This window comes from Hyphomonas neptunium ATCC 15444 (assembly GCF_000013025.1).
In the GTDB taxonomy this organism is placed as follows: domain Bacteria; phylum Pseudomonadota; class Alphaproteobacteria; order Caulobacterales; family Hyphomonadaceae; genus Hyphomonas; species Hyphomonas neptunia.
Map to the genome: position 1 here is coordinate 950,665 of NC_008358.1, position 454,164 is coordinate 1,404,828.

At 62.9% G+C, this 454,164-nt stretch carries 427 protein-coding genes, 8 tRNA genes and 1 riboswitch (2 of these 436 cut by a window edge); of the genes, 247 read left to right on the plus strand and 188 right to left on the minus strand.

Annotated elements, in window-relative coordinates; all coding sequences use genetic code 11:
- Positions 1–474: the 3' portion of an OmpA family protein gene (locus tag HNE_RS04655; RefSeq protein WP_011645962.1), read on the plus strand. The gene continues 375 nt to the left of window position 1, outside the view; the window shows 474 of its 849 coding nt (coding positions 376–849); its start codon lies off the left edge, out of view; its stop codon occupies positions 472–474.
- 3 nt (positions 475–477) lie between these two features.
- On the opposite strand, the gene HNE_RS04660 is transcribed toward HNE_RS04655, so the two are convergent.
- From HNE_RS04660 to HNE_RS04685, 6 genes are all read right to left on the minus strand, one after another.
- A complete protein-coding gene (locus tag HNE_RS04660) occupies positions 478–1,548 on the minus strand; it encodes a DUF2855 family protein (protein WP_011645963.1) in 1,071 nt (356 codons plus the stop codon).
- Positions 1,549–1,569: 21 nt separating this feature from the next.
- A complete protein-coding gene (locus tag HNE_RS04665) occupies positions 1,570–2,313 on the minus strand; it encodes an enoyl-CoA hydratase/isomerase family protein (RefSeq protein WP_011645964.1) in 744 nt (247 codons plus the stop codon).
- Positions 2,310–3,632, minus strand: a complete 1,323-nt coding sequence (locus HNE_RS04670) for a cytochrome P450 (RefSeq protein ID WP_011645965.1) — start codon at positions 3,630–3,632, stop codon at positions 2,310–2,312. The genes HNE_RS04665 and HNE_RS04670 overlap by 4 nt, the downstream gene beginning before the upstream one ends.
- Positions 3,633–3,710: 78 nt before the next feature.
- Positions 3,711–5,048, minus strand: coding sequence for a cytochrome P450 (locus tag HNE_RS04675; RefSeq protein ID WP_011645966.1), 1,338 nt, complete (start codon positions 5,046–5,048; stop codon positions 3,711–3,713).
- A gap of 33 nt (positions 5,049–5,081) precedes the next feature.
- Positions 5,082–5,999, minus strand: coding sequence for a pseudouridine synthase (locus HNE_RS04680; RefSeq protein ID WP_011645967.1), 918 nt, complete (start codon positions 5,997–5,999; stop codon positions 5,082–5,084).
- A gap of 24 nt (positions 6,000–6,023) precedes the next feature.
- Positions 6,024–6,425, minus strand: a complete 402-nt coding sequence (locus tag HNE_RS04685; protein ID WP_011645968.1) for a hypothetical protein — start codon at positions 6,423–6,425, stop codon at positions 6,024–6,026.
- 227 nt (positions 6,426–6,652) lie between these two features.
- On the opposite strand from HNE_RS04685, the gene HNE_RS04690 reads away from it, so the two are divergent.
- The 3 genes from HNE_RS04690 (at position 6,653) to ctrA (ending at position 9,351) form a co-directional block, all read left to right on the plus strand.
- Positions 6,653–7,663, plus strand: a complete 1,011-nt coding sequence (locus HNE_RS04690) for a flagellar biosynthesis protein FlhF (RefSeq protein WP_035590053.1) — start codon at positions 6,653–6,655, stop codon at positions 7,661–7,663.
- A 4-nt stretch (positions 7,664–7,667) separates the two neighbouring features.
- Positions 7,668–8,504, plus strand: a complete 837-nt coding sequence (locus tag HNE_RS04695; protein ID WP_011645970.1) for an AAA family ATPase — start codon at positions 7,668–7,670, stop codon at positions 8,502–8,504.
- 133 nt (positions 8,505–8,637) lie between these two features.
- Positions 8,638–9,351 carry a response regulator transcription factor CtrA gene (gene ctrA / locus HNE_RS04700; RefSeq protein ID WP_011645971.1) on the plus strand — a complete coding sequence of 238 codons (714 nt, stop codon included), beginning with the start codon at positions 8,638–8,640 and terminating at the stop codon, positions 9,349–9,351.
- Positions 9,352–9,445: 94 nt separating this feature from the next.
- On the opposite strand, the gene rnhA is transcribed toward ctrA, so the two are convergent.
- From rnhA to HNE_RS04725, 5 genes are read right to left on the minus strand one after another with little or no spacing between them, the layout of a single operon-like run.
- Entirely contained in the window at positions 9,446–9,898 is a 453-nt protein-coding gene (gene rnhA / locus HNE_RS04705) for a ribonuclease HI (protein WP_011645972.1), read from the minus strand.
- A gap of 43 nt (positions 9,899–9,941) precedes the next feature.
- Positions 9,942–10,532, minus strand: coding sequence for a hypothetical protein (locus tag HNE_RS04710; protein ID WP_148205807.1), 591 nt, complete (start codon positions 10,530–10,532; stop codon positions 9,942–9,944).
- A complete protein-coding gene (locus HNE_RS04715) occupies positions 10,529–11,515 on the minus strand; it encodes a homoserine kinase (RefSeq protein WP_011645974.1) in 987 nt (328 codons plus the stop codon). The genes HNE_RS04710 and HNE_RS04715 overlap by 4 nt, the downstream gene beginning before the upstream one ends.
- An 11-nt stretch (positions 11,516–11,526) precedes the next feature.
- Positions 11,527–13,026, minus strand: a complete 1,500-nt coding sequence (locus HNE_RS04720) for a spinster family MFS transporter (protein WP_011645975.1) — start codon at positions 13,024–13,026, stop codon at positions 11,527–11,529.
- Positions 13,027–13,063: 37 nt separating this feature from the next.
- Positions 13,064–14,563 (minus strand): spinster family MFS transporter, encoded by a 1,500-nt coding sequence (locus HNE_RS04725; protein ID WP_011645976.1) that lies wholly within the window; start codon positions 14,561–14,563, stop codon positions 13,064–13,066.
- Positions 14,564–14,832: 269 nt separating this feature from the next.
- On the opposite strand from HNE_RS04725, the gene HNE_RS04730 reads away from it, so the two are divergent.
- Complete coding sequence (locus HNE_RS04730; protein WP_011645977.1) at positions 14,833–16,416, plus strand: ABC-F family ATP-binding cassette domain-containing protein; 1,584 nt, start codon at positions 14,833–14,835, stop codon at positions 16,414–16,416.
- Here HNE_RS04730 and radC read toward each other — a convergent pair.
- Entirely contained in the window at positions 16,409–16,957 is a 549-nt protein-coding gene (radC, locus tag HNE_RS04735) for a RadC family protein (protein ID WP_233351999.1), read from the minus strand. The two genes, HNE_RS04730 and radC, sit on opposite strands and share 8 nt — an antisense overlap.
- Before the next feature lie 349 nt (positions 16,958–17,306).
- Positions 17,307–18,128, minus strand: a complete 822-nt coding sequence (gene map / locus HNE_RS04740; protein ID WP_011645979.1) for a type I methionyl aminopeptidase — start codon at positions 18,126–18,128, stop codon at positions 17,307–17,309.
- 118 nt (positions 18,129–18,246) lie between these two features.
- Here map (HNE_RS04740) and HNE_RS04745 point away from each other — a divergent pair, with 118 nt between their 5' ends.
- The 4 genes from HNE_RS04745 to HNE_RS04760 all read left to right on the plus strand — a co-directional run bounded on the left by HNE_RS04745 (position 18,247) and on the right by HNE_RS04760 (position 21,783).
- Positions 18,247–19,581: a serine hydrolase domain-containing protein gene (locus tag HNE_RS04745; RefSeq protein WP_011645980.1), complete on the plus strand. Its 1,335-nt coding sequence runs from the start codon at positions 18,247–18,249 to the stop codon at positions 19,579–19,581.
- On the plus strand, positions 19,578–20,336 hold the full coding sequence (locus tag HNE_RS04750; RefSeq protein WP_011645981.1) for a competence/damage-inducible protein A: 759 nt from the start codon (positions 19,578–19,580) through the stop codon (positions 20,334–20,336). The genes HNE_RS04745 and HNE_RS04750 overlap by 4 nt, the downstream gene beginning before the upstream one ends.
- 98 nt (positions 20,337–20,434) lie before the next feature.
- Positions 20,435–20,920: a hypothetical protein gene (locus tag HNE_RS04755; protein WP_011645982.1), complete on the plus strand. Its 486-nt coding sequence runs from the start codon at positions 20,435–20,437 to the stop codon at positions 20,918–20,920.
- Between the two features lie 80 nt (positions 20,921–21,000).
- Positions 21,001–21,783 carry an enoyl-CoA hydratase gene (locus HNE_RS04760; protein ID WP_011645983.1) on the plus strand — a complete coding sequence of 261 codons (783 nt, stop codon included), beginning with the start codon at positions 21,001–21,003 and terminating at the stop codon, positions 21,781–21,783.
- Positions 21,784–21,828: 45 nt separating this feature from the next.
- Here the strand turns inward: HNE_RS04760 and HNE_RS04765 are convergent, their stop codons facing one another.
- Positions 21,829–22,605 carry a DODA-type extradiol aromatic ring-opening family dioxygenase gene (locus HNE_RS04765; protein WP_011645984.1) on the minus strand — a complete coding sequence of 259 codons (777 nt, stop codon included), beginning with the start codon at positions 22,603–22,605 and terminating at the stop codon, positions 21,829–21,831.
- 176 nt (positions 22,606–22,781) lie between these two features.
- Here HNE_RS04765 and HNE_RS04770 point away from each other — a divergent pair, with 176 nt between their 5' ends.
- On the plus strand, positions 22,782–23,993 hold the full coding sequence (locus HNE_RS04770) for an acetyl-CoA C-acetyltransferase (protein WP_011645985.1): 1,212 nt from the start codon (positions 22,782–22,784) through the stop codon (positions 23,991–23,993).
- Between the two features lie 211 nt (positions 23,994–24,204).
- Positions 24,205–24,414: a cold-shock protein gene (locus HNE_RS04775; RefSeq protein ID WP_011645986.1), complete on the plus strand. Its 210-nt coding sequence runs from the start codon at positions 24,205–24,207 to the stop codon at positions 24,412–24,414.
- A gap of 97 nt (positions 24,415–24,511) precedes the next feature.
- Here the strand turns inward: HNE_RS04775 and HNE_RS17810 are convergent, their stop codons facing one another.
- From HNE_RS17810 to HNE_RS04790, 3 genes are all read right to left on the minus strand, one after another.
- Complete coding sequence (locus HNE_RS17810) at positions 24,512–25,177, minus strand: DUF2490 domain-containing protein (protein WP_083759016.1); 666 nt, start codon at positions 25,175–25,177, stop codon at positions 24,512–24,514.
- A gap of 125 nt (positions 25,178–25,302) precedes the next feature.
- Complete coding sequence (locus HNE_RS04785; RefSeq protein ID WP_233352000.1) at positions 25,303–26,706, minus strand: SLC13 family permease; 1,404 nt, start codon at positions 26,704–26,706, stop codon at positions 25,303–25,305.
- A gap of 101 nt (positions 26,707–26,807) precedes the next feature.
- A tRNA-Leu gene (locus tag HNE_RS04790) sits at positions 26,808–26,893 on the minus strand.
- A 114-nt stretch (positions 26,894–27,007) separates the two neighbouring features.
- Here HNE_RS04790 and HNE_RS04795 point away from each other — a divergent pair.
- Positions 27,008–28,201, plus strand: a complete 1,194-nt coding sequence (locus HNE_RS04795; RefSeq protein WP_011645989.1) for an HPP family protein — start codon at positions 27,008–27,010, stop codon at positions 28,199–28,201.
- A gap of 100 nt (positions 28,202–28,301) precedes the next feature.
- On the opposite strand, the gene HNE_RS04800 is transcribed toward HNE_RS04795, so the two are convergent.
- Both HNE_RS04800 and HNE_RS04805 read right to left on the minus strand, forming a co-directional pair.
- Entirely contained in the window at positions 28,302–28,928 is a 627-nt protein-coding gene (locus HNE_RS04800; protein ID WP_011645990.1) for an FMN-dependent NADH-azoreductase, read from the minus strand.
- 143 nt (positions 28,929–29,071) lie between these two features.
- Positions 29,072–30,346 carry an FAD-dependent oxidoreductase gene (locus HNE_RS04805; RefSeq protein ID WP_011645991.1) on the minus strand — a complete coding sequence of 425 codons (1,275 nt, stop codon included), beginning with the start codon at positions 30,344–30,346 and terminating at the stop codon, positions 29,072–29,074.
- Between the two features lie 184 nt (positions 30,347–30,530).
- Between HNE_RS04805 and HNE_RS04810 the strand changes: the two genes are divergently transcribed.
- A complete protein-coding gene (locus HNE_RS04810; RefSeq protein ID WP_148205808.1) occupies positions 30,531–32,099 on the plus strand; it encodes a HAMP domain-containing histidine kinase in 1,569 nt (522 codons plus the stop codon).
- A 20-nt stretch (positions 32,100–32,119) separates the two neighbouring features.
- Here HNE_RS04810 and HNE_RS04815 read toward each other — a convergent pair whose 3' ends face one another.
- A complete protein-coding gene (locus HNE_RS04815) occupies positions 32,120–32,986 on the minus strand; it encodes a pirin family protein (RefSeq protein WP_011645993.1) in 867 nt (288 codons plus the stop codon).
- 119 nt (positions 32,987–33,105) lie between these two features.
- Here HNE_RS04815 and HNE_RS04820 point away from each other — a divergent pair, with 119 nt between their 5' ends.
- Positions 33,106–34,416 carry an amidohydrolase family protein gene (locus HNE_RS04820; RefSeq protein WP_011645995.1) on the plus strand — a complete coding sequence of 437 codons (1,311 nt, stop codon included), beginning with the start codon at positions 33,106–33,108 and terminating at the stop codon, positions 34,414–34,416.
- A gap of 122 nt (positions 34,417–34,538) precedes the next feature.
- Here the strand turns inward: HNE_RS04820 and ald are convergent, their stop codons facing one another.
- The 3 genes from ald to HNE_RS04835 form a co-directional block, all read right to left on the minus strand.
- A complete protein-coding gene (gene ald / locus HNE_RS04825; RefSeq protein WP_011645996.1) occupies positions 34,539–35,660 on the minus strand; it encodes an alanine dehydrogenase in 1,122 nt (373 codons plus the stop codon).
- Between the two features lie 158 nt (positions 35,661–35,818).
- A complete protein-coding gene (locus HNE_RS04830; protein ID WP_148205809.1) occupies positions 35,819–36,490 on the minus strand; it encodes a TorF family putative porin in 672 nt (223 codons plus the stop codon).
- Between the two features lie 197 nt (positions 36,491–36,687).
- Positions 36,688–37,500, minus strand: a complete 813-nt coding sequence (locus HNE_RS04835; RefSeq protein ID WP_011645999.1) for an SDR family NAD(P)-dependent oxidoreductase — start codon at positions 37,498–37,500, stop codon at positions 36,688–36,690.
- 174 nt (positions 37,501–37,674) lie between these two features.
- On the opposite strand from HNE_RS04835, the gene HNE_RS04840 reads away from it, so the two are divergent.
- Positions 37,675–38,097, plus strand: coding sequence for a BLUF domain-containing protein (locus HNE_RS04840; RefSeq protein ID WP_233352001.1), 423 nt, complete (start codon positions 37,675–37,677; stop codon positions 38,095–38,097).
- Between the two features lie 79 nt (positions 38,098–38,176).
- Here the strand turns inward: HNE_RS04840 and parE are convergent, their stop codons facing one another.
- Positions 38,177–40,174 carry a DNA topoisomerase IV subunit B gene (gene parE, locus HNE_RS04845; RefSeq protein ID WP_011646001.1) on the minus strand — a complete coding sequence of 666 codons (1,998 nt, stop codon included), beginning with the start codon at positions 40,172–40,174 and terminating at the stop codon, positions 38,177–38,179.
- Positions 40,175–40,489: 315 nt separating this feature from the next.
- Between parE and lon the strand changes: the two genes are divergently transcribed.
- The 4 genes from lon to HNE_RS04865 all read left to right on the plus strand — a co-directional run bounded on the left by lon (position 40,490) and on the right by HNE_RS04865 (position 45,849).
- A complete protein-coding gene (gene lon / locus HNE_RS04850; RefSeq protein WP_011646002.1) occupies positions 40,490–42,910 on the plus strand; it encodes an endopeptidase La in 2,421 nt (806 codons plus the stop codon).
- Positions 42,911–43,034: 124 nt separating this feature from the next.
- Positions 43,035–43,110 (plus strand) — tRNA-Val (locus HNE_RS04855).
- A gap of 127 nt (positions 43,111–43,237) precedes the next feature.
- Entirely contained in the window at positions 43,238–44,281 is a 1,044-nt protein-coding gene (locus HNE_RS04860; RefSeq protein WP_011646003.1) for an META domain-containing protein, read from the plus strand.
- A gap of 86 nt (positions 44,282–44,367) precedes the next feature.
- Positions 44,368–45,849 carry a flavin-containing monooxygenase gene (locus HNE_RS04865; protein WP_011646004.1) on the plus strand — a complete coding sequence of 494 codons (1,482 nt, stop codon included), beginning with the start codon at positions 44,368–44,370 and terminating at the stop codon, positions 45,847–45,849.
- A 50-nt stretch (positions 45,850–45,899) separates the two neighbouring features.
- Here the strand turns inward: HNE_RS04865 and HNE_RS04870 are convergent, their stop codons facing one another.
- Both HNE_RS04870 and HNE_RS04875 read right to left on the minus strand, forming a co-directional pair.
- Positions 45,900–46,745 (minus strand): crotonase/enoyl-CoA hydratase family protein, encoded by an 846-nt coding sequence (locus HNE_RS04870; RefSeq protein WP_011646005.1) that lies wholly within the window; start codon positions 46,743–46,745, stop codon positions 45,900–45,902.
- A 67-nt stretch (positions 46,746–46,812) separates the two neighbouring features.
- Positions 46,813–47,823 carry an NAD(P)H-dependent glycerol-3-phosphate dehydrogenase gene (locus HNE_RS04875; RefSeq protein WP_011646006.1) on the minus strand — a complete coding sequence of 337 codons (1,011 nt, stop codon included), beginning with the start codon at positions 47,821–47,823 and terminating at the stop codon, positions 46,813–46,815.
- Positions 47,824–47,900: 77 nt separating this feature from the next.
- Here HNE_RS04875 and HNE_RS04880 point away from each other — a divergent pair, with 77 nt between their 5' ends.
- Complete coding sequence (locus HNE_RS04880) at positions 47,901–48,614, plus strand: hypothetical protein (protein WP_233352002.1); 714 nt, start codon at positions 47,901–47,903, stop codon at positions 48,612–48,614.
- Here the strand turns inward: HNE_RS04880 and HNE_RS04885 are convergent.
- The 4 genes from HNE_RS04885 to HNE_RS04900 all read right to left on the minus strand — a co-directional run bounded on the left by HNE_RS04885 (position 48,607) and on the right by HNE_RS04900 (position 52,608).
- The gene (locus HNE_RS04885; RefSeq protein WP_011646008.1) at positions 48,607–50,124 is read right to left on the minus strand and encodes an acetyl-CoA acetyltransferase; all 1,518 of its coding nucleotides are present in this window, start codon (positions 50,122–50,124) and stop codon (positions 48,607–48,609) included. The two genes, HNE_RS04880 and HNE_RS04885, sit on opposite strands and share 8 nt — an antisense overlap.
- A gap of 118 nt (positions 50,125–50,242) precedes the next feature.
- Positions 50,243–51,241 (minus strand): haloalkane dehalogenase, encoded by a 999-nt coding sequence (locus tag HNE_RS04890; RefSeq protein WP_011646009.1) that lies wholly within the window; start codon positions 51,239–51,241, stop codon positions 50,243–50,245.
- Between the two features lie 106 nt (positions 51,242–51,347).
- The gene (locus HNE_RS04895; RefSeq protein WP_011646010.1) at positions 51,348–51,995 is read right to left on the minus strand and encodes a LysE family translocator; all 648 of its coding nucleotides are present in this window, start codon (positions 51,993–51,995) and stop codon (positions 51,348–51,350) included.
- A gap of 4 nt (positions 51,996–51,999) precedes the next feature.
- Positions 52,000–52,608 (minus strand): 2-hydroxychromene-2-carboxylate isomerase, encoded by a 609-nt coding sequence (locus tag HNE_RS04900; RefSeq protein WP_011646011.1) that lies wholly within the window; start codon positions 52,606–52,608, stop codon positions 52,000–52,002.
- A 157-nt stretch (positions 52,609–52,765) separates the two neighbouring features.
- Between HNE_RS04900 and HNE_RS04905 the strand changes: the two genes are divergently transcribed.
- On the plus strand, positions 52,766–53,995 hold the full coding sequence (locus HNE_RS04905; protein WP_011646012.1) for an FAD-dependent oxidoreductase: 1,230 nt from the start codon (positions 52,766–52,768) through the stop codon (positions 53,993–53,995).
- 4 nt (positions 53,996–53,999) lie between these two features.
- Positions 54,000–54,362 (plus strand): YybH family protein, encoded by a 363-nt coding sequence (locus HNE_RS04910; protein WP_011646013.1) that lies wholly within the window; start codon positions 54,000–54,002, stop codon positions 54,360–54,362.
- A 28-nt stretch (positions 54,363–54,390) separates the two neighbouring features.
- On the opposite strand, the gene arsH is transcribed toward HNE_RS04910, so the two are convergent.
- The 4 genes from arsH to HNE_RS04930 all read right to left on the minus strand — a co-directional run bounded on the left by arsH (position 54,391) and on the right by HNE_RS04930 (position 56,973).
- Positions 54,391–55,113: an arsenical resistance protein ArsH gene (gene arsH / locus HNE_RS04915; protein WP_011646014.1), complete on the minus strand. Its 723-nt coding sequence runs from the start codon at positions 55,111–55,113 to the stop codon at positions 54,391–54,393.
- Positions 55,106–55,525: an arsenate reductase (glutaredoxin) gene (gene arsC, locus HNE_RS04920; protein ID WP_011646015.1), complete on the minus strand. Its 420-nt coding sequence runs from the start codon at positions 55,523–55,525 to the stop codon at positions 55,106–55,108. The genes arsH and arsC overlap by 8 nt, the downstream gene beginning before the upstream one ends.
- Before the next feature lie 13 nt (positions 55,526–55,538).
- Positions 55,539–56,564: an ACR3 family arsenite efflux transporter gene (gene arsB / locus HNE_RS04925; protein ID WP_011646016.1), complete on the minus strand. Its 1,026-nt coding sequence runs from the start codon at positions 56,562–56,564 to the stop codon at positions 55,539–55,541.
- 70 nt (positions 56,565–56,634) lie between these two features.
- Positions 56,635–56,973 (minus strand): ArsR/SmtB family transcription factor, encoded by a 339-nt coding sequence (locus HNE_RS04930; protein ID WP_011646017.1) that lies wholly within the window; start codon positions 56,971–56,973, stop codon positions 56,635–56,637.
- A 118-nt stretch (positions 56,974–57,091) separates the two neighbouring features.
- Between HNE_RS04930 and HNE_RS04935 the strand changes: the two genes are divergently transcribed.
- The 3 genes from HNE_RS04935 to HNE_RS04940 are packed head-to-tail and all read left to right on the plus strand — an operon-like array spanning position 57,092 to position 59,157.
- A complete protein-coding gene (locus HNE_RS04935) occupies positions 57,092–58,186 on the plus strand; it encodes an MFS transporter (RefSeq protein WP_011646018.1) in 1,095 nt (364 codons plus the stop codon).
- A gap of 41 nt (positions 58,187–58,227) precedes the next feature.
- A complete protein-coding gene (locus tag HNE_RS18705) occupies positions 58,228–58,401 on the plus strand; it encodes a hypothetical protein (RefSeq protein ID WP_011646019.1) in 174 nt (57 codons plus the stop codon).
- Positions 58,402–58,419: 18 nt separating this feature from the next.
- Positions 58,420–59,157: a hypothetical protein gene (locus HNE_RS04940; RefSeq protein ID WP_011646020.1), complete on the plus strand. Its 738-nt coding sequence runs from the start codon at positions 58,420–58,422 to the stop codon at positions 59,155–59,157.
- Positions 59,158–59,235: 78 nt separating this feature from the next.
- On the opposite strand, the gene HNE_RS04945 is transcribed toward HNE_RS04940, so the two are convergent.
- The 4 genes from HNE_RS04945 to HNE_RS04960 form a co-directional block, all read right to left on the minus strand.
- Positions 59,236–60,084, minus strand: coding sequence for a universal stress protein (locus tag HNE_RS04945; protein WP_011646021.1), 849 nt, complete (start codon positions 60,082–60,084; stop codon positions 59,236–59,238).
- Positions 60,085–60,096: 12 nt separating this feature from the next.
- Positions 60,097–61,587 carry a SulP family inorganic anion transporter gene (locus HNE_RS04950; protein WP_011646022.1) on the minus strand — a complete coding sequence of 497 codons (1,491 nt, stop codon included), beginning with the start codon at positions 61,585–61,587 and terminating at the stop codon, positions 60,097–60,099.
- Positions 61,588–61,769: 182 nt separating this feature from the next.
- The gene (locus tag HNE_RS04955; protein WP_011646023.1) at positions 61,770–62,180 is read right to left on the minus strand and encodes a DUF2177 family protein; all 411 of its coding nucleotides are present in this window, start codon (positions 62,178–62,180) and stop codon (positions 61,770–61,772) included.
- A 155-nt stretch (positions 62,181–62,335) separates the two neighbouring features.
- Positions 62,336–62,409 (minus strand) — tRNA-Gly (locus HNE_RS04960).
- A gap of 105 nt (positions 62,410–62,514) precedes the next feature.
- On the opposite strand from HNE_RS04960, the gene crcB reads away from it, so the two are divergent.
- The 12 genes from crcB to HNE_RS05020 all read left to right on the plus strand — a co-directional run bounded on the left by crcB (position 62,515) and on the right by HNE_RS05020 (position 75,063).
- Positions 62,515–62,898 (plus strand): fluoride efflux transporter CrcB, encoded by a 384-nt coding sequence (crcB, locus tag HNE_RS04965; protein ID WP_011646024.1) that lies wholly within the window; start codon positions 62,515–62,517, stop codon positions 62,896–62,898.
- Positions 62,895–63,944 carry an RluA family pseudouridine synthase gene (locus HNE_RS04970; RefSeq protein ID WP_011646025.1) on the plus strand — a complete coding sequence of 350 codons (1,050 nt, stop codon included), beginning with the start codon at positions 62,895–62,897 and terminating at the stop codon, positions 63,942–63,944. Before crcB ends, HNE_RS04970 begins: the two co-directional genes overlap by 4 nt.
- 2 nt (positions 63,945–63,946) lie before the next feature.
- Positions 63,947–64,660: an HAD-IA family hydrolase gene (locus tag HNE_RS04975; RefSeq protein ID WP_011646026.1), complete on the plus strand. Its 714-nt coding sequence runs from the start codon at positions 63,947–63,949 to the stop codon at positions 64,658–64,660.
- A 137-nt stretch (positions 64,661–64,797) separates the two neighbouring features.
- A complete protein-coding gene (locus HNE_RS04980; RefSeq protein WP_148205811.1) occupies positions 64,798–65,244 on the plus strand; it encodes a hypothetical protein in 447 nt (148 codons plus the stop codon).
- Positions 65,245–65,307: 63 nt separating this feature from the next.
- Positions 65,308–66,036: an ATP12 family chaperone protein gene (locus HNE_RS04985; RefSeq protein ID WP_011646028.1), complete on the plus strand. Its 729-nt coding sequence runs from the start codon at positions 65,308–65,310 to the stop codon at positions 66,034–66,036.
- A 95-nt stretch (positions 66,037–66,131) separates the two neighbouring features.
- Positions 66,132–66,650, plus strand: a complete 519-nt coding sequence (locus HNE_RS04990) for a hypothetical protein (RefSeq protein WP_148205812.1) — start codon at positions 66,132–66,134, stop codon at positions 66,648–66,650.
- Between the two features lie 156 nt (positions 66,651–66,806).
- Entirely contained in the window at positions 66,807–68,339 is a 1,533-nt protein-coding gene (locus HNE_RS04995; RefSeq protein ID WP_011646030.1) for an acyl-CoA carboxylase subunit beta, read from the plus strand.
- Positions 68,340–68,484: 145 nt separating this feature from the next.
- Positions 68,485–70,569, plus strand: coding sequence for an amidohydrolase family protein (locus HNE_RS05000; protein WP_011646031.1), 2,085 nt, complete (start codon positions 68,485–68,487; stop codon positions 70,567–70,569).
- 31 nt (positions 70,570–70,600) lie between these two features.
- Positions 70,601–71,350: a DUF695 domain-containing protein gene (locus HNE_RS05005; protein ID WP_011646032.1), complete on the plus strand. Its 750-nt coding sequence runs from the start codon at positions 70,601–70,603 to the stop codon at positions 71,348–71,350.
- Between the two features lie 176 nt (positions 71,351–71,526).
- Positions 71,527–72,462, plus strand: a complete 936-nt coding sequence (locus HNE_RS05010; RefSeq protein ID WP_148205813.1) for an alpha/beta fold hydrolase — start codon at positions 71,527–71,529, stop codon at positions 72,460–72,462.
- Between the two features lie 243 nt (positions 72,463–72,705).
- Positions 72,706–74,277 (plus strand): hypothetical protein, encoded by a 1,572-nt coding sequence (locus HNE_RS05015; protein ID WP_035590036.1) that lies wholly within the window; start codon positions 72,706–72,708, stop codon positions 74,275–74,277.
- A 12-nt stretch (positions 74,278–74,289) separates the two neighbouring features.
- Positions 74,290–75,063 (plus strand): hypothetical protein, encoded by a 774-nt coding sequence (locus tag HNE_RS05020; protein ID WP_011646035.1) that lies wholly within the window; start codon positions 74,290–74,292, stop codon positions 75,061–75,063.
- 36 nt (positions 75,064–75,099) lie between these two features.
- On the opposite strand, the gene HNE_RS05025 is transcribed toward HNE_RS05020, so the two are convergent.
- Positions 75,100–75,546, minus strand: a complete 447-nt coding sequence (locus tag HNE_RS05025; RefSeq protein WP_011646036.1) for a MarR family winged helix-turn-helix transcriptional regulator — start codon at positions 75,544–75,546, stop codon at positions 75,100–75,102.
- 127 nt (positions 75,547–75,673) lie between these two features.
- Between HNE_RS05025 and HNE_RS05030 the strand changes: the two genes are divergently transcribed.
- The 7 genes from HNE_RS05030 (at position 75,674) to HNE_RS17815 (ending at position 79,777) form a co-directional block, all read left to right on the plus strand.
- On the plus strand, positions 75,674–76,333 hold the full coding sequence (locus tag HNE_RS05030; RefSeq protein ID WP_011646037.1) for a glutathione S-transferase family protein: 660 nt from the start codon (positions 75,674–75,676) through the stop codon (positions 76,331–76,333).
- An 11-nt stretch (positions 76,334–76,344) separates the two neighbouring features.
- Positions 76,345–76,683, plus strand: coding sequence for a YciI family protein (locus HNE_RS05035; protein WP_035590031.1), 339 nt, complete (start codon positions 76,345–76,347; stop codon positions 76,681–76,683).
- A gap of 12 nt (positions 76,684–76,695) precedes the next feature.
- Positions 76,696–77,178 (plus strand): VOC family protein, encoded by a 483-nt coding sequence (locus tag HNE_RS05040; protein WP_011646039.1) that lies wholly within the window; start codon positions 76,696–76,698, stop codon positions 77,176–77,178.
- Positions 77,175–77,384 carry a DUF4287 domain-containing protein gene (locus tag HNE_RS05045; protein WP_011646040.1) on the plus strand — a complete coding sequence of 70 codons (210 nt, stop codon included), beginning with the start codon at positions 77,175–77,177 and terminating at the stop codon, positions 77,382–77,384. The genes HNE_RS05040 and HNE_RS05045 overlap by 4 nt, the downstream gene beginning before the upstream one ends.
- A 28-nt stretch (positions 77,385–77,412) precedes the next feature.
- A complete protein-coding gene (locus tag HNE_RS05050) occupies positions 77,413–77,907 on the plus strand; it encodes a VOC family protein (protein ID WP_011646041.1) in 495 nt (164 codons plus the stop codon).
- 8 nt (positions 77,908–77,915) lie between these two features.
- Entirely contained in the window at positions 77,916–78,638 is a 723-nt protein-coding gene (locus HNE_RS05055; protein WP_233352003.1) for a DUF1428 domain-containing protein, read from the plus strand.
- Between the two features lie 260 nt (positions 78,639–78,898).
- The gene (locus HNE_RS17815; RefSeq protein ID WP_011646043.1) at positions 78,899–79,777 is read left to right on the plus strand and encodes an outer membrane protein; all 879 of its coding nucleotides are present in this window, start codon (positions 78,899–78,901) and stop codon (positions 79,775–79,777) included.
- Positions 79,778–79,849: 72 nt separating this feature from the next.
- On the opposite strand, the gene HNE_RS05065 is transcribed toward HNE_RS17815, so the two are convergent.
- Together HNE_RS05065 and HNE_RS05070 are read right to left on the minus strand one after the other, a co-directional pair.
- Positions 79,850–81,712 carry a nucleoside-diphosphate sugar epimerase/dehydratase gene (locus tag HNE_RS05065; protein WP_011646044.1) on the minus strand — a complete coding sequence of 621 codons (1,863 nt, stop codon included), beginning with the start codon at positions 81,710–81,712 and terminating at the stop codon, positions 79,850–79,852.
- Between the two features lie 223 nt (positions 81,713–81,935).
- A tRNA-Ile gene (locus HNE_RS05070) sits at positions 81,936–82,012 on the minus strand.
- 103 nt (positions 82,013–82,115) lie between these two features.
- Between HNE_RS05070 and HNE_RS05075 the strand changes: the two genes are divergently transcribed.
- On the plus strand, positions 82,116–82,898 hold the full coding sequence (locus HNE_RS05075) for an SIMPL domain-containing protein (RefSeq protein WP_011646045.1): 783 nt from the start codon (positions 82,116–82,118) through the stop codon (positions 82,896–82,898).
- A gap of 4 nt (positions 82,899–82,902) precedes the next feature.
- Here the strand turns inward: HNE_RS05075 and HNE_RS05080 are convergent, their stop codons facing one another.
- Both HNE_RS05080 and HNE_RS17820 read right to left on the minus strand, forming a co-directional pair.
- Positions 82,903–83,868: a KpsF/GutQ family sugar-phosphate isomerase gene (locus HNE_RS05080; RefSeq protein WP_035590030.1), complete on the minus strand. Its 966-nt coding sequence runs from the start codon at positions 83,866–83,868 to the stop codon at positions 82,903–82,905.
- A 124-nt stretch (positions 83,869–83,992) separates the two neighbouring features.
- Positions 83,993–85,321, minus strand: coding sequence for a D-alanyl-D-alanine carboxypeptidase family protein (locus HNE_RS17820; protein WP_011646047.1), 1,329 nt, complete (start codon positions 85,319–85,321; stop codon positions 83,993–83,995).
- Positions 85,322–85,559: 238 nt separating this feature from the next.
- Here HNE_RS17820 and HNE_RS05090 point away from each other — a divergent pair, with 238 nt between their 5' ends.
- The 6 genes from HNE_RS05090 to HNE_RS05115 all read left to right on the plus strand — a co-directional run bounded on the left by HNE_RS05090 (position 85,560) and on the right by HNE_RS05115 (position 92,125).
- A complete protein-coding gene (locus tag HNE_RS05090; protein WP_011646048.1) occupies positions 85,560–85,976 on the plus strand; it encodes a phasin in 417 nt (138 codons plus the stop codon).
- Between the two features lie 233 nt (positions 85,977–86,209).
- A complete protein-coding gene (locus tag HNE_RS05095; protein WP_011646049.1) occupies positions 86,210–87,526 on the plus strand; it encodes a tetratricopeptide repeat protein in 1,317 nt (438 codons plus the stop codon).
- Between the two features lie 34 nt (positions 87,527–87,560).
- Positions 87,561–87,962, plus strand: coding sequence for a DUF1499 domain-containing protein (locus HNE_RS05100; protein WP_011646050.1), 402 nt, complete (start codon positions 87,561–87,563; stop codon positions 87,960–87,962).
- A 98-nt stretch (positions 87,963–88,060) separates the two neighbouring features.
- Positions 88,061–88,417, plus strand: a complete 357-nt coding sequence (clpS, locus tag HNE_RS05105; RefSeq protein ID WP_011646051.1) for an ATP-dependent Clp protease adapter ClpS — start codon at positions 88,061–88,063, stop codon at positions 88,415–88,417.
- 57 nt (positions 88,418–88,474) lie between these two features.
- Positions 88,475–90,790 (plus strand): ATP-dependent Clp protease ATP-binding subunit ClpA, encoded by a 2,316-nt coding sequence (clpA, locus tag HNE_RS05110; protein ID WP_011646052.1) that lies wholly within the window; start codon positions 88,475–88,477, stop codon positions 90,788–90,790.
- Positions 90,791–90,922: 132 nt separating this feature from the next.
- Complete coding sequence (locus HNE_RS05115) at positions 90,923–92,125, plus strand: serine hydrolase domain-containing protein (RefSeq protein ID WP_011646053.1); 1,203 nt, start codon at positions 90,923–90,925, stop codon at positions 92,123–92,125.
- Here the strand turns inward: HNE_RS05115 and HNE_RS05120 are convergent.
- The 4 genes from HNE_RS05120 to HNE_RS05135 are packed head-to-tail and all read right to left on the minus strand — an operon-like array spanning position 92,122 to position 95,021.
- Positions 92,122–92,517, minus strand: coding sequence for a YbaN family protein (locus HNE_RS05120; RefSeq protein WP_011646054.1), 396 nt, complete (start codon positions 92,515–92,517; stop codon positions 92,122–92,124). The two genes, HNE_RS05115 and HNE_RS05120, sit on opposite strands and share 4 nt — an antisense overlap.
- A 40-nt stretch (positions 92,518–92,557) precedes the next feature.
- Positions 92,558–92,959 (minus strand): rhodanese-like domain-containing protein, encoded by a 402-nt coding sequence (locus tag HNE_RS05125; RefSeq protein WP_035590027.1) that lies wholly within the window; start codon positions 92,957–92,959, stop codon positions 92,558–92,560.
- Between the two features lie 9 nt (positions 92,960–92,968).
- Complete coding sequence (gene tldD / locus HNE_RS05130; RefSeq protein ID WP_011646056.1) at positions 92,969–94,372, minus strand: metalloprotease TldD; 1,404 nt, start codon at positions 94,370–94,372, stop codon at positions 92,969–92,971.
- 52 nt (positions 94,373–94,424) lie between these two features.
- On the minus strand, positions 94,425–95,021 hold the full coding sequence (locus HNE_RS05135; RefSeq protein WP_011646057.1) for a TetR/AcrR family transcriptional regulator: 597 nt from the start codon (positions 95,019–95,021) through the stop codon (positions 94,425–94,427).
- Positions 95,022–95,174: 153 nt separating this feature from the next.
- On the opposite strand from HNE_RS05135, the gene HNE_RS05140 reads away from it, so the two are divergent.
- The gene (locus HNE_RS05140; protein WP_011646058.1) at positions 95,175–95,930 is read left to right on the plus strand and encodes an SDR family NAD(P)-dependent oxidoreductase; all 756 of its coding nucleotides are present in this window, start codon (positions 95,175–95,177) and stop codon (positions 95,928–95,930) included.
- A 96-nt stretch (positions 95,931–96,026) separates the two neighbouring features.
- On the opposite strand, the gene HNE_RS05145 is transcribed toward HNE_RS05140, so the two are convergent.
- Complete coding sequence (locus HNE_RS05145; protein ID WP_011646059.1) at positions 96,027–96,578, minus strand: tetratricopeptide repeat protein; 552 nt, start codon at positions 96,576–96,578, stop codon at positions 96,027–96,029.
- Between the two features lie 152 nt (positions 96,579–96,730).
- Here HNE_RS05145 and coxB point away from each other — a divergent pair, with 152 nt between their 5' ends.
- From coxB to HNE_RS05195, 11 genes are all read left to right on the plus strand, one after another.
- A complete protein-coding gene (gene coxB / locus HNE_RS05150) occupies positions 96,731–97,699 on the plus strand; it encodes a cytochrome c oxidase subunit II (RefSeq protein ID WP_011646060.1) in 969 nt (322 codons plus the stop codon).
- A gap of 23 nt (positions 97,700–97,722) precedes the next feature.
- Positions 97,723–99,411, plus strand: a complete 1,689-nt coding sequence (ctaD, locus tag HNE_RS05155; RefSeq protein WP_011646061.1) for a cytochrome c oxidase subunit I — start codon at positions 97,723–97,725, stop codon at positions 99,409–99,411.
- A 110-nt stretch (positions 99,412–99,521) separates the two neighbouring features.
- Positions 99,522–100,478, plus strand: a complete 957-nt coding sequence (locus HNE_RS05160) for a heme o synthase (protein ID WP_011646062.1) — start codon at positions 99,522–99,524, stop codon at positions 100,476–100,478.
- Position 100,479: 1 nt separating this feature from the next.
- Positions 100,480–100,653, plus strand: a complete 174-nt coding sequence (locus tag HNE_RS18825; RefSeq protein ID WP_011646063.1) for a hypothetical protein — start codon at positions 100,480–100,482, stop codon at positions 100,651–100,653.
- Complete coding sequence (locus HNE_RS05165; RefSeq protein WP_011646064.1) at positions 100,653–101,270, plus strand: cytochrome c oxidase assembly protein; 618 nt, start codon at positions 100,653–100,655, stop codon at positions 101,268–101,270. Before HNE_RS18825 ends, HNE_RS05165 begins: the two co-directional genes overlap by 1 nt.
- 76 nt (positions 101,271–101,346) lie before the next feature.
- Positions 101,347–102,225, plus strand: coding sequence for a cytochrome c oxidase subunit 3 (locus tag HNE_RS05170; protein ID WP_011646065.1), 879 nt, complete (start codon positions 101,347–101,349; stop codon positions 102,223–102,225).
- A gap of 139 nt (positions 102,226–102,364) precedes the next feature.
- Positions 102,365–103,048, plus strand: a complete 684-nt coding sequence (locus HNE_RS17825; protein ID WP_083759018.1) for an SURF1 family protein — start codon at positions 102,365–102,367, stop codon at positions 103,046–103,048.
- Positions 103,045–104,427, plus strand: coding sequence for a threonine synthase (thrC, locus tag HNE_RS05180; RefSeq protein WP_011646067.1), 1,383 nt, complete (start codon positions 103,045–103,047; stop codon positions 104,425–104,427). The genes HNE_RS17825 and thrC overlap by 4 nt, the downstream gene beginning before the upstream one ends.
- Before the next feature lie 10 nt (positions 104,428–104,437).
- The gene (locus HNE_RS05185) at positions 104,438–105,007 is read left to right on the plus strand and encodes a GNAT family N-acetyltransferase (RefSeq protein WP_011646068.1); all 570 of its coding nucleotides are present in this window, start codon (positions 104,438–104,440) and stop codon (positions 105,005–105,007) included.
- A gap of 12 nt (positions 105,008–105,019) precedes the next feature.
- On the plus strand, positions 105,020–106,051 hold the full coding sequence (locus HNE_RS05190; RefSeq protein WP_035590021.1) for an EAL domain-containing protein: 1,032 nt from the start codon (positions 105,020–105,022) through the stop codon (positions 106,049–106,051).
- Positions 106,052–106,056: 5 nt separating this feature from the next.
- Positions 106,057–106,635, plus strand: a complete 579-nt coding sequence (locus HNE_RS05195) for a suppressor of fused domain protein (protein WP_011646070.1) — start codon at positions 106,057–106,059, stop codon at positions 106,633–106,635.
- 6 nt (positions 106,636–106,641) lie between these two features.
- Here HNE_RS05195 and HNE_RS05200 read toward each other — a convergent pair whose 3' ends face one another.
- From HNE_RS05200 to HNE_RS05210, 3 genes are all read right to left on the minus strand, one after another.
- The gene (locus tag HNE_RS05200) at positions 106,642–107,208 is read right to left on the minus strand and encodes a YqgE/AlgH family protein (protein ID WP_011646071.1); all 567 of its coding nucleotides are present in this window, start codon (positions 107,206–107,208) and stop codon (positions 106,642–106,644) included.
- 64 nt (positions 107,209–107,272) lie between these two features.
- The gene (locus tag HNE_RS05205) at positions 107,273–108,343 is read right to left on the minus strand and encodes a PepSY-associated TM helix domain-containing protein (protein WP_011646072.1); all 1,071 of its coding nucleotides are present in this window, start codon (positions 108,341–108,343) and stop codon (positions 107,273–107,275) included.
- 5 nt (positions 108,344–108,348) lie between these two features.
- Positions 108,349–110,484 carry a TonB-dependent receptor gene (locus HNE_RS05210; protein ID WP_035590018.1) on the minus strand — a complete coding sequence of 712 codons (2,136 nt, stop codon included), beginning with the start codon at positions 110,482–110,484 and terminating at the stop codon, positions 108,349–108,351.
- A 255-nt stretch (positions 110,485–110,739) separates the two neighbouring features.
- On the opposite strand from HNE_RS05210, the gene HNE_RS05215 reads away from it, so the two are divergent.
- The 3 genes from HNE_RS05215 to HNE_RS05225 all read left to right on the plus strand — a co-directional run bounded on the left by HNE_RS05215 (position 110,740) and on the right by HNE_RS05225 (position 112,830).
- A complete protein-coding gene (locus HNE_RS05215; RefSeq protein ID WP_011646074.1) occupies positions 110,740–111,222 on the plus strand; it encodes a peroxiredoxin in 483 nt (160 codons plus the stop codon).
- Positions 111,223–111,373: 151 nt separating this feature from the next.
- The gene (locus HNE_RS05220) at positions 111,374–112,339 is read left to right on the plus strand and encodes an SPFH domain-containing protein (RefSeq protein WP_011646075.1); all 966 of its coding nucleotides are present in this window, start codon (positions 111,374–111,376) and stop codon (positions 112,337–112,339) included.
- 26 nt (positions 112,340–112,365) lie between these two features.
- The gene (locus HNE_RS05225) at positions 112,366–112,830 is read left to right on the plus strand and encodes an NfeD family protein (RefSeq protein ID WP_011646076.1); all 465 of its coding nucleotides are present in this window, start codon (positions 112,366–112,368) and stop codon (positions 112,828–112,830) included.
- A 119-nt stretch (positions 112,831–112,949) separates the two neighbouring features.
- On the opposite strand, the gene HNE_RS17830 is transcribed toward HNE_RS05225, so the two are convergent.
- From HNE_RS17830 to HNE_RS05240, 3 genes are all read right to left on the minus strand, one after another.
- A complete protein-coding gene (locus tag HNE_RS17830; protein ID WP_049755031.1) occupies positions 112,950–113,690 on the minus strand; it encodes a hypothetical protein in 741 nt (246 codons plus the stop codon).
- 188 nt (positions 113,691–113,878) lie between these two features.
- The gene (locus HNE_RS05235; RefSeq protein WP_011646078.1) at positions 113,879–114,805 is read right to left on the minus strand and encodes an IS110-like element ISHne3 family transposase; all 927 of its coding nucleotides are present in this window, start codon (positions 114,803–114,805) and stop codon (positions 113,879–113,881) included.
- 206 nt (positions 114,806–115,011) lie between these two features.
- Complete coding sequence (locus tag HNE_RS05240; protein WP_011646079.1) at positions 115,012–116,232, minus strand: serine hydrolase domain-containing protein; 1,221 nt, start codon at positions 116,230–116,232, stop codon at positions 115,012–115,014.
- Between the two features lie 163 nt (positions 116,233–116,395).
- On the opposite strand from HNE_RS05240, the gene HNE_RS05245 reads away from it, so the two are divergent.
- The 4 genes from HNE_RS05245 to HNE_RS05260 all read left to right on the plus strand — a co-directional run bounded on the left by HNE_RS05245 (position 116,396) and on the right by HNE_RS05260 (position 120,483).
- On the plus strand, positions 116,396–118,402 hold the full coding sequence (locus tag HNE_RS05245; RefSeq protein ID WP_011646080.1) for an acetyl-CoA carboxylase biotin carboxylase subunit: 2,007 nt from the start codon (positions 116,396–116,398) through the stop codon (positions 118,400–118,402).
- 153 nt (positions 118,403–118,555) lie between these two features.
- On the plus strand, positions 118,556–119,005 hold the full coding sequence (locus HNE_RS05250) for a DUF805 domain-containing protein (protein WP_035590598.1): 450 nt from the start codon (positions 118,556–118,558) through the stop codon (positions 119,003–119,005).
- 141 nt (positions 119,006–119,146) lie between these two features.
- On the plus strand, positions 119,147–119,683 hold the full coding sequence (locus HNE_RS05255; RefSeq protein ID WP_035590596.1) for a DUF805 domain-containing protein: 537 nt from the start codon (positions 119,147–119,149) through the stop codon (positions 119,681–119,683).
- 17 nt (positions 119,684–119,700) lie between these two features.
- Positions 119,701–120,483, plus strand: coding sequence for a DUF805 domain-containing protein (locus HNE_RS05260; protein WP_011646083.1), 783 nt, complete (start codon positions 119,701–119,703; stop codon positions 120,481–120,483).
- 197 nt (positions 120,484–120,680) lie between these two features.
- Here HNE_RS05260 and lipB read toward each other — a convergent pair whose 3' ends face one another.
- Positions 120,681–121,385, minus strand: a complete 705-nt coding sequence (lipB, locus tag HNE_RS05265; RefSeq protein ID WP_011646084.1) for a lipoyl(octanoyl) transferase LipB — start codon at positions 121,383–121,385, stop codon at positions 120,681–120,683.
- A gap of 85 nt (positions 121,386–121,470) precedes the next feature.
- Here lipB and HNE_RS05270 point away from each other — a divergent pair.
- Positions 121,471–121,555, plus strand: a tRNA-Leu gene (locus tag HNE_RS05270).
- 97 nt (positions 121,556–121,652) lie between these two features.
- Here HNE_RS05270 and HNE_RS05275 read toward each other — a convergent pair.
- The 12 genes from HNE_RS05275 to HNE_RS05330 all read right to left on the minus strand — a co-directional run bounded on the left by HNE_RS05275 (position 121,653) and on the right by HNE_RS05330 (position 132,481).
- Entirely contained in the window at positions 121,653–122,423 is a 771-nt protein-coding gene (locus HNE_RS05275; RefSeq protein ID WP_011646085.1) for a sulfite exporter TauE/SafE family protein, read from the minus strand.
- The gene (moaC, locus tag HNE_RS05280; RefSeq protein WP_011646086.1) at positions 122,420–122,905 is read right to left on the minus strand and encodes a cyclic pyranopterin monophosphate synthase MoaC; all 486 of its coding nucleotides are present in this window, start codon (positions 122,903–122,905) and stop codon (positions 122,420–122,422) included. Before moaC ends, HNE_RS05275 begins: the two co-directional genes overlap by 4 nt.
- A gap of 4 nt (positions 122,906–122,909) precedes the next feature.
- Positions 122,910–123,440: a molybdenum cofactor biosynthesis protein B gene (gene moaB, locus HNE_RS05285; RefSeq protein ID WP_011646087.1), complete on the minus strand. Its 531-nt coding sequence runs from the start codon at positions 123,438–123,440 to the stop codon at positions 122,910–122,912.
- A gap of 6 nt (positions 123,441–123,446) precedes the next feature.
- On the minus strand, positions 123,447–123,908 hold the full coding sequence (locus HNE_RS05290; protein WP_011646088.1) for a molybdenum cofactor biosynthesis protein MoaE: 462 nt from the start codon (positions 123,906–123,908) through the stop codon (positions 123,447–123,449).
- A gap of 4 nt (positions 123,909–123,912) precedes the next feature.
- Complete coding sequence (locus HNE_RS05295) at positions 123,913–124,161, minus strand: MoaD/ThiS family protein (RefSeq protein WP_011646089.1); 249 nt, start codon at positions 124,159–124,161, stop codon at positions 123,913–123,915.
- A gap of 3 nt (positions 124,162–124,164) precedes the next feature.
- A complete protein-coding gene (moaA, locus tag HNE_RS05300; protein ID WP_011646090.1) occupies positions 124,165–125,196 on the minus strand; it encodes a GTP 3',8-cyclase MoaA in 1,032 nt (343 codons plus the stop codon).
- Positions 125,189–126,706, minus strand: a complete 1,518-nt coding sequence (locus HNE_RS05305; RefSeq protein WP_148205814.1) for an NTP transferase domain-containing protein — start codon at positions 126,704–126,706, stop codon at positions 125,189–125,191. The genes moaA and HNE_RS05305 overlap by 8 nt, the downstream gene beginning before the upstream one ends.
- Before the next feature lie 20 nt (positions 126,707–126,726).
- On the minus strand, positions 126,727–128,922 hold the full coding sequence (gene paoC, locus HNE_RS05310) for an aldehyde oxidoreductase molybdenum-binding subunit PaoC (protein ID WP_011646092.1): 2,196 nt from the start codon (positions 128,920–128,922) through the stop codon (positions 126,727–126,729).
- A gap of 3 nt (positions 128,923–128,925) precedes the next feature.
- On the minus strand, positions 128,926–129,876 hold the full coding sequence (locus tag HNE_RS05315) for an FAD binding domain-containing protein (RefSeq protein WP_011646093.1): 951 nt from the start codon (positions 129,874–129,876) through the stop codon (positions 128,926–128,928).
- Positions 129,876–130,526, minus strand: coding sequence for an aldehyde dehydrogenase iron-sulfur subunit PaoA (paoA, locus tag HNE_RS05320; RefSeq protein ID WP_011646094.1), 651 nt, complete (start codon positions 130,524–130,526; stop codon positions 129,876–129,878). The genes HNE_RS05315 and paoA overlap by 1 nt, the downstream gene beginning before the upstream one ends.
- A 281-nt stretch (positions 130,527–130,807) precedes the next feature.
- A complete protein-coding gene (locus HNE_RS05325; protein ID WP_011646095.1) occupies positions 130,808–131,857 on the minus strand; it encodes an AI-2E family transporter in 1,050 nt (349 codons plus the stop codon).
- 84 nt (positions 131,858–131,941) lie between these two features.
- A complete protein-coding gene (locus tag HNE_RS05330) occupies positions 131,942–132,481 on the minus strand; it encodes a type 1 glutamine amidotransferase domain-containing protein (protein ID WP_035590593.1) in 540 nt (179 codons plus the stop codon).
- 435 nt (positions 132,482–132,916) lie between these two features.
- Here HNE_RS05330 and HNE_RS05340 point away from each other — a divergent pair, with 435 nt between their 5' ends.
- Complete coding sequence (locus HNE_RS05340) at positions 132,917–134,308, plus strand: 3-isopropylmalate dehydratase large subunit (protein WP_011646098.1); 1,392 nt, start codon at positions 132,917–132,919, stop codon at positions 134,306–134,308.
- Positions 134,308–134,931: a 3-isopropylmalate dehydratase small subunit gene (gene leuD / locus HNE_RS05345; RefSeq protein WP_011646099.1), complete on the plus strand. Its 624-nt coding sequence runs from the start codon at positions 134,308–134,310 to the stop codon at positions 134,929–134,931. The genes HNE_RS05340 and leuD overlap by 1 nt, the downstream gene beginning before the upstream one ends.
- Here the strand turns inward: leuD and HNE_RS05350 are convergent.
- Positions 134,916–136,121 (minus strand): CaiB/BaiF CoA transferase family protein, encoded by a 1,206-nt coding sequence (locus HNE_RS05350; protein WP_011646100.1) that lies wholly within the window; start codon positions 136,119–136,121, stop codon positions 134,916–134,918. The two genes, leuD and HNE_RS05350, sit on opposite strands and share 16 nt — an antisense overlap.
- 112 nt (positions 136,122–136,233) lie before the next feature.
- Between HNE_RS05350 and HNE_RS05355 the strand changes: the two genes are divergently transcribed.
- The 3 genes from HNE_RS05355 to HNE_RS05365 are packed head-to-tail and all read left to right on the plus strand — an operon-like array spanning position 136,234 to position 139,597.
- Entirely contained in the window at positions 136,234–137,184 is a 951-nt protein-coding gene (locus HNE_RS05355) for a hydroxymethylglutaryl-CoA lyase (RefSeq protein WP_011646101.1), read from the plus strand.
- 60 nt (positions 137,185–137,244) lie between these two features.
- On the plus strand, positions 137,245–138,648 hold the full coding sequence (locus HNE_RS05360; protein WP_233352004.1) for a sodium/proline symporter: 1,404 nt from the start codon (positions 137,245–137,247) through the stop codon (positions 138,646–138,648).
- A gap of 46 nt (positions 138,649–138,694) precedes the next feature.
- Positions 138,695–139,597 carry a DUF1838 family protein gene (locus HNE_RS05365; protein ID WP_011646103.1) on the plus strand — a complete coding sequence of 301 codons (903 nt, stop codon included), beginning with the start codon at positions 138,695–138,697 and terminating at the stop codon, positions 139,595–139,597.
- A 72-nt stretch (positions 139,598–139,669) separates the two neighbouring features.
- Here the strand turns inward: HNE_RS05365 and HNE_RS05370 are convergent, their stop codons facing one another.
- A complete protein-coding gene (locus tag HNE_RS05370) occupies positions 139,670–140,176 on the minus strand; it encodes a hypothetical protein (RefSeq protein ID WP_011646104.1) in 507 nt (168 codons plus the stop codon).
- A 182-nt stretch (positions 140,177–140,358) separates the two neighbouring features.
- Between HNE_RS05370 and HNE_RS05375 the strand changes: the two genes are divergently transcribed.
- Together HNE_RS05375 and HNE_RS05380 are read left to right on the plus strand one after the other, a co-directional pair.
- Positions 140,359–142,815 (plus strand): TonB-dependent receptor, encoded by a 2,457-nt coding sequence (locus tag HNE_RS05375; RefSeq protein WP_011646105.1) that lies wholly within the window; start codon positions 140,359–140,361, stop codon positions 142,813–142,815.
- 243 nt (positions 142,816–143,058) lie between these two features.
- Positions 143,059–144,630, plus strand: a complete 1,572-nt coding sequence (locus HNE_RS05380) for an MFS transporter (protein WP_011646106.1) — start codon at positions 143,059–143,061, stop codon at positions 144,628–144,630.
- On the opposite strand, the gene HNE_RS05385 is transcribed toward HNE_RS05380, so the two are convergent.
- The 3 genes from HNE_RS05385 to HNE_RS05395 are packed head-to-tail and all read right to left on the minus strand — an operon-like array spanning position 144,619 to position 147,316.
- Positions 144,619–145,422, minus strand: coding sequence for an alpha/beta fold hydrolase (locus HNE_RS05385; RefSeq protein ID WP_011646107.1), 804 nt, complete (start codon positions 145,420–145,422; stop codon positions 144,619–144,621). The two genes, HNE_RS05380 and HNE_RS05385, sit on opposite strands and share 12 nt — an antisense overlap.
- Positions 145,422–146,435, minus strand: a complete 1,014-nt coding sequence (locus HNE_RS05390) for an MDR family NADP-dependent oxidoreductase (protein WP_011646108.1) — start codon at positions 146,433–146,435, stop codon at positions 145,422–145,424. The genes HNE_RS05385 and HNE_RS05390 overlap by 1 nt, the downstream gene beginning before the upstream one ends.
- Positions 146,432–147,316, minus strand: a complete 885-nt coding sequence (locus HNE_RS05395) for a hypothetical protein (RefSeq protein ID WP_035590589.1) — start codon at positions 147,314–147,316, stop codon at positions 146,432–146,434. The genes HNE_RS05390 and HNE_RS05395 overlap by 4 nt, the downstream gene beginning before the upstream one ends.
- A 92-nt stretch (positions 147,317–147,408) precedes the next feature.
- Between HNE_RS05395 and HNE_RS05400 the strand changes: the two genes are divergently transcribed.
- Together HNE_RS05400 and HNE_RS05405 are read left to right on the plus strand one after the other, a co-directional pair.
- Positions 147,409–147,705 (plus strand): DUF1330 domain-containing protein, encoded by a 297-nt coding sequence (locus HNE_RS05400; RefSeq protein ID WP_011646110.1) that lies wholly within the window; start codon positions 147,409–147,411, stop codon positions 147,703–147,705.
- Positions 147,702–148,538, plus strand: a complete 837-nt coding sequence (locus HNE_RS05405) for a hypothetical protein (RefSeq protein WP_011646111.1) — start codon at positions 147,702–147,704, stop codon at positions 148,536–148,538. Before HNE_RS05400 ends, HNE_RS05405 begins: the two co-directional genes overlap by 4 nt.
- A 9-nt stretch (positions 148,539–148,547) precedes the next feature.
- Here HNE_RS05405 and HNE_RS05410 read toward each other — a convergent pair whose 3' ends face one another.
- Positions 148,548–148,913, minus strand: a complete 366-nt coding sequence (locus HNE_RS05410; RefSeq protein ID WP_011646112.1) for a hypothetical protein — start codon at positions 148,911–148,913, stop codon at positions 148,548–148,550.
- Between the two features lie 3 nt (positions 148,914–148,916).
- The gene (locus HNE_RS05415; RefSeq protein ID WP_011646113.1) at positions 148,917–150,182 is read right to left on the minus strand and encodes a class I SAM-dependent methyltransferase; all 1,266 of its coding nucleotides are present in this window, start codon (positions 150,180–150,182) and stop codon (positions 148,917–148,919) included.
- 95 nt (positions 150,183–150,277) lie between these two features.
- On the opposite strand from HNE_RS05415, the gene HNE_RS05420 reads away from it, so the two are divergent.
- From HNE_RS05420 to HNE_RS05460, 9 genes are all read left to right on the plus strand, one after another.
- Positions 150,278–150,592 carry a hypothetical protein gene (locus HNE_RS05420; RefSeq protein WP_011646114.1) on the plus strand — a complete coding sequence of 105 codons (315 nt, stop codon included), beginning with the start codon at positions 150,278–150,280 and terminating at the stop codon, positions 150,590–150,592.
- Between the two features lie 10 nt (positions 150,593–150,602).
- Positions 150,603–151,439, plus strand: a complete 837-nt coding sequence (locus HNE_RS05425) for an SDR family NAD(P)-dependent oxidoreductase (protein WP_011646115.1) — start codon at positions 150,603–150,605, stop codon at positions 151,437–151,439.
- A complete protein-coding gene (locus HNE_RS05430) occupies positions 151,436–152,344 on the plus strand; it encodes a polysaccharide deacetylase family protein (RefSeq protein ID WP_011646116.1) in 909 nt (302 codons plus the stop codon). The genes HNE_RS05425 and HNE_RS05430 overlap by 4 nt, the downstream gene beginning before the upstream one ends.
- Positions 152,345–152,366: 22 nt before the next feature.
- Positions 152,367–152,978 (plus strand): VOC family protein, encoded by a 612-nt coding sequence (locus tag HNE_RS05435; RefSeq protein ID WP_011646117.1) that lies wholly within the window; start codon positions 152,367–152,369, stop codon positions 152,976–152,978.
- Positions 152,979–153,066: 88 nt separating this feature from the next.
- Positions 153,067–153,891, plus strand: a complete 825-nt coding sequence (locus tag HNE_RS05440; RefSeq protein WP_011646118.1) for an HpcH/HpaI aldolase/citrate lyase family protein — start codon at positions 153,067–153,069, stop codon at positions 153,889–153,891.
- A 16-nt stretch (positions 153,892–153,907) separates the two neighbouring features.
- Entirely contained in the window at positions 153,908–154,429 is a 522-nt protein-coding gene (locus HNE_RS05445; RefSeq protein WP_035590587.1) for a MaoC family dehydratase, read from the plus strand.
- A gap of 35 nt (positions 154,430–154,464) precedes the next feature.
- Entirely contained in the window at positions 154,465–155,655 is a 1,191-nt protein-coding gene (locus HNE_RS05450; RefSeq protein WP_011646120.1) for an acyl-CoA dehydrogenase family protein, read from the plus strand.
- A 31-nt stretch (positions 155,656–155,686) separates the two neighbouring features.
- Positions 155,687–156,835 carry a CaiB/BaiF CoA transferase family protein gene (locus HNE_RS05455; RefSeq protein ID WP_011646121.1) on the plus strand — a complete coding sequence of 383 codons (1,149 nt, stop codon included), beginning with the start codon at positions 155,687–155,689 and terminating at the stop codon, positions 156,833–156,835.
- Positions 156,835–157,269: a hypothetical protein gene (locus tag HNE_RS05460; protein ID WP_011646122.1), complete on the plus strand. Its 435-nt coding sequence runs from the start codon at positions 156,835–156,837 to the stop codon at positions 157,267–157,269. Before HNE_RS05455 ends, HNE_RS05460 begins: the two co-directional genes overlap by 1 nt.
- Positions 157,270–157,273: 4 nt before the next feature.
- Here the strand turns inward: HNE_RS05460 and HNE_RS05465 are convergent, their stop codons facing one another.
- Entirely contained in the window at positions 157,274–157,978 is a 705-nt protein-coding gene (locus HNE_RS05465; protein WP_011646123.1) for a GntR family transcriptional regulator, read from the minus strand.
- 183 nt (positions 157,979–158,161) lie between these two features.
- Here HNE_RS05465 and HNE_RS05470 point away from each other — a divergent pair, with 183 nt between their 5' ends.
- From HNE_RS05470 to HNE_RS05485, 4 genes are read left to right on the plus strand one after another with little or no spacing between them, the layout of a single operon-like run.
- Positions 158,162–159,469, plus strand: a complete 1,308-nt coding sequence (locus HNE_RS05470) for an MmgE/PrpD family protein (RefSeq protein WP_011646124.1) — start codon at positions 158,162–158,164, stop codon at positions 159,467–159,469.
- Positions 159,466–160,836 carry an MmgE/PrpD family protein gene (locus tag HNE_RS05475; protein ID WP_083759020.1) on the plus strand — a complete coding sequence of 457 codons (1,371 nt, stop codon included), beginning with the start codon at positions 159,466–159,468 and terminating at the stop codon, positions 160,834–160,836. The genes HNE_RS05470 and HNE_RS05475 overlap by 4 nt, the downstream gene beginning before the upstream one ends.
- A gap of 4 nt (positions 160,837–160,840) precedes the next feature.
- Positions 160,841–162,238, plus strand: a complete 1,398-nt coding sequence (locus HNE_RS05480) for a phenylacetate--CoA ligase family protein (RefSeq protein WP_035590584.1) — start codon at positions 160,841–160,843, stop codon at positions 162,236–162,238.
- Entirely contained in the window at positions 162,235–163,521 is a 1,287-nt protein-coding gene (locus HNE_RS05485) for an amidase (protein WP_011646127.1), read from the plus strand. Before HNE_RS05480 ends, HNE_RS05485 begins: the two co-directional genes overlap by 4 nt.
- On the opposite strand, the gene HNE_RS05490 is transcribed toward HNE_RS05485, so the two are convergent.
- The 5 genes from HNE_RS05490 to HNE_RS05510 all read right to left on the minus strand — a co-directional run bounded on the left by HNE_RS05490 (position 163,512) and on the right by HNE_RS05510 (position 168,830).
- Positions 163,512–164,294: an enoyl-CoA hydratase/isomerase family protein gene (locus HNE_RS05490; RefSeq protein ID WP_011646128.1), complete on the minus strand. Its 783-nt coding sequence runs from the start codon at positions 164,292–164,294 to the stop codon at positions 163,512–163,514. The two genes, HNE_RS05485 and HNE_RS05490, sit on opposite strands and share 10 nt — an antisense overlap.
- On the minus strand, positions 164,291–165,718 hold the full coding sequence (locus tag HNE_RS05495) for an aldehyde dehydrogenase family protein (protein WP_011646129.1): 1,428 nt from the start codon (positions 165,716–165,718) through the stop codon (positions 164,291–164,293). The genes HNE_RS05490 and HNE_RS05495 overlap by 4 nt, the downstream gene beginning before the upstream one ends.
- The gene (locus HNE_RS05500) at positions 165,715–167,295 is read right to left on the minus strand and encodes an FAD-binding oxidoreductase (protein WP_011646130.1); all 1,581 of its coding nucleotides are present in this window, start codon (positions 167,293–167,295) and stop codon (positions 165,715–165,717) included. Before HNE_RS05500 ends, HNE_RS05495 begins: the two co-directional genes overlap by 4 nt.
- An 18-nt stretch (positions 167,296–167,313) precedes the next feature.
- Positions 167,314–167,970 (minus strand): hypothetical protein, encoded by a 657-nt coding sequence (locus HNE_RS05505; protein WP_011646131.1) that lies wholly within the window; start codon positions 167,968–167,970, stop codon positions 167,314–167,316.
- 62 nt (positions 167,971–168,032) lie between these two features.
- Positions 168,033–168,830: a GntR family transcriptional regulator gene (locus HNE_RS05510; RefSeq protein WP_011646132.1), complete on the minus strand. Its 798-nt coding sequence runs from the start codon at positions 168,828–168,830 to the stop codon at positions 168,033–168,035.
- A 158-nt stretch (positions 168,831–168,988) separates the two neighbouring features.
- On the opposite strand from HNE_RS05510, the gene HNE_RS05515 reads away from it, so the two are divergent.
- Positions 168,989–169,810, plus strand: coding sequence for a DUF1838 family protein (locus HNE_RS05515; protein ID WP_011646133.1), 822 nt, complete (start codon positions 168,989–168,991; stop codon positions 169,808–169,810).
- Positions 169,811–169,829: 19 nt separating this feature from the next.
- On the opposite strand, the gene HNE_RS05520 is transcribed toward HNE_RS05515, so the two are convergent.
- The 4 genes from HNE_RS05520 to HNE_RS05535 are packed head-to-tail and all read right to left on the minus strand — an operon-like array spanning position 169,830 to position 173,467.
- Positions 169,830–170,960 (minus strand): nitrilase-related carbon-nitrogen hydrolase, encoded by a 1,131-nt coding sequence (locus HNE_RS05520; protein WP_011646134.1) that lies wholly within the window; start codon positions 170,958–170,960, stop codon positions 169,830–169,832.
- Positions 170,957–171,868: a polysaccharide deacetylase family protein gene (locus tag HNE_RS05525; protein ID WP_011646135.1), complete on the minus strand. Its 912-nt coding sequence runs from the start codon at positions 171,866–171,868 to the stop codon at positions 170,957–170,959. Before HNE_RS05525 ends, HNE_RS05520 begins: the two co-directional genes overlap by 4 nt.
- The gene (locus HNE_RS05530; RefSeq protein WP_011646136.1) at positions 171,852–172,799 is read right to left on the minus strand and encodes a polysaccharide deacetylase family protein; all 948 of its coding nucleotides are present in this window, start codon (positions 172,797–172,799) and stop codon (positions 171,852–171,854) included. Before HNE_RS05530 ends, HNE_RS05525 begins: the two co-directional genes overlap by 17 nt.
- On the minus strand, positions 172,796–173,467 hold the full coding sequence (locus tag HNE_RS05535; RefSeq protein WP_011646137.1) for an isochorismatase family protein: 672 nt from the start codon (positions 173,465–173,467) through the stop codon (positions 172,796–172,798). The genes HNE_RS05530 and HNE_RS05535 overlap by 4 nt, the downstream gene beginning before the upstream one ends.
- Positions 173,468–173,796: 329 nt before the next feature.
- Here HNE_RS05535 and HNE_RS05540 point away from each other — a divergent pair, with 329 nt between their 5' ends.
- A complete protein-coding gene (locus HNE_RS05540; RefSeq protein ID WP_011646138.1) occupies positions 173,797–175,977 on the plus strand; it encodes a TonB-dependent receptor in 2,181 nt (726 codons plus the stop codon).
- A gap of 85 nt (positions 175,978–176,062) precedes the next feature.
- Here HNE_RS05540 and HNE_RS05545 read toward each other — a convergent pair whose 3' ends face one another.
- Positions 176,063–177,442 (minus strand): DEAD/DEAH box helicase, encoded by a 1,380-nt coding sequence (locus tag HNE_RS05545; protein WP_035590581.1) that lies wholly within the window; start codon positions 177,440–177,442, stop codon positions 176,063–176,065.
- Positions 177,443–177,720: 278 nt separating this feature from the next.
- Positions 177,721–178,557: a hypothetical protein gene (locus tag HNE_RS05550; RefSeq protein WP_233352005.1), complete on the minus strand. Its 837-nt coding sequence runs from the start codon at positions 178,555–178,557 to the stop codon at positions 177,721–177,723.
- 53 nt (positions 178,558–178,610) lie between these two features.
- On the opposite strand from HNE_RS05550, the gene HNE_RS05555 reads away from it, so the two are divergent.
- The 6 genes from HNE_RS05555 to hisC all read left to right on the plus strand — a co-directional run bounded on the left by HNE_RS05555 (position 178,611) and on the right by hisC (position 187,336).
- Positions 178,611–179,531 carry a fatty acid desaturase family protein gene (locus HNE_RS05555; protein WP_011646141.1) on the plus strand — a complete coding sequence of 307 codons (921 nt, stop codon included), beginning with the start codon at positions 178,611–178,613 and terminating at the stop codon, positions 179,529–179,531.
- Between the two features lie 267 nt (positions 179,532–179,798).
- The gene (locus HNE_RS05560; RefSeq protein ID WP_035590579.1) at positions 179,799–180,887 is read left to right on the plus strand and encodes a LacI family DNA-binding transcriptional regulator; all 1,089 of its coding nucleotides are present in this window, start codon (positions 179,799–179,801) and stop codon (positions 180,885–180,887) included.
- 167 nt (positions 180,888–181,054) lie between these two features.
- Positions 181,055–183,889 (plus strand): phosphoenolpyruvate carboxylase, encoded by a 2,835-nt coding sequence (locus HNE_RS05565; RefSeq protein WP_011646143.1) that lies wholly within the window; start codon positions 181,055–181,057, stop codon positions 183,887–183,889.
- A gap of 214 nt (positions 183,890–184,103) precedes the next feature.
- On the plus strand, positions 184,104–185,084 hold the full coding sequence (locus HNE_RS05570) for a LysR family transcriptional regulator (protein ID WP_011646144.1): 981 nt from the start codon (positions 184,104–184,106) through the stop codon (positions 185,082–185,084).
- A 131-nt stretch (positions 185,085–185,215) separates the two neighbouring features.
- A complete protein-coding gene (locus HNE_RS05575) occupies positions 185,216–186,187 on the plus strand; it encodes a LacI family DNA-binding transcriptional regulator (RefSeq protein ID WP_267878709.1) in 972 nt (323 codons plus the stop codon).
- A 45-nt stretch (positions 186,188–186,232) separates the two neighbouring features.
- Complete coding sequence (gene hisC, locus HNE_RS05580) at positions 186,233–187,336, plus strand: histidinol-phosphate transaminase (RefSeq protein WP_011646145.1); 1,104 nt, start codon at positions 186,233–186,235, stop codon at positions 187,334–187,336.
- On the opposite strand, the gene panC is transcribed toward hisC, so the two are convergent.
- A complete protein-coding gene (gene panC / locus HNE_RS05585; RefSeq protein ID WP_011646146.1) occupies positions 187,320–188,201 on the minus strand; it encodes a pantoate--beta-alanine ligase in 882 nt (293 codons plus the stop codon). The genes hisC and panC overlap by 17 nt on opposite strands.
- A gap of 67 nt (positions 188,202–188,268) precedes the next feature.
- Here panC and HNE_RS05590 point away from each other — a divergent pair, with 67 nt between their 5' ends.
- From HNE_RS05590 to tgt, 4 genes are all read left to right on the plus strand, one after another.
- Positions 188,269–188,748, plus strand: coding sequence for a hypothetical protein (locus HNE_RS05590; RefSeq protein WP_011646147.1), 480 nt, complete (start codon positions 188,269–188,271; stop codon positions 188,746–188,748).
- Between the two features lie 61 nt (positions 188,749–188,809).
- Positions 188,810–189,697 (plus strand): division plane positioning ATPase MipZ, encoded by an 888-nt coding sequence (locus tag HNE_RS05595; protein WP_011646148.1) that lies wholly within the window; start codon positions 188,810–188,812, stop codon positions 189,695–189,697.
- Positions 189,698–189,799: 102 nt separating this feature from the next.
- Positions 189,800–190,939 carry an EstA family serine hydrolase gene (locus HNE_RS05600; RefSeq protein WP_011646149.1) on the plus strand — a complete coding sequence of 380 codons (1,140 nt, stop codon included), beginning with the start codon at positions 189,800–189,802 and terminating at the stop codon, positions 190,937–190,939.
- 47 nt (positions 190,940–190,986) lie between these two features.
- Positions 190,987–192,126: a tRNA guanosine(34) transglycosylase Tgt gene (gene tgt / locus HNE_RS05605; RefSeq protein WP_011646150.1), complete on the plus strand. Its 1,140-nt coding sequence runs from the start codon at positions 190,987–190,989 to the stop codon at positions 192,124–192,126.
- A 77-nt stretch (positions 192,127–192,203) separates the two neighbouring features.
- On the opposite strand, the gene HNE_RS05610 is transcribed toward tgt, so the two are convergent.
- Positions 192,204–192,791, minus strand: coding sequence for a hypothetical protein (locus tag HNE_RS05610; RefSeq protein WP_035590575.1), 588 nt, complete (start codon positions 192,789–192,791; stop codon positions 192,204–192,206).
- 115 nt (positions 192,792–192,906) lie between these two features.
- Here HNE_RS05610 and HNE_RS05615 point away from each other — a divergent pair.
- Positions 192,907–192,982, plus strand: a tRNA-Lys gene (locus HNE_RS05615).
- Positions 192,983–193,054: 72 nt separating this feature from the next.
- On the opposite strand, the gene HNE_RS05620 is transcribed toward HNE_RS05615, so the two are convergent.
- A complete protein-coding gene (locus tag HNE_RS05620; RefSeq protein ID WP_233352006.1) occupies positions 193,055–193,456 on the minus strand; it encodes a DUF4112 domain-containing protein in 402 nt (133 codons plus the stop codon).
- 181 nt (positions 193,457–193,637) lie between these two features.
- A complete protein-coding gene (locus tag HNE_RS05625; protein WP_011646153.1) occupies positions 193,638–194,813 on the minus strand; it encodes an acyl-CoA dehydrogenase family protein in 1,176 nt (391 codons plus the stop codon).
- A gap of 97 nt (positions 194,814–194,910) precedes the next feature.
- Between HNE_RS05625 and HNE_RS05630 the strand changes: the two genes are divergently transcribed.
- Entirely contained in the window at positions 194,911–195,675 is a 765-nt protein-coding gene (locus HNE_RS05630) for a helix-turn-helix transcriptional regulator (RefSeq protein WP_011646154.1), read from the plus strand.
- 37 nt (positions 195,676–195,712) lie between these two features.
- On the opposite strand, the gene murC is transcribed toward HNE_RS05630, so the two are convergent.
- Positions 195,713–197,122, minus strand: a complete 1,410-nt coding sequence (murC, locus tag HNE_RS05635; RefSeq protein ID WP_011646155.1) for a UDP-N-acetylmuramate--L-alanine ligase — start codon at positions 197,120–197,122, stop codon at positions 195,713–195,715.
- 108 nt (positions 197,123–197,230) lie between these two features.
- Between murC and HNE_RS05640 the strand changes: the two genes are divergently transcribed.
- Both HNE_RS05640 and HNE_RS05645 read left to right on the plus strand, forming a co-directional pair.
- Entirely contained in the window at positions 197,231–197,743 is a 513-nt protein-coding gene (locus tag HNE_RS05640) for a hypothetical protein (protein ID WP_035590573.1), read from the plus strand.
- 14 nt (positions 197,744–197,757) lie between these two features.
- On the plus strand, positions 197,758–198,597 hold the full coding sequence (locus HNE_RS05645; RefSeq protein WP_011646156.1) for an LD-carboxypeptidase: 840 nt from the start codon (positions 197,758–197,760) through the stop codon (positions 198,595–198,597).
- 56 nt (positions 198,598–198,653) lie between these two features.
- Here HNE_RS05645 and HNE_RS05650 read toward each other — a convergent pair whose 3' ends face one another.
- The 3 genes from HNE_RS05650 to HNE_RS05660 are packed head-to-tail and all read right to left on the minus strand — an operon-like array spanning position 198,654 to position 201,570.
- Positions 198,654–200,072 carry an NAD(P)(+) transhydrogenase (Re/Si-specific) subunit beta gene (locus HNE_RS05650; RefSeq protein ID WP_011646157.1) on the minus strand — a complete coding sequence of 473 codons (1,419 nt, stop codon included), beginning with the start codon at positions 200,070–200,072 and terminating at the stop codon, positions 198,654–198,656.
- A gap of 2 nt (positions 200,073–200,074) precedes the next feature.
- Entirely contained in the window at positions 200,075–200,446 is a 372-nt protein-coding gene (locus tag HNE_RS05655) for a proton-translocating transhydrogenase family protein (RefSeq protein ID WP_011646158.1), read from the minus strand.
- Positions 200,443–201,570, minus strand: coding sequence for a Re/Si-specific NAD(P)(+) transhydrogenase subunit alpha (locus HNE_RS05660; protein ID WP_035590570.1), 1,128 nt, complete (start codon positions 201,568–201,570; stop codon positions 200,443–200,445). The genes HNE_RS05655 and HNE_RS05660 overlap by 4 nt, the downstream gene beginning before the upstream one ends.
- Before the next feature lie 59 nt (positions 201,571–201,629).
- Here HNE_RS05660 and HNE_RS05665 point away from each other — a divergent pair, with 59 nt between their 5' ends.
- From HNE_RS05665 to HNE_RS05750, 18 genes are all read left to right on the plus strand, one after another.
- Positions 201,630–202,397: an SDR family NAD(P)-dependent oxidoreductase gene (locus HNE_RS05665; RefSeq protein WP_011646160.1), complete on the plus strand. Its 768-nt coding sequence runs from the start codon at positions 201,630–201,632 to the stop codon at positions 202,395–202,397.
- Positions 202,398–202,531: 134 nt separating this feature from the next.
- A riboswitch (cobalamin riboswitch) is annotated at positions 202,532–202,722 on the plus strand.
- A gap of 109 nt (positions 202,723–202,831) precedes the next feature.
- Positions 202,832–204,682, plus strand: a complete 1,851-nt coding sequence (locus tag HNE_RS05670; protein ID WP_148205815.1) for a TonB-dependent receptor plug domain-containing protein — start codon at positions 202,832–202,834, stop codon at positions 204,680–204,682.
- A 26-nt stretch (positions 204,683–204,708) separates the two neighbouring features.
- Entirely contained in the window at positions 204,709–205,491 is a 783-nt protein-coding gene (locus tag HNE_RS05675) for an ABC transporter substrate-binding protein (RefSeq protein WP_011646162.1), read from the plus strand.
- A complete protein-coding gene (locus tag HNE_RS05680; protein WP_011646163.1) occupies positions 205,488–206,471 on the plus strand; it encodes a FecCD family ABC transporter permease in 984 nt (327 codons plus the stop codon). The genes HNE_RS05675 and HNE_RS05680 overlap by 4 nt, the downstream gene beginning before the upstream one ends.
- Complete coding sequence (locus HNE_RS05685; protein WP_011646164.1) at positions 206,468–207,217, plus strand: ABC transporter ATP-binding protein; 750 nt, start codon at positions 206,468–206,470, stop codon at positions 207,215–207,217. Before HNE_RS05680 ends, HNE_RS05685 begins: the two co-directional genes overlap by 4 nt.
- Before the next feature lie 107 nt (positions 207,218–207,324).
- On the plus strand, positions 207,325–207,567 hold the full coding sequence (locus HNE_RS05690) for a hypothetical protein (RefSeq protein ID WP_035590567.1): 243 nt from the start codon (positions 207,325–207,327) through the stop codon (positions 207,565–207,567).
- 83 nt (positions 207,568–207,650) lie between these two features.
- A complete protein-coding gene (gene galU, locus HNE_RS05695) occupies positions 207,651–208,523 on the plus strand; it encodes a UTP--glucose-1-phosphate uridylyltransferase GalU (protein ID WP_011646166.1) in 873 nt (290 codons plus the stop codon).
- Between the two features lie 231 nt (positions 208,524–208,754).
- Entirely contained in the window at positions 208,755–209,750 is a 996-nt protein-coding gene (locus HNE_RS05700) for a threonine ammonia-lyase (protein ID WP_011646167.1), read from the plus strand.
- Positions 209,751–209,938: 188 nt separating this feature from the next.
- On the plus strand, positions 209,939–210,826 hold the full coding sequence (cpaB, locus tag HNE_RS05705; protein WP_011646168.1) for a Flp pilus assembly protein CpaB: 888 nt from the start codon (positions 209,939–209,941) through the stop codon (positions 210,824–210,826).
- Positions 210,826–212,124, plus strand: a complete 1,299-nt coding sequence (locus HNE_RS05710) for a type II and III secretion system protein family protein (protein WP_011646169.1) — start codon at positions 210,826–210,828, stop codon at positions 212,122–212,124. The genes cpaB and HNE_RS05710 overlap by 1 nt, the downstream gene beginning before the upstream one ends.
- Before the next feature lie 3 nt (positions 212,125–212,127).
- The gene (locus HNE_RS05715) at positions 212,128–212,391 is read left to right on the plus strand and encodes a hypothetical protein (RefSeq protein ID WP_011646170.1); all 264 of its coding nucleotides are present in this window, start codon (positions 212,128–212,130) and stop codon (positions 212,389–212,391) included.
- Complete coding sequence (locus HNE_RS05720; RefSeq protein ID WP_011646171.1) at positions 212,388–213,605, plus strand: AAA family ATPase; 1,218 nt, start codon at positions 212,388–212,390, stop codon at positions 213,603–213,605. The genes HNE_RS05715 and HNE_RS05720 overlap by 4 nt, the downstream gene beginning before the upstream one ends.
- Positions 213,602–214,990: a CpaF family protein gene (locus HNE_RS05725; RefSeq protein ID WP_011646172.1), complete on the plus strand. Its 1,389-nt coding sequence runs from the start codon at positions 213,602–213,604 to the stop codon at positions 214,988–214,990. Before HNE_RS05720 ends, HNE_RS05725 begins: the two co-directional genes overlap by 4 nt.
- A gap of 14 nt (positions 214,991–215,004) precedes the next feature.
- Entirely contained in the window at positions 215,005–215,988 is a 984-nt protein-coding gene (locus HNE_RS05730; RefSeq protein WP_233352007.1) for a type II secretion system F family protein, read from the plus strand.
- 12 nt (positions 215,989–216,000) lie between these two features.
- On the plus strand, positions 216,001–216,933 hold the full coding sequence (locus HNE_RS05735) for a type II secretion system F family protein (RefSeq protein ID WP_011646174.1): 933 nt from the start codon (positions 216,001–216,003) through the stop codon (positions 216,931–216,933).
- Between the two features lie 44 nt (positions 216,934–216,977).
- A complete protein-coding gene (locus HNE_RS05740; protein WP_011646175.1) occupies positions 216,978–217,934 on the plus strand; it encodes an acetyl-CoA carboxylase carboxyltransferase subunit alpha in 957 nt (318 codons plus the stop codon).
- Positions 217,935–217,943: 9 nt separating this feature from the next.
- On the plus strand, positions 217,944–218,897 hold the full coding sequence (thiL, locus tag HNE_RS05745) for a thiamine-phosphate kinase (protein WP_011646176.1): 954 nt from the start codon (positions 217,944–217,946) through the stop codon (positions 218,895–218,897).
- A gap of 119 nt (positions 218,898–219,016) precedes the next feature.
- Positions 219,017–221,194, plus strand: coding sequence for a sodium-translocating pyrophosphatase (locus tag HNE_RS05750; RefSeq protein ID WP_011646177.1), 2,178 nt, complete (start codon positions 219,017–219,019; stop codon positions 221,192–221,194).
- 340 nt (positions 221,195–221,534) lie between these two features.
- Here the strand turns inward: HNE_RS05750 and HNE_RS05755 are convergent, their stop codons facing one another.
- A complete protein-coding gene (locus HNE_RS05755) occupies positions 221,535–222,014 on the minus strand; it encodes an outer membrane protein assembly factor BamE (RefSeq protein WP_011646178.1) in 480 nt (159 codons plus the stop codon).
- Positions 222,015–222,087: 73 nt separating this feature from the next.
- Here HNE_RS05755 and HNE_RS05760 point away from each other — a divergent pair, with 73 nt between their 5' ends.
- The 5 genes from HNE_RS05760 to HNE_RS05780 all read left to right on the plus strand — a co-directional run bounded on the left by HNE_RS05760 (position 222,088) and on the right by HNE_RS05780 (position 225,660).
- The gene (locus tag HNE_RS05760) at positions 222,088–222,636 is read left to right on the plus strand and encodes a ubiquinol-cytochrome C chaperone family protein (protein ID WP_011646179.1); all 549 of its coding nucleotides are present in this window, start codon (positions 222,088–222,090) and stop codon (positions 222,634–222,636) included.
- Between the two features lie 105 nt (positions 222,637–222,741).
- Positions 222,742–223,776, plus strand: coding sequence for a phosphate acyltransferase PlsX (plsX, locus tag HNE_RS05765; protein WP_011646180.1), 1,035 nt, complete (start codon positions 222,742–222,744; stop codon positions 223,774–223,776).
- Between the two features lie 32 nt (positions 223,777–223,808).
- On the plus strand, positions 223,809–224,780 hold the full coding sequence (locus HNE_RS05770) for a beta-ketoacyl-ACP synthase III (RefSeq protein ID WP_011646181.1): 972 nt from the start codon (positions 223,809–223,811) through the stop codon (positions 224,778–224,780).
- 95 nt (positions 224,781–224,875) lie between these two features.
- Positions 224,876–225,172, plus strand: a complete 297-nt coding sequence (locus tag HNE_RS05775; protein ID WP_011646182.1) for an integration host factor subunit alpha — start codon at positions 224,876–224,878, stop codon at positions 225,170–225,172.
- A 17-nt stretch (positions 225,173–225,189) separates the two neighbouring features.
- Positions 225,190–225,660: a MerR family transcriptional regulator gene (locus HNE_RS05780; protein ID WP_011646183.1), complete on the plus strand. Its 471-nt coding sequence runs from the start codon at positions 225,190–225,192 to the stop codon at positions 225,658–225,660.
- Positions 225,661–225,764: 104 nt separating this feature from the next.
- On the opposite strand, the gene HNE_RS05785 is transcribed toward HNE_RS05780, so the two are convergent.
- A tRNA-Pro gene (locus tag HNE_RS05785) sits at positions 225,765–225,842 on the minus strand.
- A gap of 166 nt (positions 225,843–226,008) precedes the next feature.
- On the opposite strand from HNE_RS05785, the gene msrB reads away from it, so the two are divergent.
- The 3 genes from msrB to HNE_RS05800 all read left to right on the plus strand — a co-directional run bounded on the left by msrB (position 226,009) and on the right by HNE_RS05800 (position 229,185).
- The gene (gene msrB, locus HNE_RS05790) at positions 226,009–226,416 is read left to right on the plus strand and encodes a peptide-methionine (R)-S-oxide reductase MsrB (RefSeq protein WP_011646184.1); all 408 of its coding nucleotides are present in this window, start codon (positions 226,009–226,011) and stop codon (positions 226,414–226,416) included.
- 124 nt (positions 226,417–226,540) lie between these two features.
- Positions 226,541–228,718 carry a S9 family peptidase gene (locus tag HNE_RS05795; protein WP_148205816.1) on the plus strand — a complete coding sequence of 726 codons (2,178 nt, stop codon included), beginning with the start codon at positions 226,541–226,543 and terminating at the stop codon, positions 228,716–228,718.
- Between the two features lie 5 nt (positions 228,719–228,723).
- Positions 228,724–229,185: a hypothetical protein gene (locus HNE_RS05800; protein WP_011646186.1), complete on the plus strand. Its 462-nt coding sequence runs from the start codon at positions 228,724–228,726 to the stop codon at positions 229,183–229,185.
- 57 nt (positions 229,186–229,242) lie between these two features.
- On the opposite strand, the gene HNE_RS05805 is transcribed toward HNE_RS05800, so the two are convergent.
- Positions 229,243–229,698, minus strand: a complete 456-nt coding sequence (locus HNE_RS05805; protein ID WP_011646187.1) for a MaoC family dehydratase — start codon at positions 229,696–229,698, stop codon at positions 229,243–229,245.
- Between the two features lie 136 nt (positions 229,699–229,834).
- Here HNE_RS05805 and HNE_RS05810 point away from each other — a divergent pair, with 136 nt between their 5' ends.
- Entirely contained in the window at positions 229,835–230,194 is a 360-nt protein-coding gene (locus tag HNE_RS05810; protein WP_011646188.1) for a DUF4870 family protein, read from the plus strand.
- 1 nt (position 230,195) lies between these two features.
- Here HNE_RS05810 and HNE_RS05815 read toward each other — a convergent pair whose 3' ends face one another.
- The 6 genes from HNE_RS05815 to HNE_RS05840 all read right to left on the minus strand — a co-directional run bounded on the left by HNE_RS05815 (position 230,196) and on the right by HNE_RS05840 (position 235,739).
- Entirely contained in the window at positions 230,196–231,338 is a 1,143-nt protein-coding gene (locus HNE_RS05815) for an aminotransferase class V-fold PLP-dependent enzyme (protein WP_011646189.1), read from the minus strand.
- Between the two features lie 804 nt (positions 231,339–232,142).
- Positions 232,143–232,592, minus strand: a complete 450-nt coding sequence (locus HNE_RS05820; RefSeq protein WP_011646191.1) for a group III truncated hemoglobin — start codon at positions 232,590–232,592, stop codon at positions 232,143–232,145.
- 100 nt (positions 232,593–232,692) lie between these two features.
- A complete protein-coding gene (locus HNE_RS05825; RefSeq protein ID WP_011646192.1) occupies positions 232,693–233,214 on the minus strand; it encodes a GNAT family N-acetyltransferase in 522 nt (173 codons plus the stop codon).
- Positions 233,211–233,798, minus strand: a complete 588-nt coding sequence (locus HNE_RS05830; RefSeq protein WP_049755032.1) for an AAA family ATPase — start codon at positions 233,796–233,798, stop codon at positions 233,211–233,213. Before HNE_RS05830 ends, HNE_RS05825 begins: the two co-directional genes overlap by 4 nt.
- Positions 233,795–234,451 carry a nicotinamide riboside transporter PnuC gene (gene pnuC / locus HNE_RS05835; RefSeq protein ID WP_011646194.1) on the minus strand — a complete coding sequence of 219 codons (657 nt, stop codon included), beginning with the start codon at positions 234,449–234,451 and terminating at the stop codon, positions 233,795–233,797. Before pnuC ends, HNE_RS05830 begins: the two co-directional genes overlap by 4 nt.
- 70 nt (positions 234,452–234,521) lie before the next feature.
- Entirely contained in the window at positions 234,522–235,739 is a 1,218-nt protein-coding gene (locus HNE_RS05840; RefSeq protein WP_011646195.1) for an NADP-dependent isocitrate dehydrogenase, read from the minus strand.
- Between the two features lie 84 nt (positions 235,740–235,823).
- Between HNE_RS05840 and HNE_RS05845 the strand changes: the two genes are divergently transcribed.
- The 3 genes from HNE_RS05845 to HNE_RS05855 all read left to right on the plus strand — a co-directional run bounded on the left by HNE_RS05845 (position 235,824) and on the right by HNE_RS05855 (position 238,677).
- A complete protein-coding gene (locus tag HNE_RS05845) occupies positions 235,824–236,570 on the plus strand; it encodes an RNA methyltransferase (protein ID WP_011646196.1) in 747 nt (248 codons plus the stop codon).
- A gap of 155 nt (positions 236,571–236,725) precedes the next feature.
- Positions 236,726–238,078, plus strand: a complete 1,353-nt coding sequence (locus HNE_RS05850) for a tetratricopeptide repeat protein (protein WP_035590562.1) — start codon at positions 236,726–236,728, stop codon at positions 238,076–238,078.
- A gap of 251 nt (positions 238,079–238,329) precedes the next feature.
- Positions 238,330–238,677, plus strand: a complete 348-nt coding sequence (locus HNE_RS05855) for a hypothetical protein (protein ID WP_011646199.1) — start codon at positions 238,330–238,332, stop codon at positions 238,675–238,677.
- Positions 238,678–238,846: 169 nt separating this feature from the next.
- Here HNE_RS05855 and HNE_RS05860 read toward each other — a convergent pair whose 3' ends face one another.
- The gene (locus HNE_RS05860; protein WP_011646200.1) at positions 238,847–239,611 is read right to left on the minus strand and encodes a crotonase/enoyl-CoA hydratase family protein; all 765 of its coding nucleotides are present in this window, start codon (positions 239,609–239,611) and stop codon (positions 238,847–238,849) included.
- Positions 239,612–239,719: 108 nt separating this feature from the next.
- Between HNE_RS05860 and HNE_RS05865 the strand changes: the two genes are divergently transcribed.
- From HNE_RS05865 to eda, 5 genes are all read left to right on the plus strand, one after another.
- Positions 239,720–240,913: an acyl-CoA dehydrogenase family protein gene (locus HNE_RS05865; RefSeq protein WP_011646201.1), complete on the plus strand. Its 1,194-nt coding sequence runs from the start codon at positions 239,720–239,722 to the stop codon at positions 240,911–240,913.
- 4 nt (positions 240,914–240,917) lie between these two features.
- Positions 240,918–241,964: an acyl-CoA dehydrogenase family protein gene (locus HNE_RS05870; protein WP_011646202.1), complete on the plus strand. Its 1,047-nt coding sequence runs from the start codon at positions 240,918–240,920 to the stop codon at positions 241,962–241,964.
- 117 nt (positions 241,965–242,081) lie between these two features.
- Positions 242,082–242,636 carry a hypothetical protein gene (locus tag HNE_RS05875; protein WP_035590559.1) on the plus strand — a complete coding sequence of 185 codons (555 nt, stop codon included), beginning with the start codon at positions 242,082–242,084 and terminating at the stop codon, positions 242,634–242,636.
- Complete coding sequence (locus tag HNE_RS05880) at positions 242,633–243,262, plus strand: GNAT family N-acetyltransferase (protein WP_148205817.1); 630 nt, start codon at positions 242,633–242,635, stop codon at positions 243,260–243,262. The genes HNE_RS05875 and HNE_RS05880 overlap by 4 nt, the downstream gene beginning before the upstream one ends.
- Before the next feature lie 158 nt (positions 243,263–243,420).
- Positions 243,421–244,056 (plus strand): bifunctional 4-hydroxy-2-oxoglutarate aldolase/2-dehydro-3-deoxy-phosphogluconate aldolase, encoded by a 636-nt coding sequence (gene eda, locus HNE_RS05885; protein WP_011646205.1) that lies wholly within the window; start codon positions 243,421–243,423, stop codon positions 244,054–244,056.
- A 21-nt stretch (positions 244,057–244,077) separates the two neighbouring features.
- Here eda and HNE_RS05890 read toward each other — a convergent pair whose 3' ends face one another.
- On the minus strand, positions 244,078–245,598 hold the full coding sequence (locus HNE_RS05890; RefSeq protein ID WP_011646206.1) for a lipopolysaccharide biosynthesis protein: 1,521 nt from the start codon (positions 245,596–245,598) through the stop codon (positions 244,078–244,080).
- A 566-nt stretch (positions 245,599–246,164) separates the two neighbouring features.
- Here HNE_RS05890 and HNE_RS05895 point away from each other — a divergent pair.
- From HNE_RS05895 to HNE_RS05905, 3 genes are read left to right on the plus strand one after another with little or no spacing between them, the layout of a single operon-like run.
- A complete protein-coding gene (locus tag HNE_RS05895) occupies positions 246,165–250,715 on the plus strand; it encodes a MupA/Atu3671 family FMN-dependent luciferase-like monooxygenase (protein ID WP_011646207.1) in 4,551 nt (1,516 codons plus the stop codon).
- Between the two features lie 5 nt (positions 250,716–250,720).
- Positions 250,721–256,978 carry a type I polyketide synthase gene (locus tag HNE_RS05900; RefSeq protein WP_011646208.1) on the plus strand — a complete coding sequence of 2,086 codons (6,258 nt, stop codon included), beginning with the start codon at positions 250,721–250,723 and terminating at the stop codon, positions 256,976–256,978.
- Positions 256,979–256,986: 8 nt separating this feature from the next.
- Entirely contained in the window at positions 256,987–257,919 is a 933-nt protein-coding gene (locus tag HNE_RS05905; RefSeq protein WP_011646209.1) for an alpha/beta hydrolase, read from the plus strand.
- Positions 257,920–257,957: 38 nt separating this feature from the next.
- On the opposite strand, the gene HNE_RS05910 is transcribed toward HNE_RS05905, so the two are convergent.
- A complete protein-coding gene (locus tag HNE_RS05910; protein ID WP_011646210.1) occupies positions 257,958–259,124 on the minus strand; it encodes an L-lactate dehydrogenase in 1,167 nt (388 codons plus the stop codon).
- 369 nt (positions 259,125–259,493) lie between these two features.
- Between HNE_RS05910 and HNE_RS05915 the strand changes: the two genes are divergently transcribed.
- From HNE_RS05915 to HNE_RS05955, 9 genes are all read left to right on the plus strand, one after another.
- Positions 259,494–260,780, plus strand: a complete 1,287-nt coding sequence (locus HNE_RS05915; protein ID WP_160162605.1) for an outer membrane beta-barrel protein — start codon at positions 259,494–259,496, stop codon at positions 260,778–260,780.
- 61 nt (positions 260,781–260,841) lie between these two features.
- Positions 260,842–263,247 carry a GumC family protein gene (locus HNE_RS05920; RefSeq protein WP_011646212.1) on the plus strand — a complete coding sequence of 802 codons (2,406 nt, stop codon included), beginning with the start codon at positions 260,842–260,844 and terminating at the stop codon, positions 263,245–263,247.
- 83 nt (positions 263,248–263,330) lie between these two features.
- Positions 263,331–264,470 (plus strand): putative glycosyltransferase, encoded by a 1,140-nt coding sequence (locus HNE_RS05925; protein WP_011646213.1) that lies wholly within the window; start codon positions 263,331–263,333, stop codon positions 264,468–264,470.
- Positions 264,471–264,539: 69 nt separating this feature from the next.
- Positions 264,540–265,823 carry an O-antigen ligase family protein gene (locus HNE_RS05930; protein ID WP_035590553.1) on the plus strand — a complete coding sequence of 428 codons (1,284 nt, stop codon included), beginning with the start codon at positions 264,540–264,542 and terminating at the stop codon, positions 265,821–265,823.
- Positions 265,823–266,551, plus strand: a complete 729-nt coding sequence (locus tag HNE_RS05935) for an SGNH/GDSL hydrolase family protein (protein ID WP_011646215.1) — start codon at positions 265,823–265,825, stop codon at positions 266,549–266,551. Before HNE_RS05930 ends, HNE_RS05935 begins: the two co-directional genes overlap by 1 nt.
- Positions 266,552–266,574: 23 nt before the next feature.
- Entirely contained in the window at positions 266,575–267,654 is a 1,080-nt protein-coding gene (locus HNE_RS17835) for an acyltransferase family protein (RefSeq protein WP_011646216.1), read from the plus strand.
- A gap of 135 nt (positions 267,655–267,789) precedes the next feature.
- On the plus strand, positions 267,790–267,993 hold the full coding sequence (locus HNE_RS18905; RefSeq protein ID WP_011646217.1) for a hypothetical protein: 204 nt from the start codon (positions 267,790–267,792) through the stop codon (positions 267,991–267,993).
- Between the two features lie 110 nt (positions 267,994–268,103).
- A complete protein-coding gene (gene galE / locus HNE_RS05950) occupies positions 268,104–269,111 on the plus strand; it encodes a UDP-glucose 4-epimerase GalE (protein WP_011646218.1) in 1,008 nt (335 codons plus the stop codon).
- Between the two features lie 41 nt (positions 269,112–269,152).
- On the plus strand, positions 269,153–270,151 hold the full coding sequence (locus tag HNE_RS05955) for a glycosyltransferase family 2 protein (RefSeq protein ID WP_011646219.1): 999 nt from the start codon (positions 269,153–269,155) through the stop codon (positions 270,149–270,151).
- Here HNE_RS05955 and HNE_RS05960 read toward each other — a convergent pair.
- From HNE_RS05960 to HNE_RS05990, 7 genes are all read right to left on the minus strand, one after another.
- The gene (locus tag HNE_RS05960) at positions 270,144–271,097 is read right to left on the minus strand and encodes an RDD family protein (protein WP_198022831.1); all 954 of its coding nucleotides are present in this window, start codon (positions 271,095–271,097) and stop codon (positions 270,144–270,146) included. The genes HNE_RS05955 and HNE_RS05960 overlap by 8 nt on opposite strands.
- Positions 271,094–272,092 carry a stage II sporulation protein M gene (locus HNE_RS05965; protein ID WP_011646221.1) on the minus strand — a complete coding sequence of 333 codons (999 nt, stop codon included), beginning with the start codon at positions 272,090–272,092 and terminating at the stop codon, positions 271,094–271,096. Before HNE_RS05965 ends, HNE_RS05960 begins: the two co-directional genes overlap by 4 nt.
- On the minus strand, positions 272,089–273,402 hold the full coding sequence (locus HNE_RS05970; RefSeq protein ID WP_011646222.1) for a DUF58 domain-containing protein: 1,314 nt from the start codon (positions 273,400–273,402) through the stop codon (positions 272,089–272,091). Before HNE_RS05970 ends, HNE_RS05965 begins: the two co-directional genes overlap by 4 nt.
- Positions 273,399–274,355: an AAA family ATPase gene (locus tag HNE_RS05975; protein WP_011646223.1), complete on the minus strand. Its 957-nt coding sequence runs from the start codon at positions 274,353–274,355 to the stop codon at positions 273,399–273,401. The genes HNE_RS05970 and HNE_RS05975 overlap by 4 nt, the downstream gene beginning before the upstream one ends.
- Complete coding sequence (locus HNE_RS05980; RefSeq protein WP_011646224.1) at positions 274,342–275,562, minus strand: DUF4350 domain-containing protein; 1,221 nt, start codon at positions 275,560–275,562, stop codon at positions 274,342–274,344. Before HNE_RS05980 ends, HNE_RS05975 begins: the two co-directional genes overlap by 14 nt.
- Positions 275,559–276,374 (minus strand): DUF4129 domain-containing protein, encoded by an 816-nt coding sequence (locus tag HNE_RS05985; protein ID WP_049755036.1) that lies wholly within the window; start codon positions 276,372–276,374, stop codon positions 275,559–275,561. Before HNE_RS05985 ends, HNE_RS05980 begins: the two co-directional genes overlap by 4 nt.
- Before the next feature lie 187 nt (positions 276,375–276,561).
- Complete coding sequence (locus HNE_RS05990) at positions 276,562–278,121, minus strand: GMC oxidoreductase (protein ID WP_011646226.1); 1,560 nt, start codon at positions 278,119–278,121, stop codon at positions 276,562–276,564.
- A 105-nt stretch (positions 278,122–278,226) separates the two neighbouring features.
- Here HNE_RS05990 and HNE_RS05995 point away from each other — a divergent pair, with 105 nt between their 5' ends.
- Both HNE_RS05995 and HNE_RS06000 read left to right on the plus strand, forming a co-directional pair.
- Positions 278,227–279,198 (plus strand): aldo/keto reductase, encoded by a 972-nt coding sequence (locus HNE_RS05995; protein ID WP_035590547.1) that lies wholly within the window; start codon positions 278,227–278,229, stop codon positions 279,196–279,198.
- 60 nt (positions 279,199–279,258) lie between these two features.
- Entirely contained in the window at positions 279,259–279,726 is a 468-nt protein-coding gene (locus HNE_RS06000) for a GAF domain-containing protein (RefSeq protein ID WP_011646228.1), read from the plus strand.
- Here the strand turns inward: HNE_RS06000 and HNE_RS06005 are convergent.
- The 8 genes from HNE_RS06005 to HNE_RS06040 all read right to left on the minus strand — a co-directional run bounded on the left by HNE_RS06005 (position 279,712) and on the right by HNE_RS06040 (position 289,090).
- Complete coding sequence (locus HNE_RS06005; RefSeq protein WP_035590545.1) at positions 279,712–281,736, minus strand: carboxylesterase/lipase family protein; 2,025 nt, start codon at positions 281,734–281,736, stop codon at positions 279,712–279,714. The genes HNE_RS06000 and HNE_RS06005 overlap by 15 nt on opposite strands.
- 66 nt (positions 281,737–281,802) lie before the next feature.
- On the minus strand, positions 281,803–282,924 hold the full coding sequence (locus tag HNE_RS06010) for a cystathionine gamma-lyase (RefSeq protein WP_011646230.1): 1,122 nt from the start codon (positions 282,922–282,924) through the stop codon (positions 281,803–281,805).
- Positions 282,917–283,912, minus strand: a complete 996-nt coding sequence (locus HNE_RS06015; protein ID WP_011646231.1) for a glutathione S-transferase C-terminal domain-containing protein — start codon at positions 283,910–283,912, stop codon at positions 282,917–282,919. Before HNE_RS06015 ends, HNE_RS06010 begins: the two co-directional genes overlap by 8 nt.
- A gap of 90 nt (positions 283,913–284,002) precedes the next feature.
- Positions 284,003–284,824, minus strand: a complete 822-nt coding sequence (locus tag HNE_RS06020; RefSeq protein ID WP_011646232.1) for an alpha/beta fold hydrolase — start codon at positions 284,822–284,824, stop codon at positions 284,003–284,005.
- An 80-nt stretch (positions 284,825–284,904) separates the two neighbouring features.
- Positions 284,905–285,327: a DUF1330 domain-containing protein gene (locus HNE_RS06025; RefSeq protein WP_011646233.1), complete on the minus strand. Its 423-nt coding sequence runs from the start codon at positions 285,325–285,327 to the stop codon at positions 284,905–284,907.
- A gap of 4 nt (positions 285,328–285,331) precedes the next feature.
- Complete coding sequence (locus tag HNE_RS06030) at positions 285,332–285,901, minus strand: NUDIX hydrolase (RefSeq protein ID WP_011646234.1); 570 nt, start codon at positions 285,899–285,901, stop codon at positions 285,332–285,334.
- Entirely contained in the window at positions 285,898–288,162 is a 2,265-nt protein-coding gene (locus HNE_RS06035) for a S9 family peptidase (RefSeq protein WP_198022829.1), read from the minus strand. Before HNE_RS06035 ends, HNE_RS06030 begins: the two co-directional genes overlap by 4 nt.
- A gap of 157 nt (positions 288,163–288,319) precedes the next feature.
- The gene (locus HNE_RS06040; RefSeq protein ID WP_035590541.1) at positions 288,320–289,090 is read right to left on the minus strand and encodes a hypothetical protein; all 771 of its coding nucleotides are present in this window, start codon (positions 289,088–289,090) and stop codon (positions 288,320–288,322) included.
- 197 nt (positions 289,091–289,287) lie between these two features.
- Here HNE_RS06040 and ettA point away from each other — a divergent pair, with 197 nt between their 5' ends.
- From ettA to HNE_RS06055, 3 genes are all read left to right on the plus strand, one after another.
- Complete coding sequence (gene ettA / locus HNE_RS06045) at positions 289,288–290,952, plus strand: energy-dependent translational throttle protein EttA (RefSeq protein WP_011646237.1); 1,665 nt, start codon at positions 289,288–289,290, stop codon at positions 290,950–290,952.
- A gap of 98 nt (positions 290,953–291,050) precedes the next feature.
- On the plus strand, positions 291,051–292,661 hold the full coding sequence (locus HNE_RS06050; RefSeq protein ID WP_083759026.1) for an amidase: 1,611 nt from the start codon (positions 291,051–291,053) through the stop codon (positions 292,659–292,661).
- Positions 292,662–292,815: 154 nt separating this feature from the next.
- The gene (locus HNE_RS06055) at positions 292,816–293,310 is read left to right on the plus strand and encodes a hypothetical protein (RefSeq protein ID WP_035590539.1); all 495 of its coding nucleotides are present in this window, start codon (positions 292,816–292,818) and stop codon (positions 293,308–293,310) included.
- A gap of 21 nt (positions 293,311–293,331) precedes the next feature.
- Here HNE_RS06055 and HNE_RS06060 read toward each other — a convergent pair whose 3' ends face one another.
- Entirely contained in the window at positions 293,332–294,027 is a 696-nt protein-coding gene (locus tag HNE_RS06060; protein WP_011646240.1) for a helix-turn-helix transcriptional regulator, read from the minus strand.
- 101 nt (positions 294,028–294,128) lie between these two features.
- Between HNE_RS06060 and HNE_RS06065 the strand changes: the two genes are divergently transcribed.
- The gene (locus tag HNE_RS06065) at positions 294,129–294,740 is read left to right on the plus strand and encodes a glutathione S-transferase family protein (protein WP_011646241.1); all 612 of its coding nucleotides are present in this window, start codon (positions 294,129–294,131) and stop codon (positions 294,738–294,740) included.
- A 313-nt stretch (positions 294,741–295,053) separates the two neighbouring features.
- Positions 295,054–295,422: a hypothetical protein gene (locus tag HNE_RS06070; RefSeq protein ID WP_011646242.1), complete on the plus strand. Its 369-nt coding sequence runs from the start codon at positions 295,054–295,056 to the stop codon at positions 295,420–295,422.
- An 84-nt stretch (positions 295,423–295,506) separates the two neighbouring features.
- Here the strand turns inward: HNE_RS06070 and ccoS are convergent, their stop codons facing one another.
- From ccoS to ccoN, 8 genes are read right to left on the minus strand one after another with little or no spacing between them, the layout of a single operon-like run.
- The gene (gene ccoS / locus HNE_RS06075) at positions 295,507–295,674 is read right to left on the minus strand and encodes a cbb3-type cytochrome oxidase assembly protein CcoS (protein ID WP_011646243.1); all 168 of its coding nucleotides are present in this window, start codon (positions 295,672–295,674) and stop codon (positions 295,507–295,509) included.
- On the minus strand, positions 295,671–297,890 hold the full coding sequence (locus HNE_RS06080; RefSeq protein WP_011646244.1) for a heavy metal translocating P-type ATPase: 2,220 nt from the start codon (positions 297,888–297,890) through the stop codon (positions 295,671–295,673). The genes ccoS and HNE_RS06080 overlap by 4 nt, the downstream gene beginning before the upstream one ends.
- Positions 297,887–298,405, minus strand: a complete 519-nt coding sequence (locus HNE_RS17840; protein WP_011646245.1) for a FixH family protein — start codon at positions 298,403–298,405, stop codon at positions 297,887–297,889. The genes HNE_RS06080 and HNE_RS17840 overlap by 4 nt, the downstream gene beginning before the upstream one ends.
- On the minus strand, positions 298,405–299,877 hold the full coding sequence (ccoG, locus tag HNE_RS06090; protein ID WP_011646246.1) for a cytochrome c oxidase accessory protein CcoG: 1,473 nt from the start codon (positions 299,875–299,877) through the stop codon (positions 298,405–298,407). Before ccoG ends, HNE_RS17840 begins: the two co-directional genes overlap by 1 nt.
- Positions 299,874–300,764: a cytochrome-c oxidase, cbb3-type subunit III gene (ccoP, locus tag HNE_RS06095; RefSeq protein WP_011646247.1), complete on the minus strand. Its 891-nt coding sequence runs from the start codon at positions 300,762–300,764 to the stop codon at positions 299,874–299,876. The genes ccoG and ccoP overlap by 4 nt, the downstream gene beginning before the upstream one ends.
- On the minus strand, positions 300,757–300,918 hold the full coding sequence (locus HNE_RS06100) for a cbb3-type cytochrome c oxidase subunit 3 (protein WP_011646248.1): 162 nt from the start codon (positions 300,916–300,918) through the stop codon (positions 300,757–300,759). Before HNE_RS06100 ends, ccoP begins: the two co-directional genes overlap by 8 nt.
- Positions 300,919–300,929: 11 nt before the next feature.
- Complete coding sequence (gene ccoO, locus HNE_RS06105) at positions 300,930–301,697, minus strand: cytochrome-c oxidase, cbb3-type subunit II (RefSeq protein WP_011646249.1); 768 nt, start codon at positions 301,695–301,697, stop codon at positions 300,930–300,932.
- Between the two features lie 11 nt (positions 301,698–301,708).
- Positions 301,709–303,388 carry a cytochrome-c oxidase, cbb3-type subunit I gene (gene ccoN, locus HNE_RS06110; protein ID WP_011646250.1) on the minus strand — a complete coding sequence of 560 codons (1,680 nt, stop codon included), beginning with the start codon at positions 303,386–303,388 and terminating at the stop codon, positions 301,709–301,711.
- Positions 303,389–303,536: 148 nt separating this feature from the next.
- Here ccoN and HNE_RS06115 point away from each other — a divergent pair, with 148 nt between their 5' ends.
- The 4 genes from HNE_RS06115 to HNE_RS06130 all read left to right on the plus strand — a co-directional run bounded on the left by HNE_RS06115 (position 303,537) and on the right by HNE_RS06130 (position 306,158).
- Positions 303,537–303,824, plus strand: a complete 288-nt coding sequence (locus HNE_RS06115) for a hypothetical protein (protein WP_011646251.1) — start codon at positions 303,537–303,539, stop codon at positions 303,822–303,824.
- A gap of 73 nt (positions 303,825–303,897) precedes the next feature.
- Positions 303,898–305,064 carry a PAS domain-containing sensor histidine kinase gene (locus HNE_RS06120; protein ID WP_011646252.1) on the plus strand — a complete coding sequence of 389 codons (1,167 nt, stop codon included), beginning with the start codon at positions 303,898–303,900 and terminating at the stop codon, positions 305,062–305,064.
- The gene (locus HNE_RS06125) at positions 305,061–305,678 is read left to right on the plus strand and encodes a response regulator transcription factor (protein ID WP_011646253.1); all 618 of its coding nucleotides are present in this window, start codon (positions 305,061–305,063) and stop codon (positions 305,676–305,678) included. Before HNE_RS06120 ends, HNE_RS06125 begins: the two co-directional genes overlap by 4 nt.
- An 84-nt stretch (positions 305,679–305,762) precedes the next feature.
- The gene (locus tag HNE_RS06130; RefSeq protein ID WP_160162607.1) at positions 305,763–306,158 is read left to right on the plus strand and encodes a response regulator; all 396 of its coding nucleotides are present in this window, start codon (positions 305,763–305,765) and stop codon (positions 306,156–306,158) included.
- Positions 306,159–306,165: 7 nt separating this feature from the next.
- On the opposite strand, the gene HNE_RS06135 is transcribed toward HNE_RS06130, so the two are convergent.
- Positions 306,166–307,605, minus strand: coding sequence for a helix-turn-helix domain-containing protein (locus HNE_RS06135; RefSeq protein ID WP_011646255.1), 1,440 nt, complete (start codon positions 307,603–307,605; stop codon positions 306,166–306,168).
- Positions 307,606–307,762: 157 nt separating this feature from the next.
- Here HNE_RS06135 and aceB point away from each other — a divergent pair, with 157 nt between their 5' ends.
- From aceB to HNE_RS06150, 3 genes are all read left to right on the plus strand, one after another.
- Positions 307,763–309,400 carry a malate synthase A gene (gene aceB, locus HNE_RS06140; RefSeq protein ID WP_011646256.1) on the plus strand — a complete coding sequence of 546 codons (1,638 nt, stop codon included), beginning with the start codon at positions 307,763–307,765 and terminating at the stop codon, positions 309,398–309,400.
- 44 nt (positions 309,401–309,444) lie between these two features.
- The gene (locus HNE_RS06145) at positions 309,445–311,067 is read left to right on the plus strand and encodes an isocitrate lyase (protein WP_011646257.1); all 1,623 of its coding nucleotides are present in this window, start codon (positions 309,445–309,447) and stop codon (positions 311,065–311,067) included.
- A gap of 364 nt (positions 311,068–311,431) precedes the next feature.
- A complete protein-coding gene (locus HNE_RS06150; RefSeq protein WP_011646258.1) occupies positions 311,432–311,629 on the plus strand; it encodes a hypothetical protein in 198 nt (65 codons plus the stop codon).
- 3 nt (positions 311,630–311,632) lie between these two features.
- On the opposite strand, the gene HNE_RS06155 is transcribed toward HNE_RS06150, so the two are convergent.
- Positions 311,633–312,196 (minus strand): TIGR00730 family Rossman fold protein, encoded by a 564-nt coding sequence (locus HNE_RS06155; protein ID WP_011646259.1) that lies wholly within the window; start codon positions 312,194–312,196, stop codon positions 311,633–311,635.
- Between the two features lie 141 nt (positions 312,197–312,337).
- On the opposite strand from HNE_RS06155, the gene HNE_RS06160 reads away from it, so the two are divergent.
- On the plus strand, positions 312,338–314,185 hold the full coding sequence (locus HNE_RS06160; protein WP_148205820.1) for an ABCB family ABC transporter ATP-binding protein/permease: 1,848 nt from the start codon (positions 312,338–312,340) through the stop codon (positions 314,183–314,185).
- A 26-nt stretch (positions 314,186–314,211) separates the two neighbouring features.
- The gene (locus HNE_RS17845; protein ID WP_011646261.1) at positions 314,212–315,159 is read left to right on the plus strand and encodes a phosphatidylserine decarboxylase; all 948 of its coding nucleotides are present in this window, start codon (positions 314,212–314,214) and stop codon (positions 315,157–315,159) included.
- A 344-nt stretch (positions 315,160–315,503) separates the two neighbouring features.
- Here HNE_RS17845 and HNE_RS17850 read toward each other — a convergent pair whose 3' ends face one another.
- Together HNE_RS17850 and HNE_RS17855 are read right to left on the minus strand one after the other, a co-directional pair.
- The gene (locus tag HNE_RS17850) at positions 315,504–316,307 is read right to left on the minus strand and encodes a hypothetical protein (RefSeq protein ID WP_011646262.1); all 804 of its coding nucleotides are present in this window, start codon (positions 316,305–316,307) and stop codon (positions 315,504–315,506) included.
- Between the two features lie 2 nt (positions 316,308–316,309).
- On the minus strand, positions 316,310–317,272 hold the full coding sequence (locus HNE_RS17855) for a hypothetical protein (protein ID WP_011646263.1): 963 nt from the start codon (positions 317,270–317,272) through the stop codon (positions 316,310–316,312).
- A gap of 188 nt (positions 317,273–317,460) precedes the next feature.
- Between HNE_RS17855 and HNE_RS06185 the strand changes: the two genes are divergently transcribed.
- Complete coding sequence (locus tag HNE_RS06185; protein WP_049755037.1) at positions 317,461–320,187, plus strand: protein kinase domain-containing protein; 2,727 nt, start codon at positions 317,461–317,463, stop codon at positions 320,185–320,187.
- Here the strand turns inward: HNE_RS06185 and HNE_RS06190 are convergent, their stop codons facing one another.
- A complete protein-coding gene (locus tag HNE_RS06190; protein ID WP_011646265.1) occupies positions 320,188–321,465 on the minus strand; it encodes an adenosylmethionine--8-amino-7-oxononanoate transaminase in 1,278 nt (425 codons plus the stop codon).
- Between the two features lie 108 nt (positions 321,466–321,573).
- Here HNE_RS06190 and HNE_RS06195 point away from each other — a divergent pair, with 108 nt between their 5' ends.
- The 3 genes from HNE_RS06195 to HNE_RS17860 all read left to right on the plus strand — a co-directional run bounded on the left by HNE_RS06195 (position 321,574) and on the right by HNE_RS17860 (position 324,111).
- Positions 321,574–322,713: an aminotransferase class I/II-fold pyridoxal phosphate-dependent enzyme gene (locus HNE_RS06195; protein ID WP_011646266.1), complete on the plus strand. Its 1,140-nt coding sequence runs from the start codon at positions 321,574–321,576 to the stop codon at positions 322,711–322,713.
- Complete coding sequence (bioD, locus tag HNE_RS06200; RefSeq protein WP_011646267.1) at positions 322,695–323,363, plus strand: dethiobiotin synthase; 669 nt, start codon at positions 322,695–322,697, stop codon at positions 323,361–323,363. Before HNE_RS06195 ends, bioD begins: the two co-directional genes overlap by 19 nt.
- Positions 323,364–323,550: 187 nt before the next feature.
- A complete protein-coding gene (locus HNE_RS17860) occupies positions 323,551–324,111 on the plus strand; it encodes a TetR/AcrR family transcriptional regulator (RefSeq protein ID WP_160162608.1) in 561 nt (186 codons plus the stop codon).
- A gap of 21 nt (positions 324,112–324,132) precedes the next feature.
- Here the strand turns inward: HNE_RS17860 and HNE_RS06210 are convergent, their stop codons facing one another.
- The 9 genes from HNE_RS06210 to HNE_RS06250 form a co-directional block, all read right to left on the minus strand.
- Positions 324,133–325,497 carry a M20 family metallopeptidase gene (locus tag HNE_RS06210; RefSeq protein WP_011646269.1) on the minus strand — a complete coding sequence of 455 codons (1,365 nt, stop codon included), beginning with the start codon at positions 325,495–325,497 and terminating at the stop codon, positions 324,133–324,135.
- A gap of 32 nt (positions 325,498–325,529) precedes the next feature.
- Positions 325,530–326,603, minus strand: a complete 1,074-nt coding sequence (locus HNE_RS06215; RefSeq protein WP_035590533.1) for an LLM class flavin-dependent oxidoreductase — start codon at positions 326,601–326,603, stop codon at positions 325,530–325,532.
- 26 nt (positions 326,604–326,629) lie between these two features.
- Positions 326,630–328,009, minus strand: a complete 1,380-nt coding sequence (locus tag HNE_RS06220; protein ID WP_148205821.1) for an MFS transporter — start codon at positions 328,007–328,009, stop codon at positions 326,630–326,632.
- 161 nt (positions 328,010–328,170) lie between these two features.
- Positions 328,171–329,433 carry an MFS transporter gene (locus HNE_RS06225; RefSeq protein WP_011646272.1) on the minus strand — a complete coding sequence of 421 codons (1,263 nt, stop codon included), beginning with the start codon at positions 329,431–329,433 and terminating at the stop codon, positions 328,171–328,173.
- Positions 329,430–329,942 (minus strand): flavin reductase family protein, encoded by a 513-nt coding sequence (locus HNE_RS06230; RefSeq protein ID WP_035590530.1) that lies wholly within the window; start codon positions 329,940–329,942, stop codon positions 329,430–329,432. Before HNE_RS06230 ends, HNE_RS06225 begins: the two co-directional genes overlap by 4 nt.
- A 16-nt stretch (positions 329,943–329,958) precedes the next feature.
- Entirely contained in the window at positions 329,959–331,332 is a 1,374-nt protein-coding gene (locus HNE_RS06235) for a peptidase M20 (RefSeq protein ID WP_035590526.1), read from the minus strand.
- Positions 331,333–331,350: 18 nt separating this feature from the next.
- Positions 331,351–332,001, minus strand: a complete 651-nt coding sequence (locus HNE_RS06240) for a cysteine hydrolase family protein (protein WP_011646275.1) — start codon at positions 331,999–332,001, stop codon at positions 331,351–331,353.
- Positions 332,002–332,119: 118 nt separating this feature from the next.
- On the minus strand, positions 332,120–334,513 hold the full coding sequence (locus tag HNE_RS06245; protein WP_011646276.1) for a TonB-dependent siderophore receptor: 2,394 nt from the start codon (positions 334,511–334,513) through the stop codon (positions 332,120–332,122).
- A 367-nt stretch (positions 334,514–334,880) separates the two neighbouring features.
- Complete coding sequence (locus HNE_RS06250) at positions 334,881–335,558, minus strand: GntR family transcriptional regulator (RefSeq protein ID WP_035590654.1); 678 nt, start codon at positions 335,556–335,558, stop codon at positions 334,881–334,883.
- 299 nt (positions 335,559–335,857) lie between these two features.
- Here HNE_RS06250 and HNE_RS06255 point away from each other — a divergent pair, with 299 nt between their 5' ends.
- The gene (locus HNE_RS06255) at positions 335,858–337,561 is read left to right on the plus strand and encodes an alkaline phosphatase D family protein (protein WP_011646278.1); all 1,704 of its coding nucleotides are present in this window, start codon (positions 335,858–335,860) and stop codon (positions 337,559–337,561) included.
- Between the two features lie 51 nt (positions 337,562–337,612).
- On the opposite strand, the gene HNE_RS06260 is transcribed toward HNE_RS06255, so the two are convergent.
- Both HNE_RS06260 and HNE_RS06265 read right to left on the minus strand, forming a co-directional pair.
- Entirely contained in the window at positions 337,613–340,198 is a 2,586-nt protein-coding gene (locus HNE_RS06260) for a TonB-dependent receptor (RefSeq protein WP_011646279.1), read from the minus strand.
- Between the two features lie 173 nt (positions 340,199–340,371).
- Positions 340,372–340,989: a hypothetical protein gene (locus HNE_RS06265; RefSeq protein ID WP_035590522.1), complete on the minus strand. Its 618-nt coding sequence runs from the start codon at positions 340,987–340,989 to the stop codon at positions 340,372–340,374.
- 185 nt (positions 340,990–341,174) lie between these two features.
- On the opposite strand from HNE_RS06265, the gene HNE_RS06270 reads away from it, so the two are divergent.
- Complete coding sequence (locus HNE_RS06270; protein ID WP_160162609.1) at positions 341,175–343,049, plus strand: sensor histidine kinase; 1,875 nt, start codon at positions 341,175–341,177, stop codon at positions 343,047–343,049.
- A gap of 5 nt (positions 343,050–343,054) precedes the next feature.
- Here the strand turns inward: HNE_RS06270 and HNE_RS06275 are convergent, their stop codons facing one another.
- Positions 343,055–343,696 carry a LuxR C-terminal-related transcriptional regulator gene (locus HNE_RS06275; RefSeq protein WP_011646282.1) on the minus strand — a complete coding sequence of 214 codons (642 nt, stop codon included), beginning with the start codon at positions 343,694–343,696 and terminating at the stop codon, positions 343,055–343,057.
- A gap of 170 nt (positions 343,697–343,866) precedes the next feature.
- Between HNE_RS06275 and HNE_RS06280 the strand changes: the two genes are divergently transcribed.
- The 8 genes from HNE_RS06280 (at position 343,867) to HNE_RS06315 (ending at position 352,711) form a co-directional block, all read left to right on the plus strand.
- Complete coding sequence (locus HNE_RS06280) at positions 343,867–344,361, plus strand: hypothetical protein (RefSeq protein WP_035590516.1); 495 nt, start codon at positions 343,867–343,869, stop codon at positions 344,359–344,361.
- Between the two features lie 224 nt (positions 344,362–344,585).
- Positions 344,586–345,005: a hypothetical protein gene (locus HNE_RS06285; protein ID WP_035590515.1), complete on the plus strand. Its 420-nt coding sequence runs from the start codon at positions 344,586–344,588 to the stop codon at positions 345,003–345,005.
- Positions 345,006–345,075: 70 nt separating this feature from the next.
- Positions 345,076–346,437 (plus strand): hypothetical protein, encoded by a 1,362-nt coding sequence (locus HNE_RS06290; protein ID WP_011646286.1) that lies wholly within the window; start codon positions 345,076–345,078, stop codon positions 346,435–346,437.
- A gap of 125 nt (positions 346,438–346,562) precedes the next feature.
- Positions 346,563–348,065 (plus strand): flavin-containing monooxygenase, encoded by a 1,503-nt coding sequence (locus HNE_RS06295; RefSeq protein ID WP_011646287.1) that lies wholly within the window; start codon positions 346,563–346,565, stop codon positions 348,063–348,065.
- A 57-nt stretch (positions 348,066–348,122) separates the two neighbouring features.
- Positions 348,123–349,499 (plus strand): magnesium transporter, encoded by a 1,377-nt coding sequence (gene mgtE, locus HNE_RS06300; protein WP_011646288.1) that lies wholly within the window; start codon positions 348,123–348,125, stop codon positions 349,497–349,499.
- A gap of 108 nt (positions 349,500–349,607) precedes the next feature.
- Positions 349,608–350,873 carry a lysozyme gene (locus tag HNE_RS17865; protein ID WP_011646289.1) on the plus strand — a complete coding sequence of 422 codons (1,266 nt, stop codon included), beginning with the start codon at positions 349,608–349,610 and terminating at the stop codon, positions 350,871–350,873.
- Positions 350,874–350,912: 39 nt separating this feature from the next.
- Positions 350,913–352,085 carry an isovaleryl-CoA dehydrogenase gene (locus HNE_RS06310; RefSeq protein WP_011646290.1) on the plus strand — a complete coding sequence of 391 codons (1,173 nt, stop codon included), beginning with the start codon at positions 350,913–350,915 and terminating at the stop codon, positions 352,083–352,085.
- Positions 352,082–352,711, plus strand: a complete 630-nt coding sequence (locus tag HNE_RS06315; RefSeq protein ID WP_011646291.1) for a hypothetical protein — start codon at positions 352,082–352,084, stop codon at positions 352,709–352,711. The genes HNE_RS06310 and HNE_RS06315 overlap by 4 nt, the downstream gene beginning before the upstream one ends.
- Before the next feature lie 3 nt (positions 352,712–352,714).
- Here the strand turns inward: HNE_RS06315 and HNE_RS06320 are convergent, their stop codons facing one another.
- The 3 genes from HNE_RS06320 to HNE_RS06330 form a co-directional block, all read right to left on the minus strand.
- Positions 352,715–353,287: an SRPBCC family protein gene (locus HNE_RS06320; protein WP_233352009.1), complete on the minus strand. Its 573-nt coding sequence runs from the start codon at positions 353,285–353,287 to the stop codon at positions 352,715–352,717.
- Positions 353,288–353,327: 40 nt separating this feature from the next.
- Complete coding sequence (locus HNE_RS06325; protein ID WP_011646293.1) at positions 353,328–355,295, minus strand: PAS domain-containing hybrid sensor histidine kinase/response regulator; 1,968 nt, start codon at positions 355,293–355,295, stop codon at positions 353,328–353,330.
- Positions 355,296–355,397: 102 nt separating this feature from the next.
- A complete protein-coding gene (locus HNE_RS06330; RefSeq protein ID WP_011646294.1) occupies positions 355,398–357,176 on the minus strand; it encodes a patatin-like phospholipase family protein in 1,779 nt (592 codons plus the stop codon).
- A gap of 125 nt (positions 357,177–357,301) precedes the next feature.
- Here HNE_RS06330 and HNE_RS06335 point away from each other — a divergent pair, with 125 nt between their 5' ends.
- Positions 357,302–358,909 carry a carboxyl transferase domain-containing protein gene (locus tag HNE_RS06335; protein WP_011646295.1) on the plus strand — a complete coding sequence of 536 codons (1,608 nt, stop codon included), beginning with the start codon at positions 357,302–357,304 and terminating at the stop codon, positions 358,907–358,909.
- Between the two features lie 58 nt (positions 358,910–358,967).
- Here the strand turns inward: HNE_RS06335 and HNE_RS06340 are convergent, their stop codons facing one another.
- Complete coding sequence (locus HNE_RS06340; protein ID WP_011646296.1) at positions 358,968–359,462, minus strand: pyridoxamine 5'-phosphate oxidase family protein; 495 nt, start codon at positions 359,460–359,462, stop codon at positions 358,968–358,970.
- Positions 359,463–359,660: 198 nt separating this feature from the next.
- Here HNE_RS06340 and HNE_RS06345 point away from each other — a divergent pair, with 198 nt between their 5' ends.
- The 3 genes from HNE_RS06345 to HNE_RS06355 all read left to right on the plus strand — a co-directional run bounded on the left by HNE_RS06345 (position 359,661) and on the right by HNE_RS06355 (position 362,010).
- The gene (locus tag HNE_RS06345) at positions 359,661–359,960 is read left to right on the plus strand and encodes a hypothetical protein (RefSeq protein ID WP_011646297.1); all 300 of its coding nucleotides are present in this window, start codon (positions 359,661–359,663) and stop codon (positions 359,958–359,960) included.
- Between the two features lie 175 nt (positions 359,961–360,135).
- On the plus strand, positions 360,136–361,194 hold the full coding sequence (locus HNE_RS06350) for an acyltransferase family protein (protein ID WP_233352010.1): 1,059 nt from the start codon (positions 360,136–360,138) through the stop codon (positions 361,192–361,194).
- Positions 361,195–361,209: 15 nt separating this feature from the next.
- The gene (locus HNE_RS06355; RefSeq protein ID WP_011646300.1) at positions 361,210–362,010 is read left to right on the plus strand and encodes an enoyl-CoA hydratase-related protein; all 801 of its coding nucleotides are present in this window, start codon (positions 361,210–361,212) and stop codon (positions 362,008–362,010) included.
- A 16-nt stretch (positions 362,011–362,026) separates the two neighbouring features.
- Here the strand turns inward: HNE_RS06355 and HNE_RS06360 are convergent, their stop codons facing one another.
- Positions 362,027–362,362, minus strand: coding sequence for a hypothetical protein (locus HNE_RS06360; protein ID WP_011646301.1), 336 nt, complete (start codon positions 362,360–362,362; stop codon positions 362,027–362,029).
- 131 nt (positions 362,363–362,493) lie between these two features.
- On the opposite strand from HNE_RS06360, the gene HNE_RS06365 reads away from it, so the two are divergent.
- The gene (locus HNE_RS06365) at positions 362,494–363,390 is read left to right on the plus strand and encodes a DUF817 domain-containing protein (protein WP_083759029.1); all 897 of its coding nucleotides are present in this window, start codon (positions 362,494–362,496) and stop codon (positions 363,388–363,390) included.
- Entirely contained in the window at positions 363,362–365,263 is a 1,902-nt protein-coding gene (locus HNE_RS06370; protein ID WP_011646303.1) for an acetyl/propionyl/methylcrotonyl-CoA carboxylase subunit alpha, read from the plus strand. Before HNE_RS06365 ends, HNE_RS06370 begins: the two co-directional genes overlap by 29 nt.
- Before the next feature lie 3 nt (positions 365,264–365,266).
- On the opposite strand, the gene HNE_RS06375 is transcribed toward HNE_RS06370, so the two are convergent.
- Positions 365,267–367,066: a flavin-containing monooxygenase gene (locus tag HNE_RS06375; protein WP_011646304.1), complete on the minus strand. Its 1,800-nt coding sequence runs from the start codon at positions 367,064–367,066 to the stop codon at positions 365,267–365,269.
- A 115-nt stretch (positions 367,067–367,181) separates the two neighbouring features.
- A complete protein-coding gene (locus HNE_RS06380; RefSeq protein ID WP_011646305.1) occupies positions 367,182–368,456 on the minus strand; it encodes a glycosyltransferase family 4 protein in 1,275 nt (424 codons plus the stop codon).
- A 261-nt stretch (positions 368,457–368,717) separates the two neighbouring features.
- Between HNE_RS06380 and HNE_RS06385 the strand changes: the two genes are divergently transcribed.
- Complete coding sequence (locus HNE_RS06385; RefSeq protein ID WP_011646306.1) at positions 368,718–370,652, plus strand: PhoX family protein; 1,935 nt, start codon at positions 368,718–368,720, stop codon at positions 370,650–370,652.
- Positions 370,653–370,673: 21 nt separating this feature from the next.
- On the opposite strand, the gene HNE_RS06390 is transcribed toward HNE_RS06385, so the two are convergent.
- Complete coding sequence (locus HNE_RS06390) at positions 370,674–372,194, minus strand: META domain-containing protein (RefSeq protein WP_011646307.1); 1,521 nt, start codon at positions 372,192–372,194, stop codon at positions 370,674–370,676.
- 240 nt (positions 372,195–372,434) lie between these two features.
- Here HNE_RS06390 and HNE_RS06395 point away from each other — a divergent pair, with 240 nt between their 5' ends.
- A complete protein-coding gene (locus tag HNE_RS06395; RefSeq protein ID WP_011646308.1) occupies positions 372,435–373,175 on the plus strand; it encodes a Crp/Fnr family transcriptional regulator in 741 nt (246 codons plus the stop codon).
- 27 nt (positions 373,176–373,202) lie between these two features.
- Here HNE_RS06395 and HNE_RS17870 read toward each other — a convergent pair whose 3' ends face one another.
- Positions 373,203–373,682, minus strand: a complete 480-nt coding sequence (locus HNE_RS17870; RefSeq protein WP_011646309.1) for a hypothetical protein — start codon at positions 373,680–373,682, stop codon at positions 373,203–373,205.
- 128 nt (positions 373,683–373,810) lie between these two features.
- Positions 373,811–374,899, minus strand: coding sequence for an MBL fold metallo-hydrolase (locus HNE_RS06405; protein ID WP_011646310.1), 1,089 nt, complete (start codon positions 374,897–374,899; stop codon positions 373,811–373,813).
- 187 nt (positions 374,900–375,086) lie between these two features.
- Here HNE_RS06405 and HNE_RS06410 point away from each other — a divergent pair, with 187 nt between their 5' ends.
- The 5 genes from HNE_RS06410 to HNE_RS06430 all read left to right on the plus strand — a co-directional run bounded on the left by HNE_RS06410 (position 375,087) and on the right by HNE_RS06430 (position 379,089).
- Positions 375,087–375,614 carry a hypothetical protein gene (locus HNE_RS06410; protein ID WP_011646311.1) on the plus strand — a complete coding sequence of 176 codons (528 nt, stop codon included), beginning with the start codon at positions 375,087–375,089 and terminating at the stop codon, positions 375,612–375,614.
- A 190-nt stretch (positions 375,615–375,804) separates the two neighbouring features.
- Positions 375,805–377,265, plus strand: coding sequence for an AMP nucleosidase (locus tag HNE_RS06415; protein ID WP_011646312.1), 1,461 nt, complete (start codon positions 375,805–375,807; stop codon positions 377,263–377,265).
- 8 nt (positions 377,266–377,273) lie between these two features.
- The gene (locus HNE_RS06420; protein ID WP_011646313.1) at positions 377,274–377,669 is read left to right on the plus strand and encodes a cytidine deaminase; all 396 of its coding nucleotides are present in this window, start codon (positions 377,274–377,276) and stop codon (positions 377,667–377,669) included.
- 84 nt (positions 377,670–377,753) lie between these two features.
- On the plus strand, positions 377,754–378,536 hold the full coding sequence (locus HNE_RS06425; RefSeq protein ID WP_011646314.1) for a tyrosine-protein phosphatase: 783 nt from the start codon (positions 377,754–377,756) through the stop codon (positions 378,534–378,536).
- Positions 378,537–378,732: 196 nt separating this feature from the next.
- A complete protein-coding gene (locus tag HNE_RS06430) occupies positions 378,733–379,089 on the plus strand; it encodes a hypothetical protein (protein ID WP_035590501.1) in 357 nt (118 codons plus the stop codon).
- Positions 379,090–379,227: 138 nt separating this feature from the next.
- Here HNE_RS06430 and HNE_RS17875 read toward each other — a convergent pair whose 3' ends face one another.
- The 3 genes from HNE_RS17875 to HNE_RS06445 form a co-directional block, all read right to left on the minus strand.
- A complete protein-coding gene (locus HNE_RS17875) occupies positions 379,228–380,529 on the minus strand; it encodes a tetratricopeptide repeat protein (protein WP_049755040.1) in 1,302 nt (433 codons plus the stop codon).
- Between the two features lie 268 nt (positions 380,530–380,797).
- Positions 380,798–381,430 carry a hypothetical protein gene (locus HNE_RS06440; RefSeq protein WP_011646317.1) on the minus strand — a complete coding sequence of 211 codons (633 nt, stop codon included), beginning with the start codon at positions 381,428–381,430 and terminating at the stop codon, positions 380,798–380,800.
- The gene (locus HNE_RS06445; RefSeq protein ID WP_011646318.1) at positions 381,427–382,311 is read right to left on the minus strand and encodes a ParA family protein; all 885 of its coding nucleotides are present in this window, start codon (positions 382,309–382,311) and stop codon (positions 381,427–381,429) included. Before HNE_RS06445 ends, HNE_RS06440 begins: the two co-directional genes overlap by 4 nt.
- 291 nt (positions 382,312–382,602) lie before the next feature.
- Between HNE_RS06445 and HNE_RS18910 the strand changes: the two genes are divergently transcribed.
- The 5 genes from HNE_RS18910 to HNE_RS06470 all read left to right on the plus strand — a co-directional run bounded on the left by HNE_RS18910 (position 382,603) and on the right by HNE_RS06470 (position 386,798).
- Positions 382,603–383,169 carry a hypothetical protein gene (locus HNE_RS18910; protein WP_233352011.1) on the plus strand — a complete coding sequence of 189 codons (567 nt, stop codon included), beginning with the start codon at positions 382,603–382,605 and terminating at the stop codon, positions 383,167–383,169.
- 117 nt (positions 383,170–383,286) lie between these two features.
- On the plus strand, positions 383,287–383,538 hold the full coding sequence (locus tag HNE_RS06455; protein WP_148205825.1) for an HK97 family phage prohead protease: 252 nt from the start codon (positions 383,287–383,289) through the stop codon (positions 383,536–383,538).
- A gap of 344 nt (positions 383,539–383,882) precedes the next feature.
- The gene (locus HNE_RS06460) at positions 383,883–384,077 is read left to right on the plus strand and encodes a hypothetical protein (protein ID WP_148205826.1); all 195 of its coding nucleotides are present in this window, start codon (positions 383,883–383,885) and stop codon (positions 384,075–384,077) included.
- A gap of 38 nt (positions 384,078–384,115) precedes the next feature.
- Positions 384,116–384,973 carry a DnaJ C-terminal domain-containing protein gene (locus HNE_RS06465; RefSeq protein ID WP_035590496.1) on the plus strand — a complete coding sequence of 286 codons (858 nt, stop codon included), beginning with the start codon at positions 384,116–384,118 and terminating at the stop codon, positions 384,971–384,973.
- A 100-nt stretch (positions 384,974–385,073) separates the two neighbouring features.
- A complete protein-coding gene (locus HNE_RS06470) occupies positions 385,074–386,798 on the plus strand; it encodes a hypothetical protein (protein ID WP_011646321.1) in 1,725 nt (574 codons plus the stop codon).
- 24 nt (positions 386,799–386,822) lie between these two features.
- Here the strand turns inward: HNE_RS06470 and HNE_RS06475 are convergent, their stop codons facing one another.
- On the minus strand, positions 386,823–387,527 hold the full coding sequence (locus HNE_RS06475; RefSeq protein ID WP_011646322.1) for a hypothetical protein: 705 nt from the start codon (positions 387,525–387,527) through the stop codon (positions 386,823–386,825).
- Between the two features lie 234 nt (positions 387,528–387,761).
- On the opposite strand from HNE_RS06475, the gene HNE_RS06480 reads away from it, so the two are divergent.
- The 6 genes from HNE_RS06480 to HNE_RS06505 are packed head-to-tail and all read left to right on the plus strand — an operon-like array spanning position 387,762 to position 393,228.
- Positions 387,762–388,088, plus strand: a complete 327-nt coding sequence (locus HNE_RS06480) for a PepSY domain-containing protein (RefSeq protein WP_011646323.1) — start codon at positions 387,762–387,764, stop codon at positions 388,086–388,088.
- A gap of 30 nt (positions 388,089–388,118) precedes the next feature.
- Positions 388,119–388,802: a response regulator transcription factor gene (locus HNE_RS06485; RefSeq protein ID WP_011646324.1), complete on the plus strand. Its 684-nt coding sequence runs from the start codon at positions 388,119–388,121 to the stop codon at positions 388,800–388,802.
- A 25-nt stretch (positions 388,803–388,827) separates the two neighbouring features.
- Entirely contained in the window at positions 388,828–390,255 is a 1,428-nt protein-coding gene (locus HNE_RS06490) for an ATP-binding protein (protein WP_011646325.1), read from the plus strand.
- Positions 390,252–390,845 (plus strand): tetratricopeptide repeat protein, encoded by a 594-nt coding sequence (locus HNE_RS06495; protein ID WP_035590493.1) that lies wholly within the window; start codon positions 390,252–390,254, stop codon positions 390,843–390,845. Before HNE_RS06490 ends, HNE_RS06495 begins: the two co-directional genes overlap by 4 nt.
- 53 nt (positions 390,846–390,898) lie before the next feature.
- Positions 390,899–391,324 (plus strand): cytochrome c maturation protein CcmE, encoded by a 426-nt coding sequence (locus tag HNE_RS06500; protein ID WP_011646327.1) that lies wholly within the window; start codon positions 390,899–390,901, stop codon positions 391,322–391,324.
- Entirely contained in the window at positions 391,321–393,228 is a 1,908-nt protein-coding gene (locus HNE_RS06505; protein ID WP_011646328.1) for a heme lyase CcmF/NrfE family subunit, read from the plus strand. The genes HNE_RS06500 and HNE_RS06505 overlap by 4 nt, the downstream gene beginning before the upstream one ends.
- Here the strand turns inward: HNE_RS06505 and HNE_RS06510 are convergent.
- The 5 genes from HNE_RS06510 to HNE_RS06530 all read right to left on the minus strand — a co-directional run bounded on the left by HNE_RS06510 (position 393,203) and on the right by HNE_RS06530 (position 398,105).
- Positions 393,203–394,714 carry a sensor histidine kinase gene (locus HNE_RS06510; protein ID WP_160162610.1) on the minus strand — a complete coding sequence of 504 codons (1,512 nt, stop codon included), beginning with the start codon at positions 394,712–394,714 and terminating at the stop codon, positions 393,203–393,205. The genes HNE_RS06505 and HNE_RS06510 overlap by 26 nt on opposite strands.
- A 75-nt stretch (positions 394,715–394,789) precedes the next feature.
- A complete protein-coding gene (locus HNE_RS06515; RefSeq protein WP_035590626.1) occupies positions 394,790–395,470 on the minus strand; it encodes a response regulator transcription factor in 681 nt (226 codons plus the stop codon).
- A 59-nt stretch (positions 395,471–395,529) separates the two neighbouring features.
- Positions 395,530–397,068, minus strand: coding sequence for a Do family serine endopeptidase (locus HNE_RS06520; RefSeq protein ID WP_011646331.1), 1,539 nt, complete (start codon positions 397,066–397,068; stop codon positions 395,530–395,532).
- Between the two features lie 153 nt (positions 397,069–397,221).
- Positions 397,222–397,620: a cytochrome c-type biogenesis protein gene (locus tag HNE_RS06525; RefSeq protein ID WP_011646332.1), complete on the minus strand. Its 399-nt coding sequence runs from the start codon at positions 397,618–397,620 to the stop codon at positions 397,222–397,224.
- A 53-nt stretch (positions 397,621–397,673) separates the two neighbouring features.
- Positions 397,674–398,105, minus strand: a complete 432-nt coding sequence (locus tag HNE_RS06530; protein ID WP_011646333.1) for a hypothetical protein — start codon at positions 398,103–398,105, stop codon at positions 397,674–397,676.
- A gap of 158 nt (positions 398,106–398,263) precedes the next feature.
- On the opposite strand from HNE_RS06530, the gene HNE_RS06535 reads away from it, so the two are divergent.
- From HNE_RS06535 to HNE_RS06555, 5 genes are all read left to right on the plus strand, one after another.
- Entirely contained in the window at positions 398,264–400,975 is a 2,712-nt protein-coding gene (locus HNE_RS06535) for a bifunctional [glutamine synthetase] adenylyltransferase/[glutamine synthetase]-adenylyl-L-tyrosine phosphorylase (RefSeq protein ID WP_148205827.1), read from the plus strand.
- Positions 400,976–401,020: 45 nt separating this feature from the next.
- Positions 401,021–401,620 carry an EF-hand domain-containing protein gene (locus HNE_RS06540; RefSeq protein WP_011646335.1) on the plus strand — a complete coding sequence of 200 codons (600 nt, stop codon included), beginning with the start codon at positions 401,021–401,023 and terminating at the stop codon, positions 401,618–401,620.
- Positions 401,621–401,720: 100 nt separating this feature from the next.
- The gene (locus tag HNE_RS06545) at positions 401,721–402,266 is read left to right on the plus strand and encodes an RNA polymerase sigma factor (RefSeq protein ID WP_011646336.1); all 546 of its coding nucleotides are present in this window, start codon (positions 401,721–401,723) and stop codon (positions 402,264–402,266) included.
- Positions 402,267–402,274: 8 nt separating this feature from the next.
- Positions 402,275–402,718 carry a hypothetical protein gene (locus HNE_RS17880; RefSeq protein WP_148205828.1) on the plus strand — a complete coding sequence of 148 codons (444 nt, stop codon included), beginning with the start codon at positions 402,275–402,277 and terminating at the stop codon, positions 402,716–402,718.
- The gene (locus HNE_RS06555) at positions 402,715–403,236 is read left to right on the plus strand and encodes a periplasmic heavy metal sensor (protein ID WP_011646338.1); all 522 of its coding nucleotides are present in this window, start codon (positions 402,715–402,717) and stop codon (positions 403,234–403,236) included. Before HNE_RS17880 ends, HNE_RS06555 begins: the two co-directional genes overlap by 4 nt.
- On the opposite strand, the gene HNE_RS06560 is transcribed toward HNE_RS06555, so the two are convergent.
- Positions 403,233–403,667, minus strand: coding sequence for a GFA family protein (locus HNE_RS06560; RefSeq protein WP_011646339.1), 435 nt, complete (start codon positions 403,665–403,667; stop codon positions 403,233–403,235). The two genes, HNE_RS06555 and HNE_RS06560, sit on opposite strands and share 4 nt — an antisense overlap.
- Entirely contained in the window at positions 403,631–405,079 is a 1,449-nt protein-coding gene (locus HNE_RS06565; protein ID WP_011646340.1) for an amidase, read from the minus strand. The genes HNE_RS06560 and HNE_RS06565 overlap by 37 nt, the downstream gene beginning before the upstream one ends.
- Before the next feature lie 240 nt (positions 405,080–405,319).
- On the opposite strand from HNE_RS06565, the gene HNE_RS06570 reads away from it, so the two are divergent.
- On the plus strand, positions 405,320–406,693 hold the full coding sequence (locus HNE_RS06570; RefSeq protein WP_011646341.1) for a TrkH family potassium uptake protein: 1,374 nt from the start codon (positions 405,320–405,322) through the stop codon (positions 406,691–406,693).
- A 29-nt stretch (positions 406,694–406,722) separates the two neighbouring features.
- Here HNE_RS06570 and HNE_RS06575 read toward each other — a convergent pair whose 3' ends face one another.
- From HNE_RS06575 to HNE_RS06590, 4 genes are read right to left on the minus strand one after another with little or no spacing between them, the layout of a single operon-like run.
- Complete coding sequence (locus HNE_RS06575; RefSeq protein ID WP_011646342.1) at positions 406,723–407,127, minus strand: metallopeptidase family protein; 405 nt, start codon at positions 407,125–407,127, stop codon at positions 406,723–406,725.
- The gene (locus tag HNE_RS06580) at positions 407,124–407,444 is read right to left on the minus strand and encodes a YbjQ family protein (protein WP_011646343.1); all 321 of its coding nucleotides are present in this window, start codon (positions 407,442–407,444) and stop codon (positions 407,124–407,126) included. The genes HNE_RS06575 and HNE_RS06580 overlap by 4 nt, the downstream gene beginning before the upstream one ends.
- A 19-nt stretch (positions 407,445–407,463) precedes the next feature.
- Positions 407,464–409,626, minus strand: coding sequence for a methylmalonyl-CoA mutase (gene scpA / locus HNE_RS06585; RefSeq protein WP_011646344.1), 2,163 nt, complete (start codon positions 409,624–409,626; stop codon positions 407,464–407,466).
- On the minus strand, positions 409,623–411,542 hold the full coding sequence (locus tag HNE_RS06590) for a methylmalonyl-CoA mutase family protein (RefSeq protein WP_011646345.1): 1,920 nt from the start codon (positions 411,540–411,542) through the stop codon (positions 409,623–409,625). Before HNE_RS06590 ends, scpA begins: the two co-directional genes overlap by 4 nt.
- 200 nt (positions 411,543–411,742) lie before the next feature.
- Here HNE_RS06590 and HNE_RS06595 point away from each other — a divergent pair, with 200 nt between their 5' ends.
- The 4 genes from HNE_RS06595 to HNE_RS06610 all read left to right on the plus strand — a co-directional run bounded on the left by HNE_RS06595 (position 411,743) and on the right by HNE_RS06610 (position 414,461).
- Positions 411,743–411,997, plus strand: a complete 255-nt coding sequence (locus HNE_RS06595; protein ID WP_011646346.1) for a hypothetical protein — start codon at positions 411,743–411,745, stop codon at positions 411,995–411,997.
- A 306-nt stretch (positions 411,998–412,303) separates the two neighbouring features.
- Positions 412,304–413,302, plus strand: a complete 999-nt coding sequence (locus HNE_RS06600) for an NAD(P)H-dependent flavin oxidoreductase (protein WP_011646347.1) — start codon at positions 412,304–412,306, stop codon at positions 413,300–413,302.
- Between the two features lie 293 nt (positions 413,303–413,595).
- Complete coding sequence (locus HNE_RS06605; RefSeq protein WP_011646348.1) at positions 413,596–414,003, plus strand: D-Ala-D-Ala carboxypeptidase family metallohydrolase; 408 nt, start codon at positions 413,596–413,598, stop codon at positions 414,001–414,003.
- The gene (locus HNE_RS06610) at positions 414,000–414,461 is read left to right on the plus strand and encodes a hypothetical protein (RefSeq protein WP_011646349.1); all 462 of its coding nucleotides are present in this window, start codon (positions 414,000–414,002) and stop codon (positions 414,459–414,461) included. The genes HNE_RS06605 and HNE_RS06610 overlap by 4 nt, the downstream gene beginning before the upstream one ends.
- Before the next feature lie 125 nt (positions 414,462–414,586).
- Here HNE_RS06610 and map (HNE_RS06615) read toward each other — a convergent pair whose 3' ends face one another.
- Together map (HNE_RS06615) and HNE_RS06620 are read right to left on the minus strand one after the other, a co-directional pair.
- The gene (gene map, locus HNE_RS06615) at positions 414,587–415,378 is read right to left on the minus strand and encodes a type I methionyl aminopeptidase (RefSeq protein WP_011646350.1); all 792 of its coding nucleotides are present in this window, start codon (positions 415,376–415,378) and stop codon (positions 414,587–414,589) included.
- Entirely contained in the window at positions 415,375–415,587 is a 213-nt protein-coding gene (locus HNE_RS06620) for a ParD-like family protein (RefSeq protein WP_011646351.1), read from the minus strand. Before HNE_RS06620 ends, map (HNE_RS06615) begins: the two co-directional genes overlap by 4 nt.
- Positions 415,588–415,726: 139 nt before the next feature.
- On the opposite strand from HNE_RS06620, the gene HNE_RS06625 reads away from it, so the two are divergent.
- Positions 415,727–417,091, plus strand: coding sequence for an amidase family protein (locus tag HNE_RS06625; RefSeq protein WP_011646352.1), 1,365 nt, complete (start codon positions 415,727–415,729; stop codon positions 417,089–417,091).
- A complete protein-coding gene (gene glpK, locus HNE_RS06630; RefSeq protein ID WP_011646353.1) occupies positions 417,088–418,569 on the plus strand; it encodes a glycerol kinase GlpK in 1,482 nt (493 codons plus the stop codon). Before HNE_RS06625 ends, glpK begins: the two co-directional genes overlap by 4 nt.
- A 73-nt stretch (positions 418,570–418,642) precedes the next feature.
- On the opposite strand, the gene HNE_RS06635 is transcribed toward glpK, so the two are convergent.
- The gene (locus HNE_RS06635; RefSeq protein WP_011646354.1) at positions 418,643–420,664 is read right to left on the minus strand and encodes an alpha/beta hydrolase family protein; all 2,022 of its coding nucleotides are present in this window, start codon (positions 420,662–420,664) and stop codon (positions 418,643–418,645) included.
- Between the two features lie 324 nt (positions 420,665–420,988).
- Between HNE_RS06635 and HNE_RS06640 the strand changes: the two genes are divergently transcribed.
- The 4 genes from HNE_RS06640 to HNE_RS06655 all read left to right on the plus strand — a co-directional run bounded on the left by HNE_RS06640 (position 420,989) and on the right by HNE_RS06655 (position 426,056).
- On the plus strand, positions 420,989–423,976 hold the full coding sequence (locus HNE_RS06640) for a TonB-dependent receptor domain-containing protein (RefSeq protein WP_035590616.1): 2,988 nt from the start codon (positions 420,989–420,991) through the stop codon (positions 423,974–423,976).
- A gap of 126 nt (positions 423,977–424,102) precedes the next feature.
- A complete protein-coding gene (locus HNE_RS06645; RefSeq protein ID WP_011646356.1) occupies positions 424,103–425,422 on the plus strand; it encodes an APC family permease in 1,320 nt (439 codons plus the stop codon).
- An 83-nt stretch (positions 425,423–425,505) separates the two neighbouring features.
- Positions 425,506–425,733 (plus strand): hypothetical protein, encoded by a 228-nt coding sequence (locus HNE_RS06650; protein ID WP_011646357.1) that lies wholly within the window; start codon positions 425,506–425,508, stop codon positions 425,731–425,733.
- Positions 425,733–426,056, plus strand: a complete 324-nt coding sequence (locus HNE_RS06655) for an HPF/RaiA family ribosome-associated protein (protein WP_011646358.1) — start codon at positions 425,733–425,735, stop codon at positions 426,054–426,056. The genes HNE_RS06650 and HNE_RS06655 overlap by 1 nt, the downstream gene beginning before the upstream one ends.
- Positions 426,057–426,211: 155 nt before the next feature.
- Here HNE_RS06655 and HNE_RS06660 read toward each other — a convergent pair.
- Positions 426,212–426,286, minus strand: a tRNA-Thr gene (locus tag HNE_RS06660).
- A gap of 68 nt (positions 426,287–426,354) precedes the next feature.
- Between HNE_RS06660 and HNE_RS18830 the strand changes: the two genes are divergently transcribed.
- The 6 genes from HNE_RS18830 (at position 426,355) to HNE_RS06685 (ending at position 431,529) form a co-directional block, all read left to right on the plus strand.
- Entirely contained in the window at positions 426,355–426,492 is a 138-nt protein-coding gene (locus HNE_RS18830; protein WP_193334335.1) for a hypothetical protein, read from the plus strand.
- 6 nt (positions 426,493–426,498) lie between these two features.
- On the plus strand, positions 426,499–427,725 hold the full coding sequence (locus HNE_RS06665) for a cytochrome P450 (protein ID WP_011646360.1): 1,227 nt from the start codon (positions 426,499–426,501) through the stop codon (positions 427,723–427,725).
- Positions 427,726–427,779: 54 nt separating this feature from the next.
- On the plus strand, positions 427,780–429,060 hold the full coding sequence (murA, locus tag HNE_RS06670) for a UDP-N-acetylglucosamine 1-carboxyvinyltransferase (protein WP_011646361.1): 1,281 nt from the start codon (positions 427,780–427,782) through the stop codon (positions 429,058–429,060).
- Between the two features lie 124 nt (positions 429,061–429,184).
- Positions 429,185–429,640, plus strand: coding sequence for a DUF2948 family protein (locus tag HNE_RS06675; protein ID WP_035590481.1), 456 nt, complete (start codon positions 429,185–429,187; stop codon positions 429,638–429,640).
- 97 nt (positions 429,641–429,737) lie between these two features.
- Complete coding sequence (gene hisD / locus HNE_RS06680; RefSeq protein ID WP_011646363.1) at positions 429,738–431,036, plus strand: histidinol dehydrogenase; 1,299 nt, start codon at positions 429,738–429,740, stop codon at positions 431,034–431,036.
- 4 nt (positions 431,037–431,040) lie between these two features.
- Positions 431,041–431,529, plus strand: a complete 489-nt coding sequence (locus HNE_RS06685; protein WP_011646364.1) for a UPF0262 family protein — start codon at positions 431,041–431,043, stop codon at positions 431,527–431,529.
- On the opposite strand, the gene HNE_RS06690 is transcribed toward HNE_RS06685, so the two are convergent.
- The gene (locus HNE_RS06690; protein ID WP_011646365.1) at positions 431,496–432,497 is read right to left on the minus strand and encodes an NAD(P)H-binding protein; all 1,002 of its coding nucleotides are present in this window, start codon (positions 432,495–432,497) and stop codon (positions 431,496–431,498) included. The genes HNE_RS06685 and HNE_RS06690 overlap by 34 nt on opposite strands.
- A gap of 96 nt (positions 432,498–432,593) precedes the next feature.
- On the opposite strand from HNE_RS06690, the gene HNE_RS06695 reads away from it, so the two are divergent.
- Positions 432,594–433,502 (plus strand): LysR family transcriptional regulator, encoded by a 909-nt coding sequence (locus HNE_RS06695; RefSeq protein WP_011646366.1) that lies wholly within the window; start codon positions 432,594–432,596, stop codon positions 433,500–433,502.
- Here the strand turns inward: HNE_RS06695 and HNE_RS06700 are convergent.
- The 3 genes from HNE_RS06700 to HNE_RS06710 form a co-directional block, all read right to left on the minus strand.
- The gene (locus HNE_RS06700; RefSeq protein ID WP_049755046.1) at positions 433,499–434,380 is read right to left on the minus strand and encodes a fatty acid desaturase; all 882 of its coding nucleotides are present in this window, start codon (positions 434,378–434,380) and stop codon (positions 433,499–433,501) included. The two genes, HNE_RS06695 and HNE_RS06700, sit on opposite strands and share 4 nt — an antisense overlap.
- Positions 434,359–434,574 carry a hypothetical protein gene (locus HNE_RS06705; RefSeq protein ID WP_011646368.1) on the minus strand — a complete coding sequence of 72 codons (216 nt, stop codon included), beginning with the start codon at positions 434,572–434,574 and terminating at the stop codon, positions 434,359–434,361. Before HNE_RS06705 ends, HNE_RS06700 begins: the two co-directional genes overlap by 22 nt.
- A 63-nt stretch (positions 434,575–434,637) precedes the next feature.
- Positions 434,638–435,525 (minus strand): LytTR family DNA-binding domain-containing protein, encoded by an 888-nt coding sequence (locus tag HNE_RS06710; protein ID WP_011646369.1) that lies wholly within the window; start codon positions 435,523–435,525, stop codon positions 434,638–434,640.
- Positions 435,526–435,635: 110 nt separating this feature from the next.
- Here HNE_RS06710 and HNE_RS06715 point away from each other — a divergent pair, with 110 nt between their 5' ends.
- The 4 genes from HNE_RS06715 (at position 435,636) to HNE_RS06730 (ending at position 438,607) form a co-directional block, all read left to right on the plus strand.
- On the plus strand, positions 435,636–436,808 hold the full coding sequence (locus tag HNE_RS06715; RefSeq protein ID WP_011646370.1) for an acyltransferase family protein: 1,173 nt from the start codon (positions 435,636–435,638) through the stop codon (positions 436,806–436,808).
- Between the two features lie 111 nt (positions 436,809–436,919).
- Positions 436,920–437,138 (plus strand): translation initiation factor IF-1, encoded by a 219-nt coding sequence (gene infA / locus HNE_RS06720; RefSeq protein WP_011646371.1) that lies wholly within the window; start codon positions 436,920–436,922, stop codon positions 437,136–437,138.
- A gap of 5 nt (positions 437,139–437,143) precedes the next feature.
- Positions 437,144–437,719 (plus strand): Maf family protein, encoded by a 576-nt coding sequence (locus HNE_RS06725; RefSeq protein WP_011646372.1) that lies wholly within the window; start codon positions 437,144–437,146, stop codon positions 437,717–437,719.
- Between the two features lie 126 nt (positions 437,720–437,845).
- On the plus strand, positions 437,846–438,607 hold the full coding sequence (locus HNE_RS06730) for a hypothetical protein (RefSeq protein WP_011646373.1): 762 nt from the start codon (positions 437,846–437,848) through the stop codon (positions 438,605–438,607).
- 87 nt (positions 438,608–438,694) lie between these two features.
- On the opposite strand, the gene HNE_RS06735 is transcribed toward HNE_RS06730, so the two are convergent.
- From HNE_RS06735 to HNE_RS17885, 3 genes are read right to left on the minus strand one after another with little or no spacing between them, the layout of a single operon-like run.
- Positions 438,695–439,042 carry a hypothetical protein gene (locus tag HNE_RS06735; RefSeq protein ID WP_011646374.1) on the minus strand — a complete coding sequence of 116 codons (348 nt, stop codon included), beginning with the start codon at positions 439,040–439,042 and terminating at the stop codon, positions 438,695–438,697.
- A 13-nt stretch (positions 439,043–439,055) separates the two neighbouring features.
- Positions 439,056–439,592: an RNA polymerase sigma factor gene (locus tag HNE_RS06740; RefSeq protein ID WP_011646375.1), complete on the minus strand. Its 537-nt coding sequence runs from the start codon at positions 439,590–439,592 to the stop codon at positions 439,056–439,058.
- Positions 439,593–439,623: 31 nt separating this feature from the next.
- On the minus strand, positions 439,624–440,004 hold the full coding sequence (locus HNE_RS17885; protein ID WP_148205829.1) for a DUF6249 domain-containing protein: 381 nt from the start codon (positions 440,002–440,004) through the stop codon (positions 439,624–439,626).
- A gap of 178 nt (positions 440,005–440,182) precedes the next feature.
- On the opposite strand from HNE_RS17885, the gene HNE_RS06750 reads away from it, so the two are divergent.
- The 7 genes from HNE_RS06750 (at position 440,183) to HNE_RS06780 (ending at position 446,582) form a co-directional block, all read left to right on the plus strand.
- Positions 440,183–440,896, plus strand: a complete 714-nt coding sequence (locus tag HNE_RS06750; RefSeq protein ID WP_011646377.1) for a fused DSP-PTPase phosphatase/NAD kinase-like protein — start codon at positions 440,183–440,185, stop codon at positions 440,894–440,896.
- Positions 440,897–440,956: 60 nt separating this feature from the next.
- Positions 440,957–441,277, plus strand: a complete 321-nt coding sequence (locus HNE_RS06755) for a hypothetical protein (protein ID WP_035590467.1) — start codon at positions 440,957–440,959, stop codon at positions 441,275–441,277.
- Positions 441,278–441,398: 121 nt separating this feature from the next.
- On the plus strand, positions 441,399–441,674 hold the full coding sequence (locus HNE_RS06760) for a hypothetical protein (RefSeq protein ID WP_011646379.1): 276 nt from the start codon (positions 441,399–441,401) through the stop codon (positions 441,672–441,674).
- A gap of 75 nt (positions 441,675–441,749) precedes the next feature.
- Positions 441,750–442,169 carry an MAPEG family protein gene (locus HNE_RS06765; protein WP_148205830.1) on the plus strand — a complete coding sequence of 140 codons (420 nt, stop codon included), beginning with the start codon at positions 441,750–441,752 and terminating at the stop codon, positions 442,167–442,169.
- A gap of 166 nt (positions 442,170–442,335) precedes the next feature.
- Positions 442,336–443,682: a TldD/PmbA family protein gene (locus tag HNE_RS06770; RefSeq protein ID WP_011646381.1), complete on the plus strand. Its 1,347-nt coding sequence runs from the start codon at positions 442,336–442,338 to the stop codon at positions 443,680–443,682.
- Positions 443,669–444,805 (plus strand): inositol monophosphatase family protein, encoded by a 1,137-nt coding sequence (locus HNE_RS06775; RefSeq protein ID WP_233352012.1) that lies wholly within the window; start codon positions 443,669–443,671, stop codon positions 444,803–444,805. Before HNE_RS06770 ends, HNE_RS06775 begins: the two co-directional genes overlap by 14 nt.
- Complete coding sequence (locus HNE_RS06780) at positions 444,756–446,582, plus strand: ABC transporter ATP-binding protein (RefSeq protein ID WP_011646383.1); 1,827 nt, start codon at positions 444,756–444,758, stop codon at positions 446,580–446,582. The genes HNE_RS06775 and HNE_RS06780 overlap by 50 nt, the downstream gene beginning before the upstream one ends.
- 4 nt (positions 446,583–446,586) lie before the next feature.
- On the opposite strand, the gene HNE_RS06785 is transcribed toward HNE_RS06780, so the two are convergent.
- Together HNE_RS06785 and ubiA are read right to left on the minus strand one after the other, a co-directional pair.
- Complete coding sequence (locus HNE_RS06785; protein ID WP_011646384.1) at positions 446,587–447,252, minus strand: DsbA family oxidoreductase; 666 nt, start codon at positions 447,250–447,252, stop codon at positions 446,587–446,589.
- Between the two features lie 58 nt (positions 447,253–447,310).
- Entirely contained in the window at positions 447,311–448,438 is a 1,128-nt protein-coding gene (ubiA, locus tag HNE_RS06790) for a 4-hydroxybenzoate octaprenyltransferase (RefSeq protein WP_011646385.1), read from the minus strand.
- A 117-nt stretch (positions 448,439–448,555) separates the two neighbouring features.
- On the opposite strand from ubiA, the gene HNE_RS06795 reads away from it, so the two are divergent.
- Positions 448,556–449,326: a 16S rRNA (uracil(1498)-N(3))-methyltransferase gene (locus HNE_RS06795; RefSeq protein WP_011646386.1), complete on the plus strand. Its 771-nt coding sequence runs from the start codon at positions 448,556–448,558 to the stop codon at positions 449,324–449,326.
- 67 nt (positions 449,327–449,393) lie between these two features.
- Here HNE_RS06795 and HNE_RS06800 read toward each other — a convergent pair whose 3' ends face one another.
- A complete protein-coding gene (locus HNE_RS06800) occupies positions 449,394–450,584 on the minus strand; it encodes an MFS transporter (RefSeq protein ID WP_011646387.1) in 1,191 nt (396 codons plus the stop codon).
- A 14-nt stretch (positions 450,585–450,598) separates the two neighbouring features.
- Complete coding sequence (locus HNE_RS06805) at positions 450,599–451,633, minus strand: aldo/keto reductase (RefSeq protein WP_011646388.1); 1,035 nt, start codon at positions 451,631–451,633, stop codon at positions 450,599–450,601.
- Positions 451,634–451,719: 86 nt separating this feature from the next.
- Here HNE_RS06805 and HNE_RS06810 point away from each other — a divergent pair, with 86 nt between their 5' ends.
- Positions 451,720–452,622, plus strand: a complete 903-nt coding sequence (locus HNE_RS06810; RefSeq protein WP_011646389.1) for a LysR family transcriptional regulator — start codon at positions 451,720–451,722, stop codon at positions 452,620–452,622.
- 20 nt (positions 452,623–452,642) lie between these two features.
- Here HNE_RS06810 and HNE_RS06815 read toward each other — a convergent pair whose 3' ends face one another.
- Positions 452,643–453,173 carry a dihydrofolate reductase family protein gene (locus HNE_RS06815; protein ID WP_011646390.1) on the minus strand — a complete coding sequence of 177 codons (531 nt, stop codon included), beginning with the start codon at positions 453,171–453,173 and terminating at the stop codon, positions 452,643–452,645.
- A 336-nt stretch (positions 453,174–453,509) separates the two neighbouring features.
- Between HNE_RS06815 and HNE_RS06820 the strand changes: the two genes are divergently transcribed.
- On the plus strand, positions 453,510–454,164 hold the 5' portion of the coding sequence (locus tag HNE_RS06820) for a glutamate--cysteine ligase (RefSeq protein ID WP_011646391.1). It continues 722 nt past the right edge of the window; the window shows 655 of its 1,377 coding nt (coding positions 1–655); it begins with the start codon at positions 453,510–453,512; its stop codon lies off the right edge, out of view.

The window sequence follows — 454,164 nt, forward strand, 5'->3', positions numbered from 1 at the left end:
CGCGCGGGCGAGGCAAACCTGATCATCGTGGACGGGATTTCGATTGAGGGCGGCGAAGAAGGTATCGGCGTTCCGCTTGCCAATCTGACCGGCCAATTGACCACGATCGAGAGCTGCCAGGCGGCGTTTGATGTCACCTCGAAGGACCGTGTCATCCAGTTCGGCGCCGGCAATGCCAATATTTCACCGGTCAGCCTGCCGCTGATCGATGCGTTGGGCGGCATTGCAGCCCTCTGCCGCGCCTTTGAAATCGAGATCGGCGCGCACACCGACACGCGCGGCGCCGACGACTATAATCAACGCGTCTCCCAGGAACGCGCTGATGCGATCCGTGCCTATCTCCTCGGCAAAGAGCTTGCCGAGGAAACGCTGACGGCTGTGGGCTATGGCGAAACCCAGCCCATCGACACCGGGTCGACGGCTGAGGCGCATGCCCGCAACCGCCGCACCGTGTTCACGGTTAAGCAGCGCTGAAGCTCAGAAGCTGAGGATCAGCCCTTTTGAGGGCGGGATCTTCGCGTCGAGCGTTTGTTGCCAGGCGGTCTTGATGGCGTCCTGACCGCTCTGTTTGAGGGGCGTGAGATATTTGGCTGAGGCCGAATAGAAGCCTGCCAGCGCCTTGCTGGTTCTGGCGTTCAGTTCATCCGCGCCCAGCGCTTTTGCGCGCTCGGCGGCATATGTCGGCACAAAGAAGAATTCCGGCTGTGGACCCGGCGCGTCAACCGGCGCGCGATTACCTTCCCAATCCGTCACACCGATCACAAGGCTGCGGACCAGCCGGTCCTTCAGCGCATGATGGACATCGGCGGTGAGTGCCGGGCGCCCCACAAAGTCGACATAGGCCGAAAGCCCCCGCGCGTGCAGCCGGTCCACATCGTCATAGGTTGTGGTGCGCGCATAGAGGCCGGAGGCTTCGACATAGTCCTTGTTGGCCGGTGAGGTGAGGCCGATGGCTTCCACGGCGCCGCGCTGTTTCAGGCAATGGGCGAGGGCGAGCGCGGTCTTGGACGAGGCCGACGAAATCACAACCGTTTCCGGGATCTCCGTGCCCGTCTCCATCAGGCAGTCATCAATCATCCAGCCGGTGGTGAACAGGGGGCGGAACAGCATCTGCTGGGCTTCGAAAGCCGGATCGTAAGACGGGTCTGCCGCGTTGAAGATGTAGGTGTTGTAAATGGGTGCGAGCCCCTGGCGATGGGCGGCGCCGTCCATAAAGCTCGCCGCGCTGACACGCACGGGCTGGATGTCGAACTCATCCGAGATCGGCAGGTATCCATAGACGCGCGCACCGGGCGCAACGCCTTCAGCCTTGGACGCGGTAACGGTGGCAAAACCCCAGACAGGCACGCGGCCGAAGGCCGGATCAGCCGCCGGGAAGAAGTTCCAATAGCCCATCGCCTCGCCAAAGCTGGCATAGGTGACGTTGTTTGCCGTCAGCGCGAAGGCGTCCACCTTCAGCCGCGCCTGTCCATCTGCCAGTGGCGGCAGCGGCGTGTTTACCCAGGAAGTGTCGCGCAGATTGCTGCGCCGGATCAGAAAGTCAGCCAAGTTCAGTCCCCTTGTTCGGGCTCAGCTTCGGCCTTTCCCCATGAATGCGCCGATGCGAGCCTGCATGTCAGGGCCTACGCCCTCATTGTTAAGTATTTCCCATTGCAGGCCGCTGTCCATATCCCGCGCGTCAGTCGCTTCCAGCAGGCGCTTGTTGGCCGCGTGGCTGAACGGCGAATTGGCGAGGATCTGGCCTGCCATTTTGTCGATGGCGGCGTCAAATTCCGCATCGGGAACAACGTGTTCTGCCAGGCCGATGCGCAGCGCCTCTGCTGCGCCGAACATTTCGGCGGTAAACATCAGGCGCTTGGCGGTGGCGATGCCCACGCGCCGGGGCAGGCGCTGGCTCATCCCCCAGATCGGGGTAAGCGCCCATTTGGCATGCGTGTCGCCAAACTTCGCGCTTTCGGCGGCAATGATGAAATCTGCCGCAAGCGCCACTTCCAGTGCGCCGGTATAGCAATGACCATGCACCGCCGCGATGACAGGCTTGGGCAGGCGCTCCAGCAGGCGCAGGGTTTCCGAATGCCAGCCGCGCGAGGGCACTTTCTCGCCCTCGGCAATGTCGGCCAGATCATGGCCGGCAGAGAAACATCGCCCCGCCCCGCGCAGGACAACGCAGCCGATGGACTCATCCTTGTAAAGATCGCTCACATGCCCGCGCAGTTCTTCGAACATGCCGACGGTCAGCGAGTTCAGCTTGTCCGGCCGGTTGAGCGTCAGGATGGCCAGGCCGTCCCGGTCTTCGCGCAGAACAACGCTCATTTGCCCAGATCCACCATCAGGGACGAGATCGCGTGAACGAAGTTGTTGGGCGCAATCGTCTGCTCGCCGGTCCAGCGCACATTCGGGAAACGCGACAGGATTTGCCGGTAAGCAGACTCCAGCTGCATGTTGGCGACCCGCTGGCCGAGGCACACATGCGGCCCGTGACCAAAGGCGAGATGTTCCTTGGCGTTGGAGCGGTCGATATCGAAACGGTCCGGGTTCTCGAATTTCGACGGATCGCGGTTGGCGGCCGCGTAATACATGATCACCTTTTCGCCTTCGGCAATCTTCTGGTCGCCCAGCTCTGTGTCCTGAGTGGCCGTGCGGCGCATATAGGTCACCGGCGTCACCATGCGGATGGCTTCGTGCACGAAGTTAGGAAAGCGCTCGGGCTTTTCTTTCAACTGTTCGCGCAGCTCGGGATTTTCCGTCAGCAGGCGCATCGTCCCTGAGAGCGAGTTACGCGTCGTATCGTTGCCCGCGAAGACAATGAGCAGCCAAGAGCCATCAAGGAATTCCGGCGACAGCGGCTTGCCATCAACCTGCACATTGGCAATGGCCGAGAGAAGATCCGGCTGCGGATTTTTGCGGCGCTCCTCTAGCAGGTAGCGGCCATATTCAAACATGGCCTGAATCTCGTTCAGGAATGCCATGATCTGCTCTTGGGATACATTCCCGAGGCCTTCCTGCTGGGCCTGGTATTGCGAAGTCTCGAGGAAGTGCATCCAATGGACCAGCTTCGGGCGGTCAGCCGGTGGAACACCCAGGATTTCACACAATGTAAAGAGGGGTAGTTCCGCCGAGAACATTTCCACCATGTCTACAACGGGGCCTTGGGCCTCCATCGTGTCGAGCAGGCGGTTTACTTCCACATCCACCCGCTTTCTCAGTTCCGCAACAAAATCGGCGCGGAAATAAGCCATATGCTCCATGCGCAGGGGCGTGTGATAGGGCCGGTCGAGGTTGATCAGCGAGTTCAGCGACGAAGAATGCAGCAGCGGATGGCGTGGAACGCCCTCCATGCCGTAATTCATCAGGATGCCGCCTTTTTGCGACGAGAACGTTTCCGGTGTCAGTTCGACCTTTTTGACGAGATCATATGAGGTAACGGCCCAGAAGCCCGCGCCATATTCTTCCGGGTGCCACATCACGGGCGCCTTCTCCCGCATCTTCGCGAAATCGGCGTACGTATAGCCGCCATGTTCGGAGAAAACGGTGGGCTGGGTAAGATCCAGTGGGGGTGTCAGGGCGTAAGCCTTGCCGAATTTTGGCTCCTTGGGAGGGCTCTCGACCTGATAGGTTTCAGTGACATTCATGAAGGTCATGGGCGTAGCTCACAATATCTGTTCGGGAGGGCAGGGGCAGGGTGGGGCGCCCGGAAGCGCCCCCAAGTATCAGAACCTGTACCGTACCGGGATGGATTTCGGGCCGCCCACGAAATTGGCCTTGATGAAGCTTGGCTCGCCGGCGAGTTCAATCGACTTCACGCGGCTGAAGAGTTCTTCATAGATCGCCTGCATTTCAAGGCGTGCCAGGTGCATGCCCAGGCACATATGCCCGCCATAGCCAAACGAGATCAGCTTGTTGGGCGACCGGTCGGCCTTGAAGCTGTAAGGGTCGTCAAAGACTTCCTCATCGCGGTTGCCAGACGGATAGCAGAGCAGCAGGCTTTCGCCTTTCAGGATGTTCTTGCCACGGAGGGTGTAGTCATCCTGCGCCGTGCGCATGAAATGCTTCACCGGCGTGGTCCAGCGGATGGCTTCGTCCACGGCGGTGCGTGACATGCCCTTTGGATCATCCATCATTTTCTTGAGTTCAGACGGGCTCTGCAGCATCGCCAGCACGCCACCGCCGGTTGAGGCGCTGGTTGTGTCGTGTCCGGCGGCTGCCGTGATGATGTAATAGCTCATCGCTTCGAGCTGACCGATAGGCTCACCGTCAATCATGCCATTGGCAATCACGGTGGACACGTCATCCTTCGGGTTGGCGCGGCGGTCGGCTGTGATGTTGGTGAAGTACATGAAGAATTCGGCCAGCGTCGCCTGGATCGAGGCGAGGCCTTTTTCGACATCGCGCTCCTCAGCCAGGGATTTGTCGCGCATCAGGTCTTCATCCTGCGCGCCGAAGATTTCCTGCGTCAGCTTCAGCATCATCGGCTCGTCCGATTCCGGAACACCCAGGATCTGCATGATCACGCGCAGAGGATAATAGAGCGCGATATCACGCTGGAAGTCGCATTCGCCGCCAAGGTCTTCCATCCGGTCGACATATTGCTTGGCAATGCTGCGGACGGCGTCATCCCGCTTTTTCACGTTCTGCGGCATGAACCATTCCTGGGTCAGGTGGCGCAGCTTGTAGTGGGACGGGTCGTCGAGCTGAACGAGGGTCTTGAGCAGGTGGGGCTGGCCAAACTTGGCGTAAACGCCTTTCTCCGCCTCATGATAGGACAGCATCTCGCGCTGGCCGTTCGTGAACAGCTGGTTCTGGCGCGACACGTCCATGATGTCGGCATGCTTGGTGACGGCCCAGAAGGGACGGAAACCCTCCGGCTCACACCAGGCGAGCGGGTCTTCGGCGCGGAGGCGCTTGAAGGCGGCGTCCAGCGTGGGCGGGTCGGCATAGACGGCCGGAGTTACGATCTGGTCGCAGGTTGCGGCGGCGGCCTCGCTCATACGGCGGGCAGGGTCTTTCTTTGTGTCCGGCGGAACCGCCAGCACAGCTGAATCGGACATGGGAAATTCCTCCAGAGTAGGGGTTTGCGGCGTCTACGACCGCTTCCCCTTCACTCTAGCCGAAGGCCCCCGTCTGCCAAGGCGTGACTTAGCGGCAGGCGCAGGCTTCTCGGGCGCCGTATCCACCTCATGTCCCAACAGGGCCAGCGCCGTTTCCAGCAGGTCAGGCGGCACTTCATCCACCTGTCCGGGCTTGAGGTCTGCCAGCAGGAACGGACCGTAACTTACCCGGATGAGGCGGTTCACGGTGAGGCCGACCGACTCCAGCGCTTTACGAACTTCGCGGTTCTTGCCCTCAGTCAGCGTCACGGTCAGCCAGGAGTTGGCGCCCATCTCCCGATCGAAGACGGCCTTGATAGGCTGATACTTCACGCCTTCAACGGTGATGCCGCTGGCCAGTTCGTCGATCTTCAGCTGGGTCACGGTGCCTTTGGCGCGGACCCGATAGGTGCGCTCCAGCGCCGATTTGGGCAGTTCCAGGAAGCGGGCCAGCTCGCCATCGTTCGTCAGCAGCAGCAGGCCCTCTGTCGTCAGGTCGAGCCGTCCGACCGTCACAGTGCGGGGGAGGGATTTTGGAAGCTCGTCAAAGATTGTCCGGCGCCCGGCGGGGTCGTTGGTGGTCGTGATCAGGCCGGAGGGCTTGTGATAGCGCCAGAGACGGCTGGCATCGGGCGCCTGGATGACCTTGCGGCCAACCTTTATCGCTTCCCGGCCGGTTACCTTGAAGGCGGGCGAGGTCAGCTTCTGGCCATTGACCGTTACTTCGCCCGCTTCGATCAGGCGCTCCACCTCGCGGCGGGAGGCAACCCCGGCGCGGGCGAGGTATTTGGCAATCCGCTCGCCCTCGCTCCAGTCAGCCGGGGTGGCGGTCGATTTGCTTTTGGGGCCAGGTGCCCGTTTGGGGCTGGAAGGCTTTCGGGCTGGGCGGCCCGTCTCGCGACGCTCCGTCATGGCAATGTCTTTCTGTGACTTGTTTCAGCCGAGGAATTGCAGGACTGGCGCGCCAATAGCAAGGCCAAGGGCCACCTCAGTCGCCATCCAGATGGGAATTATCCGCGTGTCGCCGAGCTTGGCGCGGTCAAAAACGAGCGCAACCGCCCGCCCGATGGCAGCGCCAAACCAGCCCGCCGCGATGGGCAGCACAACCAGCGTTGAGCCCGCAGGCGGCGTTATTACGACGATCACCAGCGCGGCGCCGTGAACCATCAGCAGCAGGCCGCCATAAGTGGCACGGAATTCCGAATATCCCCCGCCTTTGGCAGGATCTGCCTTGAGGCGCACCACGCCCGAGGCCCATTCGGGCGCAATCAGCGCGCCCAGACCTAACGCGGCGCCGAAGCCGAGCCCTGTAATCGCAAGAATTTCTGTTAGCGGCATGGCGTTTCCGGGCTCCTCTGATCCATCAGGATAGGGCGCGGCGGGCGATTGCCCAGCCTGTTCCCGCCAACATTACAACTGCAGGGAATCTCTGAATTTCCTGTAAACCCTAACGCAGTTTCGGAAAAAATTAACCTTTGGGCGGCTTGATCAAATCGAGTTCAGCGGCGCCCCTGAGATTCACTCCACACTCTCGCCGCACAGCGTAACTTGAGGACAAGACGCCCATGCGCATGAAGATGTTCGCCGCAGAATCGATGGAAGCTGCCAAGGCGATGATCTTTGCGGAGATGGGCGAGGATGCCGTCATCCTCTCCGAGCGCGAAGTTGATGGCGGCGTCGAAGTGCGCGCCGCAACCGACCGGGCAGGGGCCGCCGCAAAAGGTAACGAACCTTTCTTCCTGCGCGAGGCCCGCAATCTCGGCCATGGCCGCGGCGCCGACAATCCGGTCTTTGCCCGCGTGCGCGACGCGCTGCTCTGGCATGGCGCGCCGCAGCGCTTTGCCGAGCGTGTGGCCAATGAAGGCGCGGGCCGCCGTCCGGGTGAGTTTTCCACACCCGAAGAGGCGATGGCCGAGGGCTTGTCCCGCATGGTGACCTGCGATCCCATACCGGCGCGTCTTGACCGTGACATTCTCCTGGTGGGTCCACCCGGCGCAGGCCGCACCTCCACCGCTGCCAAACTGACCCGCCGCGCCTCTGTCGCGCGCACCGAGATCACCCCGCTGGCCGCCGATCTGGACGGTTCTGCCGGGGGCGAACAGCTCGCCGCCTATCTGGAGCGCGAACGTGCCCAGATCCGCGTGGCCGAAACGCCAGACGCCCTGTTCAGCGAACTGCGCGCCCTACGCAATGAAAGCCGCCGCTGTGTGATCGATCTGCCAGCGATCAACCCGTTCGAGGGCGATGATCTGGCCAGCCTTGGCGATCTCGTCGCTGCGATCCGCGCCGAGCCGGTTCTGGTGCTCTCTGCCGAGGGGCACCCGGACGATCTGGCCGAGTCCGCCCGTGCTTTCCACAGGGCCGGCGTGCGCCGCGCCATCCTCACCAAACTCGATGTTGTGCGCCGCAGGGGCGGGGCCATCGCCGCCCTGACATCCTCCGGCATCGCCTTTTCGCACCTGGCAATCACCCCCTTCATTGGCGGCGGACTCGTTCCGGCTGCCCCTTCACGCCTCGCCGCGCTTCTGATGGAAGACGCCCGCGGTGACGTGATTGCCCTCAGAGGAGCTGCATGATCCCATGAGCTTTGCCCTTCGCAGATCCCAGGACCGTCCCCCCGTTCGCCCGCCCCCGCGGGTCGCGCCGGCCTCCGTCATCACCGTTGCCAGTGGCAAGGGCGGCGTCGGAAAGACGTTTGTTTCAATCTCTCTGGCCTCCTCATTGGCCCAGGCCGGCCGCCGCGTTCTGCTGGTGGACGGCGATCTTGGCCTCGCCAACGTCGACGTTCAGCTCGGTATTGCCCCTGAGACGGATCTGGCCGCTGTTGTGGCCGGCTGGGTCGAGCTTGAAGATGCCGTGACGCCGGTTGATGGCGGCGCGGGTCATGGCGGATTTGATGTGCTGCCGGGCCGTTCGGGCTCTGGCGCTCTGGCTGAACTGCCTACGGAAGAAGTTGCGCGCCTGGCTGCCGGTCTTTCGGCGCTGGCGCTGCAATATGATCATGTCGTCATCGATCTCGGCGCCGGTATCGAGGCCAACTGCATGCGCCTGGCCCGTTCGGGCGACAAGGCGCTGATCGTGATTACGGATGATCCCTCCTCGATGACGGACGCTTACGCCTTCATCAAGGTGCTTCGTGGTTACGCGCCATCGGTAGAACCGCTGATCTGCATAAACCAGGCCGATACCCGCGCTGCGGGCCAGCGCACCTATGAAGCCATCGCCCGCGCCTGCCAGACTTTCCTGGGTTTCCGCCCGCGCCTGGCTGGAACGGTGATGCGCGATCCCAAGGTGCGCGACGCAATCCGTTGTCAGAAAACACTTATGTCCATCGATCCACAGGCCCAGCCTGTTCAGGATGTCATAGCGGTGGCCCAGGTGATGATGGGGCAAGCCTCAGCGGAGCTTGGCAACTGATCCGTTCAGAGAAAATGAATCATTTCGTCTGTGTTCCAACGCTTTTTTAATACCTGTTAATAAAGGTGCGTTAGGATTCACAATGTTAACCAAAGCCGCTACGACTAACTTAAGATGATTCGGGAGACGAGCGATGCGCGTCCTGCTAATTGAAGATGACCGGGCGCTGGCCCGCTCAATCGAGCTGATGCTCAAAGCCGCTGGCTTCAACGTCTACCTCACCGACCTCGGTGAAGACGGCGTTGATATCGGCAAAGTCTACGAGTTCGACATGATCCTCCTGGATCTGTCGCTGCCGGACATCACCGGTTTTGAGGTGCTCAAACAGCTCCGCATGAGCCGTGTGAACACGCCTGTCATGATCCTCTCGGGCAATCCGGACATCGAAGCGAAGGTGAAAACCCTTGGCTACGGCGCTGACGATTACCTCACCAAGCCGTTCAACAAGGACGAGCTGATCGCCCGGATCACCGCCATTGTGCGCCGCTCCAAAGGCCATGCCGAGAGCGTGATCCGCACCGGCGACATCCTGGTGAACCTGGACGCAAAAACCGTCGAAGTCGACGGCGAGCGTGTCCACCTCACCGGCAAGGAATACGCCATGTTCGAGCTGCTTTCCCTGCGCAAGGGCACGACGCTCACCAAGGAAATGTTCCTCAACCACCTCTATGGTGGCCTCGACGAACCCGAGCTGAAGATCATCGACGTCTTCATCTGTAAGCTGCGCAAAAAACTGCAGCAGGCCACGGGCGGCAATCACTATATCGAAACCGTCTGGGGACGGGGCTATGTGCTGCGCGATCCGCGCCCATCCCAGAAATCCAGCGAGATCGAAGAAGCCGCCTGAATTATCTGAGAGTGAGCTTTCTGAGACCCGTCAAAAATTTACGCCCGGAGAGCCAGACTCTCCGGGCGTTTTTCATTGCGGATTTGAAGCGCGCCTATTTCCGCCCGCGGACTTCATCCGTGCCCTTGCGGGCGAGGCCGTCGGCCCGCTCGTTACCCTCATCGCCCGCATGGCCCTTCACCCAGACCCAGGTGATCTCGTGCCGTTTGCAGGCTTCTTCCATCGCCATCCACAGCTCCTGGTTTTTCACAGGCTTCTTGTCGGCGGTTTTCCAGCCATTGCGCTTCCAGCCCTTGATCCATTTGGTCAGGCCGTCCTTCACATAGGTGGAATCCACGTTCAGCGTGATCTTTGAGGGGCGGTTGAGCGCGTTCAGCGCCTCGATCACGGCGGTCATTTCCATCCGGTTGTTGGTGGTGGCCGGATCGCCGCCATAGAGTTCCTTTTCGTGGCCATTCCAGCGGATCAGCGCGCCCCAGCCGCCGGGGCCGGGATTTCCGCTACACGCGCCATCAGTCCAGATTTCAATCATGTCTTTGTCGGTCATGATCAGCGGGGTGCGGGGCTTTGGCGCCCGCGTCAAGCGCCCTTCAGAAGACACTCACATCCATCTGTGTAAGCTGGCGGGCCGGCTGTACGATGGCGTGAAACAGGAAGCCGCAGAATGCGCCTGCGATGGCGCCGATGCATCCGCCACACATCAACGCCCCCAGCGCAGAGGCCGCTCCGCCAAACCAGCCAAAGCCAAATGTCGTGCCACCCACCAGCACCGCGCCCCACACCGCGCCCCAGCGCACATAGGATGCCGGCGCCGTGATGCCCCGATAGGGAAACCGGCCGATCGACAGGCCGAGCGCCAGCGCGGCTGCCGGCACCGTGATGAAGAACAGGATGAAGTTCATCGCCGCCAACTGGGTGGCCAGCAGCGCGCCGCCCCGGAAATCTCCGGCGCCGACGGCCAGCCCCGGTGCCTGGCCCGCCAGACCGATGACTGTGAAGCTGAGCGCCATCATCAGAAAGCCGACAATGGCAACCACGACACACGCCGCCATGGAGGAGAGGAAAAGGGCAAGCTTGACCCGCTTCACCCGGCGCGGGCGCGCGGCCATAGCATAGCCGGGCAGCGGGCTGTCGGGTGCGGAAGGAGGTACGTGTGGTTCAGGCCCTGCGTTGTCGCTCATGCCCCATAGCCTTCGGCGCTTTCGATCTTGCGATGGAAAGCCAGCCGAGCGGCGTATTCAAGAGGGTTTTTGGGCTTTACGAGGGCGCCCGCCGGCGTGGACGACCAATCAGAGAGGCGCGTGAGGAAAAACCGCATCGCCGATCCGAGGCACAGCGCAGGCAGCGCCTCCCGCTCAGCCGCTTCAAGCGGTCGGACCGATTGGTAGCCCGCGATCAGTGCGGAGCCTTTGGAGAAATTGTATTCCAGCCGCGAAGCATCCGTCGCGTTGCCTTCTTCGAAGGCCCAGGAATTGAGACAGACAGCGAGATCGTAAGCCAGCGCGTCGGTGCAGGCGAAATAGAAGTCGATGGCGCCAGAGAACGCCTCGCCCAGGAAGAAGGCGTTGTCCGGGAAGAGATCGGCATGGATGGTCCCGCGCGGAAGGTTCGCCGAAAAAGCTCGCGCCGCATTGATGCGCTCGAAGCAGGCGTTCACTTCGGCTTCCAGTCCCGGCTGGATCGCCTCGGCATCTGCCCCGCGCCCGTCCCACATGCGGCGCCAGGAAGATGGCCCGAGGGCGTTCTCGCGGTGGCCTTTGAAATCCGCCAGCGCCAGATGCATCCGCGCCAGACCTTCGCCCAGCGAGCGGCACTGCTTCGCCGTAGGGCGGCGCGGCGAGAGGCCATCGAGGAACGTCACGATGACGGCCGGGCGGTCTTCCAGCGTGCGCAGCGCCTGTCCGTCAAGCCCCATGACCGGCTCGGGGCAGGGATAGCCCTTTGACGAGAGATGCTGCTTCAGACCAATGAAATACGGGAGGTCTGCCGCGTTCACCCGCTTTTCAAACAGGGTGAGAATGTACCTGCCCTTGCGGGTCTCGAGATAGTAATTCGAGTTCTCAACGCCCTCGGCAATGCCCTTGAACGCAAGCGCCTCGCCGAGATCATACCCGGCGAGGAACCCTGCGAGGGCTTCATCAGAAACTTGCGTATATACCGCCATAGGCGGCGCCCTTACGCAGTTTTGGAGAGCATGTCACGGCTAAGTGTCTTGCCGGCGAGCAGGTAGTGGATCGCCGCCCAGCCATAGAGCGAAGCAAAGATGATGATCGACCATTGCAGGCCGCGGGCATCGGCGTCGCGACAGGCAGCGGCCTGGTCAGCGGCGAGCACGGTGACGTCCTTACACATCTGCAGGGTGAGGCCGATCGTATTGCCATCCAACATCATCGTCTTGAGGCCGGTGGAGAGGAAGCCGATCAGCGTGGGGCCAAGGCCGATGCCGATCAGGTTCACCGCAAACAGAGTGATCGCCACGGCCGTTGCGCGTGTGCGGCTGTCCACAACCCCTGCCGAGACCGCATACATTGGGCCGAGATAGAAGTAGTGCAGCGTGGCCGCCAGCATCAGCGGCGGAATCATCAACGGCACGGTGGGGCTGAGATAGCCGAGCCAGTAAAGCGGCACGGAAAGCCCCATGCCCAGCGCCGGCATCCAGGACAGCGCTGTGGGATACCGCACGGACAGCCTGTCCGCGAGGAAGCCCGAGAGGAACACGCCAATCGCCGCCATCACGCCCAGAACCAGCGAGAAGATCAACGCCGCTTCGGTCAGCGTCAGCCCGTGGGTGCGCAGCAGAAAGGAGGTGGAGAAAGCCGCAACGCCGTAACCGGCAAAGGAGGCGATCGCCGCGCCGGCCACAACATGCACATAGGTCGGCTTCTTCATCAGATCCTTCAGCACTGTGCCGAAGCCATCAGGTACCGCTTTGCGCGGCGCGCCCGGAGGATCAGAATATCCGCGGGGTGGCTCTTTCACGGTGAAGAATAGGATGAGGGCAAACAGAACGCCCGGCAGGCCAACGGCGATAAACGCGATGCGCCAGCCTTCCAGGCTATTCCAGTCCACCAGCCCCTGCGCCCAGGTCCAGCCCCATGAGCCGAAGAGATTGTAGACGTTCTCGCCGGTCACATAATCATTGATCGGGCCTGCGGCGAGACCGGCCAGCATCCCGCCCAGCGGAACGCCGAGCGCATAGATTGAAGCGGCCGTCGCGCGGCTTGTCGGCTTGAAATAATCGGCGATCACAGACTGTGCCGGCGGCGTACACCCCGCCTCGCCTACGCCTACGAGCAGGCGGAAAATGAACAGCGTCATGAAGCTCGTCGCAAAGCCGCAGAGCACCGTCATCAGGCTCCACAGGGTCAGCGAGATCACAATGATCATCATCCGGCTGCGGCGTTCGGCAACGCGCGCAATCGGGATACCCAGCGTCGTGTAGAAAATCGCAAAGGCGAGGCCGCCGAGCAATCCCATATGCCAGTCTTCGAGCTGGAGGGAGAGTTTCATCGGCTCGGTCAGGATACCGAAAATCGAGCGGTCGATGAAATTGAAGATGTAAACAACAAGCAGCGAAGACAAAACATAGCCGCGGTAAAGCGGGGTTCCGAATCCGGTTTTGTAACCCGGAACGGCTTCGGTGGTTGTCTGGCTAGGGGTGGCGGCGTCGGTCATGCGGGTCTCCACGACAGTCAGGCAAGAATTGCGAAATTCAATCCGCGGCGGGGCTCCAGCGATCCTTCAGGAAGGTGCGGGAGGCGAGGAAATAGAACGCGGCGGCAATAACGAGGAAGACAACCGTGGCGACCATCGACTGGCGCAGGCCCTCGGCATAGGCCGAGCAGAGCGCCGGTCCCATTTCGCCGATTTCGGCCATCCGACCGGCGCAGAGGCCCGGATTGAAGGTCGCGAAGGCTTCCTCCAGCCCGTTCTTCCTGATGATGCCGCCCATGAAGGCGCTGCTCATCATGCCGGTGAACATCGGGCCGAGGCCGTTCCCGATCAGGCTGACGATCAGCAGCAGCACCGAAACCGTCGTGGCGCGCGAGCGCGGGCTGACGATGGCGGTCGACACGGTGTATTGCGCGCCGAGATAGGCGTAGTGCGCGATGGCGGCGATGACCCACATCCAGAACGCCATCGTCAGGGAAGGCGTCAGGAAGGCGGCAATATAGGCCGGAATGGCAATCAGCAGGCCCACACCGGGCAGCCAGGCAACGATCGCTGGAAAGCGCGGCGTGAATTTTTCTGACAGGAAACCGCCCAGAAAAGTGCCGAAGGCCGCGACCGCGGCCAGGGGCGCGCCATAACGGATCGCCGCTTCCGAAACGCTGACGCCATGTACGCGCATCAGGAACGGCGCCTGAAAGCTGATCAGCCCATAGCCGACAAAGGCGACGAACGCGGCGCCGAGAGAGAGTGACCAGAAGGTCGGCTTTGCGCCAAACTCCCGGAAGGCTTCGAAGAAGCCGGCTTTTTCAAGCGGTGTCTTTCCCTTCGGATCTGAATAGCCACGGGGCGGTTCGCGCGTCGTCAGCCAGAGTATCAGGGCGACGAGGATGCCCGGCGCGCCCACGATCACGAAGACCAGGCGCCAGCCTTCCACCTCTTCCCAATTGATGCCCGAAAACAGCCAGCCCAGGCCAATCGAGGACAGGAAGTTGCCAAAGTCGGCGCCCTGCAAGCCTGCCAGCGCGCCGCCGAACAGCTGCGCCATGACGCCGCCCACCGTAACACCCATGGAGTAGATGCCGATGGCGTTCGCCCGGCTCTTGGGCGGGTAATAATCGGTGATGATCGAGTTGGCGGGCGGGGTGCAGCCTGCCTCGCCAATCGCCACGCCAACCCGGAACAGCAACAGCCAGATAAAGCTGGCCGCCAGGCCGCAGAACACCGTCATGATCGACCAGATGATGACGCACAGAGAGATGATGAAGACGCGGTTGCCCCGGTCCGCCCACATGGCGATCGGAATGCCCATGAGTGCGTAGAACAGCGCAAAGGGTGGGCCGGTCAGCAGACCCCATTGCGCATCGCTCAGTGAAAACGTGTTGATGATCGGCTGGGCGACAACCGTAATGACGGTGCGGTCGATAAAGTTCAGCGTGTAAATCAGCGTCAGGGCAAGCAGGACATAGGAGCGGTACGGCTTGGAGCCGAAACCGGTAATGTGCCCGTTGCCAGTTTCAGCCGCGTCTGCGGTTGCCGTCATGTCAGCTCGCCTCCCAGGAAAACGCGCTTCTGTCGGCGCTGTATCATGTCTCGACGGTAACGGTCCCGCCGCCGCCTGCAAGTCTTATCGTCAGGGAAGGGCGCAGAGCGGCGGTTTGTTTCGCTTGGGCGGCGAGTTGAATTTTTCGTGAGGCCAGCCTATTTCTCCAGCTGGCAGAAAATTATACCCGTAAGCATAAGGCGCCTTTGTCATGAACAATATCCGGAAAATGACCGCCCTCGGATCAGTTTACCAGATGAGTTCAAACCATGCCTGCTGCCATTACCCTCTCCTCGCTGACATTTGCCCTGCCTGACGGCCGGGTTCTTTTTTCAGACCTTAACTTCAGTTTCAATCAGGAACGTATCGGCCTCATCGGGCGGAACGGCATCGGCAAGTCTAGCCTGCTGGCGTTGATCGCCGGCGCGCAGCGGCCCACGTCCGGAGCCATCCGGGTGAGCGGCACGCTCGGAACCCTGCACCAGTCGTTCGCGCCGGAGCCGGGCGAAACCCTCGCCAGCCTGTTCGGCGTGGGCGCCGCGCTTGAGCGGCTGGCCCGCATAGAGGCAGGGGCGGGAACCGAAACTGATTTTGATGACGCGGACTGGACCCTGGAGGCGCGCCTGGCTGAAGCGTTGGCGCGGGCGGGGCTGGCGGATGTTTCCCTCAGCACATCGCTGGCCACGCTATCGGGCGGGCAGCGCACGCGGGCGAGCCTTGCAGCGCTGATCTTTGCCGAGCCGGATTTCCTGCTGCTGGATGAACCCACCAACAATCTCGACCGGGAGGGGCGCGCCGCGGTCGCGCGGCTCCTGTCTACCTGGCGCGGCGGGGCGGTGGTTGTCAGCCACGACCGGGAACTGCTGGAAAACATGGACGCGATTGTCGAGCTGACGTCATTGGGCGCGGCACGCTATGGCGGGGGCTGGAGCAGCTATGAGGCGCAAAAAGCGCTCGAGCTGGCGGCGGCCGAGCAGGATCTGGCGCAGGCCCAGCGCCGCGTTGAGGAGGCCGGCGAGAAGGCGCAGGCCGCCTCAGAGCGCAAGGCAAGGCGCGACGGCGCCGGCAGCCGGCAGGCGGCAAAGGGCGGCGCGCCGCGCATATTGCTCGGTACACTGAAGGGCCGGGCAGAAGAGTCTTCCGGCGCGCTGAACCGCCTGGCCGAAAAGCAGAAGGCCGAGGCCGAAGAGGCCGCCGCAACCGCCCGAACCAAGCTCGAAGTGCTTCAGCCCTTCATTGTCAGGATACCGCCATCCCGCCTTCCGGCAGGCAAGGCCGTGCTGACCGCCGCGCAGCTTTGCGCAGGATATGACCCCGAAGCGCCGCTCCTGCGCGACCTGTCTTTTGAGCTGCGCGGGCCAGAGCGTGTGGCGATCGTAGGCCCCAACGGCTCTGGCAAATCCACGCTGCTGGCAACGCTCACCGGGGCGTTGCCGCCGCTGGCGGGAGAGGCGCAGATTCAGGTTCCCAGTGTGATGCTCGACCAAGAGGTCAGCATCCTGGAGGGCGCACACACAATCCTGGAAAACTTCCAGAGACTCAATCCGGAGGCGGATGAAAATGCGTGCCGTGCCGCGTTGGCGCGCTTCCGATTCCGGGCGGACGCTGCGTTACAGGTTGTGTCCACGCTCAGCGGCGGGGAGCGTCTGCGTGCGGGGCTCGCCTGCGTTTTGGGTGGGGGCACACCGCCTCAACTGCTCATTCTGGACGAGCCGACCAACCACCTGGACATTGCATCACTGGAAACGGTAGAGGCTGGCCTCAATGCCTATGATGGCGCCCTGTTGATTGTCAGCCACGACGAAGCGTTCCTGGGGCGCATCGGCATCACACGCCGGATCAGCCTCAGATAAGGCCCGAGGTGCGAAAGCTGACAACGCCGGAGGTGCCGACCACCAGATGATCGTGTACGGTAATGTCAAATGGCCCAGGCACATCAATGATCTCGCGTGTGATCTCGATGTCGGCGCGAGAGGGCTTGGGGTCTCCCGAGGGGTGGTTGTGGACGAGGATCAGGCTGGACGCCTGTAGCTCCAGCGCGCGCCGGGCAATCTCGCGCGGATAGACCGGCGCATGATCCACCGTGCCTCGCCCCATGATCTCGTCTGTGATCAACTGGTTCTTTCGGTCCAGGAACATGACGCGGAACTGCTCGCGCTTCTCATGCTGGAGTTCGCGGCGCACATAGGCCACCAGCGCGCTCCACGAAGAGATGACTTCCTTGGATTTGATCTCCTCGCGGCCAGCGCGGGAGTGAAGCTCAGCGATGGCTTTGAGATAGGCGGCAACCGTCTCGCCCACGCCCGGTACTTTCACAAGCTCCTCACCGGGCGCCGCGAGGATGGCCGAGAGGCTTCCAAACTTCGCCTGCAGCGCCTTGGCAATCGGCTTCACATTGGAATGAACGCCATCAGCAGCACTTCCAGGATCTCGTAATCATCGAGTGCCCCCGCGCCAGGCTTCAGGAGTTTGCTGCGCAGCCGGTCCGATGCCCCTGCCAGCGGGGCGCCTCCGAAGCCGCAGGCAACGTAAACTGATAGCCGGCTTCCTGGGCGCCGTGAGCGGATGTTTTTCCCGAACTCATGAGATCAGGTCATCCCGGCGAAAGCCGCGGCCCATGAAGTGATTAGCAGGGAGGTAAACCGGCGCCGAAAGCATGCCGGAACATTCCACGAACATTCGCGTTCGTCAAGCGGTTGCAAAGCAAAGTCTGGGTCCCGGCTTTCGCCGGGAAGACAAGAGCTCAGAGCTTCACCTTGTAAGGCTCATGCCAGCCCTTGGGCGAGGCGGAGAAAATCTCCACGCCCGTCTCGGTCACGCCCACCGAATGCTCGAACTGCGCCGAGAGCTGGCGGTCCCGTGTCACGGCGGTCCAGCCATCTGGCAGGATCGCGGCGTCGCGGCGGCCGAGGTTCAGCATCGGTTCGATGGTGAAGAACATGCCGGGCTTCAGCTCCGGCCCGGTGCCTGCCTTGGCAGAGTGAACCACATTGGGCTCGTCATGGAAGAGGCGCCCGAGCCCGTGCCCGCAGAAATCATCAACCACCGAATAGCGGTTGAGGCGCGCAATCTCGCTGATCGCGCCGCCGATGTCGCCAAATCGTCCGCCCGGCTTCACCGCCGCTATGCCGGCCATCATGGCCTCATAGGTCACTTCCATCAGGCGTTCGGCTTTGCGCTTCACCTCGCCCACGCCATACATCCGGCTATGATCGCCATGCCAGCCGTCGATGATCAGCGTCACATCGATATTGGCGATGTCGCCTTCCTTGAGGGCCTTGCCACCCGGAATGCCGTGGCAGATCACGTGATTCACCGAGATACAGGATGCGTGGCGGTAGCCGCGATAGCCGATGGTGGCGGATACGGCGCCATGATCCTGCACGAACTCGCGGACCAGATTGTCCAGATGCTCGGTTGTGACACCGGGTTTCACTTCCGGCACCAGCATGTCGAGACATTCGGCGACAAGGCGGCCAGCGCGGCGCATGCCTTCGAAGCCTTCGGCGTCGTGAATGCGGATTTCGCCGGTGCGCATGGGCAGGAGGAGGTTTGTGTCGTTCATGTCCCCCAATATGGCAGGGGAAGGGCCGGTTTTCCACACCTAATCAACTGCTGCCTTGCCGAAGATCGCAGGCGCTGCCAGTTAAAGGCGCAGCACGGAAAACAGGAAGGGCAGGGTGATGGCGCAGTTCAGGAAGTTTCTGTTTGGAGCCCTTGGGGTGTCGCTCACAGCGATTGTAAGTGCCTGCGGCAGCGCGCCCGACTCCGCCCGGTCAGAGGCGGCGCCCGCTGCCAATGTGGTTCCGGCGGACGCGCCAGAAGCCGGTTTCAGCGAGGCCGGTGTGCGCGCGCTGGAAGACCGGATGGCGCAATATGTGGCCGATGGCCAGGTGAAGGGCATCGCGACGCGTCTGGTAAAGGATGGGGAGATCGTCTCGGACATACAGGCCGGCATCCGCCGCGAGGCCGATCAGGCGCCGGTCACCGAAGATACGATCTATCGCATCTATTCCATGTCGAAACCCGTCACGGGCGTCGCCCTGCTGATGCTGTGGGAAGAGGGAAAGTTCCAGCTGGATGATCCGGTAACCAAATACATCCCCGAACTTGAAGGGCTTCAGGTGTATAAGGGCATGGACGAGGCGGGCCAACCGATCCTTGCGCCGGTCAGCCGGTCGCCCACCATGCAGGAGCTGATGAGCCATACCGCCGGCTTCGGCTATGGCCTGCGCGGGGGCGACTATGTGAATGACACGTTCCGCGAGCTTCAGGTCTTCGCCGCGCCGGATATGGACGCCTTCATGGAGCGGGTGTCTTCCATTCCGCTGCTGCATGAGCCGGGCACGACCTGGGATTATTCCATCTCGGTCGACATCCAGGGCTATCTTGTGGAGAAGCTGTCCGGCCAGACGCTGGGAGACTTCTTCGCGTCCCGCATCTTTGCGCCGCTGGGCATGGACGACACCGCCTTCTTCGTCCCCGAAGACCAGTATGACCGCTTTGCCGATGTCTATGTCTCCGCGCCCGACGGGGCTGGTTTCGCCCCGGCCGATGCGGCCAGCTTCCTGTTTCGCCGGGAAACCATCGCCTTTGAGGGCGGTGGCCACGGCCTTGTCTCGACCATGGATGACTATGCCCGCTTTGCTGAAATGCTCGCCAATGAAGGTACGCTGGATGGCGTCCAGATCCTGAAGCCGGAAACAGTGCGTCTGATGGCGACAGATCATCTGCCCGAGGGCGTCTTCATCGGCCATGACGGCACATCGGCTGACACGGCCACCGGGGTTGGCTTTGGCCTCAACGTTGCGGTGATACTGGAACCAGCGTCGGGCCGTGCTTACCCCAAGGGTGCCTATATGTGGGGCGGGGCCGCCGGAACGTGGTTCTGGGTAGACCCGGAAAACGATCTATACTTCATCGGCATGGTGCAGCATTTCGGCGGGGCAGGCCCCGGTTTTGATGCCCGCGCCGAGTCTGCCCGTCTCGTCTATGAAGCCCTTGAGGATCCTGAATGACCCAGCCCACCGCCGCCGTCCTGCTGATCGGAGATGAACTCCTCTCAGGGCGCACCCGCGACATCAATCTCCAGCAGATCGCCCAATATCTGGAGCCGATCGGCATTCCCGTGCGCGAGTGCCGGACGGTTTCGGATGTGCAGGAGGAAATCGTCGCGGCGGTGAACGCCCTGCGGGCAAAATACACCTACGTCTTCACCACCGGCGGCATCGGCCCGACGCATGACGACATCACGGCGGATGCGATTGCGGCGGCGTTCAACACCGGTATTTCCGAACATCCCGAGGTGATCGCCGACATGGCCAAACGCTATGAGGCCATGAACACCGAATTCACCCCCGCCCGCCGCCGCATGGCGCGCATCCCGCATGGCGCAAAGATCGTGCAGAACCCCGTTTCGGGCGCGCCGGGCTTCCAGATGGAGAACGTGTTCACGCTGGCGGGCGTGCCCCAGATCGCTCGCGCGATGCTGGAAGACATCGGCCCGCGCCTTGAAGGCGGGGAGCGGGTTCACAAGGTTCAGCTGCGCGGAACCGGTCTGCGCGAAGGCGACATTGCCGAGCGGCTTGGCGCGATTGCCAAGACGTATCCCAGCGTCTCCATCGGCTCCTATCCCTGGTATCTGGGCATGGGCGACAATGGCGTCGCGCTGGTCGCCCGCGCCACCGATACCGGCCTCCTCGCCACCGTGCAGGGCGAGCTTGAAGCGCTGATGCGCAGCCTGGGTGTGGAGCCTGTGCTGGATCCCGCCTGACGCAAAAAAGCGTGGATAAGGGGGTGAAAAAAACTCAAACCATTCCTCCAACCACGCGCTATAAAACTCCAACAAAACTCCTGGGGGGAGACAAACACATGCAGTTCCTGACACGCGCGCCCATCTTGTGGGCGCTCTTTCTGCTGATGATCCTTGCCGGCGCCGCGTTTCAGATATTCGCGCCGCAGGTCGGCGGTGCCTATCTCGATATGGTGGCCGACCCCGGCGAAGTCCGCGCCCTGTTTGAGGGGCTGAGCCCGGAGCAGAAGACCGCCCATTTCTGGGTGACGGTTCTGGTCGACACGCTGTTCCCGCTTAGCTTCGGCCTGCTCTTTGCCGGAATGGCGCTGCGCTTCTTCGGCAGATGGGGGAAGCTCGCCGCGCTGCCGGGCTTTGCGGTCATCATCTTTGATCTCACCGAGAACACGGTGCAGGCCCTCGCGCTCTCGGGAACGGCCGACGCGCTGGACGCCAAGGCCTGGCTGACACCGCTGAAATTCGGCCTGTTCTGGCTCGCCGCCGCCATTGCCCTCATCGCCGCGCTGATCGGCATCTACCGGCTCGCCACCCGCCGCAAGGCGTAGGCAAGCGACGCGGCGTCAGGCTTGGCGGGCTCACGCGCGCGGCTTAACACCACTGCTGAACATTTCCGGAGGAACGCCCCATGTCCGAACCCATTGTCCTGACCGAACGCCACGGCGCCGTCTGCCTGGTTACGCTGAACCGGCCTGACGCCCTCAACGCGCTCAACCGCGCCCTGCGCGCCGAGATCGTGCGCGTGTTCACCGAGCTGAAAGACGACCCCGAAATCCGCGCTGTCGTGCTGACCGGCGCGGGCCGCGCCTTCAGCGCAGGGATCGACCTCAAGGAAGCGGGCCAGACCGGTTTTGCCCTCGGCGCCGACGAGGATTCCAAATCGATCAACATGCTCGCCGCCCTCGAAGCTTATCCCTGGCCCATCATCGGCGCGATCAATGGCTTTGCCATTACCGGCGGCTTTGAGCTGGCGCTGATGTGCGACGTGCTGCTCGCCTCCGAGCATACCCGCTTTGCCGATACTCATGCCCGCGTTGGCATCGTGCCGGGCTGGGGCCTCTCGCAGAAACTCTCCCGCCTCATCGGCATCAGCCGCGCCAAGGAACTCTCCTTCACCGGCAACTTCATCGACGCGGAAACCTCCGAGAAATGGGGCCTCGTCAACCGCGTCTATCCGGCCGCCGATCTCGTGCCGGCCGCGCTGCAGATGGCCACCGAAATGACCTCCACCAATCCTGACCTCCTGCGCAAATACAAGGCGCTGATCGACGATGGCTTCGGCATGAATTTCGCCGCCTCGATGAAGGAAGAGATCAAACGCTCGATCGACCATTCCAAATCGGTTTCGGCTTCGGCTGTGGAAGAAGCCCGCAAGCAGGTGACCGCGCGCGGGCGGGACCAGCAGGGATAAGTCTTGCCCAGAACCCCTCTCTCTTGGGAGAGGAGGCTTTAGGGCCTACCCCGCAAACGCGAACGTATCCATCCTCAGCACGCTGAACGTAACCGATGTGTGCAGCCGCTCCATCTTTGCCCCGGCGCCTGCCGCGCCGAGCGCCACGAAGAGGGGCAGGAAATGCTCCTCGCTCGGATGGTTGCGGGCGGCGTTGGGGGCGAGGCGGCGATAGTTGACCAGATCGTCCACGCGCCCCTCCGCCAGCGCCGTGTTCACCCAGTCCCCGAAGGATTTCACCCAGTCAGGCTCCGCATTTGGCCCGCGCCAGCTGACGCTGCGCAGGTCATGGGTGAGGCTGCCACTGCCCAGGATCAGCACACCCTCTTCGGCCAGCGGGCGCAAGGCCTCGCCCAGCTTCAGATGATGCGCCGGCCCCAGATGCGTTTGCAGCGAGAGCTGGAGCACCGGAATATCCGCCTCCGGCCAGGCGAGCTTCAGCGGCACCCAGGCGCCATGGTCAAGACCGCGGGCCGGGTCCAGCGTGGCGGAAATGCCCGCCCCATCCAGCAGAGCCTTGATGCGCGCGGCTAGCGCCGGGTCGCCCGGCGCGGGGTATTGCTGCTGGTACATCACCTCGGGAAAGCCGCCATAATCATGGATCGTCGGCGGGGCAGGCGACGCGGTGATGCGGGGCGCAATCGTTTCCCAATGCGCAGACGCTACCAGAATGGCCTTCGGGCGCGGCAATGTCTTGCCAAGCTGGGTGAGGAAGTCGCGAGCGGGCACGTCATCAAAAATGAGCGTGGGCGATCCATGGGACACGAAAATGGGCGGGGTCATGCGGGGATGCCTCCTTCAGTATTGCTTCCCCCAAGGTAAGAGCGGTCACCTGCCAATGACAGGCCCGTGCCGGGCTGACAGTTATGCTGAGCTTGCATGAAAGGCCCCGGGTTGCGCTGAGCCGCAGGCCGGGCTTAACAGGGGCGAAGTTTTGAAGAGTTCCCGGGAGAAATTGAATGCGCGACGTTGTGATTGTGGAGCCGGTGCGGACGGCGGTGGGTGGCTTTGGCGGCGCGTTCAAGGGCGTGCACGCGCATGAGCTGGGCGCGGCGGTGGTCGAAGGGCTGATGGCGCGCACGGGCCTGGCGAAAGACAAGGTCGATGATGTGATCTTCGCCCAGTGCTACCCTTCGATGGACGCGCCCGCGCTGGGCCGGGTTGTGGCGCTCGATGCCGGGCTCCCGGTAGAAGTCACCGGCATGCAGATCGACCGGCGCTGCGGCTCTGGCCTTCAGGCGATCATTAACGCCACGATGCAGGTGGCCACCGGCGCGATGGACTGCGTGATCGCCGGCGGCGCCGAGTCGATGAGCAATGCGCCGTTCTATTCCACCAACTGGCGCTGGGGTCTCGGTCAGGGCAACATGACGGTGCATGATGGCCTCGTGAATGGCCGTCTGACAGCGGGTGGCAAGAACTTCCCCGTACCCGGCGGCATGCTGGAGACGGCCGAAAACCTTCGCCGCGATTACCAGATCACCCGCCAGGCGCAGGACGAATTCGCCGCCGCTTCTCATGCCAAGGCGGTTGCCGCGCAGAACTCCGGCGTGTTCGATGAGGAAATCATTCCGTTCACGGTCAAGGGCCGCAAGGGCGATACCGTAGTGACGAAGGACGAACACCCCCGTCCGGACTCAACCCTTGAAGTGCTCTCCAAACTGAAACCCATCCGCCAGAAACAGGACGCTGAAGCCACCGTCACCGCCGGCAATGCCAGCGGCCAGAATGATGGCGGCTCGGCTTGTCTCGTGATGACGCGCGAAATGGCAGAGGCCAATGGCCTCAAGCCGCTCGCCCGGCTGGTCTCCTGGTCGGTGGCCGGGGTTGGCCCGGCGGTGATGGGCATCGGCCCTGTTCCGTCCACGGAAAAGGCGCTGGCGCGCGCGGGCCTGACGCTGAAAGACATTGACCTGATCGAACTCAACGAAGCGTTTGCCGCGCAGGTGCTTGCCTGCACCAAGGCGATGGGCTTCGCCAAGGAAGACTATGCGCGCCTCAATGTGCACGGATCGGGCATTTCACTGGGCCATCCGGTCGGCGCGACCGGCGGGCGTATTCTGGCCACGCTGCTGCGTGAAATGGACCGCCGCGAGGCGCGGTACGGCGTTGAAACCATGTGCATTGGCGGCGGGCAGGGCCTGGCTGCGGTGTTCGAGCGCGTTAACTGACATCTGCTCAGGCTCCGGCGATCCCGGAGCCTGACAGTAAATTAAACTTGCATTCGGCCTGTGGATAGCGCATATGGCTCGCATCGACATTGGCCGGACGATCAGGCGCATGCGCTCACCAAAGTGAGTTGCGGTTTCAGAAACTCTCCAAAATTCGATATGCAAGGGCTGACACATTGTCCGCCCACCAATGACTATGAGACTTATATAAATGACAAATGGTATCGTGAAGTTCTTCAACAGCCAGAAGGGCTTCGGCTTCATTTCGCCCACCAATGGCGGCAATGACGTGTTCGTCCATATCTCGACGCTTGAGCGTTCGGGTATCGCCCACCTGAACGAAGGCCAAAAGGTTTCGTTCGACACTGCTATCGACAAGCGTTCGGGCAAGTCGGCAGTCAGCGCGATCGAACTGGCCTGATCTCTCCTGCGGGCTGGTGCCTGAGGCACGCCCGCACAGATGACCAGAATTTTAGGCGCGCCTTCCTGACGGGGGGCGCGCTTTTCAATTCCGGGGATCAGAAATCCTTGGAGACGCCAATCATGATGTGATGGTTGGTCTCGTCCGGGCCATTCCGTTCGTATTCGAACTGGTTGAGATACCCGAAATCCCAGCTGACCGTTTCGCTGGCGTCCCATTCGATCTTGGCTTCGGTGCGCGCCTCGGTGAAACCATCACTCTGGCCCCAGTCGGTATCGTTCAGCTCGAAATAGAGATCCGTGCTCAGCGACAGCTCGAAAGGTGTGCCTTCCAGCGGGCGCTTGACGCCGAATTCCTGGCGCAGGCGCAGGCCGGTATCGTCCCAGCCTTCACGGCGGCGTTGTTCCAGGCGGGTCCGCCCGTCAAATTCCAGGCTCCAGGCCTCGGTGAAATCATAGCTCACCTGTTGCCAGAGGCGGTGCTCGATCCGGTCTGGCCCCTGTTGGCGCGTGCTGCCCCACAGATAGCCGCCGCTCACCTTGAACCGGTCATTGATCCGGTAACCGATGCCGGGCTTGAACTCGATCGTGTCGAGGTCACCGTCGGGCTGGTAGCGAAGATCGGCATCCAGATCGAGGTCGATGGCCTTGTTGGCGAACGGCTCGACGCTGACGCCGGCCGCGGTCCAGATCTGGTTCTCGGCCGCAGCAGCCGGGACCAGGGCGCAGGCGAGCGCCATGAGGGAGAGAGATATACGTTGCATGCGCGGCGTGTAACCCAACAAATCTGACACAATACTGACAGGAAGCGCGCGGCGTAGGCGGGGGATACCTACACGTCAATCTCAGTTTTATGACATTTATGTTTAGCCGCTTCGGCGCCGTCCCTTCAGAGGCCGAAATACAGCGTCACGATGATGACGCAGGCCACGTTCAGCCAGAAGCCGGACTTCATCATCCGCCCGATGGAGAATTGCCGCATCCCGAACACCACCGCATTCGGCCCCGTCGCAATCGGCAGCATGAAGGCGCAGGACGCGGCCATGGCGCAGGGAATGATCAGGCTGCGTACATCCACACCCGTCGCCGTGGCGAGCGCGCCGAGGATGGGCAGGAATGTCGTCATTGCCGCCACATTCGACATGATTTCGGTCAGGAAGATGATGATGGTGACCACCATGAAGATCAGCACAATCGGCGGCACGGCGGCGAGTTCGGCCAGGGAATTGCCCAGATACCCGGCGAGCCCGGACGCCTGAACGGCAGCGGCCAGCGACAGCCCCCCGCCGAACAGCAGCACCACATCCCAGGGCACTGCCTTGGCGTCGTCCCAGTTGAGCAGCGCCCAGCCACCGGGCTGGTGTTCCGGTTCGCGGCTGCCATGGGGCACGAGGAACATGAGGATCGCGCCCAGGATGGCGATGCCCATATCGGTGAGCCCGGCAAAGAGCGGGATCTGGACCAGCTGTTCGCGCGTGATCCAGGCGAGCGCGATGACGCCGAACACGATGGCGACGCGGCTTTCCGGAATGGTCATCCGCCCCAGCGCGTTGCGCTGGCCGCGTATCGTGGCTTCGGCGGCCTTGGCGGCTGCGGCGTCAGACTTCAGCCCCCAGGTCAGGATCAGCCACGCCATCGGCAGCATGATCAGCACGACCGGCAGGCCAAAGCTCATCCATTCGCGGAAGCTGATCTCGATGTCGGTATTCTCGCGCAGCCAGCCCATGGCGATGAGGTTGGTGGGCGTGCCGACGGGGGTGGCGAGGCCGCCGATGGAGGCTGAGTAGGCAATGCCCAGCAGCAGGGCGCTGGCAAGGCGGGGCCCGCCGCCGGCGGCAACCGCCACCGAGAGGGCAATCGGCGCCATCATCAGGCTGGTGGCAGTGTTGGAGATCCACATCGAGAGCAGGGCGGTGGCGAGCATGAACCCGCCCGCGAGCAGCTTCAGGCGCGCCCCGGAGAGCAGCAGCACATTCAGCGCAATACGCCGGTGGAGGTGCCATTTCTCGATGCCGATGGCCATGATGAACCCGCCCAGCAGCAGCAGCACGACCGAGTCGGCATACGGCGCGGCGATGGCGCCGAGACTGGCAACGCCCGTCAGGGGCAGGAGGCCAAGGGGGAGAAGAGAGGTTGCCGCAATGGGGATCGCTTCGGTCGCCCACCAGACGGCCATCAGGACCAGGACTGCCGCGACCAGCATACCGCCGCGCTCAAGACCCTCAGGTGCCGGAAGGACTGCGATCAGGATGGCCAGCGCCGGGCCGATGACGAGACCGAGTCTGGCAGCCAAACCGGGTCGCGACACGGCAGTCTGCCGGTCTCCATTGGACATATCTTATACCCCGCAATTTTCTCTCCGGGGACGCTAACGATTTTTCGCGGGAGGGCAATTGGTGCCGGCGGCCGGAATCGAACCGGCACGGCCGTTGGGCCTAGGGATTTTAAGTCCCCTGTGTCTACCGTTTCACCACGCCGGCACCCTGGCAGAGCCTCAGCACTTACGAAGCTTCTGGGAAATTGTCACCCCGTGACTCTCCGGCGCCAAACCTCTACCCAGCCAACACCCGGCAACGACCCAGCGGAGCAGATAGTTGAGCCACCCCCGAAGCCTCGGCCGCCTCCTGACCAACCTCACTCACTGGTTCGGTCCTGCCATGGCGCGTCCACGCACGCTGGAAGCCCTGCGCGCGGGGCTTGGCGCCGGGCTTGCGCTCGCCCTCTCCGGCCTCCTGCTGCTCGCCGTGCCGGATACCTCTGCCAGTCACGGCGTATCGGGCTTCCTGCTGATCGCCCCGCTTGGCGCGTCTGCATTCCTTCTGTTTGCCGTACCCAATTCGCCGCTCGCCCAGCCCTGGTCGGCGCTGGCGGGCAACACGGTCTCCGCCCTCGTTGCGGTCAGCGCCGTGCTCAGCGGGCTGCCGGAAATTCCCGCCATCGGCGTGGCCATCGGCGGCTCCGTCCTGGCGATGGCGCTGCTGCGGGCGATGCATCCGCCCGGCGCGGCAGTTGCCCTGGCCACCGTACTCGGCGCGCCAATGGTGCATGATCTCGGCTACCGCTTCGTGCTGACGCCGGTGCTGCTCGATACGGCCCTGCTTGTCGCTCTGGCCATTGCCTGGAACCGCCTCACGGGCCGGAAGTATCCCTTCCGCCAGCCCAGCGATTCAAACCCCCACGGCACGCGGGACCGGCCCGCCAACCAGCGCCTCGGCCTGCCTGCCGAAGCGCTGGCCGATATTCTCCAGCGCTATCGGCTCTCCGCCAATATCGGCACCGAAGATTTCGGCCGTCTCCTGGCAGAGGCCGAGGCGGAAGCCGCCCGCCTGCGCTTTGACGGGCTCACCTGCGCCGACATCATGTCCCGCGATCTCGCCACCGTCCGGCCGGATACGGCCCTCAGCGAGGTGGCAGACCTGTTCCGCCGCCACCGCTTCAAAACCCTCCCGGTCACCGGCCCGGAAGGAGAGCTTCTTGGCATCATCACCCAGAACGACCTGATCCAGCGCGCCCAGGGCGAGGCGCTCGCGCATCACGCCCCGTTCGGCGCCGCGCTTGCCCAGCTTCTTGCGCGCCGCCGCGATACGCCGGCGCTGGCCCGCGATATTATGAGCCCGCCAGGCGAAACGGTCTTGCCAGAGCAGGGCATCGGTATCCTTGTCCGCCTCCTCGCCGATGGCGGCAAACAGGCTGCTCCCGTCCTCGACAACGGCAAGCTCACCGGCATCGTCACCCGCTCGGACCTCCTGGAAGCCCTCGCGCGAATTCCGCTCTGGTCTCCGGCCTGATTGGTGGAAATGCAAAACGCCCGCGCTCAAGCCTTTAGGAGGGCTGAGCGCGGGCGCTGGATCGCTGCCACCGGCGGGGGGTGCGCCGGTCAGGGGGAGATCAGGCAGCGACCGTGGAGAAGGTCTGGGCGACTTTGGCAATCTGGCCCTTCGCGCCGGTGATGGCGGCGGCGCGGGCCTCGGGGCCAAAGCCGATCTTTTCGGCGTGGATGAAGGTGACGTCCGTGATGCCGACAAAGCCGAGCAGGTGGCGCAGGTAAGGCTCCTGGAAGTCAGCGGCGGCGGCAGGGCCTTCCGAATAGAGACCGCCGCGCGAGGTGAGCACGACGACCTTCTTGCCTTTCAGCAGACCTTCGGGGCCGGCCTCGGAGTATTTGAAGGTTTCACCGGCGCGCAGCACGAAGTCGAACCAGGACCGCAGGCTGGTAGGGACGGAGAAGTTGTACATCGGCGCGGCGATGATGACGGTGCCGGCAGCTTTCAGCTCGGCGATCAGCTCATCAGACAGCGCGCGGGCAGCGAGCTCCTCAGACGTGGACGGGGTGCCGCGCACGCCGGCAAGGTTTGCCGTGGTGAGGTGGGGGACAGGATTGGCGCCAAGGTCGCGGCGCACAACATCTGTGCCGGGCGCAGCTGTGAGGATCTGGTTTACCGCTTCGTCGATCAGGATGCGGGAAACAGATTCGCCGGTATTGGCGCTGGAATTGAGAACGAGAAGATTGGACATAGGATGCCTCCATGGCGTGGTGTTCAACGCCGGAGATCTGGGGTGGCCGGGGGCGTTATTGATCCGGGGATCCGGCAATAACATTTATGCAAAGATGCAATGAAAGCGCCGCCATGGCGGGCAGTTATGCAGGGCCTGAGGGCTCAGCGCTTCAGGCTGGCCAGCAATTGCGGGGTGAGCGCCTTGTTGAAGCGGGAGATGTTGGCGACCGATTCATGGGAGAAGATCGCGCCGGAATACCAGGACTGGCTCTGCCCCTGCATCGCCTGCATCCGGCCGATCAGGCCGTTTTCGAGGGCCTTGAGATTGAGGTGGGGGAAATAGCGCCAGTTCTTGACGTTCACCACGTTGACCAGCCGGGCGCCGAGATCGGCGAGATCGCGTTCCAGAAAGATGCGCAGTTCCGGCACGGTATAGTCGCCGGGGATCTGGCCGGTGACATAGAGGTGGCCGCCAAAGTCCGGGCTGTGCCCCTCATAGCGCGCCGAGATCAGCTGGCCGGGATAGGAGCCCGGCAGGAACGCCTTGGAGAAGGAGCGGATGTCTTCTTCGGTAAACCAGTTCTCCACCACGATCAGCGAGGTGGCATAGCCTTTCCATGTGACGGCATCGGCAACAGCGCGTTCATCCGTTGTCGGATCAGTGACGAGGCGTGACCAGTCATCCATCGGAATGGTGCAGGCCACCGCCTTTGCAGACAGGTGCTGACCATCCTCGAAATGCAGAAGCGTTTCTTTCGGCGCGCGTTCGATCTTCGTGATCTGATGAGAGAGGCGGATATCGAAATCTTCCGCCAGAACTTCCCAGAAATTCGACCACCCCTGAGACGGCATGATCAGCTTGCCGGTGGCGCCGCTGATGATGGCGTGATGGTCCACCCAAAGCATCGCCTGATAGATCGACACTTCATGCAGGTATCCATAGCCCAGCGCCGTGACCGCGCGGTACATCATCCGCATGATCTTCGGCAGCTTGTTCTCGCTCAGCCAGGCCTCGGCCGACATGGCGGCTTCGGCGAGGGCGCGCGGATCATCCGGGTTCTTCTTCAGACGGCCGAGCAGGGCCTGGCGCTTTGCCAGATACGTCATCACCTGCTGGGGCAGGGACGGGCCGGGCGCGGCGTTGACATAGTCGCGCATGCCGGCGCCATCGACCGTGGTGCGCCGGAGCATACGGAAGGGTTTGCGCTGGCGGCGCATCCATTTCAGCACGTCCTTGTAGGCGCCGGTTGCATAGCACGTTCCCATCTCGGCGATCAGGTCGCCAAGGTCCATGCTGTCTGATTTTCCGCCGATGCGCGCGGCCTGTTCGATCAGGGTGACCTGTGAATAGCCTGTGAGCTTGAGATACTGGGTGAGCGTCAGGCCCGCCGGGCCAGCGCCGACAATTGCCAGGGAAGTCCGGTTTGTCGGGCTCATAGAGAGTTATTCTTTGGTTAACGCGACCGTGAAGGTCACACGGTTCGGTAAAAACCCATCTTCATCATGTCCTGTTAGTAACGGTCGCATGAAGATGTCGATAGGCCTGTCAGACGTTGTACTTTTCCCGATCGTTGGGGTCGGGAGATTCAAGCGCCGTGAGACGCCTGACATCCCTGCCTATATGCACCATCGTCTGGTGTCACTACTTACGGTGATGGGCTTCATCAACCTCGTCAATTCTGCCGCAGTTGTGTTCACTCTGTTTGGCACCACCAATACTGCGCTGCTGTTTGGATGGATGATCCCGATCTGGGTTTTTGCGATCTCGCAGATCGCCTGGAGCCGCAGCCGCTGGGACCGTTCGCCCACCCGTCCGGTCCGGGGACGCTTCCTGCGCAAGGCAGAAGTTGCCACCGGCGTTGTCGGCGCCTGGTGGGGTCTGTGCGTGATGCTCGCGCCGGTGGGCGATGTCGGCCTCAAGGTTTCGATGTTTGCCATCGTGTTCGGCATGTGCGCCGGTGTGGTGGCGGTTGTCTCGCCGGTTGCCAACGTGGCGGCCCGCTTCCTGCTGGGCGCGGCGACCACGGCGACGATCGGATTTTTCCTCGCGCCGGTGGGCTTGCCCGCCACCATCGTCATGCTGGGCCTGGTGCTGACGCTTGCCTCGGCGTTTGCCAGCCTCAACGCTTATCGCAACCTGCTGATGGAGATGGAAGCCAAACGCCTGGCCGCTCAGAACCATGAACAGCTGCTCGATGCTGTGACCGCTATTCCCGAAGCCTTCGCTATTTATGACGCGGCCGGGAATGTCATCATCCAGAACGCCGTTCACCAGCGCTGGTTCCCCAAGGGGATGGAGAAGACAGATTTCCGTCCCGGTACGGAGATGCAGAAAGTTGCCGATGTTGGCGGCGTGATGCGCTCCTGTGTGCCGACGAGTTCGGGTGGGCGGGTTATTATCCATACGGACGTTTCCAAGATGGAAGAGCTGCGTCAGGAAGCTGACGAGTCCCGCCGCGACGCCGAAGAAGCGCGCCTGGCTGTGGAGCGTTTCGTCGGCTCGGTGACGCGCGAACTGCGCCTGCCGCTGCGCACCCTGCGCACGATTGCCTCGCGCTTTGAAACGCGCAGCCAGATCCCGTTCGACGATAATGAAGTGCGCCTCTCCAGCGACAAGATGGTCAGCTTTGCCGACCAGGCGCTCAGCCTCGTGGACGAAGTGCTCTCGATCACGCAGGGCGGCGACAGCATTGTCGACGGCGCCGATGTATCGTTGAAATCGACGCTGGCGCAGGTCATCACCCAGAAGCATTCGGCCATCACGACGCTTGGCGTCGACATTGATGAGCCCAGCGGCCAGGACGCGATGATCGACAGTGCCAAGGCGGCGCGTGTTCTCTCGCGCGTGTTCTCGGCGGTGCTGCTTGAGCTTGGCCAGGTGTGCCGGGGCGGCGGGTCCCTGCGTGTGCGCTGCGGTGTGCGCGGTGAACAGGGCTGGGTCTCGGTCGAGGCGGCAAAGCTCGCCAATGGCAAGATGCAGTCGGAGCTGACTGAGGACTATCTCGCCGAAAGCTCAGAGAACCGGCTTGTGTGGCGCGCGCTGATGCAGACCATCGGTGGACAGATCGAAATGCGCGAAGCGCGCAACGGGTCCATCGTCTACATCCTGAAGTTCAACACCAACGCCACGTCGACCAAGTTGGGCGATGCCGAGGCGCTGGCGCGCCCGCATTCGGGACGCGCCGCTTAAGCTGCCTTCAGCCTTCCGGTTCAGTTTTCCGGGAGGGGCGTGAATTCCTGATCGTCGCCATCGGGCAGTTTCATCCGGCCCTGTTTCCAGTCTTCCTTGGCCTGTTCAAGGCGGTCCTTTGACGAGGACACGAAATTCCAGAAGATGAAGCGTTCGCCGATGGGTTCGCCGCCCAGCACCATGACGGTTGAGGCTTCTTCGGCCACCACCAGAACATCGCCCTTGCCCAGTACGGCCATCTGGCCCGCGCCGACTTTCTGACCGGCCACGTCTGCGGTGCCACGGGTCACATATACGGCGCGTTCGGAATGTTCATCGGGCACTTTGCGGCGGGCGCCTTTCTCCATTTCCCAATGCATATAGAACATCGGCGAGCGGACTTTCACGCCGGCGTCCATGCCTTCGGTCGCGCCGGCGATCAGGCGGCCTTTGAGGCCGGCTTCGGTCCAGGTCGGGAGGCTGTCTGCCGGATGGTGCCAGAAGCCGGGGTCGATTTCCTCGTCTTCATTGGGCAGGGCGACCCAGGCCTGGATGCCGTGCATATGCGCGCCGTTCATGCGGGCGTATTCGAGGCGTTCGGAATGGGTGATGCCTTTGCCTGCGGTCATCCAGTTGACGGCGCCCGGCTGGATTTCCTGTTTGAAGCCGAGGCTGTCGCGGTGGGTCATCGCGCCGGAATAGAGATAGGTGACGGTAGAGAGCCCGATATGCGGATGGGGGCGCACGTCGAGTTCCCGCGGAATGCCGGGGGCGAAATCCACAGGGCCCATCTGGTCGAAGAAGATGAAGGGGCCAACCATTCGCCGCTTGGCAAAAGGCAGGACGCGGCCGACTTCAAAGCCGCCGCCAAGATCGCGTGTGCGCTTGTCGATGATGAGTTCGATCATGGGGGTCTCTCCTTGTCTGCGATCACTTTACGCCAGATGGGCGCGATGATGAGGGTTTTCTCGCCGCCAGCCTTCTATAAGAGTTATGCCAAATCTGTTTATCCGGGAGGCTTCACCCAATGTCTATTTCCAGGCGCGTTCTGCGCACCGCTGCGATGGCGGCGATTCTGATGGCTGGCGCGTTGCCGGCGGTTTCCGAAACCGTTCTGATCCATGCGGGTAAAGTGCTCGATGTGCCGGGCAATGCGCCGCGTGGGGCCACCACGATTACGGTGACCGATGGCAAGATCGTATCGCTTGAGAACGGGCACAAGAGGGCAAGCGGCAGTGACGTGCGGGTGATCGACCTGAAGGACAGCTTTGTGCTGCCGGGCCTGATCGACAGCCATGTGCACCTGACCTCGGATTCCGGCGGGATCGTCTGGCAGCTGGAAGAGATCACCCTGTCGCCGGCGGCGCAGGCGTTTGATGCCTGGGACAATGGCATGAAGACCCTGCGCGCGGGCTTTACCACCGTCCGCAATCTGGGCGATGGCGACGGCGCGGTGCTGGCGCTGCGCGACGCGGTCAATGACGGGCAGGTGCAGGGGCCGCGGATTCTGGACGCGGCAAACTCCATCTCTGTTTCCTCCGGCCATATGGACAGCTCGCTGGGATACCGCGATGAGCTGCGGCCCTATTTCAAGGCGGCGGGCAATACATGTGACGGCGCCGAAGACTGCCGCCGGGCCGTGCGCCTGCAAGTCTCGCGCGGGGCTGACCTGATCAAGCTGGCGACCACGGGCGGCGTCAACAGCCGGATCGGCGCGGGCCTGGGCAAGCAGATGTTCGAGGATGAAGCGGTTGCCATTGTCGAAACGGCAAAGCTGTTCGGCAAAAAGGTGGCCGCCCATGCCCATGGCGGCGACGGTATCCGGCTGGCGCTGGAGGCGGGCGTTGATTCCATCGAGCATGGCACGATCCTCGACCCGGAAACCATCGAGGCGTTTGTGGCTTCGGGCGCCTATTACGTGCCGACGCTTTCGACCGTGAACGGATATATCGAGCGGATGGAAGCCAATCCCGATGCCTATGAGCCGGATGTGCGCGCCAAGATCGAGTGGCGCATCGGCATCACGGGCAAGAGCCTTGAGATTCTCTATCCCAAAGGCGTTCCGATTGCCTTTGGCACCGATGCGGGCGTTTCCAAACATGGCCGCAATGCCGATGAGTTCGAGCTGATGGTGCGCTTTGGCATGTCGCCGATGGAGGCCATCAAGGCGGCGACGGTGAATGCGGCAGACCTGCTCGGCATCACCGATGTGGCCGGCACGCTGGAGCCGGGCAAGAGCGCCGACATCATCGCCGTGAAGGGCGACCCGATTGCCGATGTGAAGCTGCTGAAGTCGGTGAGCTTCGTGATGGCGCGCGGTGAGGTGGTGAAGGAGTAGGGGCTTTAGAGAAAGGGCGAGCGTCTTATCCGGCCTCGCCCCCTCACCCCTGGCCCTCTCCCCCGGAGGAGGAGAGGGGTTCAAGGGCAGCGGCGTGGGCCGCTATCCGCCAGCGGATTATATTACACGACCGTCAGCCAGTCCGGGCGCACATACTTTTCGCCCAGATCCCGCGCGACGAGTTTGTGGGCGATGGTGCCCTGGTCGGCCGTCAGGCCATTGGCGAGATGCTTGTTGGCATTGATGGCGTTGCGGGCGCCGAGATTGGCGATCTGCATGACGAAGGGCAGGGTGGCGTTGTTCAGCGCGTAGGTGGAGGTGCGCGGTACGGCGCCGGGCATGTTGGCGACGCAATAGTGCAGGATACCATCCACCTCATAGATCGGATCATCATGCGTGGTCGGACGGCTTGTCTCGAAGCAGCCGCCCTGGTCGATGGCGATGTCAACGAGCACCGAGCCCGGTTGCATGGTCGAGAGCTGGGCGCGGCTGACGAGCTTGGGCGCTGAGGCGCCGGGGATCAGCACGGCGCCGATCACGAGGTCAGCGTCCTTGATGGCTTCGGCGAGGGAATGGGCGGTCGAATACATCGTGTTGATGGTGCCGCGGAACTGTTCGTCGAGTTCGCCGAGGCGCTCATTGTTGCGGTCGAAGACCCAGACATCGGCGCGCATGCCGACCGCGATCTCGGCGGCATGGGTGCCGGAGACACCGCCGCCGATGATGACGACCTTGGCGGGCGCAACGCCCGGCACGCCGCCGAGCAGGATGCCCCGGCCCCGGCCCTTGGTGCGCATCAGGGCGCCGGCGGCGACCTGCATCGACATGCGCCCGGCGACCTGGCTCATCGGGCGCAGGAGGGGGAGGCCGCCATGGGCGTCGGTGACGGTTTCATAGGCGATGGCGAGGCAACCGGAGTTCATAAGGCCTTTGGCCTGCACAGGGTCTGGCGCGAGATGGAGATAGGTGAAGAGGGTGTGGTCTTTGGTGAGGCGCGCGGTTTCTTCCGGCTGGGGCTCCTTCACCTTCACGATCAGGTCGCTTTGGGCGAAGAGGGCCTCGGCGTCCGGCAGGATGGCGGCGCCAATGGCGGTGTAGGTTTCATCGGCAAAGCCGGACGCAATTCCCGCACCGGCCTGGATGTTCACCTGATGGCCGGCGCGTACCAGTTCGCCAGCGCTCTCAGGTGTCAGACCGACACGGGATTCCTGCTTTTTGATTTCAGTTGGAACACCAATTCGCATGCGCCTCTCCTTAGGGAAAGATCATGCCTATAAACCGCCTTTTGAGGCGGTTCCACCCCCGCCACGAAAGCGGGAAAAAGAAAACCGCGTGCGGGAAACAGGATTGCCCCACACGCGGTTTGAGATTTCAGGCCCTGAAGCCAGGGCCTGCTGGCAGATTACATGGACCGCGAAATGGTGAACACGACGCGCTCGTCGGCCAGATCGGTGCCGTCGAGATCGGTATCCCAGTAGCGCACGTCAAAGCCGAAACCGAGGGCGGAGTAGGTGCCGCCAAGCGACCAGTTGGTGTAGTCGTCACCGGCATCGAACTGGTAGGAGCCGACGCTGCCGTCCACGCTGAAGGCGTCGGAGAGGGCGAAGCCCGCCGTTGCGTTCAGGTAGAGGTTTTCATTGTCGACATCGTAATAGGCTTCGCCGCCGATGGAGAGGCCGCTGTCGAAGCCATAGCCGAGGGCGCCTTTGAGCTCGACGAAGTCGAGGTCGGATTCTTCAGCGTCCGGGTAGGCGTAGTAGATGACGCCCACATCCCAGCTGATGCCGCTTTCGAGTTCACCGGCGAGACCGCCGTAGAAGTCGATTTCCATATTGGTGTCGGAATCGTCGCCGAAATCGACGTTCGATGCCCAGGTGCCGGCATAGAACAGGCCGTTCGCGTAGTCGAAACCACCCGAAATGGCCGGGTCGCTGTCGGTCTGCGAAACGCCGCGCCAGACATAGTCGGACGACAGAGCGACGTTACCCGAGAACTCTCCCTGGGCGGTCGCCGTGCCGGCCGCTGCCAGCATGGCGGCAAGTGCGACACCTGCCTGATAAAACTTCATACGCATGCGTGTTAACCCCGTCTTGTGATCACGCTCCCGCTTGAGCGCCACGAACGAAAGTGCCGGTCTTTCCCGGCCTTGCCGATGCTGCCGTCACGCGAACTGCCGGGAGACCGGTGCGAACGCACCTGTTTTAGGCAGATGGGCGGGCCTCTGCCTCTCAATTGTGCGCCGCAGCGTCCAGAAAACAGGCAGAGGCCGAGTCAGCGTGCCTTCAGCGGGGCATAGCCAAGGTGCATGCCGGCATCCACGAGCAGGGTTTCGCCAGTTATATGACGGGACGCGTCACTGAGCAGGAACAGCGCCGAATCCGCGATGTCGTCAGGCCCCGAGGCGACGTTCAGGGGTACGGAGGCGGCGACCCCGGCCTCCATCTTCATGTATTGCTCCTCGCTCATCGTGTCCTTGAACCAGCGGGTGCCGATGAAGCCGGGGCAGATGGCGTTGACGCGGATGGCCGGGGCGAGGGCGCGGGCGAGGCTGATCGTCATGGTGTTGAAGGCGCCCTTGGAGGCGGCATAGGCCACTGAGGAGCCGACGCCGGCAACTCCGGCAATCGAGGAGACGTTGAGGACCGTCGAGGCCCGGCCGGTCTGTTTATGTGCCTCCACCAGCAGGGATCTGGTTTTCTGCATCATGATGAAGGGGCCGGCGACGTTGACCGAATAGAGGTTGAGGAAATCGTCGCGGCTGAGCGCGTCGAGATCGGAATGGTCGCGGGCATGTTTGGTGATGCCGGCATTGTTGACGAGAATATCGAGGCGGCCAGCCTGGGCGGCGGCTTCGGCCAGCTTTGAACAGCCCTCATCGGTGGAGACATCGGCGACGACGAGACGGGCCTGAGCGCCAGCCTTCTGGCAGTCTGCAACGGTGGCTTCGCCATCGGCGATGGATTTTGTGCAGTTGATAATCACGCTGGCGCCGCGTTCTGCGAGTTTCAGGGCGATCGAGCGGCCAAGGCCGTTGGCGGAGCCGGTTACGAGGGCGGTGCGGCCTTCAAGGTCACGAGGGGTCATCCGGGGTCTCCCTTTTCTGGATTTTTTACCTGCGGCTTCAATGGTCTGGGGGCGGGAAGGTAAGTCAAGCCATGGCGCCGCCCGTGACGCGCGAGCGGGTGGAGGACTTGTCTGCAACCGGGCGGAGAAGCTTGATAAATGGGAACCCACCTGCTGCCCATTCGTTCTACCTGCATGAGCAACGACCTGTTCCGCCTGATCTATGTAAGCACAGCCCGCCCCGGCCTGTCGGAGGAGGATATGTTGAGCATTCTCAACACGTCCCAGTCCAATAACGATGAGCGCCGGATCACCGGCTATCTGGTGCACAATGGCGACAACTTCATGCAGCTTCTTGAAGGGCCGCGCCCAGAAGTTGCCACAATCTTTGGCCGCATCCTTGAGGATGACCGCCATGGCGGCGTGGTGCGCATTCTGGCCGAGCAGGCCGACCGCCGGGTTTTTCCCGACTGGTCGATGAATTATTTCCGCGTCGACCAGGGCGGGGGCAATGGCTGGATGCTGGTGCGCCGGGACGACCCGATCGACAGCCTGATGCCGGCGCATGTGCCGCGGGACCTGATCTACGCTTTCTCGAAATTCATCCGGCAGACCTGACGGCGCGTTCGCTGACTGGGTTGGTGCTTGCCGCAGCCACGCGCAAACGCTGTGGGGAGAGGGCGCGGTGAGCCTGAGCCTAGATGTCGAGCTCTTCGACGAAGGCGGCGTTTTCCTGGATGAAGCGGAAGCGGAGTTCGGCTTTTTTGCCCATCAGGGTGTTGATGAGGTCGGCGGGATTGATTTCGAGATCATCCATTGCCGCCGGGAGCGTGACGCGCGCCAGCGTGCGGCTGGACGGGTTCATGGTGGTTTCTTTGAGCTGGGCGGGGTTCATTTCGCCCAGACCCTTGAAGCGCGTCATCTCGACCTTCTGGTTGCCCTTGAAGTGTTCCTTCATGATCCGGGCCCGGTCGGCGTCATCCATGGCGTAATGGATGTTGCCCTTGTTCGAGAGTTTGAACAGGGGCGGCAGGGCGAGATAGAGCCGCCCGCTTTCGATCAGGCCGGGGGTGAGCCGGTAGAAGAAGGTGATGAGCAGGGCGGCGATGTGGGCCCCGTCGACGTCCGCATCGGTCATGATGATGATGCGCTCATAGCGCAGATCGTCGATGTTGAACTTGCGACCGAGTTCTGTGCCGAGGGCGAGGGAGAGGTCGGCCAGTTCCTGGTTGCCCATCAGCTTGTCGTCTGAAGCGCTTTCGACGTTGAGGATCTTGCCGCGCAGGGGGAGGATCGCCTGCGTCTCGCGGTTGCGGGCCTGTTTGGCGGAGCCGCCGGCCGAGTCGCCTTCGACGAGGAAGAGTTCGGTGCCTTCCGGGCCTTTAGCCGAGCAATCGGCGAGTTTGCCGGGGAGGCGGAGTTTCTTGGTGGCAGACTTTCGGCTGATTTCCTTGGCCTTGCGGCGCTTGGCGCGTTCATCGGCGCGGTCGATGGCCCAGCCGAGCAGCTTGTTTGCTTCCTTGGGGGAGCCGGCGAGCCAATGGTCGAAGTGGTCCCGTACCGCGTTTTCCACCAAGCGGAAGGCGTGGGTGGAGGAGAGCTTGTCCTTGGTCTGGCCGACGAATTCAGGGCCACGGATGAAGACCGAGAGGAGGAGGCCGGAATGGCCCATGACATCCTCGGCGGTGACTTCGGCGGCTTTCTTGTTGCCGGTCAGGTCTCCGAAATTGCGGATGCCCTTGGTGATGGCCGAGCGGAAGCCGGCTTCGTGGGTGCCGCCTTCGGGCGTCGGGATGGTGTTACAATAGGAGCGGGCGAAGCCGTCTGCCTCGCCAAAGCCGGCCTGGGTCCAGGCGATGGCCCATTCGACCTTACCCTCGGCGCCCATGTCAACGAGGCCGGTGAAGGGGGTCTCGGTGATGGTGGACTTGTCGCCGAAGACTTCGGTGAGCTGGTCGGCCAGGCCATTGGGATAGGAGAGGACGGCTTCGGCGGGGACTTTGGAGTCCTCGGGAAGAAGCTCGGGATCGCAGGACCAGCGCACTTCGACGCCGCGGAAGAGGTAAGCCTTCGAGCGCGCCATCTGGAAGAGGCGCTGGGGGCGCCAGCGGAGCTTGTCGCCGAAGATCTGGAAGTCGGGCTTGAAGCGCACGGAGGTGCCGCGCCGGTTGGGCGCAGCGCCGACCTTCTGGAGCTTGCCGAGCGGCAGGCCGCGCGAGAAATCCTGGCGGTAGAGCGTGCGGTCGCGGGCGACTTCGACTTCGACGAGTTCAGACAGGGCGTTGACGACCGAGATGCCGACGCCGTGGAGGCCTCCGGCGGTGGAGTAGGCTTTGTCGGAGAATTTGCCGCCCGAATGGAGCGTCGTCATGATGACTTCGAGCGCTGATTTCTTGGGGAATTTCGGGTGCGGGTCGATCGGGATGCCGCGGCCATTGTCGACCACGGTGAGGAAGCCGTCAGCGTCGAGCTTGATGTCGATGCGGTTGGCATAGCCGGCAACGGCTTCGTCCATGGCGTTGTCGAGGACTTCAGCGAAGAGGTGGTGCCAGGCGCGCTCATCGGTGCCGCCGATATACATGCCGGGGCGCTTGCGGACGGGCTCAAGGCCTTCGAGGACCTCGATGTCCTTGGCGGAATAGCCCGCTGTGCCCGCCAGCAGGTCGTCTTGCTTCATCTGCCGCGCTGAGGACATGGACTGCTTCTCCGTCACTGAAAGCCGCCGATGACCCGGCGGAACTGTCGTGGCAGATAGGAGGTTAAAGCCTTAACGGCGCATTAACCTTCGGCTTTCTGCCAGATAGCAGGACATCTGGCGGGGTTTGCCGGGTGGGGCAAGGGGGCCACGGTTGCGTAAGCGCAATTCACAGGATTGTTGAGCAGCGTTCAGCTTGAAGGGTTAAGCTGGGGTTTCCACATTCCCACTGTCGCCCAATTAATGTCCTAGTGTGGCATGACAGGGTATAAGGGTTGCTGCTCAGCGGGACCCGAATCAAAGGAGGCACTTCAGATGCCAAAGACAAAAACAGTGCCGGTGTTGCCGCTTCGGGACATCGTTGTTTTTCCTGACATGGTCGCCCCCCTCTTTGTGGGCCGCGACAAGTCCGTCCGGGCGCTCGAGATGATCGACGAGTCCGACAATGAGATCATGCTGGTGGCCCAGAAGGATGCGGCCGTCGACAACCCTGTGACCAGTGACCTGCATGCGACGGGCACGCTGGCGACCATCCTGCAACTCTTGAAGCTGCCCGATGGCACCGTGAAGGTGCTGGTCGAGGGCCGCTCGCGCGCGCGCCTGGTGGCGCTGCATGACCGGGCCGAGTATTTCGAGGCTGAGGTTGAGGCCATTCCGGAAGCCGATGCGTCGGGCGCTGATGTGCAGGCGCTGATGCGCGCCGTGCAGGAGCAGTTCGAGAACTATGTGAAGCTTAACCGCAAGATCCCGCCTGAGGCGGTGACCACGATCAGCCAGCTGACTGATCCGGGCCGGCTTGCCGATCAGGTGGCGTCAAACCTCTCTGTGAAGCTTTCCGACAAGCAGGAATTGCTGGAGATGCCGGAGGTTAAAGACCGGCTGGAGAAGGTCTTCTCGCTGATGGAAGGCGAGATGGGCATGCTGCAGATGGAGCGGAAGATCAAAAACCGCGTCAAGCGGCAGATGGAGAAGACCCAGCGCGAATATTATCTCAACGAGCAGATGAAGGCGATCCAGCGCGAGCTGGGCGATTCTGGCGGCGAGGGCGGCGAGCGCGATGAGCTGGCCGAGCTTGACCAGAAGATTGCCGACACGCCGCTGAGCCAGGAAGCGCGCACCAAGGCCGAAGCCGAGATGAAGAAGCTGCGTCAGATGTCGCCGATGTCGGCGGAATCGACGGTTGTGCGGAACTATCTCGACTGGATTCTGTCGCTGCCCTGGGGCAAGCGGAAGGACATCGAAACTGACCTTCTCAAAGCCGAGAAGCAGCTCGATGACGACCATTACGGCCTCGACAAGGTGAAAGAGCGTATTCTCGAATACCTCGCCGTGCAGAAGCGGACCGGGCGCCTCAAAGGCCCGATCCTCTGTCTCGTCGGGCCTCCGGGCGTGGGTAAGACCTCGCTGGGCCGCTCGATTGCCGAAGCCACGGGACGCGACTTTGTGCGTGTGTCGCTGGGCGGCGTGCGCGATGAGAGCGAGATCCGCGGTCACCGCCGGACCTATATCGGCTCGATGCCGGGCCGGGTGATCCAGAGCCTGAAGAAGACCAAGAGCGGCAACCCGCTGTTCCTGCTCGACGAGATCGACAAGATGGGCATGGACCATCGCGGCGATCCGGCTTCGGCGCTGCTCGAAGTGCTCGACCCTGAGCAGAACTCGACGTTCAACGACCATTATCTGGAGGTCGACTATGACCTCTCCGACGTGATGTTCGTGACGACGGCGAACTCGCTCAACATGCCTCAGCCGCTGCTGGACCGGATGGAGATCATCCGTATCGCGGGCTACACCGAAGAAGAGAAGCTGGAGATCACCAAGCGCCACCTCATTCCGCAGGTGCGCGAGGATCATGGTCTCAGGGATGACGAATGGATCGTGACCGACGAGGCCATCCGCGACCTGATCCGCTACTATTCGCGTGAAGCGGGCGTGCGGAGCCTGAAGCGTGAAGTTTCGCGCCTTGCCCGCAAGGCTGTGCGTGAGATTGCAACGGGCGAGCATACGAGCCTGACCATCGATTCGGACAATCTCGCCAAATATGCGGGCGTCCGGAAGCATCGCTACGGCCTTGCCGACGAAACCGATCAGGTGGGCGCTGTCACCGGCCTTGCCTGGACGGAAGTGGGCGGCGACCTGCTGACCATCGAGGCGGTGAAAATGCCCGGCCGGGGCGCGATGAAGGTGACGGGTAACCTGCGCGATGTGATGAAGGAGTCGATTTCGGCGGCCAGCTCGCTCGTGCGGGCCCGCTCTGTGGACCTCGGCATCAAGCCGACCGTGTTCAACACGACCGACATCCACGTGCACGTGCCAGATGGCGCAACGCCCAAGGATGGCCCGTCTGCGGGCGCGGCCATGACCACGGCCATCGTTTCGCTGCTGACCGGCATTCCGGTGAACCGCGAAGTGGCGATGACAGGCGAGATATCCTTGCGTGGACGGGTGCTGCCGATTGGCGGCCTCAAGGAGAAACTGCTCGCGGCCCTGCGCGGCGGCATCAAGACGGTGCTGATCCCGAAGGAAAACGAGAAGGACCTCGATGAGATCCCCGATAACGTCAAAACCGGCATGAAGATCATTCCGGTGTCGGACATCCAGGAAGTGCTGAAACTGGCGCTGACCGGGCCTCTGACGGCGATCGAATGGTCTGAAGCCGATGAGGCGCGCCTGCAGGCGAGCCTGGGCGGCGGACCGGCCCCGGCAACGGACGGCGATGCGGTGCGCACGCACTGATCTGCCAGCGACGCTGAAACTTTTGGAAAAGCCCCCTCGATGAGGGGGCTTTTTTGTTTGGGGGGTGACAGCAGCAAACCACACTTGCCTTCCTGCCACTCGCCCGGTTAAGAGGGCGGCGGTGGGGCGATTAGCTCAGTTGGTAGAGCGCCTGCTTTACACGCAGGATGTCGGCGGTTCGAGCCCGTCATCGCCCACCATTTTCCTTCCCTGGTTGACGTGTTTTTGCCTTGGTTTTGTACCATGCTTGACGCACGCGCCGCGTAGGGCACGCTATAATTGCGCACGCGGCATGCGGGATCGGCCCGCCCACTGGAGGAACACGCCATGAAACTTTCCCGTCTTCTGATGGTGGCGGCGGCGCCGCTGGTCATGGCTGCCTGTGGCGCGCCGGCGCCGGAACCGGCCGGGGACGCGAGCGCGTCGCTGGCGTTTGGCACGGACTATTCGTGCAGCGGGATGGACATATCGGTCGGCATTCTGGACGAGGAGACGGTGCTGCGCGCCAACGGGAAAGAATACCGGATGGCGCCGGTGAAGACCGCTTCAGGCGCCAAATATGCCGCTGAGGGCGAGCCGGAAACCTCGTTCTGGAACAAGGGCGAGGGCGGAACGCTGGTGCTGGAAGGCGTGGAATATGCCGATTGCTCGCAGGTGGGTGGCTATGGTGAGCCGGCCGGGGCGATTGACACGGCGGAGCTGGAGACGGCGGCCGAGACGTTTACCGCGCGCGGCAATGAGCCGGGCTGGACGGTGACGCTGGACGGGACGACGCTGACCTATGTGTATGCCTATGGCGAGGGCCGGTATGAGGCGCCCCAGCCGGCGGCCGAAACGGTCGATGGCGGGAAGCGCTATGCCACGGCTGACGGCAATCTGGCGGTGACGGTGCTGGACAAGGTGTGCGCCGATGACATGTCGGGCATGCCCTATCCCAAGACGGTGACGGTGCAGATGGAAGATGCGCGCGTGCAGGGCTGTGGCGGGGATACGCAGGACCTGCTGACCGGCGCGTGGGACGTGATCGAGGTGAACGGGGCGCCGGTGATGCCGGGGGCGGTCCTTACGATGACATTCGAAGCCAATGCCAGGACAGAACCGGACACACCGGGACAGTTTGTGCCCGATACGGGACGCGTGAGCGGCAAGTCTGGCTGTAACGGCTATGGCGCCGATTACACGATTTCGGGCGAGGGGCTGAGCGTGGGCGACGTGACCACGACCGAGATGGCGTGTGAGCCGGACATCATGGAGCAGGAGCAGGCCTTTCAGGACGCGCTGCGGCAGGTGACGGCGATCTCGTTTGACGAGACCGGGGAGATGGAACTGCGCGACCATGAGTTCCGCCAGATCTACGCCCGGCGCCCGTAAGCCCTGCCCCTCGGGCACCGGTTGACGCGCCGGGCAGCACTTAGCAATCCTGACGGAAAGATACCTATCAGGGAGGCAAGCGGCTAATGGACCAGGCGGTCAACAAGGCGACGACACGGATTGCCATTCTCGGCGCCGGGATGAGCGGGCTGGGCGCGGCGGCCAAGCTCAAGGAAGCTGGCTACAGCGTCATCGACATTTTCGAGAAGTCTGGCGGGGTAGGCGGCACCTGGCGGGACAACACCTATCCGGGATGCGGATGTGATGTGCCCAGCCATCTTTATTCCTATTCGTTCGAGCTTAATCCGGACTGGGATTACAAATGGTCGCTCCAGCCGCAGATCCTCAAATATTTCGAGGATTTTGCCGACAAGTATGATGTGCGCCGGCATTGCCGGTTCAACACCGAGATTACCGAGTGCCGGTGGGATGACGCGGCCAACAGCTGGACGCTGACCGACCGGGCGGGGAAGACGTATACGGCCGATGTGCTGATTTCCGGTCTGGGGCAGCTGAACATTCCGCATACGCCCAACTTCCCCGGCCTCGACACGTTCAAGGGCGGGGCGTTCCATTCGGCGCGGTGGGACCATTCGGTGGGTCTGAAAGGCAAGACGGTTGCGGTGATCGGAAATGGTCCGAGCGCGGTGCAGTTTGTGCCGGAGATTCAGAAGGTCGTCGGCAAGATGCTGAGCTTTCAGCGCTCGCCGGCCTGGTGCCGTCCGCGCGGGCAGCGGGCGTATGACGCCAAAGCGAAGAAATACTTTGCGGGCGCAGACTGGCGGATCAACTGGTATCGGTGGCGCATCCGGGCGTTTGCCGATTTCGGCTTTGGCGCGTTCTTGCAGAAGTCTCCGCTGGGGCTGGCCGATTCCATGAAGAAGATGTGCCAGAAGCATCTGGAAGATCAGGTGCAGGACCCTGTGCTGCGCGAGAAGCTGACGCCGGATTTCGAGCCGGGGTGCAAACGTATTCTGATCTCGGATGATTATTATCCCGCGCTGGCCAAGCCGAATGTCGACGTGCTGCGCCAGGGCATCAAGGCGGTGACGCCGGACGGGGTGATCGGCGAGGACGGGCAGGAATATAAATGTGACGCGATCATCTGGGCGACGGGGTTCCAGTCGACCGAGTTCCTGACGCCGATGCAGGTGTATGGCCGCAATGGCCTCAGCCTGAACCAGGCCTGGAAGGATGGCGCCGAGGCGTTCAAGGGGATGGCGGTCTCGGGCTTCCCGAACCTCTTCCTGCTGTATGGACCCAATACCAATCTTGGCCACAACTCCATCATCCTGATGGTGGAGCACCAGATCCACTACATGATCCAGTGTATCGACAAGATTGCCGAGAAGGGCGTGGCGGCGATTGACGTGACGCCCTCAGCGATGACCGCTTATAACGTGCGTGTACAGAGCGAGATTGCCAAGACGGTCTGGGCGTCGGACTGCCACAGCTGGTACAAGAACGAGGCCGGCAAGGTGACCAATAACTGGTATGGCAAGACGACCGATTACAAGAAAGAGACGCGCACGCCGGACTGGACGGATTTTGAGGTGGTGAAGGGCTGATCCTTTCGCCAGAAAAGAAAAAGCCCCCTCCGAGGAGGGGGCTTTTTTTGTTACATAGGCTCTGTACGGACGGGGGCGAGGTCGGGGAAGACCGGCTCGCGTTTTTCGGCGCGGGCGGCAAAGGCTTCGGCCATGTGCGGCGGGGGGAACATGGCGGTGTTCCAGAGGCCGATATAGTCGAGCGTTTCGGCGGTGGTGTGGTCGCGGCCGTAATTGATGAGGACCTTGGAGCCGGTGACGGCGAGGGGGTTTTTCGAGGCGATCTCGCGGGCCGTGGCCATGACGCCGGCGATGAGCTCTTCATGGGTGTCGTAGATGTCGTTCACCAGGCCGATTTCCTTGGCCTTGGCAGCATCGATCTTGCGGCCGGTATAGGCGAGTTCTTTCACCCAGCCTTCGGGGATGTAGCGCTGGAGGCGCGGGAAGGTGCCGACATCGGCGGTCATCGCGATGTTGATTTCCATGATGCAGAAATAGGCGTCTTTGGTGCACCAGCGGATGTCGCCGGCGGTGATCATGTCGATGGCGCCGCCGATGACTGCGCCGTGGCAGGCGAAGAGGACCGGCACGCGGGCTTCTTCCATGCAGTTGAAGGAGGACTGGATGGCCTTCACGTTCAGTCGGAAGGCCTCGGCCATCACGAAGCGGTCATGATCGGCGGCGGGGCGGGGCGTGGTGAAGACGGACGTATCCATCCCAGCAGAGAAATGCTTGCCGGTGGAGGAAATGACGATGACGCGGGCCAGCGCGTTATTGTCGATGGTGCGGACGATTTCGGGCAGTTCGTTCCAGAACGCCTTGTTCATCGTGTTCATCGCCTCGGGGCGCGACATCTGGATGTGGGCGACCTTGTCTTCGATGGTCACCTTGAAGGCTTCGTATGTGTCTTTCAGCATGGGGTGTCTCCTCCGGTTGGGGAGGAGTGTAGCAGGCAGACGCGGCGCGGCGAGGGGTGACGCGGCGCTAAGGCTTTACCGCTTCGGCTTTTACCGGGCGCATCAGGAGGGCGGTGATGGCGTCATCCACGGTGATTTCGCCTTCGATGACGGCGGCGACGGCTTCGCAGATGGGCATTTCGATGCCCTGGCTGCGGGCGAGGCGGCGCAGGACCGGGGCGGTGGCAACGCCTTCGGTCACGGCGTTGCGGGCGGCGAGGATGCTGGCGAGGGTTTCGCCTTTGCCGAGCGCGAGGCCGAGGGACATGTTGCGGCTGGTTTCCGACGAGCAGGTGAGCACGAGATCGCCGAGGCCGGAGAGGCCGGTGAGGGTTTCCGCCTCTGCGCCCAGCGTCAGGGCGAGGCGGGTCATCTCGGCATAGCCGCGTGCGATGAGGGCGGCATGGGCGGAGCGGCCGAGGCCCTTGCCGAGCGCGATGCCGCAGGCGATGGCGAGGACGTTTTTCACCGAGCCGCCGACTTCCGCCCCCAGAAGGTCCGTACCCAGATAGGGCCGGAAGGTGGGCGTGGAGATGGCCTGGATCAGCTCTGTGCCGAGGCGGGTATCTTCGATGGCGAGGGTGACCGCGGTGGGCAGGCCCTTGGCGACGTCGATGGCGAAGCTGGGGCCGGACATGACGGCGGGGATGGCTTCGGGAAGCTCATCCTTCAGAACCTGGGTCATGAATTCGCCGGTGGCGAGTTCGATGCCCTTGGAGCAGAGGACGACGGGCGTGCCGGGACGCAGGCTGGCGCGCAGGGCGCGCAGGGTTGTGCGGGTGTGCTGGGCGGGGGCGACGGCGAAGATGGCGTCGGCGAGGCCAAGGTCTTCCAGCTTGTTGGTGGCGCGGATTTCCGGCTTCAGGGGCACGCCTTTGAGGAAGGCGGTGTTCTCGCGGGCGGTGTTGATGGCGGCGGCGACCTCGGGCTCGAGCGCCCAGAGATGCACGGTCTGGCCTTCGCGGGCCAGCATCTGCGCGATGGCTGTGCCCCAGGCGCCCGCGCCGATGACGCCGAATGTCTTGAAGTGCTGTGTCATGGGCCGGTTTTGGCCGAAGCCGGGGCGGGGGGCAAGCGGCCCGATTGACGGACGCTGCGCAAACGGCAATACCTGCAATGTCAGGTGGGAGACGAGGGCAACAGAAGCGGGGACCGCAAATGTTAGCCTTGACGGTCATTCATATTCTATTCGGAACGATTTCAATCGTCGCAGGCGCTTCTGCGATGGTTTTGAAAAAGGGTGCAAAACTCCACAGGCTCTCGGGCCGGGTGTTTGCGGTTTCGCTCGTTCTTTCGTCAGTGGCCGGGTGTTGCCTGGCCCTTATTGTTGACGATCAGTTCCTTGCGTTCCTCGCGGGCGTACTGACGGTGTATCTTGTCGGGTCCGGTGTGCTGGCCGCCGCCGGACGGGCCGGGCAGCGAAGCCATCTTGCGATGTTTGCCATCGCATCGACCCTGACTGGGGCGATGTTCTGGCTCGCCTGGGAAGCTTCCCGTGCGGAGGCGGGGACGATGCTGGGATACGGGCCCGGACCTTATATCTTTCTCGGGGCCATCTGTCTGATCGCCACGCTGGGGGATGTCCGGACACTGATTGCCCGGACCCTTGGGCCAGCCGACCGGCTCTCACGCCATTTATGGCGTATGTCATTTGGTTTCTTCATCGCGGCAGGGTCGCTGTTTACCGGCCCCGGCGCGTCAGCGTTTCCGCAAAGTGTCAGGGAGAGCGGCGTTCTCTCCCTGCCTGAACCTTTGATCCTGTTGCTGATGATCTTCTGGCTTATCCGGGTCAGGTGGAGAAGCGCCCCGCGCACGGCCCCGTCTATTTGAACTGAAAGCTGCCGGTTTCGCCGTCGACTGTGATGGCGACTTTGCGGCCGACGGGGCTGGCGTCTTCGCGCAGCACGGCCAGCGTGGCGGCGTCCGCGTTGTTGGCGATGGCGCGGCGGCCGTCGGCAAGGCGGGCGAAGATGATGCCGCGTTCGGGGCCTTCCTTGCCGTGGGTAACGGTGAAGGTTTCGAGCGTGCCTTCGCAGGATTCAGTGGCGATTTCGACTTGTTCTGCCGGTTTGGCGCCTTTTTCGGCGGGGGTGAATTTGGCCGGTTTGGCGGCGGAGTAGACGCCGGCGGCTTCCTTGGTCATCCAGCCGCCATTGGCGAGGACGAGGCCGGTATTGCCGGGGTTTTCACGCAGCAGGGCGACCATCTCGGCTATTCCGTGCAGGGAGTAGTTGTTTCCCGGGCCACCGAAGAAGGGAAGCCCGCCTGTGAGCGTGAGGGGGCGTTTGTCCGTTTTCCAGTCGATACCGAGGGCCGCCGCGCCGGAGAAGACGGCGCAGGGGAAGCAGGAGTAGAGATCGAAATGGTGGATGTCTGCCGTGGTCTTGCCCGCTTGAGCAAGGGCGCGGGAGACGGCGGTGTCCATGGCCCAGGAGCGGTCCAGAACCGGGCGGACGGAGATGTGATCGTCGCCTGCCTCGCCGCCGCCATGGAGATAGACGCGCTTTCCTTCCGGCACGCCGAGTTCGTCGGCCTTCGAGGAGGAGACGATGATCGCGGCGGCGCCCTGATTGACGGCGTCCTGGGCGATGAACCATTTCAGGAAGGGGTCTGCATACTCATAGTTTTCGCGCGAGGGGGTGGAGAGGAACTCCACCGAATGTTCCTGCGGGAATTGCGACCAGGGGTTTTTCGCGGCCGTAGCGGAGAAGGGCTGGAACAGCTCGGCCATGGCCTTGCGCTGGCCTGCGCGGCCCCGGCCTTCGCGGGCGGCGATGGCGTTTTCGAACAGGCCGTAGAAGTAAGCGGGCGTGACGAGGCCGTGCTTGATTTCGCCGCGCGAGAGCATCATCGGGCCGAGGCCCCGGTCTTCATAGTCGCGCGCGTCCTGATCGGCCCAGTTGATCTCGACGCCGTTCTTGCGGGCGCCTTTTGAGGCGCGGTTGGCTTCCGAGCCGGAGATGAGGACGGCATCAAACTCGCCGTCATGAATGCGGCGGGCGAACTCGTTGACGAGGGCCTGGGGGCTCTGGCCGCCGACGGTTTCGTAGACGAGGTAGCCGGGATTGGTGTTCGTCTCGCGGGCGAGGGTTCCGGGGAGGTTTGTGTTGTGGCCGTGGGGGTGGCGGTCGCCGGGGACGGAGTCCTCAAAGATGCGCACCACGGCGAGGGCGTCAATGGCGGCGGCCATGCCGGAGACGCCGGTGTCCACAAGGGCGGCGTTGGAGGCGTCTGCCATCAGGGAGAGGGGCGAGGGGGCGCCGTCTGCGCCGTTCTTGCCGTCCCACTGGCTCATCGCCTGGCCTACGCCGATCAGGACCGGAAAATCACCTTTTGCCATTGCCCGCGCTCCTCAAGTTTAAACAGGTCTGCGCTTCGTTTAACGTGCGGTAAGCCGTCTTGGGAGCCCCGACGCAGGGGAAGGGGCGGCGGGGGTGTGTACTAAATCTGAGAGGGCTTCAGGGGTTGGCGCGCATGAAGGTGATGATGGCCTGGCTGAAGGCTTCGGGGCGGTGTTCTTGCAGGAAGTGGCCGCCGCCAGAGATGGTGACGTGGTTCTGGCCCTTGGCGCCGGGGATACGGGTCTGGAAAGCCGCTTCGCCGCCCTTGGTGACGGGATCGTCATCAGCGAAGGCGGTGAGGACAGGCTTCTCGAACTTTTCCAGAACGGCCCAGGCGGCGTCGTTCTTGGCGCGCTCCTCCGCGCCATTGGGCAGGAGGGGTACGAGGGAGGGAAAACGGCGGGCGCCGGCGAGATAGGTTTCGTCCGGGAACGGAGCCTCATAACCATTCAGAACGGCGTCGTCGGAAATGTCCGACAGAAGACCAAAGACATCGCGGACGGCAAAGTCCGGTGCCTCGGCGGCGTATTTGACCCAGAAGAGAAAAGCGCCGGGCGCGCCAGAGCGGAAGGCATCGCCCACATCGCTGGCGCTGGGCACGGGCACCTGCGGATAGAGCATGCCGAGCATTTCCGACATCTGCGGGGCGAGTTGTCTGGAATCGGGCAGGCCGGTATTGGCCACGACGAGGCGTTTGAAGCGATCCGGGTGCATACCCGCCAGGCGCAGGCCGAGGAGGCCGCCCCAGTCCTGACAGACGAGGGTGAGACCGGTGAGGTCCAGGGCCAGCATCCACTCTTCCAGCCAGGCGGCATGGCCGGAATAGGAATAGTCCTCGATGGCCCCTGGCTTGTCGGATTTGCCGAAGCCGATGAGGTCTGGCGCCAGGACGCGGTATCCGGCGGCCGTCAGCAGGGGGATCATCTTGCGGTAAAGATAGCTCCAGGAGGGCTGGCCGTGGAGGCAGAGGAGGATCTCGCCGTCACGCGGGCCTTCGTCGAGATAATGCATCCGCAGGGGTGTGCCGTCTGGGGCTGTCACGTTGTGATAATGCGGGGCGAAGGGGTAATCCGGCAGGTTTTCAAACCGTGCGTCCGGTGTCCGCATGACCTTCATTTTTTTCTCTTGCCCCCAGCCTTGGCATTTCAGGTATTGGCATTATTCGTGCCACTTCTTCAGGCGGGGGGCAACAGGATTTTTTTTGAGGCTCCTGAGCCGGCGCCTAATGCGCAATCAGCAGCAGGAGGGCGGCGGCGCAGAGGACGAGGCCGGTGAGCCCCTCGATGCCCCCGCGCACGCCGGGGCGGGCGAGGAAGCGGCTGGCGCGGGCGGCGGCGCTGGTGATGAGGGCAAAGAAGGCGAGGCCAAAGGCGCAATGGATGAGGGCGAGGCCGGCGCCGAAGGCGACGAGGCCGGCTGGGCCGAAATGGTCTCTCGGGAGGAATTGCGGCAGGAAGCTTGCGTAGAAGAGGCCAACTTTGGGATTGAGCAGATTAGTCGTCAGACCCCGGAGGAACCAGTTGGGCTGGCGGGCGGTTTGCGCGCTGACTTTATCTGCTGCTTTGTGGTGGCGGAGCGTCTGGTATGCTGACCAGATCATCTGGCCGCCGAGCCAGAGGACATAGAGAGCGCCCGCGATGCGCAGGGCCTGGTAGGCGAGCGGGGAGGCGGCGGCGAGGGAGCCGACACCGGCGGCGGCCGCAATGCCCCAGACGAGGACGCCGAGCGTGACGCCGGCGCCTGCGATCATGCCCCGGCGGGGGCTTTCGACGGTGGCTGTGCGCAGGACGAGCGCGGTATCGAGGCCGGGCGTCAGCGTCAGCAGCAGGGCGGCGACGGAGAAGGAGAGGATGGCGGCGGCGGGGTCCATAGGCTTACCAGCCGCCCGTGCGGGCCCAGTCCTCGAGCATGGGCAGACGGTCCCAGCCCCAGAAGGGTTCCTCATCAATCACGAAGAAGGGCGAGCCGAAGATGCCGCGCGCGATGGCCGCTTCGCTGGTGGCGCGGGCATGGTCCTTGATGGCGGGGGTTTCGAGGCCTTCGCGCAGGGCGGCTGCGTCCAGCCCGAGCGGGCCGGCGAGGGCGGCGATGGCATCGGGGTCGCTGCTATCGAGCGCGCCGGAATAGTAGCGGGCGAAGATCTCGCGGGCGAAGGGGCGTTCCTGGCCGGGATGGTGGGCCTCTATCCAGTAGAAGGCGCGGGTGGCGGGCAGGGCGATTTTCGGGTGATCGGCAGGCGGGGCGAAGGGGACCCCGAGCTTACGGGCCGCGCGCTGCCAGTCGTGGCGGGCATAGCCGCCCTTTACCGGTGTGGCAGAGAGGCCGCGCATGCCGGTGACCTTGAACGCCGTGCCCAGCATATAGGGGCGCCAGAGGATGGGGCGGCCGACACGGGCGCCGAGCGCGTCAATTTCCTGAGCGGCGAAATAGGCATAGCCGGAAGAAAAATCGAACCAGAATTCGATCGGGGCAGGCGGGCGCATTCAGGCATTCCTCCGGCAGAAAGGGCCATACGGCTTACCTCGGGGCAAAGCGGATAAACGTCAACCGATGGCCTTGAGTGCCGCGTGGTCAAGTTTGACAGCCTGCGCCGGGGAATGATGATTGGCGAAAACAGATAACAGACGACAGGGGAGCCTCATGAAATATGATCTGATCATCGTGGGCGGCGGCATTGGCGGCTCGGCCCTGGCGGCGGTGATGGCAAAAGCGGGCTGGAGCGTGCTGCTGCTGGAGAAGCAAGCTCAGTATGAGGACCGTGTGCGCGGAGAATGGATTGCGCCCTGGGGCGTGGCCGAGACCAAGCGCGTAGGGCTGTATGACCTGCTGAAAGGCGCGGGCGGGCATCACATCACCTCGCATGTGACCTATGATGAGAGCCTGCCGCCGGAGCTGTGTGAGCAGGCGGCGGTTCCGCTGGGTCTGTTGCCGGATATTGCCGGGCCGCTGTGCATTGGCCATCCCCATCATTGCGAGACGCTGTTTGGCGAAGCGGTGCGCGCGGGCGCGACGGCGCTGCGCCCCGTAGTGATCGAGAGCGTGACGCTGGGGGCGGCGCCGGGCGTGACGTATACGCATGAAGGGGCCAGCCATACGGCCAGCGCACCGCTGATTGTGGGGGCCGAAGGGCGGCAATCGGAAGTGCGCAGCGCGGCGGGGATCGGTCTGCATCAGGACAAGCCGCATCACTGGTTTGCCGGGCTGCTGGTCGATAATGTGAAGGGGATTGATGATACGCGCCAGTCCATCGGGACGGAGCGGAATTTCGGGTTTCTGGCGTTCCCGCAGGGCGGCACCAAGGTGCGCGTTTATGGTGGCTATGCGCTGGAGGACAAGCGCCGGTTTGCCGGGGAGGACCGCGAGCAGCGGTTTCTGGAGGCGTTCCGGTTTGACTCCGTGCCGGCAAACGAAGCGATTGCGGCGGGCACGCCTGTGGGGCCGCTGTTTGCGTATTTCAACAATGACAGCTGGACCGATGAACCCTTTGCGCAGGGCGCCGTGCTGATCGGCGATGCGGCGGGGTGGAATGATCCGATCAATGGGCTGGGCCTGTCGATCACCTATCGCGACGTGCGGATGGTTTCGGATATTCTGAAAGCGGCCGGGCCGGGCGGCAATCCGGACTTTGCGCCGTATGCGGAAGAACGCGCCGAGCGGATGCGGCGGCTGCGCTTTGCGGGGCAGTTGCAGGCGGCGCTGGATATGGAATTTGGCGAGACGGCGCGGGCGCGGCGCCATGCCTATCACCATCGGCGATTGAACGATCCCACGATCGGGATGCACGGCGTGGCCGTGCTGGCGGGGCCGGAAATGGTGCCGCCGGAATTCTTTACCGAAGACCATCGCCAACGCGTGCTTGAGGCGGGCTGAGATCATGAGTGTTGTGGATATTGAAGCGTTCAATGCGGACTGGCTGAAGGCCTGGTCGGACAAGGACACCGAGCGGCTTGTGTCATTCTATTCGGAAGACACCGTCTACATGGACCCGCAGACGGCGGGCGGCCTGAAAGGGCGCGGCGCGTTGCGTACGTATCTGCAAGGCCTGTTCGGGGCGACGCCGGAGATGGTGTATGTGCCCGAGGCCGTGTGGGTCATTGAAGGCGGCTTCTGTGGCCGGTGGATCTGTACGGTTGGCCCGGATGGGGCGGGCGGCAAGCTGCGCGGATTTGATCTCGTACTCCTGAAAGATGGCGAGATCACGCACAATGAGGTGTATGTGCACCAGTTGCCCGCCTGACGGCGCAGGCGGGCGGGGTGATCCGTGGTCAGATGCTTTTTTGGTTGACGCGGGCGGAGAGGGCGGCGGGGCTTTCCTTGCGCTCTGAATAGCGGTCGACGAGATAATCGGCGCGGTCGCGGGTGAGCAGGGTGAATTTCACCAGTTCTTCCATCACGTCCACAATGCGGTCGTAATAGGGGGAGGGGTTCATCCGGCCGGCCTCATCAAATTCCATGAAGGCTTTGGCGACCGATGACTGGTTCGGGATGGTGATGAGGCGCATCCAGCGGCCGAGAATGCGCAGCTGGTTGACGGCGTTGAAGCTTTGCGAGCCGCCGCAGACCTGCATGACGGCGAGGGTTTTTCCCTGCGTGGGCCGCACGCCGCCAAGGGCGAGGGGTATCCAGTCGATCTGGGTTTTCATCAGGCCGCTCATCGCGCCGTGACGCTCCGGCGAGCACCAGACCATGCCTTCTGACCAGATGACGAGATCCCTCAGCTCCCGGACTTTCGGATGATCGTCGGGCGCGCCATCGGCGAGGGGGAGGCCTGTGGGATCGAAGTGGCGGGTTTCGCAGCCAAGCCGCTGAAGGATGCGGGCGGCTTCCTCATTGGCGAAGCGGGAGAAGGAGCGTTCGCGCAGCGATCCGTGCAGCAGCAGTATGCGCGGGGGATGGGTTTTTGGCGGGGGCGTGAGGAGCGCGTCGCGGTCTATCGGGTGGAAGCTGGCTTCGTCGAGCGCGGGCAGGGTGGTTTCGGGGTCAGCCAATGCGCTGTCCTTTCTCGTCGATGATCATCTCGCCATCTTCCTTGTAAAGAGGGCCGGGCGGCAGGGATTCGAGAAGATCGAGCACCGCTTCGCTGGGGCGGCAGAGGCGCACGCCCTTGGGGGAGCAGACGAGGGGGCGGTTGACGAGGATGGGGTGTTCCAGCATGGCGGCGAGGATCGCCTCATCACTGATGCCGGGCTCCAGCAGGCCAAGCTCCTTGGCGGGGGATTTGCTTTCGCGCAGGGCGGCGCGGGGCGTGAGGCCGGCTGCGGCGAAGAGGCCGAGGAGCTGGGGCCGGGTCCAGCCTTCCTTGAGATAGTCGATTACGACCGGCTCGGCGCCGCTGGCCTTGATGATGGCGAGGACGTTGCGGGAGGTGCCGCAGTCCGGATTGTGGTGGATGACGATCATCTTTCTGATCCTTTCAGTCTTCAACCGGGAAGGCATCGCGTGTGCGGTTGGCGAAGGCGACGAGGGTGAGCATGACGGGGACTTCCACGAGGACGCCGACGACGGTGGCGAGCGCCGCGCCGGAGTTCAGGCCGAAGAGGCTGATGGCGACGGCGACGGCGAGTTCGAAGAAGTTTGAGGTGCCGATCAGCGCGCAGGGGGCGGCGACCTTGTGGGGAACCTTCCAGGCCCAGGCGGCGGCATAGGCGATGGCGAAGATGCCGTAGGACTGGATGAGGATGGGCACGGCGATGAGGGCGATGACCAGCGGGGAGGCGATGATGGTTTCGCTCTGGAAGCCGAAGAGGAGGAGGACGGTGGCGAGCAGTCCGATTACGGAGAGCGGCTTGATCTTATGGGTGAAGGCGTCGACTGCGGGGGCCCCGCCGCGCCGCATCAGCCAGGTGCGCATCGCGATGCCGGCGATGAGCGGGATGACGACATAGAGCAGGACCGACAGGAGCAGCGTTTCCCAGGGCACGAAGATGTCCGTTACGCCCAGCAGCAGGGCGACAATCGGCGCGAAGGCGAAGACCATCACGGCGTCGTTCACGCTGACCTGGACAAGGGTGTAGTTGGGATCGCCGCGCGTCAGCTGGGACCAGACGAAGACCATGGCGGTGCAGGGGGCGGCGCCCAGGAGGATGAGGCCGGCGATGTAGCCTTCGGCATCCTCCGGCGGGATCAGTCCGGCGAAGACGTATCGGAAGAAGACGACGCCGAGGAGGGCCATTGTGAAGGGCTTGATCAGCCAGTTGACGACCAGCGTGATGACGAGGCCCTTGGGCCGGTCGCCGACGCGGCGCATGGCGGAGAAATCCACGCCGATCATCATGGGCCAGACCATCGCCCAGATGAGCACGGCAACGGCGAAGTTTACGTTGGCATATTCCAGCGCGGCGAGGGCCTGGAACGCGCCAGGCGCCAGCAGGCCGAGGCCCAGGCCCGCCAGGATGCAGAGGCCAACCCAGACCGAGAGGTATTTTTCAAACAGACCCATGGGAGCGCTTTTCCGGAGAGTGTGGGGTTCAGGGAGTTGTCAGTAGAAAGAATGATACGGGAGCGCGGGCTCAGCAGCAGGTGGCGTCATTGGCGGCCTTGAGGACCGGGGCGCAGATTTCTGCGCGGCCGCTGCAGCAGTCTTCCATCAGATAGAGGATGAGACCGCTGATGGCGTTGGTATCTGCCGAATGGATGATGGAGCGGCCCTCGCGCCGGTTATGGACGAGGCCGGCATGGTTGAGGATGGTGAGCTGGGCCGAGAGGGTGTTGGGCGGGATGGCGAGCGCGCGGGCGATCTCTCCGGCGGGCAGGCCATCGGGGGCCGCCTTCACCAGAAGCCGGAACACGGCGAGGCGCCCTGCATGGGCGAGGGCGGAAAGCTGGTCTATTGCGATAATTGATTCCATATTTCATGAATACAGGAAATATGGAGGGAGGCAACCGCCCTTTTGCAACAGGCTGCGCGACCGATGGCCCTTGGCCCGTGCTCTTTCTTTGGCGCATCCGACGCCCTAGTGAAGGTGGATGCTTTTGTTCATTCGCGACAATGCCAGATGGCTGGCGGCGGGTTTTCTGCTGACGCTGCCCTGGCTGGGGCGGACCCTTGACCAGATGCCGGGATGGAAGGTGGCGCGGTTCACGATGCCGGCGCTGGCGGGGGCGTGCCTGCTGACGGCGTTCGCGCCGCATGTGTTTTTCCTGTTCCTGGCGATCTGGCTGCTGCGCCTGTTCGGGCAGGGGATGATGACGCATATCGCACTGACCGAGACCGGACGGTGGTTTGAAGCCAATCGGGGGCGGGCGATTTCGCTGGTGGTGCCGGGGCATCAGGTAGGCGAAGCGGTGTTGCCGGTCAGTTTTGTTCTGGTGTCTGCGGCGCTCGGCTGGCAGGCGAGTTGGGTGGCGGCGGCGCTCGTCATCCTGCTGGTGGCCACACCGGCGGTGATCGCGTTGATGCGGGTGGAGCGGGCGCCCGCGCTGACGCCGGGGCAGACAGCGCTGGAGGTGGCGGGCCGGCACTGGACGCGGGGCGAGGTGCTGCGCGACCCGGTTTTCTATGTGCTGCTGACGGGCATTCTGGCGCCGCCTTTCATCGGGACGACGATCTTTTTCCATCAGGGCCATCTGGTGGAGCTGAGAGGGTATTCGCCGCTCGCCTTTGCCGGGGCGTTTCCGCTGATGGCGGTGACGACGGTGGGTGTCGGGCTGATCTGCGGCTATCTGGTGGACCGGTTCGGGGCGTTGCGGGTGTTGCCGTTTTTTCTGGCGCCGCTGATGATTGCGACACTGGCGGCAGCTTTGCTGAGCGGCATTCAGGGCGTCTACATTTTCATGGTCCTGTTTGGCGTCAGCTATGGGTTTACGTCTACGCTGCTGGGGGCGCTGTGGCCGGAGGTATACGGGACGCGGCATCTGGGCAGCATCCGGGCGGTGATTGTATCGGCGATGGTGCTGTCGACAGCGCTGGGGCCGGGTATAACGGGGCTGTTGATCGACCGCGGCATTGATTTGCCGGTGCAGCTGTTGGTGATGGCGGTCTGGTGTTTGCTGGCGAGTTTTCTGCTGGCCGTGGCGGCCAAGGAAGTGCTCCGCAGGCAGATAAATATGCCTGAACCTTAAGCCTGATCGCCCGCCCGTTTCTTCAGCAGGATGTAGACATCATGGCGCTGCGCGGTGAAAACAGCCAATATGGGGGTAAAGGCATGCTGGTGGGCGATTCCGACCGGCAGTTTCTCTGGTATCTGCAACTGAAGAAAGCCTGGGCGGAGGCCGGAGGGTGCCCTGAGACATTCTGCAATCCCATTGCGCCCGCGACGCTGCGCTGGCGCACCTGAAACGAGCAAGGAAACCACATGAGCGCGCTGTTTGAAGAACTTGATTACAGCCCGACAGAGATCGGCATCCTGTCGCTGCGCCGGCGCTGGGAACCGCGGCTGAGCAAAGATGTCTACGAAATCAAGCTCGGGGATGAGCATCTGATGTCGGATGTTTTTACGGTTTCGGAAATTGCGCTGGCGGATCTGGGGCTCAACGCTTTGGCCGGGAGTGACTTGCGTGTGGTCGTGGGCGGTCTCGGCATGGGGTATACGGCGCTGGCAGCGTTGAAGGATGCGCGCGTTGCGGAAATATCGGTGGTGGAGTTGCTGGAGCCGGTGATCGACTGGCACAGGCGGGGCATTCTGCCGATCGGGGACGTGCTGCATACCGATCGCCGGGTGCGGCTTGTGCACGGTGATTTTTTTGAGCTGGCGTGCGCGCCAACCGGATTTGATCCTGATAATCCTCACATGACCTATGATGCGATCTTGCTGGATATTGATCATTCGCCGGAGATGCTGCTCGACAGCCGCAGCACCGGATTTTACCGTCCCGAAGGGCTGAAGGCGATGGCGGGGCATCTGCGGCCGGGTGGCGTCTTTGGGCTATGGTCCAATGTGGCGCCGAGTGATGCGTTTACGGACATACTGAAGGAGGTGTTCCCAGAGGCGTGGGCGCAGCCGGTCGTATTTCGGAATCCCTATGACCATTCGGAAATTGTGCAGACCGTGTATCTCGCCCGGACAGCGCCTGAAGGCGAGTCTGTGATATGAGCCAAGCTGCGTCTGGCCGGGCAGGTCAGACCGGATATATTCCGTACAAGGATATCATCCTGCGGCACAAGGCGCCGCTTACCTGAACAGCAGGAGCGGGATGGGGCAGGAGCGGATGAGCGATGTGGTGGTGGAGCCGATGATCAGGTTGCGGATGCGGGAATGGCCGTAGGCGCCCATGATCAGGAGGTCTGCGCCGTCGCGTTCGGTTTCTTCGGCGATGAGTTTTTCGGCATGGCCGGGGGCGGCTTTTGCTGTGGCCTCATAGCCTGCCTGCGTGAGGCGGGCGGCGGCGGCAGTGCCCGCTTTGGCGAGGTCTGAGCCGGGGTCTGTGACGCTGAAGACGGTGATGTGCGGGCGGTCTGCCAGCGGGGTCTGGACGAGGCTGTCGAGGGCCTTGCGGGCGCTGACGCCGTCGTCAAACGCGAACACGGCGTGGCTGATCGGCTTGAAGGCGCGGCTGGCAATGAGGACAGGCTTGTGGACGGCGCGCACGACACGCTCAAGATTTGAGCCGAGGTGGAGCTTTTCAAAGTCTGCGCCTTCGCCGCGCTTGCCCATGATGATGAGATCCCCGGCGCGTTTGACGAGAGAGTCGGCGATCTCGCCGGTGCGCAGGGCGAGGCTGGCATTCTCAATGCCCTGACTTTGAAGCCGCTCATGCGCAGCGTCCAGAATGGCGCGGCCGCGTTCCTTGGCGAGTTCGGCTGCGCGCGCGTCATGGGCGGCGAGTTCGTCCAGCAGCGTGGAGCGGGCACCGAGGCCGATGGAGCCGGAGAGATCGGCGGGGAAGGAGCTGCTGCGGCGCGTGTTGAGGACATGGAGCAGCTCGATGTCGCCGCCATACTGGCGGGCGGCCCAGGCGGCGTGATCGCAGACGCTGTGGGTGTAAACCGAGCCGTCGATGAGCGCGAGAATATGGGTCATGTCTGTTCCTCCCTAGTGCGACATCAGCTTGTCGAGCGCGCCGGGTTTGTCGTGGATGGCGAGCTTGTCGACGATGGTTTCGCTGGCTTCGTTGAGGCCTATGATCTCGACTTTAGCACCTTCACGGCGGAATTTCAGCACGATCATGTCGAGCGCGGCCACGCTGGAAATGTCCCAGATATGGGCCTCGCTGACATCAATGATCACTTCGTCGAGGGCTTCCTTGAGATCAAAGGAGGCGTTGAAGGCTTCCACCGAGGCAAAGAAGACCTGGCCTTCGACCTTGTAGCGGCGGATGCGGCCATCTTCAGACACGGTCGAGGTGACCTTGAAGATCTGCGAGATCTTGCCCGCAAAGAACACGCCGGAGAGGAGCACGCCGATCAGCACACCGATGGCGAGGTTGTGGCTGAGGATGACGCCCGCGACGGTGGCGAGCATGACGAGGGAGGAGCTGCGCGGGTGGACGCGCAGGTTTTTCAGCGACGACCAGCTGAATGTGCCGATGGACACCATGATCATGATGGCGACGAGGGCGGCCATCGGGATGCGGCTGACCCAATCGCTGACCAGGAGAATCATCAGCATCAGGAATAGGCCCGCAGACAGCGTGGAGAGGCGGCCCCGGCCGCCGGATTTGATGTTGATGATCGACTGGCCGATCATGGCGCAACCGGCCATGCCGCCGAAGAAGCCTGTCACTGTGTTGGCAACGCCCTGGCCGACGCATTCGCGATTGCGGTCGCTGGGCGTGTCGGTGAGTTCATCGACGATGGTGGCGGTCATCAGGGATTCGAGAAGACCGACGACCGCAACGGCGAGCGCGTAGGGGAAGATGATCTGCAGGGTTTCGAAGGTGAGCGGGATGTCCGGGAGAAGGAACATCGGCAAGGTGGAGGGGAGCTCGCCCATATCGCCGACCGTGCGGATGTCGAGGCCAAAGCCGATGGCAATGGCGGAGAGGGCGAGGATGCAGATGAGCGGCGAGGGGATGGCGCGGGTGACCATCGGGAAGAGGTAAATGATCGCCAGGCCAAGCGCGACCAGAGGATAGGTCAGCATCGGCACGCCGATAAGCTCGGGAATCTGGGCCATGAAGATGAGGATGGCGAGGGCGTTGACGAAGCCCGTGAGCACTGAGCGCGAGACAAAGCGCATGTATTGGCCGAGCTTCAGGAAGCCCGCAGCGATCTGAAGGAGGCCTGCGAGGACTGTGGTGGCGAGGAGATATTCGAGGCCGTAATCGCGCACCAGCGTGACCATCAGGACGGCTGTGGCGGCGGTGGCGGCGGAGATCATGCCGGGGCGCCCGCCGACGATGGCGGTGATGACGGCGATGGAGAAGGAGGCGTAGAGGCCGACCCGAGGGTCAACGCCCGCAATGATCGAGAAGGCGATGGCCTCTGGAATGAGCGCGAGGGCCACAACGAGACCGGCCAGCAGGTCGGCGCGAATGTTGAAGAACCATGTCTCTTTGAAAGACTGGAAGCTGAGTGCTGACATTTGAATTCACATCCGGAATGAGCGGCGGGCTCCTACTGCGAGGTCCGGGCCTCGCAGGCGACTCCAAGCCGGCGCTGAAAGATCGGGCGCCGATGCGGGCAAATGCCCTTCATGCTGCGGCGCAACAGGGCGGCGTGTACTGTGTTTTGGTGGGGGTCGCAAGCCTGTCGAGGGACCGTGGTTCAGGCGCCAGCGGCTGCGCGGGCTGCGTAATATCCGGCTACGGAGGCAATGCCGGTGAGCACCGTGCCCCAGACGAGATCCACCAATGTCATCATGAGCGGCCAATTGCGCAGGGTCGCGAGATTGGTCAGATCATAGGTCGCGTAGCAGAGAAAACCGAGGAAGGCGCCTGCGCCGAGCGCGGCCCAGACGCTTTCGGCCCGAACCGCAGGCAGGACGGCGAATACGAGAATGCCTGTTACCATGATCAGATAGAAAGCAATGGCTGCGGGAATGTTGACGGTGTCTGCACGCAGGGCGCCCATCTGGCTGCGATAAAAGCCATCGGCGACCCGCCCGAGCCAGATAAGATCGATAATGGCAAAGGCGACCGCGATCCCTGCCCAACCGGCAATTACTGTTTTCAACATTGGAATGGCCTTCGCTCTCGTTTGCCTGCGATTGGCGCTGCGCGGACGGATAATCGGCGGGATACTCGAATAGCGCTTGAACGTTGCGGGGCGCGGATGGTTCCGGCGGCGGGGGCGCCGGGGGGCGGATTTACCATCTAAGGGGCTGAAAACCTTGGAGCGGGTGAAGGGAATCGAACCCTCGTCGTAAGCTTGGGAAGCTTCTGCTCTACCATTGAGCTACACCCGCGCGCGGGGTGTATTTGACGGCTAACGCGGTGGCGCGCAAGGGGGCGTTCTGCCGTTATGGCAACTAGGCTGGCGTATTTTGCTGCCTCCGCGTAAAAGGCCGCGCATGAACGGATTTCTTCTCGTTGCTCTGGGCGGCGCCATTGGCGCGAGCCTGCGCCATGGCGTGGGGCTGGTGGCTGTGCGCCATCTGCCGCTCGGCTGGCCGTGGGGGACGAGTTTTGTGAATATCGCGGGCAGCCTGGCGATGGGCCTGCTGGCCGGATGGCTGGCGCTGAAGGCGGAAGGGGCGAGCCAGGAGGCGCGGCTTTTCCTCGCCACCGGCGTGCTGGGCGGGTTCACGACGTTTTCGGCATTTTCACTTGAGGTCGCCACTATGCTGCGCTCGGGCGAGACCTTGAAGGCCGGGCTTTATGCCGGGGTTTCGGTTCTGCTTGGCGTTTCGGCCCTCTTTATCGGCCTCTGGATGGCCCGCAGGATATTCGCATGAGCGGACAGATTATTACCGAAACCGTGTCGGACAAGGAAACCGGCGCGCGCCTTGACCGTTGGATCAAGCGGCGCATGAACGCGACGCAGGGTCAGGTGGAGAAACTGCTCCGCACCGGGCAGATCCGCGTCAATGGCAGCCGGGCAAAAGCCAACACGCGGCTGGTGACGGCCGATGAAGTGCGCTTCCCGATCTTTGCGGCCGAGGATGCCGGGGCGCGCAAGGCGGCAAACGCCAAGCAGATTTCCGAGGAAGACCGCGAGTTTCTCCGCTCGATCATCATCCATGAGGATGATGACATGCTGGCGATCAACAAGCCCGCCGGCCTCGCCGTACAGGGTGGCTCCGGACAGGGGCGGCATGTGGACGGGCTGATTGCGGGCATGGATGTGGACGGGCACCGGCCCGTGCTGGTGCACAGGCTGGACAAGGACACGTCCGGCGTTCTGCTGCTGGCCAAGCATCCGGCGGCAGCGGCGCGGCTGACCGAGCTGTTTCGCAGCCGGGAGATGGACAAGGTTTACTGGGCGGTGACGGTCGGCGTGCCGAGCCCGCAGGCGGGTCAGATCCGCTGCTGGATGGTGAAGGGCGTGCCCGACATCAACGAGCCTTCGGGCTATCGCCCGGTGGACCCTTACGCCACAAAGCGCCGGGATGGTGACCGTGAACGGATGATCCGTTCGGCGCAGGGCGTTGAGGGCGCGCGCCATTCGATCACGGATTATGTGGTGGTATCGACCGCTGGCCCGAAGGCTGCCTGGGTGGCGATGCGGCCCGAAACCGGCCGGATGCACCAGCTGCGCTTTCACATGCTGGAGATGAACACCTCCATCCTGGGCGACTATAAATACAAGTCTCGCCGCGAAGTGCCACAGGGGCTCGCCGAAGGGCTGCACCTGCACGCCCGCGCGCTGATCATTCCGCGCGAGCATGGCAAGCCTATCAAGATTGTCGCGCCGCTGCCCCCGCATATGAAAGAGACGTTCGAGACGCTGGGCTTCCTCGAGCAGGAAGCGGGCAAAGATCCGCTGGCGCCCTTTATCTGACGATGACGGAGCTGCGCCTTGCCATCTGGGACGTGGACGGAACGCTGGTGGACAGCCGCGACGTGATCCAGGCGTGTATGGAAACGGCGTTTCGCGGCGCGGGCCTTCCGCCGCCGGAATATGATGCGACGCGGCGGATTGTGGGGCTGAGCCTGGGTGAGGCTCTGGGCACGCTGGCCCCGCCCGATATTGGCGCAGACCAGCTGGCGGCGCTGGTGGAGGCGTATAAGCAGTCCTTCGTGACGCACCGCACGGCGCCGGGCTATCATGAGCCGCTGTATGACGGGGCGATTGAGCTGCTGGATCAGCTGAAAGCCGATGGCTGGCTGATGGCGGTGGCGACGGGCAAGTCTCACCGGGGCGTCGACGCGCTGTTCGAGAAGCACAATCTGCGCAGCTATTTCGACACCGTATGGTGCGCCGATGACGGGCCGGGCAAGCCCCATCCCTTCATGGTGGAGCAGGCGATGGGGGCGCTGGGATGCGCGCCGCAGGAGAGCCTGATGATTGGCGACGCCATCCACGACATGGCGATGGGCAAGGCGGCGGGCGTGCGGGCGCTGGGGGTCAGCTGGGGCTTTGGCCGGGCTGACGAACTGGCGTCGGCAGGGGCGGACGAAATCCACCATGATTTCCGGACACTGACGCAGAGTCTGAAGGCATTTGCGGAAATCCGGCCGGTAAAAGCGCCCGGCGTGAACGAAGCCACAGGCTGAACAGGCGGCCCGCTGTTTTGAGCGGCGACCTGAACATTTTTACACATTCTTAGGAACAACAGGCGCAATCGGCGCGTTGTGGGAAAGACGGTCGCCAGATGGTGGGCCGCGGTGGGCAAAGCGTAATTGATCGTATCATGAAGACCTTGAAGATAGAGTTGGCAATTGCCGGGGCTGCCCTCTTCGCGCTGGGCGCTTTCATGGCTACGCGGCCCCAGGAGGCCGAAGCGGTGCAGACTTCGGGTCTGACGCAGTTCACCCAGGCGGACTATGCCGCATTCAATCGCAATTTCGAGATGGACGGGGCCACCTGCAAGGTGGGCCTGGAGCGCGATCGCATCTGTTTTGGCGGCTCCCCGGTTGAGGGCATCCTGATGCCGGGCATGACCCTGCCGGCGGATGTGCCGATGGTGGGCGCCGAGTTCCGCGTGATCCTGTTCACCGAGCTGAAATCGGAAAGCCTGCGCACGGTGCGGTTTGGCCGGTCGCTTGCGCTGGTCGAGCCGCAAAGCCGCTATGTGCAGGACGTGCTGGACCTGTCTGCGCCGACCTTTGAAAAGGCGCGCAAGACGGCGGTTAACTGACGCCAGCCTTGAGGTCAGCGGGGCGGGCTTGGAAGCACGCGCTGTTCGTCGTAAAGGCTGCGCATGAGCGACAAACCTTCCGCCTTTGAGCATCCCAAACGTTTTTACACAGACGTGACCGCCGAACCCGCCGAGGGGGGAGGCTGGCAAATCCTGCTGGATGGCCGCAGCGTGAAGACGCCGGGGCGCGCGCTGCTGCGCCTGCCGACTGAGGCGCTGGCGCAGGAAGTGGCCGAGGAATGGGCTGAACAGCAGACCTACATCCACCTGATCGGTATGCATCTGACGCGGCTGGCCAATGTTGCCATCGACCGCACGCCGGAAATCCGTGAGGAAATGGCTGAGGAAGTCGCGCGTTATTGCGAGACCGACCTGCTGTGCCACATCGCCGAGGAACCGTTTGAGCTGGCGGCGCTGGAAGAAGCGCGCTGGCGGCCGGTGCTCGACTGGGCGGGGGAAAAGCTGGGCGTGATCCTGATGACGACCGAGGGCATCATTGCTGCCCCGCAACCGGGCGCGTCTTTGCAGGCAGCGCGGGACTATGCCCTGGGGCTGGATGATTTCCGGCTGACGGCGCTGGTGTTTGCGTGCGGTGTGTTCGGCTCTGCTGTGCTGGCGATGGCGCTGGTTGAGGGGGCGCTGACGGCTGAGTCCGCCTTCCATCTCTCGCGCGTCGATGAGGACTGGCAGGCCCAGAAATGGGGCCAGGACGAAGAAGCCAAGGCTGCCGCCGATGCCAAGGAAATCGAGGCTGACGCGATTGGCCGCTGGCTGGACGGCCTGCAGGGCTGACGCTTGCGAAACTGACCGCCAGATGAACCGGGGTGGAACCGGGAATGAACGCGCGCTTCAGGGCCGGTTTGGCCGGGGCGTGGTTATCTGTTTCCATGATGAAGCCCATCAGAACTCTAGGAGCTGCCGTCGTTGCGCTTGCTGCGCCGGCACTCTTCGCCCTCCCGGCAGCCGCTGATGGCCCGCGCGGGACAATTGCCAAGATCGAGACGCCGCTGCTCGGCGCTCAGGTGACACTCAGCACGGGGTCGCGCTATGATCACCGCGATGACTTCCGCGGGCCCCGCTATAATGGCCGCAATGAATGGGGCCAGACCGAGCGGCAGGTGAACCAGCTGACCCGCGACGCGGTGCAGGCCTGCCGGGCTGCGATCCGCACGGAAGGCCGCCGCGCCGGTTTCCATGAAGTCGACATCGACAATGACCATTGGGCGCGCCAGCTTGGCCCGAACGGTTTCCACGTCACCTTCAATGAGGTGGAGTTTGAAAACAGGCGGCGTGACATTGAAACGCGGGTGAGCTGTGAAGTGCGTCAGGGGCGCCTGGCGAGCGTCTCGGGCATTCCGCAAAACCGTGATTTCCGCAGGGGCCCGCCGCCGGGCCGCCGCTGGTAACGCAGCGTAACCCATCCCTTCAGCAGCGCGCCCCGGACATGGACCCTCCGGGGCGCATAGCTTTGTTGACCTTGCGCGAGCTTGCCAAGCGGCGCGGAGGGGCTATTCAGTCACGCGGAAACAGCAAAATCTGACGGATTGAAGGAGCAGCGCGGCATGCACGATCTTATCGAGGCTCTGGAGCAGAAACGGGCCGACGCCCGCATTGGCGGCGGCCAGGCCCGCATCGACAGCCAGCATGCCAAGGGCAAGCTGACCGCGCGTGAGCGTATCCAGGTGTTGCTCGATGAGGGCAGCTTTGAAGAATACGACATGTTCGTTGAGCATCGTTGCGCCGATTTCGGCATGGAAGAACAGAAGATTCCCGGCGACGGCGTCGTCACCGGCCATGGCACGATCAATGGCCGCCTCGTTTATGTGTTCTCCAAGGACTTCACCGTGTTTGGCGGCTCGCTCTCCCGCGCCCATGCCGAGAAGATCGTCAAGGTTCAGCAGGCCGCCGTGCGCAATGGCGCCCCCGTGATCGGTCTCTTTGATGCGGGCGGCGCGCGCATTCAGGAGGGCGTTGATTCGCTCGCCGGCTATGCCGACATCTTCATGGAAAACGTGCTCTCCTCCGGCGTGATCCCGCAGATCTCCGTCATCATGGGCCCCTGCGCCGGCGGCGACGTTTATTCCCCCGCGATGACCGACTTCATCTTCATGGTGAAGGACACCTCCTACATGTATGTGACGGGTCCGGACGTTGTGAAGACCGTGACGAACGAAGAAGTGACCCACGAGACCCTCGGCGGCGCATCTGTGCATGCCAAGAAGTCCGGCGTTGTGGACGGCGCCTTCGAGAACGACATCGAGGCGCTGACCCAGATCCGCCGCCTGATCGACTATCTGCCCGCCTCCAATCGCGACAAGCCGCCCATTCGGCCTGTGCATGACGCGTTTGACCGCGCCGAGGCGAGCCTTGACACGCTGGTGCCGCCCAATCCGAACACGCCCTATGACATGAAAGAGCTGATCACCAAGGTGGTCGATGAGGGCGATTTCTTTGAGATCAGCCCGCAATTTGGCGGCAACATCCTCTGCGGCTTTGGCCGCATCGAAGGCTCGACCGTGGGCGTGGTGGCAAACCAGCCGATGACGCTGGCGGGCGTTCTGGACATTGACGCCAGCCGCAAGGCGGCGCGGTTTGTGCGCTTCTGCGACTGTTTCAATATTCCCCTGGTCACCTTCGTGGACGTGCCGGGCTTCATGCCGGGCACGAAGCAGGAGTATGGCGGTCTCATCAAGCACGGCGCGAAGCTGCTGTTTGCGTATGCCGAGGCGACTGTTCCGAAAGTGACCGTCATTACACGGAAGGCCTATGGCGGCGCGTATGACGTGATGAGCTCCAAGCATTTGCGCGGCGACGTGAACTATGCCTGGCCAACGGCAGAGATCGCCGTGATGGGTGCCAAGGGCGCGGTCGAGATCATCTTCCGCAAGGAAGCCGGCGACCCGGAAAAGCTGGCCGCGCGCACCAAGGAATACGAAACCAACTTCGCCAACCCCTATGTGGCTGCGAAGCGGGGCTATATCGACGACATCATCATGCCCCACAACACCCGCAAGCGGATCGCCAACTCCCTCCGTACGCTGAAGAACAAATCTCTCAGCAATCCGTGGAAAAAGCACGATAATATTCCGCTTTAGGAAATGGTGAGAGTAGGGTGGGTTGAGCGGAGCGAGACCCACCCTGCGATTTACGGCAGACCTTCCCACCTCCGCCCCAATGTGCCACCAATGCCTCTAAACAGGCCGCGCCCTTATGGTGTAGCGGCAGCAGGGAGGAATTGGGATGTTGAACCGTTTTGGAGGCGCGTCGCTGGCGGCACTGTTGGTGCTGGGCGCGTGCGCGCATGAAGTGGAGGCGCCCGCACTGGAAGCCGCCGAAATGGCGCCCCCACCTGCGCCCGTGACCGAGACATGGTCCGTTCGGCTGTTCGATCAGACCCTCGGCCAGCTGGTTGCCACGACTGAGGGCAACACCGTCAAGGTGGATTACGAATACCGCAATAATGGGCGCGGGCCGACGCTGGCGGAGACGATCACACTGGGCGATGACAGCTTGCCGACTGGCTGGACCATTGATGGCGCGACGACCTTCGGCAATGAAATCCACGAAACCTTTGCGCTGGCCGACGGCGTTGCCAGCTGGACCGACACGACCGGTTCGGCAACCGCCGAGCAGACAGAGCCTGCCATCTATATTCCGCAGAATGCCTCGCCTTATACCCTCGCCATTTATGCCAGGGCGCTGCTGGCCGATGATGACATGACGCTGCCGGCCTGGCCGGCGGGCAGCCTGACGATGAGTTCGCAGGACAAGTTGCGGATCGAAGGCGCGGGCGGCCCCGTGGCGACGACGGCCTATGCCCTTGTCGGCGATGATGTGGACCCGACTTATTTCCTCACGGATGAAGCGGGCGATCTGTTCGCGCTGATCTCGCCGCGCCTTGTCGTCGTGCGGGAGGGCTATGAAGAGGCCGATGATCAGCTCAAGGAGCTTGCCACGCGGCTATCGACTGAGCGGCTGGAGGCGATCCAGGCAGAAACCGCGCACAGGTTTGATGCGCCGCTGGCGATTACAAATGTCCGCGTCTTTGATCCCAAGGCGAAGGCGATGTCGGCGCTGTCTACCGTGATGGTTGAAGACGGTGTGATTACCGCGGTTACGGCGGGCGATGCGGACACCGCTGGCGCCTATGTGGTGGACGGGCAGGGCGGATCGCTCGTGCCGGGCCTCACGGAAATGCATGGCCATTTGGGGCAGGACGCGGCGCTGAAGAATATTGCGGCGGGCGTCACGCTGGTGCGCGATATGGGCAACGATAACGGTGTGTTCAGTGAGCTGATCGGCAAGATCGAAGCGGGCACGCTCGCCGGGCCACGTGTCGTCCGCTCCGGTTTCATTGAGGGCAAGAGCCCGTTCAGCTCGAACAACGGCATCCTTGTGAACAGTGAGGAAGAGGCCCTCGCCGCAGTTGATTGGTATGCGGACGAGGGCGATTTCTGGCAGATCAAGGTCTACAATTCGATGACGCCTGCCTGGGTGCCCGCTATTGTGGAGCGTGCCAAGGAACGCGGCCTGAAGGTCAGTGGCCATGTGCCCGCCTTCACCAATGCCGACGCCATGATCGAGGCGGGCTATGACGAGATGACCCATATTAACCAGCTGATGCTGGGCTGGGTGCTGGCGCCGGAGGAAGACACAAGAACCCTGCTGCGCCTGACTGCGCTTCAGCGGCTCCCGAAGGTGGACCTTGATGGCGCAGCCGTGACCCGCACGCTGGACCTGATGGCTGAGAATGACGTCGCGATTGACCCCACTTACGCGATCCATGAGGCGCTGCTGCTGTCCCGCAATGGTGAGGTGCAGGCAGGCATGGCCGATTATGTCGACCACATGCCCATCGCCGTGCAGCGCGAGGCGCGGGCTGCCTGGTCGGCCATCGGCAGCCCGGAAGAAGACGCCGCCTATAGGGGCGCTTTCGACCAGATCACGGGCACGATCCAGCGGATGAAGGAGCGCGGCATCTTCATCGTCATGGGCACAGACCTTGGCGGCGCGCTGACGCTGCACCGGGAACTGGAGCTCTATCAGAATGTCGGCTTCACCCCGGCCGAAATCCTCGCCCGCGCCACGCTGGAAGCAGCCGAGTATATGGGGCTGGATGAAGAACTGGGCTCGATCGAGCCAGGCAAGAAGGCAGATTTCCTGCTCGTGCCCGGCAATCCTGTGGAAGACTTCAAGGCGATCAAGACCATCAGCCTCGTTTCAAAGGGTGACACGGTCTATTTCCCCAGCGAGATCTATCCCTATTTCGGCATCCGGCCTTTCACTGAAATTCCGGCCGTGACGCCGCCATCATCTGCCGATTAGTCTAGGCTGCATCACGGAGGAGACGGGGACCATGTCTGAAGACGTCTGGAGAGCCTATTTCGCAGATATGGGCGGACAGCCTGCGGCGATCGTATTCAACGACGGCATTGCCGGGCGCGTGAACGATCTGGCGTTGGTCCATGCGATGAAGATCCGCGTGCCGCTGAAGGCGCCGCGCGCCGATGGCCTGAACACGAAAGAGGAGGCCGGATTGCTCGGAAGGCTGGACGAGCAGCTTGCCGGCATCATCACCGGGTGTGGCGGAGAATATCTTGGACGCGTGACAAATAATGGCGCGCGCTGGCTGCTGGCCCTGATCCCGCCCTATCCGCAGGAATTGGAAGCGGCCCTGCACGCGGCCGCCGCCGCGGAAGGTTATGCACCGGAAATCCATGTCGAGCAGGACCCGGCGAAGGCTATCTATTGGCAGGATCTTTATCCTTCCGAGGATGACCGGCAGGTGATGGTAGATATGGAAGTGCAGGCCGTGCTGCGCGAGCGAGGCGATCTGCCGGAGAAATCTCGCCAGATCGGGCACTGGATATATTTCCGCGACGAGGCGCCGGCGCAGCGATTCGCCGGCTGGGCGGAGGAAAATAAGTATCAGAATATAGCGGTCACACCGCCTGCGGAGGATGGCCCACCCCTATGGCGGGTGCGGATGTCCCATCAAGGCACACTGAGGTTGGAGGACATCTCTGGCCATTCTCTCGCTATCGGGCGCCAGGCGCGCGAGGCCGGCGGGCAGTATGATGGCTGGGAGTCTCCCGTGACTCTGTAGCAACTGCTGCAGTTCTCGAGGAGCGGCCGCCGCGAGTATTGGTGAACGATTGTACCCGGAATAGTAGAGGGATGCGTCATTCAGTGCCGGGACAAATAGTTTCGTGAGAAATTATTGCGTTTCGGGGGGGACTCAAGCATTCCACTCCAAACGTGCTTCCGGTATGTAAAACGCCAATGGGTTTGCCTGGTAACCAATCTCGGCCTGCGCGGGCAAATCACCTCGACCAGGTCGGGGACAAGAAACGCGTGCTGCGTTTCTGGCAGACGGCGAAGATTGGCGAGAATGGCCACGCGCTGGAATACATGCAGTTTGGCGGCGACCATCTCCGCCCGCTCGTTTTTCTGACCTCCATCGAATACCCGGTCGCGCCGCCCTGGGGCTTCTGCATTGATGCGGCGAATGCGGGATTTGGCGTGTTCAGCATTCGCAGGCCGGGCTTTGGCGCGTCGGACACCGTGACCAGCGTAGACCAGCAGGCCGCCGTGATCGAAGCCTTCTTTGATGAAGGCGGCCTCGAGAATATCACGCTCGTGGCGGTCGGATCGGCCAACCCGGTCGGTGCGCGGCTCGCCCTGAAGTCCCGGCGGGTGACGTTCAGCGTGTTTGCCAACTGCGTGTTCAACCGCGATGTGATGGGCGAGTTCCGCCCCGCCTGGTTTGGGCGGCTCCTGTCGCAGACGACGGAGAGCCGGGCGGGCGCGCGTATTTCTCTGGGCGCCATCCGGCAGGCCGGGCGTCAGTTCGGCAGCCAATGGTTTTACCAGACCTGTTTCCAGAAAAGCCCCGGCGATGTGTCTTACGTGAAGACCTTCCCGCGCGAGATGGCCGAAGCCTGGGAAGTGGCGAGTGCCATCAGCACCGAAACCTATCAGCAGGAACTTTACCCCTCGCTGAAGGGAGATCCCTTCCTGAGAGACGGGCTGTTTTCCTCTGTGCCCTGCCTGGCGATTTCCGGCCTGGAGACGACGGAGACCTGGAAAACCGGCTTTGAGGCGGAGGCCAACCGTCTGGGCATTCCGGTCTCGTATCTTTCCAGCGGTGACATCCTTGTTCCCTATCAATCGGGGACGGAGCTTCTCACACTGCTGAAGACGAAGGTTGCCGCCTGACAGCCGGGTTGGCGAAAGTGTTAGCGGGGTGTTAGCGCGCCTCTGTTGCGCCACTGCCACACTTAACATCACCTCACCGTTCTAATGCCTTGAGAATGCAAGAGGTTGGTGCATCCGGAATTTGTCCGTTAACAAACATTACGAATTGGCGAGGCGGCGTTAAGCTTAGAACCTTGTTAAGCCTCCCCGCACACCATCGGTGTGGGCTGAACAATTGAAACTTTCGCAGGCGAGAGGTTCGCGATGAACAAGAAAACTGTGCGCTGGGGCACGGACACCGGCTTCGAGAAGAAGGTGAAATCCTTTGACGACCGCAACGAACTTTCCGCTCACGGACTGAGAGGAAAGCGCGCCAAGGGCGATCTGGGGCTGAGCCGTGGCATGACCCGCAAGGAGGCGCGCCGCGACGCGGCCGACGCAATCCCGGTCTCCGAAGCAATGACGCAGGACCAGTGGAGCGAGCGCGAACAGCTGATTGCCGAGCGCGCCGAAGAGGTACGCCGGGGCCTGAGCACGTGGATGTCGTCCACGGCGGCAGGTGTGCGCAACTATATTCAGGATCAGACGCCCTCGGACATTCACCCGGACCAGCTGCGCGAAGCGATCAAGGCGGAGGAGCATGAGTTCCGCCATTATGAGGTGGATGACACCGAGGATGCGCGCACAAGCCATTCGGCCGCGATTATCGAGTTGCAGAGTTTCCGCCAGACGCATGGCGCGCAGATTGGTGAGCGCACGCCTGACATCAAGAAGAATGTCGAACAGGCCGTGGCCATCCTGATGTTCGTGATGCTGGTGGAGGGCGCGTTCAACGCGTTGCTGTTCAAGGACGCGCAGGCGTCTGGCCTTCTGGGCGGGCTGATGATCGCGTTCGGCGTGTCGGCGGTGAATGTGCTGTTTGGTGTTATCGCGGGCTTCTTTGGTCTGCGATACCTCAACCATCCGGCGCTGGCGGCGAAGATCATGGGCGGCGTGGTCGCCGGGATCTCGATCCTTTGCGGCATCTTCCTCAACTTCTTCGTCGCCCACTACCGCGACGCGGTGGAGCATGGGCTGGTGCAGGCCGAAGCGGCCGGGCGGATGGCGGAATTCTCGATGTTCGAAATCCCGCCGGGCAGTGTCATCGGGGGCATGTTTCCCAATATTTTCGGGCTCGACAGTTTCGTGGCGTTGGCATTGCTTATCCTTGGGCTGACGGTTTTTGCCGTCGCCGTTTATGAGGGCTATGACCGTATATCCGACAAATATCCGGGCTATGGCCGCGTGTGGCGCAAGGAACGCAAAGCGTATGAGCGCCGCCAGCAGCTGCGCGAGGATCTGCGCAGTGACCTTTCGGATTATTTCTCCGCCAGCCGGTTGTGGTTCGAGACGCAGCTTTCGCGCCATGGCCAGGCCAAGCGCGAGATCGAGAAGGCAATGAATGTGATCGAGGCGCGGCGGGACATTGCTGTGGCGGTTGCCGCCAAGGCGGCCGATCAGGAGCGCGGGCTGAAAGTGGCCTATCGCCAGGCCCACCGACGTCAGCGCAATCAGCTGCGCGACAAGCTGGGCGAGCAGGCCGCGTGCCCGGTCTACTTCGACGAGATCCTGACACCGCAATTGCCCCCGTTCGATCTGGCCAAGGAGCGCACGCAGGCGAACGCTGCGATCAAGACCATCGAGCAGAATATCACGGCCTTGAACCTGACGCGTGAATGGCTGGAGACGCATATCCAGCATGTGCAGCAGGGGCTTTCTTCGGTCGAGAAGAAGGTGGTTGAGGAGATTGCCAAGGTGCGTGACGCCAAGACCGGCGACGCCAAGAAGGCTGGCTGAGGAGGCTGACCGATGCCACGACGCAAGGAAAGAGGCCCCTGGTTCTGGCGCGGCGCGATTGCGCTGATGCTGACATCCGTATTCGGATTGTTCGCGGCTGCCGCCATGAACCAACCCCCGGCAACGGATGAGGAGACCGGCTGCCGTCTGGACCGGCAGGACCCGTCGCATACGATCGTGCTGGTCGACCAGTCCGACCCGTTCAATGCCACGGATGTGGCGTGGGTGCGGGCGCTGCTGGAAGATGAGGCGCGGGCGTTGCCCAAGTTCGGGCGGCTGACGCTGAGCGTGCCGAATGCCGCTTCCTCCTACGACCCGGTGACGGTGTGGACCGGCTGTTCTCCGGGCAGCGCAGCGGCGGCCAATCCCATATTCCAGAACCCTAAGATGATCGAGCAGGCCTGGCAGGCGAAGTTTCACAAGCCGCTTATGGCCGGCGCCGAGACGGTGCTCATTGACAATGTAGCGCCCAACTCGCCGTTGATGGAGGCAATGTTCACGCTGGGTGACCGGCCTGATTTTCAAGGCAATGTGCCCGCGCGCCGGCTTATTCTGGTGTCTGACCTGATGCAGCATTCGAAAGAATTTTCGATGTACAAGACCGGCACGGCCTGGGAGGCGTTCGAAGGATCGCCGTTGATGGATATGCGGCCCGGCCTGGAGGGCGTTGAAGTCGTCGCGCGCGTTGTTCCGCGTCAGGAGTATGCGTTGCCGCTGGGCGAGGTGAAGGCGTTCTGGCAGCGCTGGTTCAAGGGAACGGGCGCGGTATACGGATCGGTGACTTGATGTGATCGTTCGGCGGTGTTGCTGGGCCCTTTAGGCTCAGTATGCCGTTGCGACCTCCATCAGCTGGTCGCGCAAGGCGCCGGGATTGCCGGAGATGTGGGTGTCCACTTCGCTGTGCGTGGCGCGCCAGATGGGCACGGCGGCGGCGAGGACCTTGCGGCCGGCGGCTGTCAGGATCAGGCGGCGGGAGCGTTTGTCGTCCTTATCCGGAACAATTTCGACATAGCCCAGCCGCTCCAGCGGCTTGAGGTTGGCTGTCAGTGTCGTCCGGTCCATCGCCAGGAAAGTGGCAGCTTCGCCCAGGCGTGGTGGGTCTGGCCGGTTGAGCGACATCATCAGCGAATACTGCCCGTGACTGATGCCGAGCGGGGCGAAGGCGGCATCGAACCGGCGCGCCAGCGTGCGGGCTGCGCGGTGCATGCCAAAACACAGGCACCGCCCGTAAACTTCCAGAGTCGTCTCGAAAGGCAGATCTGTTTTCATGACAAATATAATATGTTGACATCAACGTTTTGGTCAAGGAAAAACATGCACAGCCCGCCGGAGAGGCGGGGTTGAGCCATGGATAAGGCAGGCGCGCAGCGCCGCTGATGAGTGATGGAGGACCGCGATGCGGGAAGTGACGGCGTATAACTGGGTGCCGGATTTTGCGCAGGGGTTTGTAAAGGATCTGCGCGTGCGCTGGGCTCTGGAAGAGGCGGGCCTCACCTATACGGAGCGCCTGATCGACCATGAGCAGAAGCTGCAGCCCGAACACATGGCGCGCCAGCCTTTTGCGCAGGTGCCGGTTTACAAGGATGACGGGGTGGAGATGTTCGAATCCGCCGCCATCGTGCTGCATATCGCGCAGGGGTCCGACGCGCTCATGCCGAAAGACGCTGCGGCGCGGGCGCGGGTGACGAGCTGGTGCTTTGCGGCGCTCAACTCCATTGAGCCTTACGTGATGAATGTAACGGGCACGCAGCTTTTCCATGCAGATGCGCCGTGGGCGGAGGGGTATCTGGCAAGCGCGCGCGGCATGCTCGACATGCGCCTGAACCAGCTTTCAGGCTGGCTGAAAGGGCAGGACTATCTGGAAGCCGGGCGGTTTACAGCCGCGGATCTCCTGATGGCCAGTGTTCTGCGGGAACTGGAACGGGATGGAACGCTCGGGCATTTTCCGGAGCTGGAGGCGTATTGTCAGCAGTGTCTTTCCCGTCCCGCATTCAGGCGGGCGCTGGAGGCGCAGCTCGCCGTTTTCGCCAAAGCCGAAGTGCCGGCTGGCGTCTGAGGAGGCAGCATATGACGAAGTATCTGATTTCATTTCCGAGTGAAGCCATGGTGGTCGCCGAAGACGACTTTCCAGCGGTCGTTGCTGACTCCCATGCGGTGATCGAGGAAGCCAAGGCGGCCGGGGTCTATGTGTTCGGCGGCGGGATAAACGAGCAGGTCGAGCCCGTGCAGGTCTCCTCCGATGGCGCGGTGTCGCCCGAGCTTTATCCCGGCAGCCAGCTCAAGGGCGGCTTTACGGTACTGGAAGTGCCCACGCGCGAGCAGGCTGTGGAATGGGCAAGGAAGATCGCGGTTGCCTGCCGGTGTGCGCAGGAATTGCGCGAGTTCCAGTATGATCCGGCAAGCTAGAGAGGGAAGAAAATGAGCGGGTTAGAGAAGAAAGTGCGCACCTGTCTGTGGTTTCAGAAAGGGGGCGTGAAGGCGGCGGAGTTCTACGTGACACTGCTGCCCGACAGCCGGATCGACGCGGTGTTTGAGCATGGCAATGCGGATGACCCGATGGTGGTGGAGTTCACCCTTGGCGGCGCGCCGATGATGATCCTGACGGGCGGGGACATGTACAAGCTGACCCCTGCGGCTTCCATCTCTGTGCTGACGAAAGACCAGGCGGAGACCGATAAGCTCTGGGCCGCGCTGCTGGAAGGCGGTGGGCAGGAGAGCATGTGTGGCTGGCTGGAAGACCGGTACGGCGTGGCCTGGCAGATCGTGCCGGAAATCCTTCCCCGGCTGATCTGTGATGAAGACCAGGCGGCAGGGCGCCGGGCGCAGCAGGCGATGATGCAGATGCGCAAGATCGATATTGCCGCGATCAAGGCGGCCTTTGCCGGGGAGGCTGTGCAATGAGCGAGAACAAGGTGAAGGGGCCGGCCTCCTATTTTCCCTCGATCGAGAAGACCTATGGCAAGCCGATCAGCCACTGGATGGAAGTGATCGACGGCATGGCGGGCCAGAAGCATATGGACATCGTCGCCGCGCTGAAGGGCGCGCACGGGCTGGGCCATGGTCACGCCAACGCGCTGGTGGCCGCGCACAAGGCCGCAGCAAGATAACTCTGTACGGAAGAAGGACTATTCGCACATGACTGAGAAGAAGCCTGTGGCAGAGATTGCCGCTGAAATGGGTATCGGGCTCGTAACTCCACACCTCACCTGTGAGGGCGCAGCGGCGGCGATTGATTTCTACAAGGCTGCGTTCGGCGCCGAGGAGATGATGCGCCTGCCGGGGCCGGATGGCCGGCTGCTGCACGCGGCGATCCGTCTCAATGGCAGCATGATCATGTTGAATGATCTGTACCAGGATATGAATGGCCATTCTCCGAAGACGCTGGGCGGAACGCCGGTGACGATACACCTGATGGTGGATGATGCCGACGCCGTGGCGGCCCGCGCGGTGAAGGCGGGCGCAAAGATCGTGATGCCGGTTGAGAATCAGTTCTGGGGCGACCGGTACGGCGTGGTGGAAGATCCGTTCGGCCATCACTGGTCGATTGCGGCGCCTGTCTGGCCGCCCAAATCGCCCGAGGAAATGGAAGCGGCGGCCAAGGCCGCCATGGCGCAGATGGCGCAATCATAAAAGGAGTGATGGTAGTGACATATGTAAGTGGATTTCTTCTGGCCGTGCCGACGGCCAACAAGGACGCCTATCGCAAGCAGGCCGAAGAGGCCTGGCCGATGTTCAAGGGCTATGGCGCGGTGGCTATGGTGGAAGGCTGGGGGGATGACGTGCCCCAGGGCAAGGTCAACTGCATCAACTCGGCCGTGAAGCGGAAGCCGGACGAGACCGCCATGTTCTCATGGGTGGTCTGGCCGGACAAGAAGACCAGCGATGAAGCCGAGCAGAAGATGATGGCCGACATGGAGGGCAAGGAATTTCCAGAAATGCCGTTTGATGGCAAGCGGATGATTGTCGGCGGCTTTGAAACCATCGTGGGCGATGCAACGGTCAAGACCGGCTATATCGACGGGACGGTTATCCCGGTGCCGGCGGACAAGCGGGGCGCCTATACCGCCGCCTCACACAAGATGGCGGAGCTGTTCCAGGAGTTTGGCGCCATTTCGGTCGTCGATGCCTGGGGGGATAACCTGCCTGAGGGCAAGGTCAATGATTTCCACACTGCCACCCTGCGCAAGCCCGAAGAAGCGGTGGTGTTCTCCTGGATCAACTGGAAGGACAAGGCCACGCGCGATGCGGGCTGGGAAAAGATCATGGAAGACCCGCGCATGCAGGAGTTTGGTCCGCATACGGTCGGGGCCGACATGGGCCGCATGATCTTCGGCAGCTTTGTTCCCCTTGTGGATGTCTGAACGCCAGCCGGGCATCTTTCCGTGAACTCTGCCTTGGGGCGCCTTTGCGGGCGCCCCTTTTTTTTCGGAAAGTGTCGGCGGCCGGGAAGGCGCGCGAAAATTCCGGATGCGGACATATTAACGCGGACGCAGCCCGATTAATGGGCTGGTAATGCATTTGAATAAATGCGCATTATTGCTGACAATTCTTTTTCATAAACCGCAACTGGCAATTAGATGGCATCTTTCAACAAAATTAATTCGTATCAGGAATATATTTTATGAAGAAGTTTCTCCTTACTTCGGCCGTGCTTCTCAGCGCGGGCGCTCCGGCATTCGCCGACGATCTTTCGACAGCCGCTGCGCCGGGCGCCTATAGCTGGACAGGCTTCTATGCCGGCGTGCATGCTGGCCCGACATGGCAGGATCGCAGCGCGGAGCGCGGCCTTGTTACGGGCAGCGTTGCGCCTGATTTCGACTATGACGCCAATCTCAACGAAGGCGGCCCCAGCGGCGGCGTTGCCGAGGGCAGCCCGCTTGCGGCGATCTTCCCGTCCGAGTTCGGCTCGTCCGAAAAAGTCGGCATGTCGGGCGGCGTTCAGGCCGGTTACAACCAGCAGTATGGCCGGTTTGCCCTCGGCTTTGAGGCAGACTTTACCGGCCTCGGCAGCAATGGCGGCGATGATGGCGCCGTGCAGGGCCTTACCGCCTCCAACCCCGCATTCGGTGACGCCGTGTTCGGGACCGATCTGCGCGTTCGCTCCAGCATGGACTATCTGGCCACAACCCGTCTGCGGGCGGGCGTCGTGACCGACCGTTTCCTGGTCTACGGCACCGGCGGCGCAGCCGTCGGCAACCCTGAGCATCAGGTGGACTTTTCTGCCGGCCTCACGGCGACGGGCGGCACACTGGTTGGCCCGCTTGATCGTTCAAACAGCTTCTCCGGCCGCAAGGACGACTGGAAGGGTGGCTGGACAGCCGGCGCAGGCGGCGAATTCGCCTTCACCGACAACATGACGCTGAAAGCCGAGTATCTCTATTATGATCTGGGCGAAACACATGTCGGCGCCACCTCGACCAGCGCGCCAGGCTTTGCGGCTGTGTACGGCTTTGAAAACAGAGGCCAGTCGGCCCGGATCGCCCTGAACCGCAAGTTCTGATCCGGTCTTCCGCAGCAATGAAAAGGGCGCCTTCGCGGGCGCCCTTTTTTATGCGGGTCTGTTGGGGCAGCCTCAGGCCAGGCGGCGGTTGAGCATCTCGGCGCGCTCTGAGCCATATTCGGGAACCAGCACGCCGAGCAGGCGCACAGCCTCCGCAGGCTGATGGTTCCGGGCGGTCTCGATCAGTTGCATCAGCTGCTTCTGGAAAAGCTCGTTCTGGATCGGCTCATAGCTGACCCGGTGGACACCGCTGATCGGCGTCGTCTGCAGGGCCTCATGCGGATAGGTCAGTTCTTCGTGCAGCTTTTCGCCTTCGCGCAGGCCCATCGTCTCGATGGCGATGTCGACATAGGGCACCTTGCCCTTGAGGCGGATCATCGTTTCGGCCAGCTGGCGGATCGGGATCGGGTCGCCCATGTCGAGCACATAGAGCCCCGCTTCGCCGCGCGTCTGTTGCAGCGAGGCGGCCTGAAGGACCAGCGCCGAGGCTTCCTCGATGGTCATGAAGAAGCGCGTTGCGTCGGGATCGGTAATGGTCACCGGGCCGCCCTGCGCAATCTGGCGCTCGAACAAGGGCACAACCGAGCCGGACGAGCCGAGCACATTACCGAAGCGCACCATGGCGCCGGCCATGCCGGAATCGGCCAGGATGCGGCCAATGCACAGCTCGGCGAGGCGTTTGGTGGCGCCCATGACATTGTCAGGATCGACGGCCTTGTCGGTTGAGATGAACACGAAGCATTTGGCGCCCGCCGCTACCGCGGACTGGGCCGCAATCCGCGCGCCGGACACATTGGTGAGGATCGCCTCGCAGGCATGGCGCTCCATCAGGGGCACATGTTTCAGGGCCGCGGCGTGGATCACGGTATCGGGCCGGGCGCCGGTGAAGATGTCCAGCATCCGCGCTTCATCGCGAATGTCGCCCAGATGGCAGCTGATCTTGAGCGCGGGCCAGTCGCGCTTCAGCTCCATCTCGATCTGGTAGAGATTGTATTCGGAGAAATCGATGATCGTCAGCTCGGCCGGGCTTTCCTGGGCGACCTGGCGCACGAGTTCGGACCCGATGGACCCGCCGCCGCCGGTAACCAGCACCCGCGCGCCGGTCAGGATCTTGCGCACAGGCTCCATATCGAGGTGGCGTTCGGGCCGGGCCAGCAGATCGGCCGGGCGCAGCCGCTCGAGCACCTGCGCGGCCGCGTCATGGCCCAGCGCCATGATCTCGGCGCCGTGGCGGGAGGTGACTTCCAGAACCTGCAGCATCACGGCGGGCGTTCGGGCCGGGCCGGTCAGCGCGATCCAGGGCGTCTCGCCATAGCGCAGCACCATGATTTCGATGATGTCGCTGAGTTCCTTGAGGCTGCCGAGAATCGGCACGCCGCGAACCGCGCGGCCGGGCTGGTGCGCGTCCATTTCAACCAGACCGAGTACGCGGACCGCCTGGCCCGAATCGCGGCCCTCAAGGCGGCGCAGCACATCGATCCAGCTCAGCTGGTCGCCGAGCAGCAGGATCGGTTGGCCATCCTTGGGCAATTGCTGGAAAATCTGCATCGGGCGCTGGGTCGAGCGCCAGCGCGCCACCATCCGGCCACCATATAGCGCCACGGTCCAGAAGCCGATGGCGAGCAGAAGGGTCGGAACCGGAGAGGACAGGGCGCCGTTCAACGTCACCATCACCGGCAGATAAAACAGAACGGTCAGCGCGATGATCTGTACAAGGCGCCAGGCGTCGGGCGCGCCCATATGGCGCCACACCTGACGGTGGATGCCGCCCAGTACCAGCGCCACTGCGGCTGCAACCATGAAGGCGCCGCTCGCAAGCAACCAGCTCTGATAGTTGAACAGCTCGCCAGATTCCTGGCTCAGATGTGTATCAAGATGGGCCGCCGTCATCGCCACGCCCGCCATGGCGATGTCAAACGTGAGTGTCAGGGCCATGGCACGCCGTGCGGCGTCTCTGGGTGTCACGTCTGGTACTCCCTCACACTCGTTCGTACAGAACGAACCACCCGTGTAGTGCCACTTTGGGTCACAAAAAGCAAAGCCTGCAACCCTATTTCAAAGCGCAATTCTTTGGCGCAGAAATAGAGCAACTCCGTGGCAAATTTGGGGCAGTCCCGGATACTGTAGTGGTTGCAGGCATTCGGCCTGTGGAATTCTGTGGTGGGCCCGGAGGGACTTGAACCCCCGACCAAACCGTTATGAGCGGTCCGCTCTAACCAACTGAGCTACAGGCCCCACACGGGATGTCGTTTAAGGGCCGCAGGCTTGCCACGCAACGGCCTTCTTCGGCATTGATGACTGACGCACCCAATTCTCGGGAACAATGAGGACATTGCCCATGAAACATCTCACCCTGTCTGCCGTCGCGCTGGTCATGGCCCTGGCGCCGGCTGCCTGCGCCCAGGGCGCCTCCGCCTACACTGCACCTGCCGGGAGCTCGCCGATGGCCCATCCAAACTCGATCCAGCCGGAAACCACCCTTCAGATCTCCGCTGAAGCGCGGGTCGACCGGGCCCCTGACATTGCCTTCGTTACCGCCGGTGTCACCGAAGAACGCGCCACCGCCTCCGAAGCGATGGCGGCGCAATCGGCTGCCATGAACGGTGTATTCGAAGCGCTGCGCGCCGCCGGCATCGCCGACCGCGACATGCAGACCTCGGGCCTCAGCCTTCAGCCCCGCTATGATTATGTCGAAACCGCTGACCGCGAAGGCGTGAAGCGCGGCGTGCAGAAGCTGGCCGGCTATGTCGCGTCGAATCAGGTGACGGTGCGCGTGCGCGATCTGGCCCGTCTGGGCGATACGCTCGACAGCCTCGTCTCCTCGGGCGGCAACACGCTTTCGGGCGTCAACTTCGCGATCGATGACGACAAGGAAGTGCGCAACGAAGCCCGCAGCAAGGCGATGAAGGATGCCATCGCCAAGGCCGAGCTTTACGCGTCGGCATCAGGCCTGCGCGTCGCGCGAATCGTGACCATCAGCGAAGGTTATGAGCACACGCCCCAGCCGATGCCGATGGCCCGTATGGCAATGGCGTCGGACATGATGGAATCCACCCCGGTTGCGGGCGGTGAAGTTGGCGTCACGGCGAATGTCAGCGTGCTGTTCGAGCTGACGAAGTAAGCGCCTACACGTAGCCTTCTGCGAGAAGGTCTTTCATGTCGATGAGGCCGGCCGGCGCGCCGGTCTCATCGACCACGAAGGCGTTCGAAATCCGGTTTTCGCTGAAGCTCTTGATCACGCTCATCATGCGGGCGTCCGGATCGATCGTGCGCGGGCCCGGCGTCATCACTTCGCGCGCGCTGGCGTTTGTGCGTCCCGCCAGAATCGCCCGGCGCAGGTCGCCATCGGTGACCATGCCGATCAGCTTGCGCGTTTCGTCGATAATCCCGACACAGCCTTTGCGGCCTTCGGATACGGCGATCACCAGCTCCTCAAAGCTCGCCCCGGCGCTGGCCAGCGGCAGGGGATCTTTGTGGTCGCGGATGTAATCGCCCGCCGTCTGCAATGTCCGGCCGAGCTTTCCGCCGGGATGGCGGAAGCCGAAATCTTCGGTCGAAAAGCCCCGGCGCGCCATCAGCACGATGGTCAGCGCGTCGCCGAGCGCCAGCGCCATGGTGGTCGATGAGGTGGGCGCCAGCCCATTGGGGCAGGCTTCGGGAACGGTCGGCAGCTCCAGCAGCACATCAGCGTAGCGCCCGAGGGTCGATTCGCGCGCCCGCGTCATCGCGATCAGCGGGATCGCATTGCTCTTGCAGTAGCGCAGCAGGTCGATCAGCTCGCGGCTTTCGCCCGAATAGGAAATCGCAATCACAACCGAGCCCGGCACGATCATGCCGAGATCGCCATGGCTGGCTTCGGTCGGGTGCAGGAAGAATGAAGGCGTACCGGTCGAGGCGAGGCTGGCGGCAATCTTCTGGCCGATATGGCCTGACTTGCCGACGCCCGCGACGATCACATGCCGGTCGGTCGCCAGGATGGTGCTGACCGCCTCCTCCAGAGAGGGGCCGAGCGTCTGCTCCAGCTTTTCCAGCGCATTCCGCTCTGTGCGGATGACATTCCGGGCGAGGTCGAGATCGGATTGTGAGGTCAAGACAGTGATACTCCGCACGCCAGGCTGGCGCTGGTGCCTTGTCCTAGAATTAGAAGGCGGCATCAAGCCCTGCCGGCCAGAGCCCAGGCCGGGCCCCAAGCTGGCCGTTAGCCCGTCAGCGCCGTCAGCGGCGGCGCAGCTGACGGCGGGTGTAGTCCATGACCGCCTTGGCAGCCGCAGCTTTCGCAGCCTGGCTCGCCTCATATTCAGAGACCGAGATGGTGTCCGCGGCAGCGGCAGCAGCCGGGAGGGCTTGCGGCGCTTTGGCGGCGGCGCCGGTCTGTGCCTGCTGATAGCCCGAAACGGTCAGCGAGTCGGGCACCTTGTAATCAGGGGCCTTATACTCTGCCACTTTGGATTCCGGGGCCTTGGGCTCTGGAGCGACAGTCTTGGGCGTGTTGGCAATTTCCGGCACCACTTCCAGGGTCGGAGCCTGCTCGGCCGCGTCGCCTTCGGCGATTTCCGCCTCTTGCAGAACTTCGGCAGGCTGTGTGCCGGCCTGTTCGGCAAGGATCGCGCTCAGGGGCCGGCCATTGAGCATTGGCTCTGCGGCGGCATTGGGGTTGAGCGGCGTATCGAGCGCCGCAAACGACATCAGCTTCGTGTTCGGATCGATCAGGTCCGGCGTCTGTCCAATCGAGACGAAAGCGGACTCGACGAGCTCGGTCACATGCGCGTCGCGCGACTTCGCCGAAGCTCCGCCCAGCACGATCGCGATCACGCGGCGGCCATCGCGCTCAGCCGAGGTCATCAGGTTGAAGCCCGATGCGCGGGTGTAGCCGGTCTTGATGCCGTCCACGCCATCGACGCTGCCGATGAGGTTGTTGTGGCTCTTGTAGGTCATCCCGCCCCAGCTGAAGCGCTGGTTCTGGAAGTAGTGGTAATAGGGCTCGTGATTGTCGAGCAGGGCGTCAGCCAGGATCGCCAGATCGCGCGCCGTCGACAGCTGCGCGGTGTCCGGCAGGCCCGACGCATTGCGGAACGTGGTGTTGGACAGGCCGAGATCGCGGGCCTTGTCGGTCATCATCGCGGCGAACTTGCGCTCCGACCCGCCGAGGAACTCGGCAACGGCAGCGGCCACGTCATTGGCGGATTTGGTGGTGAGGGCGTAGATCGCATCCTCGACGGTAATCGTATCGCCCGCTCTCAGACGCAGGTTCGAGGGCGGCTGGGCCGCAGCATTGCGCGAAACCTTGATCTTGTCCTTGAGGCTCACATCGCCCGCGTCGATGGCATCGAACAGCAGGTAGAGCGTCATCACTTTGGTCAGCGAGGCCGGGTAGCGCGGGTCATCCTGATTGCGGGCGTGAAGAACCTCTCCGCTATCAGCATCCACAACGATTGCGGCGTATTTCTCAGCATGCGCAGACGGCGCCATGACGGCGGCGGTGATCGATACTGAGGCTGCGATGGCCGACCCGCGAAACGCACGAGACCAGACTTTTGCTGCCATTGGCTGCACCCTCCAGAACTTAACACGCCCCCCGGACTTTCCAGGCTCACCCTAGATTCCGCTAATTCTATTGACCACAGCTTAACGCAGGATGACTGGTCAATGTTTTGTAATCTCCAGATGCCATGCAAATCCCGTGCAAAATGATTAATGTTGCGGCGCACAATAAATATTGCGACCGCGAAGGGAATGTGCTATTTTAGGGGAAATCGAAATCCCGTACAAAAAGGATGTTCCCATGGCTAAAACCACCAAAACTGCTCCTCGCGCGAAGGCTGAAGCCCGTCCGACCGAGGCCGCTACCAAGACCATCGAGTCTGGCATGGACACCATGGCGGGCATCGCCTCGAAATTTTCCGGTTACACCGAAGACGGCGTGAAAGCGCTGAAAGACAGCGCTGCGCTCTCCACCGAGACGATGCGCGAAATCGGCAGCCGCAACATGAACTTCATGACCCAGGCCATGGAACAGGGCGTTGAGCTGACCCAGGCGCTGGCTTCGGCCCGCGACCCCCGCGAAATGTTCCAGATCCAGTCGGGCTACGCCAAGTCGATGTTCTCGGCCTACACCGCCGAGTTCACCGCCCAGTCCGAGCTCTGCATGGGCGCCTGGCGCGAAGCGGCCAAGCCGTTCATGTCGCGCTTCGCGAAGTAAGTTTCAAACCTCTGGGTTTCGGGCTCCGGCGTTCCTCCCCGCCTCCGGACGTAGAGTGAAAGTGTAGATTTTAGAGGCCGGGCCGGTTGGTCCGGCCTCTGTCATTTCCGGGACATGCCGCCCGCCCTTGCAGCTGACGCTGCGTCCACTGTCGCAGAAACGTCAAACCGGGTTCGCCCCCGCCGCGAACCGATCTATGATCGGTCCAGATCGGCCTCGTGGGGGAAGTCGCAATGATACAGGATCGTCAGGGTAATCCGCTGGCGGGCGCCAGCCCGAAGGCGGCGGAGCTGTTTGATCTCTCGTGCCGGCGCTTTGCCCGCTTCCGGGGCGATCCGGTCGAGCCGCTGGACGAAGCCATCGCTGACTCGCCCGACTTCGGCATGGCGAAGATTGCCAAGGCCTGGCTCTATGTCACCTCGACCGAGCCTGGTGCGACGGCCGGCGCGCGGCGCCTGCTGCGCGACATCGAGAAGGAAACCCCGCCCGGCACGGAGCGCGAGATCGCCCATGTGAAGGGGTTGCAGGCCGCCACGCTGGGCAACTGGACTGAAGCCGGCCGCACGCTGGATCTCTGGTCGGCCTCCCATCCGCGCGATTATCTCGCCCTCCTCATCGGCCATCAGATCGACTTTCTCACCGCCAATGCCCGAAACCTGCGCGACCGGATCGCCAGGGCCTTGCCCGCCTGGGACAAGCTGCCCGAGCGGTCATTTCTCCTCGGCATGCTCGCCTTCGGCCTTGAGGAGGCGGGCGACTATCCCCGCGCCGAGGCCGCAGGCCGCGAGGCGCTGGAGCGCGAGCCGACCGACAGCTGGGCCCACCATGCCGTGGTGCATGTGCTGGAAATGCAGGGCCGCGCCGAAGAGGGCCGCGATTTCATCCGCCGCCGCCGCGAACACTGGGCCCAGCCCGACAGCTTCCTGAAAATCCACAACTGGTGGCATCTGGCGCTCTGCCATCTGGAACTGGGCGAGTTCGAGGCCGCGCTGCAACTCTATGACGATGAAATTCGGGCCGGCGAAAGCGGCATCGCGATGAACCTCGCCGACGCCGCCGCGCTGCTCTGGCGGCTGCATGTCATCGGCGTTGACCTCGGCGAGCGCTGGGAGGAACTGGCCGACGCCTGGACCCAGCATGCCGATGGCCGCTGCTATCCCTTCAACGACATGCACGCCGCCATGGCCTTCATTGGCGCAGGCCGCCGCAATGACGCGCTGGACCTGCTGGTCGCCGCCGAAGGCGCTGATCCCGGCGAGATGCGCGACTGGATGGCCCATACCGGACGCCCGGTCATCGAAGGGCTGGTTGCGTTCGGGAAGGGCAAATATGCCGATGCCGCCGAGCTGCTTTTTCCTGCGCGCCAGATTTATGCCAGCTTTGGCGGTAGCCATGCGCAGCGCGACGTGATCGACTGGACACTGACAGAAGCGGCCATTCGCGGCCGCCTGCACGGGCTGGCCGATTCGCTGATTGCCGAGCGCTTGTCGCTGCGTCCCGGCAGCCGCGTGAACCGGGCCTTTGCCGCGCGCGCCCGGCGCGAGCATTGATGTGGCGGGTTTTTAAGCAGGAGGCGACAACGCCGTGACGGACTTTCTCGACTTTCAGACCCTGAAGCGCCCGCCCAAGCCGAACACGGCCCTGATTGCGCCTGAAGGGTTCACGCCGCTGGAGACGCCGGACGGCGCCCCGCCCGTGCTGCCCTTTCCGCCCGCGGAAACCTTCGCGCGCCTGCTTGCCATGATCGAGGCCGAGCCCGGCTGGAAGCTGGTTGCTGCTGATGGCGCGACAGGACGGCTGCGTTTTATCGCTGTAACGAAGCTGCTGCGGTTTAAAGATGATGTGGACGTTACCATATTGCCCGTCGATGGCGCGCCGAGCCAATCGACATTCGCTGCCTATTCGCGTTCGCGTGTCGGCTATTCAGATCTTGGAACCAATCGGAAGCGTCTTGACGGCCTTTCCGCTGCGCTCAGTCTGCCGTGAAAGCGTGCAGAGCTGGATATAAGCGGTAAATGCATCTTCAATCTCGCACAGGAACGTATATCTTGAACACCATGAGCAGCGATTTCGATCAGGTCCGCATGAACGGATCATCGAACTCCGGTAGCCCAGGGGGCGGCCAGACGGGGGACGATGATGGCACAGGGTTTGACCTGGCCACCGAAACGCGGATCAAAACCAAGAAGCCGTCGCTCTACCGGGTTCTGCTTCTCAATGATGATTACACGCCGATGGAATTCGTCGTGTTCATCCTCGAGCGTTTCTTTAATCGCTCCCGCGAGCAGGCGACCCGGATCATGCTTCACGTCCACCAGAAGGGTGTTGGGCTGTGCGGGGTCTATACATACGAGGTTGCCGAGACGAAGGTAGCCCAGGTGCTCGACCTTGCCCGCCGCCATGAACATCCTCTCCAATGCGTCATGGAGAAAGAAGACTAAGCCACTATATACTCATCATAAGCCCCGTTCACACACACCCCCGGAAGGCTACCTCCTTTGCCACGTCTCTCACCGTCTCTCGAAACCGCCCTCGAAAAGGCCCTCATGCTCGCGTCCGAACGCGATCATGAATACGCCACGCTCGAGCATCTCCTTCTGGCGCTCACCGAAGATGAGCACGCCCGTGAAGTCATGGGGGCCTGCAAGGTAGATATCGAGGCCCTCCGCGGAGACCTGACCCGCTACATTGACGAGGAGCTTTCCAGCCTCATCGTTGATGACAGCGAAGGCCGGGTCCAGCCGACGGCTGCCTTCCAACGCGTCGTTCAGCGCGCCATCCTGCACGTCGAAAGCTCGGGCCGCGAAGAAGTGACGGGCGCCAACGTCCTCGTCTCGATCTTCTCCGAGCGCGAAAGCCATGCCGCCTACTTCCTGCAAGAGCAGGACATGACCCGGTATGACGCGGTGAATTTCATCTCTCACGGCGTCGCCAAGCAGCCGGGCATGTCACGCCCGTCTACCCCGCGCGGCGCAGAAGCCTCAGAGGAAGAACCGGTGAAGCAGGGCCATGAGGCACTCGACACCTATTGCGTGAACCTCAACGCCAAGGCGCGGGCCGGCAAGATCGACCCGCTGATCGGCCGCGACATGGAAGTGAACCGCTGCATTGAGGTTCTCTGCCGCCGCAACAAGAACAACCCCATCCTCGTCGGCGATCCCGGGGTGGGCAAAACGGCCATTGCCGAAGGCCTTGCCAAGCGCATCGTCGATGGCGAAGCGCCCGAAATCCTGGACGACGCGATCATCTGGTCGCTCGACATGGGCGCCCTGCTGGCCGGCACCCGCTATCGCGGTGACTTTGAAGAGCGCCTCAAATCGGTGATGAAGGAACTCGAGCAGCAGGAAAAAGCCATCCTGTTCATCGACGAGATCCACACCATCATCGGCGCCGGCGCTACGTCCGGCGGCGCGATGGATGCCTCCAACCTGCTGAAGCCTGCGCTCCAGTCCGGCGGCCTGCGCTGCATGGGCTCGACCACCTTCAAGGAATACAAACAGCACTTCGAGAAGGACCGCGCGCTTTCCCGCCGCTTCCGCAAGATTGATGTGGTGGAGCCAACCGTTCCGGACACGATCAAGATCCTCACGGGTCTGAAATCGAAGTTCGAGGATTTCCACGGCCTGAAATACACCAACGACGCCATCAAGGCGGCCGTCGAGCTGTCAGACCGCTACATCACCGACCGCAAGCTGCCCGACAAGGCGATTGATGTCGTTGACGAGGCCGGCGCCGCCCAATGGCTGCTCCCCGCTTCGAAGCGCAAGAAAACCGTCGGCATCCGCGACATCGAAGCCGTCGTCGCCAAGATCGCGCGCATTCCGCCCAAGCAGGTTACGTCTGACGACGCCGCGGCGCTGAAATCGCTCGACGCCGACCTCAAGCGCGTCGTGTTCGGCCAGGACGAAGCCATCGAAGCCCTCGCGGCCTCGATCAAGCTCGCCCGCGCCGGCCTGCGCGAGCCCAACAAGCCCATCGGCTCCTACCTGTTCACCGGCCCCACGGGCGTTGGTAAAACAGAAGTTGCCAAACAGCTTGCCTCCATCATGGGCGTCGAGATGCTGCGCTTCGACATGTCCGAATACATGGAGCGTCATACCGTCAGCCGTCTGATCGGCGCGCCTCCGGGCTATGTCGGTTATGATGAAGGCGGTCTGCTTACGGACGGTGTGGACCAACACCCCCACTGCGTCCTCCTGCTCGACGAGATCGAGAAGGCCCACCCGGACCTCTTCAACATCCTGTTGCAGGTGATGGACAATGGCGCGCTGACCGATGCCAACGGCCGCAAGGTCGACTTCCGCAATGTCATCGTCATCATGACGACGAATGCGGGCGCGTCGGACGCGGCGAAAAACTCCATCGGCTTTGGCCGTGGCAAGAAGGACGAAGAGCAGGAAGAGGCGCTCAAGCGCATGTTCACGCCCGAGTTCCGCAACCGCCTCGACGCCATCGTCACCTTCGGTGGCCTCACCCCGCAGATCATCGACCGCGTCGTCGAGAAGTTCATCCTTCAGCTGGAAGTTCAGCTGGAAGACCGCAACGTCTCCATCGAAGTGTCGAAACCAGCGCGCGAATGGCTGGCTAAGCGCGGCTTTGACGCTGAAATGGGCGCGCGGCCTCTGTCCCGCACGATCCAGGAATTCGTCAAGAAGCCGATGGCGGAAGAACTCCTCTTCGGCCAGCTCCAGAAGGGCGGCGTCGTCAAGATCGACCTCAACAAGGCCGGCGAAGAACTCACCTTCAAATACATCGCCGAACCGCCCAAGAAGAAGAAACCCACCAAGGACGCCACCGAAGAACCGGCGAACTGATCTTCTTCCAGCACGATAATCATCAAGGGCCGTCCCATCCGGGGCGGCCCTTTTGCTTTCCCCACCGTAACCACTCCCCAATCCTTCCAAACCCGCTAACCTCGCCGCAAAAGAACCTCGGGAGGAAATCAGATGGCCGCCAGCGTACAGGGAAAGTGCGACCCCAAATTCGCAAAAGTCCGTGAAGAGTTCGAGCGCAACTTCGCCGCGCGCGGAGAAGTCGGCGCCTCGGTCTGCCTCTCGGTAGACGGTCAGGTCGCGGTCGATCTCTGGGGCGGCATGGCCAATCCGGAGACCAGCGATCCCTGGCAGGAAGACACGGTCTCCATCGTCTTCTCCTGCACCAAGGCCGCCGTCGCCACCTGCGCCCACATCCTGATCGATCAGGGCAAGCTCAATCCGAGCGCGCTGGTGAAGGATTACTGGCCGGAATTCGCCAAGGCCGGCAAAGAGAAAACCACCGTCCAGATGATGCTCAACCATGAGAGCGCGCTGCCCACCCTGCGCGACCAGGTAAAGCCCGGCGGCTTTGGCGACTGGGATTACATGATCAAACGGATGGAAGACGAGGAAGCCTTCTGGGAGCCGGGCACGCGCAACGGCTATCACATGGTCAATTTCGGCTGGACGGTCGGCGAACTTGTCCGCCGCGTCTCGGGCAAATCGCTCGGCACGTTCTTCCGCGAGGAAGTGGCGGAAAAAACCGGCGCAAAATTCTGGATCGGCCTGCCGGAAAGCGAAAACGTCCACATCGCCCCCATCCGCATGTATGAGCCAAAGCCCACCGATCAGCCTACGGAATTCACCATCGCGCTGATGGGCGACCCCAACTCTATCCAGCACAAATCCTTCCTCAACACCGGCGGGTGGGACTGGAACAACCGCCAGAACCAGGCCGCTGAAGTCGGCGGCGGCGGCGGGCTCTCCAATGCGCGCGGACAGGTCAAGTGGTATACGGAGCTTGCCACAAACAGTGGCAAACTCGTCTCGGCAGACCGCCTGGCCGCCATGGGCCGCGTCACTACCGCCACCCAGCGCGACGCAACCCTGCTCATCCCCTCGCGCTTTGCCTCGGGCTATATGAAATCCATGGACAATCGCGGCCTGAACCTTGGTCCCGGCACCAGCGCCATCATGGGCGAGGCGGCCTTCGGCCATGTTGGCGCCGGCGGCTCCATCGGCTTTGCAGACCCCGAAGCGGGCCTCGCTTTCAGCTACACCATGAACCAGATGGGCGGCGGCCTCCTGCTGAATGAGCGCGGTCAGAGCCTCATCGACGCGGCCTATCAGGCGCTCGGCTACCGCACCAACGCGCCGGGGTCCTGGGTGCGCTAAAGGTCGCCCGGCGGCGGCGCCCGGTCTGTTGGTATAAGGACCATGAACACCGTCGCCGCCACGGCCGCCAGCGCAACGCCGATCACAAGCGGCTGAGAAACAGACTGCGTCACCAGCGCGGTCATCCCTGCCGACCCCCAGGCAAACCCCACCGCGATCCGCTTCACGGCCGGGCGCACGGCGCGGCGTTCCTCAAACCGGCGCGCTTCCTTCAGCGCCGTGCGCAGAATGGGGATACTCTCCAGCCAGCGCGTCATCCGCTCGGAGGAGCGCGAAAACGCCCACAGCGCCACGATCAGAAACACCGTCGTCGGCATCCCCGGCAGGATCGCGCCAAGGATGGCAAGGCCTGTAAAAACAAGACCGATCAGAATGAAAAACGGCTTGGACATCAAGCGGCCAGCCCGCTGCGCGTGCGGGGCCGGTGGCGCATCAGGCAAATGTCACGGGCAAGCGCTCGGCGAGCCAGCCATCGGGGCCTTCAACCCCGCCCACCACATTATAAACCTGCGTAAAGCCAACGGCGCGTGCCTGCGCGGCAGCCTGGCCAGAGCGCTGGCCCGAGCGGCAGATGAACGCGACCGGCGCTTCAAACGCCCCGGCATGCGCCATCACCTGTTTAAGAAAGTCCTTGTCCTGAAGGGTTGCGCGCTTCGCGCCTTCCGGCACGCCGGTCTGGCGCCACTCTTCGGGCGTGCGCACGTCGATCAGCGTAATCTCGCCCGCGCGCAGCTTGTCATAAGCCTCGCGCGCCGAAAGGCGCTGCACGGGCGGCGCGGCGCGGGTCTCCGCCTTCAGGGAAAACATCGACGCGAGGATGGACTGGATGTTCATCGCCCTGGCTTACCCGGCCCCGCCAACCGTCAGGGAACCGACTTTCAGCGTCGGCTGGCCCACGCCCACGGGGATGGACTGCCCGGCCTTGCCGCACACACCCACGCCGTCATCCATGGCAAAGTCATTGCCGATCATCGTCACATCGCGCAGCACGGTCGGCCCATGGCCGATCAGCGTCGCATTCTTCACCGGGGCAACCACCTTGCCATTCTCGACGAGGTAAGCCTCCGTGCACTGAAAGACGAAGTTGCCGGAGGTAATGTCCACCTGTCCGCCGCCAAAATCCACGGCCCAAAGCCCGCGCTTGATCGAGGCGACAATCTCGCCGGGGTCTTTATCCCCGCCCAGCATCACGGTGTTGGTCATCCGCGGCATGGTCTGGGCTTCATAGCTTTCGCGCCGGCCATTGCCCGTGGGCGCCATGCCCATCAGGCGGGCGTTCATCCGGTCCTGCATATAGCCTTTGAGGATGCCGTCTTCGATCAGCACGGTGCGCTGCGTCGGCGTGCCCTCGTCATCAAACGACAGCGATCCGCGCCGCGCCTCGATCGAGCCGTCATCAATTACAGTCACGCCCCTGGCGGCAACCTGCTGGCCGATCTGGCCGGAATAGACGCTCGTGCCCTTACGGTTGAAGTCGCCTTCAAGGCCATGGCCAACCGCCTCGTGCAACAGCACAGCGGGCCAGCCAGGGCCAAGCACCACTTCCATCTCGCCGGCCGGGGCGGGGATGGATTTGAGGTTCACAGACGCCTTCTCAATCGCGCGCCGCGCCATCGCCTTCCAGCGCTCGGGCGCAATCCACTCATCATAGGCCGCGCGTCCGCCTGCGCCTGCGCCGGCCGATTCGCGCCGGCCGTTCTCTTCCAGCGTCACGGAAACATTGAGACGCACCAGCGGGCGCACTTCATGAAAATGCGCGCCGTCGGGCCGCAGGATGTCGATTTCCTTATGGCTGCCGGAGAGGGACACAGACACCTGCACCACGCGCGGGTCGCTGGCGCGGGCAAAGGCGTCGATCTCGGCCAGAAGGTTTGTCTTGTCGGTAAAGGCCGGCGCCAGCGTCGGGTCGATGGGGGCGTAAAGGCGGCGGTTGGTTGGCTGCGGGCCGGTCGCCAGTGTCCCGGAATGGCCGCGTTTGGCCTGCGCGGCGGTGTCGCCTGCGCGGCGAATGGCGTCGAGGGTCAGCTGCGAGGCATAGCCCGAGCCCTGCGCTTCGCCCGCCACAACCCGCAGGCCAAAGCCCTGATCGGTGTCATAGGCGGCCGATTTCAGCCGGCCATCGTCAAAAACGAAGCTCTCGGAGCGCGACCGCTCCACATAAAGGTCGCCATCATCGGCGCCGCGGGTGGCTTCGGCCAGGATGGCGGAAGCGGCTGTCAGGTCAAAGGGCAGGGGAGATTGGGTCATGTTCCCAAGATGCGGGCTTCCGCGCCCCCATACAAGGCCTTCTCTACAAGCCTCAGCCTGCGGGTTTGCCCGGCGGAAATGCGCTCAGCGCCTGTTCGGCAACGGCCCTCAGCGCCTCGCGGCTGAAGCCCGCCTTCGCCTGCACGGCCATCCCGTGCAGCACAGCCATCACGAATGCGGCGAGCGCTTCGGGGTTGGATGTTTCGGGCAGATCGCCGTCTTTCCGGGCTTGCATGAAGCGGTCCCGCAGCATCGCCTCGCCCGTCGCCCGCGCATCGATCAACGCCTGCCTCACCGGTTCCGCGTCATCAGACCCCGCCTGCGCGCTGTTGACCATCAGGCATCCGGGGTTTTCCGGAAACGCTGTGTTCAGGTCGATGGCCGCGCAGAAGACCCGCGCCGCCGCTTCCCGCGCGGTCGGCAGGTTCATCGCTTCGGGGAAGTAATCGAGATACCGGTCCTGATAGCGATCCAGCGCCTTCCGGAAGAACGCTTCCTTGTTGCCGAAGGCGGAATAGAGGGCTGGCCGCTCCACGCCGGTGGCTTCGGTCAGGTCCGAATAGGTCGCGCCTTCATAGCCCTTCCGCCAGAAGACACACAGCGCCGCATCCAGCGCCTTCTCCACATCAAATTCGCGATGGCGTCCCATCAGCGTTTCCTTTTTTGTAACAACCGTTACGAAATATCTTGAACTTCGCTTCCGATACCATAACTGACGTTATAATAACAATCGTTATGAAAAAACAAAGCTGCTGCAATCCTTCAGGAAAGCAGCGTTTCAGAGATCACGGAAAGGATTTCCATGTCGACCAAATTGAAGGGCCAGGTGGCCCTCGTCACCGGGGGCTCGCGCGGTCTCGGCGCGGCCATTGCTGAGGCGCTGGCAGATCAGGGCGCCGATGTTGCGATCAGCTATGTCGCGTCGGCGGAAAAGGCCGAGGCGGTTGTCGAAAAGCTGAAAGCCAAAGGCGTCCGCGCGCTCGCCGTCCGCAGTGATCAGGCCGATACGGCCGCCGCCGGGCCGCTGGTGGATGCCGTTATGGCGCATTTCGGAAAGCTCGACATTCTGGTCAACAACGCGGCCATCGCGGTGCAGGGCAGAACGGTTGATGATCCTGAACTGGAGACCGAAGCCTATGACCGCCAGTGGCAGGTCAATGTGCTGGGCGCTGTGGCAACCACACGCGCCGCGTCCCGCAAGCTGACGGATGGCGGGCGCATCATCTTCATCGGGTCAGGTCTTGGCAGCAAGGTGCCGTTCGCTGGCGTCGCCGACTATTCGGGCACGAAGGCCGCCATCGCCGGCTATGCCAGGGGCGTTCAGCGCGATCTTGGTCCGCGCAACATCACCGTCAATGTCGTCCAGCCAGGCATCATGCGGACGGATATGAACGCGGCCGTTGCCGACCAGCTGCCTCCGGGATTGATGGAAGCCCATGCCATCCAGCGGATCGCGACGGTGGAAGAGGTCGCCGCCGCGGTCACCTTCCTCGCCGGTCCGGATGCGGGCTACATCGCGGCGGGTGTTCTGGACATCTCCGGCGGTTTCCTCGCCTGAGCGATAGCGGGCGCAATATTCGAGTCGGGATTCGGGGCGGGTGGCCAACATCCGCCCCGATCTGTTTCAGCCAGATCTGTTTCAGCCCAATCTGATTCAATTCGTCTCCACCGTGAACCGGGCGAGCTGGTCATCGGTGGGGGTGTATTCCGGGTTCAGCTCCTTGGACTTCACGAAGTCGTAATAGGCCCCCTCCACATCGCCGGTGCGTTCGCGGGCCAGGGCCCGGTTGTAGTAGGCGGCATAGAGGTCGCTGGACTCCAGCTCGATCGCCCTGTCGAGCGACACGAGGGCCGAGTTATAGTCCTGCTGAAGGATATAGGCGGCGCCTTCGTTCAGCCAGGTCGGCCCGGAATCGGGCGATATGCGCTTGGAGGAGGCGTAGTCGCTCAGCGCTGAGTCCAGCTTGCCCTGCCGCATTCGCAGCACGCCGCGATTCGTGAAGGTGGCGGCGCGGTTGGACAGGTTGAGGGCCTCATGCGCCAGCGCCCGGCTGCACAGCTCCTCGGCGGCGGGGCCGGAAAGCAGGCTGTATTTCGCCGCCTCGTAACAATCCTTGGCGAGCCCCCCGCCCAGGACGGTCACTTGCGCGGTGGCTGCGGGGGTCAGGGCGACCAGAACCGCCGCAAATACAACTGTACGGATCATGTTTACCTCCCATATTTCGTTATAAGGCAAGTATAGCACGCGCCCCCCGGCCGGGCGATGCGCTGCGACAATTTTGAGCGCGGAAAACGCTGGGGTTCCCGGCGCGGCTGGTATAGTTAGAGGCCAAATTGAGACGAATTGGGGTTGAATCCGTGCGACACATTCTTGCCGCCCTCTCCGCTGCCTTGCTGGCCGGACCTGCCTTTGCGGCCGAGCCCGTAGATGGCGCGATCAATATGCAACCCGCTGCGACCCGAATCGCTGAGCGTGTGCATGACTTCCACAATGTGCTGCTGGTGATCATCACGGCCATCACGCTGCTGGTACTGGCGCTGATCATCTGGATCGTGGTGCGCTACAACCAGAAGGCCAACAAGGTCTCCCGCAAGTTCAGCCACAACACCATGATCGAAGTGGTGTGGACGGTTGTGCCGGCGCTGATCCTGGTCGGCATTGCGGGCCTGTCCTTCCCGAACCTCTACTATCAGAACGTCACGCCGAATCTCGGCCAGATCGTCGCCACCTCCAAACAGCTGCTGGCAGACGGCAAATCCGCCGAGCATCAGGCCTACACCCAGAACTACTTCCCTGATGCGGCCGAAGAAGGCTTCATCAACGTCAAGATCCAGGGCAACCAGTGGAACTGGACCTACACCTATGCCGACATCGTCGATGACGCCGGCATCCCGGTCGAGTTCGTGTCCAACGGTCTCCACAAAGGCACCTCGCGCGACGCCGATGCTCCGGCCGGCGCCCTGCGCCTCCTGGCCACCGACTATCCGATGGTCGTGCCCGAAGACCGCTATGTCCGCTTCTACACCGCCGCCGCTGACGTGATCCACTCCTGGGCCGTCCCGTCCTTCGCCGTGAAGGTCGATGCCATCCCCGGCCGCCTCAACGAGGGCTGGTTCCTCGTCAAGGAGCCGGGCGTCTATTACGGTCAGTGTTCCGAGCTTTGCGGTGTCGACCACGCCTTCATGCCGATCGAGGTCCGCGTCGTTTCACAGGCACAGTTTGACGCCTGGGCCGAGATGATGAAGGCCGGAGACTTTGACGGCGCTGCCGCGTCGGTCCGCCAGATTGCCTCGGCTGACGCCGGCGCTAAATTCGCTTCTAACTAGTTCCGAGAGAAAGAGCCTTTCCCATGCCTATGGACGAAGTCGCCCTCGATCACGGCCACGACAGCCACGATCACAAACCCGGCTTTTTTACCCGCTGGTTCTTCTCAACGAACCACAAGGACATCGGTACGCTGTACCTGATCTTCGCGCTCATCGCGGGTGTCGTCGGTTATTCGCTGTCCGGCCTCATCCGTTGGGAGCTTGCCGCTCCCGGCATTGGCCCGATGCTGTGGATTCAGACCACCTTCTTCGGCCTTGAGGGCGATGCCGCCGTCGCGGCTGCCAAACACTTCTACAACGTCGTGATCACCTATCACGGCCTCGTCATGATCTTCTTCATGGTGATGCCCGCGCTGATCGGCGGTTTCGGCAACTGGTTCGTGCCGCTGATGATCGGCGCGCCGGACATGGCCTTCCCGCGGATGAACAACATCTCGTTCTGGCTCACGGTTGCGGCCTTCATCCTCGCGGTGCTGTCGATGACGGTTCCGGGCGGCTCCGCCGGCAACGGCTTCGGTGGCGGCTGGACCCTCTATCCGCCGCTTTCCGGCTCGACCGGCCACCCCGGCCCGTCGATGGACCTCTTGATCCTGTCGCTGCACACCGCCGGTATCGCGTCCATCCTCGGCGCCATCAACTTCATCGTCACCATCCTGAACATGCGCGCACCCGGCATGACGCTGCATAAGATGCCGCTGTTCGCCTGGGGCATGCTGATCACTGCCGTCCTGCTGCTTCTGGCTCTGCCAGTGCTCGCCGGCGCGCTCACCATGCTGCTGACCGACCGTAACTTCGGCTCGCAATTCTTCGTGCCAGCGGGCGGCGGCGACCCCGTGATGTTCCAGCATCTCTTCTGGTTCTTCGGCCACCCCGAAGTGTACATCATGATCCTGCCGGCCTTCGGCATCGTCAGCCACATCGTGTCGACCTTCTCGAAAAAGCCGATCTTCGGTTATCTCGGCATGGCCTACGCCATGGTGTCGATCGGCGTCATCGGCTTCGTCGTGTGGGCCCACCACATGTACACCGTCGGCATGAACGTTGACCTGAAAGCCTACTTCGTGGCGGCCACCATGGTCATCGCGGTCCCCACCGGCATCAAGATCTTCTCCTGGATCGCGACGATGTGGGGCGGCTCGATCGACTTCAAACTGCCCATGCTCTGGGCCATCGGCTTCATCTTCCTGTTCACACTGGGCGGTGTCACAGGTGTGGTTCTGGCCAACGCCGGTGTCGACCATGCCCTCCACGACACCTATTACGTGGTGGCCCACTTCCACTACGTGCTGTCGCTCGGCGCCGTGTTCGGCCTCTTCGCGGGCTGGTACTACTGGTTCGAGAAGATGTTCGGCATCAAGTACAACAGCTTCCTGGGCGGCCTGCACTTCTGGCTGATGTTCATCGGCTCGAACCTCCTGTTCTTCCCGCAGCACTTCCTGGGTCTGCAGGGCATGCCGCGCCGTTACATCGACTATGCAGACGGCTTCGCCACCTGGCACCACTGGTCGTCGATCGGCTACGCGGTCACCCTCGTTGCCACCCTGATCTTCTTCTTCTCGCTGGCCGTTGCCTTCATCCAGCGCCGCAAGGCGGATGAAAGCGGCAACCCCTGGGGCGAAGGCGCCACGACGCTGGAATGGACCCTGCCGTCGCCGCCACCCTTCCACCAGTATAACGAACTGCCGGTGGTCAACACCAAGGGCGGCCACTAGGCACCGATCAGGCCCGCCGCACCGGGCTGGAGAATTGAACCAACCGGGGCGGCCCTCGCGCATCAGCGTGCGGGCCGCTTCGTTTAAAACGGCCTGAGAGAGGCCCGGAGATGACAGAGCTGACCGCCGCAACCCCCACCAAGCGCCCCGCTACGGCGACTGACTATGTGAACCTGATGAAGCCCCGCATCATGATGCTGGTGGTGTTCACGGCCGTAGCAGGTCTCGCCGCTGCCAGCGGTATGACCGGCATCACCATGCACCCGGCCATGGCGGCAATTGCCGTGCTGGCCGTTGCGCTCGGCTCGGGCGCGGCCGGCGCCATCAACATGTGGTATGACGCCGACATCGACGCCATCATGAGCCGCACCTCGACGCGCCCCATCCCGTCGGGCGCCGTGCCCAAGGAAGAGGCCCTCACAATGGGCCTCATCATGTCGGGCGTCTCGGTGATGCTGATGTGGCTGGCGTCCAACTGGCTCGCCGCCGCGCTGCTGGCCTTCTCGATCTTCTACTATGGCGTCATCTATACGATGTGGCTGAAGCGGGCGACGCCGCAGAATATCGTCATCGGCGGCGGGGCAGGCGCGTTCCCTCCGGTCATCGGCTGGGCCGCCGTCACCGGCAATACGCCGCTCGACGCCTGGATTCTCTTCGCCATCATCTTCTTCTGGACGCCCCCGCATTTCTGGGCGCTGTCGCTGCTGGCGCACAAGGAATACGCCAAGGTCTCCGTGCCCATGCTGCCGGTCACCCACGGCGCCAAGGCCACGCGGTTCCAGATCCTCGTCTATACGCTGGTGCTGATCCCGGTCTCGCTTGCCCCTCTGGCCACCGGTCTGGGCGGCTGGATCTATGGCGCAGTCGCCGGCGGTCTGGGACTGGTCTTCCTGGCTTATGCGGTCGCCATCCTGCGCTCGAAGGCGGGCGATGACGGCGCCCCGGCGGGCGACATGAAACTCGCCCGCACTGCGTTCCTCTTCTCGATTCTCTACCTCTTCGCCCTATTTGGCGCAGTGCTGGTGGAGCATGCTGCCGGGCTGCACTTCCCGGTCTTTGGAGCCTGATATGGAAGACCCCACGCTGAAGCCGGATGTCCGCCGGTTCACGCCGGAAGAACTGGCCGCCCGCAAGAAGCGCAATGTCTGGCTCGGCCTGGCGCTGGGCGGGTTTGTCGTGCTGGTGATGATCACCACCGTTATCCGGCTGGCGACCGGCACCGGTATTTCGGGGCGGATGTAATGGGTCTTTCAAACGCGAAAATCGGCCTGATCGCCGGGGGCTTTGCCGCCGGAATGCTCACCCTCGCTTTCGCGGCAGAGCCGCTCTATTCGGCCTTCTGCGAAGTCACCGGCTTTGGCGGCACCACCCGTGTCGCCACCGAAGGCCCCAAGGAAATGCTGGAGCAGACGGTTGAAGTCCGCTTCGACGCAAACGTCGCTGATACGCCGCTGGAATTCCGCCCGCTTCAGGGGCCCCAGACCGTCCAGATCGGTCAGCATGGCCTGGCCTTCTATGAGGTGACCAACCCGACCGATTCGGAAATCCGCGTCATCGCCAGCTATAACGTGACCCCGCATATGGCGGGCCCGTACTTCAACAAGCTGGAATGCTTCTGCTTCTCCGAACGCGTCATCGCGGCAGGCGAAACGCGCAAGCTGCCGGTGGTCTATTTCATCTCGCCCAACATGATCGAAGACCGGGTGGCGAAGAACCTCGAAACCATCACGCTCAGCTACACTTTCTTTGACAGTGGCACCTATAATGGGCCACGCACGGAAGTGTCGGGCACGGCGCCGGGTGTCGCGCCCGCCGCCGTTCCGGGCGGGGGTGCGGCAAATCCGGCCACGCCCGGCTGAAACAGTTGCGAAATAGCGCGCGCTGGCGATAAACAGCGCCAGAGAAATGCATGCGATTCCGGAGGGGATTGAGATTATGGCCGGCAGCGACGTCAAACACGATTATCACCTGGTGAACCCCTCGCCGTGGCCGCTTCTCGGCTCGCTGGCGGTCACCGTTCTCGCCATTGGCGGCGTAACCTACATGAAAGGCCTCTTTGGCCTGGCTGAAGGCTCCTGGTGGCTCATGGCCATCGGCTTTGCCATGGTCCTGTGGGTCATGTTCGGCTGGTGGGCGACGGTCATCAAGGAAGGCCGCATCGGCGATCACACCCCCGTGGTGGAAATCGGCCTGCGCTATGGCATGATCCTGTTCATTGCCTCGGAGATCATGTTCTTCGTGGCCTGGTTCTGGTCCTTCTTCGAATTCTCCATCTTCTGGGACGCCCGCGTTGGCGCCACCTGGGATTCGGCCAACGCCCTGTTCGCCGATGGCCTGAACCGTTTCGCTCAGTGGCCCCCGGCAGACGTGACCACGTTTGACCCCTTCCATCTGCCGCTGATGAACACCCTCGTCCTGCTGCTCTCGGGTACCACGGTCACCTGGGCCCACCACGCGCTGGCCCATGGCGACATGAAAAGCGCCAAGCTCGGCCTGATCCTCACGATCCTGCTCGGCCTCGGCTTCACCGCGCTTCAGGTCCTCGAATACAGCCATGCCGGCTTCTCGTTTGATGGCACGCTCTATGGCTCGGCCTTCTACATGGCCACCGGCTTCCACGGCGCCCACGTCGTCATCGGCACGATCTTCCTGATCGTCTGCCTGATCCGCATGTATGCCGGCAACATGACCCCGAAGAAGCACCTCGGCTTTGAATTTGCCGCCTGGTACTGGCACTTCGTGGACGTGGTGTGGCTCTTCCTCTTCGCCTTCGTCTATGTCGCGCCGCATCTGGTGCATGGCGGGGGCCACTAGGTCCGCTGCCGCCCCCTGGCGGTGATGGATGACACAATCTGGCCCGCCGGTGTTTCCACGCTGGCGGGCTTTGTCTTTCTGGCGGTCCCGTTTGTCCTAGTTTGTCCTGATCTGTCCGAATTTGTCCTGGATCTGACCCATGATGTTCCGCCCTTTACCCGTCATGACCGTGCTGAGCGTGATCGCGTTCGCCATCCTCATCCTGTTCGGAAACTGGCAATGGGCCCGCTACGAGCAGAAGATGGCGCTCAAGGATGCGGTGCCCGAATGGGCTGAAACCACAGGGAAAACGCTCCCCGGCACCGAGCGGATTGTCTACGCCTATGCCGATGGCGATGCCGCCTGGCGTCAGGTCACCGCCTTTGAAACGGCCGAGGGCATCCTCTTCCTGCCGGTCTCCATCCACTATTCGATCGAGGCGCCTCCTGTAGCGGTTGCAACAGTTTCCGAGACGCTCACTTTGCGCGGCCTGTGGCATCCGCCCCAGCGCCGCAACGCCTTCACCACCCCGGATGAACCGGAGAAGGGCCTCTACTACACCCTCGATCCGGCGACCCTTGCTGCGGCCCTGCCGGCCGATCAGGCCGCGCGGGTTATCCCCCGTGTGTTCGAGCCCGAAACCCTGATGCGCACGGACTATCCGGCCCCTCAGCCCGTTCCCAATCCCCTCCTTCAGCCCGGTGACAGCGCCCGCCTGCCGCCCGAACGGCATTTTGGCTATGCAATCACCTGGTGGGGCCTCGCCATGGCGCTGATCGGTGTGTATCTGGCCTTCCATCACCAGCGCGGGCGGCTGCGTTTCAGGCGGGAGAACATCCAGTGAAGTATATTTCGACCAGAGGTCAGGCGGAACCTGTTGATTTTGCAGGCGCTTGCCTGGCGGGCCTTGCCACGGACGGCGGCCTCTACGTGCCCGAGAGCTGGCCGCAGATTGCCCCCGCCACGCCGGGTGAACCCTACGCCGAGACCGCCGCGCGCATCCTCTCCGCCTTTGCCGGCGACGCGATTCCCACCGACGTGATGCGCCGCCTCTGCACGCAGGCCTATGACCGCTTTGCCCACCGCTCGGTTGCCCCGCTGACGCAGGCCGGGCCGGGTCTCTGGCTGATGGAGCTGCACCACGGGCCAACGCTCGCCTTCAAGGATGTGGCGATGCAGATCATCGGCCAGATCTATGACTATCTCCTCGGCCTTTCCGGCCAGCGGATGACCGTAACCTGCGCCACGTCCGGCGATACCGGCGGGGCCGCCGCCGGCGCGTTTGCGGGCGCGGAGAATGTGCGCCTCGTGATCCTGCATCCGCATGAGCGGGTCTCGCCGGTCCAGCGCCTGTTCATGACCACCACCGGGGCTGAGAACGTCCTCAATATCTCGGTCGATGGGGATTTTGACGACTGCCAGTCGATGGTCAAATCGATGTTCGCGGACAAGGCATTCTCAGCCAGTGTTGGCCTCTCAGGTGTCAACTCGATCAACTGGGCGCGCATTGCTGCCCAGTCCGTCTACTACGCCACCGCCAGCGCCCAGCTGGGCCACCGCCCGCTGCGCTTTGTGGTGCCCAGCGGCAATATGGGCGACGCGCTGGCAGGCTATGTTGCCGCCCGCTGCGGCCTCCTTCCGGGTGGCCTCGAAATCCACTGCGCGGTGAACGAGAACGACACGCTGGCCCGCGTGTTCAACACCGGCAAGATGACCCGCCAGGCGGCTGTGGCCACGCCCAGCCCGGCGATGGACATCTCCGTGCCGTCTAATTTCGAGCGCCTGCTGTTTGAAGTGACCGGCCGGGACGCCGACGCGGTGCGCCGCACTTACGAGACCTATGCCCAGCAGGGCGAGGTGGACATTCCCGAGGCGGCCAGGGCGCGCCTCTCCTGCACGGGGCTGTCGGCGGCGTCGGTGGGCAATGCCGATACCCTCGCCGAGATGGAGCGTTTCCGGCAGGAGACCGGCTGGCTGATCTGTCCGCACACGGCGGTGGGCACGCAGATTGCGCGCCGCCTGAAGCCGTCTGACGCTGTCGCCACAATCGTTCTGGCCACGGCAGCTGCCACGAAATTCCCTGAGACGGTCAAGGAAGCGACCGGGGAGGATGCGCCGCTGCCCAGCCGCTGCGCCGAGCTGGTTGATCGCGGGGAGGTGTTCGAGCGGTTTGCTTCCGATCCGGCAGCCGTCCGCGCCCGAATCGCCGCCTTCGCTGGCTAGGGCGTCTGCCATGGCGTTTGTTCCGCTCGATACGGTGATTGCGGGCAAGCGGGTGGCGCTGCTGGCGGCGCGGAAATCCGACTATGAAGAATGGGCGGCCCTTCGCACGGTGAGCCGCGATTACCTTGAGCCATGGGAGCCGAGCTGGCCCAGCGACGCGCTGAGCCGCAAGGACTGGCAGCGGCGTGTCCAGGTCTGGACCAAGGCCTGGAAAGCGGGCAGCGGCTATGTGTTCCTGATCCGGCGCCTGAGCGACAATGCGCTGATTGGCGGTGCCTCTCTGACACAGGTGCGCCCCTGGCCGGCCAACAGTGCCAGCCTTGGTTACTGGATGGGCGCGCCCCATGCCGGGCAGGGCTATATGAAGGAAGCGGTCGAAAGCCTGTGCGCATGGGCGTTTCCGATGCTTAACCTTGTGCGCATAGAAGCCGGTATCGTTCCGGAGAATGATCGCTCCCGCGGTGTGCTGGAAGGCACGGGATTTGCTGAAGAGGGACGGGCAAGCGCGTATCTGGAGATTGCCGGACAGCGCCGCGACCACATCCTTTTCGCTCTCGTCAGGGCGGATATTCGCCGCTAGGTAACGAGATATATGGCAAAACGCACCCCTAATGAGCCCCAGGGCAGCTGGCACTGGCGCGGCGAGGCAGGCCGCCTCGTCATCGAGGCGCCCACCGGCACGCTGCTATCAGACCTTTCGGGGGACTGGTCGCTCGACGCGCTGGAGAAGATGGTCGAGGGGCTGAGCCGTGGCCGGCTGGCCAAGGCGCTGTCGACCGGCGAGGGCGGCCCGGTGCGCTGCGGCCTGCGCCTCTCCAATGGCCGCGACATCCACTTCGTCGGCGCCTTCGTGACGGACAGTGAAGCACGCGGCATGCTGCTGTCGGGCGAGACCTTCCCGGAGATCGACCCGAGCGACATGCGGCCCGGCCCGGACCTGATGCCGGTCTATCAACCGATCATCTCTCTGCGCGACGGCAGCGTCGTTGGCTTTGAGGCGCTCGCGCGCTGGGACGGGATGGAAGTGAACGCTCCGCCGAGCCGGTATGAGGATCAGGCGCTGGCCTCCAACATGCTGATCCGCTCGGCCGAGACCCTGTCGAACCTGCGCGAAGGGGCCAAGCGCGACGACATCTTCATGCATGTGAACCTCACCGCGCGGGAGCTGACCAAGAGCACGCTGCCGGCGCTGATCGAGGCGTTGATGAATGGCTATAATCTGCCCGAGCGGGCGCTGCGGATGGAGCTGACCGAGCAGGCGGCCCTGCGCGACGAAACCCAGTCTCTGGCCGCTGCAATGGCGCTGAAAGCCGTGGGCGCGGGGCTGGTGCTGGACGATTTCGGCACGGGGCATTCTTCCTTTGCCTGGCTGGCGGACCTGCCATTTGACAGCCTCAAGATCGATCATGGCCTGACCAGCCGCCTTGGCCAGCAGCGCAATGACACGATCCTCTCCACCATCACGCTGCTGGCGAGCCGGCTGGGCATGTCCTCGACCGCCGAGGGCGTGGAGAAGCGCGAAGACGCCAGCCGCCTGCGCGCGCTGGGCTTTGATCACGCACAGGGCTATGCCTTTGCCCGGCCGATGGACGGGGCCAAGGCGCTTGCCTTCCTGAAGGGATAACCAGAATGAGCCAGGCCACAGCTGAACACCGCGCGATTGCCGCCTACCTGACCGATGCGTTTGGCGGCGAGATCAGGGTGATGGGGCAGGGCTATCATGACGGGTTGTCCGTGAACGTGCTTGTTTCCTCCGGCGCGCCGGAGGGGACATATCTCTCCTGCTCCACGATTGGCCTCAGCGACCGGGAGCTGGTGCTGGACGAGGAACCGATGGGCTTTGGCATCGAGCTGTGCGGGGCGCTTTATGGCGACGAGACACCGTTTGTGGAGATGCTGGCCGATATTGCCCATGAAGTGCAGGCGGGCGAGTGGACCATTGGGCTGAACACGATCCTGCCGGATGTGATCCAGCCCTATTTTCCCGGCACCCAGATGCAGCACCTGCTGCTGGTGCATCCGTTCTACTGGGATGAAGACTTTGGCATGTTCGAGCAGGACGGCCGGAAGACTGTCTGGCTACAGATCATTCCGATCTCGGATTCCGAATTCCGCCTTGCCGAAGAGGAAGGCGTTGAAGTTCTGGAAGAAAAGCTGGAATCCTCGGGCGCCGATGTATTTGATCTGCTGCGCGCGCCGGTGGTGTAAGGCGCCTCAGGCGTTGCCGGCGTTCGACTGAAGCCGCGAGAGGTCCACGCCCATCCGCGTCATCGCATGGCGCCATTTGTGCTCATACGCATCGCCGAAAACGAGATCGGAATCCGGCGCGCCGATGAGCCAGGCATTCTGGGCCAGTTCCTGTTCGAGCTGGCCAGCGCCCCAGCCGGCATAGCCCAGCGCCATGACGAATTTGCGCGGCGGCGCGGCCGAAGCGATGCTGGCGAGGATTTCCCGCGTGGCTGTCATGCACAGCTCATCCTCGACTTCCATCGTGGCGCCGTCGCAGATCACATCATCGGTATGCAGAACGAAGCCCCGCTCGGTGGCGACCGGGCCGCCTTCGAGGATGGCCACGCCTTCAAGATCGACATCCTGGGGAATGTCCATCTGGTCGATGATTTCCTGCAGGTCGATCCCGTCCATCGGCTTGTTCAGGATGATGCCCATCGCGAAATCCGGCGTATGCGCGCACACAAGGATGACCGATCGCTCGAAGCGCGGGTCGCCGATGCCCGGCATGGCAATCAGCAGCTTGCCGGTGAGGTCCGTTTCAATCTGCATCTCGTGCTCCGGGGGCCAAGGCTGGGGCAGGCGCGCGGCATTTGCAAGTGAAAATCGGAGCATTTCAGGCGGCGGTTACAGCGCGCTTCCTCTTTTTGCGCCTTGGCTTGCGCAGGAAGGTCCATGTGCCCGCCAGCCCCAGAATCGTGAGGGCGAGGCCCGTGAACAGCGACAGCAGATCATAGAGGCGCCCGCCGATACCGGCCGAGTGGAGGGGGTAGAGGGCATTGAAAATCCGGTCCGCGCGGGTGGCGGACATGCCGTCAGAGGTGCCGGTGGGCAGGTTCGTGGCGGGGTCCATGAAAACATAGGTACGCCCGTTCTGGTGCCATTCTGCGGGCTGGCGCAGGCGCAGGGAGGCCGGGGCGCCTTCGCTGCGTGGCGGGCTGGCAAGGCGCGGGATGGCGCCCGGAAAACGCTCTGCGGCGACAGTGAGCACCTGCGTCCAGTCTGTGGTTCCCGCGCCGGCCAGGGGCCGCTCGGGTGGCGGCGCAGGCCGCGAAGCGGTCAGCACGTTGAGCGTGGCGCGCACCGGCCCGGAATAGACCATCGAGAATCCTGTGAACACAATCAGCAGGATCGGCAGGGCGAAGATCACGCCCAGGTCGCGGTGCTGGGCCAGCAGGTCGCGGCGCATCGCTGTTTTGGGCCAGACGCGCCAGGCGAACATCCGCAGGCTTGGCCACACTATGATGAGCCCTGTGAGGCAGAGCAGAATGGCCGCGCCCCCGGCGACGCCCGCGATCAGCTTTCCGGTATCTCCCGCCAGCAGATAGTGGTGCAGGTCAAACAGCCAGTCTTCCGGCCGGCCGTTCTTGGCCCAGCGCGCCAGCGTGTTTCCCTGCGCGTCGAGATAGGCGCCGCCGCCATCCTTGAAGACGGCCTTGTGCAGGCCGAAATCCGGCCCGGCCAGAGAGATGTATTGCAGGCCCTGGGACGTGTGTTCCGCATCGATGCGGCCGATCACCGGGCCAAGTGTTTCGGGGGCGAGCGAGACACCCTCGCGCGCCTGAGGAAACACCAGCCGTAGATAATCCTTCCTGAACACCAGAAGCGCCCCGGAAAGGCCCAGCACGGCAATCAGGAAGGAGAGGACAGCGCCCGCCCAGGCATGCGCTGTCCTCAGGAGCAGCATCAGCCTCAAAAGGATTTCTCGAAGGCGAGGGTGATCATCCGGCCACGGCCTGCAAAATACCGCGTATTGCTGGTCGGCTGAACGGTCTGGCTGTCATAGGTGACATACTGTTTGTCAAAGAGGTTTGACGCGGAGAGGGTGATGTCTCCAAACCCGGCCGAGTAGCGCAGGAAGGCATCGGCGAGGGTGTGGCCGTCAAAGTCTGTGTTCAGCGGCAGGCCTTCGAAGGCGCGATCAAGATAAGACCGTGCCTGGACGCGCAGGGTGAACGGGCCGGTTTCATAGTCAGCGGCAAGGTTGACGCGGTCGGGGCTGATATTGGCGCCGTCGAGGTCAATATCCACCTTGTCGTCGCCATCGCTGTCGGTGCGCCCGTTAAGCACGGCAACCCCGCCGGAGAGCTTCAGCCCGGTAACGGGCGTATCCCACGCGCCGGTCAGTTCCATGCCGTCAATTTCCGTGCGCTGACGTTCCACTTCAAAGACATCATTGCGCAATACCAGCAGCGCGCCGAGATCCGATGTGCTCCAGAAATAGGCAGCTGAAGCCGAGAGCGGACCCTGGCGCCATTCCAGGCCGATTTCGGTATTGTCGGAGACGACAGGCTCGATGTTGAGGAAGGTGTCCACATCCTGGTCAGGGGTGCTGACGGCCCGCAGGATGCGGCCTACATCGGCCATAGTGAAGCCCTGTGCATAGGAGGTGTAGACGGTGAGGCCGTCAACGATTTCCGCCGTGGCGCCGACATTGAACAGGGTTTTCTCAAACTCCGGTTCACCGCCTTCGACCTGCTGTGGGCCATAGGCATACAGCGTTTCAAAATCGTCGACCTTCAGCTTCGCCATCTCGTGGCGCAGGCCGCCCGAGATGTACACACGCTCGCCGAAGAGGGCCTGGTTGAGTTGCAGGAAGGGGGCAAAGGAGGTGAACTCGGTTTCCGGCACCCAGTTGCGGCCCGTCACGATCAGCTCCTGATAGGTCTGGTCGTTGAGGGCATCGAGCCCGCCGCGCACGTTCAGACCGGGCACAGCGTCCAGTGTGCGTTCATACGAAATGCGCACGCCCATTTTCTCTGAATTGTTCGATGACTGATCAAACAGCGTGCCCACAGGTGCAATGGCCGGGTCCTGGAAGGTGGCGAAGCTGCCGCCGCCGAAAACGGATTCGAAGTCCTGATAAAAGGCCTGGCTGGTCAGCGTGCCGCCCAGCAGGTCTTCATCGGTATAGGTCAGCGAGGTGGTGAGAACCGTGTTGGTGGGGATGACGCCGGGCTGGTCGCCGCGGATGGTGGTGGTGGGTGTATCCGTGGCGCGGGAGCCGTTGACGAGGACATAGTCGCCGTCGCCCTCAAGCTCAAACCGCTGGGCCATCAGCTCCAGCCGGCGGGTTGGACTAAGGTCAAAACCAGCCTTGCCGAAGAAAGACAGGCTGTCGGAATCCTGCACTTCGCCCTGAGCGCCGTCGATGCCGATGCGCCGGCCGTTGCCGCTGTAGAAGGCGCCGCGCTTCTGGGTAGCCACGCCGAGGGTCAGGTCCAGCGCGCCGAAATCGCGGCCAGCCAGGGCGCCGCCCCGATAGTCGTACCCGTCGCCCTTGAAGCCGGAGCCTGCGCCGATCTGTGCCAGCAGCTTGCCGGTCCAGCCTTCGCCTTCTTCCGGGGCTGCGGCTGTGACGTAGTTCACGACGCCGCCGGTGGCGCCGATGCCCTGGATGGCGTTGGAACCGAAGATCACCTCGACCCGCTCAATGAAGAAGGGATCAATAGTGTAGCCGTCGCGGCTGCCATCGCGCAGCGGGTTTGACTGGGGCACGCCATCAATCAGGTAGAGCGGGCTGCGGCCGCGCAGCGTCTCGCCGGCGCCCGAGAGTTTTTCGCGTGTGGGCGAGAAAGACGGCACGAGGGTCGAGACGACTTCGATGGCCGATCCGGTCAGCTGGGCTTGCAGGGACAGGGCGTCGTTCTGGATAAGCTGGATGGTGTTGGGCAGGGCCGACGGGGGCAGGCTGGACCGGGTGGCAGTGACGACGACTGTCTCCTCGATCCGGGTATCGTCTGCAGGCTCCGCGCTGTTTTCCTGCGCATGGGCCGGTGCGGACATCGCCAGCAGGGCGGCGGCACTGATGCCATACAAGTTCTTCATGGGCGGCTCCTGGATATGGACTGACTGTTCAAAACGGGACTGCCATACGCGATAATGAAAATCATTTGCAAATACTTTTGGCGTAGTTGCAGCACATCGCAGGCCGGCGTGACCGCGAGGACACATCGACGGCCAGCCGCAGCCGCGCCCTGCCAACGCTCGCGCCCGCCAGTCCGGCATCCGTCTTCGGGGAAAGCATTGCGGGCGAGGCAAGAGCGGCCTATCTCCGCAGGAGCAAGCAAGGAGAAAACTGCCATGGCGATCAAAGTGGGCGACAAGCTGCCGGAAGCGACTTTTATGGAAATGACCGTGGATGGGCCAAAGCCCGTCACCACCGCGCAGGTGTTCGGCGGCAAGACGGTCGCGCTGTTCGCCGTGCCGGGCGCCTATACGCCGACCTGTTCGGCGCGCCACCTGCCGGGCTATGTCGACAAGGCGGGCGATTTCAAAGCCAAGGGCGTGGACGAGATCGTCTGCACCTCGGTCAATGACGTGTTCGTCATGGGCGCCTGGGGCAAATCCTCCAAAGCCGAGGAAGCCGTGCGGATGCTGGCAGATGGCAATGGCGCGTTTGCCCAGTCGCTTGGCCTGGAACTCGACGCATCGGGCTTTGGCATGGGCAAGCGCTCGCAGCGCTATTCCATGCTGGTGAAGGACGGCGTTGTGGCCGAACTCAACGTTGAGCAGGGCGGCGAATTCAAGGTGTCGGCCGCCGACTACCTTCTCGGCCAACTCTGAGCCGATAGAAGGGGGCGTTAAGCGCCCTTTACCGAATACAGCCATGATCGGCCTGCTGCGGGGACGCGGTGGGCCGATTTTCGTTGCAGATTTATTGAAAAACGGCAAACTCGCCCCAACTCAAAAGTATCGTCACTGTGGAGAGGGACCCATGGACATCTTTCTGGCTGTATTTCTGCTGATCGGGGTGGTCGGCCTGATCGGCATCGTCTCGGCATTCAAATTCGTGCCGCAGGGCCATAACTGGACGGTCGAGCGGTTTGGCCGGTACACGCGCACGCTGACCCCTGGGGTCTCGGTCATCACGCCCTTCATCGACCGGATCGGGCGGAAGATGAACATGATGGAAACCGTCATGGAGGTGCCCCAGCAGGAGGTGATCACCAAGGACAACGCCATGGTGTCGTGCGATGCCATCGTGTTCATTCAGGTCATCGATGCCGTGCAGGCGGCGTATGAGGTGAACAATCTCACCCATGCCATCTCCAACCTGTCGATGACCAATATCCGCACCGTGGTCGGTTCGATGGACCTCGACCAGGTGCTGTCGAACCGCGACGAGATCAATGCGCGCCTCCTGGGCACGATTGATGCGGCGACCCATCCGTGGGGGATCAAGGTGACGCGGATCGAGATCAAGGATCTCACGCCCCCCGCCGACATCACCGAGGCGATGGCCCGGCAGATGAAGGCCGAGCGCCTGAAACGGGCGGAAATTCTGACCGCCGAGGGCGAGAAACAGTCGGCCATCCTCAAGGCCGAGGGCCAGAAGCAGGCGCAGATCCTTCAGGCCGAGGGCCGCAAGGAAGCGGCGTTCCGCGACGCTGAAGCGCGCGAGCGGGAAGCTGAGGCCGAGGCGAAGGCGACCGCGATGGTGTCTGAAGCCATCGCGCGGGGCGACGTCAACGCGATCAACTACTTCCTTGGCCAGGCCTATGTGGCCGCGTTCGAGAAGCTGGCGACCTCGCCGCAGCAGCGCACGGTCATCATCCCGGCGGAGTTCTCGTCCATCCTCGGCACCATCGAGGGTATCCGTGGACTGACGGACGCCGCGAAGAACACGACCGCCCCGCCGCGCCCGCAAGGCGCTGTGCCGCCGACCCGGCGTGAGGATTAGACCCGAGCGCGCGAAGGAGGCTCCGGATGGAAATTCTGCTGAGTGAACTGACTTGGTGGCACTGGGTTGCCCTGGGACTGGTGCTGTTCGGGATCGAGATGATGACAGGGACATTTGACCTGTTGATGATCTCGATTGCGGCGATACTGACGGCGCTGTTTGCCGGGCTGGCGCCTGACGGGCTGGCCGGATGGCAGGGCCAGATGGCGGTGTTCGGCATTGCGGCAGTGGTGCTGGTGGCCGGTGGGCGGATGTTCCTTTCCCGGCGGGGTCCGCCGCCGGAGCATCCGACGCTGAACAAGCGGATGGCCGGCCTTGTTGGCCAGCATGGGCAGGCGACGAAGGATTTCGTGGCCGGGTCCGGGCAGGTGCAGATCGGCGATACGGTCTGGGGCGCTGAAGCTGTGCCCGGCGAGCCGCCGATCCTGGCGGGCGATACGGTCACGGTCAGCGCTACGGATGGCAATACGGCGATTGTGCGCAAGGGCTGATCTGAAGCTATATGTGCAACGAAGAAACCCCTCCGGTGACGGAGGGGTTTTTGTTTGGGGCAACGCCCTTATCCTCCCCAGCGGTGCGGGGGAGGTGGGGAGGGCGGATCGGGCCGCCGTCAGGAGGTGTTGTGGCCGAAGCAGGTGTTGGTGGAGTCTGTCAGGTCACGGAGGAGATTGGTTTCGGTGGGTTTGGCGGATTTTCGCGGGCGGGGAAGTGCCAGCGGGAGGGGGAGGGCGCGGGTGCCGGCGCCGGCGCGGGCCATGGCGCGGGCGCGGCGGCGGGCCCAGCGGCGGGCTTCTCCCTGTGCGTCGTGGAAGGCGGCTTGCAGGGCGGCGTAGCGGCGGCAGAAGATGGCGGTGGGGTCGCGGGGGCCGGGGAGCGGTTTTGGCGGCGCCGGCGGGGCGTAGAGCACGGCGTCTGTCAGCGCGAGGATGCGCGGGAGCTGGTCTTCGGGGAGATAGGCCGTGTCCGGACGGGTGGTGTCGTCGTTCCGGGCGCGCGGCGGGGGCTCGCTCATGCGGAAGGCGGGTGGGCGGGGCTTAGTGGCTTGGGGAGAGACGGTGCTGGCCCGCGGGGGTGCCGTGTCCGGCGCGGCGCGGGGTGCGCGCAGGACCGGCATGGGCAGGCCTGCGGCGAGAATGAGGATGGCGCGGCGCAGGGCGGTTTCAGCCGGGAGAAGGGCGTGGCGGGTGAGGCGGCGGGCGAGCTTGGCGCTCAGCGGCACGCTGCCGAGGCGTTCGAAGATGCCATCGACGAAGATCATCAGATCCAGGATGAAGAGACGCGCGCGCTCGAGCAGGGTGTCGAGCTCGTCGAGCGCTTCGGTGTCATCCGTGGGCTGAGGGGCGGTATCCATGGCGTAGAGAATGCCATGGGCCGCGAGGGGGTGGATAAGTTGGGGGTGTTTTTTTGGGAGGGGGCTGATTGGGTTGGGGTTTTTGGGGGTTGGGATGGGGGATAGGGCGTGCGTTTCAGCCCTCACCTCCCATTGCGCCGCAATGGGCCCCTCCTCTCCCGCAAGCGGGAGAGCGACTGTGTTCGCTTTCAAGCGTTTTGTGTTTGCCATGGGGATTTGTCTCTGAGGATTGCATTGAGGATTGTGAGAAGTTTTCGCATGACGGCCACGAGGGCGACCTTGGCGGGCTTTCCGGCTGTCCGGAGGCGCTGGTAGCAGGCTTTCAGGGCTGGGTTGAACCTGATGCCGGCCAGGGCAGCCATGTAGAGGACGCTGCGCACATCGGCGCGGCCGCCGGTTATGGAGCGGCGGCCGCGCCACTGGCCACTGTCGCGGTTGAAGGGGGCAAGCCCCGCGAGGGCCGCGATCTGACGGCGGCTAAGGGTGCCTAGTTCCGGGAGGGCCGCAATCAGGGTGCGGGCCGTCTGGTCGCCAACGCCGGGTACGGATTTGAGCAGGTCCTCTGCCTCCCGCCAGGCCGGGCTGGCATGGATGCGGTCCCCGATCTCCCTGTCGATGTCTGCCAGCTGGGCTTCCAGAACCTTCAGCACCCGGTCGATGCTGCGCAGGGCCGGCCTGGCCGTCACCAGGCGGCGGCGGTTGCGTTCGGCCACCGCCATGTCGATGACCTGCCGCCGCCGGGTGACCAGCTCTGCCAACTGTTGGGCCGCGGCGTCCGGAAGGGCTCGCGGGGCCGGCCGGATCGCCTGTCCGAACCGGGCGATTACCGCCGCATCGATCGCATCCGTCTTGGCCAGCTGCCCGGTGGCGCGGGCAAAGTCCCGGATCTGACGGGGATTGACCGCAACAACCGGGATCTGCGCCCCGGCCAGGGCGGCGGTGACCACCCGTTCCAGCCCGCCGGTGGCCTCCAGCACCACCAGGTCCGCGCCCAGCTCCGACAACGCGGCCAGAAGGCTGTCTGTGCGCGCGACGGCAAAGGCACGCCCCTCCGGCAATACATGGACGTCCAATGTCTCCTTCGACACATCAATTCCAACAAATCTCTCGCTCATGTCCCGACCTTGCGCATGCGGGCTTCGCTTTCGCCGGCCCAAGCGACTGTCCGGGTTGATGACCAAGGCGGATGAGGCGACACGCTCTCCCACGGGCTTGGTGTCCCTCAGGGGTGGGGTGCTCTCATCCGCTGCCGACCGCGGAAATATAGCAGGCCGGGCAAAAGATGACATACAAGGGGTAAGTGGCGTTGTGCTTGTGGGCCCTATTCGGCCGCTTCGGCGTCTATGGCGGCCTGGACCTTGCGGTAGAAGTCGGCGCGGGCGGGCCATTCGCCGTCGCGCAGGCCGAGCGCGCTGGTCCAGTTGGCGTTTGAGGCGATGACGAGGTTGCGGGCGGGGTCGATGAAGATGCCCTGGCCGAAGATGCCGTCGGCCATGAAGGCGCCCTCGTCCCAGGTCCACCACTGGAAGCCGTAGCCATAGCCCGGCTCGCCGATGTCGGCCTGTTTGACGGTGGCGGCGGGGAGCCAGTCTGCGGGGACGATGGGGCCGGCGTCCGTCATTGCGCCGTCGAGGATGAACTGGCCGAAGCGGGCAAAGTCGCGCGTGGAAGCCTGAATGCAGCAGCCGGAGATTTCATGGCCGTCCGAGCCCAGCAGCCAGGTGGCGTCCTGCTCCATGCCATAGGGCGCCCAGATCTTTTCGGAGAGATAGTTTGAGAGCGGCTTGCCGGTGGCCTCGCTGACGAGGACGCCGATGAGGTTGGTCTCGCCGGTCGAGTAGTTCCAGACGTCGCCGGGGGGATGGGCGCGCGTGAGGCCGCGCATATAGGTGACGATGCTGCTCTTGCCCGGCTCGGGCTCGGCGCTGTCGAAGCGGGCGACGTCGGAATTCGGGTCTTCATAATCTTCGTTCCAGGCGACGCCGGAGGTCATGGTGAGGAGCTGGGCGATGGTAACGTCGTCATAGGGGGAGCCGGCCAGATCGGGGATGTATTTCGTGACGGGGTCGTTGAGGCTGTCGATATGGCCATCCACGATGGCGGCGCCGACGAGGGTGGAGGTGAGGGATTTGGCGACGGAGAAGCTGGTCCAGCGGCCTTCGGGGGTGAACGCATTGCCATAGCGCTCGAGGCGGATTTTGCCGTCCTGCAGGATGACGAGGGCGGCGGTGTTCTGGGTGGCAAGATAGCTTTCAAGGTCGAGCTGGGCGGAGAGGTCCAGCGGGGCGCCTTCGGGAAGGGGGCGGGTGGCGCTGCCCTTCGGGATGGGGCGCGATTCGATGATGAGCGGCAGGCGGTCCATCATCCGGAAGGCCGCGTCGCGCTGGGGATTTGACCAGAAGAGGATGTCGCGGCCAGAGGGCGGATGGGCGAGGAGGGCGCGCCAATCCGGGCCGATCAGCGTCCATGTGGCGCCCAGGACAAGGACGAGGACAACCCCGACAATCCCGATGCGCCGGACCCATTTCTGTGTGCCGCTCATAAACCTGACCCTCCCGTCATTTTTTATCGGGCGTCAGCTTTAGTTGCGCGCGGTTTGGCGGCAAGGGGCGGTGCAGCAAATTGCCGGAGGGGCAAGCATGGACAAGGGGGCAGGGGCGGCTTAACGGAGACGGGTTTGTTACAGTTTCGAGGGCCGAGGACGCATGTTCAAGAAGATCCTGATCGCCAATCGCGGTGAAATCGCCGTTCGTGTCATCAAGACCTGCCGCAGGCTCGGCGTCAAAACGGTCGTGGTTTATTCGGATGCGGATGCGGGTTCGATGGCGGTCGAGATGGCCGACGAGACCGTATATATCGGGCCTTCGCCGGCGGCGCAGTCGTATCTCGTTCAGGACAAGATCATCGACGCAGTGCGCCAGACCGGCGCCGAGGCGATCCATCCGGGCTTTGGTTTCCTGTCCGAGAATGCGGGATTCGCCAAACGCCTCGAAAAAGAGGGCATCGGCTGGATCGGCCCGAATGCGCACGCCATCGACGCGATGGGCGACAAGATTTCGTCGAAGAAGCTGGCCGCTGAAGCCGGTGTTTCGACCGTTCCGGGGCATATGGACCTCATCAAGGACACCAAGCACGCCGTCGAGATCAGCCGCGAGATCGGCTATCCGGTGATGATCAAGGCGTCTGCGGGCGGCGGCGGCAAGGGCATCCGCGTGGCGGCCAATGACAAGGAAGTCGAAGAAGGCTTCCCGGCCGTGAAAGCCGAAGCGACCGCCTCTTTCGGCGACGACCGGATCTTCATCGAGAAGTTCATTCTTGAGCCGCGCCACATCGAAATCCAGGTGCTGGGCGACAAGCATGGCAACTGTATTTACCTCAACGAGCGCGAATGCTCGATCCAGCGCCGGAACCAGAAGGTGATCGAGGAAGCGCCCTCGCCGCTGCTTGACGCCGAGACGCGCAAGAAGATGGGCGAGCAGGCTGTGGCGCTGGCCAAGGCTGTGAATTATGACAGCGCCGGCACTGTGGAATTCGTCGCCTCGGGCAAGGACAAGGGCTTCTACTTCCTTGAAATGAATACCCGGCTTCAGGTGGAGCACCCGGTGACCGAGATGATCACGGGCGTGGACCTGGTCGAGCAGATGCTGCTGTCGGCCTATGGCGAAAAGCTGAAGATCAAGCAGTCGGACGTGAAGATCAATGGCTGGGCGGTGGAGAGCCGCGTCTATGCCGAAGACCCGTATCGCAACTTCCTGCCGTCGATTGGCCGTCTGAAGCGGTTCCATCCGCCTGCGGAAGGCAAAGTGGCCCGCGGGACTGTGCGCCTGGATTCCGGCGTGCGTGAGGGCGACGAAATCTCGATGTTCTATGACCCGATGATCGCCAAGCTGATCACGCACGGGAAAGACCGGGACGCGGCGCTGGACGCCCATGGCGAGGCGCTGGACCGGTTCCACATCGAGGGCATTCAGGACAACATTCCGTTCATTGCCGCAGTGGTAGACGAGAAGCGGTTCCGCTCCGGCAACATCACGACGGCGTATATCAAGGACGAGTTCCCCGAAGGCTTCCAGGGCACCGAGCCGACGCCGGAGCAGGAAGCGCAGCTGATCTGTTCGGCCGCTTATGTGCATGCGTTCTTCTCGCGGCGGGCCGCGCAGATTTCCGATCAGATGTCGAACCCCGCTGCCGCCATCCGCAAGGAATGGGTGGTGATCCTGGGTGACAAGCATCACCCCGTCACCATCGACATCGGCAAGGATGGGGAAGCTCAGATCACGGTCAATGGCGGCAAGGCGCACAGCTTTGTTACGCGGTGGCAGCCGGGCCAGCATCTGGTTGAGGGCGTGCTGGATGGCAAGCCGTTTGCCGTGAAGTTTGCCGACCGGACCGAGGGCTATCTGTTCCGCCATCGCGGCGTGGCGCTGCGCGCGCTGGTGTGTACGCCGTTTGTGGCTGACCTGCATGGCCGCCTGCCGGAGAAGCCGAAGGCGGACACGTCCAAGCTGGTGATTTCGCCGATGCCGGGGCTGGTGGTTTCGATGGATGTCGAGCTGGGCCAGGAAGTGCAGGAAGGTGAGGCGGTCTGTATCGTGGAAGCGATGAAGATGCAGAACATCATCCGCGCGGGCGCAACCGGGACGGTGAAGGCGATCAACGTCAAGGCGGGCGAAAGCGTTGCCGCTGACGAGATCATGGTGGAGTTCGCCTGAGGGGCGGGCGGCAACTGAGCCGAACTTAACGTTCCCTAAACCGGATTGGTCTGGTAATCCTGCCGCGTGGCGGCAAGGGGGATGCACCCATGGATCAGCTGTCACATCTGACGGGGGCAATATCTGCCGCCGGAGCCAAAAGGGACACTCTCCATGGTAAGCTTTCCTGACGCCGTAAAAATGTTTTTCGCCCGCTATGTCGACTTTCAGGGGCGTTCGCGCCGGTCGGAATACTGGTGGGTCGCCCTGTTCAACCTGATCGTCATTGGCGTTCTGGTCATCCTGCTGATGGCGCTGGGCGGCCTCAACCCGGATACGGGCGAGATGGGACCGCTGGGCTTTGTCTTCATCGGCATCATGATCCTCTACGGGCTGGCCATTGTCATTCCGAGCATCGCTCTGTTTGTGCGCCGGCTGCATGACATCAACCAGACCGGCTGGATTTATCTGGGGCTGGTGATTGCGGGCTTCATTCCGCTGATCAACTTTGTCGCCTCGATCGCGCAGATCGTGATTGCGTGCATTCCGGGCACCGCTGGCCCCAACAAATACGGCCCCGATCCGAAGAATCCGGGTGCGGGCAGCGCCGACATCTTTGCCTGATTTCAAGGATCAGTGCATAATCACCTCAGAAAGCCGGGCGTGGGTGCCCGGCTTTTTTAGTTGCACACCTTTATCGTTTATTGATAAGGCCGACCTACGTTTTCCTTAGACCCGACCCAGAAAGAGCCCCAGCGCTACCCCATGGATTTCCGTCACGTTTTCTTTGATCCCAAAGGCCGTATCGGGCCGCGCACGTTCGGGCAGGGCTATGTGCTGCTGACGGGGGCGATGCTGGTGGTGACGGTGTTGTCGCTGATCGCCTCGCCGGGGGCGGGTATCCTGCAATATGCGCTGGTGTTTCCGTATATCTGCCTGTTCGGCAAACGCCTGCATGACGCGGGCCTGAGCGCCTGGCTGTGGCTGGTGTTCCTGCTGGGCTATTTCCTGATCAATGTGGTCGCCTCGGCCATTCTGGTGCCGATCCTGGCGCCGGAGACGCAGGCCATCCAGCTGGAAGTGCAGAAGGTGATGGAGGCCAACGGCCTCAATGCCGGGATGGAGGAGCTGGCCCGGCGCGCGCCCGAGATCGCGCAATCTTCCGCGCTGGTGAATGTGATCGTGTTGCTGATCGCCAGCGCGATCGTGGGCTTTGTGGCCTACCGCCTGCGCTCTGACCCCCAACCCAATCGCCACGGACCGCCGACACTGCGCGGGAACCGTCCTGACGCCCGCCCCTGACACGACGAGGATACGCCATGGACTATACAGCCGGCGCCATTGACCCCGCCCGCCCCTGGATTCGCGATGAGCGCGACGCGCCTGCCGAGATGAACTGGCGCAACACGCTGCTCAATCCCTTTGGCAAGACCTACAAGCTGCACTTCACGCGGGCCTGGACGTTCATGTTCCTGGGCCGGGTGTTGCTCTATATCGTGCCGAGCTTCATCGCGATGATTGCGGGCATTGCGGGGGTGAGCACCGATGGCCTGAACGCGCCGGTCAACCTTTTGCTGTTCTCTGTGCCGGCGGTGCTGTTGCCGTTTGCCGTGTTTACGCTGGTGACCGAATACACCTCCTTTGTGGTGCATATGCGCCGCCTGACAGAGGCGGGACGCTCGGCGTTCATGGCGGTGATCGTGCTGGTGCCGCTGGTGCTGGGGCTGATTGCCTACGCGCTGGGCACACAGGGCGGGGCGGCGCAGTATCGCCAGATGCATACGCCTGCCAACACCGAAGCGGTGGAAGCCAAGAAAGAGACCGAAGCCGGGGACGAGGGCGAAGACGCCGCCTCCAAAGATGGGCAGGCGGCAGCCGGGCCGCCGGCGCGTGATCCGCGCCGGGCCGCGATGATGGAAATGAGTGAGCGGGAGCTGGCGATGCAGGCCGGGATGGGGCTGGCGTTTCCGATCTGGTGGCTGGCCTCGTTCGGGGCGATGCTGTGGTCGCTGATGTATGTCGCGCGCCTGCCCAATGGCGGGCAGGGGCAGTTTCGCACGGGCAGTCACATGACGCCTGAGGAGATTGCGCGCGGGGTTTGAGGGCTTTTGGGCGCTGCTGGGTTTGGCGGCTGTTGTATTTCTATTGAGAGCTGCCCCACCCGCTGATCGGGCAATCGCAGTGCGATTGCTTATCCTCACAGCCCCCATAGTCATGGGGAGGGGGCCTGTTGCGTTGCGCGGTGAGGTCAGATCCGGACAGTTCAGGACAAGTCCGGACACTTCCGGGACAGATCCGGTCAGGCCGGGACAGATCCTGTCACGGGTGGGTCAACGCGGACCAGGGGGCTGGCGAAGACCTGCTGGAAGGCCGCCTTGAGGGCGATGTCGGCTTCTTCCATCGAGATTATACGGCCGAGGTCGGCCAGGCTGGTGACGCCGTAGCGGGGGTCTGCGATGCCGCAGGGGGTGATGCCGGTGAAATGGTCGAGCTCCGGCTCGACGTTCAGCGAGATGCCGTGGAAGGACACCCAGCGCTTCAGGCGCACGCCGATGGCGGCGATCTTGTCTTCGCGGGGCGGGCCGCCGGGCTCTGTGCGGTCGACCCAGACCCCGACACGGCCGTCGCGCATGCCGCCTTCGACATTGAACGCGGCCAGCGCCTGGATGATCCAGGCTTCCAGATGGGCCACGAAGGCGCGCACATCGCGGCCGCGGGCGGCGACATCGAGCATGACATAGGCCACCCGCTGGCCGGGGCCGTGATAGGTGTACTGGCCGCCGCGCCCGGCTTCAAAGACGGGGAAGCGGGCGGGGTCTTTCAGGTCTTCGATGCGGGCGGAGGTGCCGGCGGTGTAGAGGGGGGGATGTTCCAGAAACCACACCAGCTCCGGGGCGCCGTCCTCGCGAATCGCGCGGGCGCGGGCCTCCATGACGGCGAGCGCCGCCTCATAGGGCACGGGGGCATCTGACACGGCCCATTCGACGGGGGGAAAATTCTGCATTGCCGGTGCGATATAGGGTGTTTTCAGGGCTTCACAAAGGCGAATGACCGCCTTATACGGCCCGTCTGTCTCGACATACCAGTGTGCGGTCGTGGCGGAATTGGTAGACGCGCAGCGTTGAGGTCGCTGTGGGGCAACCCGTGGAAGTTCGAGTCTTCTCGACCGCACCAGTATGGTTTCAGGATTTTCGCTCAGCGCTGAAGAGGCCGGCACCCCCTTTCGGGGCCATTCCGGCGACACCTGGATGCCGTCTGGTGCCCGGAGGTATCAGGGCGTGAGCTGGCCTGCCAGTGTGAACAGGAGCCTTGCTGCCACATAGAGCAGCAGGACGGCCGTGAGGCGTTTGACGATCCGGGGCTGGAGTTTCTGGCTGGCCATCCAGCTGCCGATCTGTCCGCCGATCACGACGAGGGGAAGGAGCGGCCAGTAGGGCATGGCGAGGTGCAGGACATCCGTATCCTGAAGTTTCGTTACCTGGCCGGCAAGACCCGAGACTGAGTTGACGAGGATGAACAGGCTGCTGGCTGCCGCGATCTGGCGGGGCGTGCCCCATCCGAGAAAATAGAGGACCGGCGCCAGGAAGATGCCCCCGCCAATGCCGACGAGCCCTGAGAGAAGCCCGATGGCGGCGCCGGTGGCGTAGCTGATGAGGCCGGGCGGCGGGGCGCCGGTGGGGGGCGCGGTTTCGGGGGGCGCGCGCTCGAAGGCGAGGTAGAGGCCCGAGACCAGCAGCGCGGCGCCGAGCAGGCCGACGAACACCGTTTCCGGAACGGGCAGGCGCCCGCCCAGCCAGGCGGCGGGGATGGAGGTGATAAGGAAGGGCATCAGCCGCCGGAGGCTGAGCTGTTTCGTCAGATGGAAGCGGATGACGCCGCCGGTGACGACAAGTATGTTGCAGACCAGCGCGATGGCCGGAAGGATGCGGTAGTCCGTACCGTGAAGAACGAGAAGGGCATTGTAGGTGGAGCCGCCGCCGAAGCCGACTGAGGCGTAGAGGGCGGCGGTTATGAAGAAGAGAAGGCCGAGCCCGAGGCTCATGCGCTGGCGGGTTTCCGGTAGCTGCCCGATGCGCCGCCGGATTTTTCCAGCAGTTCGATGCCTTCGATGACCATGGATTTATCGATGGCTTTCAGCATGTCGTAGAGGGTGAGGCAGGCGGCGGAGACGGCGGTGAGGGCCTCCATTTCAACGCCGGTCTTGCCGGTGGTGCGGGCGGTGGCGATGACGCGGAGGGCGCCGCCTTCGGGCGCCTCTGTGATCTCCACCTTCAGGCCCGTCAGCGGGAGGGGGTGGCAGAGCGGGATGAGGTCTGCCGTGCGCTTGGCGCCCATGATGCCGGCAAGCTCGGCAATGGCGAGGGGGTCGCCCTTTTTGGTGTCGCGCGAGAGGGCGCGCGCCAGGGTTTCCGGGGCCATCCGTATGCGGCCGGTTGCGATCGCTTCACGTTCGGTGTCGGCCTTGGCGGAGATGTCCACCATACGGGCGCGGCCATCGGGGCCGATATGGGTGAGGTCTGCCATCAGCTCAGATCTCCGCCAGGCGGGGCATCAGCTCGACCAGGTTGCAGGGCTTGTGGCGGCTGTCGAGCTGGAAGGAGATGACTTTATCCCAGCCATCTTTCACCGCGCCGGTGGAGCCGGGCAGGCAGAAGATGAAGGTGGAGTTGGCAAGGCCCGCGACGGCGCGCGATTGAAGCGTTGAGAGGCCGACGCTCTGATAGCTGACCATGTGGAAGATGACGGAGAAGCCTTCGATGGTTTTCTCGAACAGGGGCATGACGGCTTCGGGCGTCACGTCACGGCCTGTGAGGCCGGTGCCGCCGCTGGTGATGACGACATCGACATCCGGCGCGGCGATCCAGGCTGACACGGTGTTGCGGATGGCGGCTTTGTCGTCGGGCACGATGAGGTGGTGAGCGACCTCGTGACCGGCGGCGCGGATGCGCTCTGACAGGGTGTGGCCGGAGGTGTCGGTTTCTTCCGTGCGCGTATCGCTGACGATCAGGATGGAGATCCGGACCGGCTTGAAGGGAAGGCTTTCATTGATGCCGTGCATGCGTGTTCAACTCTCCTGCGGACCTGCCCAGCGGGCAGCGTCGGTGTAATCTTCGGGGCGCGGTTCGATCCATTGGTCGCCCGCCTCGGTCACTTCTTTTTTCCAGAATACCGCCTGCGTCTTCAGATAGTCCATCAGGAAGTCGGCGGCCTCGAAGGCGCTGCGCCGGTGGGGGGCGGCGGTGGCGACGAAGACGATGGCGTCTTCCGGTGCCATTTTTCCGGTTCGATGGAGTATGGAGAGACCTGTGAGCGCCCAGCGCGTGCGGGCTTCCTCTGCGGCCTGCGCGATGCCGCGCTCGGTGAGGGGGGAATAGGCTTGCAGGAACAGGGACTGGACGGCGCCGCCTTTGGACTGGCCGCGCACCAGGCCGGTGAAGCTGACGATGGCGCCGCTGCCGGCGGCGGTGGCGGTAAAACGGGTGAGTTCGTCTCCGGGATCGAAGGGGGTGTCTGTCAGGCGTATCAAGGGATCATCCCCCTCCGACAGGCGGCATGAAGGCGATCTCGTCGGCGTTGGTGATCGGGGCGGGATCAACCACAATCTCGCTGTTGATGGCGATGCGGACGGTTTTTTCCTGCAAGGCGCCGCCGGTTGCGTGGCGCGTATCGAGCCAGGCGCGCAGGGCGAGGGTGTCCTGGATGTCGCCGGGCAGCTGGACGGCCTGGCTGGGCGGATCGACGAGATCGGCCAGGCGGCCGAAGAACAGAAGCTGAGCCATGGGTCAGCCGCCCGTGACCGACATGTGACGGGGCAGGGCCGGGGTTTCGGCGCGGGCGCGGATGCCGAAGGCGTGTTTTTCCGGCTTGCCGCGCAGGGCGCGGTCCAGCGCGGCGTTGAGGGCGGCGGCGGGGTCTGCGGTATCGCGAAGGGCGCTGCGCAGATCGACGTGATCGTCATGGCCGAGGCACATGTAGATGCGGCCGGTGCAGGTGACGCGGACGCGGTTGCAGCCGGCGCAGAAATTATTGGTCAGCGGGGTGATGAAGCCGACCCGGCCGCCGGTTTCGGCAACCCTGGCATAGCGGGACGGGCCGGCATCGGCGGCGCGCGCGGTATCGTCCGTGAGCGTCCATTTCTGTTCCAGCCGGTCGCGGATCTCGAACAGGGGAATGTACTGGTCATACCGGTCTTCGCCGGTCAGCCCGAGGGGCATGACTTCGATGAGGGTGATGTCAAAGCCCTGATCATGTGCCCAGGCGATCATGCCGGGGATTTCCTCGGCATTCTGGTGTTTGAGGGCGACGGTGTTGATCTTGACCTTGAGGCCGGCGGCTTTTGCAGCGGCGATGCCGGCGAGGGTCTGGGCAAGATCACCGCGCCGGGTGATGGCTTTGAAGGTGTCGGCGTCGAGCGTGTCCAGCGAGATGTTCACGCGGCGGACGCCGGCGGCGTAGAGGCGGGCGGCGTGGGTGGTGAGCAGGGTGGCGTTTGTGGTGAGGGTGAGTTCGTCCAGGCCGTGGCCGAGGCGGCTGCCCAGACGGTCAAACAGGGTTCCGATGTCGCGGCGCACGAGGGGCTCGCCGCCGGTGATGCGGATTTTGGTGACGCCCCGGCGGATGAAGGCATCGGCGACGCTTTCGAGTTCTTCCAGCGTCAGAAGATCCTTTTTCGGCAGGAAGGTCATCTGTTCGGCCATGCAGTAGGTGCACCGCAGATCGCAGCGGTCTGTCACCGAGAGGCGCAGATAGGTGACGTTGCGCCCGAAAGCGTCTGTGAGGGGTGGGGGCGGGGCGCGTCCCAGTCCGTCAGCCATTGGCTAATTCCTGTGCAAGCCGAAGATCATCCGTCGTGTCTATGTCAAAGGCGTGGGCCGTATCCAGAGAGACTGTGACGCCGCCCGGCAGAGAATGAAAGATGTCTCGTGCGCCTGAATCGCCGCCAACCGCGAGCAGCCTTGTAAAGGCGGCCCGGTTGAAGATGGCCGGGGGGCTGAGCCGGCCGCCGGACTCGGTCATGGCGGCAGGGTGGCCGGCATTGATCGCCTGCTGCAGTTTGAGCAGGTGCTGCGCGGGAATTGCGGGCATGTCGGCGAGCAGGATCATGACATGCTCAACATAGGGCGTGTCGCTTGCCGCCTGAACCCCGCATCTGACGGAACTGGCAAGGCCGGTTGCCGCTTCGGGGTTTGGGAGGACCGACCAGCCGGCGGACTGAAGGCGGGTGGCGCGCTCGCCTGGCGGGTCTGGCACGACGGCGAGCCGGGCCGCGACGGGTTCGCCCCGCAGGAAGGCGGCGGCGTGATCGAGGAGAGGGCGCCCGTCAAAGTCGCTGAGGAGCTTGTCGCCCGCGGCAAAGCGGCTGGAGCTTCCGGCAGCGAGGAGGACGAGGGCTGTGCGCGCAAAGGGGGAGGCGTGGCGTTTGTGGTATTCGGCGACGATCTGGCTGAGCACGGAGACGGCCAGCATGGAGGCGTCGCGCATGGACGGGATGAGGCCGACGGGGCCGTGAATTCTGGCGATGTCTGCCTCGGGGACGCCCCGTTTGCGCAAGCGCTCGCAGCGCAGGGCGTGGGTGTGGCGGCTGCCAACGGCGCCGATGAAGAAGGCGTCTCCGGCGAGGGCATCGGCGAGGAGGGCGTCTTCCCGGTCGCCATCATGGAACATGATGACGAAGGCGGACCAGGCGTCGCCCCGGACGGGTGGCAGGTCGCTGGCGGAGCCCAGGACAACGAGGTCGGTGTGCCCCTCTTCTTCTGCGAGGCGGACATCGGGGCCGCCGGGAAGATAGAGGGTGGTTTCGATCCCGCTTGACCGGGCAAGGCGGGCCAGTGCCAGCGGGTCAGCGCCCCGCCCGGCGATGCGCAGGCGCAGTTTGGGAACATAGGAGAAGCTTTTTCCGATGGCCGCCAGAAAGAGCGTCGCGGGGGCGCGGGATGCCAGTTGCGCGTGGCAGGCTTTCACCTCGGATTCGTCCGCATCCGGAAGGATGTTGATGAGGATGGACCCGCCACAGGGGAGCGGCAGGTCGATAAACGGGGAGCCCGCGCCATAGAGCAGGGTTACCGGCTGCCTGCCTGCGAGGCTGCGCTGGGCCTGAAGGATGGCGTCTGCATCAATACATCCGCCGGAGATGTAGCCGGCTGTCCGCCCGTCTTGGGCAACGGCCATGAGGGCGCCGGGCCGGCGGACTGCGCCGCCGGTTGTTTCGACGACGACGACCAGGGCAACGGGCCCGCTCGCGCGCCAGTCGAGCCATTTGGCCAGAACATCCTCGGGATGTTCCAGATACCGCCCGGCACCTGCTGGGGAAGATAGCGTTTGCACCCGTGATCCTTTCTGGCCGGTCACGCCAGCGCCGGAAGCCCGGAGAGCAGCTTACTGAGAGTTACCGGATAGTCACGCACCCGGACGCCGGTTGCATTATAAACGGCGTTGGCGACCGCGGCGCTGACCCCGCACAGGCCAAGCTCGCCGACGCCTTTTGCCTGCATCGGGCTGGCATAGGGGTCGAGGTCATCGATGAAGATGACTTCCTGTTCGGGGATGTCGGCGTGGACGGGCACTTCGTAACCGGCCAGATCATGGTTGGCGAAGAAGCCGTGGCGCGTATCGGGCGCGAGTTCTTCCATCAGGGCAGCGCCGACGCCCATCGTCATGGCGCCGATGACCTGGCTGCGGGCGGTCATGGGGTTGAGGATGCGGCCGGCATCGCACACGGCCAGCATCCGGCGGACCCTGGTTTCACCGGTGGCGGCGTTTACGCCGACTTCGACGAAGTGGGCGGCGAAGGTGGAGACGACGACTTTCTTCCGGAAATCGCCGACTTCAAGGGCGCCATCGGCCTGCAACTCGCCGGCCTGGGCAATGCGCGTCAGGGGGAGGGAGGAATTGGCAAAGTGGACCTGCCCCTCCCGGAAGCTGATGCTTTCATAGGGCTCCTCGATCCGCTCGGCGATGGCACGCTGCAAGGCCAGGCAGGCGGCGAGGGCGCCGGCTGTGGAGCTGGACGCGCCCCACTGGCCGCCAGAGCCTGCGGAGGCGGGATGGCTGGAGTCGCCCAGATTGACCTCGACCTGGCTCATGGGCACGCCCATCATTTCAGCGGCGGTCTGTGCGATGATTGTGTAGGATCCGGTGCCGATGTCGGTCATGTCGGTTTCGATCCGGATACGGCCATTCTGAAGCAGTTTGGCGCGGGCGCCGGACGCGGTGATCGGGCCGCCGCGATAGGCGCCCGCCATGCCGTGACCGATCAGCCATTGCCCCTCGCGCCGGCTGCCGGGCGCGGGGTTGCGGTCTGCCCAGCCGAACTTTTCGGCGCCGGTGCGCAGGCATTGGGTGTAGTTGCGCCGGGAGAAGGGTTTGTTGGGCGGGTGAGGGGCGGTCTGCGTATCGTTCAGTACCCTGAATTCGACGGGGTCCATGCCGAGTTTTTCGGCCATTTCATCCATCGCGATTTCAAGCGCCATCAGGCCGGAGGTTTCGCCGGGCGCGCGCATGGCATTGCCTTCGGGCAGGTGGACCGTGGCCAGGCGCCGGACAACCAGATGGGTATCCATGGCGTAGAACTTTGGCGTTTGGGCGGTGGCGTCTTCGGGGTCGCCCCCTGGGAGGTTTCCGGAGAGGCCTTCATGGTAGAGCGCCGTGATGCGGCCCGCGCGCGTGGCACCGATCCGGATGGTCTGGATGGTGGCGGCCCGGTGGGTGGTGTTGTTTGCGATGATCGGGCGGGGCAGCATGACCTTGACGGGCTTGCCGGTTTTGCGGGCGGCGAGCGCCGCGAGGACGCCATCTGCCCGCAGGAACAGCTTTGAGCCGAATCCGCCGCCGATATAGGGGGAGTCCACGCGGATGTTTTCAGCCGGCATGTCGAGCGCCAGGGCGAGGGCGTCGACATTCCATTTGATCATCTGGTTGGAGGTCCACAGCGTCAGCCGTTCACCCTCCCATTCGGCGATGCTGGCATGGGGCTCCATCATGGCGTGGCTTTGGCCGGGCGTGGTGTAGACGGCGTCGAGTTTTACATCTGCGGCGGCGTAGGCGGTTTCGAAATCACCGGCGCTGGAGACCACTTCGCGGTCTTCGTCCGAACCCTTTTCCAACGCCTTGCGAAGATCGAAATCCCCGTCAGCTTTTTCGTATGTGACGCTTACGAGGTTGGCGGCGCTGCGGGCTTCTTCAAAGGATTTTGCTACGACGACGGCGATGGCCTGATGGTAATGCTCGACCTGATCGCCGCCGAACAGGGTGGCCGTGTGGTAGGATGTCTTGGGCAGCGGCAGGTGTTCGAGGGTTGTCAGAACGGTGACGACGCCGGGCGCGGATGTGGCGCGCGATGTGTCGATGGAAACGATCCGTCCACGGGCAATCGATGAAGTGACCGGATAGCCGACGAGTTGCGGGCCGGATACGTCGTGACGTTCATAGGCGTATTTCGCGGTGCCGGTTGTCTTGGCCGGGCCGTCGATGCGGGGGATGGCCTTGCCGACGATTGTCAGGGCGTCCTTGAAATCGCCTTCTACGGGTTTGTCGAACTTCATGGCTTACTCCGCACTGGCTGAAAGGAGCCCTGCGAGCGTGCGCTCGGCGAGCAGGATCTTGAATTCATTCTCATGGGTGGGCTGGGCGCCTGCGAGCAGGCGGGACATGACCGCCCCGGCGCCGCTGGGCAGAAGGGCGTCGGCCTCCCGGCTGCGCCAGGGTTTGTGGGCGACGCCGCCGAGCGCCACGCGCCCGCCGCCCTTGCCATCAAGAACCAACGCAACAGAGACGAGGGCGAAGGCATAGGACGCCCGGTCTCTGACCTTCTGATAATAATGCCGCCCGCCGAGGGGCGCGGGCAGGTGAACTGCTGTGATCAGCTCGCCGGGCTGGAGGACGGTTTCGATACCGGGATTGGCGGCCGGGTCGGTGTAGAAGTCTTCGATAGGGATGACCCGCTCGGAGCCATCCTGCAGGACGGTGTGGATTTCAGCGTCGAGGAGCTGCATCGCAACAGCCATGTCGCTGGGATGGGTGGCGATGCAGGCCGGGCTGGCGCCGACAACGGCGAGCTGGCGGCTGACGCCGTCCTGCGCGCTGCACCCCGAACCGGCGCTGCGTTTGTTGCAGGCCATGTTGGTGTCGTAGAAATAGGGGCAGCGGGTGCGTTGAAGCAGATTGCCGGCCGTGGTGGCCATATTGCGGAGCTGCCCGGAGGCGCCCGCCAGCAGCGCGCGGGAGAGGACGGCATAGTCTGAGCGTACGGTCGGGTTGGCGGCCAGATCCGTGTTCAGGACAAGGGCGCCGATGCGCAGGCCGCCTTCCGGCGTGGAGGTGATGGTGTCGAGGTCCAGCCCGTTGATGTCGATCAGCACGGAGGGCGTTTCGATCTCGAGCTTCATCAGGTCCAGCAGGTTGGTGCCACCGGCGATGAATTTGGCGCCGGGGGTGGCGGCGGCCAGGGCGGCGGCTTCCTGGGGTGTTCTGGCGAGCAGATAGCTGAAAGATTGCATCAGACGGCTCCCGAAACGCTTTGAATGGCTGACAGGATGTTGGAATAGGCGCCGCAGCGGCAGATATTGCCACTCATCCGTTCCCGGATTTCCTCTGGGCTCGCCTCGACGGGGCCGGTCAGCGAGGGCGTCACATGGCTGGGCACGCCGGCGCGGATTTCTTCCAGCACGCCGATGGCGGCGCAGATCTGGCCGGGTGTGCAGTAGCCGCACTGGTAGGCATCTTCCCGGATGAAGGCGGCCTGCATCGGGCCGGGCGCGTCTGGCGTGCCGAACCCTTCAACGGTCTTGATCTCGTCGCCTGCGTGCATGACGGCGAGGCTGAGGCAGGAATTGATCCGCCGGCCGTTGACGATGACGGTGCAGGCGCCGCACTGGCCGTGGTCGCAGCCCTTCTTGGTGCCGGTCAGGCGAAGGTGTTCGCGCAGGGCATCGAGGAGCGTGACCCGGTTGTCGATCGTGAGCCGGTGGGGCGTGCCATTGACTTCAAGTGTGACGGTAGAGGTGGTCTCGTTCACGACAGGGGGTCCCTCTTCAGCATAGGTGGTGGGCGTGGCGGACTGGCAGGCATTGACGAGCAGGGCGGAACTTGCCGCGCCGACGACCATAACATCGCGCCGCGAGGGCTTGATACTGTCTTCGGAATTCATGGGGGGCCTCTCCTCTGCGGGGTGCGTGGCGGAATCCGTGCGGCTGGTGTGCGTGCGCCGCCGTTTGGTACTTTAATGCGCCCATGCGAACCGGAAACCTGCGGGGGGCCGGGATGGGTAAATGTCTCAAATCAAGTGTAGCAGAAGGCGGCTGGAAGCGGAAATCGGACAGGTGAGCCGGCCCCTGAACCAAGGCGCGGGACTGGCGGGGGCGCGCGCAAACTATTTTGAGAAATAAGCGCAAAATGGGGGGCCGATCTTGTTGTGAGTGTGGGGCGGGGTCAGGCGCCGGGGATGTCTGCCTCCTTGCCGAGCGTATCCTGCACATAGAGCTGGATGACGAAGACCGAGAGAACGACGAGGATGGGCGTTGCCAGCAGGACGCCGAGCGGGCCGAGCAGCATGCCAAAGGCCAGAATGGCAAACAGGTTCAGCGCCGGGGAGATGGAGGTCGTTTCCTTCTGGATCAGGGGATAGACGAGGTTTGCCTCCAGCTGGGACACCGTGAAATAGGCAATGGCGGTCCACAGGGCGGTCATCGGGCTGACGGTGAAGGCCAGCAGTACGCCGGGGACGGCAGCCAGAAGCGGGCCGACGGTGGGCACGAACTGCGCCAGGCCCGCAATCAGCGCCAGGCCGAGGAAGGCCGGAACACCGAGCAGCCAGAGCGTCAGCGCCATCACGGCGGTGATGATCACCATGTCGATGGAAATACCGAGCAGCCATCTTTTCAGGGCGCGCCCGGATGCGTTGAGCGCCTTGCCGACTTTTTCGTCGACGCCCTTGGGCAACACGAGCAGGACGCCGTTACGGGTGGAAACCGCAGAGGTGGTCAGGAAGGCTGCAATGAAGATGACCAGAAGCGCAGAGGTGAGCCCCGAAGCAAAGGGCAGGGCGTAGCCGCCGGCATCCGTCAGCATACCGCGTAAAGAGCCGCCCGAGTCGCCTGCTGCAACCGCTTCGATTTCCGCGACGAGGGCGGACCCGGCGGGATGGGCCTCCAGGGTTTCTTTTGCGCGCTGCCAGGCGCCGGGGAGCCGGTCAGTGACGCCTGAAAGCTCGCTGGCAAGCTGGGCGCCGAATATCCAGAGGATGGCGGCGACGCTGCCGGTCATGAGCAGCGCGGCGGCGGCCAAAGCGCCTTGCCTTGGCAGCGGCGCGGCGCGGGTGAGCGCGTCAGCGATTCCGTGAACGGCGATGGCCAGCAGCGTGGCGGCAAACATCAACAGGAATGCGTCGCGCACAACCCATGCCGCCAGCGCAATGCCGCCGATAAACAGCACGAGCACAAGGCGGGCGGTAAAGCCTGAAAGATTAGGGCTTCCGGACATACGGGAAGGTCCTCCTGGCAGGGGTGGGATCAGTCAACAAAATGCAATCTCGAGATGGATTAGCATACACCGCGGGCAGGAAATTCAAGCGGAAAATTCTTCAATGATCCGGGCGGTGAAGGCAGGAAGGTCATCTGGAGAGCGGCTGGTGATCAGGCCATTGTCGACGACGACCTCCTCGTCCACCCAGTCTCCGCCCGCGTTCTGGATGTCCGTGCGCAGACTGCTGTAGGATGTCAGCTTTCTGCCCTTTGCGGCGCCGGCCTCGACGATCAGCCACGGGCCATGGCAGATGGCGGCGACGGGCTTTGACTGGCGGAAGAAGGCGCTGACGAAGGCGACGGCATCGAGGCTGGCGCGGAGTTTGTCTGATCCGACTGTTCCGCCGGGGATGATGAGGGCGTCAAAGTCGTCGACGTGGACCTGGCTGAATACCGCGTCCACATCATACTGGCCTGCGGGGTCAAGGTCGCCCTTCATCGTCTCGGCTTTGCCGAGCTGCGTGCTGATGATGACGGTTTCTGCGCCTTCGGCCTCGACGGCTTTACGGGGCTCAGTGAATTCAGAGTCTTCTGATCCTCTGGGCGCGATGAGAATGGCGATTTTCCGTCCGCTGAGTTTCATGGACGTTTCCTTTGATCTGACTGATGGGGCGCACGGCTTACCGATGTTAATTCCCGAGGAGGCCGGATGGTTCCGGCCTTTTTTCATCTCGCTTGCCCGGCGCCCTTCCCGGATGCCCCCGAAGGGCGAAGAAATGTTCGCCGCAATGGCCCGGACCAGGCGTCACCCGCCACCGCCGTCCGGCGAGGCCTTATCCGTGCCGGGGCCTGTGTGATCCATCTGAAACCGGCCAACGCTGACCGTCCTTTCGGGCATCTTACATAGCTGAATGGCGGCGGGGTTGCGGCGCAGCTACGCCAGAATGCGCCGCGCAAGGGCCATGCGGCGCGACATCTCAACCGCCGGGTGCGGCGCAATGGGGTTTGACAAGGGACCCTTTCAGATTGCATTTGTGCGCCCATATCAAAAGATATATCTATTGAGTTTGAGGGATTAGTGGCGACCTTATTTGACAAGCTGTGGGATATGCACCGGGTGGGTGATGCGGGCGACGGGGACGACCTGATCGCCATCGACCGGCTGTTGCTGCATGAGCGCACGGGGGGGGTGGCGCTGAAATCTCTGGCGGCGGCCGGGCACCGCGTGCGCGACCCGGCGCGCGTATTCTCGATCATGGATCATATCGTGTCGTTCCGGCACGGACGGGGGCGCGATGAGGCGCGCAGCCCTGGCGGGGAAGCGTTCATCGTCGAAACCCGCGAGATGGCGCAGACAGCGGGCATTCACCTGATTGATACGGATAACCCGGCGCAGGGGATTGTGCATGTCGTGGCGCCGGAGCTGGGCATTGCGTTGCCGGGGCTGACGCTGGTGTGCCCTGACAGCCATACGTGCAGCCTGGGGGCGCTGGGCGCGCTGGCCTGGGGCATCGGCTCCAGCGACGCCGAACATGCGATGGCGACCGGCACGCTGCGCGCGGCAAAGCCAAGACAGATGCTGATCCGCGTGGCGGGCAGGCTTAGCCCCGGCGTTTCGGCAAAGGATCTGGCGCTTTATATCATTGCGCGGTTTGGCTCGGATGGCGGCAAGCGCTGCGCGATTGAATATGCGGGCGAGGCGATTTCCGATCTGAGCATCGAGGGGCGCCTGACGCTGTGCAATATGGCGGTGGAGTTTGCCGCGTTTACGGCGCTGATTGCGCCGGATGCCAAGACGCTCGACTATGTCAGTGGGCGGCCGTTTTCGCCTTCAGGCGCGCAGGTGGAAACCGCCCTGGCGCATTGGCAGACGCTGCGCACGGATGAAGGCGCGGAGTTTGACGAGGTGATTGAGGTAGACGCCGGCAAGGTGGCGCCGCAGGTGAGCTGGGGAACGAGCCCGGAGGATAGCCTCGCGCTGACAGACGCGCTGCCCGCAGACGCGAGCGCGCGGGCGCTGGCCTATATGGGGCTGACGGCCGGGCAATCGGTCAAAGGTCTTGCGATTGGCGGGGCGTTTATCGGCTCGTGCACCAATGGGCGGCTGAGCGATCTGAAGGCGGCGGCGGAAATTCTCAAAGGACGCCGGGTTGCGCCGGGAGTGCGCGCGGTGTGCGTGCCGGGCTCTCAAGCGGTGAGCCGGGAAGCAGAAGCGCTGGGCATCGACCGGATATTCAAGGATGCCGGGTTTGAATGGGGCGCGCCGGGATGTGCGATGTGTTTCTATGCGGGCGGCGAAACCTTTCCGCCGGAGACGCGCGTGATGTCGTCCACCAACCGCAATTTTGAGGGCCGGCAGGGGCCGGGCGTGCGCACCCATCTGGCAAGCCCGGCTGTGGTGGCGGCGTCTGCCATTGCGGGGCGTATTTGTGCGCCATCTGACATTCTTGTTGAAGGAGGCGTTGCCTGATGCCGAGCCCTTTTCGTCACCATCGCGGACTGGCTGCGGCGCTGCCGGTCGACAATATCGATACCGACCAGATCATTCCCTCGCGGGAGATGAAGACGGTCAGCCGCGACGGGCTGGGCGAGGGGCTGTTTGCGGGCTGGCGCTATACAGAGCCGGGTGGGCGCGAGCCGGTGGCGGATTTTGTGCTGAACCGGCCTGAGCAGGCGGGCACGTCAATCCTGATTTCCGGATCGAATTTTGGCTGCGGATCATCGCGGGAACACGCCGTCTGGGCGCTGATGGATTATGGTGTGCGGGCGGTGATTGCCAAATCGTTTGGCGAGATTTTTCATGGCAACTGTCTGCGCAATGGCATCTTGCCGGTTACCCTGCCGGAAGAGGACATTGACCGCCTGATCGCGCAGGCGAGCGGCGGCGAGATCATGATTGATCTTGCCGCGCAGACAGTGACGGCCGGCGCGCTGCCGGGCTGGACGGGGCATTTCGAGATTGGCGCCTATTCCAAGCGGTTGCTGCTGGAGGGGCTCGACCCGATCGGGCTGACGCTGTTGCAGGCGCCTTCCATCAGTGCGTTTCAGGAAGCGGACGCCAGGGCGCGCCCCTGGGTTTATTCCGCTGGCTGAGCTTCGCTGACTTCGACAAGGCCGCGGCTGATGAGACTGTCGATCTGGTCCTGCGCGTGGCCGAGGGATTTCAGGATTTCCACCGAATGGGCGCCGATGCGCGGGGGGTCAAGCATCAGGCCAGGGCGGTGATCGTCCAGCGTGATGGGCAACGCGGGCAGCGACACGGCGCCGCCTTCAGGCAGTTCCATATCCAGCAGGCCGCCGCTGGCGAGGAGGTGGGGATCGTCGAGCAGATCTTCCGGGCGCTGAATGGGCGCGAAGGGCAGGCCGATCTTTTCGAGCTTGTCCATCAGGTCCTGTTTCGAATAGCCCGCGAACAGGGCGCGCAGGCGCGGGAGAATTTCCTCGCGGCGGGCGACACGGTCGTTGTTGCCGGCGAGGCTGGCGTCTGCGGCCCAGTCTGCCAGGTCAAACGCCTTGCAGAAGGCCGTCCACTGACTATCTGAGACAACGCCGACGAAGACTTTCTCGTCATCCTTTGCATCAAACACGTCATAGACCGCCCAGGCAGAGACGCGCGTGGGCATCGGCGCAGCAGGCGAGCCGGTGACGGCGTATTGGGCAATATGCTGGCCAACGAGGAAGACGGTGGTTTCAAACAGGGACGCGGTGACGTGGCGGCCCTTGCCGGTGGTCTGGCGTTCATTGAGGGCGGCGAGCACGCCGATGGCGCCGAACATGCCGCCGGTGACGTCAATCACCGAGGCGCCGGCGCGCAGGGGCCGGCCGGGCGGGCCGGTCATGTAGGCAAGGCCGCCCATCATCTGGGCAACTTCGTCCAGCGCGGTACGGTGGGCATAAGGCCCGTCAAGGAACCCTTTTTCAGAACAGTAGATGAGCCGGGGATTGCGGGCGGCGAGGGCCTCATAGCCAAAGCCGAGCGCATCGAGCGCGCCGGGGCGGAAGTTTTCGATAAAAATGTCTGCCTGATCGGCGAGGGCGAGGGCGATGGCTTTGCCCTCCTCGGATTTGAGATCAACCGCGAGGCTTTTCTTGTTGCGGTTATACATCGGGAAATAACCCGCACCCGAGCCTTTGAGACGGCGGGTCTTGTCGCCGCCGATGGGCTCGACCTTGATGACCTCTGCGCCGAGATCGGCGAGGACCAGGCCTGCCGCAGGGCCCATCACCATATGGGTGAATTCCAGCACGCGCAGGCCTTTCAGCGGTCCGCCGGTCTCACTCATACTCGATACTCCCTGAAGTTCCTGCCCGCGATGATTGCCATTACTTGCTCAAATGATATATCTTTTCAAGTTAGGGCATACATTCTTTGATATAACAATCAGGTGGAATTCGATGAGCAGCGTATTGATCAGCGAAGTTGGACCGCGAGACGGGCTTCAGAACTGTAAGGCCGTGATGCCGACCGAGGCTAAGAAGCGCTGGATTGCGGCGCTGGCGGATGCGGGCGTGCAGGAAATCGAGATCGGGTCGTTTGTGTCGCCCAAGCTGCTGCCGCAGATGGCGGATACGGGCGAGATCCTGGATTTTGCCGTGACGATTCCGGGGCTGACCGTGGCGGTGCTGGTGCCCAACCTGAAGGGCGCGGAGGCGGCGATTGCCGGCGGGGCGCACAAGATCACCCTGCCGCTTTCGGTTTCGGAGACCCATTCGCTGCGCAACATCCGGCGCACGCATGCGCAGGTGATCGACGAGGCGCGGGCGATTGCGGCGCTGGTGAAATCCCTCCCGGAGAGGAAGCGGCCGCATTTTGAAGGGTCGCTGTCGACGGCGTTTGGCTGCACGCTGGAGGGGCCGGTGCCGGAGGCGACGACCCTGCGCTGCGCCGAGCAGCTGATGGCAGCGGGCTGCGATGAGGTGGGCCTGTCGGACACGACGGGGTATGGCGATCCGGCGTCTGTGAGGCGGCTGATCCGGGCGGTTCGGGGTGTGATCGGGGCGGAAAACCTGACCGGCGTGCACCTGCACAACACCCGCGGGCTGGGCCTTGCCAATGCGCTGGCCGCCTATGATGAGGGCATCACGACGTTTGATGGCTCGCTCGGCGGGCTGGGCGGGTGCCCGACGGCGCCGGGCGCCAGCGGGAATGTTGTGACCGAGGACATGGTGTTCATGTTTGAGGCGATGGGCATTTCGACGGGCATTGATCTGCGCAAGCTGATGGCGACGCGCGAGATGGTGGCAGAGGCGTTGCCGGGCGAGGAGCTTTATGGCTTCACCCCGAAGGCGGGTCTGCCGCTGGGATTTAAAGGTGAGCCGGTGCCGGCTCCGGTGGCAGCTGGCTAAAAAAGCGGGGGCGGGGTGCGGGCAAATCTTCCAGCGCTGATTACGCTGATAGTCTATGCGGTGTTGCTTGTAGGTGTCAGCCTGTGGGCGAGCCGCAAGGTGCGCTCGGAGGCGTCGTCTTTTCTTCTGGGCGGGCGCTCTCTGGGGCCGCTGGTTTCGGGGCTTGCCTATGCCGCTTCGAGTTCCAGCGCGTGGGTGCTGCTGGGCTATTCGGGCTTTGTGTATGCGACGGGGCTTTCGGCGCTGTGGATGATCCCCGGCATTCTGCTGGGCTATGGCGCGGTGTGGCTGTTTGCGGGGCCGGTGTTGCAGGCGGCAAGCCGGGACAAGGACCAGCTGACGCTGACAGCGTTCCTGACCGAGACGGCCGGGCCGCGCGTGGCGCGCCTGATCCGGATTTCGGCGACGGTGATGATCGCCTTCTGTTTTTCCTACTATATCGCGTCTCAGTTCCAGGGCGCGGGCGTGGCGTTTGACGATCTCTTCGGTATCGGGATGAGCGGCGGCATCATTCTCGGGGCGATTATCATTCTGGCCTACACATTTGCGGGCGGGTTTCTGGCGGTTTCGGTGATCAATACCGTGCAGGGCGTGATCATGATGCTCGTCGCGATCCTGTTGCCGGTGCTGGCATTCTCTGCGGCGGGCGGGGTGAGTGGCATCGGCGCGGCGCTGGAGGATGTGCCCCCTGAGTATCTCGCGACATTCGGCGGGCGTGCGGGATGGATCGCGGGCGGCTTTGCGCTCGGCATGACGGCGACGGGATTTGGCGCGCTGGGCCAGCCCCACCTCATCAGCTGGATCATGGCAGCGCGGGACACCAAAGCGCGCGTAATGGGCGCGGGCGTGGCGATCGGCTGGGGCGCGGTAGTCTATGCCGGGATGGCGGTGCTGGGGCTTTCGGGGCGGGCGCTGTTTGGCGCCGACGCGCCGGCGGAAGGCATCTTCTTCAAGCTGGCCGGCGATTTGTTGCCGGGCGTTCTGGCGGGGATCGTGGCGGCGGCGATCCTCTCGGCGATCATGTCGACGGTGGATAGCCAGTTGCTGGTGGCAAGCGGGGCGATCAGCCATGACCTTGGCGCGGCGCGTTTGATGGGCGGACGCACAGTGCTGGCGACGCGGTTGGCGATGCTGGTTGTGAGCGGGGTTGCGGTCGTGCTGACGCTGGCCTTGCCCGCGACGATCTTTGACCGGACGCTGTTTGCGTGGACGGCGCTGGGGGCGAGTTTCGGGCCGGTGGTGGTCGTGAGGGCGTTTGGCGGGCGGCCGGGCGGCGCCGCGGTGCTCGCGTCGATCCTGGCGGGCTTTGTGACCTCGCTGGCTTATGAATTTGTCCTGAATTCCGGGCCGGGCGCCGTGTGGGCACGGACGGTTCCGTGGATCGCTGCCTTTCTGGCGCTCGCCGTGACCAGAATTGTTGCAGGGCAGCACAATCAGGCGCTTGGCGCGCCTTCCGACTTGTGAGATGCAAAAGATATAACAATAAAAGATATATCTAACGGAGGAACCCATGCACACCGCTCGTTATCTGGCGCTGGCTGCTGCAGCCTTTCTGGTGTCTGCCTGCGCGTCACTGGGAGAGGCGCAAGGCGCGAAACTTGATCCGTCAGTGCCCTCCGATGCGACAGCCATTTTACGGAAAATCCAGTGTTCGACAGTCGATGATGAACCGGTGGTTTTCTGGTGGCATGGCAAGGCGCTTTCCCGCCGCCAGGGCGAGAAAGACATTCACATGTTCGACGTGGAGGGGATGAATATCCGGGCCTGCTCGTCAATCACGAATCAGGAAGGGGTGAAGGGCTTTCACCTCGTTTCACGCGAGATACTTCTGTATAAGGACAAAGATACCGGCGAGGTTCTGAAGACATGGACGAACCCATGGTCGGGTGAGGCTGTCGAGGTTCTGCACGTCGCCAATGATCCTGTGAACTTCAAATCCTATGAGGTCGACCGCGAGGGAAAACCGGCTGTCTGGCAGGGTGAAATCGGTGGGGCCTCCTGGTGGTATCGTTCGACGTTTCCGCTCTGGTATCCCAATCCGCTTGCCGGCGACTTCCAGAAGGAGATTGGTGGAACCTATCACGCAACGGAGCTGTTCAACTTCTTTGGGGGTACGGACGATCTGCTGGACCCCAAGACAACATCTGCGGTCGTGACGGTAGGCTGGACACGGATTGCCGATTGGCTGCCCTGGATGATGATGAATGGCCGGGAAGGCGTAATGTATATGCATACGGCAGGCCGCAAGCTGTCGAATTTTGACGAACTGTCTGACACGATGAAAGCGGAGATCGCTGCGCATTATCCGGAATATGCCAGCCCGCCGCCCTCTGGCGATCCGCGCAAGAACATGACGAGCTGGACTTACTATAAAGGAATATCGGATGGATCAATTTCCAAGCCTGAACGGTAAGTAACTGAATACATATCAGAAAAAAGGCCGGAGCATTGCTCCGGCCTGGTCTGTTTTCAAGCGGTGGCAGGATCAGAACGTCTTGCCGTCATAGGATTTCCAGTCGGCCGAGATGAATTTCTCGTCGATCAGTGTACGTTGGAAGAGGCGATCCTTCTTGAACCACTGCCAGGTGCGCGAGCGCGACTGGCCATCATCAGAGAGCTGGATCATTTCATAGAGATAAAGGTCCGGCTCACCGGTGCGGGTCCAGTTGAGCATGGTGGTGCGCTTGAAGTCATCGAGCGGCACGTCGCTTGCCCAGCCCACGATAAGTTCATTGTCCCAGGCGATGCGGCCATTGACGATATTGGCGGGGAAATCCCGCACTTCGCTGCGGCCATCCGCCCACCGATAATAGTTTGTCTGGTGGTAGGCGGGACCTGTTTCAGGGAAACGGCAGAGCAGGCGCGAGACGTGCTCGTCGGTCTTGTTCCCTTCCGCGTCATAGTAGCGGTACACGCCTTCCCACACGCCTTCATGGCGCGCGAGAAGCGGCATGATCTTTTTCAGTTCTGTTGAAGTGATGTTGTCTGTCATGGCTGCCTCATTTCTTGTCTGACTGTGCCTCGAATGTCACGCGCCCGTCAAAAAAATCTCGTCTGCCCACGGAAAAGGGCTTGCCAAGCATGCGAACGCGACTGACTGTAAATGGTATATCATTTAATGTCGCTGTCGAGAGATAGCGTAGCGCACAGAATGACGCACTGGGGAGATACAAAATGAACAAGGCAATTCTATTGGCTGGCGCAGCGGCTTTGGCGATGACCGTTCAGGCATCACCGGGTTTCGCGCAGGAGGCATCTGAAGATGCGGAGCTGAAGCAGGACGTTATCGTCGTCAGCGCTCGCAAGAAGGAGGAGGGGCTTCTGGAGGCGCCCGTCGCGGTCAGCGCGTTCAGCGAAGAAACCCTGGAGAACCTTCAGCTGGAATCGGTCGATGATATTGCCCGTTTCACGCCGGGGCTCTCGTTCGGAAAGGCATTTGGCCGCTCTACCGAGCGTCCGGTCATCCGCGGGCAATCCAACGTGCTTGCCGGGGTTCAGTTCGGGGTCGAGTCCGGTACGGCCTACTTTATTGACGGCGTCTACTATTCCGGTTCGATCCAGAACCTTGATCCGAATGACCTTCAGCGCGTCGAAGTGATCAAAGGCCCGCAATCGGCGCTTTATGGGCGCAATACCTATGCCGGCGCGATCAACTTCATCACCAAGGGCGGCACGGACACCTTTGAGGCGACCGGCAAGCTGCGCGCGGGCAACAATGATACGGCTGAATATGCGGCGTCGATCGCCGGGCCGATCTTTCCGGGGCTGACCGGGCGTTTGAGCTTCCGGGATTATGAGTATGGCGGCGAGCACGAGAACTCCGTGACCGGCGAACTCGTCGGGCAGGAGAAAACCACCAGCCTTGCCGGTGTTCTGGACTGGGCGCCGGTCTCCAACTTCGATTCGCGCCTGCGGGTGAGCTTCAGCGAGGACCGCGACGGCGTGCTGCCGCTGTTCCTGCAGTCTGCGGAGGAAAACAACTGTCTGCCGGGGTATCGCTCGCTGGCCTTCTGGCCCCTGTCGGGCAGCACCAATACCAACCAGTATTATTGCGGGGTCATCAAGCCGGGGCAGGTGGCGGTGAATTCCGGCGTGGATGCGGACGGCGTGCCAAATGTGGTGCCCGGCGCGCCGCTGAACTCGACCTTTCCGTTCTTTGCGGGGGCGTATGGCCTCGGCGACGGTACGGCATTCGACGGAATTACGCGCGATCTCTGGGTCGCCAGTTCGGTATCAACCTATCGGTTCGGCGATGCCGGATGGGAAGCGAGCCTTCTGGCGGGCTATTCGAAGGAGCATAACAAGCAGGGGTATGATTCCGATCACTCCTCGGTGAACTTCTTCCTGGCAGGGCCAACGCAGGAGCCGTTCTTCGCCAACACCACGCGCAAGGATATTGAGGACTACAGCATCGAGGCGCAGATTGCGTCGCCGCAGGACCTGCGTCTGCGCGGGATGCTGGGTGTGTATCTCTATGACCAGCTTTTCTATGAAGGCGACATTACGTTTGCAGACCCATCGGGCCGCTCGGCGGATACGGGAAAGCGCACCATTCGCAATGAAGCCATCTTTGGCCTGGTTGAGTTTGATTTTACCGACCGCCTGACGGCAACCCTTGAAGGGCGGTATGCGGAAGAAACCAAGACCGACCGCACATCGACGGTAACGCCGGAGGTTTCCTACAGCAAATTCACTCCGCGCCTGACCGTTGACTATGATCTGGGCAATGGCGGGACGATCTATGCTGTTGTCGCTCAGGGTGTGAAGCCGGGCGGCATCAACGGCGCGATCGGGGAAGCGGTTGGCATGCCGACATACAAGCAGGAAGAGTCAGACAATTTTGAAGTCGGCCTGAAAACGCCGCTGCCGGATGTCGGCCTGGGTGATTGGAGTGTCTCGATGGCAGGCTACTTCACCGACGCGACCAATGTGCAGCTTACGTCGGCCGTTGCGGCGACATCGGGCGCGATCAACTCCATCGCCACCAACCAGGGCGCCGGCGAGATCAAGGGCCTTGAGATCGACCTCAATGGCGCGGTGAACGACATCCTCAGCGGCGGGTTCACCTATGCCTGGACGGATGCGAAGTTTACCGAAGGCTGTGACGCCGACGAGTGGACCATGACATCGGGCGGCGGGGTTCTGACAGACCCCGATAATCAGACGGGCACCGATTTCAGCGGTCTGTTTCCGGGCGCCGGTCCGGCATCCTGCTCAATTGCCGGGCGGACTTTTCCTCTGACTTCGGAGCATCAGGCGAGCGTGTTCGCGCGGCTTGATTTCCGGGAGGCCGGTCCGTTTGGATCTGACTTCTTCGTGTCGAGTGATCTAACCTATGAGAGCTCGAAATTTGTACAGATCCACAATCAGGCGGAAACCGGCGACGCGACCCTGCTGGGGGCCCGGTTCGGCTTCGAGACGGATCGGTGGACGATTGCCGCTTACGGTCAGAATATTACGGATGAGGATTCCATTGTGGTCGCCACGCGCTGGCTGCAGGGACCTTACTTCTCAGCGGGCTTCAGCCCGAATGTAGCGCCTACGACCGCTTCTCGTGGCGCGCCGCGTGCTTATTTCGGTTCGCTTCGCCGCGGACCGCAATATGGCGCGGAGCTGCGTGTCCGCTTCTGATCGGGCACATGGCGTAAAACTTGGCGGCGTTGGGCATCCCGTCCCGGCGCCGCCTCCTTTTTTTGGCCGGACCAGTTCACGTTCCCCATGGCGGGGTGCCCGATAGACGGGCAAATTGCTGGCGGGACATAATCATCTGGAGTTTTCCTCTCGACGGAGCGCTCAAATGATATACCAATTACATGACGATAAGACTTGAAATCGTGCTTTCACAGGCACCCGGTAACGCGAGGAGTTCGTAGAATGGCGGAAACAGGAGAGTTCAGCCGCGGCTGGCCAGTTGTCAGCGCCGCAGCCGTCGGGGTCGGACTCGGACTTTCTCCGCTGCCATTTTATACCATCGGTGTGATGATCCCGCCGATGCTGGCGGAATTTGGCCCGATGGGCTGGGCGCCGGGCGACATTCTCAATGCGCTGGCAATCTACACCTTCGGTGTGTTCATTGCCGCGCCGGTCGTCGGCATTCTCGCGCAGAAATTCGGCGCGCGGATTATCGCGCTGATTTCGATCGTGACGTTCAGCCTGGCGATGATGGCGCTGGCCTTCAACACAGGCTCGAAGCCGCTCTATATTTTCCTCTGGCTGGTGCTGGCTTTTGCCGGGGCGGGTACACTGCCGATTACATTTACCCGGCCGGTTGCCGCCTGGTTTGAGAAGAACCGCGGCATTGTGCTGGGCATTGCGCTGATCGCTACGGGCGTCAGCGGCGCGCTGGCGAAATTCTTTGCGCAATACATCGTATCGAACCCGGAATGGCACTTCTTCAACGGATCGGGCTGGCGCAGCGCGTATATTCTTCTCGGCCTTCTGCCGCTGACGATTTCGCTGCCCTTGAGCCTGCTGAGCCTGCGGGACCTTGACGACAAGCCGGCCAGCCAGTCGCGCCTTGTGAAGCTGAAACTGCCAATCCTCGGCATCTCGCTGCTCGGCACTTTGGGGCTCGGGGCGCTGGTCTGGATGCAGGTTCTGCCGCTGATCGAGGCAAATGGGTTGCGGCTCGAATACATGATGGCGATTGTGTTCTCGCTGCTGATGCTATTGCCGGTGCTGGCGATGATCTTCCTGGACATCCGCAAGAACCCGCCCGAGCGCGTTGATGGGATTGCTATCGTGCTGAAGGGGATGAGCCTGGGCGAGGCCCTGAAGGACTGGCGGTTCTGGCTGCTGGGCATCTGCTTCATGCCGATCTCCTACGCCGTGGGCGCGGTGATCCCCAATATCGAGCGGATTCTGGTGGCGCAGTCATTCGACATCAATGAAGCGGTAGGGCTGGCAACTCTGACTGGGCTGGCAGTGCTTCTGGGCCGGGCGGTCGGGGGTTATCTGATTGACCGTTTCTGGGCGCCGGCCGTGGCGTTTGCCTTCCTTGCCTCGCCGGCCATTGCGTTGTGGCTGCTCGGTCAGCCGGGACTGAACCCGACGACGGCGACCATCGCTATCCTGATGATCGGGTTTGGCGCCGGGGTTGAATACGACTTCATGGCGTACATCGTCTCGAAGTATTTCGGGATGAAGTCCTATACCGCGATCTATGGCACGCTTTATGCCTTCTTTGCGGTTGGCGCAGGGCTTGGCCCGTCGATCATGTCGGATATTGCGGACGGGCGGGGTATCCACTTCCTGGGGGCCAATACAGGCCTTCTCCCCGGATATGATTGGGAATGGACGTTGACCAGTGCGGCGATCATCCTGTTCATCTCTACACTGCCGATCCTGGCGCTCGGCAAATACCGGTATGACCGGGAGCATCAGGACAAGGCCAAGGCGCCGCCGGCGATTGCACCGGCGGGCGCGGTAAAGCCTTCAGAGGTGTGATTTCAGAAGGGCTGCAACTTCTTCGGGCCACACGTCCATGAAGTTGTAGCCCCATTCCGGGCATTCGATCACCTGACCGTTGCGCATGAGCGGTATCGCCCGGCGCGTGCAGTCGGTGAGATCGTCTGCCGGGTTCAGGATGGTGATCCGGTTCGGCAGGGTCTTCAGTGCTTCCTCGAAAGGCTCTGCGAACGAGAAGGCGGCCGCGTGGCCCCATTCATATTCCTCACCGCCCAGCAGGTTCATCATCATCGACTGGGCCAGCATTTCCAGGGACGTGCCGGGGCCGCGGCGTTCGACGATCCGCTGCCACATGGTTGAGAAGCGCGTGCCGGCCTCATCCAGCGGAATCGGTGTGAAGTAATCGGCGAAGAAGGCGCGCTCTTCGTCCGAGAGCAGAGCGGCCGAGACCATCGCGATATTGCCGACATGGCCGGGACGGGTCCCGGCCATCTCGGTCGCGACTTTTGAGCCGGTGTGATTTCCGAAGAGGGCGATGGTGTCATGGCCAAGCGCGTCGGCCACCTGCCAGCAGGCTTCGGCATAGGCCGGCACCGTGGCGAGATGTTCTTCCGGCGGCTTGTCGGACTGGCCATAGCCCGGATAATCGGGCGCAACGACCACGCGCTCATTGCCGATGACGCCCATAAGCGTTTCAAACTCAAGACCACATTTCGGGCTTTGGTGGAGGCAGTATAGCGGGGGGAGGGACGAGGGCTTTTCCGGCTGCGCGATGCGGTAATGCAACTGGCCGTATGTTCCGTCGACGTATGATCTCTTCACGCGGGCCATTATGCCTGCTCCTCTGAAACTGTAATAATGGGTTTGCCGACATTTGCGCCGCGCATGAGTTTGGCGAAGAGGGCGGGTGCCTGGTCGAGGCCATCTGCATGATCTTCGGCGAAGGCGAGCTTGCCATCGCGAATCCAGGCGGCGGCTTCGGCGGCATATTCGTCCCAGCGGGAATAGAAGTCGTAGACGACCAGGCCACGCAGCTGGGCGCGCTTGCCAATGATGGCGCCGGCATTGAGGGCGTGAGGGGCAGGGCCGGATGACTGGTAGGCATCTGCCAGCCCGCAGAGCACGCCGCGCACATAAGTCTGCGAAACGGAGAGAGCCGTCATCGCCATCTCGGCGGAGACATTCTCGAAGAACACGCTGGCGCCTTCGGGGAGCGCTTCTTTCAGCGCGGCCTGCCAACCTTCTGCCTTATAGTCGATGCAGGCATCAAAGCCGTAAGTCTCTGTCACCAGGCGGCATTTCTCCGGGCCGCCAGCAATGCCGACAGCCTTTGAAGCGCCTTTGATGCGGGCGATCTGGCCAGCTGTTCCGCCTACGGCGCCAGCGGCAGCGTCGATGAGAACAACGTCCCCGGCCATGACTTTCGCCAGCTGGGTAATGCCTGCCCAAGCCGTGAGGCCGGGCATGCCGAGCACGCCGATATGAGCGCGCAGCGGGGCAGATTTGGGGTCAAGTTTGCGGAAATGGCCCGCGGGAATGGCGGCAAATTCCTGCCAGCCGCCTTCCATGGCGTGAACAAAGTCGCCTTCGGACACGCCTGCGGCGCGGCTCTTTACGACCTGGCCGACGATGGCGCCGGGAATGGCGCCTTCCATGGGCTTGGGCGGGGCTTCGCCCATATGCCGCCCGCGCAGGCGGGAGCCGACATAGGGGTCAAGCGAGAGATAGATCACCCGCGCGACAATGCCGCCGTCCGGGCAGTCCGGGCGCGGCGCCTCAATGGCGATAAAATCATCCGCAACCGGAACAGCGTCGATCTCAGTTTTCAGGGTGTAGAGTTTCATGCTTCGACAATCTCGATCAGGGCGCCGTCAAGATCCTTGATCGTTCCGGCGCGTTTGCCTTTGTATATGGGGCCTTCGCGGCGGGTGGGCGGTGTGATCCAGGGGCCGGGCAGGCTGTCAAACTCCGGATGCCAGAGGGTGCCGATGGCACAGCCGGGCACGAGCATGCCGTCATTATGCGGACGCTGGATGGCGGCGGCAGGATACTGGTCAAGCTCGAGGAAGACGTCTCGGCCATGGATCATGGTGGAGATTTTGTGGAGCTCCTCCATCGGCGTACCGTAAGCCTTGGCGATCATTGTGTAGACGATTTCCATTTCTTCGCGGCCGACGGCGAGGCCGCAATGGCGGACCATCCAGTCCAGCGAGGCTTTCATGTCGCTGCAGCCGAGAACGAGGATGAAAAGTTTGTCGATGACGGAGGCCGCGCGCGGCAGATCGAAAGCGGGCAGGTCGTCGCGGATCTGGGTGAGGTAGACGATTTCCTCGTCCGGGCCTTTCACTTGCATGGGGAAGATGGCGTCGAGGCCTTCGATCTCGCGCGGCGGGCCGATGATCTCGAAGGGGGAGTTTTCCATGCGGGCGTTGGCTTCCATCACGTCCTGAACGCAGATTTCGATGGCGTTCCAGCCATAGGAACGAAGCGCCTGGTAGCCGGGGACGGCCGGCTGCTGGACGAAGCGGATGAAGACCTCTGCGCCGGAGGAAGGCTGCATCACGGCATAGGGAAGACCTGCCGAGGCGGGCGTTGCCCAGCTGGCGGCGAGGTCTGCGGGCACATCGCCCCGCTCAACAACGGCATAGTCGAAGTATTTCGTGTAGTTGCCGATGGAGCGCTCGAGATCGGACACGGTCAGCGTCGCGGCGCGTAACAGTTTCATGGGGAGGCCTTTTCTTTTGGGAATGGCCACTGGAGGCCTTCGCATAAAAGATATATCATTTGAATCTCTGAGGCAAAGCTGAAAGGTTGCAGATGGCAGCGTACATGATTGTTTTTGCGCGGGTGAAGGATCGCCAGCGCTTTATGACCGAATACGGGGCACCGACCGCCGCACTGATTGCGCATTTCGGCGGTGAGTATGTCGTGCGCGCGCCCGGCGTTGAGGCGCTGGAAGGCGGCCTGTTTGACGGGGCGAGCACGGTTATCTCCAAATGGCCCGACAAGGCTGCGATCCGCAAGTTCTGGGACAGCCCGGAATATGAAGCGCTGAAAGCGGCGCGTCAGCCATTGGCCGAGGCGCATGTGATGATCGTGGAGGAGCCGGGATGAGGGGCATCCTGTTTCTGGGCGCGGCGTTGCTGGCGGCCTGCGCAACGCCTGCTGGCGGCGGTCTTCGCCTGGATGGTCCGCCTCCGGATGTTTCCGGGCGCGCGCAGCTGCCAACCGCAATGCAGGCCAACCCGGACCTGTCGGGCCGTGATATTCTGGTGGCGGCTCATGAAGCGGCGGGCGGGGACGCATGGCGGGACGTGGAAAGCCTTTACCTGGAGGGCTACAACATCATCCGCCGCGCCGATGGCGCGGAGGTATTGTGGGACAAGTATGCCATGTGGCGGGAGTATTCGAGCAGCAAGGCAAATGCGCATGCCGCCGAAGGTAAGGTGCGGATTGAGGCATGGGCGGGCGATTCGCTTGCCATGCTGATCGCCTTTGATGGTGAGACGACCTATGATCAGAATGGTCCGGTACCTGAGGACGTTGCCGAGAAAGCCTGGGCTTCGAACTTCGGCTTCGGGGCTATCCGCAATGGTCTGGATGAGGGGTGGACGCAGACCCGTTTGCCTGATGATCTGATTGATGGCGTGCCGGCCTATATGGTGGAGCTGACAGACCCTGCCGGCGGAAAAACCCGGTTTGGCATCCGCCAGTCTGACTTTGCCACCGTCTATGCGGGGTTCCGGACACCGCGCGGCTGGCATGAACGGCGGTATTCGAACTTCTATACGGTGCCGGGCTCCAGCTGGGTTCAGCCCGGCCGGGTGAGGCTTTCCTATGATGGCGTGAAGGCCAATGAAGCGATCTGGACACGGGTCGAGATCGGGCAACCCATTGACCCGTCCGTATTCGTTGTTTCGCAGAAACCGGACGGGCCAACTTTCTAGCGGGTTGCCTCAACGGGTCTGGGCGAACTCTTCGGCGACGTCTTCAGAGGATGCTTCCTCGCCGCGTTCAATGGTTTCGCGATCCTGCTGGAGGATGCGCAGGACGCGGGCGATGTATTCCTGGGTCCAGGCGCCGCGCTCCTCAGCCTCTTGCTTGGTGGGCTCGAAGGCTTCGATGGACGCCTTGCTGACAGTGCCGTCGCGTTCCATCAGGCGTTCAATCGTATCCATCCGCTCCCGGAGGACAGATACTTCCTGCATCAGGGCGAGGGTGATGTTCATCACCCGCTCGACATCAGGATCCTTCAGGAACCAGGGGCGCTTGCCCTTGGCTTTGGCACCGGACAAGGCGACGGGATCAAGTTTCGTGGACATGGATCAGGCTACCTTCCGCGCGCCGATGACGTGCCAGGCGGCCTTGCGGCCATAGTCTTCCTGTTTGGTGTCCTTGGCCGCTTCCGGGAATACTTCGGGATCGACGACGGCGGCGACGCCGCCATGGATCAGGGCGTCTTTGGAGAAGCCGGCTTTTTCCATCCAGGCGTCGAGATCAATCTCGTGCATTTTCGTCCAGAAGGGCTCGTTATTGTAGAACGCGTCCCAATCGCGCATCGCCTGTTCGAACAGCGGCATCTGGTCTGTATACTGCGGCTGTTCCACATGCAGCACGATGCCGCCGGGCTTCAGGAGGCGCTTCGTCTCAGCGAAGATAAGGGGCATCATCTTGTAGCTGGTTTCGTGCAGGAACATGGTCGACTGAATCCAGTCGAAGCTCTCGTCTTCAAACTGGGAAAGGTCTGACACATCGCCCTGTAGGAAGGTGATGTTGTCTGCGCCCAGCGTCTTGGCGCGGGCAAGGCCATAGCGCAGCATCGGCGCGCCGGCATCAACCGCGACAATCTCCGCATCCGGATAAGCCTGGGCGAGGGGCACGACATTGTGGCCAAGGCCGCAGCCGATATCGAGGATGCGCTTGGGCTGGAACTCCGGGAGGTTCTGCTTCACCCATTCGGCCACAGCAACGCCGCCGCCATCATTATAGCGCCCCAGCATGCCGCCCGTGGTGGCGAAAATGCCGATGTCGTAATTGGCTGCGCCGGTCACATCGCCGGGGACGAGTTCGGTGTGATAGCTGCCCGGCATGCAGTGATGGTCGATGGCTTCGGTCGAGCGGGGCTGTTTGAAGCCGGGCTTGAGGACGAGGCGTGCGTCGGTTTCAGTCAGCGCACGCACCTTGTCGTTGAGGTCGTCAGCCTGACGGATCGTCACCCAGCGGCCGGCCTGCTGGCGTGATTCCATCGTGGCGCGGCGCATTGCCGACCACCATTGCCAGACCGGGTCTTGCGTCAGCGCCTTGCGAACCTCGTGACGGTCCTTGAAGCTGCGTTTTTCTTTCTTTTCGAAGGCAGGCGTCACACGCGCTTCAAAGGCCTCCCCAACGCCGGGCATGACATTGGCCGCCAGATGGCGGTTCATGTGGGCGAGGAAGTTGAAGCGGGCGACTTCATCATGATTTGTTTCAGGAAATACGCCGTGGCGCCCGACAACCCGGTAGTCCGGCGGACCGTCATAGGCGCGGGGCGCAGACGTGGCCTGAATTGGGGCAGCGGGCGCTGCTGCGGGCGGGTGAACTGTGTCAGCCATCCTATTCCTCCTGAACTAATGGCCAATTGGCAATTGACCTGCGAGTAAAAGATATATCATTTAGGCGAAATGACCAAGTAGGGGAGTTTACCCATATGAGCACCAAGATTGTCGCACTTTTCAATCTCAAACCCGGCATTTCGGTCCCGGACTATGAAAACTGGGCCAAGACCAAGGATATTCCAACGGTCAACGGACTGAAATCGGTTGATGCATTTGAAGTGTTCCGCGCCACCGGCGTGCTCGGTTCGGATGCAAAGCCGCCTTATGCCTATATCGAGATCATTGATGTGGCCGATATGGCGGGCTTCGGCGGCGAAGTGGGCAGCGAGGCGATGCAGAAGATCGCCGGCGAGTTCCAGGCTATGGCCGACGATCTTGTGTTCATCCTGACCGACAAGCTCGGCTGAGGGCAGGCGGATGGGAACGCTTTCGGGTAAAACCGCTGTCATCACCGGCTCTGGCCGCCGCAAGGGGCTGGGCGAGGCAATTGCCCGCAAGCTGGCCAGCGAAGGGGCGAATATTGTTCTCTCTGATGTTGGCAAGCCGCGCGACGCGGCGACCGGCGAGGGCCATATCGGCACCACAGACGAGATGGAATCCATCGCAGAGGAGCTTCGCGGCCTCGGCGTGAACGTCTCCACCTGCGTCTGCGATGTGCGCAGCCTGGAAGAGGTGCGGGCGCTGGCAAAGCATGCTTCTGAAACGCACGGATCGCTCGACATCTGGGTGAACAATGCGGGCATCGGCTACATCATGAAGCCGCTGCTGGAAGTTTCCGAAGCCGACTGGCGGGCCGTGATCGACGTGAACCTCACCGGGGCGTTCTTCGGCCTCAAGGCGGCGGCCGAAGCGATGATCGGGCAGGGTAAGGGCGGACGGATTGTCAACATCGCCAGCCAGGCGGCCAAATCCGGCTTCCCCCATGCGCAGGCTTACACCTCGTCCAAGCATGGCCTTGTCGGCCTGGTACGGTCGGCGGCGATTGAGCTTGGTCCGCACGGTATCACGGTCAACAATGTCTGCCCCAACCATGTCACGACAGGCCTTGGCGCGTGGCAGAACGAGTATTTCTCGAAGGTTACGGGCGCTGCTTCTGTGGACGAGTACATGACCAACATGAAAAACCGCATCCCGATGCGCCGCCCCGGCCTGCCGGAAGACACCGCCAATGCGGTTGCCTGGCTGTGTACGGATCAGGCGGCCTATATCACCGCTGAAAGCATGAATGTTTCCGGAGGGGAGGAGCCCCATTGACCCAGTTGCCTAAAGACCCTGCGCCAGAAGGCTTCACCTGGCCGGGCGGCAAAAAGCTCGCCCTGTCGGTCGTCGTCAATGTCGAGGAAGGCGCCGAGCGCCGTATCGATGAAGGCGACAAGCGGCCTGAGCCTGTCGATGAGCTGGGCGCGGTGCCGGGCAAACCGATTCGCGTGCATGGCAACGAGACCAATTATCAGTATGGCATCAATCGCGGCGCGCCGCGTGTGATCCAGATTCTCGACAAGGCTGGCATCAATGCGACCTGGACAGTCTGCGGCCTGGCGCTGGAAAAAGCGCCTTGGCTGGCCAAAGCCATCATGGAGCGGGGTGATGAACCCTGTAATCACGGCTATAAATGGGCGTTTACCGCTTTCATGGATGAGGATGCCGAGCGCGACTTCATTGCCAAGGGCACAGACAGCATTGAGAAGACCTGTGGCCGCAAGCCCGCCGGCTGGCTCTCGCGCTATCTGCATACGGACATCACGCGGCGCCTGATTCTCGAGCAGGGGTATTCCTACCATATGGACGATTATTCGGACGATTTTCCCTATTGGGCAAAAGTCCCGATGGCGGATGGTTCCGAAAAACCGATGGTGGTTCTGCCCTATGCCATCGATTCCAATGACATGAAGTTCTGGCTCTCGCCGAGCTTCACGCCCGATATGTGGCTCGACTATGCCCGCCGCTCGTTTGACTGGCTGTATGAAGAAAGCCAGCGCGAAGGGGCGCGGATGATGAGCCTCGGCCTGCACCTGCGGATCATTGGCCGCCCTGGCCGGATCAAGGCATTTGCCGACTTTCTGGAGCATGTGAAGGGGCATCCGGATGTCTGGGTTGCAACGCGGGAGCAGATTGCCGCGCATTTCTCAAAGGAAGTCTCTGCCAGTACAGCGCGATAGAAGAACAATAGGGAGGGCGGACATGAAGACGGTATCGTTGGGGGTGAGTCTGGTCGCCCTGATCTGCGCGGGATGCGCGACGCCTGCTGCGCCATCGGCGCCGCAGGCACCTGCATTGCTGGGGGCGGAAAATCCGTATCCGCTGCATCCGATCAACCTGCGCCGGACCACTCTGATCGTCCGTGATCTGGAAAAGTCCCTGCTTCTCTATCGCGACGCGCTTGGCTTCGATGTGGTCTATGATCAGGAGCTGACCTCGCCGGGGCTGGATACGCGCTATGGCGCGGACGGCAAGAACCGCTCCCGGCTTGTGCTGACGCAAACCAATAGCGGGGTCATGGGCATGCTCGGCCTCTGGCAGTTTCTTGATCCAACCGAAAAAGATACCGCCCCGCCCGATGAGGCAGACTTCACGCCAGGTGAAATCGTTCTCCTGTTCAACACAACGGATCTGGAAAGCCGTTTCGTTGCGGCCGCTTCTGTGCCCGGCGTGCAGGTGATCGGCGCGCCGGCGGAGCGGCGCTATCCCTCACCGGCTGGCGACATCATTGTGATGGTCTCGATGCTGGTCGACCCTGACGGGCATACGATCGAGCTCAACCAGATCATCTCCGATCCCCGCGCTTCAGAATAGCGCAGCGGCGTAATTTCCCTGGCCGTAGTCATTGACAGCGGCTTGGTCTGGTTTACTTTGTCCGGACAAAGTTAGTGCGGATTGTCTTATGCCTTCAACCTATCGCTCATTCCTGTTTGTTCCCGGCGCCCGGCAGGACCGGTTTGCCAAGGCGCTGGCTGCTGGGGCCGACGCTGCCATTATCGACCTTGAGGATGCCGTGCTGCCGTCTGAAAAGGACAAGGCCCGCGCCGATGTTCTGGGCTGGATAGATGCCTGGAGCGGCAAGGGGCTGGCCGTGCGGATCAACTCGCCCCGCAGCGCGCATGGATGCGCCGATATTGCCGCGTTCGCGGCCTCGGGCGCGCTGGCGAAGCTTGATTTTATCATGGTGCCCAAGGCGGAAACGGCGGTGGATCTTGAAATCGTCGCCGAAGCGCTTGGCGCGGATATTCCGCTGATCGCCGTTATGGAAAGCGGCCGGTCGCTCGCAAATGTACAGTCCGTGGCCGCCAGGGCGACGGGCGGCATGCTGTTCGGCGGGGCAGACTTCTCCGCAAGCCTGGGCGCAGACCTTGCCAATTGGGACGCGATGCTGACTGCGCGCGGATTGGTTGTGGCAGCCTGCGGCGCAGCCGGCGTGCCTGCCTATGACGTGCCATTCCTGGATGTGAAAGATCCCGCCGGCCTTGCCGAGACGACGCACAAGGCGCGCCTGATGGGCTTCTCCGGGCGTGCGTGCATCCACCCCGACCAGGTTTCGGTCGTCAACGCGGCCTTCACGCCAAGTGAGGCCGACATCGCTGAAGCGCAGGCAATTATTGATGCGCTGAACAATGCTTCGGGCGGCGCAGTGCTGCACAAGGGCAAACTCGTTGACCGCCCCGTCATTCTCGCGGCTGAGCGCGTGCTCGCCAAAGCCAAATCAGTCTAAGGAAGAAACAGACATCATGGTACAGAACTGGAAACAGGTTGGCCCGAACCGCTATCGCGAAACCTTCGGCCGCTATTTCGAAGACTTCGAAACCGGCGACATTTACGAGCATCGCCCCGGCAAGACGGTCACCGAGTATGACAACCACCTGTTTACGCTGCTGACGCTGAACACCCATCCGATGCACTTCGATGCGGAGTTTGCCAAGGCCTCCGAGTTCAAGCGCAATCTGGTTGTCAGCCCCTATACCCTCGCGCTGCTGATCGGCATGAGCGTCACCGATACCAGCCAGAAGGCCATCGCCAATCTCGGCATGGACGAGGTGAAGTTCACCGCGCCGGTCTTTGCGGGCGACACGATCTATGGCGAGAGCGAAGTGCTGGGCAAACGCGAGAGCCAGAGCCGCCCCGGCCAGGGCATCGTGACCATCGTGACCCGTGGCTACAATCAGGACGGCACGATGATCTGTACCTTCAAGCGCAACATGCTCATCCCCTCACGCGGCAACGCGGTTGAGGACAAGGTCGGCAATTACTGAATTCAGGCGACCCCATCAGGTCAGGAGAGCCCAACATGGCTGACACGACATATCTCAGTGAAGAAGACGAACGCCAGATCCTCGATTCGATCCAGAAATGGCTCGAAAAGAAGGTCGCCCCGGTGGCGATGCAGCTGGAACATGACAATGAATGGCCCGCTGATCTTGTCGCCGACATGACCGAGCTCGGCCTGTTCGGCGCGCTGATCCATCCAGACTATGGCGGGCTTGGCCTGTCTGCGTCGACCTATACGAAGATCGTTACGATGATCTCGGAAGAGTGGATGAGCCTTTCGGGCATTTTCAATTCTCACCTGATGATGTCCATCGTTGTGCAGAAGTTTGGCACCGACAAGCAGAAGGAATACTGGCTTCCGAAGTTTGCCGCGGGCGAGCTGCGCGGCGCGCTGGGCCTGACGGAGCCGGACGCTGGCACCGACCTTCAGAGCATCCGCACGGTGGCCAAACGCAAGGGCGACAAATACGTCGTCAACGGAACAAAGACGTGGATTTCCAACGCCATTGAAGGCCACTGCGTGGCGCTTCTGGTCAAGACAGACCCCGACGCCCAGCCGCGTTACAAGGGCATGTCGATGCTCATTGTGCCGAAGATCAACCCGGAAACGCGCGCGCCTTTGCCGGGCGTCAAGAATGGCCGCAAGCTGGAAAAGCTCGGCTATAAGGGCATCGATTCGGGCGAATTCATATTTGAAGATTATGAGTGCGACGCCGAGCTGTCTCTGGTGGGCGGCAAGGAGGGCGAGGGCTTCTTCATGGCAACCGGCGGGCTCGAGATTGGCCGGATCAATGTGGCGGCTCGCTCTGTCGGGATTGCGCGGCGCGCGCTGCGCGAAAGCGTGCAGTATTCCCAGCTTCGCAAGACCATGGGAAAGCCGATCTGTGAGCACCAGGCGATCCAGTTGAAGCTCGGTGAAATGGCGGCCAAGACGCGCGCCTCCGAACTGCTCGTTCAGGACGCCGCCGCAGCGTATGATCGCGGCGACCGCGTCGATATGGAGGCGGGCATGGCGAAGTATTTTGCTTCGGAAACGGCTGTTGAAGTGGCCACCGAGGCGATGCGTATCCACGGCGGATATGGATATTCGAAAGAGTACGTCATCGAGCGGCTTTACCGCGACGCGCCGCTGATGTGCATCGGCGAGGGCACGAACGAGATGCAGCGTATCATCATTGCCAAGCAGCTCGTGAAGCGTAATCCGGCCTGATCAGCCCACAAAAATTAAAGGTATTCCGCATATGAAGCGACTGCTCGAAGGCATCCGTATTCTCTCCGTCGAACAGTACGGGGCAGGTCCTTATGGCACCCAGCTGCTTGCTGATCTCGGCGCGGAGGTGATCAAGGTCGAAGATGGTCAGCGGGGCGGCGACGTTTCCCGTACAGTCGGTCCTTATCTTCTGGGAGAGGGCGATTCCGACTTCTTTCAGACCTTCTCCAAGGGCAAGAAGTCCATCGACATCGACCTGAAGAGTCAGGAAGGTCGCGCCCTTTTCGATGATCTCGTGAAGTCTTCCGATGCGGTGGTAAACAATCTGCGCGGCGATCAACCGGCAAAGCTGGGTCTTGATTATTCCAGACTGCATTCGATCAACCCGAAGATCGTTTGCGCGCATCTTTCTGCCTACGGACGGGATAATTCCCGCGCCGGCTGGCCAGGCTATGATTATCTGATGCAGGCCGAGGCCGGCTTCATGCTGGCCACGGGCGAGCCGGAAGGGCCGCCTGTCCGCTGCGGGCTTTCGATCATCGACTTCCATACCGGCAGCCAGCTGGCCACCGCAATTCTGGCGGGTATCCTCAGCGCGCAGCGCTCCGGCGAGGGCTGTGATGTGGACGTGACACTGTTTGACACGGCCCTGCATCAGCTGTCCTATCCGGCGACCTGGTATCTCAATCGCGGGCATGCCACTGAGCGCCTTCCGCGGGGAGCGCACCCTTCGATTGCGCCGAGCCAGCTGGTGAAAACCAAGGATGGCTGGGGCCTGCTCATGTGCCAGACGCCGAAATTCTGGGATCTTTTCTGCGAACTTGCCGAGGGGCAGCATCTCAAAGCCGACCCGCGCTTTGCCACCAATCCGGCGCGCCACACCAATCTGGCTGAATTGACGGAGGTGGTCGACGCGCTTCTCAGCAAACGGACGAGCCAGGAGTGGATCGAACACTTTGCCGGGCAGGTGCCGTTTGCGCCCGTTCTTGATATTCCGCGCGCGCTCGACAATCCGTATCTGGACGAAACCCAGATGATTGAAATTGTCGCGCACCCTTCAAAGCCTGAGGGGCTCCGGACACTGGCTTCGCCCTTCCGCGTCAATGGGCAGCGGCCTGTTACTTCGCGTGCGCCCGATCTTGGCGAGCACACGGCCGAATTCACAAAGGAACCTCGCTGATGTCACGATTTCCCGCCCACAAGGCGCATGAAGGTGTCTGGGAAGGCAACTACCGCCACCTCGCAGTGGACGGGCAGGAGGAGGGCCGTTTCCGCTCGCGTGTCACGTGCGAGTTTCCGGAGACGGACGGCGTCGTATACCGGCAGACCACCGAGCTCTGGACGCCGGAAGACGTCTACAGCAAGGCGAGTTTCGAAGGGCTCGACCGGGGCGACCACCTTTATTATGACGCGCCAAATTTTCATGGCCGCAGCTGGGAAACGCAGGGTGCTCACCTGATGCTGAACCTTATCCGCAAGGACGAGCCCGGCGCCTATTTCGTCGAACTCATCATCATGGGCGAAGGCGGCAAGCACCGCGCGCGCACCTGGCACTGGTTCAAGGATGGCCAGATCTATCGCCGCACGCTGTGCGAAGAAACACGGGTGGCCTGACGGCCTACTTCCTCTGGCGGGTCAGCTTCATTTCATAGGCGAAGCGGCCGGCCGGGTGCAGGCTTTCGGAAACCAGGATCGCGCGTCCTGCGGTATCGATATAGCGCCGCAAGGTTCGCAATGCCGGTGAGCCGGAAGGTACTCCAAGCCGGGCGGCATCGGTTTTGCCCAGCGCAACCGCTTCCATCCGTTGAACGACATTCGCGACGGCCGCGCCATGTTCGCCTTCAATCCATTCGGAGATGGAGCCGTTCAGCTCGGCAACATCCTCCAGCGCCGGGGCCAGATGGTTCAGCACAAGGATGGTTGTCACCGCGAGGGGGGCTTCCCCGCTTGCGCGGCGCAGGCCCAGATAGGCCATGTACGGACCATCGACGCCCATGCGTTTGAGTTCAGCCGGGCTCGCGGGGCGCGTGCGCTCGGGAATGAAAACAGCATCGCGGGCGTATTGGAGGATCGATTCGAAATCGCCGATGGGCTGGGCAAAGGCGGGCGTGGGCGGCGTGGTTACGACCGTGCCGACCCCGCGTCGGCGGGCAATCAGGCCGTCTTCGGTGAGAATGCGCAAGGCTTCGCGCGCCGTGTGGCGCGAGATGTCCTTCTCCTCGCACATCTCCATCTCTGTGGGCAGAGCGTCGCCGGGCTTGAGCTTGCCGGAGGCGATCAGCAGGCGAAGTTCATCGGCTATCTGCCGGTAACGCGGCTGCATGGTGTTCAAAGCCCTCTCCCTGGTTCTGAATCGAGTATCTGTAATGACCACTCCCGAGGGTGGGGGCAATCCCGGCCGGAAACAGGGCAGGGCTGGTAAGAAAGCAAAAGATATATCAAATAAATGCCTCGAAGGGTCTGAAAGCGGTTTTCGACTGCCATTTGGTCATGCTAAGCAGGTTATATGTCCGGACAAACTAACGTGCCTTTCCAGACTTCGCAAACCCTTACGCAGGCGTTGGCCGGGCGGATCGCCGGACATGTCTCGAAGGCGGACCGTGCACGGGCGCAGTGGCATCTGCTGGACTGGGCAGGTTGCGCGGTGGCCGGGCGCAGCGAGCCTGCCGGCCGCATCCTGCTGGCGGGGCTGGAGCCTTCGCCCAGCGCGCGGGCCTTTGCCTGGGGCGGGCTGGGAAACATTCTCGAAATGGATGATGTGGACAAGCGCGCGCTGCTGCATCCTGGCCCCAGCATCATTCCGGCGGCGCTCGCCTGCGCAGCAGAAAACACTGTTTCGGGTGAGGCGCTGCTGGATGCAATCGTGCGCGGTTATGAGGCGACGATCCGGCTGGGTCGCGCGGTTGGGCCGGGGCATTATGCGCTGTGGCACAATACCGGCACCTGCGGCGCGATCGGCGCGGCGGCGGCCTGTGCAAGCCTGATGGAACTGGACACCGAAGCAACTGCCCATGCGCTGGCATTGGCGGTCAGTCAGTCGGCGGGGCTCTGGCAAACGCGGCATGAGCCCGCCAGTATGGGCAAGCAGTTACATACGTCGGTTTCGTCGCGCGCAGGTTTTGATGCCGCGCGGCTGGCAGCGGCGGGATTCAAAGGGCCGCTTTCAATTCTGGAGGGGCCACAGGGCTTCTTCGCGGCGATGTGCCCCGGCGCTGATCCTGCCGCGGTTATGGCAGGAGAGGATGGCTGGCGCATCCATGATGTCAGCTTCAAGCCCTGGCCTGCCTGCCGGCATGCGCATGCTGTGATTGATGCGGCGCTGGCGCTGCGTGCGCGCGTGAATGTGTTGGATACCGGCGGCGACATCCTCGTCGAAACATACCGCGACGCGCTCGTTTTCTGTGACAAGCCGGAGCCGGAATCGGTGATCGAGGCGAAGTTTTCGCTGCAGCATTCTGTGGCGGTGGTGATGGTGCGGGGGCGGCCGGAACTGGCGGATTTCAGCCTGGATTCGGTGGCTGATCCGGCGATCACGGCGATGCGAAACCGGGTCAAAGTTGGACAAAACGGGACATTTGACGCCAATTACCCGTCACGCTTTGGCGCTTCAGTGACCTTCGCGGGACACACCGAGACAGTTCCGGACGCCCTGGGTGATCCGGAGAACCCGGTCGGATTGGATCAGCTTCGCGACAAGGCGCGCGCGCTGCTGGCGGCGGGTGGTTTGAGCGAAACGGAAACGGCGGAGCTTATGGCGGCGGCGGAAACGGCCTCGCCCGAACTGGGCGGTCTGATCCTCAAGGTGCTGGCATGAGCGGAGCGGCGGAAGCCTTTGTGCGCCATACCCTCACCCTCCGCTGGGAGGCGATGCCCGAGGCGGCGCAAGGGGCGGTGAAGACGTTCCTGCTCGACAGTCTCGGGGTCGGCATTGCCGGTGCGGGCGCGCCGCTGACGGCGAATGTGCGCCAGGCGGCGCTGGCCTGGGCCGGGGCGGGCGACGCGAATGTCTGGGGACAGGGCAGCTACCGGACGAGCGCAGCGAATGCGGCGTTCATCAATGGCTTCCAGATCCACTGCCAGGAATTTGACTGTGTCCATGAGCCGGCCGTGGTTCATCCCATGGCGACGATCCTCGCAGCCCTGATGGCGACTTGCGACCGGGAACGCGGCGTGACCGGCACGGAACTGGGCGCGGCGATTGCGGCGGCGGTAGATGTAGCAACCGGCCTTGGCGTTGCGGCGCAGACACCGCTGAAATTTTTCCGGCCGGCGACGGCGGGCATATTCGGCGCAACGCTGGGCGTGGCGCGGCTTCGAGGGCTGAGCGAGAGCGAGGCGCGCAATGCGCTGGGCTATGCGCTCTCCTTTGCGGCGGGCACGATGCAGGCGCACACCGAGGGCAAGCCGGCGCTGCCGGTGCAGATTGCCAATGCGGCCCGCAGCGCCGTGATGGCGTGTGACCTGGCCGCCGCTGGAATGGAGGCGGCTCAGGACAGTCTCGAAGGGCCGTTCGGATACCTCGCGCTGTTTGAGGATGGTTTCGATGTAGCGCCGGTGGTGGCCTCACTGGGAACCGTGTTCCGGATTGCAGAGGTGAGCCACAAGCCGTTCCCAACCGGACGCGCGGCGCAGGGGGGCATTGTGCTGGCCAAACAGGCGAAGGCTGCGGGCATCCGGCCTGAAGAGATTTCGTCTATCACGCTGACGGCGCCGCCGATCATCAAGCGGCTGGTCGGGCGCCCGGCGCAGGCAGGCATGACGGCGAGTTATGCGCGGCTCTGCTACCAGTATTCGGGCGCGCTGACGCTGATCGACGGGCATGTGGGCCTCAAGGACTTCACGCCCGAGGCGCTGGCGCGGGCCGATGTGGCGGCGCTGGGCGCAAAGATTGCGGTGATCGATGACGGGCAGACAAACCCGGCGGCCTTCACGCCGCAGGTTCTGCGCGTGGAGCTGACCTCCGGAGCGGCGCGCGAATTTTCCATCGAGTCCCTTCTGGGCGCCCCCGCGAACCCGCTGAGCGCGGCGCAGAATGAAGCGAAGTTCCGGGAGTGCTGTGCGTTCGGCTTCGGGCGCGGGCGCGAAGACATTGAAGCGGCGATGAGCGCCGCTGTAGCCGATCTTGAAAACCTTGAGGATGCCGGGCGGCTTTCCCGCCTTGCGTCTGGTATAATGGAGTGATCCGATGACGGATGGACATAACACATACTTCAATACGGTCGACTGGGCAAAGATGCAGGAAGAACATCCCGTAGGGGACGCGTTCCTGACATTTGCCAAAAAGAGCCGCGATGAAATCCGCGCGCATCAGGAGAAGCTGTTTGCGCGCCTCGTGGACCGGGCCTGGAAGACGAAATTCTACCAGCACCATTGGGGCAAGGCAGGCGTAGAGCCGGGCGACATCAAGGGGCTTGAGACGCTGCCCAGCCTGCCGAGCTTTGACAAGAGCGACATCATGGAGTCGATCGCGCGCAATCCGCCGCTGGGCGACTTCGCAGGCTTTGAAAGCTATGGTCCGGGCGAGCGCCCGCCGGCCATCATGCACACGACTTCTGGCACAACGGGCACGCCGCAGGTTCTGCTGTTCGGCGCAAAGTCGCGCGAAGTTCAGAACCTGCTACTGGGCCGGCTTTACCGCTTCCAGGGACTGCGCCCGGACGACGTGATCCATTCCGTTTACGGACATGGCATGATCAATGGCGGGCATTATGTGCGCGAAGCGGTAACACACTGGACGAGCTCGCTGTTCCTCTCTGCCGGTACGGGCGTCGAGACGCCATCGGTCAAGCAGGTGCAGCTGATGAAGGATTTCGGCGCGACCGTGATTGTCGGCTTTGCCGACTATATCAAGAAACTCGCCCGCGTGGCCGTGGAGCAGGGCCTGGACCCCGTGAAGGATCTGAACATCCGCATGATTTCCGGCCACCTTGGCCGGGAGGACAAGGAAACGCTGTCGCAGGCCTGGGGCGGGGCGGCGTGTTTTGACTGGTATGGCGTGGGCGATACCGGCTGTATCGCCGGCGAAGGCCCGGACCGGGACGGCCTCTACATCATGGAAGACGCGCAATTCCTGGAGATTGGCGACATCGACACGGGCAAGCCCGTGGCGGAAGGCGCTGAAGGCGACATGATCTGCACCTGTCTGTTCAAGGATGATCTCTATCCCATCATCCGGTTCAACACGCATGATGTTACCCGTCTGCGCACCGGCGCCTCCAGCCTCGGGATCAATTTCCAGCGGATTGAGGGTTTCCTTGGCCGGTCTGACAACATGGTGAAAATCCGCGGGATCAACATTTTCCCGCAGGCGATGGGGCCGATCCTTGAGGAAGACGCCGCCTTTGCGGGCGAATTCATCTGCAAGGCCAAGCGCGATGAAAGCGGCCGGGACGAGTTTATCGTGGCGGCCGAAGTGAATGGCGGCGCCAGCGAAGCGGTGGCCGATCGCTTCCGCGCATTGCTGAAGCAGAAGATCGGGATTGATGTGGGCGTGGAACTCTCCGGGCCGGGATCGCTTGCCGCACTCACGCAAACTGAAGTACGCCAGAAGCCGATCCGCCTGATTGACGACCGTTTCAAATGACACCGATCGAACGCTTCCAGCAGTATGCAGACCGTATCGCGCGGCATAATCCGTCGCTGAATGCGTTTCTCCATCTGCGTCTGGATGAGGCAAAAGCCGAAGCCCAGGCCGCAGAGGCGCGGCATGTGGTGGGAAAACCGCTTTCGCCAATCGACGGCTGGTGCTTTGGCATAAAGGCGAACATTGCCGTGAAAGGCCTGCCCCATCATGCGGGGATTGGCGCTTACCGGGACGTGATCGCGGCAGAAGATGCCGGGGTCGTGCGCCGGCTGCGCGCGGCGGGCGCGGTGATCCTCGGCATCGTCAACATGCATGAAGGGGCACTGGGGGCGACGACGGACAATCCCTTCTTCGGGCGAACGCAAAATCCGTGGAAGGAAGGATATACGCCGGGCGGCTCATCAGGCGGATCGGGCGCGGCGGTTGCCGCCGGGCTCTGCGATGTGGCGCTGGGGTCTGACACGATGGGCTCTGTGCGCATTCCTTCGGCTTATTGCGGCGTCCAGGGCATCAAGCCGGGCGCCGGGCTGGTTTCCAATGAGGGCGTGCTGGCGCTTTCGCATACGCTCGATACGGTCGGGCCACATGCGCGCGATGTGTCCAGCCTCCGGGCGGCGCTGTCTGTCATGACCGGGCAGCCGATGGCGGCGGGTCCCTGCACGCTGAATGGCATGAAGCTCGCCATATGGGATGGCATTGGCCGCGATGGGATGGAAGATGTTGTTGAGGATGGCTTTGCTGTAGCCGTCTCAAAGATTGAAGCGGCAGGCGCGGAGGCCGATTATGAGGAGCCGTTCGGTTATCAGTATGGCCGCTCCCGCCGTGCAGGTTTGCTGATTTCCGAGGTCGAAGCGAGTGAAATTCACCGCGAGATGCTGTCGACTGATCCCGAAGGTTTTTCAGCGCTGTTCCGTAAGCTGATGGCGTGGGGCGTGGCGCGGCCGGCGGAGGAGGTTGCGCTGGCTTATGAGCATCTCCGCCAGGTGGAGACCGCTGCGGCGCGCGTGTTCGAGGCGCATGACTTCGTGATTGCGCCCGTAGCACCGCAGACGGCATTTGCGTTTGATACGCCAGCGCCGGAGAATCAGGCGGACTTTACTGCCTGGGCGAACTTCGCCGGATTGCCTGCGGCGGCTGTCTGTTCCGGGCTGAGCCCGCAAGGGCTGCCGCTGTCGGTCCAGGTGATCGGTCCGAAGGGATCGGACGCGCGCGTGCTGGATATGGCGCAGGCATTGGAAGCGTTGTTTGGCGCGCCGCGTGTGCCGCTGGCGCTTCAGCGATAGGTGAATTTGGCCGGGCGTTTATCGAGGAAGGCGCGGTAGCCTTCCTTGAAATCCTCATTCGCGAAGCCGTTGAGGAAGAGGCTCTGAGCCTCCGGAGTTTCATCCGTCCAGCCGGTTTGCAGTCCACGGATCATACGCTTGGTGGCGCGGACCGACCATTGCGAGATGGCGGCAATCTCGCCGGCCCAGACGCGGGCGGCTTCGAGGGCGGTGCCCTTTTCCACGAGGCGGTCTATGAGGCCAAGGGATTTGGCTTCGCCGGCGGTGAAGATGCGCCCTGTAAAGAGGATGTCCTTGGTGGCGCCGGGGCCGACAGCGGCGAGGAGGCGGCGTGTGTCGCCGGCCGGATAGACGAGGCCGAGCTTGCCGGGCGTGACGCCGAATTTTGCGCCCTCGCCAGCCACGCGCAGGTCTGCCGCCATGGCGAGGCTGACACCGCCGCCCACGCAGGCGCCTTCGATCGCAGCGATGACGGGCTTTTCGCTGTTCTCGATGGCGTCCAGGGCCTGGGCGATGCGCTGGCCGGAGGCTTTGGCGGCGTCCTCGGTGGCGTAGATCGTCTCAAATTCGGAGATGTCCGCGCCCGCGGCGAAAGCGCCGGCGTCTCCACCATGGATCAGGATCAGCTTTACGTCCGGATTCGCATTTGCCTCTGCCACGAGGCCGGGGATCGCGGCCCACATGTCGACCGAGAGCGCGTTGCGGCGCTCGGGCTTGTTGAGCACGATTTCGGCGAGCGGGGCGGCAATATCGAGGCGGATGGGCAGGGTCATTGGGCGTCCTCGGCAAAGGCGGAAAGCGGGGCTGGCGCGCCGGTGTTAGCGATCAGCGCCTTGCGGCGCAAGAAGCGCTGGAAACCGGCAGGCCCCATACGGCTGCCGCCGAGGCCGGAGAGCTTGAAGGAATGTTTCTCCGCTTCGTGGAAGAGGCCCGTGAGGGCGGCGTCGTTGAGGCTGACCGCGCCGGCGTCGATCTGGATGGCGATGGCTTCGGCCTCCTCCAGCGTGCCGGCGAAGACAGCCGCCGAGAGGCCGTATTCGGTGTTGTTGGCGAAGGCGATGACTTCTTCAGTAGTGGTATACGGCATCACAGGCAGGAGCGGGCCGAAGGTTTCTTCGGTCATCAATTTCATCTGATGGCTGACATTTGTGAGGACGGTGGGCTTCAGCCAGAGGCCGCCGCCATGGGTTTCGATCTCACCGCCTGTAAGGACGCGCGCGCCTTTGGCTTTGGCGTCATCGATCTGATCGGCCAGGATTGCGGCCTGCTTGTCGAAGATGATCGGGCCAAGTTCGCCGGTGGTGATGTCGGGCCAGTTGAGACGGGTCGCGGCTGCTTTTTCGGTGAGGCGTTTGAGGAAGGCGTCGTGGATGTCAGCGGCGACGTAGATGCGTTCGATGGACTGGCAGGCCTGGCCGGTGGAGAGGACGGAGCCGCGCAGGGCGGCGTCGGTGGCGTGTTCGAGGTTAGCGGTGGCGGTAACGATGAGGGGGTCTTTGCCGCCGAGTTCGAGGAAGGCGGGGATCATTTTTGCGGCGGCGGCTGCGGCGACCTTGCGGCCTGTGGCGACCGAGCCGGTGAAGCAGATCACATCGACAGCTTCGATCAGGGGCGCGCCGGTAGCACCGTCGCCGTCGATCAGGGTAAGGATGTCTTCAAGCCCCGCTTCTGCGATCGCGGCCATCAGGGGCGCGGCAAAGCGGGGGGTGACTTCTGAAGGCTTGATGATGACAGCTGAGCCTGCGAGCAGGGCCGGGATCGTGTCAATCATCGAGAGCGTGAGGGGAAAGTTCCAGGGCGAGATGACGCCGGTGAGGGCGTAGGGCACGAATTGCGGTGCATGGCGGATGTGGGGCATGGCGCGGCCTTGCGTCCAGCCTGAGGGAAGCAGGCCGGGCGCCTGGGCGACCCAGCCGCGCAGCGCGGCGACGGCGCCGTCCAGTTCAAGGCCCGCGATGCGGCGGCGGCCCGTATCGATTTCCAGAGCTGCCGTAATGGCGGTGCGATGCTTCACCAGTGCGTCTGCAAGGCGCAGCAGAAAGGCGCCGCGCTCAGTCAGGGGCAGGGCCGCCCAATCGCGCTGCGCGGCGCGCAGGCGCTGGGCGGTCGCGGCGATTTCCTCTGCGCCGGCGGCCTGGATTTTATAGTCCAGTTCGCCGGTGCGAGGATTGCGGACGGGAAGCGTTCGGGACGTCACAGGCCGAGGGCTCCGGGATTGACGTTGCCTTTGGGATCAAGGGTAGCCTTCACGGCCTTGAGCAGGGAAAGCGAGGCATCGCTGAGAACTTCCGAATACGGATAGCAGCGCCCGATCTGGAAATGGGCCGCGCCATAGGAGTCGAAAATATCCACCACGCCGCGCCGCGCCTTGGTGACCGCCGCTGTTGCCTCCGGATTGGAGGGGAAGCGTTTGAGCTTTTTCAGATGGGCCGGTTCAACGGTCTGCTCATGGATCGCCAGGAGCTCCTCGGGCCACATGAACACAGGCTCGATGAGGTAGGCCGTCGTGCCCAGCGTGCTGATGAGGAAGCCGGTCTGGATTTCGTATTTGTCGAACACATCTGAAAGAGAGGCGAAATAGTCTTCCAGCGCCTTCCAGACCTTCGGGCCATCTGAGATCGCCACAATGCCATGCACCGGCACCCAGCGTTCGCCTTCGGCGCCGAGGATCGTGTTGGGCGGCGTGAAGGGATTTGCGCGGACGATTTTTGGAATGGAGTTTTCAGACTCCTTGCCGCCAGCGGCCGTGCAGGCAGCTTTCAGGCGCTTCATATCATCGGCCACGCCCGCTTTGGAGCGGCCTTCGACCACGAAATGCAGGCTCCAGCTGTCAGCTTCCATGAAGCTGCGCCCGGCCATGGCGATCTTGGCGCCTTCCTGAAGACCCTTCAGCAGATTGCCCTGGGCCTTGACGACATTCGCCAAGGTCTTGGTGTCGGCGGCGAGCGAGGCGCGCTTCAGGCGCACGCGGGTGAGCGCAGGATCGAAGCCGAAGACTTCGCAGGCAAGGTTCTGACGGGCGACAGCGGCTGTCGCTTCGGCGCAGGCCTCGCGGGTGGCAAATTCGAACGTCGCCCAGTCTTCATGTTCCGGCCACGGAATGAGGCGGAAGGTGATTTCTGCCTTGAAACCGAGCGCGCCGGAATCGCCGCAGAAAAGACCGGTCAGGTCCGGCCCGTAATAACGCCAGAAGGGTTTGCCGACCTTGGTGGCGCCCGTGCCGGTGCGCACGCGCGTGCCATCGGCGAGGATCACGGTGAGGCCCGTCACGCTGTCGGCGGTCGTGCCATAAATGCCCGCGCCGAAGATGGCATTGCCCTGCGAAAGTCCGCCGCCGACGGTGGAGTTGAGGCCCGAGAGCGGGCCCCAGAACGGCGTGCGCAGACCCAGCGGCTTCAGCGCGTCGTAGAGCTGTTTCCAGGTCACGCCCGCCTGCGCGGTGACATACATGTCGTCCTTGTTGATCTCCACGATCTTGTCGAGGCGGGAGAGATCAAGGATGCCGACGCCCGGACGGTCCGGCGTGGTGCTGCTGGTGTAGGACATGCCGCCGCCGCGCGGGTTGAGCGCAACGCCGTGCTGGTGGCAGGCTTCTACGGTTTGCTGGAGTTGCTCGATGGTCCCCGGCGAGGCGATGAAATCGGCCGTTACGCCGGCGGCCCAGATGTCCTGGCTCATCAATTCGCGGGCGGCGAGATCTTCATTGAGGCCCGCCGGGCCGAGAATCTGTTTGAGGGCGGAGGTGATGGTCTTGGGGGTGGTGGCGGCTTCCATGGCGGGTCTCCGGGAGGGTCAAACGGGTTTGAAAAGGGCAAGAAGGGCCGCAGCGATGAGCAGCGCCCAGATGCCGGTGACGAGCGGGCGGGCACGGTTCAGCGTGGCGGCGAGGCTGGCTTCGGCGGCGGGACCATCCGGGCCGGCAAGTCCCATGAGCGCGGGGCCGAGCGGCTTAAGCACGGCGCGGATGAAAAGGCCGAGCGCTGTGCAGCCCGCCAGGGCGAGCAGCTTAAGCGACAGGAACAGCGGCAGGCTGCCGGCGCCGGCGATGTTCCAGGCGGCGGTGGCGGCAAGGCCGAAGATGAGCGCCCAGCGCAGGCCAAGATCAGTATTGCGCCAGAGGGCCGGCGCGCCGCCATGCTTCATATGGATGGCCCAGGCGAGCGCGAGCCAGCCAAGCGCAACGATCCAGACTGCGAAGAGCAATGGCACTGGCAGGCTGAGCCAGCCTTTGACATGCGCGAGCGTCAGCCCGGTCGGGAAGGCGAGGATCAGCGCTGTTCGCGGCGCCATATCGACATCATTCACGATCTTGGCGGCCAACATACGGCGGTCAACCGGAACGCCGGGCTGGATCAGGAAGCGGCTGGTGTAGAACGCGCCAAGGTCTCCGCCCAGCCAGTAAACGAACACCAGAAGGTGGAGCAGGGTGAAGATGGCAATTTCGGTCATCGGCGAGCCTTCGGATCAAAAGATATATCTTTTAATCGCGCGAAGTTTCGCCGGACGCAAGCTCAGCTGTCTGTTTTCCAGTCTTTCTGGCGCGCCGTGTTACGTGTGAGGCGCATATGGTACTGAAAACGGTCAGAGCGGTAGTGGGCTGTAATATCCTGAACCGGACGGCCGCTCTTGTCGCGCATCACGCGGTGAATGCGCAGGAGGGGCGAGCCCGGCGCGATGCCGAGATTGGCCGCGACGGCAGCTTCGGCAGCTTCGGCCATGATCGTCTGGTCGGCCTCGACCGGCGCATGACCGGCTTTTTCCAGCAGCTTGATGAGCGATTCTGTCGCAAGTTCGTCTTCCGAATATCCTTCGGCCACATCTTCCGGGATGTAGGTGATGAGGTAGGAGAAAGGCTCGCCGCCCAGGCGGCGGAGGCGCACGATGCGCTGGACCGACGACCCGTGGGGCAGCTCCAACGTGTCGCAGATTGCAGGGCTCGCGGTTGCCATTGTGCAGTCGAGCAGCTGGACCTGGGTTTCAACGCCCATACGGGTGAGGCCATCGATCAGGTTTTCAAAGCTGCCTTTGACGGTGGGCGCGGCCGCGTCGAAAGTGATGACCGTGCCGATGCCGCGCTGGCGGCGGACAAAACCGGCGACAGCCAGCTCATTCAGGGCGCGTTTCACCGTGATGCGGGAGACGCCGAGCATTTCGGTCAGCTCCTGCTCGGCGGGCAGGCGTGTGTTCAGGCCCAGCTCTCCGCTGACGATTTTTGCTCGCAGAAGGTCGTAGATCTGCTGGTAAAGGGGGGCGCCGGCCGTCTCGTCGATGAGATCGGCAGTCAGGCTGAGTGAAGAGTCGGCCGCCATGGAGCAATAATCCGTTAAAAGTTGAATTGTCTTCGCCACTTATCGGCTGGCCGAGCCGCGTTTGCAATGCACCATGGGGTTTTCTGCGGGTTGGAGGTTTCGGTTGCGTGCCGGGAAATTCTGAGTAGCTTTAAAAGATATATCTTTTGAGGTGATCCATGTTCCGATCTGTCCTTTCCGGTTTTGCGCTGCTTCTCGTGGCTTGTAGCTCAGTGGGTGAACCGGCGCCGGAAGCGGAAGTGAGCGACGCAGATGTCTTCCGCAACTGGGTCGAGGCGCGGGCGGGTACGGGCGAGGCGGTTCATTGGGTTTCAGAAGGGGCGGTTTATGCCTATCCTTCGGGCGAGAAGATCCTCGGCATGAAGGGGTTTGACAGTTCGAAGGTGATCTGGCCGGAGGGGGATGAGGGCGAGGTGATCCACCTCACCCGCAAGACCTTCACCTATACAGACCCGGTAACGGGCGCGTTCCTGACAGAGTTCAACGGTCAGAAGGTCGTGCCGATTGCCTATCCCTATCAGTTGATCCGTTACCGGATGAAAGACGGATTGATCTTTGCCGATGTCGAACAGGGGGTGGAGCCGCGCGTGCAGAATATTGCCGCGAAAGACGGGATCATATCACGCAAGGTGGGCGACAGCTGGGCCTTTACGGCGCCGCTGTTCCTGAACTTCCCATTGCCGGGCGGGGGCCAATATGAGGCCTGGGAGAATTATGACTTCTTCATCCATCCTGAAGGCAGCATCAGCGAGCCGCACCAGATGACGTGGCAGCGCTTTGGTGATCTTCCGCCCTGGGCGGGCGGGGGCAAGGGCATCTATCACCTGCTGAGCTGGCGCGTTGAGTCGACGGATGAGTTTCCCCCAGAACTGCTGGCCTGGGCCGAGGCGGAAAAGCCGCTCTGGCTGGCGCCGCCCGAAAGCCTGGAAGAAGTCCGTAAGCTGCAGAAGGGCGAAGGCGGGCCGGGCTGGGGGCAGTAACCGGCCTTTCGCCAACGGCCTATTTCAGAACCCCTGCCGAGACCAGCCGGTCAATGACGGCCTGCTGCTGTGCAATCGCATCGGCGCGCTGGACCATCTTGCCATCGGGAGTGCGGTTGGCTGGGGCCAGTTCGTTCCCGGAATAAGCCGGGGCGAAGGCGGCCAGAGGGAGCCGCGAGAGCGTGTTGGTCATGCCGGTCTTGCGGCGTGTTTCGCGCAAGGCGGTGAGATCAAGCACAGCGTTGGCGTTCATCGTCTCACCGGTGCCGGCCTCAGCCAGCGTGCGGCCATACCAGTCGAGCACGATGGACATGCCATCCGTAGAGGCAGCGGGAACCGGCGTGCCCGTGATGCTCGCGGAGTTGGCCGAGACGACATAGGAGATGTTCTCGATGGCCCGGGCTTTCTTGGCGATATGTTTGGGTGTAAGGCTGGGGCTGCCGACTTCCGACGTCGGATGAAGCAGGATTTCTGCGCCCTTGAAAGCGTGCATGCGGGCGATTTCGGGGTAGAGGATTTCTTCGCTGGCGATGGTGGCCAGTGCGCCGATTTCGGTTTCGGCCACCGGGAAGATCGCATCGGCGCCATAGATGTCGAGATACTTGTCCCATACATCATACGGAGAGGGCGAGTAGAGCGAGATCATGCGGCGATAGCGCAGGAGGGTGTCACCGGTTGGCCCGTAGATGACGTTGGCCTGGAAGTAGAGTTCCGGGAAGTTCGGGTCGGTTTCGTAATGGTTCGAGCACAGATAGACGCCGGCGGTCTGGGCCATCTTTGCCAGCGCATCGGGGAAGGCGCCGTCCATCGGAATGGCGGCCTTGGCCTGCCAGGTCTCGCGCGTTTCGCCCATCGGGAAACCGGTCATCCAGTATTCCGGCAGAACGACGAGTTTCAGGTCGTAGCCGTTGAAGCCTTTGAGGAAACCCCTGGACGCCATGATCTGACCGGTGACGCGGGTGATGGCGGCATTCATCCGGGCATGGGAGGCTTCGGCGGTCTTGTCCTGGTTGACGGCTTCGCAGACGGTCTGCAGCGCGAGGGCGGTGTAGCGCATGGATTTTGCCTCTCCGGCATGGGCGTTTGAGCTGCCGAAGGCCGGCAGAAGGGATGTGGCGGCAGCGCCCAGAAGCAGGCCTCGGCGGGTCATGGGGCGGCTCCTTCAAAGGCGGATGTGACGCTTGCGGCGGTCGCCACTTCGAGGCCGTCCATGGCAGCGAGCCCTTTGAGCACGCGTGTAACCGCTTCGATGCGGAAGGGCAGGCCGGTGATGTAGGGCGTGAGGGTGAAGCCGAAGCATTGGGCGCCGCGCGAGGCATACTCGGCGACCGTCTGCGCGGCGGCTTCCAGGATCTGATCGGCCCATTCGTCTTCGCTCTGGGAACGCGTGCCGAGGATCAGGAAGTCTGAGAGTTCATAATGATTGGGCAGGCAGGAAAGCGGGCCATGGGCGGTGCGCATGGGCAGCGGGCGCTGATCGCTTTCCCAGTCGAGACAGGTGGTGAAGCCTGCTTCGCGGACGAGGTCCGGCGTCCGGAAGGACTGGTTGCGCGCGGGGCTCATCCAGGTGACGGCATCGGGCAGGGCCGCGCGGGTTTGCGCAACGAGCGCGCGTTCTTCTTCCTCGCTCAGGCCGGCATGATGGATATGCGCCGTGGAAACGCCGTGGGCGGCAATCTCGTGACCGCCCTGCCGGATGCGTTCGATCAAGGGGGCATACCGGCGGGCGACTTCCGCGTTGACGGCGAACGTGGCCTTGAGGCCGGCGCTTTCCAGTTCCTTCAGCAGGCGGAACACGCCTACCCGGTTGCCATAATCGCGTGTCGTGTAATGGCGCAGGTCCGGATAGGGGGTGACCATGGCGCCGGGATGCTTGAAGGGTTTGGCTGGCGGGTCCAGCGGGAAAAACTCCAGCGGAATGGTGATGAACGCCATCGCCCTGGCGCCGGATTTCAACTGAACGGGCGCGCGCCGGTCGGCGGGCTGCCAGTCATACCGGTCCTGGTCCATGCCATAGGCGCGGTGAGGATATTCCAGAAATTCAGCGGGCTGGGGCAAAGCCGGTCCCTCCGGTTGCGACGCCGCGTGCGGCGATGTCTTTGACGCTTTCGTCCCAGTAATGGGTGCGGAAATGCTCGGCGATCTCGGCGCCGGTTGTGATCCACACATCATCGGAATGGGCGGCGATATGCTTCAGCGCTTCTTCGAAGATGCGGATACGGTGAGGCTGGCTGACGAGATAGGCGTGGAGCGGGATGCACATCACCGTGCCGGACTCTTCGCCTTCTTTCAGCAGTTGATCAAAGTGACGCTTCAGGATGTCTGTATAGCGCTGCGGACTCCATCCCTGTACGGAGTAGGTGATGACATCATTGACTTCCAGCGAGTAGGGCATGGAGACCAGCCGGCCGGTTTTCGTCTTCAGGGGCTGGGGCTGGTCGTCCTGGAAGAGATCGCATGAATACCAGAAGTCATGCTCGGCAATGAGGTCCAGCGTGCGCTCGGTATGGGTGAGGGCCGGGGCCAGATAGCCGCGGATGCGCTGGCCGGTGGCTTTTTCAACAGAGCGGATGGAGTCTTCCAGAACCGCCCGCTCCTGCGCCTCGTCCATGCCGTAAGAATAGCGCGTATTGTAGATGCCGTGGCTGAAGAATTCCCAGTTGCGGGCAACGCAGGCTTCAATGATTTCCGGGTGATGGTCGATCAGTCCGATGGACAGCGAGATCGAGCCGCGCATGCCGTATTTGTCCAGCAGGTCCATCAGCCGCCAATGGCCGATCCGGTTGCCCCAGTCGCGCTGGGAATAGCCGGTAATGTCCGGATTCGGACGAGGCCAGGGCGACCGGGAAGGGTTCACCGGCGGATCGAATTCGTAATACTCGATATTGGGCGCAATCCAGAAGGCGAGCTTCTTCCCGCCGGGCCATCTGATCTTCGGCCGGCCCTCATAAGGCCAGAAATCATAGAGGTTGGGATCGGAATGGGTCATCCCTTGTATCCTTCGATCCAGGCTTTCACCTCCGCCACCGGCACGACATCGGCGTATTTGATGAGCAGGTCGGTCAGGTTTGCAAAGTGATAGCTCTCATGCTTGTCGGCCACGCATTCAATCGGCACGATGGCGCGGTAACCCCGGCTGAGGGCGTCAACAGCTGTGGCGCGAATGCAGCCGGACGTCGAGCCGCCCGTGATCACCACTGTGTCAGCCTGGTGCCAGGTGAGGAAACTTGCCAGCGGCGTTTCGAAAAACGCGCTCGGCATCCGCTTGGTGTAAACGGCGTCCACCTTTTCATCGATTGTGAGCCGGTCGTCGAATTCATGCCGCTCCGAGCCATATTTGATATTCTGCAGCGAATCGGGGGTGTTCGTCCGTGTGCCCCAGACGCCCGCATCGGCGGCATTCTCCATATAGGCAACATGGGTCCAGACCACGGGCAGGCCCTTGCTCCGCGCGGCGCTGGAGATGTCATTTATATGGGTCACCTGGTTGGGGTCGGTAATATAGGCCGTCTTCGGATACAGGTCAGGCCGGGTGTAGGCTTTCTGCGGGTCCACATTCACGATGGCGATCTTCTGGCCAAAGCCGAATTTCGCGCGCGCCGGGTTCGCCAGTGTTTCTTCAAAAATTTCGCGGGCCGTCTTGTCGGACCGGATCATGGTGGGTTCGGTGGGGTAGCCGCTCATGGTCAATGATCCTTGTTGGGCAGGTGGGGTATTTCCAAATGATATATCCTTTTCTTTGCGCCAATGGCCAGACCGGATTTTCCGGATGAACGCTGACATGTGCGCGGCCGTTTTTAAACCCGTCCTTACAGGGCATGAGCGGCCGCGCGCTTGATGCATAGGCAACAGCGCCTCGCAATTGTGCAAAAACTGTCATGAAGGAAATTGACTTTGACCGGACATATTGTAATCAAGGCGACGCAAAAGATATATCATTTGCGGAGACGGGGGTTGGCTCTGTCTACAGCTCGGGAGGACCCCCAATGGGTTTGAGAACTTCACTTTCAGTGAGCGCGAGCCTTGCGGTTCTGCTCTCGGGTGCCAGCCTGCTTCCGGCAGTGGCACAGGAAACAGAGGCCGACGAGGCCGATCGCCGCCTTGGCGCCATTACCGTGACCGCTCAGCGCGTCGAAGAAAACCTGCAGGATGTGCCCGTCGCCGTGACGGCGCTTGATACCGCAATGCTTGAAGACAAGCAGGTCGGCGATCTGCTCGACCTCCAGTCTGTTGTCCCCAACATCAACATGGCGACCAACACAGGTACGGCCAACGCAGCCCGCATCTTCCTGCGCGGCGTCGGCGAAGATGAAAGCCGCGGCGCGGTTGATCAGGCTGTCGGCATCTATGTGGACGGCGTTTACGTCGGCCGCTCGGTCGGCTCGCTTTTCGACGTCGTTGACCTGGCCTCGATCGAGGTTCTCCGTGGTCCGCAAGGCACGCTTTACGGCCGCAACACCATCGGCGGCGCCGTGAAGCTGACCTCCATCAAACCGCAATTCGAAAATTCAGGCGAAGTGCGCACCACGGTCGGCAACAATGGCCGCTTTGATGCCCGCGGGACAGCCAACGTCCAGCTTGGCGAGAACTCGGCTTTCCGTCTGACCGGCCTGTTGCGTGAGCGCGACGGCTTCCATGACGTGATCCCGAACGGCGCAAATGCCAGCGAACGCCGCGACGATGTTGGCAGCACCCACATCATGGCGCTTCGTGGCAGCTTCTACACGGAATTTTCGCCGGAATGGTCGCTGCTCGTGGCCGCTGACCAGACCATCGACCGTTCGGACCCGATCCCGGACTCGGTTGCGCCCGGTGCTGATGCAGATGACGACATCTTCACCATCGAGCCCATTCCCGGCACCGTTTGCACACCTGGTTCGACCGCCATCGGTTGTTTCACCGGCTATGATCAGCGCTCCAAATCTGCCGGTGTTTCGGCAACCATCAAGGGCGATATTGCCGGGCTAGATTTCACCTCGATCAGCGCCTACCGGTCGCTGGAAGACAATCTGGTAACGCGCATCGGCTCGCCATATAGTCAGCAGACAGACCAGTCCCAGATCAGCCAGGAGTTCACGCTCGGCAGCTCTGGCGATGTCCTCGACTGGCTGATCGGCGGCTTCTATTTCAACGAAGATCTGTCGATGGATTCGGTCTTCATCTTCCCGCATGAAATCGACGCTGAAACAGAATCCTACGCTCTGTTCGGTCAGGGCACGTATTCGGTCACCGATGCGCTCAGCCTGACGGGCGGTGTGCGTTTCACGACGGAGACGAAGGATTTTTCAGGCGCCAACGGTGTCCTGCCCTTCAGCCGGACCGACAGCGCAGACTATGACAATGTCAGCTACACCATTGGGGCAGACTACCGCTTCAACGACGCCATGCTGGGCTATGCGAAATACTCAACGGGCTTCAAGTCCGGTGGCTGGTCGCCAGACGCGTTCAGCGCCACGGCCGTCTTCCTCCGCGTCGATGAAGAAACGCTCGACTCTTTCGAGGTGGGCCTGAAGACGGACCTGTTCGATGACAAGGTGCGCATCAACACGGCCGCCTTCTTCAACAAGTATGAAGGTCTCCAGATCGGCGCGACGGTTCCGGGCCTTGGCTTCACCCGTTTCAATGTCGACGAGACAGAGATCATGGGTCTTGAAGTGGAAGGTATCTGGCAGGTTACGGACAATTTCCAGCTGAACGGCAACCTCGGTCTGCTCGATGCGGAATACACCGATATGACCGGCGATCAGGCACGTGGTCTCACCAACAATGGCGCGGGTTGCCCGGCCGGTACGGTGGCTGCGGACAATGCACAGGTCATCGCCTGCGCGCTGGGCCTCAGCCTCAAGAATGCGCCGGAATATAAAGCAACGCTTGGCGCGCTCTACACGATGTCGTTCTATGATGGCGAGCTCATCTTCTCGGGCGATGTCAGCTTCGAGGACGACTCCTGGAGCCTGGTTGCCAACAATCCGGCACATGCTCTGAGCGAAATCCCGACCCTGATGAACGCCCGCGTGAAATATGAATCCGCGCAAGGCTGGTCACTCGCTGTCTGGGGCAAGAACCTGTCGGACGAGGAATACTACCGCGCCACCACAGCCGGTTCCTTCTCGACCTATGCCTCCGAGCCGATCACCTACGGGATCGATCTCGGCTGGAAGTTCTAAGCTTCACACAAACGCCCTCCCAGAACAGAAAAGCCCCGGCAGCGATGCCGGGGCTTTTTACTATGATATGTGCCAGAAGGCCGGATCAGGCGTCCGCACGTTCCTTGAAGCGGCGGGGACGGGCCGCGCCATTGGAAGAGCGCTGGGAATTCTGGCCAGAAGCATTGGCGCCGCCGCCGGGCGGGCCTTTGCGATGCGGACGGCCAGAGTGCGAGCCGCCCGACTGTGAACCGGATGACTGGCCTTGATAGCCGCCGCCGCTGCGCGCGCCGCCACGGCCGCCGCCATTGCCCGAACGGTTGCCCTGAGGCTTGCCGGGCTTGCGCAGAGGCTCGTCCGGCAGGCTGACGCCGTTTGGTGCCAGCTTCAGGCCCGTGAGTTTTTCGATGGCGCGGAGCGTCGGGCGCTCATCGCGCGAGCAGAAGGAGATCGCCACGCCCGAGTTGCCGGCACGGGCGGTGCGGCCGATGCGGTGTACGAACTGTTCGGGCACATCCGGCAGGTCATAGTTGATGACGTGCGTGAGGGCGTCAACGTGAATGCCGCGGGCGGCAATGTCGGTCGCCACCAGGATCGGCACGCGGCCCGCCTTGAAGGCCTCGAGGGCTTTCTCCCGCTGGGACTGGCTCTTGTTGCCATGGATGGCAACGGAGTCGATGTCCGCTTTGGCAAGGCGTTTCACAACGCCGTCTGCGCCATGCTTGGTGCGGGTAAAGACGATCGCTGAGCGCAGTTCCGGATCGCGGATTTTTTCGATCAGAAGTGAAGCCTTTTCGGGCTGCTCCACAAAGCAGACGCGCTGTTCAATGCGACCTGCCGTAGTGGCTGGCGGCGCAACGGAGACTTCTGCCGGATTACGCAGGAAGGTCGCCGCCAGCGATTCGACGGCTTTCGGCATGGTGGCCGAGAAGAACAGCGTCTGGCGCTTGGACGGCACATTCTTCGCGATGGCACGAAGGGCGTGAATGAAGCCAAGGTCCAGCATCTGGTCGGCTTCGTCGAGGATCAGGGTTTCCACCTTGTCGAGTGAAACAGCGCGCTGTTCCATCAGGTCGATCAGGCGGCCGGGTGTTGCCACCAGGATATGCGCGCCGCGCTCGAGCTGACGGATCTGGCCGCCAATCTTTGCGCCGCCGCACACCATCACGACACGGAGGTTGAGGCCCGCGCCATAGGTGCCGAAGGAGGTGGCGATCTGGCCGGCCAGTTCGCGCGTTGGTGCAAGCACCAGAACGCGGGTGCCGCGCACAGGTGCAGGGCTGGCGTTGCGGCTGAGGCGGTCAAGGATCGGGGCTGCGAAGGCAAGGGTCTTGCCTGTACCGGTCTGGGCGAGGCCGACAATGTCGCGGCCCTGGATGACCAGAGGTATGGCCTGTTCCTGAATGGGGGTAGGGGCTGTGTAGCCGGCTTTGGTCAAAGACGTGAGAATACGGCCCGTAAGGCCGAGGGATTGGAAATCGGACATGATTACTTTCGTCAAGAAGGCGCCGGACCTGCAACAAGCAGCCAGCGTCGGGGGCAAATAACGGCCCGGCGTGATTCAGGACGTGGGGTGAATTGTCTCTAAGGAAGGGTCTGGAACGTTTCAGATTGCTCTGACTTGCTCGCTCACGCAGACCCGACCAGGTGGAAAATCCACCCTAACAAGCGGGCCTATGCGCGCTTTGTGCCCTGAAGTCAAACGATCTTCCCAGCAGGGCATTGCGCCGGATTGGCGCCGTTCCGTAATGGCACACCCGATTGTCAGGCATCGGAAGGAGCATTGGCGCCGTGATAGGCGCGCCAGCATTCAATGCCGGCTTCATTATAGGCGCGCATCGTGGAGACCATCTCCAGAAAGAGGCCCTGATTGCCCAGCTGGGGCGGCAGCAACGGATCGAAGTTGATCGCGCGGATAGCGGCCTGCCCGATCAACAGCGTCTCGCGTGCCGCTTCTGCAACGGTCAGGCCGGGAAGGCCTTTCAGGCTTTCCGTCATGGCGCTGATCGCTTCGCGGTAGGATGTCTCAAGCGCCTGGGCCGACCAGAGGCCCGGCCAGCCGCCAATGTCGGGCGCGGATACTTCCAAAACCCTCAGCACAGGCATCGTTGCGTCTGCGCCAATGCCGACAAGATCTTCCCTGTGCGCCTCTATCGCGCGCGCCAGATTTGCCGGGCGCACCCAGAGGCCGGCTTCCGCTTCCTGATAGCCAAACAGTGCCAGGGCGCGCTCGCGCGTGCGCAGCTGGCGGCGGTCGCGGCGGCCCAGATGATGGGTCATCGCTACCAGCCAGTCGCCGTTCCACGCCACAACCTTGCTGGCGACATCCTGCCATTGCTGAACCCGCCGGGTCAGTGCCTGCGCTTTGCGGCCGGGCACATAAACACCGCGTTCCGGGCTCTCCAGCAGGCCATCTTTCAGCAGGCGCGTTGCCGCCACCCGCATCGTTGCCGGTTCGATGTCAAACAGCGCGCCCGCATGAATGAGGCTGCCGATCATTTGCCGGTCCGTATCCGTTGAGCTGATCAGCGACAGGATCAGGGCCTTCGCCGTCAGGTCCTGTGGCGTCAATGGATTAAAATAATACGTGAATTGACTCATTGTGCCATTTTAGGTAATAAGTGTTTCAGAACACATAATGGGAGAGGCCGCGCATGCAATCCTTAGCCAAGATTTCCGACGTTCTGTCAAAAGACGAGCTGAACATGCTCCGGCAGAAGTCTGACCTGAAGGCGCTGGCGACCCTGGTGTGGAACTGGGGCCTGATCGTTGCGGCCTTCGCCATCGCCGTCGTGTGGCCAAACCCCCTCACCATTCTCCTCGGCATCCTGATCCTTGGCGGGCGCCAACTTGGCCTCGGCATCATCAATCATGACTGCGCCCACCACGCCTTCTTCAAGAACAAGGCGGTCGATGAATTTGTTGGCCACTGGATCGTCGGCGCGCCGATGAACATCTCGCTGGCCGCCTATCGCGCCTATCACCTGAAACACCACCAGCATGCCGGCACGCCGGACGATCCGGACATCGGCTTCGTCAAGAATTACCCGGTTCCGGCCGAAAGCCTGCGACGCAAATTCGTGCGCGATCTTACCGGCCAGACCGGCTACCGCGACACGCTGCGCAAGCTTCGCAGCTTCAAACTCTCCCGCCACTGGCCCTGGCTCACCTTCCACATCCTGCTGCTGGGCACACTGACACTTGCCGGGGCGCCATGGGCATATCTTATGTGGTGGGCGGCGGAAATTTTCGTTTATCCCGCGATCGTCCGCCTCCGGCAGATCGGTGAACACGGCACCGCGCTGGATCGCACCAGCCGGGACGCGCGCCTGAATACCGGCACGACGACCGCGCCTTTCTGGCAGCGCGTGCTGGTGGCGCCCAATAATGTGAACTTCCATCTGGAGCATCACCTGTTCGCGCATATCCCACCTTATAACCTCCGCAAGATGCACACGCTCCTGGCCTCCCGCGGCTACTATGACGGGGTCGACTGTATCTCGCGGGACTATTTCGACGTGATCCGCCGCGCCGTTCGCAAGGATGCCGCTGCGCCGATGGTGGCCGCAGAATAGCAGGGATTTTCCAGCCGGGCTGTTTGTACGCGGAAAATGCCGTGCACAAACATTCCCGCGAACTCGCCTTGCGACGCGGCGATTGCGAGTGCGGCAGACGGCCGGATGAGGTGGTCGACGGTCAGGCAAAGGCCGGTCCCCATCGCCTTCTCTCCCGACCTCTTGGATCTCGAAACAGTGTTGCCCAAAGGGCATGACGGCGCCCCGCTTGCAAAATGTCCACCACCGGGCAAAAGAGGACATTCCATTCTCAAACAAGGGTTTCCGGTGAGCGACAATTCAAAACCCGACCTCGAAGCCGAAATCGCGGCCGCCGTGCAGGAAGCCGCAGAATTCAAGCTTCAGGGCCGGGCTACGATCAACGACATCGCGCGCATCGCGAAGGTGTCGAAGAAAACGGTCTCTCGTGTCATCAATGACAGCCCGCTGGTCAAACAGCGCACCCGCGAAGTCGTAAAGGCTATCATTGCCGAGCTGGGCTATACGCCAGATCCGCAGGCGCGCGCTCTGGCGCTGCGGCGGTCGTTTCTGGTCGGCCTGGTCTATGACAGTCCCAGCCCGCAATATGTCGTCAACATGCAGCGCGGTATCCTGGACGCGCTTGAGGATACCGATTTCCAGCTTGTGCTGCGCCCGGTCAGCCGCACGGACGCAAACTATCCTGGCCGCCTCCGCCAGTTCATCCAGCACCACAAGCCGTTTGGCCTCATCCTGCCGCCGTCGGTGTCCGAGGATGAAGAGTTGTCTCAGATGTTCCGGGATCATGATGTCGACTATGTGCGCATCGCGTCTGGCATGCTGGACGCGCCCGCGCGGATGATACTGACCCATGACGGCGAAGGCGCGGCCCAGGCGGCGCGCCATTTGTGCGCGCTGGGGCATACGGACATTGCCCATATCCATGGCCCGGAATCGTTCCGCTGCGCGCATGAGCGCCGCAGCGGGTTCCAGCGCGGCCTTGCCGAGGCGGGTGTTACGCTTCATCCCGAGCTTACGGTCGAGGCGGGGTATACGTTCGACTCGGGCCTTCTGGCCATGGAGCGCCTGCTTTACGGAAAGCGCCGCCCCACGGCCGTATTTGCGGGCAATGACGAGATGGCAACGGGCGTTTATGTCGCCGTGCGCAAGGCCGGCCTGCGTATTCCTGAAGATGTGTCCATCGTCGGTTTCGACGACACGCCGATTGCAGGGCGCCTTTGGCCGGCGCTGACAACCGTGCGGCTGCCGATCCGCGAAATGGGACATGCGGCCGCCCGTCTACTGCTCGACCAGGCTGCGGGGATCGAGCGCGAAGAGGTCACCAGCTTCACGCCGGAGATAATCGTGCGCGAGTCAACCGCCGCGCCGCTCAGATGACGCGCCGCTAAGGAGGGGGCCTGCATATCTCTGAAGCGGGTCGCCATAGCTTGGGGCTTTGCGGCGTGGATCGTACGCCGCGTCAGTCCTGGCCCTCGCTTCTGCGGGACTGGGGCGCTAACAAGGGCATATTCCCCAACGTCACTTCTGAATACTGAGCCAAACATATGACGACGACACGTATCGAGCCGACCCTGGCGGCAGCCGGTGAGTATCTGCGCCAGCAGGCCGAACGGATCGAAGATGATCCCATGACCAACTCGGTCTTCGCGCTGGCGCAAACGCTGTTTCGCGACATTGAGCAGGGGGAAACGGGCCTCGATGAAGTCGCCGGCCTGATCGAAGAAGCCCACCTCCTCGCCGTCAGTCAGCGCGCCGAACGCCTGCGCGAACGCCATTCCGGCGCGCGGCCGGAGGCGGTATGGCCCCAGGTGCAGGCGCGTCTCGAAAGCGTGGCGGCTGAAGGGATCGAAGCGTTCCGCGCCGCCGTGGAGCAGGCCCATGGCGGCGTTGTGTTCACCGCCCACCCGACCTTTTCCCTCTCACCGGAGCTGCGCGTCGCCATTGCCGGCGAAGCCGTGCGCCCTGGCGCGGACACCCGCGCAGCGCTGCAAAAGGCAATCCGCGCCGACGCCAGAGACTGGAACCGCTCGATCACCCTGACCCGCGAGCATGAAGAGGCCCAGGCTGCGCTTCTCAACGCGGCCGGCGCTCAACGGCATTTTGCCGGTCTTATCTTCGATGTTGCCCGCGCGCAGTTTCCCGCCGATTGGCACGGGCTGCGGCCCGCCTTGCCCACGATTGCCAGCTGGGTCGGCTATGATCTCGACGGGCGCACAGACATCCAGTGGTATCATTCCATTACCTTCCGCCTGGCCGAAAAGGCTGAACAGCTGCGCCGGTATCACGCCCGTGTCGAGGCGATCCTGAACACCCATCCCGGCGCCGACAGTCTGGCGCAGCTGCTCGAGCGTCTCGAGCTGGCCGTTGGTGAGACTGCGATCCAGGCCGCCATGTTCAGCGGAGACCTTCAGGACCCGGACCACCTTGTCGACGCCGCCAACCGGCTGACGGCAGAGGGCCCCGGCCGCCTGACCAATGCAGGCGACATCCTTGCCGCGCTCGACAGCGCGCTGACCGCCGCCGGTGACAACGCCGCGCTCGCCCGCGAGCTTCTCATCCTGCGCGCGCAAGTGGATAGCCAGCAGCTCGGCACCGGCCGCATCCATCTGCGCGTCAACGCCGCCCAGATCGCCAACGTCATCCGGCGGGAGCTGAACCTCGACGCCGATGAACGCAGCCTCGGCCGCCTCACCCTGACAGAGCTTTCCCGCCGCGCTGCCGTGCCAAAAGCGGTCGACGTGAACTTCGCCGACCTCTTCCTGGAACAGTCTACCGCGCGCCGCCAGTTCATGATGTGCGCGCAGATCCTCAAGCATATCGATGCGGGCTCCCCCATCCGCTTCCTGATTGCCGAGAGCGAAAACCCCGCCACCGTCATGGCCGCGCTCTACCTCGCGCGCCATTACGGCGTGAACGGAAATCTCGACATCTCGCCGCTGTTTGAAACACCTGAAGCGCTGGAAACCGGCGGCCGCTTCATCGAGCGCCTGCTGGATGAGCCGGAGTTTGCCACCTATGTCCGCCGCCGCGGGCATCTCTCGATCCAGCTCGGCTTTTCAGACTCCGGCCGCTTCATCGGCCAGATCGCCGGCAATATGGCGATCGAGCGTATCCATAATCTTATCTTGCGCGCCATGGCGCCCCGCGTGCCCGGCGCGGGCCTCCTGATCTTCAATACCCACGGGGAATCCATGGGCCGCGGCGCCTGGCCGGGCACCTTCGAGCAGCGCTTCGACCATCTGCTTACCCCGTGGACCCGCGCCAACGCTCATGAACTCGGCATACGGATTATCCACGAGTCGAGCTTCCAGGGCGGCGACGGCTATCTCCATTTCGCCACGCCCGAGCTTGCCGAAACCACGCTCGCGCACTGGTGCCTTCATCTCCTCGCTCCGCCACCGGAAAGCGCCGCCACCGATCCGTTCTACACCCGCACAGATCTCGTCTGGGATTTCTACCGTGCCCTGAGGGCCTGGCATGAACGCTTCTTTTCCAATGCCGATTATGGCCGCCTCCTGTCAGACTTCGCGCCCGGCTTTGTCGTCACCGCAGGTTCCCGCCAGACGCGGCGGCCATCAGGCGCCGCCGGCCCCCGCGCTCTACGCGCCATCTCCCACAATGCCGAGCTTCAACAGCTCGCCATCCCCCTCAACACCGCCTCGGGCATCGGCTCCTCCCTGCAACGGGAGACCGACCGCCTGGTTGACCTCGTCAATGCCAGCCCCCGGATGAGCAGCCTCGTCCAGCTTGCCTGGCGCGCCCGCCTGCTCACCAGCCTGCCGGTGCTGCGTGGCTATGCAGCGATCTACAATCCCGATGTCTGGATCGCCCATGCCCGCGCCGCCAGCCCGGAAGAAACCTCCGCCTATCGCGGCGTCTACTACGCCCTGCGCGACGGCGAGACGGCCCTCTCGGTCAACCGCACGGCCAATCTCCTCTCAATTGATCTCGACCGGTTCGACCGTCTTCTCGCGCGTCTGGATGAAGCGCCATCTACCGCCTCCCGCCACGAAGACCGCATCAACCTCCACATCATCCACGGTGTCCGCCAGGCGCTGATGATGCGCGCCTTTGCGCTCGTCGGGAGACTGCCGCGTATTTCCGAACGCCACGACACCAGCCTGCGCGACATCATCCGCCTCGTCACCAGCCTGCGGATCGCCGAATGCGTAGAGCTGCTGTGCCGCATTTTCCCGCCGTCCCAGGACCGGTTGTCCCTGCTGTCGTCGCTGGAAGAGGCGGGCGGGGGCGAGAGCGGCCCCGGTCAGTATGGATACGACCATATCCACAGCCAGATCATCGGCCCGCTCGACCGGATCGACCAGATGCTGCACCAGATCAGCCTCGCCCTGAATCATCCCCATGACGCGGTCGGCTGAAGTCAGACTGGCGTGTCTGCGACAACCAGCATCAAAAGGCATACCTTTCGTCAGGCCAATTGCGCTGCTACCACACCAATAGGCAGGATCTGGTTAGCGGACTCTCAACCATGGGTTTTGCGCCAGCACTGAGCAAATCAATTGCAGGGCGATAACCGGCAGGCTATTTCCCTGAGTCTGTTTTCGGGATCAACAATTGGCTGGGTAGCGGCGCATGAACACGGATCGGCTCGACTGGGATACGCTGCGCGTGTTCCGTGTTGTCGCGGAACTGAGCAGCATGAGCGGCGCAGCGGCGCGCCTGGGCGAATCCCCGCCCACCATCAGCCGCAAGATTGATGACCTTGAAACGACCATCGGCGCCCAGCTGTTCGTCCGCTCCACGCGCGGCGTGGAATTGACCGAAGCGGGCAAGGTTGTGCTGCGCTACGCCCACCAGATGGCGGAAGCGGCCAATACACTACGCGATGAAGCCGGCGCCCAGCGCGCGCCCGTTGAAGGCCGCATCACCATCTCCACCGGCGATGGCATCGGCCCTTACTGGCTCGCCCCGCGCCTGCACGAATTTCAGGATATGAACCCGCGCATCCAGATCCGCATGATCGTCAATGATGATCCCGCCGATGTGACCAATGGCGACGCGGACATCGCAATCCATTTTTCCGAACCCAAGAGCCATGAGCTGCTGACCCACCGGCTGGGCGTTCAACACTATATCGGGTTTGCCTCGAAGGATTATTTCCGGGAGCGCAAGCCGCCGGAAAGCCTGTTTGAATATTATAAATACCGCTGCCTGATGCACTCTTCCTATGTGAACCAGGTAGAGCGCTGGGCGCCTAAAGTGTCCGAGCTGCGCCGGATGATCGATTATGCCTTCGTGTCGAATTCCGGAACGGCGCTGATCCAGTCCTGCGCGGCGGGCGGCGGCGTGGCGATCCTGCCCTCCTTCATTGCGGCCATGGATAATCGTCTCATTCCGCTGGACCTGCCGGAAATTGCGCCGATCCAGTTCTGGGTTGCCTATACCGAGCGTTTCCGCCGGCGGCCGGAGGGGCAGCCCTTCGTCGACTGGATACGCAAACGCTTCGAGCAGGATGACGCGATGTGGTTCCGCGAACAGTTCGTCCATCCCAGAGACGTGTTTTCCAACGTCCACATCTTCCCCGGCGTTGCCGGAACCCGCCGCGAATCCTGATTGCCGCGTTGTGCCCCGGCGCCATTGCGCAGGAGCAAGCAGGCGTCTTATGATCCGCGCCATTGGTAATCTGGCAGCGGTAACGGGCCGAGGGGGATAGTATCGATACGAGTGATCGGCGCGCAGCCACCATCGTTGATGTTGCGCGCGAGGCTGGCGTTTCCTTCAAGACGGTCAGCCGCGTCCTGAACGGAGAGCCCAATGTGCGCTCCGAAACCCGCATTCGCGTGATGGAAGTTGTTGCCCGGCTCGGCTACCGGGCCAACCAGCACGCCCGCAATCTGCGCGCCGGGCAGAGCCGCCTCATCGGTGTTTTCTATTCAAACCCCTCGCGTAACTATCTCGGTGAAATACAGATCGGCGCGCTTCAGCGTGGCAATGCCGAGGGCTTCAGCATCGCGTTCGAGCATCTGGAAGAAGGCGGCCCCCCGCGCGGCGGTGCGGCGCTTGCCGGCGCTGTGCTCATTCCGCCTCTCACCGAAGATCAGGCGCTGATGGCCAGCCTCATGGAGGCAGGCACGCCCTTCGTCCGCCTCTCCCACACGCTCGCCGAGGGCGAGGTGGGCCATGTCACGATGGATGATGAAGCCGCCGCGCAGGAAATGATGCGCCACCTGATCGGCCTGGGCCACCGGCGCATTGCCTTCATCGCCGGCCCCCTCAGCCACCCTCAGTCACATCTGCGCGAAGCGGGTTACCGGGCAAGTCTTGCGGCCGCCGGGCTCTCTGTCGATGAAAGCCTCATCGCGCGCGGCGCGTTTGACTACGAATCCGGCCTCAGCGCCGCGACCGGCCTTCTCGGCCGCAATCCATGCCCCACGGCCATCTTTGCCAGCAATGACGATATGGCTGCTGCCGTGCTGGCGGTGGCGTTCCGGTCGGGTCTGCGCGTGCCCCAGCAGCTCTCTGTTGCCGGCTTTGATGACACGCCGCTCGCCTCGGTCGTCTATCCCGCCCTCACCACCATCTCGCAGCCCAGCCGCGAAATGGCGTCGGTCGCCGTCGGCATGCTGCTGGATAAGCGCACATCAGAAAGCCCGGAGAAGGCAATCCTGCCTTACCGTCTCGTGGTGCGCGAAACCACCGCAGCGCCGGAGGTCTAACCGGCCAGTTCCCTGCGCGCGGCCTTTGGTGTAATCGCCCAGCTCATGAGCAAGCCCATCTCCCAGATCGAGCCCCTTCCGCACATCGCCGCCACCAAACCCTATGTACCGGGCGGAAAGCTGCATGGCGCCAAGGGTGCTGTGGCGATGCTTGCCTCCAATGAAAATCCCTTCGGGCCAAGTCCCAAAGCGGTCGAGGCCGCAAAGGCTGCGGCGGCAAACGTGCACGTATATCCAGACCCAGACTACGGCCCTCTGCGCGCTGCCATCGCTGCCGCCAAGGGCATTGCCGATGCCTCCCGCGTCGTCACCTCGGCAGGCTCTGACGAGATCATCCACCTGCTCACCCAATGCTATGCCGGGCCGGGCGACGAGGTGCTGTTCACCGAGCACGCCTTCTCCATGTACCGCGTCTCGGCCGGTGCCCACGGCGCCACCTCCGTCACCGTGCCCGAGACCGACATGACCGCCGGCGTCAACGCCATCCTCGGCGCGGTCAGCCCGCGCACCAAAATCCTGTTCCTCGCCAACCCGAACAACCCCACCGGCACCATGCTTTCGGTCGATGAGCTGAAAGCCCTTCAGGACGCGTTGCCCCCGCATGTCCTCTTCGTGGTCGATGGCGCCTATTCGGAATATCTCGGCCCCGATTACGAAGCGCAGCTGCGCGACCTGGTCGACCGGCGCGACAACACGGTGATGATGCGCACCTTCTCCAAGATCTATGGCCTGGCCGCCATGCGTCTGGGCTGGGCTTACATGCCCGCAGGCATCGCCGCGATCTACCAGCGCATCCGCGGGCCCTTCAACGTCAGCAGCATCGCTGCCGCTGCCGGCATCGCCTGCGTGGGCGATGAGGCCTTCCTGAAGATGTCGCGCGATCACAACACCCACTGGCGCGCCATCATGACCGATGCGCTGAACGCCATGGGCCTGCCCACGCCGCCCTCGCATGCCAACTTCATCGTCACCGAATTTGGCTCAGACGAGCGGGCGGCGGCCGCCAACCAGCACCTCAAGGACAACGACATCCTCGTGCGCGCCATCGGCGGTTATGGCCTGCCCACCAAGCTGCGTATCTCGGTGGGCAGCGCAGACGACAATCAGCGTTTCCTGGACGCCCTGAAAGCCTTCACCGCGTCACGCTGATATTGTCGATCAGCCGCGTCTTGCCGATCCATGCCGCTGCCAGCAGCCGCGCGGCTGCGCCGTCTTCTAGCGGCGTATCTGCGGGCAGGGCCTGTAGCGTTGCCGGGTCCACCAGCGTCACATAGTCGATCTTCCGGAAGCCGGCGGTGAGGATGTAGCCCTCCGCCTCCTTCAGCGCCTCTGAGGGGAGGGTGCCAAGCGCCATGCGGCTGGCGGCGCGGTGCATGGCCGAATAGATCGCGCCCGCCGCCCTGCGTTCGTCCGGGGAAAGATAAAGATTGCGGGAAGACTGGGCCAGCCCGTCGGCGTCCCGCCGGGTTGCCCCGCCGATGATCTCGATCGGGAATCCCAGATCCCGCACCATCCGGCGGATCACCTGCAGCTGCTGGTAATCCTTCTCGCCGAATACGGCCACGTCCGGCTGCGCATGCAGGAAGAGGCGCGCCACCACCGTCGCCACTCCATAGAAGAAGTGCGGCCGGTAAATCCCGTCCAGCAGGTCCGACAGCGATTCGACCCGCACATTCGTGACCGATCCTTCGGGATACATTTCTGCAACAGTGGGCAGGTAAACCGCGTCACAGTTTACGCTCGCCAGCTTGGCAATGTCTTCGCCCTCGCGGCGCGGATAGGTGTCGAAATCCTCGCCAGGGGCGAACTGCGCCGGGTTAACGAAAATGCTCGCCACGGTGCGCGTGACCTTTTCCTGAGCTTTTTCAATGAGCGAGAGATGCCCTTCATGCAGCGCCCCCATGGTGGGGACGAAACCAACGGTTTCACCGGCCTGTTTCCACGCGCGTACACGGGCTTGCAGCTCGTTTCGGGTACGGATTATTTCGACCGGGTTTTCTTTCGTGGAATTCACTTTTCAGATGCCCTGCTTCTTGATGAAGTTAATGCGTTGTTAACCCATAAGCGGGAATTTTACAGACATGACCCAGCGCATCCTGACCACTCTCCGCTCGCTCGCCCTTTTCGGTGTTTCGCTTGGCTTTCGCAAAGCAAATATCGCCGAACGGCATCCCGAACCCATCATGGGCGCCCTTCGCCCGGATGAAGAGAACGATGCCTGGCTGTTTGACAGGTCTGAGACCAATCTTGCCTCCGGTGCCTACATGCTGGAGCAGGAATATTCCCGCGTTTCCGGTGCTCTTTCCTCGCTTCGCAGTGTGCTGTCCAGCCTCGCGCGCGTTCCGGAAGCTACCGAGGCTGCCTACAGCGCGCCTTACGATGCCCCGCTGGCAACCGATCCGATGCTTTTCGACGAGGATCGCGCCCCCATTCCGGTGCTCACCAACGTGGTTCCTTTCGAGGACGACGACCTCTTTGTCGAACATACCTTCGCTCTGCCGCGGGCCGGTGCCGGCCACCACCATGCGCAGTCTGTCGAAGCCTTGCAGCGCGTCGCCTGACCTGCGCCTGAAACACGTTTGACCGAAGGCGTTTCGCCGGAGGAGTTGTGGAGTTCCATGGATGCCCGCTGACGGCGTCGCTCATCTCAGCCGCGTTCCGGGTGCGGGCCTAGAGGCCCCTGCGCGGGACGCGCGCGTCATTGTCATCGGCAATGAAAAGGGCGGGGCTGGCAAGTCCACGGTCTCCATTCACCTGTCCGTCGCCCTCCTGCGCACCGGCAAGAAGGTCGGCGTCATTGATCTCGACGTCCGCCAGCGCTCGCTCACCCGCTATCTCGAAAACCGCGTCCGCTGGGCCCAGAACACCGGCGCCACCCTCGTCATGCCGGAAATCGTCCGCGTCGAAGCCAGCCAGGAGCGCGACCTTGACCGCGCTGAGGCCGAAGAAAGCGAACGCTTCCAGTCCGGCCTCGCCCGCCTTAAACAGACCTGCGACTTTATCCTCATCGATGCCCCCGGCGGCGACACCTTCCTCTCGCGCACCGCTCACCGCCGCGCCGACACGCTCATCACACCGCTGAACGACAGCTTCGTCGACTTCGACCTTCTGGGCGACGTAAACCCCCAGACCCTCGAAGTCCTGCGCCCCAGCTTCTATTCCGAAATGGTGTGGGACTGTCGCAAGAAGAAAGCCCAGACGAGCCGCCGCCCGATCGACTGGGTGGTGATGCGCAACCGCATGTCGCCTCTGGCGGCCCGTAACAAGGAACGCGTCGGCGGCGCGCTGGAAAACCTCTCCAAGCGCATCGGCTTCCGTCTCGCCCCCGGCCTCTCCGAGCGCGTCATCTACCGCGAGCTTTTCCCCGCCGGCCTCACCCTGCTGGACCTCACCGAAGCGGGCTCCAACGTCGCCTTCACGATGAGCCACAAGGCCGCCCGCCAGGAGCTGCGCGATCTCGTCATCGTCCTCCAGCTCCCCGAGCTTGCCGGCGCCAGCATCGACTTCTGACCGCCCCCGCGTCAGCCTTGCCAGCTTTCCGCAGCTGGCTTACCCAAATCGCTGAAACAGACCTGCCCATGAAGGCAGGCCATATCCTTTTGGGGGAAACCAATGAGCCAGACCGAAATCCACGGCAGCGTGGAGGCGCGCTTTGCGCCCGTCCGCGACGCCTTCGCGCAGAACTTCACCAATGGCGGCGAAAACGGCGCCGCCTTCTGCATGACGCTGGAGGGCAAGCCCATCGTCGACATCTGGGGCGGCTACGCAGACGAAGAACAGACCAGGCCCTGGCAGAAGGGCACGCTCGTCAACGTCTACTCCACCACCAAGACGATGACCGCCCTCACCGCCCTCTTTCTGGCAGACAAGGGCGCGCTGAAGTTTGAAGACCCCGTCGCCAAATACTGGCCCGAATTTGCCGCCGCCGGAAAGGCAGACGTCACCGTCGCCCATCTGATGAGCCACTCAGCCGGCCTCTCGGGCTGGAAGGAGCCGATTGTCCGCGAAGACCTCTACGATTGGGAAAAGGCCACCAGCCTGCTCGCGGCCCAGGAACCCTACTGGAAACCCGGCAGCGCGCCGGGCTACCACGCCATGACGCAGGGCTATCTCGTCGGTGAAGTCATCCGCCGCGTTGCGGGCGAAACAGTCGGCACCGTCTTCCGCAAGGAAATCGCCGGACCGCTGGGTGCAGACTTCCACATTGGCCTTCCGGCTACGGAAGATCACCGCGTCGCCGATCTCACGCCCCCGCCGCCCGGCGCGGGCATGGGCGAGGGCGCGGTTGATCCCCTCATCATGAACCTCATGAACCCGCCCATCAATCCGCTGGATACGCGCACCCGCGCCTGGCGCGCCGCTGAAATCCCGGCCGCAGGCGGCACAGGCAATGCCCGCTCCGTCGCGCTCGTCCACACGATCCTTGCCAATGGCGGCTATGCAAACGGCAAGCAGATCATGTCCGAGGCCGGCTGCCGCAAGGCTTTGGAATTCCAGATCGAGGGCGAAGACAAGATCCTCCGCGTCCCCGTCCGCTATGGCCTCGGCTTCGGCCTGCCCGGCGGCATCGCAAACTTTCCCAACCCCAACACCATCTTCTGGGGCGGCTATGGCGGCTCCCTCGCCGTCATCGACATGGACCAGCGCGCCACCTACGCCTACGTCATGAACAAGATGGCCCCCACCACCACGGGCGACCTGCGCGCCTTCGGCATGCTCATGGCCGCCTGGCAGGTGTTCATGGCGGGGTGATCCGCGCAGCTTGGCTTCCATGGGGCGCTCCCGTATAGGAGCGCCCCATGGCTACGTTCCCGTTTGAAATTTCCGCCCGTGAGGGTAAGGCGCGCACCGGGCGCCTGAAAACCCCGCGCGGCGACATCCGCACGCCCGCCTTCATGCCCGTCGGCACCGCCGGCACGGTCAAGGCCCTCTATATGGATCAGGTCCAGGGGGCGGGGGCCGACATCATCCTCGGCAACACCTACCATCTGATGCTCCGCCCCGGCGCCGAGCGCGTGCAACGCCTCGGCGGCCTGCACAAATTCTCCGGCTGGTCCGGCCCGATGCTGACCGACTCCGGCGGCTTCCAGGTCTGGTCGCTCGCCCAGCTTCGGAAGATGGACGCAGACGGCGTCACCTTCCAGAGCCATATCGACGGCTCCACCCACCGCCTCACCCCCGCCCGCTCCATCGAAATTCAGGCAGACCTTCTGGGCGCTGACATCTCCATGCAGCTTGATGAGTGCACAAACTTTCCGTGTACGCATGAAGAGGCCGAGCGCAGCCTCGCCCTCTCCCTCAAATGGGGGGAACGCAGCCTCGACGCCTTCGGCGCCCGAGACGCACAAACTCTCTTTGGAATCATTCAAGGCTCAAACTTCCCGGACCTGCGCGAGCGCTCCGCCAAGGGCGTCACTGCCCAAGGCTTCGGCGGCATCGCGCTCGGCGGTCTCGCCGTCGGTGAAGGCCATGACCAGATGTGCGCCACCATCGACATGACGATGCCCCATCTTCCCGATCACATGCCCCGCTATGTCATGGGCGTCGGCAAACCCATCGACCTCGTCGAAAGCGTTGCCCGCGGGATCGACATGTTCGACTGTGTCCTGCCTACCCGCTCGGGCCGCCACGGCCAGGCCTGGACCTGGGACGGCCCCCTCAATCTCAACAACGCGAAGTTTGCCGAAGACACGAGCCCGCTCGATCCGGTGATCAACTGCCCGGCCAGCCAGGTCTATTCCCGCGCCTACCTGCATCACCTGTTCAAGGCCGGCGAATATCTCGGTCCCATGCTCCTCTCCTGGCACAACACCGCCTTCTTCCAGGCCCTGATGGCCGAGATGCGCGCCGCCATCGCCGAAGGCCGCTTCGAAGCCCTGCGCGCAACGCTCAGCGCCGGCTGGGAAAACACGAAGTCAAAACCGAAAGCTGAAAGCTGACTTCAATATGGCGTCATCCCGGAAATCGCGAAGCGATTATCCAGAACCCAGAATGCACGGCTCAACAGCTCGCCAGCCTACTTCAACTGCTCCAGCGCCTTAAAGTCCGGCTGTGCAGGCAGGGGACATCCCAACGCCTGCCCATAACCCTTCAGATACGCCCGCCGCTGCGCGCCGATCTTGAAGGCCTGATTATACTTCTTCTCATGGCTCTCCGCCCCGGTCGCCTGCCGCACGAGCCCGCGAAACGGTATCCACCCCGTCGAGACAGACCGGACCGTATCGAGCGCTGCGTTCGATGCCTCATCGGCCAGAACTTCGCTGGCGAGCCGCTCGTCCGGCGCTCCGCTGTCCCAATCCGCCCCCAGCACAGCGTCCAGCTCGGCCACATCCATGGCGATGCCGGCGCAGTTCATCTCGCTCTGTGGCCCATAGGGAGAGCTCAGCTTTGCCACAAGCTGTGGAATTTCCCGGCGGCGCAGATTGAAATCGTCCAGCGGCGCCGAGGCGGCGCTCGCCAGCCCCTCACGGGTCTGGTTGGCCGCTCCGCTCGCCATAGACATCGCGTTCTGGCCCATGGCGCTGTATTGGCTGTCATTCTGGCTCCCGCTTGCGCAGGCGGGCAGCATCAGGGCGGCGATAATCGGAAGGGCGAGGTGTCGCATTCACCAAAGAGATGTGAAAAATATGGCCACATCAAGCCGCTGCGTGCAGGGAAGTGTTGACCGCCTCCGACTCCCGGCCTAAATGGCCGCTTCGGTCGTTTCAGGCCGTCCGGTCGTGCCCATAGCTCAGCTGGTAGAGCAACTGACTTTTAATCAGTAGGTCACAGGTTCGAACCCTGTTGGGCACACCAAAAACTCCTTGAATTCAAACCACATACCAGCGCTCCGCCCTTCCTTGAGAGCGGCGCGGTAAACGCTCACAATCAGCGCCCGGCGCGCTTGGCGATATGGCGTTCCAGAAGCCGCCGGTTCTTGGCATGGGCATGGTGGGCAAAGTCAAAGATGTCGCCGACCAGCGGTATCGCGCCGATCACCACATCCACGCCGAGATTCCAGAGAATCCGCCAGCGCACATGCCAGGGCAGCTTGTGGTCTGACGCGATCTTGAGCGCATACATGCCCATTGCGCCGGTCACCACGTCACCCACCACCGGTATGAGGCCGATGATCCCGTCCAGACCGAACCGGAACGGGATACCCGGAAGCGCAAATTGCCGGTCGAGCAGATGCGACATCCGCGTAAACGCCGCCATCGCCTCCGCCTCTTCAGCGGTCATACCGGGCAGGGCAGGCGGCGGAGCATCAGGATACGGGGCGGGGCGCATGCCTCAACAATTCCCGGCATGCGCGTTGGTTCCCAAGGGGCGTCTCAAACTGTCCCATTTTGTCCAGGTTTGTCCAAGCTTGCCCGGGTTTGTCCGGCAATTGTCCGCGCCTGCGCCCGTTTTGGCGCCAAACTGTCCAGTTTTGTCCAGAAAAATCAGGGTATTGAGGTTTCTCTGAGTTTCAGAGCCCCAAAACCCCCTTCGCAATGATGTTCCGCTGAACCTCATTCGATCCGCCATAGATCGACCCCGCCCGGTTGTTGAGATAGCGGGGCATCGCCGTCACCAGCTCCGCCGGTCCAATGGGCGCCACATTGCCCAGCGGATGCACCGCTTCCAGCTGCTGAACGCCGCCATACATCCCGCTCGCCAGCACGCCGAGTTCATCCACCGCCTGCATCAGCTCCGTCCGCTGGATCTTCAGCATCGACGCGGCCGGCCCCGGCGGCTTTCCGCTGGAAACCGCCGAGAGAATGCGTTGCTCCGTGCCCTTGATGGCCTCCACGCGGGTGCCAAGATCTGCCGCCAGCCGCATCAGGTCAGGGCATCCAAGCCCCGTCACATAGCGCTGCAGCCGGCCGAGCCCGGCCTCCAGCCCGGCGGACGATCCGCCGGAACGCTCGAATTCCAAAAGGTATTTTGCCACCGACCAGCCATCATTCTCCTCGCCGAGCCGGCCAGACCTGGGCACCCGCACATCGTCGAAGAACACCTGGTTCAGCTCATGCTCGCCCGCGAGGGTAATGATCGGGTCCACCTTGATACCGGGGATAGACATGTCGAGCAGGAGGAAGGTTATCCCCTTCTGCGCCTTGGCCTCGGGGTCGGTCCGCACCAGGCAGAACATCTTGTTGGCGTGGTGGGCATGGGTGGTCCAGATCTTCGTGCCGTTCAGCACATAATCGTCCCCATCACTCACCGCCCGAAGCTGCAAAGACGCCAGGTCCGACCCCGATCCCGGCTCTGAATAGCCCTGGCACCAATAGTCCTCCCCGGAGAGAATACGCGGCAGGTAATGGGCTTTCTGCTCGGGCGTGCCGTACCCAATGATGCAGGGCCCAACCATACCCAGCCCCATAGGCGCCAGCCCCGGCGCGCCCGCGCGGGCGCACTCGCTGGCAAAGATATATCGCTGCATCTCGGTCCAGCCCGTGCCACCATATTCCTTCGGCCAATGCGGGGCGACCCAGCCGCGCTCATGCAGAATGCGCTGCCAGGGCAGGGTGAATTCCGGCTCGATGAACACGCTGGTGGCCAGCCGCCCGGCAGCGGCGAGTTCCGGGCTCAGCTTGTCCCGAAGGAAGGCTCGCACTTCTTGCTGAAATTCAATATCCTGCGATGACAGATCTAGTCTCATGGTCGCGCCTCCCGGCTTATTATCTCTGGCTTCCCTCATGACAGAGCAAGCAAGACAGCATGGGGCAAGCTGACGGAATTGATAGGGCTCGCCAAAAATGGACAGTGCTGGTCCGCAGGATACCTTCAGCGAGGTAATGGATCTCGCCCGCCGGATCGACGCGGTGGGCCGCGAAACCGGCCTGCCTTACGTCGCGGTCAGCGCTGATCTCAGCGATCCATCGCCGATGATCGGCGCCGATGGGCGGCCGCTGGCGGAGACGGTTTTCCGCTGGGTCGATCCGGGGCTCGCCTACTGGAAAGATCGTGCTTTTGCGCTGCGGGCGGGGATTATTCGCGTCGTCCGGGTGTGTGGAGAGCCGTTCTGTTATCATGGGGGCAAGATGCACAGCTGGCGCCAGGTGCGCGCGCTGGAAGCGGTCAACCGCAAGATCGATCCGGAGGCTTACGGGTCCTATGGCGTGCAGGGGGCGATCGTTGCGCCGATCCATTCGCCGATGGGGGTGATCGGCGCGGTCGTCTGGGCGACGGATGACGAAGCCGTTGATGTGTCAGGGATTTTTGAGGCGCGGGGCGCGGAGCTTTACATGCTCGCGCTGAAATTCCTGTCGGCTTACAAAGACGCGGTGTTGCCGTCGGCGGACCCGGAAATGGTGGAATTCACCCGCCGGGAAATCCAGTGCCTTAAATGGGCGGCGGCGGGGAAAACCGATTCCGAAATCGCCACGATCATGGGCGTTTCAGCCCCCACCATCCGCTTTCACATGACCAATGCCAGCCGCAAGCTGGGCGTTTCGGGCCGCTCTCAGACGATCCGTCTGGCCACCACGCTGGGCTATATCGGGCAGGGCGGCGGGGCCTGAAAAGCCTCCAAAAAAACTCCAACGCCGTTGGAGTTTTTCAGGCGCCCGCGCGCGCCTTGAAGGTGGCGAGCAATTCCTGCGCGAAGACGGTGAGGGTATCATCGCGGGCGCCCATGACGAGGATGCGGTCGCCCGGCTTTGCCAGTTCGAACAGGCGCGCGCCGCAGGCGGCCCGGTCGCCCAGCGCGTGGGCCTCGCGGCCAAGGGCGCGGATGTCTGCGGCAAGGTCCTGGCTGCCGACCGAGCGGTCTACTGTGCCGCCGAAGTAAGCCGGCTCGGGCATCAGGAGGATGTCTTCGGCGTCCAGATTCTCGGCAAAACAGGCCGCAAACTCGCGCCGCATGTTGCGCAAGGGGCCAAAGCCGTGGGGCTGGAACATCACCAGCACGCGGCCGGGGAACTGGTTCACGGTGCGCAGGGTGGCGGCGATCTTGTCCGGGTTGTGCCCGAAATCGTCGATGACCGTCACGCCGCCTTCCGTGCCGATTACATCGAAGCGGCGGGAGATGCCCGCGAAGCTGGCGAGAGCCTTGGCAGCCTCTGCCAGCGTGACGCCGCAGGCGAGCGTGGCGGCAATAGCGGCCAGCACGTTTGAGACGTTGTGGCGCCCCGGCGTGGCGAGGCGAATGGGGGCGGTGGCGCCGGATGTCTGGTCGTGTACGGAGAAAGTGATGTGGGTGGGCGCGGGCGCGATGTTCTGCGCCGTGAGGCGGGCGGCGGGGTTCTCGAGGCTGTAGGTGACCGCCCCCGGAAAGTCCCCGGCCATCCGCGCGGTCTCGTCATTGTCGAGGTTCAGCACGACGGTTTCGGCGCGGGCCGCAAAGCCGCCGAAGAGGGCGCGCAACTCGTCCATGGATTTATGGTCGAGCGAGATGTTCGAGACGACCGCAACGCGCGGGTTGTACCCGGCAATCGAGCCGTCGCTTTCGTCCACTTCGGAGACGAAGATGCCGCTGGCGCCCACCAGCGAGCTGGCGAAGAGGGCGTCCGGTGTCTGGAAGTTCTTCATCACGGCGCCGTTCATCACGGTCGGGCTTTTGCCGGCGTGGTGGAGTATCCAGGCGATCATACCGGTGGTGGTGGACTTGCCGCTCGTACCCGCCACGCCGATGGCTGTGGGCGCGGCGTTGAAGAGGGCAGACAGCATCTGCGCCCGGCTCATCCGCCGCGCGCCGACGCGCAGGGCGGCGGCAATATCGGGCACAGTGTCTTCCACGGCGGCCGATGCCACGACGACCTGCTCGGCGCTCGTCACGCCGCTGCCATCCTGCGGGAAAAGGCGGATGCCCTTGCTGCGCAGATAGTCAAACTTTGCTTGCGTGCGCCCCTGATCGAGCGACCGGTCCGAGCCTTCGATGATGTGGCCCTGATCGAGCAGGATCAACGCCAGCGGCAACATGCCGGAGCCGCCGATGCCGCAAAAGAAGTAGCGCGTGGGGTGAGTCATGGTTGGGAGCTTATAACAGGGGGATGTAGAGCTACACATCAGTGAATTATGTTACTTTTCGTATCGCGCATAACTATTTGAAACTCACATCTCGAGCGGGCGCGTGAAATGATCGAAGCAGGTTGCATTGAAGAACTTTTGGGTGAATTGCAAAGTTTAGAGCCGCAGCCTCGCATTATTACGATTGATGGCTGGCCAAATGCGGGAAAATCCACACTGGCGACGAATTTGGCTGCCCTCATAGGGGCTGCGCATTTGGATCTCGACACCTTTCTGATTGAGGATCAAGGAGTGTTCGTCGAAGCAATTCGATATGAAGAACTTCAAGCTGCGATAGATATTTCACCCGCCCCTTTGATAATCTCCGGGGTATGTATGTTAGCAGTCTTGGAGCGTATTTCCCTGGCACCTGACTGCAAAATTTACCTCAAGCGAATGGCTAGTTGGGGGTGGGCAGACCAAGATGAAATTGAAGGCCAGATGCTAGAGATTGTTGCCGAGGCTCTTGGTAAACAGGTTTCTGAATACCTATTACCGGTTGAGGTTCGTGCGTATCACACCAATCAAGTGCCGCATGAAAAAGCTGATATTGTTTTCCTGCGCTATGAATGCCCCGATTGATCTGAAAGAACATTATGAGCAGACGCAAAGTACGCATCGGCATTGTCGCGCCCGGCAGGGCTCTCGATCAGTCTATTGCGGACCGCGTGACCGCCCTTGCAGGCAACTCCACAGAGCTCATCTTCCACTCCCAATGTTTCCTGCGCGATGGTCATTTCGCCGGGCCGGATCAGGCGCGCTCCGATGCCTTCGTTGAGTTTGCCAATGATCCTACGCTCGACGCGATCTGGTTTGCGCGGGGGGGGTATGGGGCTTGCCGGTTGCTGGATACGGCGTTCGAGCGGCTGGGCGAGGCGGCGCGGCGCAAGACGTATCTGGGGTATAGCGACACCGGGTTCCTGCTGGCGCGGCTGGCGCGGGAGGGGATTGGCCGGGTGGCGCATGGGCCGATGCCGGCGGATATTCTGCGGGAGGGCGGCGAGGCCGCTGTGCGCCGGGCGATCGGGTTTCTGAGCGGGGCGGACGGCGAGGCGGGCGTTGAGCCCTCCACGCTCGCGCCCGGAAAGTACGCGGCGTATAATATCAGTGTACTGGCGAGTCTGATCGGCACGGTGCACGCGCCGGACCTTTCCGGGTCTACGTTGCTGATCGAGGATGTGGGCGAGTATCATTACCGGCTCGACCGGCTGATGTTCACGCTGACTTCCAGCGAAACGGTGCGCGCAGTGGCGGGCATCCGGCTGGGGCGGTGCGGGCCCATCCCGGTAAATGATGTGGATTTCGGGCAGAGCGAGGAGGAAATTGCGCGGCATTGGTGCGCGCGGGGTGGGATTTCGTATCTCGGCCGGGCGGATATTGGCCATGATGTGGGGAACAAGATTGTGGTGTTCGGGGCGCGGGGCGTGGGGGCATAAAAAAGGCGGGCATCGCATTTGCGAGCCCGCCTTTTTGTTTGAGTGCGGATGGCCGATCAGAGGTTCTTGACGATATCCTCGACCATCTTCTTCGCGTCGGCCAGAAGCATCATCGTGTTGTCGTTGAAGAACAGCTCGTTCTCGATACCGGCATAGCCTGAGCCCATCGAGCGCTTGATGAACAGCACCGTGCGGGCGTTTTCCACGTCGAGGATGGGCATGCCATAGATCGGCGAGGTCTTGTCCGTCTTCGCGGCGGGGTTGGTCACGTCGTTTGCGCCGATGACGAAGGCAACGTCGGAGGAGTTGAACTCCGAGTTGATGTCTTCGAGTTCGAACACCTCATCGTAAGGCACCTGCGCTTCGGCGAGGAGGACGTTCATGTGACCCGGCATCCGGCCCGCGACGGGGTGGATGGCGTATTTCACTTCGACGCCTTCTTCTTTCAGCTTTTCGGCCATTTCCTTCAGCGCGTGCTGGGCCTGGGCGACCGCCATGCCGTAGCCCGGCACGATGATGACCTTCGAAGCATTCTTCATGATGAAGGCGGCGTCTTCTGCCGAGCCGCGCTTGAACGGCCGGTCGACTTTCACGCCGCCCGTGGCCGCCGCTGCATCTTCTCCGCCAAAGCCGCCGAGGATGACCGAGATGAAGCTGCGGTTCATGCCTTTGCACATGATGTAGGAGAGGATGGCGCCTGAGGAGCCCACCAGCGCGCCGGTGATGATCAGGGCGAAGTTGCCGAGCGTGAAGCCCAGCGCCGCTGCGGCCCAGCCGGAATAGGAGTTCAGCATCGAGACGACGACGGGCATGTCTGCCCCGCCGATCGGGATGATGAGCGTGATGCCGAGGATGAGCGCCAGGGCGGTGAGGCCCCAGAAGGCCCAATGGGCCGTCCCGTTCGACTGGATCAGGATGACCATGAGGGCGATGATGCCCACGCCGAGCGCGATATTGAGCAGGTGACGCGCGGGCAGCAGGATCGGCGCGCCGCTCATATTGCCGTTAAGCTTGGCAAAGGCGATGATCGAGCCGGTGAAGGTGAGCGCGCCGATGGCCGAGCCGAGGCCAAGCTCGATCAGCGAGACCGGGTTGATGCCGGTGATGCCGAGGATGCCGAAGCTGGACGGGGCGTAGAGCGCGGCGGACGCCACCAGCACGGCGGCAAGGCCGACGAGCGAGTGGAAGGCCGCAACAAGCTGGGGCATGTCCGTCATCGGGATCTTGCGGGCGATAATGGCGCCGACGGTACCGCCGACGGCAACCGCGCCGATCATCAGGGCCCAGGTGGCCGGATCAAGCGACTCCCAGAGGAGGACAATGGTTGTGGCCACGGCGATCGTCATGCCGATCATGCCGTTGCGGTTGCCCTTCTGGCTGGTGGCCGGGCTGGAAAGGCCGCGCAGGGCCAGGATGAAGAGGATGCCCGAGACGAGATAGAGCAGGGGCGCCCAGGTCGAGTTGAACTGTTCCAAGACTACTGCCCCTTCTTCTTATACATGGCCAGCATGCGCTGGGTGACGAGGAAGCCGCCGAAGATGTTGACGCTGGCAAGGGCCACGGCGATGGCGCCGAGGATCTTGGCAATCCAGCCTTCAGAAGAAAGGCCATGGGCGGCGGCGGCAACGAGCGCGCCGACGACGATCACGGAGGAAATCGCGTTGGTCACAGCCATCAGCGGCGTGTGCAGCGCGGGGGTGACCGACCAGACGACGTAGTAGCCGACAAAGCAGGCCAGCGCGAAGATGGCCGCCAGGAAGACGGTCGAGTCGATGCCGCCCGCGTCCGCAAAAGCCGGAAGCGCGAAGGCGGTGAGGGCGAGGGCAGTGGCAGTAGCGCGTTTCATCACTTCAGCCTTTCACTAACGGTTGCGCCATTGCGCGTGAGCAGCATGGCAACGACGACTTCATCCTCGGTATCGAGATTGATCGCGCCGTTTTCGGCGGTGATCAGCGGGATGAAGGCGAACAGGTTTTTGGCATAGAGCGACGAGGAGTCGGCGGGCAGACGCGCGGGCAGGTTCGAGAACCCGGCCACTTTGACGCCGCCGACATCGACAATCTCATCGGCCTTCGAGAGCGGGCAGTTGCCGCCCTGTGCAACGGCCATATCGATGATGACCGAGCCGGGCTTCATGCTTTTCACCATTTCCTCGGTGATCAGCACGGGCGCGGGGCGCCCCGGGATAAGCGCCGTGGTCACGACGATGTCCTGCTTGGCAATGTGGCTGGCGGTCAGCGCGGCCTGTTTGGCCTGGTATTCAGCCGACATTTCCTTGGCGTAGCCGCCGGAGGTTTCGGCCGCTTTGAACTCATCATCCTCTACGGCAATGAACTTGGCGCCGAGCGAGGCGACCTGTTCCTTGGCGGCGGGGCGCACATCGTTCGCCGTGACGACTGCGCCGAGGCGGCGGGCCGTGGCGATGGCCTGGAGGCCGGCAACGCCCGCGCCCATGACGAAGACTTTTGCCGGGGCAATGGTGCCGGCCGCCGTCATCATCATCGGCATGGCGCGGCCATAAATCTGGGCGCCTTCAATGATGGCGCGATAGCCTGAGAGGTTGGACTGGGACGAGAGCGCGTCCATCGACTGGGCGCGCGTGATTCGCGGGGTGAACTCCATCGAGAGCGCCGCGATCTTCTTTGCATTGAGCGCCGCGATTTCCTCGGCCGGGTACGCGAAGGGCTCCATCAGCGCGATCAGCGCCGAGCCTTCGGGCAGGGCCGCGATCTCTGCTGGCTCCGGACGGCGGACCTTGAAAACAATGTCCGCGCCGCTCGCCGCCTCGGCCGCAGAGCCCGCAATGCTGGCCCCCGCTTCGGTAAAAGCTGCATCCAGGAAACCGGCAACGGTTCCCGCTCCTCCCTCGACCGTGACCGTGTGGCCCAGGCCAATTAGTTTCTTGACTGTCTCCGGAGTTGCCGCCACGCGGGTTTCGCCGGATCGCCGTTCTTTGAGCACTGATATCTTCATGGTGCCTTGGATTAGGTTAAACTTTGCGCCGTGCAATAGTTATTTTGAGGGTTTAGGGCATGAGTTTGTTTAGTCTCGCTAACAGGACAGCGCTGGTAACAGGCGCATCCAGCGGTCTCGGCCGCCATTTCGCGCACGTCCTTTCGGATGCCGGCGCAACGGTTATCCTTGCGGCACGCCGTATGGACCGGCTGGAAGAAGTGGCCGCCGCAATCACCCGGAAGGGCGGCAATGCCCTGACTGTCGCCATGGACGTGACCGATGATGGCAGCATCGTTGCCGCCTTCGACGCGATCAAGGAAGCTTTGGGCCGGCCCGCCGACATCATCGTCAACAATTCCGGCATGTCCCGCGAGGGCTGGTTCCGCGATATGGCGGAAGATGACTGGAACGCGGTGATCGACACAAACCTCACCGGCGTGTGGCGCGTTGCCAAGCACGGGGCCAATGCCATGGTTGCCGCAAAGGCAAAGGGCTCGATCATCAACATCGCTTCGATCACCGGCCTGCACCCGCAGGCGATGACGACCGCCTATTGCGTGTCGAAGGCCGGCGTCGACCATATGACCCGCCAGATGGCGTTGGAGATGGCCCGCTATGGCGTGCGCGTGAACGCGATTGCGCCGGGCTATTTCAAGACCGAGATCAACGACGATTTCCTCGACAGCGAGCAGGGCCAGATGATGGTCCGCCGGATCGCCATGCGGCGTATCGGGGACATTGATGAGCTGGCCGGGCCGCTGTTGCTGCTGGCGTCGGACGCGGGAAGCTTCATGACCGGCTCAACGCTGGTGGTGGATGGCGGGCATCTGCTCAACAGTCTCTGATTAAACCTTTTTCCCGCTGATCCCCGCGAAAGCGGGGATCTCGCAGGGTATCAGCCGCCCGAGGCCCCCGCTTTCGCGGGGGTGAGCGGGGTCCGAGACGTTACCCGCTTGTCGCACTGCAAAATCCGCATTACACGCCGCCTCACGCAACAGGTGCCCGGATCATGGTCCGGGTGAAAAGGGAAGCCGGTGAGAATCCGGCGCTATGCCCGTAACTGTGAGCGGGGAGCCGTGTGAGCCATACGCCACTGGGAAACCGGGAAGGCAGCTCTCTCCGGCGATGATCCGCGAAGTCAGGAGACCTGCCTGTTGCCGTCGTTGGCTCGCCGTCCGGGAACAGGCGTAGGGCCGCGGAAGGCCACCTTCCGTTCATGCGACATGTCATGAACCCGCCGCGAGGGATCTCCCTCCGGCCAATGAAGGATGCTGTGGATATGTTCCTCAGAACCGCACTGCTGGGCGCTTCGGCGCTCGTGATCACTGCTTCGTTTGCACAGGCAGAAGACACCCTCACTCTTGATCCTGTCGAAGTCAGCGGCCTGCGCCCGATTGAATTCGACCGTCTGACTTCGTCTGTTTCTGTTCTGACGGCAGACGATCTTGCCATTCGTCTTTCCCCCAATCCGGCCGATCAGCTGCGCGCGGTTCCCGGCGTGGCGATCTCCCGTGCGGGCGGCGTCGGCGCGCTCACCCAGGTGCGCATGCGCGGCGCCGAAGCCAACCACACGCTGGTCCTGTTTGAAGGCATCGAGATTTCCGACCCCGTGAACGGGGATACTGATTTCGGCCTGCTTACCGCGTTGCCCACCGGCCGTATCGAGGTGTTGCGCGGAGCGTCGTCCTCAATCCACGGATCAGACGCGATTGGCGGGGTCGTTTCCATTTCGGCTGCGCGCGAAGCGGGGCTGAATGCGTTTGCCGAGGCTGGCAGCTTCGGCACGGTGCGCGGCGCACTGGGCCTGTCTGGCGAGAACTTTGGCGGGGCCATCACCGGGTTCACGACCGACGGTGTTGATACATCCGGCACCGGCGGCGCCAAGGATGGGTCTGAAGCGCTCTCCGGCTTCGTTAACGGCAAGGTTGATCTTGGGGCGGATTGGTCGCTCTCGCTGATCGGCCTCGCCCGCGGCATGGAATCGGAATTTGATTCGGATACGGATTTTGACGGCCTTCTCGACGATGAAGACCGCCGCACCGAAGCAGACCAGTGGCTGGTGGGCGGCGCACTCAGCGGCGTAACCGGGCCGCTGGACCATGTCATCCGCGCCAGCTTCAATGAAGTGAAGCGGGATAATTTCAGCGATGGCCAAAAGACGGATGTTTCCAAGGGCCAGCGCACCAAGCTCGCCTGGTTGCCGAGCCTTGCCAATGGCGCGCATTCGCTGACCGGTATTCTCGACTATGAGCGTGAGGAGTATGATCGCACGGATGTTCAGTATGCCGGCGCAACCGATGCTTCCGAGACGTTCGAGTCCATCGGCGTGGGCGCGGAGTACCGCTACTCTGCCGGCGCGTTTGATGCATCCGCCTCGGCGCGGTTTGACGACAATGATGGCCGGTTTGATGATGCCACGACATGGCGTCTCGGCGCAGGCTACGCATTTGAGCAGGTCGGCGGGCGGGTTCGCGCCTCGATCGGAACCGGGGTGAAAAACCCGACCTTCACTGAACTGTTCGGCTTCTTCCCTGGCAGCTTCATCGGCAATCCCGACCTGAAGCCGGAAGAGTCCACCAGCTGGGAAATCGGCTGGGAACAGACGGTTGGACCGGTCAGCTATTCGGCCACATACTTTGAAGCCGATCTGGAGAACGAGATCTACACCGCCTACAATCCCGACTTCACCTCGTCACCGGCCAACCGCGCCACGGACAGTGAGCGGAGCGGTGTAGAGCTTGCTGCGCGCTGGCAGGCGCTCGCCAATCTGGCGTTCTTCGGCCAGGCAACCCTGTTTGACTCTCAGGACAATAACGGTGTGGACGAAATCCGGGTGCCTGAAGCAACCGCGTCCCTGGGGGCAGACTGGCTGGTCAATCCGAACGGGTTCCGGCTCGGCGCGGCGCTCGATTATGTCGGCGAGCAGGGTGACACCGATTTCGGGCCGTTCCCGTCACGGCCTGTCAGCCTCGACGCCTACACGCTCGCCAGCATCACCGCAGAATATCCGCTGACGGAGCGGATTGCGATCACGCTGCGGGGCCAGAATGTGTTCGATGAGAAGCCAACCGACATCTATGGCTATAATGGTCCGGGTGCTGGTGTATTCGTGGGACTGAAACTGAAGTGAGACTGAGGCTTTCAGCCTTTTTCCTGATGGGACTGGCCGGTTTTGCTGTGGCAGAGCCGGCCAGCCTTACGCCTGCGCGGCCGACGATCGTGTCACTGGATTACTGCGCGGACCAGTTCGTGCTGGCGCTGGCAGACCGGGAGCAGATACTCGCGCTCTCCAAGGATTCCGAACGCGCTTTCAGCCATTTGAGAGAGAAGGCGGCGGGCATTCCCAAGGTGCGCGCGGCGGCAGAAGATGTCGTCGCGCTGGCGCCGGATGTTGTGGTGCGCAGCTGGGGCGGGGATGTGCGCGCGCTTTCCCTTTATCAGCGTTTCGGTATTGAGACCGTGCAGATCGGCTATGCCGAAGACGTAGACGGAACGGCAGGTCTGTTGCGCGATGTGGCCGCTGCAATCGGGCAATCTTCGCGCGCCGAAGACATTCTGGCCGTGACGCCTGCGCCGGCCCGGCCTACCGGGCGCAAGGCGCTTTACGTTACCCCCGGCGGGGTCAGCGCGGGCAAGGATACGATGATTGCCTCGATCATGACCCATGCCGGACTTGAGAACGCAAATACGGGCACGGGCTGGACAAACCTGCCGCTGGAAAGTCTGGTTCTGGAGCCGCCCGCGCTGATGCTGGCGGCGTTTTTCGGTTTTGATGATGATGCGACCGACAGCTGGTCTGTGTCCCGCCATCCGGTGATGCAGCGGCTCATGGCGCAGGCGCAGGTGATCGATATGGACGAGTCGCGGGTTTCCTGCGGGGCATGGTTTGTGGCCGATGAAGCGGCCGATATTGCCGGTGCGCTGGAGCCGGCGCGATGAGCCGCCTGACGCTCATCCTGGCGCTTGTGGCGGCGCTTCTGTTTGCGATTTCGGCGCTGGTGGGCACGGCGCCGCTGGCTTTGGGCGATACATTCGCGGCGCTGACCGGGCAGGGTGACGAGCGGGTGCGCATTATTATCTGGGAGCTGCGCCTGCCGCGCGCGGTCGCCGCTTTTGCCGTGGGCGCGGCGCTTGGCCTTGCCGGTGCGGCGCTTCAGGGATTGTTGCAGAACCCGCTGGCGGAGCCCGGCGTGCTGGGGGTGTCGGCCTTCTCGGCGCTCGGCGCGGTGATCGCGATCTTCTTTGGTTTTGCAGCGGTGAACAGTTTTGCGGTGCCGCTGGCGGCGATCCTTGGGGCCGGGATTGCGACCCTGCTGCTGGTGTTTGCGGCGATGCGGGGGGCGCGCAGTGTGACACTGCTGCTGATCGGCATTGGCCTGTCGAGCTTCGCCGGGGCGCTGATGTCGCTGGCCCTCAACATGGCGCCTAATCCCTACAGCCTGGCCGATCTTGTGAACTGGATGATGGGATCGGTGGCCAACCGGTCCTGGGCGGACATCCTTCTGGGCGCGCCGGGCTGGATCATCGGAGCAGCGCTTGTGTTTCTGGCGGGGCCGGGCCTGCGGGCGCTGAGCCTTGGGGATGAGACGGCGACGAGTCTCGGCGCCGATCCGCGCCGCATTCGCCTCCTGGTGATCGGGGGCACGTCGCTGCTGGCAGGTGCCAGCGTGGCGACGGCTGGCACCATCGGCTTTGTTGGAATCGTTGCGCCGCACATCATCCGCCCTTTCGTGCGGCATGATCCACAGCGGTTGCTGATCCCGTCGGCGCTGCTGGCCGGGATCATCCTGATGGTGGCTGACATTGCGATCCGCGTTCTGCCCTTCCAGCAGGAACTCAAGCTGGGCGTTGCGGCGGCGCTGGTGGGCGGGCCGGTATTTATCTGGATCGCGACCCGGCTGGGGAGGGCGTCGTCATGATTTCGGCTGAACATCTGACCGTGGCCCTGAATGGCCGGGATGTGGCGCGGGATGTCTCCTTCTGGCTGCGTGATGGCGAGTTGGCAGCGCTGGTTGGCCCCAACGGGGCGGGCAAGAGTTCGGTGCTGAAGGCGCTGGCGGGGGTGACGCCTTCTGCAGGAGAGGTTCGCATATGCGATGCCCCGGCGGATAAGCTGACCGTTCGGGAGCGGGCAAGACGCCTTGCCTGGCTGCCCCAGACACGGCCGGTTGCGTGGAACCTGTTGGCCGAGGATGTGGTGGCGCTGGGGCGTTTTGCCGGCGCGCCGGCCCCTTTCGACCGGATGGGGGAGGCTGACCGGGCCGCTGTCGTTGCGGCGTTGGAGAAGGCGGACGCTACCCACCTCATCGGGCGGTCCTTTCAGGCACTTTCCGGGGGCGAGCAGGCGCGCGTGCATCTGGCGCGGCTGCTGGCGTCTCCGGCGCCGGTGCTGCTGCTGGACGAGCCCTGCGCGGCACTCGACATTGCCCATCAGCTCTCGCTGATGGCGGCGCTGGCGGCCGAAGCGGCGGCGGGGCGGACGGTGATTGTGGTGCTGCATGATCTGGAACTGGCGGCGCGGTTTTGCCCCCGCGTTCTGGTGATGCAGGCGGGTGAACTGGTGGCCGATGGGGCACCTGACGCGGCATTGTCGGCAGAGGTGCTGGGGCAGGTGTTTGGGGTACGCAAAAGCGCTGAGGGGCGGTTGGAGCGCGCCAATCCCTGACATTTCTGGAATTTTATCGGCCGCGTTAGGCTCATGTTAGGTCAGATTTGGGACAAAACGGGACAAATCCGGACAAATCGGGACAATATGAGCCCAAAGGTGACCTCGTGAACGCCGTCAAAAAACCCCTCGACCAGGAACCTGAAACGCCCGCGGCAGAGCCTGCCGGCGCGCCCGCCGACGCACCGGCGCGTTCAGGGCATCACTCGCCTGTCCACCATCTTCAGGCCCGGATCGAAGCGGCGTTCTCGGCCCGCAATGAACCCCGCCTGATGCGCATCATGACAATGGTGCTGGTTGTTGCCCTTTCCATGTGGGTGGCTGCCCTGATCCTGCAAAGCGGCGCCTGAACGGTTTTCGCGTGGCAGGCGACTTGCTAGGGATAAGCAGGTCGTGTCGTTCCGGCACTTAGATTCTCAGGGAGTTACCGCGCATGCGCGTCAGAAAAGCTGTTCTTCCCGTGGCCGGGCTCGGCACGCGTGTGCTGCCTGCCACCAAGGCGATTCCGAAGGAATTGCTGCCCGTGGTGGACCGTCCGGTGATCCAGTATGTGGTCGATGAGGCCATCGAGGCCGGGATCGAGCACATCGTTTTCGTCACTGGCCGCAGCAAAGGCGCCATCGAAGACTATTTCGACCATGCCTATGAGCTGGAAGCCCAGCTGAAGCTCAAGAACAAGACCGATATTCTCAAACAGGTCGAGGCCTCGCGCCTTCCGGCCGGCTCATCCAGCTTTGTACGCCAGCAGGCGCCGCTGGGCCTGGGCCATGCGGTATGGTGTGCGCGCGATGTGATCGGCAACGAGCCGTTTGCCGTGCTGCTTCCCGATGTGATCGTGAAGGGTAAGCCTTCGAGCCTGAAGCAGATGGTCGACGCCTATGACAAGGTGGGCGGCAATATCGTCGCCGTTGACCCTGTGCCTGAAGAGCGCGTCTCTTCCTATGGGGTGATCGCGCCGGTTTCGCGTGATGGCCGCCTGATCAAGATGTCCGGCATGGTGGAAAAGCCGCCGCGTGACAGCGCGCCGTCTAACCTTGCCATCACCGGGCGCTACATCCTCCAGCCGGAAATCTTTGGTCTTCTGGAAAAACAGGGCGCGGGCGCAGGCGGGGAAATCCAGCTGACCGACTCGATGGCCAAGCTGATGGAGCTTCAGGACTTCTACGCCTACGAATTTGAAGGCTCTGTCCATGATTGCGGCAACAAGACCGGCTATTTCGATGCCGTGCTGGCCCATGCGCTGGATAATCCGGATACGGCGGAGTTTGCCCGCGCACTGGTGAAGAAGACCGCGCAGGGGCTTTGAGCCTTCTGTAACCCGAACTGTTGCAGCCCTCACCTCCCACGCTCTTCGAGCGCGGGCCTGCTCCGGGCGTTTGCAGTGCAAACGCTGATCCTCCGCAACCTCTCCCACTTCGCGCGAGAGGGGTTAAGGGCGGCTCTGGACGTGGCGGTGAAATATCCTGTCATATGAAGTGGGGGCGGCGGGTCTTTTGCCCGCTTTACCTCGCGTCGCGGTTCTGGTTAGGACGGCGCCATGACCCAGACCCTGACACTCCCCGCTTTTGAAGATGTTCTTGCCGCCGAGCAGCGCCAGCGCGGCGTCGTGCGCGAGACGCCTGTGCTGAGCCATCCGGCACTGGATGAGGCCGCCGGAGCGGAGCTGCTCATCAAGGCCGAATGCCTGCAGGTAACGGGAAGTTTCAAGATCCGCGGGGCGATGAACCGGCTGGCGCAGGTGCCGCCGGAAGGCAAGGCGGCGGGCGTTGTGGCGTTCTCCTCGGGCAACCATGCGCAGGGCGTGGCGCGGGCCGCGCGCCTGCTGGGGATGCCGGCGCTGATCGTGATGCCGTCGGACGCCCCGCAGGTGAAGGTGGACGGCGTGCTGGCCGATGGCGGCGAGGTTTACCTTTACGACCGCAACACCGAGAACCGCGAAGAGATCTGCGCGCGGCTGGCGGCCGAACGCGGCGCGGCGATTGTGCCCAGCTATGATGATTTCGACATCATCGCCGGGCAGGGCACGGCGGGCCTGGAGTTTGCGCGCCAGGCCGAGGCGATGGGCAAGCCGCTGGACCATCTGATTTCGCCGGCCGGCGGGGGCGGGCTGATCAACGGCGTGGCGCTGGCCTTCGGGCAGCTTTCGCCCGCCACGAAAATCTGGGCGGCAGAGCCCGAGGCGCATGACGACTGGGCGCGGTCTCTCGAAGCGGGGGAAATCCTCGCCAATGCGCCGGGAACACGCTCGATCTGTGATGCCATCCTGACACCGCAGCCGGGATACCTGACCTTTGCGCTGGGCCAGCGGCAGCTGGCGGGGGCCTTCCGGGTGTCGGATGAGGATGTGCGCGAGGCAATGCGGATGGCGTTTCGCTATCTGCGCGTGGTGGCCGAGCCGGGCGGGTCTGCGGCATTGGCGGCCGCGCTGAGCGGGCTGCCGGAGGCCCTGAAGGGCAAACGGATCGGCATCATCGTTTCGGGCGGGAATGTGGACGCGGCGCAGTATGCCGCCATTTTGGGCGCGGGCGCGTAGGGTGTGGTTTACGCGCGTTAACCAAGTCTGCTTACGGATAATAATTCGTGAAGCCGCCACAAGTATGGTTAAATTCACCTTCCGCACCCGGAGGAGATTAACCGCGTCTCTTTCAGGAGACCTTATCGCGTATTGATTAAACCTGTAGCCGGGAACGCAGCAGAAGCTGCGCGATAGAGGGCTGCAGAATGAAAGCGATACCCCTGATAAGCCTCGGCCTGTCACTGGCGCTTGGCGCGGGCGCCATCTTCTTCGGGCGAGAGTTCATGTCGGGCGATGGCGGAGAGGCCAATGCCGCCGTGGCAGCGCCCGCGATTGCGATGACGCAGATTGCCGTTGCCAGGGCCACCATAGAGCCGGGCAAGCTGATTGACGCCAGCATGGTGGAAATGCGCGACTGGCCGGAAAGCGCGGTGCCCGCTGGCGCCATGCGCGCGGTGACCGATCTGGGCGAGACCGCCTATTCGCGCGGTCTGGTGGTGGCCGGAGAGCCGTTGCTGGCCGAGAAGATCGATACGACAGGCAGTGTGCTGACATTGGCAGCCAACATTCAGCCGGGCATGCGGGCGGTGTCGGTCGTGGTGGCCAATGATACCGGTGTTGCAGGTTTTGTGCTGCCGGGAGACCGGGTGGACGTGAACGAATTCGTCGAAGCCAAGGACGCGCGCGGCGCGCCCGAGGATTCGCGGCGCTCGGCCGATGTGTTTGCCCAGCCTGTGCTGAAGGGCGTGAAGGTTCTGGCCGTGGACCAGACATTTGAAGAGGGGCTTGAGGGCGCGTATCCGTCCAACACGGTTACTCTGGAGGTTACGCCCCAAGATGCGCTGCTGCTGGGCGCGGCCAGCCGGCGCGCGGCGCTGGGGCTGGCGCTGATCGGGCGGGAAGAGGAACTGGCGGAGATCATAGCAGTGCCAAAGGTGGCGCCGCCGAAACGGCCGCAGACGCGGCCTGCGCGGACGGTGCGCGCGCCGACGACCGCGACCGTGCGGGTGATTCATGGATCGGAAGATGCGCAGGTTTCGACGCCAGTGGCGCCGCCTGCGGCCCCGGTCAAGCTTACTGAAGGAGCCAGCTGATGTCTGGTATTCGCCGTATACTGATAGCAAGCTGTCTGGCCGCTCTGTGCGCTCAACCCGCGCTGGCCTGGACGCAGCGCTCGGCGCCTGCGGGCGCAGATCAGCTGGAGCTGCGCCGGGGTAAATCGGCCGTCGTGGAGGCCGATGCGGCCTTTGCAACGATTGTGGTGGCCGATCCGGAAATTGCCGAAGCGATGCCGACCTCGAACCGGTCTTTCTTTGTGCGTGGCAAGAAGCCGGGCGGCACGACGGTGCTGATCTATGACGAGGCCGGAGCCATTGCCGAGCTGATTGAAGTGGAAGTGAAGCTCGGTCTGGATGAGCTGCGCGGCGACCTTGGGCGCCTTCTGCCGGGCGAGATCATTGATGTGTATGCGGTGCATGACGGGGTGTATCTTGACGGCAAGGTAACGACGGCCGCCGCCGCCGATATGGCGTTGCAGCTGGCTGAGCGGCATGTTCCCGGCGGGGTGGCCAACGGGCTTTCTGTAGGCCAGAGTCAACAGGTGATGCTGGAAGTACGATTTCTGGAGGCAAGCCGGAAAGCCGTGCGCGAGATCGGCTTTGGCAACACGATTGACGCCAATGATGTGGTGGCCGGGACAGAGGGCGGGACGGTTTCCGGCCTGCTTGAAAAAACTCTTGCCGTATTCACCAATGTGGGCGGAGAAAATATTGATGTCAGCCTTCGGGCGCTCGAAGAGAAGGGCGTGATCCGGACACTGGCCGAGCCCAATCTGGTGGCGCTGTCGGGCGATACGGCGAGCTTTCTGGCGGGCGGGGAATTTCCCATTCCGGTTTCGAGCCGGGACAATGAGGTGACCGTCGAGTTCAAGAAGTTCGGGGTGAGCCTCGACTTTACACCAACGGTTCTGGGCGACGGGCTGGTGAACCTCCGTGTGCGGCCGGAAGTTTCCGCGCTGGACCGGGGCAACGGCATTCGGGCCTCGAACATCGACATTCCGGGTGTCTCCGTGCGCAGGGCCGATACGACGGTTGAGCTGCATGATGGGCAGGCGTTTGCGATCGCCGGGCTGTTGCAGAACAATTACACCAATGATGTGCGCCAGACGCCGTGGCTCGGCAATGTGCCGATCCTCGGCTCACTGTTCTCGTCCAAGCGCTATCAGCGCAACGAGACCGAGCTGGTGATCATCGTGACGCCGCGCCTGGTTCAGCCTTTCTCGCATCCAGAAGCCATCGTTTCGCCGCTGGATTCGGTCAGCGAGCCGACCGAAGCAGAGCTTTTCCTGCTGGGCAAGACGACCAGCGATCTCACCACAAATACAGGGGACTGACATATGACCAGAGCAATCAGGGTCTCACTGATAGCGGCGGGCTGCCTGCTTTCGGGGTGTGCGTCCTATGACCGGCAGGACCAGTATGTGTTGGGCGCGGCAACGCGGGCGAACATTGCGGCGCAGGCTGTGCGCGATGTGAACCTTCCCAATTCTCGGGAAGTGGCAGCGAGTTCGGGCGTGCGCGCGGCAAAGGCCGTGCAGGCACTCAATGATGGCAAGACGAAGACGCTGGCGGACGCCGGTGGCACGGGAGGCGGGGAGTGAGCCAGAGAGCGGTTGCAACCCAGTCGCCAGATGGGGAGCGCGCGGCGCCGGTTCTGCCCGCGCTGGCGGCGTTGGCGCGGCCCGGCGCACTTGAGGCACTGGCGCCCCATTGCGGAGAGCTGGCCGATGCAAGCGCCCTGACGCCGCCGGAAACGGTGCTGCGCCATGGCGGCGGGCTTATTCTGATTGAGCAGGGCGTGCCAGGCTGGGACCAGCTGTTGCTGTTGCTGGCCGTGGAGCGCCCGTCCAGCGTGGTTGTGGTGGTGTCTGATCATCTGCCGGCGCATATGGTACGGGCACTGATGAAAATAGAAGCGTCGGATATTCTGCCGGCCTCGGCGAGCGCGAGCGATATTGCATCGGCGTTCGAGCGGCTGTGCCAGACGCGGGTATCGGAACGAGAAAAGGATACGCCGCGCGCATCGGTCTGCTGGGCGTTTCGCGGGGCAGTCGGCGGAGCGGGCGTTTCGACGCTGGCGATTGAAAGCGCGTTTGCGCTGGCCAGGATTGTCGGACCGGGCAAGGTGTGCCTGGTGGATTTGAACCTGGCCGACGGGATGACCGCGTCTTTTCTGGAGGCGGTGCCCAAGCTGGACCTCAAGGCATTGTCGGCGGCGCCGGAGCGGCTGGATGAGCGGCTGCTGGCGGCGTGGTGCTGGCAGCATGAGGACGGGGTGTCGATCATCACGTCGCCGCGTAATCCTGATGCGGATGCGATGGCGACGGAGGCGGCGATCCTGCGGCTGCTGGACGTGACCTGCGCGACCTTTGAATATGTGCTGCTGGACATGCCGCGCCACATGATGCCGTGGACAAAGCCCGTGATGGCGGCTGTGGATCAGGCAATTGTGGTCAGTGAGCTGACGGTGCCGAGCCTGCATGCAGCGGCGGATATGTGCCGGGACATCGACATCTTGCGGGCAGGCGGATCGAAGGCGCGGCTTGTGCTGAACCGGATGTTCCCCAAGAAGCAGTTTCGCGCGGGGTTTCCGGTCGACAAGGCCGAGAAGTCTATTGAGCGCACGATCGATGTGACCATCACATCGGACTGGGACGCAGCCCGCACAGCGGTCAATCTCGGCAAGCCCATCGCTGACGTGAAACCCAAGAGCCTGCTGGTGGCAGATGTTGCCGGGCTGGTGCGCAAGTTTGCGCCGGAAGAAACGCTTGCCGCCTTTGAGGCGAGCCATAAAGCGAAGCGAGCGAAACGATGAGCCGGTTTGGATTTACCAATGCGGCGCCGAAGGTGGCCGAGGCTGTTCCGGCGCCGGTCGCTCCGCAAGCAGCGCCTGCGGTGTCTCCCAAACAGACGCAGGCCGAGCAGGCATCGTTTGACCTTCTGGACGCAAAGCTCCGCGTGCATGCAAAGCTGATTGACGAGCTGGACCTCTCCGCGCTGGACAAGCTGGACGATGAGACCATGCGGCGGCGCGTGCGCGGCATCATCAGCGAGATTATCCGCAAGGAGGAGATGGCGCTCTCCGCTGCCGAGGAAGCGTCATTTGCCGACGCCGTGATGGACGAGATGACCGGGCTGGGGCCGATTGAGCCGCTGCTGAAAGACGATTCCATCGCGGATATTCTGATCAATGGCTGCAACCAGGTTTACATTGAGCGGGGCGGAAAGCTGCAACTGGCGCCGGTGCGCTTTGCGGATAATGATCACCTGTTGCGGATCGTGCAGCGGATTGTGGCGGCGGTCGGGCGGCGCGTGGATGAGAGCCAGCCGCTGGTGGACGCGCGTCTGCTGGACGGCAGCCGGGTGAACGCCGCAGTCGCGCCCATCGCCATTGACGGGCCACTCGTCTCTATCCGGAAGTTTTCAAAGTCCCCGCTGACGATGGACAAGCTGGTCGCCTTTGGCGCGATCCCCAAGCCGGTCGCCGAATTCATTCTGGGGGCCGTGAAATGCCGGGCATCGACGGTCATTTCCGGGGGCACGGGCTCTGGCAAGACGACGCTGCTCAATGCGCTTTCGGCGGCGATTAATCCGGACGAGCGCCTCATCACCATTGAGGACGCCGCCGAACTTCAACTGCAGCAACCGCATGTGGCACGCATGGAAACGCGCCCGCCGAACATTGAGGGCAAGGGCGAGATCCGCCAGCGCGAGCTGGTCAAAAACGCCCTGCGGATGCGTCCAGACCGGGTGATCCTCGGCGAGGTGCGCTCCGAAGAAGCCTTCGACATGTTGCAGGCCATGAATACCGGCCATGAAGGCTCGATGGCGACGATCCACGCCAATAATCCGCGCGATGCGATCACCCGCCTTGAGCAGATGGTGATGATGGGCGGCATGAAGATCTCTGAAGAGGCCATCCGGGGGCAGATAGCTTCGGCGGTGAACTTCATTGTTCAGGCGACACGCCTGTCAGACGGTTCGCGCAAGGTGATTTCGATTGCCGAGATTACCGGCATGGAAGGCTCGGTTGTCCAGTTGCAGGAAATCTTCAAGTTCGAGCGGACGGGCACCACGCCGGAAGGCAAGGTGCAGGGGCATTTTGTGGCGACGGGGCTGCGCCCCAAATTCGTGGATGAAATGGAGCGCAAGGGCGTGTTCATGCCGGCCGGGCTCTTTGATCCATCCAGCAAATTCTGAAGGAGCGGGCGACTGTGTTCGGGCTGCCGGATCTTGCAACTCTCGATATGCGGCTGGTGATCCCGGCGATCATGGCTGTGGGCGCATTGTTTCTGGCTGTGCAGTCTGTGCTCAGCCTTGTCTCGGATGTCCGCACCCAGCAGATCGTCAACCGGCGCCTTCAGTTCAAGGATCGTTACGCCACGCATAATGAGGCGATGGTGGAGCTGCGCAAGAGCCGGGGGCTCGATCAGGACGGCAACCTGACCATGTCGCTGCATTGGCTGAACCGGCTGATCGTTCGCTCCGGACTGAAGTTCCAGCCCGCCAAATGGGCGGCTATGTCTCTGGCCGGCGCTGCGGTGGCAGGCGTCGCGGCGTTCATTTATCTGGGCGGGCTTTTTGCAGCCATCCCGGTGTTTTTTGTTGTGCTCGTGGCCGCGCCTATTCTCGTCATCCGCCATCTGGCGGGGGCCCGCGCGAAGAAGCTGGCGGCGCAGTTGCCGGACGCCTTGCAGATCGTTTGCCGCAGCCTTGAGGCGGGCCATCCCGTGGCCACGGCGGTAAGCCTGGTGGCGCGGGAAATGCCTGATCCGATCGGCACCGAATTTGGCATGACGGCGGATGAAGTTTCCTACGGGATGTCGCTGACCAACGCTGTGCAGCGGATGGCGGAGCGGGCAGGCGATCCGGATGTGGAACTGTTTGCCGCGACCGTGCGCCTTCAGGAGAAGACCGGCGGCAATCTGACGGAACTTCTCAAATCCAATACCAATACCATCCGTGAGCGGCAGACGATGCGGCTGAAGGTGCGGGCTGCGTCGTCTGAAGGGCGCGTTTCCGCAATGATCCTGACGTCTGCGCCATTTATCGTGATGACCGCGATCCATCTGCTGCGTCCGGAATTCTATGGCAGCGTTATTCATGAGCCGCTGATCCAATACAGCTTTGCGGGGCTGCTGGTGTGGATGGGCATTGGCAATCTGGTCATGAATCGCATGATCAATTTCAAGATGTAAGGAGGCGGATGAATGCCAGCGCTGCTCTCTTCCGGTCCTGTTATTCCCTTTGTTCTGGGGTTTCTGGCGTTGCTGCTGGCGGTGCCGGGGCTGATTTCATTTCTGCGCAGCCGTCAGGATGCGGGCGACATTGAGCGGCGTCTCTCGCGCCGGCCGGGCACGGGCGCGGCCGAAGCCAAGCGGAGCGAGAGCAAACTGGGCAAGGCGGTGATGGGCATCGCCGACAATGCCGCGCCGACCGATGGTGCGGAGGTGAGCGCGGCACGGGCGAAGCTGAACCAGGCCGGGTTTACCGGCGCCAAGGCTGTGCCGCGCTATTTTCTCGCGCGCTTCATTTGCGTTGTGATCCCTCAGGTGGCGCTGTTCTTTGCGCTGCCGTATCTGCAGGAATATCCCCGATACGTGCCGGTGATGGCCTCCATCATCCTGGTGCTGGCGGGCCTGGCGGCGCCGGGGAAGTTTCTCGACATGCGCATCTCGCAGCGCAAGCAGGCATGCTCCAGCGGCTTTCCCGATATGATGGACCTGATGGTCGCCTGCGTGGAGGCCGGGCTCAGCCTGGACGCCTCTGTTCAGCGTGTCGGCGAGGAGCTGGAGCTGCGCCATCCGATAATCGCGGGCCATATGCGGACGCTGTCCCTTGAGCTGCGGGCGGGCAAATCGCGCAAGATGGCGTGGCGGGCTTTTGCCGAAAGACTGGGAATCGATGAGGCGGGTTCACTGGCCACAATGCTGCGCCAGGCGGAGGAAATGGGCACGTCTCTGGGGCAAACCTTGCGGGTTTTCTCAGCTGATATGCGTCAGCGGCGGATTCTCATGGCGGAGGAAAAAGCCATGGCGCTGCCCGCGAAAATGACTTTGCCATTGATTATATTCGTTTTTCCGGTACTTTTGGGGGTTCTGATCCTGCCGGCGGTGGTCATGCTGATGACGACGCTTGGGTGAAAAGCCGCTAGGCGAAGCGAAACGGGATTGCTAGTTACACAGCCATGGCAACCTATCTCGAATTTGAAAAACCGATTGCGGAGCTGGACGCGAAGATCGCGGAGCTTGAAGCGCTTGCCGCTCGCAAGGATGGCCCGTTGATCAGCGATGAGCTGGCGAAGCTGAAGACCAAGTCGGTCAAACAGCTCAAGCAGATTTATTCCGAGCTGAACGCCTGGCGGGTGACGCAGGTGGCGCGCCACCCGGACCGGCCGCATCTTTCGGACTTCATCAACACCATCTTCGAGGATTTCGAGGAGCTGGCGGGTGACCGCGTGTTCGGCAATGACGAGGCCATCATTGGCGGTCTTGCCCGGTTCAAGGGGCGCTCGGTGGTAGTCATCGGCCATGAGAAGGGCCGCACGACCGAGAAACGCCTGAAGCACAATTTCGGCATGGCCCACCCCGAGGGCTACCGGAAGGCCGTGCGCCTGATGGATCTGGCCGAGAAGTTCAACATCCCGGTCCTTTCCTTCCCCGATACGGCGGGCGCCTATCCCGGCAAGGGCGGCGAAGAACGCGGCCAGGCAGAGGCGATTGCGCGGGGCACACAGCGCGGGCTGTCGCTGGGCGTGCCGTTTGTGACGCTGATCATCGGCGAGGGCATGTCCGGCGGGGCCATCGGCATTGCGGCGGCAAACCGCGTGTTGATGATGGAATATGCAATTTATTCAGTGATCTCGCCGGAGGGCTGCGCGTCGATCCTCTATCGCGACGCGACCAAGGCGAAGGACGCGGCCGAGGCGATGGGCATTACCGCGCCGGAGCTGCTGCGCCACAAGATCGTCGACGGCATCGTCAAGGAGCCGGTCGGCGGGGCGCACCGGGACCCGCAACGGGCGATGGCGTCGGCCGCCAAGGCGATTGACGCTGTGCTTCAGGAGCTGGAGGGCATGTCGCCCGCCGAGCTGCGGGCGCAGCGGCGGGAGCGGTTCTATGCCATTGGCCGTGAGGGCCTTTAAGGGCCTCTGATGGCCGAGAAGGACTGGATACGCCAGTATTTCGCGCCGCTGGCCAAGGCGCCGGGCGCGGCGGGTCTGACCGACGATACGGCTGAAATTTCAAAGGGTTACGGGCCTCTCATTGCGACGGTGGACGCGATGGTGGAGGGCGTGCACTTTTTTGCTGACGATCCGGTCGAGACGATTGCGCGCAAGCTGGTGCGGGTGAATGTGTCGGATATTCTGGGCTCTGGCGCGGTTCCGCGGGAGGCGCTTTTGACCCTCGGATGGCCCCAGGCGGGGCGCAATCCGGGACAGATCGGGACATTTGCGGACAGTTTCGGGACAGAACTGGACAGGTGGGGCATCCTCTTGGCTGGCGGCGACACGGTGATGACACCGGGGGGCCTCTTCCTGTCGCTGACCCTGACAGGCGAATGCCTGGGGCCTGCGCCGGTGCGCCGGGGCGGGGGCAAGGCGGGGGATGACGTCTGGGTGACCGGGGAGATCGGCGCGGCAAGGCGGGGGTATCTGTGGAAAACGCAAGGGCTGGGCGAGGCCGGCTGGCTGAACGCGTTGCAGGTGCCGGAGCTGCCTCCGCTTGAGGCGGCGGGGCTGATTTCCGCCCATGCGAGCGCGGCGATGGATATTTCCGACGGGCTGCTGGGCGACCTGTCCAGCCTGGCGGCGGCCAGCGGGCTGGGCGCGCAAATCGACCTCGACCAGGTGCCGTTTGCAGGCGGGGCGGCGAGCCTTGAGGAAATGATCGATCTTTCGAGCTGGGGCGATGATTATCAGCTGCTGTTTGCGGCGCCGCCTCAAGCGGCTGGTTTCATTCAGGATTTTGGATTGCGGGTGACCCGGATCGGGCGCCTGGCCGAGGGGGCGGGGCTTGTGGCCTCTCACTGTGGAAAACCCGTTAACTTGCCGGAAACTCTCGCCTTCGAGCATGGCCGAGTCGGTGGTCCTGCCGCTCGCTCCTGACGCGATGCATCTTGCGCGCGTCCGGCCCGGCTGGCAGGCAAGTCGGTCTAAGAAGAAAAAAAGACCAGACCGGAATCAATCCGGCTGAGTTTTCTCGGGGAAAGCAAGGAGGAAAGCCTATGACATGGTACGCCCTGGCACTTGGTGCAGGTATACTGTCAGTCTTATACGGTTGGGTTCAGATCCAATCGATCATGAAAGCCCCTGCGGGCAATGCCCGCATGCTGGAAATTGCCGCCGCCATTCAGGAAGGCGCAAACGCCTATCTGAAGCGTCAGTATCGCACCATCGGCATCGTCGGCGTGGTTGTCGCGATTGTGCTGGTGATCCTGCTCGGCTGGAAAGCTGCGCTGGGATTTGTCATTGGCGCGGTGCTCTCCGGGGCAGCGGGCTATATCGGCATGCTGGTTTCGGTGCGGGCAAACGTGCGCACGACGGAGGCGTCACGCCACGGCCTGAATGAAGGCCTCAAGATGGCGTTCAAGTCCGGCGCGGTCACGGGCATGCTCGTGGTTGGCCTCGCGCTGATCGGCATCGTTGGCTATTACGGCCTGCTGACCGGGCCGCTGGGGCTCAGCCTCGGGGACGAAGACCAGAAGCGCGAAATCATTGACGCGCTGGTGTCGCTGGGCTTTGGCGCCTCGCTGATTTCGATCTTCGCCCGTCTGGGCGGAGGTATCTTCACCAAGGGCGCAGACGTTGGCGGCGACATGGTCGGCAAGGTTGAAGCCGGCATTCCCGAGGACGATCCCCGCAACCCGGCAACGATTGCCGATAACGTGGGCGACAATGTTGGCGACTGTGCCGGCATGGCGGCGGACCTGTTCGAGACCTATGCAGTGACCCTGGTGGCCACGATGGTGCTTGGCGGGATCTATTTCGCAGCCACGCCTTACATCGCCGAGATCATGATGCTGCCCCTCGCCATCGGCGCGGTGTGTATCGTTACCTCCATCATTGGCTCTTTCTTTGCCACCCTGTCCAAAGGGTCCACCAATGTCATGGGCGCGCTCTACAAGGCGCTCAACGTGACCGGCGTGCTCTCCATTGGCGGTCTGGCCATTGCCATTCATACCGTCCTTCCGGGCGGTCTGGGCGGCACGCTGGAAGGCGCGGGCGCCTTGCTCGGTCTCGTCGATCCTGCAACCGGCCAGGCAGCAGATATTACGGGCTGGCACCTCTTCGCCTGCGGCGTGGTGGGTCTGTTCGTCACCCTGCTGATCGTTGTGATCACGGCCTATTACACCGAGACGAAGTATCGTCCGGTGCGCTCCATTGCGAAAGCTTCGGAGTCCGGCCACGGCACCAACGTCATTCAGGGTCTGGCCGTTTCGCTGGAAGCGACTGCTCTGCCAGCGCTGACCATCATTGGCGGCATCCTGCTGACCTACAACCTGGCAGGTCTCTATGGCATTGCCATTGCCACCACGACGATGCTGGCGCTGGCTGGCATGATCGTGGCGCTCGACGCATTTGGTCCGGTGACGGACAATGCGGGCGGTATTGCCGAAATGGCAGAACTGCCTTCTGAGGTGCGCACCACCACAGACGCGCTGGACGCTGTCGGCAACACGACCAAGGCGGTTACCAAAGGCTACGCGATCGGCTCTGCCGGTCTCGGCGCACTGGTGCTGTTTGCGGCGTATGCAGAGGATTTGAGTTACTTTACCGCTCGTGCGACAGAGGGCTCGTTCTTCTACAACATCACGGTCGACTTCTCGATTGCCAATCCCTACGTCGTGGTTGGTCTGCTGTTCGGCGGCCTTTTGCCGTTCCTGTTCGGTGGCATGTCGATGATGGCTGTGGGCCGCGCGGCGCAAGCCGTCGTTGAAGAGGTTCGCCGCCAGTTCCGCGAAATGCCGGGCATCATGAAGGGCGAAGTAAAGCCCGATTATGGCCGGGCCGTGGATATGCTGACACAAGCGGCGATCAAGGAAATGATCATTCCTTCGCTTCTGCCGGTGCTGTCTCCGATCATTCTGTTCGGTGTCATCCTGGTGATCGGCGGACCGGGCGAGGCGCTTGCCTCGGTCGGCGCAATGCTGCTGGGCGTGATCGTAACCGGCCTGTTCGTTGCCATCTCGATGACCTCGGGCGGCGGCGCATGGGACAACGCCAAGAAGTATATCGAAGACGGCCATCATGGCGGCAAGGGCTCTGAAGCCCACAAGGCCGCTGTGACGGGCGACACGGTGGGTGATCCCTACAAGGACACTGCCGGCCCCGCCGTGAACCCGATGATCAAGATCACGAACATCGTGGCCCTTCTGATGCTGGCGGTTCTTGCCGGACACTGAGTGTCAGAGGTGAATTCAATGAAAACTCCCGGAGGCGACTCCGGGAGTTTTTGTTTGTGCGCCGCTCATATCGGCAAATCCTATAGGGGCGCGGTTTCGTTTCTATTGGGCGCCGGCTCCGGGCGCCCTATTGTCCGCCTCAAAGCAGCGCCAGTGCGATCAGAACGCTGCGCAGGGAGGTTCAGCAGGACAATCAGGCCTCCGGTAGGGGCGCGTTGACACGCCAAGCGTCACACGATGCCCCGGTGGCCACTGGGAGCCATCGATTGACCGACTGAACGAAGAAGGCCGCAGCCGGGTTTCCAGCTGCGGCCTTTGGATTCCGGTATTGGATGAACGCCTAGCGGCGGCCGGTCGGGTTGCCCGGTGTCGTTTCATCCGTGTTGGGCAGGCGGACGGCGCCCACGGTGCCGAAGATCTGTTCCCAGAAGCCAAGTTCGCGGCCACGTGTGGGCGTCTCGCGCGAGGCATAGGAGACGATCTGGCCGTCGGTGACGCTGTACTTCACAACCTCATCGACCGCGTCATCTTCGCTGAAACTGATCGCAATGATGCTGCGCTCGACCACCTTGGGCCGGTAGAAGGCGAAGCGTTCCTGGATGTCGGAATAATAGAACCAGATATTGGTATCGAAGAGACCTTCGGTGGAAGGCGAGCCGAGCTGGGCCAGCACGGTCGAGCGGGTGTCATCGCCCGGCTTGATGTCGATAGGCTGGACTTCATCTGCGATGTAGCCGTGGAAATCCCGCGCCGGGCTCAGACAGGCTGTCAGCGGCAGTGCGGCAAGAAGGCCTGCGGCCACAAGAGAAAGACGCGCCATGTATGGCTCCTATAGGCTTTGACCGCAGACCTAGCGACAGGTAACCGGGCTTGGCAAGCATTGGAGTACAGGGTTGATCGCTTTTTCAGGCAGCTGGTTCCGGCGGCGCTCCGCGCTCAAAAAGGTTGTGGCGGAGGCATATGGCCGTCTGGCGCGCGAAGCGCTGATGCCGGTGCACTATGAGGCGCACGGTGTTCCGGACACTTTTGAGGGCCGCGCGCAGATGGTTACGGCCATGACGGCCCTTGCCTGCAAGCGATTTGCCGATGTGGGCGGGCCGCTGGCGGGCGAACTGACCGAGCGGCTGAACGCGCGCGTCTTCGACGGATTTGATGCGGCATTCCGCGAAAAAGGCGTTGGGGATCATTCCATCGCGCGCAAGGTGCGCACGCTGGCCGAGGGGCATTCCGGGCTGGGGCGGGCGTTGATGGAGGCGCTGAGCGCGGGTGATTCGGACGGGGCGCTGGAAGATGTGCTGCGCCGCAACGGGGTGACACCGCCGGAAAAAGCAGGCGATCTGGCCAAGGCGCTGCGCCGCTACCGGGCCGTGTTTGAGGCGCAGACGGACGCGGAAATACTGAGCGGCGGGTTCGCCTGTGGCGCGAGCGAGCCGGGTAAATGATCGGCACGGGGTTGTGATGGACCGCATCTCGCCCGTTGCTTTGAGGGGCGGCGCCACTTAAACCCGCAAAAATACGCACAACGCCGTAACTACGGTCCTTTCTCCATGCAGCGCAAACTGACGCTCTCGATTGATGCCATGGGCGGCGACGCCGCGCCGGGTGTCACCATTGACGGAACCGCCGAGTTTCTCGCGGGCCGCCCGGAGGCGCATGTGCTGCTTTATGGCGATGAGGCGCGGCTGGCGCCGCTGGTGGCGGCCAAGCCGGGGCTGGCGGGGCGGGTGACTATTGTTCACGCCGCCGAGAAGATCACCAGCGACATGAAACCCAGCCAGGCGCTGCGCCGGGGTAAGGGCAGCTCGATGTGGGCGGCGGTCGAAGCGGTGAAGGAGGGGCAGGCAGATGCCTGTGTCTCGGCCGGCAATACCGGCGCGCTGATGGCGATCTCGATGCTGGTGCTGCGCAAGATGGAGGGCGTACACCGCCCGGCCATGACGGCGCTGTGGCCGACGCTGCGCGGGCGCACGGTGGTGCTGGACGTGGGCGCGAATGTCGACGCGGACGCCGAGCAGCTGGTGACCTTTGCGATCATGGGCGAGGCGTTTGCCCGCGCCACGCTGGGCATCGAGCGGCCATCGGTGGGCATCCTGAATATCGGCTCCGAAGAGATGAAGGGCCATGATGAGGTGCGCGAAGCGCATGAACTGCTGCGCAATTCGCCGCTGAAGATGGATTATCGCGGCTTTGTTGAGGGCGATGACATTTCCGGCGGGGCCGTGGATGTCGTGGTCACCGATGGCTTTACCGGGAACGTGGCGCTGAAGACCGGCGAGGGCGTGGCCCGGATGCTGGCCGGCCGCATGCGCGAGGCGTTCACGGCCAGCCTCACCTCCAAGATGGGCGCGGCGCTGGCGATGAGCGGGCTGAAGCGGCTGAAGGATTTCATGGACCCAAGCAATGTGAATGGCGGGGTTCTGATCGGGCTGGGCGGGGTTTCGGTGAAAAGCCATGGCGGGGCAGATGCCCGCGGGTTTGCCCGCGCGTGTGAACTGGCCGCTGACCTGGCGTTGAGTGATTACCGGACTGAGATTGCGGCCAATCTGGCGCGTGTCGGGTCCGGCGGTCTGGCAGCAGAGTAACGGCGCAAGGGCGCCAGACGAGGATAGGTGGAATGGGAAGGCGCAGCTTTATCCGTGGAACCGGCAGCTACCTGCCTGAGCGCGTTCTGACGAATGACGAACTCTCGGAAATGGTTGAGACCACCGATGCGTGGATTCAGGAACGCACCGGCATCAAGAAGCGCCATGTGGCAGCCGATGGCGAGCTGACGTCCGACATTGCCGTGCACGCAGCGCGGCGCGCGCTGGAGGCGGCGGGCATGCAGGCCAGCGAGATCGACCTGATCGTGCTGGCGACGACGACGCCGGACCAGACCTTCCCGGCAACGGCGACGGCGGTTCAGGCAAAGCTCGGCACCGGGCCGGGCGCAGCGTTTGATGTTCAGGCGGTGTGTTCGGGCTTCCTGTTCGCGCTGGCGACAGCTGACTCGCTGATGAAGCAGGGGCTGTTCCACAAGGCGCTGGTGATCGGCGCGGAGACGTTCACGCGCATCATCGACTGGTCGGACCGGGGCACCTGCGTGCTGTTTGGCGATGGCGGCGGGGCGATCGTGCTGGAATGCGTGGAATGGGACGGGGCCGATGACGCCGGCGTCATCACCCACCATGTACGCACGGACGGGACGAAATCGAACCTGCTCTATGTGGACGGGGGCGTCAGCTCCACCGGCACCATCGGCCATGTGCGGATGGAAGGGAACAAGGTGTTCAAGCACGCGGTGACCAACATCTCCGCAGCCATCGAGGCGGTGTTGACGGAAACCGGGCTGACCTCGGCGGACATCGACTGGTTCGTGCCCCACCAGGCCAACAAGCGTATCCTCGACGGGGTTGCCAAAAAGATGAGCATTCCGGAGGAGAAGGTGGTCATCACGGTGAGCGAGCATGCCAACACCTCGGCAGCCTCGATCCCGCTGGCGCTGGACCATGTGGTGCGCTCAGGCCGTGCAAAACCGGGCGATCTGATCCTCTCCGAGGCGATGGGCGGCGGCTTCTCCTGGGGTGCCAGCCTGTTCCGGCTTTGAGTCAGAAGAAATCTGACACAAATTTAGCTAACGCCCGCGCTAGGAATTCGTTAAGATTGCGGGTCTAGGCTTTTGAAAAGAAACGGGCTGACAGAATGAGCGACCGTACACTTACCCGCGCCGAAGTTACCGATGCCATCGTCCGAGAAGTGGGCGTGACACGGCAGGAATCCGCAGACCTTCTCGACCGGACGCTGGACCTTATCGGGGCCGCGCTGGAGCAGGAGCAGGAAGTGAAGCTGGCCCGCTTCGGAAATTTCGTGGTCCGCTCGAAGGCGGCCCGTGAAGGCCGTAACCCCAAGACCGGCGAAGAGGCTCCGATTGCCGCCCGCCGCGTTGTAACCTTCCGGCCCTCGCCGATGCTGAAGTCTCAGGTCGGCGGAGACGATTGATTTAAGGAGGCACCTGCATGTCGGCACTCAAAGCCCGGATTGAGAAATCAGCAGATGCCTACAGGTCGATTGGGGAAGCCGCCGCAGAGCTTGGCCTCGAAACCCATGTGCTTCGCTATTGGGAAACGCGCTTTCCCCGCCAGGTGCACCCGGTAAAGCGTCCCGACGGGCGCCGCCTTTTCCGCCCGCAAGATATAGACGCGCTGCGCGCCATCCGCATTCTGGTGCATGAGCGCGGCATGACGCTGAAAGGCGCCAAGGCTGTGCTCAGCCAGCAGGGCGTCGCCGCTGTTCTGGACGGCACGGCAACCATCACACCCGACAGCGCGCCAAGCCCCGCCCGCGCCTTGCAACAGACCCTGGCGCGGGCCTTCACCGATGTGCCCGCAGACCCAGAGGCCCGCCGTGAACGCCTGGACGAGACGCTCAACGAGCTGTCGGATCTGAAATCGCGGCTCGATGCGCTGCGGGCAAAACGTCAGGGCTGAAGTTCGCTTTTCGCTGAGAGAAGGTCCCGGCTCGCCAGCCGCTATGCGGCTTTGGCCGGGATGACACCGGCAGACGGCTGCGTTTGATTTTTCCCGGAATTTAATGGTCGGAGCGAGAGGATTCGAACCTCCGACCCCTAGTCCCCCAGACTAGTGCGCTAACCGGGCTGCGCCACGCTCCGACCGAGAGGCGCTGTATAGGCAAAGGCTTCCGTCGCCGCAACGGCTTATTGCGGGTGAAGAACAGCCTTATTCTGTGCCCGTTCGCACGCTGCCTGAAGGCGGCATGGTGGAAGCGCGCCAGGCATGCCTATATTAGGCAGGAAATCAGACAGGAGGGCTGCCCCCATGGCAAAGCCGAAAATCCAGCGCAGTGAACGTGAATGGCGTGAGATGCTGACCGATCAGGAATATGCGGTCGGCTTTCAGGAGGGCACCGAACGGGCCTTCACGCCGGGCAATTACGAGAGCGAGAAGCGCAAGGGCGTCTATCACTGCAAAGGCTGTGAGACGCCGCTCTGGTCGTCCGAGCATAAATTCGACTCAGGCACGGGCTGGCCCAGCTACTGGCAGCCGATCGGCGAAGGCGTGGTCGCCACCAAGACCGACTTCAAGATGATCTATCCGCGCACCGAGTGCCACTGCGCCAATTGCGGCATGCATATGGGGCACGTGTTCAAGGACGGCCCGCCGCCGACCGGACAGCGCTGGTGCATCAACGGCATCGTTCTGGATTTCCGCCCCGAAGGCGAATGAAGGGCTGGACAAGTGAAGGCGGCTTCCCTCAGATATTTCGACTATCGATAAGGGAGCCCTTCAGATGCGCCTTGCTGCAAATCTCGCCGGCCTATTGGCCGCCTCAACATTTTTGACTGGATGCATGACAGTGAGCCAAGACACTGAAACGGCCGCAACCCTGGCCGCCGAAACGCCGGCCGCCGCCCAGCCGGCGCCCCCGCTGGCCCCGCGCATCGATCACGAGATCACGCAGGTTGGCCGCACACGGAACGACCCTTACAACTGGCTGAAGGATGAAAACTGGCAGGAGGTGATGCGCGAGCCATCGCTGCTGCGCGCCGACATCCGCGACTACCTGCTGGCGGAGAACGCGTTCACCAAAGCCGTTCTGGAAGACCCGACGGCGGCCCTGCGCGAACAACTGTTTGCCGAAATGCGCGGGCGCATCAAGGAAGACGACACGTCCGTTCCCGACATTGACGGGCCGTGGGCCTATTATACGCGCTTCCGCGAGGGCGGCGAGTATGCCGTGTTTGCGCGGCGCCCGGCTTCCGATGCGTTCAATGACGCGGCGCCCGAGACGCTGTTGCTGGACGGCGACGCGCTGGGCGAAGGGCAGGACTATTTCTCCTTCGGTGACATTGAGGTGTCGCCCGATCACAAATTCATTGCCTATGGCACGGACCTCAAAGGCAGCGAATTCTATGCGATCCGCGTAAAGAATATCGAGACGGGCGAGGACACCGGCGTTCTGATCGAGAACGCCTATGGCCCCATGGAATGGAGCGACACCGGCAAGGCCATCTTCTGGGTGGCGCGCGATTCCAATGGGCGGCCGAACGCCGTTTATCAGCGCAGCCTGGAGAGCGGCGAAGACACGCTGATCTATGAGGAGCAGGACCCCGCTTTCTTCGTCAGCATTTCGACGACCGAAAGCGAAGAGGTGATCCTGATCAATGCGTCGGGCCATACGACCTCGGAGATCCACTGGTTCCCGGCCGATGAGCTGAACCCCACGCTGCGCACGATTGCGCCGCGCCAGACAGATCACGAATATTCCGTGACCCAATGGGACGGAGAATTCTACATCGTCACCAATATTGACGGGGCGGTAGACTACAAGCTGATGAAGGCGCCGATGGAAGCGACCTCGCCGGCCGAGTGGGAAGAAGTCATCCCGCATCGTCCGGGTACGCTCATCATGGGCATCACGGCGCAGCAGGATTACCTGACGATCATGGAGCGCGAGGACGGCCTGCCGCGTATCGTCGTGCAGGCGCGCGCCGATGGCGCGTCTCACTCGATCAGCTTTGATGAGGCGGCCTATGAGCTGGGCCTTGAGGGCGGGTATGATTACCAGACGCCGATCCTGCGCTATGAGTATGCCTCGCCCGCGACGCCGGATCAGGTGTATGATTACAATCTGATCACGCGTGAGAAGACCCTGCGGAAAACCCGCGAAGTGCCCTCCGGCCATAATGCAGCAGACTATGTGGTTGAGCGGATCATGGCGCCGTCCTGGGATGGGGCGGAAGTTCCGGTCACGCTGCTGCGCCATAAGGATACGCCGGTGGACGGCACCGCGCCGCTGCTTCTGTATGGCTACGGATCATACGGCATGTCGATGCCGGCGGATTTCCGTACCGGCCGGCTCAGCCTCGTGGATCGCGGTTTCGTCTATGCCATTGCGCATATTCGCGGCGGCATGGAGAAGGGATACCAGTGGTATCTCGACGGCAAGCTTGAGAAGAAGACCAATACGTTCAAGGACTTCGTGGCAGCGGGCGAGCATCTCGTCGCGCAGGGCTATGGCGCCAGAGGGCGCGTGGTTGCGCATGGCGGCTCGGCCGGTGGTCTGCTTGTCGGCGCAGCGGCGAACATGGATCCGGAACTCTTCGGTGGCATCATTGCAGCCGTTCCGTTCGTCGATGTGCTGAATACGATGTCGGATGAAAGTCTTCCCCTGACCCCGCCGGAATGGCCCGAATGGGGCAATCCGCTGACGGATGAAGCGGCCTATGAGACGATCCTGGCCTACAGCCCGTATGACCAGGTGGGTAACAAGCCCTACCCGGCGATGCTGATCACCGGCGGCGTGACCGATCCGCGCGTCACCTATTGGGAGCCGGCAAAGTGGGCGGCGAAGCTGCGCCATGAAGCGCCCGAAGGCGGGCCGTATTTCCTGCGCATCAATATGGATGCCGGGCATGGCGGCGCGTCGGGCCGCTTTGAAGGCTTGAAGGAAGTGGCCACAGAGTACGCGTTCGCGCTGGCGGCAGTTGGCAAAGTCGATGGCCTGAGGATCGAGCGGGAGGAGTAGGGCGCGTGCTCTACGCGCTCGACTGCGAGTTCAATGGTTTTGGCGGTGAGCTCATCAGTCTCGCCTTGTCAGGCGAGGCGGGTGAGCTTTACCTTTGCCGTCCGAATGCGGAGCTCGACGGGCTGGAACTGCATCCGTGGGTCGAGGAACATGTGCTGGCGATCCTGGAAGTGCACGATGCGCGCCCCAGAGTGCTGCCGCTGACGGAGTTCGGGCGCGCTATACAGACATTTCTGGAAGATGATCCCGAGCCGTGCGTGATTGCAGACTGGCCGGAGGACCTGACGCATCTGATGCAGTGTCTGATCATTTCGCCGGGGCAGATGGTGCGGATACCGGACCTGTCGCTGAAGCTGATGCAGGTGTCTGCCTGGCCGACGGATATTCACGACGCGGTGCAGCACAATGCCCTCTGGGACGCGCGGGCGCTCAGCCGGGCGCTGGCGCTGTCGCGCGGCGAGGTGTGAGCGCAACAAAAAAGGGAGGCGAAGCGCCTCCCTTGATCGTGCGTTTGAAGCGCCGGATCAACCGTAGAGAACGGTGATCGATTCTGCGACGAGCGCGGGGCGGTCCTGACCTTCGATTTCGATGGTGGCTTCCATCTTCATCTGCTTGCCACCGGACTTTGCTTCGATCGAGAGGCATTTCTGGCGGAGGCGGACTTTCGAGTTCACCGGCACCATGTTGGTGAAGCGGACTTTGTCGGAGCCGTAATTGATGCCGCGGGTGACGCCTTCAACGCGGAGGACTTCGGCGCCGAGCATCGGCAGCAGCGACAGGGTGAGGAAGCCGTGGGCGATGGTGGAGCCCATCATCTGCTTGGCTTTTTCCTCGTCGACGTGAATCCACTGATGGTCGCCGGTGGCGTCTGCGAACAGGTTGATGCGGGCCTGGTCGATGGTGTGCCAGTCGGACACGCCGACTTCCTGACCGGCCAGGGATTCGAGATCGGCGTAGGCAACTTTGCGCGGATTGGCCATGGTATTCCTCCTTGAATGTATAGACTTCTTCTGGCGCGGCTTTGGCCAATCTGCAAGGTTAACTGGGCGTCAACCCGGCGCGGCCTAAGCGTGACTGCCGCCATGACCCATGGCTGGGCTGACGAGGGAGGCAGAAATGGCCGAGTCGCCGCTGATATCGATTGATCCCGGAAGCCGGGGCAACGCCAATCTTATCTACTTTCTTTACATCGTGGCACCCGTCTTTTTCCAGCTTCTGGCCCTGGTGGGCGTCGTCATGGCGTATCTGGGCAAGGGCAAGGGCGACGCGCTGATCGAGAACCATTATCGCAATCAAATCAACATCTTCTGGAAGATGCTGCTGTATTGCGTAGTCTCGGCTTTGCTGACGTTTATCGTGATCGGCGTGTTGCTGTTTCTGGCGGCGCTGGTCTGGTACATCGTGCGGATCGTGAAGGGGCTTCAGGCCTTGTCGGCAGGAGAGCTTGTCGAGAATCCCGAGAGCTGGCTGCTCTGATCTAGCCGAGATGGCGTTTGAGCGCGGCCAGGAAGCGGGCGATGTCGTAGTCGCTGGTGTAGAGGTGGGGCGTGATGCGCAGGCGGTCGCCGCGGCGGGAGACGTGGATGTTTTCGGCCCTGAGGCGGGCAGTGAGATCATCCGGGGCGGACGCGGGCAGGAGGGCGGAGAGGTAATGCGGGCCGCGCTCGCTTTCCGGCAGGCTTGAGAGGCCCATTTCGGCCAGGTCCGCGGCGAGCTGGCGGTTGCGATGGCCGAGCGTTTCTTCAATGTTGGTAATGCCCCAGTGGAGGATCAGCTTCACCGCCTCTTCCAGCGCGGGCAAGAGGGCAAAGTTTGACCGTTCCCCCATATCGAAGCGTTCGGCGCCGGGCGCGTAGGCGTCGGTATAATCGATCAGGCGGGCGAAGTTTGAGGCGTTCTCGCGGGTGATCCAGTTCTGCTCCAGCGGGCGGCCCTGGCGGTGTTTCGGGGCGACATAGAGGAAGCCGGTGGCATAGGGACCGAGCAGCCATTTATAGCCGGCGGCGACCATGAAATCGGGCTCGATTTCGCTGGCATTGAACGACAGGGCGCCGGCGCTTTGCGTCAGATCAAGGACCAGAGCGGCGCCATTCTCGCGACATTTCCGGACAATCCGGGACAGATCGAGACGCGCGCCATCCGTCCAGCGCACATGCGGGCACGCGACGATGCCGGTGGCCATGCCGATGGCGTCGAGCAGAGCTTCGGAGAGGGACTCGTTGCCGCCCGCTTTCACCGTGCGCAGCGTTGCGCCGGTGGCGGCGGCATGGGCGCGCCATGTGTAGACGTTGGACGGGAACTGGTCCTCCAGGATCAGGATTTCCTGACCGGGGGACAGCGGCAGGTTGAGCGCGGCGGTGGCGAGGCCATAGCTGGCCGATGGGACGAAGGCGATGCCGTCTGCGTCTGCATTGATGAGCTGGGCCAGGAGGGGTCGCAGGCGGGCGGTATCGGAAAAGAACTCCGTATCCGGAATGGTCCAGGGGCGCAGCTTGCGGGCAAGGCCGCGCTGGCCTGCCTCAAAGGCCGCGATGGGAAGCGGGCCCATCGTGGCGGTGTTGAGGTAGGCGACATCGTCGGGGATGTCGAACAGGTGGCGCTGGTCTGGAAGCAGGGTCATGCATAAGGGCTAACGCGAGTGAGCCGGGCAGGCCAGTGGAAAGACGCTTTTGGGGCGGGTTTTGCGCTTTGGCAGCGGTTGCGGCCGGAACGCGCGGGGGGCGCGGCCGGTGTGGGTGTGCTGGCGGGGTGAGAGGTTTTGGGACAGAGCGGTGAGAAGGTCCCAGATCGCGGCTTTGCCGCGTCCGGGATGACACGGGGTGTGAGACTAGGAGGTGTCGGCGATTGCCGCTCCCCCCTCCGACCCTCCGACCCTCCGACCCTTCGGGCCTTCTCGGGGCGTTTGCGGTGCAAACGCTTGTCCCTCGAAGCCCCCGCAAGCAGGGGAGGATGCAATTGGTTGGGGCTGAGGGATTGCCAGCCAGAAGGGTTTTGGATTCCTCCAGAAAAACGCCAACCATGTTTGGCGGGATCGCGCTCTTCCAGACGGGATCATCCCAGCTGGCTTTCCGCGCTTCAAGTTTGCGATAGGCGCGCCAGTGGTCTCCGACCTGGACGATGTGGACCTGGCCCCATCGGGTGACGGAGATCAGAAGCGTTCTTAGTTCCTTGTCCTGACGTTTGAAGATCCAGCGCAGCTGCAGCCAGAGGTATGGCCAGAAGACGGGCGATACGTGGGTGTAGAGGCGGGCGATCTGGGGTGTCATGGGAGGGAGTATAGATCCGTTCCCGGAGGGGGTGGATGAGATTTCTGGAAATCGCGGAGTTGCTACAGGTTCAGCGGGAATATTGGTGGATAGGCGCCGTTGGAGTTTTTTCAAGAAAACTCCAACGATGCTCCAACAAAACTCCAACGGCGGGCTGTTCAGTCTGGGCGAGAGAGAGGGAGGCCGTCCATTCCGAAGAGGGCGTATTGGAGGCTTTGGGCGATGCGGTTTGCGCGGTCCAGGAAGAAGGGGATCGCTTCGGGGGTTTTGGCCGTGTCGCGGAGGGTTTGTTCGAAGAGGGCGAGCCAGAGGTTGAAGTGGAATTGCTGGATGTGGCGGTGTTTGGCGTGGGCGGGGACGGGGCGGCCGGAATAGCGCCCCGTTCCGAGGGCGACCGAGGACCAGAAATCTTTCATGGTTTCAAGGTGCGGGGTCCAGTCTGTGATGGCGGCGCCGAAGACCGGGCCGAGGACGGGATGGGCGCGGATGCGGGTGTAGAAGGTGTCTACCAGGGTGGAGATGTAGGCTTCATCGATGCCCATTTCTGCGGCCTGAGCGCGGAGTTCCAGGCGGCGTTCTTCGGCGCTGCGGACGCGAAACTCGGTCATGGCGGGCTCCTTTCCCGGACAGATCAGGACAAATCGGGACAGTTTGGGACACTAAGCGGCCCATCCAGGTCACCCGATACGTAGATGTCCGGGGCGCGTCCTAAAGCCGCCTGGCCAGGACGATGTCGTCATAGACCTTCTCGCCGACCTGGAACTGGCGGGTGCCGGCGAGGGCGAAGCCGGCCTTTGTGTAGAAGGCGATGGCGCGGTGGTTGTCCTCATAGGTGCCGAGCAGGAGGCGGGGCGCGCCGCGCTGGCGGGCGTCGTCTATGGCGGCCTCCATCAGGCGCGGGCCGGTGCCCGAGCCATGGAAGCGGGAGAGGACGTAGATGCGTTTGAGTTCGATGTCGCCCGGCTCCAGCGGGAGGGGCAGGTCTGGCGGGCAGTTGACCGCGTAGCCGATGGGGGCGCCGGTGGCGGCGTATTCGGCGAGCCAGACCGAGCAGGCCGGATCGGCGAGATATTTCGCATAGACCTTGAGGGAATGCTGGCCCGTGCAATGGGCGATGATGGCGTCGCCGTCGATGTCGAAGACATAGCTGTCGATGAAGGTGGCCACGCCAATATGGGCGAGACGCTCGGCATCGTGGGCCTGCGCGCGGCGGATCGTGATTTCGCTCATGGGGCGGGCAGAGCCTCGGCCTGGCAACGGGCGAGGAGGGCGTCGATGGCGGCGGTGGCCTGCTCGACGCGGCCTTCCCAGGGGCCGGTAATGAGCGTGTACGGAATACCTGCCTTCTCGATCAGCTCGACGAACCGGTCGTGCATCCAGCCGCGGATCTTCTCGCCGTCGCGCACACCGTCCTGCACAAAGGGGACTTCCGGGGTGGGGATGAGGTAGAGATCGACCTGGTCGCGGTCGCCTATCGCGTCCACCTCAGGGTGGCGCTTGCCGGCATAGCGTTCGTACCAGGTGGCGGTGGCGAAGGCGTTGGTGTCGGCGAAGAGGATACCGTTGGCGCGGGTGGCGGCTTCGTTTTCGCGGCGCTGCTGTTCCTGCGCAATGTGGATGAAATCCTCATCGGTCCATTCGGGAATGTCGCCGCCCTTGAGGGACTGGGCGGCGAGTTTCTGTTCCCAGAGTTCCCGGCCGAATTCGGCGACCCAGACGGTGTTGTAATGGGCGGCCAGCTCGATGCAGAGCGTGGTCTTGCCGGTGGATTCGGCGCCGATCAGGACGACGCGCAGGGGTTTGTTGCAGGTCATGCATTCACCGATTTGCGCCATTCCAGCAGGCCCATGACTGAGAGCGCCAGAAACACCGCATACAGAAGGGCCGTCAGGTAAAGGCCGTTAAACAGGCAGACGGGGATGTAGATAATGTCGGCAATGATCCACAGCCACCAGCATTCGAAGATTTTCCGGCTCTGGGCCCATTGGGCGGCGAGGCTGATGGAGGTGACGAGGGCGTCCCAGAATTTGGTGGCCCCGCCGGCTTCATCCAGCAGGCGGTAGAGAAGGGCTGTGCCGCCTGCAATACCGAGGAGGGTGAGCGCCCATTCGAGGCGGGGCGCGCGGCGGATTTTCAGGGCGCTGCGGTTTTCGCCGCCATAGAGCCAGAGATACCAGCCGACGAGATTTATGGCGAAGAAGACGAGCTGGAGCCCGGCCATGGCGAAGAGGTCGGACAGGTAGAAGACAACGGCGTAGATGCCGACTGTGATCAGGCCGAGGGGGAAGTTCCAGATGTTCTGGCGGGTGACCAGCCAGACGCAGAAGACGCCGGTGACGAAGGCGATGGCTTCGAGGTAGCTCGCCGCGCCGGTGTACCAGGCGGCGGCTGCGATGGTCGCGGAGATGAGGAAGAGACCGGCGATGAGGGCCGTGCCGGGGCGGCGGGGGGCGGCTGATGCGGTCATCTAATGCGCCTTCCCTGGGTGCCTGGTGGAGAGGCCCCTCCTTTGGGGAGGGGCCTGACCTGTATGTGCGTTACGCTTTGCCCATCTCGATTTCGAGGTTCTGGGCGACTTTTTCGATGAAGCCTTCGGTCGTCAGATAGCCCTGGTCGGGGCCGACGAGGAGGGCGAGGTCTTTGGTCATGAAGCCGGCTTCGACGGTCTTGATGATGGTTTTCTCAAGCGTCTGGGCGAACTTGCGCACTTCGGGGGTCTCGTCCATGCGGCCGCGATGGTCGAGGCCCTGCGTCCAGGCGTAGATCGACGCGATCGAGTTGGTCGAAGTGGCTTCGCCCTTCTGGTGGGCGCGGTAGTGGCGGGTGACGGTGCCGTGGGCGGCTTCGGCTTCGACGGTCTTGCCATCGGGGCTGAGCAGGACCGACGTCATCAGACCGAGCGAGCCATAACCTTGAGCAACCGTGTCGGACTGAACGTCGCCGTCATAGTTCTTACAGGCCCAGACATAGCCGCCCGACCATTTCATGGCAGCCGCGACCATGTCGTCGATGAGGCGGTGCTCGTAGGTGCCTTTGAATTCGGCGAACTTGGCTTTGAACTCTTTGTCCCACTCTTCCTGGAAGATGTCCTTGAAGCGGCCGTCATAGGCTTTCAGGATCGTGTTCTTGGTGGAGAGGTAGACCGGCAGTTTGCGCTGGAGGCCATAGTTGAACGAGGCGCGGGCGAAGTCGCGGATCGAGTCGTCAAGGTTGTACATACCCATGGCGATGCCGGCGCTCGGGAAATCGAAGATTTCCTTTTCGATGACCTTGCCGTCTTCGCCTTCGAATTTCATCGTCAGCTTGCCCTTGCCGGGGACGAGGAAGTCAGTGGCGCGGTACTGGTCGCCGAAAGCATGGCGGCCGATGATGACTGGCTTGGTCCAGCCGGGCACGAGGCGCGGGATGTTGGAGATGACGATCGGCTCGCGGAAGACAACGCCGCCAAGGATGTTGCGGATGGTGCCGTTGGGCGACTTCCACATCTTCTTCAGACCGAATTCCTCAACGCGGGCTTCGTCCGGCGTGATGGTCGCGCACTTGACGGCGACGCCGTATTTCTTGGTGGCTTCGGCCGAGTCGATGGTGATCTGGTCGTCGGTCTCGTCGCGTTTCTCGATCGAGAGGTCGTAATATTTCAGGTCGATATCGAGGTAGGGGTGGATCAGCTTGTCTTTGATGAGTTGCCAGATGATCCGGGTCATCTCGTCCCCGTCCATCTCGACAATCGGGTTTTTGACCTTGATCTTCGCCATTTTTTGGAATCCTTGCGCTGCATACGGTTGGGCGGGGCTATAGCAGACCCACAGGCCGCGTCAAAACCCGGAAACGAGGCAGTCATGCAACGCGCTCCTGCAATCATTCTTCATGCGCCCCAATTGGGCGAAAATATCGGCGCGGCGGCCCGTGTGATGCTGAATTTCGGCCTGACGGACCTGCGGCTGGTGAAGCCGCGCGACGGGTGGCCGAGCGCGCCGGCAGAGGCAATGTCAGCGGGTGCGCTCGCGCAGGGGACGCAGGTTTCAGTGTTCGAGACGCTGGAAGAGGCGATGACGGGACTGACCTACACCATTGCCACGACGGCGCGGCCGCGGGGGATGGAGAAGGCGGTGTTCGGGGCGCCCGACGCTGTGGGTGCGCTCAAGCGCCAGGCGGGGCAGAGCGCGGTGCTGTTCGGGGGGGAGAAATCGGGCCTGCCGAATGAGGCGGTGGCGCTGTGTGACGCGATCCTGACCTATCCGGTGAACCCGGACTTTTCCTCGCTGAACCTGGCGCAGGCGGTCGGCGTGTTCTGTCACCAGTGGGGGGCGAGCGCGGGGCTGGAGGGGAAGTTTGACGGGACCACCGAGGGGCTGGGCGCGCCGGCGCTGCGCGAGGAGCTGATCGGTATGTTCGAGCATTTCGAAGCGGAGCTGGAGCGGGCGGGCTATTTCTATCCGCCGGAAAAAACGCCGGTGATGGTGACCAATCTGCGCAACGCACTGGTGCGCGCGCAGTGGACCCAGCAGGAGGTGCGGACTTTTCGCGGGGCCATCAAGGCGCTGGCGCTGGGGCGCGGGAAGGCGCGGGTTGTGCGGGAGGAGTGAGGGGGTGGTCACCGGGTTGTTGAATCGCAGATGGGATTGTGAATTATGCGGCTGTGGGAGCCCGGTCGAGGTGGCGGCGGAACGACCAAGCTCCACGGAGTAGGAAGGTCGGACCTCAAAGAGCAAAGCGCACTAACCTCGGAGGGATAGAGAAAGTGGGATTCAAAACCGGGTATCTGGCAGCCGCGCTGGCGTGCGCTTTTAGCGCGCTGTTCCTGAGCGCGGGGCCTGCGGCAGCAGAGATGACGGACGAAGCGGCCAGGGCGGCAATCGAGGCGGGGCAGTCGGCGATGCAGCGCCAGGATTGGACCAGCGCGTTTGGCCAGTTCGAGCGTGCATCCGCCAATGAGGACCTCGCGCCGGTCGCGCGCTTCTATACAGGTCTCACCCGGGAACAGATGGGAGATCAGGCTGCGGCCGTCGAGGATTACAAAGCCGTGCTGGAGATGAACAGTTACGCGCTGGGCGACCTGCGCAGCGTCACCTATGACCGGCTGACCGAAATCGGCCTGGACCAGCTGGAGAAGTCCGACCCCGTGGCGGCAATCGTCGCGCTTGAGGCCGCCGCCATCTCGGGAAGTTTTGATACGCTCTATTATTGGGGGGCGGCGGCTGTCCGCGTGCAGGATTGGACATCCCTTCAGCGCGCGGGTGAGCGCCTGCTCCAGCTTCAGCGGCATAGTGGCGAAGGCTGGCAGTTCACGTTGCACGCGCTGGAACAAATGGCCAGGGCCGGGGGCGCGGATGCATCGGATCTCCAGGACCGGATTTTGCGGACCCGCGATCAGATAATGGCCCAGCCCATTCTGCTGAACGAGTTGTCAGTGGGTGAGGAAGACGGCGCCCACGTCGTGACAGCGACGATGGTGGGCAATGCGGCGCCCGCTGGGAGCTGGTGCATCATAGATTTCTCTCTCAACATGGCGCAACGCAACTGGCGCGCGGGCGTCATGGTTACGGCGCCCGCGTCCGGACAGGCCGTGCAAATCAAAGCCCGGCCCGCGACCAATGACAACTCCAGCGCGCCGCCGCCGGTGTCGGAGCGTATCTACAATGTGAGGTACAAGGAGGTTTACTGCGAGTTGCCAGACGCGGCGGCCGCAACGCCGCCGGAGGCAAAGAAGGTAAAGCTGGACGGTTGCCCTGACACTGAACGAGAGGCGCGCCAACTGCTTGCCAATCGCCCGGAAATAGGCCGGCTCAGCGACGGCAGAGACGCAGAATACGCTTATCCGGCAGGCGGCCTCACCCTGTTCGGTTCGCCGGTAAGCCGTCTTACCGTCAAAGACGACCTTTACCGGTTTGGCCTGAGCGGCGCCTTTGCCGGTCACGAGAAAAAATTTGCGCAGCGCTATCGTACAGATTGCGCCGAAGACGGGATCAGCGACTATTGCCAGAAATCCCATGAGCGCAAGAATGGCTACATATCGTTTGCGACCCTGGCAGATTCCGATTGGCCAGAGGGCATGCGCCCGCGGCAGACCTATCTGAGCTGTCTCTACAAATGAGGGTGTTGCCCTCAAAGCCAGACACAGTGTCTCGGTCTTATCGGTGATGCTGCATCAGAATGAGCTTCGAGAGATTCGGTGGCCGGCCCGAAAGAGTTAGCGAGTTCTTAAGAAACTCGTGGGAATTTTCTATCCAATCATGAAGCAAAGAATTTGCGGAAACGGGCGGTCTGGCGGATGGCGCGCGGGCCGGTTTCTACTGTGTGGAGCGCTTCCTGATTGCCCCTTGCGAACAATGATGGAGATGACCTGTGTCGCAAACTGCTTATCTGGTTTCCTGCGAAGTTCTGTGCGGCGAGGGGAGCGATGGCGCCCTGGAAGGCATGGACAGCGCGTATGTGATCGTTGGCGTCTATGCCGCCAATGAAGACGAAGCGATGACGAAGATCGAGGAGTCGTTCGAGGAAGAAGGCTACGCGCTGGTTGAGGCGGAGTGGATTTCGGCCGCGGGCGATGTGGAATGGGACGAGGCGGAAGCCGCCGCTGAGGCCGCCGACCTGGTGGCGCGTCTGGCGACCATTCCCGAAGAGGTGGTCTATGGCCCGCTCTATCCGGCGATGGATGAAGATGACACCGAAGAAGTGGACGAGGCGGCCTGAGGGGCAGCCTGGGGTCCTAAGGATTGAATGGGGAAAGAGAAGCGGCCACTCCGGGGAGTGGCCGCTTTTTTGTTGGCTTGTTTCTTTCCGGGATGTTGAACTCAGAGGCGCTGTTGCGCGCCCTCACCCCCACCCCCCTCTCCCAAGGGAGCGGGGGCTTTAGGCGGAGTTACTTACCCTTCCAGACAGGCGCGCGTTTTTCGATGAAGGCTTTGGGGCCTTCTTTGTAGTCTTCGGTGTTGATGATGCTGGCGAAGGCGACGCCGGAGTCTTTCCAGAGTTCTTCGTCGGTTTTGGCTGTCGCGCTGATCGCGACGGCGCGGCTGGCGGCGACGGCGAGGGGGGCGTTGGCGGTGATGCGGCCGGCGAGCTTTTCGGCTTCGGCCATCACGTCGGCTTCCGGGACGACCTTGTTGACCATGCCGAGCTCGTAAGCGCGCTGCGAGGAGAGCGGGTCACCCGTGAGGATGGCTTCCAGGGCGACGGCTTTGCCGATCTGGCGGGGCAGGCGGAAGAGGCCGCCGGCGCCGGCGACGAGCGAGCGCTTGACTTCCGGCAGGCCGAAATTGGTGTCGTCGGCCGCCACGATCATGTCGCAGGAAAGCGCGATCTCTGTGCCGCCGGCCAGCGCCGAGCCTGTGATGGCGGCGATGAGAGGCTTGGTGCGCTCGCGCTTGGCGATGCCGGCGAAGCCACCCTTCTTGGTGGAGAGGGCGCCGCCATTGCCGGCGGAGATTTCTTTCAGGTCTGCGCCAGCGCAGAACGCTTTGCCGACGGCGGTGAGGATGCCGACCCAGACTTCCGGATCTGATTCCATCTGGTCGAGCGCAGCTTCCATGGTGGCGGCCATTTCGCCGTTGATGGCGTTGCGGGCTTCGGGGCGGTTCATCGTGATGATCGCGACGTGGCCTTTTTTGACGTATTCGACGGGCATTGTGGGTCTCTCCCTTAACTGAGTGGCACTCAGCTAAGAGGGTTTCCGCAACGTCGCGCAAGAACCCCTCTTGCGCGACGTTGGGGCAAGGGGCGAGAGAGTTACGTCATGAAGCTGACACTCGACCCCCAATATGAAGCCTTTCGCGCAGAAGTCTCTGACACGCTGGCGAAGAACGCTCATCTCGCGCCCACGTCTGAGGACAAGGGCTACAAGAACGCCAAACGCATCGCCTGGCAGAAACTGCTGATCGCGAACGGGCTGGCGGCGCGGACCATCCCCAAGGAATATGGGGGGTATGGCGCCGAGCCGGATATTCTCAAAGCGCGGATCATCGCCGAGGAGTTTGCGCGCACGCGTATTCCGGGCCCGATGGCCGGGCAGGGTATCTCGATGTTCGTGCCGACGCTGCTGGAGCTGGGCACGGAGGCGCAGAAGCAGGCCTACATCCGTCCGACGATCGAGGGCGAGATGATCTGGTGTCAGGGCTATTCGGAGCCGGGCGCGGGGTCTGATCTTGCGGCGGTGCGCACCTCCGCGGTTGAGGACGGCGATGATTATGTGATCAACGGATCGAAGATCTGGACCTCGACGGCCAAGCAGGCGGACATGATCTTCTGCCTTGTGCGGACGGACCCGGCGGCGAAGAAGCATGAGGGCATCACCTACATCACCTTCCCGATGACGACGCCGGGCATTGAAGTGCGCCCGCTGGTCGATATGACGGGGAGCGCGAACTTCAACGAGGTGTTCTTTACCGATGTGCGCGTGCCCAAGAGCGGCGTGATCTTTGCGCCGAACAAAGGCTGGCAGGTGGCCAACGCCACGCTGACCCATGAGCGCGGGATGCTGGGCGATCCGAACGCGACCAAGGCGCGGCTGCTGGAGCTGATCACGCTGATGAAGGCGGAGACGGTGAATGGCGCGCGGCTGATTGATAATCCCGTGCTGCGGGACCGGCTGATGAAGCTGCAGGGGGAAGTCTATGCGATGCAGGCCAATGGGCTGCGTATCACGACGAGCCGGCTTCAGGGGCAGCAGGCGGGGCTGGCGGGCCTGGTGGTGAAGTTGCAGGGGTGTGATCTCAACCATGAGATTGCGCGCCTCGCGATCGACGCGCTGGGGGAGCTGGGCATCCTCTATGAAGAGGGCGAGCATCTGCGCGCCGATGGCAACTGGCAGTGGCGGTATATGTACGATCTCGGCCTGATCATCGGCGGGGGCACCGCGCAGATCCAGAAGAACATCATTGCGGAACGCGGGCTCGACATGCCGCGTGAGCCGAAGCTGGCGAAGGTATAGGCTCATGGAATTTGCACTTTCTGAAGACCAGCGCATGCTGCAGGACAGCCTCAAGGGCGTTCTGGGCGAGGCGGCACATCTTGATCGTATACGGAAAATCGCGGCGGGCGAGACCGGCGAAGGCGCGGCGCTGGACGCGGCGCTTTCTGAGTTTGGGCTTTCGGCGCTGATGGTGCCTGAAGCGGCGGGCGGGCTTGGGCTGGGGGCGCTGGACGCGTGCCTGGTGCAGGAGGCGCTTGGTTATGATGTGGCGCCATCGCGCTTTCTGGCGACGGCGGTGGCGGCCAAGCTGCTGGCGGGCAAGCCGGATGTGCTGGGCGCCATTGCGGGCGGCGAGGCGACGTTTGGGCTTGCGCTGACGGAGCTGTTCTCGCGGCGCGACGGGGCGGGTGTTGAGCTGAAAGGCGGCAAGCTGAGCGGCAAGAGCCTGCTGGCACAGTCCGTAGACGGCGCAACGCATATCCTCGTGGCGGACACGGCCGGGGCGGTGCATTCCGTGGCGGTGGGCAAAGCCAGCGTTACCGTGATGCAGACCATTGACCGGACACGGACGTTCCATGAGGTGGCGTTTGACGGGGCTGAGCCGCTCGTCAGCGTGACGCCAGAGGCTGAGGCGATTGCCTTTGCGCGGCTGCTGGTGGCGGCCGATACGCTCGGGACGGCGCAGGCGATGATCGACAAGGCGGTCGCCTATGCCAAGGAGCGCCAGCAGTTTGGCCGGGTGATCGGTTCGTTCCAGGCGGTGAAGCATATGTGCGCCGAGATGGCCGCGAAGCTGGAGCCGGCGCGGGCGCTGATCTGGCATGCCGCGCATGCGCTCGACATTGGCGACGCCGAAGGGCCGATGATGGCGACCCTGGCCAAGGCGCATCTGGCAGAGGTGGGCACCTTTGTGGCGCGCACCTCGACCGAGGTGCATGGCGGGATGGGGTTCACCGATCTGGTCGGGCTTCATTACTGGTATAAGCGGATCGGGGTGAACCGGCAGTTGCTGGGCAGCCCGGAGCAGACGCGCCAGACCGCGGCAGAATTGCAAGGACTGGTTGTGTAATCATCCGTAAAGCTGAATAATGCAATCAAGCCGCGAGTTTTGACTTGTGGTTAACCCTGAGTTGTGCAATCAAATCCATATTATACACGCACTGGTCGTATTTTGTGGAGGTTGCCCATGTCCGAGATTCAGATTGATTACGCCCGTCTGGCGCAGCGCGCCGAGGAGTTCGGTTTCCGGCGCGGGGAATTTCTGGATCTGAAGGCGGGGCTGCAGCTTGCCGAGGAGCTGACCGGACAGGTGATGGCGACACCGGAGTCGATCACCTGGATTGATAGCCTCACGGGCATGACCGGCTGGGTGACCGGGAGCCCCGTGGACGGGATCTTCATTTCGGTGCCGCTGTCGGTGGCGGGTGTGGCGGCGGTGCGCGATGGCAGCTTCGTGCCCGCATGGCCTTCGCTGGCGCACATCTGCGTGGAGGGGGAAGCCTGCGGGGGCGTTTACATCGGCATTTATGCGGGGTCGAACAAGGACGCGCGGCGTCGCGTGATGATGGCGGCGGCTGTTGTGCGGGTGGATATTTTCGGCGCGGTGCCGTGCTTCGCGCGCGGGGCGACGGAGGATGGGAAACGCTCAATGGCGTCGCTGGGGTTCCAGCCGATTGAGGGCGGTCTCAGCGATCTGTGGGGGCAGGACCCGCTGCCGCAATCGCAGGAAGATGCAGCATGAGCCGGTATCCGTCGATTGGAGAGCTGGTGCTGGCAAAGCCGTTGCCGCCTGGCGCGCTGGACGCGTTTTCGGCCCGGCCGGCGCGCACGCTGGAAGACTATCAGCAGGCGATGGCGATCCGCGCGGCGGTCTATATGGCCGAGCAGGATTGCCCCTATGACGAAGAGTATGACGGTAATGATTTTACCGCGACGCATATGGTCGTCTATTCGGGCGTGCGGCCGGTGGGGACGATCCGGGTAAGGTGGTTTTCCGGGTTTGCGAAGGTGGAGCGGACCTCGATCCTGCCCGCGTTCCGGGGGACGCCGGCGCTGAAGGTGTTGCTGGCGGAGACGTTCGAGATCATTGCGCGCAAGGGATACCGGCTGGCGCTGGCGCAGATACAGGCGCGGCTGTGGCCGACCTGGGACCGGGTGTTCCGGTGCAGGCTGGTAAGCGGGCGGCCGGGCTTTGCGTTCTCGGGATTTGACTATGCGGAGATGGAAATCCCTGTGGCGCGCCATCCGGAGGTTTTGAGCGTGCGGGCGGACCCGCTGCTGGTGATCCGGCCGGAGGGGGCATGGGATGAGCCGGGGGTTCTGGATCGGTCCGCGGGGCGGCCGACAGATGGCGCGCAGGCCGCCTGAAGATGGCGTGGCGGGGTGAGCCGGTTTTTATGACACCGGGGGCATTTTGCGGGGGCGGCGCTTGTCATTGGGGGCGACACGGGCCACAACAACGTTGACAGCCGTATGGGCGGGCTTTCGCCCCGCCGACCGCACTCCTGACCTCCGGGGCCTTATCCATGTCCGATATTGTTCAGAAACTTGATGCCGCCGCAAAACAGGCGCCGGTTGTGCCGGTTCTTGTGGTGGACTCAGCCGCTTCGGCTGGACCGCTGGCGAGCGCGCTGGAAGCGGCGGGCGTGACGATTGCGGAAGTGACGCTGCGCACCGCTGACGGGCTGAAGGTTATCGAGGCGATGCGCAAGGCGGCGTCGGGGCTGATCGTCGGCGCGGGTACGGTACTCAGTGGGCGCGATGTTGAGGCCGCGCTGAATGCGGGCGCGGAGTTTCTGGTGTCGCCCGGCATGTCGCCTGGGCTGCGCGCGGCGCTGGGCGGACGCGAGCATCTGATGATCCCCGGCGTGGCAACCGCCAGCGAGGCGATGGCGCGGATGGAAGAGGGGTTTCAGCGGTTGAAGCTGTTTCCGGCCGCTGTGGCGGGAGGTGTCCCGGCGCTGAAAGCGCTGGCCGGGCCGATGCCGCATCTGCGGTTCATGCCGACGGGCGGGATTACCGAAGATGAGGTGAAGGCGTATCTTGGCCAGCCGAACGTCTTTGCGGTGGGCGGTTCGTGGATCGCAAGCCAGAGCGATATAGCGGCGGGCAACTGGGCGAAGATTACCGAGACCGCGCGGCGCCTGCTGGCAATGGGGTGAGGCGCGGGCCTGCTGGCGGTGTCAGCGGGCGAATTTCTGCTTCACCTTTTGCGCCACATTGATCACCGACTGTTCGACGCCTTCGGGCCGGCCGTGAATGCTCCACAGCAGGGCATGGCTCACCGCGTAGACCAGCGCGCCGGTGCCCGACAGCAGCGCGACCGTAAGGACGTTGCCGACGGCGGTGTCAGGAAGGGGGAAGGTGTCGCGGACAGCCAGAACGACCCCGATCATGATGGCCGCCGACAGCAGGGACCGGCCAAAATTCTTGATCTGATCGACGACGCTGATCTGAAGCAGGCTTTTCAGGAAGAACAGGTTGATGATCGTGGCGAGAACCGTGGAGACCACATAGCCGGCGAGGAAGCCGGTGAACCCGTAGAGCCAGATGCCGACCAGGAGGCAGGTGACCTGGACCACCAGGGCGATGACATCGCGGCGCAGCATCAGGCTGGTGCGGCTGAGGGACATGGCGACCGACCGGATGGGGCCTGTGGCCAGCAGAAGGCCGGTGCACGGGGCATAGAACTGGACGATCAGCACGGCCTCTTCCCAGCCCGGCCCGAGGAGGAAGGGGATCAGCGGATCTGCGACCAGCGCGAGGCCGAAACCGACCGGCATGGCGAGCGCGACCGTGGCCGACTGGGCTTTGAGGTAAGCCGCGCGGAAGCGGTTGATGTCTTCAGCGAGGCGGCTGAAGGCGGAGAACAGCGACCGCATGATCGGGACGAGGAAAAGATAGGATATTTCCGAAGAGAGTTTGTTGCCGATGTGCAGCTGGCCCAGCGTGTCCTGGCCAAAGCGGCGGCCGGCGATGAGGTTTACGCTTTCGGTGGTGAGGCGGCTGACGATCATGCTGAGGCCGAGCCAGATGGAATAGTCCAGCAGCCGGCGCGGTGAGCGCAGCGACAGGGCGGGCAGTTTGCGGGCGGCAAAATAGGTGATGATCATGCTGGCGAAGGTGCCTGCGACCATGCCGATGACGAAGGCCCAGTAGGACTGCCAGATCAGCGCGATGGCGATGCTGACGGCGACCTGGACGATCTTGGAGGTGATCTCGGCAAAGACATCCCAGGTGAAATTGAGCGACCGGGCGAAGTTTTCAAAATAAGGGTTTCTCAGCCCAAAGATGATCATCTGGAGCGCGAGAACCATGATGACAGGCGCGACTTCCGGCATGCTGAACAGCTGGCCCATGGGGTAGGCAATGACCAGAAGCACCACCGAAACCAGAAGCGAGCGGATGATCGAGATGGTCCAGGCGGTGTTGAACTCGTCATCGGTCGGGGACGGCAGCGCGATCAGGGCTGTGGTGACCGGGATGTCCAGAAGGGCTGCCATGATGCCCATGATGGCCATGGACAGGGCGATTACGCCGAAATCGGCGGGCACCAGGATGCGCGCCAGGGCAATTGTGCCGCCAAAAGCGAGGGCATAGCTGGCCAGCTTCGCGAACGCCAACCAGGCCGCCGCGCGAACAACCTGCCGGGAAGAAACATCTTCGCCTGGCACCTGCGCCGTCAGATTCTGGTCGTGTGTCATGTACGCTTCTTTTTTTGTGTGTCACTTCGAGACGGAATCCGGAAGGCGGTCTTGCTATGAGATTCCCGTGCCATGACACATTCCTGTGGCACGGCGCAGCCAGTAGAGGCCAGCCAAGTATTTCGGAATTCTGAAGATTTCCGGCCCCCGCCTTCCGCGGGGCAAAGGGGCCGGGATGGTGGCCGTGATTTGGTTTAATTCCTGCATGGATGTAAGTTGCCGACTGGGGAGTGAGGCAAGCGTGACATATTATAATACGACGCAGGAATCCCGATTAAGCGATGCAGAGTGCTTCGGCCGTGTGACCCGTCATGGAACACCGGTGGCAGAGGCGCGCCTGAACCCCGGTGCCATTCTGGTGGGCCGGGCGTGGCGGCGGCGATGCGCGTTGAAACGGGCTGGCAGGCGAATTCCACGGGGTTCGTGTGAGTTTCAACTTATAATTTTTACAAAACGTGACCGAAACTCGCCTAAGCACCAGAGTGGCTGGCTTGATCGCGCATTGGCGCCGAGTTAGCTTGGGGTGGGGACATGTATTCAGTAAATAAACGTATAGTGGGTGGCTCGTGAACAATATTACTGCGCTTATCGTCGGCGATGGACCGCTGCTGTTGCAATGCCTTGAGGCATATATGGCATCGGGCGGGCAGGTTACTGCTGTCGTTACTCAGGACAGCGCGATTGCCAGCCATGGTGACGCCATCGGCGTGCGTGTGCTGAACAAAAGCTCGGTCGTCTCGGGCGAGCTTGAGGCGCTTGAGTTCGACTATCTGCTGAGCATTGCCAACCTCGACATGCTTCCGGAGTCGCTGCTGAAGCGCGCCCGCAAGATGGCGATCAACTTTCACGATGGCCCCCTGCCACGTTATGCGGGCCTCAACGCGACGTCCTGGGCCATCCTTCAGGGCGAGACCGCGCATGGTGTCACCTGGCATGAGATGACCGGCAAAGCCGACATGGGCGGTATTGTCGAAGCCGCACCATTGACGATTGACCCGAATGATACGGCCTTCAGCCTTAACGCCAAATGTTTCGAGGCGGGGCTGGCATCCTTCAAGGCGATGATCCCGTCGCTGCTTGCCGGCAATGTCACGGTCCGGCCGCAGGACGGCGCGCGGACCTATTTCGGCCGGTACAAACGGCCGGACGCCGCGGCGACGCTGCGGTTTGATGTTTCTGCAGACGACACGCTGGCGCTTTCGCGGGCGATGACGTTCGGGCCTTACACCAATACACTGTCTTTCCTGAAAGTGTGGACCGGGCAGCGCGTGCTGCTGGTGAGCGATGTCGAGGCGGCGACGGGTGCGGCGTCTCTGGCGGCACATGGCACGGTGATCGCGCACGACGCGGATGGCGTTGTTGTGGCAGCGCAGGGCGGCCAGTTGCTGCGCCTGAGCGGGCTGACGGACAGTTCGGGCGCGGCGGTCGATCCGGCGCAGTCGGGCGATCTCGCACTTGGCGCGCGCCTGCCGGATCTGGCCGCCAGCGATGTGGCTGAGCTGGACCGTCACACGGTTGCGGCGGCAAAGGCGGAAAGCTTCTGGATGGCGCATAGCGCGCGGGCGGTCGCCAGCGAAGCGGCGCCGTATCCCCGCGCGCTGAAGCCGGCGGCGGGCGTGCATACATTCCCGCTGGATGCCGGCGCGGAGCTGTCGCTTGGCTTGGCGGCGGTTGCGGTTTGGTCTGCACATGTGGGCGGGGCGTCTTCAGCAGCGATTGCCTTTCATGACGGCGCGCAATGGACCGGGCTTGGCAAATATGCGGCGTGGTTTGCGCCCTGGCGCCCGCTGGCGCTGGATGTGGCCGGTGACGCGCAACGCGGAGAGCTGGTTGCGCACGCGCGCGCCCTGGTGGACGCGGCGCGGGATAAAGGTCCCCTGGCCTGCGACGCTTATATGCGCCGGCCACGCGCCGAGCGCATGCAGGGGCGGGCGGATGATTTCTCGCTGGCTGTCGCCATCGGGGGAGACGCTCCAAAACATCCGAATGCGGATATTATTCTGCGCGCAGGCGAAGCCGGGCTGACGCTGGAGATTTCTGCAGGCGCTTACGACGCAGATGTGGCGGGCGTGATCGCCGGACATATCGCGTCAGCGCTCGCCGGCCTTCGGGATGCGCCGCAAGAGGCTGTATCCGGGCTTGACGTTCGCCCGGCAGCTGAGCGTGGCGCACTGGCCGCGTTTGAAGCAGGCACAGCCACCCGCGTTCCCTTTGTGTCGATGCATCAGGGCGTGACCGATCAGACCGCCCGCTCGCCCGACCGGTTGGCACTGCGCACGCGTGACGGCGCGATGACCTATGCCGAGCTGGACGCCGCGTCGAGCCAGGTCGCCGAGCAGCTCATGGCGCGCGGCGTTCGCGCCGGCGAGACGGTTGGCGTCTGCATGAACCGGTCGATGGACCTGGTGGTGGCGTTGCTGGCCGTGCTGAAGACCGGCTGTGCCTATGTGCCGCTTGACCCGGCCTATCCGGCCGACCGGCTTGATTTCATGCTGGAAGACAGCCAGTCGCATTTTGTCATCACGGATGCGCCCGGCGCGCAGGAGGGTGTGCGGGCCCAGCGGCTGGCATTTGGCGAGCTGCGCGGCGGCTCTGCGGGCGGATGGCGCGCGCCGGAGGTTGGCCCGCAGGATCTGGCCTATCTGATTTACACTTCGGGATCGACGGGCCGCCCCAAGGGCGTGAAGGTTCAGCATGGCGCGCTGGCAAACTTCTTTGCGGCGATGGATGTTCGCCTTCCGTATAAAGAGGGTGATACCTGGCTGGCGGTGACCAGCCCCAACTTTGACATCTCCGTCCTTGAGCTGTTCTGGACGCTGTCGCGCGGCCTGACTGTGGCGCTGCATGGCGCGGAAACGCAGAAAACCAAGCCGTTCAGCCTGTTCTATTTTGCGGCGTCCTCTGCCGCGAATGCCGATCAGTACAAGTTGTTGTTTGCGGGCGCGCGCTTTGCCGATGAAAACGGGTTTGAGGCGATCTGGACACCGGAACGCCACTTCCATGATTTCGGCGGTTCCTATCCTAACCCGGCCGTGACGAGCGCTGCGCTGGCGGCGATCACGAAGAATGTGCATATCCGTGCGGGCAGCTGCGTGCTGCCGCTGCATCACCCCATCCGGGTGGCGGAAGACTGGTCGGTGATCGACAATGTGTCCCGCGGCCGGGTCGGTCTTGCCATTGCGACGGGCTGGCAACCAAATGACTTTGTTCTGGCGCCGGACAATTTTGCGACGCGCCGTGATACGCTCAGCGAGCGGATCGACACGCTGAAGCGCCTGTGGCGCGGCGAGGCCGTGCCGTTTGTGAACCCGAACGGCGTTGAGGTGCCAACGCGTATTCATCCCCGCCCGATCCAGAAGGAACTGCCGATCTGGCTGACGATTGCCAAGGCGGCCGAAGCATTCGAGAGCGCAGGGCGGCAGGGCTTTAATGTGCTGACCCACCTGCTGGGCATGTCGGTAGCTGAGCTTGGCGGCAACATCGCCAGGTATCGTGAGGCCTGGCGGAAAGCCGGGCATCCGGGCGAAGGACGTGTGACGTTGATGTTGCACTCGTTTGCCGGCGAGACCGATGACGATGTTTGCGAGACCGTCCGTGAGCCAATGAAAGCGTATCTGCGCACCTCGGTTGATCTTGTGCGCGATGCGGCCTGGACTTTCCCGACGCTGGTTCAGAAGGGCGAAAAGACAGGCCGCACGGCGCAAGAGGTGATGGACGCCGAGCCGCTGACGGACGAAGAGATGGACGCGCTGCTTGACCATGCGTTCGAGCGCTATTTCCAGACGAGTGGTCTTTTCGGATCGGTTGAGACCTGCGCCGAGATGGCGCGCCGGGTGCATGGTATTGGCGTGGACGAGATCGGCTGTCTGGTCGATTTCGGGGTGGATCAGGACCTGGCGATTGAGCATCTGCCCTATCTGAAACGCGTGATGGACCGTGCCGGAGCTTCGCCGTCGCATGAAGGGCGGCACACGGTTGCCGAGGATGTCGAATTTTTTGGTGCCTCACATCTGCAATGCACACCGTCCATGGCGATGATGCTGGGCGGCGAAACCGAGAAGCTGGCCGGGCTGCAGGTGCTCTGCGTGGGCGGGGAAGCGCTGCCGATGGAGCTGGCCCGGTCGCTGCGCACGGCGGCGCCGCAGGCAAAACTGTTCAACATGTATGGGCCGACCGAGACGACGATCTGGTCGACCATGTGTCATATCGATGAAGTGGGAAATTTCATTCCGCTGGGCGAAGCCCTGCTCAACACAACGCTGCGCATCGATTCGCCTTCGGGCCGGCCCCAGCCGGCGCTGGCTGCCGGAGAGCTGCTGATCGGCGGCGACGGCGTGACGCTGGGATACTGGAACCGGGAAGATCTGACGGCAGAGCGTTTTGTGACGCTGCCGGACAGGCCGGGTGAGGTGATGTATCGGACTGGTGACCTTGTGCGCCGTCATTCCGATGGGAAACTGGAATTCCTGGGGCGGATCGATCATCAGGTGAAGCTGCGCGGGCACCGGATCGAGCTTGGCGAGATCGAGGCGGCGCTGATTGCCGAAGCGGCGATCGCGCAGGCGGTGGTTGTTGCGCTTGGCGACAGCAATGAAAATAAGCGGCTTGTTGCCTATTGCGTTGTCAAACCGGGCGCCGAGCTTGATACCAAAGCGCTGAGATCGCAGCTGTTGCAAAGCCTGCCGGAAATCATGGTGCCGGCGCACATTGTTGTGCTGCCGAGTTTGCCGCTGACGCCGAATGGCAAGATTGACCGCAAGGCATTGCCTGCGCCGGAAGCGGCGGTTCAGGGCGCGGTTGAGACGCCCAGCGATGAAGTGGAGCAGAAGCTTGCCTCCACATGGAGCGATCTGCTTGGGCTTCCAGCGGTGGATGTGAACGCCAATTTCTTTGACCTTGGCGGGCACTCCCTGCTGGCATTCCAGATGCTGCGGCGCGTGCAGAGCGACTTCTCGCGGGATGTAACCATTACGGATGTCTTCCGTTTTCCGACCGTCCGTACACTGGCTGAGCGTATCCGCAAGGGTGGCAGTGATGACAAGGACAAGCCGAATGCGGGGCTCGGCCGGGCGCAGGCGCGCCTGGCTGCGCGCCGCCGTGATTCTGCAGGGGCCTGAAACTTATGGCCGATGAGAACAGCATCGCCATCGTTGGCATGGCTGGGCATTTTCCCGGCGCACGGTCGGTTCGGGAATACTGGTCGATGCTTGAGGCTGGCCGGGACGCGACCCGCTGGCTGACACCTGAGGAACTCGTGGCGGCCGGGGAGTCGTTCGCGGCGATTCAGGACCCCCGCTATATCCGGGCAACCATGGCGCTGCCGGACATGGAAATGTTCGATGCCGGATTTTTTGGATTCAGCCCACGCGAGGCGGCAATCCTTGATCCTCAGCATCGCCACTTTCTGGAATGCTGTTGGGAAGCGCTGGAAGATGCCGGTCATATGCCGGCGGATGAATTTGACGGCGCTGTCGGGGTATTCGGCGGCTGCGGGATGCAGGCCTATCTGGCGTTCAACCTGCTGAGCAATCCGGAGCTGGTTGAGAGTGAGGGCATGTTCCTCCTGCGCCACACGGGCAATGACAAAGACTTTCTCACGACGCGGGTGTCTTATCTGCTGAACCTTCACGGGCCGAGCATTGGCGTGCAGACCGCGTGCTCGACCTCACTGGTTGCCATTCACATGGCGTGTCAGAGCCTGCTTGCGCGCGAATGCGATATGGCGCTGGCGGGCGGCTCCAGCATCGATCTGCCTCATGGCAGGGGTTATCGGTATGCGGAGGGTGAAATCCTCTCATCGACCGGGCGCTGCCGCGCCTTTGATGACGAGGCGGACGGCACCCTGTTTGGCAGTGGTTCAGCTGTGGTTGCGCTGCGGCGGCTGGATGATGCCCTGCGGGACGGGGACAACATACATGCCGTGATCCTGGGGTCGGCCATCAACAATGATGGCGCGCGCAAGGCCGGCTATCTGGCGCCCAGCATTGACGGGCAGGCGATGGCCGCTGCCGAAGCCCTGGCGATTGCCGGGGTGGAGCCCGGCAGCGTGGACTATATCGAGGCGCACGGCACCGGCACGCTGGTCGGTGATCCGATCGAGCTTTCGGCCCTGCAGCAGGTTTATGGAGACGCCCCGGCAGGATCAATCGGGATCGGCTCGGTGAAGACCAATATCGGTCACCTTGATACGGCAGCTGGCATTGCCTCGCTGATCAAGGTGGTGCTGGCGATGCGCGGAGAAAAGCTGCCCGCAACGCTCAACTTCTCAAAGCCCAACAGCCGTTTTGATTTTGCGCGCAGCCCTTTCAAGGTTGTCGGTGAACAAAAGGATTGGCAGCGGGGCACCAAGCCCCGCCGGGCGAGCGTCAATTCGCTGGGCGTGGGCGGAACCAACGCGCATGTCGTGCTGGAGGAGGCCCCCATACTTCCGCCGGCGTTGGCATCCGGCCCGCAGGTGATCACGCTTTCGGCAAAGACGAAGGACTCGCTTGAGGGACTCGTGGCCAAGTGGCGGGGTTTTGCGGCGGCGCCGGACGCAGGGTTCTGTATCGCAAACGCTGCCTTTACGGCGCAGACCGGCCGCAAGATCTTTGCGCATCGGGCAACGGTGGTGGCTTCCAACGCTCAGGAACTGGCGGAGAGGCTGACGCCCAATGGCGCCTGGCGGCGCACGTCAGCGACGGCGAAGGACACCAAGCCACGCATCGTGTTCATGTTTCCCGGCGGCGGCGCGCAATATCCCAATGCTGCCCGTTCGCTGTATGAGAACAATACGGAGTTCCGCGCGGCGGTAGAAGCGTGTTTTGCCGTCCTTGAGCCGGGACTGGCAAGGGATCTCCGCGCACTGATGTTTGAGGCGGTCGATTTCAAGGCCGGTTCGGCGGCGCTGGAGCGGCCGACTTATTCGCTGCTTTCCGTGTTCATCGTCGAGTATGCGCTGTCGAAGCTGTGGGAAAGCTGGGGTGTTACGCCCGATGCCGTGATCGGCCACAGCGCAGGCGAGTATGCGGCAGCTGTGCTGGCCGGCATCATGTCGCTTGAGGACGCGATTGGCGTTGTGCTTGAGCGCGGCGAGATATTCGAAACGGCGCCTGCGGGCGGCATGATCAGCGTTCAGGACGATGAGGCGCGCGTGCGTGCGCTGGTTGGGGATGATCTCGATATTGCGGTTCTCAATTCTCCGCAGGTGACAGTGGTATCCGGCGCGGATGAGCCGCTCGCGGCGTTTTCCAAACGTCTGGAGGCGGAGGGTATCAAACATGCTCCGGTGCGTATCAAGGTGGCGGCACATTCGCGCATGCTGGACGGCGGGTTGGCCCGCTTCCGTGCGCGGCTCGACCGGGTGAAACTTTCGCCGCCGAAAATGGAATTCATCAACAATCTTGTTGGCGCGCCGGCCAAGCCGCAGGAACTGGCGACATCCGATTACTGGGTGAACCATCTGCGCGGCGCGGTGCGATTTGCGGACGGACTTTCAGCGGCGTTGTCGACACCTGACACGGTGCTTGTTGAGGTCGGACCGGGGCAGGCGCTGTGCGCGCTGGCGGGGCTGGCGCAGGGCGCGCATGCCCTTCGCGGTGTCGTGGCGAGCCTGCCGACAGCTGTGGAAGATCATGACGCGGAAGCTTATGCGCTGTCCGCGTTTGGCCATCTCTGGGCGCTTGGCGCATCCGTTGATTTTGCCCGTGTACGGAAGGGTGAAGGCCAGCGCAGGGTGTCGGTGCCGACCTATGCGTTTGAGCGCCAGCGCCACTGGATCGAGCCCGGCAAAGGCAAAGCGGCGGCAGATACCGATACGCTTCAGATTTTCCGCAGCGCGGACGTCAAGGACTGGTTCGAAACGCGCGTGTATGAACCGGCTCCATTGGAGCAAGAGACACACAGCGCGCGCACGCATGTCATATTCAGCGATGGCAGCGACTTAGCCGCCGAGACGATCAAGCGTCTCCGCGCGCGAGGGGATGCATGTGTCGTGGTGAGCCACGATCCGGCAGCGGGCGAATTGCAGACTGCGGATGGCGCCTTCAGCTTCGACGCCAGCGCGCAGGATTATGCGCCCCTCATTGATGCGGTATCTCAAGAATGTGCAGAGCCCGATACGCTGGTTTTCCTTTGGCCGCTTCTTTATGCGTCTGCGGACGAAGCATTCCAGGCGTTTGATGCCGCTTTCAAGCTCGGCAAGGCGTTGCAGCTTTCCGGCTGGGCTGAGCGGACCCTGCTGGTTGCGGCCACGCAAAATGCCCTCGCAGTTGAGGCAAGCGAAGCGAGCGACGCCATGCAGGCGGGTGTGTTCGGCCCCTGGCAGATGCTGAGCGCAGAACAGCCCGGCGTGCGGGCAAGAGTTGTGGATTTCGGCGCTGCGGATGACATCAGTATGCGTGCCGGCGAGATCATCAGCGAATTGGATGCCGCAGGCGATGCGCCGGTTGCCGCCTGGCGGGATGGGCAGCGGTTTGTACCGGGGCTCAAGCGAGGCGTAACGCCGCCGGCGAACCAAACGTTGCGGGAAAAGGGCGTATATCTCATCACCGGCGGCCTGGGCGGTATCGGGCTTGAGCTGGCGCGATACCTGGCCGGCGCGGTCAAGGCGCGGCTGGTTCTGACAGGACGCACCCCGGCGCCGCCGCGCGAAAGCTGGGACCGGCTTGCTGCCGGTTGGGGCGCGCCGGACGATGTTGTGCGGGCACGGGAACTTATCGCGCTCGAATCGCTGGGCGCCGAAGTGCTCGTTATGGCCGCGGATGTTGCAGACACTGCGGAGATGCAGGCTGTCGTGGACCAGGCGCGCGCACGCTTTGGCGCCGTGAACGGAATATTCCACGCTGCGGGCGCGATTGACGATACGCCTATGGCGATGAAAACCTTGGAGGAAGCCCACAGGGTGCTTTCCGCCAAAGCCCAGGGTGCACGCGTGCTTGATCGCCTGGCGCCGGATGGCACGCTGGATATGTTCGCGGTCTTCTCATCGACCAGTGTTCTCATCACGCCGCCGGGACAATCCGATTATGTGGCGGGCAATGCGATTGCCGAGACGGTGGCTGCTTCCCGGAGCGATGGGCGCGTCATTACCTGGGGTATCTGGGCCGACATCGGCATGGCCAAGCGGGCGGCGGACGCGGGCGCGGTTGGAAATGCGGGCGCGATGCATCCTCTGCTGGGTGTGCGGCAGGAAACCCGAGACGGCACCGTGCAGTTTGCCGAAACCTATTCCGAAGCAACCCTCTGGACACTGAGCGAACACCGGATTGGCGATATTACTGTTCTTCCCGGCGCCGCCTATGTGGAAATTTCCAGCGCGGCTGCGCTGAGTGTAGGTCTGGGGGACCAGGTGGACATCAGCCAGCTGAGCTATGTCGCGCCGCTTGCCATCCGGCCGCGCCAATCGCGCCAGGTGCGCACCACATTGACGCCGCTGGAAGGCGATGGTTTCCGGATTGAAGTGGAAAGCCGCGCGCATGCGGGCGAAGGCTGGCTGCTGCATTTTGATGCGCAGCTCTCCAAGAGAACATCGGCGCCAGACCCCGTTTCCGCAGTGGCGTGCGAGACGGAGATTGATGCAGAACGTCTGACTTTGACAGAGCGCGGGGTTGGATTTGGCCCACGCTGGAGCAACGTTTCGCGGGCAAGGGTTGGAGACGGCGCTGTCAGCGCAGACTTTGTTTTGCCCAGGGATTTTGTGGACGATCTCGAAACCTACCGCATTCATCCGGCCTTGTTTGACACCAGCTTTGCTGCGGGGCTGTTCCTGCTGGAGAATGATGCAGAGCGCGGCGTGTTTGCGCCCGTATCGATCGGGTCCGTGCGGGTGTATCGTACACTGACGGAACGGTTTTCAGCCGAGGGCCGGCTGACAGCTGAAGGGGACGACACCGCCACATTCGATGTCGATATAAAAGACGCCTCTGGCACGCTGTTGCTTGAGGTTCGCGGGGCTTGCTTCCGCCGGGTTGAGTTTGGCGGAGACATCCCCGCAATTCCCGAACCTTCCGCCAGCGCCAGGGACCGGTTGCTTGCCGAGGGTATCCGTGCGGCAGAGGCGCACGCTATGTTTGAGCAGCTGTTCACGCAAGGCGCTCGGTCCTTTGTCGTATCGCCCGTATCGGTCGCGCAGGCAAAGCTGGTCATCCGGGGGCCGGCCGCCGCAGCATCCAGCGCCTCATCGGATCGCAAGGCGGTGACAGGTGGTGATCCGGTCGAGCAACGGCTTGCGGAGATGTGCGCGGAGATACTGGGCGTTGATACGCTGGGGCTCGACGAGGAGTTCCTGTCCTATGGGGGTGGCTCTCTGACGGGCGTTCGTCTGTTTGCGCGTATCCGGCGGGATATGGGTGTGGAACTGGCGCTGAGCGCGCTGCTGCAAGCGCCCACGATCCGGCTGCTTGCCGTTCTGGTGCGAGAGAAGTTGCCCGAGCCATTGGAGGGCGCGCCGGCGGCTGAAGATGTTCCGGTAACGGAAAAAGAGACGGCAGCGCCCGACGCGGCTCCCAAAGCAGCCGTGGCAGCCGCCCCTCCCGCCAAACCAGCCGCAGCAAAAGCGCGTTGGTCGCCGCTTGTGCGCATGGCGCCGGGCGCGTCAGGCGGCAAGCCGGTTTTCCTGATCCATGGCGCGGGTGGAACCGTTCTGGTGTTCAAGCCACTGGCCGATCGCCTGCGCAGCGAAGCACCGGTTTACGGGATTGAGGCGCAGGGCATCGACGGGACACAGCCCGTATTGGAAACCATCGAGGAAATGGCCGATCTCTACGTCCGCCATATTCTCACGCTCGATCCGAAGGGGCCTTACCGTCTGGTCGGATATTCCGGGGGCGGAGTAATCGCCGTGGAGATGGCACACCAGCTGCGCCGGAGTGGACGCGAGGTGGAGTTCCTCTGTCTGCTGGACACCCTGGCGCCGCAGGAGGCAGAGCGGCCGGTACGTTTCGACAAGGAAGTGGCCCGCTTTGGCCAGAAGCTGCAGGAGTGGGTGCAGCTGGGGCCAGCGGAAATCGGCGCTCGTATCCGCAAACGCGCAAATTCCGTGAAAGACGCCCTTCGCGCCCGTGTGGAGCCAAAGCCTGAGGTGGCGCCCAAATCGCATATCGAGATCCTCTCTGATCTGGTCGAAGAGGGGTACATGAAGGCGCAGCGGAATTATCATCCGCCCCAGTATGATGGCGACGTGCTGTTGTTCCGGGCGGAGCACGCCTTGCTGCCATTCTTGCGGGCTGGCGAGAAGCTGGGCTGGGATGACATCCTCATCGGCAAGATGGACATCATATTCCTGGACGCCGATCATTTCAGCCTGATCAGAACACCAACGACCGAGAAGATTGCGGACGAAATACTTTCAAGGCTGAATGCATTGAAGGCGAAGGCGGAAAGCAGGCTGGAAACCGTATGAGTGTACGGATGATCTTTCTGACGGGCGGCGCCTTGCTTGCGGCGGGCGCGGTGTTGATTGTTCTGATCGTGGCCTGGCTTCAGTCAAAAGCCCTCACCAGCCCGCCGGGATACGCCCAGCCAGATCCCGAGACGTTTACATTCGCCGAAACACCGCAGTCTGCTGCCGGGCTGGATTATGAGGATGTGAGCTTCTCCGTGCCCACGGGCGAGACGCTGCGGGGATGGCTGGTGCCGGCGGCGGAGCCGTCGGATATTGCCATAGTCACGCTGCATGGCCGCGGGAACGACCGCCGGGCCTTTCTGAGACATCTTGGAATGTTTCATCAGCTGGGCGCCAGCGTTCTGATGTTTGATCTGCGGGAGAATGGCCTCAGCGACGGCGCCGGCCGGGGCACGGGTCTGTCAGTGCGGGAAGCAGAAGACGGCGTTGCGGCGGCGGCGGAGATGCGCCGGATGGGGTATCAGAGAATAGTCGTGTACGGTTGTTCACTGGGCGGATCGGCAGCCATCATTGCCGCCGCGAAAGACCCGTCGATTGATGGCGTTGTCGCGGAATCGTCGATTGCCAGCTTCGAGGCCTTTGTGGCCGACGGAATAGATCAGCGTCTCAAAGGGCGGGGCGTGAATGCCTCCTGGGTGGCGGCGCTTTGGGGCGAGACTGTTGTTGGCCTCACGCGGTGGCGGATAGGGCTGAAGTCCTATGTCAGCGCCGAAGATGCCATGCCGCAGATTGCGCCGCGCCCGGTTCTCATCCTTCACGGGACGGACGACTATGTGGTGCTTGAACAGCACGCCCGGTCTCTGGTGGAGCGGGGCGATGCGCATGTCAGCTATTGGCCGATCGAGGGGGCCGGTCATTGCGACGGGTATGAGGTTGCCGGGGACGCGTATCGTGCCCGCTTGGCAGAGTTCCTTGCCACTCTACCCCCGGCCAAGTGAGCCATTGCTCAAGCCGGCAAGGGCTTGAGGCGCCGCGTTCAATCCGTGGGCGATAGCAGACCGGGCGCCGCTTCCGTCACTTGGGTGATTCCGGTCAACGCCATGGAAACGGTCAACTCGCCTTTCATGGCCGCCAGAAGGTGGGCGAGGCCTTTTTCGCCGCCGCCTGCGAGCGCGTAAACCCATGGGCGGCCCATCATGGCAAGGTCGGCGCCGCTGGAAAGCGCCTTGAGGATGTCCTGCCCGGAACGAATGCCGCCATCCATGAGGATCAGGGTTTTCCCGGAAACAGCCTCGGCAATCGGGGGCAGCGCCCGGATGGACGAAGCAACGCCGTCAAGCTGGCGGCCACCATGGTTGGACACCACGATGCCATCAGCGCCGCAGTTGACCGCTTCAAGCGCGTCCTCGCGGTCCAGAATTCCCTTGATGATGAGCGGCCCGCCCCATTGGGCCTTGATCCATTCAATATCTTTCCAGCTGACGGAGGGGTCGAGCGAGGCATTGGCCCATGCGGAGAAATCTGCCGGGGTGGCAGCATCTGGCACATAAGGCGCGACATTGGCGAGAATATGCGGCCCGCCACGCAGGCCGACATCCATACTCCATCCGGGATGCATCATGTAGGAGAGAAGGCCGCGGCGCAGCCTGGCCCAGGCGCCGCCGCCGCCGCTCATGGTATTGCGCACATCCCTGTACCGGGTGCCGACCACCGGGAGGTCAACGGTCAGAACCAGCGCCGAGGCGCCAGCGGCCTTCGCGCGCGCGATCAGATCGGCCACCGAACCGCGATCCCGGATCATGTAGAGCTGAAACCAGAGCGGCCCCTGGGTTGCGGCAGCAACCTCCTCGACCGAGCAGATCGACAGCGTGGAAAGACAATAAGGAATGCCGAACTCGCCCGCCACCTTTGCGGCACTCGCCTCGCCGCGGCGTGCCATCATTCCGGACAGACCGACGGGTGACAGGGCCAGCGGCATGGTCAACGTGTTGCCAAGAAAGGATTTTTCGGTGGTCAGCGCCGAAACATCGCGCAGAATGCGTTGGCGAAGTTCAATCGCTTCAAGGTCCGCCACATTCCGTCTGAGCGTCAGTTCGGCGTAAGCGCCGCCGTCCAGATAGTCGAAGAGGAAGCGCGGGAGGCGCTTCTCGGCCCTCAGGCGGTAGTCAGAGGCGCAGGCGGGAGCAAGGGTCAGGGTTGGCATGCGCGCCGTTGTAAGGGAGCAGGGCAGGGCTTGGCAAAGCTATTCTGAATCAAAATTGCTCGCATTTTCTGAGCGTTCTGACTCATATTTCTAAAATTACATGAAATTGCAAAGCAGTCGTTTAGACCTTGTTAAGATTAACGGCGCGCGCCATTAGGGCGAGGTGCGCGGACGAAAGACCTCCCGACAGGAGAAATCTACGGGATCGTGATATTCATTTGTAATCCATTTCCGCGTAAACAACCGTCAGCAAATCCGTTGACGTAAATCTGTTCAAAGTCCGCCTGGCGGGGTGGCGCTGAACTTGCAGGGAACCGCCAAAGACCGGGCCTAACCGGCCTCGCAATCAAAGTGAGAATGGTAAACAGCATGACTGATCTGAAACGCCTGAGCCTGACCAGCGTTGCCGTGTGCGCCGTTGCAGCTTCAGTGGCCAATGCACAAGGCTCCGATTACTACAGCCGTGACAAGTACACAGCCGTACTTGACCGCCCGCAGCCGGAGTTCGATCCCGAACCGGTTCGCCTTGGCACATTCAGGGTCAACTCCGCGGCCGAACTGGGTGTCTCATATACCGACAACGTTTATGTGATCTCGGCCAACGAAGAGTCCGGCGCCATCGGACGGGCCGGCCTGCGGGCATCGGGTGACACCACCTGGAGCGTTCACTCGCTCGGCTTTGATGTTTCGGCCCGCCGCAACGAGTATTTTGACCAGGGCGACGAGTCCAATAACGACCTGCGCGCGCGTCTGCGCGGCCGTGTCGATGTTTCGCGCAGCTTCTCGATCGGTGGCTCGGTCTTTGTGGAAGACCGTGTTGAACCCCGTACCGACATTTCCAACATCTTCAGCTCTGACAAGCCGATCGGCGTGTCCGTTCAGGGCGCAACGGTTGATGTGAACTATGTGAATGACCGGGTGCGCTGGACCAACGGTCTGGGCATTCGCAACGAAGACTATGAAAACGGCCGCCAGATCGGCACGGGTCTTCCGATTGATCAGAGCTACCGTGATCGCACGGTCCTGGATGGCCGCACGCGGGTTTCCTATGCCGTATCGCCTAACTTCGCCGTATTCGGCCAAGGCACCTATGAGCAGCGCGACTATGATGCAGAGCAGATTTTCGGCGGTCTGCCACGGTCGCGCGACTCTGCAGGATATACGGTTGCGGGCGGTGTGGACTTCGAACTCAACTCCCTGATCCGCGGCGATGTCGCCGTGGGCTACCTCAAGGAAACGAAGGATGATGATTTCTTCGAAGAAGTCAGCGGTCTGTCGTTTGATGGGCGCATTCAGTGGTTCCCCACACAGCTGACCACGCTGACATTCAACGGGAACCGCCGCGTCAGCGACACCGGCCTGTTTGAATCGCCCACGGCGATTGAAAGCCGGGCTGGCGTGCGTGTCGATCACGAGCTTCGCCGCAATATCGTCCTTTCTGCCAGAGCGGACTATCTGTCTTACGAGTTCGAGGAAATCGACCGGAAAGACGAGGGCACTGACCTGGAAGTTTCCGCGATCTACAAGATGAACCGCCGCGTGCATTTTGATACCTTCGTGACGCGCGCAGATCGCGACGTGTCGGGGGTCGATGTCTTCGGTGATCCTTCCTACGGCGTAACGACCATCGGCGTCGGCGTCACTCTCTTCCCGTAACACCTGCTAATCCGGAGGCCTGCATCCTGCGGGCCTCCAACAGTTTTCCAGAGGCACTGCCTTGTCCAAGTCGTATACTGTAGAAATTCCATCCAATGCTGACATCGGCGGAAGCTCCGGTGGCATAGACACGAGCGCGTTCGACCTGAAATCGCTGATAACGATGGTCTATCGGCGATTCTGGTTGATCTTTACCGGTTTCATCACCGTGCTCAGCCTGGTGGTTTTCATCACATTTACGCAGACCCCGACCTATCGGTCGCAGGCGATCATTCAACTCGATACCAATCAGATCAATGTCATTGATCTGGGCGCGCTGTTTTCCGGCGCGGGCGGCGCGACGACATCTGTCATCGATACCGAGGTGCGCGTCATTGCATCCAAGACGCTTCTCTCGCGCGTGGCAGAGGAGCAGAACCTTATCGAAGATCCGGAGTTCAACTGGACGCTCCGTCCCAAGAAGGAAACGTTCATATCGTCTTCGCAAAAGGCGGTAGTCGGGCTTATGGGCGGGGATACATCCGAGAAAGACCCTTTTGCCGGCATGACGCCTGAGCAGAAGGAAGCAGAGATATTCGAAGCGGTTGTCGGCACATTGATGTCGAAGGTGGCGGTTGGCCGTGTGGGCGCAACGTATCTTCTGACCGTTGATGTCACCAGCACTTCACCTGCGACGGCCGCTCGTCTCGCAAACGAAGTTGCCGAGCAGTACCGCGTGCAGCAGCTTGAAAAGAAATACGACGCGACCCGCAAAGCTACCGAGTGGCTTCAGGAACGTGTCTCCGGCCTTCGCGAAGAGGTCGAGGAGAAAGAACAGGCTGTTGAAACCTTCCGCGCTGAAACCGGCCTTCTCGAGGCACAAGGGACGACGCTTACAGAACAACAGATCGCTTACCTTACATCCCAGCGCGGACAGGCGCAGATCGAAGTGGATCGCGCCCGCGCCCGCTATAACAGCATGCGCCGTCAGATCGACAGTGGGGCCGGTGTCGAGGGCGTCTCTGAAGTCATCAACTCGCCCCTGATCAATGATCTGAAGACACAGCGGTCAGAACTCCTGCGCCGTGTGGCCGAGCTGGAAACCCGCGTTGGCGATCGCCACCCCGACCTTATCAGTGCCCGCAACGAAGTTGCCGACATTGACCGCCAGATGAATTCGGAAATGAACCGCATTGCGGCAAACCTGGAGAGCGAACTGAACGTTGCCCGGGCGCAGCTCGGCTCCATTCAGGGTGAAATTGGCCGGTCGACTTCACAGCTTCGCGGCAACAACGTAAACCTTGTCCGCCTGCGCGAACTCGAGCGCGATGCGCAGACCAGCCGCGTCATGCTTGAAGAATTCCTTGCCCGGTCCAAACAGACGCGGGAGCAGGATGCTCTGATTACGGCAGATTCCAGCATTCTCTCGACTGCCTCTGTGCCGTTCCGTCCGGCGTCTCCGCGCAAGGCGTTCAACCTGATCATCGGTTGCGTCCTGGGCCTTGTCGTCGGCGTATTCCTCGCAATTGTCGCCGAACTGTTCGACTCCAACATCAGTTCTTCGGAAGATGTTGAAAACAAGCTCGGGTCCAATCCTATCGGCTCTGTTCCCCTTATCCGTACTGCGGGCCTTCTGGGGCTCGGCCAGACGAGCCCGGCTGACTTCCTCGTGGAGAACCCGCTCTCGGCGTATGCAGAAAGTATCCGGTATCTCAGGGCCGCCATTGCCTTCTCTGATCTCGACAGCGAGACCAAGACCGTGGCGATCACCTCTTCGCTTCCTGATGAAGGCAAGACCAGCCTCGCGCTCAGCCTGGGCCGCATGTCGGCAATGTCGGGGTCGCGTACTCTGGTGATCGATGGCGACTTCCGCCGCCGTCAGCTGACCGAAATGGCAGGTATGAAGCCGGAGATCGGTCTTGTGGAGCACCTGTTTGGTGCGGGTCAGCTTTCGGACGCGATCGCCAAGGACCACAAGACGATGCTCGACGTCCTGCCGCTTTCGCTCAACGGTCACACGCCTCACGATGTCTTCGGGACGCGCGCCTTTGACGAGCTGTTGTCGCGCCTGCGTGCAATGTACGATCTCATCCTGATCGATACTGGCCCATTGTTGCTTATGGCCGAGGCACGCGTTGTCGCCGGCAAGGTGGATAAGGCGATCCTCGTTGTTCGCTGGCGTCAGACGACGCGCTCGGCAGCCCGCCAGTCGCTGACGCTGCTGCGCAACTTCAAGGCCGACGTGCTGGGCGTTACGCTCAACATGGTGGACCTCAACCGCCGCCGCCATCACCGTGATCCTGGCGCGACCTACAAGGCCTACCGCAAGTATTATCAGATGGAAGCAAAGCCGGGAATCTTCGGCTGGACGAAGCCAAAGAAACCCAAACCGAACAAGCAGGGTCCCAAGTCGTCCATTGCCACTCAGGTGCCGCCGTCCAAGGCGAGCGGGCGTCCTGAAACCATTGAGCGTATCTCTGCCGAATAGCGGCTTTCCGGAAGCTTACGGGTGCAGGTCACCAGGAGTAGGGGACGCGCAGGCTCTGCCGGCCCGGTCCACAGGGAATGGAAATGACGCGAATTGCCTTCTTCGGTCATGACGCGGCAGATGCGGCTGTGCGGCGACGCGTGCGCAGTTTCCAGGGCGACGGGTTTCAGGTTACCGGCTTCATGATGCGCCGGCGTGAGCCGCTCGCTCAGGAGTGGGAAAATGTCGATCTCGGCCAGACACAGGACGGCGCCTTCCTGCAGCGCATACGTCAGGTTTTCCGCGGTGCCCGCATAGCGGCAGCGTCCGGTGACCGGCTCCGCTCGGCGGATGTCATCTACGCGCGAAACCTGGACATGCTGGCCTGCGCCTTCCTGGCCAAACGCCATGCAAAGCTGGCAACGCCGGTCATCTACGAGTGCCTCGACATTCACCGCTTGCTGTGCCGGACGGACATTATCGGCAAGGGATTGCGCGCGCTTGAGGGCTGGTTGCTTAAACGATCAAAAGCGCTGGTTGTCTCGTCGCCCGCGTTTCTCAGCCAGCATTTCGAGCGGTACTATCCCGGCGTGGCCAACGCCTACCTCGTTGAGAACCGCCTGGCAGGGCAATTCGATTATGGCGCCCGGCAATCTCCCGCAAAGGGGCAGGTGGACGGACATATTCGCCTTGGCTGGGTGGGCAATCTGCGGTGCCGCCGCTCGCTGGATCTTCTGTGCGCACTGGCAGATCAGTTTGGGCCTCGGATCGAAGTGAAGCTGCACGGCGTTCCTGCGCTCACTGAAATCCCCGACTTTGAAAGCAAGATCGCTGCCCGGAATAACATGTCGTATCACGGACGGTACAGGTCGCCTGAAGACCTGCCGGAAATCTATGCCGGTCTGGATGTTGTCTGGTCGGGGGATTTCATGGAGGCTGGCCTCAACTCCACCTGGCTTCTGCCAAACCGTATCTACGAAGGCGGGTATTACTGTGTTCCCCCCATCGCGCCGGCTGGCACGGAAACCGCGCGCTGGATCGCCCGGCATGAATGTGGCTTCCTACCCGGCGAGCCACTGGAGCAGACGCTTCCGGACCTGATCGAGCGCCTGCTGCGGGACGCCTCGCCCATCGCGGCTAATGGCAGGGCGCTTGAAGCCCTTCCGGAAGAAACCTTCGTACAGCCGGTGGGATTCCTGCGTCAGATCATTGAATCTATCGTGAAACCCAGGGTGGCTTCATGATCTGTCCAGTATTGCCCGTTATGGTAATCAGACGCGCGCGCGAGAATTGCCGGATCGCGGAGGTTTCCTGTGTCTGATTACGCACAATCCCGCAAAAGCGCGACCATCGAGCCCGCGTATGTGAACGTATACTCCGTCGACAAGGGGGCCGGCCCGCTTGAGATGGCGTTCGTCACGCTCTGGATGTTCATTATCTACCTGCCGCTCGATATGTTTTCACCGCTGCGGTATCTTTGCATCCTCGGCTTTGTAGCGCTGATCGTTCATGACAATCAAAAGCTGCTTCCATTGATGGCGAAGTCCTGGCCGCTATTTGCGTTGCCGATATTCGGACTATGGTCCGTAGGCTGGTCAAACTATCCGTCTGAAGCCTTGAGAGCAGGCATATTGCTTTTGCTGACGCCGATTGTGTCCTTGGTCATCGCGGGCCGCCTCACACCCCAACAGTTTCTTCGGACCGTGATGTTTGCAGGCATGATCGCGACGGTATGCTCAGTGCCCTATATGGCGTTCTTTAACTTCGGTGGACTCTACGGAAGCAAAAACCTCTTTGCGATCCAGATGTTGTTCTGTTTTATTTTGTGTTTGATTGCAGTTCTGAACCAAGATGAGTCGCCATTCATCCGTATTCTTGCTTTGCCTTTTGTTCCGGTATGTTTTTACTTTCAGTATTTAGGTGAATCTGCAACCACACTCGTTTTTGCGATTGTCGGTGGCGCTGCGCTCATCGGTATAAAACTGTTCTGGATGCCCGTCACCAAAGTGAAAAGCCTGCCGACGCTCACGCTTCTGCTCCTGGTGGCGGCATTGCTTGCGGCCAGTTTGATCATACTCAACATGCCAGACAATCAGTTTATGGCGAAATTCCTGTCTCTCGTAGGTAAGGACGCAACACTTACGGGGCGTACGGAGCTTTGGGATGGGGCGCGCATGGTTTCAGATGAGCACCCTTGGCTTGGGGTTGGCCTCGAGGGCTTCTGGCAGGCAGATACCGGATTGGCTCAGACGCTGAATGAAAACAACTTCAAGCCTATCGGCACAAAGTTGGGCTTTCACAACTCTTTCTGGGACGTGCGCGTGCACCTTGGCCTGATAGGGTTGTTGTTGTTTATCTGGTTCATCATGTGGACAAGTATCCGCATGGTTCATCTATGGTTCGTCGACGGCTCTCTTTTGAACTCGGCGTTGCTGATTATTCTTGCTGTAAATCTGACAATGGGCTTCACGGAATCCTATCTTTGGGGCACGTTCACGACCTCTTTGGCCATACAGACGCTGGCTGGCATCGCGCCGTTCCGGCTGCACGATCCCAAGCTCGTAGGGCGTGCCAAAATCAGAGAGAAAATCGCGTGATGTTTTCGCAAGTGCGGATTTTGGCATTGGCCTTGGCTTTGGTTGCCTCCGCAGGGTGCTTCAATGCGGGGGCCGCTGGCCCCCAGGCTGACACATCAGCGGAGGCCGGCGCAGTGACCGTCGGCCAGGTCATGGTAATCGGAGACTCCATATCATTGGGCTACGGGGTCCTTGGCGAGGGGCCATATTGTTCCGGGGCCGCTGAATTTGATGATCCCGGTCGGGCGTATCCGGCAATATTCACACGCAGTTTGGGCGCTGAACTTCACCTGCGGGCCAGATCCGGAATGGGGCTTGTCAGGAATTTCAACGGGTCTGGAGGGGTAACCGCATTGGAGTTACTTGATCAGACGGAATTTCCCGTAGACCTCGATCTTGCAATTATTCATCTGGGGACGAACGATTTTTACGCACACGATCCCGGTATCCTGTTTGAGAACACATATGATCTGCTGCTGGACGACCTGCGTCGCAGATATCCGGATGTATCGATCCTGGTTTTATCCGGCCCCATGTTGAGCGGTGACGATCGGGAAAACTTCGACAGTGCCGTTTCCAGAGTTGCCGAAAGGCAGCACTCAAAGGGAGCCTCTGTGACGCACATTCTTCTTTCCGCGTCGCAGAAAGAGGAAGGCCGCTATGGCTGCGATTGGCATCCTGGGATCGCTACGCAACAGCAAGTCGCAGAAGTTATTCTGGAGCGAATATTGCATGAGAAGAAACGATAGTTGGCCGGATAGACCCCAGAGACATGTCTTTACACGCTACCCCTTCTGCGACGCCCAGCCGTCAAATTGACTCTCTTCAGATCCTGCGGGCTGTGGCTGCGTTGTTCGTGTTCGTCTTTCACTATTTCGGCGCGCTGCAGAACGATTTCGGAATTTTCGATAATAACCCTTTTCCCTTAGGGGCCTTCGGGGTCGACATATTTTTCGTCGTCAGCGGTTTTATCATTTGCTTTGCCTCTCAGAACGAAACCTCCGCCGGTGACTTTTTTCTCAAACGGCTTTGCCGGATTGTGCCTTTATACTGGTTGCTGACGCTGGGCGTCTTCGCAGTTGCCCTGGTGGCGCCCTCGTTGTTGAATTCAACGACGGCAGACTGGGGTAACCTGATGAAATCCCTGGCCTTCATCCCCTATCAAAAGGAGAATGGCTTGCTTCAGCCGATCCTTTATCTGGGGTGGACGCTGAACTATGAGATGTTCTTCTATCTCATCTTTGCACTGTCCATTTATTCCGGCCGCTACCGGATCTGGATTTGCATGTCAGCCATAATCGGACTGGTGCTGCTGGGTGTGATTTTCAGACCGGAGTCGGACATTGGACGGTTCTACACGTCTGGCGTGATGCTCAACTTTGTCTGGGGGTGCGTCGCTTATTTGATTTGGTACAACGCGCCGGCACTCACCAACAGACTGACCTGGCTTTGGCCGGTAGGGGCGGCGTTGCTGGTTTTGCAAAATTTCCTGCAGCTGCCGATCCCGCGCGAGTTTGCCTATGGCCTCCCCTCGATGCTTCTGCTTTTGGGGCTGTTGACGGTGCGGTTGCCAGAGGGGGCTATCTGGCAATTCGTGAAGGAGACAGGGGACGCATCCTACTCTCTCTACCTCGTGCACCCGTATATCATTCAGCTGGTAGTCAAGCTCGTTCTGCCGGTTCTGGGCGTCACAGTCCTTTCAATCGCCATCTCATCGGTCGTCGTGACCGCGCTGACGGTAATTGCATCGCTGCTGCTGTTCCGGTTGTTTGAGAAGCCTTCCAACGTGTTTCTCCGAAATATGCTGATAAAGCAGAGAGTTCGGTCCCTGGCGGCTCAAGCAGGTAAATAATTCTTCATACTTTATTCAGCTAGTCGCCAATTTTAGGCGGTATTTGTGCCTTATTCGACAGACATTCTCCTTCATACGGGAGAATGCTGCGCGACTTTAAATCGCTGTTAAGTCTTCACCGCTTTAAATGAAGTCATGTCGCGTTCGAGCCAAATGATGCCAATGAAAACAGGCGCCTTCTCAGACCCCGTTACGGGAGTACTCGAAAGTGATCGTTCTCTGATGAACGAATTCAGTGGAGAAAAGCTGCCCGTGTGGCTGCGTTTGCTGACCATTGTTGGTCTGAGCGCTGGCCTGTGGGGCGCGATCATCTGGGCATTCGTCCTGGTCTTCGGCTGAAGAATTCCGCTCGCCGGCGCTGACGCGCGGTTAGTTTCTTGCATGTATCTGGTGCGTACCGTTGCCTCTGTTATGCAGGGGCACAGTTCATTTGAGTTGAGGGGCCAGAAATGCCGGGAAAAGTGCTTGTATTGGGCGGTGCGGGCTATGTGGGCAGTCATTGCTGCCGGGCGTTTTCCGAAGCAGGCTGGGATGTCACGGTTTTTGACAACCTCTCCACCGGCTGGCGGGACCTGGTGCGCTGGGGCAAGCTGATCGAAGGCGATCTCAACAGCCCCGGTGACATCGAGGCGGCTTTCAGCGCAATCAAGCCGGATGCCGTTGCGCACTTCGCGGCGTCCACGCTGGTCGGAGAGTCGGTCACGGAACCGGGCAAATACTATCGCAACAACACCTTCACGACGCTCAACGTGCTCGATGCCATGCAGCGCCACAACACGCGCGCGATCATCTTCTCGTCGACCTGCGCGATTTTCGGTCATGCGCAGACGGAGTTTCTCGCCGAGGACCATCCGAAGAACCCGATCAACCCCTATGGCATGTCGAAGCTGATGGTGGAGCAAATGCTCGCCGGCTTCGATCATGCCCATGGTATTCGCTCTGCCTGCCTGCGGTATTTCAATGCAGCCGGGGCCGACCGCCAGGCCCTCACAGGTGAACGCCATGCCTGCGAAACGCACCTGATCCCCTTGGCCCTCAAGGGGGCGTATGATCCAGGCTATTCCTTCACCATCACCGGTACGGATTTCGATACGCCCGATGGCACGGCCCTGCGAGACTATATCCATGTCGAGGACCTGGCCGAGGCACACCTCCTTGCCTTGAACGCGCTCGAACAGGGCGCGCCGTCAAATGCGTTCAATCTCGGCACCGGCCGGGGCACCAGCGTGGCGGAGATCGTCGACGCCGTTGAGCGCGCAACGGGCCGGCGCTTGCCCCGCAAGATCGGACCGCGCCGCCCTGGCGACGCCGCCCGTCTGATTGCGGCGCCGGGCAGGGCGAAGGATGTGCTTGGCTGGACGGCAAAACGTTCCGATGTCGATAACATCATCACCTCGGCGCTGGCCTGGCACCAGAAAGACTGGGCGCAGCACAAGGAAGACAGCCTCCAGGGCTGACAGTGCGATGGAAATCGTATGGGGGCTGAGGAACTGAATTCGTGGAAAAAGTAACCGTCATCATTCCCTGCTACAATGCAGAAGGCTTTATCGAGACGGCGGTGCGCAGCGCGCTTGATCAGACGATCCCTGCTCAGGTGATCGTTGTGGATGATTGTTCGAGCGATGGCAGTTTTGCGCTGTTGCAGGCTATCGCGACCACCGAACCTCGCCTCACGGCCGTGCGTCAGCCTCAAAATGGCGGGCCATCAGCGGCGCGCAATTCGGCCCTGCGTTTGGTAAAAACGGATTGGGTCGCAAATCTGGATGCGGATGACTACCTGCTGCCAGACCGGCTGCGTGCGATGGTGGCGCATGCCGAGGGCCGCGCGCTCGACTTCGTCGCGGATGATGTGATCCGGGTCGAACCGGGACAGGCTCCAGCCGAAGGCATCCGCGTATGGAAAGATGAGCTTATCGGGTCCGTCCCGATGGGGCTGGCGCGGTTTGTGCAAGAGAATCTGGCGAAATATTCCGGTCCGCGCCGGGAAATCGGATACCTGAAGCCATTGATGCGCACTGCGTTCCTGCGGGAAAAGAACCTCTTCTTCAGAGAAGATATGCGCCTGGCCGAGGATTACGAATTCTACGCCCGCTCGCTCACCCTCGGCGCGCGCTGGGAGATCATTGATCCGTGTGGGTACATCGCTGTCAGCATGCCGGAATCTCTCTCCAAGGCATATCCGACTTCGGCCATCGAAAAGCTGGTGCTGGCTGACCGAGAATTCCTCAAACAGCCAGGCTTGTCGCGGGGTGAGCGCGCCGCAATCGGGGAGCACCTTCACCACACGGCCACAGACTATGCCTGGCGCACCATGATTGATGGTGTCCGGACGAAAAATCCGGCACTCATGATGCGCGCGCTGATGCAGCCGCCGGCTGTTTCAGGGAAAGTTGTCCTGCGCATGGCAAAACACCTTCTGAGGATGCCCATCCTGCCGGAAGTTCCCGAAGAGGCACGCAAACCTGCCCGCGAGACGGCGGGGCTCGGACTTACCTGACGTCGAACTTGTCGGCCTTCCGGTCGCCCAGCAACATCCGCTGCTCCAGCCGGCGGCGGAGCGCTGCGTAATAGCCTTCAAGAAAGGCCAGGTCGGTTTCCCCTGGCTGCCGGGTCCAGCCGATCTTTGACCGGATGCGGGCCGCCACCTGCTGTTTGATGTCCGGTGTGGACTGACGCAGCACATCCTCCAGAACATGCAGCTCATGGATGCCATAGGCATCGGCCTGCGCCGTGGTGAAGTTGAAGCGGGAGGATGTTTCCTGATTGCCGGGCGCAGACGTGATGTCATGCATCAGTTTGGTTTTGGGCGTGCGGATAACCCAGGTCCCCGCAATCAGGTCGCCCACGCGCATCTTGTCCTTGTTGAAGATCGGGAACAGCAGGAACACGCTGGACCAGAGAATGCCAAGCAGCGCCATCCAGCCGCTGGCTCCGTCTCCGCCCATCATGGCAAACTGGAAGGGCAGGCCGACCTCGATTTCGCGAATGAAATTGCGGGCGAGCACGGAATTGGCCGTCAACCGGCCGCCATCGCGCGCAGCAACCCGCAGACCCAGCGCGCGCTTGCCCGGTGTGGCGGCCCGCTGCCCGATCTCGAAGAAGATGTAATAGAAGTTGCGGACGAAAAAGAAGAAGACCAGCCAGAAGGCAAAGGCAATGTTGGCGCTTCCCTCACCGAAGCCGGACATCGCAAAGTTGAGGCCAAACAGTGTTGCAATGACAATGGCCCACTGAATGGCAATGTCGATGAGGAAGGCGCCCGCGCGCTCAGCCGCTGTCGCAAGCTTCAGCCGGATCGCTGCGCCCTCGGGTGTGATCAGGCGCCGGATGAGTTTTGACTGGCGTATCTCTTCTGCCATACGCGCGCGCCGCTGCGTCGCCGCCTCAAGGCTGACGGGCAGGCGTTTGGCTTTGGTGGGCAGGGGCGCGGCGGGTCTGGTCATACGCTGCGTTCCTGCCGGGACATGTAAAAGTACACCATCCAGAGAACGCCGGTCGTGCCGGCAATCACGTAGCGGACCAGATCCGAATTGATCAACTGCCGGCCGAAGCCCTCAAGTATGGCGGCAATAATGAGCATGATAATGCAGCCCATCGCGATGGTGGCCGCTTTCTGCCCGGCCGAGCGTGCCGAGGCGAGCCGTGTTTGTGCGCCCGGAAAGGCCACAGCGCCGCCAATGATGAAACCCGCCGCGCCGGCCAGCACAATGGCGAATATCTCTGTGACACCATGGATCATCAGCCAGCCGGTAAACTCATAACCCAGCCCCTTGTCCCAGAAGACGGCATACATCGAGCCGATCATCACCCCGTTATATACAAGCAGCCAGGCGGTCGGGATACCGAACGCAAAGCCGAGCGCAAACGCGAACAGCGCGATCTGGGCGTTGTTGTTGAACAGGAAGCTGGAAAAGGCCGTCAATTGCCCGTCGCCATGCCCATCCGTGTAGATCGTACTTCGCAGATACTCGACCGTGGCTTCCGGATTGCGCCCTTCAAAAAAGCTTTGTCCGTGGAAGGTCCAGTACCAGTCCATATCCTGCAGGCACAGAAAGAAGGCGAGGCCCCATCCGCCGAAGAAGAACAGGGCAGACAAAAGTGTTGGCCACACCGCCCCGCGCACGGCAGCGGGCCAGTCCTTGCGCAGGAAGGTCATCATCCGCTCGCCGATCGTCGTGCGGGCGCCATAAACAAAGAAATAGGCGCGCGTGCACAGGCTCTCGAGATACGCAATCACGTTCTGGTCGAGCGAGATCGAGCGGGCCACGGAGAGGGAAGAGACGGCCTGCCGATAAAGCCGGGGCAGCGCCAGCATCTGCTCATCGCTCAGACTTTTCACGCCGCCATTTTCTGCCCGCGTCAGGATCAGGTCCAGCTTCTGCCAGTCGGCCTGGCGTTCCTCGCGGAAGCGGTAGGATTTGAGAAGGTCGCCGCTCACAGCATGTCCCTCTGTTTGATCTGAAGGTAACGGGAAACAAGCTCCGCGCCGAAATGTTCGGGCCGGCTCTCAATGATCTGGACCCCCATCCGTTGCAGCCGGCGGAACACCAGGTCGCGCTCGGACAGCAGCGTATCGGCGATCACCGCGCGCGCCACGTCTTCGGCCTTCTCCGGCGGGGCATCGGCCATCGTACTCAGCGCTTCATCTTCGAAGGTTGCGAAGAGGACAAGGTGGCGGTCGGTCAACCGCTTTACATTTTCCAGCATCAGTTCGGCGGAGATCGTGTCGACAAAGTCGGAGAAGATGATCACCAGGCTGCGCCGCTCCAGCCGCCCGGCCAGATTGGTCAGCGCCAGGGTGAAGTTTGCCTCCTCATCGGAATAGTCCATCTCCGCCACGGTGGCTTGCGCTTTGGGGAAGCTGCTCGTTCCAGTGAGGAAGCCGCTGGTGACACCAGGCTTTGAGGCAAAGCCGTAGAACATCGTCCGGTCGCCCGCGCGCAGCGAGACATAGGCCAGCAGCAGTCCGGCCGTCACCGCGCGGTCAATCTTGGCCACCCCGCACAGCGGCTCGCTCATCAGGCGCCCGGTGTCGAAAGCGAAGACGATATTATGATTGCGCTCGGTCTTGAATTCCTTGGCCAGCAGATGGCGGTGGCGGGCAGAATGTTTCCAGTCAATCGCGCGCCGGTCCATACCGGCGGTAAATTCGCGCAGCGCGTCAAACTCGCTGCCATCGCCGCGCTCGATCTGTGTCTTGATGCCGAATTCAGCGTCGCGCGAGAACAGCCGGATGGCTTCGTCCCGCACCCAGCGGACATTGGGCGTGACCGGTACGTCCACGCCAATCTCCTGCACATGCCGCTTCTGCACCAGCCCCATCGGCCCGCGCCAGCGGCTCCACAGGCGCACGATGCGCGCCATGCCGCGCCGCGCAGGCGCCACCCTCAGTTCGTAATGCCGCTCCCGCGCTTCCCATCCGCGCAACCCCTGCGGCTCTGGCTGGGGAATGAATTCATTGGTTTCCAGCTGTATCTCTATCCGCGCAGGCAGGGGGCCCTTCGCAAAGCGCAGGCGGATCGGCAGTGGATCGTCCTCACCCACATAAAGCAGAGGCGGTATATCCACCTCCGGCTCATACGCCCGGATCTGAGCGCCCATCAGCCCGTCCATCAACACAATGCCGCACACGCCCGCGATCCATCCCGCCGAGAGCACCCAGAGCTGCGGCGCAAACAGAGCAATGGCGATGAGCAACGGCATGCCCATCAGCATAAGGAAGATCGCGCGGGGCGTCGGTGAAATCACCGGGGCGCCGCCGTCTGCTCGATGATGCCGGCTAGCGTCTCGTCGGTGGTGCGGCCCTCAATATCAGCGGCGGGCGAAAGGATCACGCGGTGGCGCAGCGCGGGCAGGGCCAGTGTCTTTACGTCATCCGGGATCACAAAATCGCGCCCATCCAGGGCGGCCCGGGCGCGCGATCCCATGGCCAGCGCCGCGGCTGCCCGCGGGCTTGCCCCGGTTTCCAGCGCGGGCGTCTCCCGCGTCGTGCGCACAATATCCACGATGTAGGAAATGATCTCGTCATTGAGGCGCACCTGCGAAACAGCCTCCACGGCGGCGTCGAGTTCGGCCGCGCCCAGGACCGGCTGCACGCCGAATGCTTCGGCCGTCTTCATGCCGGTGCGGGTGCCATGCTGCGCCACGATGCGGATTTCCTCTTCGCGGGTGGGATATTCCAGCGTGTGCTTGAACAGGAAACGGTCAAGCTGCGCCTCAGGCAGGGGATAGGTGCCCTGCTGCTCAATCGGGTTCTGCGTCGCGATTACCGTGAAGCGCGGGTTCAGAGGATAGCTTTCCCCGTCAATCGTCACCTTGCGCTCCTGCATCGCTTCCAGCAGTGCGGCCTGCGTCTTGGGCGGCGTGCGGTTGATCTCGTCGGCCAGCAGGATGTCGGTGAAGATCGGGCCTTTGGTCAGGCTGAACTGGTTGGTTTGGAAATTGAAGAGGTTCGTGCCCAGAACGTCGCCCGGCATCAGGTCCGGTGTAAACTGGATACGCCCGAACTGTAGGGAGATGGCGCGCGAGAAACACTGCGCCAGCAACGTCTTGGCGGTTCCCGGTGGCCCTTCAAGCAGGACATGTCCGGAGGAAAACAACGCCACCAGCAGCAGGTCAACGCTCGCGTCCTGGCCGATGATGGCCTTTCGCACTTCGGTGCGGATGCGGTCCGCCAGGTTCCGGATTTCAGCCACGCTCATGCATCGTTCTCCTGATGATTGCCTTGCGCCAATGGTAGAGGTCGCGTGCCTTGTGCACGAGATCGTCCCGGTTGGCGGCTTGCCCCTTGAGGGCGGTTTCGAGTTCCGAGAAGGATTTTCCGCCGCTTTCGGCAGGTCCCATCCGGTCAAACATTTCCGTCAGCTGACTATCCGGCAGCGTTCGCGGCAAGCCGAGCGCCCGCGCCAGACGGCGGCGGATCAGGCTCGCATAGCCCGGCGCCATCCGCATCTCACGGCGCGCCATGGTCACCAGGCCGGCTGAGTTGTCGGCCAGTGCCTGTTTGCCAAGCGCAATGGCGCGCGTCTCCCGGGCTGGCGGGCCAAACCGGATGAGCGCGGCCCAGCCCAGCAACAGCGCGCTCGCCAGCGCCACCAGCGTCGCCCCGATATAGGGAACGCTGAACAGCATCTTGAGCAGGTTTTCCGAGCGTTCAAAACCATGCAGCGTCGCGTCCATCAGGATCGGTTCGGCGTCCGACGTGCGCAAATAGTTGACCAGCCGCGTGGCAAAGATGGCGTTCTCCAGCCGGGCCAGGCCGAATGTGTTGATCATGTCCGGATCGCTGAGGATATAGATCCCCCGGCCGGGATCATAGGACACCAGCGCGCCTTGTTCGTTCCCGATGACGGTTTCAAGAATGTCGGACCGGATCAGCTGCAGACGCACATCCGGCTTTACGGCGCCGGGCTCGAAATCACCCTCCAGCTCCAGGGAAACACTGACGCGTGCCACTTCCGCGTCCGGATAAACCTCCCGCAAGCGGTCGTTCAGGTTGCGCGCATCAAGGAACCGCGTGTCGATCTGCCGTGTCCGGTTCAGCGCATCGGGGCTGCCATACCATTTGGGCAGGACAACGAGCGCGGGTAGCTGGAAGCTTGTTTCCTCCAGAATATCGAGATTGCCATAGGCTGGCAGGGTGAGGATCATCAGTCCCCAATCCCGCGTCTCAAGGCTGCGCTCCAGCCGGGAGACGCTGACGGGATAACCCTGCGCCTCCATCAGGCGCACAAAGCCGTTATATCCCAGCGCAGATGTGGAGTAGGGATGATCGCCCGCCTGATCGCGCTGGCGCAGCTCGGGCGCCCAGCCCGCCAGCACCATCACGCCGCCAAACGAGATCACGGCGATTGCCACCATGATGGCCACCGCGCGGGCCGAAAAGGGGGAGTCGCTTGCCCCACTCATGCCCAGCCCTCCCCGAAGGCGAAGTCTTCATAGCTGCGCCGCGCGCTCTGCCAGCCGTCAGCATCGACATCCCGCCCGCCGAAGAAGCTGCTCTCAACGATCTGAATGATAGGCCTCAGCGCCCGCCGGGCGCGGTCAGGCAGGCTGCCAAGCCCGGCAATCTCCCGCGCGGTCAGCGAGGTGGGCACGCCGCCATCCAGCCGCTCCTGAACGTCTTCAATAGACCGGAACAGCAGCAGGTGAACCGCCTCTGCAAACCGCCCCTCCCGTGCCAGCGCGTCGGCTTCCTCCAGCAGGGAGCGGGCACGGTCCGCGTCGGGCCGGATGTCGGTCAACACATCATCTGTGGGCTTATCCTTGGGTTTGCGCGAGAAACCGAGGCGCATCCGGATGGCTTCGCCGAACAGGAAATAAACGAGGCCTGCCACGACGAGCACCACGCCAGCCCAGAAAATGATCTTGAAGACGGGCGCTAGCGATTCAATGAACCGGGCAAACGCCTGCAACCAGTCTGGCGGTTCTGTCGGTTCTATTTCAATGTCTTCCTGCTCCGGACGGGTCAGTTGCAGGTCATTGTCTCGCAGATAAGCCTCATGCGCCTCTTCCACGAGGCCAGTGTCGGTCTCCAGCCCGCCCCCGGAGAAGGTCTCGTCAAACTCGGCATCGTCGTAGAATTCAGGCGCGGGATCGTAGGTGTAGTCAGGTTCCGGCGCCTCAAATGGCGGGGTGTTCTGCGCATGCGCCAGCGCTCCCACACACAGGAAGGCACATGCGGCCAGTGCAACTGCGCTGGACCTGACGAGTGGCGCCACTCAACAACCCTCCTGCCGACATGCCCCGGATGTCGTTTCGGCAACTATTTCAGAGCTTACCGGTGGCTTCAATGTCTCTTTCCATCCCAGTTGGTTCAACGGGCCTATCCGGCAAGGCTGGCCGTTTCCGGGCAGAGAGAAGGCGGTTTGCAGCCAGCGCGCCAGCCCCCGATCCGGGGGCATGCGGTTATATCCCGCGTGACGCACCCGAACCGGTGACATGCGCGCAGGCCCGCGCCGTCAATGCCATGATGGTAAGCGTCGGGTTCTGGATGCCCTGAGAGGGCAGCGCCGCGCCATCGGTGACGTAAAGCCCCGGCATGGCCCAGCATTCATTGTGCGGCGTCAGAACCGATGTCGTCGCGTCCGTGCCCAGCCGCGCGCCGCCGCATTCATGGACGGATGTTCCAGGGCGCGCCGGCCCCTCCGGTCGCACCAGAACTTTTGCCCCGAGCGCTGCAAACAGGTCATCCAGCGCGCGTGACATGGAGGCGGCCAGCGTCCGGTCCGCGTCGCTCCACTGCATCTCGATGCGCAGGGCAGGCGCGCCCCATTTGTCGGTCTTGTCGCTTGAAAGGGATACGCGGTTTTCGGCGGTCGGGGCAGATTCGCCAAAAGCCACCGCCGTGATCCACGCGCCGGCCGGGTTTACCGTCGGATAAAGCTGAATGCCCATCCCGCGGGTGTGAGCATCGCCGCCATCGCGCAAATCAAACCGTGGCAGGTACACACAGCGTCCGGCTTCGGCCTGCGCCGATGCGGGCAGGGCGGCGCGGATACCTTCAGCCTTCACCATCACATGGTCGGTCAGATAGCGCCCCAAGGCGGGCAACTGGTCTCCCAGAGGCCCAGACGCTGTACTGGAATTGAGCAGGATGCGGGTCGATTCCAGCGCCGATGCGCACAGGAACACCACAGGCGCCTCGGCGGTCTCCCGCTCGCCCGTGATCGGGTCCAGCCATTCGGCGCCGCGTGCCCGCCCGTCAGGGCCGGCCAGAATGCGTTGCACCAGCGCGTTCGTGCGCAAAGTCAGGCGCCCGGTCGCTTTCGCCATCCCGGCAAAATCCACAGGTGGCGCGTACCGGCTCAGCATCGTGGACGCCTGCGGCCATTCGGCGTGAATGGTTTCCAGCAGCACCGATTCCGACGCATTCGGCGAAATCGGCCGGGCCACCACGCTGTCAGGTATGTAGTCGATACCCTCCTGCGCGCCTGTCAGGTCAAGACGGCGCTCGACCTGCTCATACCAGGGCTCCAACTCATCAATGCCGAATGGCCAGGGGCTCGGCGCGCCGTCTTTCGGGCCAATGTCTGTCGCCCCGAAACGGTAATACTGGCGGCCATGTCCCGGCACCACCATGCGGCCGCCGACCCCATGTGAGCGTATCCAGGTAAACGGCTTGTCGGCGGGCGTCTCGTAGGGGTGATCGCGGTCATCCACAAAAATGCCGGGCTTCTGGACCCAGGCGAAGCATTCGGTCTGCACCGGCTGGCGGATGCGCCCGACGCCGCGCAGCACTTTCGTCCCCGCATTGATCAGCCGCGGATGCAGAACATTCGCCAGGCGCGGGTCCGAGACGGCACCGATGGCGGCCGATACGGTTTTGCTGAGGGGCTTTTTCCAGAACGGATAGCTGCTGCCCGCGTCCAGCAGAAGGACCGACATTCCGCGTTCGCACAACAGCGCTGCCGCGAGCCCGCCCGAGGCCCCGGCGCCCACCACGATCGCGTCATGCTGCCTGGTCATATATGTACCGCCCTCTTTGCGGTTACAGCTTTGCACGATTTATGCATGTTGGATGCCTGGGAGGGATCGTGAACGGCGATTACCCCCAATAATTGACAGATCGGTATGGTAAAGAACACGCAGCTCCCCTCAGATGCCGTTACGCGGCTGTTGTCCAAATCATCCGGCCCGCTGGGTTTTGGAACCGGCCTCCTGCATTCCGTCAAGGACAAAGCGTCTGCGGTTCGCGTCCTGCGCCAGGCGCAGGATGAAGGGGTGACATATTTTGATACGGCCCGGCTATATGGCGAAGGGCGCTGCGAGGGCATGCTGGGAGAGGCGTTTTCCCACATGCGCGATGAGGTGATCCTTGCCACCAAGGTCGGCATTTTGCCGTCAGCGCGAGATCTGGCGACGCGCGTGAAAGCCAAGGCCGCCGCGACCCTGCGGCGTCTTCCCATGCTCCGGCCCCTGATCCCCGAGCCACCGGTTCAATATCCCCAATTTGGCGTCTTTGATCCTGCCCGGATGCAGGAGAGCTTCGAAACCAGCCTGAAACAGCTCCGCACCGATCATGTCGACCTGCTCCTCCTGCATGAGTGTACGCTCGAAGATGTGCAGCGCACGGAAGTCCTGGAGTTTCTCGATCAGATGGTCCGCCAGGGCAAAGCGCGCGCTTACGGCGTTGCCCCGCGCGCCGAAGATATGCTCTCCATTGCAGCCAGCTGCGCGCCCTATGGCGATGTGGCCCAGTTTGACGCCGCGCTGCGGAGCGCTTTCCCACCCGCGGGCGCTGACACGCCCCCCCTCATCGCGACCCATTCCTGCCTGGGGCAAAGGTTTCGGGATCGGGTCGTGCAACTGAAAACAGATGACCAGTTGAGGGACAGCTGGTCCTCGGCGCTCGGCCGGGAAGCGGGTGATCCCGCCACCATCGCCCAGGCATTTCTCGCACACGCCATTCAGCAGAACCCTGGCGGCATCGTCCTCTTCTCGACCACGCAGCCAGACCGCCTGCGGACCAATCTGGACGCCCAGGCCCTGCTCAACTCTCCGGAGACGTCTGCAGCGCTCGCCCAGCTGATGGCGGCGGAATGATTGGACAAGCGCCCCGCAATACATATCTAAGGCCCTCGAAACCGATCAGAGGGTGCCCGAATGGACAAGGCTGAAGCCTATCGCCAGCTCAAGGAAGAAATCGACAGCGTCGTCGCCGGGGAGACCTCCGACACGGCGCGCTACGCCTCGGCGGCCTGCCTGCTGGCCCAGGCCTTCAAGCCGCGCTTCTTCTGGACCGGGTTCTATCTGGTGGACCCCCTGAAACCGCAGGAGCTTGTCGTCGGCCCGTACCAGGGCACCCTCGGCTGCCTGCGTATTCCGTTCGGCAAGGGGGTCTGCGGCCATGTTGCGGCGACCCAGGCACCGGTCATCGTCCCCGATGTCCATGAGTTCCCCGGCCACATCGCCTGCGACTCTGCTTCAAATTCCGAAATCGTCCTGCCGGTATTCCGCGCAGATGGCAGCCTTGCCGCCGTACTGGACGTGGACTCGACGCAGTTCGATGCCTTCGACGCGGTTGACCAGGCGGGGCTCACCGCCATCTGCGAGAGCTTACTGACCGTCTGAGGCAGGCTGCGGCAACGGTTCGGCAACAGGTTCGGTAGCTGGCTCGGGCGCTGGCAGGTTCGCATCATCTTCCGCTGGCACCTCCGCCGGCGCTGTTTCCGCAGGCGGGTAGAGCGGCCGCAATATCGGTTCGGGCAACACTTCCTTCGGCTCAGTCCGCGGCGCGGGCGCAGGTGCCGGCACCGGCGCCGTCTTCACGGGCGCCGCTGCAGCGGGCTGGCGGGGCGCTATTACTGCGGGTGCAGTCTCTTCCAGGCCCGCAGGTTCAGCGTCAGGCGCCACGGGTTCGGGCAGGTCCGGCACAGGCGGCGCGCCGGCCATCTGCTCGATCCGGTTCAGCAGCGTCTCTTCCAGAATATCCAGCCTGCGCGCCCGCAAACCATCGATCACCCGGATGGAGTGGTTGAGGTCCAGCCAAACATCCCGCTCCAGCGAATAAGCGGGCCATTCAGGCACCCCGGTGCCATTGGGATCACCGGTCCGCGCAAAATTGGTCCAGTAGGTCATCATCGCTTCGGTCAGCGCCAGGTCTCCGTCCGTAACCTTCAGGCCGGGCAGGTGGCTGTTGAACACGAACGGGATTTCTGAGGCATGGAAGGCGCCAATCGTCTGGCGCGGCGAAGGCGAAACGCGGGTGAAGTGATAGAGGTAGGTCGGCTCCCCGCCTTCCACATTGCGCCGGCCCACATAGCGCATGTGTACGCCGAACATGTCATCGCCCAGCATGTCCACCGCGCCTTCGTCCCAGCTCTCCAGCGTATTCATGCCGTAAAGGGCCTGCAGCGCTTTGGCCGGGTTCTGGCCAAATACGGCGGCCAATGCCGCTTCGCGCTCCTCCAGCGTGCCGGAAATCTGGGGCCTCAGAACCGTGGGCGAATAAATCTCGTCATAAAACAGCGATCCCTCATCCGCGTTGAACCCCGCAAGCAGCGGCACGCGCGGCGTCTGTCCATCGCGGAACGCGGCGCCAATCGGCCGGGGCAGCACCTTGCCATCCACAACCGGCAGGAAATAGGGCGCCAGATCGCGCCGCGCTTCAGACCGGGCGATTATCTCCGCCGCCGGAATAGTGCGCAGGTCGTCCGCCCTCGCATCATCAGGCACGAGGCCGGAGAGAAATTCGGTCCCTGCATCTTCCGCACTTTTCACACCGGGTATGGCCGAGCGTTTGAGATGCAGCGCGTTATAGGTGCTCGCCCCGCTTTGCAGGATGGCCTTGTGGAACAACCCGTCTGACAGCGGGCTCGCCATCAGCTCGGTCACCGATTGGGCGCCCGCGCTTTCGCCAAATACCGTCACATTGTTCGGATCGCCGCCGAAGACCGCAATATTCTCGCGCACCCAGTTCAGCGCCGATACCTGGTCCAGCAGGCCATAGTTCCCGGATGTGCCGGCTTCTTCGCTCAATGCGGGATGGGCGAGATAGCCGAACGCGCCAAGCCGGTAGTTGATGGTAACCAGAACTGCGCCTTTTTCCACCAGCCCATTGGCCTGATAGATCGATTGCGACCCCGATCCGAACTGGTGAGAGCCGCCATGTATCCAGACCATGACGGGCTGAAGCTCGCGCCCCCCCAGATTGGCCGTGCGGATATTCAGCGACAGGCAGTCTTCCGCTTCCGGCGGCGGCTTCTGCAAGGAGATCGCCGTGCGCGCCATCATCCGCTCGAAGCCCGACAGCCCCACGCCTTCCAGGATCGCATCTATAAACGCGCCGGATCGCCCCCGGCTCTGCAGGCATTCGGGACCATACTCGCGTGTATCGCGCGAAATCGCGCCCCATTGCGGCGGCGCGGCCGGCGGGCTCCAGCGCTTGGCGGTGCCATAAGGAATGCCGTTGAAAACAATCACATCGGGATTGTCGCGGTCCACCCCGCCGATCACGACGCCCTGATGGATGCGCACCGGTTCGGACATGTCCATGGGCTTGGGCGGCTTGCGCAGCGTGTACCAGCCAAACGCCGCCCCCGCGAGCAGGAGCAAGAGAACAACTATACCAAAACGGCGCATCGCCGGACCCCGCAACAACTCGAATCTGCGGCCATCATAACGGCCCTGCCAGCCTCTGGCTAACCCCTAAGCACCGCGAAGGTTAAGGGAATCCAGCGTCCGGATCGTTGCGCCGGTCAGGTCAGCCACAGGCTCTATCCCGCACGCCATGCGGATGAACCCCGGCGCCACATGATCCCCCCAGCGCACCCGGCATTCGGCCGCCGAATGCACACCGCCAAAGCTCGTGGACGGCGTCAGCAGGGGGTGGCGCGCGATGAACGCTTCAGCCAGCTCCCGGCTCGGCAGGCAAAAGCTCACAATTGGTCCGTACCCGCTCATTTGCTTGCGTGCGATGTCATGCGCGGGGTCCGTCGCCAGCCCCGGATAGCGCAGGCCCGCCACCCCCTCGATGCCCGCCAGCGCATTGGCAACCGCCAGCGCATTGGCATTCGCCCGCGCCACGCGCAGCTCCAGCGTGGCGAGCCCCCGGTGCAGCAGATAGGCATCAAACGGGCTGCAGATCGCCCCGCCCAGTCGCCGCCAGGTCTTCACCGGCGCCATCAGCGCCGGGTCACGGCTCGCCACATGTCCGGCCAGAATGTCCGAATGCCCCGCCATCGCCTTTGTATCGGCCATGATGGCAAAGTCGGCCCCCAGGTCCAGCGGTCGCTGGCACAGCGGTGTGGCCGTGGTGTTGTCCACCGCCAGCAGCGCGCCTGCATCCTTCGCATTGCGCGCCAGCTTGGCGAGGTCGCACACCTCCAGCCCCGGATTGGACGGCGTCTCCGCCAGCACCAGCTTCACGCCTGTCAGATCGGCTTCCGCCATGTCCGCCGTCGGGCAGGTGGCAATATCCACGCCCAGCGGCGCAAAATACGCCTCCAGCAGCGCGCGGGCATTGTAATAGCCGTCCGCATGCACCAGCACCCGGTCACCCGGTTTCAGATGGGCGTAAAACACCGCCGCAATCGCCGCCATGCCGGACGGAAACAGCACCGCCTCGGCCCCTTCCAGCAGGCCGATCTCGGCCTCCACTTCCTCCACCGTCGGGTTGCCATAGCGGCCATACACATGGCTCGCCTGCGGGTCGCCCGGCAGATGAAACGTCGTCGACGCCACGATGGGCAGGGCGACCGGATCACCTTTTTGCAGGCTTTCACCCCGCCGGTGCAGCAGGCGCGAGATGGGGGAGAGTTCGTCAGCCAAGTATGTCTGCTCCGGGGCCAATGAGGCGCGCAATTGCGCCGCGTGTGTTCTCGTCCAGCCGCTGCCACTCCTCGCGCAGGCTCGCAAGACACTTCACCTGATATTTGAACACACCCTGCTCATAACGTCCCCCTTCAATCGTCAGCGAGAAGGTCTCAGCCCCCGCCTCAATCGCCTTGGCGTTCGCCAGCAGGAAGGGCAGGTAGGTGTCGCCCGCCTGCGCCAGCAGCTTGGTGATTGCGGGTGAGGCCAGCGCTGCCTCCGCGCTCCCCCAGTCCCCACCAATCCCGCTCGCATCATCGGCATGGTCCAGCCAGCGATAAAGGTAAGGCGTCGCCTCGCGCATCCACGCCATCGGCGTCGGGTCATAGCTCATAACTTTAAGTTGGCCATAGAACGCCAGATCCGCCAGCGAAATCCGGTCCCCAAACAGAAACCGCCCCGGCCCCAGCGCCATCTCCTGCAACGCCGCGCAGCTGCGCTTCCAGCTCGCCTCGATCAGCGGCGCTGTCTGCGGCGTGCACCCCACCAGCGCCATGCGGGAAATCTGCCGGGCACGGATCGTGGCAGCGTTCTTCTCCACCTTCTCCAGCCCCGCATTGGGCATCGAGTCATACATCAGCCAATTGGCGCACCATTCCTGATCCGCCTCATAAAACCAGCGATAATGGAACATCGCCTTCATGAACCATTCGTCCGCCATATCCTCCAGCAGCAGGCATACAAAGCGCAGCGCCGTGTCCTCTGGCACCAAAGCGCGGCCTTCGCTCTCAATCGAGAGAAGAAAAGGCGTGGAATCATTCGTCCAGCTGCCATCGGGCCTCCGGATCACCGGGATCACCTGCGCCTTCACGTTCGGCATGAACACCGCGCGCTCTTCGCCCGTCATCCCCGTCCAGCTGTTGGCCAGCCTTTTTGCCCGCAACGCGGCGCGCACCTTCAGAGAATAGGGAGACCCCAATGCTCCGTAGACTTCATATCCGCTCATGTCTTCTCCCGGTCCGGCTTTTGACAGCCACATCACCATATCCCGCGTTGTCTGTCACGAGGGCGGGCTCGAAGCCATCCGGTCAGAATATCAGCCCAGCGCCGCCTTCACCGCGCGAACCGCGTCAGCCGTGTGGGCGTCCAGAAACCCATGCCCCCATTCGGGATGATCCTCCACCACGCCATTGGCCAGATAGGCGGGCGCCCGCAGCGTCTGTTCGCGCAGGTCATCCTCCGGATTAAACACCGTGATCCTGTGCGCCAGGCTCGACAGCACCTCCGGAAACCGGCGCGCATACGCAAACGCTGCCCGGTGCCCCCATTCATACGCCTCGCCCGCGCGCAAATTCTCTGCGAAGGACTCCGCCATCATCTCCAGCGTCATGCCCGGCCCGCGATGGGCCACCACGCTCGCCCACATCCGGCTGAACCGCGTGCCGTCAACATCAAGGTCCACATGGCTGTAGGTCGCGTGCATCGCGTCCAGCTCCTGCGCCGTGAAGATAGGCGTCCCGATCAGCACAATCGCGCCCACGCCCTCCGGCCGCTGCCGCGCCGCCTCCACCGCCACTTCCGATCCGGTGTGATAGCCCATCAGGTCAATCTGCCCGAGGCCCAACTCGTCCACCACATCCCACAGGCTGCGGGCATAATCCTCAATGCTCACCGGCGGCTCGGCGGGTGGGGCGTCTGACTCGCCAAAGCCCGGATAATCATGCGCAATCACCATCCGGTCAGCGGCCATCGCCTGCATGAAGCGGGCATAGATGCGCCCCGATTTCGGGCTCATATGCAGGCAGGCCAGCGGGCGCGCCGTTTGCGTCTCAGGCGCCGCAATGCGCACATGGATTTGCCCGAACGCCCCATCCACAAACTGGCGGACGACCTTCAGGGCAGGGGCAGATACGATCATGAAGCTCACTCCAGCTAGGGGATTTAAAAGGATATATCATTTGAAATCCCGGCCCAGCAAGCCGCTTCACGGACAGGCGATTAAACCTTTTCCCCATTCACCCATGTCGGCCGCGTCACGATCAGATCCTGACACAACAGGCCCGCATCGCGGTGGCGTGACATATCCTTGTAGTCCTTATGGTTCAGCGTCGCGATAAACGCCTGCCGGTTGGGGAAATGGTTCACCAGCACCGCGTCCCAGTCGCCCCCGCCAATGAAAAACCGCTCCGTATCCCCCAGCAGCAGCGTCGTCCCGCCCACTTCGGCTGCCGCCACCGTAAAGGCTTCCGAATAGCGCATATACGCGTCCCGCCCGCTGATTGCCTCGCCATGCTCGGGATCTTCCGGCCTATACTCCGCCTTCACCCTGAACTTCAGAATATTCACCTGCGCCACCGACCCATCATACGGATCATCCCGGAACGCGCGGAACTGGTCAGCAGTCGGTTGAAAGGCGGGCATGGCTTTACTCCTTGGGGCGTTGGTCAGGGTGCTTCAGGAAATACCGCTCGGCATAAAACAGCCCCGCGGCGTGAAGTGCGTGCTGAACCTTCAGGCTGCCATAATCGAGAAACTCCGAATACGGCATTTCGAGAACCTCGATCTCCTCATTCGGATCAAGCGACTGATCGGCATCCTGCGTGCAGCCCAGCGCGAGGTAATAGTGCAGTCGGTTATCCTGCGTCGCGGGATTGGGATAGCACGTACCCACCCACACCATCTCGCGCGCCACATAACCCGTCTCCTCGCGCAGCTCCCGCGCGCCAACGTCTGCCCAATTCGTTTCGCCCGGATCAGCCACGCCGCCCGGCAGCCCCGTCAGGATCACCCCCGCCGCATGGCGATACTCCCGCACCAGCACGATATTGCCCGCATCCGTCACCGGGATCACCGTCACCCAATCGGTCAGCTCGGTCACATGATAAGCCTCGACGATATGCCCATCCTCCCGCCGGCACCGGTCGGTGCGCAGGCCCATGAAGCTGTCCTTCATCACCTGCTTCGAAGATAGGATCGTCCAGGGCCGGATGCTCATGGGGCGGGCGCCTTCAGGTGCCGCTCCAGAAACGCCATCCGTGTGCGCATCAGATGCACCTGCAAGGCTTCCCCCTGAATGCCATGCCGCTGGCCGGGATAGGCCATCAGCTCGAAAGGCTGGCTGCGCGCCTGCAATTCGGCCATCAGGCGCGTGGTATTGTCAAACGTCACATTATCATCCGCCATCCCGTGGATCAGCAGCAGCGGCCCTTTCAGCCCGTCGATATGCGCAAACACGCTGGAGGCGTGATAGCCCTCGGCATTGTTCTCCGGCGTGCCCATGTAACGCTCCGTATAGAACGTATCATAAAGCGACCAGTCGGTGACCGATGCCCCGGCAATTGCCGCTGCAAACGTCCCCTCCGGCGCCTGCGCCGCCGTCATCAGCGCCATATACCCGCCATAGCTCCAGCCCTGAATGGCAATCCGCTCCCCATCCACAAAGGGCTGCGCTTTCAGCCATTCAACCCCGCGCAACTGATCGCGCACCTCCGGCCCGCCCGTCTGCCGGTGGATCACATCCTCAAACCGTTTGCCCCGGTTCCAGGTGCCGCGATTATCCAGCCGGAACACGATATAGCCCGCATGGGTGAAGAACTGATCGCCGAGCGGCCGCCAGTCATTGGCCACCCGCTGCACATGCGGCCCGCCATACACTTCCACGATCACCGGATACTTCTTCGCCGGATCAAACCCCGGCGGCTTCTGGATCGAATAGTAAAGCGTTTGATTATCCTCGGCCGGGATCGTCCCGAACTCGGGCGCGGTGTGCGCGGTCAGGTAAGGCGCATACGGATGGCCTTCGTTCAGCGCATTCTCGTTGATCCAGGCAATGCGCGTTCCGTCCGCCTTGTAAAGCGCCGTCTGGGGCGGCTGATCTGGAGAAGAAAAGGTGCCAACATAGCTTTTCGCGCCTGCGCCCATCGACACTGACCAGCTCCCGCCCTCTGGCGTAATCCGCCGCACTTCAGGGCATTCCTTGTGCAACCGCGCTGCGCCCGGATTGACATCAATACAGGCAGAATCGGGCAGTCGCCGCGCGCCAAGTGAGGCAACTTGCTGATCGCTCAACCCCAGATGCACTGCATAGAGATGCTTCTCCAGCGGCGTATCCTTGAAGCCGGTAAAATAAATCTCCCGCGTCTCGGGATCAAACCCGGCAATATCGCTCACCACCCAGTGCCCGAATGTCACCTGCCGCATTTCTCCATTGGAGGCGTCGCGCCAATAGATATGCCGGTATCCGTCCCGCTCATGCGTCAGCAGAATGCCGCCATCAGGCAGCGCAATGAAATCGTTTGACAGGTTCACCCAGCGGCCCTGTTCCTCCGTAAACGGAGCCCATACCCGCCAGGGCAGGCCGTCCGTGCGGTTGTAACGGATTTCCGTCTGCGCCCGGTTCACGGTCTGGAACCAGAGGCTACCATGCGCCCAGTTCACGCGCGCCAGGTAATCATCCGGCCCCACGCTCGAAATGCGGCTGGTGCGCTCTTCCTTCAGGTCGGCCACATGCAGCGCCACCTTCGCATTCGGCCGCCCCGCGCGCGGGTAGCGCTGCTCGATCACGGTCACCTGATCGGCGGCAATGTCAAAGCGCGGAATGATGTCCACGCCGCTCTCGTCAACTTCCGTAAAGGCAATGTAGCGCTCGTCCGGGCTCCACCAGTAGCCGGTATACCGGTCCATCTCCTCCTGCGCGACAAACTCGGCCACGCCATAGCTGAGGGCCTTTTCCGGCTGCGCCTCAGGCGAAATCCGCGTCTCCGTGCCGGTGGCCAGCTCGATCGCATAAAGCGCCCCGTCGCGGATAAAGCTCACATGCGTGCCGCGCGGCGAGACCTTGGCGTCATATTCAAAGGCGTCCGTATGGGTCAGCCGCCGTGTCTCCGGCCCACCTTTCTTCAGCGTCACAAGATGAATGTCCCCGCCCGCCGGAACGATGATCGTGTCGGCTGTGCCCCAGGCATAGTCTGCAATCCCGCGCACATTGGCGATTCGCTTGCGTTCCCGCAGCGCCTTTTCCTCTTCGGAAAGTTCAGCGTCCGCCGGATCAATCACGCTGGAATCCACCAGCAGGGACTGCGCCCCGCTTTCCACGTCAAACTGCCAGAGATCGTACCGGGCGCTCTCCTCGGCCCGCGGCTTCAGAAAGGTCACGCGCCGCCCGTCGGGCGAAAACCTCACAGCGCGCGGGGCGGTGCCGGAAAGGGAAGGGGAGGCATACAGGCGTTCGGGCGTCAGCCGCAAAGCGTCAGTCATGGAGGCGGCGTCCTTTGGTATTGCCGGGGGCGTGTCTGCACGCGCCATACAGAAAGTCAGCGCCAGTGCGGCCAAGAGTGCCATGCAGAGTGTCCGGATCATCATCCTTCAGGACACTAACCCCGAATTCGCACATGTCATCAGGCCAAGGCGCCGCTCAGCCCGCGCTGGCATACAGCCATGTCACGGCCCAGAGCGATGAGAGCAGGCTGACGGCCATGTCCCCGCCGAACATCACCCCCGCGCCCAGTCCGCTCCGCCACATCCGGCGCCGCGCAGACGGGTAGACCGGCTTCAGCCCACTCATCAGCACAGCCCCGTAGATGCCCAGAACCATCAGAGGAACGATCAGGATCGACGCATTCAATTGTTCCACCGTCATCACGGCGTAGAGCAGCGTCGAAACCACCCCTGTCAGCAGCACAGGGATCAGCGTCACAAAGTACAGCCGGATGCGGACCGGCAGCGGCGTGCCCTTGCCCCAGATATTCACGAACACCGACACAAGGGCGTGAATGCCGAAATAGGTGAAGGGATAGGTCACAAGCAGGATCGCAAGATATTCGCGGGTGGCGCCGTCCAGATCCCGCCCCGGAAACTCCAGCGCCAGATCCTCAAACATCTGCCGGGACGTGGCAAACAGGGCGGAGGCATCATTCGTCCAGAGGAATTTCAGGAACACGACCACCGCGATCAGCGAAAACACCAGGCGGATGGAGGGCGTATATCTGTCCAGCCAGTTCTGGTCCCGCGCCGCCGTGAACAGCTTTGAAGGCTGCGTACACGACACCCACAACGTCGCCAGCGCCCGCACATTCAGCCCGAACAGATCGTCCAGTAAAGCGTCCCAGCCTGACGCCCGCGTCATGTCATCATCGCCATAGCCTGCGGGCTTGGCGGCCGGACTTGAAGGAGGCGTGTCGTCCATGCGGGACCTGTAATAAGGAGGGCAAGGACGGTGTAGAGCGGGTTGCGCGCCGCTGAAAGGGGCTGCTGACCCGGAAAACGCCCGCCCATCAACGCGCATCTGCCAACGAACGCTGCGTATCGCTTGATCTTCTGCCCGTGGCAGGCCACATCGCGCCCAGACAACCCATTTCCAGCTTCGCAAAGGAACCACAGCCCATGGCCGGTCCCCAGATCGTTTACCACATGCAGGGCCTCACCAAGGCCTATCCCGGCGGCAAGAAGGTGTTTGAAAACATTCACCTGAACTTCCTCCCGGATGCCAAGATCGGTGTGGTCGGCGTCAACGGCTCGGGTAAATCGACCCTGCTGCGCATCATGGCGGGCGTGGACAAGGATTTCTCCGGCGAAGCCTGGGCCGCTGAAGGCATCAAGGTCGGCTATCTCCCGCAGGAGCCAAAGCTCGATCCCAAACTCACCGCGTTTGAAAACGTCGCCGCGTCCTGCCCGGAAAAGCAGATGCTCGACAAGTTCAACGAGATCTCCGCCAAGCTCGGCGAAGATTACACCGATGAACTCATGGAAGAGATGACCAAGCTGCAGGAGCAGATCGACGCGGCCGATGCGTGGGACATCGACTCCAAGATCGAAATGGCGATGAACGCCCTGCGCTGCCCGGACAACGACGCCGACGTCACCACCCTCTCGGGCGGTGAAGTCCGCCGCGTCGCGATCTGCCAGCTCCTGCTGTCCAAGCCCGACATGATCCTGATGGACGAACCGACCAACCACCTCGACGCGGAAACCGTCGCCTGGCTGCAGAACTACCTGATCAACTTCCCCGGCTGCGTCATCCTCGTCACGCACGACCGTTACTTCCTCGACGACATCACCAGCTGGATTCTCGAGCTCGATCGCGGCCGCGGCGTGCCCTTCCAGGGCAACTATTCGGGCTGGGTCGAACAGAAAGCCAAGCGGATGGAGCAGGAAGCGCGCGACGATGTCGGCCGCAAGCGCACCCTCGCCAAGGAACTTGAATGGGTCCGCTCCGGCCAGAAGGCCCGCCAGGCCAAGTCCAAGGCCCGTATCACGGCCTATGAGAAGATGGCCTCGGAGGCTGAGCGCGAGAAGGTGATGACCGCGCAGATCCGCATTCCCCCCGGCCCCCGCCTCGGCGGCGTCGTGCTGGAAGCAGAAAACCTCGGCAAGGCATTCGGCGACAATGTGCTGATCGAAAATCTCGACTTCAAACTGCCCCCCGGCGGTATCGTCGGCGTGATCGGTCCAAACGGCGCGGGTAAATCCACGCTGTTCAAGATGATCCTCGGCCAGGAAAAACCCGATACCGGTGCCCTGCGCGTCGGCGAAACGGTCAAGATCGGCTATGTCGACCAGAGCCGTGACAAGCTCGACCCCAACAAGAACGTCTGGGAAGAAATCTCCGGCGGCACGGACCTCATCGACCTGGGCGGCGTCTCGGTCATGTCGCGCGCCTATGTCGGCGCCTTCAACTTCAAGGGCACCGACCAGCAGAAGAAAGTCGGCATACTCTCGGGTGGTGAGCGCAACCGCGTCCACCTCGCCAAGATGCTTCGCGGCAGCCACAACCTCCTCCTGCTCGATGAACCGACCAACGACCTCGACGTGGAAACCTTGCAGGCCCTCGAAGAAGGTCTCGACAACTTCCCCGGCTGCGCCGTTATCATCTCGCACGATCGCTGGTTCCTGGACCGTATGGCCACCCACATCCTCGCCTTCGAGGGCGACAGCCATGTCGAATGGTTCGAGGGCGACTTCTCGTCCTACCTCGAAGACAAGAAACGCCGCCTCGGCGAAGATGCCGTCAATCCAAAGCGCCTCAAGTTCAAGAAGTTCTCGCGCTGAACCGGCCAAAGCGCCCCGCGCAATTGACCCGGACCGACACCCCGCTACTCTCCCGGTCACTGATCAGTCCCTGATCAGCGACCGGGAGGGGGCATCCCATGCTACGCCACATCACCGCCGCGCTCGCCGCGTTCACACTCGCCGCCTGCGCCACGCCGGCACCCGCCCTTGAGGGAGCCGCGCCCGCCGTGCCCACACCGCCAAATTACGAAGCCGATGCCACGCTGGCACAAACCCTGCCTGAGCTCTCCGCCGCCCTCGCCAGCGGCGCGCTGACCTCCCGCGATCTCACCGCCGCCTATCTCGCCCGCATCGAGGCGGTCGACCGCGCCGGCCCGCGCCTGCAATCGATCATCGCGCTCAACCCCAACGCCCTCACCCAGGCCGAAGCGTCAGACGCCCGCCGCGCAGCCGGCCAGGCCCTCGGCCCCCTGGATGGCATCCCCATCCTCCTCAAGGACAATATCGAAACCCTCGACCCGGTGCCCACCACGGCGGGCTCCCTCGCCCTGAAAGACAACCTCACCGGCCGCGACAGCCCCCTCGCCGCCGGCCTGCGCGCCCAGGGCGCCGTCATCCTCGGCAAGACCAATCTCAGCCAGTGGGCAAACTTCCGCTCCAACAATTCCATCAGCGGCTGGTCCTCCGTAGGCGGACAGGTCCGTAACCCCCACATGCTCGACCGCTCCCCCTGCGGCTCCAGCTCTGGCACAGGCGCGGCCATCGCCGCCTCGCTCGCGGCCGCTGGCGTGGGCACGGAAACCAACGGCTCCATCATCTGCCCGGCCAACGTCAACGGCCTCGTCGGCTTCAAGCCGACAGTCGGGCGCATTCCCCAGCAGGGCATCGTCCCCATCTCACCCAGCCAGGACACCGCCGGCCCCATGACGAAAACCGTCACCGGCGCCGCCCTCCTGATGGACGCCATGGACGCGGGCGAGACCGGTTACGCCGCCGCCCTCTCCACCGAAGCGCTGAAGGGAAAACGCATCGGCGTCCTGCGCGCCGTCGTCGGCTCCAATCAAGACATCATCACCCGCTTCAACGGATCCGTCAGTATCCTGCGCAGTCTGGGCGCTGAAATCGTCGAGATCGAGAAGTACAGCGTTCCCGGTGATTTCTGGGCCGCCACGCTGCTGGTGCTGCAATACGAGTTCAAAGACAGCCTCAACACCTATCTCGCCGCCGCGCCGCCAGCCGTCAAAACCCGCACGCTGGCCGATGTGATCGCCTTCAACATCGAACATGCAGACACCGAACTGTCCCTGTTCAATCAGGACCTGTTCGAGGCGTCCGATGCCCTCGGCCCGCTCACGGATGAAGCCTACACAAACGCCCTGGCCATCGTCCAGAACGCCACCCGCGCGGAGGGCATAGACCGTCTGTTGACGGAATACAGCCTCGACGCAATCGTCGCGCCGTCCGGCCCGCTGGCGCCGCGGGTCGATCCCATCAATGGCGATGTCTGGCCCGAATGGGCCGGCGCGGGCTTCCTCGCCGCCGTCTCCGGCTATCCCCATCTCACCGTCCCGATGGGCGAAGTCCACGGCGTCCCGCTCGGTTTCTCCTTCCTGGGCGGCAGGGATACTGACGCCGCCATCCTCGCCTATGGCTACGCCTACGAGCAGGCCACCCGGCTACGCCCCGATCCCAAATATCTGCAAACCGCCGAAGACCGCCCGGAGATCGCCGCCGCAACGTTGCGCTAATCACGTCCCCTCCTTGCGCCTCCCGCTGGGGATGCGCAGGAACAGGCGCCCCAATCAAGCCACACCGGAACAGGGGTATTCTGCTCCTCCCGGTGCCATGCTAGGCAGATTGAGGCTGGACCGTCTGGGTCCGGCCTTTTTCATTGAGGCCATAATGAAGCGCGCCGTTTTCCTCCTGACCCTCGCTGCGGCCCAGCCCGCCGCCGCCCTTGCCGATACCAGCACCTATCATGCGCGCTGGCATGAGGCGGTCAGCGTCGTCAAAGAGGGGCTCGCCTACGACGCAGAGGCAATCGCGGCCTTTGACGCAGGCAATCAGCAAGGCGTGTGCCTGGCTCTGGTTGGGGCGGCCGATGCTTTTGGCAAAGCCGTGGAAGAAATGACCGCCATACGCGATGGTGTCGGCGCCGATGAAAGCCTCACCCCGGAAGAACGCGCCGAATTCGACGGCCTTTCCGAACACATCGACATCACCAGCGAAAACTTCACCGACACCGGCCTCTCCTTCGTCTCCCAATGCCAGCAAGCTGCGCCCGCTGCCGAACAATATGAGGAGGAGTATTACGAAGAAGACGACGCAGACTATTACGATGAGGAAGCGGACGAAGAGGGATATTATTATCAAGAGTACGAGGGCGATTGGGAATAGCGTCCGGGCGCTCTTGCGCCCCTAAACCCGCCGCCCCCGCGCCTTCATCCGCTCGGTATACTCCCGTAACAACCCGACCCTCCGGGGACGGAAACTTTCCCCCGTCCGCTCAGCTGTTGCAATCCGGTCAATCCGGAAACTCCGCCAGTCCTGGCGCAGCTTGCACCAGGCCAGCAGTACCAACACCTTCTCCGCATAGAGGATCGTCAGGGGCAGGACGAACCGGTCCGTCGCATTGCCGGCCTCGTCGCGATAGGACAGCCGCAGGGTTTCCTCCTCCCAGCACGCTGAACGGATCAGCGCCAGGTCGCGCGCCGGTATTTCCCGCCGGTCATACCGGAACACGTAATGCACGGCATGGGCGGCTTCGCGCTGCTGGCGCTCGGGCAGGGTGGCAATCACTTTTGAAAGCGCCAGCTGCGCCGCCTCGGCAATTTCGCTGTCGCCGGAATTCTGCGCCTCGGCCAGGCCGATCAGCAGCGCTTCGATTTCAATCCGCGTAAAGCTCTGTGGGGGCAGGGCCGGGTCTTCCTCCAGCACATAGCCATAGCCTGCTTCCCCATCAATCCGCGCCCCCGCGGCGCGCAGGGCGGCAATATCCCGGTAGATCGCCCGCTCTGAAACCTCGGTCTCCTGCGCCAGCCGCGCCGCCGTCACCGGGCGGGGCAGGGTGCGCATCAGATGCAGCAGGCGAAAGAGACGGTCGGTGCGGGCCATGGCGAAACACTAGAAAAACCCTCCTGACGAAAACTGTCAGGAGGGGGCCACCATAGTGTCTCCATGCCGCCCCCGGCAAGTACCCCCGAAGGAGACCTGAAATGCTCACCCTTTACCACTCCCCCCATTCCCGCTCGACCCGCATCATCGGCCTCCTGCACGCCATGGGCATCCTTGACCGCGTCAAGGTCCGCATCGTCTCTGTCGCGCGCAATGATGGCACCGGCGGGCCCGACCCGCTCAACCCCCATCCCGAAGGCAAGGTGCCCGTCCTTGTCCATGACGGCGTTGAAATCTGGGAAAGCTCGGCCATCATGCTGTATCTGACAGACCTCTTCCCGGCGTCCGAATTCGGCGTACCCCAGGGCGACTGTCAGCGCGGCCGTTTCCTCTCCTGGCTCTCCTGGTATGGCGGCGTGATGGAGCCGGTCATCGTCTTCAACCATATGGGCCTGGAAGACCCCATCCTTCACGCTACCTTCCGCGGCATGCCGGAAATCATCGCCCGCCTCCACAAGGCGCTCGAGCAAGGCCCCTGGCTGATGGGCGACCGCCTCACCGCCGCCGACCTCCTCATCGCCTCGCCCTTCCTCTGGTTCAAGGACGCCACCCCGGATGACCCCCTCATCCGCGACTGGGTAGACCGCGTCGCAAACCTCCCCTGGCAAGGCGCCGTCATGGACTATGAAACCTGGCACATGGCCCCCGCCTGACGCGGTCTGTCCGGATTTGTCCTGATCTGTCCGAGAGTGTCCAAGTCTGTCCGGACGTGTCTGGTCCTGACGCTTGGAGTCCCGTTGGAGTTTTGTTGGAGTTTTCCGCAAAAAACTCCAACGGAGTTCGCGGAAAGCACAACGCCTCTTACCCCTCTTCCGCGAAGTGGGAGAGGAGGGGCCTGCCGCCAAAGGCGATGGGAGGTGAGGGCCTTCCGCCCTATCCACCATTATTCCCCCCAAACCTGTAGTAACTCCGCGATTTCCAGAAATCTCATCCACCCCCTCCGCAGGCGGAGGTATACTCCCTCCCATGACGCCCCAGATCGCCCGCCTCTATGCCCACGTATCGCCGGTCTTCTGGCCATACCTCTGGCTACAGCTGCGCTGGATATTCAAACGTCAGGATAAAGAACTCCGTACCCTCCTCATCTCGGTTACCCGCTGGGGCCAGGTCCACATCGTCCAGGTCGGCGACCACTGGCGCGCCTATCGCAAACCCGAAGCACTAAAGCCGGGCTGGGACGATCCGGTCTGGCAAAGCGCGGTCCCGCCAAATATGGTTGGCGTTTTTCTGGAGGAATCCCAAACCTCTCCAACGCAGGTTTTCGGCGGCATCCCCCTCGAAGCTCATCCTGAGCAAAGTCGAAGGATAAGCGGGCTCACCCCCGACACCTCCTAGCCGCGCGCAGCGAGTGGAAATCCGATCAATGAAAAGGCAAGCACCGGCCGCGCCCCCGCGCGTTCCGGCCAAACCCGCTGCCCGCTACTCCCCCTTATGCTCCGGCAAAGGCTCATCCGGAGAAATCAAAATCCGCGCCGCCGCGCCATCAGGATCGTCAAACTGGCCGGTCCGCACCGCCCAGAGAAACCCGACCAGCCCCAGGCCGCCCATCATCAGGGCGATGGGTATCAGGAACACAAGACCGCTCATACCGCCTTCTCCGTATTCAGATTGATCCGCAGCGCGTTCAGGCACACCACAATCGAAGACCCCGACATCGCAATCGCCGCCACCAGCGGTGTCGCATGTCCCAGAACCGCGATCGGCACCGCCACCAGATTATACGCCGCCGCAAATCCGAAATTCTGCAACATCACCGCCTTCGCCGTCCGCGCCGTCTTCACCAGCCGGGGCAGGGGCGCAAGCCCGCCTGAATACACCGCATCCGCCGCAGACTGGCTCACATCCAGCGCCCCGCCGGGCGCCGCCGATGCATGTGCCAGCGCCAACGCGCCCGCATCATTGAGCCCATCGCCCACCATGAACACCTTGCGCCCCTGCGCCTGCAACGCCTCCAGCCGCGCCACCTTGTCCTGCGGACTGGCGCCCGCCGTCCACTGATCAATCCCCAGCGCCCGCGCCACTTCCGCCACAGCTTCTGCCCGGTCGCCCGAGACGATCTCCATCGTCATCCCCATGGCCGAAAGCTTCGCCAGCATCCCGGCCGCGTCGCCCTGAATATCATCCTCAAAGCGCAGCTCCACCGGCGCCTCTTCGCCCCGCGCAAAGAACAGCGTCGCGCCCACATGCCCCGTCGCCGCCGCGCCCGTCCATTCAGCAGAGCCCAGCCGGCAGGCCACGCCGCCGACCATTCCTTCAAGCCCAAGACCGGGCCGCTCCTTCACATCCGTTCCCAATGGCCCAGGCCCAGCGGCCGCCGTCAAAGCCCGCGACAGCGGATGCCGGCTCGCCCGCGCCAGCTGCGCCGCGTCGCCAATCAGCGCGGCGGGAATGCCCGTCGAAACAAGGCGCGGCGTGCCAAGGGTCAGCGTACCGGTCTTGTCAAAGATCACATGATCACACGCCGCAATCCGCTCCAGCGCGTCACCCGATTTGAGATAAGCCCCGCCCCGGAACAACCGCCCCGCCGCCACGACCTGCACAACCGGCGCCGCCAGCGCCAACGCGCAAGGACAGGTGATGATCAGCGTAGAGACAGCAACCAGGATCGCCTCCCGCAATCCCATGCCACCCACCAGCCACCAACCCAGAAACGTCAGCAATGCCGTCGAATGCACCAGCGGCACATAAAGCGACACCGCCTTGTCAGCGATCTGGCGATAGGCCGACCGCTTCTGCTCGCCCGCTGTCAGCATCTGGCTGATTTCGGCCAGAAGGGAGTCTGCCGCTGCCGCCGTCGCCCGCCCGGTCAGCGGCTGGGAGAGGTTGATCGCGCCCGCCATCAGCTTCATGCCCGTGCCCGTCCAGCGCGGCAGGCTCTCGCCCGTCACAAGGCTCTCGTCTACTTCCGACTCCCCGCCCTCAATCACCATGTCCACCACCGCGCGCTCGCCCGGCGCCAGAAGGATGCTGTCGCCGGGGCGAATGTCCTCCGCGCGCGCAGATACCGGCGCGCCATCGGCGCCGATCCGCATCACCGTGCGGCTGGCCAGCGCAGCAAGATCGCGCGCCGCCGACCAGGCCCGCCGCCGCACCCGCGCATCCAGGAACCGCCCGATCAGCAGGAAGAACAACAACATGCACGCCGCATCAAAATACGCGTGTTCTCCGCCGCGCAGCGTCTCCGCCACGCTGACCGAGAAAGCGAGGATCAGCGCCAGCGAGATCGGCACATCCATATTCGTGCGCCGCTTCTTCAGAACATTCCACGCAGACCGGAAGAATGGCCGCCCCGAATAAATCAGCGTCGGCAAGGCAATCACGCCGGAAAGCGCATGCAGGCCCTGCCGCGTCGCCTCGCCCATTTCCTCATGCCCGCCCCACACGGAGACAGACAGCAGCATGATGTTCGCCGTCGCAAAACCCGCAACGCCCATGGCGAGGAGAAGCGATTGCTCCTCCTTCTTGTGCCCATCATCTTCCGTGGCCGTATTCAGCGGCGCCACGCCATATCCAAGGCTGCTCACCGCTTCGCTTATCCGCCGGGGTTCCAGATTGCCCGACCATGCAATCTCCAGCTTTCCGCTTGAAAGGTTCAGTCTTGCGCTCTCTACGCCCGGTAATGCAGAAACCGCCCCCTCGATACGCGAGAGACACCCGCCGCATTTCGCCCCGCGCACCGTGAGCGACAGGCGGCTTTGCTTGCCTACCTTGCGCACGAAGGCGGCCGGGTCAGAGGTATCTGACCCGCTCGGCGGCGCGAGCCCGCTGGGGCAGCCATTGGTGTCGAGGGCGAGGCCGGTCATGGCACAATGATTTCCCGGCTGGCGCGGAACTCGAAGCCATCCGTTTCCGGATCGACATCGGCCGCAATATTGACGCTCCAGGCGCCTGCATGCAGGTCGCCAAGTTCTGCGACATACTCGCCGCCACCGGCGGGGGTGAGCGTGACAACCCGGTCAAGAGCCCGGTCAGTTGGGTGGCGCAGCTGTGCCTGGGTGCCGAAGACGGGCAGGGCGCTGCCATCGCGCGTCATCAGGCGGCTGGTGAGGAGGAAGCCCTGATTGGTGCCGCTGATACCGATTTCGGCGTTCCAGCCAGCGGCCTCCTGATGCGCGCGGCGGGCCAGTTCCTGATTGTAGTCCAGGCCAGTGAGATAGGACTTTTCAACATCCTCACCAGGGAAGCTGGTGATAGCCGCCCAGAGGAAAATGCCGTTCACGACGAACATGAAGCCGAAGAAACCGAGGAACCAGAGCAGAGCATGCCAGCCCTTCATCTTGCCTTTGCCGGAGTTTTCGAGAGACAGGGAAGCAGCCATTATTGGTCTCCTGTTGTAAAGGGGGCGTCCGCTTCGGCGATTTCACCGGTAGCCACGTCCTTGATCTGTACCGTGAGGGTCGTGCGGCGGGAGAGGTTTTCCGGAGAGGCGGTCACCAGCAACCGGTACCGTTCCACGCCATGGGCATCTGTCGTGACCTGAAGCGTGCCACCCTCCGGCGCCGGGCCAAGGCCGATGATTTCAAAGTCTGATTCCGGCAGGCCCTCCACGGAAACATCAACGGTGCGCACATCTGTGGACTTGTTGACGAGTTTCAGCGTGTAGCCATTGCGGATGCGGCCATCGGAAAGGCGGATGAAGGGCGGTGACCGGTCTTTCAGAACGTTGAATTCATAGGTCGATTTGGAGGTATATCCCCAAAGCATCAGCAGGCTGATGGCGGCAATCAGGATGGCGTAGAGTATTGTGCGTGTCCGCAGCAGTTTGTAGCGCGGCTTCTCTCCACAGGCGCGGGCAGCCACGGCCACATCTGTGTCATAGGCGATCAGCCCGGTCGGGCGGCCGACCTTTTTCATCATGTCGTCGCAGGCATCAATACAGAGGGCGCAATGGATACACTCCAGTTGGGCGCCGTCGCGGATGTCGATACCCATCGGACAGACCTGCACGCATTGCTTGCAGTCGATACAGTCGCCCCGGCCTTCCCAGCTCTGGTCTTTCCGGTGAGGGCCGCGCGGCTCGCCCCGGTCATAGCGGTAGGTGACGTTGAGGGCGTGCTCATCCGTCAGCGCGCCCTGAATGCGCGGCCAGGGGCAGAGATAGGTGCAGACCTGCTCGCGCATGGTTCCGGCGAGGGCGTAGGTCGTAAAGGTCAGCACACCGGCAAAGAAGTACGCCGTCAGCGGCGCCTCACCGGTGAAGAAAGTCCGCCCGATGGTCGGGGCGTCATGCCAGTAGAGAATGAATGCCCCGCCGGTCAGAAAGGCAATCAGCAGCCAGACAATATGCTTGCCCGTCTTCCTCCAGGTCTTGTTGAAACTCATCGGCGCCCGGTCAAGCCGCATGCGCGCTGCGCGGTCGCCCTCAAAGGCGCGCTCCACCCAGATGTAAAGATCGGTCCAGACAGTCTGCGGGCAGGTATACCCGCACCAGACCCGCCCAAAGAGGGAGGTCACCAGAAACAGCGCGAGCGCCGCCAGAATGATCAGCCCGCCCAGAAAGTAGATCTCCTGCGGCCAGATCTCCAGGAAGAAGAAGTAGAACTTTTCCCCTTCAAAATCTGCCAGAACGGCCTGATCCGGAATGCCCTCGCCGCGCGGCCATCTGATCCAGGGGATCAGATAGTACACCGCAAGCGTGCCCGCCATCACCAGCCATTTGATCATCCGGAACTTGCCATGGGCGAGCTTGGGATAGATCTGGTTGCGCTTTTCATAGAGGGAAGGCGGATGCTCCGGCTTTTGCCCCGGAGCACCCCGTCCGCCCGCCTTGATGAGCGTGACTTTTGTCACTTCTCACCCCCGCCGAGCGAGTGAACATAAACTGCCAGGGCCTTGATGGTCGGATCATCGAGGCGGCCCTGCCAGGCGGGCATGTGCGCATTCCGGGCACTGTAGATCGTCTGCTGGATATCGCGCGGCTCTCCGCCAAACAGCCATTCATGGTCGGTCAGGTTCGGTGCGCCCAGCTGGCGGTTGCCTTTGCCGTCTGCGCCGTGGCAGGTGACGCATTGGGTTGCGAAGATGGGGGCTGCGCGGTCTATCGCGGCCTGGTCAGCTTCCCGACCGGAAAGGTTCAGCACATATTGCACAAGGTCGTCGATCTCCTTCGGCGTCAGCATGCCGTCCCGCCCATATGCGGGCATGGAGTTGCGGCGGGTGTCGGGATCATCGGTATGGCGGATGCCATGACGAAGCGTCGTTTCGATGCCTTCCAGCGTGCCATCCCACAGCCAGATATCGTCGGCCAGCATGGGATAACCCTTCGCGCCGCGTCCGCCCGCGCCGTGGCAGGTGGCGCAGTTGTCCCCGAACGCGCTTTCGCCCATGGCCAACGCGAATTGTTGCAGGGTCAGGTCGTTCTCGATCTCGCTCAGCGATGCGGTGACCAGCTGGCTTGCTGCCTCGGAGCGGCCGGAGCGAAGCTCTGCCACTTCCTGGGCAACCTGCGCACGGTCGGAATGCCCTCTCAGGCCCGGCGTGTTGTTGACACCCATGCCCGGAAGGGACGGGATCGCCGGCATGAAGATCATGTAGCCAATGGCCCACACGATGGACGCATAGAAAACATACAGCCACCAGCGCGGCAGCGGGTTGTTGAGTTCCTTGATCCCGTCCCAGCTATGGCCTGTGGTTTCAACGCCGGAGACTTCATCAATGTCCTTCTTGTGTTCAGTCATCTGAAGGCTCCTTGTCGATCAGGGGTTGGCGGGCGGCTTCGCGGAACTTCTCGCGATTGCTGGGCCACAGGGCATAGACGACGGCCACGAGGAACATTCCGACAAAGAAGGAGAGGCCCCAGGTCTGCGCAAAACTTGAAAGTGTTTCATACATGTGCCGGTCTCCTAGCGACGGTTGCTCAGGTCATCGGCCTCATAGGTGGAGAAATCCACCAATGTGCCAGTCATCTGGAGATAGGCGATGAGCGCGTCCATCTCGGTGATCTCGCGAGGGTTGTGGTCGAAGTCGGAGATGCGCACGGTGCCTTCGCGTCCCGCCGCTTCGGTGTAGCGGGCGACAAGCGCGTCCTCCGCGTCGAAGTCCGCATTCGGCGAAGCCTGCGCCACAAGGTCGGCCTTCGCATTGGCAATCATGTCGTCGGTATAGGGAACACCCGTGGCGCGCAGCGCTTTGAGGTGGGCGTCTATATCGTCGAATTTCAGTTTTTTCTCCGCCAGGAAGGCATAGGGCGGCATGATCGAGTCCGGCACCACCGATTGCGGGCTCTTCAGGTGGTCAAGGTGCCACTCGTCCGAATACTTGCCGCCGACGCGGGCAAGGTCTGGCCCTGTCCGTTTTGATCCCCATTGGTGCGGGTGGTCGTACATGCTTTCGGCGGCCAGAGAATAGTGGCCATAGCGCTCCACTTCATCGCGCAGGGGGCGGACCATCTGTGAGTGGCAGGTGTAGCACCCTTCGCGCACATAAATGTTCTTCCCCTTCAGTTCGAGGGGCGTGTAGGGGCGCATACCCTGCACCTTCTCAATGGTGTTTTCCATGTAGAAGAGCGGGGCGATTTCCACGATGCCGCCAATGGCGACCGCGATCAGGATGCCTACCGTCAGCACAAGGGAGTTGCGCTCAAGCTTTCCGTGTTTGCCCAGAATATCCATGGCAACGCTCCTTATTCAGCCGGCTGAAGGGCAGGGGTTTGGGGTTTTGGCGTGTCGGGGCTGGCAAGGTCGCGCGCCGCCCCGTGGCCAAGGGCTGTCCGCACGAGGTTGTATGCCATCAGGATTGCGCCGAGCAGGAACAGTCCGCCCCCGGCAACCCGGATGATGTACATGATGTGTTTGGCCTTCACCGTTTCGATGAACGAGTATTCGAGGAAGCCGAACTCGTTATAGGCACGCCACATCAGGCCTTCAGTGATGCCCGCCACATACATCGCCACGATGTAGAAGAGGATGCCAAGCGTCGCGAGCCAGAAGTGCCATTCCACAAGGGCCTTGGAGTAGAGCGCCTTGCGTTTCCACAGCCACGGAACGAGGCAGTAGAGGGCGCCGAAGCTGATGAAGCCGACCCAGCCCATCGAGCCGGAATGGACGTGCGCAATGCCCCACTCGGAATAGTGCGACAGGGAATTGACCGCGCGAACGCTCATCAATGGACCTTCAAAAGTGGCCATGCCGTAGAAGGCAAGCGCAACAACCAGCATACGGACGATGGGATCGGTGCGCAGCTTGTCCCAGGCGCCCGACAGCGTCATGACCCCGTTGATCATGCCGCCCCAGCTCGGCATCCAGAGCATCACCGAGAAGGTCATCCCCAGCGTCTGCGCCCATTGCGGCAGGGCCGTATAGTGAAGGTGGTGCGGGCCGGCCCAGATATAGATGAAGATCAGCGACCAGAAGTGAACGATCGACAGGCGATAGGAATAGATCGGCCGGTTCACCAGCTTCGGGATGAAGTAGTACATGATGGCCAGGAAGGGCACGGTCAGGAAGAACGCGACCGCGTTGTGGCCGTACCACCACTGAATCAGCGCATCCTGAACTCCGGAGAACAGAATATAGCTCTTCGATCCCGCCGGGCTCACCGGAACGGCGAGATTGTTGATGATGTGCAGCATCGCAATGGTGACGATGAAGGCGAGGTAGAACCAGTTGGCCACATAGATGTGGCGTTCCTTGCGTTTCCACAGTGTGCCGAGGAAAACGAACAGATAGGCGACCCAGACGATTGTCAGCCAAAGGTCAGCGTACCATTCCGGCTCGGCATACTCTTTCGATTGGGTAACACCCAACAGGTAGCCCGTGCCGGCCACGACGATGAACAGGTTGTAGCCCCAGAATACGAACCAGGGCCACATTCCGCCCGCCAGCCGTGTGCGGCATGTGCGCTGAACGACATAGAAGCTTGTCGCGATCAGGACGTTGCCACCGAATGCAAAGATCACCGCCGACGTGTGCAGCGGGCGCAGGCGTCCGAAGTTTGTCCAGCCCAGGTCGGGAAAATAGAAGACGTTTGGAAAGGCGAGCTGGGAGGCGATTATGACACCGACCAGGAAGCCGGCAATGCCCCAGAATACCGAAGCCCACACGCCATACTTGACGATGGTGTCTTCGTAGAAGGCGCCATCGAATGGGTCGCGCCCGTTCAGGCTGCCGGCCCAGAGGCCGGTAATCAGCAAGCCGGCGACGGTGAGGAAGAAGAAGATCCAGGCATGGGCGGCCATCATCGGATCGGCAGCGTTGCCGGCGATGACGAGGACGCCCAGCGCAACAAGACCGGTCAGCGCACTGACTGTGCCTATGCTGAAGCCTGGTCCTGCCCCTCTGGATATCTCAGCGCGTGTATTCATTGGGAATGCCCCTCCAGTGCTGAATCGTAGAGATCGATACTGGTGCGTAACTGCCGGAGGGGCGGGGCGAACTGTATAAGGGGAAGTACGGATGGGCCTGCCTGTCGCACCGGGGGTAATCGGGGATGACAGGAAAAGGAGAGAGCCAATGTGGAAGATGGCAGCTCTGGGCACAGCCCTGACCGCAACCGGCGCGGTCAAATTCAATGACCACCTTGCCGAAATGGGCCGTCAGGCAACGCTTCAGGATTATCTCGCCATGCGCTGCGGCGGCGGCGCGCCAATGCCGGCGCCGGGCGCAGAGGCCAACGAAATCATGGCGCTCGCGGCGATGCATTGCTGGGGCTGCTACGCGATGGCAGCGGGTGTCGCGATGCTTGCCTACGCCCTCTGGCAGGCAGCCCGCCCACACCTGACGCCGCTGCGCCGCCGTTGAAAATAAGGCGAACGCCTTGCGCCGCAGCGCAGCTGAGGGCAGGGATAACGCCTTACCGGATGGACCTTGACGTATGAGCGACACGCCGAAATCGACTCAGCCGCCCGTGAACCTCCTCGACGGGGCGACCCTTCAGCTTCATCTCGCCTCGATCCTGGCCTCGGTGCCCGATGGCATGGTCGTCATTGACGAGTCCGGAAAGGTCATGGCCTTCAGCCGGGCGGCCGAGGCATTGTTCGGGTTCACCGCAGAGGAAGTCATTGGCCAGCCGGTCAACATGTTGATGGCCGGCCGCGACAAGGTGAACCACGACAACTATATCGGCAACTATCTGCGCACCGGCGAGCGCCAGATCATCGGCAAGGGCCGCGTTGTCATTGCCTCACGCGCAGATGGTACGCAGTTTCCCATCGACCTCAAGATCGGCGAAGCGCGCATCGGTGATCATTTTCTCTTCACCGCCTTCATCCGTGACCTGACAGAGCAGCAGCGCTCCGAGCTGCGCATGCAGGAAATGCAGTCAGAGCTGGTCCACTTCTCCCGCCTCAGCGCGGTGGGCACGATGGCGTCAGCGCTCGCCCATGAGCTCAACCAGCCGCTGACGGCGGTGGCAAATTACCTGGAAGCCAGCCGCGACCTGCTCGATTCGCCCGACCCGGAGATGAAAGACGTTCTGCGCGAGGCGCTGACCGAAGCAGCCCGTCAGGCCGTGCGCGCGGGCGAAATCGTCCGCAAGCTGCGCTCCTATGTCTCCCGTGGGGAGGTGGACGCCCGCCCGCTCGGCCTCGGCCCACTCCTTGCCGACGCCATCGCCCTGTCCAAACTCTCGCGTGACCTTGCCGACATCCCGATCAAGCTCGATCAGGAGGAGGCCACCGATCATGTCATGGGCGACCCCATTCAGATCCAGCAGGTCGTCATAAACCTGATCCGCAACGCCATGGACGCCCTCCCCAACACGCAGGACGCTCGCATCATGGTGCGCGTCTATTCTGCGGAGGAGCCGGGATTTGTTGCCATCGAAGTGTGCGATAACGGCCCTGGCCTGACGGACGACCTGCGGGAGAACATCTTCAAGCCCTTCGCCACCACCAAATCGCAGGGCATGGGCCTCGGCCTCTCCATCTGTCAGACCATCGTGGAAGCGCATGGCGGTGTCATCCGCGCCATTACGCCGCCAGAGGGGGGAACCTGTTTCCGGTTCACACTGAGGAAAGATGCAGGTAAATCAGGATCATGACTGACAACCGCCTTATCCATCTCGTCGATGACGACGAAGCCATCCGCCACTCCGCGAGCTTCATGCTGCGCCATGCCGGCTTTCGCGTGAAAACCTATGTCGATGGCGTCGCCTTTCTGGAGCAGGCGGGCGAAGCCGAAAAAGGCTGCATCCTGCTGGATGTCCAGATGCCGAAGATGGACGGCCTGCAGGTGCAGGAAGCGCTGAATGAACGCGGCGTGGCCATGCCGGTCATCGTCCTGACGGGGCATGGCGATGTCGCCGTTGCCGTCCGTGCGATGAAAGCAGGCGCGGTGGATTTTGTCGAAAAGCCTTATGCAAAGCAGACCCTGGTCGACGCGCTCACCCGCGCGTTCGAGCGTCTGGAATCGCGCCGCAAGGAAGACGTGCTCGCCGATGAAGCGCGCGGCCTGATCGAAAATCTTACCGCCCGCGAGAAAGAAGTTCTTCATGGCCTGGTCGATGGCCAGACCAACAAGGAAATCGCCATCTCGCTGGATATTTCTCCGCGCACGGTTGAAATTCATCGAGCTAATGTGATGGAAAAGATGGGGGCATCCAACCTGTCCACGGTGCTTCGTATTGCCTTCGCCGCAGGCATTGGCCTTGAATAATCAGCAGCTTTAGGGGCTTCTACTTACAGACGGCCCAGGAGATTCCTGCGCAAGGTGCAGCCTCCCGGAATGCCGGAGTGTCCCTTGAGCGCCATCGCAAAACCTTTGCCAGTTCATCCGCCGCGCCGCATTGCTGTCGTCGATGACAGCCCGGCCGTCCGCCAGTCGCTGCGCGTCCTGCTCGGCGCGCGGGGTTTTGTCGTAAGCACTTTTATCGGCGCCGACGACCTGCTGGGCCAGCTCAGTCCCGGTGATTTCGACTGCTATGTCCTTGATCTGAAACTCGAAGGGATGGATGGCTTCGCCCTGCTCGAAGCGCTGCGCCAGCGCGGAATATCTGCCCCCGCCATCATGATTTCCGGCTGGGAGCTCCCCTCTCTGGAAGTCACCGCCCAGCGTGCCGGCTTCGCCGCGCTCGTGCGCAAGCCGATGATGGATACGTCGCTGGTCCGTGTACTGCGAGATGTCCTGCCGGACTGAGTTGGCCCTAGTCGTCCTGAAAACGATAGAGCGAAATTCCGCGCGCGCGTTCGTCGAACACCAGTTTCCGGCTGAGCGGCGCGTGCGCGCGGGAGGCGCAGTTCTGCCGCTCGCACAGATAACAGTTTACGCCAATGGGCGTCGGCTCGGCCTTTTCCAGATTGTGATCGGCCGCGTAGACAAGGCGTTTGGCATAGGCAATGTCACAGCCCAGACCGATAGCAAGCTTTGGCCCCGGCTTGTCGTAAAAACCATCCGTGCGCGTAATGGTTCGGCCGATGGAGAAATAGGTCGTGTCATCCGGCATCTGGATAATCTGGGTGCGAATGCGCCCCGGCGCCTCAAAACACTCATGGATGTTCCAGAGCGGGCAGGCGCCGCCAAACTTGGAAAAGTGAAACCGGCCCGCGCTGAAGCGTTTGGACACGTTCCCGGCCGTATCAATCCGCATGAAGAAGAATGGAATGCCTCGTGCATCCGGCTTCTGCAGTGTTGTCAGCCGGTGCGCCGTCTGCTCGAAACTTGTATTGAACCGGTGGCTCAGCAGCTGCACGTCATACTTTGTCTTCTCCGCCTCGCGCAGGAATGAGTGGTAAGGCATCAGTACGGCGGCGGCAAAATAGTTAGCAAGGCTCACGCGCGCCAGGCCAATCGCGTCCCGGTCGGTAAAGCCCGCCTTCTGGACATAGGAATTGATCAGCTCCCCATATTCCAGCATGCCCAGCTGGAAAGCGAGCTGAAACCGGCGGCCCGACTGCGGCAACAGTTCCGACAGATCGATCCCCCGCTTGTGCCGGTCATAATAGCGCAGCGTGTTGGGCATGATGTCATAGGGAACGACCCGCACGCGCAGCCCATGCTGACCTTTGAGCCGCTGGATCATCGCCGCATACGGATCTTCATGCAGCGTCGAGAGCTCTGCGCCGAAGGCTTCGGCCGCTTCGTCAAGCTCGGGGAAATAATTCCGGTGATCCTGCAACATCTGCCGCACGGACTCCACGCTGCGGGCGGATTCTTCCAGCAGCTCCACTTTCTCGCGGTCCGTCAACGGATTGTTGTCCGAATAGGTCCGCAGGGCGAGCTCGCGATACTTGTCGTAAAGCTGCACAAACGCCCGCGCGATGTCGGGACTGGCATTCACCATGTCCTCCACATCATTCTTGCCGACCGGCCCGGCTTCCAGAACAGGGTCGCGCACCACTTCCATCAGTTCAGAAACAAGCCGCGCATCCCCCGCGCCGCCCACATCCGAAATGTCAAAGTCGTAAACTCGCGCCAGGGTTAACAGGAGGTTGGCGCTGATCGGGCGCTGGTTGGCCTCGATCAGGTTGATGTAGCTGGCCGAGACGCCAAGGTCCTCCGCCATCTGCGCCTGGGTGATGCCGAGGGTGCGCCGCAGCCGCCGAACACGCGGGCCGATAAGGGTTTTTTCCTTGCGTTCCGCCATGACCAGCCCCGGTGAAGTTTACAAACCTTACAAGTGACACAGGGTTGTTGTTACAAGGTAAACATAAAAACCCAATGGAAACAGAAAGGTACTCGCTCTCATGCCGGGTTGTAAATAAGGTTGTGTCAAGAATTAAGACATCCAGGGAGAACCGGCCATGTCCACCACAGCCACACTTGAACACCCCTCCGCCACCCGCGCGAAGATCGAAGTGAAGGGCAAGGCCGCCGGTGTCGAGCGCGTGCTGACGCCCCAGGCGCTGGCGTTCATTGAGGCGCTGGAGCGCCGCTTCGGCGCCCGCCGCCGCGAATTGCTCAGCCTGCGGAAAGAGCGCCAGGCGCGGTTCGATGCCGGTGAACTGCCCGATTTTCTCCCCGAGACGAAATCCATTCGGAACGGCCATTGGGAAGTTGATCCTGTGCCGTCCGTCCTTCTGGACCGCTCGGTCGAGATCACCGGCCCGGTGGACCGCAAGATGATGATCAACGCGCTGAACTCCGGCGCCAAGATGTTCATGGCAGACTTTGAAGACGCCTCCTCGCCGACCTTTGCCAACATGATCGACGGCCAGGTCAACATGCAGGACTTTGCCCGCGGCAAGCTCGCCTACACCGACGCGGGCTCGGGCAAATCCTACGCGCTGAATGACAAGGTTGCGGTCATGATCGTGCGCCCGCGCGGCTGGCATATGGAAGAAGCCCACATCTTCGTCGATGGCCGGCCCATCTCCGCCAGCCTCTTCGATTTCGGCCTGCACTTCTATCACAATGGAAAGATGCTGTTCGAGGCCGGTATCGGCCCGTTTTATTACCTCCCCAAGATGGAGAGCCATCTGGAAGCCCGCCTTTGGGACGAGGTGTTTGAATACGCACAAGGCGAAATCGGCATCCCGACGGGCTCCATCAAGGCAACCGTCCTTATCGAGACATTGCCAGCCGCCTTCGAGATGGACGAGATCCTCTATGAACTGCGCCGTCACATCGCCGGTCTCAATTGCGGCCGCTGGGATTACATCTTCTCCTATATCAAGACGCTGCGGAATCATGCGGACTTCGTCCTGCCGGACCGCGCGCAGGTCGGCATGGACCGCGCCTTCCTCAACGCCTATTCGCTGCTCCTCATCAAGACCTGCCACCGCCGCCGCGCCCACGCCATGGGCGGCATGGCCGCGCAGATCCCGGTGAAGAATGACGAGGCCGCCAATGACGCCGCCTTCGCCAAGGTGCGCGCCGACAAGCTCCGTGAAGTGAAGAATGGCCATGACGGCACATGGGTTGCCCACCCCGCGCTCGTGCCCGTCGCGCTGGAAGTTTTCAACGAGCATATGGCGCTCGGCAATCAGGTCCTCAGCCAGCGTTGCTTCCCGCCTATCAATCAGTCTGCCCTGCTGAAGCCCCACACCGGTGAGATCACAGAAGCCGGTGTGCGCACGAACGTGTCCGTCGGCATCGAATACACCGCCGCCTGGCTCAATGGCCGCGGCGCCGTGCCGATCCACAATCTGATGGAAGACGCCGCCACCGCCGAAATCTCCCGCAGCCAGATCTGGCAGTGGATACATCACGGCGCGCAAATCATCGCCGCAGACGGCGCCGCCCGCACCTTCACCAAAGCCTGGTTCAACGACATTCTGGCCGATGAACTCGGCAAGGTGCGCGCTGCCCTCGGCGAGAATGGTTTCAAGGCCGGCCGCTATGATGTGGCCGCCGAAATCTTCACCCACACCGCGACCTCAGAAGAGCTCGCCGACTTCCTGACGCTGCCCGCCTATGAAGCGCTGCGCACCCTTGCATGATCCGTCAACACACTAATCAGAACCTTCTCCAGGGAGATACTCTCATGTCCAAACGCCCTACCTATGCCGAGCTGCGCGCCCAGGTCCAGAAACGTTACCCCACCGGCCAGGCGCCTGGCGGCGTGACAGTGGACGACATCGTCCAGCTGAAGATGCAGAACACCTACAACACCCATCTCGACATCGCCCGCGAGATGGCCGTCGTGATGCGCGCCGATATGGCCGCTTATGACCAGGATCACTCGAAGTTCACCCAGTCGCTTGGCTGCTGGTCGGGCTTCCATGCGCAGCAGATGATAAAGGCTGTCAAGCGCATGAAGGGCACCGCCAAGGGCACCTATGTGTACCTTTCCGGCTGGATGGTCGCTGGCCTGCGTAACCGTTTCGGCCACCTGCCGGACCAGTCGATGCATGAGAAAACTTCGGTCGCAGACCTGATCGAGGAAATCTACGTCTCCCTGCGCCAGGCTGATGAGGTCGCCCTCAACGATCTCTTCCGTGAGCTGAAAGCTGCCCGTGAAAAAGGCGCGCCGGCCGATGTGATCGAAACCATCATCCAGCGTATCGACACGTTCGAATCGCATGTCGTGCCGATCATCGCCGACATCGATGCCGGCTTCGGCAACGAGCACGCCACCTATCTGCTCGCCAAGGAGCTGATCAAGGCGGGCGCCTGCTGCATCCAGATCGAAAATCAGGTGTCGGACGCAAAACAGTGCGGCCACCAGGATGGCAAGGTCACCGTGCCGCGCGAAGACTTCATCGAGAAGCTGCGCGCCTGCCGTCTGGCCTTTGAAGAACTCGGCGTGGATGACGGCGTCATCGTCGCCCGCACAGACAGCCTTGGCGCTGGCCTGACGCAGAAAGTCCCGGTCTCCCAGCATGCGGGCGATCTCGCCTCGGAATACACTAAATGGCTGGAAGTCGAAGAAATCACGCCCGCCAATCCGCTGAAAGAGGGCGATCTCGCGCTTCAGCAGAACGGCCGCCTCGTGAAACCCGTTCGCCTCGCCAACGGCCTCTTCAAGTTCCAGGAAAACACCGGCGCTGACCGCGTCGTGGAAGACTGTATCGCCAACCTGACGCTCGGCGGCGCAGACCTCCTCTGGATCGAAACCGACACGCCAGACGTGGACATCATCGCGGGCCTGGTAAACCGCGTGAAGGAAGCAGTTCCAGATGCGAAGCTCACCTACAACAACTCACCGTCGTTCAACTGGACGCTCAACCTGCGCAAACAGGTCCGCAAGGCCTGGGCCGCAGAAGGCAAGATTGCCGAGGGCGAGTATCCGGAAGCAGAGCTGATGTCGGCCAAGTTTGACGACACCCCACTCGGCCAGGAAGCCGATGCGCGCCTCAAGCGCTTCCAGTATGACATCTCCGACCGCGCCGGCGTGTTCCATAACCTGATCACGCTGCCGACCTTCCACATGACGGCCTTCGCCACCGACCAGCTCTCTCGCGGCTATTTCGGGGAAGACAAGATGGCCGCCTATGTCAAAACCATTCAGCGCCAGGAAATCCGCAACAACGTTTCGGCTGTCAAACACCAGCACGAAGTCGGCTCGGACCTTGGCGACACGTTCAAGGAAATGGTTGCCGGTGAGCGCGCCCTGAAAGCCAGCGGCGAGCACAACACGATGAACCAGTTCGAGAACGTCGTCTGATCCCTTTCCTTGCTGCGTAGGGAAAAACTCCGCCCCATCTGCCTTCGGGCAGGTGGGGTTTTTTTCTCGGTAAGACGCTCGCTGGCCGACGAGGGCGCAGGGTGACCGCAATTGTCCGGATTTGTCCTGAAATGTCCGCGTTTGTCCAAACCTGTCCGGGACTGTCCCGGTTTTGTCGCGTTGTGACCGTGTCTGGACCGGCGCGGTCTGCCACGATTTCAGGGTGAACAATATTTCATCCGCAGAAAGAATGAGAATGACTTGCAAATGAGATAAGTCTTTGCGACACCTGTGTTGAGAATCGTTCGCATGTGTTTCCCGCAAGCGCCCGGTCCCCAGCTATGAGGTTCAGAAGGAATATCCCATGATCTGCATGCAAATCGAGGACGCGCAGATGCTCTGCTGGCTGCGCTCACAGCTGCGGGTGCTGTCAGCCTGGCGCGAAGAACTCGTCTGCCGCAACGAGACCGATCTGGAGGCCGTCACGCGGCTGGAGCAGCATCACCAATGGCTGAATTCCGAGCTGGAACGGCTCGATCCCGCCATGCGCCATCACGGCTGAACCTCAGATGTCCAGCACCACCACACGGTCGAGCAGCGCCTCGATCGCGTCGCTGGACGTCTTGCTGTGCACCATCGCCTGGCGGAATTCCTCGGGGATGAAACCGCCCTCGATGATCCGCTCCAGCAACTCGAAGAAGGGCGACCAGAAGCCGTCCTCATCCAGAAACGCCATCGGCTTCGCATGCAGGCCAAGGCGTGCCCAGGAGAGGATTTCCACAGCCTCTTCAAGCGTCCCGATCCCGCCGGGCAACACGATGAAGGCATCGGCCTCATCAAACATCATCTGCTTGCGGGTGTGCATGTCGTCGACGATGCGGTGTTCGACGTCTTTGTAGATGCGTTCCTTCTGCAGCAGGAAGCGCGGCATGATGCCGAGCACCTCACCGGAAGCGTCGTGCGCCGCCCGCGCGCAGGCGCCCATCAGGCCCACGCCGCCGCCGCCATACACAAGGCGAATGCCCCGCTTGGCGAGTTCGCGTCCAAGGGCTTCGGCCAGCTTGATGTAGCGGGGATCAACGGCATCCGAAGCCCCGCAGTAAACGCAGATTGAGCGTATTTTTGTCATTCTTTTCAGTCTTTCAGCTCGTTCTCTACTCTAATTGATAAGGTGCCGGAGGCGACTTCGCCAGACGGATTGTCAGGCCGGGCAGGCGGGCTCCGTCGCGGCCGGGTTTCACTTCGGCCCAAACAGCGCCATATGGCACGCATGAGCCCGCCCCATGCCGCCGTTCAGGCGCCCGAAAATCATGACCGTATCGACAGCGCCGATGGCGGCCTGTGGAAATCGATCCTTCGTATCCTGACGCTGCTGGCGCGGCCGGAACTGGCCAAATGGCGCCCGGTGATGGTGCTGGCCGTCATCATCACGTTGGCGGCGTCGATTCTTGAGGTCATCTCGCCGCTGGTGATGGGCCATGCGATCAACCAGGCCGTGCCCGAAGGCGGCGCGGCGGCCAACTTTGCGACCGCCGCGCTGTGGTTGACATATGGCCTCGCCTTACGCTTTGCGGCCGCCGCCATGCCGCAGGTGCGCGACTGGCTGTTCTCGCCGGTCAGCCAGGACGCACAGCGCGTGGCCAGTGTCGACGCATTTGGCCATTCGCTGGCCCTCTCGCTTGGTTTCCACCAGACGCGGCGGACCGGCGCGCTCAACCGCATCATCGAGCGCGGCGCCAGCGCGATTGACTATCTGATCCGCTTTCTCGCCTTCAATATCGGGCCGACGCTTGTGCGCCTGGTCCTGGCCTCTGTGGCGCTCGGCATCGCCTATGACATCCGCCTGTCGCTGATCGCCGTGGCGACCATTGCGCTTTATGTCATCGCCACAGTGATCATCACCGAATGGCGCGTGCGCCAGCGCCGGAAAATGAATGAGGCCGACACGCATTTCCGCGCCACCTCAGTCGACATTCTGACCAACTTCGAGACGGTCAAATCCTTCGCCGCCGAGACGCGGGAAACCGCCCGTTTTGACAACGCCATGGGCGAATATAACCGCCATTATGTCGACACCAACCGTAGCATGTATGTGCTCAATACGGTGCAGGCGCTGGTGATGAACCTTGGCCTGCTCGCGGTGATGGTGCTGTCGGCATGGAATGTCATCCAGGGCACCATGCAGATTGGCGATCTGACGGCGGTGATGCTGATGCTGCTGTCGCTCTATGCGCCGCTGAACATTCTTGGCTGGGCCTGGCGGGAGATCAAACAGGGCGCGGTGGACCTTGAGAAGCTGCATGGCCTGATGGGCATGACCCCGGAAGTTCAGGACAAGCCAGGCGCCAAGGTGCTGACGCGGCCGGAAGGCCGGGTGAAGTTCGAGAATGTCGCCTTCAGCCATGAAGGCCGCGCGGTCGGCGTTTCGGGCGTCAGCTTTGAGGTCGCGCCGGGGCGGAAGGTGGCATTTGTGGGCACCTCGGGCGCGGGCAAGTCGACGCTGCTGAAGTTGCTGTTCCGGTTCTATGATGTGGAGGCGGGCAGCGTGCAGATTGACGGGCAGGATGTGCGGGATCTGACGCAGGAGTCGCTGCGGGCCAGCCTCGGCCTCGTGCCGCAGGATGTGGTGCTGTTCAACGATACACTCGGCGCCAACATCTCGTATGCGCGCCCCGAGGCGACCGAGGCGGAGCTGCGCGAGGCGGCGCGCCGGGCTCAGCTGTTGCCGTTCATCGACAGCCTGCCGGATGGCTGGAAGACCCGTGTTGGCGAACGGGGCCTGAAGCTTTCGGGCGGCGAGAAGCAGCGCGTGGGCATTGCCCGTGTGATCCTGGCCAACCCGGCAATTCTGGTGCTGGACGAGGCGACGAGCGCGCTCGACAGCGCGACGGAAGCGGCTGTTCAGGAGGCGCTGGAAGAGGCCTCGGCGGGCCGCACAACGCTGGTTGTGGCCCACCGCCTGTCCACGGTAATCTCGGCTGATGAGATCATTGTTCTGGAGGCCGGCCGCATCGTGGAGCGGGGCGGCCATGAGGCGCTGCTGGCAAAAGGCGGCAAATATGCTGATATGTGGCATCGTCAGGCGCATCGCGCCGAACCGGCTGAACTTCTCAGCTGAAACAGACCTTTAGAGGAGGCAAGCCGATGAGCGAAGAAGCAGACCGCCAGTCGCTGCCCTGGATGATTGCGGGATTTGACTGGGAAGCCGTGGCCGCCGCAGCGGGCGCCTTTCTGGCCGCGCTGCTGCTGGGCTGGATCTGGGCGCCGCTGTTCTGGATCGGCTTTGCCGCCATGGCGATTGCGCTGGCCGCCGGGCGCTGGTCGCGGCGCACACCGCCGGATCTGGCTTACGGCGTCGTGGCGCCATGCGACGGGGTGGTGGTTTCGGTCGGCTATGGCGACGCGCCGGCCGCGTTGCGCCTGAAGGGCGAGAGCCTCGTGCGTGTGCGTATCGCGTCGTCGCCAGTCTCTACCAACAAGCTTTACGCGCCGATGGCCGGCGGGGTGGAGATCGTGTCGCTGCAACAGGGCGAGGCGCGCCAGCCTTTCGCCCTGAAACCGGATGAAGACGGGCTGACGCGGGCATTCGTCACCTTCGAGAGCCAGGGCGAGCAGGCGGGTGTCGTGCTGACCACGGGCGGGCTTGGTCCCCGCATTGAACTGGCCGTCGATCATGGCGACGTGGTGCGCCTGGGGCGCAGCTTTGGCACGCGGCGGCTCGGCGGCTGGTGTGATGTCTATCTGCCCGCTGATATTCGCACGCATGTCTGGGCCGGGCAGACGCTGACAGGCGGGGAGACGGTGATCGCGCATTTCCGTTCCTCCGTTGAGGAAGAGTTCGAGGAAGCCGATGTGGCATATTCCGGCGCTGCCGCCCGCCCGGTGCGGGACGCGGCGGCCGCAGCAGCCGGGGCGGCCGCCGTGTCGGGCGTTGCAGAGAGCGCCGCGCTGGAAGAGGTGGGTGACGATCCCGTTGATGAGCTGATCGACGATGATTATCCCGAGCCCGATGAAGTCTCCGCGCCGGAAGACCCGGCAGCCATATTCGCCCGGCTGCGGGAAGCGGCCCGAAAGCATGGCGAAGGCGACTGACCTGATGAGACCCCTCCGGAGACGGAGGGGTTTTTGTTTGGGGATGCGGGGTCGGCCGGAACGCGCGGGAGCGCGGCCGGTGGTGTGTTTCGTTGAGAGGTGCCCCACCCCACCCCAACCTTCCCCATGGCTATGGGGAAGGTTGGGGTGGGGTGGCTATCCGTCAGTACGCGCCGTTGGAGTTTTTTGCGGAAAACTCCAACGAAGCTCCAGCAAACTTCCAGCCACGGGCGTGACAGACTTGGACACTCTCGGACAAATCTGGACAAAACGGGACAGCTGATCCCCGTGGGCGGCCAGGGGCGCGTCCACGGGGCAAGGTCAGGGGTCTGCCTTGGAAGGGGTTAGTTGAGGGTGACGAATTCGAACTGGCGCTCGTCATTGTAGCGGGTGCTGTAGATGCCGTACTCGACGATCTGGCCCTGGATCACGAGGCCGGAGCTGCGGCGCTGGATGCCGGTGAGCTGGACTTTGGTGTCGAGGTCGACCCGGCGGCTGGAGTGTTCGAGGATTTCCTGGGCGCGGGCCGCGTCGACGGGCCAGAAGAAGGCGCTGGCCATGTTGTCGAGCTGGAGGCTGACCTGTTCCTTGCCGCCGAAATTGACCTGATTGCCCGGTGAGAAGGCGGTGAGGTAGTAGCCGCCCCGGCCGCTGTCATACTGACTGAGCTGGGAACTGAGGCGGACCTGCAGGACGCCGGCGCCTTCGGTGGAGGCGTAGATGTCTGCCAGCCGGGCGGTTTCGGCTTCGAGCTTGGCGGCCTTGCTGAATTCGTCGGCATACTTCACGTCGCGTTCCTCGCCGGCCCATTCGGCGAGCGGGGGCTCGCGGTCGGTCAGGCGGTAGGCGAGGAGGGTCATCTGGAAGTCGTCAGGATAGGCGAGGACGGCTGTGCCGAACGGGCTGGCGGCGGGCGCGGCGGCGGCCTTGGCAGGGGTCTTCTGTTTGTCGTCTTTGGCGGGCTTGCCGGTATCCTTCTGAGTGGGCGCGGCGGCCGGGCTGGATGCTTCGGCGGGGACGGCGGAGGGGCCGGGCGCGCCAGCCTCCCCGCCGTCTGCACCAGGGCCCCCACAGCCTGCAAGGAAGATGGCGGCGGCAAGAAATGCCAGCGCCGGATAGCGGATCGGGTGCCTGATCAATCGGGTCATCTTCAGAGGTCCACCTTGGTGTTCTGCGCTTTCTCGAGCTCCTGATTGCGGCGCTGGTTTTCGATCTCGTTCAGCTCGTTCTGGAACTGCTCGCCATATTCGTAGAGGGCGGTCTGATCGAACATGCCGACGCTGAGTTCTTCGACGACATCGGGGTTTGAGCGGAAGGTGCGCACCATGGCGGTGATGGAGAGGCCGCAGCCATTGGTCCAGGACTGGGATTCGTCGCCCCGGCCATTCACGCCGCCGGCGCATTGATTGAGCAGCGGGTGGGCCTCGGAGAGGACGTTGCCGGCGGAGTCGGTGGCCCAGTTGTATTCGTTGACGTAACCGAAATAGTTCGCGTCGCGGCCTTCATACCGCTGATGGGCCCCGTATTTCTCGGTGAGGGCGGCGAGGACGGCGTCCTTGGCGGGCATTTCGCCTTCTTTCCAGGTCTGGGTGCGCCAGATGCCGTGGACTTTCTGATTACCCGGCACGCCGGGGGTGGCGAGGGTGATCTTCTCGGCGATGAAATCCCATTGGCGATTACCGGCGCCGCACTTCTGCATCGCGTCGTAGGAGCCATAGCTGCATTCGCTGCTCTCGCCGGTCTGGGCGGTGATCATCTGTTTTTCGAGGCGCATCGTGCCGGTGTTGAGGCTGTAGGTGCTGAAGAACGCGTTCTCATAGGTGACGAGGCCGTCGGGCATCTGGCAGGCGATGGCGTTTTCGGCTTCGGCGAAGGTCATGCCGAGCTTGAAGCCGGCAATGTCGGGACCGGTGAGATCCTTGCTGATCTTGGCCGGGCATTTGGCTTTCTTCGGCTTGGGCGCATCGCCGGAGGCGGCCGGCGCGGTGAGGTCGCCGCCGCCATCATACCCGTTCTCGTCATAGTCGCCTGAAGCCTCGCCGCCGCCCCCGCAGGCGGCAAGGAGAAGGGCGGTTGAGACCGCCAGGGCGAGGCCGGATTTTCCGAATTTCATGACTGGGATGCCTTTCAATCGACCGCCCGGAGTCTGGCCGGGCCGGGAACCTTGAGATTCGTTTGAAATGTGAGGCGCGCGGGGGCAATAATCTTCACGGAGACATCACGGATTTCTAACGCCTTGTGTGAGCCTTTGATTTTGCTCAAGGTTTTGGCGGGATGTCGGGTCAGAGCCCAGGGCTGAAAATGGACGATTTCAAAAGCGAGGAACCCGCCCTCTACCGTTATCGCTTTGGCGCGGCGGAGTTTGACGAGGCGCGGTTTGACCTGAAGGTGGGCGGGCTGGTTGTGGAGCTGGAGCGCCGGCCGCTGGAGGTGCTGAGCCTGCTGCTGCGCCATGCCGGGGAGGTGGTGACGAAGGAGGAGCTGCTCGACACGGTCTGGCAGGGGCGGATCACGGTCGAGAATGTGCTGGCCAATGCCGTGGCCAAGCTGCGCAAGGGGCTGGGCGAAGCGCTGGCCGAACACATCCGCACCCAGGCGCGCATCGGTTACCGCTTTACCGGGCCGGTGGAGCGGATCGCGGTGGGGCGGGCGCTGGTCAACCGGCTGGACCTGCGCGCCGGGCAGCCCGTGCCGGGGCGCAGCCATTTCATGCTGAAGGAACAGCTTTCCGGAACCAGGGGCAGCGAAGTGTGGCTGGCCCGGCATGACAAGACCGGGGAGCTGCGGGTTTACAAGTTCAGCCCGGATGGCGCGCGGCTGGCCTCGCTGAAGCGGGAGGCGACGCTGGCGCGGGTGCTGCGCGAGAGCCTGGGCGAGCGGGACGATATTGCGCGGGTGATCGACTGGAATTTCGAGACGGCGCCGTTCTTTCTGGAATGCGCGTATGGCGGGGAGAACCTGCTGGCATGGTCGCAGGGCGAGGGGCGGCTGGCGGCGATGTCGCAAGGGGCGCGGCTGGAGCTGGCGTTGCAGGCGATTGATGTGGTGGGCGCCGCGCATGAGGCGGGGGTGCTGCACAAGGATCTGAAGCCGGCCAACTTTCTGGTGGCGCCGTGCCGGGACGGGGGCTGGCAGGTGCGCGTGACCGACTTTGGCGCGGGCGGGCTGGTGGAGCTGGGGCGGCTGGAAGACCTGGGCATCACGCCGATGGGGATGACGATTGAGGAAGGCGGCTCGGGCAGTTCCAGCCTCGGTACGCCGCTTTATATCGCGCCCGAGATCATCTCCGGGCAGGCGCCTTCGGCGCGGTGTGATGTCTATGCGCTGGGCGTGATGCTGTATCAGATCCTGGCCGGGGACATGAAGAAGCCGCTGGCAACGGGTTGGGACGCGGACATCGATGATCCGCTGTTGCGCGAGGATATTGCCGAGGCGACGCATGGCGATCCGTTGCAGCGGATTGCGTCTGCCGGGGAGCTGGCGGCGCGGCTGAGGGCGCTGGACGTGCGGCGGGAAGATCGCGCGCGGGCGCAGGCGCTGGCGGCAGACGCCGAGGCGGCGCGGGCGGAGCTGGAGCGGGTGAAGACGCGGCGGCCCTGGGTGGCGGCGACCTTTGCGGCGCTGGTGATCGGGTTTGGCGCGAGCGTGTGGCTGTACATGCAGGCGGAAGGCGCGCGGGGGCTGGCGGAGACGCAGGCGGCGCGGGCCGAGGCGACGGGCGGGTTCCTGCGCGACCTGCTGGTGAATGCTGACCCCTACCGGCCGGGCGGGGCGGGGGATGTGACGGTGCGCGCGGCGCTGGACAAGGCGGCGGCGGATATTGGCGCGCGGTTTGAAGATGATCCGGCTACGGAAGCCTCGATCCAGCAGACGGCGGGCGAGATCTATTCGAGCCTGGCGGTATATGATGCGGCCGCCGAGCGGAAAGGGCGGGCGGCGGACCTGTTTGCGCGGCTGTATGGGGAAAGCGACCGGCGCACATTGCTGGCGCGGTATCTGCAGGCCGAAGCGCTGGCCAATGCGTCCCGGATTGCGGACGCCGGGGCGGTGCTGGACATGGCGGACAAGGCGGCGATGGGGCAGACCGCTGGCGACGCGAAGCTGGCCTTTGCGGCGGCGCAGACGCGCGGGCGGTATTATCTCGTGCAGGCGAACATGGAGGAATCCGCGCCGTTTCTGGAGGCGGCGGTGCGGCTTCTGCCGGAGGCGATGCCTGAAGATGTGGAGGCGGGCTATCGGCTGAAGATGGACCTTTCCCAGATTTACAGCCGCGTGGGCCGGCATGAAGACGCGATTGACCTGCTGGCGGGGTTGCAGGCGCCCTCCTACGCTGAAGCGGGGGTGAGCGAGGCGACGCGGGCGCGGGCGAGCATGTTTCTGGGGGCATCGCTGTTTTATGCGGGCAAGTATGATGAGGCTGAGCCGGTTCTGATAGAGTCCATCCGCCTGCTGACGGATGTGTTCGGAGAAGAAGCGGCGCAGGTGGTGGAGGCGCAGAGCGCGCTGGCCAATCTTTATGCGACATCGGGGAACTGGGCGCCGGCGTTGCCGCTGGTGGCGGATGTGCGCGAGAAGATGTGCGCGCTGCACGGGGAGGACCATCTGACCTGCCTGATGACGATAGGAAATCAGGCGGTGTTCCAGTGGTTCATGGATGACGCGGAGGGGGCGATTGCCAACCTTGTGCCGGTGGTGGAGACGTTTCGCGCGCAGCTGGGGCCGGAGTCTCCGGCGGTGCATGTGATGGCGTATTATCTGGCGATGGCGAAGCTGGATGTGGGCGCGGCCGATGAAGCCCTGGCGTTGGCGAATACGCTGGACGCGGCCAAGCTGGCAGCGGGCAGCCCAGGCGATGGCTGGGCCGAGCGCGTGGCCGGGCTGAAGGGCATCGCGATGATCGATCAGGGGCAATGCGCGGCGGGGCTGGCGCTCCTGCGGCCTGCGGTCGAGGCGATGAAAGCCGGAGACATGCAGCCCTGGATTCTGGCGGATTATGAAGAGGCCGAGGCTGGGGCGCCCTGCCGCTGATTATCCGATGTCGGATATTCCCGTTTTTGCAAATTTCAGGATGGCGCCGGTGAGCCGGGCCAGGTCATCGTCGCTGATGCCGTAGGCGGGGGAGAGGTAGACCGTGCGGCCGAGAGGGCGGATGAAGGTGCCTTCATCGATGAACCATTTGCGGGCTGCCTCGATGGGGAAGGGATCTGCCAGTTCCACGGCAGCGACGGCGCCGAGGACGCGGACATCGACGACGCTATCCATATCCTTTGCCGGGGCGAGCGCGCTGGTGAGGCTGGCTTCGAGTTTCTTGACGCGCTTGATGAGGCTGCCATCGGCAAAAAGATCGAGGCCCGCATTGGCGACGGCGCAGGCGAGGGCGTGGCCGGTATAGGTGGGTCCGTGCATCAGGGCGTGATCCGGATTTTCCGAATGGAAGGCGGCGTAGACTTTCGAGGAGGCCAGCGTCGCGGCGAGCGGGGTGATGCCGCCGGTGATGGCTTTGCCCAGGCACATGATGTCGGGCGTGACGCCGGCGCGGGCGGCGGCGAACATTTCGCCGGTGCGGCCAAAGCCGGTAAAGATTTCATCGAAGATGAGGAGGACGCCGGCCTGATCGCAGAGGCGGCGGAGCGTCTTAAGGACCTGGGGGCTGTGCATGCGCATGCCGCCGGCGCCCTGGATCAGCGGCTCGATCATCACGGCGGCGATTTTCTTGTCCGTAGACAGAAGGGTTTCCAGCGCGCGGATCTGGTCGCGCGTTTCGGGCAAGGCGACGACATATTGTTCGGCCAGGGCGCCGCGGAACATGTGGTGCATGCCTTCATCGGGATCGCAGACCGACATGGTGGCCAGCGTGTCGCCATGATAGCCGCCGAGGAAGGAGACGAATTTGGTGCGCGTGACACCGGCCGTGTTGCGGAAATACTGGATGGCGATTTTCATCGCGACTTCGACGGCGACCGAGCCGGACTCGGTGAAGAAGACGCGGGAAAGATCGCCGGGGGTGATTTCGGCGAGGCGCGTGGCCAGCCGGTAGGCCGGTTCATGGGCGAGGCCGCCGAGCATGATGTGGGGCATCTTCGCCATCTGGTCGCGGGCGGCGTCCAGAAGCTCGGGGCGGTTATAGCCGTGGATGCTGGTCCACCAGCTGCCGACACCGTCTACCAGCTCGCGGCCATCGGCGAGGTAAAGCCGGGAGCCTTCGGTGCGCGCGATGGCAACCGGAGCGGGCAGGGTGCGCATCTGGGCGTAGGGCAGCCAGATGTGTTCCAGGCCCGCGGTGAACCAGTCTTTCGGGTCTGCCATGTTCAGCGCTCCTAAAGGGTCCGTTGCTGCGGGCATTCGACGCTTGGCATGCCCCGCGTGCATCCCCTAGGACAGGCGCGGCGCAACGGCCAGAGGATTGTAAGCCCGATGACATCTTTTGAACGGCTGAAAGCCTTTGCGGAGCAGAAACTGAGCCAGCTGGAAGCGACCGGACAGCGCCGCAGCCTTGTGGAAACGGCGCGGGAGACGGGCGGACGGGCCGCGCGGGCCGGGCGGGACGTGATTTCCTTCTGCGACAATGATTATCTTTCCCTCTCGCATGACGCCCGCGTCACGCAAGCGGCGGCGGATGCGGCCCGGCTTTATGGCGCCGGAAGCGGGGGATCGCGGCTGATCACCGGGAATCACCCCCTCAACGCCGCCCTCGAAGACCGGCTGGCGCGCCTCAAGGGCACCGAGGGCGCGCGGGTGTTCGGATCGGGCTTTCTGGCCAATCTGGGGACGATCCCCGCGCTGGTGGGCAAGGGGGACACCATCGTCATGGATGAGCTGGCCCATGCGTGCATGCATGGCGGGGCGCGGCTTTCCGGGGCGCAGGTGCGCCTGTTCCGGCATAATGACGTGGCCGAGGCCGCCCGCCTGGTGAAGGACGCGGCCGGACAGGTGCTGCTGCTGACCGAGACCGTGTTTTCGATGGACGGGGATGTGGCGCCATTATCTGAGCTGGGCGCGCTGGCCGAAGCCACCGGGGCGTGGCTGATGACCGATGACGCGCATGGGCTTGGCGTCGTGAAGCAGGATAACCCGGCGCAGATCCAGATGGGGACGCTGTCGAAGGCGGTCGGCGGGTATGGCGGCTATGTGTGCGGGCCTGCGCCGCTGATGGATTTGCTGACGAGCCGGGCGCGGAGTTTTGTCTATACGACCGGCCTGCCACCGCCTGTGCTGGCAGCGGCGATTGCGGCGCTGGACGTGATGGAGGCCGAGCCGGAGCGCGGGGCAAAAGCGAGTAGACATGCGGCGCTGTTCTGCGAGCTTTTGGGTCTGCCGGCGCCTTCCAGCGTGATCGTGCCAATCATCATCGGGCCGGAGGCAGAAGCGATGCGGGTTTCCGCGGCTCTGCTGGAGCGCGGGTATCTGGTGACGGCGATCAGGCCGCCGACTGTGCCGGCGGGCACCGCGCGGCTGCGAGTGACGTTTGCCGCCGGACATGAGGAGGCGGACGTGCGCGCCTTTGCCGGGGCGCTGAAAGAGATCATGGAGCTGGCATGCGCAGTTACTTTGTAACGGCAACCGGCACCGACATTGGCAAGACATATGTCAGTGCCCGGCTGATTTCAGCCTGGCGGGCGCAGGGTTATGTCGCGCAGGCGACAAAGCCGGTGATGAGTGGCTTTGCCGAGGACGCGCTGGAACAGTCCGACGCCGGACGGCTGCTCACGGCGATGGGGCGGGCTGTGACACCCGCGTCAGTTGCCGAAATCTGTCTGCACCGGCTGGCGCCGCCGCTGTCGCCGAATGTGGCGATGCGGCAGGCGGGGGTGCGCCAGGACTATCCGGAGATACTGGCATTTGTCCGGGATCGCCTGTCGGACGGCGGGGACTGCCATCTGGTTGAGGGAGCGGGAGGCGTGATGTCTCCGTTGACGGATGAAAAACTGCAGATTGACCTGATGGCAGATTTGCAATTGCCAATCATTCTTATTACGGCGGCGTATCTGGGCTCGGTCAGCCATACGTTGACAGCGTTGTATGCGCTGTCTGCGCGCGGCCTGAAGGTTTCTGCGGTGGCGATTTCACAGCCATTTTCATCCGGAGATGACCTCTCGGCGTTTGCGGGAGAGCTTAATCGATTCAGGGACGTACCCGTATTCGGGATTCCGCACGGGCATGACGCAGCGGCGCTGGGAACCGCGCTGTTGCAACAGGATGCGTAATATTTTCTTCTCTTTGTATTTGAACTTCTGCCCACTTTGCGTATTGTAATACGTAGAATCCCTTAGTGATTGGATTGGGTTTGGGATCACTCAGGGCGAATTCTGCAACTCATCTGGAGATCATCAGATGGCGAACGAACATTCCGGAAAAATTGAAAGAAGGTCTCAAAAGGACCGGAGCGAAAGCATGCAGAGGCGCGTGCTTGACGCTACTTTGCGATGTATTGGCGAGCAGGGGTATATCGGCGTTTCGCTACAGGATATTGCGGACATGGCGGGGGTTTCCCGCGGGGCAATTACCCATCATTACTCCAGCAAGATCGAGCTGACATCGTCGGCCATCCAGCATTTCGTTCAGTGGCGGTATGACCGGGTGCATACGGCCTTCGAGGGTAAGGGTGGCCTTCCCTTGCAGGAGCGCCTGGATATTCTCTGGAAGGAGTTTCAGGAGATCTTTCCGGTCACCTTCGAGCTGATCGTGGCGCTCCGGTCCGACAAGGATCTGCTGGCGCTTTATAAGCGCAATTCAAAGACGCGGATCGAGGAAATCACCACCGGATATGATGGTTTCTTCCCGGAGCTTTCTGGGATGAATGTTTCTGGTGTCATGATTGCGGTGATGGCGGCCTTCTATCGCGGCGCCTACATTGAGGCGGTGTCGCGCGACGCCGAGTATATCGAGCAGATGAAGGTGGTCTTTCAGGATATGTTGATGACCTATCTGGACTCTGACAAGAAAGCGGCCTGACCGGGCTGTTCGACAAACGGCTCAATCGAACGGGTTGTCGCCATAAACCGTGCGCCCGGTGCGTTTCTCGACTTCGCCGTCCATGCGGCCGCAGATCGTCAGCGCTGTGAGGGCGTACATCAGCGTGCATTTGAAGAAGTCTTCCGGCGTCGGGCGCCAGCGGACGGGGCCGAAGGTGATGGCGGGCACGCGGTGCATGTTGAACACGTTATGGTCGCGCCACATGCTGGAATAGACCGGCTTGGCGATTTCGACGGGGTGATCCAGCACGGCCTGAACCGCCACATCGACACCGGCGACGAGGGGGGTGACTTCGGTGTCGTCGGCTTCGTAGCCATGGCTGACGTTCACCGGCTCGATGTCAAACTCGATGCCGGGCAGGGCACGCATGACGGCTTCGAGTTCGTGCAGGACCTGGGCGGCCTTCTGCTTCGGGCTAAGGTCGCAGCTGATATAGATGGCGGCGACTTCGGTGCCGCCGCTGTGGGGGAAGCCGGCCTGGACGCAGCTGATCGTGGCCTTGGGCAGGGAGGAGCCGCCCTTGGCGTGGTAGGCGTTGCTGGTCTCGTAATCGAGCGACCAGGCGTGGAGCGCCTCGATGACCGGGCCGAGCTTGTAGATCGAGCTGGGATGGTCGGCGGTGGCTTTGGGCGCCTTGAGGAGCGGGCGGAAAATCGACTGGCCATAGAGGCGGATGCGGAACATCGCGCCGCCGCAGCCAAGCCAGGTGACGCCGAAATCCGTGCCCTCGGCGGCGATGGCGAAATCGGGCGCGACGCCGCCATGGTGGAACATGTAATGGGCGCCGATTTCCTTGCCCATATTGTCGATGCCGCCATGCTCTTCGATGGGCTCGGGGCCGCATTCGCCGGGGCAGGCTGTGAGATACATGCGGCCGGCGAGTTCATAACCGGCTTTCTTCAGCGCCTTGGCGGCCATCAGCATACAGCTCATCGGGCCGCGATCATTGGCGACGGCGTAGCCATAGAATTTGCCATCCTCCAGCCAGCACTCTTTCCATTCGCGGTTTGCCACGCTTTCGGGGCGGCGGGTCTTGGCGCGGATGACTGGATCGGCGGGCTCACTCTCGGTGTCGAGATGGGCCGTGAAGAGGAGGTTTTTTCCCGGGCCGTTGCCGCCATAGGTGCCGATGACATTCTGGCGATGGGGCACGGCGCCGACGCTGAGCGGGCGGAAACCTTCGCGGTCCATCCAGTCATGGACGAAAGCGGAGGCCTCCGCCTCGCCGGTTGACGGGCTGTAGATGTTGGCGAGGTCCAGGATGAGTTTCGTCAGCTCATCCATGTCGATCGCATCGGCGATTGCCTTTACGTCTTCCGGGGATACCCCGGCGCCCAGCGCGCTGTCCAGCAGTCCGTCAGCCATGAGGTTTCCCTCTCCCTTATTCTGTTATCTGATTATGCGGGTTCGTGGTTCTGGGCGGGAAAGCGCTGGCGCAGCTTGGGGAGAATGTCTCCGAACATTTCCAGACCGACCTTGTAGTCGGGGAAAATCAGCATCACGCCGTCAAGATCGCAGGTTTCCATATATTCCTCGATCTTCTCGCGGCACGTCTCTGGCGATCCGACGACGGAATGGTTCTGGCTGACGCCGACCTTGCGGGCCATGGCGGCGAGGCTGTCGGGCGCGATGCCCCAGCTTTTCATCTGGGCCATGATGGCGCCAAGATCGGCCCCGTCTTCGAAGCGTTGCAGCATGGATTCGGCTTTGGCGTCGGTGTCGGCGTGGATGACGGTACACATGGCGCAAACCTTGATGGTCTTGCCTTTCTCCGCGGCGATCTCGCGGGCGCGGCGGCTGTGGCCCCGGCGCTCCTCGACGCTGCGCCCGCCGATGAAGCAGGCATCGGCATGGGTGGTTGAGAAGTCAAAGCCCCGATCTGACTGGCCTGCCGCGATCAGGTCTGGCCGGGGCCGGGAGATGGGTTTGGGATCAGACTGGCAGTCTTCCATATCGAAGAAGCGGCCCTTGAAGGTGACGCTCGGCTCTGACCAGAGGCGCTTGATGATGGTGATCCATTCTTCCGTGAGCTGATAACGGTCGCCATGGGAGAGGCTATCGTCCCAGGCGCCCATCTGGGAGAATTCCTCGCGGTAGGCGCCGGCGACGATGTTGAGGCCCGCGCGGCCCTTGGAGATATGATCGAGCGTTGTGACCATCTTGGCGACGACGGCGGGATTGGAAAGGAGCGCGTGAACGGTAGCCCAGACCTTCACAGTCTTGGTGGCTTCGGCGAGGCCGGCCATCATGGTCATGGATTCCATGGAGGTGGCCCAGTGGTTGGTTTCCCCGCCGAAGCCCCGGAACTTCGCCATGGACATGATGAAGTCGAGGCCGATGCGATCTGCGGTGATCGCGGCTTCGCGATTGGTTTCATACAGGCCGTCGAGCGTCGGCGTGTTCTTCGAGACGATCCAGCCGCCATTGGCGATGGGCAGGAAGACACCGAACATTTTATGATTGGGCAACATGGTTATTGGGCTCCACGTATTGGAAATTAAGCGGTTCGTTCAGCGATGGCGGGCGCATCGCGGCCCGTGTCGGGGGCGGTGTTGGGGCCAGTGCTTTCGGCGCCCGATGTTTCATCCGTCTGCGGGGCGCGCATCATCACCACGGCGACCCAGACGATGGCGGCGACGGCCGACAGGATCAGGAACATCAGCACGAAGTTGCCTGTCAGATCACGGATCACGCCGCCAATCGTCGGGCCAAGGGCTGAGGCCGCGCCGACGAGGCACATGGACGAGAAGAGTTCGAGGTTATGGCGCTGGCCGAAATAATTCATCATCAGCACGGTGCAGGAGAGGGCCGTGAGGCCGAAGCCGATGCCGGTGCCGATAGCGTAGATCAACAGGATGGAGTGAGAGTCGGAGGTGGCGAGCACGGCGCAGCCGATGGAGGTGGCGGCGAGGGAGACGACCATCAGATAGCGCGGGTCGATGCGTTCTCCCAGGAAGCCGCCCGCAATGCGGGTCAGCACGGCGATGAAGGCTTCAAGGCTGAGCATCGCGCCGGCCACTTCACTGGAGACGCCGCGCTCGACAAGGTGGCCGACCGAGAGGCTGGTGACGGTGACCAGAGCCATGAGGTTTGCGAAATAGGCGGCCACCAGGATCTTGTATTGCGGCGTGCGCATCGCCTGTTTGACGCCCCAGTCGATGGGGGAAATGTAGACGCGAGAGGGCTTGGCGGGCGTCGATTCTGCGGCGAGGGCGGGCTCTGGCTTCGCCGGGGTGGCGGGTTCCTGAAGCTCACGCTCCGCAGGCTGAGAAAAGCGTTTGTCAAGGCCGATGATGAGGCCGCCCGCAACACCGGTCGCGAGAAGGAGCAGTGACTGGTAGACCCAATAGTCGCGCCAGACCTGGCCTTCGACCGAGAGGACGGCCATCACCATCCACGGGCCGATCACATTGCCGAAGCCGCCTATGGTGAAATAGAGGCCCAGCGCGGTGGAGCGATTCTTGAAGTGGCGGCTGATGACGAAGGTGGACGGGATGGTGCCGAGCATCTGGTAGGCAACCCCGCAGATGGCGGCGGCAATGAAATACTGGAGCAGGTTGTTTACCGTGCTCATCGTGAAGAGGCCCAGCGCCATCAGGAGGCCGCCGAGGATCAGCGCAATGCGGACGCCCAGCTTGCGGATGACCAGCGTGGGGAAGAGGGAGGAACCGCCACACGCTGCGCCAAGGATGGTGAAGCCGAGGCCGGCCTGCGACCAGCTCCACTCAAGCTCTGCGACCATGTGGGGCAGGACAATGCCGAGGGAGGAGAAGGTGGCGGCGCTGATCAGCATGTCGAGCGTGCTGAGCGTCGCCAGATGGCCCCCGGCGAGGGGAGACACGGAACGGACGGATTTGAAGATTCCGGAATTCAGCATCGGGTTCTCTCTTGCTCTCAGCCTGTTTTAGCGGGGGCGGCGTTGCAGTTCGCGGGCCAGGATCGCAAAATCTGACATTTCAGACAAAATGTCAGAAACTGCATCAGCTTTGCGGTTCGGTGCCTATCAATTGACCATTGGGAGGGCATGGCGGTCCTTGCTCAGGCAGCGTCCGGGCGGGCGCCCGGACTGCGGGTGAAGAGGTAGATCGCGCCGCCTGTGAGCACCGCCGCGATAAGGCCGGAGAGGGCCAGCGGCAGGCGGTATCCCATCAGGTCCAGCACGGCGCCGGTAGCCAGCGCGCCCAGCGCCGGCGCGCCGCGCATGAGCGCGCCCCAGAGGCTGAGCACCCGGCCGGTTACGGATTCCTCCGTATCCAGAACCATGACGAGCTGAGATGTGGCGGCGCTGATGCACATGAAAAAGCCCAGGATCGTTGCCGCCAGTGTGGCCGATAAAATGCCCGGTGTCGCGGAGAAGGCGACCAGGGAAAGGCAGGCGGCGAGCGACGACCAGAAAAACATCATGGCCGGGCGCGGGGGCGCGTTCAGCGTGACGATGACGGCGCCGATGACCGCGCCTGCACCGACGCCCATGATGAGATAGGTATAGTCCTGAACATTGCCGCCGAAGAGACGGTCGGCGAAGGCGGGCATCAGCTCGTAAACCGGGCGGACGAGGAAGGCGGTGGCGGCAAAAACCAGGAGGACCGGTGTGACAACCGGATGGCTGGAGGCGCCTTTCATGCCGATCCAGAGCTGGCGCAGGAAGGGTTCGCGGGTGGCCGGTGCCGGGGTGGCGTGTTTGAGGCGCAGGGTGAGCACGGTGGCGATCATGACCAGGGCGACGGCGGCATTGATCCAGAAGATCGAAGCGGGACCGGGCCAGATGACCAGCGGACCGGCGAGCGCCGGGCCGAGGAAGCGGGTGACGTTGACCGAGATCGCGGTCATCGACATGCCGGTGGGCAGGCAGTCGCGCGGGGTGGCGTCGCGCAGCAGCAGGGTGCGGGCCGATTCCTGGAGCGCCGCGGCAATGCCGCCCCCAGCTGTCAGCACCATCAGGAGGAGCGGCGTCGAGAGGCCGAGGAAAACGACTATGCCGGTGGCGACGGAGATGACAAAGGCCGCAATCTGGCAGATGAGGACCATCCGCTTACGGCTCATCCTGTCGGCGAGGACGCCGCCGAGCGGGCCGAAGAAGAGGCCGGGGAGGAGCTCTGCGCTGGCCAGCAGGCCGAGCCATGTGGTGGAGCCAGTAAGCTCCCACATGATCCAGCCGAGCGCGATGCGCTGCATCCACTGGCTGGCCATGACGGCGGTGGAGGCGAGGAAGAGATTGCGGTAGGCTGTATCCGCCATGACGCGGACGAGCGCGGCAGTGCCCGTGAGATGCGGCGCTCCGGCTTTCTCAGGCGGGGTCATGAACGCCCTTCAGGGACAATCTCGCGGGCCGGAAGACACCAGATATTGCCGCGATGATACGCCAGCGGCGTGGCGGCGTTGTCCGATCCGAGGCGAAGCACGCGGCCCACGACGATCTCATGGTCGCCGCCCTCATGAATGGCGTGGACGGAGCAATCAAACCAGGCGACAGACCCGGTGAGGACCGGCGCGCCGGTCGCTTCGCTCGTGTAAGGCACGTCGCGGAACCGGTCGTCAGCGCTCTTGGAGGAGAAGCGGCGGACGACTTCCATATGCGTCTCGGAGAGGATGTTGACGGCGAAGAAACCCGACGAGCGGATGGCTTCAAGCGAGCGGCTGGACCGGTCGAGGCAGACGAGCAGCAGCGGCGGGTCCTGCGACAGCGCTGAGAAAGCATTGACGGCGGTGCCGGCGATCTTGCCGCCCGAGAGCGTGGTAACGACTGTGACGCCGGTGAGGAAACCGCCCATGGCTTCGCGCCAGAGAGCTGTGTCGATGGGAGGTGTCATATTCTGAATCCTTCCGTCAGCTGAAGGGATTGTCGCCGTATACGGGCTTTGCGCGCGCGGTTTCGGCTGCATTGTCCACCTTGCCGCAAAGGGCGAGGGCGGTGAGGGCGTAGATGAGCGCGCTCTTGGCCAGATCATCCGGCGTTGGGCGCCAGCGCTTGAAGCCGGTGGTGATGGCGGGCACGCGGTTCATGTTGAACACGTTATGGTCGCGCCACATGCTGGAATAGACAGGCGCGGCACGCTCGACCGGCTTGCCGAGCGAGAGGCGTGTGGCGGCATCAACGGCGCTGACCAGCGGGGCGACCTTGCCGGCGTCTGCCTCAAAGCCATGGCGGACGACGACGGGTTCGACATCGAACTCGCCGATGTTTGCCTCGCGCAGGTATTTCTCAAGGCTGCGATGGACGGCGCCGATTTCCTGATTGGGGGCGAGGCCGACTTCCAGATAGAGCGCGCAGACTTCCGTGCCCGCGCCAAAGGCATGGGGCACGCCGCCGCGCACGGCGGAGAGCTGGGCTTTTGGAAAGGCGGAGCCGCCTTCGGATTCGTAGCGGCTTTCGGCCTCGAATTTCAGGCTCCAGTCGAGGATCGGCTGGATGGCGGCGCCCATACGGTAGATGGGGTTGGGATGTTGAGCCGCGTTCTTTGGGGAGGTGAGGAGGGGCGTGAAGATTGCTTCGCCATAAAGACGTATACGGAAGACCGTATAACCACAGCCTACCCAGGTGAGCCCATAGTCGCAGCCTTCAGCGGCGATCGCATAGTCTGGCGAGACGCCGCCATGATTGAAGACGTAATGCGTGCCGATTTCCTTGCCCATGAAATCGATGCCGCGGGCTTCCTCGATGGGTTCCGGGCCAATTTCGCCGGGCGAGGCGGTGAGATAGAGGCGGCCCGCGAGGTCGAAGCCGCATTGCTTCAGGGCCTTTGCCGCAAAGAGAAAGCAGGTCATCGGGCCGCGATCATTAGCGATGGGGAAGCCATGGAAGGCGCCGTCTTCCAGCCAGCATTCATTCCACTCGCGCACTTCGAGTGTTTCCGGGCGGAATTTGTAGGCGTCTTCGTCCGGGTTCCAGGTGGGGCTCTCGGTGTCGAGATGGGCGGTGTAGAGGAGGCTTTTGCCATCGCCCTTGCCGCCATAGGTGGCGATGATGTTGGGACGCTCGGGCGTGGCGCCGACCTTGCGGGGGCGGAAGCCTTCTTTCGCCAGCCATTGATAGACATATTCCGCAGCCTGAGCTTCTCCGCGTGCGGGGCTGGGGATATTGCCAAGCTCGAGGGCAACCCGCGTCATCTCCTCCTTGTCGATAGCGGCGGCGAGGGCGGCGGCATCTTCTTCCGTGACGATATAGTTCGCCTCGGGCAAATTCGTGAACACGTTACTCATGGGGACACTTTCTTGTTTTTATTCAGTCCAGGCACTGAGGATCTCACCGGTAGAGATGAGCGTGGCGCAGTTGAGCTCCAGGGATTGCAGCGCGCTTTCGTGGATGCCGGGATCGTAGGCCGCGCAGGCGTCGGTTGGCACGTACACGAAATAATCGAGGTGGAAGGCATCGCGCACGGTGCAATCGACACAGCATTCCGTGGTGAGGCCGCAGACGATCAGCGTGTCGATGCCGCGCGCGCGCAGGGCCGCGTCCAGGCTGGTGCCGAAGAAGCCGCTATAGCGCAGTTTCCAGATGACGGTTTCATCGCCCTGGGGCGTAGGGCCATAGAAAGCCGAGCCCACTTCGCCTGCGCGGCAGAGCGCGCCACCACTGTCGACACCGTTCTTGCGGCGGCGCCATTCGCCCCAGACGGGCGAGTCCGTTGCGGCGGTGGTGGCGAGGCCGACGAAGATGACGGGCGTTCCGGCGGCGCGGGCGGCATCGACCAGACGTTCAGCAGCAGAGACCGCCGGCGCCGCGATGCCCATGTCCACGCCGGCCTTGCCCAGCACGCCATCGGGTGAGGCAAAATCGACCTGAATATCGACAACGATGACCGCCGTGCGGTCTGGCGCGATCCAGCCAGAAAGGGTGTCAGGAAAAGCGGGTTTCAGGCTCACAGGCATTCCTCATTGTTATCACTCCCCATAGTGTCTCCTCTGCCAAGGACCGGTCCTGCAAGCCCAGCGGGAGGGCGTTGGGTAGGCAGCAGAACCGGTCCCCGGCGGGAGCTTATATCCGTTCTCAGAACTTCTTCTTGAAGGTGACGCGGTATTCCGTGCCACGGCCCGGCAGGACCGCCATATCGGAATATGTGTCGGTTACCGGCTGGAAGTAGAGCTCATCAAACAGGTTGTCGACGTTGAAGGCGATTTCATAGTCGTTGAAGGTGTAGAAGGCCGACAGATTGACGGTTTCATAGGCGGGCAGGATCACCGGATTGGCGAGTTTGCCGGCGGTTTCCGAGACACTGGTGATGCCACCGGTGACCCCGAACTGGCCCCATTCATAGGGGTCGGAAACATAGGAGCCGAAGACGCTGGCCACGGTTTGTGGCACGAGGCGGAATTCATAGTCGCCAGGCTGGCCCACGGGCGAGGTGGCGAGGTTGTAGACCGCATAGGCCGCGCCATAACCGTCGATCGGATCGAGGCCGGTTGCCCAGACGGGGATGTAGCCGAAGCTGGCATCGGGGCCTTTGACGGTCGTTTCCTGGGTGTTTCCGGCGAAGGTGAAGGAGAGGTTGTCGGTGGCAAGCCAGCGGGCTTCCAGTTCGATGCCCTTCGCTTCGGTGGCAACGACGTTGTCGAACATCGACAGGCGGGTGCGAGATTGTTCGTAGCCGGACAGGCTGCCGACCAGCGTACCGCTGAGCAGTTCAAACTTTACGCCTGCCTCGGTCAGCTCTGAGTCGGAGATCCATTGATCGCCGCTGATCAGGCCGGGCGTGATGTCGCCGGCCTGGCCGATTTCGAGCGCGGCTGTTTCAGCATAGGTCACATAAGGAAAGAGGCCGAAGGGCGTATTCAGGCTGAAGCTGGCGCTGTAGCTGAATTCTTCCTGGGCGGCGTCAAACTCGATATTGGCCGGGCAATAGCAGAGCGCGCCGGTATCGATGGAGGTCGCGTCATACCAGTCGTAACGGCCGCCGAGCAGCAGGCTGGCATATTCACCGATGCTGATGTCGGAGAGGGCGAAGAGGCCCTTGTTGGTCCAGCTTGAGTCGACCGTCATGTCCCAGCCGACGCCCTCGATACCTGGCTCTACCGAGAACGGATCATCGATGATGTCGTTAGGGGTGGCGCCGAAGATGATGTCGCGGCGGTCCAGCGAGATGTAGCCGGAGTTATAGGTCTCTTTCTTGATCGCGTCCTGACGGCGATAGCCGAAGCCGACCTTGTTTGTGGACCGGATGAAGGAGTCTTCAGTGCCTGCGTCAAAGTCATAGCTGAGGCGGCCTTCGCCGGCCCAGGCGTCGTAATCAGCCGGGAAGCCGTAGCTGACGAAGCGCTGGTTTTCCATGTCGTCATAGAAAAGCTCGACATTCAGCGTGTCATCGCCAATCTGTTGCTCGGCTTTGAAATAGAGGGTGTTGGTGGTCGATTTGGAAAAGTCTGCATCCGAGATGAAGATCGTGCGGGCGTCGAGTTTTGCCGTGCCGACGCCTTCGGTCAGCTGGAAGCGCGGATCGACAGGGGGCGGGAAGCCGAAATAGCCGACGACGAAACTGCCGCCTGCTTCGCCGGGGGTGATGCGGCCATTTCCATCCGTATCCACCACAGCAGTGTTGCGGCCGGTGATGTAGTTCTGGTTGTCGATCAGGTCCTGGGTGACGCGGTTCCAGCCGGGGGACTGGACATAGCCATCGGAGTCGAAATACTGGCCGCTCATCGTGAGGGTGAGCGTGTCGGTGAGATCATACTCGCCAGACAGCTGGATCATCAGGTGTTCCGGGGAGACGCCGCGATAGAACGAGTCCGAGTTTTCGTACTCGACATATCCGTAGACACCGCCGCGGTCGCCGACGGGAACGCCGACCTGGCCGTTCGCATTGAACTTGCCATAAGAGCCGACGGTGACTTCGGCCTGACCGGCCATTTCATCGCTGCCATTGGCGCGGCCTGTTTTCGGGATCACGTTGATAAGACCGCCCACCTTGCCGGGGCCGAAGGCCGGTGTCGGGGGACCACGGACGATGTCAACCTGGGATGCCGCACCGAGGAGTGTGGGGTAGGTGCCGCGGTTTTCAACACGTTTAAAGCCGTTGAAGTAGCTCTCGGCCAGCGTGCCGCGTGCGTTGACGGCGCCTTTAACGCCGTAATAGCTGCCGGTGAATGTGCCGGGCGCGATGGCGATCAGGTCATCGACTTCCTCAATGCCGTAGCGCTCAAGGGTCAGGTCGCTGACCAGAGTGGCGGATCGCGGCGTTTCGAGCAGGGATTTGCCCATGCCGAACACGCTTTCGCTCGACGACTTCTCCAGAAGGCCGACGCGGTCGCTCACCACGACCACGGTGTCGAGCACGGCGGTATCGTCCGCCACCTCTTCCGTGGCCGGAGCAGATCCCTCTTGTGCCCAGGCACTGTTGGCAAGGGCAATGGCTGTCAAAACGCTTGTCAGGTAATACAGTGCTCGCATGTCTTGGACCCCTCATAGGCTGCGGCGTGTTGCGTATGAGGTCAGTTCAGGGAGGCATCGCCCGAAAAACAGCGCGTTCTGATATTTGAACTAACATTTCAGTTAACATGTTCAAATAATCGGCAGGACTGACGTTCTGTCGCCTATCAATCGTGCGCTGCAGCATTCTGAAGGCAGGAGTTCCATGTCAGAAGGAAGCACGCGGTCCTCCGGAAAAGGCCGCCGGTAAAGGGTTTCGCGATACCTTGTGAAACAACGATGATCTGCGCACGGCCGAAAGAACTTCACTGGAGTGGACGGCTATCAAATAAAAAAATGCCTCAAAGCTGAGCGTTTGAGGCATTCCGGCGCCTGAATTGTGGAGGGATCAGTCGGCGTTCTTGTCGCCCATCACGACCAGCATGGCCTTCATCGCGGCCGGGCCGTCGCCCTTGGCGATGGCCTTGGCGGCGATGCGATGGTTGGAGATGTCCTCCAGGCGGTCTTCGTCGGGCCGCGTGGTCATGGAGTAATACCAGTAGCGCGCCGCTTTGTTATGGAGGTTGATGACGATGCGCGCGAGGCTGAGATTGTGGCTGGCGATGGCGACGGCCCGGTGGAATTTCTGGTCCATGGCGATGATGGCGCGAAAGTCGCGGCGCTTGGCGGCTGCCTCGGCGCCATCGAAGGCGGTCATGATCTCGTCGATCTCGGCGCGGGTTGCATGTTGGGCGGCAAGGAAGGCCGCCTGAGGCTCCAGCAGGCAACGCACTTCATAGGATTGCTGCACTTCCTGCACATCAATGGAGGCAACGATGGTGCCCGAGCGCGGGCGGCGCAGGACCATGCCTTCGAGCGAGAGGCGGGCCAGCGCGTCGCGCACCCCTGCAACGCCGAGATTATACTGCTTGGCGAGGCCAAGCTCATCGAGGCGGGCGCTTGGCGGCAGGATGCCGAGGATGATGTCGAGCAGGATCTGCTCATAGGCTTTGGATTTCTGGAGGTCGGGCGCCCAGTCTTCGGTGTGGCGGACGTCGCTGAATCCCTGCTGGTGAAACGGTACCATGTCTTCCCTGGGCTTTATCTTGCCTTGTACGCCCATGTTGTTTGCTCCCTGGTGCCTGCGCATTTTTTATGTTGGCAGGCTTTGTTATCGTATTGGTTGTGGCAAGCCCATCCGCAAATTGACTGATTGCGGGCAGGGATTTTCCCGTTTGTGTGCACGTCTGATACGCAGACGGGGCGTCTGATGGCAACTTGGCGCACACGGACCAAAAGTCAAACATATCAGCTAACATCTCAGCATTGCGTCCGTCTCGGGGCGCTTGCACGGTGGCGCGACTGGTCACCTGCTGGAGCGCCCTGATGACATGCGAGAACTCGAAAAGCCTAATGGATACAGGGATCAGCCGGCGGGAGGCGCTGCTGGGTCTGGGCGGGGGCGGGTTTACGCTGCTGGGCGGGTGCGTGAGCACGGAGCGGGCGGCGACGGTGGATGCCGCGTTCAGCTGGGGCGTAGCGAGTGGCGATCCGGCGCCGACATCGGTAGTGATCTGGACGCGGGCCTACAACCCTGAAGTTACGGCAGTTCCTGTCGCGTTCGAGGTGGCGGAGGACGCAGATTTCAGGCGGATCGTGCGCCGGGGCACCGGCCTGGCGAGCGCGGCGCGGGATTATATTCTGAAGGCCGATATCGAATCGCTGGAGCCCGGCAAACGCTACCATTACCGGTTCAAAGCGGGTCAGACCGTGTCACCACCGGGACAAACCAGGACACTTCAGGACACATCGGGACAGTCTGTGCGCCTGGCGGTCGCCTCCTGCGCCAATTTCGGGTCGGGCTATTACAACGCATACCGGGCGATTGCGGAGACGCCCGGCCTCGACGCGGTGATCCATCTTGGCGACTACATCTATGAGTATGGGCCCGACGGGTATGACGGGGAGACGGCCAGGCGGCTGGGGCGGATTGCCGAGCCGGACCATGACGCGGTGACGCTGGCCGACTACCGGGCGCGCTTTGCCAGCTACCGGCGTGACCCCGACCTGCAAGCGGCCCATGCGGCGGCGCCGTTCATTGCGATCTGGGACGATCATGAGACGGCCAACAACAGCTGGATGGGCGGGGCGGGCAATCACAAGGCTGACACGCAGGGCAGCTGGGAGGCGCGGCGGGACGCGGCGTTGCAGGCGTATTTCGAGTGGATGCCGATGCGCGATCCCAAACCCGGCGCGGCAGCGAAGACACTGACGCGGACCTATGAGTTTGGAGGCATCGCCTCGCTGATCCTGATCGAGTCGCGGCTGACGGGGCGCGGGGAGGCGCTGAGCCTGAATGGGGTCAGCGACCCGGACGCGTTCATGGCCGGGCCGCTGGCTGATCCGGCGCGGACGATGCTGGGCGCGCCGCAGGAGGCGTGGCTGGCCGGAGAGCTGAAGCGCTCGGCCGGCGCGGGCACGGCCTGGCAGGTGTTGGGAAACCAGACGGTGATGGCGCCGATGCACACGCCAGATTATACGGCGATCCTGCCCGGCGACATGCTGGCGGCGATTGAGGCGAAGGGCGGGTATTCGGCGCGCTGGATCGAGCGTTCGAAGCTGGGCCTGCCGGTGAACCTCGATTCCTGGGACGGGTATCCGGCGGCGCGCGAGCGGCTGCTGACCTCGGCGCTGGAGGCGGAGGCCAACCTTGTTGTGCTGTCCGGCGACAGTCACATGTTCTGGGCGAGCGATCTTTACAGGGGCAGCGACGGGGCGTTTGCGGGCATCGAGTTTGCGACAGGCAGTGTCACGTCACCGGGCGGATATGAGAACCTCAGCAGCGATCCGCGGATCTTCGAGATCGCCGCGCAGGCCATCCCGGAGAAGAATGCGGGCGTGCGGTTTGCCAATGTGAAGGACAAGGGATTTCTGCTGCTGACGCTGACGCGGGAAATGGCGGAGGCGGAGTATGTGCGTGTGAGCACGATCCTCGACCGGGCGTTTGAAACGACCACCTTTTTGACTGCGCAGTGCCGGCGCAATGACGGTGGCCGGACAGGGCAGATGGAATTGTCTGTAAGCAGATAAAAAAAGGGCCGCAACCCGGTGTGGGTTGCGGCCTTCCCAGGAAGTATGCGCCTAGAAGCGATACGAGAGCGATGCCCCGTAGGTGCGTGGTTTGCCTGCATAGCGCAGGACGACGTTTGCGTTCGATGTAACCTGCGTGATGTAATACTCATCCGTCAGGTTCTGGCCCCAGAGGGAGAGTTCCCAGCTGTCGTTCAGCGTGTAGAGGCTGATCGAGCCATTGAGGGTGCCGTAGGAGTCGATGTCGTAGAAGGGATCGTTCGGATCACCTGCTGTCGAATCGCTCTGCCAGCGGCCGCTCAGCGTGCTGCGCATGCCATAGGTCTCGTTCAGAGGCCGGTCATAGAGCAGGGCCAGGCTTGCGCTGGTTTCCGGGCTGTAGAGGAACGGATCGCCGGCGCGGCTGGTCGGAAGGCCGAAGCTGTCGGAGGTGTCGAATTCCTTGATCTCCGTTTGCAGCAGCGTGAGGCCGCCCATCGCGGTGAGGTTTTCGTTGATCAGCCAGGTGACTTCGGTCTCGAAACCATAGGCTTCCGACTTCGGAACGTTCTGGAGGCGCGAAAGAGCGCGGTAGATCGGGTCCGGGAAGAAGGAAGCAACCTGCTTGTCTTCATAGTCATAGAAGAAGACCGAGGCGTTGGTCTGGAGGCGCTGGTTGAACAGCTGAGCCTTCACACCGGCTTCATAGGCGAGCAGGCTTTCCTGCGTTGCCGGGGCGTTCTGCTCGGACTTCGATGCGGCGTTCACCGGGGTCGAGGCCGACTTGTAGCCCTGCGTTACCGACGCGAAGAGGAGCATGTTGTCGGACGGTGTCCAGTTACCGGCGATCCGCCAGCTGACATTGTCTTCTTTCGTGTCGGATTCGACCGGACCGAAGGTGTTGGTGGTCAGATCATAGGTGTTGCAGCCGTTTTCCAGAAGGGCAGGCGGCGGCGCGGAGAGGCCGTAGATGCCGGTGAAGAAAACGCGGTTGAACACGTTGACGTTCGGCTGCATCGAGCCGTTCACATCTGCCGAGCAACCCACATATTGCTGCTCGTCTTCCGTGTAACGCACGCCGGTGGTCAGCGAGAACTCCGGGGTCAGTTCCCAGTCCACATTCGCGAAGATGCTCTGGGTGGTCGTTTCAAAATCACCGCTGTCGCGATAGGTCTGGAACGAGTTGAGCAGCTCTGCGGCTGTATAGGGTTGTCCGGTTTCCGGGTCGCGGTTGACGAGTGCGACGAGGCCGGCAGTTTCGGGCGGAAAGCCCAGTGCAGTTGGATCAACCGTCAACAAATAAGCCGCCGTCGAAATGAAGTTCGAGTTGGCATTGTCCCGCAGCATGGTGCGGTTGGTGTCGGTCGTCTCATCCTTGCCGTAATAGGCGCCGACGAGCCAGTTTGCCCGGTCGGTCTGACCTTCGAGGCGAAGTTCCTGGCTGAACGAGGTGATTTCGCCATCAATGTCCTGGTTCAGGATCTGATAGGGCGCGCCCGAGAAGTCGAGGATCGCTTCACGCTCGAGCTTGTTATAGCCGGTAAGCGAAACGAGGGTCAGGTCGTTGTCGAAGGTGTAGTTGATGCCGGCCCGGAAGGCGTGGAAGCTGGCGTCTTCCTTGTTGTCGTCTGTCATGCCCGGAACGCCGCCAATGGTGGCCGCACGGATATTGTAAGGCACCCAGTCCGCATCTTCGGCGCTGGTGGGCTGGTTGTTCTGGATATAGTCGACGAGGCCCGGTGCATTGAAGCCGGAGGTCGTGGACGGGCCGTTCGTGCCCGGAACGATGAAGGTCGGGTCGGTGCTCGGCGTGAGGCCGATGCCCTGTCCGGCGATCGTATCGGATTTGTTGATCCAGCCATTATAGCTGAGGTTCACGTCCAGCTTGTCAGACGGCTGAAGGGCCACTGCGGCGCGGAAGCCGAGCTTCTCGACCGTGCCGCGATCTTCGTCCGGACGGCTGATCGAACGCTGCCAGCCTTCATCGCTGTTTTCGCTGCGGACAGCGAAGCGGGCCTGAATGGTGTCGGAGACCGGCAGGTTGACCATGCCTTCGAGGTTCCAGGTGTCGTAATTGCCGACTTCGGCTTTTGCGCTGGCCTGGAATTCGTCGACCGGCTTGTTGGTGACGACGTTGATCAGGCCGGCGGTGGTGTTGCGGCCGAACAGCGTGCCCTGCGGACCTTTGAGAACCTCGACGCGCGAAACGTCAAAGACCGGGCCGGAGTTCATGAACGGATAGGGGTAGGCGACCTCGTCGACATAGGTACCGACGGTGGAGGTGGCCGAGAGGTTGATCGTGTTGAAGCCGATGCCGCGCAGCGTGTAGGTGGGCACGCCCTGATAGGACTGCGACACGTTAAAGCCGGGGACGACCGAGCTGAGGTCTTCGACCGAGTTGATCTGGAGCTGGCTCAGCGTGTCTTCGCCGAACGCCTGGATCGCCATCGGAACATCCTGGGCGGACTCTTCGCGGCGGTTGGCGGTGACGGTGATCGAGCCGAGTTTCAGGTCGGACTCAGAAGACGGGCTCTCGGTTGCGGCAGGCGCGGCTTCCGGGGCCGTTGTTTCCTGCGCGAGCGCGGGCGCGGCCAGGGTGATGGCCAGCGCCGAGGCACCGCCGAATACAATACGACTAAAGGGTTTTTGACGTTTCATGGATTCCTCCGCAACGTCTGCTCTGGGAGGTCGGCAGACTTATTAGTGTCACGGTGTCAGCATGCGGGGGCGTCGCACAAGCTATCGAAAATGATAGTGTTGCAGGGAACTCACACTCGCCTGATGGGTGTGAGGCGCCTGATATTGGATTTTCAACAACTATTTCGGGCAGATCAGGGCGTGGTGACATCAACCGCGCCGACGGCGTCGAGGCAGATGTGTACGGCCTCCAGGCTGTCCAGCAGGGTGTTGGCGTGTCCGATCATGGCGTCGGTGAGCGGCTGGCCCCCGGCCGGGAGGTTATCCAGCGGCAGGGGCGTGACGCGGCGGCCACCCGCAAGGAACAGGATGGGGCCGCCGGCATTGCTGACCCCGTTGAGCCGGGAGAGGGTGACGCGGAAGCTTTCGAGGGTCTGATGGGCCGATGCGGCTGTGTCGCGGATGCCGGTGCCATGGGAAAAGAGTGTCTTGAGGTCGGCAGCGGCCTGGCTGTCGCCGGCGCGCTGGGCGCGGGTTGATTCGGTGAGGGCGCGGGCGGCGAACGTCCCGGCGCTGGCCCGGAGCTGGGCGGTGAGGCCGGAGCAGAGGCTGGCGTCATTATAGAGTGCCTGGAATTTGCCGGGGGGCTGGCCCTGTATCTGGCCCGTTGGCGGCTCGGTCGCAAAGAGTTCGCCGGGCGGCGTGAGGACAGGCGGCGTGCCGCCGGTCTGGCCGGTAGCGGGCAGGGCCAGGGCCAGAGCCAGGGTAAGTGCGGCGAGGGCGCCGGCAATCAGGTGCTTCGGACTGGTCATGGGCGCGCCTCCGGGTTGCCGGCAGTATGATGGCGGATGGGCGGGACACGCAAGGCGGCTGTGCCCCCCTGTTCGGGGGGTGGACCGGGGCGGGCGCATGGGGTGCTGGCAGGGGCGCGCAGCAGTTTACATCCGGCGCGGGGCAGCATCAGATAGTGAGCGTCGGTATGGGGAAGAGGGCGGGCATGAAGCTGCAGGATATGAATACGCCGCTGGTGCGCTTTGCGGTGCCGGCATTGATTGTCGTGGCGGTGACGGCCGGGATGGCGGTCTGGGGGCTGCAGCCGGCGTCAGGATGGACGGGTGAGGTGAGCGCGTGGCGGTCGCCCTTCGCGGTGCATCCGGGGCTGTGGGTGTCGCTGCTGGTCGGGTTTGGGGCGTGCCTGGTGTCGACCTGGGTGTGGGCGCTGAAGCCGGCGGACCCTGCGGCGATCCTGTTTGCGGTGAGCGGGCTGACGACGCTGATGTTCTCGGTGTCCTCAACCGTGTGGCTGTTTGCGATGGTGTTGCCCGACAGCGCCTACATGACGGCGGCGATCATCAACTGCATCGGCGCGTCGGGCTTTGGCATCGTGATGATGTGCCTGTTCCTGATCTATCCGGTGAAGCTGCCCTATTGGCGCTGGCTGATGGCGGCGACGGTGCTGGGGTTTGGGGCGGTGACGTATTGGGTGATGTTTGGTCCGTCGCCGGATTTCATGCTGGTGCATCCGATTACCTTCTGGGAGATGGTGGGCATCTTCGTGCTGGTGGGCTGGCAGATCTTTGCGACGCGAGGTGATCCGGCGCAGCGGTCGATTGCGTTGTGGCTGGGCGCGGCGGTGGTGCTGGGGGCGGGCGGGTTTATCTCGACGGTGGCGTTTCCGCATACGTTCGGGTTTCTGCCGCTGCTGAACGAGAACATCGCGTTCGGATTTTTCCTGCTGATCTATGCGGCGCTGACCGTTGGGCTGATGCGCTTCCGCGTGTTCGGGCTGGGCGGCTGGGCGTTCCAGCTGATGTTCCACTTCCTGGCGGCGTTGGGCGTTCTGGCGCTGGATCTGGCGCTGATCGGGATGCTCTCATTTGAGCCGGGGGCGGCGTTCTCGGTGGCGCTGTTGCTGGCGGCGGCGGTGTATCTGCCGGTGCGCAGCCTGGCGTGGCGCAAGCTGTCGGGGCAGGCGCGGCCCGATGAGGCGGAGCTGTTCCGGTCGGTGATCGACATTGCTCTGCGCCCCAGCGGAGAGCAGCGGGCGGAGCGCTGGCGCAAGCTGATGCGGGATGTGTTCGGGCCGCTGGAGATCAAGGCCGTTGAGGCAGGCGGGGCAAAGGTGCGCGTGGAGGATGAGGGCACGTTGATGCTGTTGCCGGCGGCGGCAGATTCCCCGCCGCTGAGCCTGCGCTATCGCAATGGCGGGCGGGCGCTCTATTCGCCCAAGGATGTCGCGCTGGCGACGCAGATCGTGAAGCTGATGCGGTATGCGGAGGAAAACCGCAACGCCTATGACCGGGGCGTGTCAGAAGAACGCGCGCGGATTGCGCGGGACATTCACGACAATATCGGGGCGCAGCTGCTGCGCGCGCTGCACTCGCGCGAGAGCGGCCGGAAGGACGCGATGATCCGCGAGACGCTGACCGACATCCGCGATGTGATCAACAATGCGCAAGGCGCCGAGGCGCCGATGGAGGATGTGCTGGCGGACCTGCGGGCCGAGACGGCAGACCGGCTGGAGCCGCATGGCGTCATGCTGAGCTGGAATTTGCATGCGGCACCCGGCGCGTTGCTGTCCCGGCAGAAGGTGCATGCGCTGCGGGCGCTGATCCGGGAAGCGGTGAGCAACACGATCAAGCATGCAGAGGCGCGCTCGGTTGAGGTGACCATTCGTCTGGATGCGGACTGGCTCTCGCTGAAGGTGACCGATGATGGCAAGGGCATGCCGGCGCAGACGGCTTCGCTGGGCAATGGCCTGGGAAATATGAAGCTGCGCGTGGAGAGCTTCGGCGGCGATATTTCGCTGGAGGGCGGGGAGGGCACGTGCCTCGCCGCGCGTATTCCGGTGTTCGAGATGGCGGCGGAGTAGGCCGGTCAGGTCCGGTCGGTGGTCAGGCCCATCCGGGTGGCGTGCCAGGAGGCTTCGGCGCGGGAGGAAATGCCGAGTTTGCGGTAGATACCCTTGATGTAGCTGGCGACGGTGTTTTCGCTGAGGTCCAGCGCGCGGGCGACTTCGCCATTGCGCATGCCCCGGCCGATGAGGGCAAGTACGTCACGCTCGCGGGCCGTGAGATCATCATCGGGCGCGGCCGGGCCGGTGAGGCGGAAATGATCCATGATGCGCCGGGCGATGGACGGAGAGAGAGCGGGCACACCGTCCGCAATCTGACGGAGCTGGCGGATGAGGGTATCCTGGGGTTGATCCTTCAGGAGGTAGCCATTGGCGCCGGCTGACAGCGCGCCGACGATCCAGGCATCATCGCCCATCACGGTTGTGATGACGCAGATCGTATCGGGGTTTTCCTGTTTCACCTTGCGCAGCACATCGAGGCCCGAGCCGTCCGGCAGGCCAAGGTCGAGCATCGCCAGGTCGAACTTTGCGCCTGTGGCTGCGGTAACGCCTCCGCGCACGCTGCCTTCCTCATGGATCAGGCAACCGGGAAATGCCTCGCGCGCGATCTCGCAAAGCCATGCGCGGGTTTCCGCAATGTCTTCCAGGATCAGGAGGCTCTTCACGGGTTCTTCACTTCCTAGCGGGGTACAAAGGCGCCTTCTGTTGAGGCGCGTTGGGGATAGAATGTCATACTACCTCCAATATGCCGTGTTGCCGACCCACCGGAACAGGGGGGAGGACTTCTGCCGCCGAACCGTGGCATTTCCGGCATAGGACACCGGGGTTAGCCGATATGACCGACGCAAGAGAAAACAGCCGTCTGGGACATCTGTTCCGGCCGAGCCCCTTCAGCCGCGACCGGGCCTACTGGCTGGATGGGCATGTGCTGCGCTGGCGCAGCGGCGTTGAGAGCGGATGGCTGAGCCTGAGCGAGGTGACGCTTGTGCAGGTGACGCTGCCGCCGGCCGGGCATGGTACGGCGCGCTGCACTCTGCGGACGGCAGAATGCTGCGTGCATCGCTTTTCGGATGATTACTGGTTTGGCTGGAACCGCGTGGAGCGGCACCGCTGGGGCACGCGCGAGCACCGGCGCGCGACGTTTCTGGGCTTGGTGGCAGCGCTGGCACGGCGGGTGCGCAAGGCCAATCCGGCAGCAGCGCTGACGTACGGGCCGGACAAGGGCCGCCCGTTTGAGCCCGAAGAACTGGATCAGACCCAGGGATTTCCGGCCCGGCGGGAACCTGTTCCCCCCGAACGGGGGGAAGACGGAAACCCTGGCGCAGCCTAGACCTGCGCCGGGTTCACAGGTCCGGGGGGACGCACGTGGCCCAGGTTTACGCGATCTCAGATGACACTGACTTCTGCGGGGCTGACGGGGCGCCTTTGGCATTCCTGGCCCCGCAGATTTTTCACTCATGCAAGCAGGGACAAGGGCGCGTCAGTTCAGCGCGTGAAGGCTTTCGGGCGTGGCTGGGGTTTGACGTGCCCGCCGGGCTCTGAGAGACAGGCGCCATGCAGGGCATGGGCTTTCTCTCGGGCGGATTGCGGGCATTGGCGGCGGCGCTGCTGGTGCTGGCGGTGGCTGTGCGGGTGGTGGTACCGGCGGGCTATATGGTGGGCGAGGATACGTCCGGGCAGATGCAGATTGAGCTGTGCACAGAGCACGGCGTTGTGAGCCGGACGATTGATCTGGCGACCGGGGAGTATGTCGAGCCGGGCGGGGATGTCCCCGCTGAAGGCGACCAGAAAGCTGCGGACGGATGCGTTTTTGCAGCCGGAGTGCAGATTGCCGTGCCCCTGAACGACGCGCCGGATCTGGCGCAGTTGCGGGTGATCGGCGAGGCGGGGCTGCACCATCCTGTGGCGTTCGAGATTGCGCGCCGGCTGGCCGCGCCGCTGCTTTATCCGACGGGGCCGCCCGCTTCTCTCTGAGACGTTCAGCGTTGCGGCGTGCCCCTTGGGCGCGGCCCGGATTCTGCCCTTCTTTCTCAGAGACAAGACCTTGAAAAACGACATCAAAATCAAGCGGCCCGCGAGCGCGCGCCAGTTGCACCGTCAGATCGGGTGGGTGGCCGCCTTTGTGGCTATGGCCTGGGCAATCACCGGTTTTCTACATCCTGTGATGAGCTGGACCGCGCCGCGCCCGGCCGTTCAGGCGCCGCCAAATCCGGGACAAATCGGGACACTTCCGGGCCATTCGCTGGCCACTATGCTGACAAAAGCAGGACAAACCGGGACACATCAGGTCAGGCTCGTGACATTTGGGAACCGCTCCTACTGGTTTTCCAGTTTTCCCGGCGAGCCCCGAAAAGGCGTGGTCGACGCTCTGACCGGCGTGGCGGCGCCCGAGGTAGAAAATGACCACGCCATCGCCCTGGCCCGGCATTATGCGGCGCTGCCTGAGGCGGATATCCGGTCTGTGGAAATCGTCGACCGGTTCTCGACCGAGTATCCGGAAATCAACCGGCTGTTGCCGGTGTGGCGGGTGGCGTTCGACACGCCGGAAGGGCTGGCAGTCTACGTGGATACCGGGGCTGACCGGCTGGCGGCGGTGACCGATGGGCGGCGGCGGGCGCTGCTGTTTGTGTTTCAGAATGTGCATACGCTGAAATTCCTGAGCTTTGCCGAGCCGCTGCGCGTGGCGGTTCTGGCGGGGCTGATCCTCAGCGTGATTGCGACGAGCCTGATCGGGGCAACACTGCTGTTGAAGGCGAAGGGGCGGGGCTTGCGCAAGGCGCACACGCTGGCGGCGTGGGTAGCGCTGCCCTTCATTCTGACGTTCACGCTGTCGGGGATGCTTCACCTGCTGGTGACGATGGGGCCGGGGAAAGTGCTGCCACCGCCGGGGGTGTTCAATGTGGCGGATCTGGATACGCCGAGGCCTGGCCCCGGATCGCTCTATGGGATGACGGCGACGGCGGGGCCGGATGGCAAACCCGTCTGGCGGATCGAGACGGCGGGCGGCATTGCGTATCAAGGGCAGGCGGCGGGTTATTCCGATGCCGACCGGGCACGGGCGATTGCTGGGGCAGCAGCCGATGCGGAGGTGTCTCTCGTGACCCGGTTTGGCCGCGAATACAGCTTTGCCAACAAGCGCCTGCCGGTGCTGAAAGTGGCGGGCGCGAACGGGCCGGTTTTCGTGGATGTGCGCGAGGGGCTGATTGCGGCGGCGCCGGAGAAGACCGCGCTGCAGGCCGCCGAAGGGTGGAGCTTTGATGTTCTGCACAAATGGGAACTGCTGCGGCCCATCGGGACGCGGAACCGGGACTATCTGCTTATGACTACGGTTGCGGTGATCTTCCTGACGGCGGCGCTGGGACTGGCGATCCAGCTGTGGCGGCGGCGGAAGCAGCCGGGCGGCTGATTTCGCTTGCTTGCCTCAAGGTCAGCTAGGGCCGATTACGTATTCACCTGCCTTCCTCCCAGGGCAAAATTTGCAAGCAAGTTTGAGGGCTCCGCGACACGTGGACGGAGCCGATGGAGGAATGCATGGCGGATACCGCAGCGGTCAAAGAACGCAAACCCAAGGCAAAGATCGAGCATTTCGATGTGCTGATCGCCGGGGCGGGGATTTCCGGGGTTGGCGCGGCCTATCATATCAAGACGCAGACGCCGAAGAAGAAGTTCCTGGTGCTGGAAGCTTATGAGAGCTTTGGTGGCACCTGGTACATGCACCGCTATCCAGGCATCCGGTCTGACTCTGATCTTTACACGTTCGGTTACCGGTTCAAGCCATGGGTCGGCCCGCCGATTGCGAGCCGGGAAGAGATCCTGAAATATATGGGCGAAGTGATCGACGAAGCCGGTCTCGCCGAGCATATCCGCTATCGCCACAAGATCCGCTCGGCGAGCTGGTCGAGCGCGAAGAAGAAGTGGACCGTGAAGGCGGAAAACCTTGAGACCGGGGATGTGCTGACGTTCACGGCAAACTTCCTCTGGATGTGTCAGGGCTATTACAATCATGCGCAGGGCTATACGCCCGAATGGGCCGGAATGGCTGATTTCAAAGGGCAGATCGTTCATCCGCAGACCTGGCCGGAAGACCTGGACCTGACAGGAAAGAAGGTGATCTGCATCGGCTCTGGCGCGACGGCGGCGACGGTTGTGCCGGCGATTGCGGGCAAGTGTGAGCATGTGACGCTGCTGCAACGCTCGCCGACCTATTTCATCCCGGCACGGAATGAAAACGTTCTGGCCGATGAGCTGCGGATGCTGGGCGTGGATGATGCGTGGATTCACGAGATCGTGCGACGCAAGTATAATCACGATCAGGCGGAGTTCACCCGGCGGTCTTTCGAGGAGTCTGACACTGTGCGCCAGGAGCTTCTGGACGGGGTGAAAGCGTGCCTGCCGGAAGATTTCGACATGAGCCATTTCACGCCGAGCTATCGGCCATGGCGCCAGCGGATTGCGTTTGTTCCGGATGCGGACCTGTTTGAAGGCATTAAGGCCGGACAGGCGAGCGTGGTGACCGATCATATCGACCGGTTCACTGAGAAAGGCATCCTGCTGAAATCCGGCAACGAGCTGGAAGCCGATGTGATCATCACGGCGACGGGGTTTGATCTTTCCGTGCTGGGCGACATTCCTTTCGAGGTGGATGGTGAGCCGGTCGACTGGTCGAAGACCATCACCTATCGCGGAATGATGTTTACCGGCGTGCCGAACCTTGCCTGGGTGTTTGGCTATTTCCGGGCGAGCTGGACCCTGCGGGTGGACATGATGGGCGACCTGATCTGCCGTCTTCTCAAGCATATGGACGAGAAGAAGGTGAAGCAGGTGGAAGTGGCCCTGCGTCCGCAGGACCATAATATGGAAATCCTGCCCTGGATCGATGAGGCCAACTTCAATCCCGGCTATCTCGCCCGATCAATGCACCTGATGCCCAAGCGCGGCACCACGCGCGACTGGCAGCACACGCAGGACTATTGGCGCGAGAAAGACGAGTTCCCGCTGATCGACCTGGACGGAGAAGAATTCCGCTACAGCTGAGACGGCCCGCGCGCCTGCTCTTGCCGGGGATCGACAACCCCGGCATGAGTGGCGCCAATGACTGATACGAGCGCCCCTTCCCAGACAGAGTCTGACGGTCTCGACCCCGTCCTGCTCCAGGACCTCCTCGACGCTGTCGATGAGCGCGATACGCGCTGGCTGTCGCGCACGCTGAAGCGGATGCACCCGGCGGACGCGGCCGACGCGCTCGAAACGCTGCCCTATGATCTGTTTGAAGATGCGGTCGAGATACTCGGCGACGAGCTGCCGTCCGACATCCTGATCGAGCTGCGCGATGCCTATCGCGAAGGCGCGGTCGAGATGCTGACCGATGAGGCGGTGGCGCAGGCGCTCGACGAGCTGGATTCGGACGACGCGACGACCATTCTGGAAGACCTTGAGGACGACCGCCGCGAGCGCATCCTGGAGGATCTGGCCCCCGTTGACCGGGCGGAGCTGGAGCGCAGCCTCGCCTATGAAGAGGATTCCGCCGGCCGTCTGATGCAGACCGAATTCGTGGCGGTGCCCGAATTCTGGACGGTCGGCGAGACGATCGACCATGCGCGCGGGCGCGGCGAGGAACTGCCCGAGACGTTTTACGAGATCTATGTGGTGGACCCGGCGCATCGCCTGCTGGGGATTGTGCAGCTCTCCGCGCTGATGCGTCAGCCGCGGGAGACCGCGCTGGAAGACATCATGGAAGACGCCATGACGACGCTGACGCCGGACCTGGATCAGGAAGAAGTGGCGTTCCGCTTCCAGAAATACTCGCTGGCGTCTGCGCCGGTGACCGACCATGCCGGGCGGCTGGTGGGGATGATTACGGTCGACGATATGGTCGACGTTATCCAGGAAGAGCATTCTGAAGACCTGCTGGCGCTGTCCAACGTGTCGTCGGCGGACGCCTCCGATACGGTGTTCGAGACGGTGAAAGCGCGGGTGCCGTGGCTGGGCGTGAACCTGCTGACGGCGTTTATCGCCTCGGGGATCATCGCAATGTTTGAAGGCGCCATCGAGCAGATCGTGGCGCTGGCCATTCTGATGCCGGTTGTGGCGGCGCTGGGCGGAAACGCCGGCAGCCAGGGCCTGGCCGTGGCGGTGCGCGCGATTGCGACGCGGGAGCTGGACGGGACGGCGGCGCGGCGCGCGGTGTTGCGTGAGGCGCTGGCGGGGCTGATCAACGGGCTGATCATTGGCGTTGGTGTGGGCGTGGCCGCTCTGATCTGGTTCCAGGATGTGAAGCTGTCGCTGGTGATTTCAGCGGCGATGCTGGGCACGTTTATCTGGGCGGGGCTGTCGGGCATTCTGGTGCCATTGACGCTGAAACGCCTGGGCGCGGACCCGGCGGTGGCGTCGTCGGTTTTTGTGCTGACGCTGACCGATGTGATGGCTTTCTTCAGCTTCCTGGGCCTTGCGAGCCTGGTCCTCCTATAAATTGGCCATAATATCGCCAATTCTCACCTTTCAGGGGAAAGGGCGCGCCTTTTGCAGGGCGTCCCTGTAGGCATTTTGCCTGTTGTACCAGAATGGGAGCAACGGACTTTGGGTGGTCCGCTTCGCACATCTGCAAAGGGACTCGAGCTGATCAAAGGCTTCGAGGGCTTCCGGCCGCGCGCAAGCCGGCTGCCGGATGGGCGATGGATTGTGGGCTATGGCCACACGCGCACGGCGCGGCCTGGCTTGCAGGTGACCCCTCAGGACGCTGAACTGGTGCTGGCGCATTCCGATCTGCCGCTGATCGAGCAGCTGATCCAGGATGAAGTGCTCGCCCCGCTGACCCAGAACGAATTTGATGCGCTGGTGTCCTTTGCCTGGAATATCGGGCCGGGCGCGTTCCAGTCTTCCAGCGTGCTGGCAAACCTCAATGAGGGCGACAGGCTCTCGGCCGCATCCGACATGTGGCTGTGGCGCAAGGGGCGTGTGAGCGGCGAGGTGAAGATCATCGACGCGCTGGTGCGCCGGCGGGCTGCGGAGATTTCGCTGTTCCTGACGCACCCTTCGGGCCCGGCGGCGGTGCCTGGCGCGCTGATCCGGCCGATCCCCGAAGATGGCGGGCAGCCTTTCCCGCCGGCCTCTGAACGCACTGTCATCATCGAAGCGCGTGGCGAGGGCGAGCCGCTGCTGCCGCGCGGACGCACGGCGGACACGACGCCCAAGGCTGCGGCCCGCGCCGTGAGCGAGCGGATTGCGCGCATTCTGGGCGAGAGCCCGCCGCCACCACCCTCAACGCCGGGCAGGACGCTGGCACCGGGCGAGGAAGGCCCGAGTGTTGAAGAGATCACCCGCGCAATTGCCGATCTGGCCGGCCCGGCGGATGACGCGCCGCTGCCACCGGCAACCGGCGGAGTGCGGGGGGCGCCCGATGGGATTGAACGCCGCCGGCCCGCGCGGACTCAGCCGCCGTCTGCCACGGTTGCGCCGCCGCCGGTAGAACCTGCTGCAGCCGCGATCATTGCGGCGCCACCGGTGCCCGAAGCCCTGCTGCCCCCGGCAGAGGCGGTGATTGTGGACGATCTGGCGCCTGTGGAAATCGATGAAAATGGTGTTCAGCGCGCGCTGGAGGAGAACGGGCATGTGACCCGTCCTCCGGGCGCTGAAACGCTGGGGCGCTGGGTGCCGTATGCGCTGCTTTCCGGGTTGGGGCTGGTGAGCCTTGTTCTGGGCATTGGCGAGTTGATCGACATGGCCGCTGAACCGGCGCTGCATGAAGGCGAAGCGTGGCTGGGGCCGCTGCTGGCGCTGGGCGGCGGGTTCCTGTTTGTGGTGGCCACGTATTACCTTTACCGGGCGATGACGCAGGACGAGTGAGCCGGTGACAGGCAGGCAGGGCCTTGCTAGGAAAGGGCCATGCTGACGAACACATATCCCTCTCTGAACTTCGATCTCGGTGAAACTGCGGACATGATCCGCGAGACCGTGAAAAACTTTGCCCAGAACGAGATTGCGCCGCGCGCCGCCGAGATTGACCGGACGGACAAGTTTCCGCGCGACCTTCTGCCGAAGATGGGGGAGCTTGGCCTCCTCGGCATCACGGTGGAAGAGGAATGGGGCGGCACGGGCCTTGGATACCTTGAGCATGTCGTGGCGATGGAGGAAATCTCCCGCGCGTCGGCCTCGGTTGGCCTATCTTACGGGGCGCACTCAAACCTTTGCGTCAACCAGCTGCGCCGCTGGGGCAATGACCAGCAGAAAGCGCGCTACCTGCCCAAGCTGATCTCGGGCGAGCATCTGGGCAGCCTCGCGATGAGCGAGAGCGGTGCGGGCTCGGACGTGGTGTCCATGAAGCTGCGCGCTGACAAGAAGGGCGACCACTATGTGCTCAACGGCACCAAGATGTGGATCACCAATGCGCCGGATGCGGACACTCTGGTGGTCTATGCCAAGACCGACCCGAATGGCGGCTCTAAGGGCATCACGGCCTTCCTGATCGAGCGGGGCTTCAAGGGATTTTCGGTGGCGCAGAAGCTCGACAAGCTGGGCATGCGCGGATCGGAAACCGGCGAGCTGGTGTTTGAAGATTGCGAAGTGCCTGAAGAGAATGTGATGGGACCGGTGGGCGCCGGGGCGCGCATTCTGATGAGCGGGCTCGACTATGAGCGCGCGGTCCTCTCGGCCGGGCCGACGGGCATCATGCAGGCATGCCTGGATGTGGTGATCCCCTACATTCATGACCGCAAACAGTTTGGCCAGTCCATCGGCGAGTTCCAGCTGGTGCAGGGCAAGCTGGCGGACATGTATGTGCAGATGAATGCGGCGAAGGCCTATGTCTATGCGGTCGCCAAGGCGTGCGATCGGGGCGAGACGGCCCGCAAGGATGCGGCCGGCGCTATTCTGTATGCGGCAGAAACGGCGACGAAGCTGGCGCTGGACGCGATCCAGCTGCTCGGTGGCAACGGGTATATCAATGAATACCCTACAGGCCGCCTGCTGCGCGACGCCAAGCTCTATGAGATTGGCGCGGGCACGAGCGAGATCCGCCGCTGGCTGATCGGGCGGGAGCTGTTTTCGGAGACGGCTTGAAAATTCAATTATTCACTTTTCTGGCAGTCGTATCAGTCTCTTGCGCAGCGAGCCCGCAAACGACAACCTCCATATTGGCTGAAGATGATGGTTCTTGCGGCAGTGATCGTGCCGCGTTGATGTCAATGGACTATTGGGAATTCGATCAGTCACCGAATGGTATTCAATCGGTTCTGCGTAAGCCGGGATGTCGGACTGAAGGCGCAGACCTGATACGGGATTATCACGCGGCACTTCGAGAGGCAGGGCGCCCTGTTACGCATGATTTTCCGGAGAGCAAAATTACGTTCAGCGATGATGGCGAAGTTCCGCTCCTCTACTGGCACGAAGGGCAAGTCAGGGCGATGGAAGGCGATACTCCGACAGCGGTTGAACTCTTTCGCCTCTCACTGAAGCCACCAGAGGAAAACAACGCCGGCTGGAACGAGTATGTTCGCGCAAACATTGCTTTTCTGGAAGGTGATTTTGAACGGTTGCTGAATGAACGCGAAGCGCTGTCGGCAATGGCGAGGCCTGGTTATGGCGACATCAACTTGGGGGTCGTTAACGGACTGATTGCCTGTTTCGGGCGCACCTATCTGGACGCTTATACTACGGCTGAATGTGATCGGCGCCCAATGCAATAAAAGCTACCTGAACCGCTCCGGTTCGGCCGCGATCAGGGCTTCGAGTTTCGGCATGCCTTCTTTCAGGCCCTTGGTGAGCTGGCCGGTGACGACGCCGCCGAGGAACAAGGGCGCGCTGGCCTTGCCGGACCAGTGCATTTCGCAGCCGCCTTCGACGGGCACGACCCGGTAATCTTCAACCGCCGCCGAGACCGGCAGGCTGGAGCGCTCAAAACGGAAAGCCATGCGGGCGCCCTCTTCCCAGGCGAAGAAGGTTTCCTCGATCTGCTGATCGCCGACTTCAACCGTGCGGGTGGTGCCGGGGCCGAAGGGTTTCGGGCTGGTCCAGGTGACTTTGGTGATCGGCAGCCACTGGGTCCACGCTTCAGCATCAAGCAGAGCGTTCCAGACCATTTCAGGCGGGAAGGGAAAGCGGTGAACGACGGTCGATTGCTTGGCGGTGGCGAGGTATTCTTCAGCGACGGGTTTGTGAGCTTTCAGCGCCTTGGCCATGACAATTCTCCGGGTGGTGGCCCGCTTCACGATGCGGCGGGCAATCACTGTCCAGCGCGCAGTATAGGCGGCATTTGCAAGCACCGTCTACGGAACGCCGCGACGGAGACAGGGTCACCTCGCGTCAGCCCGCCGCGAGCAAGGCTTCTGTTTCCTCAGCGGGGACACTCAAGACCTGGCTGATGACGGTGATCATCGTGCGCTCGTCAATCGGCTTGGAGACATAGCCGTCAAAACCCTTACCGAGGAATTTCTCGCGGTCCCCGTGCATGGAGTCGGCTGTCAGGGCGATTACCGGAACCAGGCGGTTGAGACTGCCCGACGTGCGCAGGCGCTTGAAGGCTTCTTCGCCGTCGAGGCCGGGCATGTGGATGTCCATCAGCACGAAATCGAAGGTTTCCTTCGCCATGATTTCGAGCGCTTCATTGCCGTCGCAGGCTTCGCGGATGATGATGCCGTAGTATTCGAGGAAAGAGCGGGCGACGCGGCGGTTGATGCCATTGTCGTCGACCACAAGCGCGCGGCAACCGGTGAGGCCGGTGCGCGCCGTGCGGACCGGCATGTGGATCATGTTCTTGGTGTCGCCGGCCCCTGCGGCCGAGGAATGGGCGATGAATTTCAGTGTAAAGATCGATCCCTTGCCAACCTGGCTGACAGCAGTAACGTCGCCGCCCATCATCCGGGCGAGGCGGCGCGTGATCGATAGACCCAGCCCAGTGCCACCGAACTTGCGGGTGGTGGAGCCATCTTCCTGCGCAAAGCTTTCGAAGATGCGGTCGACTTTGTCTGCGGCGATGCCGACGCCGGTGTCGGACACGTGCATGATGACGCGGTGGGCGCCGCTCTGAACCGGCTCGGAGGTGACCACGAGCATCACTTCACCCTGGCTGGTGAACTTGATGGCGTTGGAGAGGAGGTTGCTGACGCACTGGCGCACGCGAACAGGATCAAACAGCAGGCGCGATGGCACGCTGGGGTCCACAAAAAGGCGGATGCCGATGCCCTTCTCGTTGGCGGCGGCCTCGTGCAGCTTGAACAGGCCGCTGAGCTTGTGGCGCAGGTCGCCTGGCACAGGCGAGAGGTCCATACGGCCGGCTTCGATCTTGGAAAGGTCGAGAATATCGTTGAGCAGGACCATGAGCGTGTTGCCCGAATCGAGGATCACGCCGACCTGTTCGGCCTGGGCTTCTGTCAATTTTCCATGGGCAAGTACCTGCGCCATGCCGAGCACGCCGTTGAGGGGTGTGCGGATCTCATGGCTCATATTGGCGAGAAATTCCGATTTCAGGCGCGTGGCCTGCTCGGCGCGGTTGAGCGCGTCGCGGAGTTCATGCGCCTTGCGGCGTTCCTCGCGCACATCGCGGATGTAGGTGATGAACACCATATCGTCGTCCTCGCCCCAATGGGTGCTTGAGGTGGACGCCTGGACGCGGATTTTGACGCCGTCGCGGGTGTAGGCTTCCGCGTCGGAGATGTGGCGGATGAGCTTGCCGCTTTCAATCTCGGAGACGACCTGGTTGCCAAGCGCCTTCTGGGGCTGGAAAGCCTTGACGCCAAACAGGATGCCGACATCCTTGCCGAGCAGCTCTTCCTCGGAATATCCGATCAGTTCACAGATGGCATGATTGACATAATGTATCCGGCTTTCGCGGTCGGTGACGACAATGCCGTGGATGGCGTGGTCGCAGGCGGCGCGGGCAAGCTGGAAGCGTTTGAGGGCGGCGTCGCGCTCCTCGGCCAGTTCGGTGACCTCATGCGAGCAGGCCAGCGCGCCAAATTCTGTGGGCGTGATGACGGTTTTCATCACCTTCCCCAGCATCTTCGCGGCGCGGCCGAGGCCGGTGATGTAGGTGATCGGCTCTCCGGTCTCGATGACCTGGATGACGTTCTTTGTCATCTCGGAGTCGCGATAGGCGGGGTCAAACTCGAAAACCCGCATGCCGACGATACTGCCGCCATTCGGCAGGATCGATTCGTTCATCAGGCGGTTTGCATCAATCCATTCCAGGTCAATGATCGTGCCGTCAGGCGCGCGCACCGGCGCAATTTCGCATACGACGACAGGCAGCAGGTCAAAGAGACGTGCATCCATTGAGTGATTCCTTGAAAGCCATCTAGTTTCTTTGCCGGAATCTTCAGCGAACATACTTAATGTAGTGTTGATAATACAAGGTTCGGGACTTCCGGCGGGCCGTCAGGCCGGGCAGCAGAGGTCCCGGATTTCGTGATCCTTCAGGGCTTCCATGGCGGCCGTGTAGCCAGCTTCCACGGACACGTCATACGCTTTCCAGTCGCGCAATTCGATGCTGGGCAGCTCGGGCAGGATCAGGATGTCGGCCATGTCGCGCGGGGTGAGGCGGTCGTCGCGGATGGTGGCGGCGCGCATCAGCAGGCCGGCGATGGGCGGGGGTGAGGAAAAGCCGTGCGTGAGCACCCATTTCCAGAAGCTCATGGGCTTGGCAAATTCTTCCCGGTTGAGGCCATCGGGGAGGGCAGAGACGTCTGAGCCGATCACGACGCCCTGATGCAGGGCGCGCATCGGCTCTACGGGGAAGTTATCCAGCACGGCGCCATCAACGAGGATGTCGTCGCCGTCCACGAAAGGCGGCAGAATACCGGGCAGGGAGATGGTGGCGCGCAGGGCGTCGCGCAGGCTGCCGGAACGGTGCAGCTTTGCCTGGCCGCTGGTGAGGTTGGTCGATAGGGCGAAGAAGGGGATTTGCAGGTCGCCGATGTCGACGTCGCCGAAATGCTCCTGCAGGCGCTGGTTGACGCGCTTGCCTTTGACCATGCCGACGACGGGAATGTTGTAATCGCCCAGCGGATTGGACTCCACGAACGCCTTGCGGATGCGCCAGTCGATCTCGTTATCGTCCCAGCCGATGGCGGCGCAGGCGGCGACGACTGCGCCCATTGAGGCGCCGCCGGCAAAGTCGATCGGGATGCCAAGATCGCGGATGGCGCGGATGGCGCCGATATGGCTGTAGGCGCGGGCGCCGCCGCCCGAGAGGACGAGGCCCACCGAGCGGCCGGTCATCACGCGGGCCAGACGCATCGCGTCTTCGCCATTGTCGCCCTGCCAGTGAAAGAGGCGCCGGGCGCCGGCCGCCTGCGTCCACTCCTGCGGCCGTGAGGCGCGCCGTTCGGCGCCGGGATGGATCAGGATCACATCGATCAGCTTCAGGCGCTGGGCCGGCGAGGTTTCTTCCGGCATCAGCGGCGTAGACGGGCGCGCATCGGACCGGGCGAGCACCCAGATCCGGTCCGCCTGGCGCGTGGCGAGGCGGAACCAGGGCGTCGCGCCGATGGGCGCGGTCAGGATGACGACATCATTATCTGTTTCCAGCGCGTCGAAGAAGGCAGCGGGTTTGTCGTCGCCCTCCAGATCGCTGACGATGACGGCGCGCTTGCCGAAGCGGGCGAGGGCGGACTTCAGCGCGCGGGCGCGCAGGGTCAGGTCGATGGTCGGAGAGGTGGAGACGAGGGTGTAGACCTTGGGCGGGGCCTCGGCATTGCGCTGGTCGCCCCGGCCGAGGCGGCGAAGGATGATGCGGATCATCCCTTCCAGCAGTTCGGGCTCGGACTTCACCAGCAGCTTCCAGCCGGCGCGGGAGAGGGCGATGACTTCGGAATCGCGCAGCGCGTAAACGGAGCCGGAATGAGGCGCATCTTCGGCGGCGCCGTCGCCATTGGTGTCTTTTCCGCCCAGGAAAAGCGCCATCTCGCCAACCGGTTCGCCAGGGCGGATGTTGCCGACGAATTCACCCTTGGCGCCGAATGCGCCGAGGGCGCCGGAGAGGACGAAATAGATGCAATCGGCAGGCTCGCCCGCAAGGAACAGCGGCTGGCCGGCGGGCAGCGCAAACCAGCGCGCCTCCTTGCCGGCAGAGCGCATAGCCCGCTGGGACACGTCCTTCAGGAGAGGGATCGTCTTCAGATCGGGCGTGAAATTATTACGCAGCAGGCCAAACATGTTGCGCGTTACCTGAATCCTGAAAGGGGCAGCTTCAAGACCTGTAACACAAAAGAGTTTACCAACGGGTGACAGCGCAGCGGCAGACCGTTAATCCTGCCGCAACGAAAAGTAAGGGAGGGCCCATGCCGGTCCTGAAGTCTGCGCTGGATGTTTCCGGCGCCAAATTCGCCGCCAATCGCGCCGCCATGCAGGCGCTGGTCGAGGAATTGCGGGCCAAAACGGCTCAGGCCGCCCTGGGCGGGCCAGAAGACAGCCGCAAGCGCCACACCGAGCGGGGCAAGCTGCTCCCGCGCGAGCGGGTGGAGCGGCTGATTGATCCGGGCAGCGCTTTCCTCGAGATCGGCGCGCTGGCGGCCAATGGCATGTATGACGGCGAGGCGCCGGGCGCGGGCCTCATCACCGGCGTTGGCCGGGTGGAAGGGCGTGAATGCCTGATCGTCTGCAATGACGCGACCGTCAAAGGCGGGGCGTATTTCCCCGTCACTGTGAAGAAACACCTGCGGGCGCAGGAAGTGGCGATGGAAAACCATCTGCCCTGCATCTACCTCGTCGACAGCGGCGGGGCGAACCTCCCCCACCAGTCTGAAGTTTTCCCGGACCGGGAACATTTCGGCCGCATCTTCTACAATCAGGCCCAGATGAGCGCGAAGGGCATCCCCCAGATCGCCGCCGTGATGGGGAGCTGCACCGCAGGTGGGGCGTATGTGCCTGCGATGAGCGACGAGACGGTGATTGTGCGCAAGCAGGGCACGATCTTTCTGGGCGGCCCGCCGCTGGTGAAAGCGGCTACGGGGGAAGAGATTTCAGCCGAGGACCTTGGCGGGGCAGATGTGCATGCGCGCCGTTCCGGCGTGGCGGATCACTATGCAGCCCATGACGCCCACGCGCTGGCGATTGTGCGGTCCATCGTCCGTACACTGGCCAAGCCGAAGCCGCAGCCCTTCGAGATACAGGCGCCGGCCGAGCCGCTGTATGATCCGCGCGAGATGCACGGTCTGGTGCCCCAGGATGTGCGCGAGCCGTATGACGCGCGTGAAGTGATCGCGCGCACGGTGGACGGCTCGGAATTCCATGAGTTCAAGAAGCTCTATGGCGAAACGCTGGTCTGCGGCTTTGCGCATATCTATGGCATGCCGGTGGCGATCCTTGCGAACAACGGCATCCTGTTTTCTGAAAGCGCGCAAAAGGCAGCCCACTTTATCGAGCTGGCCGATCAGCGGCGCATTCCACTTGTCTTCCTGCAAAACATTACTGGCTTCATGGTCGGCTCGAAATATGAAGCCGGCGGCATCGCCAAGGACGGCGCCAAGATGGTGACGGCGGTGGCGACCGCGAGCGTGCCGAAATTCACCGTGGTGACCGGCGGCAGCTTTGGTGCGGGCAATTACGGCATGTGCGGGCGGGCCTATTCCCCGCGTTTCCTGTTCATGTGGCCGAATGCGCGCATCTCCGTGATGGGCGGGGAGCAGGCCGCCAGCGTGCTCGCCACGGTGAAGCGTGACGGCATTGAGCGGCGCGGCGGCCAGTGGAGCGCAGAGGAGGAACAGGGCTTCAAACAGCCGATCCGCGATCTCTACGAAACCGAAGGCAACCCGTATTTCTCCACCGCGCGCCTTTGGGACGATGGCATCATCGACCCGGCAGACACGCGCCGCGTTCTGGGCCTCGCGCTTTCGGCCAGCCTCAACGCGCCGTTTGGCGAGCGGGGCTTTGGTCTGTTCCGGATGTAAAAAAAGCCCCTCACCGTGATAAGACGGGAGGGGCCAGAGTTTCTGACGATCTGCGGCGTCAGAGCTGGACCTGCTTGGATTTTCCAAGGTCAGGCTGTTCGTCTTTCATGTTGGCTTTTGCCACTTCAAACAGTACACTGATGGTGGATTTGTCCGATGCCCAGACGGCGGCGTCCTGTGGCACGAATTTCAGCATCAGCATTTTCGGGTCGGTTTTGCCGCCGGGATACCAGGCATCGACCATCGGGCTCCAGAATTTGTCGATGGTGGATTTGTCATGGTGCGGATGAAGCTGCCCGCTGACACAGGCCTGATAATCCTTGTCGATATGACACATGTGGACCTTGCCAGGCGATTTCAGGACAGCCTTGCCCAGTTCGCTGGTATTGTCCGAGTAGAAATAGATGATGCCGGTCTCGTCATCGACCTGCGGCGCCATCGGCTGCATGTGATGATCGTGAACGGGCGAGCCGAGCATCACGCAATGCGTGCTCTTGATTTCTTCCAGCAGCTGGCGCTGGGGATTCTCTTCAAACTTTTTCAGATTGGCCATGTGGGGACTCCTTCTTCTTGGGGAGTCCAACGCATTGGCAGGGGCAGATGTTCCGCAGGTCTCTGAGATCGGCGTTAACGCTGCCACATTTTGGCCCCCAGCCTGACGCAACTTTAACGGATCGAATGGGCGTCTCACGCGTCCCTTTCACAAGGCGCCGGTCATGTTCCGGCGTCATGTGTCAAAGGAGTGAAACACATGATCCGCGTTACCCTGATTTCCGCTGCTGCGCTTGTTGGTGCCATGGGCGCCCAGGCCGGTGAAAAAGTCACCTTCGCTGAGGTCGACACCAATGCTGACGGTTTCATCAGCGCCACAGAGTTCATCGCTCACAAGACGGCTGATGGCAAAGTGACCGAGGAAAAAGCCTCTGCGAAATTTGAGTCGATCGCCGGTATGGACGGCCAGATCAGCGAAGAAGACTGGGATGCCGCCATGGAAGAATATGGCGACAAGAAAGAAGACAAGACTGACGCTACCGGCGAGACCACCTGGTAACGAAATTCTGACCGGCCGGTGAGCCCCCGTCTCACCGTTCGGTCAGACATGACGCCCCCCTCACGTCATGAAGAGGCCCGCTTCCTTCCGGAAGTGGGTCTTTGACGTCTGAAGCGCGTAATTTCCGCAGGCTCTGGCAGCGGCAAGGCTGGACATTTGCGACGGTCTGCCTTGGATGGCCCCGCAAGATGTTCAGAGTTTCAAGATGATGCCGCCATTGGCGAACCGGTTTGATTTCATTCGCCTGATGCTGGCCGCTGGCGTGTTCGTCTATCATGGCGTGGCAATCGGGACGGCTGTGCCTTTCGGCGGGGCAGAGCTGGCCTTGGCGCAGCTGGCTGACATTTCCATTCAGGGCTTCTTTATCGTGTCGGGCGTGCTGGTCGCCGGATCGCTGGACCGCGCCTCTGGCCTGGATGATTATGCGGGCAAGCGCATCCGCCGGCTTTACCCGGCCTATGCCGCCGTGATCCTCGTGCCCGCACTGATCAGCCTTCTGCTGACCTGGGACATTGGCGGCGTTGCCAGCTATCTGGGGGCAAACCTTGTCTTCCTGAACTTCCTGTCGCCGTCATTGCCCGGCCTGTTCGAGGATAATCGCTTCACGGCCGTCAATGGCGCGCTGTGGACCCTGAAGATCGAGGTGCTGTTCTATCTTGTCCTGCCGCTGATCCTCTTTGTGCTGAACAGGATGAAGGCGCTGTGGTGGGTGGGGATCATCGCGCTCTATCTGGGCGGCGAGCTTTGGGCGCATTTTGTGCCGCAACTCGGCCCGGAGCTGTATGGCGCCGAGCTTGGCCGCCAGCTGCCGGGCCAGATGGCATTCTTCGCGATGGGGATCGCGCTGTGGAAAGCCTCGCCCGGCATTCAGAGCCGCTGGAGGGCAATGGCGCTCTGCGGCACAGCGCTGCTGGGGGCAACGTTCCTGCATCCGGCGCTGGAGCCGCTGCGCGCCTTTGCGCTGGCCGGCGTGATCGGCGCGGTGGCCTGGGCACCGGGGCCAAAGCTGAATGTGGCCCGGTTCGGCGATGTCAGCTACGGGCTCTATATTACCCATTTCCCGATCCTTCAGGCGCTGGCGGCGGCGGGCCTGGCGACCAGCCTCGGCCTCGCCGGGTTCTTCGCCCTTGCGACAGCGCTGACCCTCGCGGCCAGCCTTGCGCTGTGGCACCTTGTGGAGAAGCCCGCCTTGCGCCCATCGAGCCACTATCGCAGGGTGGCGGCAGAGACTTGAGAACAGGAAATTCCCATGCGTGACGCGGTATATGATCTGATCCGGTTTGAAGCGACCGAAGAAGGGCTGGCGGTTGTGACGCTGCACCGGCCCGATGTGCACAACGCCTTCAATGCCGAGCTGATTGCCGAGCTGACAGACGTGTTCACGATGATTTCGGAACAGCCGAGCATCCGCATGATGATCCTGCGCGGGGAGGGAAAATCCTTCTCGGCGGGCGCCGATCTCAACTGGATGGAGCGCGCGTCGACCCATTCGCGCGAGGACAACGAGACCGACGCGATGCGCCTGGCCGATATGCTGCGCCGCCTTTACGAGATGCCGCAGATGACGCTGGCGCTGGTGCAGGGCGCGGCGATGGGCGGGGGCGCGGGGCTGGTGGCGGCGTGCGATGTGGCGATCGCCAAGGCAGGCACGCAGTTCCGCTTTTCAGAGGTTCGTCTGGGCCTCACCCCGGCAACGATCAGCCCGTTCGTGATCCAGGCCATTGGCCCGCGCTGGGCGAAGGCCCTGTTCGTGACCGCGGATGGCTTCGATGCGGCGTATGCGGAGAAAATCGGCCTGGTGCATTATGTGGCCGAGACCGATGAGCAGATGGGCGAGTTGCAGGAGCATATCGCGCGGCTGGTCTTTTCTGCGGCGCCCGGCGCGATTGCCGATGCCAAACAGCTGGTCGCCGATGTGACCGGGATGGAGATCGACAATTCCCTGATGCACACGACCGCCAAGCGCATCGCGGCGCGGCGTGTGTCCGATGAGGGCAAGGAGGGCATTGCCGCTTTCCTCGAAAAGCGCACGCCCTCCTGGAAGGCGTAGAGCCGCGCAGGCCTCGTCAGTTTCTGGCGAGGTCTACGCTCATGCCATACTTGGCCAATGTGACTTCGAGCGCGGTGACGGGGTTTACCCCGGTCAATTGTTCTATCTGGCCTCGGAATATGTAGGCCAGAAGCGCAAACATGATGATGTAGATGATGAACTGCATGGCCGACTTAAGGATGAAAGCGCCTGCGCTGCCTGCTACCATGCCGATGGCGCCCATGATCAGCGCGCCCTGAATGGGGGAGATGCCTTCCGTTACCAGGCCCTGATTGTAGCCGAGATAGGCGCCGATGCCGCCGCCGATGACGCCGGCAAGTCCGGCCAGTTGAACGCCTGAGTTATAGGCCATGGGGTCCCCCTTGGTTTCGCACGCGTTAAGCATTACGCGATTGCACCGGCCTCACAAAGCCTGAAATTTACCCGCCTCTGGCGCCGGATCTGCCACTGTGCCGCCTTGGTTGCAGCCGAAGGGATTATGCCATGACCTCCGATGGAAACCCTTCAGCCGGCACCCGCTTTCGCGCCCGCCTGCATGCCGCCCGGGAGGGCTTGCGCGCCCGCTATGTGAAGGGGCCGGTCAGTCAGGGTTTGTTCGAGTTTGTCAGCTTTGGCATCAAGCAGGCCTGGGCGTGTCTCTTTGGCGGGGTGATGCTGGCGCTGCTGCTGTTGACGCACTTCTTCTATCCCGAGGGTGCGGGGCTCTCGCGCTATGATTTCCTCGTGATTGCGGCGATTGCGCTGCAGGGCCTGTTGCTGCTCAGCGGGCTGGAAACATGGGAAGAGGCGCGGGTGATCTTCGTGTTCCATGTGGTCGGCACGGTTATGGAGCTGTTCAAGACCAGCGCCGGCAGCTGGATCTATCCGGAAGAAAGTTTCCTGCGGATTGGCGCGGTGCCGCTGTTTTCCGGCTTCATGTATGCGGCGGTCGGCTCATACCTCGCCCGCGTCTGGCGCATTTTCGAGTTCCGCTTCACGCGCTTTCCCCCGCTCTGGCTGCAGGGGCTGCTGGCAGCGGCGATCTATGTGAATTTCTTTGCCCATCACTGGACGGTGGACATCCGCTTTGGCCTCTTCGCCGCGACCGCGCTGATCTACCTGCGCACGACGGTCTGGTTCCGCCCGGATGAAGCCCACCGCCCGATGCCGCTGCTGATCGGCTTTCTGCTGGTGGCAATCTTCATCTGGTTTGCGGAAAACCTTGGAACATTTGCACGGGCCTGGGCCTATCCGGGGCAAGAAAATGGCTGGGAAATGGTGTCTTTATCGAAGCTCGGATCATGGTATCTGCTGATGATCATCAGTTTCGTCCTGGTTGCCAGCGTGCACCGGGGCCGGGGAGGCAAGACCAGTGACCATCACCAAGCTGCTCGTCGCTAACCGGGGCGAGATCGCCGCCCGCATTTTCCGCACCTGCCGCGAACTGGGCATCGAGACCGTCGCGGTCTTCTCCGAAGCCGACCGCGCCGCCAAACATGTGCGCGAAGCCGACGAAGCCGTCTGCATCGGCCCGGCGCCCGCCCCTGAAAGCTATCTGCGCGTTGAGGCGATCCTTGCCGCCGCGAAGGAGACGGGCGCTGACGCCATCCATCCGGGCTATGGTTTCCTCTCCGAGAACGCCGCCTTTGCCGAAGCCGTCGTTGCCGCCGGCCTCATCTGGGTTGGCCCGCCGCCGTCTGCCATCCGCTCCATGGGGCCGAAGGATGAGGCCAAGCGCATTGCAGAGGACGCCGGCGTGCCCGTGCTGCCCGGCTATCGCGGCGAGGCGCAGGATATCGAGACACTGAAGAAGGCGGCCAAGAAGGTCGGCTATCCGCTGCTCATCAAAGCGGTCGCCGGGGGCGGCGGCCGCGGCATCCGGCAGGTCTCGAAAGAGGCGGAACTGGAAGCTGAACTCATCAGCGCCGTGCGCGAAGCCGAGAGCGCCTTTGGCGATGGCCGCGTGATGCTGGAGAAGCTGGTTCTCCAGCCGCGCCATATCGAGGTGCAGGTGTTTGGCGACGCCCATGGCAACGTCGTTCACCTGTTTGAACGCGATTGCTCGCTGCAACGCCGCCGCCAGAAAGTGCTCGAAGAAGCGCCTGCGCCCGGTATGCCGGAAGACGTGCGCGCCGCGATGACGGACGCGGCCGTAAAGCTCGCCAAGGCGGTTGGCTATCAGGGCGCGGGCACAGTGGAATTCATCGTGGACGGATCAAGGCCGCTGGCGGCCGATACGTTCTGGTTCCTCGAAATGAATACGCGGCTTCAGGTCGAACATCCGGTCACCGAAATGGTCACCGGGCAGGATCTGGTCGAGTGGCAACTCATCGTCGCGTCGGGCGGCACGCTGCCGCTGGCGCAGGACGAGATTGAACTCAATGGCCACGCCATCGAGGCGCGCATCTGCGCCGAAGACCCGGCCGAAGGTTTCCGCCCCGGCGCGGGCGTGATCCTGGAGTTTGGCCTGCTGGAAGAGGCCGATGGCGAGATCATCCGCTGGGATACCGGCTTTGAAACCGGCGACCGCGTGCCCTCCAACTACGACTCCATGATCGCTAAGCTGATCGTTTATGGCGACCATCGCGACGAGGCGCTCGAACGGCTCACCGATACGCTGGCGCATACCCAGCTGGCGGGCGTGCCCTCCAATGCGGGCTTCCTGCGCCGGTGCGCTCTGTCGGAAGAGTTTCAGACGGGCACGCATCATGTGAACTGGATCGGCGAGAATGTGGACGCTCTGGCCGCCGTGCCGGAGGAACACCGCGACGCCTCCCTGAACGCCGTGGCGAGCCTGCTGCTGGAAGATCAGGGCGACCCCTCGCCGTGGGCGATCCGCGACGGGTTCCGCATGAATGCCGCCCCCCGCCGCACGGTTGTGCTGGCGGCGGATGGAGACGCGGAGATGGTCGAGGCCGGCATCCCGATGGCCGAGGATGTGCCATTCCCTCTGGTGACGGACATTTCTCCACGCCGCTTTGCTGTGACCTGCGGGGGCGATACGTTCCTCGTCACCGTGCCCGAATACAGCGCCGACGCCGAAGCCGCCCTTGGCGGCGATGCCGTGAAAGCGCCGATGCCCGGCAAAGTGCTGACGATCACGGCAAAGGCGGGCGACACGGTCACGCGCGGTGACACGCTGGCTGTGCTCGAAGCGATGAAGATGGAACACGCCCTGGCCGCGCCGCGCGACGGCGTGGTGGAGGCCATCCATTCCAGCGCCGGCCAGCAGGTTGCCGAGGGCGACCTGCTGGTCTCGCTGGTGGAAGAGTAAAGCCTAGCTCAGTTCCAGCCCGTTCAGCTCGCCGCTTTCGCGCCAGGCTTTCAGGATGCGGAAATAGGCATTGGGGCCTTCGCCATAGGAGTTGTTCTGCGCGGCCCGGTCGCTCGGCTTGCCTTCATTGTTGTAATAGCCCGGCGTGCATTCCTCGAGGAATTCCTGGCGCATCATGGCCTTCTCGATGACCTTCTGAACCCAGGCGGCTTCGCCTTCCGGGCTTGCCTCAAACGTGCTGGCCTGACGGGCGGAGACTTCCGAGAGGATGTAGGCGATCTGCTCGGCCTGCTCGTCCAGAAGGTGGGGATAGTTGGCGGTGAAGCCTGCCTGTCCCGGCCCCATCAGGAACATGTTGGGGAAGTTATTGACCGCAAGGCCATGCAGGCTGCGCATACCGTCCGCCCAATGATCTTTCATGGTCACGCCGTCTTTGCCGACAGGATCGTATCCGGCGCGGCGGGTGTAATCGGTGCCCACTTCAAAGCCGGTGGCATAGACGAGGCAATCGATCTTGTATTCGACGCCATCGGCGATAATCGAATCTTCCGTGATCCGCTCAACGCCCTGGCCGCCGGTATCCACCAGCGTCACGGTCGGGCGGTTGAAGGAGTTCAGGTAAGCGTCATGGAAACAGGGCCGTTTGCAGAACTGGCGATACCAGGGCTTCAGCTTGGCGGCGGTGTCGGGGTCTTTGACCACCTCATCGACGCGTCCGCGCACCTGTTCCATCTTCTTGTAATCGGCCAGTTCGGCGAGCTCTGCCAGCCGATCGGGTGTCAGGCCCTGCGTGTCGCCGGAACTGGCGAGGAAGAGGATGTTGCGGATAATGTCCGTCCACCCGTCCTGCACCAGATCTTCCGGCTCATAGCCGCCGGAAACCAGCGTGTTGAAATTCTCCATGCGGCGGCGCTGCCAGCCGGGCTCCAGGCTTTTCGCCCAGTCCGGATCGGTCGGCTTGTCATTGCGCACATCGATGGAAGAAGGCGTGCGCTGGAAGACGTAGAGTTGCTTTGCGCCTGCAGCCAGATGGGGCACGCACTGCACAGCGGTGGCGCCGGTGCCGATGATGCCGACCACCTTATCTTTCAGCTTGGTGAGGCCGCCTGTGCTGTCCCCGCCGGTATAGGCATAATCCCAGCGGCTGGTGTGGAAGCTGTGACCCTTGAAGCTTTCAACGCCGGGAATGCCAGGCAGTTTCGGCCGGTTCAGCGGGCCGTTGGACATGATGACGAACTGCGCCGTGAAGCGATCATTCCGGTCCGTCTCGATGATCCAGACCTTGCGGGCCTCGTCCCATTTCATACCCGTCACGCCGGTGCCGAGGAGGGCGTTTTCATAGAGGCCGAAATGCTTGGCAATCCGTGAGGAGTGTTCGAGGATCTCGGGCGCCTTGGTGTATTTCTCTTTGGGAATGTAGCCGGTCTCTTCCAGCAGCGGCAGGTAGATATAGCTCTCGATATCGCAGGCCGCGCCGGGATAGCGGTTCCAGTACCAGGTGCCGCCGAAGTCGCCGCCGGTCTCGATCATGCGGATGTCTTTGAAGCCCGCCTTGCGCAGGCGCGCCGCCGAGAGCAGCCCGCCAAAGCCGCCGCCGATGACCGCAACTTCGACATGATCGGTCACCGGCGCGCGCTCAATCCGCTCCGAGTAGGGATCTTCCAGATAGTGCGCGAACTGTCCGGCGACGTTCACATACTGCTCGTTCCCGTCCTTGCGCACGCGCTTGTCGCGCTCGGCGCGGTAGCGGTCGCGCAGCTCATTGGGGTCAAAATCCAGATCAAGGGCCGCATTGTCAGCCATATTTGCATTCCTCCTCGGTGCGGCGCGCGGGATCTTTGCCCGTCGCATCTCGTCCATTCGAGAAGGAATCTAACCGTGATTGACGGCGCCTAACAGCCGTCACCCTGCGTCAGGGTTATCTTGCAGCGTCGCCGAGGAGGTGGGCGGGGCTTTCGGGGGAAGAGATGTCGATTGCGGGGTCTGCAAAGGGCCGGGAGTTCAGGTCTTCTGCGGCAACGCGGTCATAGAGATCGTCCCAGAGCGGGCTCTGGCTGGAGGCGGAGAACATCTGTTCGGCCGTGAGGCGGGCGTTGCGGCGCATGCGGTGGATGGTTTCCGGCTGGCCGACCAGCTCTGCCAGCTTGGCGACGAGCTGCTGGGCGACGTCTTCGGTCGCGTCGCGGTACTGGGTGGCATAGGCTTCGGTGCCGCGCGCTTCATAGCCGAGCGAGTTCCAGTCTCCGCGCGGGGTCTTGTCGAGATTGAGCAGGCAGCCATTGAAGCCGTCCATCACCACTTCGGGCACTGCGCAGATGTTCGTGGCGATGACGGGCGTATGCTCGGCCATCGACTCGATCATGGAGTAGCCGAATGTGTCGCCCAGCGTTGGCAGCAGGGTGAAATGGGAGGCGCGCATGAGGACGCGGACGCTGTCATTTCCGAGGCTGTTGATGTGGTTGACATTGGGCAGGTCGAGCAGGCGGAAATATGGGTCGAAAAATCCGGGTACGGTCGTATCGAACCAGACGCTTTCCCCCGCAACCAGCGAAGAAACAATGTTGAACCGGATCGGCAGGCCGCGCTCCAGCGCCAGCTCAGCGGCGCGCACGCAGGCGGCGCCGCCCTTGCGGCCGAAATGTGAGCCGACGAACGTGACCGTCAGGGTCTTGCAATCGTCATCGGCCAGCGCGTCGGGCTTGTCGCTCAGGAACACGTTGGGGTGGCGCACCATGAGTTTGGATTTCAGCTCCGGGAAGCTCTCGCGGTGCTGGTGTTTGAACTCGAACTTGCGGCGGGCATAATGCGACATCGCAACCAGGCGCCGGCAGTGTTTGCTCTCGATGGCGCCCTGCATGACCTTCAGCAGGAGGCTCGACTTGGGAAAGCCATAGCCGCGCGGCAGGGAGCTTTCAAAGGAGCAGATGAAGCGGCGGGCGCCAAAGGGAATGCGGTTCCAGGCATGAACGAGATCATTCTCCTGGAAGGGCGGAGTGACCGTGAACCCGTCCCAGTTGGAGTGGAGTTTGTTGAAGGGAATGAACCGCGTGCGAACCATCTCGTGACGCGAAATTCTCGGCGTCATGAACGCCGTTGGATAGCGATCACGATACACCATGACTTTCAGGCACCGCGCCTCTTCCGGGGCGGCGGAGTCCTTGATGCTTGAACTGTTCTGTGCCTGGTCGTGCATACTGCTGACCTCCAAAAACTGTTAAGACGCTCCAATCACAGCAAATTTTGCGCCAGCAGGCACTCCAGAAGCTCGCGGCCTGGGAATTCTTTCCTTTTGTGCACTGAGTTTTCGATCTTTAGGCGGAAATTACGCCGGTATTTGACGAAATGCCCAGCGAGCGGCGTGTAACATTTCTGTAAAAGTTAACGGCTGCTGCCATCTGTCTGTTACAAAACCACCGTATGCCGCACTTTCATGCATAAAAGGAGGCGTTTGGCCATGGCGACGATGGACGACAGCGAGAATTTTCCGGTTAATCCCCGAATTGCGGCCGGGGCTGCAACGATGGGTGACATGATCAGCCAGCGGCTTTCGCGCAGAGGTTTTCTCGGCGGATTGGGCGCGGTTTCCGGATTGGCGCTGGTGGGCTGTGCCACAGGGCGGGAAGTACCTGTGCCAACGGGGGATTTGCAGGCGCAGCCGGTCTTTCGCTTTGACGAGATCGCGCGCGGTATGGATGAAACCCATCATGTGGCCGCCGGATATGACGCCGATGTGCTGATCCGCTGGGGCGATCCGCTGTTTTCCGACAGCCCGGCTTTCGACCCGCTGAACCAGACGGCGGCGGCGCAGCGGCGCCAGTTTGGCTATAACAACGATTTCATCGGCTATGTGCCGCTTAAGGCCGATGACGCGGGCCGGGAGCGGGCGATCCTGTGCATCAATCACGAATATACGAGCACCAACATCATGCTGCCGGGCGTTGTGGCGGGGTATCCCGCCTCGATGACGCGGGCGCTTTGTGAGGTGGAGATGGCCGCCCATGGCGGAACGATCCTGGAAATCCGCAAGGAGAATGGCGCGTGGAAGCCGGTGGTCGGCTCGCCCTATAACCGGCGGATTACGGCGGATACGACGCCGATGCAGCTGACCGGCCCGGCGGCGGGCAGCGCGCGCCTTCAGACGGCGGAAGACCCCACCGGCACGATGGTATCCGGTACCATGAACAATTGCGCCGGCGGTATTACGCCCTGGGGCACTTATCTGATGGCGGAGGAAAACTTCAACGGCAACTTCATGGGCGAGCTGCCTGAAGGCCACCGCGAGGCGGAGAACCATAAGCGCTATGGCGTGCCGTCTGGCTGGTATCAGTGGGGGCGGTTCTTTGACCGGTATGATGTGAGCAAGGAGCCCAACGAACCCAACCGGTTTGGCTGGATCGTTGAGGTGGACCCGATGGACCCGAACTCCGTGCCGAAGAAACGCACGGCGCTGGGCCGGGTGAAGCATGAGGGCGCCGAAAGCGTGGTGGCGCCCGATGGCCGGGTGGTGGTGTATACCGGCGACGATCAGCGGTTTGATTACGTCTACAAGTTTGTGACCAAAGGGAAATTCGTGGCCGGCAACAAGGCAGCGAACGCCGACCTTCTGGATGAGGGCACGCTGTATGTGGCGCGTTTCGATGCTGATGGCACGCTGGCCTGGTTGCCGCTGGTGTATGGCACTGGTCCGCTGACGGAGGAAAACGGTTTTGCCTCGCAGGCTGATGTGCTGATCGGGACACGCCGGGCGGGCGACCTGCTGGGCGCAACGCCGATGGACCGGCCGGAAGATGTTGAACCCAACGCAAAGACCGGGCGCGTGTATGTGATGCTGACGAATAATGACCGGCGCACGGAAGATCAGGTCGACGCGGCCAATCCGCGGGCGTCCAACCGGTTTGGTCACATCATCGAGATCATTGAACCTGAAGGAGATTTTACCTCGGAAACCTCGCGCTGGGAAATCCTGGTGAAGTGCGGGGACCCGTCAATTGCGCAGGTTGGGGCAACGTGGAATCCTCTGACCACGGAGAATGGCTGGCTGGCGAGCCCGGACAATTGCGCGATTGACCCGCAGGGGCGCCTCTGGATTTCGACCGATGGCAATGATGACACCGGCGCCGCCGATGGCCTGTGGGCGCTGGAGACCGATGGCGACCGGCGCGGAACCGGGCAGCATTTCTTCCGCTGTCCCGTTGGCGCGGAAATGTGCGGGCCGCGTTTCAACGAGAGCGGCGACGCGCTGTTCCTGGCGGTTCAGCACCCCGGCGATACGGACGGGGCGAGCTTTGAAGCGCCCAGCACCCGCTGGCCGGACTTTGCCGAGGCCATGCCGCCACGCCCGAGCGTGATGGTAGTGACCAGGCAGGGCGGCGGCCCCATCGGGGGATAGGGCCGCGCTTATCCCCGCTTTTCAGCGGCGCAGCAGAATGCGGTGGCCGCCCTCGCGCGTGAGTTCGAGGGCGCCATCGGCTGTGATGCGCCAGGCCATTTCGCCTTGCAGGGCGGTGGTGAACTTCGATTCCTGATTGTTGAGCGCGGGCGCGACGCAGGCGCGGCGCGTCATCATCAGGGGGGAGAAGGTGAGCGTGGTGCCCGTTGACGTGTAGGTGCCCGAGAGGCTGTTGCAGCCGGTGGAGCCGGAGACCTTGCCATCTTCGGTGAAGGTCAGGGTAAGGACGGTGTTATCAATGATGCCGGCGCGGTTGAGGTCTTCGACCTGCCAGGCGCCGCCGCCAAGGACGGCGGGATCGCCTTCCGTCGCTTCGCCCTCAGCGGGCAGCGGGCGGGCGGTGAAGGAGATGCCGTCTTCGCCGCGAATGACGAGATTGCCGAGGCTGTCAATCTTCGCCTGAGTGTTGCCCGAGAGGATCGCGCCGAAGGCGGTTTCCTGCTCCATCACGCCGTCTGACATGCAGGCCATCTTGGTCATGCCGACGCCGGTGAAGGCGATCGCGGCGCCGTTCTGGGCGTAGCCGCCAAAGAACTGGTTGCAGCCGGTGGTGCCGTTGATCTTGCCATCGGCGTCGAAATTGATCTGCGGTTCGCTGCCCGCCACAATGGCGGTGCCGCCCATGGTTTCGACCAGCCAGCTGGTGCCGGCCAGCGGCTTCAGCGCGGTGGAGACCAGTTCGATCTTCGTGTCATTTTCGCCGGTGAGGATGACCTTGCCATCGGCGCCGGGGGCGACGGTGACGGTGCCGCGCAGGGTTTCGTAGAGGGCGCTTTCCTGGGCGCCGGCGGGCACATCAAGGCAGGCCATCATGGTGGAAATCAGATCGCCGAAGGTGAGCTTGCCGTTGGATTCCTTGAAGCTGCCGCCGAAGCTGTTGCAGCCGCCAAAGCCGTTGACGCGGCCATCTTCCATGAAATTGATCGTGACGGGGCGTGAGCCGGTGACGGCATCGCCGCCAATGGCGGAGACGCGATATTCATTGCCGGTCACTTCAGGGGTTTCCGGTTCTGGCTCCGGTTCTGGCGCAGGCTGAACCATGACCATGACAAGTTCGCCCGCTTCGAGGTCGCCCGTAACGGCCATCAGCTGGTGGACTGTATCGGTGGTCCAGAGGAGGTCGCCGTCGGGCCCGGTGATGGTGGCGCGCAGGGTGTAGGTGAAGCGCGGATCGAGGGGTTCATTGACTTCCAGCGTGAAATTTTTCGGGACGCCGCCCTGATCGAGGCTGGCCGACCAGTCCGCGACCGGGATGGCGGGGGCGTCGGCGCGGGAGGTGTCGCTGAGTTCCACGGTGAGGGTGGCGCCTTGCGGGGCGGCGATGCGCTCGCGGTAGGTGGCAGAGCCGGAGATGGTGAGCAGGGCTGCTTCCTCCGTGGGCGACAGGGTGGACGGGGGCGTCTGGCAGGCGCTGAGAATTGGCACTGCGCCCATCAGAAAGAGGGGGACAAGCAGGCCCTTGTGAAACTTGATATTCGCCATTGTAGTCTCCCTTTGAATGTCTGGCCCGGTCGCCCGGTTTTTTGCCTGGTGCCTGTTTCGGCCTGCGGCCGGCGTAGATTCCCTCAAGGAAAGGCACCAGCAAGGCGGGAATGTGGCGGGCATTCTACGAGTTTACCCTGAGTACTCCCCTGCAGGATTGCCGATTGTCGTTCCCTTGACAGAAGAAGCTGCTAATCTGGGTGGCAGACGGGGACGGCGGATACTGGGGAGGTATCGCCAATGAACACACAGGATTCGATCGATCTGCAGCGGGGGCGGTGGTTTCCGGCATTGCCGGAGGCGTTGCAGGACGAGGTGATGCGCAGCGCGACGCGGCACAGGATGCGGCGGGGCCGGCACATATTCCGGCAGGGCGACCCGGCCAACGGCATCTTCGGGATTACCAGCGGAGAGGCCCATATCATCGGGACGACCCTGGCGGGGCTCGACATTCTGGTGGCGGTTTTCCGGCCGGGAGACTGGACGGGGTTTCTCTCCAGCGTTGATGAGGGGCCTTACACTTTTTCCGTGGTGGCCAGCCAATCCTGCGAGATTGTGCACCTGCCTTTGCCGGCGGTGAAGCGGATTTTCATGTCCGATGTGGAGGGATTCCGCCGGTTCATTCTGCCCGAGCTGGCCTCGACCCGCGCGATCTATTCGCGGGTGGTGGAGAGCCTGGCCTTTACGCCGTTGCAGCGCCTGGCCCAGCGGCTGGTGGACCTGACGAGTGAGCCGCATGGCGACCTGGTGACCTCCTCCTTCATCAGCCCGGTGACGCAGGACCAGATTGCCCTGTCGATCATGGCATCGCGCCAGTGGACCAACCGCCTGTTGCAGCATCTGGAACAGGCCGATGTGATCCGCATTTCGCGCGGGCGGATCGACATTCGCGACCGCGCGCGGCTGACCCAGCTGGCGGTACATGGTGAGAGCGGCTTTACGCTGGCCGAGACGGCCCCGGCGCGCGCGGCGGCAGGCTGACCCCGCCGCGCGGCCCGGCCGAAAAACCTAGACGGCGTCGGGGATGTCGGTGATTTCCACGAGGGTTTCGCCACCGCAGGTGATGGTGATGCTGCGATAGGCAGAGCCGGCGACGGGCCCCATGTAGTGCACGTCCTCGGTGGTGATCGCCATGGTGGCCATGCCATCGGGTTTTACGGGGATAAGTTCGAGCTTGAGCGCGGGGGTCATCGAGCGATCCATCGGGCCGACTTCCCATTCGAAGGTGTAACCGCCGGTTGGGACGTCGACCTTGCCGGTGACGTGGACCGAGGGGGTGGCGTCGGGGCCGGGCATGCGGTTGACCCAGGCTTCCCAATCGCGCGAGTCGCGCACGGCGCAGGCATCGGCCACGGGTGTTTCTCCAACAACTACAGGGACTTCGGAGGCCGGCGGGGCGAGCGCAGGCGTTTCGGCCGCCGGGGTCTGGCAGGCGGCGAGGGCGGCGCAGGCGGCCGCAGCGAGGGCGAGGATGCGGAGGCTGGTCATGATGTTTTCCCTTTGACACATGTCTGCATGATCCTGCCTCTATCTCACACATTCCGTGTCAATTTGAGGACAGTTCGGGACAAATCCGGACAAAACCGGACACGCGCGGGCCGCTTATCCTGCGGGGGTCAGTTGAGGGCATTCTTCGGCTTTGGCGCGCCGCCGCTGACCGGGAGGGAATAGAGCTGGCCATCTTCGGCAATATCGACCGGCCCGGAAAACGCCTCGCCGGTGCCGTCCAGGAAATAGGGGTAGAGGAGTTTCGACGGCAGCGGGGGGACCGTGTGGTAGAGTACCAGACGCCCGGCCCCGGCGGATTGGGCGGCGCGGGCGGCCTCTACCGGGGAGGCGTGGTAGTTCAGAATGTCGGAGAAGACCTTCGAGAGCGGCGCGGCGCCTGCCTCTGCGGCGGCGGACGACATGGCGGCGACCATTTCGGGGTGGAGCGCCTCGTGGAAGAGGATGTCGGCGCCCTCGGACACAGCGACGAGGTTTTCCGAATAGACGGTGTCGCCGCTGATGACGGCGGAGCGGCCTTTATAGTCGATGCGGAAGCCGTAGGCAGGCTCGATGGGGGAGTGGTTGACCAGGAAGGCGGTGATGAGGAGATCGCCCTCGTCCAGCAGCACGGCGCGGCTGCCGGGGCCGGCGGGCAGATCGATCACCTCGGGCGCAAGGCCATAGCCGTCGGGATTGGCCACGCCGGGGCCGTGATGGGCCATGCGGTAGGTGGAGTCGATGCGATAGGCGGCGTTGAAACCGTTCATGACTTCGGCGACGCCTTCAGGCCCGGCGACGGGCAGGGGCGCAGACCGGCTGCCGCCGACCCAGGCGCCGATCATCAGCTCACCGATGCCGTCAAAATGGTCCGAGTGCAGATGGCTGAGATAGAGCTTTTCAGTGCGCCCTGTGGGGAAGCCCATGCGCGTGAGGCGGCGGATGGAGCCCGCGCCGACATCAAAGATGAAGGCGCGATCCCCGGCGAGCACGCCGATGCAGGGGCCCGCGCGGGCAGCGTCCGGCAGGGGCGAGCCGCTGCCGCAGACATAGAGGTGGAGCCCGTCGGGCAGGTCGGCGGAGGGGTCGCGCCCGACATTTTCGGCAACGGCGCGCTTGAAGGCGGCCTCACCGATCTGGACGGCGAAGACCTGGCGCGCGGCGACGAGCGCCAGCGCGATGAGTGCGAGCGCAATCAGCCCCCAATGCCACAGTTTCATGCGTGCCTCCCCAGCCTGTTTGTTGGGGGGAGTGGATCATTTGGCGTGGGTCGTGTCAATTGTTTTTGCGGGGTGGGCTTGCCGGAGGTGTTCGTCTGGCCGCGCTTTGTGGAATTTATTTACAGGCCTGCCAAACGATGTTTAGTCCACGGATCGAATTCTGATTGAACAAAGGACCTAAGCCTCAGTGAAGAAACTCTTTTTTGGCATTGTCATCCTGGGTGCAGCGGCCGCTGCGGGCTATTGGTTCTACATAAACATGCCGGGTGGCCAACTTGATCAGGCGCGGGAAAGACGAACGGTCATAGACCTTCAGACAGCCAGCAATGTGGTATTGAGTTGGATGAGCGTGAGTTTGGATGAAGGTGTTACCGGTATCTCGAGCGATCAGCCGCCAACGGTTTTTACCCTGCCCGCTATCACCAATTCAACGCAGCAAGTACCGCTCAGAAAATTATCGTATGAAGACTTGATGCTTAAGGTGGAACCCAAATTTGGGCGTCAGTTTTCGAAAACCGATGGCTGGGGGCGTGACTTCGAATTCTATCTGGCTGACGAATTTTCTGGCAACACAGTTTTCCTGATACGAAGCGCAGGGCGCGACAAAGTTTTTTCAGGCGAGTCTTATACCAAGGGCACGGTCGAGACCGGGACGCCCAATGATGACCTGGTAATTCTGGATGGGTCCTTCCTGCGCGGGCCCACACCGAAATAATTCGCTGGCAGTTACCGCAGAGAATGCGGCCAGCTAAATGCCAACGCGTTTTCGCTCGCGAGCGCAGTTGGGTCCGAAGCGACCATCATATGACGTCGTTATGGTGGCGAAGCTGATGGGAGAGGGGCAGGGGCCGCGGGTTCGGGGGCTCTGAGGGTGTGTGTGTTGACTTTCCGGGCAGCGCAAGCCAATGGGTGCCATGTCGAAACACACGAAACCTGAAACCGTTATCGAAGCGCTTGAGGCGCTGTATAACGAGGCCGTTGAGGCCCTTTCCAACTCGCTGAACAGCTTCCTGCATGACGGCACGCCGCCAGACCCGCGCCTGCGGGACGAGGGGGCGTTCTGCTATCCGCAGCTGCGGATCGTTTATGACCCAGAGGGGCCGCCGCCGCCGATTTCGCGCGCGTTCGGGAAATTCTCCGAGGCGGGCATCTATATCACCACCATCACGCGGCCCGAATTTTTCCGGGCGTATCTGATGGAAGTGCTCACCCCGCTGATGCGCGATTATGATGTGGATGTGCATGTCGAGCGCTCGTCGTCTGAAATTCCGTATGCGTATGTGTGGGACCCCTCGCAGGCCGCCGGCCTGGAAGAGATTGCGCCGGCAGAACTGGTGCGCTGGTTCCCCTCGCCGAAGCTGACGCTGATTGGCGATGAGGTGGCCGACGGGGAGCCGTTTGATGAGGGTGAGGAGCGCCCGCTGGCCCTCTTTGATGCGCAGCGGGTGGATTTCTCGCTGAAGCGTTTGCAGCATTATACCGGCACACCGGTGGAGCATTTCCAGAGCTATGTGCTGTTCACGAACTATCACCGCTATGTGGACGCGTTCTGTGAATGGGCGCTGACGCAGCTGGACGGGAAGACGCGGTATACCTCTCTTTCCGTGCCGGGCGGGCTGGAGATCACGACGCCGGATGATCTGAGCCGGGCCTCGATTGATGCCTCGCCCTGGCGGCGGTTTCAGATGCCGGCCTATCATTTGCGCGCGGCGAATGGCGCGGGCATCACGCTGGTGAATATCGGCGTGGGGCCATCGAACGCCAAGACGATTACCGATCACCTGGCGGTGCTGCGCCCGCAGGTGTGGCTGATGGTGGGCCATTGCGGCGGCCTGCGGCATTCCCAGTCCATCGGGGATTATGTGCTGGCGCACGCCTATATGCGTGAGGATCACGTGCTGGACGCGGTGTTGCCGCCGGAGATTCCGGTTCCTCCGATTGCGGAGGTTCAGGTGGCGCTGCAGCAGGCGGCGGCGAAGGTGACCGGGGAGAAGGGCGAGGCGCTGAAGAAACGTCTGCGCACAGGCACGGTGGTGACCACGGATGATCGCAACTGGGAGCTGCGGTTTACCGCGTCGGCCCGCCGGTTCAACAAGAGCCGGGCTGTGGCGATCGACATGGAGAGCGCGACGATTGCGGCCAACGGCTTCCGCCTGCGTGTGCCTTACGGGACGCTGCTGTGCGTGTCTGACAAGCCGCTGCATGGCGAAATCAAGCTGCCGGGCGCGGCCAACCGGTTTTATGAGCGCGCGATTGGCGAGCATATCCGCATCGGGATCGAGACGCTGGAACGGCTGAGCGAAGATGGCGGGGCCGCGCTGCACAGCCGCAAGCTGCGCGCGTTTGATGAGCCGCCGTTTAGATGAGCGGGCAGATGAGCATCGACTGGGACGCGCTGAAGGCTGCCGCGCGGGAGATGCAGGCGCGGGCGTATGTGCCGTATTCGGAGTATCGGGTCGGGGCGGCGCTGCTCACGGCCGATGGCACGGTGGTGACCGGGTGTAATGTCGAGAATGCGTCTTTCGGGGCGACGTGCTGCGCGGAGCGGACGGCGGTGTTTACGGCGGTGGCGGCAGGGCACCGGGACTTCCGGGCGATTGCGGTGGCCACAAACGGGGCGGACGCGGGCACGCCGTGCGGGATCTGCCGGCAGGTCCTGGCGGAGTTTTCCGCCGATGGCGCGCTGGAAGTGGTGTGCTTTACGCCGGAGGGGGCAGAGGCGCGCTACACGCTGGCGGAATTGCTGCCGCATGCGTTCAGGCTGGGCTAGGCGCTTGCCCCGGCGTTAGCGGGGGGCGACACGGGATTGTCACTGGACGAGTGGGGAGGGGCGCGTTACCTCCCTTGTATGACGATGACACGACCGCGACTTCTGAACCTCGAAACTGTCCGTAACTTCCGCGATTTTGGCGGCTATGAGAGCCGCCATGGCGGGCGGGTGAAGATGGGGCGGCTCTACCGCTCCGGCCACCATGCCGAGGCCTCTGACGCCGAGCTTGAGAAGATCGCCTCGCTGGGCATTCATGTGCAGGCCGATCTGCGCCGGCCCGATGAGCGCGAGAAGTTCAAGACGCGGTTTCAGGCGCCGGTGACGATCACCCATGATGGCGGGCGGGAAACCGATGCGCCGCACATCCGCTTTCTGACGCAGATGAGCGTGGACGCGGCGACGGCCGATCAGTGGATGGTGGAATATTACGAGGCGGCCCCGTTCAAGGCGCACCATACCGAGATGTTTACCGACTGGTTTGTGCATCTCGCCGCGCTGGACGGCGAGGCGGCGGGACTTGTGAACTGCGCGGCGGGCAAGGACCGCACGGGCATTCTCTGCGCGCTGACGCATCATATTCTGGGCGTCGACGAAGCCGACATCCGCGCCGATTATGACCTGACCAATCAGGCGGTGGACGTGGCCTCGCGCCTGCCCGAGGCGGCGGCGTATTTCAACGATATGCTGGGTAAGGACTATCCGGCCGAAGTGTTCCGGCCGTTCATGGGGGTGCATCTGCGCTATCTGGAGCGGGCCTGGGACGCCATCAACGAACGTGCGGGCTCTGTGGACGCCTATCTTGTCGACACGCTGAAGGTGGACGAGAAGATGCAGGCGGAGATCCGTGGGCGGTTGATTGAGGCTTAGGGGCAGGGAGGTGCATTGCGGCCTTTGGCCTTAATGCACCCTATGGGTTTCGCATTCTTATGGGTCGCTTCGCTGAGAGTGCCCCCGTCCTGGCCTTCCCATATCCGGAGGGTGGGAACTTTTCGGGTTGTGGGGGCGTTGGGGCTGGGCGATTATTGCGGTTCGCGGGGCGGGGGCGCTTTGTGAGGTCTTGTTGATGCGCCTTTTGATTGCCGCGGCTCTGCTGAGCGTTGGATTTGCTAATTTGCCCGCGATGGCGGCGCCGCAGGAAAAGGTCCACGGCTGCACGTTCGATACCATTTCGGAGGAAGACCGCTCGCGGTTTCAGTCCCGTTACAAGCGGCGCTTGCGCCTGCATGGGGCCGAGGTGGCCGATACCTGGCTTCATGAGCAGGCGTGCATGACGGCGGAGGAACGCCGGGCGGCGCGGCCGGAAAAGCCAGTGCTGGATAAGGACGGTAATCCGTGCACGAAGACGCGGCTGGAGATGCGTGTGTCGCCGGGGTTTGATGGGGCGATGACGATGTCGCCTGTGCCGGTGTGTGACGACTAGGGCGGGTGGTCCGGGGGCGGATTTTCTTCGAGCGTTGTGTTACGTGGAGGGGCGCCCCACCCGCTGTTCGGGCAATCGCAGTGCGATTGCTGGTCCTCACAGCCCCCATAGTCATGGGGAGGGGGGCGTATTGAGGGGTTATTGGCAGACCGCTGCGCTCTGGTTGCTGCCTTTCATGGTGCAGTGGGCCCAGCGATATTTCTCGCGGGTCTGGGCGGCGGCGTCCGAGGCGCTGAGGACGCTGGATTGCGGGGCGCTGGGGGCGGAGCTGCTGGAGGAGTAGCGGGGGGCGGAGGATCCGTAGAGGTCTTTCCAGCGGGCGTCGGCCATGCCGGGTTCGTTGGTGCCGGTGCCGAACGTTCCTTCAAGACCTGTTCCGCGGGCGGACATTTCCGCGTCGGCCGCGGCGCGGACAGAGCCGGACGGGAACCAGAGGGCGAGGGCGTAGAGATCGGCAGTCTGGATCTGACCCATGGCGCCGGCGGAGCGGGCGGCGAGGGCGGCTTTCTGGGCGTGTTCCTTGGAGCCGAGCTGATGCAGGGCGGTGGCGACAGCGTCTCCGTAGCGGCCCGCAGAAACGAGATCATTGATGGCCTTGTCGCGCGCGGCGATGCGGGCGTCGCGCGCGGCGACTTCGGCCAGGTAGCGTTCCCAGTCGGCGGCGACTATGCAGGCTTCCTCATGGCCCATGCCGCAGGCCTTGCGCATGTATTCCGTACCCAGCTTTTCTTCGCCGATGTCTAAATAGACGCCGCCGACATTGCGGCAGCTGCCTTCATTGCCTTTGTCGTTGCAGTTGATGAGGGAGTATTTGAGGCCCTTGGCGGCGTCGAACGCGACCGATTCCGGGTTAGCGTAGGCCTGCTCGGCGATGTAGCAGCCCATGATGTCGCCCTTGGCGCAATCGCGCTCTGCAAACCAGCCCGCATCGATCATGTTGATCATATCGGGGTATTTGCCCTTGCTGCCATCCCAGCTCCAGTTGCGGCCCCAGCTGCAGGCTTTCTCGACGCCCGCTTCGCAGCCCGCCCTGGCGGTGGCGATGGCTTTCTTGAGATCGTAGGCTTCGGAGGTGGCGCTGATGCGGTTGCCCAGCGCCCATTCGCAGCCATCGACATGGCCCATGGCGCAGGCGCGCTCCTGGTATTCCACGCCCTTGATCACGTCTTTCTCGAGATTGCCTTCGCCCGCGCGGATCAGCACGCCGGAGGTGGAGCAGCCATCGGGGATGCCGCCATCGCAGGCCTTGAGGAAGTAGGTGACCGCTTTCTGCTTGTCTTCGAGAACGCCCATGCCCTGGGCGTATTCGGCGCCGGTGTAGAAGCAGGCTTCGGCGTCGCCGGCATTGCAGGCGGGCTCGGACTCGGTCTGCGCGCTGGCAGGAGCGGCGAGGAGGAAGAGGGCAGCGGCGGTTGCGGCGGCGAGGAGGGGTAGGCGCATGGGGCAGGCTCCGGCGGGCGGTGGGAAGGGTGTCTGCCGGGAGTGTGGGGGAATTTTGAGGCGGTGGGGCTCCCCTGTTCAGGGGGGGCATGAGGATCAGCAATCGCATTGCGATTGCCCGAATGACGAAGGGGGATGTTTTACGCCCTGCGGGCGGCCCTCATCTCCCATTGCTGCGCAATGGCCTGCTCCGGGCGTTTGCAGTGCAAACGCGGATCCTCCGCAGCCTCTCCCAGAGGGAGAGGGATAAGGGGCGGTGTGGCGCTGATCAGGTGCGGAAGGAGCGGCGGCCGAAATAGGAGCTGCCAGCGGGCGGTGGGGGCGGGCTGGAGTCGGTGTCGGTGGTTTCTTTTTCGGCTTCGGGGCCGTCGGAGAGGGAGACGGAGGGGCGGGCCCAGGGGTCTTTTTTCTCTTCTGTTGTTTCTTCGGTTGCGTCTGCTTCAGCCTCTTCAGGCGCGGCCTCATTTTCCGCTGGAGGCGGCGGAACGTCGTGGGAGACGGGATCTGGAAGCGGCGGCGGGGGCGGCTCGATTTCCTGGCGCGGCTCGGGCAGCGGCTCGGGCAGCGTTACGGCGGAGAGCAGCTTGCGGGCGTGGGCGACGGCGGCGCTGGCGGTGGAGACTTCAAAGTCCGGCACGCGCTTGTCGAGGCGGCGGGCGAGCTGGCGGGCCTGGTGGTGGGTAAGGGATTTGAGCTGGGCGATGAAGATTTCTTCGCCGACGGCGGCCTTGATGATTGCGAGGCTGTCGGGTGTCTGGCCCGCGGAGAGGAGCAGTTTCTTGACGATCATGCCGGCGGCGGCGGACCATTCCTTGTCGGTGACCGCGCCCTCAAGCTGGGTTTGCAGGCCGAGAAGGGCGCGCAGGGCATCTGCGCCGGGGACGCCGCCGTCGGCGATCATGCAACCTTCTCCCGGACTTCGGCGAGGAGCTGCTCGATGATCTGGAGCGCTTCGCCCGACCATTTGGCCTGGAGGGTGGGGTCTGGACCCAGCTCGATGGGGTTACTGGCGAAGCCCGGTTTCATCGGGATGACGGTCTTGAACATCGCGAATTCGGTCTCCGCTGCGCTTGACGCGTCCCGCATCGCGCCGAGCACGACCTGCTGATGGGAGGAGCCATCATAGCGGGTGGCCAGGACGCAGGGGAGCGTTTCGATGTCCCGGTCTCGCAGATTCTTCATGATGTCGCCAGTGAAGAGGTCGAGCCCCAGCGTGGACATGAAATCCGGGATCGTGGGCACGATGATCAGGTGGCTGGCGGCGAGGACGGATTCGGTCATCACCGAGATGCCGGGCGGGCAATCGAAGAGGATGACATCGTATTGCGCCTTGAGGAGGTTGAGATCATCGCGCAGGCGGCGGCCGACCTGATTTTGCAGCGCCTCCATGGCGTAGCCCTTGGCGGTGAGCTCGAAGATCAGCTCGCGCTCGGTCTTGCGCAGGCGCGGCGAGGAGGGGATGAGGTCCAGCGGCAGGGGCTTGCCCTTGAAGCTGACATCGCTCGCATCGGTGGTGATGAATTCACCCAGACGGCGCTGTTCGTTGGCGAAGAAATTCTCCAGCAGCCAGTCTGAAATGGTCATGTAATCGTTGATGGCCTGGAACAGGTGTTCATCGCCATTGTTGCCGAAGATCAGCAGCGAGGCGTTGGCCTGGGTGTCGAGGTCAATCACCAGCGTGCGCATGCCCGAAGCCGCGAAGGCTTCTGCGAGGCTGACGCAGGTGGTTGTTTTGCCGACACCGCCTTTGGAATTGGCGATCGATATGACGCGGGCAGACATTTTGCGATTCTGTTCCTGTCTTGGGCGGAGGTCCGGCTCTTGCCAGATTTGGGGGGGTAAGGCCACCCGTTATCCCCGGTTTTGAGCCGCGGGGCCGCATAAAAAAACGTCAATGATTCAGCGCGGCGGCGCCGGGCGCGGGGAATGTTTGTGCCTGCCAATCCTGCGGGAGTTGGGGGAAGTCCAGAATGAGCACTGTCGGAACACGCCCGGCAGCGACCAGGGAGCTGGACATTGAACTGGAATTGGCCATTCGCAAAATCAAGGCAGGAGCTGAAATCGGCGCCGGATATGGCGTGGCCGCTGGTGGCGCTGAGCGAGCCGCTCGCGGCCAGCTGCGGCAGCCGCGAGGCGGGCGCGCTGACGCGGGACGGATACCTGAAGAACGCCGTGACGTATCGCTGTGTGCGCCTGATGAGCCAGCCGATGCCCGAAGCGGAAGGCGGGGTTCCTCGAAGCAGTGTATACGGATCTTCTTTTGACGGGGAACGCATTTGTGGAGACTGCGCGCTCGGGCGAACGGGAGGCACCACGGGCGCGGATCGCAGTGGCGGGTTTTCAGAGCACGGAAGAGAAGCCTGCATTGGCGGGGGTGGCATCATGAGGAGCCAAGGGAAGGTGCCGATCGCGCTGGTGCTGGCCGTTCTGCTGCAGGCGGCGGGCGTGATGTTCTGGGTCGGAGCGGCGGCGGAGCGGATCTCGGCGCTGGAGGCGAGCGCGGCGATGGCGCGGCCCGTGGCCGAACGGCTGGCGCGGCTGGAAGGGGAGATGGTCGCTGTGCGCGCGCAGCTGGACCGGATTGAAGGACGGATGGAGCGGCGGCTGGAGCCACGAATAGAAGATGGCGGTGCGCGTTAAGCCGATGTGGATTTAGGAGTATGCGACCCTGTTCGGCGTGGCGAATACGGGCGGCGCCAGTGTGCGGGCCGGGGCGTCTGTGCGCAGCCAGCGCCGGGCGGACGCGGGGCGATGCTAATGTTGAACAGCGACGGGGCGCGCGCAGGGCAGTGGACGCGAATGATGGAAGACAGGCGGGAATTGTATGTGTCCGGACTGGTGGAGGCGCGGGTGAAGCGGGGGATGAGGGGGATCTCTATCGGGTTTCGCCCGTCGCTGTGGCGGACGCGCGTGAGCGGCAGGCGGGAGCTGATCGAGCTGGAGCTGCTGGAAGTATCCCTCGTACCGGCACCGATGCTGATGGGCGCAAGATTTTCAGTTCAGGGATGAAGCCTGGTTCAGGCGGCGTGAAGTCAAGGGTCACCTTAAGGCGTCGACATGACCAGGGAAACCAGGATGGCAAAGGCTGACATCGGCGAGATGCTGGCGGGGGAAAGTAGCGCTGCTGAAGACTGCGGCGGGGTAGGAACTGGTGCAGTTCCGGGAAGCTGAGCGGGTGAGAGCGGAGCGGTGGCGCCTTTCGGGCGGGCAAGGCGGGCGGGCAGCGCGGCGGGTGCCGCTGGACGACGCGCTGGTCAAGCGAAGGTGTCGGGGATGGAGACGGGGCTGGCATGGCGGCCGGCGAGGCTGGATGCGCCGGAGGGCAGCGTGCACCGGGCCAGGCGGGGGCGCCGATGTGCCCGACCCTGTGCGCGGTAGGCTATGCCGTGGAGGCGGACTTCGGGGCGGGGTCTGGCGGGCGGGCGGTAACGGCGCCGGGCGAGGCAGCGTGGCCGGAGGGGGCGCTGGCTGTAAGAGTTGCCGAGATCGGGACAGACGGACGCATCGGGGAATGGCTTTCAATCCCGGCCGGTTCGCCTTACCTGTAAATCCAACAGTTCTCGGCGATCCCGGAAGGAGCCCCAGCTTGGCGCTCGACCCCTATAACGTCCTCGGCGTGCCCCGCACGGCCACCGAGGCGGAAATCAAGAAAGCCTACCGCGCCAAAGCCAAGGCGCTGCACCCTGACCTGCACCCGAATGACGAGAAGAAGTCTGACGAGTTCAAGCGGGTGTCGGCGGCGTTTGAAATCCTCGGTGACGCGGAGAAGAAGGCGAAGTTTGACCGGGGCGAAATCGACGGGGATGGCAATCCGCGCGGCTTTCCCGGTGGCGGAGGACCCGGCGATGGCTATCGCTGGGATACGCGCGGCGGCGGCGCGGCGCAGGGCGATCCGTTTGAGGATATTCTTTCCGGCATGTTTGGTGGCGGCGGGCGGCGGCGCAATCCCGGCCCGATGAAGGGGCGCGACGTGCGCTACCGCGTTGAGATCAGTTTCGAGGATGCCGTGACCGGCGCCCGGCGGCGGATGACGATGGCGGATGGCAGCGCGCTGGACGTGAACATTCCGGCGGGCATCACAAGCGGGCAAGTGCTGAGGCTGAAAAGCCAGGGGCAGCCTTCGCCGACCAGCGGCCCGCCGGGCGACGCGCTGCTGGAAGTGGAGGTGGCCGCCAGCCCGATCTGGACGCGTGAGGGCAATCATCTGCGCATGAGCGTGCCGATCGACCTGAAGAAGGCGGTGCTGGGCGGGAATGTGGATGTGAAGACGCCTTCGGGTACGGTGTCGCTGAAGGTGCCGCCGGGATCGAATACGGGCGCGCAGCTGCGCCTGAAGGGCAAAGGCGTGCAGGCGAGCCCGCCGGGCGATCTTTATGTGCGCCTGGAGATCATGCTGGCCGACCCCAAGGATGAGGGGTTGCGGCGCTGGGCGGAAAAATCCTGACGGGTTTTCCCTAAACATCGGCGCTGTTCCGTGATAGGATCATAGACCTTCAGATAAGAGCCTATCCCGCCTGAGGACGGCCCGGTGAAGGGGACACATTATGAAAACGAGATACCTGCTCGCATCGGCCAGCGTGTTTGCGCTGGGCGGATGCCAGACGATTCATGACTGGTTCAATCCGAAAACGGAAGAGAGCGCGCTGGCCACGCCTGTGGAGGCGGAGGCGGAAGAGGTGGACCTTGCCACCCGCGCCGGAGCGCCGCTGTTTGACGGGATGGGCGACTTCCATCGCCCGATCACGACCGCCAGCCCGGATGCCCAGAAATACTTCGACCAGGGGATGGTCTTGTCCTTCGGGTTCAACCATGCCGAAAGCATCCGCTCTTTCCGGGCGGCGCAGAAACTCGATCCTGACTGTGCCATGTGCTATTGGGGCGAGGCGCTGGCGACAGGCCCGAACATCAATGTGACCAGCAACGGCAAGGCCGTCATGTCGATGGCAGACCGTGAGGCCGCCTATACTGCCGTGCAGAAGGCGATGGCATTGCGGCACACGGCGAGCCCGGCTGAGCAGGCGCTGATCGAGGCGCTCGCGACCCGTTACAGCGCGGATTTCGAAGCAGACCGCGAACCCCAGGATATTGCCTGGGCGCAGGCGATGGCGGCGTATGTGGCAGCCCATCCGGAGGATGATGACGCCGCCGCGATCTATGCCGAGGCCTGGATGAACACCATGCCCTGGGACTACTGGTCTGCCGATGGCGCGCCCAAGCCCGATACGGTCAAGGTAATCGAGACGCTCGAGACAACGATTGCGCGCGCGCCGGATCATCCGCTGGCGTTGCATCTCTATATCCATGCCGTCGAGGCCTCGGATGATCCGGGCCGGGCGGAAGCGGCGGCTGACCGGCTGATCAAGCTGGTGCCGGGATCAGGCCATCTGGTGCATATGCCCGCGCATATCTTCTGGCGCGTTGGCCGGTATGATGATGCGGCGGCGGCCAATATCCTGGCGGCGAAGGTGGACGAGGACTACATCGCCCAGTGCAATGCGCAGGGCTTCTATCCGGCGCTGTATTATCCGCACAATATTCACTTCCTGTGGGCGGCGGCGAGCATGTCCGGCCAGAGCGCCGTGGCGCTGGAAGCGGCGCAGAAGGTGGCGGACAATGTCCGTATGGAGCAGGTGGAGGCGTTTCCAACTGTCGAGTTCTTCAGAACCATTCCGTTGCTGGCCCATGTTCAGTTCGGCAAATGGGAGGAAATCCTGGCAATCGAGGCTCCGCCCACGGACCGGGATTATTCCAAAGGCATCTGGCATTATGCCCGCGGGGCAGCCCTGGCACGCACGGGCGAAGCCGACGCCGCGAAGGCCGAGGAAGCTGCGTTGGCGAGCCTCAAGGACACGGTCCAGATACAGTTTCTTGTGACGAACGACTATCCGGCCAGCCTGCTGCTGAACATTGCCGATGAATTGCTACTGGGAGAAATCGCACAGGCTGAAGGAAACTCGGCGGAAGCCGTGGCCAGGTTTGAGCAGGCCGTCGCCCTGCAGGACCAGCTGCCGTATACGGAGCCACCCTTTTGGTACTACCCGACGCGGCAGTCGCTCGGCGAAGCGCTGATCGACGCGGAGCGGTATGCCGAGGCCGAAGCGGTCTACCGGCGCGACCTTGAGGACCATCCGCATAATGGCTGGTCGATGGCGGGCCTGATCGGCGCGCTGGAGGCGCAGGGAAAAACCGAGGAGGCCGGCCATCTCAGCCATCATTTCGAGAAGGCCTGGGCCAAAGCGGATGTGGAGCTGAGCGGGTCGCGGCTTTAAGGGCCCTGTCCTGACTGTCCGGGCCTAGAATTCGATCGTGTTGGCCATCTGCGCTGCCTGCGCGCGGAGGGTGTCCATTCTTTCGGGCGCTTCGACGCCGAAGAAGGCTTCGCCGACGCGGTCGATGTGGGGCATCAGGTGGGCGCCGCCGGTTTCACCTTCCGGGATGGGCGCGTCACGGATGGCGATGTGCAGTTCGTTGGCCATGTGGAGCGGGATGAGCGCGGCCAGGAGGATCTGTTCGCGTTTTTGCGTCGTCCACTGATCTTTCAGGGCGATCAGCTCCTCGTCCCAGTAGCGGTCGTCTGGCACCGCCATCATCGGCTCGTAGACGGTGTCGAAGTAATATTCGCTGAGACCGGCGAGCTGGGGATCTGCGGGGCGGCCGGTGATGGCAGTGCAGATTTTCTCGAACGGATTGTCCTTCTGCGGGCCGAGATTCCAGACGATATTGTAGGCGGTGATGAAGGCGGTGCGCCAGACATGCTCGTCTTCAAGCTGATCGGCGGTCATGTCGTCGATATACATGTCGCGGTCAAAATTCATCGCGCGGGCGGAGATGGCGGCCAGCGTGGCCGCCTGGACGGCGAGGGGATCACCCCGCCCTGATTCGGGGCGAGGGGCGGGTTTCGCGGTGTCCTTGTCGCCAAAAATAGCCCCGATGAGCCACAGAACAACCAATACGCCAACGGCGATCAGCGCCCAAGTCTGCCAGCTGGAAAAGTCCATGCCCCGTGTTCCCCTTTCAAGCGTCTCCTGTTGAAACCCCTGGAAGAGTTGGCCAATAGGATTAACATATTCTTTTCCCAACAAGGCGTTAGGCGTTTTGTTGGGCGGGGTAAGCGGGCGGATTTTATGATGGTGTCGACCAATTCATGGGCGAAGGCGGCGATCTGCAACCTGAACAGGCTGGCGTTGCAGCGTTCACTTACTATTCAGCGCTCCAAACCTATACGGAGCACCATGAAACGCATTCTGGTTCTTCTCGCCTTTACGGCCCTCACTTCCGCCCCCGCTGCGCTGGCGCAGCAGGGTGGCAATCCGTGGGCTAACCAGTTCTCGCCGGGCCAGGCCCGCGAGGCCGTGCGCGAGGGCAAGACTGTTCCGCTGAGCAAGGTGTTCAAACAGCTGGAGCGCGAATATGGCGGTTATCAGCTCGGCGCGGAACTATACTCCCGCGATGATGGTTCTACATTCTATGAAATCGACTGGATGACGGAAGACGGCCGCAAGGCCCATTTCACCGTCGACGCGCAGAGCGGATCGGTGATGAACCGCCGCGGCGGTTAAGTCGTCTGAAGCGTTTATTGGAGAAGAGACATGCGTATCCTGGTTGTTGAAGACGATGCAGACCTCCGCCGGCAGCTGGCCGATGTGCTGTCGCAGTCTGGCTACGCCGTAGACCTGGCCGCCGACGGCGAGGATGGGCAATTCCTCGGCGAGACCGAGCCTTATGACGCTGTTGTGCTGGACCTTGGCCTGCCCAAGATCGACGGGGTGAGCGTGCTGAAAAGCTGGCGCAAGGAGGGCAAGACCTTTCCGGTGCTGATCCTCACGGCCCGCGATCAGTGGAGCGAGAAGGTGTCGGGCTTCGATGCCGGGGCCGATGATTACCTCACGAAGCCTTTCATCACCGAAGAGCTGCTGGCGCGGTTGCGGGCGCTGCTGCGCCGGGCGGCGGGGCATTCGGCGGCGACGATCGAGTGCGGCAAGCTGATGGTGGATACCCGCGCGGCGCGCGCGACGGTGAATGGCGAACCGATCAAGCTGACGGCGCATGAATACCGTGTTCTTTCCTACCTGATGCATCATCAGGGCCGGGTGGTGCCGCGCACGGAGCTGGTCGAGCATATTTACGATCAGGATTTCGACCGCGATTCCAACACGATTGAGGTGTTCATCGGGCGCCTGCGGCGTAAGATCGGCCAGGACCGTATCCAGACCGAACGCGGCCTTGGCTATCGCCTGATCGTGCCAGAGGACGAAGCGCGCGTTGCGGGCTGATACCGAACGCGGCTAGATCGCCTCCATGAGTGAGGCCCCACACCCCAAACGTAGTTTGATTGACCGCTGGTCCAGCGTCTCGCTGGCCCGGCGTGTCATGATTGCGGCGGCGATCTGGGGCTTTGTGGTGTTGATCGGGGGGGCGCTGGCGCTGTCGGCGCTTTACCGGGCGCAGACGCTGTCGCTGATTGAGGACGATCTGGGGCAGACGCTGGTGACGCTTTCCAGAGAGCTGACGCGGGAAGACGCCTTTCTGGCCGATGGGCGGGTGACCGATACCGACCGGAATTTCTTCTCCAATGATGCGCGCTTTCAGACGCAGTATTCCGGCCATTACTGGGCGGTGGTGGGCCTGACGCCGGAGATGGAGGTTGCCGGGGATTTCCGCTCGCGCAGCCTTTGGGATGAAGCGGTGCCGGTGACGCCGGAGCTGATCGAGCGGGCGGTGGTGTTGCCGGGCGTTACGCAGTACGCCAACTATCCGGGGCCGCTGGATCAGGTATCGCGCGTGGCGGCGATGGCGGTGATCGTCGAAAACCGGGATACGCCGCTGGTGCTGGTGGCGGCCGCCGACCGCACACCGAACGATGAGGCGGCGACAGGCTTTCGCAATATGCTTCTTGGCACCATGATTGCGCTGTTTGGCGGGGTGTTTGCGGCGATGATGATTGCTGTGCGCTACTCGCTGAACCCGCTGCACAAGCTGGAAGCCGATGTCGCGAAAGTGCGCGGGGGCGAGACGGTGAAGCTGGCGGGGGATTATCCGGCAGAGGTTCGTCCGCTGACGGAGGAGCTGAACAAGCTGATCGAGCACAACCGGGAAGTGGTGGAGCGGGCGCGCACACATGTGGGCAATCTGGCCCATGCGCTGAAGACGCCGCTGGCGGTGCTGCGCAATGAAGCCAAGGGCGGCTCCCAGCTGGATGATGTCGTGCGCCGGCAGGCCGAGGCGATGCAGACCAATGTGGAGCATTATCTGAAGCGGGCGCGGATGGCGGCGCGGGCCGAGGCGATTGGCGCGCGCACGGATGTGCGCCCCGTGCTCGACGGGCTGGCGCGGATGCTGAACCGGCTGTTTGATGCGCGCGGAATTGATGTGACGGTTGCCGGCGCGCAGAGCGCGGTTTTCCGCGGCGAGCAGCAGGACTTTGAGGAGATGGCGGGCAACCTGATGGAAAACGCCTGCAAATGGGCGGCCAGCGAGGTGCTGGTATCGGTGAGTGACAGTCCGCAGGAGCTGGTCATCACGGTGGAAGATGACGGGCCGGGCCTGACGCCGGAGCAGCGGGCGGGCGCGATGAAGCGCGGGGTGCGGCTAGATGAAACAACGCCGGGGACTGGGCTGGGGCTGTCGATTGTTACAGAACTGGCGGAGCTGCATAAGGGCAGCCTTGAACTCGGCGACGCTGCGCTTGGCGGCCTGAAGGCTACTTTGAGATTTCCCCGGCCATGAAACATCTGAACCTCATTATTCTTGGGCTTTGTCTTGTGCTTGGCGCGGGCGGGTATCTGTTGATCGGCAAGCCGGGCATGGCCGACCAGCCGATGGAGACGCGGCAGGCGGCGCTGGCGGAAAAGGTGCGGCTGGACCCGCAATCGCTGACCGAAGGCGAGATGCTGTCGCGCCTGGAGCAGGCGGTGATCGACAAGCCCGATGAGCCCCAGCCGCATTATTTCATCGGCGAGATGCTGCGCACGCAAGGGCGGGCGGAGGATGCTGTGCGGGCGTATCAGTCTGCGCTGCGGCGGGATCAGGATTTTGTGCCGGCACTGATCGGGCTGGCGGATGTGCTGACGCAGCTGGCGGACGGGATGATCGGGCCGGATGCGACGCGGCTCTATGCGCGGGCCTATCAGCTGGACGAGAGCCAGGTGAGCGCAGGGATGCGCGCGGCCATGGGCGCGGCGCAGGCAGGCGATCAGGAAAAGGCCGAGCAGGCGATGCGCTATATCTATGCGCGCCTGCCGGAGGATGATCCGCGCCGCGAACGGTTCCGGCCGATGATCGAGGCGATTGGGCAGGCGCCGGCTGAGCCGGAATAGCGCTGTATCTGCCGCACTCCCCAAGGGGGGCGGGGCAGCTTATAACCTGACCCATGCGCGCACGGACCCGACGGCTTTATACTTTTGGCATTGCGGCCGCCCTGATTGTTGCGGCGGCGGCGCTGGCGTTCTTTGCGCTGCGCGAGAATGCCAATCTCTTCTACACGCCTGAAGTTCTTGCCGAAAAAGGCCTGCCTCGCGAGGGGCGGGAGGTGAAGGTGGGCGGCTGGGTGGAGCCCGGATCGCTGACCTATGCCGATGGCGGGGCGACGATGCGGTTTACCGTGATCGACAACAGCCCGAGCACCATTACCGTGAGCTTCAATGGCGTGGCGCCCGACCTGTTCCGCGAGGGGCAGGGCGTTGTGGCGACCGGCACATTTACGCCGGAGGGCGAGTTCACTGCGCGCCAGCTGCTGGCCAAGCATGACGAGAATTACCAGCCGCGCGAGCTGAAGCCGCTCGAGGCGGGCGGATGATCGAACTCGGCCATTTTGCCGCCTTCCTCGCACTGGGGCTGGCTTTGGCGCAGACGGTGCTGGGGCTGAAGGGCGAGCGGCGCCTGGCGGGGCTGGCGGCTGTGGCGGGCTTTGGCGTGATGGCGCTGGCGTTCCTCACCATCGTTTATGCCTTCATGCGCTCGGATTTCTCGGTCGCTCTGGTGGCCAACAACTCCCACACGCTCAAACCCATGGTCTACAAGATCGCCGGGGCGTGGGGGAACCATGAAGGCTCAATGGCGCTCTGGTGTCTCGTGACGCTCGGCTTTGGCGCGATTGCGGCGGCGACGATGCGGACCGGGCGCGAGACGTTTGAGGCGCGGGCGCTGGGCGTGCAGGGGATGCTGGCGGTGGGGTCGCTGGCTTACCTGTTGTTTGCGTCTTCGCCGTTCCTGCGGCTTGATCCGGCGCCGTTTCAGGGGGCGGGGCTGAACCCTCTGTTGCAGGACCCGGCGCTCGCGATCCATCCGCCGATGCTTTATCTTGGCTATGTCGGATACTCCTTTGTCTTTGCGCTGGCGGCCGCTGGCCTGATGGAGGGGCGGATTGACCGGGTTTGGGCGAAGGAGGCGCGGATATGGTCTCTGGCGGCGTTTGCGCCGCTCACCCTTGGCATCGCGCTGGGCTCTTACTGGGCTTATTACGAGCTTGGCTGGGGCGGCTGGTGGTTCTGGGACCCGGTGGAGAATGCCTCGCTGATGCCGTGGCTGATCGGGGCGGCGCTGCTGCATTCGGTGATCGTCACGGAGAAGCGCGAGAGCTTTGCGGCCTGGACGGCACTGCTGGCGGTGCTCTCATTCCTGTTCTCGATATTGGGCGCGTTCCTTGTGCGCTCGGGCGTGCTGACGTCTGTGCATGCGTTTGCGGTGGACCCGGAGCGGGGGACGCTGCTGCTGCTGGGACTGCTGGGCTATGGCGGGTTTGCGCTGGGGCTGTTTGCGCTTCGGGCGCCGTCGCTGATGGGGGGCAAGCCCTGGACGCTGCTCAGCCGCGAAGGCGCGCTGATGGCGAATAATGTGGTGCTGATTGTTGCCACGCTGACGGTGTTGCTGGGCACGCTGTTTCCTTTGATTGCCGAGGCGTTCGGGCGGACGATTTCTGTGGGCGAGCCCTATTTCAATCTGACCTTTGTGCCGATCCTGGTGCTGGCGCTGATCATTCTGCCGGTGGCGCAGGCCTGGGCGTGGGGCAAGGCGGACCTCAAATCCTGGCGGCGCTGGGCGATGGGCGGGGCGGCGTTGACGGCGGTGTTCATGCTGCTGGGCATCGGGCCGCTGGACATTCCGCTGGGCGCGGCGTTCGGGCTGGCGCTCGGTTTCTGGCTGGTGTTTGGCGCCGTCTGGGAGATGAAGCGGCGGGCGATCAATATCCGGCGCATCTTCAAGATGCCGGCGCGCGTGTGGGCGATGACGCTCGCGCATGCCGGGCTGGGGCTGTTCGTGATCGGCGCTGTGCTGGAGACGAGCGGGCGGTATGAGGCGACGCTGGCGCTGCCCGAGGGCGGCTCTGGCACCGTAGCGGGCTGGGCGATCACGCTGGACGAGGTGCGCGCGATCGAGGGGCCGAACTGGTATGCCGACAAGGCCGTGCTGACCGCGCGCAAGGGCAGCGCCAGCGCGGAACTTCTGCCGATGAAGCGCTTCTATCCGGCCGCGATGATGCCGACGACCGAGACAGCGATCCACAAGACCGGCGCGGGCGATCTCTATGTTGCCCTTGGCGAGCAGCGCGAGATTGACGGCGAGGCGCGCTGGGTGTTCCGCGTCTACTACAATCCGATGGTGGATGTGCTGTATCTGGGCGTCGTGCTGATCGGGCTTGGCGGGCTGATCGGGATGTGGCCGGCAGGGCGGCGGCTCAAGCCCGCGGCAGACGAAGCGTAGCCTTCAGGCCGGGCTGTTCGGTCGGGCCGTTGCCTGTGCCGAGGATCAGCTGGCCGCGATGCAACTCAGCGACAGATTCCACGAGGGCGAGGCCAAGGCCCGAGCCGGGCTGTGTGCGCGCAGAGTCGAGCCGGTGAAAACGTTCGATGACCTTGTCGCGCGCCTCTTCGGGAATGCCGGGGCCGGAATCGATGACCGTCAGGTCGATCATACCTTCGGGCGTGCGGCTGGCGGTGAAGCTGATGGCGCCGCCTGCGGGGGTGTATTTCACGGCGTTGTCCAAGAGGTTTGCCAGCGCCTGGCCGATCAAATCCTTGTCGCCGAGGATGACCAGGTTGCGGGCGATCTGGCTTTTGAAGGTGAGGCTGGCTTCCTCGCAGGCCGGATCGAACAGCTCGGCGAGTTCTTCGGCCAGACCGCTCAGATCCATGCGGGCGAGCGTGCCTTCCGAGCCGGCGTCGAGGCGCGCGAGGCGGAGGATGGCGTTGAAGGTGTCCAGCACGCGGTCGACTTCCGAGAGCGTCGTGCCGAGGGTTTCGTTGGCGGCTTCTTCGGAGAGGGGCTTGCTGAGCGCAAGTTCCAGACGGTTGCGCAGGCGGGTGAGCGGTGAGCGCAGATCATGGGCGATGGCGTTGCCGGTATGGCGGGAGGATTCCACCAGCTTCTGGATCTGGTCGAGCATCGCATTGAGGCGTTGGGCGAGGCGGTCAAATTCGTCGCCTGTGCCGCGCACGGGCATGCGGCGGCCAAGTTCGCCGCCCATGACGGCTTCGGTGGTCTTGGCGAGTTCATCGGCGCGCTTGGCGGCGCCGCGTGAGATGACGAGGCCCCCGGCCAGCGAGAGGATGAGCGCGATGGGCATGGCAACGTAAACGGCGTTGCGGATACGCCCGACGATGACCGTCTGCTGGGCGGTGTCGAAGGCGACCATCAGCGCGCCGCCATTGTCGCGCAGGCGCACGATGCGGCCGGCCGCGGGGCGCAGCGTGTTGGTGCCGTCGGCCTGGGGCAGCTCGAAATCGAAATAGACGGTCTTCATGCCGGCGGCAGGGGGATCGGCCGGCAGGCGGGGGAAGTGGCCGGCGATCTTCCGGCCGGAGGAGTCTTCAAGATAGTAGAAGAATTGCGAGCCGGAGAGCGTCATCCGCTCGAAGACGGACTGGCTGAGGCGTTCCATGCCGCCGGTATAATAGGCGTTGGCGAGCTGTTCGAACTCCACCGTGATGCGGTTTTCGGACTCCGCGCGGATATAGTAAACTGTTGAATAATATAGATAAACGAGCAGTGCGCCGGAGAAGGCGCCAATCATCGCGGAGTAGAGGATTGTCAGCTTGAAGGTGGTGGTGCGCGCGAACGCCGGCATCGCCTTCTTGATCTGCGCCATGAAGGGCAGGCTGGACCAGGCCTTGCCGAGACCGCGCCAGCCGGCGCCTATGCCCTTGCCCAGAATCCGCAATGGTTTCAGGAGCTGGGTCCTGTCAGGCACCCGAGGGGCCAGCCATGCGGGAAGTTGGAGCGGCGTTTTCATCTCGCGCTAGGTGCCAGCGCCGCTCCAAAAGGTCTAGCCCTGGCTCTGCAGGCGGTATCCGGCGCCGCGAACGGTCTGGAGCAGCGGTTCGGCGAACTCCTTGTCGATCTTTGCGCGCAGGCGGGAGATGTGAACGTCGATCACATTGGTCTGGGGATCGAAGTTATAGTCCCACACCTTTTCCAGCAGCATCGTGCGCGTCACGACCTGGCCGGCATGGCGCATCAGATATTCCAGCAGGCGGAACTCGCGGGGCTGAAGGTCGATCTTCTTGCCGGCGCGGGTGACCTTGCGGGTCAGGAGGTTCATTTCCAGGTCGCCTGCCTTGAGCACCGTGACCGGCGGCTCGGCATTCGTCTGGCGGCGGCCGAGGGCTTCGACGCGGGCGGCGAGTTCTGCCGGGGCAAAGGGCTTGCCCAGATAGTCCTCAGCGCCGGCGCGAAGGCCCTGCACCTTGTTCTGAACGTCTCCGAGGGCGGAGAGGAAGAGGGCGGGCGTTGTGCCACCGGCTGCGCGGAATTCCTGCAACAGGGTGAGGCCGTCCTTTTCCGGAAGCATCCGGTCAACGATGAGGGCGTCATATTCAGACGCCCGCGCCATTGCCAGACCGGAAGCGCCATCGCTGGCGCGCTCCACCTTGTGTCCAGCGTCAAGCAGCACCTTCTCGATGAAGCTTGCCATTTCAGTGTCGTCCTCGATGACGAGGACTTTCAGCGATGTCGTGGATTCTGTTTCGACCATATCGGTCTCCATCAACGTCATGGTTGGCTCCTTCAGCCTGCCGGCAAATCTACAGTGCGGTAAATGGTGGTCTGACCGACGCGGACGGCCAGAAGGATTTTCGACCGGTTGGCCGCGCGGGCTTCGCTCACCGTTTTCTCAAACGCCGCGACACTCGGGACGGGTTGACCGTTGGATTCCAGAATGACGAGGCCGCTTTCGAAGCCAGCTTTTGCGAACACGCTGTCGGGCGTCACTTCCGTGATGGCCAGGCCGGTATCACCGGGGCGCAGCGCGAGCCGTTCACGAATTTCTTCCGTCATCGGCACGAGGCGGACACCGAGATCGTCCAGCAGTGCGCCGGGGACACCGGAGGACTGGTCGCCGGGGCCAGCGTCAGGCGATCCCGGATTGCCTGGCGTTGCATACGGATCTTCGGGGCGTTCGCCGACGGTGACGTTGATGGTCTGGCGCTTGCCTTCGCGGATGATGTCGAACTTGTTTGCGGTGTTGGCGATGAGGCGGCCAACGATGCGGGTGGTGGAGGTTGCGTCGGTGACCTTCTGGCCGTTGACCGAGAGGATGATGTCGTTGCGGCGCAGGCCGGCTTTCTCAGCCGGGCTGCCGACCGTTACGTCTGCGATCAGCGACCCCTTGGTGTCTGCGATGCCGAGGGCTTCGGCAAATTCAGGGGTGAGGTCTGCGATCTGCACGCCGAGCCAGCCGCGGGAGACGCGGCCGTCCTTGATCAGCGTATCGGTGACTTCCTTGGCCAGTTCCGAGGGAATGGCAAAGCCGATGCCGACCGAGCCGCCGGTGGGCGAGAGGATCTGCGAGTTTACGCCGATGACGTTGCCTCTGAGGTCAAAGGTCGGGCCGCCGGAGTTGCCGCGGTTAATCGGGGCGTCGATCTGGATAAAGTCCGTATACGGGCTTCCGGCGCCAAGCTCGCGGCCATTGGCCGAGAGGATGCCGGCCGTTGCCGTGCCGCCAAGGCCGAAGGGGTTGCCGAGCGCGACGACCCAGTCACCCTTGCGGACATTCTCCGACGAGCCGAATTCGACGTGGGGATATTTGCCCTTTTCCTTCACGCGAACGACAGCGAGGTCTGTCTGGCGGTCGGTGCCGACAAGCTCGGCCTCAAGTTCCTTGCCGTCGGAGGTGACGATCTGGATCTGAGTGGCGCGGTCGATGACGTGATGGTTGGTGACGACGAGGCCGTCTTCGGAGATGAAGAAGCCCGAGCCCAGTGAGCGCGATTCGCGCTGGCGGGGTGTTTCCTGCGGGGCGGGGCGTTGCTGGAAGAATTCTTCCATGCCGGGGGCGCCCCGAAACTGTTCAAAGAATTCTTCAATACCCGGAACGCTGCCGACTTCCTGGGTGGCAATAACGTTGACGCTGACGACGGCTGGTTCGACCTTCTCGATGAGGTCTGCAAAGCTGAGGGGCGCGCCGGGGGGCGCCTGAATGGCAATGGGCTGAGCCCCTGCCTCGGGCGCGATAAGTTTCGGTACCGAGATCGCGCCTCCCATGATCACAGCTCCGAAGGCAGCAGCGACGAGTGCCTGAGCCGAAATCCCGATTTTGCGCATCTAATTCTCCAGATCGCTGATTTTACGCCAGTATGACGTTGAGCCAAAACATAAACATGCCACAGCCAGAGTGGGCATTAAAAGACAGTTAGGTGTAATCACGGCAGCTTGAAGGCCACCCTGGGCATAAATTGACCCGCCGTGACGCCCCGGTCAGGCGTCTTCAGCTTCAACTTCGCCGTTTTTGCGCTTCGCGTTTCTGGCGAGCACGATGCCTATGCCCGCGCCCGCGCCCAGCAGGATGAAGGGCAGCGTCCAGAGCAGCCAGCTGGCGGGGTCGCGCGCCGGGGGACGGAACAGCACGAATTCCCCATAGCGGCTGACGAACCAGTCCCGGATCTCGGTATCGGTGGCGCCCTCGGCCACCATCTCGCGGATGCGGGTGCGCATATCTTCGGCAATCGGGGCGGACGATTGCGACACCGGCTCGTTCTCGCAGGCGACGCAGCGCACTTCCCGCATCAGAGCCTGGGCGCGCAGCTCTGCATCCGGATCGTCCAGAGGGGCGCCGGCGGCAAAGGCGATGAGGAGGGTGGCGAGAAGCGCTTTCATAGTGCGGTGACCCTAGCAGAGCGGGACGCAGAGGGGAAAGGCGCTGCGATGTCTCAGATTACCCCGTCACGCCGCATGACGGCTTCTTCTGATTCGCGGGACATGTAGGCGAGGATTTCGGGCTTGGGGGAGACCTTGACCACATAGGTGACCGGGAAGGCCGAGGTGACGGGGCCGGACTTGCCCCTGGCGAAGGCCATCTTCCGGTTGGCAGTCACAAGATAATGAGACGGGGCAACCTCTTCGATGGACTGAAGCTCGATATCGAGCCCTTCGAGGCCGAGATCGCCGTGCATGACAGCATGACGCTCATCCAGCGCCTTGCGGTAGGCATCGTCCACCTTCCAGGCGGCGAAAGAGGTGGGCGAGGATTCAATATAGGTAGGAGCATAGGAGGCCGCGACGGTTGCCGTGTCCCCGTCAAGGGACGCTTTGGCATACTGCTGAAAGAAACGCCGCAGCGAACCTTCTCGCGTTTCGGGCATTGGAGCCGCTCCATTTTTCCAGTCTGATTTTCGGGGTAGCCTTAACAAGGCTTTGCTACGGCTTTGCGTCGGGCATGTGATACCTCCAAGACGCATGACCCGGCGAAAGGTTGCGAACAGATTTGTCGTCGCGCAGTGGCTCGGCTAAGCCTTTGGGTATGCTCGATATACGCCCGATTGCCCCGACGCCCGAAGCGGCCCTTGCCGCCGCGATTGAACATGCGCCGTATCTGCGCCGGCTGGCGGATCGGGGCGCGGGGCTGGATTTTGACGCAGCGTTGAAGGCGGCCACGACCCTGCCGAGGGATATGCCGATTGATGAGGTGATGATTGCGTTGCGCAAGGCCAAAGCGTCAGCGCACCTCTCGCTTGCGGCGGCGGACCTTTCCGGAACGATGGATGTGATGGAGGTGACCCGCCACCTGACGGAGTTTGCCGGGGGAAGTCTGGAGACGGCGCTTCAGGCAGCGCTGGCGGCGCGGGGCCTGAAGGCGGAGGGCATCTTCGTGGTCGCGCTGGGCAAGATGGGCGCGTTCGAGCTGAACTATTCCAGCGATATTGATGTGTGCGCCTTCTATGAGCGCAGCCGGTTTGATGGCGGGGAGCGCGATTCCGGCGACGCCGCCCAGCGGGTGATCCGCGAGATGGTGCGCATCATGGATGAGACGACGGCGCAGGGTTACGTTTTTCGCACGGACCTTCGCCTGCGGCCCGACCCCGGCTCAACGCCCGTCGCGGTCTCCACCGAGATGGCCGACCTCTATTATGAGAGCCAGGGGCAGAACTGGGAGCGGATGGTCTGGATCAAGGGCCGCCCGACTGCGGGTGACATTCCGGCGGCGGAGCGTTTCCAGAAGCGGCTGGAACCGTATGTCTGGCGGCGTAACATGGACTATTGGGCCATCGGTGACATCCAGGCGATCAAGCGGATGATCAACACCAAGGTGGGGGACGATGGGTTTGCGTCGGTCTCGCCGGATGTGAAGCTCTCGCCCGGCGGCATCCGCGAGATCGAGTTTTTCGTGCAGACCCAGCAGCTGATCCTGGGCGGGCGGGAGCCGGCGTTTCGGGACAATTCCACGCTGGGGGCGATGGAGGCGTTGCGGGCGGCGGGGATCGTATCCGACAAGACGGCCGCCGACCTGACGACAGCTTATCGCGCGCTGCGCAATGTGGAGCATCGCGTCCAGATGCGTCAGGACGAGCAGACGCATACTGTGCCCGCCGATCCGGCAGAGCGGGAGGCGGTGGCCTGGCTGTGCGGCTATGGCAATCTGGGCGATTTTGACCGCGACCTGCTGGAAACGCGCCGGGTGGTTCAGGCCGCCTATGACGCGTTGTTTGCGCAGGAAGATCGCGCGGCCGAACGCCATGATCTGGGCAACCTCGTTTTCACTGGCGTCGATGATGATCCGGGGACGGTAAAAACGCTGAGCGATCTGGGGTTCTCTGATCCATCCTCTGCGATTGATACGATCCGCAACTGGCACCGGGGCCGCGTAATGGCGACGCGGACACCCAGGGGACGCGAAATTCTCACCTCCATCCTGCCGGGCATCCTGAAAGCCATGGGCGCCACCGGCGAACCGGATGAGGCGTTCCGGTGGTTCTCGCGCTTCTTTGAAGGGCTGTCTTCCGGCGTGCAGACGCTGTCGATGCTGCTGGCGCGGCCTGATCTTCTGGACGATCTGGTCTCCACGCTGGCGCTGGCGCCGCGCCTGGCGCAGATCCTTGCGCGGCGGCCGGACCTGCTGGAGGCGCTTGTCTCGAACGCGATTCCGCGCGCGCCTGAGCTTACCGATAAGGTCAGCTTTGATGCGGCGATGGATGCCTGGCGGCGGTATCACCGCGAGCAGAGCTTTCTGATCGGGCACCGGCTGTTGCATGGCCTGCTGCCAACCGATCAGGCGGCCGAAGCCTGGACAAGCCTTGCCGACGAAACCATTCGCCAGATGGCGGGCGCGGCGCAAGCCGAGACGATGCGGCGCAATGGCGATGTGCCCGGCCGCTGGGCGGTGTTTGCGATGGGCAAGCTCGGCGGGGGCGAACTCACCGCAGGATCAGACCTCGACATAATCCTCATCTATGATTCGCAGGCGGATGATGCGCAGACCTGGTTCACACGGCTGACGCAGCGGCTGATTACGGCGCTGACGGCCCCGACGGCAGAAGGCGCGCTGTATGAGGTGGATATGCGTCTGCGCCCTTCCGGGCGGGCGGGGCCGGTGGCGGTGAGCCTGTCAGCGTTCCGGCACTATCAGAATGAAGAGGCCTGGACCTGGGAGCATATGGCGCTGACCCGCATGCGGTTCGTGTGCGGAGATAACACGCTGGGCGAAGAAGTTCTGGCCATCGCTACTGATGCGATCAGCGCGCGTGCGCGCAGCGAACGGCGCAAAGCCATTCCGGGCGACGTATCCGACATGCGGGCCACGCTCTACCGCGAGAAGCCCGACAAGGGACTGTGGGACCTGAAGACCGCCGAAGGCGGACTGATCGACATAGAGTTCATGGCACAGAAGGAAATGCTGCTGCGGGGGCGCACAGACCTTATCCGCCCGGCGACGGCCCTTGCGCTGTCGGGGCTGGCGGAGGCGGATGAAAGCGAAGCGCCTGAAGATGCCGAGGACTGGTATTTCCTGCGCGCGGCGCTGCATCTCGTTTCTTCGTTGCAGCAGATACAGCGCCTCGCGCTGGGTGATACGGACGCGGAGGATGAAACGATCCCCGAAGGTCTGAAGAACCGTTTCTGCCGCGCTGCGGCGGAGGAAGATGGATTTGAGGTTCTGGAAAACCACCTGAGAGAGGTAAAAAAGCGCGTACATTCAATGGCCCGCGAAAAACTGCAGCTTAAATCGACGGAATCCTGAAGGCCCCCCGTTTCATAAGCGCTGGGAGATAACAGGAGACCAGAGATGAAACGTTCGACACTCGCGTTTGCAAGCATGGCCGTGATTGCGCTCGCCATGCCGCTCGCCGCTCAGGCCGGCCCAGGCAAAGGACATCGCGGCCATGGCGCGCATCTGATGCAGATGGACGCCAATGCTGACGGCAATATCACCCGCGCGGAGGCAGAAGTCTCCCTCGCGACCCGCTTTGCAACGATTGACGCCAATTCCGATGGCTTCGTCACTCAGGATGAGATGAAAGCTCATCATGAGGCCAAGCGCGCCGAGATGAAGGCGAAATGGGAAGCCAGGAAGGCAGAAGCTGAAGCCGCCGGCGAACCGGTGCGTGAAGGCAAGCCGAAGCGTGAGAAAGATCCCGCCAAAGCCGCCGAATGGAAAGCCAAGAAAGCTGAAAAAGCCGCTGAACACTGGGCCGAAATGGACAGCGACAGCGATGGCCAGCTGAACACCGCCGAATTCACCGCCGCGCACATCACGTTCTTTGACAAGATGGACGCCGACAGTGATGGCACCATCACGAAAGCCGAGATGGACGCTGCCAAGGCCAAGAAGAAGGAGCGTCGCGGCGAATGGCGCGACAAGATGAAAGCCGAAGCTGGCGAATAAGGCCCGAATTGGGAACGGGCCGGAACCATTTTGAGACGATTGATCCCCCCCTGCGATTGTCTCTCGGTATTCCGGCCCGGACTCAGCTAAACATCCCCTCGTGGCGTTTACATCGGACCTTGACCAGATCACACGCGCCGCGGCGGGAGACGCCGCGGCCGTTCGGGCTATCGTCAACCGGTACAGCCCCGGCGTGCTTTCACTTGCAACGCGCATGTTGGGCGACAGGGCAGAGGCAGAAGACGTGACCCAGGAAACATTCATCCGCGCCTGGAAGGCTCTGGCGACCTGGGAGCCGCGTGCGAAATTTTCCACATGGCTGCACCGTGTGGCGCTGAACCTCTGCTACGACCGGCTGCGAAAGCGCCGCGAAGTGCTTTCAGATGAAATTCCCGAACGCGCCGATACGGCCCTCGGGCCGCAGGATGCGCTGGACCAGGCACAACGGGTGAACGCGGTGGAAGCCGCCATCAGCGCCCTGCCGGAACGCCAGTCTGCCGCCTTGACCTTGTGCGCCCTGCAGGGACACTCACAGACAGAAGCGGCGGAAATCATGGATGTCAGCGTTGAAGCCCTGGAAAGTCTGCTCGCCCGCGCGCGGCGCACATTGCGCGGACAACTGCTCGATGGAAGGAATGCCTCATGACCTGTCCCATGACTGATGATCGCCTGATCGAGCTGATCGAGACCTGGGGCGCGGAAGCCGCCTGCTGGCCCGAAGCGGAGCGTGATGCGGGCAAGGCGCTGCTGCGCGCCCATCCCGAACGCTTTGCCGGCGCGCTGGCGCAGGCTCGCGAACTCGACCTGATGCTGGGCGCCTTGCCGGAGCCGGAGATGCCCCGCGCGCTGACGGAAGCCATCATAGCCGCCGCCCCCCGCCCGAAACGGGCCGGCAGCGGTTTGCCGGGCTGGTTTGGCCTCAAGACACCCTGGGCGCCGGCGAGTGGCTTTGCCGCTGCCGCGTTGGGCCTCTTCATGGGGCTGACGATGGCGCCGGTCGCCAGCGCAGAAGATGAGATGACAGCTGAAGTCGAGGAACTCGTCGTTTCGGCGCTGGGCTTTGATACGGCGACCTATGCCGTGGAGGAACTGGAATGAGCGGACTGCCCAACTGGCTGACACCCGCCGCGCTTGGCGTGTCGCTTCTGGTGAACCTCGGGCTTGGCGGCTATGTCGCCGGCCAGCATCTGCGTGCCGATCCACCCCGGCAGGAGCGCAGCCAGGAGCGGCCCCGTTTCGAGCGGCCCGAAGGCATGCCGGAAATCTCCCGCGAAGATCGCCGCGAAGTGCGTGGTCTGATGCGGCAGGGCTTTGAATCGGCGCAGGCAGAACTGGCCGCCCGCCGGGAAGCCGAAGCGCGGTTTGCGCTGGTTCTGGCGGCGGAAAACTTTGATCGCGAGGCGGCGGAAGTAGCGCTGCGGGAACTGCGCGATGCGGACGTGATGCTCCGTGACCGGATCGGCCTGGAAGTCCTCAGCGGGATCAGCGAGCTGAGCCCGGATCAGCGGGCCTGGGTGGCGTGGATACTGTCCGGCCCCAAGGACAGCCATGGCAAGCACAGGAAAAAAGACAAAAAGCCACCCACACCGCCCGAAGGCGAACCGCCACCGCGCTAGTCTTTTGACTTGTGCGCCAGGCGCGCGGCGTTGGCTTCCCAATTCTGCCCATCGAACGGAACAACCGTTACTTTAAGGTCCATCCAGTCATCCAGCGCGCGCCAGGTGACGGCAACGCCGTCGGGGTTTGAGCGCGGGATGTAGAAGCTCTTGATCCCGCAGGTCTTGCAGAACAGATGCTTTGCGGCGCCGGTGTTGAAGGTGTACTGGCTGAGATTATCCTTACCCTGAAGAAGGCGGAACCGGCTGGCGGGCACGATGACATGGATGTTGCCGCTCATCGCACACATGGTGCAATTGCAGTCTTCCACCTCGAAAGCTTCGGGCAGTTGCACCTCAAAGCGCACAGCGCGGCAATGGCAGCCGCCACTATGCCAGCGCGGACTTTCTGCGTTCAGCCGGCCCAGACCGGCGGTTTCCTGTGTGCCCATGGCGCGGCGCGCTCCAACTGTCCTGCCAGCGACAGCAGCAGGTCTTCGCGGCCATAGCGCGCGCCGAACATCATGCCAATAGGCAGGCCCGCGGGCGCGGTGGGCGTGGGCTTCGTCCAGTGCAGCGGCACGGTCATGGCGGGGCAGCCGGTCTGGTTGAACAGCGCGCAATGGGGCGCAAAGCCTGCGACCGCCGCGCCCATGGCCGCAGGGTCTGCGGTAAGCGCCATGGTGCCGAGCGGGTCTGGCGCGCGGTGAAGCGTGGGCGACAATGTGAGATCAAACTGCCCGGCATCCAGGAAGTGCTCATAGATGATCGCCGCCGTGATGAAGGCGTTGTTTGCCTTGGCCAGCTCCACCATCGGAACCGTCCGTCCAAGGCGCACCATGGAGGCGGTGATGGGTTCGAGTTCGTCATCCTCCACCGGGAGTCCGCGCGCGATGCCGCGCTCTTCTACCAGGGCGGCGATGTTGGCGGAGATCGTGAACAAACCTGCCTTGGCCAGCGCTTCACCCTCAATCAATGGCGCAGCTTCCACGACTGTGTGGCCGAGGCTTTCGAGGAGTTTTGCCGTGTTTGCAATCCCCTCAGCCGCGTCGGCGTCCGGCTTTGTACCATTAGGCGCGACCGGCCAGAGCGCGATGCGCAGCGGGCGCGGGTCGCGGTCCAGCTCGGAGAGATAGGCGCGGGCCGGAGCAGGCGCGGCGTAGCGGCTGCCGGTTTCCGGGCCATGGGTCAGGTCCAGCATCGCGGCCGTGTCGCGCACCGTGCGGCTGACCACGCCGACCGTTGAGAGACCGTTCCAGCCTTCGGTTTTGGCCGGGCCCATGGGCATGCGCCCGCGCGATGCCTTGAGGCCAAACAGGCCGCAGCACGCCGCAGGAATGCGGATCGATCCACCGCCATCGCTGGCATGTGCCACTGGCAGAACGCCGGAGGCGACCGCCGCTGCGGCGCCGCCAGAGGAGCCGCCTGTGATGCGGGTGGTGTCCCAGGGGTTTCGGGATTGTCCGTAGAGGGTCGATTCTGTTGTCAGGGTGAGGCCGAATTCCGGCGAGGTGGTTGCGCCAAAGAAAACGAGGCCTGCCTTGCGGAACCGCTCCACCAGGGTGGAATCGCGGCTTGCCACATAGCCCTTGAAGGCGCGGCTGCCCGAAGTAACGGGCGCGCCTTTCACCTCAACGCCCAGATCCTTCACCACGAACGGCACCCCGGCATAGGGGCCGTCGATGCCGCCTGCTTTAAGCTGCTCGCGCGCAAGATCAGGATAAAGCGCCGAGAAACAGTTGATCTGAGGCTGGACAGATTCGGCGCGGCTGACGGCGGCTTCGAGGAGTTCACCCGGCGATGCCTGCCGTGTGCGAACAAGCTCGGCAAGGCCCAGGCCGTCCAATTCTGAATCGCGCGCCATGCTGTCTATCTCCCTGATTTCTTTATCATGATTTATATGCTTCCTCCTTTGTAAGGGATTGTTTGAACGGCGCAAACGGGAGGGGGCTGGCAAGGCCGAAAAAAAGTGGTATTGCACTGCACCATCAGCCGAAGGGCGGCGCAGGCCGCAGCGGTGCTGAATAAGGAACGGACTGACTGATCTGGCGCCCGGCGCCGTAGTTTCCAAACCCACCCCTCTCAATCATTTGAAGGTTTCATCATGCGCGCTCCGCGAATGATCGGGGCCATCCGCAAGCCTCTTGCGGTTGCCTCCCTGTATGCTCATCGCCTGATGCGCCGGGTTCATCCGGCGAAGCTGATCTTTGCTGGCTATGCGTTTTACATGGCGCTCGGCTGCGCACTCCTCTGCCTGCCATTCTCTCAATCTGTCCCGGTGCATCTGCTGGACAATCTGTTCACGGCGGTGTCCGCCGTATCGACAACCGGTCTTGTGACGGTTGATCCGGGAACTTCTTACACTTTCATGGGCGAGCTGGTGATCCTGCTGCTGATTCAGGCAGGCGGGATTGGCTATATGACGGTCAGCTCGTTCGTGATGATGGCGACGGTTCAACATCTGTCGCCACTGCGGGAGCGTCTTGCGCGCGCCGCCTTCATCCTTCCGGAAGATGTCAGCATCGGGATCTTTATCCGGACTGTGGTCATCTACACATTTTCCGTGGAGATAATGGGCGCAATTCTGCTGTTTATCCAGTTCTCAGCCAGCGGCGTGGACAACGCCATCTGGAACGCGATTTTTCACTCCGTCTCGGCTTTCTGCACAGCGGGCTTCAGCCTTAACCCCAACAGCCTGGAAGACTTCCGCGGCGATGTCGGCGTCAATGCCACCATCTCGGCGCTGTCTATCCTCGGCGCGATGGGCTTTCTGATTGCCTGGGATGTCTGGCGTAGCCTGACGCGGCGCAGTTTCGTGCTGAGCTTTACCAGCAAGGTGATCCTTAAGCTCACGGGGGCGTTCCTGCTCGCGGGAACGGCGATTTTCTTTGTAGCAGATCCTGGAATTTCGGCGCTGCCATCCGGGGAGCGCCTGATGGCGTCTTTCTTCCAGACGATGACGGCGACCACCACTGTGGGCTTCAACACCCATCCGATCAGCGCGCTGACGCCTGCCGTCATTGTGCTGCTGTTCTTCCTGATGGCCATCGGCGCCTCGCCTTCGGGCACGGGCGGGGGGCTCAAGACGACGACCTTTGCCGCGATGATCGGCCTTGTGCGATCCACAGTGCGCCGGCGGCCGGAGATCACATTCTTCAACCGCGTCATCGCGCCGGCACGGCTTCAGCTGGCCATGGCTTCTTCAGCTTACTTCGTGATGCTCATGACACCTGCGGTTTTCGTCCTGTGTCTGACGGAACCAGGCAAGGAATTTCAGATGCTCCTGTTCGAGGCAATCTCTGCAATCGGCACAGTGGGCCTTTCCATGGGCATCACGGGTTCACTGAGCGATATAGGCAAGCTCACCATCATCCTGCTGATGTTTGCAGGCCGGGTGGGCATCCTCACCTTCGGCATTGCGCTGGCCTCCAAGGATGAGGAAACCGAGGTGCGGCGGCAGGAAGATTTGTTGGTGTGATGAGGACGGCGCCGGCCCGAAGGCCGGCGTCAGTCATCTTCTTCCAGCTTGGCGTCCATTTCTTCGTCCGACCAGCCGAAATGGTGGCCGAGTTCGTGGATGAACACATGGGTCACCAGCTCTTCCACGGTCACATCGCCCCGCGCGGCCCATTCAAACAGGATGGGCAGGCGGTAGAGATAGACCAGTGGTCTGTATTCGGAGGGGTTGGTGACGCTTTCGAGGGTGAGGGGGATGCCCACATAGAGTCCGGTCAGCTCCAGCGCGTCGTCGATCTGCATCTCGTCAAGGGTCTCGTCCTCGGCATAATCCATCACGAGGATGCGGACATCGCCGGCCGCCTTGCGCATGAACTCGGGCAGGTCAGCGAAACATTTCTCCGCCGTGAGATACATCTCGTCGACGCTGGGCGCGATGCTGGTCAGCGCGCTCATGCCAGTGTCACGGCAGTGCCGGAAACGGCCACCATCATCATCGAGCCACCCTGGCCGATGACGCTGTAGTCGAATTTTACCCCGACAATGGCGTCGGCGCGCAGGCGCTGGGCTTCTTCGATCATCTCCGCAATCGCGCCGTCGCGCGTTTCGCGCAGGGTGCTCTCATAGGCGTTGGAGCGGCCGCCGACGAGGTTCGTAAAACTCGCCAGAATGTCCTTGCCGAGATGGGCGCCGATCACGACCTCGCCGCACACGATGCCTTTGTATTCCCGGATTTCCCGGCCTTGAACCGTGTGTGTGGTGGTGAGGATCATGGGGCTCTCCGCTTGAAACCTACTCCGCTGCTGTCCGCGCCGGATCATCCGTTCCCAGAAGCAGTTCCAGCATACGGATGGCGCTGTCGGCGATCACTGTGCCCGGTGGGAAGATCGCGGCGGCGCCGGCTGTACGCAGGGCGTCGAAGTCCTGTGGCGGGATAACGCCGCCCACGATGATCCGGGCGTTGGCAGCGCCTTCGTTGCCGAGGGCGCGTTTGAGTTCAGGCACCAGCGTCAGGTGGCCAGCGGCGAGCGAGGAGGCGGCGACGATGTCGACCCCGGCTTCGCGGGCGTCGCGGGCTGCTTCTTCCGGGGTCTGGAAGAGGGGCCCGATCTCGACCTCCCAGCCAAGGTCCATCAGCGCGGAGGCGACGACCTTCTGTCCACGGTCATGTCCGTCCTGGCCCATCTTGGCGATGTAGATCTTCGGCCGGCGGCCGTTGGTCTTTTCAAAGTCCGAGGCGAGCGCCTGGGCGTGTTCAGCTTTTGCATTGCCTTTCACGCCGCCGCCATAGACGCCTTTGATGGAGCGGATGACGGCGCTGTGGCGGCCCTGGCTGCGCTCGACGGCTTCGGAAATTTCACCCACGGTCGCCTTGGCGCGCGCCGCGTCCACGGCGAGGGCCAGAAGGTTGCCCTTGGTGCCTGCGGCAGCTTCGGCGATGGCGTCGAGTTTTGCAGTGACTTCGTCTTCGTTACGTTCCGATTTCAGGCGCGCGAGCTTTTCAAGCTGCATGCGGCGGACGGCAGCGTTGTCAACCTTCAACACAGGGACATCTTCGTCCTCGTCCAGCAGGAATTTGTTGACGCCCACAACGGTCTGCGTGCCGCTGTCGATGCGCGCCTGCGTATTGGCGGCGGCTTCCTCGATACGCAGCTTGGGCAGGCCTTCCTCGATGGCTTTGGCCATGCCGCCCATCGCTTCGACTTCCTCGATATGTTTCAGCGCCTTGGCGGCCAGGTCATGCGTCAGGCGTTCCACATAGTAGGCGCCGCCGAAGAGGTCGATCGACTGGCAGGCGCCCGCTTCCTGTTGCAGCAGGATCTGCGTGTTGCGCGCGATGCGGGCGGAGAAATCCGTCGGCAGGGCAAGAGCTTCGTCGAAACTGTTGGTGTGCAGGCTTTGCGTCTGGCCGCCCGAGGCTGCGATGGCCTCCAGGCAGGTACGGATAACGTTGTTGTAAACGTCCTGCGCGGTGAGACTCCAGCCGGAGGTCTGCGAGTGTGTCCGCAGGCTGAGGGATTTGTCAGACTTCGGATTGAACTTCTCTTTGACGAGCTTTGCCCAGATGAGGCGCGCGGCACGCATCTTGGCGACTTCCATGAACGTGTTCATGCCGATCGCCCAGAAGAAGGAGAGACGCGGGGCAAACCTGTCGACATCCAGGCCGGCGGCAACACCGGCGCGGATATATTCGATGCCGTCGGCCAGCGTATAGGCAAGTTCCAGGTCTGCCGTCGCGCCCGCTTCCTGCATGTGATAGCCGGAGATCGAGATGGAGTTGTATTTCGGCATGTTTTCGGACGTGTAGGCGAAGATGTCCGAAATGATCCGCATCGAGGGCTTGGGCGGATAGATATAGGTGTTCCGCACCATGAACTCTTTCAGAATGTCATTCTGAATGGTGCCGGCCAGCTTGTCAGGCGTGACGCCCTGTTCTTCGGCGGCTGCAATGTAGAGCGCTAGGATGGGCAGGACCGCGCCATTCATCGTCATCGAGACGGACATCTGATCCAGCGGAATGCCGGAGAACAGCGTGCGCATGTCGAGAATGGAGTCGATGGCGACGCCCGCCATGCCGACATCGCCTGTCACGCGCGGGTGATCGGAATCATAGCCCCGGTGGGTGGCGAGATCGAATGCTACCGAGAGACCCTTTTGGCCGGCAGCCAGATTGCGCCGGTAGAAGGCGTTGGAGTCTTCAGCCGTTGAAAAGCCCGCATACTGACGGATTGTCCAGGGCTGGTTGGTATACATCGTAGGGTAGGGGCCGCGTCCGAAGGGCGTAAGGCCCGGATAGTCGTCGAGGAAATCCAGCCCCGCGCTGTCGGCGGCGGTGTAAGCGGATTTGACCGCGATGCCTTCGGGCGTGTCCCAGGCTTCGCCAAGTTTCGGCGTGCCGGATTTTGTGCTTGGCGTCGCCAGATCGAGTTTCGTGAAATCGGGGAACTTGGTCATTTGGAAACTCCCAGCTCAGCATGGGCAAGTTGCAGGGCATGGATCACATCACAGCCTGCGAAGATGTTGAGATCAATGCCGGGGGCTTCTGATTTTCCGGCGAGCCAGACGGCTTGTGCGCCAGCCTTCTTCAGGGCCTCAGCCGCCTCGGCGGCGCCTGCTTCGTAAGCCTTGTCCGTGCCGCAGATGACCGCGATCCGGCACCCCGAGGCCTTGAAGGCGGCAGCAAGCTCGGCCGCATCCCTGGGCGGAACAACGGCTTCCTTCGGCGCGACGCCGCCTGCGGCCAGCAGGTTGCGGGCAAAATCAGCGCGCGGCGTAAACTCGGCCAGCGCGCCCAACGTGGCGATGAAGGCGGCGGGCGGTTTGGGCGCGCGGGTGGCCGCGTCACGCAGGGCTTCAAACGGCGCGGCGAGCCGGGTGGGCGCCAGGGCCTCGGCGGTCACGTCCGTACCCGTTGCGAGGGGCGTGTTGATGTAGGATTTTAGTCCGGCATCGGAAATATCGGCGCGCGGACCTGGCGCGTCCACGTCTGCCACGGGCGCGCCGATTTCTTCCAGCAGCGGATATTCCGAAACGCCGGTCAGCGGGATCTTGCGGCGGGCAATGTCTTTCGTGCGCGCCTCGCGCACGGTTTTCACGCGCGCCTGGAATGCCCCGGAGAGCAGCGAGGCTGCATAGCCGCCTTCGCTCTCGATGGTCTGGAACTCGGCCCAGGCCGCCTTGGCGAGATCGTCCGCCAGCGTTTCTGTAAACCAGGCGCCGCCGGTAGGGTCTGCCACGCGGCCGAGCTGGCTTTCTTCCATGGCGATGATCTGAGTGTTGCGCGCGATGCGGCGGCCGAGCCCCTCGGGACGGCCAAGCGCTTCGTTGAAGGCGCGTGAGGTGACGATGTCAGCGCCGCCGGCGGCGCCGGCGAAGGTTGCGCAGGTGACGCGGAGCATGTTGGTCCACGGATCATACTTGGTCAGCATGCGGGCCGAGGTGATGCCTTGCAGGCGCATGGGGGCGGCAGGCAGGCCCAGCGCCTCCAGGCAGCGCGCCCAGAGGCGGCGGGCGGCGCGCAGCTTGGCAATGCCGATGCCGTAGTTTGCGTCGAGCGCAACGGCGAAGCTGATCTTGCCGGTCAGCGCGGCGATGTCTGTCTTGCCGTCGAGGCGGCGCAGCGTGTCGATGGCCGAGGCGATCAGCGCGCCAAGTTCCTGCGCTTCAGAGGCGCCTGCTTCGTGCACACTGGCGGCGTCAATGCGGATGAGGCCGGCTTTGGGAAACTTCGCGCCCAGCGCAGAGCCAACGGCGGCAAGGCGTTCGAACGCGGCATCCAGCCCGCCTGCAAGTGTGCCGGAGCGAGCGAGGGCGCCCAGCGGGTCCATATTGAAATCAAGGGTCAGCTCGGCCGGATTTTCCTGTTTCTCTGCCCAGAGGCCAAGCAGGGCAGAGGCTGCCGCGCCGGAGGCATTCACATGGCTGAGGGCAACGCCGGCATAATCGGCGCGCACACCGGCAAGGGCCGTTTCAAAGGCTTCCACCGTGGTGATCTGCACGCCGTCCTTGCCGGACGCGTCGATCGCGATTTCGGCCGAGGAAACGCCGCGTTCAAGATCGCGCAGGATTTCGGCATTGGTTTCTTCTGCCGAGGGATGGGTAAAGAGCTGGCGGATGTCCCAGGGGCGCCATTTGTCCGGCGCTGCCGTCGCGCCGCGCAGATAGGGCGCTGCACCGGGCGCGCCGAGCGGGTCGGCAGCGGCGGCAAAGTCGCTCTCGCGGTAAAGCGCCTTGATGGCGATGCCGTCGGCGGTCTTGCGGGTGAGGGTATCGACGCCCTTCCCTTTGAGCGCCTTTTCAACGGCGGTCAGCCAATCGGCTTCGGTGGCTTCGGGAAATGCGGAACTGAAGGGGAGGATGTCATCGGCCATGGTGGGGGTTTAGGGCAATCCGGGTGAGGTTGTGAACTACTTCCTTAGGGGTATGTGACGTTCATTCCTGCATGGGCCTTCTGCGTTGCAACAAGGCTCTGCCTGAATGACCGTTAAAGACGCGAATTCCACAGGGCGGGAGGGGATAGCGATCCCGATTGTAATGTTTGAGGGGTTGACCCTGCCATCGTCTGGTGCGAATGAGAATTAGTCGCAAGACGGAGACCGAGATCATGTTCAAGGGCCTGCCAACCTACCGCTCCTCCAGCGTTTCCTCCCAACCCGAGGTGCCTTCGGCGCAGCTTTGCGGCCAACCCGCAAATGACCATGGTCCCGGTCTCTTTCTCGACCGCCTGATTGCCGATGGCGATCCGGGTGACCTGATTTCCCTCCTGCACCGGCAGGCGGCCTGGCGGGGCCTCCTGTCGCATGGCCACCCAACCTCTCACGGGTAGCCAGACTTTCGCGTAGTTCTGCCGGTGGGTGTCTGCTTTCGTCGCTGACAGCGCATCCACGACCTTCCGGTGCGTGGGAAGGGGCAGGCTCCGGTGCGGGACGGGAAACTTGGGTCCGTCTTTATCTGTATCTGTAGAGCTGCTGAGCTCCGCCTTGACCCGCGTCAGCCTCCAAAGGGCCTGGCGCGGGCTTTTTTGTCTGCCGGAGCGCCGCGGTGCAGGAATTGTCGCTGCGTAAGGCTTGCCCGGCGCTTCGCGGCGTTTAGGTTCATCTTCAGACCTTCCCCCCTTCGGAGATTCCTTCACATGGCTGTGCCGCCCGTCCTGCAGAACCTGCGTATTCCGGTGATCGCGTCACCGCTGTTCATCATCTCCAATCCCGAACTGGTGATCGCCCAGTGCAAGGCGGGCGTCGTGGGCAGCTTTCCGTCGCTGAACGCGCGGCCTGGCCCGCTGCTGCATGAGTGGCTGGACAAGATCACCAACGAACTGGGCGAATATAACGTCAAGAATCCGGACCGTCCGGCCGCGCCCTTTGCGGTCAACCAGATCGTCCACAAGACGAACAATCGCCTCGACCATGACATTGAAGCCTGCGTGAAGTTCAAGGTGCCGGTGATCATCACCTCGCTGGGCGCGCGCACGGATGTGAATGACGCCATCCATTCTTATGGCGGCGTCGTGATGCATGATGTGATCGACACCTGGTTTGCGAAGAAGGCGCTCGAGAAAGGCGCTGACGGCCTGATCGCGGTGGCCGCTGGCGCGGGCGGACATGCTGGCAAGCTTTCGCCCTTCGCGCTGATCCAGGAGATCCGCGAGTTCTTTGATGGCCCGCTGGCGCTGTCGGGCTCCATCGCTACGGGCGGCGCAGTGGCCGCCTCGCTCGCGATGGGGGCGGACTTTGGCTATATCGGCTCGGCCTTCATTGCGTGCGATGAAGCCAATGCGATGGAGGGCTACAAGGACGCCATCGTGAATTACGGCGCCGAGGATATTGTTTATTCTAATCTTTTCACCGGCGTTCATGGCAATTACCTGAAGCCCTCGATCATCGCGGCGGGGCTTGACCCCGATAACCTGCCCGAGAGCGACCCATCGAAGATGAACTTCGGATCGGGCGGCAACACGGATGCCAAGGCGTGGAAGGACATCTGGGGCTGCGGCCAGGGCATTGGCGCGGTGAAGAAACGGGGTCCGGTGAAGGACTTCGTGGACCAGCTTGCCCGCGAATATGAGGATGCGCGCGCGGCCCTCGCGAAGGGGCAGGCCTTCTCGCGCCCGGTTACCGTTCCGGCAGAATAACGCGTCCCATTGGGCAAAAATCACGGCGCCCCGCCTCGTTGAGGCGGGGCGTTTTTTTGCGTGCAAAGCGGGACAGGGGCGCGCCGGTTTCGGGACAGATCAGGACACTTCGGGACACTTCGGGACAAATCGGGACAGTTTGGGACATTTCAGGACGGGTTTGGCGGGCGGGGTGGCCGGGCCGGGAGATGCGGGGATTGGCGGGGGCCTGTCCCCCACGCATCCTGCAGCGGCCAAAGGAATTACGTCCCTTCTTATCCACCGGGGTAGAGCGCCGGGGCAAACTTCGCCTCATGCTTTACTCATCCCACAGACTTGTTTCGCGCGCCGGCTGGCGCTGGCCCCACTTCAGACCCGACGAGCTTGCCTGCCGATGTGGCGGGCGCGGCTGCCGGGGCGCTTACTGGCATGACGCGGAGTTCCTCGACGCGCTCGAAGCCCTGCGCAAGGAAATGGGCCGTCCCCTGAGGATCAATTCGGGCCATCGCTGCGCCATCTGGAACGTGGTGGTCGGCGGCGTGCCCAACTCTCAGCGCCGGCGCATCGCGGTGGACATTGCCTTTGGCAAGCATGACCGGCGCGCGATGGTGGCGGCGGCAGAGCGGCTCGGCTTTACCGGCATCGCCAAATCCTTCCTGCATCTGGACCGGCGGGAGACCCCGGCGCGCTGGACCTATCCGGGGGCGGAGGACCTGTCATGAGCGATATTATCGGACTGGCGGCCAGCGCCGCAGGAGGCGGCGTCTTTGGCCTCGTCGGCACGGTAATCGGCCGCGTGGCGGGGCTGATCGAGCGGCGGCAGGACAACACCCAGGAACGCGCCCGCTGGGCCCATGACGCGGCCATGCAGCAGGCACGGATGCGCGAGATTACCGTGGCAACGGAGGCGCAGATCAAGCTCGCCGATGCGGCCGGTGCCTGGCGCGGGTCTGCCGCGTCGATGGAGGCGGAAGCCGCCATCGGGGAGAGCTATAAATGCGTCAACGCCGTGCGCGCGCTGACGCGGCCTTTGCTGACGTTGTTGCTCTGGGTGATCACGGGGCTGGTCTATCTGGGCGCAAGCGCCGAAGCGCGCGTGGGGATTGTGGAAACGGCGACCTTTGCGGCGACGGCGGCAGCGCTGTGGTGGTTTGGGGATCGGGGGCAGAAGGCGCGGTGAGGAGTTCCGGTAGTTCCCGAAGGGTGCATTAAGCGAAGCGCAATGCACCAAACAACGGGGATGGGACGGTGCTCTCAGACCGGCTGCGCCGGTCGAGAGTGACGAGGGCGAATGTACGCCTTCGGCTAACCCGCCCTGCGGGTTGCTTCTTTTACCAGATGCGCTTCTTCCGGCCTTAGCGTCAGCACGTCCACGCCGCGCTCTGTCACGGCGATTGTATGCTCGAACTGGGCTGAGAGTTTTCCGTCTTCGGTGCGGACGGTCCAGTCGTCCTCTTCCGTGTACACGCCGCGGCGGCCTTCGTTAAGCATGGGCTCTATGGTGAAGGTCATGCCGGGGCGGAGGGGGAGGCCGGTGCCGCGGCGGCCGAAGTGGAGTACGGAGGGTTCTTCGTGCATTTCCCGGCCGATGCCGTGGCCGCAGAATTCGCGGACGATGGAATAGCCCGCTTGCTTGGCATGGCGCTCGATGGCGTGGCCGATGTCGCCCAGCGTGGCGCCGGGGCGGACGGCGCGGATGCCTTTCCACATGGCTTCATAGGTGGTGCGCACGAGGCGGCGGGCGGGCGTGGCGACGTTGCCGAGCATGTACGTCTTGCTGGAATCGGCGATGTAGCCGTTCTTTTCCAACGTGATGTCGAAATTGACGATGTCGCCGTCTTTCAGGATTTCGCGGGCCGAGGGAATGGCGTGGCAAACCACATCGTTCACGGAGGAATTGAGAACGTACTCAAAGCCGTATTGCCCCTTGCTGGCGGGGCGGGATTTCAGCTCATCGACGATGAAGCGCTCAACCCGGTCGTTCACTTCCAGCGTGCTCATGCCGATGAGCTGCATCTGGTCGATCAGCCCGAACACCGAAGCGAGCAGGCGACCGGAATGGGCCATCGCGGCGAGTTCGTCCGGCGTTTTTGTCATGCGGCGGCGGCGCCCAGCGGCTCCGGCGTGACGCCGGCGGCGGCCATCTCGCGCTGGACGATTTCGTTGAAGGAGAGGGTCGGGTGCATCTCGCAGAGCATGCCGATCCTGATCCAGAACGTCGCCTGCGCATTGATCGAGCGACAGGAAACGGTGCTGGCCTTGCGCAGCTGGTCGTGGAGGTCGTCGTCAATGTTTACAATGCCCATGGGAGGTCTTTCATATGTGAAGCGTATATGGTTCGTATATCCTTCCAGTGGAGCCCGCAACAGGCGATTGCAGGCAGGTCGCTTTGCGTTGAGCTTCTGAACGGGCGTGCTAGGCTCGCCCGAAAGAGGGAGAGAACGCATGGCCGCAAAGACCGGGATTGATCTGGCAAAGGCTGGCGCGCGGGAGACGGCCGAGGCTGTTCGCGCCGGGGCCATATCCGCGCTGGAGGCGGCCGACGCCGCCATTGCCCGCATCGAAGCCGTTGATGGCGCAATCAACGCGGTCGTCGTGCGCGATTTCGAACGGGCACGGGCAGCGGCGAAAGCCGTGGACGCGAGCCGGATGCCGGGCGACATGCGGCGGCTTCTGGGTGTGCCGATGACAGTGAAGGAGTCCAATGATGTGGCAGGCCTGCCCTCCACTTGGGGGTTTGAGTCGTTCAAGGATGTGGACGCGTCGCGAGATGCTGTGGTTGTGACGCGCCTCAAGGCTGAAGGCGCAATCATCCTTGGCAAGACGAATGTTCCCGTCGCATTGGGTGACTGGCAGAGCGTGAACCCGGTCTATGGGCGCACGGTGAACCCGTTTGATCATACGCGCTCGCCAGGGGGATCTTCCGGCGGGGCGGCGGCGGCGCTGGCGACCGGGATGGTGCCTCTGGAGATCGGCTCGGACATCGGCGGGTCTATCCGCTTTCCGGCGCATATGTGCGGCGTGTTCGGGCACAAGCCGAGCTGGGGCATTGTGCCCCAGAGAGGGCATCTCTTTCCGGGGACGGATGGGTGTGATGCGCCCCTTGCTGTGGTGGGGCCGATGGCGCGTAATGTGGGCGACCTGATTGCCGCGCTTGAGGTGATCGCCGGGCCGGAGGCTGGCAGCGGGATGCGTCTGGACCTGCCGGCGCCGCGCGCGGGCGGGCTCGGCGGTTTCCGCGTCCGGGTGCTGCGCGAGATGCCAGGGGTGCCGGTGGACAGAGATACGGGAAACGCGCTGGAGCGCTTTGCGGGGCAGTTGCGCGCGGCAGGCGTGGTGGTGAGCGAGGGGAGCGAGGGTTTACCGGATCTCGCCGAGATGGTGCCCACTTATGTGCGCATGCTGATGACGGTGATCTCGCGCGGCGAACCTTCGGCCACGCCGATCAGCGCCCATGACTGGATGAATTTGCTGGATTATCAGCTCGCCATTACACGGCAGTGGTCGGCCTTTTTTGAGGGCGCCGATATTTTGCTCTCGCCTGCTTTCTCGACACCGGCCTTTCCGCACAAGGACGAGCCTGATTGGGGCAAGCGCACCCTGGATATTGACGGGCTGACACTGCCCTATGGGGCTCAGCTCGCCTGGGCGTCGATTGCGACCTTTGCGGGGCTTCCGTCTACCTGTGTACCGGTTGCCAAGAGCGTGGGCGGGCTGCCCATCGGGTTCCAGCTGATCGGGGCGCCGTTTGCGGACAGGACGACGCTGCGCTTCGCATCTCTGCTGGAAGCTGCGGGGCTGATCGAATGAGCGACTTTATTCTCGTGATCGACGAAGGCACGACCTCGACGCGGGCGATCGTCTATGACCGCGACTTTCGCGAGGTGGCCCTCGCGCAGGAAGAGGTGGCGCTGGCCTATCCCCGCGATGGCTGGGTGGAGCAGGATGGCGAGGAGATCTGGACGCGGACGCTGTCGGTCTGCCGGGCGGTGATCGCCAAGGCGGGCGGGGCGGCGCGGATTGCGGCGATCGGCATCACCAACCAGCGCGAGACGACGCTCGTCTGGGACCGCAAGACCGGCAAGCCGCTGGCGCCGGCCATCATCTGGCAGGACCGGCGCACGGCGGCGTTCTGTGAAAGCCTCAAGGCGAAGGGCTATGAGAGCGATGTGCAGGCCGAGACCGGCCTGCTGCTGGACCCGTATTTCTCCGGCACGAAAATAAACTGGGTACTGAATAATGTTCCCGGCGCGCAGGCGCGCGCAGAGGCCGGGGAACTGGCCTTCGGGACGGTGGACAGTTTTCTGCTGTGGCGGCTGACGGGCGGGACGGTGCATGCCACCGATGTGACGAATGCGTCGCGCACGCTGCTCTACCGGCTGGGTATCGGCGGCGAGGGGGGCTGGAGCGCGGCGATGGGCGAGATGCTTGGCGTGCCCGCGGCCATGTTGCCCGAGGTGAAGCCGAGCGCGGCGGATTTTGGCACGGCAGGGGCGGCGCTGTTCGGCGCGGCGATCCCGGTGGCGTCGATCCTGGGGGATCAGCAATCGGCGCTGGTGGGGCAGGGGTGTCTCGCGCCGGGGCAGGCGAAGATCACGTTTGGCACGGGCGCGTTCCTGGTGGCGAATACGGGCGCGGCCCGGCCGTTTTCGGAGAACAGATTGCTGGGCACGATGGGCTACGCGCTGCCCGGCGCCGACGCGATGGCGCTGGAAGGCTCGATCTTCAATGCGGGCACGGTGATCAAATGGCTGCGCGATGATCTGGGACTTATTCAGAGGGCGGATGAAAGCGCAGCCGCCGCGGCGAGCCTGAAGGATAATGGCGGCGTCTATATGGTGCCCGCCCTCACCGGGCTTGGCGCGCCGCATTGGGACGCCGAAGCAAGGGGGCTGATCGCCGGGCTGACGCGGGCGGCGACGGGGGCGCATCTGGTGCGCGCGGGGCTGGAATCGGTGGCCTATCAGACGCATGACCTGCTCGCCGCGTTTGCGGGCGACGGCGCGCCGATTGGCGAGCTGCGCGTGGATGGCGGCATGGTGGGGAATGACTGGCTGATGCAGTTTCTGGCGAATGTGTGCGCGCTGCCGGTGCTGCGGCCGGACTATCGCGAGATGACGGCGCTGGGCGCAGCGGCGGCTGCGGCGATGCAGATCGGCTGGCTGAGCGCCGCCGACTGGGCGGCCCGCGAAGTGCCGGGCAAACGCTTCGAGCCAGATATGAGCGCTGACGCCCGCGCCGCGCTTCTGAAGGGCTGGCAAACCGCGCTCGGCCGCGCGCTGACCTGAATACTTCTCAGGCGCGCAGCCATAAAAAAGGGCGGCCCGGAAGCCGCCCTTTTCATTTTGGGTATACCCGGACCTACATGTTGCAGGCGGTGTTGAGGAAGTTTTCGACCTCCTCGAGCACACGCCCTGCGTGTTCGGCCGGCCACTTCGCAGATTGGTGTCCCATCAGGTCCAGAGGGATGAATTTGCTCTGCGGTTCCTTATCCTTGATCGCGTTGTAGAATTCACGGCTGTGGAAGATCGGCACGCGAACATCGTATTCGCCGTGATAGATCAGGATCGGGATATTGATCTTGTCCGTGTTCTGCATCGGGTCCATGCCCTTGACGGTATCGCCCTGCACGATCCGCTGGATGCGGTTTTCACCCCAGGAATTGCCGAGCTTTGCAAGGTTGCTGACGCCCGCGCCTGCAATGGCACATTGATACGGGCTGTTGGGGCGAACGGCGGCTGCGAACGCCGCAAAGCCGCCGTAGGAGTAGCCGTGGATGGCAATCTTGTCGGCATCGACCAGACCCTGGGAAACGAGCCAGGCGGCGCCGTCATCCTTGTCGTCCTGCATCTTCTGGCCCCACTCGCCATCGCCCGCGAGCCACAGCTCCCGGCCCCAGCCTGCGCTGCCGCGATACTGGGGTTGCATCACGATATAGCCACGGCTGGCGAAGTACTGCGTCCAGCCGGAGAAGTCGAAATTACCATAGTCGCGTGCCCAGGGGCCGCCATGGGGGACGATGATGGCGCCGCGTGCCTTGTCGCCTTCTTTCCAGCCGGCCGGATACGTCAGGAAGGCCGGGATTTCGAGGCCGTCGCGCGCGTCATAATGGACGAATTTCACTTCGCCGAGATTGTTCGTGTCAATCCAGGGGCGCTCGGAGCCGATGACGGCCACCTTGGCCTTGTCGACGAGGAGGTAGTAGGCGGTGGGCATGTTGCCTGCGCCGACAGTGAACAGCACGCGATTGCGGTCTGCCGTATAGTCGACGATCGCGACGTGCTTGTCCGGGAACGCCTGGTTGAGGCCGTCCTGAATGGATTTCATTTCCGGGTCGATCCAGAAATTTTCCGGGATCGGGCCATCGAATGTGAAGCCCAGAACTTCGCCGAAATCCTTCTCGCGGTTCGAGAAGATGATGTTGCTCGCGTCATAGTCGGGGTGGGCGAACACCGGGTCAGCGCTGAAGCTGTCATTGGCGGCATCATAGAGGTAGATGCTGACCTTATCGGAGAACTTGTCGGTGGCGATGAAGTAGTTGTTGGTGCCGTTCTGGCGGCCCAGCAGGTTCATCGTGTAGCGGTTGGAGATTTCCGTGGTCAGCGGATCTTCGCGCGTGAACTTGTCCGAGCCCGAATCCGGCAGGCTGATATAGGACTTCCAGGCGCCGTTCTCATATTCGAGCGACGTGCGCGCCACCGGCATGCCGGTGCGGGCGCTGATGATCACCTGTTCGGTCGGGTTTGCCTTGTAGAGGAACTTCTCGCGGCCGTTTGACAGATCGTGCTCGAAATAGCTCGTGCCGCTTTTGGTGGACGCGCGCGCCAGGACGACCTTGCTTGGATCGAGCGGCAGGAGGGAGGCGATGTCGGTGCTGCCGACCAGTTCGTAGCAACGCAGCATGGCTCTGTCGGCGCCAATCTCTGCGCGCCCATCGGGAAGATCATCGATCTTCTTGATACGTTCATCCCCCATATATGTCTTTTCGAGGTATTTCTTGGTCGAGCCGGTTTCCTTGCCTTCGCCGCATCCCATGAGGGCGCCGATATAGGGCTGAACTGTAAACCACAGCGATTTTTTATCCTTCAGCGCGACCGACGCATAGAAAAGTGTCTTGCCGCTGGAGGGAGTGATGTTCGACGGCAGGAGCGGTTTGCTCGTGTCGATCTTGCCGGAAAGATCCCAGTATGCAGCGGCGCGCGCTTTGCCATCCTTGGAAGGATCGGCAACGACCCCGACCAGCATATCCCCTTCCAGCGACATCGAAACGCTCGAAACACTGGGATATCTGGAAAAGTCTTCAGACGTCAGCGGGGCGGCGTTTGCTGCGAAGGGCGCAGCGAGCAATCCGATCGCTCCCGCAGCCAGTACGCGCTTCATCATCGGGGGAATCCTCCTCAAATTAAGTTGTAGCAATATTTCTTTCGCTGACCGGGCAGGTCAAGGGACGGGAGTCAGGCTCAAGTCTCTCACCGTGTAACAATTTTCTGATGAGCCAACATGGCTTGGGCAATATGTGGCGTAAAAACCACACAAATGTGGTGAATTTGCCCCGAACATGAATTTTAGGACACCTAATTCTTGTCAGGCTTGTGACAGCTGTTCAAGACTGGGGTGAGTTTCCGGTGTCAGGGCCGGGTACACGCTCGTGTTTCGAGTGCAACTCATTCCCAAGATTATTGAGGGGTAGTTCCAGAGATGAAAAAGATGCAGTTCCACCGTTCCGTGCTGGGGAGTGTCGCGATCAGCGCACTGCTCTTCTCGGGCGCCGGCTATGCACAAGAGGCTGACGAAGCCGATGATGTGGTCGAAGTCGTAACTGAGGCGCCGGCCGAAGATGAGGCGCGCCAGGAAAAAATCGTTGTTACCGGCTCGCTGATCGCGCGTGACGAATTCGCTTCGTCCTCGCCCATTCAGGTTATCACGGCTGAAGTAGCGACGCTTGAAGGTCTCGTTGACACCGCTGCGCTTCTGCAGGGGTCTTCGCTGGCTTCCGGCTCGACGCAGCTCAACAACACGTTCCAGAACTTCGTCACCAATGGCGGTATCGGTTCTCAGACAATCGACCTTCGCGGTTGCGGTGATACCCGCACGCTGGTGCTCATCGACGGCAAGCGCCCCGGTTCTTCGGGTACGCGCGGTTCGATCGCAGCGCTCGACCTCAACGTTGTTCCGCAATCGATCATTCAGCGCGTCGAAATCCTCAAGGACGGTGCGTCGACCATTTATGGTTCGGACGCGGTCTGCGGCGTGGTCAACATCATCACGCGCGATTCGGTGGACAGCCTTGAGCTGAACGGCTTCATCTCGCAGCCGTTCGAAAGCGGCGGCGAGCAGTACAGCCTGTCTGCGGCTTACGGCTTTGATCTCGGCGATTTCGCCAACTTCACCTTCTCTGCGGAATACCGTCTTGATGAAGAAATGGACGTCAGCCAGCGCGATTATCTCGATTGCCCGCGTGACTATGTCCGTGACCCTGTGTCGGGCCGTCTGATCGACCGTCTGAACTTCTCGGCAACGGCGACCGATCCAAACCGCAATTGCTCGAGCCTCTATCACAATACGGCGATTGACCTGTTCTCCGAAGAGCGCCTGGTTCCTTCGCCGGATGGCATCACGGTGCCGACAGCATTTGGTGGTTTCATCCCCGGCTACCGTCCACGGGTCGGCACAGGCTTCACCGCTGATGGCCAGCCTTTCTATGAAGATATTCTGGACGCGCCATTCCTGGACAATCAGGACTTCTTCCCGAAGAACGAGAACCTCTCGCTGTTCGCAACCGCTGATGTCGATCTCGGCGGCATCGCCTGGGATACGGAGCTGCTTTACAGCAAGCGCAAAACCGACGTTGAGGGCTGGCGCCAGTTCTTCCCGATCGTCGGCTCGGCGATCAACCCGGCCGGCAACAACCCCGGCTTTGGCTACATCGCCGATCCAACCTACTCAAACTCGATGTTCAGCCTTGTCCAGGCGGTTATGCCGTACCCGACAACCAACAATATCGAAGTTGATTACTACTATGCCAGCTCCTCGCTGTCGGGCGGTTTTGCGCCAGGCATGCTGGACGGCTGGTCGTGGAAAGTTGACGGCTCCTACTCGCGCGGCGAAGGCAGCTATGGCGGCAATGAAATCCTTGCCTCGCTGTCCGGCGACTGGAACCTTGACGGTGTAGCTGACACCGATGGGGACGGCGTTCCCAACACGGTCGGCCCGCCATCCATCAACTACCTTGATCCCGACATCCTCAGCGGCGCCCGCGTGCAGGACCTGGTCAACGCCGTTGGCGGCTACCAGACCGGCAACACGGTTTACGAGCAGACGACCTTCACGGCTGTTCTGGCCGGTGAACTGTTCGAGCTTCCGGCTGGCCCTCTGGGCGTTGGTCTGGGCGCGGAATACCGTGAGTTCAGCATCGACGACCAACCCGGCGTCCTGACCCAGTCAGGCGACATCTGGGGTTCTTCGACAGCAGGTCCGACGGTTGGCACCAACAGCGTGTCCGAACTCTTCGCCGAAGTCAGCGTTCCGCTTCTCAAAGGCGCGCCGCTGGCAGAAGACGTTGAATTCTCGGCCTCCATCCGGGGTTTCGATTACGACATCGGCGGTTCGGACTCGATCTACAAGGCAGGTCTCAACTGGCAGATCAACCCGGTGCTCCGTGCACGTACCAGCTATGGTACGTCCTACCGTGCCCCGGCGCTGTTTGAACTCTTCCTCGACGACCAGACCGGGTTCCTTGCACAGACATCTATCGATCCGTGCATCGACTGGGGCCAGAGCCAGAATGCCAACATCCGCGCAAACTGTGCGGCGGCCGGTATTCCGGACAACTATGTCGGTGCCGCTGGCTCGGCGCTGGTGGTCACGTCCGGTGGCGGCGAAGATCTGCGTCCGGAAACGGGCGACACCTTCACCGTCGGTATCATCCTCACGCCAACTGGCGCGGACCTGAACATCGCTTTCGACTATTACGAAATCGAGATCAAGGATCAGATCACCAGCCTTTCGGGCGCTCAGATCGTCGGTGGCTGCTATGGCACCACGACCTTCCCGAACGACTTCTGTTCGCTGTTCGACCGGGCCGCTGCGGATGATCCGGTTGCGCCATTCGGCCTGGACAACATCCTGGCTCCGACCCTCAACGTGGACTCCCAGTCCCAGCGCGGTCTGGACATGGAAGTTCGCTACACGCACGAGTTCAACTTCGGCACGATGATCTTCGACGGCTCTGTCAACTGGGCCTTCGAGCGTTACATCAACGTGTTCGGTGCAGACTTCGTGTCGGGTATCGACAACAACGACTTCAACGGCACCGTTGGGTATCCGAGCATTGTCGGTGACGCTTCCATCCGCCTTGACCGTGGCGACTGGACCTACACCTGGTTCACCGACTTCATCGGCCGTCAGGATGACAACCGTTACTATGCGGACAACTTCAATGAGCCGCAGGACTATTTCGGTCTGCCCGGTCTCTACACCTCCAGCACTGAAGCTGTGTTCCAGCATGGTGCCTCGGTTCGCTGGCAGGGTGATAGTCTGACGCTGGCGTTTGGTATCAACAACATCTTCGACGAAACCCCGCCGCAGGTCTCGCCAGACCTTGTCCAGATCAGCGCCGGTAACACGCCGCTGTCTGCAACGGGTTACGACCTGCGCGGCCGCCGGGCGTTCATGAGCGTCTCCAAGACGTTCTGATCCTCGGGTCGAGATACCCTTACGAAGGAGGGCGGGCCGTCTGGTCCGCCCTTTTTCTTTGCGCCGATGTCGCCGGGGGCAATCTTCGTGTAAGCGGGAAGGCGAATTGACCGGGGCGCCCAGATTGTGACCGAACCTTCCGCCTATCCCGTCCGTAGCCTGACGACGCGCTATGTTGTGGTGGTGACGATTGCGATGGTGATCGGGGCGGGGATATTCAAATCTCCGGCGCTGGTGGCGGCCAATGCAGGGTCGGAGACGGCGGTGTATCTGCTGTGGCTGGCGGGCGGATTTATCTCGCTGATGGGGGCGCTGTGCTATTCAGAGCTGGCGGCGGCGTTTCCCCATGCGGGCGGGGATTATCATTTCCTGGAGCGGGCCTGGGGGCGGCGCTTTGCGTTTCTGTTTGCGTGGGCGCGCTTTGCGGTGATCAATACCGGCGCGATTGCGCTGCTCGGCTTTGTCATCGGCGATTATATGAACCGCGTGATCGATCTGGGGGCGCATGGCCCGGCGATCTATGCCTTTGCCAGCGTGCTGGGGCTGAGCGCGCTGAAGCTGCGGCCGACGGGCGAGGCGGGCGATAGCGGGCTGGTGATCATTCTTGTGGTGGGGCTGCTGGTGCTGGTGGCGGCGGGGGCGAAGATTGCGCTGTCGGGCACGCCGCCGCTCGCGCCGGGCGCGCCCTACATGCCGGGCTTTGGCGGCATCGGCTACGGCCTCGTCTTTGTGTTGCTGGCCTTTGGCGGGTGGACGGAATCGGCGACGCTTTCCTCTGAAGTGAAGGATGGCGAGCGGGGCATGGTGCGCGCGCTCGTCATCGCGATTTCGCTCATCACGGGGCTTTACCTGCTGACGGCCTGGGCGATGCTGCGCGGGCTGGGGCTCGATGGCCTGGCGGGGGCGGATGCGCCGGCGGCGGATCTGATGGCGCTGGCGTTTGGGGAAAGCGCCGGTGTGGTGCTGGCCCTCGCGGTGGTCGCGGCGGCGGTGACCTCTGTGAACGCCACGATCATCGTGGGGGCGCGCACCACCTATGCGGCGGCCGCGCGCCTGCCGGCCCTGTCGTGGCTTGGCCGCTGGAACGAAACCACGCGCAGCCCGCGCAACGCCATTCTGGCGCAGGGGGCGATCTCGCTGGCGCTGGTTGGATTTGGCGCGGCGTATCGCGGGTTTGAAACGCTGGTGGATTATACGGCGCCGGTTTACTGGGTGTTCCTGATTGCCAGTGGGATGGCGCTGATCCGCTTGCGGATGAAGGAGCCTGCGGCGGCGCGACCTTTCCGTGTGCCGCTTTATCCGCTGGTTCCGGCGCTGTTCATTCTCTCGAGCGGCGCGATGCTGGTTTCGGCCATTCTTTATGTGCAGGGCGGGGCGTTCTTCGGGCTCGGCGTGCTGGTGGCGGGGCTGGCGCTGCTGCCGGTTCTGGGGCGCAGCGGCAGATAATCCGGAACCCTGCGCTGGCCCCCGCGTTGGTTTTGCAAGTGACCGCCACAAAGGCGGCATGATGCCAAATCGGGAGGCCCTCCATGAGCAACTCCAAGAAACCAGACAAAGAAGAAACGCAGGCTGACATCGCTCAGCGCGCGCTGGATATGAAAACCAGGGCGGCGGAAGAAGACACCTCGTCCATTCCGGAATCGCGCACCGCTGGCGAAGGCCAGATTCAGGAAGCGCGCGCAGGCGAGCCGCCCATGGGCGCGCTGGACGCCGAAGGGCACCGCCCCGTTCTGGAACGCAGCCGGAAGGTGCGCTGATGGATTTCCAGTTCAACACCGGCAACAAGGTCGATGGCGATGCACGCATGGACGAGCATTTCGAGACGCGCTTTCGCGAGCGGCTGGAACGGTTCGAGCCACGCCTGTCCCGTATCGAAGTGCATGTTCGGGATACCGATGGCACCCGCCGGGATGGTCCAGATGGCATTGAAGCCGTGATCGAAGCGCGCCCCTATAATGGCGAACCGCTGACCGCGAGCGACAAGGCGGGCACGCCCGAAGCGGCAGTGAACGCCGCGCTGCAGAAGCTGGTTACACGTCTGGACGCGACGTTCGGTAAAGCAGACCGCGTTCGGAAGTAGGCTCGCTAAGCCCGCAAACACAAATGCCCGGCCCATCGCGGATCGGGCATTTTGCGTCAGTAATGGGGAGGAGCCCGGCGCTTACGCCCCTTCACCGTCCTTCTGAATTTGATCCCCCGGATCAAATTTTTCCGCTATGCGGAACCGAAGGGCGATGGTGCCACCTGACAGATTTGAACTGTCGACCTCGTCATTACCAATGACGCGCTCTACCCCTGAGCTAAGGCGGCATTGCCGGTTGGGTTCGGGGGCTTTAGCGTAAGCCTGCCCATATGAAAAGACCCATTTGCCGCTCAATATGACAGACAATCAGAAGAAAACCGAACAGGAAGAGCGCGAAGCCCGCCGGGCCGAAGCGCTGAGGGCGAATCTGCGCCGCCGCAAGGCCGCCGCCCGCAAGGATGCCGCGCCCCCGCCGGATGGAAAATCAGGCTAGCGCCCCATGCCTGCCGCGCCCGCCCTGCAAAAACTGACAGTTGGGGGGCAAGCCTTCCTGCGCGATCCCCACGCCCGTCTGACCTGCGCGCTGGAGGCCGGCCCGCTGGCGCAGACGCGCCTGCTGGTGTTTGGCAGGATCACCGCCGTGCTGAGCCATGCCGGCATCACCGAGATGATGAAGGATGCCGGGCGCTTTACGGTGGACGCCCGCAATGCGGGGCATTCTTCGGCGCTGGGCATGCCATTCCTGCCCAAATCCCTGAAATTACTGGCCGAAAACCTGCTCACCCTGGACGAGCCCCACCATACCCGCCTGCGGCGGCTGGCGGACGCCCCGTTCCGGCGAGCGGCGATTGAGGGCATGCGCCCGGCGGTCGAGGCCCAATGCGCGCGGCTGCTGGATGAGATGGCGCGGTCTGGGAACACCGATCTGGTCTCGGGCCTCTGCCGGCCCCTGCCGATCCAGGTGATCTGCGACCTGCTGGGGCTGTCAGATGCGCGCCGCGAAGGGCTGGTACGGGTGTTTTCCGGCTTTTCGGGCGCGGGCACCCTGGAGGCCATCGGCGTGTTAATGAAGACCGGCTGGGTGCAGAGCGAGCTGCGCCAGGAGTTTGCCGAGGTGCGCGCCGTCCCGCGCCCCGGCCTGATTACAGAGCTGGTCCATGCCGAAGCCGAAGACGGCCGCCTGACGGAGGATGAACTCCTCTCGATGGTCTTCATCCTGTTTGCGGCAGGCCATGAGACGACGACGCATTTCATCTCTTCCAGCGTCTGGACGATGCTGACGCAGCCCGGCGCGCGCGAGGCCATCGCGGCGATGGATGGGGAGGCGCTGAACGTAGCGGTCGACGAGCTGATGCGCTTCAGCGGCCCGGTGCAGTTCACCAAGCCGCGCTATGCGCGTGAGGATACCGAGTTTCTGGGCCAGCCGATCAAGCGCGGGAAGCCTGTGATGGCGCTGCTCGCGGCGGGCAATCTGGACCCGGCGGCGTTTGACGATCCCCTGACGCTGAACCTTGGCCGCCGGCCCAACCGTCATCTCAGCTGGGGATGGGGCCCGCATCTCTGCCTCGGCATGCATCTGGCCAAGGCTGAATGCGAGATTGCGCTGCGCCAGATTCTGGAGCGCTGGCCGGGCGTGGAGATCGACGGCGACCCTGCCGCGCTCAAATGGAGCCAGCGGCCGGGCGTGCGAGGGCTTGCCCGGTTGCCGTTGCAGTTAAAATCCTGAAACCACACACAATCTGGCCCTTACAAAGCCGCGAAGCACGGTATATCTGCGGCCATGGATCGTCTTCACATCATTGGCGGCAGCCCTCTCAGCGGCCGCATTCCCGTCTCCGGCGCGAAAAACTCCGCGTTGAAGCTCATGGTCGCCTGCCTCCTCACGGACCAGCCGATCGAATTCACCAATATGCCGAATCTGGCAGACACGCGCTTTCTGGCGCAGCTGCTGGAGACGCTGGGGGTTGAGGTTTACTGGCCCAGGGGCTCGTCCACCTGTCACCTCAACGCGGCAGAGCTGAAATCCACCATCGCGCCCTATGAACAGGTGCGGAAGATGCGGGCGAGCTTCAATGTGCTCGGGCCGCTGGTGGCGCGCTCCGGCCATGCTACCGTCTCGCTGCCCGGCGGCTGCGCCATTGGCGCCCGCCCGGTGGATCTGCACCTTCAGGCGCTGGAAGCCATGGGCGCAGATCTGCGCGTGGAGCAGGGCTATGTGAAGGCCGCCGCCATTCATGGCCTGAAAGGCGCGCATATCAACTTCTCGACGGTTTCGGTGGGCGCCACCGAGCACACGATGCTCGCCGCCACACTGGCCAAGGGCGAGACGATCCTGGAGAACGCTGCGCGCGAGCCCGAGATCGAAGACCTCGCCCACTGCCTCAACCAGATGGGCGCCCAGATCACCGGCGCGGGCACGCCGATCATCCGCATCAAGGGCGTGGAGGCTCTCAAAGGCACCACCTATTCCGTGATGCCAGACCGGATCGAGGCGGGCACCTTCGCCATGGCTGCCGCCGCTGCGGGCGGCGACGTGACGCTGGACGGCGCGCCTGTGGCGGCGCTGGGCGCAATGATCGCCAAGCTGCGCGAAGCGGGCGTGACGGTGGACGCCGACGAAGCTGCCTCCACGATCCGCATCCGCCGCAATGGCACGCCGCTCAAAGCCGTCAGCCTGTCGACCCAGCCCCATCCCGGCTTCCCGACAGACCTGCAAGCTCAGTTCATGGCGCTGATGACGCTCGCCAGCGGCACCAGCATCATCCGCGAGACGATCTTCGAGAACCGCTTCATGCACGCGCCCGAGCTTGCCCGCCTTGGCGCGGACATCACCGTGCGCGGCCAGGAAGCGGTGGTGAAGGGCGTTGCCCAGCTGACCGCCGCACCTGTGATGGCGACCGATCTGCGCGCCTCGGTGTCACTCGTCATCGCCGGCCTCGCCGCCCAGGGCGAAACGGTCGTCAACCGCATCTACCACCTCGACCGGGGCTTCGAGCGCCTGGAAGAGAAGCTGGGGGCCTGCGGGGCACGGATCGAGCGGCGCTCGGGCGAAGAGGAATAACTCAAAGCCCTTTCCACCCTAGGCGGGGTGAGGGGGCTTTGAAAGCCCGCATCTTTCCGTTGAGGTTCCGCGCCGAATACGGCTAGGAACGCAATTGACTGCCAACCTTCCGCTGGGAAACCCCATGACCGATCCCAAACCGCTCCGCCTGTTCACCGAAGAGGCTGAAGACCTGAAGATCATCGCCGCTGCCGTGCAGGATTCGGTGGTGAAGGCGGGGAACCTCAAATACGAGCAGAAACACCGCCGCTTCAGCCTCGAGATCAACCGCTATCGCTGGGAAACCGCGCCCACCCGCAAGGGCCAGCCGGGCGAGCGCGTGCGCTCCATCCTCGGCTTTGATGGCGTGATGGCCGTGAAAACGCGCGGCATCACCAAGGTCGATCCCGAAATCATCCTGTCCCTGCTGAGCGTGGACTTCACGCCGGATGAGGAGCCCCCCGGCGGCAAGATCACGCTGCTGTTTGCCGGCGATGGCGAGATCGTGCTGACGGTCGAGGCGGTAGACGCCACCCTGCTGGACAGCGACTACGCCTGGCCAACCCGCAATCTGCCCAGCCATGAGCGGCGCAAGCGCTAGGGCTACGCTGCCCCAAAACACCCAGCCGCCGTCTTGCCAGCACTGGCCGCACGGTCCATGTAGCGGGGCTGGAAATACCCCGTTGGAAAGCGCCCGCATGGCCCGTCATCTCGATGCATCTCAGCCCGGTTTCGAGGAGGCATTGCGCCATTTCCTCGATGAAGACCGCGGGCAGGGCGAGGATGTCGCGGGGATCGTCTCGGCCATCATCGCCGATGTGCGCCAGCGCGGCGGGGCAGCCGTGGCCGACTACACCGCGAAATTCGACCGGCTGCAGCTCGACCCCTCAACGCTCCAGTCAGACAATGTCGACCTCGACCTGATCGCCGCGCAATGCCCGCAGGACCTGCGCGACGCCATCGACTTCGCGCACGACCGCATCGCCGCCTATCACAGCGCGCAGCGCCCGGCAGACCACCGCTTCACCGATGATGCGGGCGTCGAGCTTGGCTGGCGCTGGACGGCGCTGGATTCGGTCGGCGTGTATGTGCCCGGCGGGCGGGCGAGCTACCCGTCTTCGGTGCTGATGAACATCGTGCCTGCGCGCATTGCGGGGGTTGAGCGCATCGTCATGGTCGCCCCGGCGCCCGATGGCGAGCTCGCCCCGGCCGTCGCCTATGCGGCACGCAAAGCGGGCGCGACCGAGTTTTTCCCCATCGGCGGGGCGCAGGCGGTGGCCGCGCTGGCCTATGGCGCCGGGCCGGTTGTAGCTGTGGACAAGATCGTCGGGCCGGGCAACGCCTTCGTGGCCGAGGCCAAGCGCCAGGTATTCGGCCGCGTCGGCATCGACACCATCGCGGGCCCGTCCGAAATCCTCGTAATCGCCGACAATACCGCCAATCCGGACTGGGTGGCCGCCGACCTGCTGAGCCAGGCCGAGCATGACCCCTCCAGCCAGTCGATCCTCATCACGCTGGACGCCGCTCTTGGCAAAGCTGTTGAGAAGGCTGTGGATAACCAGTTGAATTCCCTCGCCACCGGCGCCCGCGCCCGCGAATCCTGGACCGCCCATGGCGCCATCATCACCGCGCCGGATCTGGCGACCGCCGCCCGCGCGGCCAACATCATCGCGGCCGAACATGTCGAGCTCTGCATCGCAGATCCCGATGGCATGCTGCCGATGATCAAGCATGCCGGCGCCGTGTTCCTGGGCCACCACACGCCTGAGGCGCTGGGCGACTATGTGACGGGCTCCAACCACGTCCTGCCGACCAGCCGCGCCGCGCGCTTTTCCTCCGGCCTCGGACTGTATGATTTCCTCAAGCGGATGAGCATCCAGCGCGCCGGCCCCAAAGGCCTCGCCGCGCTGGCGCCCGCCGCCCTGCGCCTGGCGGAGGCCGAACGCCTCCCGGCGCATGGCCGGTCCGTCTCCATACGAACAAATCAGGGCGGCTGATCCCATGGGCGCCAACCGGCTCGTCGCCGTACACATCGACGAGGAAACGCTCGGTGCCTCCGGACCGGACGCCGAGCATGAGCGCCGCGTCGCCATCTTCGATCTGATCGAGGAAAACACCTTCGGCGTGATCGGCGAGGACCGGGGCCCCTATGTGCTCGCCCTCAGCCAGCATGAGCGCCGCCTCGTCTTCGCCATTCGCACCGAGCCGGGCGAGGAAGTGCACACCTTCATTCTGTCCCTCTCGCCGTTTCGCGGCGTGATCCGGGATTATTTCACCATCTGCGACAGCTATTACGAAGCCATCCGCATGAGCACGCCCCACCAGATCGAAGCCATCGACATGGCGAGGCGCGGCATCCACAATGAAGGCTCAGAACTTCTCAAAGAGCGCCTGGAAGGCAAGATCGACATCGACTTCCACACCGCCCGCCGCCTCTTCACCCTCATCTGCGCCCTTCACGCCGGCCAGGGCCGCGCGCCCGGCGCTTGATCGGTTATCTCCGGCGCCGCCGGGAAACACCCCATCGCCGCCAGCGTCCAGCTCAGTGCCTCCTGAATATCCGTATGCGGCTCATACCCCAAAAATGAAGTGAGCTTGGTGTTGTCGAACTCAGCCGTTTCCTGCCAGAGGAATCGCATCTCGGCGATTTCGCGGAACATCCGCACGAAAGGCGAGAGCAGCACGAGCGCCGGCCATGGCATGAAGCCGATCTTTCCGGTCCCGCCATTGGCTGCGCGGATTTGCTCGGCCATCTCAACGCCACGCGCAAAATAATGGCCGCGAAAATGAAATCGCTCGAAGGGGGCGAGTTCTGCTTCGCGGTCCAGCAGGGCGGCAGCGGTCTCGCCAAAGTCCGGCAGGTAGGCCCAGGTATGACCCGCGTCTGCGCGTCCGGGATAGGTGATCTTCGTTACCGCCTGGCCGGGCGTCACCATGCCCTGTGAAAACCAGGAATTGCCTGCGGCGGGCCCGAAGAAATCCCCCGCCCGCAGGATCAGTGAGTGCACGCCCTCGCTTGCTGCTGCCTCCATCCGGCGTTCCATCTCTACACGGATGGCGCCCTTGCGGGTGTGGGGCTGCTGCGGGGATCCTTCCTTCAGAAGCGGTAAGGCATCGCGGCCATAATTATAAATTGTGCCCGGAAGGAAGATGCGCGCGCCGGAAATCTTCGCGGCGGCAATCGTGTTCTCCAGCATCGGGAGGACGAGCTTTGGCCAGTCTTTATAGCCCGGCGGGTTTACCCCATGCACGATGACGCTGGCGCCCAGGGCCGCGGTGGCCACATCCTGCGCGTTCAGGGCGTCGCCCGCCACCCATTCGGCTTCAGGCAGGCGCGCCGTATCTGGCTTGCGGGAGAGCGCGCGCACCCGCCAGCCGCGCCGGATCAGGCTCCGCGCGATTTCGTATCCCGCCCCGCCGGTTACGCCGAGGACCAGCGCCAGTTTTCCGTTTTCCATCTTCCCGTCTCCTTTTGCTCTGGAATGTGCCAAGGATGGCGGAAGATAGAGATAAACATAATTGCGATAATAAATGGATCAGATATAGAAAAATAAATGAACATTGAAGCTGGCTCCTGGGACCATATCCGCTCTTTCCTTGCCGTGCTGGAGGAGGGCAGCCTTTCCCGCGCAGCCCGCGTCCTGTCGCTGACCCAGCCGACGCTCTCCCGCCATATTGACCAGCTTGAAGCCACCCTCGGCGGGCCGCTGTTTACGCGCTCGCCGCGCGGCCTTATCCCGACGGACAAGGCGCGGATGATCGAGCCTTATGCGCGCACCATCGCCGCCTCGGCCGCCGCCATGGCGCGGGCCGCTTCAGGCGCGGCGGGGGAGATGACCGGGGCAGTGCGCATCTCGGCCAGCGAAGTGGTCGGCATTGAACTGCTACCGGAAATGCTTGCGCCCCTGCGCGAAGCTTATCCCGGCCTCACCTTTGAAATCCTGCCCACCAACCAGTCGAGCGACCTGCTGCGCCGTGACGCCGACATCGCCGTGCGCATGGTGCGGCCCCAGCAGGGCGCGCTGCTGGCCAGAAAGGTGGGCGATGTCATGCTCGGCCTCTTCGCCCGCCGCGACTATCTGGAAAAATACGGAACGCCCCGGAGCATGAAGGATGTCGCCGGGCACGCGCTCATCGGCTTTGACCATGAAACCATCAGCGTTCAGGCCCTGCGCGGAATGGGCCTGACACTGGACCGGGCTAGCTTTGCCTGGCGGACGGACAGTGACCTCGCCCAGACAAACCTCATCCGCGCCGGCGCCGGCATCGGGGTTTGCCAGGCAGGGCTCGCCCGCCGCCATGGCGCACTTGTCCAGGTGCTGCCAGAGGACTTCACATTTCCGATGGAAACCTGGGTGACGATGCATGAGGAACTCAAAGGCGTCACCCGAATGAAGGCTGTGTTCGATCATCTCAGCGAAGCGATGACGGCCTATATCCGCAACCAGGAAAGCCCCGCCTAAAGACCATCCATCCGGCAGCCGCGTGCTTCCAGAATCTCCCGCATTTCCCAATAGGCGCGGGGTGTGCGCATCAGGGGGATGCGCGGGTGCAGGTGGTGGACGATGTGATATTGCATGCCCATCGACAGCACATTTCCGACGGCTGAACGGAACCCGCGCGTGTCGCGGTAGCGGCCTTCGCCCATGCCGGGATTGTGCGGCGCCCAGCTGAGATAATGGCGGATGTAGATCATGCCGATATGCTTGGGCAGGAACCAGATCAGCGCCGCCTCGATGGCATGGCCGCTCCAGCAGAGCGCGATCATGATCGCGTAATAAGCCAGTTCATAGATCACCGCGTCGAGTGCCACTTTCGGCCGGCCGATCCGCGCCAGCGTTGTGGCATAGGCATTGTTTTTCGTGCCTGGCTGCTGCTGGTTTATGGTCTGCCACATCGATTGCAGGGCGGTGTCGGCATGGGTGCCGTAATCGGGATCAAGCTCGGGATGGTTGGCGTGCTTGTGGTGCTCCAGATGGGTCAGCTTCGCCACGCGGTAGGGCAGGAGGATCGGGATCGTGGAGAGATGCCCGACCAGTTCATTCAGCCAACGGAGCTTTGATCCGGGCCGGGCGATGATGTCATGCTGGGCCTCATGGCTGGGCAGATAGCAGAGCGCCATGTTTGCACAGGCGATGGGAAACGCCGCCCATACCGGCAGGACGCCCGAAATCGTCAGTGGCCAGAGGGCCAGCCAGCAGGCAAGATTGGCAAACGCCCACAGCACGGAGCCCCACGGGAAGCGGTCGATATGCCGGGCGGCAATTTCCCGCTCGGCGGCCATCAATTCCTTCTCCGAAAGCAGCCCTGCACCGTCCATCAGATCCACCGGCCCTTCCATTGCGCAAATCCGCCCCACAGCGCTGCCACGGCAAAGCCGATCGCCAGCGGCGGGACGTGCTCAGGCAGGGGCGCGTCCAGGGCGATCAATGCCTGCGTCACCAGCGGCATCAGAATGCCGAATGCAAAGATCAGCGGCTTCCATGTGAAGAAGAGGCCAACCAGGCGAAACAGGAGGGAGGGCTTTGCATCCATGATTCAAAAATGACACACGCGTCATTTTTTGCAACAACAGATTTGAGCGGTGCGGGCGGGGCCTCAGCCCAGGGCGCTCCGGAACCGCCGGCTGCCGGTCAGCGCGGTGCCGTCTGAGAGGATCAGCTCGAAATCGCCCGATGCCGTGGAGCGGGTTTCGCGGATGTGGTGACGGTTGACGATGCGGGAGCGGTGGATGCGCACGAAGTCGGAACCGGGCGCTGAAACTGTCCCGATTTGTCCGGATTTGTCCTGATCTGTCATGGATGTGCCCGCGGCTGACAGGCGTTTGGCCCAGTCTGAGAGCGTTGCGCGCACCAGATGGCTGCCCGCTGCCGTGTGCAGGGTCACGTAATTGCCGGCCGATTCCAGATAGAGGATCTCGCCGGGCATCAGGAAGATCGTTCGCGAACTGGTGCGCACTTCGATCCGCTGCGGGCCGGCGGGGGAGGGCGCAGGCGCCGTTTCCCGCGCCTGCCACCAGGCGTAGAGACTGTAGACTCCGGCAAAGATGGCATAGGTTATCAGGTCCTTGCGCCACTCATAGATGAGCGTCATCCAGAGGCCGCCCGTAAAGAAGTCATACTCCCAGGGCGTCGGCAGATAAGCCAGCTCCCGAAGGGGCACCATGACGCCGACATGCGCCAGCGAGAAGGGCACGGTCAGCGCGGCATGGATCAACAGCGCCATCGGCAGGGCGCCGCCCCGGAGAGGCCAGCGCTTCACCGCCCATCCGACCAGGGGCGCCATGAGCACCAGAACAAGGGCGCTTGAAATCTCCCAGATGAAGGGCTCGGCCGGGTGCACGCGCAGACCTGAGCGGTTCATTTCGATCAGATCAGAGGTCGCGTTCACCAGCACCACCGGCACAGTGACCAGCGCGATGCTGGCCCAGGGGCCGAGGCGGAAACCCGCCTTGCCGCTTGTCACGGAATCGCCGCCGCTGGTCACAGATGCCTCTCCGCTCGTCCCACCGGGGCGCCTTTCGTGGCATTGGCGTAGCGCCAGCCACAGGCGGGCGCAAGAAGCCGGGCAATCTCATTGCCCAAGGAGCTTCCGGCATGACCCAGCGCCGATATGACCTCGACTGGCTGCGCATCGCGGCCTTCGCCATTCTGATCCTCTATCATTGCGGCATGTTCTATGTGAGCTGGGGCTGGCATGTGAAATCCAGCCATGCCGGGCCGCTGATCGAGCCGCTGATGATGCTGGCCAATCCCTGGCGGCTGACCCTGCTGTTCCTGATCTCCGGCGCCGCGAGCCGGTTCATGGCCGACAAGATGCGGGCCGGCAGCTTCGTGAAGGCCCGGATGGGCCGGCTGTGGCCGCCGCTACTTCTGGCGGTGTTCGTGATTGTGCCGCCGCAGAGCTATTACGAGATCCTCGAATTCCTGCAGACCCATGACCTGCCACAGAGCCCCTGGCTCGACAATTTCTACATCAAGTACGTCACTGCTTCGGGGAACTGGTGCGATGAGGAGGGCTGCCTCATCACGCCGACCTACAACCACATGTGGTTCGTTCTCTATCTCATCCTCTACACGCTGGCGCTTGCCGTGCTGCTGCCGCTGTTGCGCCGCATCCCGGCCAGAGCGGTCGCGTGGCTGATTGCCGGGCCGGGCATCTTTCTGGCCCCCTGGGCATTCCTCTTCGCCACCCGCGTGTTCCTGTTCCCCCTGTTCGGGGAGAGCCATGATTTCCGGGAAGACTGGTATCTCCATACCCTCTATCTGGGCGTCTTCCTGCTGGGCTTCGGCATTGCCAAGCATCAGCCATTCTTTGACGCCGCCGTGCGTCTGCGCTGGCCGATGCTGGCGCTGGGCCTAATTGCCTGGGCAAGCCTGCAGACCTACTTCCAGATATACACCCTCACCGAGGCGCCGCCGCCGGACTGGATGCGCATTGCTTTCCGCGGCGTGCGCGAAGCGCAGGCCTGGGCCGCCATCCTCTGCGTGATCGGCTTCTTCCATCACCATTTCCGGACGCGCGACACACTGCTTCGCCAGATGCTGTCGCGTGCCATCTTCCCCTTCTATCTCATCCATCAGACGATCACCGTCGTGGCGGGGCATCACCTCGACCGTCTGGGCCTGCCGGTATGGGTTGAGGCGCCCCTTCTGATCGGGACGACAGCGCTTGGCTGCTGGCTATTCTATGATCTGGGCCGGCGCATTCCGCCGCTGCGCATCTGGATCGGCCTGCCCAGCGGCAAAGGGGGGCTGGCGGCGCCTTGAGGCTGCCATGCCCTCTCCGCTTGCCGGAATCTGCTGAAACCTGTATGGCGCCCGGCTAGTGATACGTGGAAAAAGCGGCTTTCCTGCCGCAGCCCCAGATCTGGATAGAGAATGTCAAAAGAAGAACTGATTGAATTTGAAGGCACAGTCGTCGAACTGCTGCCCAACGCCACGTTCCGGGTAAAGCTCGAGAACGACCATGAGATCATCGCCCACACCGCCGGCAAGATGCGCAAAAACCGCATCCGCGTGCTCACGGGCGACAAGGTCATGGTCGAAATGACCCCTTACGACCTCACCAAGGGCCGTATCACCTACCGCTTCAAGTAATCGCCATGCCGGGCAGCGCGCCGCTCATTCTCGCCAGCGCGAGCCCCCGGCGTCTCGAGCTTCTGGCCCAGATCGGCATTGTGCCGGATCGGGTCGCCCCCACCGACATCGACGAGACGCGCCGCAAGGCCGAATCGCCCCGCGAGCTGGCCCTCAGGCTGGCGCGCGAGAAGGCGGCCGCCTGCGACGCGGAAGGCGCCTTCGTGCTGGCCGCAGATACGGTCGTCGCCCTTGGCCAGCGCAATCTCGAAAAGGCCGCCGATGAGACCGAAGCCGCCGACTTCCTGCGGCTGCTCTCCGGCCGGGCGCATCAATGCATCACAGGCGTCGCCGTGCGCGCGCCAAGCGGCCAGATTGTCTCGCGCGCCGTGCTCGCCCGCGTGAAGATGAAGCGCCTCACCGAGGCGGAAATCGCCGCCTATGTCGCGTCCGGCGACTGGAAGGGCAAAGCCGGGGGCTACGGCATCCAGGGCGCGGCCGGCGGCTTTGTCACTGCCATAAATGGCAGCTACACCGCCATCGTCGGCCTGCCGCTCTATGAGACGAAATCCCTGCTGGAAGGCCTGGGATACCGGCGCTGACGCCCGGACCGCCCCATTTTTGCCCCAAGCCTGTCTTCGGATTAATCTGCGCGTTTCGGAACCATTCCGTCTGTCCGGGATTTAATCATCAATTGAGCAATCCTGCTCTTGTTGATGGAGCCCGATATGAAAAAGCTTCTCGCCAGCTGCGCCGTTGTCGCCCTGATGGCCGCGCCTGCACTCGCCCAGTCCACAATTGATCCGACCACGCCGGACACGGTCCCTGTTGAACCACAGATCGAACAGCCTGCTGACGATCTCGTCGTCGAGCCGCAGACCGAAACCATGCCTGAGGCCCTGCCACCTGAGCCAGATATGGCCGAAGAAGCTGCGCCGCCCACACCGGACGCTGAGCCGATGATGGAAGCCGAAACGGAAACCGAGGCTGAAGCAGAAGACGAGTCCTATGCGGACGCCGAAGATGACAGCACGCTGGCTGAAACCGAGGAAGACGACTCGTTTGCCGACACGAATTCCGACCCGGTTGTGACCGCAGAAGTTGCTGCGCCTGAAGCCGCTCTGGAAGCCTCTGTTGATGAAGCCGAGCTGCCGGAAGACTATTCCACCGACGACCTCAACGCCATGATGCTGGCGCAGGTTAACACGGTGGGTTCGGAAATCACTGAACTCGACAGCGAAGCCGACGCCTGGGTTTCGGCCAATGGCGCCCCGGTTGATCCCGCCTACGCGCCTGAAGGCCAGGGCGATATGGAAGTGACGACTGAAAATGAAGCTCCGGTTACGGAAGGCGACGACTCTATGACGCCGGAAACCGAAGCCCCGGAAGCCGACAGCTTTGTCGAGCCGGAAGTTGATCCGATGACAGATGATGACTGGACCAACGAAAACCCGGTCGATCCGGAAATGCCTTCCGACACTGAATACTGATCTGCCACCAGATCAGCTCAGATAAAAAGGCCGGCTCATTTGAGCCGGCCTTCTTTTTTGTCTGCACTTCTTGGCGCCGGGCCGGGGTCAGGCCCGTTCGGTCATCGAGACCGCCGCGATCGACAGCGCAGCGCCAATGATGATGGCCAGCCACATCGGGTTGCTGGCTGCCGCCTGGCTGATTTCAGTACGGGCAACGTCCAGCGCCGAGGTGACCGTGTGATCCACGCCGACAAAGGCTGAGAGCAGATCGGGCAGTTGCAGCACGGCGATCACCGCGCCGAGAAAGCCGAACGCGCCAACCGTCAGCCGGCGGATCAGGGTCTGCCGGCGCACCCGCCTCATCACGTCTGCGGTGAAGGGGGCGGCCTCCAGCGCGCCATCTTCGGCGGCAAACAGGCGGGCGAGGTCGCCATAGGTTTCATCATCACGCATCGTCATCTCTCCTTTATGCCACGTCGGCATTGGCAAGGCACGTCCTGAGTTGGGCAACGCCGCGCAGAACATGGGATTTCACAGTGCCCAGCGGCCAGCCTGTGGCCTGGGCTGCTTCGCGGTGGCTGAGGCCGGCGGCAACGCAGAGCACCACACACACCCTCTGGGCTTCGGTCAGGGTGTCGAGGGCGCGGGCGAGGTCCATCCGGGTTTCGGTTTCGGTCGCCGAGCGATCGAACGGCCGGTCGAACGGAATGATCTCGGCGGTCTCGTCAAACTCTATCTCGATCTTCTGGCGGCGGCGCCATTGCAGAAACTCCCGCCAGCAGATGGTGCAGATCCAGGCGCTGAAGGTGCCCCCCGCATAGGTGGCAATTTTCTGCCAGGCGGTGAGGAACGTCATCTGGGCAATGTCGTCTCCCTGCGCGGCTGATCCGGTCAGGCGGCGGGCCATGCCGCGCACCCGTGCCTGGTGCCGGCGGACAAGTTCGGCGAAGGCGTCTTCGCTGCCCTTGGCCGCCGCATGGGCGAGATCGGGGTCTGATCGCATATCCCGTCCTCCGGACGCCACCAGCCTGAGATTACTCAGCGGCCGATTTTTCACGGCCGAACGCCCACAGACCAATGTACGCGATACCGATGAAGATGGGGAAGCAGGCCACGCCGAGCATGGGCGTGAGGGCTTCGGATTCTTCCACGCTGATGAGGCCGCCAAGCACGGCAAATGCCGCGCCAAAAGCCAGAGCCAGCACGCCCCGGCGAAGGTCAGCGCGCACGGGGTCGGTCAGCAGGGACATCTTGTCCAGCATTTCCGGGGAGAGCACCTGGCCCTTGTCGATGGCCAGCCGCAGGGTCTCGTGCACCGTCTGACGCTTGCGGGCGTTGAAGTGGCTGACGATCCACACGATCAGCGCGGGGGAGAGAAAGAGAACTACCGGGACGACGACGCTTTCCATATCCATTTCCTGTTGCTCCAAGGAGGCCTTGTTGATGGGCGCCTGGCATGATTGCCGGCGTCTATGCCCGTAAGATGCCGCCACCGGCAGGATTGGATGCGGAAGGTGTGAAAAAAAGTTCAGGATACGAGGTTTGCCCCCATCTCTTGCCCGAGAGAGCGGCGCAGCCTAAGCGCGGGGAACGATGGTCAAGATTACACCCAGGAAGATGCGCCGGCCGCATGTGGCCGCTGATCTGGCAACCGCCGAAGGGCGCGCCAGGGCAAAGCGCGAGCTGTATTGGGGCGATCATGGCTTCCTGCGGCTGCGGTTTTCCAATCTTCACCAGATTTCACCAGAGATGTGGCGGGCCAACCAGCCCTCGCCGAAACAGGTGCTTGCCCATGCCAGAGAGCGGGGCATCAAGACGATCCTCAATCTGCGCGGGCCCACCACCAAGGGCTTCTATCTGCTGGAAAAAGAGGCCTGCGAGGCCGCCGGCATCGATCTGATAGATTTCCAGATGTATTCACGCGAACCGCCCACAGTGGAGAAAGTGTTCGGCGCGCGCGATCTGTTCGAGCGCATCCGCTATCCCGCCCTGATGCATTGCAAATCGGGCGCCGACCGGGCCGGCATCATGGCGGTGCTCTACAAGCTGCTGCGCGAAAAACTGCCCTATGAAGAGGCCATCGAGCAGCTCTCGGGGCGCTACCTGCATATCCGCCACGGCAAGACCGGCGTGCTCGACGCCTTCTTCGAGACCTATGCTGCCTTCAATGCCGGGCGCCCCGCGAATGAATGGAAGCCGTTCCTCGATTGGGTGGCGGAGGATTATGACAGGGTCGCGGTTAAGACGGAATTCCTCCAGAAACTCGGTAAGGGGCCGAAACTCGACCAGATCATCGGCCGGGAATAGCGCTTTTCAGCGCCGGGGATTCATGCCAGCACAGGGCGCTGAGGGTCGAGGACGTATTCCATGATGAAAGCAGGGGTTTTTGCTGCTCTGTCAGCGCTGGCACTGGCCGGCTGCGGTCTGGGCGGGCCAGGCGATCGTCAGGTGATGGTCAATGCCTGTGTTGCCGACGGCGAGTCCGAGGCGACCTGCGGCTGCATCACCGATGCGATGGAGACAAATCTCTCGCCCGAACTCTTCGAGAAAACCGCGCAGGCGGTTGGCCGCGACGAGAAGGACATGATGACCTTCGTGGGCGAGCTGACACTGCAGGAGCAACTGTCATTTTCGGCAGTGCTTCAGGACATGTTTGCCTGCTCCCTGACCGGGGAGACGGCAGAATAAGGCATTGCTGCGCGACCGGCTTGCTTCCAGAAACGGAGCAGCCGAGTGTGGCAGGCGCTGGTTAAGGTGACGCGACAGCGCGATCAGCCTAGAATGGGACTGAACAAGGAAGGGGATGTCCATGAAGTTCATCATTATCAACAGTTTCCGAACGATGGTCTATGTGGCCTACATCTCGATCATCATCGGCGGCATTGCCCTGGGTATTTACCAGAAGGGCGAATTTACCGGCGAATTGCTGGGCCTCACGGGCGGTCTTGCCCAGCTGGCAGACTTTGCCGTCTTCGCCTTCGGGGGCTGGGTTGCGGCAAGCCTTATCTGCGGCCTGATCGTCACGCTGCTGGACATCCGCGACGACATCAACGACCGCCTGCCGGACGCGCGCCGCGACATGTAACGACAAGGCTGGTCACAACCGGCCAGACTCAGATCATATGCCGTCGGGTGTCGCCACCTGGCGGCATTTTCATAAGTGCAACAGCACATTCGGGAGGAATACGGGCTCATGACCCCCATCGCCGCCGCCGCCGTCTATACCGGCGTCAACATACTCATCCTGTTGTTCCTCTCGTTCCGGGTCGTTGGCCGCCGCCGCGCGGCGCAGGTCTCGCTGGGCACCGGCGGTGACGCCGAACTCGAAACCCGCGTCCGTGCCCATGGCAACGCGTCGGAATACATCCCCGCGGCGATGCTCGGCCTGTTCGCCGCCGCCAGCCTCGGCGCGCCCCTCTGGGCCGTGCATGCCATCGGCGGGGTGTTCACCCTGGGCCGGGTGCTGCATGGCTTCGGCCTGTCGGCGGGTGTCCTGGCGCCGCGCGCGCTTGGCATGGTGCTGACCTGGCTCGGTATGCTCGGTGCCGGTGTGGCGGCAATCTGGCTCGGGCTGTCCTGATCGGGCCTGATCGGGCCTGATCGGGCCTGATCGGGTCTGAGTTGGCCAGAATTGTCCTGATATGTCCTGGTTTGTCCAAGTCTGTCCGGGGAATGTCCCGGTTTGTCCTGGAATGGGTGGCACCGTGCCTGTTGCGCGCAGGCCCGGTGCGGTCCATTTACCGGTGATGGCCGATTCACAGATTTCCCCCGAAAATACCCTCTCTGACCTGCTCGACCAGTGCCGCAAGGCCGGGGCCGACGCCGCCGACGCCCGCCTCGGAATCGCCGATGGCGTCAGCGTTTCCGTGCGTGACGGCAGGCTCGAAAGCATCGAACGCGAGGAGAGCGCCAGCATCGCCCTGCGCTGCTTCTACGGCAAGCGTCAGGCCAGCGTCTCCGGCGCCGACCTCAGCCGCGAGGGTCTCAAAGCCCTCGCCGAACGCTGCGCCGCCATGGCAAGGGCCGTGCCCGAAGATAAATTTTGCGGCCTGCCAGATCCCTCCGAATTGATCGCTGGGCCCGCAGATCTGGACCTTTCCGGCGAGCCTGAAATCTCCGCCGAAACGCTCGAACGTGAAGCGCTGGCTGCAGAAGCCGCCGCCCTGGCCGTGCCGGGCGTGAAGACCGTGGCAGGCTGTGGCACCTCCTGGAACCGCTCCACCCGCTGGGTCGCCGCCACCAACGGCTTCAGCGCCTGGAAGACCGGCACCTCCACCAGCCTCGGCCTCTCCGCTGTGGCCGAAAAGAACGGCCAGATGGAGCGCGACTATGACAGCTGGTCTGTCCGCTTCACCAAGGACCGCCCCTCGGCTGAAGAGATCGGCCGCACGGCCGGTGAGCGCACCATCGCCCGCCTCGGCGCCCGCAAGATCGCCACCCAGAAAGCCCCGGTTATCTTCGACCGGCGCGTGTCTGACAGCCTGATCGGCGCGCTGCTGGGCGCCATCTCTGGCCCCTCCATCGCGCGCGGTGTCAGCTTCCTGAAGGACCGGATGGACCAGCAGGTGTTCGCCAAGGGCATCTACATCACCGACGACCCGTTCCGCCCGCTGGGCATGGGCAGCCGCGTGCATGATGGCGAGGGCCTGCCCGTTGCCGAGACCCACCTCATCGAGGACGGCAGGCTGACCACCTGGCTGCTGAACCTGCCGTCTGCGCGCCAGCTGGGCCTCAAATCCAACGGCTTTGCTTCGCTCGGCTTTGGTGATCCGCCAGGCGTCTCCACGTCCAACGTCTATCTGCGCCCCGGCAAGGACAGTCCCGGCCAGCTCGCCAAGCAGATTGGCAAGGGCCTGCTGGTGACGGACATGTTCGGCCCGTCGATCAACCCGAATACGGGCGACTATTCGGTTGGCGTTGCCGGTTTCTGGATTGAGGATGGCGAAATTGCCTGGCCTGTCTCCGAAGTGACCGTGGCCGGCGATCTGCCGTCCATGTTTGCCCGGATGGTGCCCGCCAATGACCTGGAATTACGCTCCACACGCGACGCCCCGTCGATCCTCATCGAGGACATGAACCTTGCAGGCAGCTGAACGAAGCCTTGATCAGGATCTTCAGCTCATGCTGGCGCTCGCCAAGGAGGCGGGCGACCTTGCTCTATCCTACACGCTGACGGGCGGGGCGGAGGCCTGGAACAAGACGGGCGGCAAGGGGCCGGTGACCGAAGCCGACCTTGCCGTGAACCGCCTCTGCCTCAAACAGCTGCAAACCGCGCGGCCAGACTATGGCTGGCTTTCGGAAGAGACGCTGGACGATCCGGCGGCGCGGGCAAAGTCCCGCGTCTGGGTGGTCGACCCCATCGATGGCACCCGCGCCTATATCAGCGGCGATCCCCACTGGTGCATCGCGCTCGCCATCGTGGAAGAGGGCGAGGCGGTGGCCAGCGTGCTCTACGCCCCGGCGCTCAGCCGCATGTATTCGGCCCGGAAGGGCGCCGGCGCGTTCCTCAATGGCAACGCCATCCATGTGTCCCTGCGCGACGCGGAAGATGGTCTGCGCCTGATCACCAATGAGGGGCTCGTCACCCACCCCGCCTGGAAAGAGCCCTGGCCGCGGGTGGAGATTGCCCGGCCAAAGCCCAACGCGACCCTTCTGCGGATGGCGCATGTGGCCACCGGCGAATGGGACGCCGCCCTTGTGCTGGCGGAAAAATCCGACTGGGATCTCGCCGCCGGAACGGTGCTCGTTCACGAAGCGGGCGGCCATGCCACGACCCATCTGGGCGAGGCTTTTGTGTTCAATCAGGCCGTGCCCGCCCAGCGCAGTGTCCTCGCCTCTGGAAAGGCGCTGCATCCTTTGTTACTTCGCCGTCTGGAAGTGGTGAAGATTCCTGATCCTCAGGCGCGAGCCGCCCAACCCATGCCAGACCAGACCAAGCCTGTCCAAACGGAGCCAAAACGGATGAGTGAGAGCGCGAAAACCGGCAAGCAGCTGTTGCATATTGTCTTTGGCGGTGAGCTGAAGGATGTGACCGGCGTTGAGTTTGAAGACCTGTCGCAGATGGATTTCATCGGCGCCTTCCCGAACTATCAGGAAGCCTATGACGCCTGGAAATCGGCGGCGCAGCGCACGGTAGACCAGGCCGAAATGCGGTATTTCATCCTGCATGCCCACAAGCTGCTGGACCCCGCGACGGGTGATCACCATCACGTCTGAGACCTCTCCGGCGCTGAAGGAAAAGGCCCAGCGATCGCTGCTGCGGCTGTTCAAGGCGCATTTCTGGCCTCAGAAGAAATGGTTCATTGGCGGTACGCTGATGGCCATTCTCACGGCGGCGTTCAGCATCGGCTATGTCGCGGTGCTCGATTATGTCGGCAACGGCCTGCAGCGGGACATTGAACAGAAGGCCGCTGGCACGGCCGCCCCGATTGACTGGATATGGGCGGGCATTGCCGCCATCGTGTTGCTCACCATCGGGCGCGCGGTATCGATGTATGCGATGAACCTCCTCAACAATACCGGCGTGCAGCGCGGTCTCGTGGGGGTTCAGTCGGTCCAGTATGATGCGCTGACGGACGGCGATTTTGCCCGCATCTCCGGAGACGCTTCGGGCGGCTTTGTGGCGCGCTTCATCAATGATGTGGTCGCCATTCGCGAGGCGATGCTGCGCTTTGCCAACAACTTCCCGAAAAGCTCGGCGACCGTCATCGGTGTGCTTGCCTGGCTGTTCTGGAAAGACTGGCAGCTCGCGCTGATCATCACGGTGGTTTATCCCCTCGCACTCGGGCCGGTTGTCTCGCTCGGAAACTCCGTGCGCAAACGGTCCAAACGCGCCCAGCAGCAGACCGGCGAAGTAACGTCACTGTTGACCGAAGGCTTCCAGTCAGCGCGCGTTGTAAAAGCTTACGGCCTTGAGGGCTGGCAGAAGGCGCGGGCGGCGAAGGGTTTTACCGAACGCTCGCAGCTTTTCCTCAAAGTGTTGACCAAGCGCGCAGGCGTTGACCCCGTGCTGGAAGTGTTCGGCGGCTTTGCGCTGGCGGCCTTGCTGGGTTTCGTCGCCTGGCGGATCGCGCAGGGCGAAAGCACGCTGGGCGACTTCCTCGGCTTTATCGCGGCGGTTGGCATTGCGGCGCCTGAAGTGCGCGCACTCGGCGCTATTGGCGCGGTCGCGCAGGAGGGCGCAGCGGCGGCTGACCGGGTGTTCGAAATTGTCGATCAGCGCGCGCAGGTGGCCGATAAGCCCGGCGCCAAACAACTCGATACCGTCCGGGGGGAGATCGAATTCCGGGACGTGCAGTTTGCTTATCCCGATGGCACTCAGGCGCTCAAGGGGCTGAGTTTCACCGCGCGGCCGGGCGAGACGGTTGCCATCGTCGGCGCATCGGGGGCGGGCAAGTCTACCGTCTTCAATCTGCTGATGCGGCTCTATGATCCCTCATCCGGCGCCGTGGCGGTAGACCAGCAGGATGTGCGGGAAGTGACCGGCGCCAGCCTGCGGATGCAGATGGCGCTGGTGGCGCAGGATGCGGCACTGTTTGACGACACGATTGCCAGCAACATTGCGCTCGGCCGGATGGGCGCCTCGCGCGATGAGGTTGAAGCGGCCGCGCGCGCGGCCAATGCGCATGATTTCATCAGTATGCTGCCGGGCGGCTATGATGCGCCCGCAGGCGAGATGGGGCGCAACCTTTCCGGCGGCCAGCGCCAGCGCGTGGCTCTTGCGCGGGCGATCCTGCGCGGGGCGCCCGTCCTGCTGCTGGATGAGGCAACCTCAGCGCTGGACGCGGAAAGCGAAGCGAAAGTGCAGGGCGCGCTGGCTGAATTTGGCAAAGGCCGCACGGTGCTGATCATTGCCCACCGCCTCTCCACTGTGCGCGCTGCAGACCGTATCGTGGTGATGGAAGACGGCCGCGCGGTTGAAGAAGGCACCCATGAAAGCCTTATGACGGCAGGGGGAACCTACCGCCGTCTGGTGGAGCTTCAGCTCAGCTGACAGATTACCCGGCCGGGCGTTCCTGCGGCAGTTGCGCGGCGGCGTGGCGGATGAACCGTTCCAGCTTTTCCGCACTTTCGGCGCCCTGAACGGCGACGCGCCGGTTGGCGATATAGGTGGGCACGCCGGAGATGCCCATCTGGCGGAAGGTGTCTGCTTCCTGGCGGACAATATCTGTGTCCGCGCCGGTCTTCAGGAGGTCGGCGACAATATCCGCGTCCAGATCAATTGACCGGGCGATGTCGACCAGCACGCCGTGGTCGCCGATATTGCGGGCTTCGTTGAAATAGGCCCGGAAGAGGGCTTCCTTGGCTTCGGCGCCTTTGCCCTGGCCCTGCGCCCAGCGCACGAGGCGGTGGGCGTCGAAGCTGTTGGGGCGGTGGGTGACCGCGTCGAAGCGGTAGGGGATGTCTTCGGCGGCGCCATAGTCGATCAGCGCCTGACGCATCGCGGCCATCCGCTCCTTGCCTTCGGGCGAGGAAACGCGGCTGCCCATATATTCCTTATAGTCGACGCCTGCGGCCGGGATCGTCGGGTCCAGCTCATAGGGGCGGAAGAGAAGCTGGACCTTGATGTCAGGCGTCTGGGCGATGGCCGCCTGAATGCGGCGCAGGCCGAGCCAGCACCAGGGACAGACGGGGTCTGATACCATTTCGATTGCGACGGTCATGAGAGCCTCCTTCTGCCAGTCCGGCTTGAGGGGAGTATAGGCGCGCAGGCGCCCCGCGTCACGGGGTTGGGGCGTCGCCGCGCTTGACCGCTTCGGCCTCAAGGGCGCGTTCCATGTCGCTGGCAAACCAGGTGTCGGGGTAAGTGACTTCCGGCGCAGGCTGTTGCTCAAGGCCGAAGGGCAGGGCCACGGCTTCGGGAACCGTTTCATGATCGGCGTAGAGGCGGCTGGAATTATCTTGAGGGAACATCGCGGCGATCAGGAAGCCGATGGCGACGATGGCGCCGGCATGGACGTTGGATTTGAACATCGCCAGCGCCTTGCCTTCGCCTTTGGTTTTCAGTGTCATCGCCTGCCAGGCGCCGTGGGCGAGGAAGAGGAGCGCCGTGAGCGCACCGAGCCGCCCGGCGCCCTGGGCGTAGGCGGCAAAGCCGATGAGGGCGGCGGCGCCCATGTGGAAGCCGAAGGAGATCAGCACAGCCCGCTCGCCGAAGAGGCGCGCGGTGGAGCGGACACCGATCAGGGCGTCGTCTTCCCGGTCCTGAAGGGCATAGATCGTGTCATAAGCGATCGTCCACAGGATGAGGCCGGCATAGAGGATGTAGACTGGCCCGGTGATGACACTGGCGGTCGCGGCGCCAACGAAGACGCCCCAGTTGAAGGTGAGCCCCAGCCAGGCCTGCGGCCACCAGGTGACACGCTTGGTGTAAGGGTAGATGGCCACCAGCGGCAGGGCGAGCAGGGCGGCGATCTTTGCGTCCCAGGGCAGGGCGAGCCAGATCAGGAAGCCGACGGCGAGCTGCGCTAGCAGGAAGATATAGGCCTGTTTCGTCGTGACGGCGCCCGAGGGGATGGGCCGGGCCGCGGTGCGGGCGACCTTGGCGTCGAAATCCTTGTCGGTGATGTCGTTCCAGGTGCAGCCCGCCCCGCGCATCACGATGGCGCCGATGAGGAAGAGGAGCGTCCAGAGAAGGTCGATCAGGTAAAGGCCGGTGGTGAGCCGGGCAAAGCCGAGGCCCATCAGGCAGGGCAGGAACAGCAGCCACACGCCGACGGGCCGGTCGAGCCGGGCGAGCATGGCGTAGGGCTGCCACGCCTTGGGCAGGCCCGCGAGCCAGCCGGGTAGGGCGGAATCGGCGGGGACGGCGAAATTTCCGGGGTTTTCAGGCGGTTGGGGTATGGTCATAGGAGGATGATATAAGCGATCCCGCAGCCACTCGCACGGGGTGTGATTTCAAAACCACAGGACGTTGCGCAAAGGCCACACCTTAACAGCGGCGGCCTGGCGGCTTATAGGCCGGAGATGGCTACGATTCCCCGTCTCTTTGTGGATGCGCCGCTGGCGGAAGCTGGCGCAGTTGCACTGGATGACGAGCAGTCGAACTATCTGCTGCGGGTTCTGAGGCTGGAGGATGGCGCGTCTGTGCGCCTCTTCAACGGGCGGGACGGGGAGTGGACGGCGACGGTCCATAAGACGTCAGCCAAGCGCGCGGAAGCAACACCCTCGAGACAAACCCGGACACAACCAGGACAAATCGGGACACGTCTGACCCTCCTGTTTGCGCCGGTGAAGAAGGACCAGACCGACCTCATCCTCGAGAAGGCGACCGAGCTGGGCGCCGCCAGGATCCGCCCCGTGCTGACCGAGCGGACCCAGACGCGGACCGTGCGGGCCGACCGGTTCCGCAAGATTGCGCTGGAGGCGGCTGAGCAGACCGAGCGGCTGGACCTGCCGGAGATCCTCGACCTGGCAAGCCTCGACGCGGCGCTGGACGCGCTGGAGCCGGGCACGGCGGTGATCTTCTGCGATGAGGCGGGCGACGAGGCCGAGGCGCCCTGGGGCGGGCAGGCAGGCCGGGCGCGGCCGATGCTGGAGGTATTGGAGGAGCTGAAGGGCCGATCCGCCGCAATCCTGACAGGGCCGGAGGGCGGCTTCACCCCGGCCGAGCGCGCGTTCCTGCGCGGGCGGGCGGAGACCTGGCCGGTGAGCCTTGGGCCGCGCATCCTGCGAGCGGAGACGGCGGCGATTTCAGCGATGACGCTGTGGCAGGCGGTGTGTGGAGATTGGGGCTAGGCGGGTAGGCAGACACCGGCCCGCCACCCTTGAAGTGGCGCAGGATGGCGGGAGTTGGTGATCTCAATCAGGTGTCGGATGTATTGAACGTGGCGGCGGGGGCGGCCGCCAGCTGGTCGCCGTCTGACCGCAACAGCAGTACCGCAACCAGACCCAGACCCGCGGTAACGGCGCCGGCGATTGAGACGGCGGGATAGCCGAGGCCGCCGGCAATCACTGCGCCGCCTAAAGCTGCGCCAATGGCGTTCCCCAGATTGAACGCGCCGATGTTCACAGCCGAGGCGAGATTTGGCGCATCACCTGCAGCGTTCATGACGCGAACCTGCAGAGGTGGAACAAGAGCGAAGCTGGCAACACCCCAAAGGAAGATGACCGGCGCTGCCAGAATTTTGAATGGCATCAGGAAGGCAAAGGCAACGAGGACAAGCGTCAGGCCAGCCAGGGTAAAAATCAGTGTACGGTCTACGGAGCGATCTGCATACCTGCCCCCAAGCCAGTTGCCCACGGTGAGCCCGACGCCATAGGTGACGAGCATCGCCGTGACGAACTCGACATTGGCGCCCGTTTCACTGTGGAGGATGGGGGCGATGTAGGTGAAGACCGTGAACATTGCGCTCGACCCGAGAGCGGTGAGCCCCAGCGCGGCGAGGACGTGTTTGCGAGTGAGCACTTTCAATTCGTCGAGCGGGTTTCCATTGGTCGGGGCGGGCTGGTCCGGCAAAGTGAAACGCAGGGCAACCATTGTGAGGACACCCAGCCCGGCGATACCCCAGAAAGCCGAGCGCCAGCCGGCCTGGTCGCCAACCCAGGTTGCAAGCGGCACGCCCACGACGTTGGCAATTGTCAGGCCCATGAACATGGCGGCTACGGCGCCCGCACTGCGGTTTGCGGGCACGACACTGGCCGCAACAATCGCCCCGACACCAAAGAAGGCGCCGTGATTGAGCGAGGTGATGATGCGCGCGGCGAGCAGCATACCGTAACCGTTTGAGACTGCAGCCAGGAGGTTTCCGACTGTAAAGATGGCAGCGAGGCCGATGAGCAGGGTGCGCCGGCGTATCCGGCCTGTGGTGAGCGTCATCAGCGGGGCGCCGAGCAGGACGCCGAGCGCATAGGCGCTGATCAGCAGGCCGGCAGTGGGGATGGACACACCGAGATCGGCGGCAATCACGGGCAACAGGCCCATTGGCGCAAACTCGGTGACGCCTATACCGAAGGCGCCCGCGGCAAGCGCGAGAAGAGGAGGATTGATTTTCATGGATAACTCTTCGATCAGAGAAGTGGCGGGTTCAGGCGGGCGAACCCTTCCTGATAGTGATAGGGGGCATACGGATAAGGGGGCATCAATTTGCTTGCGGCGTTGAGCCGTGCCATCTGATCCGGCGTCAACGTCCAGCCCACAGCCCCCAGATTCTGGAGGAGCTGTTCCTCATTGCGCGCGCCGATGATCACGGAGGATACCGTTGGGCGCTGCAACAGCCAGTTGAGGGCGATCTGGGGAACGGCCTTGCCGGTCTCTGCGGCAATCTCATCCAGCGCATCAACCACGCGGTAAAGGTGGTCTTCAGCGACCGGCGGGGCGAACTGTTCTGTCTCATGCAGCCGGCTTCCGGCGGGCGGCGGGCTTCCGCGGCGGATCTTGCCCGTGAGCCGGCCCCAGCCCAGCGGGCTCCACACCAGCGCGCCTACGCCCTGGTCGGCAGCGAGCGGCATGAGGCCAGCCTCATAATCGCGGCCGATCAGGGAGTAGTACACCTGATGCGCAACAAAGCGCGGCCAGCCATGCTGGTCAGCTGCGGCGAGGGCTTTCATTAGCTGCCAGCCAGGATAATTGGAAACTCCCACATGCCGGACTTTCCCGGCCTGCACCAGCATGGAAAGTGTCGACAGCAATTCCTCAACCGGTGTGGACGCGTCCAGCGCGTGAAGCTGTAATATATCGATATAATCCGTATCGAGACGGCAAAGCGCCTCATCTACCGATCGAAGCAGTCTGCTGCGAGAGACGCCCCAGTCATCCGGGCCATCGCCTATCGGCAGGCCCGTCTTGGTGGAGATGAGAACCTTGTCGCGCTTCCCCCGGATTGCCGCACCGAGAACTTCCTCCGATGCGCCATCTGAATAGACGTCTGCCGTATCAAACAGGTTGACCCCGGCATCGAGGCAGATGTCCACCAAGCGGCGTGCGGCGTCAGTGTCGTTGGTTCCCCAAGCGCCGAACAGGGGGCCTTTCCCCCCGAAAGTGCCTGCGCCAAAACTCAGTGCCGGAACCCGGAGCCCGGACGCGCCCAATTGTCTGAAGTCCATGTTGATGCCTTTTGAATTGCGTTGGGCGCAAAGATAGACGAGGGAAAATACTATTTTAGGTGCTCTGGATGCGAAGGACCTTTGATATGGACGCAAAGACGGGTTCCGCCAGCGACCGGGCCCGGGCGCTGGAAGTATTCGCTGCCATCGCTTCGGAGGGCAGCTTCTCGGCGGCGGGCAGGCGGCTGGATCTCAGCGCTTCGGCCATCAGCCGGACAGTCGACCGGATTGAGGAAAGGCTCGGCGTGCGGCTCATTCTGCGTTCAACGCGGGCTCTGACGCTGACGGCGGAGGGGCAGGCCTATCTGAGCGCGGCAAGGCGGATACTCACCGACCTTGATGAGGCCGAACAGTCCATCGCCGACCAGGGCGCGCCGCGCGGGCGATTGCGTGTCAGCGCGGCGCTGGCGCATGGGCGGCTATGCATTGTGCCCCTGCTGGGACAGTTTTCTGTGTTGTATCCGCACATCCTCGTGGACATCAGCCTGACGGACAATGTTGTTGATATTGCCGCGGGCGAAACGGATGTGGCGATCCGGTTTGGTCCGTTAGCGGACAGTCCACTCATGGCGCGGAAGCTGGGAGAAAGCGGGCGGGTGATCGTAGCCTCGCCGGATTATATTGCCCGGAACGGCGCGCCCGAAATGCCTGAAGACCTTTACCGGCACAATTGCCTGAGTTTCAATTTCAGGCGGGCTGAGCCGGTCTGGCCCTTCCGCAAGGATGGCCGGGACTATGCGCTGAACGTGCGGGGCAGCATCGAGGCCAATAACGGGGAAACGCTGGGCCAGCTCGCCGCCGATGGCATCGGTATTGCGCGCGTTGGTACTTTCAGCGTTGCTGCGGATATGGCGGCCGGAACGCTCGTTCCACTGCTGGAAGGGTATAATCCCGGGGACATTGAAGAAATTCATGCCGTTTTCGCTGGCGGGCCGAACACACCGGCGCGTGTAAGGGCATTTGTGGAGTTCCTGGCGGAACATCTTTAGGCTGTGTGTGGGGATTGGGGCTAGGCCGGAACGTAGGTGAGGCGGATAACTTCGGGGCCGATGCGGTCTGTCGCTGTGAGGCGGAGGCGCGGGCGGGGGCCGGCGAAGTAGGGTGTTCCTTGGCCGAGCACGACAGGGTGGAGGTAGATCCGGTATTCGTCGATGAGGCCGCGTTCCGTGAGGCTGTGGGCGAGCTGCGGGCCTGAGACTTCCATATATCCGTCCAGCCGGGATTTGAGGTCTCGCACGGTCCCCTCGAGATTGTCAGAAACGAGTGTGGCGTTCGGGCCGACCGATTTCAATGTTCCGGACACGACCCATTTCGGCTGTTTGCGCCAGACCTGCGCATATTCGTGCTCGGGAGCGTCCCATCCGGGCTGTTCCTCATCCCAATAGCGCATGACTTCATACATGGTGCGGCCGTAGATCGTGCCCGCCGAAGCGCGCACATCTTCGATGAAATGGCGGAAAAGCTCGGCATCCGGCGCAAAGGCCATGTGGTCGACATAGCCGTCCAGAGACTGGTTGAGGGCGTAGATGAGCTTGGCCATGTGGGGTATCTTTGGACGGTGTGTGTTTCTGCGACTTATCGAAGGGGGGGAGGATTGGAGGTATCGCTTCGCTCAACCAATCCTATAGCTCTTGCTGGTGTAAACAAGGACGCTCCTTATAGACCGGCAACCTGAGCGCGCTGTCAGCTTTCGCCGCCGGAGCCCCGTTGAAACCGACATGTCTTACGGGATTTCCACAGGGAAGGGCGCCGCAGATACGCGCCCATATGAGGAAATAATGACGCGTCTGTTCAAGAATTTGCATTGCCCCGTTGGCGTTGCCCCATTTCGGCCTTATCTCCCCAGCCGGACAAACTGTTTCAGGAGCGCGCCGCGATGACTACGCCAACGAGCGACATCGACGAAGCCTCGCCGCGAATCTCCGGCAAGCACGAACTGGTCGAGTATCTGGAAGGGGGCTCAAAGCCCGCCAGCGACTGGGCCATTGGCACCGAACACGAGAAGTTCGGCTTCATCTGGGACGGCCTCAAGCCGCTTCCCTATGAGGGGCCGGCCTCGATTCTGGCGATGCTGGAGGGGTTGCGCGACCGGTTTGCCTGGGAGCCCATTCTTGAGGGCGGCTATCTGATCGGCCTGAAGAAGGACGGCGCCAGCGTCAGCCTTGAGCCTGGCGGGCAGTTTGAGCTGTCCGGCGCGCCGCTGAAATCCATCCATGAGACCTGCGTGGAAGTGGGCCGCCACCTGACCGAGGTGCGCGAGATTGCCGAGCCGCTGGGCATCGGGTTCATCGGTCTGGGCGCCAGCCCGATCTGGAGCATGGCCGACACGCCGGTGATGCCCAAGGGCCGCTACAAGATCATGACCGCCTATATGGACAAGGTGGGGCGCCTTGGCCGGCAGATGATGTTCCGCACGTCTACCGTGCAGGCAAACCTCGATTTCGGCTCGGAAGCCGACATGGTGCAGAAATTCCGCGTGTCGCTGGCGTTGCAGCCGCTGGGCACGGCGCTGTTTGCCAACTCGCCCTTCC

Excerpts from the sequence above, each read along its gene's own strand:
- HNE_RS06215 (WP_035590533.1), bottom strand. The coding sequence starts at position 326,603 with ATGTTGCCCAATCATAAAATGTTCGGTGTCTTCCTGCCCATCGCCAAT.
- clpS (WP_011646051.1), top strand. The coding sequence starts at position 88,061 with ATGAACGGATCATCGAACTCCGGTAGCCCAGGGGGCGGCCAGACGGGG.
- HNE_RS06005 (WP_035590545.1), bottom strand. The coding sequence starts at position 281,736 with ATGCGCCGTTTTGGTATAGTTGTTCTCTTGCTCCTGCTCGCGGGGGCG.
- HNE_RS05980 (WP_011646224.1), bottom strand. The coding sequence starts at position 275,562 with ATGAGTGGGGCAAGCGACTCCCCCTTTTCGGCCCGCGCGGTGGCCATC.
- HNE_RS04860 (WP_011646003.1), top strand. The coding sequence starts at position 43,238 with ATGAAACTTTCCCGTCTTCTGATGGTGGCGGCGGCGCCGCTGGTCATG.
- HNE_RS06155 (WP_011646259.1), bottom strand. The coding sequence starts at position 312,196 with ATGACAAAAATACGCTCAATCTGCGTTTACTGCGGGGCTTCGGATGCC.
- HNE_RS05125 (WP_035590027.1), bottom strand. The coding sequence starts at position 92,959 with ATGAACATCCAGTCCATCCTCGCGTCGATGTTTTCCCTGAAGGCGGAG.
- HNE_RS04835 (WP_011645999.1), bottom strand. The coding sequence starts at position 37,500 with ATGACCCCTCGTGACCTTGAAGGCCGCACCGCCCTCGTAACCGGCTCC.
- HNE_RS05330 (WP_035590593.1), bottom strand. The coding sequence starts at position 132,481 with ATGAAACTCAGCGGACGGAAAATCGCCATTCTCATCGCGCCCAGAGGA.
- HNE_RS06035 (WP_198022829.1), bottom strand. The coding sequence starts at position 288,162 with ATGACTGACGCTTTGCGGCTGACGCCCGAACGCCTGTATGCCTCCCCT.
- HNE_RS06455 (WP_148205825.1), top strand. The coding sequence starts at position 383,287 with ATGTTGAACAGCGACGGGGCGCGCGCAGGGCAGTGGACGCGAATGATG.
- HNE_RS05435 (WP_011646117.1), top strand. The coding sequence starts at position 152,367 with ATGAAGACGGTATCGTTGGGGGTGAGTCTGGTCGCCCTGATCTGCGCG.
- HNE_RS06520 (WP_011646331.1), bottom strand. The coding sequence starts at position 397,068 with ATGCGCAAAATCGGGATTTCGGCTCAGGCACTCGTCGCTGCTGCCTTC.
- HNE_RS06415 (WP_011646312.1), top strand. The coding sequence starts at position 375,805 with ATGGGTGCCATGTCGAAACACACGAAACCTGAAACCGTTATCGAAGCG.
- moaC (WP_011646086.1), bottom strand. The coding sequence starts at position 122,905 with ATGGCAGACCTCACCCATATCGGCCCCGATGGCCGCGCCCGTATGGTG.
- HNE_RS04815 (WP_011645993.1), bottom strand. The coding sequence starts at position 32,986 with ATGATCGAACTCATCATCGACAAGCGCACACGCGATCTTGGCGGCGGC.
- HNE_RS06015 (WP_011646231.1), bottom strand. The coding sequence starts at position 283,912 with ATGAGCGGATATGAAGTCTACGGAGCATTGGGGTCTCCCTATTCTCTG.
- HNE_RS06595 (WP_011646346.1), top strand. The coding sequence starts at position 411,743 with ATGAGAATTAGTCGCAAGACGGAGACCGAGATCATGTTCAAGGGCCTG.
- ald (WP_011645996.1), bottom strand. The coding sequence starts at position 35,660 with ATGCGAATTGGTGTTCCAACTGAAATCAAAAAGCAGGAATCCCGTGTC.
- HNE_RS05715 (WP_011646170.1), top strand. The coding sequence starts at position 212,128 with ATGACCAGAGCAATCAGGGTCTCACTGATAGCGGCGGGCTGCCTGCTT.
- HNE_RS04880 (WP_233352002.1), top strand. The coding sequence starts at position 47,901 with ATGTCAGGTGGGAGACGAGGGCAACAGAAGCGGGGACCGCAAATGTTA.
- HNE_RS04985 (WP_011646028.1), top strand. The coding sequence starts at position 65,308 with ATGAGCGACAAACCTTCCGCCTTTGAGCATCCCAAACGTTTTTACACA.
- HNE_RS06495 (WP_035590493.1), top strand. The coding sequence starts at position 390,252 with ATGAAACATCTGAACCTCATTATTCTTGGGCTTTGTCTTGTGCTTGGC.
- murA (WP_011646361.1), top strand. The coding sequence starts at position 427,780 with ATGGATCGTCTTCACATCATTGGCGGCAGCCCTCTCAGCGGCCGCATT.
- HNE_RS05530 (WP_011646136.1), bottom strand. The coding sequence starts at position 172,799 with ATGACCCATTCCGATCCCAACCTCTATGATTTCTGGCCTTATGAGGGC.
- HNE_RS04805 (WP_011645991.1), bottom strand. The coding sequence starts at position 30,346 with ATGAGCCCGACAAACCGGACTTCCCTGGCAATTGTCGGCGCTGGCCCG.
- HNE_RS05445 (WP_035590587.1), top strand. The coding sequence starts at position 153,908 with ATGGTACAGAACTGGAAACAGGTTGGCCCGAACCGCTATCGCGAAACC.
- HNE_RS05680 (WP_011646163.1), top strand. The coding sequence starts at position 205,488 with ATGAGCCGCCTGACGCTCATCCTGGCGCTTGTGGCGGCGCTTCTGTTT.
- HNE_RS05805 (WP_011646187.1), bottom strand. The coding sequence starts at position 229,698 with ATGGCCAATCCGCGCAAAGTTGCCTACGCCGATCTCGAATCCCTGGCC.
- HNE_RS05900 (WP_011646208.1), top strand. The coding sequence starts at position 250,721 with ATGGCCGATGAGAACAGCATCGCCATCGTTGGCATGGCTGGGCATTTT.
- HNE_RS17860 (WP_160162608.1), top strand. The coding sequence starts at position 323,551 with ATGCAGAGGCGCGTGCTTGACGCTACTTTGCGATGTATTGGCGAGCAG.
- HNE_RS05260 (WP_011646083.1), top strand. The coding sequence starts at position 119,701 with ATGGACTATACAGCCGGCGCCATTGACCCCGCCCGCCCCTGGATTCGC.
- HNE_RS06100 (WP_011646248.1), bottom strand. The coding sequence starts at position 300,918 with ATGTATGAAACACTTTCAAGTTTTGCGCAGACCTGGGGCCTCTCCTTC.
- HNE_RS06230 (WP_035590530.1), bottom strand. The coding sequence starts at position 329,942 with ATGACACCTCCCATCGACACAGCTCTCTGGCGCGAAGCCATGGGCGGT.
- HNE_RS05020 (WP_011646035.1), top strand. The coding sequence starts at position 74,290 with ATGCCACGACGCAAGGAAAGAGGCCCCTGGTTCTGGCGCGGCGCGATT.
- HNE_RS06145 (WP_011646257.1), top strand. The coding sequence starts at position 309,445 with ATGTCCAAACGCCCTACCTATGCCGAGCTGCGCGCCCAGGTCCAGAAA.
- HNE_RS05115 (WP_011646053.1), top strand. The coding sequence starts at position 90,923 with ATGGCCGCCAGCGTACAGGGAAAGTGCGACCCCAAATTCGCAAAAGTC.
- HNE_RS06555 (WP_011646338.1), top strand. The coding sequence starts at position 402,715 with ATGAGCGGACTGCCCAACTGGCTGACACCCGCCGCGCTTGGCGTGTCG.
- HNE_RS06480 (WP_011646323.1), top strand. The coding sequence starts at position 387,762 with ATGAAACGCATTCTGGTTCTTCTCGCCTTTACGGCCCTCACTTCCGCC.
- HNE_RS05880 (WP_148205817.1), top strand. The coding sequence starts at position 242,633 with ATGAGCCGGTATCCGTCGATTGGAGAGCTGGTGCTGGCAAAGCCGTTG.
- HNE_RS06195 (WP_011646266.1), top strand. The coding sequence starts at position 321,574 with ATGACATCTTTTGAACGGCTGAAAGCCTTTGCGGAGCAGAAACTGAGC.
- HNE_RS06750 (WP_011646377.1), top strand. The coding sequence starts at position 440,183 with ATGGTCAAGATTACACCCAGGAAGATGCGCCGGCCGCATGTGGCCGCT.
- HNE_RS04945 (WP_011646021.1), bottom strand. The coding sequence starts at position 60,084 with ATGACCCATATTCTCGCGCTCATCGACGGCTCGGTTTACACCCACAGC.
- HNE_RS06125 (WP_011646253.1), top strand. The coding sequence starts at position 305,061 with ATGACTGACAACCGCCTTATCCATCTCGTCGATGACGACGAAGCCATC.
- HNE_RS05750 (WP_011646177.1), top strand. The coding sequence starts at position 219,017 with ATGACATGGTACGCCCTGGCACTTGGTGCAGGTATACTGTCAGTCTTA.
- HNE_RS05520 (WP_011646134.1), bottom strand. The coding sequence starts at position 170,960 with ATGACCCGCCGAGGCCTGCTTCTGGGCGCTGCCGCCACATCCCTTCTG.
- HNE_RS17875 (WP_049755040.1), bottom strand. The coding sequence starts at position 380,529 with ATGCGCCTACCCCTCCTCGCCGCCGCAACCGCCGCTGCCCTCTTCCTC.
- HNE_RS06420 (WP_011646313.1), top strand. The coding sequence starts at position 377,274 with ATGAGCATCGACTGGGACGCGCTGAAGGCTGCCGCGCGGGAGATGCAG.
- HNE_RS05315 (WP_011646093.1), bottom strand. The coding sequence starts at position 129,876 with ATGCAATCTTTCAGCTATCTGCTCGCCAGAACACCCCAGGAAGCCGCC.
- HNE_RS06040 (WP_035590541.1), bottom strand. The coding sequence starts at position 289,090 with ATGGACGACACGCCTCCTTCAAGTCCGGCCGCCAAGCCCGCAGGCTAT.
- HNE_RS06270 (WP_160162609.1), top strand. The coding sequence starts at position 341,175 with ATGAAGCTGCAGGATATGAATACGCCGCTGGTGCGCTTTGCGGTGCCG.
- HNE_RS05570 (WP_011646144.1), top strand. The coding sequence starts at position 184,104 with ATGAACACGGATCGGCTCGACTGGGATACGCTGCGCGTGTTCCGTGTT.
- HNE_RS06445 (WP_011646318.1), bottom strand. The coding sequence starts at position 382,311 with ATGTCTGCCCGCGTCATATCGATCGCCAATTCCAAAGGCGGTGTCGGC.
- HNE_RS06250 (WP_035590654.1), bottom strand. The coding sequence starts at position 335,558 with ATGGTACCGTTTCACCAGCAGGGATTCAGCGACGTCCGCCACACCGAA.
- cpaB (WP_011646168.1), top strand. The coding sequence starts at position 209,939 with ATGAAAGCGATACCCCTGATAAGCCTCGGCCTGTCACTGGCGCTTGGC.
- HNE_RS06505 (WP_011646328.1), top strand. The coding sequence starts at position 391,321 with ATGATCGAACTCGGCCATTTTGCCGCCTTCCTCGCACTGGGGCTGGCT.
- HNE_RS05925 (WP_011646213.1), top strand. The coding sequence starts at position 263,331 with ATGACGCGAATTGCCTTCTTCGGTCATGACGCGGCAGATGCGGCTGTG.
- galU (WP_011646166.1), top strand. The coding sequence starts at position 207,651 with ATGCGCGTCAGAAAAGCTGTTCTTCCCGTGGCCGGGCTCGGCACGCGT.
- HNE_RS04745 (WP_011645980.1), top strand. The coding sequence starts at position 18,247 with ATGGCGCAGTTCAGGAAGTTTCTGTTTGGAGCCCTTGGGGTGTCGCTC.
- moaA (WP_011646090.1), bottom strand. The coding sequence starts at position 125,196 with ATGGCTGACGGACTGGGACGCGCCCCGCCCCCACCCCTCACAGACGCT.
- HNE_RS05170 (WP_011646065.1), top strand. The coding sequence starts at position 101,347 with ATGGCCGGCAGCGACGTCAAACACGATTATCACCTGGTGAACCCCTCG.
- HNE_RS05505 (WP_011646131.1), bottom strand. The coding sequence starts at position 167,970 with ATGACCGAAATTGCCATCTTCACCCTGCTCCACCTTCTGGTGTTCGTT.
- HNE_RS04685 (WP_011645968.1), bottom strand. The coding sequence starts at position 6,425 with ATGCCGCTAACAGAAATTCTTGCGATTACAGGGCTCGGCTTCGGCGCC.
- HNE_RS04800 (WP_011645990.1), bottom strand. The coding sequence starts at position 28,928 with ATGTCCAATCTTCTCGTTCTCAATTCCAGCGCCAATACCGGCGAATCT.
- HNE_RS06135 (WP_011646255.1), bottom strand. The coding sequence starts at position 307,605 with ATGGCGGAACGCAAGGAAAAAACCCTTATCGGCCCGCGTGTTCGGCGG.
- HNE_RS06245 (WP_011646276.1), bottom strand. The coding sequence starts at position 334,513 with ATGCGAGCACTGTATTACCTGACAAGCGTTTTGACAGCCATTGCCCTT.
- HNE_RS06640 (WP_035590616.1), top strand. The coding sequence starts at position 420,989 with ATGCAGTTCCACCGTTCCGTGCTGGGGAGTGTCGCGATCAGCGCACTG.
- HNE_RS05485 (WP_011646127.1), top strand. The coding sequence starts at position 162,235 with ATGACACCGATCGAACGCTTCCAGCAGTATGCAGACCGTATCGCGCGG.
- HNE_RS05005 (WP_011646032.1), top strand. The coding sequence starts at position 70,601 with ATGTCTGAAGACGTCTGGAGAGCCTATTTCGCAGATATGGGCGGACAG.
- HNE_RS05565 (WP_011646143.1), top strand. The coding sequence starts at position 181,055 with ATGACGACGACACGTATCGAGCCGACCCTGGCGGCAGCCGGTGAGTAT.
- HNE_RS06575 (WP_011646342.1), bottom strand. The coding sequence starts at position 407,127 with ATGAGCGCGCTGACCAGCATCGCGCCCAGCGTCGACGAGATGTATCTC.
- HNE_RS06460 (WP_148205826.1), top strand. The coding sequence starts at position 383,883 with ATGTGCCCGACCCTGTGCGCGGTAGGCTATGCCGTGGAGGCGGACTTC.
- HNE_RS06065 (WP_011646241.1), top strand. The coding sequence starts at position 294,129 with ATGCTCACCCTTTACCACTCCCCCCATTCCCGCTCGACCCGCATCATC.
- HNE_RS04770 (WP_011645985.1), top strand. The coding sequence starts at position 22,782 with ATGCGCGACGTTGTGATTGTGGAGCCGGTGCGGACGGCGGTGGGTGGC.
- HNE_RS17880 (WP_148205828.1), top strand. The coding sequence starts at position 402,275 with ATGACTGATGATCGCCTGATCGAGCTGATCGAGACCTGGGGCGCGGAA.
- HNE_RS06120 (WP_011646252.1), top strand. The coding sequence starts at position 303,898 with ATGAGCGACACGCCGAAATCGACTCAGCCGCCCGTGAACCTCCTCGAC.
- HNE_RS04950 (WP_011646022.1), bottom strand. The coding sequence starts at position 61,587 with ATGTCAGCACTCAGCTTCCAGTCTTTCAAAGAGACATGGTTCTTCAAC.
- HNE_RS06070 (WP_011646242.1), top strand. The coding sequence starts at position 295,054 with ATGACGCCCCAGATCGCCCGCCTCTATGCCCACGTATCGCCGGTCTTC.
- HNE_RS05390 (WP_011646108.1), bottom strand. The coding sequence starts at position 146,435 with ATGAAACTCTACACCCTGAAAACTGAGATCGACGCTGTTCCGGTTGCG.
- HNE_RS04755 (WP_011645982.1), top strand. The coding sequence starts at position 20,435 with ATGCAGTTCCTGACACGCGCGCCCATCTTGTGGGCGCTCTTTCTGCTG.
- HNE_RS05515 (WP_011646133.1), top strand. The coding sequence starts at position 168,989 with ATGTTCCGATCTGTCCTTTCCGGTTTTGCGCTGCTTCTCGTGGCTTGT.
- HNE_RS05620 (WP_233352006.1), bottom strand. The coding sequence starts at position 193,456 with ATGCGCCCCGCCCCGTATCCTGATGCTCCGCCGCCTGCCCTGCCCGGT.
- msrB (WP_011646184.1), top strand. The coding sequence starts at position 226,009 with ATGGCAAAGCCGAAAATCCAGCGCAGTGAACGTGAATGGCGTGAGATG.
- HNE_RS04990 (WP_148205812.1), top strand. The coding sequence starts at position 66,132 with ATGATGAAGCCCATCAGAACTCTAGGAGCTGCCGTCGTTGCGCTTGCT.
- HNE_RS06430 (WP_035590501.1), top strand. The coding sequence starts at position 378,733 with ATGCGCCTTTTGATTGCCGCGGCTCTGCTGAGCGTTGGATTTGCTAAT.
- HNE_RS05845 (WP_011646196.1), top strand. The coding sequence starts at position 235,824 with ATGCAACGCGCTCCTGCAATCATTCTTCATGCGCCCCAATTGGGCGAA.
- HNE_RS06815 (WP_011646390.1), bottom strand. The coding sequence starts at position 453,173 with ATGGCCAAGCTCATCTACGCCCTCAACCAGTCTCTGGACGGCTATGTC.
- lipB (WP_011646084.1), bottom strand. The coding sequence starts at position 121,385 with ATGCAGAATTTTCCCCCCGTCGAATGGGCCGTGTCAGATGCCCCCGTG.
- HNE_RS04830 (WP_148205809.1), bottom strand. The coding sequence starts at position 36,490 with ATGCGTATGAAGTTTTATCAGGCAGGTGTCGCACTTGCCGCCATGCTG.
- HNE_RS05865 (WP_011646201.1), top strand. The coding sequence starts at position 239,720 with ATGAAGCTGACACTCGACCCCCAATATGAAGCCTTTCGCGCAGAAGTC.
- HNE_RS05225 (WP_011646076.1), top strand. The coding sequence starts at position 112,366 with ATGGAAATTCTGCTGAGTGAACTGACTTGGTGGCACTGGGTTGCCCTG.
- arsC (WP_011646015.1), bottom strand. The coding sequence starts at position 55,525 with ATGATCGTCATCCACCACAATCCGGACTGCGGCACCTCCCGCAACGTC.
- HNE_RS18830 (WP_193334335.1), top strand. The coding sequence starts at position 426,355 with ATGACAGACAATCAGAAGAAAACCGAACAGGAAGAGCGCGAAGCCCGC.
- HNE_RS06625 (WP_011646352.1), top strand. The coding sequence starts at position 415,727 with ATGGCCGCAAAGACCGGGATTGATCTGGCAAAGGCTGGCGCGCGGGAG.
- ctrA (WP_011645971.1), top strand. The coding sequence starts at position 8,638 with ATGCGCGTCCTGCTAATTGAAGATGACCGGGCGCTGGCCCGCTCAATC.
- HNE_RS04980 (WP_148205811.1), top strand. The coding sequence starts at position 64,798 with ATGAAGACCTTGAAGATAGAGTTGGCAATTGCCGGGGCTGCCCTCTTC.
- arsB (WP_011646016.1), bottom strand. The coding sequence starts at position 56,564 with ATGGGTCTGTTTGAAAAATACCTCTCGGTCTGGGTTGGCCTCTGCATC.
- HNE_RS05660 (WP_035590570.1), bottom strand. The coding sequence starts at position 201,570 with ATGAAGATATCAGTGCTCAAAGAACGGCGATCCGGCGAAACCCGCGTG.
- HNE_RS05355 (WP_011646101.1), top strand. The coding sequence starts at position 136,234 with ATGAGCAGCGTATTGATCAGCGAAGTTGGACCGCGAGACGGGCTTCAG.
- HNE_RS17850 (WP_011646262.1), bottom strand. The coding sequence starts at position 316,307 with ATGACCCGATTGATCAGGCACCCGATCCGCTATCCGGCGCTGGCATTT.
- ccoN (WP_011646250.1), bottom strand. The coding sequence starts at position 303,388 with ATGAATACACGCGCTGAGATATCCAGAGGGGCAGGACCAGGCTTCAGC.
- HNE_RS05600 (WP_011646149.1), top strand. The coding sequence starts at position 189,800 with ATGAGCCAGACCGAAATCCACGGCAGCGTGGAGGCGCGCTTTGCGCCC.
- HNE_RS06365 (WP_083759029.1), top strand. The coding sequence starts at position 362,494 with ATGACCTCCGATGGAAACCCTTCAGCCGGCACCCGCTTTCGCGCCCGC.
- HNE_RS06565 (WP_011646340.1), bottom strand. The coding sequence starts at position 405,079 with ATGGCGCGCGATTCAGAATTGGACGGCCTGGGCCTTGCCGAGCTTGTT.
- HNE_RS04995 (WP_011646030.1), top strand. The coding sequence starts at position 66,807 with ATGCACGATCTTATCGAGGCTCTGGAGCAGAAACGGGCCGACGCCCGC.
- HNE_RS04885 (WP_011646008.1), bottom strand. The coding sequence starts at position 50,124 with ATGGCAAAAGGTGATTTTCCGGTCCTGATCGGCGTAGGCCAGGCGATG.
- HNE_RS05890 (WP_011646206.1), bottom strand. The coding sequence starts at position 245,598 with ATGACACACGACCAGAATCTGACGGCGCAGGTGCCAGGCGAAGATGTT.
- aceB (WP_011646256.1), top strand. The coding sequence starts at position 307,763 with ATGTCCACCACAGCCACACTTGAACACCCCTCCGCCACCCGCGCGAAG.
- HNE_RS06060 (WP_011646240.1), bottom strand. The coding sequence starts at position 294,027 with ATGGCCCGCACCGACCGTCTCTTTCGCCTGCTGCATCTGATGCGCACC.
- HNE_RS17825 (WP_083759018.1), top strand. The coding sequence starts at position 102,365 with ATGATGTTCCGCCCTTTACCCGTCATGACCGTGCTGAGCGTGATCGCG.
- HNE_RS05250 (WP_035590598.1), top strand. The coding sequence starts at position 118,556 with ATGGTAAGCTTTCCTGACGCCGTAAAAATGTTTTTCGCCCGCTATGTC.
- HNE_RS06030 (WP_011646234.1), bottom strand. The coding sequence starts at position 285,901 with ATGAGCATCCGGCCCTGGACGATCCTATCTTCGAAGCAGGTGATGAAG.
- HNE_RS06265 (WP_035590522.1), bottom strand. The coding sequence starts at position 340,989 with ATGACCAGTCCGAAGCACCTGATTGCCGGCGCCCTCGCCGCACTTACC.
- HNE_RS05595 (WP_011646148.1), top strand. The coding sequence starts at position 188,810 with ATGCCCGCTGACGGCGTCGCTCATCTCAGCCGCGTTCCGGGTGCGGGC.
- HNE_RS06635 (WP_011646354.1), bottom strand. The coding sequence starts at position 420,664 with ATGATGAAGCGCGTACTGGCTGCGGGAGCGATCGGATTGCTCGCTGCG.
- HNE_RS05755 (WP_011646178.1), bottom strand. The coding sequence starts at position 222,014 with ATGGCGCGTCTTTCTCTTGTGGCCGCAGGCCTTCTTGCCGCACTGCCG.
- HNE_RS04870 (WP_011646005.1), bottom strand. The coding sequence starts at position 46,745 with ATGCTGAAAGACACATACGAAGCCTTCAAGGTGACCATCGAAGACAAG.
- HNE_RS05685 (WP_011646164.1), top strand. The coding sequence starts at position 206,468 with ATGATTTCGGCTGAACATCTGACCGTGGCCCTGAATGGCCGGGATGTG.
- HNE_RS17885 (WP_148205829.1), bottom strand. The coding sequence starts at position 440,004 with ATGGATATGGAAAGCGTCGTCGTCCCGGTAGTTCTCTTTCTCTCCCCC.
- HNE_RS06375 (WP_011646304.1), bottom strand. The coding sequence starts at position 367,066 with ATGGCTGACAATGCGGCCCTTGATCTGGATTTTGACCCCAATGAGCTG.
- HNE_RS06540 (WP_011646335.1), top strand. The coding sequence starts at position 401,021 with ATGAAACGTTCGACACTCGCGTTTGCAAGCATGGCCGTGATTGCGCTC.
- HNE_RS04865 (WP_011646004.1), top strand. The coding sequence starts at position 44,368 with ATGGACCAGGCGGTCAACAAGGCGACGACACGGATTGCCATTCTCGGC.
- HNE_RS05460 (WP_011646122.1), top strand. The coding sequence starts at position 156,835 with ATGTCACGATTTCCCGCCCACAAGGCGCATGAAGGTGTCTGGGAAGGC.
- HNE_RS17840 (WP_011646245.1), bottom strand. The coding sequence starts at position 298,405 with ATGGCTGCTTCCCTGTCTCTCGAAAACTCCGGCAAAGGCAAGATGAAG.
- HNE_RS05415 (WP_011646113.1), bottom strand. The coding sequence starts at position 150,182 with ATGGCTGACACAGTTCACCCGCCCGCAGCAGCGCCCGCTGCCCCAATT.
- HNE_RS06690 (WP_011646365.1), bottom strand. The coding sequence starts at position 432,497 with ATGGAAAACGGAAAACTGGCGCTGGTCCTCGGCGTAACCGGCGGGGCG.
- HNE_RS05535 (WP_011646137.1), bottom strand. The coding sequence starts at position 173,467 with ATGATCCGGTCCGACAAGACGGCCCGCGAAATTTTTGAAGAAACACTG.
- HNE_RS04720 (WP_011645975.1), bottom strand. The coding sequence starts at position 13,026 with ATGACCGACGCCGCCACCCCTAGCCAGACAACCACCGAAGCCGTTCCG.
- HNE_RS06665 (WP_011646360.1), top strand. The coding sequence starts at position 426,499 with ATGCCTGCCGCGCCCGCCCTGCAAAAACTGACAGTTGGGGGGCAAGCC.
- HNE_RS06590 (WP_011646345.1), bottom strand. The coding sequence starts at position 411,542 with ATGGCCGATGACATCCTCCCCTTCAGTTCCGCATTTCCCGAAGCCACC.
- HNE_RS05975 (WP_011646223.1), bottom strand. The coding sequence starts at position 274,355 with ATGAGCGTGGCTGAAATCCGGAACCTGGCGGACCGCATCCGCACCGAA.
- HNE_RS17830 (WP_049755031.1), bottom strand. The coding sequence starts at position 113,690 with ATGGATACCGCCCCTCAGCCCACGGATGACACCGAAGCGCTCGACGAG.
- HNE_RS05670 (WP_148205815.1), top strand. The coding sequence starts at position 202,832 with ATGTTCCTCAGAACCGCACTGCTGGGCGCTTCGGCGCTCGTGATCACT.
- rnhA (WP_011645972.1), bottom strand. The coding sequence starts at position 9,898 with ATGACCGACAAAGACATGATTGAAATCTGGACTGATGGCGCGTGTAGC.
- HNE_RS04820 (WP_011645995.1), top strand. The coding sequence starts at position 33,106 with ATGTCTATTTCCAGGCGCGTTCTGCGCACCGCTGCGATGGCGGCGATT.
- crcB (WP_011646024.1), top strand. The coding sequence starts at position 62,515 with ATGAACGGATTTCTTCTCGTTGCTCTGGGCGGCGCCATTGGCGCGAGC.
- HNE_RS05960 (WP_198022831.1), bottom strand. The coding sequence starts at position 271,097 with ATGACCAGACCCGCCGCGCCCCTGCCCACCAAAGCCAAACGCCTGCCC.
- HNE_RS05255 (WP_035590596.1), top strand. The coding sequence starts at position 119,147 with ATGGATTTCCGTCACGTTTTCTTTGATCCCAAAGGCCGTATCGGGCCG.
- HNE_RS05030 (WP_011646037.1), top strand. The coding sequence starts at position 75,674 with ATGCGGGAAGTGACGGCGTATAACTGGGTGCCGGATTTTGCGCAGGGG.
- HNE_RS04775 (WP_011645986.1), top strand. The coding sequence starts at position 24,205 with ATGACAAATGGTATCGTGAAGTTCTTCAACAGCCAGAAGGGCTTCGGC.
- HNE_RS06620 (WP_011646351.1), bottom strand. The coding sequence starts at position 415,587 with ATGGGCATTGTAAACATTGACGACGACCTCCACGACCAGCTGCGCAAG.
- HNE_RS06485 (WP_011646324.1), top strand. The coding sequence starts at position 388,119 with ATGCGTATCCTGGTTGTTGAAGACGATGCAGACCTCCGCCGGCAGCTG.
- HNE_RS06185 (WP_049755037.1), top strand. The coding sequence starts at position 317,461 with ATGGACGATTTCAAAAGCGAGGAACCCGCCCTCTACCGTTATCGCTTT.
- HNE_RS06695 (WP_011646366.1), top strand. The coding sequence starts at position 432,594 with ATGAACATTGAAGCTGGCTCCTGGGACCATATCCGCTCTTTCCTTGCC.
- HNE_RS18705 (WP_011646019.1), top strand. The coding sequence starts at position 58,228 with ATGGCGCTGCGCGGTGAAAACAGCCAATATGGGGGTAAAGGCATGCTG.
- HNE_RS06360 (WP_011646301.1), bottom strand. The coding sequence starts at position 362,362 with ATGGCCTATAACTCAGGCGTTCAACTGGCCGGACTTGCCGGCGTCATC.
- HNE_RS04695 (WP_011645970.1), top strand. The coding sequence starts at position 7,668 with ATGAGCTTTGCCCTTCGCAGATCCCAGGACCGTCCCCCCGTTCGCCCG.
- HNE_RS06535 (WP_148205827.1), top strand. The coding sequence starts at position 398,264 with ATGCTCGATATACGCCCGATTGCCCCGACGCCCGAAGCGGCCCTTGCC.
- HNE_RS04940 (WP_011646020.1), top strand. The coding sequence starts at position 58,420 with ATGAGCGCGCTGTTTGAAGAACTTGATTACAGCCCGACAGAGATCGGC.
- ubiA (WP_011646385.1), bottom strand. The coding sequence starts at position 448,438 with ATGACCATACCCCAACCGCCTGAAAACCCCGGAAATTTCGCCGTCCCC.
- HNE_RS06240 (WP_011646275.1), bottom strand. The coding sequence starts at position 332,001 with ATGCCTGTGAGCCTGAAACCCGCTTTTCCTGACACCCTTTCTGGCTGG.
- HNE_RS06115 (WP_011646251.1), top strand. The coding sequence starts at position 303,537 with ATGTGGAAGATGGCAGCTCTGGGCACAGCCCTGACCGCAACCGGCGCG.
- HNE_RS05370 (WP_011646104.1), bottom strand. The coding sequence starts at position 140,176 with ATGACAGACAACATCACTTCAACAGAACTGAAAAAGATCATGCCGCTT.
- HNE_RS05425 (WP_011646115.1), top strand. The coding sequence starts at position 150,603 with ATGGGAACGCTTTCGGGTAAAACCGCTGTCATCACCGGCTCTGGCCGC.
- HNE_RS04905 (WP_011646012.1), top strand. The coding sequence starts at position 52,766 with ATGAAATATGATCTGATCATCGTGGGCGGCGGCATTGGCGGCTCGGCC.
- HNE_RS06490 (WP_011646325.1), top strand. The coding sequence starts at position 388,828 with ATGAGTGAGGCCCCACACCCCAAACGTAGTTTGATTGACCGCTGGTCC.
- HNE_RS04670 (WP_011645965.1), bottom strand. The coding sequence starts at position 3,632 with ATGAATGTCACTGAAACCTATCAGGTCGAGAGCCCTCCCAAGGAGCCA.
- HNE_RS06655 (WP_011646358.1), top strand. The coding sequence starts at position 425,733 with ATGGATTTCCAGTTCAACACCGGCAACAAGGTCGATGGCGATGCACGC.
- HNE_RS05135 (WP_011646057.1), bottom strand. The coding sequence starts at position 95,021 with ATGGGACGCCATCGCGAATTTGATGTGGAGAAGGCGCTGGATGCGGCG.
- HNE_RS04710 (WP_148205807.1), bottom strand. The coding sequence starts at position 10,532 with ATGAGCGACAACGCAGGGCCTGAACCACACGTACCTCCTTCCGCACCC.
- HNE_RS05840 (WP_011646195.1), bottom strand. The coding sequence starts at position 235,739 with ATGGCGAAGATCAAGGTCAAAAACCCGATTGTCGAGATGGACGGGGAC.
- HNE_RS04725 (WP_011645976.1), bottom strand. The coding sequence starts at position 14,563 with ATGACGGCAACCGCAGACGCGGCTGAAACTGGCAACGGGCACATTACC.
- HNE_RS05405 (WP_011646111.1), top strand. The coding sequence starts at position 147,702 with ATGAGGGGCATCCTGTTTCTGGGCGCGGCGTTGCTGGCGGCCTGCGCA.
- HNE_RS17820 (WP_011646047.1), bottom strand. The coding sequence starts at position 85,321 with ATGGCAGCAAAAGTCTGGTCTCGTGCGTTTCGCGGGTCGGCCATCGCA.
- HNE_RS05220 (WP_011646075.1), top strand. The coding sequence starts at position 111,374 with ATGGACATCTTTCTGGCTGTATTTCTGCTGATCGGGGTGGTCGGCCTG.
- HNE_RS06525 (WP_011646332.1), bottom strand. The coding sequence starts at position 397,620 with ATGAAAGCGCTTCTCGCCACCCTCCTCATCGCCTTTGCCGCCGGCGCC.
- HNE_RS05735 (WP_011646174.1), top strand. The coding sequence starts at position 216,001 with ATGCCAGCGCTGCTCTCTTCCGGTCCTGTTATTCCCTTTGTTCTGGGG.
- HNE_RS06570 (WP_011646341.1), top strand. The coding sequence starts at position 405,320 with ATGCGCGCTCCGCGAATGATCGGGGCCATCCGCAAGCCTCTTGCGGTT.
- HNE_RS05740 (WP_011646175.1), top strand. The coding sequence starts at position 216,978 with ATGGCAACCTATCTCGAATTTGAAAAACCGATTGCGGAGCTGGACGCG.
- HNE_RS06760 (WP_011646379.1), top strand. The coding sequence starts at position 441,399 with ATGAAGTTCATCATTATCAACAGTTTCCGAACGATGGTCTATGTGGCC.
- HNE_RS05140 (WP_011646058.1), top strand. The coding sequence starts at position 95,175 with ATGTCGACCAAATTGAAGGGCCAGGTGGCCCTCGTCACCGGGGGCTCG.
- HNE_RS06055 (WP_035590539.1), top strand. The coding sequence starts at position 292,816 with ATGAAGCGCGCCGTTTTCCTCCTGACCCTCGCTGCGGCCCAGCCCGCC.
- HNE_RS06810 (WP_011646389.1), top strand. The coding sequence starts at position 451,720 with ATGGACGCAAAGACGGGTTCCGCCAGCGACCGGGCCCGGGCGCTGGAA.
- HNE_RS17845 (WP_011646261.1), top strand. The coding sequence starts at position 314,212 with ATGAGCGAAGAAGCAGACCGCCAGTCGCTGCCCTGGATGATTGCGGGA.
- HNE_RS06190 (WP_011646265.1), bottom strand. The coding sequence starts at position 321,465 with ATGGCAGACCCGAAAGACTGGTTCACCGCGGGCCTGGAACACATCTGG.
- tldD (WP_011646056.1), bottom strand. The coding sequence starts at position 94,372 with ATGACCCAATCTCCCCTGCCCTTTGACCTGACAGCCGCTTCCGCCATC.
- HNE_RS04675 (WP_011645966.1), bottom strand. The coding sequence starts at position 5,048 with ATGTCCGATTCAGCTGTGCTGGCGGTTCCGCCGGACACAAAGAAAGAC.
- HNE_RS05385 (WP_011646107.1), bottom strand. The coding sequence starts at position 145,422 with ATGGCCCGCGTGAAGAGATCATACGTCGACGGAACATACGGCCAGTTG.
- HNE_RS06160 (WP_148205820.1), top strand. The coding sequence starts at position 312,338 with ATGAGCCCGCCCCATGCCGCCGTTCAGGCGCCCGAAAATCATGACCGT.
- HNE_RS04910 (WP_011646013.1), top strand. The coding sequence starts at position 54,000 with ATGAGTGTTGTGGATATTGAAGCGTTCAATGCGGACTGGCTGAAGGCC.
- HNE_RS05365 (WP_011646103.1), top strand. The coding sequence starts at position 138,695 with ATGCACACCGCTCGTTATCTGGCGCTGGCTGCTGCAGCCTTTCTGGTG.
- HNE_RS06280 (WP_035590516.1), top strand. The coding sequence starts at position 343,867 with ATGACCGACGCAAGAGAAAACAGCCGTCTGGGACATCTGTTCCGGCCG.
- HNE_RS05500 (WP_011646130.1), bottom strand. The coding sequence starts at position 167,295 with ATGGAAGCCGCCACCACCCCCAAGACCATCACCTCCGCCCTCAAACAG.
- HNE_RS05455 (WP_011646121.1), top strand. The coding sequence starts at position 155,687 with ATGAAGCGACTGCTCGAAGGCATCCGTATTCTCTCCGTCGAACAGTAC.
- scpA (WP_011646344.1), bottom strand. The coding sequence starts at position 409,626 with ATGACCAAGTTCCCCGATTTCACGAAACTCGATCTGGCGACGCCAAGC.
- HNE_RS06780 (WP_011646383.1), top strand. The coding sequence starts at position 444,756 with ATGCCCACAAGCTGCTGGACCCCGCGACGGGTGATCACCATCACGTCT.
- HNE_RS05200 (WP_011646071.1), bottom strand. The coding sequence starts at position 107,208 with ATGCAGATTGAAACGGACCTCACCGGCAAGCTGCTGATTGCCATGCCG.
- HNE_RS05380 (WP_011646106.1), top strand. The coding sequence starts at position 143,059 with ATGGCGGAAACAGGAGAGTTCAGCCGCGGCTGGCCAGTTGTCAGCGCC.
- ccoS (WP_011646243.1), bottom strand. The coding sequence starts at position 295,674 with ATGAGCGGTCTTGTGTTCCTGATACCCATCGCCCTGATGATGGGCGGC.
- HNE_RS17870 (WP_011646309.1), bottom strand. The coding sequence starts at position 373,682 with ATGACCAGCCTCCGCATCCTCGCCCTCGCTGCGGCCGCCTGCGCCGCC.
- HNE_RS04970 (WP_011646025.1), top strand. The coding sequence starts at position 62,895 with ATGAGCGGACAGATTATTACCGAAACCGTGTCGGACAAGGAAACCGGC.
- HNE_RS05145 (WP_011646059.1), bottom strand. The coding sequence starts at position 96,578 with ATGATCCGTACAGTTGTATTTGCGGCGGTTCTGGTCGCCCTGACCCCC.
- mgtE (WP_011646288.1), top strand. The coding sequence starts at position 348,123 with ATGACTGATACGAGCGCCCCTTCCCAGACAGAGTCTGACGGTCTCGAC.
- HNE_RS06440 (WP_011646317.1), bottom strand. The coding sequence starts at position 381,430 with ATGATCGCCGACGGCGGCGTCCCCGGCGCAGATGCCCTGCGCGCCCTT.
- thiL (WP_011646176.1), top strand. The coding sequence starts at position 217,944 with ATGGCCGAGAAGGACTGGATACGCCAGTATTTCGCGCCGCTGGCCAAG.
- HNE_RS06755 (WP_035590467.1), top strand. The coding sequence starts at position 440,957 with ATGATGAAAGCAGGGGTTTTTGCTGCTCTGTCAGCGCTGGCACTGGCC.
- HNE_RS06650 (WP_011646357.1), top strand. The coding sequence starts at position 425,506 with ATGAGCAACTCCAAGAAACCAGACAAAGAAGAAACGCAGGCTGACATC.
- HNE_RS06325 (WP_011646293.1), bottom strand. The coding sequence starts at position 355,295 with ATGGATGCACGTCTCTTTGACCTGCTGCCTGTCGTCGTATGCGAAATT.
- HNE_RS06025 (WP_011646233.1), bottom strand. The coding sequence starts at position 285,327 with ATGCCCGCCTTTCAACCGACTGCTGACCAGTTCCGCGCGTTCCGGGAT.
- HNE_RS06385 (WP_011646306.1), top strand. The coding sequence starts at position 368,718 with ATGGCGACGATGGACGACAGCGAGAATTTTCCGGTTAATCCCCGAATT.
- hisC (WP_011646145.1), top strand. The coding sequence starts at position 186,233 with ATGAGCAAGCCCATCTCCCAGATCGAGCCCCTTCCGCACATCGCCGCC.
- HNE_RS05905 (WP_011646209.1), top strand. The coding sequence starts at position 256,987 with ATGATCTTTCTGACGGGCGGCGCCTTGCTTGCGGCGGGCGCGGTGTTG.
- HNE_RS05045 (WP_011646040.1), top strand. The coding sequence starts at position 77,175 with ATGAGCGAGAACAAGGTGAAGGGGCCGGCCTCCTATTTTCCCTCGATC.
- HNE_RS06610 (WP_011646349.1), top strand. The coding sequence starts at position 414,000 with ATGAGCGATATTATCGGACTGGCGGCCAGCGCCGCAGGAGGCGGCGTC.
- HNE_RS05545 (WP_035590581.1), bottom strand. The coding sequence starts at position 177,442 with ATGTCCGATTTCCAATCCCTCGGCCTTACGGGCCGTATTCTCACGTCT.
- HNE_RS05770 (WP_011646181.1), top strand. The coding sequence starts at position 223,809 with ATGGGAAGGCGCAGCTTTATCCGTGGAACCGGCAGCTACCTGCCTGAG.
- eda (WP_011646205.1), top strand. The coding sequence starts at position 243,421 with ATGTCCGATATTGTTCAGAAACTTGATGCCGCCGCAAAACAGGCGCCG.
- HNE_RS06475 (WP_011646322.1), bottom strand. The coding sequence starts at position 387,527 with ATGGACTTTTCCAGCTGGCAGACTTGGGCGCTGATCGCCGTTGGCGTA.
- HNE_RS05350 (WP_011646100.1), bottom strand. The coding sequence starts at position 136,121 with ATGAGTGAGACCGGCGGACCGCTGAAAGGCCTGCGCGTGCTGGAATTC.
- HNE_RS05295 (WP_011646089.1), bottom strand. The coding sequence starts at position 124,161 with ATGGCTCAGCTTCTGTTCTTCGGCCGCCTGGCCGATCTCGTCGATCCG.
- HNE_RS04890 (WP_011646009.1), bottom strand. The coding sequence starts at position 51,241 with ATGAAGGTCATGCGGACACCGGACGCACGGTTTGAAAACCTGCCGGAT.
- ccoP (WP_011646247.1), bottom strand. The coding sequence starts at position 300,764 with ATGACTGAACACAAGAAGGACATTGATGAAGTCTCCGGCGTTGAAACC.
- HNE_RS05470 (WP_011646124.1), top strand. The coding sequence starts at position 158,162 with ATGTCCGGACAAACTAACGTGCCTTTCCAGACTTCGCAAACCCTTACG.
- HNE_RS04765 (WP_011645984.1), bottom strand. The coding sequence starts at position 22,605 with ATGACCCCGCCCATTTTCGTGTCCCATGGATCGCCCACGCTCATTTTT.
- HNE_RS05465 (WP_011646123.1), bottom strand. The coding sequence starts at position 157,978 with ATGCAGCCGCGTTACCGGCAGATAGCCGATGAACTTCGCCTGCTGATC.
- HNE_RS05215 (WP_011646074.1), top strand. The coding sequence starts at position 110,740 with ATGGCGATCAAAGTGGGCGACAAGCTGCCGGAAGCGACTTTTATGGAA.
- HNE_RS06470 (WP_011646321.1), top strand. The coding sequence starts at position 385,074 with ATGAAAACGAGATACCTGCTCGCATCGGCCAGCGTGTTTGCGCTGGGC.
- HNE_RS06150 (WP_011646258.1), top strand. The coding sequence starts at position 311,432 with ATGATCTGCATGCAAATCGAGGACGCGCAGATGCTCTGCTGGCTGCGC.
- tgt (WP_011646150.1), top strand. The coding sequence starts at position 190,987 with ATGGCTACGTTCCCGTTTGAAATTTCCGCCCGTGAGGGTAAGGCGCGC.
- HNE_RS04730 (WP_011645977.1), top strand. The coding sequence starts at position 14,833 with ATGCCTGCTGCCATTACCCTCTCCTCGCTGACATTTGCCCTGCCTGAC.
- HNE_RS05120 (WP_011646054.1), bottom strand. The coding sequence starts at position 92,517 with ATGTCCAAGCCGTTTTTCATTCTGATCGGTCTTGTTTTTACAGGCCTT.
- HNE_RS18905 (WP_011646217.1), top strand. The coding sequence starts at position 267,790 with ATGTCGCGTTCGAGCCAAATGATGCCAATGAAAACAGGCGCCTTCTCA.
- HNE_RS05915 (WP_160162605.1), top strand. The coding sequence starts at position 259,494 with ATGACTGATCTGAAACGCCTGAGCCTGACCAGCGTTGCCGTGTGCGCC.
- HNE_RS06345 (WP_011646297.1), top strand. The coding sequence starts at position 359,661 with ATGATCCGCGTTACCCTGATTTCCGCTGCTGCGCTTGTTGGTGCCATG.
- HNE_RS05185 (WP_011646068.1), top strand. The coding sequence starts at position 104,438 with ATGGCGTTTGTTCCGCTCGATACGGTGATTGCGGGCAAGCGGGTGGCG.
- plsX (WP_011646180.1), top strand. The coding sequence starts at position 222,742 with ATGCAGCGCAAACTGACGCTCTCGATTGATGCCATGGGCGGCGACGCC.
- HNE_RS06685 (WP_011646364.1), top strand. The coding sequence starts at position 431,041 with ATGGGCGCCAACCGGCTCGTCGCCGTACACATCGACGAGGAAACGCTC.
- HNE_RS06390 (WP_011646307.1), bottom strand. The coding sequence starts at position 372,194 with ATGGCGAATATCAAGTTTCACAAGGGCCTGCTTGTCCCCCTCTTTCTG.
- HNE_RS06050 (WP_083759026.1), top strand. The coding sequence starts at position 291,051 with ATGCTACGCCACATCACCGCCGCGCTCGCCGCGTTCACACTCGCCGCC.
- HNE_RS05815 (WP_011646189.1), bottom strand. The coding sequence starts at position 231,338 with ATGACCCTGCTTCCAGACCAGCGCCACCTGTTCGACATCCCCGACGAT.
- HNE_RS05910 (WP_011646210.1), bottom strand. The coding sequence starts at position 259,124 with ATGCCAACCCTGACCCTTGCTCCCGCCTGCGCCTCTGACTACCGCCTG.
- HNE_RS06785 (WP_011646384.1), bottom strand. The coding sequence starts at position 447,252 with ATGACCGTCGCAATCGAAATGGTATCAGACCCCGTCTGTCCCTGGTGC.
- HNE_RS05090 (WP_011646048.1), top strand. The coding sequence starts at position 85,560 with ATGGCTAAAACCACCAAAACTGCTCCTCGCGCGAAGGCTGAAGCCCGT.
- HNE_RS04760 (WP_011645983.1), top strand. The coding sequence starts at position 21,001 with ATGTCCGAACCCATTGTCCTGACCGAACGCCACGGCGCCGTCTGCCTG.
- HNE_RS18825 (WP_011646063.1), top strand. The coding sequence starts at position 100,480 with ATGGAAGACCCCACGCTGAAGCCGGATGTCCGCCGGTTCACGCCGGAA.
- HNE_RS05860 (WP_011646200.1), bottom strand. The coding sequence starts at position 239,611 with ATGCCCGTCGAATACGTCAAAAAAGGCCACGTCGCGATCATCACGATG.
- HNE_RS06405 (WP_011646310.1), bottom strand. The coding sequence starts at position 374,899 with ATGAAACTGTGGCATTGGGGGCTGATTGCGCTCGCACTCATCGCGCTG.
- HNE_RS04665 (WP_011645964.1), bottom strand. The coding sequence starts at position 2,313 with ATGAGCGTTGTTCTGCGCGAAGACCGGGACGGCCTGGCCATCCTGACG.
- HNE_RS06530 (WP_011646333.1), bottom strand. The coding sequence starts at position 398,105 with ATGCCCGAAACGCGAGAAGGTTCGCTGCGGCGTTTCTTTCAGCAGTAT.
- HNE_RS05935 (WP_011646215.1), top strand. The coding sequence starts at position 265,823 with ATGTTTTCGCAAGTGCGGATTTTGGCATTGGCCTTGGCTTTGGTTGCC.
- HNE_RS05040 (WP_011646039.1), top strand. The coding sequence starts at position 76,696 with ATGAGCGGGTTAGAGAAGAAAGTGCGCACCTGTCTGTGGTTTCAGAAA.
- HNE_RS06350 (WP_233352010.1), top strand. The coding sequence starts at position 360,136 with ATGGCCCCGCAAGATGTTCAGAGTTTCAAGATGATGCCGCCATTGGCG.
- HNE_RS05195 (WP_011646070.1), top strand. The coding sequence starts at position 106,057 with ATGAGCCAGGCCACAGCTGAACACCGCGCGATTGCCGCCTACCTGACC.
- HNE_RS06000 (WP_011646228.1), top strand. The coding sequence starts at position 279,259 with ATGGACAAGGCTGAAGCCTATCGCCAGCTCAAGGAAGAAATCGACAGC.
- HNE_RS05870 (WP_011646202.1), top strand. The coding sequence starts at position 240,918 with ATGGAATTTGCACTTTCTGAAGACCAGCGCATGCTGCAGGACAGCCTC.
- HNE_RS05645 (WP_011646156.1), top strand. The coding sequence starts at position 197,758 with ATGAGCAGACGCAAAGTACGCATCGGCATTGTCGCGCCCGGCAGGGCT.
- HNE_RS05240 (WP_011646079.1), bottom strand. The coding sequence starts at position 116,232 with ATGAGCGGCACACAGAAATGGGTCCGGCGCATCGGGATTGTCGGGGTT.
- HNE_RS06355 (WP_011646300.1), top strand. The coding sequence starts at position 361,210 with ATGCGTGACGCGGTATATGATCTGATCCGGTTTGAAGCGACCGAAGAA.
- HNE_RS06080 (WP_011646244.1), bottom strand. The coding sequence starts at position 297,890 with ATGACCGGCCTCGCCCTCGACACCAATGGCTGCCCCAGCGGGCTCGCG.
- HNE_RS05780 (WP_011646183.1), top strand. The coding sequence starts at position 225,190 with ATGTCGGCACTCAAAGCCCGGATTGAGAAATCAGCAGATGCCTACAGG.
- parE (WP_011646001.1), bottom strand. The coding sequence starts at position 40,174 with ATGTCCTCAGCGCGGCAGATGAAGCAAGACGACCTGCTGGCGGGCACA.
- glpK (WP_011646353.1), top strand. The coding sequence starts at position 417,088 with ATGAGCGACTTTATTCTCGTGATCGACGAAGGCACGACCTCGACGCGG.
- map (WP_011646350.1), bottom strand. The coding sequence starts at position 415,378 with ATGACAAAAACGCCGGACGAACTCGCCGCGATGGCCCATTCCGGTCGC.
- HNE_RS05275 (WP_011646085.1), bottom strand. The coding sequence starts at position 122,423 with ATGAGCCTCGGGCTCGGCCTTCTCTTCTTCATAACCGCCGCCCTCTAC.
- ctaD (WP_011646061.1), top strand. The coding sequence starts at position 97,723 with ATGCCTATGGACGAAGTCGCCCTCGATCACGGCCACGACAGCCACGAT.
- HNE_RS06260 (WP_011646279.1), bottom strand. The coding sequence starts at position 340,198 with ATGAAACGTCAAAAACCCTTTAGTCGTATTGTATTCGGCGGTGCCTCG.
- HNE_RS06740 (WP_011646375.1), bottom strand. The coding sequence starts at position 439,592 with ATGCGATCAGACCCCGATCTCGCCCATGCGGCGGCCAAGGGCAGCGAA.
- ettA (WP_011646237.1), top strand. The coding sequence starts at position 289,288 with ATGGCCGGTCCCCAGATCGTTTACCACATGCAGGGCCTCACCAAGGCC.
- HNE_RS04690 (WP_035590053.1), top strand. The coding sequence starts at position 6,653 with ATGCGCATGAAGATGTTCGCCGCAGAATCGATGGAAGCTGCCAAGGCG.
- HNE_RS06380 (WP_011646305.1), bottom strand. The coding sequence starts at position 368,456 with ATGCACGACCAGGCACAGAACAGTTCAAGCATCAAGGACTCCGCCGCC.
- HNE_RS05375 (WP_011646105.1), top strand. The coding sequence starts at position 140,359 with ATGAACAAGGCAATTCTATTGGCTGGCGCAGCGGCTTTGGCGATGACC.
- infA (WP_011646371.1), top strand. The coding sequence starts at position 436,920 with ATGTCAAAAGAAGAACTGATTGAATTTGAAGGCACAGTCGTCGAACTG.
- HNE_RS05395 (WP_035590589.1), bottom strand. The coding sequence starts at position 147,316 with ATGAAACTGTTACGCGCCGCGACGCTGACCGTGTCCGATCTCGAGCGC.
- galE (WP_011646218.1), top strand. The coding sequence starts at position 268,104 with ATGCCGGGAAAAGTGCTTGTATTGGGCGGTGCGGGCTATGTGGGCAGT.
- HNE_RS05795 (WP_148205816.1), top strand. The coding sequence starts at position 226,541 with ATGACAGTGAGCCAAGACACTGAAACGGCCGCAACCCTGGCCGCCGAA.
- HNE_RS06735 (WP_011646374.1), bottom strand. The coding sequence starts at position 439,042 with ATGCGTGATGATGAAACCTATGGCGACCTCGCCCGCCTGTTTGCCGCC.
- HNE_RS06225 (WP_011646272.1), bottom strand. The coding sequence starts at position 329,433 with ATGACCCCGCCTGAGAAAGCCGGAGCGCCGCATCTCACGGGCACTGCC.
- HNE_RS05420 (WP_011646114.1), top strand. The coding sequence starts at position 150,278 with ATGAGCACCAAGATTGTCGCACTTTTCAATCTCAAACCCGGCATTTCG.
- HNE_RS06330 (WP_011646294.1), bottom strand. The coding sequence starts at position 357,176 with ATGTTTGGCCTGCTGCGTAATAATTTCACGCCCGATCTGAAGACGATC.
- HNE_RS05510 (WP_011646132.1), bottom strand. The coding sequence starts at position 168,830 with ATGGCGGCCGACTCTTCACTCAGCCTGACTGCCGATCTCATCGACGAG.
- HNE_RS06730 (WP_011646373.1), top strand. The coding sequence starts at position 437,846 with ATGAAAAAGCTTCTCGCCAGCTGCGCCGTTGTCGCCCTGATGGCCGCG.
- HNE_RS05990 (WP_011646226.1), bottom strand. The coding sequence starts at position 278,121 with ATGACCAGGCAGCATGACGCGATCGTGGTGGGCGCCGGGGCCTCGGGC.
- HNE_RS06770 (WP_011646381.1), top strand. The coding sequence starts at position 442,336 with ATGGCCGATTCACAGATTTCCCCCGAAAATACCCTCTCTGACCTGCTC.
- HNE_RS05160 (WP_011646062.1), top strand. The coding sequence starts at position 99,522 with ATGACAGAGCTGACCGCCGCAACCCCCACCAAGCGCCCCGCTACGGCG.
- HNE_RS06805 (WP_011646388.1), bottom strand. The coding sequence starts at position 451,633 with ATGGACTTCAGACAATTGGGCGCGTCCGGGCTCCGGGTTCCGGCACTG.
- HNE_RS05035 (WP_035590031.1), top strand. The coding sequence starts at position 76,345 with ATGACGAAGTATCTGATTTCATTTCCGAGTGAAGCCATGGTGGTCGCC.
- HNE_RS06020 (WP_011646232.1), bottom strand. The coding sequence starts at position 284,824 with ATGATCGTATCTGCCCCTGCCCTGAAGGTCGTCCGCCAGTTTGTGGAT.
- HNE_RS05995 (WP_035590547.1), top strand. The coding sequence starts at position 278,227 with ATGGTAAAGAACACGCAGCTCCCCTCAGATGCCGTTACGCGGCTGTTG.
- HNE_RS05775 (WP_011646182.1), top strand. The coding sequence starts at position 224,876 with ATGAGCGACCGTACACTTACCCGCGCCGAAGTTACCGATGCCATCGTC.
- paoC (WP_011646092.1), bottom strand. The coding sequence starts at position 128,922 with ATGAAGTTCGACAAACCCGTAGAAGGCGATTTCAAGGACGCCCTGACA.
- HNE_RS06235 (WP_035590526.1), bottom strand. The coding sequence starts at position 331,332 with ATGAGTAACGTGTTCACGAATTTGCCCGAGGCGAACTATATCGTCACG.
- HNE_RS06605 (WP_011646348.1), top strand. The coding sequence starts at position 413,596 with ATGCTTTACTCATCCCACAGACTTGTTTCGCGCGCCGGCTGGCGCTGG.
- HNE_RS05625 (WP_011646153.1), bottom strand. The coding sequence starts at position 194,813 with ATGAGACTAGATCTGTCATCGCAGGATATTGAATTTCAGCAAGAAGTG.
- paoA (WP_011646094.1), bottom strand. The coding sequence starts at position 130,526 with ATGAATTCCGAAGACAGTATCAAGCCCTCGCGGCGCGATGTTATGGTC.
- HNE_RS18910 (WP_233352011.1), top strand. The coding sequence starts at position 382,603 with ATGGCGTGGCCGCTGGTGGCGCTGAGCGAGCCGCTCGCGGCCAGCTGC.
- HNE_RS05450 (WP_011646120.1), top strand. The coding sequence starts at position 154,465 with ATGGCTGACACGACATATCTCAGTGAAGAAGACGAACGCCAGATCCTC.
- HNE_RS05325 (WP_011646095.1), bottom strand. The coding sequence starts at position 131,857 with ATGTCCGGAAGCCCTAATCTTTCAGGCTTTACCGCCCGCCTTGTGCTC.
- HNE_RS05000 (WP_011646031.1), top strand. The coding sequence starts at position 68,485 with ATGTTGAACCGTTTTGGAGGCGCGTCGCTGGCGGCACTGTTGGTGCTG.
- leuD (WP_011646099.1), top strand. The coding sequence starts at position 134,308 with ATGCCGAGCCCTTTTCGTCACCATCGCGGACTGGCTGCGGCGCTGCCG.
- HNE_RS05410 (WP_011646112.1), bottom strand. The coding sequence starts at position 148,913 with ATGTCCACGAAACTTGATCCCGTCGCCTTGTCCGGTGCCAAAGCCAAG.
- HNE_RS06210 (WP_011646269.1), bottom strand. The coding sequence starts at position 325,497 with ATGGCTGACGGACTGCTGGACAGCGCGCTGGGCGCCGGGGTATCCCCG.
- HNE_RS05050 (WP_011646041.1), top strand. The coding sequence starts at position 77,413 with ATGACTGAGAAGAAGCCTGTGGCAGAGATTGCCGCTGAAATGGGTATC.
- HNE_RS05710 (WP_011646169.1), top strand. The coding sequence starts at position 210,826 with ATGTCTGGTATTCGCCGTATACTGATAGCAAGCTGTCTGGCCGCTCTG.
- HNE_RS06220 (WP_148205821.1), bottom strand. The coding sequence starts at position 328,009 with ATGCTGAATTCCGGAATCTTCAAATCCGTCCGTTCCGTGTCTCCCCTC.
- lon (WP_011646002.1), top strand. The coding sequence starts at position 40,490 with ATGCCAAAGACAAAAACAGTGCCGGTGTTGCCGCTTCGGGACATCGTT.
- HNE_RS06725 (WP_011646372.1), top strand. The coding sequence starts at position 437,144 with ATGCCGGGCAGCGCGCCGCTCATTCTCGCCAGCGCGAGCCCCCGGCGT.
- HNE_RS06700 (WP_049755046.1), bottom strand. The coding sequence starts at position 434,380 with ATGGAAGGGCCGGTGGATCTGATGGACGGTGCAGGGCTGCTTTCGGAG.
- HNE_RS05025 (WP_011646036.1), bottom strand. The coding sequence starts at position 75,546 with ATGAAAACAGATCTGCCTTTCGAGACGACTCTGGAAGTTTACGGGCGG.
- map (WP_011645979.1), bottom strand. The coding sequence starts at position 18,128 with ATGAACGACACAAACCTCCTCCTGCCCATGCGCACCGGCGAAATCCGC.
- HNE_RS05610 (WP_035590575.1), bottom strand. The coding sequence starts at position 192,791 with ATGCGACACCTCGCCCTTCCGATTATCGCCGCCCTGATGCTGCCCGCC.
- HNE_RS04935 (WP_011646018.1), top strand. The coding sequence starts at position 57,092 with ATGCTTTTGTTCATTCGCGACAATGCCAGATGGCTGGCGGCGGGTTTT.
- HNE_RS04840 (WP_233352001.1), top strand. The coding sequence starts at position 37,675 with ATGAGCAACGACCTGTTCCGCCTGATCTATGTAAGCACAGCCCGCCCC.
- HNE_RS04895 (WP_011646010.1), bottom strand. The coding sequence starts at position 51,995 with ATGGACCCCGCCGCCGCCATCCTCTCCTTCTCCGTCGCCGCCCTGCTG.
- HNE_RS04715 (WP_011645974.1), bottom strand. The coding sequence starts at position 11,515 with ATGGCGGTATATACGCAAGTTTCTGATGAAGCCCTCGCAGGGTTCCTC.
- HNE_RS06310 (WP_011646290.1), top strand. The coding sequence starts at position 350,913 with ATGCTGACGAACACATATCCCTCTCTGAACTTCGATCTCGGTGAAACT.
- murC (WP_011646155.1), bottom strand. The coding sequence starts at position 197,122 with ATGACTCACCCCACGCGCTACTTCTTTTGCGGCATCGGCGGCTCCGGC.
- HNE_RS06675 (WP_035590481.1), top strand. The coding sequence starts at position 429,185 with ATGACCGATCCCAAACCGCTCCGCCTGTTCACCGAAGAGGCTGAAGAC.
- HNE_RS06560 (WP_011646339.1), bottom strand. The coding sequence starts at position 403,667 with ATGGGCACACAGGAAACCGCCGGTCTGGGCCGGCTGAACGCAGAAAGT.
- HNE_RS05590 (WP_011646147.1), top strand. The coding sequence starts at position 188,269 with ATGACCCAGCGCATCCTGACCACTCTCCGCTCGCTCGCCCTTTTCGGT.
- HNE_RS06715 (WP_011646370.1), top strand. The coding sequence starts at position 435,636 with ATGACCCAGCGCCGATATGACCTCGACTGGCTGCGCATCGCGGCCTTC.
- HNE_RS04955 (WP_011646023.1), bottom strand. The coding sequence starts at position 62,180 with ATGTTGAAAACAGTAATTGCCGGTTGGGCAGGGATCGCGGTCGCCTTT.
- HNE_RS06295 (WP_011646287.1), top strand. The coding sequence starts at position 346,563 with ATGGCGGATACCGCAGCGGTCAAAGAACGCAAACCCAAGGCAAAGATC.
- HNE_RS06395 (WP_011646308.1), top strand. The coding sequence starts at position 372,435 with ATGAACACACAGGATTCGATCGATCTGCAGCGGGGGCGGTGGTTTCCG.
- HNE_RS06705 (WP_011646368.1), bottom strand. The coding sequence starts at position 434,574 with ATGGATGCAAAGCCCTCCCTCCTGTTTCGCCTGGTTGGCCTCTTCTTC.
- HNE_RS05010 (WP_148205813.1), top strand. The coding sequence starts at position 71,527 with ATGGGTTTGCCTGGTAACCAATCTCGGCCTGCGCGGGCAAATCACCTC.
- HNE_RS05630 (WP_011646154.1), top strand. The coding sequence starts at position 194,911 with ATGGACAGTGCTGGTCCGCAGGATACCTTCAGCGAGGTAATGGATCTC.
- HNE_RS04810 (WP_148205808.1), top strand. The coding sequence starts at position 30,531 with ATGCACCATCGTCTGGTGTCACTACTTACGGTGATGGGCTTCATCAAC.
- HNE_RS06335 (WP_011646295.1), top strand. The coding sequence starts at position 357,302 with ATGCCGGTCCTGAAGTCTGCGCTGGATGTTTCCGGCGCCAAATTCGCC.
- HNE_RS06600 (WP_011646347.1), top strand. The coding sequence starts at position 412,304 with ATGGCTGTGCCGCCCGTCCTGCAGAACCTGCGTATTCCGGTGATCGCG.
- HNE_RS17835 (WP_011646216.1), top strand. The coding sequence starts at position 266,575 with ATGTCTTTACACGCTACCCCTTCTGCGACGCCCAGCCGTCAAATTGAC.
- HNE_RS05490 (WP_011646128.1), bottom strand. The coding sequence starts at position 164,294 with ATGACCCTGCCCATCCGCCTCGATATTGCCGCCCCGCTCGCCGAAATC.
- HNE_RS06500 (WP_011646327.1), top strand. The coding sequence starts at position 390,899 with ATGCGCGCACGGACCCGACGGCTTTATACTTTTGGCATTGCGGCCGCC.
- pnuC (WP_011646194.1), bottom strand. The coding sequence starts at position 234,451 with ATGACCGCATCAGCCGCCCCCCGCCGCCCCGGCACGGCCCTCATCGCC.
- HNE_RS05065 (WP_011646044.1), bottom strand. The coding sequence starts at position 81,712 with ATGGCCCTGACACTCACGTTTGACATCGCCATGGCGGGCGTGGCGATG.
- moaB (WP_011646087.1), bottom strand. The coding sequence starts at position 123,440 with ATGCACGGCATCAATGAAAGCCTTCCCTTCAAGCCGGTCCGGATCTCC.
- HNE_RS05205 (WP_011646072.1), bottom strand. The coding sequence starts at position 108,343 with ATGCTGCTCCTGAGGACAGCGCATGCCTGGGCGGGCGCTGTCCTCTCC.
- HNE_RS05825 (WP_011646192.1), bottom strand. The coding sequence starts at position 233,214 with ATGAGCGAAATCACGATCCGCCGCGCGCAGGCCCACGATGCCGAGCGT.
- HNE_RS17810 (WP_083759016.1), bottom strand. The coding sequence starts at position 25,177 with ATGCAACGTATATCTCTCTCCCTCATGGCGCTCGCCTGCGCCCTGGTC.
- HNE_RS05055 (WP_233352003.1), top strand. The coding sequence starts at position 77,916 with ATGGTAGTGACATATGTAAGTGGATTTCTTCTGGCCGTGCCGACGGCC.
- HNE_RS05810 (WP_011646188.1), top strand. The coding sequence starts at position 229,835 with ATGGCCGAGTCGCCGCTGATATCGATTGATCCCGGAAGCCGGGGCAAC.
- HNE_RS17855 (WP_011646263.1), bottom strand. The coding sequence starts at position 317,272 with ATGAAATTCGGAAAATCCGGCCTCGCCCTGGCGGTCTCAACCGCCCTT.
- HNE_RS04975 (WP_011646026.1), top strand. The coding sequence starts at position 63,947 with ATGACGGAGCTGCGCCTTGCCATCTGGGACGTGGACGGAACGCTGGTG.
- HNE_RS04875 (WP_011646006.1), bottom strand. The coding sequence starts at position 47,823 with ATGACACAGCACTTCAAGACATTCGGCGTCATCGGCGCGGGCGCCTGG.
- HNE_RS05725 (WP_011646172.1), top strand. The coding sequence starts at position 213,602 with ATGAGCCGGTTTGGATTTACCAATGCGGCGCCGAAGGTGGCCGAGGCT.
- HNE_RS05820 (WP_011646191.1), bottom strand. The coding sequence starts at position 232,592 with ATGACCGAGTTTCGCGTCCGCAGCGCCGAAGAACGCCGCCTGGAACTC.
- HNE_RS05475 (WP_083759020.1), top strand. The coding sequence starts at position 159,466 with ATGAGCGGAGCGGCGGAAGCCTTTGTGCGCCATACCCTCACCCTCCGC.
- HNE_RS04930 (WP_011646017.1), bottom strand. The coding sequence starts at position 56,973 with ATGGAATCAATTATCGCAATAGACCAGCTTTCCGCCCTCGCCCATGCA.
- HNE_RS06285 (WP_035590515.1), top strand. The coding sequence starts at position 344,586 with ATGCAGGGCATGGGCTTTCTCTCGGGCGGATTGCGGGCATTGGCGGCG.
- HNE_RS05165 (WP_011646064.1), top strand. The coding sequence starts at position 100,653 with ATGGGTCTTTCAAACGCGAAAATCGGCCTGATCGCCGGGGGCTTTGCC.
- HNE_RS05830 (WP_049755032.1), bottom strand. The coding sequence starts at position 233,798 with ATGACCTGCAACAAACCCCTGCGCGTCGTCCTGATCGGCGCCGAATCC.
- HNE_RS17815 (WP_011646043.1), top strand. The coding sequence starts at position 78,899 with ATGAAGAAGTTTCTCCTTACTTCGGCCGTGCTTCTCAGCGCGGGCGCT.
- HNE_RS06800 (WP_011646387.1), bottom strand. The coding sequence starts at position 450,584 with ATGAAAATCAATCCTCCTCTTCTCGCGCTTGCCGCGGGCGCCTTCGGT.
- HNE_RS05245 (WP_011646080.1), top strand. The coding sequence starts at position 116,396 with ATGTTCAAGAAGATCCTGATCGCCAATCGCGGTGAAATCGCCGTTCGT.
- HNE_RS05640 (WP_035590573.1), top strand. The coding sequence starts at position 197,231 with ATGATCGAAGCAGGTTGCATTGAAGAACTTTTGGGTGAATTGCAAAGT.
- HNE_RS06580 (WP_011646343.1), bottom strand. The coding sequence starts at position 407,444 with ATGATCCTCACCACCACACACACGGTTCAAGGCCGGGAAATCCGGGAA.
- HNE_RS05875 (WP_035590559.1), top strand. The coding sequence starts at position 242,082 with ATGTCCGAGATTCAGATTGATTACGCCCGTCTGGCGCAGCGCGCCGAG.
- HNE_RS05400 (WP_011646110.1), top strand. The coding sequence starts at position 147,409 with ATGGCAGCGTACATGATTGTTTTTGCGCGGGTGAAGGATCGCCAGCGC.
- HNE_RS05190 (WP_035590021.1), top strand. The coding sequence starts at position 105,020 with ATGGCAAAACGCACCCCTAATGAGCCCCAGGGCAGCTGGCACTGGCGC.
- HNE_RS05095 (WP_011646049.1), top strand. The coding sequence starts at position 86,210 with ATGATACAGGATCGTCAGGGTAATCCGCTGGCGGGCGCCAGCCCGAAG.
- HNE_RS05665 (WP_011646160.1), top strand. The coding sequence starts at position 201,630 with ATGAGTTTGTTTAGTCTCGCTAACAGGACAGCGCTGGTAACAGGCGCA.
- HNE_RS04750 (WP_011645981.1), top strand. The coding sequence starts at position 19,578 with ATGACCCAGCCCACCGCCGCCGTCCTGCTGATCGGAGATGAACTCCTC.
- HNE_RS05540 (WP_011646138.1), top strand. The coding sequence starts at position 173,797 with ATGGGTTTGAGAACTTCACTTTCAGTGAGCGCGAGCCTTGCGGTTCTG.
- ccoO (WP_011646249.1), bottom strand. The coding sequence starts at position 301,697 with ATGGATATTCTGGGCAAACACGGAAAGCTTGAGCGCAACTCCCTTGTG.
- HNE_RS05210 (WP_035590018.1), bottom strand. The coding sequence starts at position 110,484 with ATGAAGAACTTGTATGGCATCAGTGCCGCCGCCCTGCTGGCGATGTCC.
- HNE_RS05675 (WP_011646162.1), top strand. The coding sequence starts at position 204,709 with ATGGGACTGGCCGGTTTTGCTGTGGCAGAGCCGGCCAGCCTTACGCCT.
- bioD (WP_011646267.1), top strand. The coding sequence starts at position 322,695 with ATGCGCAGTTACTTTGTAACGGCAACCGGCACCGACATTGGCAAGACA.
- HNE_RS05235 (WP_011646078.1), bottom strand. The coding sequence starts at position 114,805 with ATGAGCGAGAGATTTGTTGGAATTGATGTGTCGAAGGAGACATTGGAC.
- HNE_RS06255 (WP_011646278.1), top strand. The coding sequence starts at position 335,858 with ATGACATGCGAGAACTCGAAAAGCCTAATGGATACAGGGATCAGCCGG.
- HNE_RS05075 (WP_011646045.1), top strand. The coding sequence starts at position 82,116 with ATGAAACATCTCACCCTGTCTGCCGTCGCGCTGGTCATGGCCCTGGCG.
- HNE_RS05015 (WP_035590036.1), top strand. The coding sequence starts at position 72,706 with ATGAACAAGAAAACTGTGCGCTGGGGCACGGACACCGGCTTCGAGAAG.
- HNE_RS05555 (WP_011646141.1), top strand. The coding sequence starts at position 178,611 with ATGCAATCCTTAGCCAAGATTTCCGACGTTCTGTCAAAAGACGAGCTG.
- HNE_RS05440 (WP_011646118.1), top strand. The coding sequence starts at position 153,067 with ATGCCTTCAACCTATCGCTCATTCCTGTTTGTTCCCGGCGCCCGGCAG.
- HNE_RS06795 (WP_011646386.1), top strand. The coding sequence starts at position 448,556 with ATGGCTACGATTCCCCGTCTCTTTGTGGATGCGCCGCTGGCGGAAGCT.
- HNE_RS05480 (WP_035590584.1), top strand. The coding sequence starts at position 160,841 with ATGACGGATGGACATAACACATACTTCAATACGGTCGACTGGGCAAAG.
- HNE_RS04900 (WP_011646011.1), bottom strand. The coding sequence starts at position 52,608 with ATGCGCCCGCCTGCCCCGATCGAATTCTGGTTCGATTTTTCTTCCGGC.
- HNE_RS05550 (WP_233352005.1), bottom strand. The coding sequence starts at position 178,557 with ATGAGTCAATTCACGTATTATTTTAATCCATTGACGCCACAGGACCTG.
- HNE_RS06340 (WP_011646296.1), bottom strand. The coding sequence starts at position 359,462 with ATGGCCAATCTGAAAAAGTTTGAAGAGAATCCCCAGCGCCAGCTGCTG.
- hisD (WP_011646363.1), top strand. The coding sequence starts at position 429,738 with ATGGCCCGTCATCTCGATGCATCTCAGCCCGGTTTCGAGGAGGCATTG.
- HNE_RS05700 (WP_011646167.1), top strand. The coding sequence starts at position 208,755 with ATGACCCAGACCCTGACACTCCCCGCTTTTGAAGATGTTCTTGCCGCC.
- HNE_RS06425 (WP_011646314.1), top strand. The coding sequence starts at position 377,754 with ATGACACGACCGCGACTTCTGAACCTCGAAACTGTCCGTAACTTCCGC.
- HNE_RS04680 (WP_011645967.1), bottom strand. The coding sequence starts at position 5,999 with ATGACGGAGCGTCGCGAGACGGGCCGCCCAGCCCGAAAGCCTTCCAGC.